Source organism: Pseudokineococcus lusitanus (assembly GCF_003751265.1).
GTDB classification, from domain to species: domain Bacteria; phylum Actinomycetota; class Actinomycetes; order Actinomycetales; family Quadrisphaeraceae; genus Pseudokineococcus; species Pseudokineococcus lusitanus.
The window spans coordinates 1-461,373 of sequence record NZ_RJKN01000003.1; the positions used below are offsets into that span (position 1 = coordinate 1).

General features: G+C 77.5%; 400 protein-coding genes, 2 tRNA genes, 1 other RNA gene, 3 pseudogenes and 2 riboswitches (1 of these 408 only partly in view). Of the genes and pseudogenes, 140 read left to right on the forward strand and 266 right to left on the reverse strand.

What is annotated here, in order from left to right:
- The first annotated feature begins 261 nt into the window (after positions 1-261).
- Positions 262-957, forward strand: a complete 696-nt coding sequence (locus EDC03_RS05960) for a hypothetical protein (protein ID WP_123379334.1) — start codon at positions 262-264, stop codon at positions 955-957.
- A 21-nt stretch (positions 958-978) separates the two neighbouring features.
- Here EDC03_RS05960 and EDC03_RS05965 read toward each other — a convergent pair whose 3' ends face one another.
- Positions 979-2,019 carry a glycosyltransferase family 2 protein gene (locus EDC03_RS05965; RefSeq protein ID WP_123379335.1) on the reverse strand — a complete coding sequence of 347 codons (1,041 nt, stop codon included), beginning with the start codon at positions 2,017-2,019 and terminating at the stop codon, positions 979-981.
- A gap of 28 nt (positions 2,020-2,047) precedes the next feature.
- Here EDC03_RS05965 and rfbA point away from each other — a divergent pair, with 28 nt between their 5' ends.
- Positions 2,048-2,917 carry a glucose-1-phosphate thymidylyltransferase RfbA gene (gene rfbA, locus EDC03_RS05970; protein ID WP_123379663.1) on the forward strand — a complete coding sequence of 290 codons (870 nt, stop codon included), beginning with the start codon at positions 2,048-2,050 and terminating at the stop codon, positions 2,915-2,917.
- Positions 2,918-3,220: 303 nt separating this feature from the next.
- Here rfbA and EDC03_RS05975 read toward each other — a convergent pair whose 3' ends face one another.
- Positions 3,221-3,730, reverse strand: a complete 510-nt coding sequence (locus tag EDC03_RS05975; protein WP_123379336.1) for a hypothetical protein — start codon at positions 3,728-3,730, stop codon at positions 3,221-3,223.
- Positions 3,727-4,854 (reverse strand): glycosyltransferase, encoded by a 1,128-nt coding sequence (locus EDC03_RS05980; protein WP_123379337.1) that lies wholly within the window; start codon positions 4,852-4,854, stop codon positions 3,727-3,729. The genes EDC03_RS05975 and EDC03_RS05980 overlap by 4 nt, the downstream gene beginning before the upstream one ends.
- A gap of 239 nt (positions 4,855-5,093) precedes the next feature.
- Here EDC03_RS05980 and EDC03_RS05985 point away from each other — a divergent pair, with 239 nt between their 5' ends.
- Both EDC03_RS05985 and EDC03_RS05990 read left to right on the forward strand, forming a co-directional pair.
- Positions 5,094-5,789 carry a hypothetical protein gene (locus EDC03_RS05985; protein ID WP_123379338.1) on the forward strand — a complete coding sequence of 232 codons (696 nt, stop codon included), beginning with the start codon at positions 5,094-5,096 and terminating at the stop codon, positions 5,787-5,789.
- A 258-nt stretch (positions 5,790-6,047) separates the two neighbouring features.
- On the forward strand, positions 6,048-6,761 hold the full coding sequence (locus EDC03_RS05990; RefSeq protein WP_123379339.1) for a hypothetical protein: 714 nt from the start codon (positions 6,048-6,050) through the stop codon (positions 6,759-6,761).
- A 136-nt stretch (positions 6,762-6,897) separates the two neighbouring features.
- Here EDC03_RS05990 and EDC03_RS05995 read toward each other — a convergent pair whose 3' ends face one another.
- The 3 genes from EDC03_RS05995 to rfbD all read right to left on the reverse strand — a co-directional run bounded on the left by EDC03_RS05995 (position 6,898) and on the right by rfbD (position 9,764).
- Entirely contained in the window at positions 6,898-7,581 is a 684-nt protein-coding gene (locus tag EDC03_RS05995; RefSeq protein WP_123379340.1) for a hypothetical protein, read from the reverse strand.
- Between the two features lie 137 nt (positions 7,582-7,718).
- Positions 7,719-8,825, reverse strand: coding sequence for a class I SAM-dependent methyltransferase (locus tag EDC03_RS06000; protein WP_123379341.1), 1,107 nt, complete (start codon positions 8,823-8,825; stop codon positions 7,719-7,721).
- 78 nt (positions 8,826-8,903) lie between these two features.
- Positions 8,904-9,764 carry a dTDP-4-dehydrorhamnose reductase gene (gene rfbD, locus EDC03_RS06005; protein WP_199719991.1) on the reverse strand — a complete coding sequence of 287 codons (861 nt, stop codon included), beginning with the start codon at positions 9,762-9,764 and terminating at the stop codon, positions 8,904-8,906.
- 196 nt (positions 9,765-9,960) lie between these two features.
- Between rfbD and EDC03_RS17520 the strand changes: the two genes are divergently transcribed.
- The 4 genes from EDC03_RS17520 (at position 9,961) to EDC03_RS06030 (ending at position 14,264) form a co-directional block, all read left to right on the forward strand.
- Complete coding sequence (locus tag EDC03_RS17520) at positions 9,961-10,731, forward strand: hypothetical protein (RefSeq protein ID WP_158674216.1); 771 nt, start codon at positions 9,961-9,963, stop codon at positions 10,729-10,731.
- Positions 10,732-10,817: 86 nt separating this feature from the next.
- Positions 10,818-11,438, forward strand: a complete 621-nt coding sequence (locus EDC03_RS06020; protein ID WP_123379664.1) for a dTDP-4-dehydrorhamnose 3,5-epimerase family protein — start codon at positions 10,818-10,820, stop codon at positions 11,436-11,438.
- 105 nt (positions 11,439-11,543) lie between these two features.
- Positions 11,544-12,782, forward strand: coding sequence for an LCP family protein (locus EDC03_RS06025; protein ID WP_123379345.1), 1,239 nt, complete (start codon positions 11,544-11,546; stop codon positions 12,780-12,782).
- A 219-nt stretch (positions 12,783-13,001) separates the two neighbouring features.
- Positions 13,002-14,264, forward strand: coding sequence for a cell wall-binding repeat-containing protein (locus EDC03_RS06030; RefSeq protein ID WP_199719992.1), 1,263 nt, complete (start codon positions 13,002-13,004; stop codon positions 14,262-14,264).
- Positions 14,265-14,303: 39 nt separating this feature from the next.
- On the opposite strand, the gene purE is transcribed toward EDC03_RS06030, so the two are convergent.
- On the reverse strand, positions 14,304-14,858 hold the full coding sequence (gene purE / locus EDC03_RS06035) for a 5-(carboxyamino)imidazole ribonucleotide mutase (protein ID WP_123379346.1): 555 nt from the start codon (positions 14,856-14,858) through the stop codon (positions 14,304-14,306).
- An 11-nt stretch (positions 14,859-14,869) separates the two neighbouring features.
- Positions 14,870-15,988 (reverse strand): 5-(carboxyamino)imidazole ribonucleotide synthase, encoded by a 1,119-nt coding sequence (locus tag EDC03_RS06040; RefSeq protein ID WP_123379666.1) that lies wholly within the window; start codon positions 15,986-15,988, stop codon positions 14,870-14,872.
- A gap of 302 nt (positions 15,989-16,290) precedes the next feature.
- Between EDC03_RS06040 and EDC03_RS06045 the strand changes: the two genes are divergently transcribed.
- Both EDC03_RS06045 and EDC03_RS06050 read left to right on the forward strand, forming a co-directional pair.
- Positions 16,291-16,791 (forward strand): GtrA family protein, encoded by a 501-nt coding sequence (locus tag EDC03_RS06045; protein ID WP_123379347.1) that lies wholly within the window; start codon positions 16,291-16,293, stop codon positions 16,789-16,791.
- Positions 16,788-17,546, forward strand: coding sequence for a polyprenol monophosphomannose synthase (locus EDC03_RS06050; protein WP_123379348.1), 759 nt, complete (start codon positions 16,788-16,790; stop codon positions 17,544-17,546). Before EDC03_RS06045 ends, EDC03_RS06050 begins: the two co-directional genes overlap by 4 nt.
- A gap of 104 nt (positions 17,547-17,650) precedes the next feature.
- Here EDC03_RS06050 and EDC03_RS06055 read toward each other — a convergent pair whose 3' ends face one another.
- Together EDC03_RS06055 and EDC03_RS06060 are read right to left on the reverse strand one after the other, a co-directional pair.
- A complete protein-coding gene (locus EDC03_RS06055; protein ID WP_123379349.1) occupies positions 17,651-18,796 on the reverse strand; it encodes an adenylate/guanylate cyclase domain-containing protein in 1,146 nt (381 codons plus the stop codon).
- Positions 18,793-19,839, reverse strand: coding sequence for a biotin--[acetyl-CoA-carboxylase] ligase (locus tag EDC03_RS06060; RefSeq protein WP_123379350.1), 1,047 nt, complete (start codon positions 19,837-19,839; stop codon positions 18,793-18,795). The genes EDC03_RS06055 and EDC03_RS06060 overlap by 4 nt, the downstream gene beginning before the upstream one ends.
- A 152-nt stretch (positions 19,840-19,991) precedes the next feature.
- On the opposite strand from EDC03_RS06060, the gene EDC03_RS06065 reads away from it, so the two are divergent.
- The 4 genes from EDC03_RS06065 to EDC03_RS06080 are packed head-to-tail and all read left to right on the forward strand — an operon-like array spanning position 19,992 to position 24,791.
- Positions 19,992-21,614 (forward strand): acyl-CoA carboxylase subunit beta, encoded by a 1,623-nt coding sequence (locus EDC03_RS06065; protein ID WP_123379351.1) that lies wholly within the window; start codon positions 19,992-19,994, stop codon positions 21,612-21,614.
- A complete protein-coding gene (locus EDC03_RS06070; RefSeq protein WP_123379352.1) occupies positions 21,611-21,868 on the forward strand; it encodes an acyl-CoA carboxylase epsilon subunit in 258 nt (85 codons plus the stop codon). The genes EDC03_RS06065 and EDC03_RS06070 overlap by 4 nt, the downstream gene beginning before the upstream one ends.
- Positions 21,865-23,994 (forward strand): TPM domain-containing protein, encoded by a 2,130-nt coding sequence (locus tag EDC03_RS18395; RefSeq protein ID WP_148058025.1) that lies wholly within the window; start codon positions 21,865-21,867, stop codon positions 23,992-23,994. The genes EDC03_RS06070 and EDC03_RS18395 overlap by 4 nt, the downstream gene beginning before the upstream one ends.
- Positions 23,994-24,791 (forward strand): IclR family transcriptional regulator, encoded by a 798-nt coding sequence (locus EDC03_RS06080; RefSeq protein ID WP_123379354.1) that lies wholly within the window; start codon positions 23,994-23,996, stop codon positions 24,789-24,791. The genes EDC03_RS18395 and EDC03_RS06080 overlap by 1 nt, the downstream gene beginning before the upstream one ends.
- A 5-nt stretch (positions 24,792-24,796) precedes the next feature.
- Here the strand turns inward: EDC03_RS06080 and EDC03_RS06085 are convergent, their stop codons facing one another.
- Genes EDC03_RS06085 through EDC03_RS06095 form a run of 3 tightly spaced genes read right to left on the reverse strand, consistent with a single transcriptional unit; the run spans position 24,797 to position 28,445 of the window.
- Complete coding sequence (locus tag EDC03_RS06085; protein ID WP_199719993.1) at positions 24,797-25,762, reverse strand: beta/alpha barrel domain-containing protein; 966 nt, start codon at positions 25,760-25,762, stop codon at positions 24,797-24,799.
- Entirely contained in the window at positions 25,759-26,988 is a 1,230-nt protein-coding gene (locus EDC03_RS06090) for a CaiB/BaiF CoA transferase family protein (protein ID WP_123379355.1), read from the reverse strand. Before EDC03_RS06090 ends, EDC03_RS06085 begins: the two co-directional genes overlap by 4 nt.
- A 35-nt stretch (positions 26,989-27,023) precedes the next feature.
- Complete coding sequence (locus EDC03_RS06095) at positions 27,024-28,445, reverse strand: GntP family permease (RefSeq protein WP_123379356.1); 1,422 nt, start codon at positions 28,443-28,445, stop codon at positions 27,024-27,026.
- Positions 28,446-28,726: 281 nt separating this feature from the next.
- On the opposite strand from EDC03_RS06095, the gene EDC03_RS06100 reads away from it, so the two are divergent.
- The 6 genes from EDC03_RS06100 (at position 28,727) to EDC03_RS06125 (ending at position 36,653) form a co-directional block, all read left to right on the forward strand.
- Positions 28,727-29,446, forward strand: a complete 720-nt coding sequence (locus EDC03_RS06100; protein ID WP_123379357.1) for a PspA/IM30 family protein — start codon at positions 28,727-28,729, stop codon at positions 29,444-29,446.
- A gap of 92 nt (positions 29,447-29,538) precedes the next feature.
- Positions 29,539-31,263, forward strand: a complete 1,725-nt coding sequence (locus EDC03_RS06105) for a DUF885 domain-containing protein (RefSeq protein ID WP_123379358.1) — start codon at positions 29,539-29,541, stop codon at positions 31,261-31,263.
- 78 nt (positions 31,264-31,341) lie between these two features.
- Complete coding sequence (locus EDC03_RS06110; RefSeq protein ID WP_123379359.1) at positions 31,342-32,769, forward strand: dicarboxylate/amino acid:cation symporter; 1,428 nt, start codon at positions 31,342-31,344, stop codon at positions 32,767-32,769.
- A 63-nt stretch (positions 32,770-32,832) separates the two neighbouring features.
- On the forward strand, positions 32,833-33,474 hold the full coding sequence (locus EDC03_RS06115; protein ID WP_123379360.1) for a Maf family protein: 642 nt from the start codon (positions 32,833-32,835) through the stop codon (positions 33,472-33,474).
- A 173-nt stretch (positions 33,475-33,647) separates the two neighbouring features.
- Positions 33,648-35,459 carry an acetyl/propionyl/methylcrotonyl-CoA carboxylase subunit alpha gene (locus EDC03_RS06120; protein ID WP_123379668.1) on the forward strand — a complete coding sequence of 604 codons (1,812 nt, stop codon included), beginning with the start codon at positions 33,648-33,650 and terminating at the stop codon, positions 35,457-35,459.
- Between the two features lie 327 nt (positions 35,460-35,786).
- Positions 35,787-36,653, forward strand: a complete 867-nt coding sequence (locus EDC03_RS06125) for an endonuclease domain-containing protein (RefSeq protein ID WP_123379361.1) — start codon at positions 35,787-35,789, stop codon at positions 36,651-36,653.
- A 187-nt stretch (positions 36,654-36,840) separates the two neighbouring features.
- Here EDC03_RS06125 and EDC03_RS06130 read toward each other — a convergent pair whose 3' ends face one another.
- Positions 36,841-38,496 (reverse strand): NAD(P)H-quinone dehydrogenase, encoded by a 1,656-nt coding sequence (locus tag EDC03_RS06130; RefSeq protein WP_241967055.1) that lies wholly within the window; start codon positions 38,494-38,496, stop codon positions 36,841-36,843.
- A gap of 96 nt (positions 38,497-38,592) precedes the next feature.
- On the opposite strand from EDC03_RS06130, the gene EDC03_RS06135 reads away from it, so the two are divergent.
- The 5 genes from EDC03_RS06135 to EDC03_RS17525 all read left to right on the forward strand — a co-directional run bounded on the left by EDC03_RS06135 (position 38,593) and on the right by EDC03_RS17525 (position 43,070).
- Positions 38,593-39,066: a gamma-glutamylcyclotransferase family protein gene (locus EDC03_RS06135; protein ID WP_123379362.1), complete on the forward strand. Its 474-nt coding sequence runs from the start codon at positions 38,593-38,595 to the stop codon at positions 39,064-39,066.
- Between the two features lie 62 nt (positions 39,067-39,128).
- Positions 39,129-39,986, forward strand: coding sequence for a purine-nucleoside phosphorylase (locus EDC03_RS06140; protein WP_123379363.1), 858 nt, complete (start codon positions 39,129-39,131; stop codon positions 39,984-39,986).
- Positions 39,983-41,758: a phospho-sugar mutase gene (locus tag EDC03_RS06145; protein WP_241967056.1), complete on the forward strand. Its 1,776-nt coding sequence runs from the start codon at positions 39,983-39,985 to the stop codon at positions 41,756-41,758. Before EDC03_RS06140 ends, EDC03_RS06145 begins: the two co-directional genes overlap by 4 nt.
- Entirely contained in the window at positions 41,755-42,486 is a 732-nt protein-coding gene (locus EDC03_RS06150) for a uridine kinase family protein (protein ID WP_199719994.1), read from the forward strand. The genes EDC03_RS06145 and EDC03_RS06150 overlap by 4 nt, the downstream gene beginning before the upstream one ends.
- Positions 42,483-43,070 (forward strand): GNAT family N-acetyltransferase, encoded by a 588-nt coding sequence (locus EDC03_RS17525; RefSeq protein WP_158674217.1) that lies wholly within the window; start codon positions 42,483-42,485, stop codon positions 43,068-43,070. Before EDC03_RS06150 ends, EDC03_RS17525 begins: the two co-directional genes overlap by 4 nt.
- A gap of 19 nt (positions 43,071-43,089) precedes the next feature.
- Here the strand turns inward: EDC03_RS17525 and EDC03_RS06160 are convergent, their stop codons facing one another.
- Genes EDC03_RS06160 through deoC form a run of 3 tightly spaced genes read right to left on the reverse strand, consistent with a single transcriptional unit; the run spans position 43,090 to position 45,361 of the window.
- A complete protein-coding gene (locus EDC03_RS06160) occupies positions 43,090-43,521 on the reverse strand; it encodes a DUF1772 domain-containing protein (protein ID WP_123379364.1) in 432 nt (143 codons plus the stop codon).
- 14 nt (positions 43,522-43,535) lie between these two features.
- The gene (locus tag EDC03_RS06165) at positions 43,536-44,639 is read right to left on the reverse strand and encodes an adenosine deaminase (RefSeq protein ID WP_123379365.1); all 1,104 of its coding nucleotides are present in this window, start codon (positions 44,637-44,639) and stop codon (positions 43,536-43,538) included.
- Positions 44,636-45,361 (reverse strand): deoxyribose-phosphate aldolase, encoded by a 726-nt coding sequence (gene deoC / locus EDC03_RS06170; RefSeq protein ID WP_123379366.1) that lies wholly within the window; start codon positions 45,359-45,361, stop codon positions 44,636-44,638. The genes EDC03_RS06165 and deoC overlap by 4 nt, the downstream gene beginning before the upstream one ends.
- A 139-nt stretch (positions 45,362-45,500) precedes the next feature.
- Here deoC and EDC03_RS06175 point away from each other — a divergent pair, with 139 nt between their 5' ends.
- From EDC03_RS06175 to EDC03_RS06195, 5 genes are all read left to right on the forward strand, one after another.
- The gene (locus tag EDC03_RS06175; RefSeq protein ID WP_241967057.1) at positions 45,501-45,899 is read left to right on the forward strand and encodes a four-helix bundle copper-binding protein; all 399 of its coding nucleotides are present in this window, start codon (positions 45,501-45,503) and stop codon (positions 45,897-45,899) included.
- Positions 45,900-45,991: 92 nt separating this feature from the next.
- Positions 45,992-46,726, forward strand: a complete 735-nt coding sequence (locus tag EDC03_RS06180) for a monooxygenase (RefSeq protein ID WP_123379368.1) — start codon at positions 45,992-45,994, stop codon at positions 46,724-46,726.
- Between the two features lie 23 nt (positions 46,727-46,749).
- Positions 46,750-47,676, forward strand: coding sequence for a carotenoid biosynthesis protein (locus EDC03_RS06185; protein WP_199719995.1), 927 nt, complete (start codon positions 46,750-46,752; stop codon positions 47,674-47,676).
- Complete coding sequence (locus EDC03_RS06190) at positions 47,625-48,797, forward strand: glycosyltransferase family 2 protein (protein WP_241967058.1); 1,173 nt, start codon at positions 47,625-47,627, stop codon at positions 48,795-48,797. Before EDC03_RS06185 ends, EDC03_RS06190 begins: the two co-directional genes overlap by 52 nt.
- Before the next feature lie 64 nt (positions 48,798-48,861).
- Positions 48,862-50,442 carry a phytoene desaturase family protein gene (locus EDC03_RS06195; RefSeq protein WP_123379369.1) on the forward strand — a complete coding sequence of 527 codons (1,581 nt, stop codon included), beginning with the start codon at positions 48,862-48,864 and terminating at the stop codon, positions 50,440-50,442.
- A 125-nt stretch (positions 50,443-50,567) separates the two neighbouring features.
- Here the strand turns inward: EDC03_RS06195 and EDC03_RS06200 are convergent, their stop codons facing one another.
- From EDC03_RS06200 to EDC03_RS06215, 4 genes are all read right to left on the reverse strand, one after another.
- Positions 50,568-52,298 carry a DEAD/DEAH box helicase gene (locus EDC03_RS06200; protein WP_241967059.1) on the reverse strand — a complete coding sequence of 577 codons (1,731 nt, stop codon included), beginning with the start codon at positions 52,296-52,298 and terminating at the stop codon, positions 50,568-50,570.
- Positions 52,299-52,541: 243 nt separating this feature from the next.
- Positions 52,542-53,648, reverse strand: a complete 1,107-nt coding sequence (locus EDC03_RS06205; RefSeq protein WP_123379371.1) for an acyltransferase — start codon at positions 53,646-53,648, stop codon at positions 52,542-52,544.
- Positions 53,645-54,370 carry a CDP-alcohol phosphatidyltransferase family protein gene (locus EDC03_RS06210; RefSeq protein WP_199719996.1) on the reverse strand — a complete coding sequence of 242 codons (726 nt, stop codon included), beginning with the start codon at positions 54,368-54,370 and terminating at the stop codon, positions 53,645-53,647. Before EDC03_RS06210 ends, EDC03_RS06205 begins: the two co-directional genes overlap by 4 nt.
- Before the next feature lie 4 nt (positions 54,371-54,374).
- A complete protein-coding gene (locus tag EDC03_RS06215) occupies positions 54,375-55,295 on the reverse strand; it encodes a methylenetetrahydrofolate reductase (protein WP_123379372.1) in 921 nt (306 codons plus the stop codon).
- 238 nt (positions 55,296-55,533) lie between these two features.
- On the opposite strand from EDC03_RS06215, the gene EDC03_RS06220 reads away from it, so the two are divergent.
- The 3 genes from EDC03_RS06220 (at position 55,534) to EDC03_RS06230 (ending at position 59,361) form a co-directional block, all read left to right on the forward strand.
- Positions 55,534-56,631, forward strand: a complete 1,098-nt coding sequence (locus EDC03_RS06220; RefSeq protein WP_199719997.1) for a polyprenyl synthetase family protein — start codon at positions 55,534-55,536, stop codon at positions 56,629-56,631.
- 268 nt (positions 56,632-56,899) lie between these two features.
- Entirely contained in the window at positions 56,900-58,375 is a 1,476-nt protein-coding gene (crtI, locus tag EDC03_RS06225) for a phytoene desaturase family protein (RefSeq protein WP_422393795.1), read from the forward strand.
- The gene (locus tag EDC03_RS06230) at positions 58,372-59,361 is read left to right on the forward strand and encodes a phytoene/squalene synthase family protein (protein WP_199719998.1); all 990 of its coding nucleotides are present in this window, start codon (positions 58,372-58,374) and stop codon (positions 59,359-59,361) included. Before crtI ends, EDC03_RS06230 begins: the two co-directional genes overlap by 4 nt.
- Positions 59,362-59,439: 78 nt before the next feature.
- Here EDC03_RS06230 and EDC03_RS06235 read toward each other — a convergent pair whose 3' ends face one another.
- Positions 59,440-59,793: an Rv2175c family DNA-binding protein gene (locus EDC03_RS06235; protein ID WP_123379678.1), complete on the reverse strand. Its 354-nt coding sequence runs from the start codon at positions 59,791-59,793 to the stop codon at positions 59,440-59,442.
- A 312-nt stretch (positions 59,794-60,105) separates the two neighbouring features.
- Here EDC03_RS06235 and EDC03_RS06240 point away from each other — a divergent pair, with 312 nt between their 5' ends.
- The 3 genes from EDC03_RS06240 (at position 60,106) to EDC03_RS06250 (ending at position 63,972) form a co-directional block, all read left to right on the forward strand.
- Positions 60,106-61,398: a lytic transglycosylase gene (locus EDC03_RS06240; RefSeq protein ID WP_123379374.1), complete on the forward strand. Its 1,293-nt coding sequence runs from the start codon at positions 60,106-60,108 to the stop codon at positions 61,396-61,398.
- A 91-nt stretch (positions 61,399-61,489) separates the two neighbouring features.
- The gene (gene pknB / locus EDC03_RS06245; protein ID WP_123379375.1) at positions 61,490-63,511 is read left to right on the forward strand and encodes a Stk1 family PASTA domain-containing Ser/Thr kinase; all 2,022 of its coding nucleotides are present in this window, start codon (positions 61,490-61,492) and stop codon (positions 63,509-63,511) included.
- A 68-nt stretch (positions 63,512-63,579) separates the two neighbouring features.
- Positions 63,580-63,972, forward strand: a complete 393-nt coding sequence (locus tag EDC03_RS06250) for a DUF1304 domain-containing protein (protein ID WP_123379376.1) — start codon at positions 63,580-63,582, stop codon at positions 63,970-63,972.
- Between the two features lie 13 nt (positions 63,973-63,985).
- On the opposite strand, the gene EDC03_RS06255 is transcribed toward EDC03_RS06250, so the two are convergent.
- From EDC03_RS06255 to EDC03_RS06285, 7 genes are all read right to left on the reverse strand, one after another.
- Positions 63,986-64,678, reverse strand: coding sequence for a molybdopterin-dependent oxidoreductase (locus tag EDC03_RS06255; RefSeq protein ID WP_241967062.1), 693 nt, complete (start codon positions 64,676-64,678; stop codon positions 63,986-63,988).
- A complete protein-coding gene (locus EDC03_RS06260; protein WP_123379680.1) occupies positions 64,675-65,691 on the reverse strand; it encodes a threonine aldolase family protein in 1,017 nt (338 codons plus the stop codon). The genes EDC03_RS06255 and EDC03_RS06260 overlap by 4 nt, the downstream gene beginning before the upstream one ends.
- A gap of 121 nt (positions 65,692-65,812) precedes the next feature.
- Positions 65,813-67,219 carry a class II 3-deoxy-7-phosphoheptulonate synthase gene (locus EDC03_RS06265; RefSeq protein ID WP_422393796.1) on the reverse strand — a complete coding sequence of 469 codons (1,407 nt, stop codon included), beginning with the start codon at positions 67,217-67,219 and terminating at the stop codon, positions 65,813-65,815.
- 112 nt (positions 67,220-67,331) lie between these two features.
- Complete coding sequence (locus EDC03_RS06270) at positions 67,332-68,036, reverse strand: ThuA domain-containing protein (RefSeq protein ID WP_123379378.1); 705 nt, start codon at positions 68,034-68,036, stop codon at positions 67,332-67,334.
- Entirely contained in the window at positions 68,029-69,192 is a 1,164-nt protein-coding gene (locus tag EDC03_RS06275; protein ID WP_199720000.1) for a Gfo/Idh/MocA family protein, read from the reverse strand. Before EDC03_RS06275 ends, EDC03_RS06270 begins: the two co-directional genes overlap by 8 nt.
- A complete protein-coding gene (thyX, locus tag EDC03_RS06280) occupies positions 69,189-69,932 on the reverse strand; it encodes an FAD-dependent thymidylate synthase (RefSeq protein ID WP_123379682.1) in 744 nt (247 codons plus the stop codon). Before thyX ends, EDC03_RS06275 begins: the two co-directional genes overlap by 4 nt.
- 98 nt (positions 69,933-70,030) lie before the next feature.
- A complete protein-coding gene (locus EDC03_RS06285) occupies positions 70,031-70,795 on the reverse strand; it encodes an HAD-IA family hydrolase (RefSeq protein ID WP_123379379.1) in 765 nt (254 codons plus the stop codon).
- A 246-nt stretch (positions 70,796-71,041) separates the two neighbouring features.
- Between EDC03_RS06285 and EDC03_RS06290 the strand changes: the two genes are divergently transcribed.
- On the forward strand, positions 71,042-72,280 hold the full coding sequence (locus tag EDC03_RS06290; protein WP_123379380.1) for a heparan-alpha-glucosaminide N-acetyltransferase domain-containing protein: 1,239 nt from the start codon (positions 71,042-71,044) through the stop codon (positions 72,278-72,280).
- Between the two features lie 103 nt (positions 72,281-72,383).
- Complete coding sequence (locus tag EDC03_RS06295) at positions 72,384-73,355, forward strand: hypothetical protein (RefSeq protein ID WP_123379381.1); 972 nt, start codon at positions 72,384-72,386, stop codon at positions 73,353-73,355.
- Positions 73,356-73,357: 2 nt separating this feature from the next.
- On the opposite strand, the gene EDC03_RS06300 is transcribed toward EDC03_RS06295, so the two are convergent.
- From EDC03_RS06300 to rimP, 20 genes and pseudogenes are all read right to left on the reverse strand, one after another.
- Positions 73,358-73,792, reverse strand: coding sequence for a hypothetical protein (locus EDC03_RS06300; protein ID WP_123379382.1), 435 nt, complete (start codon positions 73,790-73,792; stop codon positions 73,358-73,360).
- On the reverse strand, positions 73,792-74,580 hold the full coding sequence (dapB, locus tag EDC03_RS06305) for a 4-hydroxy-tetrahydrodipicolinate reductase (RefSeq protein WP_123379383.1): 789 nt from the start codon (positions 74,578-74,580) through the stop codon (positions 73,792-73,794). The genes EDC03_RS06300 and dapB overlap by 1 nt, the downstream gene beginning before the upstream one ends.
- Positions 74,577-75,080 carry a 6,7-dimethyl-8-ribityllumazine synthase gene (gene ribH / locus EDC03_RS06310; RefSeq protein WP_123379384.1) on the reverse strand — a complete coding sequence of 168 codons (504 nt, stop codon included), beginning with the start codon at positions 75,078-75,080 and terminating at the stop codon, positions 74,577-74,579. The genes dapB and ribH overlap by 4 nt, the downstream gene beginning before the upstream one ends.
- The gene (gene ribA / locus EDC03_RS06315; protein ID WP_123379385.1) at positions 75,077-76,480 is read right to left on the reverse strand and encodes a GTP cyclohydrolase II; all 1,404 of its coding nucleotides are present in this window, start codon (positions 76,478-76,480) and stop codon (positions 75,077-75,079) included. The genes ribH and ribA overlap by 4 nt, the downstream gene beginning before the upstream one ends.
- Positions 76,477-77,133 (reverse strand): riboflavin synthase, encoded by a 657-nt coding sequence (locus tag EDC03_RS06320; protein ID WP_123379386.1) that lies wholly within the window; start codon positions 77,131-77,133, stop codon positions 76,477-76,479. The genes ribA and EDC03_RS06320 overlap by 4 nt, the downstream gene beginning before the upstream one ends.
- A 187-nt stretch (positions 77,134-77,320) precedes the next feature.
- Positions 77,321-77,469: riboswitch (FMN riboswitch) on the reverse strand.
- A 103-nt stretch (positions 77,470-77,572) separates the two neighbouring features.
- Positions 77,573-78,040 carry a hypothetical protein gene (locus EDC03_RS06325; protein ID WP_123379387.1) on the reverse strand — a complete coding sequence of 156 codons (468 nt, stop codon included), beginning with the start codon at positions 78,038-78,040 and terminating at the stop codon, positions 77,573-77,575.
- A gap of 112 nt (positions 78,041-78,152) precedes the next feature.
- A complete protein-coding gene (locus EDC03_RS06330; RefSeq protein WP_123379388.1) occupies positions 78,153-79,514 on the reverse strand; it encodes a M16 family metallopeptidase in 1,362 nt (453 codons plus the stop codon).
- Positions 79,514-81,754, reverse strand: coding sequence for a polyribonucleotide nucleotidyltransferase (locus EDC03_RS06335; protein WP_123379389.1), 2,241 nt, complete (start codon positions 81,752-81,754; stop codon positions 79,514-79,516). Before EDC03_RS06335 ends, EDC03_RS06330 begins: the two co-directional genes overlap by 1 nt.
- A 313-nt stretch (positions 81,755-82,067) precedes the next feature.
- Positions 82,068-82,337 carry a 30S ribosomal protein S15 gene (gene rpsO, locus EDC03_RS06340; RefSeq protein WP_123379390.1) on the reverse strand — a complete coding sequence of 90 codons (270 nt, stop codon included), beginning with the start codon at positions 82,335-82,337 and terminating at the stop codon, positions 82,068-82,070.
- Between the two features lie 191 nt (positions 82,338-82,528).
- Positions 82,529-83,920, reverse strand: a complete 1,392-nt coding sequence (locus EDC03_RS06345) for a M14 family zinc carboxypeptidase (protein ID WP_123379391.1) — start codon at positions 83,918-83,920, stop codon at positions 82,529-82,531.
- Positions 83,921-84,062: 142 nt separating this feature from the next.
- Positions 84,063-85,037: a bifunctional riboflavin kinase/FAD synthetase gene (locus EDC03_RS06350; protein WP_123379392.1), complete on the reverse strand. Its 975-nt coding sequence runs from the start codon at positions 85,035-85,037 to the stop codon at positions 84,063-84,065.
- A 130-nt stretch (positions 85,038-85,167) separates the two neighbouring features.
- Positions 85,168-86,667, reverse strand: coding sequence for a sugar porter family MFS transporter (locus EDC03_RS06355; RefSeq protein WP_123379393.1), 1,500 nt, complete (start codon positions 86,665-86,667; stop codon positions 85,168-85,170).
- Between the two features lie 114 nt (positions 86,668-86,781).
- Positions 86,782-87,750 carry a tRNA pseudouridine(55) synthase TruB gene (truB, locus tag EDC03_RS06360; RefSeq protein WP_123379394.1) on the reverse strand — a complete coding sequence of 323 codons (969 nt, stop codon included), beginning with the start codon at positions 87,748-87,750 and terminating at the stop codon, positions 86,782-86,784.
- Entirely contained in the window at positions 87,747-88,304 is a 558-nt protein-coding gene (rbfA, locus tag EDC03_RS06365) for a 30S ribosome-binding factor RbfA (RefSeq protein ID WP_123379395.1), read from the reverse strand. Before rbfA ends, truB begins: the two co-directional genes overlap by 4 nt.
- A 142-nt stretch (positions 88,305-88,446) precedes the next feature.
- Complete coding sequence (locus tag EDC03_RS06370) at positions 88,447-88,743, reverse strand: DUF503 domain-containing protein (protein ID WP_123379396.1); 297 nt, start codon at positions 88,741-88,743, stop codon at positions 88,447-88,449.
- A gap of 86 nt (positions 88,744-88,829) precedes the next feature.
- The gene (gene infB / locus EDC03_RS06375) at positions 88,830-91,745 is read right to left on the reverse strand and encodes a translation initiation factor IF-2 (RefSeq protein ID WP_422393797.1); all 2,916 of its coding nucleotides are present in this window, start codon (positions 91,743-91,745) and stop codon (positions 88,830-88,832) included.
- Positions 91,743-91,901: pseudogene (locus tag EDC03_RS18555) on the reverse strand (translation initiation factor IF-2 N-terminal domain-containing protein); the annotation flags it as partial. The pseudogene EDC03_RS18555 and the gene infB, both read right to left, overlap by 3 nt.
- Positions 91,902-92,530: 629 nt before the next feature.
- Positions 92,531-92,815, reverse strand: a complete 285-nt coding sequence (locus EDC03_RS06380) for a YlxR family protein (RefSeq protein WP_199720002.1) — start codon at positions 92,813-92,815, stop codon at positions 92,531-92,533.
- 260 nt (positions 92,816-93,075) lie between these two features.
- Positions 93,076-94,149: pseudogene (gene nusA / locus EDC03_RS06385) on the reverse strand (transcription termination factor NusA); the annotation flags it as partial.
- A complete protein-coding gene (gene rimP / locus EDC03_RS06390) occupies positions 94,149-94,745 on the reverse strand; it encodes a ribosome maturation factor RimP (RefSeq protein WP_123379399.1) in 597 nt (198 codons plus the stop codon). The gene rimP and the pseudogene nusA, both read right to left, overlap by 1 nt.
- A gap of 297 nt (positions 94,746-95,042) precedes the next feature.
- On the opposite strand from rimP, the gene EDC03_RS06395 reads away from it, so the two are divergent.
- Complete coding sequence (locus EDC03_RS06395) at positions 95,043-96,323, forward strand: polysaccharide pyruvyl transferase family protein (protein WP_123379400.1); 1,281 nt, start codon at positions 95,043-95,045, stop codon at positions 96,321-96,323.
- 77 nt (positions 96,324-96,400) lie between these two features.
- The gene (locus EDC03_RS06400) at positions 96,401-97,456 is read left to right on the forward strand and encodes a DUF4439 domain-containing protein (protein WP_123379401.1); all 1,056 of its coding nucleotides are present in this window, start codon (positions 96,401-96,403) and stop codon (positions 97,454-97,456) included.
- Positions 97,457-97,623: 167 nt separating this feature from the next.
- Here EDC03_RS06400 and EDC03_RS06405 read toward each other — a convergent pair whose 3' ends face one another.
- The 5 genes from EDC03_RS06405 to EDC03_RS06425 all read right to left on the reverse strand — a co-directional run bounded on the left by EDC03_RS06405 (position 97,624) and on the right by EDC03_RS06425 (position 103,292).
- A complete protein-coding gene (locus EDC03_RS06405; protein WP_241967063.1) occupies positions 97,624-98,472 on the reverse strand; it encodes a TSUP family transporter in 849 nt (282 codons plus the stop codon).
- Positions 98,469-100,262 carry a proline--tRNA ligase gene (locus tag EDC03_RS06410; RefSeq protein WP_123379402.1) on the reverse strand — a complete coding sequence of 598 codons (1,794 nt, stop codon included), beginning with the start codon at positions 100,260-100,262 and terminating at the stop codon, positions 98,469-98,471. The genes EDC03_RS06405 and EDC03_RS06410 overlap by 4 nt, the downstream gene beginning before the upstream one ends.
- 114 nt (positions 100,263-100,376) lie before the next feature.
- Positions 100,377-101,402, reverse strand: coding sequence for an NAD(P)-dependent alcohol dehydrogenase (locus EDC03_RS06415; RefSeq protein ID WP_123379685.1), 1,026 nt, complete (start codon positions 101,400-101,402; stop codon positions 100,377-100,379).
- A 67-nt stretch (positions 101,403-101,469) separates the two neighbouring features.
- The gene (locus EDC03_RS06420) at positions 101,470-102,267 is read right to left on the reverse strand and encodes an iron-sulfur cluster assembly protein (RefSeq protein ID WP_123379403.1); all 798 of its coding nucleotides are present in this window, start codon (positions 102,265-102,267) and stop codon (positions 101,470-101,472) included.
- On the reverse strand, positions 102,267-103,292 hold the full coding sequence (locus EDC03_RS06425; RefSeq protein ID WP_123379404.1) for an amidohydrolase family protein: 1,026 nt from the start codon (positions 103,290-103,292) through the stop codon (positions 102,267-102,269). Before EDC03_RS06425 ends, EDC03_RS06420 begins: the two co-directional genes overlap by 1 nt.
- 117 nt (positions 103,293-103,409) lie before the next feature.
- Between EDC03_RS06425 and EDC03_RS06430 the strand changes: the two genes are divergently transcribed.
- A complete protein-coding gene (locus tag EDC03_RS06430; protein ID WP_199720003.1) occupies positions 103,410-104,894 on the forward strand; it encodes an AAA-type ATPase lid domain-containing protein in 1,485 nt (494 codons plus the stop codon).
- Positions 104,895-104,942: 48 nt separating this feature from the next.
- Positions 104,943-105,908, forward strand: a complete 966-nt coding sequence (locus EDC03_RS06435) for an aldo/keto reductase (RefSeq protein ID WP_123379405.1) — start codon at positions 104,943-104,945, stop codon at positions 105,906-105,908.
- Between the two features lie 13 nt (positions 105,909-105,921).
- On the opposite strand, the gene EDC03_RS06440 is transcribed toward EDC03_RS06435, so the two are convergent.
- Positions 105,922-107,502: a GMC oxidoreductase gene (locus tag EDC03_RS06440; RefSeq protein ID WP_123379406.1), complete on the reverse strand. Its 1,581-nt coding sequence runs from the start codon at positions 107,500-107,502 to the stop codon at positions 105,922-105,924.
- A 282-nt stretch (positions 107,503-107,784) separates the two neighbouring features.
- On the opposite strand from EDC03_RS06440, the gene EDC03_RS06445 reads away from it, so the two are divergent.
- From EDC03_RS06445 to EDC03_RS06475, 6 genes are all read left to right on the forward strand, one after another.
- Positions 107,785-108,894, forward strand: a complete 1,110-nt coding sequence (locus tag EDC03_RS06445) for a glycosyltransferase (protein WP_123379407.1) — start codon at positions 107,785-107,787, stop codon at positions 108,892-108,894.
- A gap of 193 nt (positions 108,895-109,087) precedes the next feature.
- Complete coding sequence (locus EDC03_RS06455; RefSeq protein ID WP_158674218.1) at positions 109,088-110,827, forward strand: glycosyl hydrolase family 28-related protein; 1,740 nt, start codon at positions 109,088-109,090, stop codon at positions 110,825-110,827.
- A gap of 212 nt (positions 110,828-111,039) precedes the next feature.
- Complete coding sequence (locus EDC03_RS06460; protein ID WP_123379409.1) at positions 111,040-112,638, forward strand: MATE family efflux transporter; 1,599 nt, start codon at positions 111,040-111,042, stop codon at positions 112,636-112,638.
- On the forward strand, positions 112,639-113,757 hold the full coding sequence (locus tag EDC03_RS06465) for a glycosyltransferase family protein (RefSeq protein ID WP_123379410.1): 1,119 nt from the start codon (positions 112,639-112,641) through the stop codon (positions 113,755-113,757).
- A complete protein-coding gene (locus EDC03_RS06470) occupies positions 113,754-115,307 on the forward strand; it encodes a lipopolysaccharide biosynthesis protein (RefSeq protein WP_123379411.1) in 1,554 nt (517 codons plus the stop codon). The genes EDC03_RS06465 and EDC03_RS06470 overlap by 4 nt, the downstream gene beginning before the upstream one ends.
- A gap of 10 nt (positions 115,308-115,317) precedes the next feature.
- On the forward strand, positions 115,318-116,541 hold the full coding sequence (locus EDC03_RS06475; protein WP_158674219.1) for a glycosyltransferase: 1,224 nt from the start codon (positions 115,318-115,320) through the stop codon (positions 116,539-116,541).
- A gap of 187 nt (positions 116,542-116,728) precedes the next feature.
- Here EDC03_RS06475 and EDC03_RS06480 read toward each other — a convergent pair whose 3' ends face one another.
- The 13 genes from EDC03_RS06480 to dxr all read right to left on the reverse strand — a co-directional run bounded on the left by EDC03_RS06480 (position 116,729) and on the right by dxr (position 133,212).
- Positions 116,729-117,853: a glycosyltransferase gene (locus EDC03_RS06480; RefSeq protein WP_158674220.1), complete on the reverse strand. Its 1,125-nt coding sequence runs from the start codon at positions 117,851-117,853 to the stop codon at positions 116,729-116,731.
- 34 nt (positions 117,854-117,887) lie between these two features.
- Positions 117,888-119,024, reverse strand: coding sequence for a glycosyltransferase family 4 protein (locus EDC03_RS06485; RefSeq protein WP_199720004.1), 1,137 nt, complete (start codon positions 119,022-119,024; stop codon positions 117,888-117,890).
- Complete coding sequence (locus EDC03_RS06490) at positions 119,021-120,388, reverse strand: oligosaccharide repeat unit polymerase (protein ID WP_148058027.1); 1,368 nt, start codon at positions 120,386-120,388, stop codon at positions 119,021-119,023. The genes EDC03_RS06485 and EDC03_RS06490 overlap by 4 nt, the downstream gene beginning before the upstream one ends.
- A 52-nt stretch (positions 120,389-120,440) precedes the next feature.
- Positions 120,441-121,382 carry a glycosyltransferase family 2 protein gene (locus EDC03_RS06495; RefSeq protein ID WP_123379415.1) on the reverse strand — a complete coding sequence of 314 codons (942 nt, stop codon included), beginning with the start codon at positions 121,380-121,382 and terminating at the stop codon, positions 120,441-120,443.
- Complete coding sequence (locus EDC03_RS17535) at positions 121,379-122,986, reverse strand: P-loop NTPase family protein (protein ID WP_158674221.1); 1,608 nt, start codon at positions 122,984-122,986, stop codon at positions 121,379-121,381. Before EDC03_RS17535 ends, EDC03_RS06495 begins: the two co-directional genes overlap by 4 nt.
- A 217-nt stretch (positions 122,987-123,203) precedes the next feature.
- Positions 123,204-124,427, reverse strand: a complete 1,224-nt coding sequence (locus tag EDC03_RS06505; RefSeq protein ID WP_123379416.1) for a right-handed parallel beta-helix repeat-containing protein — start codon at positions 124,425-124,427, stop codon at positions 123,204-123,206.
- Entirely contained in the window at positions 124,424-125,989 is a 1,566-nt protein-coding gene (locus EDC03_RS06510) for a sugar transferase (RefSeq protein ID WP_123379417.1), read from the reverse strand. Before EDC03_RS06510 ends, EDC03_RS06505 begins: the two co-directional genes overlap by 4 nt.
- A gap of 285 nt (positions 125,990-126,274) precedes the next feature.
- Entirely contained in the window at positions 126,275-127,159 is an 885-nt protein-coding gene (locus EDC03_RS06515; protein ID WP_422393798.1) for a GNAT family N-acetyltransferase, read from the reverse strand.
- A gap of 76 nt (positions 127,160-127,235) precedes the next feature.
- Positions 127,236-128,612, reverse strand: coding sequence for an alpha/beta fold hydrolase (locus tag EDC03_RS06520; RefSeq protein WP_123379688.1), 1,377 nt, complete (start codon positions 128,610-128,612; stop codon positions 127,236-127,238).
- A gap of 17 nt (positions 128,613-128,629) precedes the next feature.
- Positions 128,630-129,808: a flavodoxin-dependent (E)-4-hydroxy-3-methylbut-2-enyl-diphosphate synthase gene (gene ispG / locus EDC03_RS06525; protein ID WP_123379419.1), complete on the reverse strand. Its 1,179-nt coding sequence runs from the start codon at positions 129,806-129,808 to the stop codon at positions 128,630-128,632.
- Between the two features lie 80 nt (positions 129,809-129,888).
- Positions 129,889-130,473: a hypothetical protein gene (locus tag EDC03_RS06530; RefSeq protein ID WP_148058028.1), complete on the reverse strand. Its 585-nt coding sequence runs from the start codon at positions 130,471-130,473 to the stop codon at positions 129,889-129,891.
- 86 nt (positions 130,474-130,559) lie between these two features.
- Positions 130,560-131,921, reverse strand: a complete 1,362-nt coding sequence (locus EDC03_RS06535) for a M50 family metallopeptidase (protein WP_241967064.1) — start codon at positions 131,919-131,921, stop codon at positions 130,560-130,562.
- A 13-nt stretch (positions 131,922-131,934) separates the two neighbouring features.
- Complete coding sequence (gene dxr / locus EDC03_RS06540; RefSeq protein ID WP_123379421.1) at positions 131,935-133,212, reverse strand: 1-deoxy-D-xylulose-5-phosphate reductoisomerase; 1,278 nt, start codon at positions 133,210-133,212, stop codon at positions 131,935-131,937.
- Positions 133,213-133,287: 75 nt separating this feature from the next.
- On the opposite strand from dxr, the gene EDC03_RS06545 reads away from it, so the two are divergent.
- From EDC03_RS06545 to EDC03_RS06565, 6 genes are all read left to right on the forward strand, one after another.
- Positions 133,288-133,860 carry a GNAT family N-acetyltransferase gene (locus tag EDC03_RS06545; protein WP_241967065.1) on the forward strand — a complete coding sequence of 191 codons (573 nt, stop codon included), beginning with the start codon at positions 133,288-133,290 and terminating at the stop codon, positions 133,858-133,860.
- A 104-nt stretch (positions 133,861-133,964) separates the two neighbouring features.
- Positions 133,965-135,071 carry a LacI family DNA-binding transcriptional regulator gene (locus EDC03_RS06550; protein ID WP_241967066.1) on the forward strand — a complete coding sequence of 369 codons (1,107 nt, stop codon included), beginning with the start codon at positions 133,965-133,967 and terminating at the stop codon, positions 135,069-135,071.
- A gap of 217 nt (positions 135,072-135,288) precedes the next feature.
- On the forward strand, positions 135,289-136,764 hold the full coding sequence (locus EDC03_RS06555; RefSeq protein ID WP_123379423.1) for a glycoside hydrolase family 1 protein: 1,476 nt from the start codon (positions 135,289-135,291) through the stop codon (positions 136,762-136,764).
- Positions 136,765-137,072: 308 nt separating this feature from the next.
- Positions 137,073-138,098: a trypsin-like serine peptidase gene (locus EDC03_RS06560; RefSeq protein WP_199720006.1), complete on the forward strand. Its 1,026-nt coding sequence runs from the start codon at positions 137,073-137,075 to the stop codon at positions 138,096-138,098.
- A 29-nt stretch (positions 138,099-138,127) separates the two neighbouring features.
- The gene (locus EDC03_RS17540; protein ID WP_158674222.1) at positions 138,128-138,280 is read left to right on the forward strand and encodes a hypothetical protein; all 153 of its coding nucleotides are present in this window, start codon (positions 138,128-138,130) and stop codon (positions 138,278-138,280) included.
- Between the two features lie 188 nt (positions 138,281-138,468).
- Entirely contained in the window at positions 138,469-138,765 is a 297-nt protein-coding gene (locus EDC03_RS06565) for a DUF4287 domain-containing protein (RefSeq protein ID WP_123379424.1), read from the forward strand.
- Between the two features lie 77 nt (positions 138,766-138,842).
- Here the strand turns inward: EDC03_RS06565 and EDC03_RS06570 are convergent, their stop codons facing one another.
- A complete protein-coding gene (locus EDC03_RS06570) occupies positions 138,843-139,784 on the reverse strand; it encodes an AMP-binding protein (RefSeq protein WP_158674223.1) in 942 nt (313 codons plus the stop codon).
- 80 nt (positions 139,785-139,864) lie between these two features.
- Here EDC03_RS06570 and EDC03_RS06575 point away from each other — a divergent pair, with 80 nt between their 5' ends.
- Both EDC03_RS06575 and EDC03_RS06580 read left to right on the forward strand, forming a co-directional pair.
- Positions 139,865-140,281, forward strand: a complete 417-nt coding sequence (locus EDC03_RS06575) for a PPOX class F420-dependent oxidoreductase (protein ID WP_123379426.1) — start codon at positions 139,865-139,867, stop codon at positions 140,279-140,281.
- Between the two features lie 62 nt (positions 140,282-140,343).
- Positions 140,344-141,273, forward strand: a complete 930-nt coding sequence (locus EDC03_RS06580; RefSeq protein WP_123379427.1) for an alpha/beta hydrolase — start codon at positions 140,344-140,346, stop codon at positions 141,271-141,273.
- Between the two features lie 39 nt (positions 141,274-141,312).
- Here the strand turns inward: EDC03_RS06580 and EDC03_RS06585 are convergent, their stop codons facing one another.
- Positions 141,313-141,966, reverse strand: a complete 654-nt coding sequence (locus EDC03_RS06585) for a DivIVA domain-containing protein (protein ID WP_158674224.1) — start codon at positions 141,964-141,966, stop codon at positions 141,313-141,315.
- Between the two features lie 343 nt (positions 141,967-142,309).
- On the reverse strand, positions 142,310-143,500 hold the full coding sequence (rlmN, locus tag EDC03_RS06590) for a dual-specificity RNA methyltransferase RlmN (protein ID WP_123379429.1): 1,191 nt from the start codon (positions 143,498-143,500) through the stop codon (positions 142,310-142,312).
- Positions 143,501-143,592: 92 nt separating this feature from the next.
- Between rlmN and EDC03_RS06595 the strand changes: the two genes are divergently transcribed.
- The 4 genes from EDC03_RS06595 (at position 143,593) to EDC03_RS06610 (ending at position 146,439) form a co-directional block, all read left to right on the forward strand.
- A complete protein-coding gene (locus tag EDC03_RS06595; protein ID WP_241967067.1) occupies positions 143,593-144,117 on the forward strand; it encodes a winged helix-turn-helix domain-containing protein in 525 nt (174 codons plus the stop codon).
- Between the two features lie 59 nt (positions 144,118-144,176).
- Entirely contained in the window at positions 144,177-145,316 is a 1,140-nt protein-coding gene (locus EDC03_RS06600; protein ID WP_158674225.1) for a serine hydrolase domain-containing protein, read from the forward strand.
- Positions 145,313-145,717, forward strand: a complete 405-nt coding sequence (locus tag EDC03_RS06605; RefSeq protein ID WP_123379432.1) for a hypothetical protein — start codon at positions 145,313-145,315, stop codon at positions 145,715-145,717. The genes EDC03_RS06600 and EDC03_RS06605 overlap by 4 nt, the downstream gene beginning before the upstream one ends.
- A gap of 77 nt (positions 145,718-145,794) precedes the next feature.
- Positions 145,795-146,439 carry a GNAT family N-acetyltransferase gene (locus EDC03_RS06610; RefSeq protein WP_123379433.1) on the forward strand — a complete coding sequence of 215 codons (645 nt, stop codon included), beginning with the start codon at positions 145,795-145,797 and terminating at the stop codon, positions 146,437-146,439.
- Here the strand turns inward: EDC03_RS06610 and EDC03_RS06615 are convergent.
- The 4 genes from EDC03_RS06615 to pyrH all read right to left on the reverse strand — a co-directional run bounded on the left by EDC03_RS06615 (position 146,436) and on the right by pyrH (position 149,557).
- Positions 146,436-147,086: a histidine phosphatase family protein gene (locus EDC03_RS06615; RefSeq protein ID WP_123379434.1), complete on the reverse strand. Its 651-nt coding sequence runs from the start codon at positions 147,084-147,086 to the stop codon at positions 146,436-146,438. The two genes, EDC03_RS06610 and EDC03_RS06615, sit on opposite strands and share 4 nt — an antisense overlap.
- Complete coding sequence (locus EDC03_RS06620; protein ID WP_241967068.1) at positions 147,083-148,054, reverse strand: phosphatidate cytidylyltransferase; 972 nt, start codon at positions 148,052-148,054, stop codon at positions 147,083-147,085. The genes EDC03_RS06615 and EDC03_RS06620 overlap by 4 nt, the downstream gene beginning before the upstream one ends.
- Positions 148,055-148,119: 65 nt before the next feature.
- On the reverse strand, positions 148,120-148,677 hold the full coding sequence (gene frr / locus EDC03_RS06625; protein ID WP_123379436.1) for a ribosome recycling factor: 558 nt from the start codon (positions 148,675-148,677) through the stop codon (positions 148,120-148,122).
- 118 nt (positions 148,678-148,795) lie between these two features.
- Positions 148,796-149,557, reverse strand: coding sequence for a UMP kinase (gene pyrH, locus EDC03_RS06630; protein ID WP_123379437.1), 762 nt, complete (start codon positions 149,555-149,557; stop codon positions 148,796-148,798).
- A 273-nt stretch (positions 149,558-149,830) separates the two neighbouring features.
- Between pyrH and EDC03_RS06635 the strand changes: the two genes are divergently transcribed.
- A complete protein-coding gene (locus tag EDC03_RS06635) occupies positions 149,831-150,700 on the forward strand; it encodes an alpha/beta fold hydrolase (RefSeq protein WP_123379438.1) in 870 nt (289 codons plus the stop codon).
- 209 nt (positions 150,701-150,909) lie between these two features.
- Here the strand turns inward: EDC03_RS06635 and tsf are convergent, their stop codons facing one another.
- Positions 150,910-151,743 carry a translation elongation factor Ts gene (gene tsf / locus EDC03_RS06640; RefSeq protein WP_123379439.1) on the reverse strand — a complete coding sequence of 278 codons (834 nt, stop codon included), beginning with the start codon at positions 151,741-151,743 and terminating at the stop codon, positions 150,910-150,912.
- Between the two features lie 128 nt (positions 151,744-151,871).
- On the reverse strand, positions 151,872-152,846 hold the full coding sequence (gene rpsB, locus EDC03_RS06645; RefSeq protein ID WP_123379440.1) for a 30S ribosomal protein S2: 975 nt from the start codon (positions 152,844-152,846) through the stop codon (positions 151,872-151,874).
- A 626-nt stretch (positions 152,847-153,472) separates the two neighbouring features.
- Between rpsB and EDC03_RS06650 the strand changes: the two genes are divergently transcribed.
- Positions 153,473-153,916 carry a peptidoglycan DD-metalloendopeptidase family protein gene (locus EDC03_RS06650; RefSeq protein ID WP_199720007.1) on the forward strand — a complete coding sequence of 148 codons (444 nt, stop codon included), beginning with the start codon at positions 153,473-153,475 and terminating at the stop codon, positions 153,914-153,916.
- On the opposite strand, the gene whiG is transcribed toward EDC03_RS06650, so the two are convergent.
- From whiG to smc, 25 genes are all read right to left on the reverse strand, one after another.
- Positions 153,909-154,769, reverse strand: a complete 861-nt coding sequence (whiG, locus tag EDC03_RS06655; protein WP_123379441.1) for an RNA polymerase sigma factor WhiG — start codon at positions 154,767-154,769, stop codon at positions 153,909-153,911. The two genes, EDC03_RS06650 and whiG, sit on opposite strands and share 8 nt — an antisense overlap.
- Positions 154,770-154,847: 78 nt before the next feature.
- A complete protein-coding gene (locus EDC03_RS06660; RefSeq protein ID WP_277872064.1) occupies positions 154,848-155,849 on the reverse strand; it encodes a tyrosine recombinase XerC in 1,002 nt (333 codons plus the stop codon).
- A 141-nt stretch (positions 155,850-155,990) separates the two neighbouring features.
- Entirely contained in the window at positions 155,991-157,193 is a 1,203-nt protein-coding gene (gene dprA / locus EDC03_RS06665) for a DNA-processing protein DprA (RefSeq protein ID WP_123379443.1), read from the reverse strand.
- On the reverse strand, positions 157,190-158,740 hold the full coding sequence (locus EDC03_RS06670; RefSeq protein WP_123379444.1) for a YifB family Mg chelatase-like AAA ATPase: 1,551 nt from the start codon (positions 158,738-158,740) through the stop codon (positions 157,190-157,192). The genes dprA and EDC03_RS06670 overlap by 4 nt, the downstream gene beginning before the upstream one ends.
- Positions 158,740-159,129 (reverse strand): YraN family protein, encoded by a 390-nt coding sequence (locus EDC03_RS06675; RefSeq protein WP_123379445.1) that lies wholly within the window; start codon positions 159,127-159,129, stop codon positions 158,740-158,742. The genes EDC03_RS06670 and EDC03_RS06675 overlap by 1 nt, the downstream gene beginning before the upstream one ends.
- A 345-nt stretch (positions 159,130-159,474) precedes the next feature.
- Entirely contained in the window at positions 159,475-159,783 is a 309-nt protein-coding gene (locus tag EDC03_RS06680) for a DUF2469 domain-containing protein (RefSeq protein WP_123379446.1), read from the reverse strand.
- A complete protein-coding gene (locus tag EDC03_RS06685; RefSeq protein ID WP_123379447.1) occupies positions 159,780-160,694 on the reverse strand; it encodes a ribonuclease HII in 915 nt (304 codons plus the stop codon). The genes EDC03_RS06680 and EDC03_RS06685 overlap by 4 nt, the downstream gene beginning before the upstream one ends.
- Positions 160,691-161,509 (reverse strand): signal peptidase I, encoded by an 819-nt coding sequence (lepB, locus tag EDC03_RS06690; RefSeq protein WP_123379448.1) that lies wholly within the window; start codon positions 161,507-161,509, stop codon positions 160,691-160,693. Before lepB ends, EDC03_RS06685 begins: the two co-directional genes overlap by 4 nt.
- Before the next feature lie 171 nt (positions 161,510-161,680).
- Positions 161,681-162,037, reverse strand: a complete 357-nt coding sequence (gene rplS / locus EDC03_RS06695) for a 50S ribosomal protein L19 (RefSeq protein ID WP_123379449.1) — start codon at positions 162,035-162,037, stop codon at positions 161,681-161,683.
- A 343-nt stretch (positions 162,038-162,380) separates the two neighbouring features.
- A complete protein-coding gene (gene trmD / locus EDC03_RS06700; protein WP_123379450.1) occupies positions 162,381-163,208 on the reverse strand; it encodes a tRNA (guanosine(37)-N1)-methyltransferase TrmD in 828 nt (275 codons plus the stop codon).
- Between the two features lies 1 nt (position 163,209).
- Entirely contained in the window at positions 163,210-163,791 is a 582-nt protein-coding gene (gene rimM, locus EDC03_RS06705; protein ID WP_123379451.1) for a ribosome maturation factor RimM, read from the reverse strand.
- 129 nt (positions 163,792-163,920) lie between these two features.
- Positions 163,921-164,166: an RNA-binding protein gene (locus tag EDC03_RS06710; protein WP_123379452.1), complete on the reverse strand. Its 246-nt coding sequence runs from the start codon at positions 164,164-164,166 to the stop codon at positions 163,921-163,923.
- Position 164,167: 1 nt separating this feature from the next.
- Positions 164,168-164,611: a 30S ribosomal protein S16 gene (gene rpsP / locus EDC03_RS06715; RefSeq protein ID WP_123379453.1), complete on the reverse strand. Its 444-nt coding sequence runs from the start codon at positions 164,609-164,611 to the stop codon at positions 164,168-164,170.
- Between the two features lie 130 nt (positions 164,612-164,741).
- Complete coding sequence (locus EDC03_RS06720) at positions 164,742-165,839, reverse strand: amidohydrolase family protein (protein WP_123379693.1); 1,098 nt, start codon at positions 165,837-165,839, stop codon at positions 164,742-164,744.
- Positions 165,840-165,877: 38 nt separating this feature from the next.
- A complete protein-coding gene (gene ffh / locus EDC03_RS06725; RefSeq protein ID WP_123379454.1) occupies positions 165,878-167,485 on the reverse strand; it encodes a signal recognition particle protein in 1,608 nt (535 codons plus the stop codon).
- A 9-nt stretch (positions 167,486-167,494) separates the two neighbouring features.
- On the reverse strand, positions 167,495-169,972 hold the full coding sequence (locus EDC03_RS06730) for a [protein-PII] uridylyltransferase (RefSeq protein WP_241967069.1): 2,478 nt from the start codon (positions 169,970-169,972) through the stop codon (positions 167,495-167,497).
- A gap of 174 nt (positions 169,973-170,146) precedes the next feature.
- Positions 170,147-170,485 carry a P-II family nitrogen regulator gene (locus tag EDC03_RS06735; protein ID WP_123379455.1) on the reverse strand — a complete coding sequence of 113 codons (339 nt, stop codon included), beginning with the start codon at positions 170,483-170,485 and terminating at the stop codon, positions 170,147-170,149.
- Positions 170,482-171,804 (reverse strand): ammonium transporter, encoded by a 1,323-nt coding sequence (locus EDC03_RS06740; protein ID WP_123379456.1) that lies wholly within the window; start codon positions 171,802-171,804, stop codon positions 170,482-170,484. Before EDC03_RS06740 ends, EDC03_RS06735 begins: the two co-directional genes overlap by 4 nt.
- Before the next feature lie 236 nt (positions 171,805-172,040).
- A complete protein-coding gene (locus EDC03_RS06745; protein ID WP_123379457.1) occupies positions 172,041-173,282 on the reverse strand; it encodes an ABC transporter permease in 1,242 nt (413 codons plus the stop codon).
- Positions 173,279-174,190, reverse strand: coding sequence for an ABC transporter ATP-binding protein (locus EDC03_RS06750; RefSeq protein WP_123379458.1), 912 nt, complete (start codon positions 174,188-174,190; stop codon positions 173,279-173,281). The genes EDC03_RS06745 and EDC03_RS06750 overlap by 4 nt, the downstream gene beginning before the upstream one ends.
- A gap of 152 nt (positions 174,191-174,342) precedes the next feature.
- Positions 174,343-175,020, reverse strand: coding sequence for a response regulator (locus tag EDC03_RS06755; protein WP_277872065.1), 678 nt, complete (start codon positions 175,018-175,020; stop codon positions 174,343-174,345).
- Complete coding sequence (locus tag EDC03_RS06760; RefSeq protein WP_123379459.1) at positions 175,017-176,417, reverse strand: sensor histidine kinase; 1,401 nt, start codon at positions 176,415-176,417, stop codon at positions 175,017-175,019. Before EDC03_RS06760 ends, EDC03_RS06755 begins: the two co-directional genes overlap by 4 nt.
- 8 nt (positions 176,418-176,425) lie before the next feature.
- Positions 176,426-177,652 carry a signal recognition particle-docking protein FtsY gene (gene ftsY, locus EDC03_RS06765; RefSeq protein ID WP_123379696.1) on the reverse strand — a complete coding sequence of 409 codons (1,227 nt, stop codon included), beginning with the start codon at positions 177,650-177,652 and terminating at the stop codon, positions 176,426-176,428.
- 48 nt (positions 177,653-177,700) lie between these two features.
- A complete protein-coding gene (locus EDC03_RS06770; protein ID WP_148058030.1) occupies positions 177,701-178,072 on the reverse strand; it encodes a hypothetical protein in 372 nt (123 codons plus the stop codon).
- 126 nt (positions 178,073-178,198) lie between these two features.
- On the reverse strand, positions 178,199-181,930 hold the full coding sequence (gene smc / locus EDC03_RS06775) for a chromosome segregation protein SMC (RefSeq protein ID WP_123379461.1): 3,732 nt from the start codon (positions 181,928-181,930) through the stop codon (positions 178,199-178,201).
- Between the two features lie 174 nt (positions 181,931-182,104).
- Between smc and EDC03_RS06780 the strand changes: the two genes are divergently transcribed.
- Entirely contained in the window at positions 182,105-183,013 is a 909-nt protein-coding gene (locus EDC03_RS06780) for a hypothetical protein (protein WP_148058031.1), read from the forward strand.
- A gap of 58 nt (positions 183,014-183,071) precedes the next feature.
- Here EDC03_RS06780 and EDC03_RS06785 read toward each other — a convergent pair whose 3' ends face one another.
- The 8 genes from EDC03_RS06785 to coaD form a co-directional block, all read right to left on the reverse strand.
- Entirely contained in the window at positions 183,072-183,389 is a 318-nt protein-coding gene (locus EDC03_RS06785; RefSeq protein WP_199720009.1) for an acylphosphatase, read from the reverse strand.
- Positions 183,386-184,288: a bifunctional DNA-formamidopyrimidine glycosylase/DNA-(apurinic or apyrimidinic site) lyase gene (gene mutM / locus EDC03_RS06790; RefSeq protein WP_123379463.1), complete on the reverse strand. Its 903-nt coding sequence runs from the start codon at positions 184,286-184,288 to the stop codon at positions 183,386-183,388. The genes EDC03_RS06785 and mutM overlap by 4 nt, the downstream gene beginning before the upstream one ends.
- Positions 184,289-184,291: 3 nt before the next feature.
- Positions 184,292-185,065: a ribonuclease III gene (gene rnc / locus EDC03_RS06795; protein ID WP_123379464.1), complete on the reverse strand. Its 774-nt coding sequence runs from the start codon at positions 185,063-185,065 to the stop codon at positions 184,292-184,294.
- 14 nt (positions 185,066-185,079) lie between these two features.
- Positions 185,080-185,283 (reverse strand): 50S ribosomal protein L32, encoded by a 204-nt coding sequence (gene rpmF / locus EDC03_RS06800; protein ID WP_123379465.1) that lies wholly within the window; start codon positions 185,281-185,283, stop codon positions 185,080-185,082.
- Positions 185,284-185,285: 2 nt separating this feature from the next.
- The gene (locus EDC03_RS06805; protein ID WP_123379698.1) at positions 185,286-185,792 is read right to left on the reverse strand and encodes a YceD family protein; all 507 of its coding nucleotides are present in this window, start codon (positions 185,790-185,792) and stop codon (positions 185,286-185,288) included.
- Between the two features lie 232 nt (positions 185,793-186,024).
- Positions 186,025-186,603, reverse strand: a complete 579-nt coding sequence (locus EDC03_RS06810; RefSeq protein WP_148058032.1) for a hypothetical protein — start codon at positions 186,601-186,603, stop codon at positions 186,025-186,027.
- Positions 186,596-187,198, reverse strand: coding sequence for a hypothetical protein (locus EDC03_RS06815; protein WP_123379467.1), 603 nt, complete (start codon positions 187,196-187,198; stop codon positions 186,596-186,598). Before EDC03_RS06815 ends, EDC03_RS06810 begins: the two co-directional genes overlap by 8 nt.
- Positions 187,199-187,264: 66 nt before the next feature.
- Positions 187,265-187,762, reverse strand: coding sequence for a pantetheine-phosphate adenylyltransferase (gene coaD, locus EDC03_RS06820; protein ID WP_123379468.1), 498 nt, complete (start codon positions 187,760-187,762; stop codon positions 187,265-187,267).
- A gap of 89 nt (positions 187,763-187,851) precedes the next feature.
- Here coaD and EDC03_RS06825 point away from each other — a divergent pair, with 89 nt between their 5' ends.
- The gene (locus tag EDC03_RS06825) at positions 187,852-189,237 is read left to right on the forward strand and encodes an amidohydrolase (RefSeq protein WP_241967072.1); all 1,386 of its coding nucleotides are present in this window, start codon (positions 187,852-187,854) and stop codon (positions 189,235-189,237) included.
- Entirely contained in the window at positions 189,234-190,856 is a 1,623-nt protein-coding gene (locus EDC03_RS06830; protein WP_123379469.1) for an AbgT family transporter, read from the forward strand. The genes EDC03_RS06825 and EDC03_RS06830 overlap by 4 nt, the downstream gene beginning before the upstream one ends.
- Before the next feature lie 4 nt (positions 190,857-190,860).
- Here the strand turns inward: EDC03_RS06830 and EDC03_RS06835 are convergent, their stop codons facing one another.
- Genes EDC03_RS06835 through EDC03_RS06850 form a run of 4 tightly spaced genes read right to left on the reverse strand, consistent with a single transcriptional unit; the run spans position 190,861 to position 196,335 of the window.
- Positions 190,861-191,490, reverse strand: a complete 630-nt coding sequence (locus EDC03_RS06835) for an RsmD family RNA methyltransferase (protein WP_123379470.1) — start codon at positions 191,488-191,490, stop codon at positions 190,861-190,863.
- Positions 191,487-193,277 carry a DUF6297 family protein gene (locus EDC03_RS06840; protein ID WP_123379471.1) on the reverse strand — a complete coding sequence of 597 codons (1,791 nt, stop codon included), beginning with the start codon at positions 193,275-193,277 and terminating at the stop codon, positions 191,487-191,489. The genes EDC03_RS06835 and EDC03_RS06840 overlap by 4 nt, the downstream gene beginning before the upstream one ends.
- The gene (locus EDC03_RS06845) at positions 193,274-193,966 is read right to left on the reverse strand and encodes an ABC transporter ATP-binding protein (protein ID WP_123379472.1); all 693 of its coding nucleotides are present in this window, start codon (positions 193,964-193,966) and stop codon (positions 193,274-193,276) included. Before EDC03_RS06845 ends, EDC03_RS06840 begins: the two co-directional genes overlap by 4 nt.
- Entirely contained in the window at positions 193,963-196,335 is a 2,373-nt protein-coding gene (locus EDC03_RS06850) for an ATP-dependent DNA helicase RecG (protein WP_241967073.1), read from the reverse strand. Before EDC03_RS06850 ends, EDC03_RS06845 begins: the two co-directional genes overlap by 4 nt.
- 283 nt (positions 196,336-196,618) lie before the next feature.
- Here EDC03_RS06850 and rpmB point away from each other — a divergent pair, with 283 nt between their 5' ends.
- From rpmB to EDC03_RS06870, 3 genes are all read left to right on the forward strand, one after another.
- Complete coding sequence (gene rpmB, locus EDC03_RS06855; RefSeq protein WP_123379473.1) at positions 196,619-196,804, forward strand: 50S ribosomal protein L28; 186 nt, start codon at positions 196,619-196,621, stop codon at positions 196,802-196,804.
- Between the two features lie 289 nt (positions 196,805-197,093).
- Positions 197,094-197,783: a helix-turn-helix domain-containing protein gene (locus EDC03_RS06865; RefSeq protein ID WP_158674226.1), complete on the forward strand. Its 690-nt coding sequence runs from the start codon at positions 197,094-197,096 to the stop codon at positions 197,781-197,783.
- Positions 197,783-199,072 (forward strand): MFS transporter, encoded by a 1,290-nt coding sequence (locus EDC03_RS06870; RefSeq protein WP_123379476.1) that lies wholly within the window; start codon positions 197,783-197,785, stop codon positions 199,070-199,072. Before EDC03_RS06865 ends, EDC03_RS06870 begins: the two co-directional genes overlap by 1 nt.
- A 49-nt stretch (positions 199,073-199,121) precedes the next feature.
- Here EDC03_RS06870 and EDC03_RS06875 read toward each other — a convergent pair whose 3' ends face one another.
- The gene (locus EDC03_RS06875; RefSeq protein WP_123379477.1) at positions 199,122-200,036 is read right to left on the reverse strand and encodes an alpha/beta hydrolase; all 915 of its coding nucleotides are present in this window, start codon (positions 200,034-200,036) and stop codon (positions 199,122-199,124) included.
- 148 nt (positions 200,037-200,184) lie between these two features.
- Positions 200,185-201,252, reverse strand: coding sequence for a thiamine-phosphate kinase (locus tag EDC03_RS06880; protein WP_123379701.1), 1,068 nt, complete (start codon positions 201,250-201,252; stop codon positions 200,185-200,187).
- Between the two features lie 361 nt (positions 201,253-201,613).
- Between EDC03_RS06880 and EDC03_RS06885 the strand changes: the two genes are divergently transcribed.
- Complete coding sequence (locus EDC03_RS06885) at positions 201,614-201,844, forward strand: Lrp/AsnC ligand binding domain-containing protein (protein WP_123379478.1); 231 nt, start codon at positions 201,614-201,616, stop codon at positions 201,842-201,844.
- A complete protein-coding gene (locus EDC03_RS06890; protein ID WP_158674227.1) occupies positions 201,841-202,341 on the forward strand; it encodes a DUF3515 family protein in 501 nt (166 codons plus the stop codon). The genes EDC03_RS06885 and EDC03_RS06890 overlap by 4 nt, the downstream gene beginning before the upstream one ends.
- A 27-nt stretch (positions 202,342-202,368) precedes the next feature.
- On the opposite strand, the gene EDC03_RS06895 is transcribed toward EDC03_RS06890, so the two are convergent.
- Positions 202,369-203,580 carry a D-alanine--D-alanine ligase family protein gene (locus EDC03_RS06895; RefSeq protein WP_241967074.1) on the reverse strand — a complete coding sequence of 404 codons (1,212 nt, stop codon included), beginning with the start codon at positions 203,578-203,580 and terminating at the stop codon, positions 202,369-202,371.
- 149 nt (positions 203,581-203,729) lie between these two features.
- Here EDC03_RS06895 and EDC03_RS06900 point away from each other — a divergent pair, with 149 nt between their 5' ends.
- On the forward strand, positions 203,730-204,971 hold the full coding sequence (locus EDC03_RS06900; RefSeq protein ID WP_123379480.1) for a trans-sulfuration enzyme family protein: 1,242 nt from the start codon (positions 203,730-203,732) through the stop codon (positions 204,969-204,971).
- Here EDC03_RS06900 and EDC03_RS06905 read toward each other — a convergent pair.
- Together EDC03_RS06905 and EDC03_RS06910 are read right to left on the reverse strand one after the other, a co-directional pair.
- The gene (locus EDC03_RS06905; protein ID WP_123379481.1) at positions 204,957-205,655 is read right to left on the reverse strand and encodes a pentapeptide repeat-containing protein; all 699 of its coding nucleotides are present in this window, start codon (positions 205,653-205,655) and stop codon (positions 204,957-204,959) included. The two genes, EDC03_RS06900 and EDC03_RS06905, sit on opposite strands and share 15 nt — an antisense overlap.
- 31 nt (positions 205,656-205,686) lie before the next feature.
- On the reverse strand, positions 205,687-206,691 hold the full coding sequence (locus EDC03_RS06910) for an NAD(P)H-dependent glycerol-3-phosphate dehydrogenase (protein WP_123379482.1): 1,005 nt from the start codon (positions 206,689-206,691) through the stop codon (positions 205,687-205,689).
- 62 nt (positions 206,692-206,753) lie between these two features.
- Between EDC03_RS06910 and cofC the strand changes: the two genes are divergently transcribed.
- Positions 206,754-207,488 carry a 2-phospho-L-lactate guanylyltransferase gene (cofC, locus tag EDC03_RS06915; protein WP_123379483.1) on the forward strand — a complete coding sequence of 245 codons (735 nt, stop codon included), beginning with the start codon at positions 206,754-206,756 and terminating at the stop codon, positions 207,486-207,488.
- A 64-nt stretch (positions 207,489-207,552) separates the two neighbouring features.
- Here cofC and murA (EDC03_RS06920) read toward each other — a convergent pair whose 3' ends face one another.
- From murA (EDC03_RS06920) to leuC, 4 genes are all read right to left on the reverse strand, one after another.
- Positions 207,553-208,905 (reverse strand): UDP-N-acetylglucosamine 1-carboxyvinyltransferase, encoded by a 1,353-nt coding sequence (murA, locus tag EDC03_RS06920; RefSeq protein WP_123379703.1) that lies wholly within the window; start codon positions 208,903-208,905, stop codon positions 207,553-207,555.
- A gap of 153 nt (positions 208,906-209,058) precedes the next feature.
- On the reverse strand, positions 209,059-209,661 hold the full coding sequence (locus EDC03_RS06925; RefSeq protein WP_123379484.1) for an HU family DNA-binding protein: 603 nt from the start codon (positions 209,659-209,661) through the stop codon (positions 209,059-209,061).
- A 232-nt stretch (positions 209,662-209,893) separates the two neighbouring features.
- On the reverse strand, positions 209,894-210,490 hold the full coding sequence (gene leuD / locus EDC03_RS06930; protein WP_123379485.1) for a 3-isopropylmalate dehydratase small subunit: 597 nt from the start codon (positions 210,488-210,490) through the stop codon (positions 209,894-209,896).
- A 47-nt stretch (positions 210,491-210,537) separates the two neighbouring features.
- Positions 210,538-211,974: a 3-isopropylmalate dehydratase large subunit gene (leuC, locus tag EDC03_RS06935; protein WP_123379486.1), complete on the reverse strand. Its 1,437-nt coding sequence runs from the start codon at positions 211,972-211,974 to the stop codon at positions 210,538-210,540.
- A 151-nt stretch (positions 211,975-212,125) separates the two neighbouring features.
- On the opposite strand from leuC, the gene EDC03_RS06940 reads away from it, so the two are divergent.
- On the forward strand, positions 212,126-212,848 hold the full coding sequence (locus EDC03_RS06940) for an IclR family transcriptional regulator (RefSeq protein ID WP_123379487.1): 723 nt from the start codon (positions 212,126-212,128) through the stop codon (positions 212,846-212,848).
- 224 nt (positions 212,849-213,072) lie between these two features.
- On the opposite strand, the gene EDC03_RS06945 is transcribed toward EDC03_RS06940, so the two are convergent.
- From EDC03_RS06945 to EDC03_RS06965, 5 genes are all read right to left on the reverse strand, one after another.
- Positions 213,073-213,145, reverse strand: a tRNA-Glu gene (locus EDC03_RS06945).
- 68 nt (positions 213,146-213,213) lie between these two features.
- Positions 213,214-213,285: transfer RNA gene (locus tag EDC03_RS06950), tRNA-Gln, on the reverse strand.
- Between the two features lie 131 nt (positions 213,286-213,416).
- Positions 213,417-214,313, reverse strand: coding sequence for a VOC family protein (locus tag EDC03_RS06955; RefSeq protein WP_199720010.1), 897 nt, complete (start codon positions 214,311-214,313; stop codon positions 213,417-213,419).
- Positions 214,314-214,416: 103 nt separating this feature from the next.
- On the reverse strand, positions 214,417-215,973 hold the full coding sequence (gene gltX, locus EDC03_RS06960) for a glutamate--tRNA ligase (protein ID WP_123379488.1): 1,557 nt from the start codon (positions 215,971-215,973) through the stop codon (positions 214,417-214,419).
- Complete coding sequence (locus EDC03_RS06965) at positions 215,970-216,746, reverse strand: fumarylacetoacetate hydrolase family protein (RefSeq protein ID WP_123379705.1); 777 nt, start codon at positions 216,744-216,746, stop codon at positions 215,970-215,972. Before EDC03_RS06965 ends, gltX begins: the two co-directional genes overlap by 4 nt.
- Before the next feature lie 240 nt (positions 216,747-216,986).
- Between EDC03_RS06965 and EDC03_RS06970 the strand changes: the two genes are divergently transcribed.
- From EDC03_RS06970 to EDC03_RS06980, 3 genes are all read left to right on the forward strand, one after another.
- The gene (locus EDC03_RS06970) at positions 216,987-219,245 is read left to right on the forward strand and encodes a carbon starvation CstA family protein (RefSeq protein ID WP_199720053.1); all 2,259 of its coding nucleotides are present in this window, start codon (positions 216,987-216,989) and stop codon (positions 219,243-219,245) included.
- A gap of 5 nt (positions 219,246-219,250) precedes the next feature.
- Positions 219,251-219,457 (forward strand): CstA-like transporter-associated (seleno)protein, encoded by a 207-nt coding sequence (locus tag EDC03_RS17545; protein WP_422393799.1) that lies wholly within the window; start codon positions 219,251-219,253, stop codon positions 219,455-219,457.
- A gap of 106 nt (positions 219,458-219,563) precedes the next feature.
- Positions 219,564-220,544, forward strand: coding sequence for a 3-methyladenine DNA glycosylase (locus EDC03_RS06980; protein ID WP_199720011.1), 981 nt, complete (start codon positions 219,564-219,566; stop codon positions 220,542-220,544).
- A 108-nt stretch (positions 220,545-220,652) separates the two neighbouring features.
- Here EDC03_RS06980 and EDC03_RS06985 read toward each other — a convergent pair whose 3' ends face one another.
- Positions 220,653-221,840: a branched-chain amino acid aminotransferase gene (locus EDC03_RS06985; protein WP_123379489.1), complete on the reverse strand. Its 1,188-nt coding sequence runs from the start codon at positions 221,838-221,840 to the stop codon at positions 220,653-220,655.
- Positions 221,841-221,907: 67 nt separating this feature from the next.
- On the reverse strand, positions 221,908-222,951 hold the full coding sequence (locus EDC03_RS06990) for a 3-isopropylmalate dehydrogenase (protein ID WP_123379708.1): 1,044 nt from the start codon (positions 222,949-222,951) through the stop codon (positions 221,908-221,910).
- 106 nt (positions 222,952-223,057) lie between these two features.
- Between EDC03_RS06990 and EDC03_RS06995 the strand changes: the two genes are divergently transcribed.
- Complete coding sequence (locus tag EDC03_RS06995) at positions 223,058-223,387, forward strand: antibiotic biosynthesis monooxygenase family protein (protein WP_123379490.1); 330 nt, start codon at positions 223,058-223,060, stop codon at positions 223,385-223,387.
- 59 nt (positions 223,388-223,446) lie between these two features.
- On the opposite strand, the gene EDC03_RS17550 is transcribed toward EDC03_RS06995, so the two are convergent.
- From EDC03_RS17550 to EDC03_RS07010, 3 genes are all read right to left on the reverse strand, one after another.
- Entirely contained in the window at positions 223,447-223,737 is a 291-nt protein-coding gene (locus tag EDC03_RS17550; protein ID WP_158674229.1) for a hypothetical protein, read from the reverse strand.
- The gene (locus EDC03_RS07005) at positions 223,734-224,273 is read right to left on the reverse strand and encodes an AMIN-like domain-containing (lipo)protein (protein ID WP_123379491.1); all 540 of its coding nucleotides are present in this window, start codon (positions 224,271-224,273) and stop codon (positions 223,734-223,736) included. The genes EDC03_RS17550 and EDC03_RS07005 overlap by 4 nt, the downstream gene beginning before the upstream one ends.
- 181 nt (positions 224,274-224,454) lie before the next feature.
- Positions 224,455-225,342, reverse strand: coding sequence for a LysR family transcriptional regulator (locus tag EDC03_RS07010; protein ID WP_123379492.1), 888 nt, complete (start codon positions 225,340-225,342; stop codon positions 224,455-224,457).
- Positions 225,343-225,545: 203 nt separating this feature from the next.
- Here EDC03_RS07010 and sdhA point away from each other — a divergent pair, with 203 nt between their 5' ends.
- On the forward strand, positions 225,546-227,258 hold the full coding sequence (sdhA, locus tag EDC03_RS07015) for a succinate dehydrogenase flavoprotein subunit (RefSeq protein WP_422393800.1): 1,713 nt from the start codon (positions 225,546-225,548) through the stop codon (positions 227,256-227,258).
- Positions 227,259-227,335: 77 nt separating this feature from the next.
- On the opposite strand, the gene EDC03_RS07020 is transcribed toward sdhA, so the two are convergent.
- From EDC03_RS07020 to ilvD, 11 genes and pseudogenes are all read right to left on the reverse strand, one after another.
- Positions 227,336-227,887, reverse strand: a complete 552-nt coding sequence (locus EDC03_RS07020) for an ASCH domain-containing protein (RefSeq protein WP_123379494.1) — start codon at positions 227,885-227,887, stop codon at positions 227,336-227,338.
- 130 nt (positions 227,888-228,017) lie between these two features.
- Entirely contained in the window at positions 228,018-229,043 is a 1,026-nt protein-coding gene (gene ilvC, locus EDC03_RS07025; RefSeq protein ID WP_123379495.1) for a ketol-acid reductoisomerase, read from the reverse strand.
- 73 nt (positions 229,044-229,116) lie between these two features.
- Positions 229,117-229,689 (reverse strand): acetolactate synthase small subunit, encoded by a 573-nt coding sequence (gene ilvN, locus EDC03_RS07030; protein WP_123379496.1) that lies wholly within the window; start codon positions 229,687-229,689, stop codon positions 229,117-229,119.
- Positions 229,686-231,698: an acetolactate synthase large subunit gene (locus tag EDC03_RS07035; RefSeq protein ID WP_123379497.1), complete on the reverse strand. Its 2,013-nt coding sequence runs from the start codon at positions 231,696-231,698 to the stop codon at positions 229,686-229,688. The genes ilvN and EDC03_RS07035 overlap by 4 nt, the downstream gene beginning before the upstream one ends.
- Positions 231,699-232,051: 353 nt before the next feature.
- Positions 232,052-233,611 (reverse strand): L-piperidine-6-carboxylate dehydrogenase, encoded by a 1,560-nt coding sequence (amaB, locus tag EDC03_RS07040; protein ID WP_123379709.1) that lies wholly within the window; start codon positions 233,609-233,611, stop codon positions 232,052-232,054.
- A 178-nt stretch (positions 233,612-233,789) separates the two neighbouring features.
- Entirely contained in the window at positions 233,790-235,208 is a 1,419-nt protein-coding gene (gene hglS / locus EDC03_RS07045; RefSeq protein ID WP_123379710.1) for a 2-oxoadipate dioxygenase/decarboxylase, read from the reverse strand.
- An 89-nt stretch (positions 235,209-235,297) separates the two neighbouring features.
- A pseudogene (gene lat, locus EDC03_RS07050) lies at positions 235,298-236,653 on the reverse strand (L-lysine 6-transaminase); the annotation flags it as partial.
- 84 nt (positions 236,654-236,737) lie between these two features.
- On the reverse strand, positions 236,738-237,592 hold the full coding sequence (locus EDC03_RS07055; RefSeq protein WP_123379499.1) for a DUF1028 domain-containing protein: 855 nt from the start codon (positions 237,590-237,592) through the stop codon (positions 236,738-236,740).
- Positions 237,593-237,643: 51 nt separating this feature from the next.
- Positions 237,644-238,537, reverse strand: a complete 894-nt coding sequence (locus EDC03_RS07060) for a hypothetical protein (RefSeq protein ID WP_123379500.1) — start codon at positions 238,535-238,537, stop codon at positions 237,644-237,646.
- Between the two features lie 130 nt (positions 238,538-238,667).
- Positions 238,668-239,129, reverse strand: coding sequence for an Lrp/AsnC family transcriptional regulator (locus tag EDC03_RS07065; RefSeq protein ID WP_123379501.1), 462 nt, complete (start codon positions 239,127-239,129; stop codon positions 238,668-238,670).
- A gap of 91 nt (positions 239,130-239,220) precedes the next feature.
- Positions 239,221-240,966 carry a dihydroxy-acid dehydratase gene (ilvD, locus tag EDC03_RS07070; RefSeq protein WP_123379502.1) on the reverse strand — a complete coding sequence of 582 codons (1,746 nt, stop codon included), beginning with the start codon at positions 240,964-240,966 and terminating at the stop codon, positions 239,221-239,223.
- Positions 240,967-241,148: 182 nt separating this feature from the next.
- Between ilvD and EDC03_RS07075 the strand changes: the two genes are divergently transcribed.
- On the forward strand, positions 241,149-241,655 hold the full coding sequence (locus EDC03_RS07075; protein ID WP_148058033.1) for a DUF3806 domain-containing protein: 507 nt from the start codon (positions 241,149-241,151) through the stop codon (positions 241,653-241,655).
- Positions 241,656-241,662: 7 nt separating this feature from the next.
- Here EDC03_RS07075 and EDC03_RS07080 read toward each other — a convergent pair whose 3' ends face one another.
- Positions 241,663-242,700, reverse strand: coding sequence for a 2-hydroxyacid dehydrogenase (locus EDC03_RS07080; RefSeq protein ID WP_123379504.1), 1,038 nt, complete (start codon positions 242,698-242,700; stop codon positions 241,663-241,665).
- 57 nt (positions 242,701-242,757) lie between these two features.
- On the opposite strand from EDC03_RS07080, the gene EDC03_RS07085 reads away from it, so the two are divergent.
- Entirely contained in the window at positions 242,758-244,005 is a 1,248-nt protein-coding gene (locus EDC03_RS07085; protein ID WP_123379505.1) for a PQQ-dependent sugar dehydrogenase, read from the forward strand.
- 3 nt (positions 244,006-244,008) lie between these two features.
- Here EDC03_RS07085 and hrpB read toward each other — a convergent pair whose 3' ends face one another.
- Both hrpB and EDC03_RS07095 read right to left on the reverse strand, forming a co-directional pair.
- Positions 244,009-246,639, reverse strand: coding sequence for an ATP-dependent helicase HrpB (gene hrpB / locus EDC03_RS07090; RefSeq protein WP_422393801.1), 2,631 nt, complete (start codon positions 246,637-246,639; stop codon positions 244,009-244,011).
- Between the two features lie 92 nt (positions 246,640-246,731).
- Positions 246,732-247,997 (reverse strand): GNAT family N-acetyltransferase, encoded by a 1,266-nt coding sequence (locus EDC03_RS07095; protein WP_199720013.1) that lies wholly within the window; start codon positions 247,995-247,997, stop codon positions 246,732-246,734.
- A gap of 94 nt (positions 247,998-248,091) precedes the next feature.
- Between EDC03_RS07095 and EDC03_RS07100 the strand changes: the two genes are divergently transcribed.
- Positions 248,092-249,756: an alkaline phosphatase D family protein gene (locus tag EDC03_RS07100; RefSeq protein WP_123379713.1), complete on the forward strand. Its 1,665-nt coding sequence runs from the start codon at positions 248,092-248,094 to the stop codon at positions 249,754-249,756.
- 75 nt (positions 249,757-249,831) lie between these two features.
- On the opposite strand, the gene gatB is transcribed toward EDC03_RS07100, so the two are convergent.
- The 3 genes from gatB to gatC are packed head-to-tail and all read right to left on the reverse strand — an operon-like array spanning position 249,832 to position 253,237.
- Entirely contained in the window at positions 249,832-251,358 is a 1,527-nt protein-coding gene (gene gatB / locus EDC03_RS07105; protein ID WP_123379506.1) for an Asp-tRNA(Asn)/Glu-tRNA(Gln) amidotransferase subunit GatB, read from the reverse strand.
- Entirely contained in the window at positions 251,355-252,935 is a 1,581-nt protein-coding gene (gene gatA / locus EDC03_RS07110) for an Asp-tRNA(Asn)/Glu-tRNA(Gln) amidotransferase subunit GatA (protein WP_123379507.1), read from the reverse strand. Before gatA ends, gatB begins: the two co-directional genes overlap by 4 nt.
- Positions 252,935-253,237, reverse strand: a complete 303-nt coding sequence (gene gatC / locus EDC03_RS07115; protein ID WP_123379508.1) for an Asp-tRNA(Asn)/Glu-tRNA(Gln) amidotransferase subunit GatC — start codon at positions 253,235-253,237, stop codon at positions 252,935-252,937. Before gatC ends, gatA begins: the two co-directional genes overlap by 1 nt.
- Before the next feature lie 159 nt (positions 253,238-253,396).
- Between gatC and EDC03_RS07120 the strand changes: the two genes are divergently transcribed.
- Together EDC03_RS07120 and EDC03_RS07125 are read left to right on the forward strand one after the other, a co-directional pair.
- Positions 253,397-254,590, forward strand: coding sequence for a glycosyltransferase (locus EDC03_RS07120; protein ID WP_123379509.1), 1,194 nt, complete (start codon positions 253,397-253,399; stop codon positions 254,588-254,590).
- Positions 254,587-255,762 (forward strand): glycosyltransferase, encoded by a 1,176-nt coding sequence (locus EDC03_RS07125; RefSeq protein ID WP_123379510.1) that lies wholly within the window; start codon positions 254,587-254,589, stop codon positions 255,760-255,762. Before EDC03_RS07120 ends, EDC03_RS07125 begins: the two co-directional genes overlap by 4 nt.
- A gap of 22 nt (positions 255,763-255,784) precedes the next feature.
- Here EDC03_RS07125 and ligA read toward each other — a convergent pair whose 3' ends face one another.
- The 6 genes from ligA to EDC03_RS07155 form a co-directional block, all read right to left on the reverse strand.
- On the reverse strand, positions 255,785-258,184 hold the full coding sequence (ligA, locus tag EDC03_RS07130; protein ID WP_123379714.1) for an NAD-dependent DNA ligase LigA: 2,400 nt from the start codon (positions 258,182-258,184) through the stop codon (positions 255,785-255,787).
- A gap of 162 nt (positions 258,185-258,346) precedes the next feature.
- Positions 258,347-259,330: a hypothetical protein gene (locus tag EDC03_RS07135; protein ID WP_123379511.1), complete on the reverse strand. Its 984-nt coding sequence runs from the start codon at positions 259,328-259,330 to the stop codon at positions 258,347-258,349.
- A 329-nt stretch (positions 259,331-259,659) separates the two neighbouring features.
- Positions 259,660-260,769: a uroporphyrinogen decarboxylase/cobalamine-independent methonine synthase family protein gene (locus EDC03_RS07140; protein ID WP_199720014.1), complete on the reverse strand. Its 1,110-nt coding sequence runs from the start codon at positions 260,767-260,769 to the stop codon at positions 259,660-259,662.
- A gap of 40 nt (positions 260,770-260,809) precedes the next feature.
- Positions 260,810-261,892 carry a tRNA 2-thiouridine(34) synthase MnmA gene (gene mnmA, locus EDC03_RS07145; RefSeq protein WP_277872066.1) on the reverse strand — a complete coding sequence of 361 codons (1,083 nt, stop codon included), beginning with the start codon at positions 261,890-261,892 and terminating at the stop codon, positions 260,810-260,812.
- Positions 261,889-263,205, reverse strand: coding sequence for a cysteine desulfurase family protein (locus tag EDC03_RS07150; protein ID WP_123379512.1), 1,317 nt, complete (start codon positions 263,203-263,205; stop codon positions 261,889-261,891). The genes mnmA and EDC03_RS07150 overlap by 4 nt, the downstream gene beginning before the upstream one ends.
- A gap of 70 nt (positions 263,206-263,275) precedes the next feature.
- On the reverse strand, positions 263,276-264,739 hold the full coding sequence (locus tag EDC03_RS07155) for a M28 family peptidase (protein WP_199720015.1): 1,464 nt from the start codon (positions 264,737-264,739) through the stop codon (positions 263,276-263,278).
- Between the two features lie 198 nt (positions 264,740-264,937).
- On the opposite strand from EDC03_RS07155, the gene glgX reads away from it, so the two are divergent.
- From glgX to EDC03_RS07180, 5 genes are all read left to right on the forward strand, one after another.
- The gene (gene glgX, locus EDC03_RS07160) at positions 264,938-267,175 is read left to right on the forward strand and encodes a glycogen debranching protein GlgX (RefSeq protein WP_123379513.1); all 2,238 of its coding nucleotides are present in this window, start codon (positions 264,938-264,940) and stop codon (positions 267,173-267,175) included.
- Between the two features lie 357 nt (positions 267,176-267,532).
- The gene (locus EDC03_RS07165) at positions 267,533-269,539 is read left to right on the forward strand and encodes an HNH endonuclease signature motif containing protein (RefSeq protein ID WP_123379514.1); all 2,007 of its coding nucleotides are present in this window, start codon (positions 267,533-267,535) and stop codon (positions 269,537-269,539) included.
- Between the two features lie 120 nt (positions 269,540-269,659).
- Positions 269,660-269,777: riboswitch (SAM riboswitch) on the forward strand.
- Between the two features lie 68 nt (positions 269,778-269,845).
- Positions 269,846-270,961, forward strand: a complete 1,116-nt coding sequence (locus tag EDC03_RS07170) for a methionine ABC transporter ATP-binding protein (RefSeq protein ID WP_199720016.1) — start codon at positions 269,846-269,848, stop codon at positions 270,959-270,961.
- Positions 270,962-271,017: 56 nt separating this feature from the next.
- Entirely contained in the window at positions 271,018-271,617 is a 600-nt protein-coding gene (locus EDC03_RS07175; RefSeq protein ID WP_199720055.1) for a methionine ABC transporter permease, read from the forward strand.
- 127 nt (positions 271,618-271,744) lie between these two features.
- Entirely contained in the window at positions 271,745-272,578 is an 834-nt protein-coding gene (locus EDC03_RS07180; protein WP_123379516.1) for a MetQ/NlpA family ABC transporter substrate-binding protein, read from the forward strand.
- 87 nt (positions 272,579-272,665) lie between these two features.
- On the opposite strand, the gene glgP is transcribed toward EDC03_RS07180, so the two are convergent.
- On the reverse strand, positions 272,666-275,242 hold the full coding sequence (gene glgP / locus EDC03_RS07185; RefSeq protein ID WP_123379517.1) for an alpha-glucan family phosphorylase: 2,577 nt from the start codon (positions 275,240-275,242) through the stop codon (positions 272,666-272,668).
- A gap of 153 nt (positions 275,243-275,395) precedes the next feature.
- Between glgP and EDC03_RS07190 the strand changes: the two genes are divergently transcribed.
- From EDC03_RS07190 to EDC03_RS07205, 4 genes are read left to right on the forward strand one after another with little or no spacing between them, the layout of a single operon-like run.
- On the forward strand, positions 275,396-277,609 hold the full coding sequence (locus tag EDC03_RS07190) for an alpha-1,4-glucan--maltose-1-phosphate maltosyltransferase (protein ID WP_241967079.1): 2,214 nt from the start codon (positions 275,396-275,398) through the stop codon (positions 277,607-277,609).
- Positions 277,606-279,450, forward strand: a complete 1,845-nt coding sequence (gene treS / locus EDC03_RS07195; protein WP_123379518.1) for a maltose alpha-D-glucosyltransferase — start codon at positions 277,606-277,608, stop codon at positions 279,448-279,450. Before EDC03_RS07190 ends, treS begins: the two co-directional genes overlap by 4 nt.
- Positions 279,447-283,286, forward strand: a complete 3,840-nt coding sequence (glgB, locus tag EDC03_RS07200) for a 1,4-alpha-glucan branching protein GlgB (protein ID WP_199720017.1) — start codon at positions 279,447-279,449, stop codon at positions 283,284-283,286. The genes treS and glgB overlap by 4 nt, the downstream gene beginning before the upstream one ends.
- 14 nt (positions 283,287-283,300) lie before the next feature.
- A complete protein-coding gene (locus EDC03_RS07205; protein WP_158674230.1) occupies positions 283,301-284,068 on the forward strand; it encodes an NUDIX domain-containing protein in 768 nt (255 codons plus the stop codon).
- 60 nt (positions 284,069-284,128) lie between these two features.
- Here EDC03_RS07205 and EDC03_RS07210 read toward each other — a convergent pair whose 3' ends face one another.
- The 3 genes from EDC03_RS07210 to EDC03_RS07220 form a co-directional block, all read right to left on the reverse strand.
- Positions 284,129-284,614: a VOC family protein gene (locus tag EDC03_RS07210; protein ID WP_123379520.1), complete on the reverse strand. Its 486-nt coding sequence runs from the start codon at positions 284,612-284,614 to the stop codon at positions 284,129-284,131.
- Between the two features lie 112 nt (positions 284,615-284,726).
- Positions 284,727-285,257, reverse strand: coding sequence for a CGNR zinc finger domain-containing protein (locus EDC03_RS07215; RefSeq protein WP_123379521.1), 531 nt, complete (start codon positions 285,255-285,257; stop codon positions 284,727-284,729).
- Positions 285,258-285,427: 170 nt separating this feature from the next.
- Positions 285,428-286,378: a sugar-binding transcriptional regulator gene (locus EDC03_RS07220; RefSeq protein ID WP_199720018.1), complete on the reverse strand. Its 951-nt coding sequence runs from the start codon at positions 286,376-286,378 to the stop codon at positions 285,428-285,430.
- Between the two features lie 181 nt (positions 286,379-286,559).
- Between EDC03_RS07220 and EDC03_RS07225 the strand changes: the two genes are divergently transcribed.
- The 4 genes from EDC03_RS07225 (at position 286,560) to glpK (ending at position 292,327) form a co-directional block, all read left to right on the forward strand.
- Positions 286,560-288,416: a glycerol-3-phosphate dehydrogenase/oxidase gene (locus tag EDC03_RS07225; protein WP_123379522.1), complete on the forward strand. Its 1,857-nt coding sequence runs from the start codon at positions 286,560-286,562 to the stop codon at positions 288,414-288,416.
- Between the two features lie 107 nt (positions 288,417-288,523).
- The gene (locus tag EDC03_RS07230; protein ID WP_123379523.1) at positions 288,524-289,918 is read left to right on the forward strand and encodes an MFS transporter; all 1,395 of its coding nucleotides are present in this window, start codon (positions 288,524-288,526) and stop codon (positions 289,916-289,918) included.
- 70 nt (positions 289,919-289,988) lie between these two features.
- Positions 289,989-290,729 (forward strand): MIP/aquaporin family protein, encoded by a 741-nt coding sequence (locus EDC03_RS07235; RefSeq protein WP_123379524.1) that lies wholly within the window; start codon positions 289,989-289,991, stop codon positions 290,727-290,729.
- A 65-nt stretch (positions 290,730-290,794) separates the two neighbouring features.
- Complete coding sequence (gene glpK / locus EDC03_RS07240) at positions 290,795-292,327, forward strand: glycerol kinase GlpK (RefSeq protein ID WP_123379525.1); 1,533 nt, start codon at positions 290,795-290,797, stop codon at positions 292,325-292,327.
- 99 nt (positions 292,328-292,426) lie between these two features.
- Here glpK and EDC03_RS07245 read toward each other — a convergent pair whose 3' ends face one another.
- From EDC03_RS07245 to EDC03_RS07260, 4 genes are all read right to left on the reverse strand, one after another.
- Positions 292,427-293,407 carry a tetratricopeptide repeat protein gene (locus EDC03_RS07245; RefSeq protein ID WP_123379526.1) on the reverse strand — a complete coding sequence of 327 codons (981 nt, stop codon included), beginning with the start codon at positions 293,405-293,407 and terminating at the stop codon, positions 292,427-292,429.
- A 200-nt stretch (positions 293,408-293,607) separates the two neighbouring features.
- Complete coding sequence (locus EDC03_RS07250; RefSeq protein WP_123379527.1) at positions 293,608-294,672, reverse strand: hypothetical protein; 1,065 nt, start codon at positions 294,670-294,672, stop codon at positions 293,608-293,610.
- A complete protein-coding gene (locus tag EDC03_RS07255; RefSeq protein WP_123379528.1) occupies positions 294,669-295,520 on the reverse strand; it encodes a hypothetical protein in 852 nt (283 codons plus the stop codon). The genes EDC03_RS07250 and EDC03_RS07255 overlap by 4 nt, the downstream gene beginning before the upstream one ends.
- 110 nt (positions 295,521-295,630) lie before the next feature.
- Complete coding sequence (locus EDC03_RS07260; RefSeq protein WP_123379529.1) at positions 295,631-295,966, reverse strand: thiamine-binding protein; 336 nt, start codon at positions 295,964-295,966, stop codon at positions 295,631-295,633.
- A 184-nt stretch (positions 295,967-296,150) separates the two neighbouring features.
- Here EDC03_RS07260 and mce point away from each other — a divergent pair, with 184 nt between their 5' ends.
- Entirely contained in the window at positions 296,151-296,696 is a 546-nt protein-coding gene (gene mce, locus EDC03_RS07265) for a methylmalonyl-CoA epimerase (protein WP_123379530.1), read from the forward strand.
- Entirely contained in the window at positions 296,693-298,000 is a 1,308-nt protein-coding gene (locus tag EDC03_RS07270; protein WP_123379531.1) for an AI-2E family transporter, read from the forward strand. The genes mce and EDC03_RS07270 overlap by 4 nt, the downstream gene beginning before the upstream one ends.
- Positions 298,001-298,016: 16 nt before the next feature.
- On the opposite strand, the gene EDC03_RS07275 is transcribed toward EDC03_RS07270, so the two are convergent.
- Complete coding sequence (locus tag EDC03_RS07275) at positions 298,017-298,352, reverse strand: hypothetical protein (RefSeq protein ID WP_241967080.1); 336 nt, start codon at positions 298,350-298,352, stop codon at positions 298,017-298,019.
- A gap of 254 nt (positions 298,353-298,606) precedes the next feature.
- Between EDC03_RS07275 and nucS the strand changes: the two genes are divergently transcribed.
- Together nucS and EDC03_RS07285 are read left to right on the forward strand one after the other, a co-directional pair.
- The gene (nucS, locus tag EDC03_RS07280) at positions 298,607-299,302 is read left to right on the forward strand and encodes an endonuclease NucS (protein WP_123379533.1); all 696 of its coding nucleotides are present in this window, start codon (positions 298,607-298,609) and stop codon (positions 299,300-299,302) included.
- 89 nt (positions 299,303-299,391) lie between these two features.
- Positions 299,392-299,829 (forward strand): organic hydroperoxide resistance protein, encoded by a 438-nt coding sequence (locus EDC03_RS07285; protein ID WP_123379534.1) that lies wholly within the window; start codon positions 299,392-299,394, stop codon positions 299,827-299,829.
- Between the two features lie 53 nt (positions 299,830-299,882).
- Here the strand turns inward: EDC03_RS07285 and EDC03_RS18145 are convergent, their stop codons facing one another.
- Entirely contained in the window at positions 299,883-301,922 is a 2,040-nt protein-coding gene (locus EDC03_RS18145; protein WP_123379535.1) for a Na+/H+ antiporter, read from the reverse strand.
- Positions 301,923-302,041: 119 nt separating this feature from the next.
- On the opposite strand from EDC03_RS18145, the gene EDC03_RS07295 reads away from it, so the two are divergent.
- Positions 302,042-302,365 (forward strand): hypothetical protein, encoded by a 324-nt coding sequence (locus EDC03_RS07295; RefSeq protein WP_241967081.1) that lies wholly within the window; start codon positions 302,042-302,044, stop codon positions 302,363-302,365.
- Positions 302,366-302,393: 28 nt separating this feature from the next.
- On the opposite strand, the gene murA (EDC03_RS07300) is transcribed toward EDC03_RS07295, so the two are convergent.
- From murA (EDC03_RS07300) to EDC03_RS07435, 28 genes are all read right to left on the reverse strand, one after another.
- Complete coding sequence (murA, locus tag EDC03_RS07300; protein WP_123379723.1) at positions 302,394-303,695, reverse strand: UDP-N-acetylglucosamine 1-carboxyvinyltransferase; 1,302 nt, start codon at positions 303,693-303,695, stop codon at positions 302,394-302,396.
- 29 nt (positions 303,696-303,724) lie between these two features.
- Positions 303,725-305,707 carry a M13 family metallopeptidase gene (locus EDC03_RS07305; RefSeq protein WP_123379536.1) on the reverse strand — a complete coding sequence of 661 codons (1,983 nt, stop codon included), beginning with the start codon at positions 305,705-305,707 and terminating at the stop codon, positions 303,725-303,727.
- A gap of 95 nt (positions 305,708-305,802) precedes the next feature.
- Complete coding sequence (locus tag EDC03_RS07310; protein WP_199720019.1) at positions 305,803-306,234, reverse strand: DUF2550 domain-containing protein; 432 nt, start codon at positions 306,232-306,234, stop codon at positions 305,803-305,805.
- Between the two features lie 19 nt (positions 306,235-306,253).
- The gene (locus tag EDC03_RS07315; protein ID WP_123379537.1) at positions 306,254-306,538 is read right to left on the reverse strand and encodes a F0F1 ATP synthase subunit epsilon; all 285 of its coding nucleotides are present in this window, start codon (positions 306,536-306,538) and stop codon (positions 306,254-306,256) included.
- Positions 306,538-308,001 (reverse strand): F0F1 ATP synthase subunit beta, encoded by a 1,464-nt coding sequence (gene atpD, locus EDC03_RS07320; protein WP_123379538.1) that lies wholly within the window; start codon positions 307,999-308,001, stop codon positions 306,538-306,540. The genes EDC03_RS07315 and atpD overlap by 1 nt, the downstream gene beginning before the upstream one ends.
- Before the next feature lie 98 nt (positions 308,002-308,099).
- Positions 308,100-309,020: a F0F1 ATP synthase subunit gamma gene (locus tag EDC03_RS07325; RefSeq protein WP_123379539.1), complete on the reverse strand. Its 921-nt coding sequence runs from the start codon at positions 309,018-309,020 to the stop codon at positions 308,100-308,102.
- A 106-nt stretch (positions 309,021-309,126) separates the two neighbouring features.
- Positions 309,127-310,752: a F0F1 ATP synthase subunit alpha gene (gene atpA / locus EDC03_RS07330; RefSeq protein WP_123379540.1), complete on the reverse strand. Its 1,626-nt coding sequence runs from the start codon at positions 310,750-310,752 to the stop codon at positions 309,127-309,129.
- A 148-nt stretch (positions 310,753-310,900) separates the two neighbouring features.
- Positions 310,901-311,710: a F0F1 ATP synthase subunit delta gene (locus tag EDC03_RS07335; protein ID WP_148058034.1), complete on the reverse strand. Its 810-nt coding sequence runs from the start codon at positions 311,708-311,710 to the stop codon at positions 310,901-310,903.
- A complete protein-coding gene (locus tag EDC03_RS07340) occupies positions 311,710-312,318 on the reverse strand; it encodes a F0F1 ATP synthase subunit B (RefSeq protein ID WP_241967082.1) in 609 nt (202 codons plus the stop codon). Before EDC03_RS07340 ends, EDC03_RS07335 begins: the two co-directional genes overlap by 1 nt.
- Positions 312,319-312,356: 38 nt before the next feature.
- Positions 312,357-312,569, reverse strand: a complete 213-nt coding sequence (gene atpE / locus EDC03_RS07345; protein ID WP_123379542.1) for an ATP synthase F0 subunit C — start codon at positions 312,567-312,569, stop codon at positions 312,357-312,359.
- 91 nt (positions 312,570-312,660) lie between these two features.
- Positions 312,661-313,452 carry a F0F1 ATP synthase subunit A gene (gene atpB, locus EDC03_RS07350; protein WP_123379543.1) on the reverse strand — a complete coding sequence of 264 codons (792 nt, stop codon included), beginning with the start codon at positions 313,450-313,452 and terminating at the stop codon, positions 312,661-312,663.
- On the reverse strand, positions 313,449-313,835 hold the full coding sequence (locus EDC03_RS07355; protein WP_123379544.1) for an AtpZ/AtpI family protein: 387 nt from the start codon (positions 313,833-313,835) through the stop codon (positions 313,449-313,451). The genes atpB and EDC03_RS07355 overlap by 4 nt, the downstream gene beginning before the upstream one ends.
- Positions 313,836-313,867: 32 nt before the next feature.
- Positions 313,868-314,311 (reverse strand): Cg1360 family ATP-synthase-associated protein, encoded by a 444-nt coding sequence (locus EDC03_RS07360; RefSeq protein ID WP_123379545.1) that lies wholly within the window; start codon positions 314,309-314,311, stop codon positions 313,868-313,870.
- Between the two features lie 111 nt (positions 314,312-314,422).
- Entirely contained in the window at positions 314,423-315,547 is a 1,125-nt protein-coding gene (locus EDC03_RS07365) for a glycosyltransferase family 4 protein (protein WP_123379546.1), read from the reverse strand.
- A complete protein-coding gene (locus tag EDC03_RS07370; RefSeq protein WP_123379547.1) occupies positions 315,544-316,440 on the reverse strand; it encodes an L-threonylcarbamoyladenylate synthase in 897 nt (298 codons plus the stop codon). The genes EDC03_RS07365 and EDC03_RS07370 overlap by 4 nt, the downstream gene beginning before the upstream one ends.
- Positions 316,437-317,480, reverse strand: coding sequence for a peptide chain release factor N(5)-glutamine methyltransferase (gene prmC, locus EDC03_RS07375; protein ID WP_422393802.1), 1,044 nt, complete (start codon positions 317,478-317,480; stop codon positions 316,437-316,439). The genes EDC03_RS07370 and prmC overlap by 4 nt, the downstream gene beginning before the upstream one ends.
- Positions 317,429-318,505, reverse strand: coding sequence for a peptide chain release factor 1 (gene prfA, locus EDC03_RS07380; RefSeq protein ID WP_123379548.1), 1,077 nt, complete (start codon positions 318,503-318,505; stop codon positions 317,429-317,431). Before prfA ends, prmC begins: the two co-directional genes overlap by 52 nt.
- Positions 318,506-318,626: 121 nt before the next feature.
- Entirely contained in the window at positions 318,627-318,842 is a 216-nt protein-coding gene (rpmE, locus tag EDC03_RS07385) for a 50S ribosomal protein L31 (protein ID WP_123379549.1), read from the reverse strand.
- A 211-nt stretch (positions 318,843-319,053) separates the two neighbouring features.
- Complete coding sequence (rho, locus tag EDC03_RS07390; RefSeq protein ID WP_123379550.1) at positions 319,054-321,351, reverse strand: transcription termination factor Rho; 2,298 nt, start codon at positions 321,349-321,351, stop codon at positions 319,054-319,056.
- A 647-nt stretch (positions 321,352-321,998) separates the two neighbouring features.
- Positions 321,999-323,012, reverse strand: a complete 1,014-nt coding sequence (locus EDC03_RS07395; RefSeq protein WP_199720020.1) for a homoserine kinase — start codon at positions 323,010-323,012, stop codon at positions 321,999-322,001.
- 4 nt (positions 323,013-323,016) lie between these two features.
- Entirely contained in the window at positions 323,017-324,111 is a 1,095-nt protein-coding gene (thrC, locus tag EDC03_RS07400; RefSeq protein WP_123379551.1) for a threonine synthase, read from the reverse strand.
- Between the two features lie 84 nt (positions 324,112-324,195).
- Positions 324,196-325,527, reverse strand: coding sequence for a homoserine dehydrogenase (locus EDC03_RS07405; protein WP_123379552.1), 1,332 nt, complete (start codon positions 325,525-325,527; stop codon positions 324,196-324,198).
- A 218-nt stretch (positions 325,528-325,745) separates the two neighbouring features.
- A complete protein-coding gene (locus EDC03_RS07410) occupies positions 325,746-327,518 on the reverse strand; it encodes a DEAD/DEAH box helicase (RefSeq protein WP_123379553.1) in 1,773 nt (590 codons plus the stop codon).
- 40 nt (positions 327,519-327,558) lie between these two features.
- Complete coding sequence (locus EDC03_RS07415) at positions 327,559-327,873, reverse strand: DUF3039 domain-containing protein (RefSeq protein WP_123379554.1); 315 nt, start codon at positions 327,871-327,873, stop codon at positions 327,559-327,561.
- Between the two features lie 77 nt (positions 327,874-327,950).
- Entirely contained in the window at positions 327,951-328,529 is a 579-nt protein-coding gene (locus EDC03_RS07420) for a YqgE/AlgH family protein (protein ID WP_123379728.1), read from the reverse strand.
- On the reverse strand, positions 328,526-330,010 hold the full coding sequence (locus tag EDC03_RS07425; RefSeq protein WP_123379555.1) for an NAD-dependent malic enzyme: 1,485 nt from the start codon (positions 330,008-330,010) through the stop codon (positions 328,526-328,528). The genes EDC03_RS07420 and EDC03_RS07425 overlap by 4 nt, the downstream gene beginning before the upstream one ends.
- Before the next feature lie 91 nt (positions 330,011-330,101).
- Positions 330,102-331,751, reverse strand: a complete 1,650-nt coding sequence (locus EDC03_RS07430) for a hypothetical protein (protein ID WP_123379556.1) — start codon at positions 331,749-331,751, stop codon at positions 330,102-330,104.
- The gene (locus EDC03_RS07435) at positions 331,733-332,551 is read right to left on the reverse strand and encodes an ABC transporter ATP-binding protein (protein WP_123379557.1); all 819 of its coding nucleotides are present in this window, start codon (positions 332,549-332,551) and stop codon (positions 331,733-331,735) included. Before EDC03_RS07435 ends, EDC03_RS07430 begins: the two co-directional genes overlap by 19 nt.
- Positions 332,552-332,701: 150 nt before the next feature.
- Between EDC03_RS07435 and EDC03_RS07440 the strand changes: the two genes are divergently transcribed.
- Positions 332,702-333,586, forward strand: a complete 885-nt coding sequence (locus tag EDC03_RS07440; protein WP_123379558.1) for a GTP-binding protein LepA — start codon at positions 332,702-332,704, stop codon at positions 333,584-333,586.
- Between the two features lie 484 nt (positions 333,587-334,070).
- On the opposite strand, the gene EDC03_RS07445 is transcribed toward EDC03_RS07440, so the two are convergent.
- On the reverse strand, positions 334,071-335,147 hold the full coding sequence (locus EDC03_RS07445; RefSeq protein ID WP_123379559.1) for an NADH:flavin oxidoreductase/NADH oxidase: 1,077 nt from the start codon (positions 335,145-335,147) through the stop codon (positions 334,071-334,073).
- 68 nt (positions 335,148-335,215) lie between these two features.
- Positions 335,216-337,717, reverse strand: a complete 2,502-nt coding sequence (locus EDC03_RS07450; RefSeq protein ID WP_123379729.1) for a phosphoketolase family protein — start codon at positions 337,715-337,717, stop codon at positions 335,216-335,218.
- A gap of 134 nt (positions 337,718-337,851) precedes the next feature.
- On the opposite strand from EDC03_RS07450, the gene EDC03_RS07455 reads away from it, so the two are divergent.
- The 3 genes from EDC03_RS07455 to EDC03_RS07465 all read left to right on the forward strand — a co-directional run bounded on the left by EDC03_RS07455 (position 337,852) and on the right by EDC03_RS07465 (position 340,585).
- Positions 337,852-338,982, forward strand: a complete 1,131-nt coding sequence (locus tag EDC03_RS07455) for a glutathione-independent formaldehyde dehydrogenase (protein WP_123379560.1) — start codon at positions 337,852-337,854, stop codon at positions 338,980-338,982.
- Positions 338,979-340,307: an APC family permease gene (locus EDC03_RS07460; protein WP_123379561.1), complete on the forward strand. Its 1,329-nt coding sequence runs from the start codon at positions 338,979-338,981 to the stop codon at positions 340,305-340,307. The genes EDC03_RS07455 and EDC03_RS07460 overlap by 4 nt, the downstream gene beginning before the upstream one ends.
- An 86-nt stretch (positions 340,308-340,393) precedes the next feature.
- On the forward strand, positions 340,394-340,585 hold the full coding sequence (locus EDC03_RS07465) for a hypothetical protein (RefSeq protein WP_123379562.1): 192 nt from the start codon (positions 340,394-340,396) through the stop codon (positions 340,583-340,585).
- A gap of 21 nt (positions 340,586-340,606) precedes the next feature.
- Here EDC03_RS07465 and EDC03_RS07470 read toward each other — a convergent pair whose 3' ends face one another.
- Entirely contained in the window at positions 340,607-341,536 is a 930-nt protein-coding gene (locus tag EDC03_RS07470) for a ribonuclease Z (RefSeq protein WP_123379563.1), read from the reverse strand.
- Between the two features lie 43 nt (positions 341,537-341,579).
- Positions 341,580-342,260 carry a hypothetical protein gene (locus EDC03_RS07475; protein WP_123379564.1) on the reverse strand — a complete coding sequence of 227 codons (681 nt, stop codon included), beginning with the start codon at positions 342,258-342,260 and terminating at the stop codon, positions 341,580-341,582.
- Positions 342,261-342,370: 110 nt separating this feature from the next.
- Between EDC03_RS07475 and EDC03_RS07480 the strand changes: the two genes are divergently transcribed.
- Positions 342,371-343,591, forward strand: coding sequence for an NAD(P)/FAD-dependent oxidoreductase (locus tag EDC03_RS07480; protein ID WP_199720021.1), 1,221 nt, complete (start codon positions 342,371-342,373; stop codon positions 343,589-343,591).
- A 49-nt stretch (positions 343,592-343,640) separates the two neighbouring features.
- Here the strand turns inward: EDC03_RS07480 and ssrA are convergent.
- Positions 343,641-344,011, reverse strand: a transfer-messenger RNA (tmRNA) gene (gene ssrA, locus EDC03_RS07485).
- Between the two features lie 161 nt (positions 344,012-344,172).
- Between ssrA and EDC03_RS07490 the strand changes: the two genes are divergently transcribed.
- Positions 344,173-345,198, forward strand: a complete 1,026-nt coding sequence (locus EDC03_RS07490) for an NADP-dependent oxidoreductase (RefSeq protein ID WP_123379565.1) — start codon at positions 344,173-344,175, stop codon at positions 345,196-345,198.
- 57 nt (positions 345,199-345,255) lie between these two features.
- On the opposite strand, the gene EDC03_RS07495 is transcribed toward EDC03_RS07490, so the two are convergent.
- The 11 genes from EDC03_RS07495 to EDC03_RS07545 form a co-directional block, all read right to left on the reverse strand.
- Positions 345,256-346,329 (reverse strand): LLM class flavin-dependent oxidoreductase, encoded by a 1,074-nt coding sequence (locus EDC03_RS07495; protein ID WP_199720022.1) that lies wholly within the window; start codon positions 346,327-346,329, stop codon positions 345,256-345,258.
- A 2-nt stretch (positions 346,330-346,331) separates the two neighbouring features.
- Positions 346,332-346,847 carry an SsrA-binding protein SmpB gene (gene smpB, locus EDC03_RS07500; RefSeq protein WP_123379566.1) on the reverse strand — a complete coding sequence of 172 codons (516 nt, stop codon included), beginning with the start codon at positions 346,845-346,847 and terminating at the stop codon, positions 346,332-346,334.
- A 113-nt stretch (positions 346,848-346,960) separates the two neighbouring features.
- Positions 346,961-348,382: a M23 family metallopeptidase gene (locus tag EDC03_RS07505; protein ID WP_123379567.1), complete on the reverse strand. Its 1,422-nt coding sequence runs from the start codon at positions 348,380-348,382 to the stop codon at positions 346,961-346,963.
- 4 nt (positions 348,383-348,386) lie between these two features.
- Positions 348,387-349,298, reverse strand: a complete 912-nt coding sequence (ftsX, locus tag EDC03_RS07510) for a permease-like cell division protein FtsX (RefSeq protein ID WP_123379568.1) — start codon at positions 349,296-349,298, stop codon at positions 348,387-348,389.
- Positions 349,295-350,050, reverse strand: coding sequence for a cell division ATP-binding protein FtsE (gene ftsE, locus EDC03_RS07515; protein WP_123379569.1), 756 nt, complete (start codon positions 350,048-350,050; stop codon positions 349,295-349,297). The genes ftsX and ftsE overlap by 4 nt, the downstream gene beginning before the upstream one ends.
- A 369-nt stretch (positions 350,051-350,419) precedes the next feature.
- Positions 350,420-351,544: a peptide chain release factor 2 gene (gene prfB / locus EDC03_RS07520; RefSeq protein WP_123379570.1), complete on the reverse strand. Its 1,125-nt coding sequence runs from the start codon at positions 351,542-351,544 to the stop codon at positions 350,420-350,422.
- 91 nt (positions 351,545-351,635) lie between these two features.
- A complete protein-coding gene (locus EDC03_RS07525) occupies positions 351,636-352,337 on the reverse strand; it encodes an AIM24 family protein (protein WP_123379571.1) in 702 nt (233 codons plus the stop codon).
- 113 nt (positions 352,338-352,450) lie between these two features.
- The gene (locus tag EDC03_RS07530) at positions 352,451-352,702 is read right to left on the reverse strand and encodes a hypothetical protein (protein ID WP_123379572.1); all 252 of its coding nucleotides are present in this window, start codon (positions 352,700-352,702) and stop codon (positions 352,451-352,453) included.
- A gap of 133 nt (positions 352,703-352,835) precedes the next feature.
- Complete coding sequence (locus EDC03_RS07535; protein WP_123379732.1) at positions 352,836-353,123, reverse strand: WhiB family transcriptional regulator; 288 nt, start codon at positions 353,121-353,123, stop codon at positions 352,836-352,838.
- 166 nt (positions 353,124-353,289) lie between these two features.
- Positions 353,290-353,616 carry a hypothetical protein gene (locus EDC03_RS07540; RefSeq protein ID WP_158674231.1) on the reverse strand — a complete coding sequence of 109 codons (327 nt, stop codon included), beginning with the start codon at positions 353,614-353,616 and terminating at the stop codon, positions 353,290-353,292.
- A 145-nt stretch (positions 353,617-353,761) separates the two neighbouring features.
- The gene (locus tag EDC03_RS07545) at positions 353,762-355,921 is read right to left on the reverse strand and encodes an ATP-dependent DNA helicase UvrD2 (RefSeq protein ID WP_123379574.1); all 2,160 of its coding nucleotides are present in this window, start codon (positions 355,919-355,921) and stop codon (positions 353,762-353,764) included.
- Positions 355,922-356,093: 172 nt separating this feature from the next.
- Here EDC03_RS07545 and EDC03_RS07550 point away from each other — a divergent pair, with 172 nt between their 5' ends.
- Complete coding sequence (locus tag EDC03_RS07550; protein ID WP_123379575.1) at positions 356,094-356,363, forward strand: mycoredoxin; 270 nt, start codon at positions 356,094-356,096, stop codon at positions 356,361-356,363.
- 98 nt (positions 356,364-356,461) lie between these two features.
- The gene (locus tag EDC03_RS07555) at positions 356,462-357,115 is read left to right on the forward strand and encodes a nucleoside/nucleotide kinase family protein (RefSeq protein ID WP_123379576.1); all 654 of its coding nucleotides are present in this window, start codon (positions 356,462-356,464) and stop codon (positions 357,113-357,115) included.
- 10 nt (positions 357,116-357,125) lie between these two features.
- Here EDC03_RS07555 and nudC read toward each other — a convergent pair whose 3' ends face one another.
- Positions 357,126-358,133 carry an NAD(+) diphosphatase gene (gene nudC, locus EDC03_RS07560; RefSeq protein WP_199720023.1) on the reverse strand — a complete coding sequence of 336 codons (1,008 nt, stop codon included), beginning with the start codon at positions 358,131-358,133 and terminating at the stop codon, positions 357,126-357,128.
- A 121-nt stretch (positions 358,134-358,254) separates the two neighbouring features.
- Between nudC and EDC03_RS07565 the strand changes: the two genes are divergently transcribed.
- Both EDC03_RS07565 and EDC03_RS07570 read left to right on the forward strand, forming a co-directional pair.
- Positions 358,255-359,190 (forward strand): phosphotransferase, encoded by a 936-nt coding sequence (locus tag EDC03_RS07565; RefSeq protein WP_123379734.1) that lies wholly within the window; start codon positions 358,255-358,257, stop codon positions 359,188-359,190.
- 80 nt (positions 359,191-359,270) lie between these two features.
- Entirely contained in the window at positions 359,271-360,125 is an 855-nt protein-coding gene (locus EDC03_RS07570; RefSeq protein ID WP_123379577.1) for an endonuclease/exonuclease/phosphatase family protein, read from the forward strand.
- A 27-nt stretch (positions 360,126-360,152) separates the two neighbouring features.
- On the opposite strand, the gene EDC03_RS07575 is transcribed toward EDC03_RS07570, so the two are convergent.
- The 5 genes from EDC03_RS07575 to EDC03_RS07595 all read right to left on the reverse strand — a co-directional run bounded on the left by EDC03_RS07575 (position 360,153) and on the right by EDC03_RS07595 (position 369,470).
- Positions 360,153-363,608: an ATP-dependent helicase gene (locus EDC03_RS07575; RefSeq protein ID WP_199720025.1), complete on the reverse strand. Its 3,456-nt coding sequence runs from the start codon at positions 363,606-363,608 to the stop codon at positions 360,153-360,155.
- Complete coding sequence (locus tag EDC03_RS07580) at positions 363,605-366,982, reverse strand: ATP-dependent helicase (RefSeq protein WP_199720026.1); 3,378 nt, start codon at positions 366,980-366,982, stop codon at positions 363,605-363,607. The genes EDC03_RS07575 and EDC03_RS07580 overlap by 4 nt, the downstream gene beginning before the upstream one ends.
- A 129-nt stretch (positions 366,983-367,111) precedes the next feature.
- The gene (locus tag EDC03_RS07585; RefSeq protein WP_158674232.1) at positions 367,112-367,459 is read right to left on the reverse strand and encodes an MGMT family protein; all 348 of its coding nucleotides are present in this window, start codon (positions 367,457-367,459) and stop codon (positions 367,112-367,114) included.
- A complete protein-coding gene (locus tag EDC03_RS07590; RefSeq protein WP_123379578.1) occupies positions 367,456-368,679 on the reverse strand; it encodes a ThiF family adenylyltransferase in 1,224 nt (407 codons plus the stop codon). The genes EDC03_RS07585 and EDC03_RS07590 overlap by 4 nt, the downstream gene beginning before the upstream one ends.
- The gene (locus EDC03_RS07595; protein WP_148058036.1) at positions 368,676-369,470 is read right to left on the reverse strand and encodes a DUF3152 domain-containing protein; all 795 of its coding nucleotides are present in this window, start codon (positions 369,468-369,470) and stop codon (positions 368,676-368,678) included. The genes EDC03_RS07590 and EDC03_RS07595 overlap by 4 nt, the downstream gene beginning before the upstream one ends.
- 253 nt (positions 369,471-369,723) lie before the next feature.
- Between EDC03_RS07595 and EDC03_RS07600 the strand changes: the two genes are divergently transcribed.
- From EDC03_RS07600 to EDC03_RS07625, 6 genes are all read left to right on the forward strand, one after another.
- On the forward strand, positions 369,724-370,395 hold the full coding sequence (locus tag EDC03_RS07600; RefSeq protein WP_422393803.1) for a TetR/AcrR family transcriptional regulator: 672 nt from the start codon (positions 369,724-369,726) through the stop codon (positions 370,393-370,395).
- A 99-nt stretch (positions 370,396-370,494) separates the two neighbouring features.
- Positions 370,495-370,719 carry a DUF3107 domain-containing protein gene (locus EDC03_RS07605; RefSeq protein ID WP_123379581.1) on the forward strand — a complete coding sequence of 75 codons (225 nt, stop codon included), beginning with the start codon at positions 370,495-370,497 and terminating at the stop codon, positions 370,717-370,719.
- Between the two features lie 149 nt (positions 370,720-370,868).
- Positions 370,869-371,138 (forward strand): GlsB/YeaQ/YmgE family stress response membrane protein, encoded by a 270-nt coding sequence (locus EDC03_RS07610; RefSeq protein ID WP_123379582.1) that lies wholly within the window; start codon positions 370,869-370,871, stop codon positions 371,136-371,138.
- A 223-nt stretch (positions 371,139-371,361) separates the two neighbouring features.
- Positions 371,362-373,167, forward strand: a complete 1,806-nt coding sequence (locus EDC03_RS07615) for a DEAD/DEAH box helicase (RefSeq protein WP_123379583.1) — start codon at positions 371,362-371,364, stop codon at positions 373,165-373,167.
- 89 nt (positions 373,168-373,256) lie between these two features.
- A complete protein-coding gene (locus EDC03_RS07620) occupies positions 373,257-373,655 on the forward strand; it encodes an ATP-binding protein (RefSeq protein ID WP_158674233.1) in 399 nt (132 codons plus the stop codon).
- 52 nt (positions 373,656-373,707) lie between these two features.
- The gene (locus tag EDC03_RS07625; protein ID WP_123379585.1) at positions 373,708-374,547 is read left to right on the forward strand and encodes an oxygenase MpaB family protein; all 840 of its coding nucleotides are present in this window, start codon (positions 373,708-373,710) and stop codon (positions 374,545-374,547) included.
- A 37-nt stretch (positions 374,548-374,584) separates the two neighbouring features.
- Here EDC03_RS07625 and EDC03_RS07630 read toward each other — a convergent pair whose 3' ends face one another.
- Both EDC03_RS07630 and EDC03_RS07635 read right to left on the reverse strand, forming a co-directional pair.
- Entirely contained in the window at positions 374,585-375,427 is an 843-nt protein-coding gene (locus EDC03_RS07630) for a PHP domain-containing protein (protein ID WP_123379738.1), read from the reverse strand.
- A 71-nt stretch (positions 375,428-375,498) separates the two neighbouring features.
- On the reverse strand, positions 375,499-376,812 hold the full coding sequence (locus tag EDC03_RS07635) for a DUF2332 family protein (protein WP_158674234.1): 1,314 nt from the start codon (positions 376,810-376,812) through the stop codon (positions 375,499-375,501).
- A 78-nt stretch (positions 376,813-376,890) separates the two neighbouring features.
- On the opposite strand from EDC03_RS07635, the gene EDC03_RS07640 reads away from it, so the two are divergent.
- Positions 376,891-378,531, forward strand: coding sequence for an aminopeptidase P family protein (locus EDC03_RS07640; RefSeq protein ID WP_123379587.1), 1,641 nt, complete (start codon positions 376,891-376,893; stop codon positions 378,529-378,531).
- A gap of 126 nt (positions 378,532-378,657) precedes the next feature.
- On the opposite strand, the gene EDC03_RS07645 is transcribed toward EDC03_RS07640, so the two are convergent.
- From EDC03_RS07645 to EDC03_RS07655, 3 genes are all read right to left on the reverse strand, one after another.
- Entirely contained in the window at positions 378,658-379,380 is a 723-nt protein-coding gene (locus EDC03_RS07645) for a YflT domain-containing protein (RefSeq protein WP_199720027.1), read from the reverse strand.
- Positions 379,381-379,525: 145 nt separating this feature from the next.
- A complete protein-coding gene (locus tag EDC03_RS07650; protein ID WP_123379588.1) occupies positions 379,526-380,566 on the reverse strand; it encodes a lysylphosphatidylglycerol synthase transmembrane domain-containing protein in 1,041 nt (346 codons plus the stop codon).
- 235 nt (positions 380,567-380,801) lie between these two features.
- Positions 380,802-381,329 carry a Dps family protein gene (locus EDC03_RS07655; protein ID WP_422393804.1) on the reverse strand — a complete coding sequence of 176 codons (528 nt, stop codon included), beginning with the start codon at positions 381,327-381,329 and terminating at the stop codon, positions 380,802-380,804.
- A gap of 145 nt (positions 381,330-381,474) precedes the next feature.
- Between EDC03_RS07655 and EDC03_RS07660 the strand changes: the two genes are divergently transcribed.
- The 3 genes from EDC03_RS07660 (at position 381,475) to EDC03_RS07670 (ending at position 384,820) form a co-directional block, all read left to right on the forward strand.
- A complete protein-coding gene (locus tag EDC03_RS07660) occupies positions 381,475-382,809 on the forward strand; it encodes a magnesium transporter MgtE N-terminal domain-containing protein (RefSeq protein WP_123379590.1) in 1,335 nt (444 codons plus the stop codon).
- 95 nt (positions 382,810-382,904) lie between these two features.
- Entirely contained in the window at positions 382,905-383,642 is a 738-nt protein-coding gene (locus EDC03_RS07665) for a DUF1003 domain-containing protein (RefSeq protein WP_123379591.1), read from the forward strand.
- Positions 383,639-384,820 (forward strand): Mrp/NBP35 family ATP-binding protein, encoded by a 1,182-nt coding sequence (locus tag EDC03_RS07670; protein WP_123379592.1) that lies wholly within the window; start codon positions 383,639-383,641, stop codon positions 384,818-384,820. The genes EDC03_RS07665 and EDC03_RS07670 overlap by 4 nt, the downstream gene beginning before the upstream one ends.
- 43 nt (positions 384,821-384,863) lie before the next feature.
- On the opposite strand, the gene EDC03_RS07675 is transcribed toward EDC03_RS07670, so the two are convergent.
- The 3 genes from EDC03_RS07675 to sigE form a co-directional block, all read right to left on the reverse strand.
- Positions 384,864-385,364, reverse strand: a complete 501-nt coding sequence (locus EDC03_RS07675) for a twin-arginine translocase TatA/TatE family subunit (RefSeq protein ID WP_123379593.1) — start codon at positions 385,362-385,364, stop codon at positions 384,864-384,866.
- An 82-nt stretch (positions 385,365-385,446) separates the two neighbouring features.
- Complete coding sequence (locus EDC03_RS07680) at positions 385,447-386,967, reverse strand: trypsin-like peptidase domain-containing protein (protein ID WP_123379594.1); 1,521 nt, start codon at positions 386,965-386,967, stop codon at positions 385,447-385,449.
- A gap of 95 nt (positions 386,968-387,062) precedes the next feature.
- The gene (gene sigE / locus EDC03_RS07685) at positions 387,063-387,704 is read right to left on the reverse strand and encodes an RNA polymerase sigma factor SigE (protein WP_123379595.1); all 642 of its coding nucleotides are present in this window, start codon (positions 387,702-387,704) and stop codon (positions 387,063-387,065) included.
- A 187-nt stretch (positions 387,705-387,891) separates the two neighbouring features.
- On the opposite strand from sigE, the gene EDC03_RS07690 reads away from it, so the two are divergent.
- Positions 387,892-388,527: an O-methyltransferase gene (locus EDC03_RS07690; RefSeq protein WP_422393805.1), complete on the forward strand. Its 636-nt coding sequence runs from the start codon at positions 387,892-387,894 to the stop codon at positions 388,525-388,527.
- A 42-nt stretch (positions 388,528-388,569) separates the two neighbouring features.
- Here the strand turns inward: EDC03_RS07690 and EDC03_RS07695 are convergent, their stop codons facing one another.
- The 6 genes from EDC03_RS07695 to dapE form a co-directional block, all read right to left on the reverse strand.
- On the reverse strand, positions 388,570-390,093 hold the full coding sequence (locus EDC03_RS07695; protein WP_199720029.1) for a leucyl aminopeptidase family protein: 1,524 nt from the start codon (positions 390,091-390,093) through the stop codon (positions 388,570-388,572).
- 202 nt (positions 390,094-390,295) lie between these two features.
- On the reverse strand, positions 390,296-390,463 hold the full coding sequence (locus EDC03_RS07700) for a DUF3117 domain-containing protein (RefSeq protein WP_123379596.1): 168 nt from the start codon (positions 390,461-390,463) through the stop codon (positions 390,296-390,298).
- Positions 390,464-390,500: 37 nt separating this feature from the next.
- A complete protein-coding gene (locus EDC03_RS07705; protein ID WP_123379597.1) occupies positions 390,501-391,166 on the reverse strand; it encodes a DNA-3-methyladenine glycosylase I in 666 nt (221 codons plus the stop codon).
- A 4-nt stretch (positions 391,167-391,170) separates the two neighbouring features.
- Entirely contained in the window at positions 391,171-391,656 is a 486-nt protein-coding gene (locus EDC03_RS07710) for a hypothetical protein (RefSeq protein WP_199720030.1), read from the reverse strand.
- Complete coding sequence (locus tag EDC03_RS17555) at positions 391,656-392,012, reverse strand: DivIVA domain-containing protein (RefSeq protein ID WP_158674235.1); 357 nt, start codon at positions 392,010-392,012, stop codon at positions 391,656-391,658. Before EDC03_RS17555 ends, EDC03_RS07710 begins: the two co-directional genes overlap by 1 nt.
- A gap of 77 nt (positions 392,013-392,089) precedes the next feature.
- A complete protein-coding gene (gene dapE, locus EDC03_RS07720; protein WP_241967085.1) occupies positions 392,090-393,202 on the reverse strand; it encodes a succinyl-diaminopimelate desuccinylase in 1,113 nt (370 codons plus the stop codon).
- A 173-nt stretch (positions 393,203-393,375) separates the two neighbouring features.
- On the opposite strand from dapE, the gene dapD reads away from it, so the two are divergent.
- Both dapD and EDC03_RS07730 read left to right on the forward strand, forming a co-directional pair.
- The gene (dapD, locus tag EDC03_RS07725; protein ID WP_123379598.1) at positions 393,376-394,398 is read left to right on the forward strand and encodes a 2,3,4,5-tetrahydropyridine-2,6-dicarboxylate N-succinyltransferase; all 1,023 of its coding nucleotides are present in this window, start codon (positions 393,376-393,378) and stop codon (positions 394,396-394,398) included.
- A gap of 17 nt (positions 394,399-394,415) precedes the next feature.
- Entirely contained in the window at positions 394,416-395,333 is a 918-nt protein-coding gene (locus EDC03_RS07730) for a hypothetical protein (RefSeq protein WP_123379599.1), read from the forward strand.
- A gap of 7 nt (positions 395,334-395,340) precedes the next feature.
- On the opposite strand, the gene EDC03_RS07735 is transcribed toward EDC03_RS07730, so the two are convergent.
- From EDC03_RS07735 to fdxA, 5 genes are all read right to left on the reverse strand, one after another.
- Positions 395,341-396,219, reverse strand: coding sequence for an NAD(P)H-binding protein (locus EDC03_RS07735; protein ID WP_123379600.1), 879 nt, complete (start codon positions 396,217-396,219; stop codon positions 395,341-395,343).
- Positions 396,216-397,184: an NAD-dependent epimerase/dehydratase family protein gene (locus tag EDC03_RS07740; RefSeq protein WP_123379601.1), complete on the reverse strand. Its 969-nt coding sequence runs from the start codon at positions 397,182-397,184 to the stop codon at positions 396,216-396,218. The genes EDC03_RS07735 and EDC03_RS07740 overlap by 4 nt, the downstream gene beginning before the upstream one ends.
- A 298-nt stretch (positions 397,185-397,482) precedes the next feature.
- A complete protein-coding gene (locus EDC03_RS07750) occupies positions 397,483-398,805 on the reverse strand; it encodes a citrate synthase (RefSeq protein ID WP_123379743.1) in 1,323 nt (440 codons plus the stop codon).
- 470 nt (positions 398,806-399,275) lie between these two features.
- Positions 399,276-400,493, reverse strand: a complete 1,218-nt coding sequence (gene dapC / locus EDC03_RS07755; RefSeq protein ID WP_277872069.1) for a succinyldiaminopimelate transaminase — start codon at positions 400,491-400,493, stop codon at positions 399,276-399,278.
- A 22-nt stretch (positions 400,494-400,515) separates the two neighbouring features.
- On the reverse strand, positions 400,516-400,842 hold the full coding sequence (gene fdxA, locus EDC03_RS07760; protein WP_123379603.1) for a ferredoxin: 327 nt from the start codon (positions 400,840-400,842) through the stop codon (positions 400,516-400,518).
- A gap of 152 nt (positions 400,843-400,994) precedes the next feature.
- Between fdxA and EDC03_RS07765 the strand changes: the two genes are divergently transcribed.
- A complete protein-coding gene (locus EDC03_RS07765) occupies positions 400,995-402,029 on the forward strand; it encodes a GNAT family N-acetyltransferase (RefSeq protein WP_123379604.1) in 1,035 nt (344 codons plus the stop codon).
- 28 nt (positions 402,030-402,057) lie between these two features.
- On the opposite strand, the gene EDC03_RS07770 is transcribed toward EDC03_RS07765, so the two are convergent.
- The 3 genes from EDC03_RS07770 to mshB all read right to left on the reverse strand — a co-directional run bounded on the left by EDC03_RS07770 (position 402,058) and on the right by mshB (position 405,539).
- On the reverse strand, positions 402,058-403,809 hold the full coding sequence (locus EDC03_RS07770) for a VanW family protein (protein WP_123379605.1): 1,752 nt from the start codon (positions 403,807-403,809) through the stop codon (positions 402,058-402,060).
- A 78-nt stretch (positions 403,810-403,887) separates the two neighbouring features.
- On the reverse strand, positions 403,888-404,409 hold the full coding sequence (locus tag EDC03_RS07775; protein ID WP_123379745.1) for a flavin reductase family protein: 522 nt from the start codon (positions 404,407-404,409) through the stop codon (positions 403,888-403,890).
- The gene (gene mshB / locus EDC03_RS07780; RefSeq protein WP_199720033.1) at positions 404,406-405,539 is read right to left on the reverse strand and encodes an N-acetyl-1-D-myo-inositol-2-amino-2-deoxy-alpha-D-glucopyranoside deacetylase; all 1,134 of its coding nucleotides are present in this window, start codon (positions 405,537-405,539) and stop codon (positions 404,406-404,408) included. Before mshB ends, EDC03_RS07775 begins: the two co-directional genes overlap by 4 nt.
- Positions 405,540-405,611: 72 nt before the next feature.
- On the opposite strand from mshB, the gene EDC03_RS07785 reads away from it, so the two are divergent.
- A complete protein-coding gene (locus EDC03_RS07785) occupies positions 405,612-406,622 on the forward strand; it encodes an aldo/keto reductase family protein (protein WP_123379606.1) in 1,011 nt (336 codons plus the stop codon).
- 90 nt (positions 406,623-406,712) lie between these two features.
- On the opposite strand, the gene typA is transcribed toward EDC03_RS07785, so the two are convergent.
- The 4 genes from typA to EDC03_RS07805 form a co-directional block, all read right to left on the reverse strand.
- The gene (gene typA / locus EDC03_RS07790) at positions 406,713-408,638 is read right to left on the reverse strand and encodes a translational GTPase TypA (RefSeq protein ID WP_123379607.1); all 1,926 of its coding nucleotides are present in this window, start codon (positions 408,636-408,638) and stop codon (positions 406,713-406,715) included.
- A gap of 179 nt (positions 408,639-408,817) precedes the next feature.
- Positions 408,818-410,995 carry an OmpL47-type beta-barrel domain-containing protein gene (locus tag EDC03_RS07795; RefSeq protein WP_123379608.1) on the reverse strand — a complete coding sequence of 726 codons (2,178 nt, stop codon included), beginning with the start codon at positions 410,993-410,995 and terminating at the stop codon, positions 408,818-408,820.
- A gap of 113 nt (positions 410,996-411,108) precedes the next feature.
- A complete protein-coding gene (locus EDC03_RS07800; RefSeq protein WP_123379609.1) occupies positions 411,109-415,002 on the reverse strand; it encodes a ThuA domain-containing protein in 3,894 nt (1,297 codons plus the stop codon).
- A gap of 203 nt (positions 415,003-415,205) precedes the next feature.
- Entirely contained in the window at positions 415,206-416,240 is a 1,035-nt protein-coding gene (locus EDC03_RS07805; RefSeq protein ID WP_123379610.1) for a multicopper oxidase domain-containing protein, read from the reverse strand.
- A 536-nt stretch (positions 416,241-416,776) separates the two neighbouring features.
- On the opposite strand from EDC03_RS07805, the gene EDC03_RS07810 reads away from it, so the two are divergent.
- Positions 416,777-418,318, forward strand: a complete 1,542-nt coding sequence (locus EDC03_RS07810; RefSeq protein ID WP_199720035.1) for an alkaline phosphatase D family protein — start codon at positions 416,777-416,779, stop codon at positions 418,316-418,318.
- 18 nt (positions 418,319-418,336) lie between these two features.
- Here EDC03_RS07810 and EDC03_RS07815 read toward each other — a convergent pair whose 3' ends face one another.
- The 10 genes from EDC03_RS07815 to EDC03_RS07860 form a co-directional block, all read right to left on the reverse strand.
- Positions 418,337-418,792, reverse strand: coding sequence for a (deoxy)nucleoside triphosphate pyrophosphohydrolase (locus tag EDC03_RS07815; protein ID WP_123379611.1), 456 nt, complete (start codon positions 418,790-418,792; stop codon positions 418,337-418,339).
- Positions 418,789-420,582, reverse strand: a complete 1,794-nt coding sequence (locus EDC03_RS07820) for a BCCT family transporter (protein WP_123379612.1) — start codon at positions 420,580-420,582, stop codon at positions 418,789-418,791. The genes EDC03_RS07815 and EDC03_RS07820 overlap by 4 nt, the downstream gene beginning before the upstream one ends.
- A 195-nt stretch (positions 420,583-420,777) precedes the next feature.
- Positions 420,778-421,911, reverse strand: coding sequence for an ABC transporter ATP-binding protein (locus EDC03_RS07825; protein ID WP_123379613.1), 1,134 nt, complete (start codon positions 421,909-421,911; stop codon positions 420,778-420,780).
- A complete protein-coding gene (locus tag EDC03_RS07830; RefSeq protein ID WP_123379614.1) occupies positions 421,904-422,962 on the reverse strand; it encodes an ABC transporter ATP-binding protein in 1,059 nt (352 codons plus the stop codon). The genes EDC03_RS07825 and EDC03_RS07830 overlap by 8 nt, the downstream gene beginning before the upstream one ends.
- Positions 422,959-423,915 (reverse strand): ABC transporter permease, encoded by a 957-nt coding sequence (locus tag EDC03_RS07835; protein WP_422393806.1) that lies wholly within the window; start codon positions 423,913-423,915, stop codon positions 422,959-422,961. Before EDC03_RS07835 ends, EDC03_RS07830 begins: the two co-directional genes overlap by 4 nt.
- A 79-nt stretch (positions 423,916-423,994) precedes the next feature.
- Positions 423,995-424,918, reverse strand: coding sequence for an ABC transporter permease (locus EDC03_RS07840; RefSeq protein WP_123379616.1), 924 nt, complete (start codon positions 424,916-424,918; stop codon positions 423,995-423,997).
- Positions 424,919-425,071: 153 nt separating this feature from the next.
- Positions 425,072-426,742, reverse strand: coding sequence for a peptide ABC transporter substrate-binding protein (locus EDC03_RS07845; protein WP_123379617.1), 1,671 nt, complete (start codon positions 426,740-426,742; stop codon positions 425,072-425,074).
- A gap of 262 nt (positions 426,743-427,004) precedes the next feature.
- The gene (locus EDC03_RS07850; RefSeq protein WP_148058038.1) at positions 427,005-428,306 is read right to left on the reverse strand and encodes a hypothetical protein; all 1,302 of its coding nucleotides are present in this window, start codon (positions 428,304-428,306) and stop codon (positions 427,005-427,007) included.
- A gap of 37 nt (positions 428,307-428,343) precedes the next feature.
- Entirely contained in the window at positions 428,344-429,429 is a 1,086-nt protein-coding gene (gene ychF, locus EDC03_RS07855) for a redox-regulated ATPase YchF (RefSeq protein ID WP_123379619.1), read from the reverse strand.
- Between the two features lie 12 nt (positions 429,430-429,441).
- Positions 429,442-430,089: a class I SAM-dependent methyltransferase gene (locus EDC03_RS07860; RefSeq protein WP_123379620.1), complete on the reverse strand. Its 648-nt coding sequence runs from the start codon at positions 430,087-430,089 to the stop codon at positions 429,442-429,444.
- A gap of 132 nt (positions 430,090-430,221) precedes the next feature.
- Between EDC03_RS07860 and EDC03_RS07865 the strand changes: the two genes are divergently transcribed.
- Positions 430,222-431,469 carry a DNA recombination protein RmuC gene (locus EDC03_RS07865; RefSeq protein ID WP_123379621.1) on the forward strand — a complete coding sequence of 416 codons (1,248 nt, stop codon included), beginning with the start codon at positions 430,222-430,224 and terminating at the stop codon, positions 431,467-431,469.
- Between the two features lie 43 nt (positions 431,470-431,512).
- Here EDC03_RS07865 and EDC03_RS07870 read toward each other — a convergent pair whose 3' ends face one another.
- Positions 431,513-432,538 carry a 4-hydroxy-3-methylbut-2-enyl diphosphate reductase gene (locus EDC03_RS07870; protein WP_123379622.1) on the reverse strand — a complete coding sequence of 342 codons (1,026 nt, stop codon included), beginning with the start codon at positions 432,536-432,538 and terminating at the stop codon, positions 431,513-431,515.
- Between the two features lie 111 nt (positions 432,539-432,649).
- Here EDC03_RS07870 and xseA point away from each other — a divergent pair, with 111 nt between their 5' ends.
- The 3 genes from xseA to EDC03_RS07885 are packed head-to-tail and all read left to right on the forward strand — an operon-like array spanning position 432,650 to position 435,039.
- Positions 432,650-434,143 carry an exodeoxyribonuclease VII large subunit gene (gene xseA / locus EDC03_RS07875; RefSeq protein WP_123379623.1) on the forward strand — a complete coding sequence of 498 codons (1,494 nt, stop codon included), beginning with the start codon at positions 432,650-432,652 and terminating at the stop codon, positions 434,141-434,143.
- Positions 434,144-434,189: 46 nt separating this feature from the next.
- Positions 434,190-434,426: an exodeoxyribonuclease VII small subunit gene (locus EDC03_RS07880; RefSeq protein ID WP_123379624.1), complete on the forward strand. Its 237-nt coding sequence runs from the start codon at positions 434,190-434,192 to the stop codon at positions 434,424-434,426.
- 4 nt (positions 434,427-434,430) lie between these two features.
- Positions 434,431-435,039, forward strand: coding sequence for a DUF1802 family protein (locus EDC03_RS07885; RefSeq protein ID WP_241967086.1), 609 nt, complete (start codon positions 434,431-434,433; stop codon positions 435,037-435,039).
- Between the two features lie 19 nt (positions 435,040-435,058).
- On the opposite strand, the gene EDC03_RS07890 is transcribed toward EDC03_RS07885, so the two are convergent.
- Positions 435,059-435,658: a DUF4245 domain-containing protein gene (locus EDC03_RS07890; RefSeq protein ID WP_158674236.1), complete on the reverse strand. Its 600-nt coding sequence runs from the start codon at positions 435,656-435,658 to the stop codon at positions 435,059-435,061.
- A 260-nt stretch (positions 435,659-435,918) separates the two neighbouring features.
- Here EDC03_RS07890 and glpX point away from each other — a divergent pair, with 260 nt between their 5' ends.
- Positions 435,919-436,965, forward strand: a complete 1,047-nt coding sequence (gene glpX / locus EDC03_RS07895; RefSeq protein ID WP_123379626.1) for a class II fructose-bisphosphatase — start codon at positions 435,919-435,921, stop codon at positions 436,963-436,965.
- On the forward strand, positions 436,962-437,936 hold the full coding sequence (locus EDC03_RS07900) for a carbohydrate kinase family protein (protein WP_123379627.1): 975 nt from the start codon (positions 436,962-436,964) through the stop codon (positions 437,934-437,936). Before glpX ends, EDC03_RS07900 begins: the two co-directional genes overlap by 4 nt.
- A 127-nt stretch (positions 437,937-438,063) precedes the next feature.
- Here EDC03_RS07900 and EDC03_RS07905 read toward each other — a convergent pair whose 3' ends face one another.
- Genes EDC03_RS07905 through EDC03_RS07920 form a run of 4 tightly spaced genes read right to left on the reverse strand, consistent with a single transcriptional unit; the run spans position 438,064 to position 442,540 of the window.
- Complete coding sequence (locus tag EDC03_RS07905) at positions 438,064-439,326, reverse strand: ABC transporter ATP-binding protein (protein WP_123379628.1); 1,263 nt, start codon at positions 439,324-439,326, stop codon at positions 438,064-438,066.
- 42 nt (positions 439,327-439,368) lie between these two features.
- The gene (locus EDC03_RS07910; RefSeq protein ID WP_123379749.1) at positions 439,369-440,202 is read right to left on the reverse strand and encodes a carbohydrate ABC transporter permease; all 834 of its coding nucleotides are present in this window, start codon (positions 440,200-440,202) and stop codon (positions 439,369-439,371) included.
- 14 nt (positions 440,203-440,216) lie between these two features.
- A complete protein-coding gene (locus EDC03_RS07915; RefSeq protein WP_241967087.1) occupies positions 440,217-441,242 on the reverse strand; it encodes a carbohydrate ABC transporter permease in 1,026 nt (341 codons plus the stop codon).
- The gene (locus EDC03_RS07920) at positions 441,239-442,540 is read right to left on the reverse strand and encodes an extracellular solute-binding protein (protein ID WP_123379629.1); all 1,302 of its coding nucleotides are present in this window, start codon (positions 442,538-442,540) and stop codon (positions 441,239-441,241) included. The genes EDC03_RS07915 and EDC03_RS07920 overlap by 4 nt, the downstream gene beginning before the upstream one ends.
- Positions 442,541-442,821: 281 nt before the next feature.
- Between EDC03_RS07920 and EDC03_RS07925 the strand changes: the two genes are divergently transcribed.
- On the forward strand, positions 442,822-444,255 hold the full coding sequence (locus tag EDC03_RS07925; protein WP_123379630.1) for a class II fumarate hydratase: 1,434 nt from the start codon (positions 442,822-442,824) through the stop codon (positions 444,253-444,255).
- 91 nt (positions 444,256-444,346) lie between these two features.
- On the opposite strand, the gene EDC03_RS07930 is transcribed toward EDC03_RS07925, so the two are convergent.
- The 3 genes from EDC03_RS07930 to EDC03_RS07940 form a co-directional block, all read right to left on the reverse strand.
- Positions 444,347-445,159: an aggregation-promoting factor C-terminal-like domain-containing protein gene (locus EDC03_RS07930; protein WP_199720037.1), complete on the reverse strand. Its 813-nt coding sequence runs from the start codon at positions 445,157-445,159 to the stop codon at positions 444,347-444,349.
- 202 nt (positions 445,160-445,361) lie between these two features.
- On the reverse strand, positions 445,362-446,597 hold the full coding sequence (locus EDC03_RS07935) for a PhoH family protein (protein ID WP_422393807.1): 1,236 nt from the start codon (positions 446,595-446,597) through the stop codon (positions 445,362-445,364).
- A 460-nt stretch (positions 446,598-447,057) separates the two neighbouring features.
- Positions 447,058-447,858 carry an isoprenyl transferase gene (locus EDC03_RS07940; protein ID WP_123379632.1) on the reverse strand — a complete coding sequence of 267 codons (801 nt, stop codon included), beginning with the start codon at positions 447,856-447,858 and terminating at the stop codon, positions 447,058-447,060.
- A 190-nt stretch (positions 447,859-448,048) separates the two neighbouring features.
- Between EDC03_RS07940 and trhA the strand changes: the two genes are divergently transcribed.
- Both trhA and EDC03_RS07950 read left to right on the forward strand, forming a co-directional pair.
- Complete coding sequence (gene trhA / locus EDC03_RS07945) at positions 448,049-448,816, forward strand: PAQR family membrane homeostasis protein TrhA (protein ID WP_123379633.1); 768 nt, start codon at positions 448,049-448,051, stop codon at positions 448,814-448,816.
- A 553-nt stretch (positions 448,817-449,369) separates the two neighbouring features.
- Positions 449,370-451,361 (forward strand): HNH endonuclease signature motif containing protein, encoded by a 1,992-nt coding sequence (locus EDC03_RS07950; protein ID WP_123379634.1) that lies wholly within the window; start codon positions 449,370-449,372, stop codon positions 451,359-451,361.
- A gap of 105 nt (positions 451,362-451,466) precedes the next feature.
- On the opposite strand, the gene EDC03_RS07955 is transcribed toward EDC03_RS07950, so the two are convergent.
- Positions 451,467-453,545, reverse strand: coding sequence for a thioredoxin domain-containing protein (locus tag EDC03_RS07955; RefSeq protein WP_123379635.1), 2,079 nt, complete (start codon positions 453,543-453,545; stop codon positions 451,467-451,469).
- A 196-nt stretch (positions 453,546-453,741) separates the two neighbouring features.
- On the opposite strand from EDC03_RS07955, the gene EDC03_RS17840 reads away from it, so the two are divergent.
- Together EDC03_RS17840 and EDC03_RS07965 are read left to right on the forward strand one after the other, a co-directional pair.
- Complete coding sequence (locus EDC03_RS17840) at positions 453,742-455,805, forward strand: hypothetical protein (RefSeq protein WP_199720039.1); 2,064 nt, start codon at positions 453,742-453,744, stop codon at positions 455,803-455,805.
- Positions 455,806-456,065: 260 nt separating this feature from the next.
- Positions 456,066-456,554: an ATP-binding protein gene (locus tag EDC03_RS07965; RefSeq protein WP_123379636.1), complete on the forward strand. Its 489-nt coding sequence runs from the start codon at positions 456,066-456,068 to the stop codon at positions 456,552-456,554.
- A gap of 89 nt (positions 456,555-456,643) precedes the next feature.
- Here EDC03_RS07965 and EDC03_RS07970 read toward each other — a convergent pair whose 3' ends face one another.
- The 4 genes from EDC03_RS07970 to mca form a co-directional block, all read right to left on the reverse strand.
- Positions 456,644-457,432 (reverse strand): type 1 glutamine amidotransferase, encoded by a 789-nt coding sequence (locus EDC03_RS07970; RefSeq protein WP_123379637.1) that lies wholly within the window; start codon positions 457,430-457,432, stop codon positions 456,644-456,646.
- Positions 457,429-458,757 carry a DUF1727 domain-containing protein gene (locus EDC03_RS07975; RefSeq protein ID WP_241967088.1) on the reverse strand — a complete coding sequence of 443 codons (1,329 nt, stop codon included), beginning with the start codon at positions 458,755-458,757 and terminating at the stop codon, positions 457,429-457,431. Before EDC03_RS07975 ends, EDC03_RS07970 begins: the two co-directional genes overlap by 4 nt.
- A 170-nt stretch (positions 458,758-458,927) precedes the next feature.
- Positions 458,928-459,260: a hypothetical protein gene (locus EDC03_RS07980; protein ID WP_123379638.1), complete on the reverse strand. Its 333-nt coding sequence runs from the start codon at positions 459,258-459,260 to the stop codon at positions 458,928-458,930.
- Positions 459,257-460,129 carry a mycothiol conjugate amidase Mca gene (mca, locus tag EDC03_RS07985; protein WP_199720071.1) on the reverse strand — a complete coding sequence of 291 codons (873 nt, stop codon included), beginning with the start codon at positions 460,127-460,129 and terminating at the stop codon, positions 459,257-459,259. The genes EDC03_RS07980 and mca overlap by 4 nt, the downstream gene beginning before the upstream one ends.
- Before the next feature lie 304 nt (positions 460,130-460,433).
- Here mca and EDC03_RS17560 point away from each other — a divergent pair, with 304 nt between their 5' ends.
- On the forward strand, positions 460,434-460,874 hold the full coding sequence (locus EDC03_RS17560) for a DUF4307 domain-containing protein (protein WP_158674237.1): 441 nt from the start codon (positions 460,434-460,436) through the stop codon (positions 460,872-460,874).
- A gap of 251 nt (positions 460,875-461,125) precedes the next feature.
- On the forward strand, positions 461,126-461,373 hold the beginning of the coding sequence (gene greA, locus EDC03_RS07995; protein ID WP_123379640.1) for a transcription elongation factor GreA. Its footprint extends 268 nt past the window's final position; 248 of the gene's 516 nt are visible here — the first part of the coding sequence; its start codon is at positions 461,126-461,128; the stop codon falls past the right edge of the window.

The following is a 461,373-nucleotide window of genomic DNA, read 5'->3' on the forward strand; positions in this document are numbered from 1 at the left end:
GCAGTCCCACTCCACACCGGGAGGTCCTCGCTCACGTCACGACGCGCTCACACGCTCACGTCGCACTCACCCGACCAACGTCCCTGGGCAGTACAGCTAGTCGTTCCGCCGCACGCGGTCACGGTTCGGTCACTCGACGGACAGGACGGGCGGCGCGGGGCAGGGTCGAGGGGCGCCGGTGGAGACGACCGCCCGCGCCCGCCGCCGCGACGTCCTCCGGGACCCGGCCGGCACCACCGCTCCTCCCGGAAGGCCACACCCATGCACCGAGCGCTCCGCCGCGCTCTCACCGCCCTGCTCACGACCGTCGTCGTGGGCCTGGGCACCGTCACCGCCGTCGCGCCCGCGACGGCCCAGCCCGTCACCGCCGCCGCGGCGGCCTGCTCCAGCCGCGCGGGCCTCCCGGCTCGGGTCAGCATCGACCGCGCCTACCAGGAGGTACGGGTCCCGCTGCAGGACTCCTGCTACAACGACTTCGTCTGGCTCGACCTCTACGGCCCCCAGGGCTACGAGACGATGCTCGACTGGGACCCCGCGCACAACGGTGCCCTCGCCTACTGGGACGTCTACGGCTGGTACACGCAGCCCGGCACCTACCGCGTGCGTGAGGGCTACGCCTCGCCTCACAACTACACGGCTTCGACCTCGACGCTCGTCAAGTTCGGCTCCAAGGCGGGCCTGACGGCCAAGCGCTCGGGCGGCAGGGTGACGCTGACCGCCTGCGCCAGCTACTACAACGGCTCGCGCGACGCCTTCGTCCCGTGGGCGGGCCACAAGGCGACGATCCAGAAGCTGGGCCGGGACGGCCGGACCTGGTCCTACGTCAAGACGGTGGGGACCAACCGCAGCGGCTGCGCGGCGCACACGGTGTCCGACCGCTACGCGGGCACCTACCGGGTGTCGACGTACGAGACGTACCAGATCTTCGGGCGGACCTCGCCCTCCGTCCGGGCGTGAGCCCGCGGTGCGACCCGGCCCTCAGGGCCGGGTCGCACCGCCCCCGGGCGGCGTCGCCCGGGCCAGCGCGCGCGGGCTCGTGAGGAAGCCCAGGCCCCACGCGCCGTGCATGAGGCCGTAGACACCGGCGAGCGCAAGACGGCCCCGCACGCCGAGGCCGCCGCCGAAGGCCGCCCCGCCCGCGAGGAGCAGCGCCGCGTAGCCACCGGGCAGCAGCAGCGCCGGACGCCAGCGGAGCCCCACGAGTGCGCCCGCGCCGGCCCCGAGGACCGCGGCGGGCGGGGCGAGGTAGCGCGGGGAGACGGTGCTCGAGTCGCGCCGCACGATGGCGCGCCGCCACCGGCCGTAGTGGAAGTACTGCCGCGCCAGCGCCTCCGGCGTCGAGCGGGGGCGGTAGGCCACCTCGAGGCGGGGGTCGAACCAGACGAGGCCGCCCGTGGCGCGCAGCCGGTGGTTGAGCTCCCAGTCCTGCGCGCGCAGGTAGTGCTCGTCGTAGCCACCGACCCGCTCCAGCGCGTCCCGGCGGAAGACGCCGAGGTAGACGGAGTCGGCCGGGCCCGCGGAGCCGCCCGTGTGGAAGGGGGCGCTGCCCACGCCGAGCTTCGTCGTCATGGCCCGGGCGACGACGCGCTCGAACCAGGTGCTGCCCTCCGCGGCCATGAGGCCGCCGACGTTGTCGGCGCCCGTCGCCAGCAGCGCCTCGACGGCGGTGGCGACGTACCGCGGCGGCAGCATCGAGTGGCCGTCCACGCGGACGAGGACGTCGTGGCGGGCTGCCGCCACGGCGGCGTTGAGGCCGGCGGGGGTGGCGCCGCGCGGGTCCGGGTTGTCCACGACGACGACGCGGCCGCCGGACGACGCCGCCAGCCGGTCGGCGACCTCGCGGGTCCCGTCGGCGCTGCGGCCGACCGCCACGACGACCTCGAGCTCGCCGTCGTACACCTGGCCGAGGGAGCAGCGGACGCTCTCCTCGAGGTGCCGCGCCTCGTCGAGGACCGTCATGACGACGGAGACCGGGGGCGCCGGGGTGCCGGGCGCGGCGGCGGTGCTGTCCTGGCTCATGGCGGGCGCCACGGTAGCGTCCGCCACCATGCGAGGGATCATCCTGGCCGGCGGCACCGGCACGCGCCTGTGGCCCATCACCCGCGCCATCAGCAAGCAGCTGATGCCGGTGTTCGACAAGCCGATGATCTACTACCCGCTCTCCACGCTGATGATGGCGGGGATCCGCGAGGTGCTCGTCATCACGACCCCCGAGGACTCCGACTCCTTCCGCCGGCTGCTGGGCGACGGCTCGGACCTCGGCATGGAGATCACCTACGCCGTGCAGCCGAGGCCGGAGGGCCTGGCGCAGGCCTTCCTCATCGGCGCCGACTTCATCGGCGACCAGCCGGTGGCGCTCGTGCTGGGCGACAACATCTTCTACGGCAGCGGCCTCGGCACGGCGCTGCGCCGGCTGTCCGACGTCCGCGGCGGCCACGTCTTCGCGTACCACGTGAGCAACCCGAAGGCCTACGGCGTCGTGGAGTTCGACGACGACGGCACCGTCCTGTCCCTCGAGGAGAAGCCGGCCGAGCCGCGCAGCTCCTTCGCGGTGCCGGGCCTGTACTTCTACGACAGCGACGTCGTCGGCATCGCCGGCAGCATCGAGCCCAGCGCCCGCGGCGAGCTCGAGATCACCGCGGTCAACGACGCCTACCTGCAGCGCGGCGACCTCACCGTCACCGTCCTCGAGCGCGGGACCGCCTGGCTCGACACCGGCACGGTCGACGACATGATGGCCGCCTCCGAGTTCGTCCAGGTCGTCGAGGCCCGCCAGGGCTACAAGATCGGGTGCATCGAGGAGATCGCCTGGCGCGAGGGCTGGATCGACGACGATCAGCTCACGGCGCTGGCGGAGCCTCTGCGCAAGAGCGGCTACGGCGAGTACCTCCTCGAGCTGCTGCGCACCCGCCGCTGACGCGCACCGCCGAGGCCCCTCCTCCGACCTACGGCTCTGCCGACGTCGACACCACAGCCCTCCTGCGGCCGACGTCGGCAGCGACGTCGTCACCAGAGTTCTCCCGCGACCCACTTCGCTGCCGAAGTCGTGACCAGAGCCCTCCCGCGGCCGACTTCGGCAGCGAAGTCGCCACCAGGGCCCTCCCGCGGCCGACTTCGGCAGCGACGTCGCCACCGGAGGCGCCTCGGCCGACCTCGTCAGCGACGTCGCGCTCCGGGACCGGGCCTCGTCGGCAGGTGCGGCGCCGCAGCGCGCCGGCCCTCAGGGCAGGCGCGCCTCCAGCGCCCGCAGGGCCCGGCGCACCGCCGCGAGGGGACCGCGGGCGGGCGGGGGCACCGCGGCGCGCAGCCGTGCCTCCACCGTCCCGGGGTGGTCGAGGTCCGTCGGCTGCACGGCGACGACGGCGACCGCCGCGTACGTGCGCCGCAGCTCCTCGAGCGTCGCGGCGACGCCGCGGGGCGTCACGAGCTCGACGACGTAGCCGCCGCGGCGCAGGGGGGCCAGCGCCGGCCGCTCGACGAGCAGGACCGGGGTGAAGGCCTCCGCCGCCGCGCGGGCGCGGGTGACCACGTCGAGCACGGCGTCCGGCCGCTCCTCCGCACCGGGGCGCAGGTGCACGACGACGACCGGCACGTCGGCGGTCGGGGCCCCGTCGCCGCGGCGCAGGCCGGGAGGCGCGCCGCCGCCCGCGCGGGCGAGCGCGGCGTGCAGCGGGTCGACGAGCCGCCCGAGGGAGGCCCGTGCCGCCGTGCGGGCCGACGCGAGGCTCATGCCCCCTCCCCCGCCCGTACGGCGTCGCGGACCGCCGGCAGCTCGTCGCGGGCGGCCCCGTCGCCGAGGGCCTCGACGACGGCCATGGCCTCCGCCGCCCCGTTGCCGGGCCACAGCCGACGGCAGCGCGCGGCGACGGCGTCCCGGCTCGCGGCGTCGAGGAGCAGCGCCGCGACCCGCTCGCAGGACCTCCGGTCCCGCGGCCGCAGGTCCACCCCGGCGCCCTCGCGCTCGGCCCAGGCGGCACGGCGCGGCTGGTCGTCGAGCTGGGCCGCGACGCCGACGAAGGCTCCGGCCCGCGCCTGGGACACGGTCTCGTGGAACGTGTTGTACCCGGCGGCCGTGACGACGACGTCGAAGGCCCGCAGGTACCGGCTGAGCGGGTAGGCGCTGATCGTGCGGACGCCCGCCCCCGGGTCCGCCGACGAGCGGGCGATGGACGGGCGCACGAGGCAGACCTGCGCGTCGGGGACCGCCGCGCGCAGGGCGCCGACCACGGCGCCGAGGTCGGTGTCGACGTCCTGCCAGCTGCCCGCCCCCAGCGTCACCAGCGCCGTCGGCACGCCCGGCTCGAGGTCGAGCGCCGCCCGGGCCTCCTCGGCCGGGAGCGCGTCGGACGGGTCGAGCAGGGTGATCGGGCGCACCGTCAGCGCCTCCGGACGCCCGACCGTGAGACCACGGTCCAGCCCGCCGGCCAGCTCGCCCGGCTCGAGGACCAGGTCGAAGCGCCGGGAGAGGAGCAGCTGCCGTGCCCCCAGCCCCGGCTTCCACATCGGCCGGCGCGACCAGACGCGGCGGACCGACGGGAAGCGCTCCCCCAGCTCGGCGACGGCGCGGTAGGGGTAGGTGCCGTCGAAGACGAGGACGGTGGGACGCAGCCGCTCCACCGCCTCGCCCAGGCGCCGGTGCAGCACGGGGTTCCACCGCCGCGGCGAGATGCGCAGGTCGTCCGCGCTCGGGACGTACTGGAAGGGCAGGTCGCCCGCCGCCAGCGGCACCGCCGAGGACATCGACAGCACCTGGACGTCGGTGCCCGGCGCGGCCCGCCGGCCCATCGCCACGAGGCGCGTGAGGTGGCCCATGCCCGAGCCGTTGGAGCTGACGAGCAGGACGCGGGGCGGCACGCGGGCAGCGTAGGTGCTGGGTGCGCGCGGACGGGTGACGCCGGCCGCCCGGACGGCGGGGCGGCAGGTCGCGGACCGGTGACGACCGCCCTCCCCGCATCACGATGTCGTGTCGACCCGGACATACCGGCCCGTCGAGCGTCCGCCGTCCCTAGCGTCCGGAGCACCGGCCAGGGAGACCCCCGACCGGACGGCCGCGGGGCCGTCACCCCGCGAACCCCTCCTCGAGAGAAGGTCTCGTGCGCTCTCCGCTCCGGCGCCTCGCCGCCGCCCTGTCCGTCACCACCCTCCTCGCCGCCGGCGCGGTCACCGCCGCCCTCCCGGCCACCGCGAGCAGCACCACGGCGGCCGCCGCCTGCAGGACCAGCCTCGACCTGCCGGGCCGCGTCAGCATCGACCGCCCGCTGCACCAGGCCCGCATCGCCATCAACGACCGCTGCGGCGTGGACCAGGCCTCCTTCCAGGTCGTCGGCCCGAAGGGGTACTCCACGACCTTCGACTTCGACCTCACGCGCACGGACAAGTACGCCCGCTGGGACATCCCCAGCACGCTGGCGCCGGGCACCTACACGGCCCGCAGCGCGACGCCGGGCTACGTCCCCACGACGGCGGTGCTCAAGTACGGGTCGAAGATCAGCTTCGCGGCCTACCGCTTCTACGACGAGCCGGGCATCGACAGCAACGTCGTCTACATGGAGGCCTGCGCCTCCTACTACAACGCGAGCCGCGGGCAGTACCTGCCGTGGCGCGACCACCGTGTCGTCCTCGAGAACACCGACCGGTTCGGCGGCTACCGCTACCTGTCGACGGTCCGCACCGGCGCCGACGGCTGCGCCCTCACCGCCGTGCCCAACAAGTACCTCAGCACCTACCGGGTCACGAGCTACGAGACCGCCAACATCTTCAGCCGCACCAGCGCGGGCATCACCATCTGACCTGCCGGCTGCCCCACCCACGAGCCCCCGTCCACCGCGGACGGGGGCTCGTGGCCGTCCCCGCCTCCGTTGCCGCGCAGCGTTCGTCGCGGCCCGGTCACGATCCGCACGCCACGGTCACGACCTCGCCACGGAGCCGACGAAAGCCCCCACCGCCCCTGCCGCCGCCCTAGCGTCCGGAGCACCGGCCAGGGAGACCCCCGACCGGACGGCCGCGGGGCCGTCACCCCGCGAACCCCCTCAACGGGAGAAGGTCTCGTGCGCTCTCCGCTCCGGCGCCTCGCCGCCGCCCTGTCCGTCACCACCGTCGTCGCCGCCGGCGCGGTCACCGCCGCCCTGCCGGCCACCGCGAGCCCGCAGACCGCCGCCGCGGCGGCCTGCACGACCTCCCTCGACCTGCCGGGCCGCCTCTCGCTCGACCGGCCGCTGCAGCAGGTCCGCATCGCCGCGAACGACCGCTGCGGCGTCGACCGGGTCTCCTTCGAGATCCGGGGCGGGCTGGCCGGGCCGGCGTCCTTCTACTTCGACCTCACCGAGAGCAAGTACGCGCGCTGGGACGTGCCGGGGACGGCGGCGCCGGGCGTCTACACGGCCTACAGCGGGACACCGGGCTACGTCCCGACGAGCTCGGTCGTCAAGTACGGCTCGAAGATCTCCTTCCGCGCCGACCGGATCCTCGACGAGCCGCTGCTGGACCCGGACTACGTCACGGCGGAGGCCTGCGCGGCCTACTACAACGGCAGCCGGGCGACCTACCTCCCCTGGCGCGACCACCGCATCGTCCTGGAGAACACCGACTCCCAGGGCCGGTTCCGCTACCTGACGACCGTCCGGACCGGCGCCGACGGCTGCGCGGTCGTCTACTTCCCGAACAAGTACTCCGGCACCTACCGGGCCACGTCCTACGAGACGAACAAGATCTTCAGCCGGACGTCCCAGCCCGAGTTCGTCGGCGGCCTCTACGGCGCCTGAGCCGGCCCACGACGAGGGCCCCCGACCGCGAGGACGGGGGCCCTTCGTCGTCCACCTGCACGGCCGGCCCGGCCACCACGCGACGAGGCCCCCGTCCACCGGACGGGGGCCTCGTCGTCGTGCGGGTCGGGCGACGTCAGCGGACGGTGACCGCCGCCGAGGTGCGGGAGAAGATGTTGTCCGTCTCCCACGTCACCACGCGGTACGTCGCGGCGTACTTGTTGGTGAAGCGGTAGAACACGCGGCCGTCCTGCGGCAGCGTCACCGAGCGCAGGAACTGCCAGGTCTTGCCGTCCTTGCCGAGGATCTGGATCGTGGCCTTGCGGTCACGCAGCGGCACGTAGCGGTCCGAGACGCCGTTGAAGTACTGGCCGGCGACGAGGAGCTCGACCTGGTTGCCGAAGCGCTCGCCGCGGATGCCGGCCCGGGCGCCGTACTTGACGACCGTCGTGGCCGGCAGCACCTCGACGGACGTGTCGGCCGGGTCACCGATGAAGAAGTAGGTGCCCGGACGGTTGCTGGAGGTCACGGGCCAGTCGTCGACCGGCGTGAGCGCGTCGTACTCGAGAACGTAGTCGACCTGGTCCCGCGGGTCGACGATGCCGACCCGGACGGAGACGTCCACGTCGCAGTCACCGATGACCGGGACGGGCACCTCCTTGTACGGCGTGTCCATCGAGACGCGCGTCGGGGGAAGAGGCTGCACCGAGCACTCAGGCGCCGTCCCCGACGCCGCCGCGGGCGAGACACCCAGGCCGAGCGCGAGCGCCCCCACCGAGAGCGCCACGGCGCCCCGTCGTGCCATGTCCTGCAGTCGCATCGAGCAGTCCTCCCGTCTCGCGACGGCACGGCGCCGACGCCCTCGCATCGAAGCGGACGGGACGGACGTCGCGGGGCGAGACGTCACGGCGTTCCCCCGAACGGGTGACGGCCGTACGTGCCGACGACCGCTGCGGCTCAGCGGGGGACGGCGCGCAGGGCGCCCACCGCCCGGCCGAGCCCTCTCGCCCCGCGGGCCGCGCCCGCGGCGACACGCACCGGCAGCCGGCCGCGCAGCCGCTCGTACGCCCGCCGCCAGCGGGCGGACTCCTTGCGCGCGGCCCGGACCTCGTCCTCGAGGCGCGCCACCCGGGCGCGGGCCGCCGCGAGGTCGCGGCGGACGGCGTCGCCCCGCTCCTCCGCCTCCGCCCGGCGCGCCGTGGCCTCCGCCGTGGCCGCCCGCGATCGCACGAGCGCTCCGGCGAGACCGCCCGGCGACGTGCCGCCCGCGAGGACGCCCCGGTGCCGTCCCACGCCGTCGGCGGAGGTGGTGGGCGTCACCACCCAGCTCGACTCCTCGGGCCACAGGTGCATGAGGGCCGCGCCGTCGTCGCCCAGCCAGTCGACCGGGGTCATGCGCGCGACGTCGAGCCCGGCGGCCCGCAGCCGGTCCTCGACGTCGTGGCCGTACATCCGCACGTGGTCGGCCTGCCCGAAGCGGCGCACCCGCTCGTCGGCGGATGCGTCGGGGTCCTCGTCGGTGGCCCGGCCCGGCGCCCACGGCACCTGGAGGAGCGCCAGCCCCCCGGGCTTGAGGACACGGGCGACCTCCCGCATGGCGGCGGCGTCGTCCGGCACGTGCTCGAGCACGTGGTAGGCCACGAGGAGGTCCACCGAGCCGTCGGCCAGCGGCAGGTCGGTGAGGCTGGCGCGGACGTCCACCGCCCGGCCGTCGGCGCCCGGGTCGAAGTCCACACCGAGGTACCCCTGGGGGCAGAGCCGCCGGAGCTGCTGCGCCACCGGCCTGCTCGGGGCGACGTCGACGACGAGGGAGGCGAGGGCCAGCCGCGGCGCGAGCCCGTCGAGGACGAGCGAGAGGAAGCGGTGCCGCTCCAGCGCCCGGCAGCGCGGGCACGCGGCGTCCGGGCGGCCCCGCGGCCCCGGCCCGTAGGCGGAGGCCTCGTCCCCGCAGGCGGGGCACCACCGGAGCCCCCCGTCGGCGGACCGCCCGGGCCCGGTGCCCGGGCGCCCCGCCGCACCCGCCGCGCCCTGCCGCGCCGTCGTGCCCGTCGTGCTCGTCGTCATGGCCTCCCCCGTCGCCCGTCCCCGTCGACGCCGCGATGCTGCCACGCGGGGAAGGCCCCGCGGGGGCCGCGGGACGGGTCAGCCCGCGGACGTCCCGAGGACGGAGGGGGCGGCCGCCTCCCAGCGGGACCGCCACTCCCCCACCGGCTCCACGCCGGCGGCCCGCAGGCGGTCGTGACCGAGGACGCTCCACGCCGGCCGGGGCGCGGGGCGCGGGTAGGCCTCGGAGGTGGTGGCGTCCACCCGCTCCGGGTCGAGCCCCGAGGAGACGGCCACGGCCTGCGCGAGGTCGCGCCACGTCGCCGTGCCGGAGGCGGTGCCGTGGTACGTCCCGCCGGGGGCGTCGGCGTCGACGAGCCGCAGCAGGAGGTCGGCGAGGTCGCGCGCCCACGTGGGCTGGCCGCGCTGGTCGTCCACGACGGCGATGCGGTCCCGGTCGGCGAGCAGCCGGGCGATGGTGCGCGGGAAGCAGGGTGCGTCGCCGTACAGCCAGGCCGTCCGGACGACGAGGTGGCGGGGACCCACGCCGAGCACGGCCCACTCCCCGGCCAGCTTCGTGCGCCCGTAGGCGGAGCGCGGCGCGGTCGGGGCGTCCTCGGCGTAGGGCTCGGTGGCGGTGCCGTCGAAGACGTAGTCGGTGGACACGTGGACGAGGCGGGCGCCGGCCGCCGACGCGGCGACCGCGAGGTTGCGCGCGCCCGTGGCGTTGACGGCGAAGGCGGAGCCCTCGGCGGCCTCCGCGTCGTCGACGGCGGTCCACGCGGTGGCGTTGACGACGACGTCCACGTCGGCGAGGACCCGCCGGCAGGCCTCGGCGTCGGTGACGTCGAGGTCCGCCCTCCGCAGCGGGGTGACGTCGTCGCCCCGGGCCTGCAGCGCGGCCACCACCTCCCGCCCGAGCATCCCCGTCGCACCCACCACGGCCCACCGCGTCGTCATGCGGCCATCGTCGCAGCGACCGACGCCCCGGCCGTGCAGACCGGGCCGCCCGGCGGACCGGGTGACCCGGCCGGGGCCCGTGCGCCCGGACGGGTGAGCCCCGCCCCGCCGGGCCGCCCGCACCTCACCCTCTCGGCCCCCCGGCCCGATGACCCCACGGACAGCAGGACCCGAGGACACCGAGGAGCCGAGACCCATGGACCGTCGACACCATCGCCGGGGCGCCGTCGCGGCGACCCTCGCCGCCGCCCTGCTCGTCGGGGGCGGGGCCACCGCCGTGGCCACGGCCGCGACCGGCACCGACGCGGCGGCCACGACCGCCGCCACCTCGTCCGTCACCACCACCGCCGCCTCGACGGCGCGGATCGTCCGCACCGACGCGCCGCTCACGCTGCGCGTCGGCGCCCCGCGCCAGACGATCCAGATCGCCGTCCAGACCAACGAGCCCATGGACGCCGCGCGGGTCTCGCTCGTCGGCGGCAGCGGTCGCGTCGGCCCGCAGGGCACGAGCACCAAGGCCCTCCCGGGCAGGCCCACGACGCAGCGGGCCGACGTCGTCCTCGACGTCACCCAGCTCCCCGGCTGGGGCCGTCTGGGCTGGGAGCTGTCCGGCTGGAGGACGTCGGACGGTAGCTGCACGCTCGTCGACCACACGGTGCGCGTCGACGTCCGCGCCCACTCCCAGGCCGCGCTGACGGCGGTCAAGCGCTCGGGCGAGAAGGTGCGCGTCCAGGGCGCGCTGCGCGCCTACCACACGGTGAAGCAGCAGATGGTCCCGTGGGCGGGGCGGCCCGTGGAGATCCAGCGCCACGACGGGAAGAGCTGGCAGCGGGTGGCCACCGCCACCACGACGAAGGCCGGCGCCGTCGACCTCTCCGTCACCGCGCCGCGGGGCAGCTACCTGCGCGTCGTCGCCGCCGACACGGGCCGGATCTGGGGCGTCACGAGCGACGGCATCCGCGTCTGACCGCTCCCGACCCGGCAGCACCCGCCCGCCCCGTCCCCGGCACGTCGTCGGGGGCGGGGCGTCGTCGTGCTCCTAGGGTGACCCGCATGCCTGTCGAGCCCCTGGACATCGAGGGCGCCTTCGTCGTGCGCCCCACGCAGCACCGCGACAGCCGCGGCGTCTTCATGGAGTGGTTCACCGAGAAGGCCTTCGCGGAGCAGACGGGGCACCCGCTGCGGCTCGCCCAGGCGAACTGCAGCGTCTCGGCCGCCGGCGTCGTGCGCGGCATCCACTTCGCCGACGTGCCGCCCGGCCAGGCCAAGTACGTCTTCTGCCCCTCCGGCGCCGTCCTCGACGTCGTCGTGGACATCCGGGTGGGCTCGCCCACGTACGGACGGTGGACGTCGGTCCTGCTCGACGACGTCGACCGCTGCGCGGTCTACCTCGCCGAGGGGCTCGGGCACGCCTTCATGTCGCTCGCCGAGGGCAGCACGGTGGTCTACCTCTGCTCCGAGGGCTACTCGCCCGGCCGCGAGCACGGCATCGACCCCCGCGACGCCGACCTCGCGATCACCTGGCCCGTGCAGGACCGGGACGGCAACCCGCTCGAGCCGCTGCTCAGCGAGAAGGACACCGCGGCACCGACCCTCGCCGAGGCACGGGAGCAGGGCCTGCTGCCGACGTACGAGCAGGTCACCGAGCACCTCGCCGCGCTGCGCCGGGGCTGACCGGCGCCGGGCCCTCCCGGCGCCGCCGCCGGCGCCGGGAGGTGGCGCGACGCGCCGGGTCGCGCGCGCAGGGAGCGTCCAGCCGGGGTGCCTATCCTCCTGCGCATGCCCAGCCAGCCCGAGCCCCGGCGGGTGCCTGCCGCCGAGGAGCCGCGGTGGGGCCCCTCCACGACCTACCGCTCCCGCCCCCGCGTCCTGCGCGGGGGGACGGGCGACGACCGCCGCCAGCTCCCGCCGCCCAGCTCCCCGCGCCCCGCGGGGGCCACGACGGACCGCCGCGAGCCCCCGCTGCCCCGCCCGGGCGAGCGCGACGCCCGCGGCCGAGTGCCGCTGGAGCGGCCGCCCTCGGGCGGGACGACGTACGGGCGGCGCACCTCGGCCCGGGTCCGACGACGGCGGACCGTCGCCGTCGTGGCCCTGCTGCTCGTCGCGGCCCTCGTGGTCTACCCCGTCGTCCTCGGCACGACGGCGCTCGGCGCGCTGCAGCGGGAGGACGCCCTCGGCGCCTCGGCGGTGTCCGGGACGCCGGGGCACACGTACCTGCTCGTGGGCTCCGACAGCCGCGAGGGCACGACCATCGGCGGTGACGCCGAGGGCGAGCGGACCGACTCGATCATCATGCTCCACGTGCCCCGCTGGGGCGGTCCCAGCGTCCTCGTCAGCATCCCGCGCGACTCCTACGTCGCCGTGCCCGGCTACTACGAGACGAAGATCAACGCCGCCTTCTCCCTCGGCGGGGCACCGCTCCTCGTCGACACCGTCGAGCAGGCGACCGGGGTCAAGATCGACGACTACGTCGAGACGGGCTTCACGGGCTTCGCCGACGTCGTGGACGCCGTCGGGGGCGTGGAGATGTGCCCCGAGACGGCGATCGTCGACCCGAAGGCGCGGCTCGACATCGAGGCCGGCTGCCAGCTCATGGACGGCGACACCGCTCTCGGCTACGCCCGGACGCGCTACGAGGACCCGCGGGGCGACATCGGGCGCGGTGACCGCCAGCGCGAGCTGATGTCGGCCATCGCCGCCAAGGGCACGTCACCCTCGTTGTTGCTCAACCCCTTCCGCGCCGTGCCCACGGCCGGGGCCGCCGGCGGGGCACTCACGGTCGACGACTCGACGGGCCTGTGGGACCTCGCCACCTTCGCCCGCGGCATGCGGAGCGCGTCGTCCGCGGACGGCATCTCGATGACCGTCCCCGTCGCCCGCTCCGACCGGATCACCAACTCCGGCCAGGTCGTCGACTGGGACGAGGCCCAGGCCGACGCGCTGTGGACGGCGCTGCGCGAGGACGACACCGACGCGGTGCGGGCCATCGCCGAGGCGCAGGAGGCCCAGGTCTCCTGACACGGCCGCCCCGGCCGGGCACAGCGGGGCGCCCGTGCGCAGCGGGCGCGCCGGGACGTCACCCGGCGGGCCGAGCGCGCCTGGGCCGGATGGGGTCACGGGCAGGGCCGTCCGGGGTGCCGGAGTGCCGGCGAGGCTCAGGTGCCCGACGGGCACGACGACGGAGGGGCGTCATCACCCGTCGGCCCGAGACCACCGGGCCTCCCCGCAGGAGCCTCCATGACCAGCGCCCAGCGCCGTCGCTCTCCCTCCCGTCGCACCACCCGCGCCACCGCCCTCGCGGCCGCGGCGGTCGTCGTCGTCGCCGGCGCGGCCTCGGCGACGGCGGCCCCCGCCGCGACGAAGGCCGTCGACCTCGGTGACCGCCCCGTCGTCATCGCCGCCGTCGGCAGCCCGGGCGACTCCGCGACGGCCGCGAACGCCGCCGCCCGCGTCGACGCCCCGGTCGTCTACACGACGTCCGCCTCCCTCTCCCCCTCCACGCGCAAGTTCCTCAAGGGGTACAAGGCGTCGTCCGTCGTCGTCGTCGGCGGCACCGCGGCCATCAGCCAGGACGTCGCCCGCGAGGTCGACAGCCTCTCCGGCACGCTCCACCGGGTCGCCGGTGCCGACAAGTACGAGACCGCCGCCGCCATCGCCGCCTTCATGGCGCGCGTGCCCGCCGCCGCCCCCGCGAAGGACGGCGCCTCCGCCTACCAGCTCTGGCTCGCCGCGGGCCACAAGGGCACGACGGCCGACTTCCTGGCCTCCCTCAAGGGGAAGCAGGGCATCCAGGGCATCCAGGGCCTCCCCGGCATCCCCGGCGCCGCCGGCGCGCAGGGCCTCATGGGCCTGCAGGGCCCGGCCGGGGCGGACGGCCTCGACGGCGCCACCGGCGTGGACGGCCTCGACGGCGCGAACGGGGCGGACGGCCTCGACGGCCAGGACGGCGCCACCGGCGCCACGGGTGCGGCAGGCGAGGTCGGCCCACGGGGCCTGACCGGTCCCCAGGGCGAGACCGGCCCCCAGGGCGCCCGGGGCGAGACCGGCGCCACGGGTGCGGCCGGCGCGCAGGGCGACCCGGGCGAGGCCGGCCCTCAGGGACCCGCAGGGGCCCGGGGGACCACCGGTGAGACGGGTCCTGCGGGTGCGGCCGGCGCCCAGGGACCGCAGGGCGACACCGGCCCCGCCGGTCCGCAGGGGCCCGCCGGCCCGCAGGGCCCCGCGGGCCCGACCGGCGCCACCGGCCCGACCGGCGCCAGCGGTGTGGCCGGCGTGCGCCTGCACTCCGAGAACTACGTCGTCCCCTCCGACGGCGCGGGGACGATCGACGTGTCCTGCGACCCGGGCGAGCTCGCCATCTCCGGCGGCTGGAAGGCCGACAGGGCCCTCGCACCCTCGGAGGCGTACGTCATGAGCACCACGACCTACCGCTTCCGCACGACGTTCGAGGCGGGTACCACCGTGGACGTCCACGTCGTCTGCCTCACGCAGAGCGCCTGACGGCAGGGGGCGGGTCCCGGGCCGGGACCCGCCCCTTGCTCAGTCCCCGGCGACCCGTTCCCGCAACGCCGCGCCCTTGCCCTCGGCGGCGGCGCGGAGCTCGTCCTGGAAGGTCGCCATCCGCGCCCGCAGGCGGACGCCGCGCTCGTCGTCCGCCGCGGCGAGCACCCGGACGGCCAGCAGCCCCGCGTTGCGGGCGCCGCCGACCGACACCGTCGCCACCGGCACGCCGGCCGGCATCTGGACGATGGAGTACAGCGAGTCGACGCCGTCGAGGTGCGCCAGCGGCACCGGCACCCCGACCACCGGCAGCGGCGTGAGCGCCGCGAGCATGCCGGGCAGGTGCGCCGCTCCCCCGGCCCCGGCGACGACCACCCGCAGGCCGCGGTCCGCCGCGTGCCGGCCGTAGTCGAGCATCCGATCGGGCATGCGGTGGGCGGAGACGACGTCGACGGCGTGCGGCACGTCGAACTCCGCGAGCGCGGTCGAGACCGCCTCCATCACCCGCCAGTCCGAGTCGGAGCCCATGACGACGCCGACCACCGGGTCGCCGTCCCCGACGACCGCACCCAGCCCCTCGACCTGACGACCCATGCCGCTCTCCCTCACTCGTCCAGCAGGCCGGCGAGGTAGTCGGCGGCGTGGCGGGCGCGGGCCCGCACGTCGTCGAGGTCGTCGCCGCTGACGCTGACGTGGCCGAGCTTGCGCCCGGGCCGCACGCCCTTGCCGTACAGGTGCACCTTGGCGCCGGGGTCGCGCGCCATGACGTGGCGGTACGCCCGGTACATCTCCTCGGGCCCCTCGTCGCGGGTGCCGAGGACGTTGACCATGACGGTCCACGGCGCCCGGGGGCGCGGGTCGCCGAGCGGGAGGTCGAGCACGGCCCGCAGGTGCTGCTCGAACTGGCTCGTCGTCGACCCGTCCTGCGTCCAGTGCCCGGAGTTGTGCGGCCGCATCGCCAGCTCGTTGACGAGGACGCGGCCGTCGGCCGTCTCGAAGCACTCGACGGCGAGCACGCCCGTGACGCCGAGCTCGCCGGCCACCCGGAAGGCGGCGGCCACCGCCGCGGAGGCGGCGTCGTCGTCGAGACCGGGTGCGGGGGCGGTGACCTCGCGGCAGACCCCGCCGACCTGGACCGTCTCGACGACGGGCCACGCGGCGGCCTGGCCGCTCGGGCTGCGGGCGACGAGGACGGCCAGCTCGCGGGTGAAGGCCACCCGCTCCTCGGCGAGGAGCGGCCCGTCCGTGGCGGCGAACCAGCCGGCCACGACGTCGTCGGCCCGGGCCGCGGCGGCGTCGTCGAGGACGCGGACGCCCTTGCCGTCGTAGCCGCCGCGGGGCGTCTTGAGGACGAGGGGCCAGCCCAGCCGGTCACCGGCGGCGACGAGCGCGTCGACGTCGTCGACGGCGGCCCAGCCGGGGCAGGGGACGCCGAGCGCCGTGAGGCGCTCCCGCATGACGAGCTTGTCCTGCGCGTGCACGAGGGCCGCCGGGCCCGGGCGCACGGCGACGCCGTCCGCCTCGAGCGCGTGCAGGTGCTCGGTCGGCACGTGCTCGTGGTCGAAGGTCAGCGCGGCCGCGCCCGCCGCGACGCCCCGCAGCGCGGCGAGGTCGGTGTGGGCGCCGAGGTGGAGGTCCGGCACGACGAGCGCCGCGCTCTCCCCCGCGCCGGCGGCCAGCAGCCTCAGGCCGACGCCGAGCTCGACGGCCGCGGGCTGCATCATCCGCGCCAGCTGCCCGCCACCGACGACCGCGACGACGGGGAACCCGGGTCCCGCGCCCGTGCGGTCGGGGGCGACGTCGGCGGTGCGGTCGGTCGGCTCGAGGGGCACGCGGCGAGGGTACTGAGCCGGCGGCGGGCGCCGGCCGGCGTCCGCCCGGCGATCGCCGTGGGGGCGGGACGGGCCGGGGACGTGCCCGGGGCGGGACGGGGCGCCGCCGCGGATAGCCTGCGGCCCAGGCGGAGGCGGCTGCCCGGCGCGACGGACGGTCGTGGTCGGCGCCGCCCGGGCGACGAGGGGGCGGCATGGTGCTCGCCGGGCTGCCCGCTCCGCTGCGGCGGCTCCTCGCCGGACGCCCGACCCCGTCGGCCGAGGTGCTGCGCTTCCTCGTCGTCGGCGGGACCGGCTTCGTCGTCGACGTCGGCCTCTTCACGCTCCTGCGCCTCGGGCCGCTCGACGGCCACCCGCTGACCGCCAAGGTGCTCTCGACGGCGGCCGCGGTCGTCGTCACCTGGCTGGGCAACCGGACGTGGACGTGGGGGCACCGCGCCCGGGCGTCCACCCGCCGCGAGCTCGCCCTCTACGTGGCCGCGAGCGTGGGCGGGATGCTCGTCGCCCTCGCCTGCCTCTACGTCTCCCACTACGTGCTCGGCTTCCGCAGCGTCCTCGCCGACAACGTGGCGGCCAACGGCGTCGGCCTCGTGCTCGGCACCGCCTTCCGCTTCGTCGCCTACCGCACGGTCGTCTTCCGCGACCGGCCCGACGGCGTGGCGCGCGATCCGGCCGGGCGCCGGGGGCCGGCGTGAGCGGCCCCGACGGCGCGGCCCCGCGGACGCTCGTCGTCGTCCCCGTCTACGACGAGGAGCCGACGATCCGGCGCCTGCTCGACGAGGTGCTCGCCGCCGCACCGGAGGTCGACGTGCTCGTCGTCGACGACGCCAGCCCGGACGGCACGGGCGACGTCGTCGCCGCCCGGCCCGAGCCCGCCGTCCACCTCCTGCGGCGCGCGGGCAAGGACGGCCTGGGCGCGGCGTACCGCGCCGGCTTCGCGTGGGCGCTCGCGCACGGGTACGACGTCGTCGTCCAGATGGACGCCGACCTCTCCCACCCGCCCGCCCGGCTGCCCGCCCTCCTCGCTGCCGTCGCCGACGGCGCCGACCTCGCCATCGGCTCCCGCTACGCGCCGGGCGGCGGCACGAGCGGCTGGTCCCGGCGCCGGGAGGTGCTGTCGCGCACCGGTAACGCCTACGTGCGCCGCGTCCTGGGCCTGCGCGTCCACGACGCCACGGCGGGCTACCGCGCCTTCCGGGCCCCGCTGCTCGAGCGCGTCGACGCCCTCGGGACCCGGTCCAACGGGTACTGCCTGCAGGTCGAGACGACCTTGCGCGCCGTCCGGGCGGGCGCCCGGGTCGAGGAGGTGCCGATCGTCTTCGTCGAGCGTGTCGCGGGCCGCTCCAAGATGGACGTCGGCATCGTCGTCGAGACGCTCGCCCGGGTCACCGGCTGGGGCCTGCGCGACCGGCTGGCCCGCCGCCGCGCCGCCCTCCCCCGGTCTTCGTAGCCTTCCACCGCCCTCAGGGCCCCTGGAGGCTACGAAGACCACTGCCGGGGCGCCGGACGTCGGGCGCCGGCGGGTCGGGCGGGCAGGGGTCAGGCGGGCAGGGGTCAGGCGGGGGCGTCCGGGCGCTCGGCGAGGCCCTCGAGGCGCACGAGGTCGCCGTCGTCGTGGTCGGCGGCCGCCCCCTCGACGTCGTCGGGCAACGGGTCGCCCGCGCGGTGCAGCAGCCACGGCCGGACCGGGCCGAGACCGCGCAGCTCGCGCTCGCGCAGCGGGGCGACGGCGAGGTCGCCGGCGGTCCCGCGCAGGAGGCACGCCGTCGTGTCGTCGGCGAGGACGGTGCCGGGCTGGGCGATGGCGGTCAGCCGGGACGCGCGGTTGACGGGCGTGCCGAAGAGGTCGCCGAGGCGTGCGACCACCTGGCCCGTCGCGACGCCGACCCGCACGGGCGGCAGCTCCGGGTCCGCCCGCATCGCCTCGGCGAGGCCCAGGGCGGTGCTCGCGCCGGGCTCGCCGGGGGCGCAGGCGAAGAGGACCTCGTCGCCGATCATCGTGATGACCCGGCCGCCGTGGCGGCCGACGACGTCGGTGGCCGTCAGCTCGAAGCGCTGCACGAGCCGCCCCAGCTCGGCCTCGGAGAGCCGGCTCGTCATCGAGGTGAAGGAGACGATGTCGGCGAAGCCCACGGTGCGCTCGACGGTGGGGACGTCGCTCGCGGCGAGGCCGTCGGCCGCCAGCTGGTCCAGCGCCGAGGCGAGGTGGCGCCGCCACGTGTAGTCGAGGAGCGGCTGCAGGTCCTCGACGAGCTTGACGAGCAGCGGCGGGACGCGGTCGGCCGAGCCGGTCTCCTCGAGCAGCTGCTGGACGTGCCACGACGCGAGCCGGTCCATCGTCCGGCCGATGGCCCGCGCCAGCTCGAGGGCGAGGTCCTCGCCGAGGCGGACCTCGTCGACGAGCCGGGTGACGCGCGTGAGCGCGTCCACGTCGAGCTGGGTGAAGGCCGGCACGGAGGACTCGACGTTCGGCAGGCCGAGCACCCGCCAGAGCCGCCGGGCGTCGCGCAGCCGGACGCCCGCCGCCGTGGCGACGTCGCGCCGGGACAGGACCGGCTCCCCGCCGAGCAACGAGCGCTCGGCCTCCAGCGCTGCGCTGCCGAGCGAGCCCGCGCGGCGGTCCGCCGGACGGCCGCCGTCTCCCCCGTCGGGCCCGTCGGGCCCGTCGTGCGCGTCCTCGTGCTCCGGTCCCGCGCTCACGACGTGGCCCCGGGCCGGACGTGGACGACGTCGCCCGCGGTGACCGTGCGCAGCCCGTCCGCGGTCCGGACGACGAGGGCGCCGTCCGCGTCGAGCTCCTCGGCCACGCCCTCCACGACCTCGTCGCCCGGCAGCGTCACGCGGACGGGCTCCCCGAGCGTCGAGCAGACCTCGCGGACGGGGTCGGTGAGCGCGGCGAGGGCGGCGGGGTCGGGGGCCCCGGGGGACGCGACGGCGTCCCAGCTCCCACGCAGGTCCGCCAGGCGACGCAGCAGCGCGCGCAGGAGGACGTCGCGGTCGGTCGTGGCCGCCCCGGCGAGCCGCAGGGACGTCACGCCCTCGGCCGGGAGCTCGTCCCGGCGCAGGTCGACGTCGAGGCCGACGCCGAGGACGACGACGGGCCCGGCGTCCCCGGGGACGCCCCGGGCCGGCGGGACGACCTCCGCGAGCAGCCCGCAGACCTTGCCCGTGCTGCCCGGCTCGCCGTCGCCGCCGGCCAGCGGGACGAGGACGTCGTTGGGCCACTTGAGGACCGCCTGCAGCCCGGCGTGCCGGCGCAGGACCTGGACGACGGCGAGGCCGCCGAGCAGCGGGAGCCACGTCAGCAGGCCGGCCGCGGCGGGCGGCGTGCGCAGGAGGACCGACAGCGTGAGCGCCCCGCGGGGCGGCGTCGTGAAGGTGCGGCCGCGACGTCCCCGGCCGGCGCTCTGGTGCTCGGCGACGAGCACGGCGAGGTCCGGCGGCCCGGCGGTCCCGGCGGCGTCCGCGGCCCGGACCCGGGCGGCCAGCTCGGTGCTCGTCGAGGGCAGCTCCGCCACGACGTCGAGGGCGCCGAGCGGTCCGGCGGGCGCGACGAGCGCGCCGCGCAGGGCCTCGGCGCGCAGCGGGGGGCGGCCCAGGTCGCCCCAGACGGCCCGGCGGGCGGCGTCCGCGGCGGCCCCGGTGGTCCGGGCGGTCCAGGTGGTCGGCGGAGCACCGCTGCCGCCGCCGGGGAGGTCCGCGGCCGCGGACGGCGGCCGGTCCTCCGGCGGTGCGCTCCCCACGGCGCCAGGGTAGGCGCACTACAGTCGCGCTCCGTCGTGCCCCGCGGGGCGGTCGCCCCCGGCGCCACCGCCGCACGCGCGCCGTCCCACCGGTGGCGGCCGGAGACGCCGGTCCCACCCGCACCGTGCCGCCGTCCCCCGGGAGGACCCCCGTGCCGCCGTCCGTCCCCGCCCCCGAGCCCGTCTCCTCCACGGCTCCCCGCACGACCGCCGAGCGCCTCGCCGAGCTCGGCGAGCGGCTCGCGGCCGCCGAGCAGCCGGGCTCCGCCCGCGCCGTCGAGCGCCAGCACGCCAAGGGCAAGGGCACGGCGCGCGAGCGCCTGCTCGCCCTCGTCGACGAGGGCTCGTTCAGCGAGGTCGACGCCCTGGCGCGGCACCGCTCCACGCAGTTCGGCCAGGACCGCAGCCGCCCGCCGGGCGACGGCGTCGTCGCCGGGCACGCGACCGTCGACGGCCGGCCGGTGGCGATCTTCAGCCAGGACGTCACCGTCTTCGGCGGCTCCCTCGGCGAGGTCTACGGCGAGAAGATCGTCAAGGTCCTCGACCACGCCGCGAAGGTCGGCTGCCCCGTCGTCGGCATCATCGAGGGCGGCGGCGCGCGCATCCAGGAGGGCGTCGTCTCCCTCGGGCTCTACGGCGAGATCTTCCGACGCAACACGCACCTGTCCGGCGTCGTCCCGCAGATCTCCGTCGTCATGGGCGCCGCGGCCGGCGGCCACGTCTACTCCCCCGCCCTCACCGACGTCGTCGTCATGGTCGAGGGCACCTCGCAGATGTTCATCACCGGCCCGGACGTCATCCGCACCGTGACGGGCGAGGACGTGACGATGGAGGAGCTGGGCGGCGCGCGGACGCACAACACCCGCAGCGGCAGCGCGCACCACCTGGCGGCCGACGAGACGTCCGCCCTCGAGTACGTCCGCGACCTGCTCGCGCACCTGCCGAGCAACAACCTCGCCGAGGCGCCCGTCGTCCCGCCGGAGGAGCCGCGCGACCTGGCCACGACCGAGGCCGACCTCGAGCTCGACACCCTCGTGCCCGACGCCGCGTCGGCGCCGTACGACATGCACCACGTCGTGGAGCACCTGCTCGACGACGGCGACTTCCTCGAGCTCGGCGAGCTCTTCGCGCCCAACATCATCTGCGGCTTCGGCCGCGTCGAGGGCCGCTCCGTCGGCGTCGTCGCCAACCAGCCGCTGCAGCTGGCGGGCTGCCTCGACATCGACGCGAGCGAGAAGGCCGCGCGCTTCGTGCGCATGTGCGACGCGTTCAACGTGCCCGTGCTCACGCTCGTCGACGTCCCGGGCTTCCTCCCCGGCACCGACCAGGAGTACGGCGGGATCATCCGGCGCGGCGCCAAGCTCATCTACGCCTACGCCGAGGCCACGGTGCCGCTCGTCACCGTCGTCACGCGCAAGGCCTACGGCGGCGCCTACATCGTCATGGCCTCAAAGCACCTCGGCGCCGACGTCAACCTCGCGTGGCCGACGGCGCAGGTCGCCGTCATGGGCTCGCAGGGGGCGACGAACATCGTCCAGCGCAGCCGCCTCAAGGCCGCGCAGGAGGCCGGCGAGGACGTCGAGGCGCTGCGCGGCGAGCTCGTCGCCGAGTACGAGGACACGCTGCTCAACCCGTGGATCGCCGCCGAGCGCGGCTACGTCGACGCCGTCGTGGCGCCGTCGTCCACGCGGGCCGAGGTCGTCCGGGCGCTGCGGGCGCTGCGGGGCAAGCGGCAGCAGCTGCCGGCCAAGAAGCACGGGAACATCCCGCTGTGAGCCCGGCGGAGGGGACGCCGGACGACGGCCTCGTCACCACGCCCGACGGCGCGCCGCTGCTCCGGGTCGTCAGCGGCGACCCGGACGGCGACGAGCTGGCCGCCGTCGTGGCGGTCGTGGCCGCGGCCCTCACGGTGCCGGCCGCCGAGGGACCGCCGCCGCCCGTCGACCGCTGGGGCGACCCGGCGCACCGCCTCGGGGCACGTGTCCCGGGGCCGGACGCCTGGCGCACGAGCGCGTGGGCCGCGCGGTGAGCGCCGCGCCCCGGGCCGGCCGGCTCGTCGCCGTGCTCGCGCTCGTCCTCGCCCCGCTGCTCGCGCTCGCGCCCGCCGCCGCGGCCGCCGAGCCCTTCGCCCTGCCGAGCCAGGTGACCGACGAGGTGGGCGCCTTCGCCGGCGAGGAGGCCGCCGTCCAGGACTCGCTCGACGAGCTGGCCGACCGCGCCGGGATCGTCCTCTTCGTCGTCGCCGTGGACGACTTCTCGGGCAGCGACGGGCAGTCGTGGGCGCAGGAGACGGGCGAGCTGTCGAACCTCGGCTCCTCCAACGCCGTCTTCGCGGTCGCGACGACCGAGCGCAGCTACGGCACCGCGGCGTCCGTGGACACGGGCGCCGCCGACGCCGCGGCCCTCGACCGCCTCCGCGACGAGGACTGGGCGGGCGCGGTCCAGGCCTTCGCCGACACCCTCGGCGACACGGCGACCGGGAGCGCCGGCGGCGCCGTCGGCCAGGGCGACGGCGCGACGTCGGGCGGCTCGTCCGGCTCCGGCTCCGGCTCCGGCTCCTCGCCGCTCGGCGTCCTCGTCGTCCTCCTCCTCGTGGCCGTGGGTGTCGCCGTCGTCGTGTCCCTCGTGCGGTCGCGCCGGCAGGCAGCCACCGCCGGCGGCTCCGGCCGGCCCGCCGCAGCCGGCCGGGGCGGCCGGGGCGGCCGCGGCGGCCCGCCGCCCGAGCCCCTGCCCGACCTCGAGCGGCGCGCCGGCTCGGCGCTCGTCGCCGTCGACGACGCCGTCATGACCTCCGCGACGGAGGTCGAGTTCGCCCGCGCCGAGTTCGGCGACGAGGCCGTCGTCCCCTTCGAGCAGGCCCTCGCCGGGGCGCGGGAGGACCTCGCCGGGGCCTTCGCCGCGCGCCGCCGGGCCGACGGCGAGGGCGGGACGCCGCCCGACGAGGCGACCCGTCGGGCCGCCCTCGCCGAGGTCCTCGAGCGCTGCGGCCGCGCGGACGCCGCCCTCGACGAGCAGTCCGACGCCTTCGACGCCCTGCGCGACCTCGGCCGCCGGGCCGGCGAGGTGCTCGCGGCGCGCGAGGCCGACCTGCCCGCCCTCCGCGGGCGCCTCGACGAGGAGCGGACCCGGCTGGTCCGCCTCGCCGAGCGGTACGCCGACTCCGCCCGCGAGAACGTCGCGCAGGCGCCGGAGCAGGCCGCCGCGTCGCTGGACCTCCTCGAGGACGAGGTGGAGGCCGGCCGCGCCGCCGTCGCCGCCGGCGACAGCGGGGCCGCCGCCCTGGCGGTGCGCGGCGCCGACCAGGCCGCCGAGCGCGCCCGGGTGCTGCTCGACGGCGTCGCCGCCCGCGAGCGGGACCTCGCCGAGGCCGAGCAGCACCTCGCCGACGCCCGGGCCGAGACCGAGCAGGACCTCGCCGAGGCGCAGGCGCTGCTGGACGGCGGTGACCGCCGCACGGCCGCCGCCCGCGACCTCGGCCCGCTGCTGGCCCGAGCCCGCGCCGCCGTCGGCGAGGCGGAGGCGGCGCTCGGCGAGGGCCGCCGCGACCCGCTGCGCGCGCTGCGGCGCCTCGAGGAGGCCGACCAGGCCCTCGACGCCGCCCTGGCGGAGGTCCGCGAGAGCCGCCACCGGGAGCAGCGGGCCCGCGCGGGGCTCGAGCACGCGCTCGTCGCCGCGCGGTCCGAGGTCGCCTCCGCGCGCGACGTCCTCACGTCGTTGCGCGGCGGGGTGGGCCCCGAGGCGCGCCGGCTCCAGCGGGAGGCCGAGGACGCGCTGCGGCAGGCCGTGGACCTGGCCGACGTCGACCCCGTCGCCGCCCTCGCCCTCGCCCGCCGCGCCGACGAGCGCGCCGAGCAGGCGGTGGCGCTCGTCCGCGAGGACCTCGACCGGCGCGGGCCCTGGGACGGCGGCGGCTACGGCGGCTGGGGCGGCGGGCACCGCGGGCGCGGCAGCTCCGCGGAGGCGGCCGTCATCGGCGGCATCCTCGGCGCCGTGCTGTCCGGCGGCGGCCACCGCGGCGGTGGTGGCTTCGGCGGAGGCGGGTTCGGCGGCGGGGGCTTCGGCGGCGGCGGCGGGGGCTTCGGCGGTTCGGGCGGCGGGGGCGGCTTCGGGGGCGGCGGCGGCTTCGGCGGCTCGGGCGGCGGCGGCCGGTTCTGATGGCGGCCGCGAGCCCCCGCGGCGAGGACGCCGCCGGAGGGCTGCTCGTCCTCGGCAAGATCACGAGCATCCTCGACGCCTTCACCCTCGCCCGGCCCGTCCTCACCCCGGCCGAGCTGCGTGCGGCCACCGGCCTGCCCGCCTCGACGCTGCAGCGCCTCGTCGCCAACCTCGTCCAGCAGGGCTTCCTCGACCGCGCCGAGCACGAGCGCCCGGGCGGCGTCCGCATCGGCGTCCGGATGGCCTACTGGGCGGCGCCGTCGGCCCGGGGCCTCGACCTCATCGACGTGGCGGCGCCCGTCCTGCGCGGGCTGCGCGACGCGACCGGCGAGACGGCGTGCCTGTTCCGCGTCGAGGGCCTGCACCGCGTGTGCGTCGCCCTCGCCGAGACCCGGCACGCGCTGCGCCGCGTGATGCGGGTCGGGATGGTGCTGCCCCTGCACGCGGGCTCGGCCGGCCGGGTGCTCCTCGCGCACGACGACGCGCTGCTGCGGCAGGTCCTCGACGAGGACCTGCCCTCCCTGACGGACGTCACCATCACCGGCCGCGACGAGCTCGTCGCCGCCGTCCGCCGGGCCCGGGAGGACGGCGTCGCGGTGACCACGGGCGAGCGCGACAGCGGGGCGTCCGGCCTGTCCGCCCCGGTCGTCGACGCCGCCGGCGAGGTGGTCGCCGCCCTCACCCTCAGCGGGCCCGCGCTGCGGATGACGCCGGGGTGGTGCGCCGAGCACGTCGACGCCGTCGTGGGGGCGGCCGAGCAGGTCACCCGGATGCTCGGGGGCCGGCCGCCCCGCTGACCGCCTCAGGTGGTGCGGGGCAGCGCCCAGGGGAAGACGTCGGACGGCGACGCGGCCCCGCGGGCCGCCCGGGACCGGCTCGCCTCGCCCAGCTCGCCGAGCAGGTCGCCCGCGAGCCCCACGAGGTCGTGGAAGCCCGCGGGGGTCAGCCAGCCCGGCCGCAGCGCGAAGAGCAGGTCCTCCGAGGCGGTGTTGCCGCTGGCGCCCGGCGCGAAGGGGCAGCCGCCGAGGGCGCCCAGGGCCCCGTCGACCGTCGTGGCGCCCGCCGCGGCGGCCGCCAGCGCGTTCGCGACCCCGAGCCCCCACGTGTCGTGGCCGTGGAAGACGAGGCCCCGGCCGTCGAGGAGCGGGAGCGCCGCCCCGAGGAGGGCGGCGACGTCCGCGGGGACGGCCTGGCCGATCGTGTCGGCGAGCACGACGTCGCACGTCCCCGCCGCCCGGGCGTCGGCGACGAGGGCGAGCACCCGGTCGGGGTCCGTCCGCCCCTCGAAGGGGCACGAGAAGGCCGTGGCGAGGCAGAGCTGCACCCGGCCGCCCACGGCCGCCGCGGCCTCGAGGGCCTCCCCCAGCCCGTCCATGCTCTCGTCGGCGGTGCGGCCGACGTTCGCCCGGTTGTGGCTGTCGGAGACCGACAGGCAGTACTGGAAGCCGGTGGCGCCGACGTCGCCGGCGCGCCGGACGTGCCGCGGCGTCGCCACCCACACCCACGAGCGCGCGTGCTCCTCGGGCGTGAGGGCGGCGAGGACCTCGGTCGAGCCGGCCATCGGCGGCACGAGGTCCGGGCGGGCCATCGAGCCGACCTCGACCTGCGGGACGCCGGCGGCGAGCAGGGCCCGCACGAGGTCGACGCGGCGCGCGACCGGCAGGGTCCGGCCGGTCAGCTGCAGCCCGTCCCGCAGGGTGACGTCCCGCAGCTCGACCGCGGCCAGCCGGTCGGCGGCGAGGCCCTCCGGGGCCGTCCCGGCGCTCACGCCGCGCCCCCGACCAGCGCCGCGACCTGGTCCTCGGTGCGCCCGAGCTCCCGCAGCACCTCGGCGGTGTGCTCGCCGAGGTCGGGGCCGAGGCTGCGCACCGGCAGCGACCGCCCGCCCCCGACGACGGGGACGACGCCCGGGAAGGCGACGTCGTGCAGCACCTCCTCGCCCGTCGAGACGTCCATCCGCTGCACCATCCCCCGCGCGAGGAGCTGCGGGTCGACGACGAGGTCCTCGGCCGTCTGGATGGGGCCCGAGGGGACGCCGGCGGCGTCGAGCGCCGCGAGCGCCTCGGCGGAGGTCCGGCCCGCCGTCCAGGCGCCGATGGCGGCGTCGAGCTGCTCGCGCCGGGCCCAGCGCCCGGCGTTCGTCGCGAGGTCCGGGTCCTCGCCCAGGTCGGGGCGCCCGACGACGTCCATGAGGCGGCGGAAGATCGAGTCGCCGTTGCCGGCGACGACGACGCTCCGCCCGCCGGCGCACAGGTAGGCGTTGGAGGGGGCGATGCCCTCCATCCGCCCTCCCGTCCGGGTCCGGCGGGTCCCGTAGGCGTCGAGGTCGGGCAGGAGCGACTCCATCACCGAGAGCATCGCCTCGTTGAGCGCCACGTCGACGGTGCGCTCGGCGAGGGGCACCGGGTCCAGGCCCGCGGCCCGCCGCACCTCGCGCTGGTGCAGGGCCATGACCGTGCCGAAGGCGGCGTGCATGCCGGCGATCGTGTCGCCGATGGACACGCCCACGCGGACGGGGGGCCGGTCGGGGTCGCCGACGAGCTCCCGGAAGCCGCCCATCGCCTCCGCGACGGCGGCGAAGCCCGGCCGCCCGGCCAGGGGTCCCGTCTGGCCGAAGGCCGAGATCCGCGTGAGCACGAGCCCCGGGCGCACCCGCTCCAGGACGTCGGGGCCCAGGCCCCACCGCTCGAGCGTGCCGGGCCGGAAGTTCTCGAGGACCACGTCGGAGGCGGCCACGAGGTCGAGGACCGCCTCGCGCCCGGCGTCGGACCGCAGGTCCAGGGCCACCGACCGCTTCCCGCGGTTGGTGGTGCGGAAGAGCATCGACGTCGTGCCCCTCCCCAGGCGCCAGCCCCGCAGCTCGTCGCCCGTGCGGGGGCGCTCGACCTTGACGACGTCGGCGCCGAAGTCGGCCAGCATGCGGCCGGCCGTGGGCGCGGCGATGTAGTTGCCGAGCTCGACGACGCGGGTGCCGGCGAGGGGGGCGACGGGCACGGGACCTCCTGGGTCTCGGTAGGGCGGACGGCCGGTCACAGCACGAGGGCGAGGAGCAGGACGAAGCCGAGGGCGACGACGGAGGCGACGGAGACCCCGAGCGAGCAGGTCTTCAGCGTCCCGCGCGTGGTCTGGCCCAGCAGCGACTGCAGGAGCCAGAACGTGTTGCTCGTGACGTGGACGAGGAAGAGCGAGCCCGCCCCCGCCGCGAGCGCGACGAGCACGGGGGCGAGCCCGAGCGTGGGGACGACGGGTGCGAGGACGCCGGCGGCGGTGATGGCGGAGATCGTCACCGAGCCCACGGCCACGTGGAGGACGGCGGCGATGGCCCAGACGAGGACGAGCCCGGCGAGGGCCCCGGAGGTGCCGGCGGAGAAGTACTGCCCGAGGACGTCGCCGAGCCCGGCCGCCTCGACGGTGGCGGCGAGCGAGCCGCCCACCCCGGTGAGCAGGAGGATCTGGCCGCTCTCCGCGAAGCCGCGGCCGACCGCGCACACCACCCGCTCGCGGCCCGCGGTGGCCCGGCCGACGGCGCTCGTGCCCAGGACGCCCAGCAGCAGCGCCACCACGGGGTCGGACAGCAGCAGCACGACGGGGTGCTCGAGCCCCGCCACCTCGGCCAGCGCCCCGGAGGCGATGAGGACGAGGGCGGCCAGGAGCGGCGCGAAGAGCAGGAGCAGCCGCGGCTCGCGGCCGGGGGCGGGGGCGTCCCCCGTCAGGTCGCCGGTCGCGTCCCCGGCGGCCCCGCCGGGCGCCGTCGGGGCGGCGGGCGACCCCGCCGGCGACCCGGCGGCCACGGCGGCGGGGACCTCGACGGGCTGCTCGTCCCTGGCCGGGTCCCAGGTGCGCCGGAGGACGGCGGACATGATCGCGACGGAGACGACGACGGTCGGCACCGTCACCGCGACGCCGAGCAGGAGCATCTGGCCCAGAGGGACGCCCAGGAGACCGGCGAGCGCGAGGGCGCCGATGCCGGGCACGACGAGGACGATCCCGGTCTCGAGGCCGATCGCGATCGCCGTGGCCATCCGCGCCGTCCCGGCCGGGCCGATGTGCGGCGCGACGCGGCGGGCCAGCGGCGCGGAGATGACGAGCATGACGTCGATGAAGATCGACTGGAGCACCGTCGCCAGGGCCAGGCCGAAGGTGTACGGCAGCCGCTGCGGCCCGAAGACGCGCAGCAGCGCGGCGACCAGCCGCCGGATGGCCCCCAGCTCGTCGAGCATCGCGCCCATGAGGACGCCGAAGCCGATGAGCAGGCCCACCTCGGCCATGATCGAGCCGAAGCCGCCGGTGACGGTCCCCAGCGTGCCCTCGACCCCCTGACCCGTGGCGAGCCCGAGCCCGACGGCGCCGACGACGAGCGACACCACGGGGTTCACCTGGAGGCGCACGACGAGCAGCACCACCACGAGGACGGCGGCGGCGGTGGTGAGCAGGACCTGGACGTCCGACACGGGGGCTCCTCGGCGCTCGTCGTCGAGCGCGGTCGGCGGGTGACCGAGTCGGCCACATCGTGGGTTGCGACCCACACTATGGGCGGACGGGCCGGTCCGTGGCAACCACCGACCACCCACGTCGTCCGCGCCCGCCGTCGGGCGCGCCCTCCGGACCGGTCGCCGCGACGTCGTCCGCGCACGGGGACGCCGGAGGTGGGAGGGTCGACGGCGGGGCGCGCCGGCGTCCCGGCCGCGGGCCCGCACGGCCCCGGGAGACCGACCACCCACGGAGGAACCCCATGGCGCAGCAGTCCCTGCTCGGCCGCGTCGGCCAGCTGGTGCGGGCCAACCTCAACGCGATGATCGACGCCGCCGAGGACCCGCAGGTGATGCTCGACCAGATGGTGCGCGACTACACGAGCAGCATCCGCGAGGCGGAGGACGCCGTCGCGCAGACCATCGGCAACCTCCGCCTGCTCGAGGCGGACGCCGCCGAGGCGCGCGAGACCGCGCAGCAGTGGGGCGGCAAGGCGCTCGCCGCCAGCCGCCGGGCCGACGACCTGCGCGCCGCCGGCAGCGCCTCCGAGGCCGACCGCTTCGACAACCTCGCCAAGGTGGCGCTCCAGCGCCAGCTGGCCGCCGAGCAGGAGCTCAAGGGCTTCGAGCCCCAGCTGGCCTCCCAGCGGGAGGTCGTCGAGAAGCTGAAGAAGGGGCTGGAGGGCATGCGCGGCAAGCTCTCCGAGCTCAAGACCAAGCGCGACCAGCTCGCCTCCCGCGCCAAGGTCGCCGAGGCGCAGAACCGCATGCACGACGCCGTCCGGCACGTCGACCTCCTCGACCCCACGAGCGAGGTGTCGCGCTTCGAGGAGAAGGTGCGCCGCGAGGAGGCCAAGGCCGCCGGGCGCGCCGAGCTGGCGGCGTCGTCGCTCGACGCGCAGTTCGAGGAGCTCGACGCGAGCGGCGACGACCTCGAGGTCGAGGCCCGGCTCGCGGCGCTCAAGGCCGGCTCGGCCGGCTGACCGGGACGGCACCGTCCCGCCGGGCACGCCCGGCGGGACGGTGCCGCCGGGCGTCCGCGGCCGGCCCGCACGGCTGACCTAGCCTGGCGGAGATGTCCTCTCCCGCCGTCCCGGCCGCTCCCGCCCCCCGCACCCCCTCCTCCGTCGACGCCGTCGCCGACGCCCACGTCGAGGCCTACGCCGCGCTCGACCCCGTCGCGGCCACGGGCATGGGCGTCGCCGGCCACGAGGACCGCCTCACCGACTACTCGCCCGCGGCGGCCGACGGGCGCACCGACCTGGCCCGGCGGACCCTCGCGGCGCTCGACGGCCTCTCCCCCGCCGACGACGTCGACGTCGTCACCCTCGCGGCGATGCGCGAGCGGCTCGGGCTGGAGGTCGAGCTCGCCGAGGCCCGCGTCGGCCGGGCGGACGTCACCGTCCTCGCGACGCCGCTGCAGGACGTGCGCGAGGTCTTCGACGTCATGGCGCGGGACACCGCGGACGACTGGGCGACCGTCGCCCGGCGCCTTTCCGCCGTCCCCGACGCGCTGGCCGGCTACGGACGCGCCGTCCTCGAGGAGGCCGCGGACGGCCGCGGGCCCGCCGTCCGGCAGGTCCTCGCCGCCGCGGAGCAGGCCGAGGACGCCGGCGACCCGGCCGGGTACTTCGCCGACCTCGCCGCCGGCGCCCGCCCCGGCGGCGCCGCGCCGTCGCCGGCCCTGGCCGCGGACCTCGCCCGCGGGGCTGCGGCCGCCGCCGCCGCCTACGCGGACCTCGCCCGGACGCTGCGCGAGGACGTCCTCCCCCGTGCGCGGGAGGACGACGCCTGCGGCCGCGAGGAGTACGCGCTGCGCAGCCGCCTCTTCCTCGGCGCCACGGTCGACCTCGAGGAGACCTACGCCTGGGGGCTCGCGGAGGTCGCCCGCGTCGAGGCCGAGATGGCGGAGGTGGCCCGGGAGATCACCGGCGGCCCCGACGTCGACGCGGCCGTCGCCGTGCTCGACGCCGACCCCGCCCGCCGGCTCCCCGACGTCGACGCCTACGTCGCGTGGATGCAGGACCTGTCCGACCGCACGGTCGTCGAGCTCGGCCGCGAGCACTTCGACGTCCCCGAGCCGCTGCGGACGCTCGAGTGCCGCATCGCGCCCAGCGCGACGGGCGCCATCTACTACACCGGGCCGAGCGAGGACCTCGTCCGGCCGGGCCGCATGTGGTTCTCCGTGCCGCCCGAGCAGACGACCTTCACGACCTGGCTCGACACGACGACGGTCTTCCACGAGGGCGTGCCCGGCCACCACCTCCAGGTGGGCCAGACGCTCCTGCGCGGCGACGTCCTCAACCGCTGGCGCCGGACGATGGCGTGGTGCAGCGGCTACGGCGAGGGCTGGGCGCTCTACGCCGAGCGGCTCATGGCCGAGCTCGGGTACCTCGACGACCCGGGCGACCGGATGGGCATGCTCGTCGGCCAGGTGCTGCGGGCCTCGCGCGTCGTCGTCGACATCGGCCTGCACTGCCGCCTCGCCGCGCCCGCCGAGGTCGGCGGCGGCACGTGGGACGCGGCGAAGGTCGGCGAGTACCTGCGCGGCCACGCCCGCCAGGACCCCGCCCTGCTGCGCTTCGAGCACCTGCGCTACCTCGGCTGGCCGGGGCAGGCGCCGTCCTACAAGGTCGGCGAGCGGCTCTGGCTCCGCCTGCGCGACGACGTCCGCGCCGCGGAGGGCGACGCGTTCTCCGCGAAGGCCTTCCACCGGCGCGCGCTCGACCTCGGCGCCGTGGGGCTCGACGTCCTGGCGGCGGCGCTGACGCCGGCGGAGGCCGTGACGCCGCGGGCCTGACCGGCGCGCGAGCCGCTTCCCGACCCGACGGGTCGAGAATGTGGGGAATGGGGCCTGGGGCACGGATGTTCCGCCACCGTGAGAGAGCTCCTCCGACGCGCGGCGCGCGTCCCCTTCGGCGTCCAGATCCTCGTCGGCCTCGTGGCCGGCGTCGCCCTCGGTGTGCTCGCCCGCTCGATGGGCGGCACCGCGGACGACCCCAACGCGCTGACGACGGTCCTCGACACCGTCGGCAGCACCTTCGTGCAGCTGCTGCGCGTGGTCGTGCCCCCGCTCGTGCTGACGGCGGTCGTCGTCTCCATCGCGAACCTGCGGCAGGTCACCAACGCGGCCCGCCTCGCCGGCCAGACGCTCCTGTGGTTCGCCATCACGGCGCTCATCTCGGTGGCGATCGGCATCGGCCTCGGCCTGCTGACCAACCCCGGCCGCAGCGCCACCATCGACGTCGGCCAGGCGTCGGCGTCGGGCACCCAGGGCGGCTGGCTCGACTTCCTCGACCAGCTCGTCCCGGCCAACATCCTCGGCCTCCGCGCGAGCACGAGCGTCGAGCAGGGCGCCGACGGCGTCGTCACGGGGTCGTCGACCAACCTGTCCTTCTCCGTGCTCTCCCTCGTCGTCCTCGCCATCGTCATCGGCGCCGCGGCGCTCAAGACCGGCGAGAAGGCGGAGCCCTTCGTCGCCTTCATGCGCTCGGCGCTCGCCGTGACGCAGACGGCCCTCTGGTGGGTCATCCGCCTCACCCCGCTCGGCACCGCCGGCCTGCTCGGCAATGCCGTCGCCAGCTACGGGTGGGACCTCGTCGCCCCGCTCGCCGTCTTCACGGTCGACGTCTACGTCGGCTCGCTCATCGTCATGCTCGTCGTCTACCCGGTCCTCGTGAAGGCGCACGGGCTGTCGGCCCGCAAGTACCTCTCCGGCGCGTGGCCGGCCATCACGCTGGCCTTCGTCTCCCGCAGCTCCGTGGGCACGCTCCCCGTGACGCAGCGCGTCGCGGAGCGCAACCTCGGCGTCCCGCGCGAGTACGCCTCCTTCGCCGTGCCGCTCGGCGCGACGACGAAGATGGACTCCTGCGCCGCCATCTACCCGGCGCTCGCGGCCATCACGGTGGCGCAGCTCTTCGACGTCCAGCTCGGCGTCTGGGACTACCTGCTCATCGCGTTCGTGTCCGTCGTCGGCTCCGCCGCGACGGCCGGCCTCACCGGCGCGGTCGTCATGCTCACGCTGACGCTGTCCACGCTGGGCCTGCCGCTCGAGGGCGTCGGCCTGCTGCTGGCCATCGACCCGATCCTCGACATGATCCGCACGGCCACCAACGTGGCCGGGCAGGCGATCGTCCCGGCGATCGTCGCCAAGCGCGAGGGCATCCTCGACGTCGAGGCGTACCACGCGCCCCGCGGGCGCGACCCCCTCGCGCTCGACGACGTCGACCGCCACGACGTGCGCGCGACCGACGGCACCCGCGAGGAGCAGGGCAGCGACGGGACCCGGGTGGCCACGCCCGCCTGACCCCGCCCCCTACACCACCGCTCCCCCACGAGGCGCACGGCGCGACGGCACTACCGTCGCGCCGTGCGCCTCGTGCTTGCCTCCGCCTCGCCCGCCCGCCTCGCGCTGCTGCGCGCCGCGGGCACCGACCCGCTCGTCCTCGTCAGCGGCGTCGACGAGGACGCCGTCGTGGCCCGGTACGGGGTCACCGACGCGGAGGACGTCTGCCTGGTCCTGGCCCGGGCGAAGGCCGAGGAGGTGGCGGGCCGCCTCGACGACGTCGAGGGCCTCGGCGACGACGACGCCCTCGTCGTCGGCTGCGACTCCGTCCTCGAGCTGGACGGCGAGGTCCACGGCAAGCCCGCCGACGCCGCCGAGGCCGTGGCGCGCTGGCGGCGCATGCGCGGGCGCTCCGGGGTCCTCCACACGGGCCACTGGCTCGTCGACGCGCGCGACGAGGGCTCCGGCGCGACGCTCGGCGCCGTCTCCTCGACGACGGTCCGCTTCGCCGACGTCGACGACGAGGAGGTCGAGGCCTACGTCGCCACCGGCGAGCCGCTGGCGGTCGCCGGCGCCTTCACCCTCGACGGGCTCGGCGGCGCCTACGTCACCGGCGTCGAGGGCGAGCCGTCCGCCGTCGTCGGGCTCGGGCTGTCGACGCTGCGCGGGCTGCTCGCCGACGTCGGCGTGCGCTGGTCGGCGCTGCGACGGACCGGCGACGCCTGAGCACGGGCGGGCGTCACGGCGCGCGGCCGCCGCGCGGGTAGGGTCCCCGACGGCCTGCGTCGACCGGCGCCGGGGGCGGTGGACCGCGCGAGCGGGCCGTACGGGCCGGACGGGCCGCAGGACGGACAGGAGCAGCGCGCATGGCTGAGGCGGGGACCGGCACGACCCGGACCATCACGAAGGTCCTCGTGGCCAACCGCGGCGAGATCGCCGTCCGCGTCGCGCGCGCCTGCGCCGACGCGGGCCTCGCCTCCGTGGCCGTCTACGCCGACCCCGACCGCGACGCCCTCCACGTGCGCACGGCCGACGAGGCCTTCGCCCTGGGCGGCAGCACGCCCGGCGAGTCCTACCTCCGCCAGGACAAGCTCCTCGACGTCGCGCGCCGCAGCGGCGCGGACGCCGTCCACCCCGGCTACGGCTTCCTGTCGGAGAACGCCGAGTTCGCGCAGGCCGTCATCGACGCCGGGCTCGTCTGGGTCGGCCCGCCGCCGTCGGCCATCCGCGCGCTGGGCGACAAGGTCGCCGCCCGCCGGATCGCCGAGGCCGCCGGCGCCCCCCTCGTCGCGGGCACGCCCGACCCCGTGGAGAGCGCGGCCGAGGTGCTCGCCTTCGTCGACGAGCACGGGCTCCCCGTGGCCATCAAGGCCGCCCACGGCGGCGGCGGGCGCGGGCTCAAGGTCGTGCGCGAGCGCGAGGACGTCGAGGCCGCGTACGAGTCGGCCGTCCGCGAGGCCGTGGCCGCCTTCGGGCGCGGCGAGTGCTTCGTCGAGCGCTTCCTCGACCGGCCGCGCCACGTCGAGACGCAGTGCCTGGCGGACGAGCACGGGGCGGTCGTCGTCGTCTCGACGCGCGACTGCTCCCTGCAGCGGCGCAACCAGAAGCTCGTCGAGGAGGCGCCCGCGCCCTTCCTCACCGACGCGCAGGTGGCCGAGCTCTACCGCGCCTCCAAGGAGGTGCTGCGCACGGCCGGCTACGTCGGCGCGGGCACCTGCGAGTTCCTCGTCGCGCCGGACGGCACGACGTCGTTCCTCGAGGTCAACACGCGCTTGCAGGTCGAGCACCCGGTCTCCGAGGAGGTCACCGGCATCGACCTCGTCCGCGAGCAGCTGCGCCTGGCCGTCGGCGAGCCCCTCGGCTACGACGACCCGCCCGTGCGCGGGCACTCCTTCGAGTTCCGCCTCAACGCCGAGGACGCCGGCCGCGGCTTCCTCCCCGCCCCCGGCAAGGTGAGGCGGCTCGAGCTGCCCTCCGGCCCGGGCGTGCGCGTCGACTCGGGCGTCGTCGCGGGCGACGTCGTCTCCGGCCAGTTCGACTCGATGCTCGGCAAGCTCGTCGTCACCGGCGCCGACCGTCGTCAGGCGCTCGAGCGCTCGCGCCGCGCCCTCGCGGAGCTGCGGGTCGACGGGCTCCCGACGGTCGTGCCCTTCCACCGTGCCGTCGTCGTCGACCCGGCCTTCGCGCCGGAGGTCACGGGCGGCGAGGGGCCCTTCCGGGTCCACACGCGCTGGATCGAGACGGAGTACGCCAACCACGTCGAGCCGTACGACGCCGCCGCCGCGGCGCCCGGCGGCCACCACGAGCGCGAGGCCGTCGTCGTCGAGGTCGGCGGCCGCCGCCTCGAGGTCGTGCTCCCGGCCGGGCTGGGCGCCGTCGCGTCCGGCGCGCGCGGGGCCGTCTCGGGCGTCGCCGCGGGCGTCGCGGGCCGCGCCAAGGCCCGCCGCGGCCGCGCGCAGAAGACGACGGCGAGCGGCGCCGCCCTCACCTCGCCCATGCAGGGCACGATCGTCCAGGTCGTGGCCGCGGAGGGCGACACCGTCGCCGCCGGCGACACGGTCGTCGTCCTCGAGGCGATGAAGATGGAGCAGCCCCTCACCGCCCACCGCGCGGGCGTGGTGCGCCACCTCACCGCCGCCGTCGGCGAGACGGTCTCCGCGGGCGCGGCGGTGTGCGAGATCACCGACCCCGCCGCCCCCGACACCCCCTGACCCCGCACTTCGGCGCCCTCTCGCCGCCATAGCCGCTCCCCGGCGGCACTTCGGCGCCCTCTCGCCGCCATAGCCGCTCCCCGGCGGCACTTCGGCGCCCTCTCGCCGCCATAGCCGCTCCCCGGCGGCACTTCGGCGCCCTCTCGCCGCCTTGGCCCCTCCCCGACGGCAGTTCGGCGCCGTCATGCCGTGTCTCGCGCACGGCTGGCGGGTCGCTGCGGCAGGTCGCCCCGCGTCGTCGACGGTCGACCGTCGCCCGGTGGCCGGTGGCCGGCGGCCTGTGGACGGCGTTCCTGCGCCCGGGCGCCGACCGCCAGGCTCGCGCGGGTGGCGCCCACCGACGACGTCGACCTCCCTCTCGTCTTCCGCGGGGCGGACGCCGTCCGCGACGGGGTCCTCACGTCCCGGCAGCTGCGGGACGGGCCGTGGGTGCGGCTGCTGAGAGGGACGTACACGCGTCGGGACGTCGAGGTCACGCACCCTCTGATGTGCAGGGCGGCCGGGCTGCTGCTCCCGCCGTCCGCGATGCTGACCGGCGCCTCGGCGGCGGCCGTCCTCGTCGGGGCCACCTGGCTGCGCGCCCGTGACGACGTCCAGGTGGTCGTCCCGTCCACCGCCGCCCGGCCGACGGTCAAGGGAGTCGTCGCCCGACGGTCCTCCGCCGCGCTGGTCGGGGGACGACGCTGGGAGACGACGACGATCGCGGAGCCAGCACGCGTCGCCTTCGACGCCGCGGCCCGCGTACCGCTGGCGGCCGGCGTCGGCCGCCTCGACGCGCTCGTCAGGTCCGGATTCGTCGACGTCGACCACCTCACCGGCTGGCTCGACGGCCGGCACGACGGCGACGTCGTCGCCGTCCGCGCTGCGCTGGCGCTCGTCGACCCGCGCGCCGAGTCCTTGCCCGAGTCCGCGGTCCGCGTGGAGCTGGTGCTCGCCGGCTTCGACGTCGTCCCCCAGTTCGTGGTCCGCACCAGCCGGGGCACGGCCCGGGTCGACCTCGCCCTCCCCGACCTCCGCATCGCCGTCGAGTACGACGGCGCGTGGCACCAGCTGGCGGAGCAGCGCGCCAAGGACCGGGAGCGGGCCGAGCGACTCCGCGAGGCAGGGTGGATCGTCGTGCACGTCTCGGCCGAGCACCTCCGGACGCCCGGGGTGGTCACGACGATGGTCCGGGCCGCCGTCGCCCGCCGCTGACCCGGCAGAAGGGCGCTGATGTGACGAGATGAGCACCCCCGCTGGGCACGAGAGCGCCGAAATGCCGAGATGAGGGCCCCTGCACGGCACAAGAGCGCCGAAGTGCCGAGGTGAGCGCCCCTGAGCGGCACAAGGGCACCGAAGTGCCCAAGGGGGCGGGGGGAGGGGGCCCCGCGGAGGGGACGGTTCAGTCGACCTCGGGGGCCACGTGGAGGCGGCGGGCCGCCTCGGCGAGGCTGCCGGACAGGGACGGGTAGATGCTGAAGACGTGGGCCACCTGGTCCACCGTCAGGCGGTGCTCGACGGCCAGGGCCAGGGGGAAGACGAGCTCGCTCGCCCGGGGGGCGACGACGACGCCGCCGATGACCGTCCCGGACCCCGTGCGGCAGAACAGCTTCACGAAGCCGTCCTGGATGCCCTGCATCTTGGCGCGCGCGTTGCCGGCGAGCGGGAGCTTGACCACCTGGCCCTGCGCCTCGCCCGACTCGATCTGCGCCTGCGTCCAGCCGACCGTCGCGATCTCCGGGGCGGTGAAGACGTTGGCCGCGACCGTCCGCAGCTTGAGCGGGGAGACGGCGTCGCCCAGCGCGTGCCACATGGCGATCCGGCCCTGCATGGCCGCCACCGAGGCCAGCGGCAGGACGCCCGTGCAGTCGCCGGCCGCGTAGACGCCGCGCACCGACGTCCGCGAGACCCGGTCCACCTGCACGTGCCCCGACGACGACAGGCGCACGCCCGCGTCCTCGCAGCCGAGCCCCGCGGTGTTGGGAATCGAGCCGACCGCCATGAGGCAGTGCGACCCGCGGACCTCGCGCCCGTCGGCGAGGGTGACGAGGACGCCGTCGCCGTCCCGGACCGCCGACACCGCGCGCGAGCGGGCCATGACCGTCATGCCGCGGCGGCGGAAGACGTCGTCGATGACCTGCGCCGCGTCGGCGTCCTCGCCCGGCAGCACGCGGTCGCGGCTGGAGACGAGGACGACGTCGGACCCCAGCGCCTCGTACGCGTTGGCGAACTCGGCGCCCGTGACGCCGGAGCCGACGACGACGAGCCGCTCGGGCAGCTCCTCGAGGTCGTAGAGCTGCTTCCAGTTGAGGATCCGCTCGCCGTCGGGCATCGCGTCGGCCAGCTCGCGCGGGTGCGACCCGGTGGCCAGCAGGACGACGTCGGCCTCGAGCTCGCTGCTGCCGCCGTCGGCGAGGTCCACGTGGACGCGCTGCGGGGCGAGCAGGCGCCCGGTCCCGGCGACGACCTCGACGCCCTCGCGCACGAGCCGCTCGCGGATGTCCGCGGACTGGGCCAGCGCCAGCCCCCGCACGCGGGCGTTGACCCGGCCGAGGTCGACGGTGACGGCGCTCTCGGCGTCGGTGTCGTCGTCGCCCGCGCCGGGGAAGCGCAGCCCGAGGTGGACGGAGTCGGTCACCGTGGCCATGACCTCGGCCGTGGCGATGAGGGTCTTGGAGGGCACGACGTCGGTGAGCACCGTCGACCCGCCGAGCCCGTGCTTCTCGACGACCGTCACCGACGCGCCGAGCTGGGCGGCGACGAGCGCGGCCTCGTACCCGCCCGGCCCGCCGCCGAGGACGACGACGCGGGTGCTGGCGACGTCCGTCACCGACACCGGGCCGTCGTGGCCGTGGGGCTTCTCGGCCGCACGGCGCTCCGCCTCGGCGGACGCGGAGCCGTCCGTCGGCTCGCCCGGGGGCGTCCTCGCGGCGGGCGCGCCCATGCCCTCGGCGCCGCCGGCGGCGCCCTCGGGGTCGGGCGGCAGGACGGCGCCGCCGCCCGAGGAGGCGGGGGCGTCGACGGGCGGGGTCTGCGGGTCGTCCGCGGCAGGAGGCATCGACCCCCATCCTGCCCCTCCGGGCGGCCCGAGGAGGAGCCCGGGACGGCACCCGGCGCGGGCGGGTGGTGCCGGTGCCGTCGATACAGTCGCGCCATGCCCCTGTACGCCGCCTACGGCAGCAACCTGCACCCCGCACGGATGGCGGACCGGGCCCCGCACTCGCCGCTGTCGGAGACCGGGTGGCTGCACGGCTGGCGCCTCACCTTCGGCGGCGAGGACCGCGGCTGGGAGGGCGCGCTCGTCACGGTGGTGCAGGACGACGCCGCCGACGCCGCCGTCTACGTCGGGCTCTACGACCTCACCGAGGCGGACGCCCGGTCGCTCGACGAGGTCGAGGGAGCCGGCCTCGGCCTTTACCGGAAGGTGCGGGTCCGGGTCGACACGCTCTCCGGCCAGGTGGTCGCGTGGCTCTACGTCCTCGACGCCTACGAGGGCGGGCTCCCGGCCGCGCGCTACCTCGGGATGGTCGCCGACGCGGCGGAGGCCGCGGGCGCGCCCGCCGACTACGTCACCGCCCTGCGGGCACGTCCCTGCCGTGCCTCCGAGGGGGCCGCGGGCGGCGCCTGAGCGACGCCGGCCGCCGCCCCGCCGGGCGTCCCCCACGGCCGCCCCCGGGTAGCGTCGGCGCCATGGCCAGCCCCGGCGCCCCCTCCCCCGACCACCGCCCCGACGACGCGGCGGAGGCGCTCGCGGACCCGACGGCCGCGGCCGCCGAGGCCGCCGCGGTCCTCGCGCGCCGCACCGGCGTCGAGCGCCACGACCTCGCGCTCGTCCTCGGCTCCGGCTGGGGGACGGCGGTCGACAGCCTCGGCGAGGTCGTCGCCGAGGTGCCCGCGGACGAGGTGCCCGGCTTCACCGCCCCGGCGGTCGCCGGCCACGTGCCCGTCTTCCGCTCCGTGCGCATCGGCTCGAGCGACCGCGTCGCGCTCGTGCTCGGCAGCCGCACGCATCTCTACGAGGGACGCGGCGTGCGGGCCGTCGCGCACGGGGTCCGGACCGCGGCCGCGGCGGGCTGCCGCGGCGTCGTCCTCACCAACGGCTGCGGCGGGCTCGACAGCGGCTACGCGCCGGGCCAGCCGGTGCTCATCGCCGACCACCTCAACCTCACGGGCCGCTCCCCGCTCGAGGGCGCGATCTTCGTCGACCTCACCGACCTCTACAGCCGCCGCTGGCGCGACGTCGCGCGCGAGGTCGACCCGACGCTCGCCGAGGGCGTCTACGCGCAGTTCCCCGGCCCCCACTACGAGACGCCCGCCGAGGTCCGGATGGCCGGCGTCCTCGGCGCCACCCTCGTCGGGATGTCGACGACGCTCGAGGCCATCGCGGCCCGCGCCGCAGGCCTCGAGGTGCTCGGCATCTCCCTCGTCACCAACCTCGCGGCGGGCATCAGCCCGCACGCGCTCAGCCACGAGGAGGTCGTCCAGGCCGGCAGGGACGCCGGGCCGCGGATCGGCGCCCTCCTCGCCGAGGTGGTGGGGCGGCTGTGAGCGCCCGCGACGACGCCCTCGCCGCCGCCCGCGCGGAGCGGCGCGACGCCGCGCTGGCGTGGGCCGACGCCGACCCCGACGAGGCCACCGCCGCCACGCTGCGGGACCTCGTCGCCCGCGCCGACGGCGACGGCGACCTCCCCGACGTCCTCGAGGCGCGCGCCGAGCTCGACGACGCCTTCGACGGCGGCCTCGCCTTCGGCACCGCCGGCCTGCGCGGCCGCCTGGGCCCCGGCCCCAACCGCATGAACCGCGTCGTCGTGCGCCGGGCGGCGGCCGGGCTCTCGGCGTACCTCCTCGAGCGCGAGGGCGGCCCGGAGTCGCCGCCGCACGTCGTCGTCGGGTACGACGCGCGGCACGGCTCGCACCGCTTCGCCCTCGACACCGTGGCCGTCGTCGTCGGGGCGGGCCTGCGGGCGTCGCTCCTGCCGCGCGCGCTGCCGACCCCCGTGCTCGCCGGGGCCGTCCGCCACCTCGGCGCCGACGCCGGCGTCATGGTCACCGCGAGCCACAACCCCCCGCAGGACAACGGCTACAAGGTCTACCTCGGCGGGCCGGGCGAGGAGGGCGCGCAGATCGTGCCGCCCGCCGACGCCCGGATCGCCGCCCGCATCGACGCCGTCGGCGGCCCCGCGGCGGTGGCCGCGCTGCCGACCGCGGACGCCGGCTGGGACGTCCTCGGCGAGGACGTCGTCGACGCCTACGCCGACGGCGCCGCGGACGTCGCCGGCCGCGCCGGCCCCCGCGACCTGCGCGTCGTCCTCACGCCGCTGCACGGCGTGGGCGGCGAGCTCGTGGAGCGCGTCCTGCGCACGGCCGGCTTCACGGACCTGCGGACGGTCGCCGAGCAGGCCGCCCCGGACCCCGACTTCCCCACCACCGCCTTCCCCAACCCCGAGGAGGAGGGCGCGCTCGACCTGGCGCTGGCTCTCGCCGACGAGGTGGGGGCGGACGTCGTCGTCGCCAACGACCCGGACGCCGACCGCTGCGCCGTGGCCGTGCCGCTGCGCGAGGGCGACGAGCCCCTGCCCGGCGGGCACCCGCGCTGGCGCCAGCTCACCGGCGACGAGGTCGGCGCCCTGCTCGGCCACCACCTCGCCGAGCGGGGCCTGCCGCCCGGCTCCGTCCTCGCCCGCTCGGTCGTCTCCTCCGACCTGCTGGCGAGGGTCGCCGCGGCGCACGGCCTGGAGAGCGCCGTGACGCTCACGGGCTTCAAGTGGATCAGCCGCGTGCCCGGCCTCGCCTTCGGCTACGAGGAGGCGCTCGGGTACTGCGTCGACCCGGCCGCCGTCCGCGACAAGGACGGCATCAGCGCCGCGGTCCTCGTCGCCGAGCTCGCCGCCGCCGAGAAGGCCCGCGGCCGAGGGCTGCTCGACGTCCTCGACGACCTGGCGCTGGCCCACGGCCTGCACGCGACGGCCCCGCTCACCCTCCGGGTGCTCGACCCGTCGCGGATCGCCGACGCCATGGCGCGGCTGCGCGCGGAGCCGCCGACGACGCTCGCGGGCAGCGACGTCGTCGCCGTCCACGACCTGTCCGCGGGCGACGACGAGCTGCCCCCGACCGACGGCCTCGTCCTGCGCACGGCCGACGGCGCCCGCGTCGTCGTCCGCCCGTCCGGCACGGAGCCGAAGCTCAAGAGCTACTGCGAGGTCGTCGTCCCGGTGGACGGCGAGGACGCCGGCGCGGTGCGGGTGGCCCGTCGCGAGGCCGCCCGCCGTCTCGACGCCGTGCGCGCCGACCTGCGGGCGGCGCTGGCGCTCGACGCGTGAGCGGCCCCGCCCCCGCCGGCCGGCACGGCGACGTCGACCGGGAGGTCCCCGGGGGCGCCGGCGACCCCGGCGCCCCGGGCGACGCCGCGGCGGCGGACCCCGGCGCCCAGGGCGAGCTCTTCGCCGAGCCGGCCGGCGCCCGCCGCCCGCCGGCGCGGCGCGTCGTGCTCCTCACCGGACCCAGCGGCTCCGGCAAGTCCTCGATGGTCCGCCGGCTCGGGCTCCCCGTGCTCGCGCTCGACGACTTCTACCGCGACGGCGACGAGCCGGGGCTGCCGCACCGCTTCGGCATCGTCGACTGGGACGACGTCGGCACGTGGGACGCGGGCCGCGCCCTCGCCGCGCTCGAGCGGCTGTGCCGCGAGGGCGAGACGGACGTGCCCGTCTACGACATCCCCACGAGCCGGCGCACCGGCACCGTGCACCTCTCCGTGGGGACGTCGCCGGTCGTCGTCGCCGAGGGGATCTTCGCGGCGCACCTCGTGACGGCGGCGCGCGAGCGGGCCCTGCTCGCCGACGCGATCTGCCTGCGGCGGCCGCCCGGCGTCACCTTCGCCTTCCGCCTGCTGCGCGACCTCGCGGAGGCGCGCAAGCCGCCGCACGTCCTCGTCCGCCGCGGGCTGGCGCTGGCGCGCGCCGAGCCCGCGCTCGTGCGGCGCTGGACCGACCTGGGGTGCCGCCCCCTCGGCGTCGCCGACGCCGAGGCCGCCGTCCGCGCCCTGCTGTGACCGGCCCCCGCGGGGCCGCGGACGGGCGCCCGTCCGCGGCCGTCCTCACGGAGCGGCTCGCGCTGCGCCCGCCGACGGCGGACGACGTCCCGGCGCTCGCCGACGCCGTCTACGGCGACCCGCGCACGTGGGCCCTCGACCCGACGCTGCGGCGCAGCCCGGAGGAGCTGGCGGTCTTCGTCGGACGCCTGCAGGAGCGGTGGGCGCGGGACGGCGTCGGCGCCTGGGTCGCCCGGCTCCGCGACGGCGACGGCACCCCCGTCGGCATCGGCGGGTGCGACCGGCTCGCCGAGGGGCGCTCGTGGAACCTCTTCTTCCGCCTCGCCCCCGCGGCGCAGGGGCGGGGGCTGGCGCAGGAGATCGCCCGGGCGGGGCTGGCCGTGGCCCGCGCCGCGCGGCCGGACCTCCCCGTCACGGCCTTCGCCGCGGCGCAGAACACGCCGTCGCTCCGGACGATCGCCCGGCTCGGGCTCACGGAGGTCTGGCGCGGGCCGGACCGGCGCAGCCCGCTGCCCGACGCCGTCGTCGTGCTGCACGCCGACCGGCCGCTGGCCGCCGACCACCTGGCCGAGCTGACGGCCTGACCCGCTGCGCCGCAGCGGCTCAGAGCAGCAGCACGAGGGCGACGCCCACCTGCAGCACCGCGGCCCCCGCCCGCACCGCGTCCCACCGCAGCAGGCGGCGGTGCGCGGCGCCGTCCCAGCCGCGGCCGAGCCGGCGGTGCTGCGGCACCGCGCCGAGCGCCGTGACGCCGAGCACCACGGCCGTGCACGCCGCGGCGACGAGGGCGAGCGGCCGCTCCCCCGCGGGCGCGGCGACGACGAGCCACGCCGTCGTACCCACGAGGGCGGCGAAGAGCGGGCCGACGAGCCGCGCCACGCGCCGTCCGTGCGCCGCCTCGAGCACCGCGAAGCGCTGCGCCGCACCGGCCTCGGCGGCGGTCGCGAGCTGCGGGTAGACGACGAGGCGCACCGTCACCTGGAAGCCGGCGTAGGCGGCGGCCGCGGCGAGGTGCGCCACGGCCGCCGTCACCACGAGCCCGGCGCCCGTCAGGCGCGGGCGGCGGCGAAGCCGGGCCGGACGACCTCCTCGACGAGCAGCTCGCGCTGCGCGTGCGGGAGGAAGGCCCCGCGGGCGGCGGCGACCGTGGCGGCCTCGAGGTCGTCGAGCGTCCAGCCGGCCTCGCGGACGAGGAGCTCCATCTCGCGGCTCATCGACGTCGCCGACATGAGCCGGTTGTCGGTGTTGACGGTGACGACGACGCCGAGGTCGCGCAGCGCCCCGATGCCGTGCTCGGCCACCGACGTCGCGGCGCCCGTCTGCACGTTGGAGCTGGGGCACAGCTCGAGCGGGATGCGGCGGTCGCGCACCCACGCGGCCAGCCGGCCCGGGACGGCCTCCGGGCCGGTGCCCTCGACGTCCTCGAGCAGGCGGACGCCGTGGCCGACGCGCTGCGCGGAGCACGCGTGGACGGCGCCGTGCACGGAGTCCACGCCCGCGGCCTCGCCGGCGTGGATCGTCACCGGGACGCCGTGCGCGTGGAGGAGGTCGAAGGCCTCCTGCTGGCGGGTGGGCGGGAAGCCGTCCTCGGCCCCGGCGATGTCGAAGCCCACGACCGCTCCGCCGGAGGCGCTCCCGTAGTGGCGCAGCGTGAGCTCGGCGATCTCGACGCCGCGGTCGGCGTGCCGCATCGCGGTGAGCAGGGTGCCGGTGCGGATGGGCGTGCCGCGCTGCGCGGCCTCCCGCTCGCCCTCGGCGAAGCCCTCCTGCACCGCGACGACGACCTCGTCGAGGCTGAGGCCGCCGGCGAGGTGCTGCTCCGGCGCGTAGCGCTGCTCGGCGTAGACGACGCCGTCGGCGGCCAGGTCCAGGGCGGCCTCGCGGGCCACGCGGCGCAGGGCGTCGGCGGTCTGCATGACGGCCGTCGTGTGGTCGAAGGTCTCGAGGTAGCGCACGAGCGTCCCCGAGCTCGCCGCCTGCTCGAACCAGCGGCCGAGCTCGTCGGCCGTCTGCGCGGGGAGCACGTGACCGGCCTCGGCCGCGAGGTCGAGGACGGTCTGGGGCCGCAGCCCGCCGTCGAGGTGGTCGTGGAGGACGACCTTGGGCAGCGTGGGCACGGCGCGCAGGGCGCGCTCGTCGACGGGGCGGCTCATGCCCGCACCCCACCAGACGCGGCGTCGCCCGCGGGGAGGCCGTCGAGGACGGCGCGGCTGCCGGACAGACCCAGGCGCGTGGCGCCCGCGGCGACCATCGCCGTGGCCTGCGCCGCGGTGCGGATTCCGCCGCTGGCCTTGACGCCGAGGCGCCCGCCGACGGTCCGCGCCATGAGGGCGACGGCGTGCTCGGTGGCCCCGCCGGCCGGGTGGAAGCCCGTCGAGGTCTTGACGTAGTCAGCGCCGGCGGCCTCGGCGGCGCGGCAGCCGGCGACGACCTCCTCGTCCGTGAGGGCGGCCGTCTCGAGGATGACCTTGAGGACGAGCGGCGCCGGGACCGCGGCGCGCACGGCGGCGACGTCGGCCCGGACGTCGTCCTCGCGGCCCTCGCGGAGGGCGCCGACGTCGACGACCATGTCGACCTCCTGCGCCCCGTCGGCGACGGCGCGGGCGGCCTCGGCCGCCTTGACCTCGCTCGCGTGCTTGCCGGAGGGGAAGCCGCAGACCGTCGCGACGACGAGGTCGCCCGTGCCCTGCAGCGGCAGGAAGGACGGCGACACGCAGATCGCGAGGACGCCGAGCGAGCGGGCCTCCGCGACGAGCGCCTCGACGTCCGCCGTCGTCGCCTCCGGCTTGAGGAGGGTGTGGTCGACGAGCGCCGCGATCTCCGCGCGGCCCCCCTGCCCCGCCGTCGCGGCGGCGTCCTGCGTCCCTGAGGTCATGCCCCCATCCTCGCAGCCGGCCGTCCCCCGGGCCGCCGGGCGACGGGCGCCCGCGCGGTCGCGGCCGCACCGCCCGCGGCGCAGCATGGCCGTGGACCGGCCGCCCGGTCGGCCGGACCAGCGCCCGCCGGAGGACCCCGTGACCGTCGCCGCCCGCCTCGCCGCCCACCCCGCGCCCGCACCGCACGCCGACCTCCTCGCCGCGGCGGTCGAGACCGCGCTCGACTGCTCCCAGGCCTGCACCGCCTGCGCCGACGCCTGCCTGTCCGAGGCCGACGTCGAGGACATGCGCCGGTGCGTGAGCACCGACCTCACGTGCGCCGACGTGTGCGCCGCCACGGCCCGCGTCCTGTCGCGGCAGAGCACGCCGCTCGAGGACGTCGCCCGCGCCCTCCTCGTGGCGTGCGTCGCCGCCTGCTCCGCCTGCGGCGACGAGTGCGCGCAGCACGCCGGCCACCACGAGCACTGCCGCCTGTGCGCCGAGGCCTGCCGCCGGTGCGCCGACGCGTGCCGGGCGCTGCTCGAGGTGCTCGCCTGAGCCGGGCCGGACGGCCCGGGCCGACGACGTCGGACCCCGCCCGTAGCCTCGGACGACCGCGGCCGGCACCGGGCCGCCGCGCCGGAGGACCCATGGCCGCCCGCAGTGCCGTCGACCCCGCCCCCCAGGACCCGCCCGTCCCCGCCCTCGTGACGGTCGACGTGTGGGGGGTCCCGCCGCGCGCCGTGCCCGCGGCGCTGGGACGGATGGCGGTCGACCGCCGGGGCCTGCGGTCCTGCGGCGCGCGCTTCACGCGGCTGCTCGGCACCGGGTCGGGGCAGACCTTCTCCGCGCGCGACGCCGACCTCGGCCACTGGGCCCTGCTGGCCACGTGGGACTCCCCCGCCGACGCCGCGTACGCCGAGCACCAGGCCACCTGGCGCGGCTGGGGGCGCCTCGCCGACGAGCGGCTCCGCCTCGAGCTGCGCCCCGTCGCCAGCCGTGGGCGGTGGGGCGGCGTCGAGCCCTTCGGCCGGCCCGCACCGCGCCGTCCCCCCGCCGGGACGCCCGTCGTCAGCCTCACGCGCGCCCGCGTCCGCCCGCGCTCCTGGCTCACGTTCGCGCGCGCCGTCCCGCCCGTCAGCCACGACCTCCAGCAGGTCGACGGCCTCCGCGCCGCCCTCGGCATCGGCGAGGCGCCGGTGGGCCACCAGGCCACCCTGTCGGTCTGGCGGGACAGCACCGCGCTCACCGCCTTCGCCCACGGGCGGGCCCCGCACCGCGAGGTCGTCGAGCGCACCCCGCGCGAGGGCTGGTACGCCGAGGAGCTCTTCGCCCGCTTCCTCCTCGAGCGGTCGACGGGCACCCTCCACGGCCGCGAGGTCTGAGCCCGCCGTCTACCCTCGGGCCGGTGGCGACGACGACCTCCGGACAGGCCGGCCCCCGCCCGACGCGCGACGGCGGACGCCGCTCGGTCCTGCGGACGACGGCGGTGGTGCTCGCCGTGGCGGCGGTCCTCGTGCAGGTCGCGCACCCCCTGCTCTCCGGCACGGCGCTGCACCTCGCGACGAGCGCGGCCGTCGTCCTCTTCTGCGCCGCCGTGCTCGCCGACGCGGCCCGCCGCTTCGGGCCGGCGACGGCGGGCCTCGTGCTCCTCGTGGCCGGCGGCCTGGGGCTGCTCGCCGAGGCCGTCGGGACCCGCACCGGGTTCCCCTTCGGCGAGTACGCCTACTCGGGCTCGCTGCAGCCCGAGGTCATCGGCGTGCCGCTCGTGGTGCCCCTCGCCTGGACGATGATGGCGTACCCGATGCTGCTGGCCGGCCGGACGCTGGCGCCCCCCGGCAGCTGGGTCGCCGTGCCCGTCGCCGCCGTCGGGCTGGCCTCGTGGGACCTGTTCCTCGACCCGATGATGGTCGCCGAGGGCCACTGGGTCTGGGGCGACCCGACGCCGGGGCTGCCCGGGATCCCCGGCATCCCGCTGACGAACTACGCCGGCTGGCTGCTCGTCGCCCTCGTCATCAGCGCTGCGCTGCACCGGGTCGTGCCCGACCCGCGGCGGCGGCGGACCCGCCGGGTCACGGGCGGCCAGGACCTCGTGCTGCCCGCCCCCCGCGGCACCGAGCGGGCCCGCGGCTCGGCCGAGCTCTTCGTCCCCGCGCTCCTGCTGGGCTGGACGTGGCTCGGCTCGACGGTCGACGCGCTCGTCTTCTCCGGGCGGCCGTGGGTGGCGCTGTGGGGCGTCGTCGTCATGGGCGCCGTCGTCGGGCCGGTGCTCGCGCACTGGTGGTGGGCGTCGCGCGCGGCGCCGCGGCCGTGGCGCCCCGGCTCCCGCGCCTGACGCCGGCGGGGCTGGGCCGGGCGGCCGCCGCCGCGACCGCCGCCCTGCACGTCGGCACGCTCGTCGGCACCGTGGCCAACGCCGCGCTGCTGCGCCGCCCGCCCGCCGTCCCGCCGCCCGTCCGCGGCCGGCTGAGCGTCCTGCTGCCGGTCCGCGACGAGGCGGCGCACGTGACCGCCTGCCTCGCCGCCGTCCTCGCCAGCACCGACGTCCCGGACCTCGAGGTGCTGGTCCTCGACGACGGGAGCACCGACGGCACGGGCGACCTCGCGCGGGCCGTCGCCGCCGGCGACCCGCGCGTCCAGGTGCTCGACGGCACGCCGCCGCCGCCCGGCTGGCTCGGGAAGCCGTGGGCGTGCGCCCGGCTCGCCGAGGTCGCGGACGGCGAGGTGCTCGCCTTCGTCGACGCCGACGTCCGCCTGGCCCCGCACGCCCTCGCCGCCTCGGCGGCCCTGCTGCGCGACGCCGGGCTCGACCTCGTCTCGCCCTACCCCCGGCAGGAGGCGGTGACGACGGCCGAGCGGCTGGTCCAGCCGCTGCTGCAGTGGTCGTGGCTCGCGACGCTGCCGCTGCGGCTCGCCGAGCGCTCCCCTCGTCCCTCGCTGTCGGCCGCCAACGGGCAGCTGCTCGTCGTCGACGCCGCCCGCTACCGGGCCGTCGGCGGCCACGGCGCCGTCCGGGCGGCCGTCCTCGACGACGTCGCGCTCGTGCGGGCCGTCAAGGCCGCCGGGGGCCGGGGCGGCGTCGCGGACGGGACCGACCTCGCCACCTGCCGGATGTACGACGGCTGGCCCGCCCTGCGGGACGGCTACACGAAGTCGCTGTGGAGCACCGGCGGCTCGACCGCCGGCGCGCTGGCGCTGGCGGCCGGCCTCGCGCTCCTCGGCGTCGGGCCGGTCGTGGCCGCGGCCGCGGGCTCCCGCGCCGGCGTCGTCGGGCTGCTGGCCGGCGTCGCCTCGCGCGTCGTCGCCGGCCGCCGGACGGGCGCGCGGGTGTGGCCGGACGCCGCCGCGCACCCCGTCTCGCTCGTCGTCCTCGCGGGGCTCGTCGTGCGCTCGGTCCGGGGCGCCCGTCGCGGGACGCTGACGTGGAAGGGCCGCTCGGCCGTCGCCCCGCCCTGACGTACCGTCGCCGGGTGCCCGCCGCCGTCGTCCCCGCCGTCCCCTCCCCCGGCCGGGACGCCTGATGGCGCGCGCGGTGGTCGTGGGCGCCGGCCCCGCCGGGCTCGCGGTGGCCATGCGCCTGGCGCGGCAGCGGCACGAGGTGACGGTGCTGGAGGCGGCCGACGAGGTCGGCGGCAAGCTGGGCTGGGTCGAGCACGAGGGCTGGGGCTTCGACACCGGGCCGAGCCTGCTGACGCTCCCCGCCGTGTACCGCGACCTCTTCCTCAAGACGGGGCGCCGGCTCGAGGACTGCGTCGAGCTGCAGGCGCTCGACGTCGCCTGCCGCTACCGCTTCGCCGACGGCACGCGGCTGGACATGCCGACCGCCTCCCGGGGCGCCGTCCGCGAGGCCGTCGACACGGCGCTCGGCGAGGGCACCGGCGCCGCGTGGCTGGCGCTGCTGGAGAGGGGCTCCCGCATCTGGGACCTGTCCCGCGGCCCCTTCCTCACCTCGCCCCTCGACGGCGTCCGCACCCTGCTGCCGCTGGCGCGGCGCCGCGAGGACCTGCGCACCGTCGCCCCGCTGACGTCGCTGCGCCGCCTCGGCGAGCAGCTGCTCCCCCACCCGCACCTGCGGACGCTGCTCGACCGCTACGCCACCTACTCCGGCTCCGACCCCCGCCGCGCCCCGGCGGCGCTGGCCTCCACGGTCTTCGTCGAGCACGCCTTCGGGTCCTGGTACGTCCGGGGCGGCCTGCGGCGGCTGGCGCTGGCGATGGCGCAGCGGGTCGAGGACCTCGGCGGCACCGTGCGGTGCGGCACCCGCGTCGAGGAGGTGCTCGTCGAGGGCGGGCGCACGACGGGCGTGCGCACCGCCGGCGGCGAGCGGCTGGACGCCGAGGTCGTCGTCATGGCCGGCGACGCGGCCGCCCTCTACGGCGCCGGCACCCCCGACGGGGCGGCGCTCCTGCCCGACGGCCCGGTCCGCCGTCGCGGCGCGGCGCGGCTGCGCCGGGCCGAGCCCTCGGCCAGCGGCTTCGTGCTGCTCCTCGCGCTCCGGGGCCGGACCCCGGACCTCCAGCACCACACCGTGCTCTTCCCGGACGACTACGACGCCGAGTTCGACGCCCTGTCGGGCACCGGCCGGCACCGCGGCCGGCCGGTCCCCGTCGGGGACCCGACCGTCTACGTCAGCGCGCCCGACGACCCCGCCACCCGCCCCCACGACGACGCCGAGGCCTGGTTCGTCCTCGTCAACGCCCCGCGGCACCGCCCGGGCGCGCCGTCCGAGGGCGTCGACTGGGACGCCGTCGGGCCGGACGGCGTCCCGCTGGCGACGTCGTACGGCGACCACGTGCTCGACGTCATGGCCCGGCGCGGCCTCGACGTCCGCGACCGCGTCGTCTGGCGCGGCACCCGGACGCCGGCCGACCTCGAGCGCCTCACGGGCAGCGTGGGCGGCTCCATCTACGGCAGCTCGAGCAACGGCGCGCGCGCCGCCTTCCTGCGCCCGCCCAACCGGACCGGCGTCGAGGGCCTCTACTGCGTGGGCGGCTCGTCCCACCCCGGCGGCGGGCTCCCGCTCGTCGGGCTGTCGGCGGAGCTCGTCGCGGGGATGGTCGGCCGGGCCGAGCGCCCCCGCGCCGCCGCCCCCTCCGCCTGACCCGCGACCCCCTCGCCCGCGCCCCAGATCCGCCACGTGGTCTCCCGACCGCGACGGGGGCGGGACGACGGAGGCCCGCCCCGGTGTCCCGGGACGGGCCTCGCGTCGGGCCGAGCGGTGCCGGGTCAGCGGCCGCCGCGGCGGCCGCCACCGCCACCGGCGCGGGAGACGTCGACGACCGAGCGGCGCTGGGCCGGCGGGCGGGCCGCCGAGGAGCCGCCGGAGGAGCCGGAGCCGCCGCCCCAGCCGCTGGAGGAGCTCGTCCACGACGACGGCGCCGCGGCGCCGGAGCGCCCGCCGCCGCCGCCGGAGCCACCGCGACGGGCACCGCCGGAGCGGCCCTGGCCGCCGCCCTGCGGGGCCGCCGCGCCACCACCGCCGCCGGCGCCGCCGCGGCCGCGACGACGGCCGCCGCCGGTGCCGGCGGCGCGCGCCGGGGCCTGCGGCGGGGCGGGCGGGGCCGGCTCGACGTGCGCGGCCTCGGGGCCGCGCAGGTCGGTGACGACGGCGGAGGCCGCGTCGACGTCGTGCTTGGCGGGCGAGATGCCGGCCAGGCGGACGAGGGTGCGGACGTCGCCGTTCTGCTCCGGCAGGACGAGCGTGACGACGTCGCCGCCGGAGCCCGCGCGGGCCGTGCGGCCGGAGCGGTGCAGGTACGCCTTGTGCTCGGTGGGCGGGTCGACGTGGACGACGAGCTCGACGTCGTCGACGTGGATGCCGCGCGCCGCGATGTCCGTGGCCACGAGCACCTTGACCGCGCCGGAGGAGAAGGCCGCGAGGTTCTCCTGGCGCTTGTTCTGCGACAGGTTGCCCTGGAGGTCGACGGCGGGGACGCCCTCGGCCGTGAGCTGCTTGGCGAGCTTCTTGGCCTGGTGCTTGGTGCGCAGGAACATCATCCGGCGCCCCTGCCCGGAGGCGAGGGTGCGGACCACGTCCGCCTTCGTGGCGGCGTCGCGCACGGCGAGCCAGTGGTGGGTCATCTCGACGACGGGCGACGTGGCCGGGTCGATGGCCACGGTCAGCGGGTCGGCGAGGTAGCGGCGCACGAGGACGTCGACGCCGTTGTCCAGCGTCGCCGAGAACAGGAGCCGCTGGCCCCCGGCCGGCGTGCGGTCGAGCAGGCGCTTGACGCCCGGCAGGAAGCCGAGGTCGGCCATGTGGTCGGCCTCGTCGAGGACGGTGACCTGGACGTCGTCGAGGCGCAGGTGGCCCTGGCCGATGAGGTCCTCGAGCCGGCCGGGGCAGGCGACGACGACGTCGACGCCCGCGTCGAGCGCGGTGACCTGACGGCCCTGCGGGACGCCGCCGAAGATCGTCGTGACCTTGAGGCCCACCGCGGTGGCGAGCGGCTCGAGGGTGGCCGTGATCTGCGTGGCCAGCTCGCGGGTCGGCGCGAGGACGAGGCCGCGGGGACGGCCCCGGCCGCGACGGCCGCCCTCGGGCGCCGTGGCCGCGAGGCGCGCGGCCAGCGGCAGCGCGAAGGCGAGGGTCTTGCCGGAGCCCGTGCGGCCGCGGCCGAGGACGTCGCGGCCGGCGAGCGTGTGCGGGAGCGTCGCGGCCTGGATGGGGAACGGCCGGGCGAAGCCCTTCTCGACGAGCGGGGCGGCGAGCGCCTGCGGCACACCGAGGTCGGCGAAGGTCGCGTCGACGACCTCCTCCTCGGAGACGAGGACGACGCCGGCGAGGTCGTCGGCGGGGGCCGCCGGGCGGGGCGACGGGGCGCCGCCGCGGCCGCCCGCGGGGGCGGCGGGACGGCGGGGGCCGCCGCCGCGACGGGCGCCGCCGGGGCGGCCGCCACGGGCGGGGCCGGGACCGGTGCTGGTGGAGGGGGTGCAGGGGGTACGGGGCTCGGGCACGCCGGGGCCTCTCGGGGCGGTGGAGGGCGCCGAGGGCGCTCCTCCCGCGCTGGGGGCCGGCAGCCGGCGCCCGCGGGCCGTCGCGAGGACGGGCGGGGCCGCGACCGGAGCTGCGGGGGCGGCTCGGCGGGGCGCCGGAGGCGCCGCGGTGGGTCCAGTGTGCCCCATCCCGGCGCCGGGACCGACCGCCGACGGCCGGTCGGGGCCCGCCCGGGCCCGCCCGGGCTCCGGCGGCGCCGCCCGTCAGCCCGCGGGCGCCGGCCGCCGCGCCGGCCGGCGGACGGGCTCGCCGAGCACGGCCCGCAGGTAGGGCACCCGGAGCAGCAGCCACGTCACCGCGGTGGCGGCGACGAGGTGCGCCGGCAGCAGGAGCAGCACCGTGCCGACCACCTCGGCCGTCGTCGTCGGCGGGCCGGTGACGTGCCGGAGCCCGTAGACGAGGGCGCCGTGCACGAGGAAGACGCCGAAGGCGTACGGCGCCCAGCGCGCCAGCCCGCGCTCGAGCCGGTCCGGCAGCACGTCGAGGCCGCGGTGCAGGAGCAGGTAGGCGCACGCCGACATGACGACGACCGTGGGCGAGAGGAAGTCGTACGCGTAGCGCCCGAGGCCGCCGAAGCCGTCGAGCGCGGCGGCGGCCCCGGTGACGACGACGGAAGCGACGAAGCCGGTGCGCGCGAGCGCCAGCCACCGGCCGCGGACGACGACGTCGCGCAGGCACCAGCCGAGCACGTAGTAGCCGGCGAAGGGCAGGAAGCGGGTGGCGGCGTTGGGCTCGCCGACCCCGCCGAGGTAGGCGAGCACCTGGTCCAGCGCCCCGAGGGCAAGCAGGACCGCGGCCAGCCCCAGCTGCATGCGCCACGTGGCGTGCCGTGTCACGACCTTGAGGAAGGGCGTGGCCAGCACGAGGCCGGCGAGGACGTAGAGGAAGTAGAGCTGCAGGAAGGGGGCGCCGCTGGCGACGTCGGCGACGGCGTCGGCCGGCCCCAGGTCCGCGCCGAGGACGACCGCGCGGAAGAGGAGGTAGAAGGCCGTCCAGACGACGAGCGGCACGCCGATCCGGGTGAGCCGGCGCCGGAAGTAGTCGCGCGGCCGCGTGGTGCGCGCCGGGTCCAGCGCGAGCGCGCCGGAGATCATGACGAAGACCGGCACGCACCAGCGCGTCAGGGACTCGAGGACGTTGGCGACCCACCAGCCCGGGCTGCCGACGGGGACGCCGCGGCCCTCGACGACCGGCGCCAGCAGGTGGATGAGGACGACGGCCACGATCGCGAGGACGCGGGTCGAGTCCATCCAGCGGGTCCCCGTGCGCTCCGGCGGGCTCTCGGGCACGCGGTCGACGAGGTGGCTCACAGGACCTCCCGGGGACGGTCGGCGTCGAGCGCCCGCAGCAGCCGCGCGAGCACGGGGAGCAGCTGGACGAGGGAGACGGCGGCGAGGGCCAGCAGCGCCCACGCGCCCACGGCGGCCCACAGCAGCGCGTCGTCCGGCCGCAGCCCGGCGACGAGCCCCGCGGCGGCGACGACGAGGACGCGCGAGGGCCGTTCCCCCACCGTGACGACGCCGACGTCCCGGACGCCCGCCGCGGCCGTCCGCGCCCGCGCGTACTCGGCGAGCGCGGCCCCCGCGCCGGCGGCGACGACGACGGGCCCGGGCGCGCCGAGCAGCCACAGGGCCACGAGGGCGAGCGCGTCCGCGACCCGGTCGGCGACCGCGTCCGCCACCGCCCCGCCCGCGGTCGTGCGGCCTCGGAGGACGGCGACGCCGCCGTCGAGGCTGTCGACGACCCCGGACACGACGACGACGAGCGGCACGACGAGGGCCCACCGACCGCCGGCGGCCGCGGCGGGCAGGGCGGCGAGCGGCAGGAGGAGACCGACGGCGGTGAGGGCGCCCGGCGTCACGCCCGCCGCCGCGAGCGGCCGGGCCAGCGCGTGGACCACCCCGAGCCACACCCGCACGACGCCCCGCGGCGGGGGCGCGTCGTGGAGCGCGGCCCACCGGCGCAGGTGCTCGGCCCGGTCGGGCAGCCCCGGACGGGCCGGGCCCGGGGCCCCGGGGACGCGGGACGGCACGGCGTCAGGACGCCGCGGGGACGGCCGCGCCGAGCCCGAGGGCGTCGGCGACCTCGAGCGCCGCCCGCGACCGGTTGAGCGTGTAGAGGTGCAGCCCCGGGGCGCCGGCCGCGAGCAGCTCGCCCCCCAGCCCCACGGTGTGCTCGACGCCGGCGCGCCGCACGGCCTCGTCGCCGCCGGTGCGGTGCGCGTCCTCGAGGCGGGCCACGAGCGCCGCGGGAACGGGGGCGCCGGACAGCCGCTCGAAGCGCTCCACCTGCCGCAGCGAGGTGATGCTCATGAGCCCCGGGAGGACGGGCATGTCGCAGCCGTGGCCGGCGGCCCGGTCCACGAGCTCGGTCCACCGGGCCGCCTCGAAGAAGAGCTGCGTCACGGCGAACGAGGCGCCGGCCCGCGCCTTGAGGGCGAGCACGCGGGCGTCGGCGTCGGCGTCGGCCGACTCGGGGTGGCCGTTCGGGAAGGCGGCGACGCCGACCGTGAGGTCCCCCATCCCCCGGAGCATCTCGACGAGCTCGAGGGCGGTGCCGAGCCCGTCGGGGTGCTGCTGCCACGGCGAGCCCGGTCCGCCGGGCGGGTCGCCGCGCAGGGCCAGCACCGACCGGACACCCGCGTCGACGAGCTCGCCGACGACCTGGCGGACCTCGGCGCGGGAGGCGGACACGCAGGTGAGGTGGGCGACCGGCGGGACCGTCGTCGTGGCGGCCACCTCGCCCGCGACCCGGACGGTGCGGTCGCGGGTGGAGCCGCCGGCCCCGTAGGTCACCGACACGAAGGCGGGCTCGAGCGCCTCCACCCGCCGCAGCGAGTCCCAGAGCAGCCGCGCGGCGTCCTCGTCGCGGGGCGGGGAGATCTCGAAGGACAGCGACGGCCGCCCCGCGGCCCGCAGGTCCGCGAGCACGTCCCGCAGCGCCGGGCCTCCCTCCATGCCCGCAGGCTAGCCACGCCCCGCCCGACCGGCCGGGCGGCGCCGTCCGTCACGCAGAGGGACCGTTCGTCACGGGACGCCACCCCTTCCGTCCGCGCGCCGCCCGAAGGGGTCGACGCGCCGCGCCCCGGCGCCGCGACCGCCCGGGGGCCGCTCTAGGGTGCGGGGCACGGTGGTCGAGACGGCGGCCACCCGCACCGGGCAGGCAGCCGGGGCCCGGGACGGCAGGGGGTGCGGCGTGGACACGCTGGGAGTGAGCACGGACGCCGTCGCGCTGCGCCTGGGCGTCCAGGCCGAGCTCGACGCGGTGCTCGCGCGGCAGCGGGCGCTGCTCGCCGAGGTGGGGCCCCAGACGACCGGGCTCGTCGACGCGGTGGCCGACCTCGTGCGCGGCGGCAAGCGCCTGCGACCGGCCTTCTCCGCGTGGGGCTACCGCTCCGCCGGCGGCGAGGACCGCGCCGTCGAGGCCCGCGTCGGCGCCGCCCTCGAGCTCTTCCAGGCCGCGGCCCTCATCCACGACGACGTCATGGACGGCTCGGACACCCGGCGCGGCATGCCGGCCGTCCACCGCCGCTTCGGCGACCTCCACGCCGGCAGCGGCTGGCGGGGCTCGTGCGAGCGCTTCGGCGAGGCGGCGGCGATCCTCGCCGGCGACCTCTGCCTGGCGTGGAGCGACGAGGCCTTCGCCGGCTGCGGCGCCGACGTCGAGCGCCTCACGGCCGCCCGCGTCGTCTTCGACCGCATGCGCACCCAGCTCATGGCCGGGCAGTACCTCGACGTCCAGGAGCAGGCCTCGGGCGGCACGCCGGGCGCCGAGGAGCACGGCGACGACGTCGAGCGCGCGCTGCGCGTGCTCCGCTGGAAGAGCGCGAAGTACACGGTCGAGCACCCGCTGCTCATCGGTGCCGCCCTCGCCGGCGCGGGGCCCGAGCACCGCGAGGCGCTGTCCGCCTACGGCCTGCCCCTCGGGGAGGCCTTCCAGCTCCGCGACGACGTCCTCGGCGTCTTCGGGGACCCCTCGGTCACGGGCAAGCCCACCGGCGACGACCTCCGCGAGGGCAAGCGCACGATGCTCGTGGCGCTGGCCGTCCGGCACGGCGACGCCGAGGACCTGGCCCTCCTGGAGAGCAGCCTCGGTGCGCCCGACCTCGACGAGGACGGCGTCGCGGCCCTCCAGGACCTCGTGCGTCGCACGGGCGCGCTGGACGCCGTCGAGACGCTCATCGACGACCTCGTCCGCCGCTCCCGCACCGCGCTCGCGCAGGCGCCGGTCACCGCCGCCGCGCGCGAGGCGCTCGGCGAGCTCGTCGGCGTGGCGACCGCCCGGACCTCCTGACGACGACGGCGGCGCCCCCGGCCCGCCCCCTCCTGCCGGCCCCCGTCCCCGTCCGGCGCACCGCCCTCCCCGCGGCCCTCTCCCGGGCCCCGCAGCGCACCACCCGAGGAGCCCCGTGACCACCACCGCCCCCCAGCCCGGCCGCACCCGCGCCGCCGGCGCCGCCGGCTCGGCCCGCACCGCCCGTCGCTGGGCCCGCTGGGCGGCCCAGGCCGCCGTCCCCGGCCGGGTCCGGACGACGTCGGGGCCGAGCGACCACGTCGTCGTCGTGGGCGCCGGGCTCGCCGGCCTGTCCGCGGCGATGCACCTCGCGGGCGCGGGCCGCCGCGTCACCGTGCTCGAGCGCGAGGCGGTCGTCGGCGGGCGCGCCGGCCGGCTCGAGCTGCAGGGGCCCACGGGCACCTACCGCTTCGACCCGGGCCCCACCGTCCTCACGATGCCGGACCTCATCGCCGACTGCTTCGACGCGCTCGGCGAGGAGATGAGCGACCGCATCACGCTCGACCCCGTCTCGCCGCTCTACCGGGCGCAGTACGCGGACGGCACGAGCCTCGACGTCCACGCGGACGCCGGCGAGATGGCGGCGGAGGTCGAGCGCGTGTGCGGCCCCGCCGAGGCCCGCGGCTACCTGCGCTACGTCGACTACGTCTCGAAGCTCTACCGCGCCGAGATGAAGAGCTTCATCGACACGAACATCGACACGCCCCTGGACCTCGTCGGCCCGGACCTCGCCCGCCTGGCCGCCCTCGGCGGCTTCGGCAGAATGGCGCCGCGGGTGGAGCGCTACCTCAAGGACCCGCGCACGCAGCGCGCCTTCTCCTTCCAGGCCCTCTACGCGGGCATGTCGCCCTACGACGCCCTCGCGCTCTACGCCGTCATCGCCTACATGGACTCCGTCGCCGGCGTCTTCTTCCCCCGCGGCGGCGTGGCGGCCGTGCCGGAGGCCATGGCCGCGGCGCTGCGCGACCACGGGGTCGACGTCCGCACCTCCACCGAGGTGACGACGGTCGAGCACTCCGGCGGCCGGGCCTCGGCGGTCGTCACGGCCGACGGCGAGCGGATCGCCTGCGACGCGCTCGTCCTCAACCCGGACCTGCCCGTGGCCTTCCGCGAGCTGCTCGGCACGGAGCGGCGCTCGTCGCGGCGGATGACGTACTCGCCGTCGTGCTACCTGCTGCTGGCCGGCTCGACGAAGGCCTACCCCGGGACCGCGCACCACACGATCTCCTTCGGCCACGCGTGGGAGGAGGTCTTCGCCGAGCTGACGAGCGGTCGGCTCATGAGCGACCCCAGCGTGCTGATCTCCACGCCGTCGGTCTCCGACCCCACGGCCGCGCCCGAGGGACGGCACACGTACTACGTGCTCTTCCCGACGCCCAACCTCCAGAGCGCGCCCGACCTCGACTGGGAGCGCACCGCCCCGCACTACCGCGAGCACGTCATGCGCACGCTCGAGGCTCGCGGCTTCCCCGGCTTCGCGGACGGCATCGAGGTCGAGGACGTGACGACTCCGCTCGACTGGCAGCGCCGCGGGATGGAGGCGGGCGCGCCCTTCGCGGCGTCGCACGCCTTCAGCCAGACCGGGCCGTTCCGGCCGGGCAACATCTGGGGCGAGAACGTCGTGCTCACCGGCTCGGGCACGCAGCCCGGGGTGGGCGTGCCGATGGTGCTCGTGTCCGGCCGCCTGGCCGCCGAGCGCATCACCGGCAAGGTGCCCGGTTACCGCTCGCGGGCCTACCGGTGAGCGGCGCCCTGCCGGACCGGTACCGCGTCGGCGAGCGGTCGCTCGACGCGGCGGGCATCACCGACCCCGCGCTCCGCGCCGACCTGCAGGAGTGCCGCCGGCTGCACGCGCTCCACGGCCGCACGTACTACCTCGCGACGGCGCTGCTGCCCCCGGCCAAGCGGCCGTGGGTGTGGGCGCTGTACGGCTTCGCCCGCTACGCCGACGAGTTCGTCGACAGCCTCACCGCGCCCGACCCGGACGCCCTCGTCCGCTTCGAGGAAGAGTTCTGGCGCGGGCTCGACGGCGCCCGCGCCGGCGGGACGGCCCCGGACGCCGTGAGCCGGGCCATGGCGCTGACGATGGAGCGCTGGGACATCCCCCGCGAGCACGTGCGCGCCTTCCTCGCGTCGATGCGGATGGACATCACCGAGACCGGCTACGCGACGTGGGACGACCTCGTCGGGTACATGCACGGCTCCGCCGCCGTCATCGGCCTGCAGATGCTCCCCGTCCTCGAGCCGCTGCCGGGGCTCGAGGAGGAGGCCGCCGCGTGCGCCCGGACCCTCGGCGAGGCCTTCCAGATGTCCAACTTCATCAGGGACGTCGGCGAGGACCTCGACCGCGGCCGCGTGTACCTCCCCCAGGAGGACCTCGACGCGTGCGGCGTCGACCGCGACGAGCTGCGGCGCTGCCGCCGCACGGGGGCGCTGACCCCCGGGGTCCGGACGCTCCTGGAGCTCGAGGTGGCGCGCACCCGTGAGCTCTACGCCCGCGCCCGGCCGGGCATCGGCATGCTCCACCCGACGAGCCGCGACGCCATCGCCTGCGCCGACCGGCTGTACGGCGGCATCCTCGACGCCGTCGAGGAGGCGGACCTCCACGTCCTGCACCGGCGCGTGTCCGTCCCGCTCCCCCGCCGGCTCGGCGTGGCGCTGCCCGCCCTGGCCCGGGCCCGCGCCGCGCGGGCCGACGAGCGCTCCTGGCGACGGCCCGTCGCCGTCTAGGCCCCGTCCCCGACGACGACGGCCGGTCGCCCCCGCGGGGGCGACCGGCCGTCGTCGTCGGGGACGTGGGTCGGTGGGTCAGAAGGCGAGCGCCTGCGCCCGGCGGCGCACCTCGGTCGTGCGGTGCTCGGCCCGCAGCGCCTCGACCGGCGTGCCCGGCAGCGTGGGGTCCGGCGTGAACAGCCACCGGAGGGCCTCCGCGTCGCTGCAGCCGGCGTCCGCGAGGACGACCGCCGTGCCCCGCAGGCGGCGGAGCGGCTCGGGCAGCACGAGCGCCGTCGGCACGCAGTCGCGGCGGGGCTTGCCCCGGCGGACGGCGACGAGGTCCCGGTCCGCCACGAGACGCCGCACCTGCGACGGCGCGAGGCCGAGGGCCGTGCCGACCTCCTCGAGCGTCATCCACGCGTCGACGAGTTGCTCGAGCTCGGCCATGACCGCGGACGGGTCCAGGGGGTCGGGCAGGGTCGCGGGACGACCGTCGTCGGTGGGCTGGGGGCTGCGTGCGTCGACCACGGCGCCAGCCTGCCACGCACCGGTCGCCGCTTCCCGGCACGCCGGCCCGCCCTCTCCGCACCGACGCCGGGAACCCGTCACCCGGGCGTCCGAATTCCACCGGTGCAACTCGTGGACCTGGACATCTCCTGTTGTACGTTCCGTCACAACAGCATCACGATGCTCTGCGGCACCACCTGTCACAGCCGTCGCAGGCCGCCCGGTGCCCGCCCCCCACCTCCTGAGGACGCCATGACGACGCCCCACGCCCCGGCCCTGCGCGACGACGCGCCCCCCGCCCCGCGTGCCCGCCGGCGCGCGCACCTCTCGCTGGCCCTCGCGGCCGCCCTCGGCGCGACCGGGCTCGTCCCGGCCGCCGCGGCGCCCGCCCCGGAGCGCCCCGCCGAGGACCCGCTGGAGCGCCGGGCCGACGCGACCGCCCCGCGGGCCACGCCGTCCGACGAGGTCCAGCTCGGCGCCCCGCTCGCCGTCGTCGCGGCCGCCACCGGCGGCACGTACACCGTCCGCCGCGGCGACACCGTCTCGGCCATCGCCGCCCGCACCGGCGTCAGCCAGCGCACCATCGCCCGCGCCAACGGCCTCGACGCCGCCGGCTCCATCCGCGAGGGCCAGGTCCTGCGCCTGACCGGCACCACCACCGGCAGCAACACCCCCGCGCCCTCGGGCGGGGGCGGCAGCACCTACACCGTCCGCCGCGGCGACACCGTCTCGGCCATCGCCGCCCGCACCGGCGTCAGCCAGCGCACCATCGCCCGCGCCAACGGCCTCGACGCCGCCGGCTCCATCCGCGAGGGCCAGGTCCTCCGCCTGACCGGCACCACCACCGGCAGCAGCGCCCCCGCGCCCTCCGGCGGGGGCGGCGGCTCCTACACCGTCCGCCCGGGCGACAGCCTCAGCACCGTCGCCGCGCGCGAGGGCACGACGGTCGCGGCGCTGCGCCAGGTCAACCCCGGCGTGGGCGCCGACGGCCTCATCCGGGTCGGCCAGCGTCTCTCGGTGCCGGGCGGCACCGCCGCGCCGGCTCCGGCGTCGTCCGACCCGGTGGCGTCCACCTTCCTGGGCCGCTCGTACCCCGGCGCGACGACGCAGGCGGCGACGGCCAACCGCGACGCCCTGCGCGCCCGCTCCGTCCCGAGCCGCGACGCGATGCGGGCGCTCGTGCGCGACACCGCCTCCCGCTACGGCGTCGACCCGTCGCTGGCCCAGGCGGTGGCCTTCCAGGAGTCCGGCTTCGACATGCGCGCCGTCTCCCCCGCCAACGCGGTCGGCGTCATGCAGGTCATCCCGAGCTCCGGCGCGTGGGCGGCCGACCTCTCCGGGCAGAGCATCGACCTGCTCGACCCGCAGGACAACGTCACCGCGGGCGTCGTCATCCTGCGCCAGCTGCTGCGGAGCGCCCCCGACACGTCGACGGCGATCGCCGGGTACTACCAGGGCCTCGGCTCCGTGCGCAGCCGCGGGATGTTCTCGGACACGCGGCGCTACGTCGCCAACGTCCAGACCCTCCAGGCGCAGTACCGCTGACGCCGCCGACCCCGCTGGTCCCCCCGGTGGCAGCGCGCCCGCCCCGTCGTCGCGGGGCGGGCGCGCGCGCCCGTCTCCCTAGACTCCGCCCATGACCGACGACGCCCAGGGCGGGGCCGACGACCCGCTCGTCGGGGTCGCCGTCGACGGGCGCTACGAGGTGGTGCGCCGGGTCGCGCGCGGCGGGATGGCGACCGTCTACCTCGCCCGGGACGTCCGGCTCGACCGCGAGGTCGCGCTGAAGGTCATGCACCCGCACCTCGCGCACGACCCGCAGTTCGTCGAGCGCTTCCACCGGGAGGCCGTCTCGGCGGCGCGCGTGTCGCACCCCGGCGTCGTCGGCGTCTTCGACCAGGGCCGCGACGACGCCGTGGGCGGCGGCGTCGTCTACCTCGTCATGGAGCACGTGCCCGGCCGCACGCTCCGGGACCTCGTGGCCGCCGGCCCCGTGACGACGGGCACGGCCCTCGCCGTCCTCCAGCCGGTCCTCGAGGCCCTCGAGGCCGCGCACCGCGCCGGCGTCGTCCACCGCGACGTCAAGCCGGAGAACGTCCTGCTCACCGACGACGGCCGCGTCAAGGTCGCCGACTTCGGGCTCGCCCGCGCCGCCAGCGCCCACACGTCGACGAGCGGGATGCTCATGGGCACCGTGGCGTACCTCCCGCCCGAGGTGACGCTCTCCGGCCGGGCCGACGCCCGCAGCGACGTCTACTCCGCGGGCGTCACGCTCTTCGAGCTCCTCACCGGCCGGCAGCCCTTCACCGGCGAGGTCCCCTTCCACGTCGCGCACCAGCACGTCACGCAGGACGTGCCCGTGCCGAGCGACGTCGTCACGACCGTGCCCACCGAGGTCGACGACCTCGTCCTCTGGATGACCGCGCGCGACCCCGAGGACCGCCCGGCCGACGCGGGCGAGCTCGTCGCCGCCGTCCGCGCCCTGCGTCGCGAGCTGCCCCACGAGGTCCTCGACGCCGCCCCCCACGTCGTCGGGCCCGCCGCCGCCCCGCCCACCGGGGTCCGCGCGACGACGGCGCTGCCCGCCCGCCACGAGCACGCGCTGGCCGTGCCGGTCGGCGCCGCCGAGGGCGAGCTGCCCGACGGCGGCGGGGCACCGCCCACGACGCCGACGACGGCCCTGCCCGGCCGCGCACCCCGCCGCGCCGGCACGGGCACGGCGCCCCGGCCCGTGGCCGCGGCCGTCCCCGCCCCGCCGCCGGCGCGCCGGCGCCGCGGCCGCCGCCTCGCGCTGGTGCTCGTGCCGCTGCTCCTGCTCGGCGGGGCGGCGGGCACGGCCGGCTGGTGGTTCCTCGCCGGCCCGGGCGCGCCGGTCCCCGTGCCCGTCGTCGCGGACCTGCCGCGGGCCGAGGCCGAGGCGGCCCTCGCCGACGCCGGGCTCGGCGCCGACGTCTCCGAGCGGTTCGACGACGAGACGCCCGAGGGCGTCGTCGTCGACAGCCTGCCCGTGGCGGGCGACGACGTCCGGCCCGGCGAGGTGGTGCGGCTCTTCGTCTCCCGCGGGTCGGAGACCGCGCTGGTCCCCACGCTCGTCGGCACCCCGCTCGACGACGCCCGCGCCGCGGTCGAGGCGCTCGGGCTCACGCTCGCCGAGGACGGCAGCGAGTACGACGAGGAGGTCCCCGAGGGCGCGGTGCTCGGCCAGCAGCCGGCGGCCGGCGAGGAGCTCCGGCGCGGCGACGAGGTGACCGTGGTCGTGTCCGACGGCCGCGAGCCCGTCGACGTGCCGTTCCTCGTGGGGCGCCCGCGCTCCGACGTCGTCGGCGACCTGCAGCAGCGCGGCCTCGAGGTCGAGGTGACCGAGCGCTTCGACGACGTGGCGCCCGAGGACGTCGTCGTCGAGCAGGACCCGGAGGACGGCACGCTGTTCCGCGGCGACACCGTCCAGCTCGTCGTCTCGCTCGGCCCGGAGACGGCCACCGTCCCCGACGTCGTCGGCCGCCAGGTGGGCGACGCCCGCGCCGCCCTCGAGGACGCGGGCTTCGTGGTCCAGGAGGAGACCGTGCTGGGCGGGTTCTTCGGGACGGTGCGCGACCAGAGCGTCGAGGGCGGCACCGAGGCCGAGGTCGGCTCGACGGTCACCCTCACCGTCGTCTGAGCGCGGGACGGCCGGCGACGACGCCCGGGGCCTTGCGCCGCCGACCGGCGGGCGCGGACGATGCCCGCGTGCTGGCCCTCGGACTCGTGCTCGCCGCCGCCGCGGCCGCGCTCCACGTCGTGATCTTCTACCTCGAGAGCTTCGCCTGGGAGAGCGCGCGGGCGCGGGCGGTCTTCCGCACCGGGAGCGTGGCGGACGCCCGCGCCACGAAGTTCTCCGCCTACAACCAGGGCTTCTACAACCTCTTCCTGGCCGTCCTCGTGATCCTCGGGCTGCTCGTGACGGCGGCCGGCGGGCGCACGGCGGGACTGACGCTCGTCCTCGCCGGGACGGGCTGCATGCTCGCCGCCGCGACCGTCCTCCTGCTGTCCTCGCGCCCGCACCGGGGCGCCGCGCTGCGCCAGGGCACGCTGCCGCTGCTGGCCGTGCTGCTCGTGGCGCTGGGGGCGGCCACCGGGTGACCGGGCGGGTGCCTCAGCCGCGGCCGGGCTCCTCCTCCTCCTGGTAGGAGTAGCGCTCCTGCCGCCAGCAGTCGCCGACGGCGTGGTAGCCCCGCTCCTCCCAGAAGCCGCGCTTGACCTCCGTGACGTACTCCCAGCCCCGGAACCACTTGGGGCCCTTCCAGGAGTAGAGGTGCGGCAGCACGAGCCGCACGGGGTGGCCGTGCTCGGGGGTGAGCGGCTCGCCGCCACGGTGGGTGGCCAGCAGCGTGCGCGGCGACGTGAGGTCCTCGAGGCGCACCGTCGCCGAGTACCCGTACTCGGCGTAGACGAGGGCGCCGACGACGTCGTCGGCCGGCGGGTAGGCCTCCACGAGCGTGCGCGTCGCCACGCCGGACCACTCGTTGTCGAGGACCGACCAGCGGGCGGCGCAGTGGAGGTCGGCGCGCACGCTCGTGCGCGGCAGGGCCTCGAAGGCCGCCATGTCGAGGTCGTGGCGCTCGCCGTCGCGGGTGGCTCCCTCGACGGTGAGGCGCCAGCGCTCGGGGCGGTGCCGGGGCACGCGGCCGTAGTGCATGACGGGCAGGTCGGGCAGGGCCTGCTGGCCCGGCGGCAACGTCCGCGGGCTCCGGTAGGGGGCGAGCGGCCCCGTGAGGTCGTGCGGCGCCCGCTGCCCGCCGTGGCCGTCCCCGTGCGCGGCCGGGGGCCCCCCTCCCCCGTCCGTCACGCCGTCCGCCCCCCGTCGGGGGCGAGGAGGCCCGCGAGGACCTCGGCGGCCCGGCCCACGTCCGCGTCGTCGACGTCGAGGTGGGTGACGAGCCGGAGCACGCGCGGCCCGAGGGCCGACACGCGGACGCCGGCCGCGGCGGCCGCGGCGGCGAGGCCGGGGGCGTCGTCGACGTCGAGGACGACGATGTTCGAGCGCACGACGGCGGGGTCCACGCACCCGGGCCGCGCCTGCGCGCACGCCTCGGCGAGACGCCGCGCGCGGGCGTGGTCCTCGGCGAGCCGGTCGACGTGGTGGTCGAGCGCGTGGAGGCCGGCGGCGGCGAGGACGCCGGTCTGGCGCATGCCGCCGCCCATCCGCTTGCGGAGGGTGCGGGCCCGCGCCATGCGCTCGGCGCTCCCGACGAGGACCGAGCCGACGGGCGCCCCGAGCCCCTTCGACAGGCAGACCGAGACGGTGTCGGCGACGGCGCCGTAACCGGCGAGGCCCGCGAGGCCGAGGCCGTCCGCGACCGCGGCGTTCCACAGCCGCGCGCCGTCGAGGTGGACGGCCACGCCGGCGGCGCGGGTCTGCTCACGCAGCTCCTGCAGCACCGGGAGCGGCGTCACGGTGCCGCCGCCGAAGTTGTGCGTGTTCTCGACCGCCACCGCCGCGGTGGAGACGAGGTAGGGCCCGGCGTCCGGCGTCATCATCGCCGTGACGGCGTCGACGTCGACGAGGCCCACGGGGCCGCCGTCCCGCTGGGACGGCCACGTGCGCGTCGTCACGCCGGCGAGCGCGGCGTGGGCGCCCAGCTCGGCCCGGACGACGTGGGCGAGGCTGTCGCACAGCAGCTCCTGGCCGGGGGCCACGAGCGTCGCGACGCCGAGGACGTTGCCCATCGACCCGGTGGGCACGAACAGGCCCGCCTCGTGGCCGAGCAGGTCCGCGACGCGGCGCTCGAGGGCGGCGGTCGTCGTGTCCTCGCCGTAGACGTCGTCGCCGACGACCGCCTCGGCGATCGCCCGCCGCATGGCGGCGGTGGGCCGGGTGACGGTGTCCGAGCGCAGGTCGACGGGGTCGTCGCCGGCGCGGGGGGCCCGCCCCGACGTCGCGGGGGCGGGCGCCGGGGGCGCGGTGGTGGTGCTCACGCGCTCACCGGCCCCGCAGCATGTCCGCCGCGAGGAAGGCCAGCTCGAGGGACTGCTGGTGGTTGAGGCGCGGGTCGCACAGCGTCTCGTAGCGCGTGGCCAGCGCGGCGTCGTCGATGTCCTCGACGCCGCCGAGGACCTCCGTGACGTCGTCGCCCGTCAGCTCGATGTGGAGGCCGCCCGGCACCGTGCCGAGGCCGCGGTGCACCTCGAAGAAGCCGCGGACCTCGTCGACGACCTCGTCGAAGCGGCGCGTCTTGTAGCCCGACGGCGAGGTGAAGGTGTTGCCGTGCATGGGGTCGCAGATCCACAAGGGAGTCCGGCCAGCTGCCCGCACGGCCTCGACGAGGGGCGGCAGGGCGTCCCGGATCGTCCCGGCGCCCATGCGGGTGACGAACGTCAGGCGCCCCGGCTCGCCCTCGGGGTCGAGCCGGTCGGCGAGGGCGAGCGCCTGCTCGGGCGTCGTCGTCGGGCCGAGCTTGACGCCGATGGGGTTGCGGACCCGCGCGAGGAGGTCGACGTGCGCGCCGTCGAGCTGGCGCGTGCGCTCCCCGATCCACAGGAAGTGCGCCGAGACGTCGTACGGCAGCTGCGTCCGCGAGTCGATCCGGGTGAGCGCCCGCTCGTAGTCGAGCAGCAGCGCCTCGTGGCTCGCGAACATCTCCGTCGCGCGCAGCGCGTCGAAGTCGGCGCCGCACGCGGCCATGAAGGCCATCGCGCGGTCGATCTCGCCGGCGAGCTCGCCGTAGCGCGACGTCGCGGTGCTGCCGACGAAGCCGCGGTTCCACTCGTGCACCTGGCGGAGGTCCGCGAAGCCGCCCGTCGTGAAGGCGCGGATGAGGTTCAGCGTGCTCGCGGCCGTGTGGTACGCCTGCACGAGCCGCTGCGGGTCGGGCGTGCGCGCCTCGGGCGTGAAGGCGAAGCCGTTGACGGCGTCCCCGCGGTAGGCGGGCAGGGTCACGCCCTCGCGGGTCTCGTCGTCGCTGCTGCGCGGCTTGGCGAACTGGCCCGCCATCCGCCCCATCTTCACGACGGGCAGGCTCGCGCCGTAGGTGAGGACGACGGCCATCTGCAGCACCGTCTTGACCCGGCGGCGGATGGCGTCGGCGGTGGCGTCGGCGAAGGTCTCCGCGCAGTCGCCGCCCTGGAGGAGGAAGGCCTTCCCCTGCGCGGCCTCGGCGAGGCGGTCCCGCAGCCGGTCGACCTCGCCGGCGAAGACCAGCGGCGGCAGCGCGGACAGCTGGGCGGTGGCGGCCTCGAGCGCGGCGCCGTCCGGCCACGACGGCTGCTGCACGCGCGGCAGGGAGCGGTACGCGTCGAGACCGGCGTCGGCGGGCGTGGACGCGGTCCCCGGCGGGACGGCTCCGGCGGCAGGGCGGGCGGCGGCGGGCGCGGTGCTCACGGCCGTCAGGGTAGGTGCCACGGCGACCCGTCCAGACCACCGGTCCGTCGGGTGGGACCGGCGCCGCGGAGGCCCCGCCCCGCCCCCGCCGCCGGGCCCCGGGGCGGTCCGGGCCGCTCCGTCAGCCGAGCGCTCCTGCGGCCCACAGCATCCCGCGCTCGACGAGCGTGCGGACGGGCGGCTGCCGCAGGACGTCGGGGTCGTGCCCCGGGGTGGCCACGAACACGCGGCCCGCGCCCCACCGCCGCGTCCACACGGCCGGCGACGTGACCGGCCGGTGCCACGGGTCGCCGGGGCGCACCGCCTGCGTCGTCGTGGCGAGGACGTCGCAGTAGCCGTCCGCCAGGACCCAGTACTGCTCCGTGACGAGGTCGAAGTCGCCCAGGCCCGCGGTGACGGGGTGGTCGGCGGCCGCGGGCGTCATCTCGACCCGGTACGGCACGTAGTTGTCCTCCGGCCCGCCGACGTGCTCCTCCGCCGGGCGACCGGGGTGGCACGCGAACTGCCCGCCGACGAGGTGCAGGTAGTCCGCGGACGCGCGGTAGGAGTCGGCGATGCCGCCGTGCCAGCCCGCGAGGCCCGTGCCGGCCGCGACGGCCGCGCGGAGCCCGGCGACCTCGGCGTCCGTGGCGGTCGACATCGTCACGCACTGGACGACGAGGTCCAGGCCCGCCATGGCGTCCGCGTCGGCGTAGACGGCGGGGCCCTCCTCGACCCGGACGTCGAAGCCGTGCTCCCGCAGGTGCGGGAGGAAGAGCTCGGTCGCGGCGACGGGGTGGTGCCCCTCCCAGCCGCCGCGGACGACGAGGGCGCGCCGCTCAGCCACGGGTCACCGCCCGGCCGACGTGCCCGGGAGCCGGGGCGGCGAGGTCGAGCAGCCCGTCGACGGCGGACGGCGGCGCGCCGGCCGTCCGGGTGGTCACGCCGCCGCCGCCCGCGGCCGCCTCCTCGAGCGACACCGTGACGTCGAGGACGTGCTCGGCCACCTCGCCGGAGGCGCGGTGCGGCGTCCCGGCGGCCGCCGCGAGCGCCATCTCCGCCAGCCCGTACCCGCGGCCCGCGCCGACGAGGCCGGCGAGCGGGCCGACGTCCTCCCAGTGCTGGCCGCGCAGCGGCACCGCGGACGCCGGCGCCAGCTCGACCCGGCCGTCGAAGTGGTTGGGGTCGGGGACCTGGAGCGAGCCCTCCGTGCCGTGCACCTCGACGGGCGGCAGCCGGGACGACCACGTGTCGAAGCTCATGACGAGCGTCGTCAGCGCGCCCGAGACGTGCTCGAGGACGCCGGTGACGTACGTGTCGACCTCGACGGGCAGCGTCGTGCCCGCGCGGGGGCCGTCGGCGATGGTGCGCGTGGCCCGCGGCCGGGCCGAGGCGCCGACGACGCGCGCCACCGGTCCCAGCAGGTGGACGAGGGTGGAGAGGTAGTACGGGCCCATGTCGCGCAGCGGGCCGCCGCCGGCGGCGTAGTGGAAGTCGGGGTCCGGGTGCCAGCGCTCGTGGCCGGGGGTCGTCATGACGACGGTCGCGCTGTGCGGGACGCCGATGCTCCCGGCCCCCACCACCGCGCGCGCGGTCTGCACGCCCGTGCCGAGCACCGTGTCGGGGGCGCAGCCGACCCGCACGCCCGCGGCGCCGGCGGCGCCGAGCACCCGCCGGGCGTCCTCCCGCGTCGTCGCGAGCGGCTTCTCGCCGTAGACGTGCTTGCCGGCGGCGATCGCGCGCAGCGCCACCTCGGCGTGCGCCGCGGGCGGGGTGAGGACGAGCACGACGTCGACGTCGTCCGCCGCGAGCATCTCGTCGAGGCCCACCGCGCGGGCCCCGGGGTGCTCGGCCGCGAGCGCCTCGCCGCGGCCGGGGACGCTGTCGACGACGGCCGCCAGCTCGAGCTGGGGCAGGCGCCGCAGGCACGCGGAGTACTGGCCGCTGATGAAGCCGGCGCCGACGAGGCCGACCCGCCACGGGGCGGCCAGGCCGCCGCTCACGGGGCCACCCGCCCGTTCCGCTCGAAGGCCTCGGCCGTGACGGGCATGAGCCCGCGCCAGACCTCCTCCATCACCTCGGCGCACATCTCGATCTCCCGCTGCGGGAAGGAGGGGAACGTGGAGCCCTCCCGCCGCGTGCGCAGCGAGAGGAAGTTCATGAGGGCCCGCGCGTTCATCGTCACGTACATCGACGAGTACGTCGTCACGGGCAGGACGACGCGCGCGACCTCCCGGGCCACGCCGGCGTCGAGCATGGCGCGGTAGGCCTCGTACGCGCGGGTGCTGGACGCGCGGACCTCCGCGTCCACGAGGGCGTGCTGCTCCGGCGTCCCCGCGGTGAAGCGGTAGGCGCCGGGCTTGCCCTCCTGGACGAGACGGCGCTCGGGGCCGGGCACGTAGAAGACGGGGCGCAGCTCGCGGTAGCGCCCGCTCTCCTCGTTGTAGGAGGCGATGCGGTGCCGCATGAACTCGCGGAACACGAAGATCGGCGCCTGGACGTAGAAGGTCATCGACGTGTGCTCGAACGGGCTGCCGTGGCGGTCCCGCATGAGGTAGTTGACGAGCCCGGCCGCGCGCGCCCGTGCCTTCTCGTCCACCGCCCCCGTCCCGAGGGCCCGCAGGTCGTCGAGGCTCGCCTCGCCGCGGGTGGACACCCGCGCGGCGAAGAGGACGTCGGCGTCGGACGCGCTGGAGCGCACCAGCTCGACGGTGACGTCGCTGCGGAAGACCGGCTCGGGCACGGCGGGGCCGCCGGCGCCGTCCGGCGCGGCCGGAGCCGCCGCGCCCTGGACCTGCTCCTGGCGGGCGACCTCCTGCTCGGGCGTGCCGCCGGCGGCGCTCACGCCGCCACCACCGTGACGCCGTCGTCGTCCACGACGAGCCGGACGGCGGCCAGGTCGCGCACGACGACGTCCGCGTCGAGGCCGTCGGGCGGCGTCGTCGTCGTGACGGCGAGGGTGGCGCAGCCGGCGGCGCGGGCCCCGGCGAGGCCGGCGGGCGCGTCCTCGACGACGAGGCAGCGGGCCGGGTCGACGCCCAGCCGCTCGGCGGCCAGCCGGAAGGGCTCCGGGTCGGGCTTGCCGTGGGTGACGTCGTCGGCCGTGACGAGGACGGACGGCGCCGTGATGCCGGAGGCCGCCACCCGCGCGGCCGCGAGCGGGCGCGTGCACGACGTCGCGATGGCCGACCGCCCGGCCGGCAGGGCGGCGAGGGCCTCGGCGGCGCCGGGCAGCGGCGTGATGCCGTCGGTGTCGGCGACCTCGAGCGCCTCGATGCGGCGCACCGCGTCGGGCACCCGCTCCGCGGGGACGAGCGCCGCGGCGATGGCGCGGGCCGGGACGCCGTGCCACCCGAGGAGCCGCTCGAGCGGAACGCCCTCGGCCTCGGCCCAGCGCGCCCAGCACCGCTCGACGGACGGGGTGGAGTCGATGAGCGTGCCGTCCATGTCGAAGAGGACGGCCGCGAAGGGCCCCCGGCCGGGGTAGAGGTCCGTGCCGGCGGCCGCGGGGGCCGGCGGCGCGGCCGGCTCGTCGACGGGCTCGGGGGCCGTCCCGTCGGGCGGCGGCGGGCCGGCGGTGGTCTCGGGCGCAGCGGTCTCGGCCATGCGCGCGACCCTACGGCGACCGGGGCCCGCGACCGCCGCCCGGCGTGGCCGCGCTCCCGGCCACCTCGGCCCCCTCCCGCCGTCCCCTCGCCGTCCCCTCCGGCACATCGGCGCCCTCCTGCCACGGGACCGGCCTCCTGCCGGCACATCGGCGCCCTCCTGCCGTCGGGGTGGCCCTCTCCCGGCAGATCGGCGCTCTCCCGCCGTCGGGGCCCCCGGCGCCGGACCGCGTGCGAGCATCCCCGGGTGACCGCCCCCGCCGTCCGCTCGTCCCCCGGTGCGCGCCTGCGGGCGCCGTCGCGGCTGGTCGGCGTCGACGCCGCCCGGGGGGTCGCCCTGCTCGGCATGGTCGCGACGCACGTGCTCGCGCTGTCCGTCCTCGACGAGGCCACCTTCCTCGAGGAGCCGACCGCGACGGCGCTCGTGGCCGCGGGGCGCGCCTCGGCCCTCTTCGCCGTCCTCGCGGGCGTCTCGCTGGCCCTCGCGACGGGCGGGACGCGCGCCCCCGCCGGCCGCGGCCTCGTCGCCGCCCGGCTCGGGACGGCGGCGCGCGCGGTCGTCGTCGCGGCGATCGGGCTCGTCGTCGGGTCCTTCGGCGCCCCCGTCGCGGTCATCCTCGTCAACTACGGGCTGCTCTTCCTGCTCGTGCTGCCCGTGCTCGGCTGGGGCCCGCGGCGGCTCCTGCCCCTCGGCGCGGCGTGGCTGCTCGTCGTGCCGGTCCTGCTGCACCCGCTCCGCGACGCCGTGGTCGGGGCCGGGCTCCTGCCGGTCGGCCCGGGCGCCAGCACGTCGCTGGCGTCGCTCGCCGACCCCGGTCTCATGGTCGGCGAGCTCTTCCTCACCGGGTACTACCCCGTCCTGTCCTGGGCGGGCTTCGTCGTCCTCGGCCTCGGCGTCGGCCGCCTGGACCTGCGCCGCGCGTCGACGACCGCCCTCGTCGCCCTCGGCGGGCTCGTGGCGGCCGCAGGGTCGGCCGTCGTCGCCGGCGTGCTGACGCCCGTCGCCCTGCCCTTCCTCTCGTTCCCCGAGGGCTTCTACGGCTCGTCCGGCGACCTCGTCACGTCCCTGCAGACCGGCCTCTACGGCACCACGCCGACGACGACCTGGTGGTGGCTTGTCGTCGACGCCCCCCACAGCGGCACCCCGGTGGACCTGGCCGGGGTCGCCGGCTCGGCGCTCGTCGTCGTGGGCGTCCTCGTCCTCGCCGCGCAGCACCTCCCCCGCGTGGTCCGGTGGCTGCTCTGGCCGCTGGCCGCGGCCGGCTCGATGACGCTGACGCTCTACTCGCTGCACGTGCTCTCGTTGGGCCTCCTCCGGGCGTGGGAGGCCGGCGGCGGCATCCCGCCGTCCGAGGGCACCGTCTACGCGCTGCAGGTCGTCGGGCTGCTGGTCCTCGGCTGCCTCTGGCAGCTCACCGGCCTGCGCGGCCCCCTCGAGGCCCTCGTCGCCTCCGCGAGCCGGGCCGCGAGGAGCGGCCTCCGCTGAGGTGTGCGCGTCGATCTGACGGTCTGCCGTCACATCGACGCGCACCCCTCCGGCGTCCACAGGCGCACCCGCACCGACGGCGCCGCTGCGCCACCCTCCCCCCGTGCAGCGGCACCTCCTGCCCCCGGTCCTCGAGGCCGTCGCCGACGCCCAGGCACGGTGCGTGTCGCGACGGCAGCTGGCCGAGCACGGGGTCGGGCCGGGCGTCGTCGCGCGTCGGGTGCGAGCGGGCCTGTGGCAGACGGCGGGCCCCCGCTGCGTCGTCCTGCACCGCGGCCCCCTGGGGGCGACCGAGCGGCGGTGGGCGGCGGTGCTGACCACCGACGGCGTGCTCGGCGGTCTCACCGCCCTGGCGGTCCACGGGCTCGACGGGTGGCCCCGCGACGCCGTCGAGGTCGTCGTGCCTCGCTCCGCCGGACGCGCCGTCCCGCCGTGGGTGCGACGGCGGACGACGACGGACCCGGACGGTGCGGCGGTCACGCACCGCGGCGGCCTGCCCGTGCACCGGGTCGAACGGGCCGCCCTCGACGCCGCCGCGTGGTCGGCGGCCGCCCGGACGGCCGGCGGCCTCGTCGCCGCGGTGGTGCAGCAGCGGCTGACGACCGCCGAGCGCCTGCTCGCCGAAGCGGACGCCCGGGGCTCGTCGCCCTGGCGGCACCGCGCCGAGGTGCTGAAGGTGCTCGCCGACGTCGCCGGCGGCTCGCAGGCGTTGAGCGAGGTCGACCTCCTCCGCCTCGTGCGCCGTCACCGCCTCCCACCGCCGGAGCAGCAGGTGCGGCGGCACGACGCGGCCGGCCGGGTGCGCTACCTCGACGCCCTGTGGCGCCGCGCCGACGGCACGTGCGTCCTCCTCGAGGTGGACGGGGTCGGCCACCTCGACGAGTCGCGCTGGTACGACGACCTCCTGCGGGCCGCCGAGGTGGCGGCGGCCGGCGACGTCGTCCTCCGCCTGCCCGCCCGCGCCCTCCGGGTCGACGCCGCGCGGGTCGCCGCGCTGCTGCGCCGTCATCTCGGGACGTCTGCGTGTCGATCTGACGGTCTGCCGTCACATCGACGCACACACCTCGCCGGGTGACGTCAGGCGTGGAGGGAGATCGCGTGCCGGGCCGCGGCGCGGGCGCGGCGGCGGTCGCCGGCGGCGTCGTACGCCAGCGAGAGGCGGAACCAGCTCGCCCAGTCGTGGGGGGCGGCGTCGACCTCGGCCCTCGACGCCTCGAAGAGGCGGGCGGCGTCCTCGCGGACGACGCGGCCGGAGGGGCGACGGCGCAGGTCGTCGACGGGGAGGGCGCCGGCGGCGTCGAGCTCGCGGGCCAGCCGCTGCGTCGCCAGGCCGAAACGGAGCTCGCGGAGCACCGCCCACCCGCACAGCAGGGGCACGAGGAGGACGGCGAGGCCCAGCCCGACGCCGACCGGCTCGCCCGTCGACAGCAGGCGCACCCCCTGCTGCACGAGCAGCCCCAGGTAGAGCAGGGACAGCGCGAGCAGGACGCCGACGACGACCTTGGTGCGCACTACGCCCCCGCCCTGCCGGGCCCCGGGCCGGGCCCGTCCAGGTCGAGCAGGTGGTCGAGCCCGACGGCGAGGCCCGGATGGTCCGCGACCGTCCGGACGCCGAGGAGCACGCCCGGCATGAACGACTCCCGGTCGAAGGAGTCGTGACGGATCGTCAGCTGCTCGCCCGGCGCGCCGAGGAGGACCTCCTCGTGCGCGACGAGCCCGCGCAGCCGGACGCTGTGGACCCGGACGCCGTCGACGTCCGCGCCGCGGGCGCCGTCGAGGCCGCTCGTCGTCGCGTCCGGCGAGGGGCCGACGCCGGCGGCGCGGCGGGCCTCGGCGACGAGCCGGGCGGTGCGCACCGCCGTGCCCGAGGGCGCGTCGACCTTGTCGGGGTGGTGGAGCTCGACGACCTCGACGGACTCGTAGAAGCGGGCGGCCTGGGCGGCGAAGCGCATGGCCAGCACCGCGCCGAGGGCGAAGTTGGGCGCCACGAGGACGCCGGTGCGCGGCTCCTCCCCGAGCGCGCCCCGGACGGCGGCGAGCCGGGCCTCGTCCCACCCGGTCGTCCCGACGACGGCGTGCACGCCGTGGCGCACGCACCAGTCGACCTGGGCCGGCGCCGCGTCCGGCACGGTCAGGACGACGGCGACGTCGGGCCGCGCCGCACCGAGCACGTCGTCGAGGTCGTCCCCGCGGTGCACGCGGGCGACGAGCTCGAGGTCCGGGGCGGCGTCGACGGCGCGGCAGGCCGCCGCCCCCATCCGGCCGCCCGCCCCGAGGACGGCGACGCGCAGGGCGCTCACGCCGCGGGCCCGGCCGGACGTGCGGCGCGCGGGGCGACGGCGTCGAGCGCCAGCGCCGTCGCGAGGGCCGCCTCGACGGCCTCCCGCCCCTTGTCCTCGCGGCTGCCGGGCAGGCCCGCCCGGTCGAGGGCCTGCTCGACGGTGTCGACGGTCAGCACGCCGAAGCCGACGGGGACGCCGGTGCGGACGGCGACGTCGGTGAGCGCCTGGGTGGCGGACAGGCAGACGTACTCGAAGTGCGGCGTCCCGCCCCGGACGACGACGCCGAGGGCCACGACCACGTCGACGACGGGCGCGAGCCGGGCCGCGGCGACGCCGAGCTCGACCGTGCCGGGCACGCGGACGTCGAGGACGTCGGTGACGCCGGCGTCGTCCAGCGCGGCGCGGGCGCCGGCCAGGAGCCCGCCCATGACCTCCTCGTGCCAGGACGCCGCGACGACGGCGACCCGCAGGTGCCCGGCCCCGGCGAGCGCGGGACGGGGCGCGCCCTCGCCGCTCATGCGCCCACCAGCCCGTGCAGCGGGAGGACGTGGCCCATGCGGTCGCGCTTGACCTCGAGGTAGCGGGCCGCCTCGGCGCCCGCGGGCACCACGAGCGGCACCCTCCCCCTCACGACGACGCCGTGCTCCGCCACGCCTGCCTCCTTCTCCGGGTTGTTCGTCAGCAGCCGGGCGCTCCGCACGCCCAGCGCGCGCAGCACCGCGGCCGGTGCGCCGTACTCGCGGGCGTCGGCCGGCAGCCCGAGGCGCAGGTTCGCCTCGACCGTGTCCGCGCCCTCGTCCTGCTCGGCGTAGGCGGCCACCTTGGCGGCCAGCCCGATGCCCCGGCCCTCGTGGCCGCGGACGTACACCACCACGCCGTCGCCCTCCGCGGCCACCGCGGCCAGGGCGGCGCGCAGCTGGGGGCCGCAGTCGCAGCGCCGCGAGCCCAGGGCGTCGCCGGTGAGGCACTCCGAGTGCACGCGCACGAGGACGTCGTCCGCGGGGAGCCCGCGGCGCCCGCCGCCCGGCGCCTCGGGGACGAGGGCGACGTGCTCGGTGCCCGTCGCCGGCTCGACGAAGGCGTGGGCGGTGAAGCGGCCGGACGCCGTCGGCAGGCTCGCCACGGCCCCGCGGACGACGCGCCCCTGCTCGGCCGGGGGCTCCTGCGGGGCGTCGACGGCGGCGAGGTGCTCGGCGACCTGCCCGATCGTCACGAGCGGCAGGTCGTGCGCGTCGGCGAAGGCACGGCAGCCCTCGCCGCGGAGCATGCCGCCGCGGGGGTCGGCGTCGTCGACGATCTCGGCGATGAGCCCGACCGGCGGGAGACCGGCGAGGCGGCAGAGGTCGACGGCGGCCTCGGTGTGGCCGGGCCGCTCGCGCACGCCCCCGGCCCGGGCGCGCAGGGGCAGCACGTGGCCGGGACGGCGCAGGTCGGCCGGGCGGCTCGCCGGGTCGGCGAGGACCGCGAGGGTGCGGGCGCGGTCGGTCGCGCTGATGCCCGTCGTCGTGCCCTCGAGCGCGTCGACGGTGAGCGTGTACGCCGTGCCGTGGGCGTCGCCGCCCGCGCCGGCGAAGGGGGCCGCCATGAGCGGCAGCGCCAGGCGGTCGGCGACCTCGGGGGTCATCGGCGCGCAGAGGAGGCCGCTCGTCCAGCGGACGACGAAGGCCACCGTCTCGGGCGTCGCGAGCGACGCCGCGACGACGAGGTCGCCCTCGTCCTCGCGGTCCACCCCGTCGAGCACGACGACGGGCCGCCCGGCGGCCAGCGCCGCGAGGGCGTCGGCGACGTCGTCGACCCGGACGGTGGGCCGCTCGGCGTCGACGGTCACGGCGTCGGGGCCGGTCTCGCCCGCCTCGGCGGCGGGCACCTCGACGGTGCCGGGCAGGTCCTCGGGGCCGACGGGCCGCGGGCCGCTCATCGGGCCACCGCCCCGGGGCCGGTGAGCAGCCGCTCGACGTGCTTGGCGAGGACGTCGACCTCGAGGTTGACGGCGTCCCCGACGGCGCGGGCGCCGAGCGTCGTGGCCGTCAGCGTCGTCGGGATGAGCCCTACCTCGAACCAGGACCGCTCCGCGGCGAGGTCCAGGCCGCCGGGACCCTCGGCCGGGCCGTCGTCGCCGACGCCCGTGACCGTCAGCGAGACGCCGTCGACGGTGATGGAGCCCTTCTCCGCGACGTAGCGCGCGAGCGACGTCGGGACGGAGAAGCGCAGGAGGTCCCAGCGCTCCCCCGGCGTGCGGGCGAGGAGGTGGCCGACGCCGTCGACGTGGCCCTGGACGACGTGGCCGCCGAGCCGCGCGTCGGCGCGCAGCGCCCGCTCGAGGTTGACCGGGTCGCCCGGGCGGCGGGCCCCGAGGGCGGTCCGCCGCAGCGTCTCCCCCATGACGTCGGCGGTGAGGACGCCGTCCGCGGCCTCGCCCACGACGGTGAGGCAGACGCCGTCCACGCTGATCGAGTCGCCCTCGCGGGCGTCCTCCGTCACGCGCGGGCCGCGCACGCGCAGCCGCGCGTCGTCCCCCGCCACCTCGATCGCGACGACCTCGCCGCGCTCCTCCACGATGCCCGTGAACATCCGCTCCTCCTCCTGACGCCGGGCCCACGGGCCGGGACGTCCGGGCCGGCGCGGGCCCCGGAGGGGTCGTGCGGGAGGCAGCTCCGCCGGTCGGGGCGGTCGGTGAGCAGGGGTGCGCGGACGACGTCGTCACGCCGGCGGGGAGCCCGCGGCGGGACGACGGCGCGCTGCGCACCACCGGGCCACCGCGTGCTGCCTCCCCTCCGGACTCTCACCGTCGGTCCCGGAGTTCCACCGGCTCGGCCGTGGCGGCCGTCGCGCCTGGAGGGCGCGGGGTCACCGCGGTTCGCGGACTGTCACCGCCGGTTCGGAATTGCACCGACCCCGGGAGCACGCGCTGGACGGGGCGCTGGCCACGTCGAGCCCTCCTATGGTGCCACCGTCCGCGGCCGGGTGCGTACCGCGCAGGCCCGACCGGGGACGGCGCACGCCGGAGGCGTCAGCGCAGCACGTGGACGGAGCCGACGGAGTCCCGCTCGTCCACCCCCGGGCTCGGGCGGACCAGGACCACCTCGAGCCCGGGCACGTCCCGCAGCTCGACCGGCAGGGTCACCCAGGAGACGGTGGGCCCGAGGTCCGCCGTGCAGGCCCGTGCCGGGGCGACGTCGACGGTGACGACGAGCCGCCGTGGCCCGTCCGGTCGCCACCGGTCCACGAGCGCGGGGCAGCTGCTGCTCCCGTAGGTCGTCACGCGCAGAGAGGTCGGCGTCCGCAGCACCTCGTCCCCGGGGACGTGGGTGACGTCCGCCGCCCGGGGCGTGCCGGCGTCGATCTCCCGTGGCGCGAGCAGCCAGGGCTCGCCGCCCACGGCGGACGGCGGGGGGTCGGGCTCGACCGGCGCCGCCGCGGCGGCGCCCCCCAGGACGGCGAGCAGCACGAGGGGGACGAGGACCCGGCGACGGCGCACGCGCCTCGGACGCCCCCGGCCGCCGGGCGGTTCCGGGCGCGCGCCGCCGGGAGCGACGAACGGCAGGTCCCCGCGGTCGGGTACCTGCCGTCCGTCCGTCCCTGGCGCGCCGTCAGGGGGCGACGGGCACCGGGTCGTCGTCGAAGGGGCCGAGGACGAGCAGGGAGCGCGGGGCGGCGAGCAGCTCGCCGGCGAGCGCCACGACGTCGTCCGCCGTGACGGCCGCGATGCGGGCGAGCGACTCGTCGACACCCGTGAAGCGGCCGTGGACGAGCTCGGCCCGCGCGAGGCGGGTCATGCGCGCGCCGGAGTCCTCCATGCCGAGGACGAGCGAGCCCGAGAGCTGGCCCTTGCCGCGGCGCAGCTCGTCCTCGCCGAGCCCGTCGCGGGCCAGGAGGGCCCACTGCTCGGCGAGCAGCTCGGTCACCTGCGGCACCCGCGACGGCGTGCACCCGGCGTAGAGGCCGAAGAGCCCGTCGTCGCTGTACCCCGCGTCGAAGGCGTACGTCGAGTAGGCCAGGCCCCGGCGCTCGCGGACCTCCTGGAAGAGGCGCGAGCTCATGCCGCCGCCGAGGACGGCCACGAGGACGCCGAGCACCCAGCGGCGCTCGTCGGTCGCCGTGAGGCCCGGCCCGCCGAGGAGGACGTGCGCCTGCTCGGTGTCCCGCTCGAGGGTCAGCACTCCGCCGGGGCGGAGCGTGCTCGGCAGGGGCTCCCCCGCCGGGCCGCCGGTGCGCCGCGGCAGCGGGACGGCGTCCGCCCCCGCCGGCCACCCCGCGCGGGCGAGGGCCTGCTCGACGAGCGCGCAGACGGCGTCGTGCTCGAGGCCGCCCGCCGCCGTGACGACGAGGCCCTCCGGCACGTAGTGGCGCCGGTAGTGCGCCTCGACGGCGTCGCGCGTGGCCGCCTCGATGTCGGCGGGCGTCCCGCCGATCGGGCGGCCGAGCGGTGTGTCGCCGTGCACGAGCAGCGAGAACCGCTCGTGCGCGACGTCGTCGTCGTCGTCCTCGGCGGCCGCGAGCTCCTCGAGGATGACGCCGCGCTCGCCGTCGACGTCCTCGGCGCGCAGCGACGCCGAGGTGACCATGTCGAGCGTGACGTCGACCGCCACGGGCAGGTCGGTGTCGAGCACCCGGGCGTAGTAGGAGGTGTTCTCCTTGCCCGTCGAGGCGTTGGCGTCGCCGCCCACCTCGTCGAACGCCGCGGCGATGTCCATCGCCGACCGGCGCCCGGTGCCCTTGAAGAGCAGGTGCTCGAGGAAGTGCGTCGAGCCCCGCTGGTGGTCGGCCTCGTCGCGGCTGCCGACGCCGACCCACGCGCCGAGGGTCGCCGAGCGGAGCCCGGGGACCGCCTCGGTGAGGACGACGGCGCCGCCGGGCAGGACGGTGCGGCGGACGCGCGCACCCTCCCGCCCGGCGGCGTCGGTCTCGGCGACGCCCGAGGGCGTGCCGAGGGAGGCCAGGGGGACCGGCATCAGATGTTGGCGGCCTCCGCCTGGGCGCCCTGCGCGTCGCCGTCCTCGGCGCCCTCGGCGAGCACCGGCTCGAGCGACAGCTTGCCGCGCGGGTCGATCTCGGCGATCTGCACCTGGACCTTCTGGCCGACCCCGAGGACGTCGTCGACGGAGTCGATGCGCTTGCCGCCCACCATCTTGCGGATCTGCGAGATGTGGAGCAGGCCGTCCTTGCCCGGGGTGAGCGAGACGAAGGCGCCGAACGTCGTCGTCTTCACGACGGTGCCGACGAAGCGCTCGCCGACCTCCGGCATCTGCGGGTTGGCGATGGCGTTGACCATCGACCGCGCCGCCTCGGCGGACGGGCCGTCCGTCGCGCCGATGTAGACCGTGCCGTCGTCCTCGATGGAGATGTCGGCGCCGGTCTCGTCCTGGATCTGGTTGATCATCTTGCCCTTCGGGCCGATGACCTCGCCGATCTTGTCGACGGGGACCTGGACGGAGATGACGCGCGGCGCGTGCGGGCTCATCTCGTCGGGCGCGTCGATGGCCTCGGCCATGACGTCGAGGATGTGCAGGCGGGCGTCGCGGGCCTGCGTGAGGGCACCGGCGAGCACCGAGGCGGGGATGCCGTCGAGCTTGGTGTCCAGCTGGATCGCCGTGACGAACTCCTTGGTGCCGGCGACCTTGAAGTCCATGTCACCGAAGGCGTCCTCGGCCCCGAGGATGTCCGTGAGCGCCGCGTAGCGGGTCTCGCCGTCCACCGTGTCGGTGATGAGGCCCATGGCGATGCCGGCGACCGGGGCGCGCAGCGGCACACCGGCGTTGAGCAGCGACAGGGTCGAGGCGCAGACCGAGCCCATCGAGGTCGAGCCGTTGGAGCCCAGCGCCTCGGAGACCTGGCGGATCGCGTAGGGGAACTCCTCGCGGCTCGGCAGGACCGGCACGAGCGCCCGCTCGGCGAGCGCGCCGTGGCCGATCTCGCGGCGCTTGGGCGAGCCCACGCGCCCCGTCTCGCCGGTGGAGAACGGCGGGAAGTTGTAGTTGTGCATGTACCGCTTGCGCGTCACCGGGCCGAGCTGGTCGATCTGCTGCTCCATGCGGAGCATGTTGAGCGTCGTGACGCCGAGGATCTGCGTCTCGCCGCGCTCGAAGAGCGCGGAGCCGTGGACGCGCGGGATGACCTCGACCTCGGCACCGAGGGTGCGGATGTCGGCGAGGCCGCGGCCGTCGATGCGGACGCCGTCGCGCAGGACGCGCTGGCGGACCAGCTTCTTCGTCAGCGAGCGGAAGGCGGCGGAGACCTGCTTCTCGCGGCCCTCGAAGGCGTCGGCGAGCTCGCCGCGCACCGAGTCCTTGACGGCGTCAATCTCCGCCTCGCGCTCCTGCTTGCCGGCGATGGTGAGGGCCTGCGCGAGGCGCTCGGTGCCCGCCTGCTCGACGGCGGCGAAGACGTCGTCGTCGTAGTCGAGGAAGCGGGGGAACTCGACGGTCTCCTTGGCGGCGCCGTCGGCGAGCTGCTGCTGCGCCGCGCAGAGCTGCGCGATGAAGGGCTTGGCGGCCTCGAGGCCGGCCGCGACGACCTCCTCGGTCGGCTTGGTGGCGCCCTCGGAGACGAGGTGCCACGAGCCCTCGGTGGCCTCGGCCTCGACCATCATGATCGCGACGTCGGCGGAGTCGCCGGAACCGACGACGCGGCCGGCGACGACCATGTCGAAGACGGCGCGCTCCATCTGGCTGTGCTTGGGGAAGGCGACCCACTGCCCGTCGACGAGCGCCACGCGGACGCCGCCGATGGGGCCGGAGAAGGGCAGGCCCGAGAGCTGCGTCGAGAGCGACGCCGCGTTGATCGCGAGGACGTCGTAGGCGTCGTCGGGGTCGAGCGCGAGGACCGTGATGACGACCTGGACCTCGTTGCGCAGCCCCGAGACGAAGGACGGGCGCAGCGGCCGGTCGATGAGGCGGCAGGTGAGGATCGCGTCGGTGCCGGGGCGGCCCTCGCGGCGGAAGAACGAGCCGGGGATGCGCCCGGCGGCGTACATGCGCTCCTCGACGTCCACCGTGAGGGGGAAGAAGTCGAAGTGGTCCTTGGGGTGCTTGCCGGCCGTGGTGGCCGACAGGAGCATCGACTCGCCGTCGAGGTAGGCCGCGACGGAGCCGGCGGCCTGGCGGGCGAGGCGCCCGGTCTCGAAGCGGATGGTGCGGGTGCCGAAGGAGCCGTTGTCGATGACGGTCTCGACGGCGCTGGGGGTGGTCTCCACGAAGGAGGCTCCTGTTCGTCGCTGGTGGGGTGCCGGGGCGACGACGGCCGGAGGCCAGTACCCGATCGAGGCCCACGGGCCCGGCGCTCTCGCGCCCTCCCGGGGGCCACCACCGAGGACCGGCGGGCCGGCGCGTCGACGCGCGGGGCTCGCGGTGCCCGGCGTCCGGCCGGGTCGCGGCGGGGCCTGGGCCCCTGCTGGTGGTGCTGGTGGTGCTCCTGCTCAGGTGCAGGTCGTGCCGGTGGTGCGGCCGCGCCGGGTCAGCCCCGGACGCGGCGACGCCGCCCCTCGCAGGAGGGGCGGCGTCGGGGCGTCAGCGGCGGAGGCCGAGACGCGCGATGAGGTCGCGGTAGCGGTTGACGTCCTGCTTCGCGACGTAGCCGAGGAGGCGGCGGCGCTGGCCGACCAGCAGCAGCAGCCCGCGGCGGCTGTGGTGGTCGTGCTTGTGCTCCTTGAGGTGCTCGGTCAGGTCGGTGATGCGCTGGGTCAGCATCGCGACCTGCACCTCCGGCGAGCCGGTGTCGCCCTCGTGCGTGGCGTACTCGGTCATGATGCGCTGCTTGGTGGCGCTGTCGAGGGGCACTGCTCTCCCTGGGGTTCGTTGCGCGGTGCGCCGGGGCGGGTCCACCCGGGCTCTCTGGGTCCGCGGCCGATCGGACGGCTCTCCCAGGGTAGCAGCGCGGCGTCCGCGGACCTCCGCGCGCGGCCGTCGGCGCCCGCGGTGGTGCCCGGCCGTCCTCACGGGACGGCCGGGCACCGGCCGGGGCCGGGAGGTCAGGCGCAGTCGACCGGCGTCGCCTGGACGAGGTCGTAGGCGGCCCGCTCGTCCATCAGCAGCGGGATGACGCCCCGCGCCGGCTGGCCCATGGGCACCCGCGCGGTCCCGTCGGCCCGCTCCACCACGCGGATGTCGTGGAGCGACAGCGTGCTGCTCACGGCGTCGAGCTGCTCGCCGGTGAGGTCGTAGGCGCACGGCGGGTCGAGCAGGAGCTCGGACGACGTCGGCAGCACGTTGTCCGCACCCCCGAAGCGGATGTAGCCCTCCCCCGCCGCGCCGAGCCGCGCGGCCTCCCGCTCGGCGGCCGCGGTCTCGCGGCGCAGCTCCGCGCCCTGGGTGCGGAGCATGTCGAGCGAGCCGCGGAGCGCGAGGACGTTCGTGTCGACGCGGCGGTTGGTGTTGACGGTCGGGTCCGCCTGCTCCTCGGCCGTCAGCGCCCGGGTCTGGGACTCGGTGAGCTGGCCCACCGTGTGCTTGAGGCCGACGGCGTTGCGCATGATCCGCTCGTCGCCGTCGCCCGCCACCTGCGCGATCGGCTCGCCGCCCGGCCCGTTCCAGATGCCGTAGACGCCGGTGCTCCAGCCCTCGGCCTCGACCGCCGGGTCGATGAAGTCGTCGGCCAGCTCGACGGCGCGCGCCCGCAGGCCCTCGTCGACGTTGAGGTTGCGAGGCCACAGGCGGATGAGGTCGCGGTCGTAGACGTCGGCCCGGCCGCCGTACTCGTGGACGTCGACGACCATCTCCGGGTCGTAGTCGCGCACGAGCGCGGCGATCGTCTGCGCCTCCAGCGTCTCGAGCGCGAGGTGGTCGCGGTTGACGTCGACGCCGTCGGCGTTGGCGCGCGTGTTGGCCGCGCGGCCGTCGGGGTTGACGGTGGGGACGACGAGGACGGTCGACCGGCGCAGGAGCTGCTGCGTGGCGGGGCTCGTGTCGAGGGCGACGTCGCGGACGACCTCGAGGCACCCCTCGCGGGCGGCCGGCTCGTTGCCGTGCTGGAGGCAGGTGACGAGGATGCTCGGGCGCTGGGCCACCTCGCGCGCCGAGAGCTGGCGGGTGCCGATCTGCACGAGCTGGATCGGACGGCCGGCGGCCGTCGTGGCCAGCGTGCTGATGCCGACGCGGTCGCTCGCCGCGTCGACCGCCGCGAGGAAGCTCTGCTCCTCCTCGAGGGTCGTCCACGCCGCACCGCCGGACGTCTCGAAGCCCGTGCGGGGGGCGTCCGCGGGCAGCACGGGCTCGGCGGCGGCCAGGGCCGTGACGGGGGCCTCGGGCGCGTCCGCCGCCCCCGCGGCGACGGGGGCGCCGGTGAGGGCGAGGACCGCGCCGAGGCCGACGGCGACGAGGCTGCGGCGGCGGGCGGACGAGGGAGCGGAGGGGCGACGCTGCACGGACGGCTCCTGGCGTGGGGGGAGCCCGGCGTCTCGTGGACGTACCGGGCCGAGGTGGGCGAAGCGGACATGCTCACCCGACCACCCGGTGCACCCCCGGTCAAGGGGGTCGGCGCGTGGTGCCCACCACGGGCCGTCGCGCTCAGCCGGCGGCGAGGACCTCACGGGCCGTCGCGACGTCGAGCGCCATCTGGTCGCAGAGCGCCTCCACGCCGTCGAAGCGCAACGTGTCCCGCAGCCGCTCGACGAGCTCGACCCGCACCCGGACGCCGTAGAGGTCGAGGGGCGCGCCCGCCGGGACGTCGAGCACGAAGGCCTCGACCCGTCGCTCGAGCCCGTCGAAGGTCGGGTTGGTCCCCACCGACACCGCGGCCGGCCGGCGCTCGCCGGCGCGCACGCCGCCGCCGGGACGGCCGTCCCCCAGCGCGGTCAGCCACCCGGCGTAGACGCCGTCGGCGGGCACGAGCCCCTCGGCGTCCGCCGAGAGGTTGGCCGTGGGGTAGCCCAGCTCGCGGCCGCGGTGGTCGCCGTGGACGACCTCCCCGACGACGCGGTGCGGGCGGCCGAGGACCGCGGCGGCCCCGCGGACGTCGCCGGCGGCCAGCAGCTCGCGCACCCAGGAGGAGGACCAGCGCCGCCCGTCGGACACGGCGTCGTCGAGGACGACGACCTCGAGGTCCACCTCGGCCGCGAGCGCGTGCATGACCGCGAGGTCGCCGGAGTTCCCGACGCCGAAGCGGACGTCGTGGCCGACGACGGCGACGCGCATGCCGAGGGCCCCGACGAGGTCCTCGTGCACCCACTGGCGCGGCGTCCGTGCGGCCAGCGCGTGGTCGAAGGGCAGCACGACGACGCCGTCGAGACCGGTGCCCTCGAGCAGGTCCAGCCGCTCCGCCATCCCTGTCAGCAGCGCGGGCGCGCGGTCGGGGTGCAGGACCTGGAGCGGGTGGGGGTCGAAGGTCACCGCGAGCGCGCGGCGCCCCGCCGCCCGGGCGCGGGCGACGACCTCGTCGACGAGGACGCGGTGGCCGCGGTGGACGCCGTCGAAGTTGCCGACGGCGACGACGGAGCCCTGCGGGGCCAGGGGCACGTCCCCCAGCCGGGTCCAGCGCTCCACGCGGGGCGCCCTCCTCCTGCTGCTGCCGCCGGCGGTGGCCGGCGGGGCGGGCACCGCCCGCACCGCCCACTGTGCCAGCCCGCGGCGGCACGCCACGGCCCGCCCCCGCCGTCGGGGGCGGGCCCGGGTGTCAGCGGCGCGGCTCGCCCGCCGTCGCCGCGGCGGGCGCGTCCTGGCCCATCTCCTCCAGCGACTTGCCCTTCGTCTCGGTGATCTTGATCTTGACGAAGAAGAACGAGATGACGGCGAAGACCGTGTACATGAGGTACGTCGCCCACAGGGACACGTCCTGCGACATGACGGGGAAGCTGACGGTGACGGCGAAGTTGGCCACCCACTGCATGGCCGCGGCCACGGCCAGGCCGGCGGCGCGGATGCGGTTGGGGAACATCTCGCCCAGGAGGACCCAGACGACCGGTCCCCACGAGGCGCCGAAGGCGACGACGAAGAGGTTGGCCCCGACGAGGGCGATGACGCCCCACGGGGAGCCGAGCGTGGCCGTCGTCGTGCCGTCCCCGGCGTCGACGAGCTGCGCCTGCGTGAAGGCCACCGTCACGGCGCCGAGCCCGAGGGCCATGCCCGCCGAGCCGGCGAGGAGCAGGGGCTTGCGGCCGACCTTGTCGACGAAGGCGACGGCCACGAGGGTGACGAGGACGTTGAGCACCGCGGTGCCGACGGAGATCGAGAAGGAGTCCGACTCGGCGAAGCCGACCGACTGCCACAGCGTCGTCGAGTAGTAGAAGATCACGTTGATCCCGACGAGCTGCTGCAGCGCCGACAGGATGATGCCCACCCAGACGACGGGCTGGAGCCCGAACCGCGGGCCGCGGAGGTCCCGCATGGACGGGCGGTCGTCCCGCTGGAGGCTCTTGCGGATCTCCGCGACCATCGCGTCCGGGCGGCGCAGGTCGAGCTTGTCGCGGAAGACGCGCAGCGCCTCCTGCGTGCGGCCGCGGGAGACGAGGTAGCGCGGCGACTCGGGGATGAGCAGCGCGAGCACGCCGTAGACGACGGACGGCACGACGCCCGCGAGGAGCATCCAGCGCCAGGCCTCGAGCCCCCACAGGTCGGCGCCGGCCCCGCCCGCCTGGCCGGCGAGGAAGGCGTTGGACAGCAGCGCCGTGAAGATGCCGAGCGTGATGGCGAGCTGCTGGAACGAGGCGAGGCGCCCGCGGATCGCGCTGGGCGAGATCTCCGCGATGTAGGCGGGGGCGAGGACGGACGCCATGCCGATGCCGGCGCCGCCGATCACCCGCCACAGCGCGAGGTCCCACGCGGCGAAGGCGAAGCCCGACCCGATCGACGAGATGGTGAAGAGGAAGGCCGCGACCACCATCGCGCGGGTGCGCCCGATGCGGTCGGCCAGCGTGCCCGCGAACCAGGCGCCGGCCGCGGCGCCCACGAGGGCGACGGCCACGACGACGCCGACGACGATGGCGTCGAGGCCGAACTGCTCGCCGACGGCGTCGACGGCGCCGTTGATGACCGAGGAGTCGAAGCCGAAGAGGAACCCGCCGACGGCCGCGGCCACCGCGAGCGCGATGACCTTGCCGTGGTGCTCCTCGAGGGGCGCCTCTCCCCCGCGGGCGGCGTCCCCGCCCCTGCCCTGCCGTGCGTCCTGGCTGCTCACCGGTGCTCCCACCCGCTCGACGTGCGTCGCCGGGGTGCCGGTGCGCTCGTCCGTCCTACTCCCCGTGCGCCGCTCGCGCAGCCCGGGGCACGGGGCGGAAGCGGGCCCGCGCGGTCAGGCGGGGGCGAGGACGAGGACGGGGCGGGTCACGCCCCGCTCGTCGCGCACGAGCGCCACGAGGGTGCCGTCCGGGGCGACGGCGGCGACGGGGGCGGCCTCGGTGCCCGCGGGGCCGTCGGGGTCGGGCGCCAGGCGGCGGCCGTGCGCGAGGTCGGCCGCCTCGTCGGCGGTCAGCCGGCGGACGCCGAAGGCCGCCGCCGCCGCGTCGGCGACGGGCAGCAGGCTCGTCAGCGGCCCGGCGTCGGCCTCGGCGGCGAGCTCGTCGGGGGTGCGGGCGCCGTCGAGCCCGTAGGGCCCCACACGGGTGCGCCGCAGGGCGGTGAGGTGCCCGCCCGTGCCGAGCGCGGCGCCGAGGTCGCGGGCCAGCGCCCGCACGTAGGTGCCGGAGCTGACGACGACCGTGACGTCGAGGTCGAGGACGGGACGGCCGGTGACGCCGGTCGCCCGGGCGGCCCCGTGGACGTCGAAGGCGGAGACGGTGACGGGGCGTGCGGCCAGGACGACCTCCTCGCCGCCGCGCACCCGCGCGTAGGCGCGCTGCCCGTCGACCTTGATGGCCGACACCGAGCTCGGGACCTGCTGCAGCGCACCGGTGAGCGCCGCGACGCCGGCCCGGAGCGGCTCCCCGTCCGGGTCGACGTCGCGCGCGCCGGCCGGCGTGCCGACGTCGGGGAGCGGCTCGCCCTCGGCGTCGTCGGTGGTGGTCGACTCCCCCAGCCGGACGACGGCGTCGTACGCCTTGTCCGCGCCGACGAGGTAGGTGAGCAGCCGCGTGGCCCGCCCGACCCCGACGACGAGCACGCCCGTCGCCAGGGGGTCGAGCGTGCCCGCGTGGCCGACCCGCCGGGTGCCCGCGACCCGGCGGAGCCGCGCGACGACGTCGTGGCTCGTCCAGCCCTGCGGCTTGTCGACGACGAGGAGTCCGCCCGGGCCCTCCGTCGACAGGTCGCCGCGGCGGCTCACCGGCGGCGGGCCCGCACGTCGGGGTCGAGGACGTCGTCGCCGAGGCGCTCCGGCCCGGGGCGGGCGTCGGGGTCGTGCGCGACGTCCTCGACCTCGTCGTCCTCGAGGTCGTCGTCGTCCTCGTCGTCCTCGAGGTCGGCCTCGGGGCGGTACGGGTCCGCCTCGCCGGCGTACTCGGCGGACGCGGCGAGGCCCGCGACGGCGGCGTCCTGCTCGCGGGCGGCGCGTAGGAGGTCCTCGATCGCCTGGGCGTTCTCGGGGACGGCGTCCTCGACGAACTCCAGGGTCGGCGTGAGCCGGACGCCGGTGCGGCGGCCGACCTCCGCGCGCAGCACGCCCCGGGCGCTGGCGAGCGCCTGCGCCGTGTCCTGCTTCTCCGACTGGTCGCCGAAGACCGTGTAGAAGACCGTCGCGTGCTGGAGGTCGCCCGTCACCCGGGCGGCCGTGATGGTGACGAAGCCCAGCCGCGGGTCCTTGATGCGGCGCTCGAGCGTCTCGGCGACCACCACCTTGATGCGGTCGGCGAGCTTGCGGGCCCTCGCGGGGTCGGCCATCGGTCCTCCTCGGCGGTGGCGGGGCCTGGGCCCCGCCGGTGGTCGCCCGCGGCAGCCCGCGGGCAGGTCGGTCGGGTGGTGCGGGCGGCCGGGCCTGCCCGGTCGCCCCGGTCGTGGCCGTCGGCTCGACGGCCTCGCCCGCTCAGTCGTCGGTGTCGGACCGCACGAGGCGGCGCGCCTGCAGCAGCTGCAGCTCGGGGCGGTCCGCGGCCACGCGCTCGGCGCGGTCGAGGACCTCCCCGACCCGGGCGGCGTCGGCCGCGACGACGCCGACCGACACCTCCGCGCGGCGGTGGAGGTCGAGGGCCCCCGTCTCGGCGACGGAGACCTCGAGCCGCCGCAGCGCGGCGACGAGCGGCCGGACGACGGCGCGCTTGGCCTTGAGGGAGCCCACGTCGGCGGGCAGGAGCAGGTCGAGCACGAGCGCGCCGACGAACACGGGTCCCCTCCTCGGTGGCCGGTGGCCCGGGACGAGCCCGGCGGGCGCCCCCAGGGGGACGCCCGCCGGCGAGGTGCGGTCCGCGCTCAGGCGCGCGGCTTCTCCCGCATCTCGTACGTCTCGATGACGTCGTCCGCCTTGACGTCGTTGAACGAGCCGAGGCCGATACCGCACTCGAAGCCCTCGCGGACCTCCGTGGCGTCGTCCTTGAACCGTCGCAGCGACTGGATGGACAGGTCGTTCGAGACCACGACGCCGTCGCGCAGGAGCCGCGCCCTGGCGTTGCGGCGGACCACGCCGGACCGCACGAGGCAGCCGGCGATGTTGCCGAACTTCGAGGAGCGGAACACCTCGCGGATCTCGGCGGTGCCCAGCTGCACCTCCTCGTACTCCGGCTTGAGCATGCCCTTGAGCGACTGCTCGACCTCGTCGATCACCGCGTAGATGACCGAGTAGAACCGCAGGTCGACGCCCTCGCGCTCGGCCAGGTCGGCGACGCGCTCGGCGGGCCGCACGTTGAAGCCGATGATGATGGCGTTGTCGACCGTGGCGAGGTTGACGTCGTTCTGGGTGATGGCGCCCACGCCGCGGTGGATGATCCGCAGCGCGACCTCGTCGCCGACGTCGATCTTGAGCAGCGCCTCCTCCAGCGCCTCGACCGAGCCGGAGCCGTCGCCCTTGAGGATGAGGTTGAGGTTGTCGACCTTCCCCTCGGCCAGGGCGGCGGTGAGGTCCTCGAGGCTGATGCGCTTGCGGCGCTTGGCCAGGAGGGCGGCCCGCTCGCTCGCCTCGCGCCGCTCGGCGATCTGCCGGGCGGTGCGGTCGTCGGTCGCCACGAGGAACGTGTCGCCGGCGCCCGGGACCTGCGTGAGGCCCAGCACCTGCACGGGGCGGGACGGGCCCGCCTCGACGACGTTCTCGCCGCGCTCGTCGAGCATGGCGCGCACGCGGCCGTGCGCCCCGCCGGCGACGATCGCGTCGCCGACGCGCAGGGTGCCCGACTGCACGAGCACCGTGGCGACGGAGCCGCGGCCCTTGTCGAGGTGGCCCTCGATGGCGACGCCGCGCGCGTCCTTGTCGGGGTTGGCGCGCAGGTCGAGCGCCGCGTCCGCGGTGAGCAGGACGGCGTCGAGCAGCCCGTCGATGTTGATGCCCTCGCGGGCGGAGACCTCGACGAACATCGTGTCGCCGCCGTACTCCTCGGCCACGAGGTTGTACTCGGTGAGCTGCTGCTTGACCTTGTCCGGGTTGGCGCCGGCCTTGTCGATCTTGTTGACCGCCACGACGATCGGGACGCCGGCCGCCTGGGCGTGGTTGAGCGCCTCGATGGTCTGCGGCATCACGCCGTCGTCCGCCGCCACGACGAGCACGACGATGTCGGTGACGTCGGCACCACGGGCACGCATGGCCGTGAAGGCCTCGTGGCCCGGGGTGTCGATGAAGGTGATGGCCCGGTCGACGTCCTCGTGCTCGGTGACGACCTGGTAGGCGCCGATGGCCTGCGTGATGCCGCCGGCCTCGCCCGCCATGACGTCCGCGGAGCGGATGGCGTCGAGCAGGCGCGTCTTGCCGTGGTCGACGTGACCCATGACGGTCACGACCGGCGGGCGCGCCTCCAGGACGTCGTCGCCCTCGCCCTCGAGCTCGCCGGCCAGGTCGATGTCGAAGGACGCGAAGAGCTCGCGCTCCTCCTCCTCCGGCGAGACCAGCGAGATGTCGTAGCCGAGCTCGGAGCCGAGGAGCTTGAAGGTGTCCTCGTCGAGCGACTGCGTCGCCGTCGCCATCTCGCCCAGGTGGAACAGGACGGTGACGAGCGACGCCGGGTTGGCGTCGATGCGCTCCGCGAAGTCCGTCAGGGACGCGCCCTGGCGGATGCGGATGACGGTCGAGCCGTCGCCGCGGGGGACGCTGACGCCGCCGACCGACGGCGCCTGCATCGCCTCGTACTCCTGGCGCTTCGCGCGCTTGCTCTTGCGCCCGCGGACCGGACGGCCGCCGCTGCGGCCGAACGCGCCGGCGGTCGCACCGCGACCGCCGCCACCGCGGCCGCGGAAGCCGCCGCCGCCCGCACCGGGGGGACCCCCGGGGCCGCCGCCGCCGGGACGGCCGCCCGCACCGGGACGACCGCCCGCACCGGGACGACCGCCGCGCGCGGGGGCGCCGGGACGGCCGACCGTGGAGCGGCCCGGCATCATGCCGGGGTTCGGGCGGGGGCCGCCCGGGCCCGCCGCGCCACCGGGGCGCGGGGCCGGACGCGGGCCGCCGGGACGGTCGCCCGCCGCCGCGCCGGCGCCGGGGGCACCGCCGCCGGGACGGGGGCCGCCGCCGCGCGGCATCCCCTGGCTCGTCGCGAAGGGGTTGTTGCCCGGGCGGGGACCACCCGGACGCGGGGCACCACCGGGCGCGCCGGCGCCGGGGGCGCCGCCGGGACGGGGGGCACCGCTGCGGGCGGCGGGCTCGGCGCGCTCGGCGCCGCGCTCGGGAGCGCCCGCACCGGGACGCGCGCCGGGACGGGGCATGCCCTGGCTCGTCGCGAAGGGGTTGTTGCCCGGACGGGCGGGGCCGCCCGGACGGGCGCCGCGGTCACCGCGGTCACCGCGGTCGCCGCCCGGCGCGGGGCGGGTGCCCGGACGCTCGGGACGGTCGCCGCCGCGGGCCGCGGGGGCCTGCGGGGCGGGCGACGGGGCGGCCGGGGCGGGACGGGCCGGGCCCGGACGGGCGCCGGGCGTCGGCGCCGTGCGGGCGGCCGGGGCCGCGGGGACCTCGGCGGGCGCCGGGCGCGACGGCGCGGCGGGGGCGGCGGGGGCCGGTCGGGCGGGGCCCGGGGTCGGCGCGCCGCCGGCGGCGGGGGCCTGCGGCGCGGGGGCCGCGGGTGCCGCAGGGGTCGCCTGCGGGGCCGGCGCCGGGCGGGCCGGGCCGGGACGGGCTCCGGTACCGCGCGGGGCGGCCGGGGCGGGGCTGGGGGCGCTCGCGCCGCCGGCGGCGGGGAACGCGTCCTTCAGGCGTCGGACGACGGGAGCCTCGACGGTCGACGACGCCGACCGGACGAACTCGCCCATCTCCTGGAGCTTGGCCAGCACGACCTTGCTCTCGACGCCGAGGTCCTTGGCGATCTCGTGGACCCGGGGCTTTGCCACATCTCTCCTGTCCTGGCCCACGCCGGGACAGGCGGGGCCTAGTGCTGCTGGGGGGTGCTCATCGCTGGGAGCTCATCGGGTGCCCATGAGATGCAGACCCGCTCTCGCTGTCGACGGTCGTCCCGGACCCGAGGCGCGGTGCGCCGCGGGCGTGCCGACCCGCGCGCGACCGTTACCGGTGCGACGTGCGGGAGGGTGCGGGCCGACCGGGGGTCCGGCGCGCACCGCCCCATGGTGCCACCTCGACGGGGGTGCGCGCGTCACCGCGGGTGCCGGCCCGCCGGTCGGGCGACGTCGTCGATCGCCCTGCGTCGTCGTCGGGTGCGCTGCGTGACGGAGGTGCGGCGCGCCCGGCGTCGACCCGCAGGCCCGCTCCGGGCCCGGCTCCCCCACCCACTTCGCTGCCGAAGTCGATCCCAGGAGCCGCTCCCCAGTCACTTCGCTGCCGAAGTCGACCCCCGGGGCCCGCCCCCACCCACTTCGCTGCCGAAGTCGGCGCTGGGATGCTTTCCCGCTCCACTTCGCTGCCGAAGTCGTGGTCCGGAGCCGTCCGCCACCCACGTCGCTGCCGACGTCGCCCCCCATGACCGCTCCCCACCCGCGTCGCTGCCGACGTCGGTCCCCGGACCGGGCGCCGGGGCGCGGCAGGGCTACGGCGCGTCGCGCCCGTCGGCGGCGGCGAGGTGCTCGGCGACGGCGTCGGTCGCCAGCGGGCCCGGCACCCGGAGGGCGCGGGGCAGCGCCCGGCGGCGCACCGCCAGGGCCAGGCAGGCGGGGTCGGCGTGGAGCCAGGCGCCGCGGCCCCCGAGGCGGCGGCGGACGTCGGGGACGACGGCGTCCGTCCCCGCGAGGGCGAGGCGGAGCAGGCCGTCGGCCTCCGTCGTCGTCCGGCACCCGACGCACGTGCGCCGGGGCCGGTGCGCCGTGCCGGCCACGTCCGTCAGCCGCGGGGGTCGCGGCGCGGGCGCTCGTCGCGGGGGCCGCCCGTGCGGGGCGCCCCCGTCCGGGGCCCGCCGGGGGCGCCGTACCCGCCGGTGCGCGGCGCGCCCGTCCGCGACCCGCCGGGGCCGCCCGTGCCGGTCCGCGGACCGCCCGCACGGCCCGGCGCCGGGCCGCGGCCCTCGCCGCCGCGCGGCGCGTCGGAGCGCGGCCCGCGCAGGGGCTCCCGGCGCGGCGCCGAGGGGTCGAGCGGCGGCGGCTCGGGGGCCGTGTCGCTGCGGATGTCGATGCGCCAGCCGGTGAGCCGGGCGGCGAGGCGGGCGTTCTGCCCCTCCTTGCCGATGGCGAGCGAGAGCTGGTAGTCGGGGACGACGACGCGGCAGGAGCGCGAGGCGGCGTCGACGACCTCGACCGAGCTCACGCGGGCCGGGGACAGCGCCGCGGCGACGAAGGCCGCCGGGTCGTCCTCCCAGTCGACGATGTCGATCTTCTCGTCGCGCAGCTCGGTCATGACGGCGCGCACGCGCTGCCCCATCGGCCCGATGCACGCGCCCTTGGGGTTGAGCCCCGGGACGGTCGAGCGGACGGCGACCTTGCTGCGGTGCCCGGCCTCGCGCGCCAGCGCCATGATCTCGACCGAGCCGTCGGCGATCTCGGGCACCTCGAGGGCGAAGAGCCGGCGGACGAGGTCGGGGTGCGTGCGCGACAGCGTGATCGACGGGCCGCGGAAGCCTCGCTTGACCTGCACGACGAGCGCGCGCACGCGCGAGCCGTGCGGGTAGCTCTCCCCCGGCACCTGCTCGGCCGGCGGCATGACGGCCTCGACGGGCCCGAGGTCCACGTGCACCATCGAGCGGTCCCGGCCCTGCTGGACGACGCCGGAGATGACGTCGCCCTCGCGGCCCTGGAACTCGCCGAGCACGGCCGCGTCCTCGGCGTCGCGCAGCTTCTGGAAGATCACCTGGCGCGCCGTCGTCGCGGCGACGCGGCCGAAGCCCGTCGGGGTGTCGTCGTACTCGCGGACCGGCGCGGGCGGCGCCGGCGGCGCGGCGGGCGCGGCGTCGTCCTCCGACGTCGTCGCGTCGGCGGGCCCCTCCTCGGCGCCGTCGGCCGGCGCGGGCCGTCCCTCGGACGCCTGCTCCGGCGTCTCCTGCGCCCAGACGGTGACCCGCCCGGACACGCGGTCGAGCTCCACGCGGGCGCGGCGGGCCGAGCCCTCCTCGCGCTGGTAGGCGAGGAGCATCGCCGTCTCCAGCGCCTCCACCAGCGTCTCCAGCGGCATCTCCCGCTCGCGCGCCAGCATCCGCAGCGCGGCCATGTCGACGTCCATCAGCCCTCGTCCTCGTCCTCGTCGTGCGCGTCGTCGTGCTCGTCGTCGTCCGGCTCGTCGTCGAGGTCCTCGTCGTCCTCGTCGGCCGGGGCGTCCTTGCGGTCGAACTCCACCTGAACCGCGCCGGTCCCGAGGCGGTCCCACGGGACTTCGAGCCGCTCGGCGGCGCCCTTCTCGTCGACGACGAGGACGACGCCGGCGGCCCCGGCCTCGACGACGCGGCCGGTGACCCGGCGGGCCGTGCCGTCCTCGCCCGTGACGTCCACCTGGACGAGCCGCGTGCGGGAGCGGCGCCAGTGGCGCGGCTCGGTGAGCGGGCGGTCGACGCCGGGGCTGCCGACCTCGAGGAGGTACGGCTGCTCGCCGAAGGCACCGGCGTCGTCGAGCGCCGTGGAGACGGCCCGCGTGACGTCGGCCGCCTGGTCCAGCGACATGGCGCCGACGGCGTCCTCGGGGAGGTCCACGACGACGCGGACGACACGGCGTCGGCCGGCCGGCGTCACGGTGACCTTCTCGAGGACGAACCCGGCCCCGCCGACGACGGGGTCCAGGAGCTCCGTGAGCTCCGCCGGCCTGCTCGGGGCGCTGCTCGCCACGACGTCCTCCCGTGTCCAGTTGTGGTGCGCCGCGCCGGGGTGGGCCCCGGGGCGCTGGTCGGTCCGCGCCCGGTCGCCGGGCGCCCCCCGATGCTAGCCGCGGGCGCGGGGCCCGCCGGACGCCGCGGTGCCGCCCCCGGCGGGACGGCGCGGCCCCCGGGCTCGCCACGACGGGACGGCGCCGTCACCCATCCGGAGCAGCGCGGGCGCCGAAGCGGCCGGACGTCCACGTCGGACGGAGGGCCCGGGGGGGGCGCTCGACGACCCGGCACCCCCAGCCCCGGAGGACCCGCCACCGTGCCCCTGCACCCCGCCGCCCTGCTGCGCGCCGCCCGCGAGCGGGCCTACGCCGTGTGGGCGAGCCCGCGCCTGCTGCACCCGGCCGACCACCTCGTGGCCGCGGCCGTGCGCCGCCGCGCCCGTCGCCCGGGCCGGCCGACGGGCGCCGTGACCCGCGCGCACGTCCTCGTCTGCCCGCCCGGCGACGGCAACATCGGCGACCAGGCCATGGTCGAGGCCTTCCTCGGCGCGACCGACGGCCCGGTCGTCCTCCTCGTGCGCGAGCACGGCGACGTCGCCGTCCCGGCGGCCGACCGGTCGCGCGCCGAGGTCGTGGCGCTCCCCCGCCTCGTCTACGGCGGCGGCGTCGGGCACGTGCGCGACGCCGCCCGGCTCGCCCGGCTCCTGGGGCGCGCCCGGTCGGTGTCCGTCGTGGGCGCCGACCTCATGGACGGGGGGTACGGGCACCGGGCCGCCGCCAACCTCTCGCTCGTCGCGGCGCTCGCGCGGCGGGCGGGCCTGCCGAGCCGCGTCCTCGGCTTCAGCTGGAACGGCCGCGCCCACCCGGGCGCCCGGGCCGCGCTCGGCCGCGCCGCCGCCCGGGGCACGCGCCTCATGCTGCGCGACCCGCTGTCGGCCGACCGGGCCCGCCGCGACGGCCTCGCCGGGGTGGAGGAGGTCCTCGACACCGTCTTCATGGCCGCCGACGACCTCGACCCGACGGCGGCCGACGCCCTCCTCGGCGCCCCGCGCCCGGACGACCCGCCGCTCGTCGTCGTCAACGTCAGCGGGCTCGTCGGCGCCCGTGTGGACCAGCACGCCGACCACGTCGCCGTCGTCGACCACCTCCGCGCCCGCGGGGCCCGCGTCGTCCTCCTGCCGCACGTCCGGCGCCCCGGCGGCGACGACGTCGCGGAGGTGCGGCGCCTGGCCGCGGCCTTCGCGGCCGACGCGCAGGTGCTGGCCGTCGACGAGCTGCTCCGCCCCGCGCAGGTGCGGGCGCTCGCGGACCGGTCCGACGCCGTCCTCACCGGCCGCATGCACCTCGCCGTCATGGCGCTCTCGCGCGGCGTGCCCGCGGTCTGCCTCTCGACCCAGGGCAAGGTCGACGGCCTCATGGCCGCCTTCCGGTCGCCCGGCGCGAGCGTGGAGCCCCGCCCCGGGATGGCGGCCGAGCTGACGCGGCGGCTCGACGACGCCCTCGCGGCCGACGGCGCCCGGCGGGCCGAGCTCTCCGGCCTCGCGGCCGACGCCGCCCGGATGGCGCGCCGCAACGTGGCGGGCCTCGACGCCGCCTGAGCGCTGCGGCCGGTCCGAGGGGGCGGCGTCGACGCGGCGGGGGACGGCCCGGCCCGGCGCCGTGGCAGCATCGCGGCGTGCCCGACCGACCCGCGCCGCGGCCCTCCCGCCGCCGGGTGCTCGGGCTCCTCGCCGCCGTGCCGCTCGCCGGGCTCGCCGGCTGCTCCTCGCTGCCGGACCTCTCCGCCGTGCGCGTCGACCCCGACTGGCCCGGCACCGCCGCCCCGCCCGTCCCCGACGCCGACGAGCGGGCCCGCGCGCGGGCGGCCGACGACGCCCGGGCCCTCCGGCGGGCGGTGGAGGCCTTCCTCGCCGCGGGCGCGGAGGGCGCCCCGGCGGTGGCGGCCGCCCTCGTCGTCGCCGCCGGGACCGAGCACCTCGCGGCGCTCGGGGAGCCCGACGACGGCCCGGACGGCGCCCCGGGCACCGGTGCCCCGACGACCGCGCCGACCGACGCGCCGGCCCCCTCGGCCGCGGCCCTGGCGGAGCAGGTGGCCGGGGCGGCCGAGGCCGCCCGCGCCGACGTGCCGGGGACGTCGTCGGGGCTCGCCCGGCTGCTCGCCGCCGTCGCCGCGTCCCGCTCCTTGCTGGCGCAGCGGGTGCAGGGCGCGCCCGAGGTGCCCGACCCCTCCGCCGTCACGGGCGCCGGCCCGGCCGGCTCGGTGACCGGGACGGTCCTCACGCCGCCGCAGGCGGTGCCGGGCGAGGCGGCGGCGCTCGAGGGGCTCGCCGCGGGGGCGCTGGCCGCGGCGCGCGGGGTCGAGGTCGCCGCGGCGTCGCTGGCCGACGACGCCCGCGCCCGGGCTCTCGACCTCCGCGGGGCGCTCGAGGACGAGGCGGACGTCGTCGCCGCGGCGCTCGTCGCGGTCGGCGGACGGGCCCCCGTCGCGGCGCCGGACTACGTGCTGCCCGCGCCGCTCGGGGGCGCCGACGACGCCGTCGCGCTCGTGACGCTCGTGCTCGACCGCCTCGCGGCGACGGCGCTCGACGCCGTCCCCGCGCTCGTCGGCGAGCGACGGCTCATGGCGGCGGACACGACGGTCCGCGCCGCGGCGTGGGCGGACGCCTGGCGCCCGGGCGGCCCGGCGGACGACGTCCGCCTCGCCCTCCCCGGCACCACCGCCCCCGCCTGACCCTGGGGGGTGACGTCCCGGCGCGCCTGCACGGTGAAGTCGACGTCGACTTCACCTCCCGGCACCCCTCCGGGGTGAAGTAGACGTCGACTTCACCTCCCGGCACCCCTTGGGGGTGAAGTAGACGTCCACTTCACGACCAGGCACCGCTGAGGGCCAGGGGGGCGTCAGGCCAGCAGGTCCCCGACCACCTCGGAGCCCAGCCGGAGCACGAGGGCGCCGACGACGACGAGGAAGACGACGCGGACGAAGCGGCTCCCCTTCGCCACCGCCGTCCGCGCGCCGAGGTAGCCGCCCGCGACGTTGGCGACGGCCATGAGGAGGCCGAGGCCCCAGACGACGTGGCCCTGCGGCACGAAGACGAGCAGCGCGCCGAGGTTGGTCGCGACGTTGACGAGCTTCGCCGTCGCCGTCGCCCGGAGGAAGGCGAGGCCCACGACGCCGACGAGCGCGAAGACGAGGAAGGTCCCCGTCCCGGGGCCGAGGAGTCCGTCGTAGCCGCCGATGGCGAGGCCCAGGGCCGCCGCGACGGCGACCTGCCGGCCGCCGTGGAGGCGCTGGTGCGACGTCTCCCCCAGGCGCGGCCGGGCCACGACGACGACGAGGACGACCAGCAGCGCCACGAGGACGAGCGGCGTCAGCGCCTCGCCGGGCAGCGAGGAGGCCAGGAGCGCGCCGACGGCGGCACCGCCGAGCGCGCCGACGACCATCGGCACCGCCACGGGCACGGGCGGCCGCTGCCCCGGCGGGGCGTGCCGGAGGAACGTGACGGCGCTCGTCGTCGTCCCCGCGATGCCGGCGAGCTTGTTGGTCGCGAGCGCCTGGACGGGCGAGAGGCCCGGCACGAGCAGCAGCGCGGGCAGCTGGACGAGCCCTCCCCCGCCGACGACGGCGTCCACCCACCCCGCCGCCAGGGCGGCGAGGAGGAGGAGCAGGACGGTGCCGACGGTGAGGTCCGCCGGCAGCACGCCGCCGAGCGGGCCGCCGACGGCGAGGACCGCGGCGGGCGCGCTCACCCGCCGCGGACGGCGGAGAGCACCGCGCCGGTCGTCGCCCCGCCCACCGGGAGGTCGGTGACCTCGCCCGTGCGGCGGTCGACGAGCTCGACGACGCCCTCGGCGAGCCGGCGGCCCACGCGCACGACGTACGGCATGCCGAGCAGCTCGCTGTCCTTGAACTTCACGCCCGGGGAGACCTTGGGCCGGTCGTCGAGGAGCACGTCGAGCCCCGACGCGACGAGGTCGGACGACAGCTGCTCGGCGTAGGCGAAGACGTCGTCGCCCTTGCCGGCGGCGACGACGTGCACCTGGGCGGGCGCGACGGCGACGGGCCACACGAGGCCCTGCTCGTCCGCCCCGGCCTCGGCGACGGCGGCGAGCGCGCGGCTCACGCCGATGCCGTACGAGCCCATCGTCACGGTGACCTGCTTGCCGTTCTCGTCGAGCACGGTGAGCCCGAGCGCCTCGGCGTAGCGGCGCCCCAGGGCGAAGATGTGCCCCATCTCCATGCCGCGCGCGGCCTCGAGCGGCCCGGACCCGTCGGGGGCGGGGTCGCCCTCGCGCACCTCGGCGGCCTCGACGGTGCCGTCGGCGGCGAAGTCGCGGCCGGCGACGAGGTCGAGCACGTGGCGGCCCAGCGCGTCCGCGCCGGTGACCCAGCGGGTCCCGGTGACGACGCGCGGGTCGAGCAGGTAGCGGATGGTCCCCGCCGCGCGCTCGCCGTCCTCCCCGAGGGGCGCGTTCGGGCCGAGCACGCCCGGCCCGATGTAGCCCTTGGCCAGCTCCGGGTGCGCCGCGAAGTCCTCGGCGCCGAAGGGCTCGACGACGGCGGGCGCCAGCGAGGCCTCCAGCCGGGCCGTGTCGACGTCGCGGTCGCCGGGCACGCCGACGGCCAGCGGCTCGCGCCGGCCGTCCGGGTGGCGCAGGACGACGAGGACGTTCTTCAGCGTGTCGCCGGCCTCCCACGCGCGGTCGTCGCGCGGGAACGCCTCCTGCAGGTGGGCGACGAGCGACTCGATGGTCGGCGTCCCCGGCGTGTCCTCGACGTGCGCGGCCGGGAGGCCCTCGAGCGGCTGCTCCGGGGGGACGACCGTCGTCACGGCCTCGACGTTGGCCGCGTACCCGCCGGGCGAGCGGACGTAGGTGTCCTCGCCGACGGGCGTGGGGTGGAGGAACTCCTCCGACCGCGAGCCGCCCATGGCGCCGGAGGTGGCGGACACGACGACGACCTCGAGGCCCAGGCGCGCGAAGACGCGGAGGTACGCCTCGCGCTGGCGGGCGTAGCTGCGCTCGAGCCCGGCGTCGTCGACGTCGAAGGAGTACGCGTCCTTCATGACGAACTCGCGGCCGCGCAGGAGGCCCGCGCGGGGCCGCGCCTCGTCGCGGTACTTCGTCTGCACCTGGTACGCGAGCAGGGGCAGGTCCTTGTACGAGGAGTACAGGTCCTTGACGAGGAGCGTGAACATCTCCTCGTGGGTGGGCGCGAGCAGGTAGTCGGCCTGCTTGCGGTCCTTGAGCCGGAAGATCCCGTCGCCGTACTCGGTCCAGCGGCCGGTGGCCTCGTAGGGCTCGCGCGGCAGCAGCGCCGGGAAGAGGACCTCCTGGCCGCCGACGGCGTCCATCTCCTCGCGGACGACCCGCTCGACGTTGCGCAGCACCCGCAGGCCGAGCGGCAGCCACGTGTAGATGCCCGGCGCGGCCCGACGGATGTACCCCGCCCGCACGAGGAGCCGGTGGCTGACCACCTCGGCCTCGGCGGGGTCGTCCCGCAGGGTCCGCAGGAACAGGGACGTCATCCGCAGCAGCACGCCGCGAGGCTACTGGCCCCGTGCGACGGCCCGGGCGGCACCGACGCGCCGCGGGCGCCGTCCCTGCGGGAGGGACGACGCCCGCGGGCCGGCCCGGCGGCCGACCGCCGTCGGTCAGGGCACGAGGATCGCGCGCCCGCGCACCCTCCCGGCGTCGAGGTCGGCGACCGCGGTGGCGAAGTCGTCGAGCGCGTACCGCGTCGTGTGCAGGGTCACCGCGCCCCGGGCCGCGAGGACCATGAGCTCGGTGAGGTCGGTGTAGGAGCCCACGAGGTTGCCGACGAAGCTGATCTCCGTCGAGATGATGTCGATCGTCGGGACGTCGATGTTCTCCCCGTAGCCGACGACGAGGTAGTCGCCGGCGCGGCGCAGCATCCGCACCCCCTCGGCCGTGGCGCCGCCCTCGCCGACGAAGTCCACGACCACCTCGGCGCCGTGGCCGCCCGTGAGCTCGAGGACCTGCTCGACCTGCGTGCCGTCGGCGACGACGCCGTGGTGCGCGCCCATCTGCACGGCCAGCTCGACGGCGGCCGGGTTGCGGTCGACGACCACGACCTCCGCCGCCGTCATGGCCGCCAGCACCTGGACGCCGATGTGCCCGAGGCCGCCGGCCCCGATGACGACGCACCGGTCCCCCGGGCGGAGCCGCCGGGCCGCCTTGGCGCACGCGTGGTACGCCGTCAGACCGGCGTCGGCCAGCGCCGCGACGCCCGCCGGCTCGAGGCTGTCGGCGATCTTCACGACGCTCCGCGCCGTCGTCAGCAGCTTCTCCGCGTAGCCGCCGTTCGTGTCGATGCCGGGGAAATGGCTGCTCTCGCAGTGCACGTCGTCGCCGGACCGGCACGCCCGGCAGAGCCCGCACGTCATGAGCGGGTGGAGGATGACCTTGTCGCCCTCCTGGACGTTCGTCACGGCGGAGCCGACGGCCTCGACCCAGCCCGCGTTCTCGTGGCCGATCGTGTACGGCAGCGAGACACCGGACTTCGCCTCCCACTGCCCCTCGAGGATGTGGAGGTCGGTCCGGCACACCCCCGCCCCGCCGACCCGGACGACGACGTCGAGCGGGCCCGTCGGCTCGGGCGCCGGGACCTCCGTCATCTCGAGCGGCCGGTGGTAGCCGACGACCTGGACTGCGCGCATGGTGCTCACCGCGGGGGCCTCCTGGGGCGGGGTGCTGGTGCTGGGGTGGTGGGGCGGGCGAGGGGGCTCAGCCGCCCACGGGCGTGATCATGAGGAGCCGGGCGCCGGCCGGCACGTCGGCGGCCTCGGCGCCCTCCGGCCGGTCCACCTGGTCCTCGCCCGACCCGGGGTAGCGGGTGCGGAGCAGGCCCCGGCAGAAGTGGGCGTTGCCGTCGACGGAGATCCGCGTGGAGCGGGCCCGCCGGAGCCGCAGCGGCACCTCGTCGGCGGGGAAGCCCCGCCCGGTGTGGTCGACGAGGACGAGCGCGCCGTCGTCGGCCGGCAGCCCGAGGGCGGCCCGCCGGCGCAGGAGGGCGTCGCGCTCGCGCCCGGGGGCGAGGTCGCCGAGCACGACGCCGCCGGCGGCCCCCTCGGGCTCGTCGGGGTGCGCACGGAGCCACCCGGTGAGGCACCGCTCGGCCGCGGCCGTGTGCGCCTTGCGCCGGAAGGTCTCCCGCAGCTCCTCGAGGTCGGTCTCCGCCTCGTGCCCGAAGGTGCCGCGGTACCCCGCGTCCGCGGCGAGGCCACGGTTGACGAGGTCGGAGTCGTGGTGGTCGTCCAGCTCGACGACCACCCGGCCCGTCCAGGGGAGCGCCGTCAGCGCGTCCTTGGCGTCCGAGGCCATGAGGTAGGCGAAGTTCGGCGAGCAGAAGGACGTCGGCAGGCGCAGGTGCACCCGCAGCTCCTCGTCGTCGAGCGCCACCGACCGGACGAAGCCCAGGTCGGTGATGGGCTCGTCGAGCTCGGGGTCGAGGACCGTGCCGAGCGCCGCCCGGACCTGCTCGGCGCGCCCGTGCGCCGTCGGGCGCTCCAGCGTGGCCGTCATCACGCCACCGCCACGGCCTGGGGCTCCGCCGCGGCCGGCGGGTGCGCCACCTGGAGGTGCTCGGGCACGGGGATGTCGTAGAGGGCGGCGGCGTTGAGGCCGAGCACCTTCTTCTTCTGGTCCGTCGTCAGCGGCGCGTACTCGGTCATGTCCTCGGGGATCTGGAAGTCCACGAAGCGCTCGACCAGCCAGCGCGGCGTCCACAGCGCGTAGTCGCTGGAGAAGAAGACGCGGTTCTCGTCGAGCCAGTAGAAGAGCTCGCCGATGATCTGCGCGAAGTAGCGCGGGCGGGTGTGGATGAACGGCAGCGCGACGGCGAGGCCGGCGTAGACGTTGGGCTCCTGCGTGGCGATCCAGCAGAAGTCCTCGAGCCGCGGCAGCCCGCAGTGCTCGACGACGAAGTTGAGGTCGGTGAAGTCGGTCGCCGCGTGGTCGACGTCGGCGACGTCGAAGGCGTCGCGGTCCAGCGGCCGGATCGTGGGGCCCTTGTGGACGTGGATGTTCTTGATGCCGAGCTCGCGGCACAGCTCGAGGTACCGGTAGGACCACGGGTCGTCGAGCCGCCAGCCGCGCGAGTCCCCGTGCCAGTCGGCGGTGTAGAGCTTGACGCCCTTGAGGCCGAAGCGCTCGGACGCCTCGCGCAGGCCGTCGAGGCCCCGCTCGCCGTCGCGCGGGTCGAAGTAGTGGTTGTAGGTCAGCTTGTCGGGGTGCGCCGCGGCGAGCGCCGACGCCTCCTCCGTCTGCCCGAAGCCCGTGCGGTAGAACTCCGCGAGCCGGGCGGGCTGGAAGATCGCGTGGTCGACGTACCCGTCCTCGAAGAGGTCCTTCATGAGGCGGTCGCCGCCCTGGTACAGGTACTCCTCGTACGACCAGTGCTCGGACTCCGGGCTGAGGTTGCGGTGGTAGTCGAAGAAGCAGTCGATGAACTGCTTGCCGTGGACGTTCCGCCGGTTCTCGACCCGGGCGTCCCACAGGGCCACGTGCGCGTCGAGCACGAAGTAGTCGACGCCGTCCTTGCTGTACATGGTTCAGCCTTCCCATCGCCGGTGACGGTGCTGTGCGAGGAGGGTCCGCCCGCGCCGCGGGACCGGGCAAGGGGGTCGGTGTCTCACTTCGAGACACCTCCCCCGGAGGGCCCTACCGTGGGGGCCGCGGAGGTGGTGCCCGTGGGCGAGGAGGCCCGACGTGGCGGTGAGCAGGCCCCGGGCGGCTCGCCCGCGGTGCCCGACCGGGTGGCGGCGTCCTGGCGGCGCAGCGCCGACTACGGCGTCGCGGCGCGCGACGCCACCCCCGTCTTCGCGGGCACCGCGCGCGAGGGCTCGCTGTTCTCCACGTGCGGGCGCGAGGTGCTGGCGGACCTGCACCGCACCCTCGTCGACGAGCCGCTGGGGCTCGTGCTGACCGACGCGGACGGCCTCGTCCTCGACCGGCTCAGCGGGGACACCTCGCTGCTGCGCTCTCTGGACGCCGTCCACCTGGCGCCGGGCTTCGCGTTCTCCGAGCGCGAGGCCGGCACGAGCGGCCTCGGGCTCGCGCTGGCGGACCGGCTGCCCGCCCTCGTCCGCGCGTCGCAGCACTACAGCGCCGACCTCACGGCCTACACGTGCGCGGCCGTGCCCGTGCTCGACCCCCTGACGGGCCGGCTCGAGGGCAGCGTCAACATCACGACGTGGTCGGCGTCGTCCGGCCAGCTCCTGCTGGCGCTGGCCCAGTCGGCCGCGAGCGCCACGGGCGCGCTCATGCTGGCCCGCTCCCGGGGCCGCTCGGCGCGCCCCGCGCCCCGCGGGGAGGTCTTCCGGGTCCTCGCCCCGCGACCCGAGCCCGGGGCGGGCACGGTGACGGCGCTGTCGGCCGCGTGGACGGACGCCGTGGCGGCGGCCGAGGCCGCGGTCCGCGCCGGCCGGCTCACGGCCGCCGTCGGCGAGCCGGGCTCGGGCCGCGCGACGCTGCTCGCGCAGGCGCTGCGCCGCGCCCACCCGCGCGACCGCGTCCTCGACGTCCGGCCGCCCGCCCCCGAGGACGTCGACGCCTGGCTCGGGCTGTGGGCGCCCGAGGCGGCCAAGCCGGCGACGACGGTGGTGCTGCGCGACGTCGACGCCCTCTCCGTCGCCACGGCCGACCGGGTGCGCGACGTGCTCGCGGGCGGGGGCGGCCCGGCGCCCCGCGTCGTCGTCACCGCCGAGGACCTCGGGGACGTGGCGCCCCCGCTGGCCCGGCTCGTCGCCTCGGTCGTGCGCGTCGCACCGCTGCGGGAGCGACCGGACGACGTCCTGCCGCTGGCCGCCCACGCCGCCCGCCGCGCCCGCGGCCGCGAGGTCGACCTCACCCCCGCCGCCGCCCGCGCCCTCGCCGGGCACGCCTGGCCGGGCGGCGTCGAGCAGCTGCAGCGCGTCGTGCGCCGGGCGGCCTCCCTGGCCGACCGGGTGGACGTCGGCCAGCTCCCGCCCGAGGTGCTCACGGGCGCGGGCCGCTCCCTCACCCGGCTCGAGCGCGTCGAGCGGGACGAGATCGTCCGCGTGCTGACCCGACCCGGCACGACCGTGGTCGGGGCGGCCCGGGAGCTCGGCCTCTCGCGGGCGACGCTCTACCGCCGGATCGCCCACCTGGGCCTCGAGGTGCCCCGGTGACGGGCGCGGGCACGGGGCGACGACGGCCGGGCGCCTAGGCTCCGCCGGATGACCGACGTCGTCCTCGGCACCGCCCACCTCTTCGGCCTGGCGGACGCGCCGACCTCCGAGCGCCTGCTCCACGACGCGTGGGACCTCGGGGTGCGCCGCTACGACACCGCGCCGCTCTACGGCGGCGGCCGGTCCGAGCCCGCCGTCGGGGCCCTGCTCGCCGACCGCCGCGCGGCGGTGCGCTCCCTGACGACCAAGGTGGGCCTGCTCCCCCGCACGGGCCCGCGCTCGCCCGCGCACCTCGCCGGCGGCGTCGCCCGGCGCGTGCTCCCGGCGCCCGTGCTGGGCCGGGCCCGCGACGTCGTCGGGCGGGCGCTCGGCCGGGGCACGGGAGCGGCCGACGGCACCGGCCCGACCGGGCGCTTCGCCCCCGACGCGGTGCGGGCCTCGGTCGAGGAGTCGCTGCGCCGGCTCGGCGGCCGCGTGGACCGCCTGCTGCTGCACGAGGTCTCGCCCGGCGACGTCGACGACGAGCTGCTGGGCGCGCTGCGGCGCCTCGTCGACGCGGGCGACGTCGGCGCGGTCGGCGTCGCGACGCAGAACCACCTGACCCGGCCGGCGCTGGACCGCGGCGCGGGCCTGCTCACGGTCGCCCACGTCGCCGTCGGGCCGCTCTCGCCGCCCGTCGACGTCCCCCCGGGCGTCCTCGTCGTCGGGCACGGCCTCCTCGGCGGGGGCGGCTCGCACCTCGCCGCGCTGCGGGAGGCCCTCGCCGGGCCGGGCGCCGGCACGGCGTGGGACACCGCCGTCGCCGGCACCCCCTTCGCCGGGCCCGACGGGCTCCCCGCGGCGCTGCTGGCCCGCGGCGCCGCGCTCGGCCTCGCCGAGGTGCTCGTGGCGACGACGCGCCCGGCCCGGCTGGCTCGCACCGTGGCCCTCGCGCGCGGCGAGGAGCCGCTGCCGCCGGCCGCCCTGGCCGTGCTCGAGCACGTGGCCCGGGGGCTGCCCGCCCCCCGCGGCTGACCCGCGGCGGGGCTCAGGCCCCCGGCAGCAGCCGGGCGGCCAGGCGCAGCGCGAGCGCGACGACGGTGAGGGTCGGGTTGGCGTAGCCGGAGGTCGGGAAGACGCTGCCGCCGACCACCGAGAGCCCCGGCACGCCGTGCACCTGCAGGTCCGTGCCGACGACGCCGTCCCGCGCCGTCGTCGCCATCCGGGTCGTGCCGGCGGGGTGGGCGGCGTCGGTGACGGTACGGCGCCACGCGTCGTCGTCGGTCTGCGCCGGCAGGGGCCGCACGCGGCCGACGCCGAGGCGCTCGAGGTCCTCGGCGACCCAGCGGGACATCGTCCGCGTCGTCCGCAGCTCCTCGTCGTCGCACGTCCACGTGACGCGCGCCCGCGGCTGCCCGTGCGGGTCGAGCCGGTCACGGTCGAGCACGACGCGGCGGGCCGGGTCCGGCGCCTGCTCGACCCAGAGCTGCAGCCACACGTGCGAGGGCCGCGCGCCCAGCGGGAGCCCGTGCGCCGCACGGCGGTACGCCGCGTGGGCGACCGGCCCCAGGGCGGTCGCCGCCGTCGCCGCGGTGCGCAGCGCCCCCGCCGGCAGCCGCCGGGCGCGGACGGCGCGCCCCAGCTCGTGCGCGGCGCGCAGCCCCGGGTGGTCGTGCTCGTGGACGAAGACGGCCGTCGCGTCGAGCAGCTGCTCGCGCTCCTGCGCCTCCGGCGCGAGGCGGACCTTGGGGAACAGCCGCCGGCCGTCCTTGCGCAGGACGACGTAGCGGTCCTGCAGCACCCGGAAGTCCGGGGCCAGCACCTCGCCGGTGCGGATGATCGGGTGGTCCTGCAGGTACCGGCCCGTGTGCTCGCGGCCGTCGCCCAGCCCGACGCCCGCCGGGTCGCTCAGCTGCAGCAGCCGGGCGTTCTCCAGGGTGCCCGCCGCGAGGACGACCTCGGCGGCGCGGAGCTCGGCCCGGCCGCCGCCGGGCAGGGCGACCTCGACCCCGGCGGCGCGGCCGGCGTCGTCGAGGAGGACCCGCGTGGCGGTCGCCTCGACGACGACGCGGACGTGCGGCGACGCCGCGAGCGCGTCCCGGTGCTCGGTGCCGAGGTACGGGCGGCGCATGTACTCGGTGAAGTCGTGCCGCAGCCGGCTGCCGTCCCACGGCACGGGCGCCAGGCGCGGGAAGTCCGCCCACCGGTCCTCGCCGTAGCCGCGGCCGGAGACGTCGAGGAAGCGCTCCGCCGCCGCGTACCAGGGGTCGAGGTCCTGCGGGGTGAGCGGCCAGCCGCTGCGCGGGACCCACGACCGCTCGGCGAGGTCGACGGGGTGCAGCCGCATGCACTGGCCGTGCCAGAGCTGCGTGGTGCCGCCGAGGACCCGCGCGCGCCCGACGTCGAGCCCCTCGTACGGCAGAGCGTCCGCCGTGCCGCCGTTGAGCGCCGCCCCGCGGTCGACGGCCGTCGGGTCGGCCACGTCGCCGCCGGACTCCAGGAGGACGACGTCCCGCCCCGCGCCGGCCAGCGCCGTCGCCAGGGCGATGCCCGCGGCGCCGGAGCCGACGACGACCACCGCCCCGGCGGGGACGGCGGGCAGGTGGTCGGTGCGCAGGTCGGTCAGCACGGGCGTCCTCGAGAGGCTCGGGGCCGTCCGGCGGGTCGGGCGGCGGGTCGGTCGGGGCGGGCGGCGGCCGGTCGGGCGGGCCCGGGGCGGCGCCCGGCGGGGGCGGCGCGCGGCCGGGGGCGGGGGGCGCCGCCCGGCGCGGTGATGGTAGTCCGCGCGCGGGACGGGGGCGTCCCACCGAGGGGGGCGGGTGGTCCGGCCGGGTGGCCGGGTGCCCCGGCCGGGTGGGGGGACGGCGGACGGGCGACGTCCGCACCGGCCCGGCGCGGCACACTGCTGCCCATGCCGTCTGCCGCGTCCCCCTCCGTCGCCCTCGTCCACGAGCGCTTCACCGAGTGGGCCGGCTCGGAGATGGTCGTCGAGCAGCTCGCGCACGAGTTCCCCGAGGCGCTCGTGCACGCCCCCGTCGCCGACCCGGCGAACGTCCCCGCGGAGCTGCGGCCGCGGCTGCGCCCCGGCCGCCTGTCCCGGCTGCTGCGCCCGGGCGGCGGCTACGCGCACCTCCTGCCCGCGCTGCCCGTGGCCATGGCGCGCACGCGCCTGCCCGACGTCGACGTCGTCGTCGCGAGCCACCACGCCTTCGCCTCGCAGGTGGTCCACGCCACCGACGCCCCCGTCGTCGCCTACGTCCACAGCCCGGCCCGCTGGGTCTGGGACCGCGAGATGCGGCGCGGCGAGGTGGGCGGCGCCGCCGGCGAGGCGCTGCTCGGCGCCTTCTCCGCGGCCTTCCGGCCCGCCGACCACCGGGCGGCGCAGCGGCTGCGGACCGTGGTCGCCAACTCGACGGCGGTGGCCGACCGCGTGCGGCGCTGGTGGGACCGGGACGCCGTCGTCGTCCACCCGCCCGTCGACGTCGACAGCTACACCCCCGACGCGTCCGTCGGGCGCGAGGACTTCTACCTCCTCGCCGGCCGGCTCGTGCCCTACAAGCGCCCCGAGCTGGCCGTGCGGGCGGCCACCGCCGCCGGCGTCCCCCTCGTCGTGGCGGGCGACGGGCGCGCCCGCGCCGACTGCGAGCGGGTCGCGGGGCCGAACGTCCGCTTCCTCGGCCGGACCACCGACGCCGAGCAGCTCGACCTCTACCGCCGCTGCAAGGCGCTGCTCATGCCGGGCGTCGAGGACTTCGGCATCGTCCCCGTCGAGGCGCAGGCCTGCGGCGCGCCCGTCGTCGCCGCGGCCGAGGGCGGCGCCCTCGACACGGTCCTGCCCGGCCGCACCGGGGTGCTCGTGCCCGAGGACGGCGACGGCGAGCACGCCGTCGCCCGCTGGGCCGAGGCGCTGGCGTCCACGACCGGGGACTTCGACCCGGGGGCGATCCGCACGCACGCCGAGGGCTTCTCGCGGGCGCACTTCCGCGAGCGCATGCGCGAGGTCGTGCTCGCCGCGCTCTGAGGTCCGGCGCGGCCACCGGGCGCCCCGACGCCGCACCGGGAGGACGTCCGTCGGCACGCGGGACGGCGGGGTTGAGCCCCGTGTCACGGGCGGCGCAGCGGCGGGGTCCGCCCGGGTGACCGCGGTGGGTGCGCCCGGGTGACGGCACCGAGCCCCGGCTCCAGCGGCTCCGGGGGCGCCCCGAAACGGCGGCATGACCTCCTCCCCCGCCCCGTCGGCCCGCCGGGCCGCGACGACGCGCGGCGGCCGCCATGCCGCCCGCCGCGCCCTCGTCGTCGCCGCGCTCGGCCTCGCCGTCTCCGCCGGCACCCTGCCCGCGACCGCCGCCCCCTCGTCCGCCACCACCGCCGCCGCCTCGACCACGGCCACGGTGCCCACCGCCGTCGGCAAGGGCTACCAGCTGACCGTCGACGGCACGCGCCTCTTCGGCTCCACGCAGCCCGCCGGCGTCGTGCAGCTGCGGGTCACCTCCCCGCCGCGGACGACCGCCGTCCGCCTCACCGACACCTCCGGCCGCGTCCTGGCCGAGACGACGGACGTCGTCCGCGACAGCCTCGGCCAGCACACCGCCGTCCTGCCGCTGGACCTCACCGCCCTCGCCGGCCGCTCCACGGGCGTCCTCGCCCGCGTGACCTTCCCCGGCGGCGTCACCCACCGCCTCGAGGCGACCTTCAAGGTCGGCGCCGCGGCGGCCGCCCCCGCGCCGACGCCGACCCCGACGCCCACGGCGACCCCGACCCCGACGCCGACCCCCACGGCCACGCCCACGCCCACCCCCACGGCGACCCCGACGCCCACGGCCACGCCGACCCCGAAGCCGACGACGCCCGTCGTCGTCACCCCCGCCTCGACGTCCACGGGCGCCGTCGTCGGCACCTCGCTGCTCGCGCTCGGCGCGGTCGGCGACGGCCGCACCGACGACACGGCGGCCATCCAGCGCGCGCTCGACAACGCCAAGCCGGGCGACACCCTCGTCGTCCCCGCCGGCAAGGTCCTGCGCCACTCGGACGTCCTGCGCGTGCGCACCCCCGGCATCACCATCACGGGCGGTGGCACGCTCCTCGCGACGCAGGAGCGCCGCTCCTCGGTCATGGTCCTCGCCGACCGGGTGACGCTGCGCGACCTGACGCTGCGGCTCGAGACGTCGACGGCCCGCTTCGGCACCTTCGAGGACATGAAGCTCACCGTCATCCGCACGACGGGCGTCGTCGTCGACCGCGTGCGCGTCGAGGGCTCGGCCGCCGCCGGCATGTACATCTGGGGCGCGCAGAAGTTCACGCTCTCCGACGTCTCGGTCCGCGACTCCCGCGCCGACGGCGTGCACATCACCGGCCCCGCGGCCGACGGCACCGTCGTCCGCCCGACCGTCCGCGACAGCGGCGACGACGGCGTGGCCGTCGTCTCCTACGAGCAGGACGGCCAGCCCGTCCGCCGGGTCACCGTCACCTCCCCGACCGTCCTCGGGACCCACTGGGGCCGCGGCGTGACGGTCGTCGGCGGCGAGGACATCACCTACACCGACATCCGGGTCGAGCGCTCGAACGCGGCGGCGGTCTACATCGCCAAGGAGCCGACCCCCTGGTACACCTTCGCGCCCGTCCGGGTGAAGGTCTCCGGCGGCACGGTCGTCGGGGCCAACCAGTCCCGCACCGTCGACCACGGCGCCGTCCTCGTGTGGGACGGCCGCAGCAACGGCGGCGGCCAGCTCCGCGACGTCGTCGTCGAGGGCCTGTCCATCACGGGCACCCGCTCCTCGGCGAGCCGGCAGGTCGGCTTCCTCCGCACCCCCGGCGCGACCGGCCGCGGCGTCCACCTCAACGACCTCCGGATCGACGGCGGCCCCTCCAACCTCCTCGTCGCCCAGGCCGGCCTCGCCGACTACGAGGCGAAGAACTGGGTGCGCGACGGCCAGGCGGTCTGCGTCGAGAAGTGACCCGGGCCCGCGGCGCGGGCCCCCCGCCCGCCGCTCACCCGATCGGGCACGACCACCGGGCTCCTGCCGCAGCAGGGGCCCGGTGGTCGTCCGGGGCCCTGCGGCGCCCGTACCCTGGCGGTCCCCGGTGCGCCGGGGGGCCGTCCCGTCCGGGGGGTCACGGACGCAGCGCACCGGCCCCCGCCGGCGCGGCACGAGCACAGGGGGTCGGCGTGGCGGCGAGCGACGACGCGCCCGCAGGTCCCCCCGCCGGCCCGCCCTCCCCGGACGACGAGCCCGCGGCGCCCGCCCCGGCGCGCTTCGGCGGCCACAGCCGCAGCAGCGTCCTGCGCGGCGGCGTCTGGTCGGCCGCCGCCAACATCCTCCCGATGGGCTCGACGCTGGCCCTGTCGGTCGTCATCAGCCGGGTCCTCGGCGCCGAGGTCCTCGGCGAGCAGAGCCTCGTGGCCTACGTGGCCTCGCTCATGGTCTCGGTGCTCATCTACAGCTTCACCATGGCGAGCGTGCAGCTCGTCGCCGCCGCAGGCGGTGCGGGCGACCGGGCCCGCCTCGCCCACCTCGGCCGCTGGTCGATGGGCGCCCACCTCCTCGGCGGGCTCGTCGCCGTCGTCGTCCTCGTGGGCACCGGTCTCGGCCGCGACTCGTACAACCTCATCTGGTACCTCGCCGCCGCGACCGCCTTCGTCGACGCCGTCGGCTGGGGCCTGGCCAGCCGGCACATCGCCCAGCACGGCTGGAGCGCCACCTCGGCGAGACGCCTCGTCTCCCAGGCGCTGACGCCGCTCCTGGGCATCGCGGCCGTCCTGCTCGGCGCCGGCGTGGCGGGGGTCTTCGCCACGCAGCTGCTCGTCTCGCTGGGGCTCCTCGTGGCCCTGCGCCGCCTCGAGCGGCGCGACCCGCTGCCCTCCCCCGCCGGGCTCCCCGCGCCCGCGGCCCTGCCCGTCGTGCGGCTGTGGTCGCTCTTCGCCCTCGCGGCCCTCGTCACCCAGGTCGTCGACCGCCGGCTCGAGCTCGTCTTCCTCGACCTGTACCGCACCTCCGTCGAGGTGGCGCAGTACTCGGTGGCCTTCAACGTCGTCGGCATCGCCCTCGTCGTCTGCTCCTCGCTCGTGGCGGCGTCCGTGCCGGCCGTGGCCGCGGCCCACGGCGCGGGCGAGCACGACCGCGTCGTCAGCGGCATGAGCCGGGCGGCGCGGGTCCTGGCCGCCGTCAGCGTCCTGCTCGCCGCCGGCGTCGCCGCGGTCGGCCCGGCCGTCGTCCTCGCCTTCTGGGGCGCCGAGGAGTACACCGAGGCGGCCGGCGTCGTCCGGCTACTGGCGATCGGCCTGGTCGTCACCCCGCTCGGCGCCCTCTGCACCGCCTACTGGACCGGGACGGGCCGGCTGCGCCCGGTGCTCGTCTGCGGCGGCACCGGCGCGGTCGTCGACATCGCGCTGGCCTTCCTGCTCATCCCCGACCACGGCACCTCGGGCGCCGTCGTCGCCACGCTCAGCGGCCAGGGCTCGGCGGCGCTGCTCATCATCGGCCACACCCTCCGCACGGGCCTGCCCCTGCGGATCCGCCCGACCGCCCTGCTCCGCGTGGCGCTCGTCGCCGTCGTGGCGGGGGTCGGGGCCTCGGCCGTCACCGCCGTCCTCGCCTCCGCCTGGCTCGGCCTCGTGCTGGGCGGCGGCACCTTCGTCGTCCTCGCGGCCGTCGGGCTCCGGCTCGTCGGCCTCCTCGACCCCGAGGACGGGCGCTGGCTGGCCGAGACCCTGCCCGGGCCCGCCGCGCGCGGCCTCCGCCTGCTCACCCCCGCCCGGAGCCGCTGAGTGCGCATCCTCCTCGCCGGCCACACCGCCCCCGGCGGCGTCTTCACCGTGGGCAGCCACCACCTCGCCCGGGCCCTCGCCGCCCAGGGCCACGACGTCGCGCACCTCTCGTCGCCCGTCTCGGCCCTGCACCTCGCCCGCGTCCGCGACGCCGAGGTCCGGCGCCGGCTCCGGCTGTCGCTGCGCACCCACGAGGCGGCGCCGGGCGTGCCCGGCGTCCTGCCGTTCACCCTCCTCCCGCTGTCGCTCGGCCCGGCCCACACCGGTCCGCTCGCGCTGCGGACGAGCGTGCCGTCGGTCCGGCGACGCCTGCGGCCGCTGGGCATGGACGCCGTCGACGTCCTCCTCGTCGACCAGCCGCTCGTCGGCGGCCTCGAGGAGCTCGTCCGGGCCCGGGCGGTCGTCTACCGCTCCACGGACGTCTACGAGGAGCCCGCGCGGCGGGCCGGCGAGGCACGGGTGCTGCGCGCGGCCGACGGGCTCGTCGCCACCTCGGCCTTCGTGCTCGAGCGCCTCCGGCAGGTGCGGCCCGACCTGCCCTCCCTCGTCCTCGACAACGGGGTCGACTTCGCCCGTTTCGCCGGCGCCCCGGCCCCCGCCGAGCGGCGGGGCCTCGTCTACGTCGGCGCCGTCGACGACCGCTTCTGCTGGGACGCGCTGCGGTCGGTCGCCGCTGCCGCCGGGGACGAGCCGGTCGACGTCTACGGCCCCGTGCAGGTCGCGGTCCCGGACGGCCTGCCCCCGAACGTCCGGCTGCACGGTCAGGTCTCCTACGGGTGCACCCCCGCCCTGCTGCGCGGCGCGCGCGTCGGCCTCCTGCCGTTCCGGACGACGGCCGTCAACCGCGGCCGCAGCCCGATGAAGCTCTTCGAGTACCTGGCCGCGGGCCTGCCCGTCCTGTCGACGCTGCCGCCGTCGGTGAGCCCCTGGCCGCCGGGCGTCCACGTGCTGCCCGAGGACGGCGGCGACGTCACCGACCTGGTCCGCGACGTCCTGGCCGCCGGGGTCAACGAGGCCGGCGTCGAGGCGGCCCGCTCCATGGACTGGGCCGACCGCGCCCGGACCCTCGTGGAGCACCTCGGGCGCGTCCTCGCCACGCGCCCCGCCGTGCCGCGGTGACGGGCCCCGCCCCGGCCCCGGACCCGTCGTCGGGGGACCGCGGCGTCGTCGTCGGCGGCCTGTGGCGCGTGGCGGCGACGCTGCTGCCGATGGTCTCGGCGCTCGGCCTGTCCGTCACGGTCAGCCGCGTGCTGGGGCCCGAGGCGCTCGGCCTGCAGAGCCTCCTGTCGTACCTGCAGGGCTTCGTCCTCAACGTCTTCGTCCTGTCCCTCACGCAGGCCGGCATCCAGCTGCTGAGCAGCGCCCGCGGCCGGGGGGACGAGGACGCGCTGCACTGGCTGCGGCGCTGGTCGCTCCAGGTGCACGCCGTCGTCGGCCTCGTCCTGGCCGCGCTGCTGCTGGGCGTCGGCGGCCTGCGCGAGGAGTCGATGCTGCTGTGGGCGGTCATCGCCGCGACGGCGCTCGTCGACGCGCTCTCCTACGCCCTCACGGTCCGGGTCGTCACCTACGACGGCTGGGGGCGGGTGAGCCGCCGCCGGCTCGTGAGCCAGGGCGTCGGCCCCCTCCTCGGCATCGCGGCCGTCCTCGGCGGCCTCGGCGTCACGGGCGTCTTCGTCGGCCAGGCGGTCGGCTCCGCCTACCTCCTCGTGGCGCTCCTCGTGCTCCAGCGGCGGGTGCCGCGCACCCGCGGCGGCGGCCCCCGCCCCGCCGTCGGCCCGGTGGCCCGGCTGTGGCTGGGCTTCGTCGTGACGCTCGTCCTCACGCAGGTCGTCGAGCGCCGCGTGGAGCTCGTCTTCCTCGACTGGCTGTCGACCCAGCGGGAGGTCGGCCTCTTCTCGGCCGCCTTCACGCTCGTGTCGGTGGCCGTCGCCGCCACGGCCGCCGTCACCGGCGCCGCGCTGCCCGCGGTCGCCCGCAGCAGCGCCGCCGGCCGCGACGAGCGGCTGCAGGGCGTCCTCGGCCACGCGCTGCGCGTGCTCGCCGTCGGCACGCCCGTCCTCGTCGCCGGTCTCCTCGCGCTCGGGCCCGTGGCGCTGCTGGCGCTGTACGGCGGCGACTTCGGGCCCTCCGGGCCGCTGCTCCAGGGGCTGTCGCTCGTGCTCGTCGGGGCCCCCGTGGCCGGCGCCATGGCCGCCCTGCACCTCGGCACGGGACGGGTGGGCGTCGTCGTCCGCGGCGGGCTCGCCGCCGCCGCCGTCGACGTCGGCCTGTGCCTGGCGCTCGTCCCCGGCCTCGACGCCGCCGGGGCCGTCGTCGCGGCCGTCGCGGCGCAGCTGACCTACGCCGTCGCGCTGCTGCTGCCGGCCCGCCGCCAGGCCGCCGTGGCCTCGCTGCGCCCCGGGCTGCTGGGCCGGCCGCTGCTCGTCGCCGTGCTGGCGGGGGCGGCCGCCGCGGTCCCGGCGCTGCTGCTGGCGCCGTGGCCGGGCCTCGTCGGGGGCGCGCTGGTCTTCGCCGTCGTCGCCGCGGTCGCCGCGGTGCTCGTCCGGCCGCTGCGCGCCGACGACGCCCGCTGGCTGTCCGGCGTCCTGCCGGGCCCCGCCGGCCGCGCGGTCGTCCGCCTCGGCGCCCGACCGGGTGGGACGGACGGCCCGGACGGCGGACGGCGGTAGCGTCCCGGCCGTGCCCGCCGACGCCCCTGCCCCCGCCGGAGGCCGCGCGCGACCGCGCGCCCTCGTGACGCTGCCCGACGTCGCCTGGCCCCTCGACGGCGGCAAGCGCCTGCGCTGCGCCGGCGTCCTGCGGGGGCTGGCCGAGGTCGCCGACGTCGACCTCGCCGTCCTGCACTCGCGGGCGCCCGAGGACGTCGCGCCGGTGCCCCCCGACGTCGCCGTGCGGCGGTGGACCCGCACCGCGCCCGACCCGCTCCCCCGCTCCCGCGCCGCGCTGCAGGCCGCCCGGCACGCCCTCCCCGTGCACGTGGCCGCGCAGCGGTGGGACGAGGTCCGCGAGCACCTGGCGGCGTGGACCGCGGGGCAGCAGTACGACCTCGTGTGGTTCGGCGGGCTCGACCACGCCGTCGCCCTCGAGGGCGACCTCGCCGCCCCGGTCCGGGTCGTCGACTGCGACGACGTCGAGACGGAGAAGTGGCGCGCCTACCTGCGCGGGCCCGCCACCGGCGTCGACCGCACGGAGCGGCTGCAGCGCCGGGTCGAGCTGCCGCTGTGGGGCCGCGTGCAGCGGCAGGTGCTGGGGTGGGCCGACGCGGTCGTCGTCTGCAGCGACGTCGACGCCGCGCGGCTCGGCGGTCCCTCGACCGTCGTGGTGCCCAACACCTACCCCGACCCGGGGCCGCCCGCGCCGCGCACCCCGCCCGCCGAGCCCGTCGTCGTCGTCGTGGCCAACTACGCCACGCCGCAGAACGTCGACGCCGCCCGCGCCGCCGCCCTCGGCGTGCTGCCCGCCCTGCGGGCCCTCGCGCCCACGGCGCGCCTGCGGCTCGTCGGCCGCGACGCCGACCGCCTCGAGGACCTGCGGGGTCTGCCCGGCCTCGACCTCGTCGGCCCGGTGCCGTCCGTGGACGCCGAGCTCGCCGGCGCGACCGCCGTCGTCGTCCCCATGCGCTTCGGCGGCGGCACCCGGCTCAAGGTCCTCGAGGCCTTCGCCCGCGGCGTCCCCGTCGTCTCGACCGCCCTCGGCTGCGAGGGCGTGGGCGCCCGGGACGGCGAGCACCTCCTCGTCCGCGAGGACGCCGCCTCCACGGCGGCCGCAGTCCTCGACCTGCACCGCGACCCGGCCCGGGCCGACGCCCTCGCCCGCGCCGCCCGCGCCCTCTACGAGCGCTCCTTCACCCCCGCCGCCTCGACGGGCGCCGTGACGCGGCTCGTGCGGGACGTCCTGGCCTGACCGACGCCGGGGCCCGGCCCCGACGGACCTGCACAAGGGCCCGGTCCCGGACGGCGTCGCAGGTCAGCGGCGCGGAGGGCGGCGGGACCCGGACTTGTGCAGGTGGGCCGGGGCGCACGACACCGACGGCTCACGGCGTCGAGCGGCGGGTCGTCGGCTGATGCGGTCGCCGGGTGCCGGCCGCGCCTCAGGCCGGGGCGCCCACGAGCTCGGCGAGCACCCGGCGGTGGCTCTCGGCGGAGGCCTCCGCCGACAGCCGGCGCGGCACCGTGGTCCCCGCGACGTCGGCCGCCGCCCGGCCGCGCGTCCCGTCCTCCAGGGCCGCCGCGAGGGCGCGGGCCAGGGCGGGCACGTCGTCGACCGGCACGACGGCACCGACCTCGTCCGGGCGCAGCACGTCGCCGGGCCCGCCGACGCAGTCCGCGGCGAGGACGGGCACGCCGAGCACCGCCGCCTCCGCGAGGACGAGGACGAAGCCCTCCCAGCGGCTGGGGAGGACGAAGAGGTCGGCCGCCGCGAGGACGGCCGGCACGTCGCGGCGGAACCCGCCGAGGGTCACCGAGGCCTCGACGCCGAGCTCGCGGACGAGGTCCTCGAGCGCGGCGCGGTCCGGCCCCTCCCCGACGACGAGGACGTGGTGCGGCGGCGCGCCGTCCGCCAGCGCGCGGGCGTGCGCGCGCACGAGGAGGTCGAAGCCTTTCTGCCGGGTGAGCCGCCCGACGGCGACGACGAGGGGCCCGGGCGGCAGCGGTGCGTCGGGGCCCAGGTCGGCCGCCGCCCGCAGCGCCGCGACGTCGACGCCGTTGGGCACGGTCCGCAGCCGCCCCGCGGGCACGCCCTCGGCCTCCAGCTCGCGCTCGAGCCCCGGGGAGACCGCCACGAGCCGGTGCGCCCGCCGCAGGACGCGCCAGGTGAGCGCCCGCAGGCGCGGCGGGACGTACTGCTCGACGGCGGCGGACGGCGACGACTGCACCGTCACCGCCAGCGGCGTGCGGGTGGCCCGCGCGGCGAGGGCCGCCCCGAGCAGCCCGTCGCCGATCTCGCGGCCGGACACGACGACGTCGGCCCGCCGGGCCTCCCGGACGAGGGCGCGCAGGGCCGCGGGCAGCCGCCGGCGGAAGCGGGCGGGGCCCGGCGTCACGTGCCGGAGGTCGAGCCCCGCGGGCACCTCGACGGGCCGGCCGTCGTCGTCGTGGGACAGGACGAGCACCCGCACGTCGGCCCCGGCGCCGGCCCAGCGGGCCGCGCGGTCCAGCGAGACGCGCAGCGCCCCGTCGTCGGCCAGGCCGGGCTCCACCACGAGGACGCGCACGCGCCCCACCCTGCCAGCCGGGACCGGCTGCGCCTCAACGCCCCCCGCGCGCCGAGCGGTGCGCCCGCACGGCGTCGACCGTGCCGGCGGCCACGTCGTCCCACGAGCGCGGGGCGGGGACGGGGCCGCGCGCCGCGTCGGAGGCGGCCCGACCACGGCGCAGGGCGGCCACCGCCGCGTCCACCCAGGGCGCGGGGTCGTCCGGCGGGAGGTGCGGCGCGGCGTCGCCCGTGACCTCGACGAGCGCCGGGTCGGTCGACGTGACGACGGGCGCCCCGAGGTCGAGCCCCTCCAGCGCCGGGAGGCCGAAACCTTCGGCGAGGCTCGGGCAGAGCACGACCGCGGCCTGCTCGTAGCACCACCGCAGCGGCGCGTCCGGCAGCCCCGTGAGGCGGACGACGGACCCCGCCCGCACGAGCTCGTCGAACCGGGCGCCGTGCACCGTGGCGCCCCAGCTGTCCGGGCCCACGACGACGAGGACGGCGTCCGGGACCTGCTCGACGACGCGCGGCCAGGCGTCGACGAGCAGCGGCAGGTTCTTGCGGGGGCTGGGGTCGCCGACGACGAGCGCGAACGGACGCCCGCGCAGGGCCTCGACCGGCTCGGGGACGGCGTCGAGCAGCGTCGGCGAGGTCGCCAGCGGGACGACGTGCGTGCGCGGCCGCGCCGAGGGCACCCACGCGGCCACCCGGTCGGCCGTGGCCGCGCTGACGGACGCGAGGACGTCCGCCTCGCGGAGGCTGGCGAGGTAGGGCCGGCGCAGCAGCACCCGCTTGGCGAGGTCGAAGTCGCCGGCGCGGTCGAGCAGGATCATGTCGTGGACGGTGAGCACCGTCGTGGCGCCGCCGGTGCGCCGCCGCAGCGGCAGCAGGTGCTTCGTGCCCTGGACGACGTCCATGCCGCGGCCGAGGGCGCCGGCGCCCAGCCGCTCGACGAGCGCCGTCGCCACGCGCGGCAGCCGCGGCGCCTCGTGGACGCGACCCTCCGGCAGCCGGTCGCGGAACCACCCGGCGGCCTCGGTCGCGAGGACGTGCAGCTCGACGTCGTCGCGGCGCTCGAGGGCGGCGGCCAGCTGCGTGGTCACGCGGACGATGCCGCCGCCCTGCCCGTCGGGGCCGACGTGGGTGGCCATGAGCAGCCAGCGCAGGGGACGCTCCCCCACCGCGCTCACGCGCGGCCCCGCTCGGCGGCCCGGGCCTGCGCGAGCGCCAGCGGCGCCCGGTGGACCGGGACGGCGCGGCGCCGTGCGCGGGACCGCGGCGGCGGCACCGTGCGCGACAGGGTGACGTAGGCGGTGACGGCGACGACGCACAGCACGGCGGGCAGGACCCTCCCCTGGCTCCAGTAGACGTAGCGCGGGATCTCGAAGACGCCCGTCGCGGCGATCGGGTACAGCAGCAGGCCGACGAGCCGGCCCTCGACGAAGGCCTGGTACGCCAGGCCGAGGAGGACGCCGGCGACGGCGAGGTAGACGAGCCCGCCGACGACGCCGAGGTCGAGCAGCGGCACGGTGAGCCCGCCGGGGTTGTTGAACTCCGGGTTGCCGAAGCGCTCGAGCAGGTCCTGGGCCGACGGGGGCACCGGGGCGGACCACTGCTCGTACAGGCCGAGCGAGGAGACCCCGGGGGCGTCCCACGCCCCCTGGAAGCTCTCGTACGGCAGACGGCCCGGGTAGCCGCCCTCGTCGAGGCGGATGGCGCCGTTGTTGTACGCCGTGGCGTAGTAGCCGGCGATCCGCGCGACGACGAAGCCCCAGAACCCCTGGCTGGTGCGCTCGGAGAAGAACTGCCAGCTGCGCGAGTACTCGAAGGCGCCGAAGACGGCCACGACGAGCGGGACGAGCAGCACGGGCGCGAGCACGACCGCCCGGCGCACCGCCGGCGGGCCGCTGCGGCGGACCGCCACGGCGAGGACGACGACGAGCGGGACGGCCAGCTCGAGCAGGGCGAGGCGCTCGGTGTTGACGAAGGAGCGCACGAGGGCGAGCAGGACGACGACGCCGAGCCGGCGGGCGGTCCGCGCGTCCCAGCGGTGCACGAGCAGCACGCCCGCCATGACGGCGTAGGCGAGCCCGCACTGGGTGAGCGTCGTCACGCCGGGCACCGGCGCGAGCTGCTCGCGGAACTGCGACGAGTAGTTGTCCTGCGCGACGAAGGCCTGCACGAGGGCCTGCAGCGACAGGCCGCGCGCCGCGGCGGCGACGGCGAAGGCCGCGTAGCCGATCGCGGTGAGCCAGAAGACCACGCCGGCGCCGCGCTCGAGGCGGGCCAGCTGGTCGGGCGCCAGGCCGGGCCACGGCCGGACGGGGCGCCGGCGGGCGGCCACGCGCACGACGACCGCGCCGACGGCCAGGGCCAGCGCGGCCGCCGCGGTGAGGAGCGCGGTCTGGTCGGTGAGGACCTTCGGGGTCCGCCACAGGAGCCGGTACGTGTCGTCGTCGAGCGAGGCGGCGTACCAGAGGGTCGTCGGCACGACGAGCGCCAGGGCGCCCACCGGCGACACCCACCACAGCCCCCCGGGCAGGGTGGTGCTCACCGACCGGCCACGCGGCGCCGCCGGGGCCGGCCGGTGCGGCGCGCGGGTGCGCTCAGGCACGCGGCGCCCTCGGGCGCGGCCGGGCCGAGCCCGCGGCCGCCGCCCGCTCCCGCAGGCTGCGCGGCGGGCGGTCGACGAGGCCCGCGACGAGGCCGCGCAGGTAGGCGGCGTCGGCGCGGGCGACGACGCGCTCGCCGCGCGCGGTCCGCACGCCCACGCCCGCCACCTTGCGCGCGGCGTAGTACGCGAGCTGGGCCCGCGAGAGCCCGTGCAGCCGCCACAGGTTCCCCATGCCGCAGCCGTAGAGGAGCATCTTGGCGACGAAGCGCTCGTCCGGGGCCTCGCGCGGCTCCTCCTGGAGCACGACGAGCTCGGGGTCGTAGCGGACGGCCCCGCCGGCGGCGAGGACGCGCAGGACGAGGTCGGACTCCTCGCCGGCGCCGTACCAGCCGAAGGACCCGACCCCCATCGTCTCGTCGAAGTGCCCGGTGGCGTCGATGTGCTCCCGGGAGAAGAACATCGTCGACATGATCGAGGTGTGGAGGAAGTTGGTCCGCGTCACGGGGCCGGCGGTCGCCTTCCACCGCAGCATCGACGGGCGCCCCTCCTCCGTCAGCTGACGGCCGGACAGGCCGGCGAGGGACGGGTCCGCCGCGAAGGTCTCGACGACGCGCCGCAGCGCCCCGCCGGGGTACCAGCAGTTGTCGTCGGGGAAGCCGACGACGGGCGCCGTCGCCAGCCCCAGGCCCACGTTGCGGCCGTGGGAGGCGCCCCGTCCGGAGGTGGTGCGGGCCGTGCGGGCGAGGGTGCCGGGGGCGGCCGGCGGCGCCAGGGCGTCGAGGACCGCGGCGCAGGACTGCTCCTGGCTCTGGTCGACGAGGACGAGCTCGACCCGGTCCGCGACGTCGGAGGCCATGACCGAGCGCAGGAGCCGCTCGAACTCCTCCGGGCGCCCCACCGTCGTGACGACGAGCGAGAGCGCGGGCGTGCTCACCGCGCGCCGCCGGTGGACGACGGCCGGCCCTCGAGGAGCTCGGCGCCGAGGCCGGCGTCGCCCGCGGGACGGGCGCCGGCGGCGGGCCGTCCGGCGGGCCGGGCCGGGGCCGCCGCGCGGCGGCCGGTGCGCGGCTCGGTGACGAGGACGGCCGGCTGCGCGCCGTCCGCCCGCGCCAGCGCCCGCAGGCCCACCTCGACGTCGGCGCGGGAGGTGGTGCCCACGCCGGCGACGAGGGCCACGGCGTCGGCCTGCGCCGCGAGGCGCGGCGCCGCGCCGGAGCGCTCCAGCGAGGGGGCGTCGACGACGACGTCCGCGCCGGTGGCGCGCAGCGCCGCGACGAGGCCGCGGTTGACGAGGTGCTCGAGGTCGGCGGGCGAGCCGGTCCCCGTCCCGGCCGTGAGGACGGACAGGTCGCCGACGGCCGTGGCCTGGCGGAGGCGGGCGACGTCGTCGGCGGTCACGACGCTGCCCGAGCGGGCGAGGTCGAGCAGGCCCGGCGCGCCGGCGTCGACGCCGGCGAGGGTCGAGGCGGGCGAGGCGCCCGTACCCGGCACGACGTCCCCGGCGCAGACGAGGACGACGGGGCCGCGGCCGGCCATCGCCGCCGCGTGCTGCAGGGCCGCGGTGCTCGTCCCGGCGCCGGGACCGGCGCCCACGAGGGCGACGACCGCGGTGAGGGTCTCGTCGCGGCCGGCGAGCAGCTGCACCGACTGGCGCTGCGCCGCCCGGGCCAGCGGGGTGGTCGCCGCCGTGGCCGTGGGGACGAGGTCCCCGGGCGCGGAGTGCGGCAGCCGCGGCGGCAGGACGGCCTCGGCGCCGGCGAGGTCGGACTCCCCGCGCACGGTCGAGCTGCTCTGCCGCCACAGCGCCGCGGCGCCGGCGCCGAGCAGCGCGCCGAGGAGCGCGCCGAGGACGACGCCGACGACCGTCGGCGAGAGGCCGTCGGCCTCGTCGAGGACCGCGGTCTGCACGACCTGGACGCCCTGCCCGGCGCTCTCGCGGGCGACGGCGAGGTTCGTCGAGAGGGTCAGCAGGCTCTCGTAGCGGCCCTGCAGCGCCTGGGTCGTCCCGGCGTCCGACGGCAGCACGGTCGAGGCCTGCGCCGCGTCCAGCTGCTCCAGCACGCCGTCGAGCTGCTCCTGCACCGTGCTCGCCTGCGCGTCGAGGCGCTCCGTCGCCTGCGTCGTGCGGCGGTCGACGTAGAGGGCGGCGGCGGCGTCCGCGCCGGCCGTGGCCGCCGCGGCGCTGTCGGCCGTGACGCTGACCTGGGCGACGTTCGACTGGGTGACGCGGCTGGCCTCGAGCTCGAGCTCGGAGCCGACCTCCTCCTCCACCTGCGCGAGGAACTGGTCGCTGCCGAGGTAGACGAGCTCGGTCTGGAGGAAGCCCTCGGAGACGTCGCTCGCGCCCTGGAGGCTCGCGTCGGCGTTGCCGCTGACGGTGGGGTCCTGCTGGAGCGCCAGCAGGGTGGTGGCCGTCGCGGTCGTGGGCCGCGAGGACCCCACGAGACCGCCGACGACGCCGCCGACGACGGCCGCCAGGACGACGGCCGCCAGGGCGACCTGGGCGGCCCCGAGCCGGGTGAGCTTTCCTCCGCGCACGGGTGGGTGTCCTCTCGACGTTCTGGCGACGTTCTGGCGGTGGGGTGCGGGTCCGGCCGGGGGGGGCCGGGGTGGTGCGGACGAGCGGGCCGAGGGTAGCCCTCCGTGACGGACGGACCCCGGGGATCGGGCCCTCGGCGCGAGGGACCGCCCGGTCGGGCGACCGTGCGTCACCGCCCCGGCGGGGGCGGCTGGGCCGGACGGGTGAGGGGGGCGGTCAGCCCCCGGCGAGCGGGTCGACGTCCTCGCCGTCGCGGGTCCAGCCGCTGACGTCGACGTCGGTCGCCGCCGGCGCGGAGAGGAGCCCGTCCGGGCCCCCCTCGACGGCGAGCCCGGTGAGGGTGACGCCGGTGATCGTCTCGCCCTCGCCGTCGGCGATGACGCCGACCTGGCGGCTGGCGGACGCCCGCGTGCCGACGACCTCGAGGTCCTCGACCGTGACGTCGGAGACGGAGGACTCGCTGCTGCCGTCGTAGACGAGGACGGCACCGTGGTCGATGCCCTCGTCGGTGTTGGCGTCGGCGACCCGGCCGCCGTCGAGGACGACGCGCGCCACCGACGTCGTGAAGTAGGGCTCGCCCTCGGCCGCCACGTAGACGCCGGCCGCGCCGGTGCCCTCCACGTCGACGTCGGTCCACGTGACGTCCTCGCCGCCGACGACCGACAGGCCGCGCGCCGCGGAGCCGCGGACGACCGGGCTCTCCACCTCGACGCGCGCGGAGGGCGCGCCGTCCTGGGCGTAGGAGACGACGGCGATGCCGTCGTCCCCGGTGTCCCGCGTCGTCGCGTCGACGACCCGGCCGTCGTGGGACCCGCCGCTGACGTGGATCCCGTCGGCGCGCGTCCCCTCGACGACGACGTCCTCGAGGAGGAAGTCCGAGGAGGCGCCGTCGAGGAAGATGCCGGCCGCCGCGGAGCCGCGGACGGTGACGTCGCGGACCTCCACGCCGGTCGTCCCCCGCAGGAGCAGCCGCTGCTGCTCGGTGGCGTCCCAGCGGCGCGTCGTCTCCGGCACGGTGAGCAGGAGGTCGGAGATCTCGACGTCGTCGGCCTCGACCCGGAAGGAGGACCGCTCCTCGTCGGTCGCGCGCAGCTCGCCCCCGCCGGTGACGTGCACGTCCGGCACGGTGAGGACGAGGACGTCGGCGTGGGTGTACGTCGAGCCCTCGGCCAGCTCGAGGCGCTGGCCCGGCTCGAGGGCGTCGAGCGTCGTCTGCAGCGCCGCGGTGTCGTCGGCCACGCCGTCGCCGACGGCGCCGAAGTCCTCGGGACGGACGGTCTCGGGCCGCGTGAGCAGCCAGACGACGAGCCCTACGACGAGCGCGAGCAGCACGACGCCGGCCACGACGACCGGCGCACGACGACGGGCGGGCCGCCGGGGCCCCTGCGTCCCCGCGGTCGCCGCCGCCCCGTCCGTCGTCGTCGGCCCGGGGGCCGTCACGCCCCACCGCCGCGCAGGACCTCGCGCAGGGTGAGGAGGACGATCTTGATGTCGAGCCAGAGCGACCAGTTGGCGATGTAGTAGTTGTCGTACCGGGCGCGGTCCTGGATGGACGTGTCGCCGCGGAGGCCGTTCACCTGCGACCAGCCGGTGAGGCCGACGGGCACGCGGTGCCGGGCCCAGTAGCGCTCGTGGTCGCGCGAGAACTGCTCGACGAAGGTGGGCCGCTCCGGGCGGGGGCCGACGACCGACATGTCGCCGCGGAGGATGTTGAAGAGCTGCGGCAGCTCGTCGAGCGAGGTCTTGCGCAGGAACTTGCCGATGGGGCTGACCCTCGAGTCGTTGGCGATGTTCCAGTTGGTGCGGCTCTCCTCCTCGTTGGCGGGCCGCATCGAGCGGAACTTCAGCACCGTGATGGGCCGCGACCAGACGCCGACCCGCTCCTGGCGGAAGAGGACCGGGAAGCCCGAGTCGATGACGACGGCGGCGGCCACCGCGAGCATGACCGGGGCCAGCAGCAGGAGGGCGACGGCGGCGACGGCGCGGTCGACGACCGTCTTGACGAGCCACGTCGGCGAGGAGCGGACGTCGGTGCGCAGGCGCACCAGCGGGAGGCCGCGGAGGCTCTCCACGTCGGGGCCGTCGTGCTGCAGCTCGAACAGGCGCGGCACGACGAGCACCTCGCAGCCGTGCGAGGCGGCGACGATGACGCTGTCGACGACCTCCGCCTCCGGGGAGGAGCTGTAGGCCACGACGACGACCTCGACGTCGTGCTCGACGATCGCCTCGTGGAGGCGGGACTCGTCCTCGAGGAGGACGGGGACGTCGGCGACGGCCGAGGCCCGGTTGCCGCTGTGGCCGTCGATGAAGCCGACCGGCAGCAGCCCCCGCTCGGGGTGGCGCAGCATCGCCGCGACGAGCTCGGTGCCGACGGAGCCGGCGCCGAGGACGAGCGTGCGGCGGCGCGTCCGCGGGTCACGGCGGAGCCGGCGGCGCAGCGCGCCGTAGAGGACGACGCGCAGCAGGGTCGAGGCGACGACGAAGAGCGTGAGGAAGACGACCGTCGGCTCGAGCAGCTGGGCGCTGCCCCACAGCACGACGGAGATGCTCGCGACGCCGAGCGTCGCGACGGCGCTCTGCGCGACCTGCGGCAGCTCGTCGAGGACGCTGAGGCCGAGGCGGCGGCGGTAGAGCCCGAGGGTCGTCCGCGCGAAGACGAGCAGCAGCGCGGTGAGGACCGTCATGAGGCTGTGGAGCTCGACGGCGAGGGCCGCGGCGACGACGACGACGACGTCGACCGCGACGACGAGCGCCGTCGTCCGGCTGATGCGCCGGCGGCGGCGGGTGCCCGTGGCGGCCGCCGCGGCGAGGATGTTCCCGACGTCGGTGGCCGGGCGGCCGTCCCCGCCACGCTCGGTGACGAGCGCGAGGCGGGTGGCGGCGCGGGTGCGCGGGCCGGGGATGTCCGTGGCACGCGGGGCGACGACACGGTCGACGCCCCCGGCGGCGACGGGGCCGCCGTCGCGGTGGTGACCGGGCGTAGGGCTCGCGGGCTCAGCCATGCGTCTCGGGGCCTCCGTGGTGACGGTTCGTGCGGGGCAGCGGCTCCCTCGACGCCACGGACAGCACCATGGAAGCACGTCGGGCCCTCCGGCGTCATGCTCCTCGCCGGGTGCGGGCCCTCGCTCCGCCCGTTCGGGCGAAGCGGGCCGATCACTGTCCGTGAGCGCCGAGCAGGGTCACTGTTCGGTCACATCATCACGTTCGGCACCCTGCCCGCAGCGGTTTGGCGCGACCTGCCACCCGAAGGGGTGAGTGCCCGGGGCACCGGGCGGGGGGCGGCCGCGTCAGAAGAGGACGGTGGCCAGGACGCCGGCCTGGCGGAAGCCGGCACGGCGGTACGCGGCGAGGGCCGCGGTGTTGAAGTCGTTGACGTAGAGGCTGACGACGACGTCGTCGTGCTCGCGCGCCAGGGCCGCCACCGCCGCCGTGCCGGGGGCGGCGAGCCCCCGGCCGCGCAGCGCGGGGTCGACGAACACGCCCTGCACCTGGACCGCGCGCCGCGAGACCGCCCCGAGCTCGGCCTTGAAGGCCGTCCGGCGGGCGGCGCGCGGGTCGGAGGTCGGCTCGGGCGTGCCGCCGTCGCCGGCGTCGAGGCGGACGAAGGACCGTCCCGCCGCCACGAGCTCGGCCACGCGCGCGCGGTACGCGCGGCCGCCGTCCCAGGCCGTCGGCGAGTAGCCGACCTCCTCGGTGAACATGGCCACGCAGGCGGGGACGAGGAGGTCGAGGTCCGCGGCCGTGGATCGCCGCACCCAGGGGTCGGGCTCCACCGCGGGCGGGCCGTCGAGCACGAGCAGCGGCTGGCGGGGCCGGACCTCGCGCGCCGCGCCCCACGCCGGGGCCAGCCGCTCCCAGAGGCCGAGGGCGGCGTCGGCCGGGCCCACGACCGACGAGCAGCGCCGGCCCTGGGTGCGGGCCCGGGCGGCGAAGGCGTCGAGGGCGGCGGGACCGGCCTCGACGGGGACGAGGTTGGCGCCGCTCCAGCACACGGCCTCCAGGGAGCCGCGGGAGCCGTACCCCCACAGCTCGCCGCCGAGGCGGCGCGGGTCGGCGCCCACGGCCTCGACCCGGCCGGCGACGAAGACGTTGGCGACGGGGTCGCGGTCGCACAGCGCCAGGACCTCCGCCCGGTCGCCGTCGTCGAGCACCCTCGCCCCGGTCCGCAGCACGTCCGTCATCCCACCACCTCGCGGCGCCGCCCGCCGCGCACGACGCCCGGGCGGCCCCGTGCCGCCGCGCGGGGGCTCAGCGGAGCGGCCCGCCGCGGTCGGCCACGGAGGCGAGGAGCCGGTCGAGCACCGCTCCCCCGCTCGTCCGCAGGCCGTCGTGCTGCATCTCGTTCGTCACCCACACGTCCGTCGACCCGACGGCGCGCGCGGTGGCCAGCGAGAGGTCGACGTCGACGTAGAGGTCGTCGTGGTACGCCAGCGCCGCCACGGGCACCTCGTTCGCCGCGAGCACCTCGGGGTCGTAGAGGGGCGTCCAGTCCTCGACCGCGTGCAGCCGCTCGGTCGCCCCGCGCAGCGGCCGCAGCGCCGCGACCTCCTCGACCATCCACGGGTAGGTGGCCTCGCCGAGGAGCCCCAGGGGCCGCACCTGCGGGCGCAGGGCGTCCGGCAGCTGCCGCTCGGCCGCCCAGGCCGTCGGCCCCTGCCCGCGGTCGGGGCCCTGCGCGTAGATCGACTCGTGCAGCACGCCGTAGAGCGGCTCGCCGGCGAAGCCGGTGCGCTGGTCGACCTCGGCGAGGAAGGACGGCGCGAGCGGGCCGTCGGGCGCCGCGCCCGGGCCGTCGCGGAAGGCCTCGTCGAGCAGCCAGTGGAGGTCGTCGGAGCCGTCGAGGCGCCCCAGGGCGATGCCGAGGGACTGCAGCCGGCGGGTCGTCAGCCGGTCCCCCGACGGCAGCCGGACGTCCTCGGCGCCCGTCCGGTCGGCGAGCGCGTCGAGGAGCACCTGGTCGCCGGGGAAGCGGGCCCGGTGGCGCTCCGAGCGCTCGAGCACGCGGGGGGCGAGCCGCGCGTAGACCTCGTCGGCGTCCGCCGCGAGGCCCGCGAGCCCCCCGGTGACGTAGCAGGCGGCCAGGCCGCGCGCGGCGCGCGAGAGGTAGGTGAGCGTGACGAAGCCGCCGTAGCTCTGCCCCAGCGTCTCCCACCGCCGGCCGCCGTAGACGACGTGCCGGACGTGCTCGGCGTCGGCGACGACGGCGTCCGCCCGGTGGTGGCGCAGCCGCTCGGCGAGGACGTCGTCGTCGCCGACCTCCGCCGCGAGCGACGCGTCGACGCGCGTGCTGCGACCGGTGCCGCGCTGGTCGAGGAGGACGACCCGGTGCGTCCGCGTGGCCTTCGCGAGCCAGCCGCCGCCCGGCACGGGCCGCGGGCTCTTGCCGCCCGGCCCGCCCTGGAGGAAGAGCAGCAGCGGGAGGTCCTCCCCCTCGCGGCGGACGTCGACGACCTCCCGCGCGAGCACCTGCAGCGTCGGGCCCGGGTCGTCGGCCGCCCGGGGGCCGTCCGCGGGCAGCTGCCCGAGGCGGCCGCCGACGACGGGCAGGTCCCAGCGGAGCGGGACGTCGACGACGTGGTCGGTGACCGCGAGCCCGCGCAGCAGGACGCGGGTCGAGGAGCGCAGCGGCACGGCGGGCCGGCTCAGCGGACGCTGACGGTGGGCCCGCCCGCGGCGGCCCCGGCGGCGTCGGCCTCGAGCCCCATCTGCTCGGCGAGGCGCTCGGCCTCCTCGATGAGCGTCGCGACGATCTGGTCCTCGGGGACGGTCTTGATGACCTCGCCCTTGACGAAGATCTGGCCCTTGCCGTTGCCGGAGGCGACGCCGAGGTCGGCCTCGCGGGCCTCGCCCGGGCCGTTGACGACGCAGCCCATGACGGCGACGCGCAGCGGGACGGTCATGCCCTCGAGGCCCGCGGTGACCTGGTCGGCGAGCGTGTAGACGTCCACCTGGGCCCGCCCGCACGAGGGGCAGGACACGATCTCGAGCTTGCGGGGGCGCAGGTTGAGCGACTCGAGGATCTGGGCGCCCACCTTGACCTCCTCGACGGGAGGGGCGGAGAGGGAGACGCGGATCGTGTCGCCGATGCCCTTGGACAGCAGCGCGCCGAAGGCCGTGGCCGACTTGATGGTGCCCTGGAAGGCCGGGCCCGCCTCGGTGACGCCGAGGTGCAGGGGCCAGTCGCCCCGCTCCGCGAGCAGCTCGTAGGCCCGCACCATGACGACGGGGTCGTTGTGCTTGACGGAGATCTTGAAGTCGTGGAAGTCGTGCTCCTCGAAGAGCGAGGCCTCCCAGACCGCCGACTCGACGAGCGCCTCGGGCGTCGCCTTGCCGTACTTCTCCATGACCCGGCGGTCGAGCGAGCCGGCGTTGACGCCGATCCGGATGCTCACGCCCGCGTCCTTCGCGGCCTTGGCGATCGACGCCACCTGGTCGTCGAACTTGCGGATGTTGCCCGGGTTGACGCGGACGGCGGCACAGCCGGCGTCGATGGCGGCGAAGACGTACTTCGGCTGGAAGTGGATGTCGGCGATCACCGGGATCTGCGACTTCTGCGCGATGGCCGGGAGCGCGTCGGCGTCGTCCTGGCTCGGGCAGGCGACGCGGACGATGTCGCAGCCGGTGGCCGTCAGCTCGGCGATCTGCTGCAGCGTCGCGTTGATGTCGGTGGTCGGCGTCGTCGTCATCGACTGGACGCTGACGGGGGCGTCGCCCCCGACGTCGACCGTCCCGACCTTGATCTTGCGGCTCTTGCGCCGCGGCGCCAGCACGGGCGGCGGGGCGGCCGGCATGCCGAGGGAGATCGGGACCGAGGGGCTCATGGGCGCAGTATCCCCCTGCCCGCCCCGGCGGCCGGGCAGGTGGTCCCGCCCGGCCGCCGGGGCGGCCGGCCCCCCCCCCGTCAGGGGCAGTCGCCCCAGTCGAGGCCCAGCGCCCGCAGCTGGCGGTGCCGCTCCTCTGGGGTGGCGCCCGGCACGACGCCGCGCACGCGGAGGCACTCCTGCTCCCACTCCGGCTGGCCGGAGAGGGCGTACACCTCCTCGCGGGTCTGCCACAGCCCGTCGACGTGGTGGAACTCGGTCTCGTAGCAGGCGTCGTCGGTGCCGTCCTGCACCGCGGCGTCGGAGACGACGAAGCGGTACACGAGGTCGTGGTGCAGCACGCTGCCGAGCTCGTGCCCGGCGTCCGCCATGCAGCCGCGGTAGCGCTCGAAGGCGGCGGCGTACTCCTCCGCCGTGACCACGCGGTCCTCGATCTCGGCGGCCTGCTCCGGGCCGACCCGGGACAGGTCGGAGCCGGCCAGCGGGTCCTCCTCCTCCGCGGCGGTCACGGGCGCGGGCGCGGGCCCGCCCGTCGGTGCGCCCGCCGCGAGCGGCTCGACGTCCGTCGTCGTGGCGCAGGCGCCCAGGAGGAGGCCCAGCGCCACCGCGCCCACCACCGCCCCCGTGACCCTGCGCGTCCCTGCTCGTGCTCTCGTCGTCGTCATGGCCGGACCCCCCGTGGACCGTCGTCGTCGTCGGTCGGCCCGACGCTACCGGCGCAGGTCCGGTTCGGGGGCGCGGTGGGCGGCGCTCACCCGAGCAGCGTCACGGGCCGGACGATGTCCGCGTAGACGAGCAGCACCGACATCGCCACGAGGAGGCCGCCGACGACGTAGGCCACGGGCATGAGCCGGGCGACGTCGAAGGGCCCCGGGTCGGGGCGGCGGCGGAGCGCGGCGACGCGCCGCCGCGCCCCCTCGTAGAGCGCACCGGCCACGTGGCCGCCGTCGAGCGGCAGCAGCGGCAGGAGGTTGAAGACGAAGAGCGCCATGTTGAGCCCGCCCATCGTGCCGAGCAGGAGCGAGACCTTGTCGCCGGCGGAGAACTGGTCGATCGCCGCGATCTCCCCCGACAGCCGGCCCACGCCGACGATGCCCACGGGTCCCTCCGGGTCGCGCGGCTCGGAGCCGAAGGCGGCCTGGGCGACGTCGACCATCCGCACCGGCAGGCTGACGACGACGGTGACGGTCCGCACAAAGGCGTCGGCGACGAGGCCCGGGACGTCGGACACGGGCTGCGCGCGGCGCTCCTGCGTGGGCGAGAAGCCGACGAAGCCGGCCTCCTCGGTGAGCGGGACGCCGGCGTCGTCGAGGACGGGGTCGCCGTCGTCGTCGAGGCGCACGACCTCGTTCGGGATCGGCGCGATGGTGAGGTCCACCCGCTCGCCGGCCCGCTCGACGACGAGCGGCACCCGGCGGCCCGCGGCGTCGCGGATGTCGGCGCGCAGCTGCTGCCAGTCCTCGACCGGCCGGCCGTCGAAGGAGACGACGACGTCGCCCGCCTCGAGGCCCGCGGCGGCGGCCGGCGTGGGCGGCGCGTCGGCGGGGCACTCCGTCGCCGTCGAGCCCGCGGGCAGCACGCACTCCTGCACCAGGCCGACCGTCGTCGTCGTCTGCGGCGCGACGCCGAGCGTCACGGCCGTGCCGCCGAGCAGCAGGACAGCGAGCAGCGCGTTCATCGCCGGGCCGCCGAGCATGACGACGACCCGGCGCGGGACGGACAGCTGCCAGAACTGCCGGTGGGCGTCGTCGGGGCCGACCTCCTCGGCGGACAGCCGCCGGGCGTCGTCGGCCATCGTCTGGAAGATGCCCGTCGAGGACTCCCGGACGACGGACGGGTCCTGCCCCGGCCGCGGCGGGAACATGCCGATCATCCGGATGTAGCCGCCGAGCGGGACCGCCTTGACGCCGTACTCGGTCTCGCCCCGCTGCCGGGACCAGACGGTCGACCCGAAGCCGACCATGTACTGCGTCACCTTGACGCCGAAGCGCTTGGCGGGCAGCAGGTGCCCGACCTCGTGCAGCGCGATGGACGCGGCCAGGCCCACGACGAAGAAGAGCACCGCCCCGACGACCCACAGGACGGTCGCGAGCGACCACGTGACGGTCAGCACCTCGGCACCCGCCTCACGCCCGGCCTGCGGCGGGCACTCCGAGGACCTCGCGGGCGCGCGCCCGGGCCCACCGCTCGGCGCCGAGGACGTCGTCGAGGGAGAGGTCGTCGGCCGTGCGGCCCGCCGCGACGTCGGGGGCCGAGGCGGCCTCCTCGACGACCCGGGCCACGGTGTCGACGATGCTGACGAAGGACGTGAGGCCGGCGAGGAACGCGTCGACGCACTCCTCGTTGGCGGCGTTGAGGACGGCCGGGGAGGTGCCGCCCGCCGTCCCCACCTGACGGGCGAGGCGGACGGCCGGGAAGGCGTCGTCGTCGAGCGGGAGGAACTCCCACGTCTGCGCCGTCGTCCAGTCGCAGGCGGGGCCGGCGTCGGGGACGCGGTCCGGCCAGCCGAGGCCGAGCGCGATGGGGATGCGCATGCTCGGCGGCGAGGCCTGCGCGAGCGTGGCGCCGTCGACGAACTCGACCATCGAGTGGACGACGGACTGCGGGTGGACGACGACGTCGACGCGGTCCATCGGCAGGTCGAAGAGCAGGTGGGCCTCGATCACCTCGAGGCCCTTGTTGACGAGGGTCGCCGAGTTGGTCGTGATGACCGGCCCCATCGCCCACGTCGGGTGGGCGAGCGCCTGCTCGGGGGTCACGTCCGCGAGCCGCTCGCGCGACCAGCCGCGGAAGGGGCCGCCGCTGGCGGTCAGCACGAGCCGGCGGACCTCGTCGGCGCGCCCGCCCCGCAGGCACTGGGCGAGCGCGGAGTGCTCGCTGTCGACGGGCGCCACGGCGCGCGCCATGCCCCCGGCGCGCCCGGCCGCGGCGAGGACCAGCGGCCCGCCGACGACGAGCGACTCCTTGTTGGCGAGGGCCAGCACCGCGCCCTCGGCGGCCCCGCCGGGCGCGGCCGCGGCGAGGGCGGCGAGGGTCGGAGCCAGGCCGACCGAGCCGGTGATGCCGTTGAGGACCACGTCGGCGGGCAGGCCGGCCAGCGTCGTCGCGGCGTCGGGCCCGGCGTGCAGCTCCGGGAGGGGGCGGCCGGCCAGGGCGGCCGCCAGGTGCTCGCGGAGGGCCGGCAGGGCCCGCTCGTCGGCGACGGCGACGTGCTCGGCCCCCGTGGCGACGGCCTGGCGCGCGAGCAGGGCGGGGTCCGAGCCGCCGGCCGCGAGGGCCGTGACGCGGAAGCGGTCGGGCGCCGCGGCGACGACCTCGAGGGCCTGGACGCCGATCGAGCCGGTCGAGCCGAGGACGACGACGCGGCGGGGTCCGTCGCGCCGGGGCGACGTCGCAGGGGTCACGTCGCGATGGTGCCACCGCTGCCTGCGCGGCTCCTGCGTGGCGCCGCCACGGCCGCCGGGCGGCAGGCTCGGGGCGTGACGACGCCCCCGCGCCCGCTCCCCCCGACGGACCTGCGCGTCCGCGACGCCACGGCGGCCGACGCCGTCGCCTGCGCCGCGGTCTACGCGCCGTACGTGACCGGCTCCGTGGCGACCTTCGAGACCGAGCCGCCCGACGCCGCCACGACGGCCCGGCGGATCGCCGCCGCGCAGGAGCACCACGCCTGGCTCGTGCTCGAGGACGCCTCGGGCGTCGTCGGTCTCGCGCACGGCGGCCCCTTCCGCCCGCGTCCGGCGTACCGCTGGACGTGCGAGACGACGGTCTACCTCGCCCCGGCTGCCACGGGGCGCGGTGCCGGTCGCCTGCTCTACGGCGCCCTGCTGCAGCGGCTCGCGGAGCGGGGGCTCCGGACGGCCACCGCGGTGGTGGCGCTGCCGAACGCCGCGAGCGAGGGGCTGCACGCCGCGCTGGGCTTCGAGCCCGTGGGCACCTTCCCGCGGGTGGGGTGGAAGCTCGGCGCCTGGCGCGACGTCGCCTGGTACCGGCGCGACCTCGGCGACGGCCCCGTCGACGAGGCGGCCGGGGCCGCGCCGCCCGAGCCGCGCTGACCGCGTCGCCGCGCGGCGCCCGCGGACGTCGCCGGGACCGCCCGCCCCGACGCGGCATACTGCGCGCCGCCCGGCACCGCGCCGCGGCACCGGGAGGGGGACGCGTGGTCGACCGCCTCGACCCCCACCCCGACGCCGAGGGAGGCGTCGCCCCCGTGCGCGGGGCGGCCGGCGTGCCGACGCTCGAGTCCGTGGCGGCCGCGGCCGGCGTGTCGCGGGCCACCGCGAGCCGCGTGCTCAACGGCTCCCCGCGCGTGAGCGAGGCGGCGCGCGCCGGCGTCCTCGCCGCCGCGGAGCAGCTGTCCTACGTGCCCAACGGCGCCGCCCGCATGCTCGTCACCCGGCGCAGCGACGCCGTGGCCTTCGTCGTCTGCGAGCAGGAGGAGGTCTTCTTCTCCGACCCCTTCTTCGCGACCGTCCTCAAGGGCGCGCACCGCGTCGTGGTCCGCAGCGGGCGGCAGGTCCTCTTCGTCGTCGTCGCGGACGAGGGCGACCGGCGCCGCCTCGAGCGCTTCGCCGCCGGGGGCCACCTCGACGCCGCGATGTTCCTGTCCGTGCACCGCGGCGAGCACTCCCCCGCCCGGCTCGCGGAGCTCGGGATGCCGGTCGTCGTCGCCGGCCGACCGCCCGCGGGCGTCGGGGCCCAGCCGCACGTCGACACCGACAACGTCGGCGGCGGCCGCCTCGCCGCCGGGCACCTCCTGGCGGTGGGGCGGCGGCGCCCCGTCGTCCTCACCGGTCCCCCGGACATGCCGAGCAGCGCCGACCGCGTGCGCGGCCTCCGCGAGGTGCTCGCCGCGGGCGGTGTCCACCTCCCCGACGCCGCCGCCGAGCCCGGGCACTACTCGGTGGAGGGCGGCCGGACGGCGATGGCCCTGCTGCTGGACCGCTTCCCGGACCTCGACGGCGTCTTCGCCGCCAACGACCTCATGGCCGTCGGCGCCCTTGGCGTCCTGCGCGAGCGGGGCCGGCGGGTGCCCGAGGACGTCGCCGTCGTCGGCTACGACGACATCCCGCTGGCCTCGGCCACCTCTCCGCCGCTGACGACGGTGCACCAGCCGCTCGAGGAGCTGGGCCGGCGGATGGCGACGGCGCTCGTCCGCGCGCTCGACGGACCGCCCGGCGGCGACCCCGCCGGGACGGCCGAGGTGGTCCAGGCGGCGCTCGGCGAGCCGCTCCAGACCCGGCTCGTGGTGCGCGGCAGCGCCTGACGCGCCCTGCCGCCGGCCCGGGGCGGCGTCGTCGCCCGCGGGGCGGCCGGCACCGCGCCGCCCCGTCCCCGGTGGTGCTTGACACGTCCCCGTGCCGGGCAGCACCCTCCGCGCAGACGCTGTGAGAGCGCTTCCACGTGCGACGTCGACCTCGACGACGAGGGCGGCGCCCCGCCGCGTCCGCCCGCCCCGAGCCGCACCGCCCCGAGGAGCCCCCGTGCCCGACGCGACGACGACCGCCCCCGACACCGCCGAGACCCCGGGAGCGCCTGCCGGGCGGGCCTTCCCGGACGGGTTCCTGTGGGGGTCGGCGACGGCGAGCTACCAGATCGAGGGGGCGGTGGACGAGGGCGGCCGGACGCCGTCGATCTGGGACACGTTCTCCCGCACGCCGGGCAAGGTGCAGGACGGCGACACCGGCGACGTGGCGTGCGACCACTTCCACCGCTTCCGCGAGGACGTCGCGCTGATGAAGGAGCTGGGGCTGCAGTCGTACCGGTTCTCGGTGGCGTGGCCGCGGATCACCCCGGGCGTGACGGCCGACGCGCTCGGGCCGGTGGAGCAGCGGGGGCTGGACTTCTACTCCGCGCTGGTCGACGAGCTGCTGGCGGCGGGGATCGCGCCGGCGGTGACGCTCTACCACTGGGACCTGCCGCAGGCGCTGGAGGACACCGGGGGCTGGGCCGACCGTCGGACCGCGGAGCGCTTCGGGGAGTACGCCGCGGTGGTGGCGGGGGCGCTGGGCGACCGGGTGCGGACCTTCATCACCCTCAACGAGCCGTGGTGCGCGGCGTACCTGGGCTACGCCTCGGGGGTGCACGCGCCCGGCCGCACCGAGCCGGCGGCCGCGCTGGCGGCGGTCCACCACCTCAACCTCGCGCACGGGCTCGCGGCGCGGGCCGTCCGCGAGCACGCGCCGTCGGCGGAGGTCGCCGTGACGCTCAACCTCGGCTGGTTCCGCCCCGAGGACCCCGCCTCCGCGGGCGACGTCGACGCGGCCCGCCGGGTCGACGGCCTGCAGAACCGGGTCTTCCTCGGCCCGATGCTGCGCGGGGAGTACCCGGCCGACGTCCTCGAGGACACCGCCGGGGTCACCGACTGGTCCTTCGTCCACGACGGGGACCTCGCGGTCGTCCGGCAGCCGCTCGACGCCGTCGGGCTGAACTACTACTCCCCCAGCGTCGTCCGGCACTGGGACGGCTCCGGCGACCCGGCCGAGAAGGACGGCGCCGACGGCCACGGCGCCGCGGCGGGCACCCCCTGGATCGCCTGCGACGACGTCCAGTTCGTCAGCCTCCCGGGCCCGCGCACGGAGATGGGCTGGAGCATCGACCCCCGCGGCATGACCGCCCTGCTGACCCGCCTGGCCGAGGAGGCCCCGGGCGTCGACCTCTACGTCACCGAGAACGGCATGGCCGCCCCCGACGTCGTCGGCGACGACGGCGTCGTCCACGACGACGACCGCATCGCCTACCTCCGCGACCACCTCGCCGCCGTCCTCGACGCCGTCGACGCCGGCGCGCCCGTGCGCGGCTACTTCGTGTGGTCGCTGCTCGACAACTTCGAGTGGGGCTACGGCTACTCCAAGCGCTTCGGCGTCGTCCACGTGGACTACGGCACCCAGGTCCGCACGCCCAAGGACTCCGCCCGCTGGTACGCCCGGGCGGCGGGGGCGGGCGCGCTCCCGGCCTGACCCGACGCCCTTCCCCGCCCCTCGCCGTCAGATCCCCCCACCTCGTCCTTCCCGACGCGTGACCTCGTCGGGCTCCGTGAGCGCTCACGAGGGCCCACGAGGTCACACGTCGGGGGACGGGGGGCGGGAGCAGGACGGGCGAGGGCCTCTCGGCGTCGCCTCCTCCGGACGGGCGACGCGCGTGACCCTTCCGAGACCGCGCCGTGACCGCATCGTGATGAAGGTCTACCCAGATCGGGCAGATCGACCTACGGTCGCCGCCTCGCGGGCGTCAGCTGACGCCCGCGTCCCTCGGGAAGGACCCCACCATGACGCGACGCCTCGCCGCCCTCGTCCTCGGGCCGGGCATCGTCCTCGGGGCCGCGCTCGCCGCGGCCCCCGCGCAGGCCGCCCCGGCGCCCGCGGCCGCCGCGACCGCCACCGGCGCCGACACCGCCGACGAGCGCTCCGCCGTCGCCGGCTCCTGGACCGCCGAGCGCATGCGGGCGGCCACCCCGGGCTCCGTGCTCGTCGAGGACGCCGCCGCGGAGGCCGAGCGCGCCCTCGCCGCCGGCACGCCCTCCTCTGCCGTCGCCGGCGGCACCGCGGAGGTCGTCGACGGCGTCCTCGGCGCCGCCGCGGTCCCCGGTGGCCTCCTGTCCGCCCTGGCCCCCACCGCCGCCGGGGTGCCGTGGGCGGGCGGCGGCCAGGTCGTCGCCACGACCGGCAAGGTCTTCTTCACCCTCGGCGGCGAGGACTACGTGTGCTCGGCGTCGTCCGTGGCGTCCGACAACCTCTCGACCGTGCTGACCGCCGGCCACTGCCTCTACGGCGAGGGCGCGTTCGCCTCCGACTTCGTCTTCGTGCCCGGCTACGACGAGGGGGCCGCCCCCTACGGCCGCTGGACGGCCACCGACCTCGTGACGACGCCGCAGTGGGAGGCGTCGGAGGACCTCAACTTCGACGTCGGGTTCGCCGTCGTGGGCCGCAACGGCTCCGGGCAGGCGCTGGCCGACGTCGTGGGCGCCCAGGGCATCGGCTTCAACCAGGCGCGCGGGCAGCAGACGTCGTCCTTCGGCTACCCCGCCGCCGCGCCGTACGACGGCGAGAGCCTCCAGTACTGCGCCGGCGTCGTCCGCGACGACCTGCTCGGCAGCACCGACCAGGGCCTCACCTGCGGCATGACCGGCGGCTCCAGCGGCGGCCCCTGGTACTCGGGCTTCGACGAGGCGACGGGCAGCGGCGTCGCCACCTCGGTCAACAGCTTCAAGTACACCGCCGACCCGACGACGATGTACGGCCCCTACCTCGGCGACCAGGCGTCGGCGACGTACGCCACGGCGGCGGCGTCCTGACCCGCGCCGCCGAGCCCGGGCCGCCGGAGGTGGTGCGCCCCTCCCGGGTGCACCACCTCCCGCCGGGCGCCCCGTGGACGGCGGAGCGCGAGGCGGCCGCCCGCCCGCGCGAGCTCGTCGTCGACCCGACCGACGGCGACGGCGCCGACGAGGACGACCAGGCGCCGTCCCCGCCCGCCTGACCCCTCCCTCGCGACGTGTGGCCATGACGCCCCTCCCGACGCTCGCGGGGGCGCGTCGTGGTCACACGTCGCGAGGGGGGGGCGGGTCGTCGGGGCCCCCCTCGCGACGACGAGGCGGTCGTGACCGATGAGGCCGGGTGCTTCTGTCGGTCTGCCCCTGCGACGAGACCCCACCCGACGGAGGACCCATGTCGTACCAGGCGTACCTCGACGCGCTCGAGGCGCGGACCGGCAGGACCCCGCAGCAGCTCCTCGACCTCGCGGCCGGGCGGGGCTACGGCCCCACGACGAAGGCCGGCGAGGTCGTCGCCTGGTTGAAGGACGACTTCGGCGTCGGCCGCGGCCACGCCATGGCCTTCTACGGCGTGCTGAAGAACGGCTCGACGATCAGCGAGAAGCACGTCGGCTCGACGGGGAGCCACCGGGACACCTCGACCGAGCTGCGGCTCGACGGGGTGGCGGCCCGCGGCGGGCCGGCCGGCTGACTCCCGCAGGGCGAGGTGGCTGCACGAGGACGCGGTCAGACCGCGTCCTCGTGCAGCCACCTCCGGCCCGCGGCGTGTCAGGCCGGCAGCGCGTCGCCCGCCCGCCACGGCAGCGTCGTTGCGGCGTCCCCGGCGACGACCTCGACGGCGTCCCCCGCCGCGCCGCGCACGACGACGTCCGCGCCCGTCGGGGTTTCGTCCCCGGCGAGCACCACGGTCGCGCCCGCGAGCAGCAGCGCCGGGACGAGCGTCGCCCGCGCGACCGCCCAGCCCGTCGCGGGGGTGACGGCGACGACGTCACCCGCCTCGACACCCAGGCGCCGCGCGAGGAGCACGAGGTCCACGAGGTCGCCCGCCACGACGTCGCCGCCCGCCAGCCGCACGAGGGGCGCGTCCTCGTCGACGACGACGCTCTCGGCCGGCGGCGCCGCGCCCGGCGTGAGCGCGAGCTCCCACGCGACGTCGCGGTCGGCCGCGGGCGCGCCCTCCACCGCGTCGACGACGACGTGCTGCGCCGGCGCGTGCCCGGCGCGAGCCAGGGCCGCGGCGAGCACCTCTGCCGCCCCGGACCCCGTGACGACGACGGCCGGGCGCGCCCCGTCCAGCAGCGCGGCGAGCTCCTCGGCGGACGCGTCGACCGCCACCGGGACGGCGACGGCGCCGGTCCGCGCGCAGGCCAGCAGCGTCAGCGCGGCCTCCGGCCGGGCCGAGAGGCGCACGAGCACCCGCTCCCCCGTCCCCGCCCCGAGCGCGCGCAGCGCCCCGCCGAGCCGGGCCGCGACGTCGAGCAGCTCTGCGCAGGACCACGAGCCCTCCGGCAGCCCGGGCGCGACGAGCGCGGGGCGGTCGGCCTCCCCCGCGACGACGACGCGGTCGAGCAGCAGGTAGCCCGGCGAGAGGCTGCCCGTCACCCCGGGCCGGGGGCGGCGCACCCACGTCAGCGAGCGGGCGGCGGCCTCGCGGTCGGCGTCGCCGGGGGTCTCGGTCGCGGGGCGGGGGACGTCGTCGGGAGCGGGCACGACCCCATCCTGCCGACCGGCCGCACGGCTCCCCGAGGCCGCCCGTCGCGCGCCCTCCGCCCGCACGGCAGGCTGCGCCCGTGGCTGCCTCTCCCTCCGGGCTCGACCCGGCCGCGCTCCCCCCGCACGTCCTCGCCTTCCTCGCCGAGCGGCACCTCGCGACGCTGACGACGCTGCGCGCCGACGGGAGCCCCCACGTCGTGCCCGTCGGCTTCACGTGGGACGACGGGGCCGGCCTCGTCCGCGTCATCACGTCCGGCGCGTCGGTGAAGGCGCGCAACGCCCGCCGCGGGCCGCGCGCGGCGGTGAGCCAGGTCGAGGGCGGCCGCTGGCTGACGCTCGAGGGACCCGTCACCGTGCTCGACGCGCCGGACGAGGTCCGCGAGGGCGAGACCCGCTACGCCGCCCGCTACCGGGTGCCGCGCGAGAACCCCGAGCGCGTCGTCGTCGCCATCGCCGTCGACCGGGTCATGGGGCGCGTGCCCCCGCCGGCATGAGCACACGCACCTCCGTCGAGGCCGGAGGACGGGGCGGTGCGCGTCCTCCTCGGCCCCGCGCGGTGACCGCCGCGGTCGCGGTGCTCGCCGTCCTCGTCGTCGTCGCGGTCCTCGTGACGGCGGGCGGCCCCGTCCTCGCCGGGCACCCGGTCTACCCGGCGCTCCTCGCGGTGACCCTGCTCGTCGCCGTCGTGGCCCTCGTCCGCGCGGTCCGGCGTCGTCGCCCTCCCCCGCGCCGGTCGGCGTGGCGCCGGGCCGCCGGGCTCCTGGTGGTCGTCCTCGCCGTGGCCTGGGTCGCGGCGCTGTGGTGGCTGCGCCCCTTCGGCGCGCAGGAGCCCGCGCTCGCGGCGCTGGCGTCGGACGACGCCGTCACCGTCACGCAGACGCCGACGACGCTCGTGCTGGCCCCGACCGGGGCGCCGGAGGGCACGACGGGCACCGCCCTGCTCCTGCAGCCCGGCGCCCGCGTCGACGCCCGGGCCTACGCGGCCGTCGTGCGGCCGCTCGCGGCGGCGGGGCACCTCGTCGTCGTCCCGAAGCAGCCGCTGGGCATCGGCTTCCTCTCCCTCGGCGCGCTCGACGCCGCCCGCGACGCCCACCCGGACGTCGAGCGCTGGGTCGTCGGCGGTCACTCGCTCGGCGGGACGGCCGCGGCGGTGGAGGCCGTGGACGCCGGCGCCGGGGGCACGCCCGTGGCCGGCCTGCTGCTGTGGGCGTCGTACCCCGCCGACGACGTCAGCTCGACCCTCGACGCACAGGTGCTCTCGGTGTCGGCGTCCGAGGACGGCCTCGCGACGCCGGCGGACATCACCGCCTCCGTGGCCGACCTGCCACCGGGCGCGGAGCTCGTCGTCGTCGAGGGGGCCGTGCACGCCTTCTTCGGCGACTACGGGCCGCAGCCCGGTGACGGGACGCCGACCGTGGACCGGGCGACGGCGCGGGCCGAGATCACCGCGGCGAGCCTCGGTCTCCTCGACGAGGTCTCGGGCTGACCACGGACTGAGCGGGGGACGGGCGGGGACGGGCGGCCGTCAGTCCGGCGCCGTCACCATGACCTCGACGGCCCGGGCGAGCAGGACGTCGACGGACGCCTCGCGGTAGCCGCGACGGCCGCGCCGCGACCGGAAGAGCGCCCCGCGCACGTCGTCGACCGCCAGCGCCTCGCCCTCCTCGAGGTAGCCCCGCAGCCGCGCGCAGAGCGCGTCGACCTCGGCGGCGTCGTACCCGCGGTGCAGGCGCGACGCCGACGGGAAGCGCTCGCCGTCGGGGCGCCGCAGCCGCTGCAGCACCTCGGCGGCCCGGGCCGCGACGTCCTCGTGGTGGGACGTGAGCCCGCGCCGCTGCACCGCGACCTCGCGCTCGTGCCGGGCGACGGCGTCGTGCAGCCGGTCGAGGGCCGCGTCGACCGCCTCGACGTCGTAGCCGTGGAGGCGCCGCGTGAAGACGACGGTCCGCACGGTGTCGGCGGTCAGGGCGAGCGGCGTGCCCGCGCTGACAGCGGGCAGCTCCCCGGTCGCGGGCGCGGCGGGCGCCTCGGCGCCGTCCTCCGCCTCGTCGGCCGCCGGGGCCGCGGGCGGCGTCCCGCCGAGCGCCTCGTAGGCGCGCCGTGCCTCGGCGAAGAAGTCGTCGACCTCGCCGGTGCTGTAGCCGTGTCGGAGCCGGCCGGCCCGGCGGAAGGTGCCCACGGGCGCGGACTCTGCCAGAGGCGGGGCCCCGCCCCGGGCAGGCACGACCCGGACGGGCCCCGCCGGGAGGACCGCCGCCGGCCGCACCCTGTCGGCACATCGGCGCCGAAGAGCGCCCCCGGCCGCACCCTGACGGCACATCGGCGCCGAAGAGCGACCCCGGCCGCACCTCGATGACATCTCGGCGCCGAAGAGCGACCCCGGCCGCACCTCGATGTCATCTCGGCGCCGAAAAGCGCCCCCGGCCGCACCCTGACGGCACATCGGCGCCGAAGAGCGACCCCGGCCGCACCTCGATGACATCTCGGCGCCGAAGAACGACGCGGGCGGCGGGACGACCAGGTCAGGCGCGGTCGCGCGTCCCGAGCGTCACCGGGGTCGGACCGCCCGCGGGCGCGGCGGCCGCCGGCTGCGCGAGGTCCGCCGCCGCGAGCTGGCCGCAGGCGCCGTCGATGTCGCGGCCGCGGGTGTCGCGCACGGTCGTGGGGATGCCGTGGGCGCGGAGGCGCTCGACGAAGGTCCGCTCGACCCTCGGGTCCGAGGCCGTCCAGCGGGAGCCCGGCGTCGGGTTGAGCGGGATGGGGTTGACGTGCACCCAGCCGCGGCCGCGCCGGTTGAGCTCGGTCCCGAGCTTGTCGGCCCGCCAGGCGTGGTCGTTGACGTCGCGGATGAGGGCGTACTCGATGCTCACCCGGCGCCCCGTGGCGTCGAAGTAGGCGCGGGCGGCGTCGAGGGCCTGCCCGACCTTCCACCGCGTGTTGATGGGGACGAGCTCGTCGCGCAGCTCGTCGTCCGGCGCGTGGAGGCTCAGGGCGAGGGTCATGGGGATGCCCTCGGCGGCGAGCTTCTCGACGGCGGGCACGAGCCCGACGGTCGACATCGTGATGCCGCGCGCCGACAGCCCGAGGCCCTCGGGGGCCGGGTCGACCATCCGACGCACGGCGGCCAGCGCCGCCTTGTAGTTGGCGAGCGCCTCCCCCATGCCCATGAAGACGACGTTGCTGACGCGCGGGGCGTCCGGGCCGGTGCCGTGGCGCTCGGCGAGGGAGCGCTGCGCGGCGACGACCTGCTCGACGACCTCGGCCGTCGAGAGGTTGCGGGTCAGGCCCGCCTGGCCCGTCGCGCAGAAGGGGCAGTTCATGCCGCAGCCCGCCTGGCTCGACAGGCACAGCGTCGTGCGGCCCGAGTACTCCATGAGGACGCTCTCGACGAGGGCGCCGTCGTGCAGGCGCCACAGCGTCTTCCGCGTGGCGCCGCCGTCGGCGACCATCTCGCGCACGGGCGTGAGCAGCGTGGGCATCAGCGCCGCGACGAGCTCGTCGCGGCCCTTGGCCGGCAGGTCCGTCATGAGCGCGGGGTCGCTCGTGTGCCGCTCGAAGTAGTGGCGCGAGAGCTGCTTGGCGCGGAAGGCCGGCAGCCCGAGCTCCGCGACGACGGCGGCGCGCTCGTCGGCGGTGAGGTCGGCGAGGTGGCGCGGCGGCTTGCCGCGGCGGGGGGCGGAGAAGGTCAGCTGACCGGGGGCGGGCGCAGTCATGGCCCCTCCAGGGTCGCACGGCACCGACCCCCGACGTGATGCCGTCGACTCGACGGTTTGACGTCGGAGCGTCGGGACGCCACGGTGGTCCCGTGACCGACCGTCTCGACGACCTCGAGCGACGGCTCGCCGCCCTCGAGGCGCGGGCCGCCGCGCCGACCGCCCCCGGGACGTCGCCCGACGACGCCGGCGGACCCGGCGGCGGCGCGTTCTGGGCGCTCGACCGGCTCCGCGACCTCGCCGGCGGGGACGGCGGCGTCCTCGTCACCGGCACGGTGCCCCTGCCCACGGGCGGGCGCGCCGAGTGGCAGGAGGGCGTCCCCGCGGCGGGGCTGCTCGACGACGACTGGGAGCCCACCGCGGACGTGCTCGCGGCGCTGGGGTCCCCGGTGCGCCTGCGGCTGCTGCAGGCGGTCCTCGCGGGCACCGCCACCACCGCCGGCGCCCTCACCGACCTGCCCGGCGTCGGCACGACGGGCCAGACCAACCACCACCTGCGGCGGCTCGTCGCCGCCGGCTGGCTGCGCCCGGCCGGGGGCGCGGCGCGCGGCGCCTACGAGGTGCCGCTCCCCCGCGTCGTCCCGCTCCTCGCCGTCCTCGCGATGTGCCGCCGCTGACCCGGCGACGACCGACCGGCCCCACCCGCCCCCACCGCCCCCACCGCCCGGGAGACGCCGTGCCCCGCACCCGCCGGACCACCACCGCGATCGCCGCGCTCGCCGTCGCCGCCGTCCTCGGCGGGGCCGCGACGCTGCTCGTGGGCCCCCGCCCCCCGTCGCTCGACGGCGCGTCCGTCACCGGGGACGCGGCCCTCGCGGAGGACCTCCTCGCGGCGCTCGGGCCGGACGGCGTCCGCGCGGCGTCGGTCGCCGTCGTGGACCTCGCCGCCCCGGCCGACGAGCGGGTGCGCACGGCCGCCGTCGGCGTGCTCGACGACGACGGCGCCCCGGTGCGGCCCGGCACGCCCTTCGAGACCGGCTCGGTGGCCAAGGCCCTCGACGGCCTGCTGCTCGCCGAGATGCTCGCGGCCGGCGAGGTGCGGCTCGACGAGCCCGTCGCCGACCTCGTCCCCGGGACGGCCCTGGCCGAGGACGGCGGCGCGACGCTCGGCGAGCTGGCCACCCACCGGTCGGGCCTGCCGCGGCTGCCGGCGTCGATGCTGCTGACGAGCCCGGTGCTGCGCGTGACGGGCGGCGACCCCTACACCGGCGGCCCCGCCGACGTCCTCGACGCCGCCGGGCGCGCCGGCGCCCCGGGCGGGGCCGGGCCCCGCTACTCCAACCTCGGGGCGGCCGCGCTGGGCCAAGCCCTCGCCGCCCGCGCCGGCGTCCCGTGGGACGAGCTCCTCGCGGCGCGCGTGCTGGGCCCGGCGGGGCTGACGGCGACGACCGTGGCCACCGCGCCCGACGAGGTGCCGGCCGACGGCGCCCGCCCCGTCACCGCCGCGGGGCGCGACGTCGCCCCGTGGGTCGCCGAGGGCTGGGCGCCCGCGGGCGTCGGCACGTGGTCGACGGCCGAGGACCTCGGCCGGCTCGCGCTCGGCCTGCTCGAGGGCACCGCGCCCGGCGCCGCGGCGCTCGACCCCGTGGACGACGACCCCGCCCGGGCGGACGAGGGCCTCCTCTGGGTCGTCGGCGCGGGCGCGGACCACCCGGAGGTGGTGTGGCACAACGGCGGCACCGGCGGGACCTCGACGTTCGTGGGCCTCGACCGCGGGGCGGGCCGAGCCGTCGTCGTCCTCGCGACGACCGACCGCACCGTCGACGACGCCGCCCTCGCGGTGCTCGCCGGCACCGGCGACGAGGTCACCCGGTGAGCGCGGTCCTGGCGGCCCTGCCCGTCCTCGTCATGCTCGGCCTCACCGTCCCGTCCGGCGTCGCGGCCTGGCGGCTGGTGCAGGGCGCCGACCCCGCGAGCCGTCCCGCACCGCTCGCCGACCGCGCCGACGCCGTGGAGCGGACCGGCCTCGGCGTCGTCGGCCTGGCCCTCGGCGCCGTCGGCGCGTGGCAGCAGCTGCCCGTGCCGCTGTGGGGGCTCGCCGCCACGGCGGTCGCCCTCGTCCCCGTGGCCGCCGTCCTGCGGTGGCGTGACCTGCCCGGCGTCGCGGCGGACGCCCGCGGACGCCGCCGCCCCCGTGCGCGGCTGGCCTCCACCGCCGTCTCCGGGGCGCTCGGCCTCGCCGCGGCGGCGGCCCTCACCGGCGCGCTCGCGGGCTGACGGCACGCCGCGCCCGTCGACGACCGGTGCACCACGATGGCGGCGCCCCGTCGCCCGACCCCCGAGGAGCCCCCGCCGTGACCGACCTCGTCGTCGTCCCCGCCACCGCCACGGACGTCCCCGAGCTGGCCGGCGTGCTGGCGCAGGCCTTCACGGGCGACCCCATGTCCGCGGCGCTCCTCGGGCGGCCCGCGACCGGGCCCGACGCCGCGGCGCGGCTCCGCCACCTGCACGCCGCCCTCCTGCGCTCGGGGCCGCTGCGGCACGGGGCCGTCGACGTCGTCCGGCGGGCCGGCGGGGGTCCCGCGCTCGGCGTCGCCGCCTGGCAGGCCCCCGGCGGCGGCGGCTCGCTGCGCGACGAGGTGCGGGAGGCCCGCGCCTTCGTGCGGGCGCTCGGCGCGCGCCGCCTCCCGGAGGCGCTGCGCCAGCAGGCCGTGCTCGCACGGCACCGCCCCCGCCACCCGCACTGGTACCTGCTCGAGGTCGGCGTCGCGGACGGCGCCCGCGGGCTCGGCGTCGGCTCGCTCCTGCTCGGCCACCGGCTCGCCGCGCTCGACGCGGAGGGGCAGGCCGCCTACCTCGAGGCGTCGACGCCGCGCAGCGCCGCGCTCTACGCCCGGCTGGGCTTCGTGCGGCTCGGCCCGGTCCGGGGCCTGCCGACGCCCACGCCGCCGACGTCGATGTGGCGCCCCGCGGGCGTGCCGCCCCGGAACAGGTCCTAGACGTCCCGGGGCTGGGCCCGCCAGGCCCCCCAGCGCCGCACGAGCTCGCCGCCGGCGACGACGCACACGTCCGGCAGCGTGAGCCGCTCCCAGGCGTAGAGGTCGACCGGCCGGCCCGTGAGCGCGGCGACGAGCAGGGTCCAGGCCGTGCCGTGCCCGACGAGGACGAGGTCGCGGTGGCCGTCGGCCCCCGCCGCGTCGAGGTGCGTCAGGGCGGCGGTGACGACGCGCTCCCGCGTCGACTCCCCCGTCTCCCAGCCGGGCGCCGAGGGGTGCTCCAGCGCCACGAGGGAGCGGTGGATGCGCACGGCGTAGTCGTCGAGCCACCCCGCGGGACGGGCCTGCTCGCGCAGGTCGGCGTCGGTGCCGACGGGCTCGTCGGTCAGCAGCGCCGCGGTCTCGCGGGCCTTCGGCTCGGCCGAGCTGACCCAGCGGGCGCCGGGCGGCAGCACGCCGGCGTCGCGCAGCGCGTGGACCGCGTCGACCTTCGACGGGTCGAGGGACCACGACGACGGCGCCTGCGCCGGGTCGACGAGGGGTGCGCCGTGGCGCACGAGGTGGAGGGTGACGTGGCGCCCCTCGTCGGCCCGCCGCGGCTCGGTCGTCGGCCCCGGCAGGTCGGCGACCGGGCCCGTGCCGGCGCTCACGCCGGCACCAGGAGCTGGAGCACGAGCCAGGCGGCCGGCGCGGTGACGAGGAGCGAGTCGAGACGGTCCATCACGCCGCCGTGGCCCGGCAGCGTCGTCCCCATGTCCTTGATGCCGAGGTCCCGCTTGAGCATCGACTCGGCGAGGTCGCCGAAGGTGGCGGTGAGGCCGACGAGGGCCCCGAGGACCGCACCGGCCCACCACGGCCCGTCGAGGAGGACGGCGACGAGCGCGGCGCCGACGACGATCGACAGCCCGACCGAGCCCGCCAGCCCCTCCCACGACTTCTTGGGGCTCACCGACGGCGCCAGCGGGTGCCGTCCCCAGACGACGCCCGCGGCGTACCCGCCGACGTCGCTCGCGACGACCGCCGCGAGGAAGACGAGGACCCGCATCTCGCCGTCCGGCTCGGCGAGCATGAGTGCCGCGAAGGCCGCGAGGAGCGGGAGCCACGACAGGACGAGGACGCCGGCGGCGACGTCGCGCACCGCGCCGTCGCGGCCCTCGGCGACCCGCCAGCCGACGACGACGAGCACCGTCAGCCCGTGGACGACGACGGCCGCCTCCGGCCCCACGACGTAGGCGCCGACGACGAGGAGGGACCCGCCGACGACGACGGGCACGCGCGGCGCCCGCAGCCCGCGGCCGGCGAGGGCGGCGGACACCTCGAGGCACCCGACGGCGACGGCCACGACGACGAGGGCGAGGAAGACGTCCTTGACGACGAGCAGCGACCCCAGGGCGAGCACGCCCAGCCCGACGCCGACGCCGATGGCCGCCGGCAGGTCCCGACCGGCGCTGCGCCGGCGGGGTGCGGCGGGCGGCGTCGGGCCCGGCACGACGTGCGGGACCGGCGTCACGCCGGGCGACGGGTGGACGGCGGTCGTCGGCGCGGCGTGGCGGCCGGGGACGGCGGAGGGCGCCCCGCCGGTCGGCGGTGCGTCGGGGGCGGGCTCGTCGGGGGCCACGGGTTCTCCTGGGTCGTCAGCCCCGGCCGGCGTCGTCGGCGGCGGGGACGGGCGGCGGTCGCGGCTCACACGTCGAGGAGGTCGGTCTCCTTGCGCTTGAGCAGCTCGTCGATGGCGTCGACGTGGCTCTTCGTGAGGCGCTCGAGCTCCTTCTCCGCGCGGGCCACCTCGTCCTCGCCCGCCTCGCCGTCCTTGACGATGCGGTCGAGCTCCTCCTTGGCCTTGCGGCGCACGCTCCGGACGGTGACCTTGCCGTCCTCGCCCTTCGTGCGGGCGAGCTTGACGTAGTCCCGGCGGCGCTCGGCGGTCAGCTCCGGCATCTGCAGGCGGATGACGTTGCCGTCGTTGCTCGGGTTGACGCCGAGGTCGGAGTCGCGCAGGGCCCGCTCGACGGCGCCGAGGATGCTGCGGTCGAAGGGGCTGACGAGGACCGTCCGCGCCTCGGGGGCCTGGACGGAGGCGAGCTGCTGGAGCGGCGTCGCCGCGCCGTAGTACTCGACCATGACCTTGGAGAACATCGCCGGGTTGGCCCGGCCGGTGCGGATGGCCGCCAGGTCCTCCTTGGCGACGTCCACGGCGCGGTCCATCTTGTCCTCGGCCTCGAGGAGGGTGTCGTCGATCACTGGTGCTCCTTCGTCCCCGGGCCTTCCGGTGGTCCGGGCGCCCTCGTCGTCGCTTCGCTGCTCGTGCGGCCGTGCGGCGCCGCACGTCCCGTCGGCGTCCGACGGGGCGGGCGGGCCGTCAGCCGGCCTCGACGAGCGTGCCGATCCTCTCACCCCGCAGCGCCGCCGCCACGTCACCGTCCTCCATGCCGAAGACGACCATCGGCAGGCGGTTGTCCATGCAGAGGCTGAAGGCCGTGGCGTCGAGGACCTTGAGGCCGCGCGCGAGGGCGTCCGCGTAGGTGAGGTGCTCGATGCGGGTGGCCGTCGGGTCCAGGCGCGGGTCGGCCGTGTAGACGCCGTCGACGCCGTTCTTCGCCATGAGGACGACGTCGGAGCGCGTCTCGAGCGCCCGCTGCGCGGCCACGGTGTCGGTCGAGAAGAAGGGCAGGCCGGCGCCGGCGCCGAAGATGACGACGCGCCCCTTCTCGAGGTGGCGGATGGCGCGGCGCGGCACGTAGGGCTCGGCCACCTGCCCCATCGTGATCGCGCTCTGGACGCGGGTCTCGACGCCGTGCTGCTCGAGGAAGTCCTGGAGCGCCAGGCTGTTCATCACCGTGCCGAGCATGCCCATGTAGTCCGCCCGCGAGCGGTCCATGCCCCGCTGCGACAGCTCGGCGCCGCGGAAGAAGTTGCCGCCGCCGACGACGACGGACACCTGCACGCCCTCGGCGACGGGCCCGGCGATCTCCGAGGCCACGCGGTTGACGACGTCGGGGTCGACCCCGGTCGCGCCGCCGCCGAAGGTCTCGCCCGAGAGCTTGAGGAGCACGCGGCGCGGGCGTGCCTGCGGGGCGCCGTCGGCGGCGGGGGCGAGCGGGGCGGGGGGCTGCTGCGGCACGGGTTCTCCTCGCCGGGCGCGCGCGGCGCACGGGGTGCAGGGACGACGGTCGGACGGCCCGCGCGGGCGCCGCGGTGGCGGCACGGCAGGGACGGTGCTGGGGTGGCGCGACGGCACCGGGGTGCCTGCGGAGCGGCGGCCCGCCGGGCCCGACGAGGTCGGTCGGGGCCGCGGGAGCGGGCCCAGTGTGCCCGATCGGCACCACCCCCGGGCACCGCCCGGGCGACCGGGTGGCGCACGGCCGCCCGGCGACGGCGACGACGGAGGAACGGCATGGCGGACGACGCGCACGGCTCGGGCGACGGTGCGGGGCCCGGCCCCGGGGACGGCGGGGCCGGGCGCCTGGCGCGGACCACGACGCCCGGACCGGGGCCCGGCGTCCCCGTCGTCGTGCTGCTGCACGCCTTCCCCCTCGACCGGTCGGTGTGGGACGACGTCGTGCCGCTGCTGGCGGCGCGCTGCCGCGTCGTCGCGCTGGACCTCCCCGGCCTCGGCGCCTCCCCCGTGCCGGCCGACGAGCCGGACCTCGACGTCGCGGTGCAGGGCGTCGTCGCAGCGCTCGACGAGGAGGACGCGGCGTCGTCCGCCGTCGTCGTCGGCCTCTCGACGGGCGGCTACGTCGCCGCCCGGATGGTCGGCCTCGCGCCGGAGCGCGTGGCGGGCCTCGGCCTCCTGGGGACGACGACGCGCGTGGGCCCGCCCGACGATCCGGACGAGCGGCGCGCCACGGCCTCGCAGGTCCTCGGCGCCGAGGGCCTCGACGCCGTCATGGGCTCGGTCGACGAGGGGCTGTCCGAGGCGGCCCGCCGCGAGCGGCCGGACCTCGTGGAGCGGGTGCGCTCGTCGATCGCCGCGCAGCGCCCCGAGGGCGTCGCGTGGGTGGCCCGCGCGCTGGCCGCCCGGCACGACACGACCGACGCCCTCGTCGGCTTCCCCGGACCGGTGCTCCTGCTCTTCGGCGAGCACGACGCCGCGACGCCGCCGGAGGTCCGCGGCCGTGAGCTGCACGGGGCCCGCCCCGACGCCCGCGTCGTCGTCGTCCCCGGCTCGGGGCACCTGACGGCGCTCGAGGCGCCGGAGGCGGTCGCCGCGGCGGTGCTGGAGCTCGTCGACGCCGCCGGCCTGGGCGGCGCGGGCGCCTGACCTCCCCCGACGTGTGACCTCGAAGGGCCTCACCACGCCCGCAGCCCCCGACGGGTGACCTCGTCGGGCGGTCGCCGCGGCCGTGGCGCCGCCGTCGCGCGCGCCGCGCCGGCGTCGTCGGCCCAGCGGGCCAGGACGCGACGAGGCCCGCCGTCCCCGGGGGACGACGGGCCTCGTCGGTGGTGCGTGCCGGCGGACCGGCGGACGTGTCAGGCGCCGGCGCCGACGCGGAAGCGCGCGAAGCCGGTGATCTCCACGCCGGCCTCCTTGGCGTAGCCGCCGACGGTCTTCTTGCTCTCCTTGGCGAACGCCTGCTCGAGCAGGACGTTCTCCTTGAAGTAGCCGTTGACCCGGCCCTCGATGATCTTGGGCATGGCCTGCTCCGGGCGGCCCTCCTCGCGGGCGGTCTCCTCGGCGAGGCGACGCTCGTTGGCGACGACCTCCTCGGAGACCTCGTCGCGGCTGAGGACCGTGGGGCTCATGGCCGCCGCGTGCATGGCGACGTCGCGGCCGACCTCGGACGCGCGCTCGCCGCTGGCGGCGACGACGGCGCCGATCTGCGGGGGCAGGTCGGGGCTCGTGCGGTGGAGGTAGGAGACGACCGTCTCGCCCTCGACCCGGGCCACGCGACGGACCTCGATCTTCTCGCCGAGGTTGGCGTTGGCCTCGTCGAGGACCTGCTGGACGGTCTGGCCGTCGAGGTCCGAGGCGAGCAGCGACGCGGCGTCGGTCGCGCCGACGGCCACGGCCTGGTCGAGGACCTTCTGGGCCAGCTCGACGAAGCGGTCGCTCTTGGCGACGAAGTCCGTCTCGCAGTTGACCTCGACGAGCGTGCCGACGCCGCCGTCGACGTGCGCGACGACGAGGCCGTTGGAGGCCGTGCGGCCCTCGCGCTTGGTGACGCCCTTGAGGCCCTTGACGCGGAGGAACTCCTGCGCCGCGGCGAGGTCGCCGTCGGACTCCTCGAGCGCCTTCTTGCAGTCGAGCATGCCCGCGCCGGTGGACTCGCGGAGCGCCTTGATGTCAGCGGCGGTGTACGCCATGAGCTCTCTCTCCTGAGGGGTGGGAGGCGGGTGGAGCGGTGACGGCCCGCACGCCGCGGCCCCCGGGGTCACCGGGGGCCGCGGCGTCGGGCGGGCCGGCCGCGCAGGTGCGCGGACGGCCGGGGGGATCAGGCCTGCGCGGGCTTCTCGTCCGCGCCGTCGGGCGTGACGGCGGGCTCGGCCGCCGGCTGCTCGGCGTCGGGCGCGTCGGTACCCTCGCCGGCCGCCTCGGCCACGGACTGCGCGTCCGCGTCCTGGACGCCCTCGACGGAGGACGCCTCGGTGTCGGTGCCGCGGGCCGCGTGGCCCTCGGAGGCGCCGGACTGGTCGGGGCCGCCCTGGAGGAGCTCGCGCTCCCACTCGGCGAGGGGCTCGGAGGCCGAGCCCTCGCCCTGGCCGGCGCCGCCGCCGGCGCGCTCCACGAGGCCGGCCGCCACGGCGTCGGCGACGACGCGGGTCAGCAGCGTCACGGAGCGGATGGCGTCGTCGTTGCCCGGGATGCGGAAGTCGACGACGTCGGGGTCGCAGTTGGTGTCGACGACGGCGACGATCGGGATGCGCAGCTTGCGCGCCTCGTCGACGGCGAGGTGCTCCTTGTTCGTGTCGACGATCCAGACGGCGCTGGGCGTGCGCGCCATGTCCCGGATGCCGCCGAGCGTGCGGTCGAGCTTCTCCTTCTCGCGCCGCATCATGAGGAGCTCCTTCTTCGTGCGGCCGCTGGCGGCCACGTCGTCGAAGTCGACGAGGTCGAGCTCCTTCATGCGCTGCAGGCGCTTGCTCACCGTCTGGAAGTTGGTGAGCATGCCGCCGAGCCAGCGCTGGTTGACGTAGGGCATGCCCACGCGACCGGCCTGCTCGGCGAGGGGCTCCTGCGCCTGCTTCTTCGTGCCGACGAAGAGGACCGTGCCGCCGTGCGCGACCGTCTCGCGGACGAACTCGTACGCCCGGTCGATGTAGGTCAGCGACTGCTGCAGGTCGATGATGTAGATGCCGTTGCGCTCCGTGAAGATGAAGCGCTTCATCTTCGGGTTCCAGCGGCGGGTCTGGTGCCCGAAGTGGACACCGCTCTCCAGCAGCTGGCGCATCGTGACGACTGCGGCCATGGGTGTTGCTCCCTCTGCGCCCGCGGCCGCGCTCGCGCGCGGGTGCCCACGGGGCGCCTGTCCGGTTCCTCGCGACGACCGGTCGGCCGTCGCGCCTGGCGCCACGGGCAGCCGCACCGGGACCCGCGAGGGGGTGTGCCCGGACCGAGCGGCGGCCCGCACCGACGAGGTCGGTGCTGCGGTGGCGCGCGAAGTCGACCGCCGAGGGCGGTCGCCGAGGTCAGCGTACGCCGTCACGAGGACGACGGCGGCCACGCGCCGCGGGGCCCCCGCCGCGACCGGCCGCCGGCGCGCACAGGCACGGCGTCCCGGGCGCCGTCCACCGACCTCCGCTCCCCCGCCGGCCGTGGTGCGGCGGCCCGGAGCATCGAGCCGTGACGTCACGACGCCCCCGCGCCGCCCACCGCCCCGCACCGTCGCGTGCCGCCGGGAGGTGGGGCGTCGGTGCGGCCGTGGTGGTGGCGCTGCTGCTCCCGGCGCCTCCCGCCGCGGCGACCCCGCTCGGTCCGCCGGTGCCGTCGTCGGTGGTCGGCGCCTCCGCCGGCCCGCTCCCCGGGCCACCCCCCGGTGCCGCGGGCGCCGCGCCGTCCCGCGCCGCGCCGTCCCGCGCCGCGGGGGCGCGGGCCGTGCCGACCGGTCGATGGTCGTGGCCCCTCGCGCCGGAGCCCCGCGTCGTCCGCGGCTTCGACCCGCCGGCGCGACGGTGGCTCGCGGGGCACCGCGGCGTCGACCTCGCGGCCACGCCCGGGAGCGCCGTCGTGTCGCCCGTCGACGGCGAGGTGGTGTGGGCCCGCCGGGTCGTCGACCGCGGGGTCGTCGTCGTCCTCGGGCCGGGGGGACGGCGCGCGACCCTCGAGCCGGTGGACGCGTCCGTGGCCGTCGGCGACCGGGTCGCCCGCGGTCAGCGCCTCGGCACGCTCGCGGCCGGCCACTGCCCCGGCGGCTGCCTCCACTGGGGCGTGCGCGAGGGCACCGGCCCACGGGCGGCCTACCTCGACCCGTTGGCGCTGCTGGGCCCGGCGGCCCCGCCGGTGCTCCTGCCGCTGCCGCGCGGGCCGCGCCTCAGCTGACGTCGGCCAGCTTGGTGCGCAGCTGCAGCACGGCCTTGGAGTGCATCTGGCAGATGCGGGACTCGGTGACGCCGAGGACGCGGCCGATCTCGGCCAGCGTCATCCCCTCGTAGTAGTAGAGCGTGACGACGATCTTCTCCCGCTCGGACAGCTGGTCGATGGCGCGGGCGAGGAGGAACTTCGTCTCCTCGCCCTCGAACGCCATGACGGGGTCCTCGGCCGAGGTGTCCTCGAGCGTGTCGCCGAGGGAGAGGCCGCCGCCGCCGTCGCCGCCCTTGTCGCCGCCGGACATCAGCTCGTCCAGCGCGACGAGGTTGACGTAGGAGACCTGGCTGAAGATGTGGTGGAGGTCCTTGAGCGGGATGCCCATCTTCGCCGCGACCTCGGGCTCGGTGGGCGTGCGGTGCAGCGTCGCCTCGAGCTCGGCGTAGGTCTTCTCCACCTCGCGGGCCTTGCTCCGCACCGAGCGGGGGATCCAGTCGAGGGCGCGCAGCTCGTCGATGATGGCGCCGCGGATGCGCTGGATCGCGTAGGTCTCGAACTTGATGGCCCGTTCGAGGTCGTACTTCTCGATGGCGTCGATGAGGCCGAAGACGCCGTAGCTGACGAGGTCCGCCTGCTCGACGTTGGACGGCAGGCCCACGCCGACGCGGCCGGCGACGAACTTGACGAGCGGCGAGTAGTGGAGGATCAGCCGCTCGCGGACGCCGGCGTCACCGGTCTCCTTGAAGGTCACCCAGAGCCGGCGGACGGCCTCCTCGGCCTCGGGCGAGGGCGGGGGTCGCCGGCCGGCGCGGGGCGCGGGCGCGGTGCCCCCGGCACCGTCCGCCGCGGGCGTCGTCCGCTCGGTCACGAGACCTCCTCGGGTCCGCCGTCGGGTCCCCCCGACGGACGGGTCGCTCCTGCACCGCCCGGGCGGCGGCCGTCGCCGCTACGCACGGGGGTGCGCCTGGTGGTAGCCGGAGCGGAGCCGCTCGACCGACACGTGGGTGTACAGCTGGGTGGTGGACAGGCTGGCGTGGCCCAGCAGCTCTTGGACGGTCCTGAGGTCGGCCCCTCCGTCGAGCAGGTGCGTGGCCGTGCTGTGACGCAGCGTATGGGGAGTGACCTCTCGTGACACGTTGTTCCCGGAGGTCGCGGCCGTCCGCCCCACGACCCGCCGCGCCGAGCGCTGGTCCCACCGGCCGCCGCGGGCCCCCAGGAGGAGCGCGGGACCGCTGCCGTCGACGGCGAGCGCCGGGCGCCCGCGGGCCAGCCACGCGTCGAGGGCGTCCTGCGCCGGGCGGCCGTACGGGACCACGCGCTCCTTCGCGCCCTTGCCGAGCACCCGCACGGTGAGGCGGTGCCGGTCGACGTCGTCGACGTCGAGCCCCACGAGCTCCCCGACCCGGATCCCCGTGGCGTAGAGCAGCTCCAGCGCGGCGACGTCGCGCAGGGCGGCCGGGTCGCCGCCCTCGGCGGCACGTGCCGCCGTCGTGAGGACGTCGGCCGCGCCGGCGGCGCTGAGCACGGCGGGCAGCGAGGCCGGGCGCCGCGGCGAGCGCAGGCGCAGCGCGGGGTCGACGGCGACCTCACCCGTCCGGAGCAGCCACGCGGTGAAGGTGCGGGCCGACGCGGCCCGCCGCGCCGTCGTCGACCGCGCGGGGACCCGGGCGGCCCGCCCGCCGGTCGTCACGTCCGAGGCCAGCCACGCGCGCAGCCCCGCGAGGTCGAGGCCCCGGGCCAGGCTCCCCCGCTCCTCGCCGCCCCCCGCCGCGGCGACCGCGCCGAGCAGGGACCGCACGTCGCCGAGGTACGCGCGGACGGTGTGGGCCGAGCGGCCGCGCTCGTGCGTGAGGTGCTCCGCGAAGCGCTCGAGGAGGCGCTCGTCCTCGACCGGGAGCACCGAGGAGGACGGGTCCGCGCGCACGGCGGTCTGCGTCGGCTCCCCCACCGCCCCACCGTCGCCCATCGCGACGGTCCGCGGCAACGCGTGACGATCACGGGACGGTCACGACTCGTGCCCGGGGTCACGACCGGCCGTCCCGCGGGCGGTGGGCGGGTCGTCGGCGCCGGGCGACGGCGGCCCCGCCGCTCACGTCCGCCGCCACAGCGACCCCCGCTCGTCGGCCCCCACCTCCTCGGCGTGCCCGCCCAGGACCAGCCGGCCGAGGGCCGCCGCGGCCGTGCGCTCGTCCACGCCGGCGGCCCGCGCCACCGCGGCGACCGGCGCGCCCCGCCGCACCGGCAGCGCGTCCGCGACGCGGAGGTCGTCGCCCTCCAGGCCGTCGAGCGGCCGGCGGCGCCCGGACAGGCGGCGCCGCTCGGGCACGTCGACCGCGGCGCCCGACGGGGCCTCGAGCAGCTCGAGCACCTCCGACGCCTCCGTGACGCACGTGGCCTGCAGCTCGCGCATGACCCGGTGGCAGCCCGCCGAGGTCGCGGACGTGACGGGGCCGGGCACCGCGCCCAGCGGGCGCAGGAGGCCGGCGGCGCGCGTGGCGGTGCTCAGCGCGCCGGAGCGCCACGCCGCCTCGACGAGGACGACGGCGCCGGAGGCCGCCGCGATGAGCCGGTTGCGCTCGAGGAAGCGCCACCGCGTCGGGGCCGCGCCCGGCGCCTGCTCGGTGAGGACGACCCCGTCCTCGGCCACGCGGCCGAGCAGCGCCTCGTGCGCCACCGGGTACGCCCGGTCGACGCCGCAGGCGAGCACCGCGGCCGTCCGCCCCCCGACCGCGAGGGCGGCCCGGTGGGCGGCGGCGTCGATGCCGAAGGCCCCGCCGGAGAGGACGGCCACGCCCCGCTCCACGAGGCCGGCGGCCAGCTCGGCCGTGACGTGCTCGCCGTAGGGCGTGGACGCCCGCGCCCCGACGAGCGCGACGGACCGCCGGGCGAGCGCCGCCGCCGAGCCACCACCGCGGACCCACAGGCACGGCGGGCAGGCCTCGCCGAGGTCCGCGAGCCGCTCCGGCCACTCCTCGTCCCCCGGCACGAGGACGCGGCCGCCCAGCCGGGCGACGACCTCGGCGTCCCGCCGCGGGTCGAGGCCGTCGAGCCGCGGCCGCCACCGCTGCAGCCCCGTCCGGAGCGCCGCCCGGGCCCGCGGGGTGCCCAGCCGCTCGGTCTCCGGCCCGTCGGCGTTGCCGCCGAGGACGACGTCGAGCGCCGCGACCGGCCCGAGCGCGGACCGGAGGGCGTCGGCGACGGCGTCGCCCGGCTCCGCGAGACGGCTCCACGCCGCCCTGGCCCACCGGTCCTCCCCCGCCCACGCCGCCGCCGGCCGCCCGTCGCCGCTCACGCCGCCACCGCCCGTCCGCGCAGCCGCAGCAGGAGCGCGGCGCCCACGTGGTCGCGGTCCGGCGCGGCGGCGCCCTCGAGGTCCGCCAGCGTCCACGCCGTCCGCAGCACGCGGTCGTAGCCGCGGACCGTCAGGCGCCCGCCGTCGAGCGCGACGTCGAGGTCGTGGACGACGTCCGGCGGACGGCGCAGCGCCCCGCGCAGGAGCGGCCCGGGCGCCTCGCCGTTGCACCGGGCGCCGGTCCCCCGCAGCCGCTCCGCCTGCGCGGCACGGGCGGTGGCGACCCGGGCCGCGACGACGGCGGTCGTCTCCTCCCCTCCGGCCGTGGCGAGGGCGACGCGGGTGGGCGCCGCCACCTCGACCTGGAGGTCCACCCGGTCGAGCAGCGGGCCGGAGAGCCGGGCGAGGTACCGGCGGCGCGCCACGGGGGCGCAGCTGCACGCGTCCCCCTTGCCCGACGCCTGCCCGCACGGGCAGGGGTTGGCCGCCATGACGAGCTGGAAGCGCGCCGGGTACCGCGCCGAGCCGCCGGCACGGGCCACGACGAGGGAGCCCTGCTCCAGCGGCTGGCGCAGGGCCTCGAGGACGTCGGCGCGGAACTCGGGCGCCTCGTCGAGGAAGAGCACGCCCCGGTGGGCGCGCGAGGCGGCCCCGGGCCGGACGACGCCGCTGCCGCCCCCGATGACGGCCGGGGCCGTGGCCGTGTGGTGCGGGTCCTCGAAGGGCGGGCGCCGCAGCAGCCCCCCGGTCGCGTCGAAGGTGCCGGCGACGGAGTGGACGGCCGTGACCTCGACGGCCTCGGTGTCGTCGAGGTCGGGCAGCAGGCCCGGCAGCCGCGCCGCCAGCATCGTCTTGCCGGCGCCCGGGGGTCCGAGCAGGAGCAGGTGGTGCCCGCCGGCGGCCGCCACCTCGACGGCCCGCCGGGCCTCCGCCTGGCCGACGACGTCGGCCAGGTCCGGGGCCGGCCGGCCCGCCGCGGGAGCGGCGGCGGCGGACGGCTCGTCGACGTCCGGCGGGTCCGCGCCGTCGTCCACCTCGCCGCCGTGGCCGCGGACGACGTCCGCGAGGGAGCGCGCCCCGCGCACGCGCGCCCCCGGCACGAGCTCGGCCTCGGCCGCGTTCTCGGCCGGGACGACGACGCGCGGCAGCCCGGCGGCGACGGCCGCCACCACGGCGGGCAGGACGCCGCGAACGGGACGCAGCCGTCCGTCGAGGCCCAGCTCGCCGAGGTGCACCCAGCCGCGCACGACGTCGCGGTCGAGGACGCCCTCCGCGGCGAGGACCGCGACGGCGACGGCCAGGTCGAAGCCGGAGCCCTGCTTCGGCAGGGACGCGGGCGACAGGCCCACGACGACCCGCCGCGACGGCAGGCCGCAGCCGATGCCGGCCAGGGCGGCCCGCACCCGGTCGCGCGCCTGGCCGAGCGAGGTGTCCGGCAGCCCCGTGACGACGAAGGCCGGGAGGCCGGGCGTGACGAAGGCCTCGACGTCGACGACCGCACCGGACAGCCCCACGAGCGAGATGCCGCGCGTCGCCCCGAGCCCCATCACGCCACCCCGCGGAGGTGCTCGACGCGGGCGGCGCCGCGCGCGGGGCGCAGCACCGCCACGGCGTCGACCCGCAGGGCCGCCGCCCGCTCGCCCGTGGCGTCCGCGAAGGCGACGAGCAGCCGTCGCACCCGGGCCGCCTTGGCCGGCGTCACCGCCTCGAAGGGGTGCCCCGCCCCGGGCAGCCCGTCGGCGCCGCACCGCCGCGTCTTCACCTCGACGGCGACGAGCGTCCCGCCCTCCCGGGCGACGACGTCGAGCTCGCCGCGCACCCCGCCGGGCGACGACGGCGCCCGCCAGTTCCGGGCGACCACCTCCATCCCGGCCCGCTCCAGGTGCGCCACGGCCACCTGCTCGCCGTAGCGCCCCACCGCGTCCTTCGCGCGCACCCCGACCACCTCCGCGGCGGACGCTGCCGCGGGACGGCCGGCGCCGGGGCGCTCCCGGGGGCGGCGGTGGAGGGTCGGCGCGCGTCACGGCCCTGTGGACGGCGCAGGGACGCCCGCCGGCGTCGGGCCGCGCGGCGCCACGGTGCTACGGCCCCCGGGCCCCGCCGCCGGCGCGTCCGGGTCGTGGCACGCGAGCGTGTCGTGGCCACACATCGCGGTGCAGAGGCGACGCACGAGCGCGTCATGGCCACACGTCGCGGTCAGGAGGCGACGCGGGCACGCGTCATGGCCGCACGTCGCGGTGGGGAGCCACGGACGGAGGGGGCGGACGCGCGCCCCGGCGGATCAGGTCTCGGGGACCTCGAGGTCGGCCTTGGCCAGCTCCTCGACGTTGACGTCCTTGAAGGTCACCACGCGGACCTGCTTCACGAAGCGGGCGGAGCGGTAGACGTCCCACACCCAGGCGTCGGTGAGCGTGAGCTCGAACCAGACCTCGCCGTCGGTGCTGCGCGGCACGAGGTCGACGGAGTTCGCGAGGTAGAAGCGGCGCTCCGTCTCGACGACGTAGGCGAAGAGGCCGACGACGTCGCGGTACTCGCGGTAGAGCGCGAGCTCCATCTCGGTCTCGTAGTCCTCGAGGTCCTCGGCGCTCACTCGGCCCTCTCCCACGCGCTCGGCGCCGGCCGGCCGGCCGGCGTGACGGCGCCCATCCTGCCCGACGCCGCGGGGTCGTCCGCGCCGCGCCTGGCGTCCGCGCGGTCGGCGTCCCCCCGGCCCTGGGCGGGCACCGCCGGGGCCGCGTCGCCGTGGTCCCCGGCCGCCACGTCGACCTCCGCCGAGCCGTCCACGCCGGGCAGCCGCCAGGAGCGGCGGTGGTGGACGCACGGGCCGTGGCGGCGCAGGGCGGCGGCGTGCTCGGGCGCCGAGTAGCCCTTGTTGACGGCCCACCCGTAGCGGTCCTCGCGGACGGCGAGGTCGGTCATGAGCCCGTCGCGCTCGACCTTGGCGAGCACGCTCGCGGCGGCGACGGCGGCGCACGACAGGTCGGCCTTGATGCGGGTCCGCACCTGCCACGGGTCGACGCGCGGCGCCCCGCGCGGCACGGGCGTGGAGAGCCAGTCGTGGTTGCCGTCGAGCAGCAGGAGGGCGGGGCCGTCCCCGCCGGTGACGGCCGTGACGGCCGGCGCGGCGAGGGCCCGGCGGCCGGCGAGCCGCAGCGCCCGCACGATGCCGAGCGCGTCGACCTCGCCCGCGCTGGCGTGCCCCACGGCGCCCGCGACGGCCCACCGCCGCAGCCGCGGCACGAGCGCCCGCCGCGCCTCGGGCAGGAGGAGCTTGGAGTCGCGCAGGCCGGTCGGCGCGGTCCGGGTGGTGGCGTCGACGACGACGACCCCGACCGTCACGGGGCCGGCGAGGGCCCCGCGGCCCACCTCGTCGACGCCCGCGACGAGCAGGTGCCCCTCGCGGAGCAGGGCGCGCTCCACCCGCAGCGACGGCGCCCGGCCCCGCGCCGCCGCGGCGTCCCCGCGCGGGCGGGCCGGGCGGCCGCCGTCGGTCGGGCTCACGGGCCGCCGGTGGCGGAGGGCGCGGCCGTCGCCGGCGGCGGGGTGAGCGGCGCGTCGGTGGCCGTGGGCGCCGGGACCCGGCGGAAGGCGTCCTCGCCCTCGCTCAGCCAGTTCCACCGGTCCAGCGGCCAGACGAGCAGGACGGCCCGGCCGACGACCTCGTCGACGCTCACGGTCCCCTGCCCCTCCAGCTGCTGGTGCGCGCGGCTGTCGAGGGAGTCCGAGCGGTGGTCGCCCATGACCCACAGGCGCCCCTCGGGCACGACGACGCTGAACTGCTCCGCGCTCGGCAGGTCCCCCGGGTAGACGTAGTCCTCGTCGACCGGCTCCCCGTTGACGAGCAGGGGACCGACGCCGTCCGAGGACACCGTGTCCCCGGGCAGACCGACCACGCGCTTGATGAGGTGGTCGCCGGAGTCCTCCGGGAGGACCCCCACGAAGGACAGGACGTCCGCGACCGCCGCGCCCACGGCCGTCCGCTCCGGCTCCGGCGCGGTGTCGAGCCAGCCGCCCGGGTCGGTGAAGACGACGACGTCGCCGCGCTCCAGGTCGAACGGGCCGGGCGTCAGCCGGCTGACGAGCACCCGGTCGCCCACCTCGAGCGTCGGCTGCATCGACTCGGAGGGGATGAAGAACGCCTGCACGAGGAAGGTCTTGATGAGGAGCGACAGCACGAGCGCGGTCGCCACGACGACGACCACCTCGCGCAGGAACGCGCCGGGACCGCCGCGCCGGGGCTCGTCGTCGAGCTCGTCCTCCGGGTCGACGTCGTCCCGGTCGTCGTGCTCGTCGGGGTAGCGCTCAGCGCTCGTCACCCGTCACTCCCCTCCCGGCCCTCGGCCGGACACGTCGCCCCCCGCGCTCCGCGGTCGGGTCCACCTTCGCACCCCGCCCCGCCCGACGGGCGCGGCGGCACGACGACGCCCCCGGCACCGGCGTCCACGGCAGGGCCGTGGACGTGCGGCGACGGGGGCGTCGGGAGGGGCTCAGCGCGAGACGGGCTCGCGGCGCTCCTTGATCTTGGCCGCCTTCCCGCGCAGCTCGCGCAGGTAGTACAGCTTGGCGCGGCGGACGTCGCCGCGGCTGACGACCTCGACGTGGTCGATGGCCGGGGTGTGGAGGGGGAAGGTGCGCTCGACGCCGACGCCGAAGCTGACCTTGCGCACGGTGAAGGTCTCGCGGACGCCGCCGCCCTGACGTCGGAGCACGACGCCCTGGAAGACCTGCACGCGCGAGCGCGAGCCCTCGACGACCTTGACGTGCACCTTGACGGAGTCGCCGGGCCGGAAGTCGGGGATGTCGTCGCGCATCGAGGCGGCGTCGAGACCGTCCAGTGTCTGCATCGTCTGCTGCTCTCCCGCGGGCCGCCGCAGGCCGGCCGCGCACTCGCGGGCGGCCGGGCCGCCCGTGCTGCTGCTGTGGTCACGGGCACCCGGTCGGGGCCCGTCCGCCGGAGGCTGCCCGGGTGCCGCTCGCCCCCTGCGGCAGGGGCGGGACCCGGTGTCCGGCTCAGCGGGGAAGTCTGCCACAGCGCGGGCGCACCGCCGAACCAGCGAGGTCGGCGGCCCCAGCCCGACGTCGCTGCCGAGGTCGGGGTCAGGCACCTCTTCCTGCCGACCTCGGCAGCGACGTCGAGGAACGGGCGTCCCGGGCCGCGGTCGACAGCGATGTCGGCGGCCGACGGCCTCACCGCCCGGGCGGCGTCCAGCCCTCGGCGGCGAGGAGGTCGAGCTCGGCGGCGTCCAGGGCCGACGGATCGGCGGCCACGAGCGCGTTGAGGAGGTCCGGCCGACGACGAGCCGTGCGGCGCAGGCCCTCCTGGCGGCGCCAGCGCGCGACCTCGCCGTGGTGGCCCGACAGGAGCACGTCCGGCACCGCCTGCCCGCGCCACACGGGCGGGCGGGTGTAGGCGGGGTTCTCGAGGAGCCCGTCCTCGTGCGACTCCTCGACGAGCGAGGTCGGGTTGCCGACGACGCCGGGCAGCAGCCTCCCGACGGCCTCGACGACGGCCAGCGCGGCCACCTCCCCGCCGTTGAGCACGTAGTCGCCGAGGCTCAGCGGCAGCACGCGGTAGCGCGCGGCGGCGTCGACGAGGACGCGCTCGTCCACGCCCTCGTAGCGCCCGCAGGCGACGACGAGCCGCGGCTCCCCGGCGAGCTCCCGCACGAGCCGCTGGTCCAGGCGCCGCCCCGACGGGCTGGGGACGACGAGGACGGGGTCGTCGTCGGCCGCGCCGTCCTCGGCACGGGCCGGCACCGCGGAGCCGACGGGCCCCTCGGGCCCCTCCCCCCGCCGGACGGCGTCCAGCGCGCGCCCCCAGGGCTCGGGGAGCATGACCATGCCCGCGCCGCCGCCGGCCGGGGTGTCGTCCACCGTGCGGTGCCGGTCCTCGGTCCAGCCGCGCAGGTCGTGCACGTGGACCTCGAGCAGCCCGAGCCGCTGCGCGCGGCCCAGCAGCGACAGGCCCAGCGGCTCGAGGTACGCCGGGAAGATCGAGACGACGTCGACGCGCACCTCAGCCGCGCCCCGCCCCGTCGTCGGGACCCGCCGAGGGACCCTCCGGCGTCTCGGCGTCGGCGTCGCCGGGCCGTGCCTCGAGCAGCCCGCCGGGCGGGTCGAGCACGACGCGGCCGCGCGCGACGTCGACCTCGGGGACGATCGCGCGGACGAAGGGCACGAGGGCCCGTGCGCCCGACGGCTGGCGCACGACGAGCGCGTCCTGGGCCGGCAGGTGCTCGAGCCCGACGACCTCGCCGACGTCCGTGCCGTCGGCGAGGACGGCCCGCAGGCCCACGAGCTGGTCGCGGTGCCAGGCGTCGTCCTCGCGCTCCTCGGCGGCGTCCGGGTCGACGTCGACGAGCAGGAGCACGCCGCGCAGCCCCTCGGCGGCGGTCCGGTTGGGCACCTCGGCGAAGGTCACGAGGAGACGGTCCTGGTGCGACCGCGACGTCTCGACCGTCAGCTCGCCGACGTCGGGGTCGGTGCGCAGGCGGGCGCCGGGGGCCAGGCGACGGCCGGGGCTGTCGGTGCGCAGCTCCAGCGACACCTCCCCCCGCAGTCCGTGCGCGCGACCGGCACGGGCGACGACGAGCTCCACGGTGACCTCCAGGGACGGGGGGACGGGCTGGGGACGGGCTGGGTACGGGCCGGGACGGGCGAGGCGCCCGGACGCACCGCAGCCCCGCCCGCACGAGGCGGGCGGGGCTGCGGCGACGGTGCCGGGCGGTCAGCGGGCGCGGTCGACGTCCACGACGTCGACGCGCACGGGGCCGTCCTCGCGGGACAGGGCCGACAGCACGGTCCGCAGGGACTTCGCCGTGCGGCCCTGGCGGCCGATGACGCGCCCGAGGTCGTCGGGGTTCACCCGGACCTCGAGCACCGCGCCCCGGCGCTGCGTGCGGCTGGTGACCCGCACGTCGTCGGGGTTGTCGACGATGCCGCGGACCAGGTGCTCGAGCGCGTCGGCCAGCACGTCAGGCCTTCGCGGCCGGGGCGTCCTCGGACGGCGCCGCGTCCGCGGCGGACGGCGCGGACGCCTTCGCCGTGGCGTCGGTCTTGGGGGCGAGCTCGGCGGGGCCGGTCTCGCGGGCGGCGGCCTCGAAGGCCGCGCGGCGGTCGGCCTTGGGGGCCGCGACGCGCAGGGTGCCCTCGGCGCCCGGGAGGCCCTTGAACTTCTGCCAGTCGCCGGTGACCTTGAGCAGCGCGGCGACCTGCTCGGTCGGCTGCGCGCCGACGCCGAGCCAGTACTGCGCGCGCTCGGAGTCGATCTCGATGAGCGAGGGCTCCTCGGTCGGGTGGTACTTCCCGATCTCCTCGATCGCCCGGCCGTCGCGCTTGGTGCGCGAGTCGGCCACGACGACGCGGTAGTACGGGGCCCGGATCTTGCCCAGACGCTTGAGACGGATCTTGACAGCCACGGTGGAGTGGTTCTCCTGAGTCGAGAGGGGTGAGCGCGCCCGCCCGGGCGGTGGGGACTGCGCCGGGCGTCGGTGCTGCTGGACACGGTCGCGGCGGGTGAGAGGGTCCCTCCGCGTCCGGTACAGCGGGTCAGTCTGCCAGACGCCGTCCGTCCCGGACGACCACGCGTCCGCGGAGGACGACGGCCGACGGCGCGGCGAGGACGGCGACGTCCTCGCGGGGGTCCGCCGGCAGGACGACGAGGTCGGCGCTCGCGCCGTCCTCGAGGCACGCGGCGCCGAGCCACCGGCGCGCGGACCAGCAGGCGGCGTCGAGCGCGGCGGGGTGCCCGACCGCGACGGCCATCTCCGCCACCTCGGGCGCGACGATGCCGTGCGGCTGGACGCCGCCGGCGTCCGTGCCGACGAAGAGCGGCACGCCCGCGTCGTGCAGCGCCGCGACGTTGTCGTACCGCCGGGCGTGCAGGGCGCGCATGTGCGAGGCGTACCGCGGGAACTTCGGCTCCCCCTGCGCCGCGATGGCGGGGAAGGTGCCGATGTTGACGAGCGTCGGCACGACGGCGACCCCGCGCTCCGCCATGAGCGCGGCGTCCTCCGGGCCGGCGCCCGTGGCGTGCTCGACGCCGTCGAAGCCCGCGGCGAGGACGTCCGCGAGGGCCTCCTCGCCGAAGACGTGCGCGGTGATGCGGGCGCCCTCGGCGTGGGCGGACGCGGCGGCGGCCACGAGCGTCTCCCGCGGGAAGGCGGGGGCGAGGTCCGCGGCCGCGCCGGCGGACCGGTCGATCCAGTCCCCCACGACCTTGACCCAGCCGTCGCCCGCCCGGGCCTGCCGGGCGACCTCGGCGGCGAGGTCCTCCGGCTCGACCTCGACGGCGAAGCCCCGCAGGTAGCGGCGCGTGCGGGCCACGTGGCGCCCGGCGCGGACGAGCCGCGGCAGGTCGTCCCGGCCCTGCACCCACCGCGTGTCGGCGGGCGAGCCGGCGTCGCGGACGAGCAGGACGCCGGAGTCCCGGTCGGTGCGCGCCTGCTCGAGCGCCGTCGCGGCGTCGACGAGGCCGTCGGCGCCGAGGCCGATGTGGCAGTGGGCGTCGACGAGCCCCGGGACGACCCAGCCCTCGAGCGTCGTGACGTCGTGGTCCCCCGCGGGGCGACGGTGGTGCACCACCCCGTCCAGCACCCACGCCTCCCCCGCGGCGTCCTCGGCCGCGCCGGTGCCGGGGCCGTGCATCACCCGGCCCCGCAGGTGCAGGAGGTCGCCCACGCGGGTCAGCGCCCGAGGAACTTCTCGAAGCCGGGGGGGAGCTCGAGGTCCTGGCCGGGGGCCTGGCCGCCGTCGCCCTGCTGCCCCAGCCCGAAGGCCGAGCCGGGGGCGGGCGCGGTGCGGGCGGGCAGCGCGGCCTGCTCCTGCGCGCGCTTCGCCGGGTTGCCGGACTTCCCCTTGCCCTTCTTGGCCGGGGCGGTGCGCCCGCGCGACTTCTTGCCGCCGGGCATGCCCGGCATCCCCGCGCCGGGGCCGCGGCCGGGACCCATGCCCGCCATGCCGCCCATGCCCGGCATCCCCGGCATGCCGCCGCCCTTGCGCATCGAGCGCATCATCTTCTGCGCGTCGGCGAAGCGGTCGAGGAGCTGGTTGACGTCGGTGACGGTGCGGCCGGAGCCGCGCGCGATCCGCGCCCGGCGGGAGCCGTTGATGATCTTGGGCTGGCGGCGCTCGGCCGGCGTCATCGAGCGGACGATCGCCTCGACGCGGTCGACCTCCCGCTCGTCGAAGCTCTCCAGCTGCTCGCGCAGCTCGCCCATGCCGGGGAGCATCCCGAGCATCTTCTTGATCGAGCCCATGTTGCGCAGGCCCTGCATCTGGACGAGGAAGTCGTCGAGCGTGAAGTCCTCGCCGCTGGAGAACCGCTCGGCGAGACCGGCGGCCTGCTCGGCGTCGAAGGCCTTCTCGGCCTGCTCGATGAGGGTGAGGACGTCACCCATGTCGAGGATGCGCGAGGCCATCCGGTCGGGGTGGAAGACCTCGAAGTCGGCGAGGCCCTCGCCGGTCGAGGCGAACATCACCGGGCGTCCCGTGACGGAGGCGACCGACAGGGCGGCACCGCCGCGCGCGTCGCCGTCGAGCTTGGACAGGACGACGCCCGTCAGCTCGACGCCGTCGAGGAAGGACTGCGCCGTCGCGACGGCGTCCTGGCCGATCATCGCGTCGACGACGAAGAGCACCTCGTCGGGCTGGGTGGCCGTCCGGATGTCGGCGGCCTGCTGCATCATCTCGGCGTCGACGCCGAGGCGGCCCGCCGTGTCGACGACGACGACGTCGTGCTGGCGCTCGCGCGCGGCCTCGACGCCGCGGCGGGCCACGTCCACCGGGTCGCCGACGCCGTTGCCGGGCTCGGGCGCGAACACCGTGACGCCGGCCCGCTCGCCGACGACCTGCAGCTGCGTGACGGCGTTGGGGCGCTGGAGGTCCGCGGCCACGAGGAGCGGCGTGTGCCCCTGCTCGCGCAGCCAGCGGCCGAGCTTGCCGGCGAGCGTCGTCTTCCCGGCGCCCTGGAGGCCCGCGAGCATGATGACCGTCGGGCCCGTCTTGGCGAACCGCAGGCGGCGGGTCTGCCCGCCGAGCACCTCGACGAGCTCGGAGTGGACGATCTTGACGACCTGCTGCGCCGGGTTGAGCGCCGCCGACACCTCGTCCGACAGCGCCCGCTCGCGCACGGCGGCGGTGAACTGCCGGACGACGGGCAGCGCCACGTCGGCGTCGAGCAGCGCGCGACGGATCTCGCGCACCGTCGCGTCGACGTCCGCCTCGGACAGACGGCCCTTGCCGCGCAGGCCCTTGAAGGTCGCCGCGAGGCGGTCGGAGAGGTTGGAGAACACGTCGCGAGGCTACCCGCCGGGACGCCGCCGACCGGCGCCCCCCGCGCCCGCCGGCGACGGGGCGCCCGGGGCGTCGTCCGGCGCGTCGGCGGAGCCCGACGCCGCGTCGGTGAGGACGCCGACCACCCGGGCCGTGCGCGCGGGGCTCAGCGGCCCGCCGCCCGGCTCGCAGAGGTAGAGGACGTCGACGGCCCGCGCCGAGTGCGTCGCCACGTGGGCGCTGCGGACGTCGACCCCCTCGTCGCGCAGCGCGCTGCCGAGACGGTGCAGCAGCCGGGGCCGGTCCGGCGCCCTCACCTCGACGACCGTGGCCTCCCCCGAGGCGCCCGGGACGAGGAGGACACGCGGCGCCGCGTCCGCGGCGAGCCGGGGCGGGCGCCACCCCGCGTCCCGGCGCCGCAGCCGGTCGAGCACGCCCGCGTCGCCCGCCTGGAGGCGCAGCAGGTCGGTGCGCAGCACCGCCGGGTCCGGCACGCCGCGGCTGCCGTGCACCCACCACGTGTCGACGGCGACGCCGTCGACGGTGCGCACGAGCGCCGAGCGGACGGCGAGGCCGTGCGCGGCCAGCAGGCCCGCCACGTCGCCGAAGAGGCCCGGGCGGTCGGGCGCCACGACGGTGACGCCGTGCAGCCCGAGCAGCGGGCTGGTCTCGACGCGGGGGCTGCCGTCGGCGAGGACGGCGGCGACGAGGCCGCGCTCCGCCGGGGTGAGCGGCGCGGGCCCGGGCGCCTCGCGGCCCTGCAGCGCCGAGCGGGCCCGGGCCACGAGGTCGTCGACGAGCCGCCGCCGCCACGCCGTCCACGCCGCCGGCCCCGCCGCACGCGCGTCCGCCTCGGTGAGCGCGCGCAGGAGGTCGAGCACCTCCTCGCGGCCGTCGACGACCTCGACGAGCTCGGCCACCGTGCGCGGGTCGTCCGGGTCGCGCCGGGTGGCGAGGTCGACGAGGGCGAGGTGGTGGCGCACGAGGCGCCGGACGACGGCGACGTCCTCCTCCGGCAGCCCGGTCCGGCGCGCGACCGCCTCGGCGAGCGGGGCGCCGACCTCGCTGTGGTCGCGCGCGCCCGCCACCTTGCCGAGGTCGTGCACGAGGCAGGTGAGCAGCAGGAGGTCCGGGCGGGCGACGTCGCCGAGCAGCGGCCCGGCCTGGACGCACGTCTCGACGAGGTGCCGGTCGACGGTGTGCCGGTGGACGACCGTGCGCTGCGGGCGGTTGCGGACGGCCTGCCACTCCGGCAGCCAGGCCGTCACGAGGCCGACCTGGTCGAGCGTCTCCCAGACGGCCACCTGCCGCTCCCCCGTCCCGAGCAGCTCGAGCAGCGCGGCCCGCGCCGTCGCCGGCCACGGGTCGGGCAGCGGCGCGCAGCCCGTGGCGAGGTGCCCCGCGGTGACGGGCGACAGCGGCAGCCCCTCGCGCGCCGCGGCCGCGGCGGCGCGCAGGGCCAGCGCCGGGTCCGCCGACGGGCGCGCCTGCGCCCCCAGGCACAGCTCGCCCTCGTGCTCGACGAGGTCGGCCTCGACGGCGCGCAGCACCGGGGGGCGTCGTCGCCAGCCGCGCCGGGTCGTCGCCGCGCCGGTGGCCCGGCGGGCGGTGAGGTCGAGCGCCCACGCGACGGCGCGGGCGGCGAGCGCGACGTCGGCGAGGAGGGCGTCGGCGTCGTCCAGCCCCATGGCCACGGCGACGGCGTCCTGCTCGTGGAGGAGCAGCCGCTCCCCCGGGCGGCCCGTGACGGCGTGCAGCGCGTCGCGGACGTCGAGCAGCCGCAGGGTGGCCTCGCCGGCCAGGCCGTGCGGGGCGTCGGCGAGCCAGCTCGCGACGAGCGAGCGCAGGACGACGGCGTCGCGCAGGCCGCCGCGCGCCTCCTTGAGGTCGCCCTCGAGGAGGTAGGCCAGCTCGCCGGCGCCCGCGGCCCGCTCGGCCGTCGCGGCCAGCAGCTGCGGCAGGCGCTTGCGCGCGCCGCGGCGCCAGTCCTCGCGCAGGACCTCGCGGGCGTGCAGCGCCATGGCGGCGTCCCCGGCGACGGGCCGCAGGTCGAGCAGTCCCACCGCGGCGGCGACGTCGTCCGCGGCGACCTGGCGGCACTCGGCGACCGAGCGCACGGAGTGGTCCAGCCGGAGGCCCGCGTCCCAGACGGGGTACCAGACCCGGTCGGCGAGCTGCGGGACGACGTCGGCCCCGGCCGCGCGGCCGTCGTGGAGCAGGACGAGGTCGAGGTCGCTGGCCGGGCCCGCCTCCCGGCGGGCGTGGCTGCCCACGGCGACGAGCGCGACGCCGGCGTGCTCGCCCGCCTCCCCCGCGGCCGCGCCGTCGACGGCGTCGGTCGCGTCGGCCCACACGTCGCCGAGCCAGTCGTCGACGAGCCCCGCCAGGCGCTCTCGGCGGGCCGGGCCCGCCGCCCTGTCGTCGAGCCCCGAGCGCACCGCCAGGGTCAGCCGCTCGCTGCGCAGGTCCCGCCGGCGCACCGGCGACCCGTCGACCACGTCTCCCACGGCTCCTCCTCCCGGCCGGGCGCCTCGGCCCGGCCCTGCTCGTCGTCCGTCCTGCCGCCACGGACGGTGACCTGCGCTCGCCGTCCGTGCCCGACCCTCGACGTGCCGACGGCGCGGCACCCTCCTCCCCCGCCGTGCCGGGGAGGTGGCGCCGCGCCGCCGTCGTGCTGACCGCTACAGCGCGTCGAGCCCGCGCTCGCCCGTGCGGACCCGGACGACGTCCTCGACGGGGACGACCCAGACCTTGCCGTCGCCGATCCGGCCGGTGGAGGCGGCGCTGACGACCGCCGCCACGACGTCCTGCCCGTCGACGTCGTCGACGACGACCTCGACCCGGACCTTCGGCACGAGGTCGACGGTGTACTCCGCGCCCCGGTAGACCTCGGTGTGGCCGCGCTGCCGGCCGTAGCCGCTGGCCTCGCTGACGGTCATGCCCTGGACGCCGAAGGCCTCGAGGGCCTGCTTCACGTCGTCGAGCTTGTGGGGCTTGATGACCGCGGTGACGAGCTTCACGCGGAGACCTCCTGGTCGGTCGTGGTGCGGTGGGCCAGCGGCGAGCGGGAGCCGCCGCCGGAGCCGAAGGTGCCGAAGTCGTAGCCGGCCTCGGCGTGCTCGGCCTGGTCGATGCCGGCCGCCTCGGCGGCGTCGTCGACGCGCCACCCCATCGTGGCCTTGAGGGCGAACCCGATGACGAGGGTCACGACGAAGCTGTAGGCGAGGGTGGAGAGCGCCCCGACGGTCTGGATGCCCAGGAGGCCGGCGCCGCCGCCGAAGAAGAGGCCGGACGCCTCGGCCGGGGCGGCCGGGTCCGCGAAGAGGCCGATGAGGATGGTGCCGGCGAGGCCGCCGACGAGGTGGACGCCGACGACGTCGAGCGAGTCGTCGTAGCCCAGCTTGTACTTGAGGCCGACGGCCAGGGCGCAGAGGACACCGGCGATGGCGCCGATGAGCAGTGCGCCGACGGGCGAGACCGCCGAGCAGGCCGGGGTGATGGCCACGAGGCCCGCGACGACGCCGGAGGCCGCGCCGAGGGACGTCGGGTGGCCGTCGCGCAGCCGCTCGGTGACGAGCCAGCCGAGGACCGCGGCGCCGGTGGCGGCGAGGGTGTTGACGAAGACGACGGCGGCGGTGTGGTTGGCGGCGAGCGCCGAGCCGGCGTTGAAGCCGAACCAGCCGAACCACAGCAGCCCGGCACCGAGCATGACGAGCGGCAGGTTGTGCGGCCGCATCGGCTCGCGGCCGAAGCCCTTGCGCTTGCCGATGACGAGCACGAGGGCGAGGGCCGCCGCGCCGGCGTTGATGTGGACGGCCGTGCCGCCCGCGAAGTCGATGGCGCCGAGGCGGTTGGCGATCCAGCCGCCGACGACGCCCGCGTCCTCGTTGTCGAAGGCGAAGACCCAGTGGGCGACCGGGAAGTAGACGAGCGTCGCCCAGATGCCGGCGAAGACCATCCACGTGGAGAACTTCACGCGGTCGGCGATGGCGCCGGAGATGAGCGCGACGGTGAGGATCGCGAAGACCATCTGGAAGGCGACGAAGGCCATCGTCGGGAAGGGGACGCCGGACTCCTCGGCCAGGAGGCCGGAGAGGGCGAAGAACTCGGTCGGGTCGCCGATCAGGCCCCCGCCGACGTCGTTGCCGAAGGCCACGCTGTAGCCGTACAGCACCCACAGGACGCTGATGAGCCCCAGCGCGCCGAAGCTCATCATCATCATGTTGAGGACGCTCTTCATGCGGACCATGCCGCCGTAGAAGAGCGCGAGCCCCGGGGTCATGAGCATCACCAGCGCGGCGCTGGTGAGGATCCAGGCGGTGTCGCCGGTGTTCTCCACTCGTCCTCCTCGGAAGGGGTGCCGGCCCCGCGGGACCGGTGCGCCGTGCGGCGCGACGAGGAGGACCGTCCCGGCGCGGCGTTACGCCGCGCCACGGGGCGTGTTACGGGCAGGTGTCGTGGTGGGCCCGCACGTAAGACCTGCGTGAACGCCGCGACGCCCCCGGGTCGCCGCGGGGCGGTCCGGGGGCGTCGCAAGGGCGTCGCAGGGGCGGCCGTGCGGCGGCCGGGGGGCCGTCAGCCCTGCTCGCGCAGCAGCTCCCGCACCGACGAGCGGCGGTCCGTGCGCAGCAGCGAGCGCTCGTAGAGGCGCGCGCCCACCCGCACGAGGACGACGGCGGCCAGCAGCACGAGCCCCGCGGACAGCAGGGGCTCCCACCACGCCGCCTCGCCGGCGACGAGGCGCGTCGGCATCGCCACGGTCGAGGCGATCGGCACGTAGGACGCCACGACGAGGACCCACCCGCTGCCGAAGATCCCGGCGTAGAAGGCGGCGAGCAGCGCGACGAGCAGCGGCGTCGTCGTGGCCTGGAGGTCCTCCGTGCGGGTGGCGACCGAGCCGGCGACGGCCCAGACGCAGGCGAGCGCCACGAACCCGAGGACGAAGAAGAGGACGAACCACAGCACCGGGGCCCCCACCGCGGCGAGCAGCGCGCCGTTGCCCGTGACGGCGAGGCCCACCAGCACGACGCCGGCGAGCACGGCCACCTGCGCCAGCGCCAGCGCCCCGTTGGCGACGACCTTCCCGAGCAGGAGCGCCCGCAGCGGCACGACCGCCGCGAGGATCTCGACGACCCGGCTCTGCTTCTCCTCGACGACGCTCTGGGCGATGGCCATGCCGAACTGGATGGCCACGAGGTAGAAGAGGAAGCCGAAGACGAGCGGGGCCAGCGTCGTCGCGACGGGGTCGGCCTCGGACGGGTCGAGCAGCCGCTCGGTGACGTCGGCCCCCGCGAGGAGGGCCTCGGGCGTCGTCCCGGCCGCGGCCGCGCCGCGCTCGAGGGCGTCGCGCTCGGCGGCGACGGGCACGAGCGAGGAGAGCGCCCCGCCCACCTCCTCGTCGCCGACGAGCTCCAGCCCCTCGCCCGTGGCCGCCGGCAGCAGCGCGGCGTCGACGTCGCCCGCCGCGACGGCGGCCTCGGCGGCCGCCTCGTCCGGCACCTCGACGACCCGGAGCTCCTCGTCGGGGCCGAGGAGCGCCCCGGTCGTCGTCGCCACGGCCGCGGCGCGGTCGTCGCCCGCGACGACGGCCAGCTCGGTGGTGGACGTCCGCCCGCCGAGCACGGCGCCGGCCACGACGCCCGCGACCGAGAGCACGAGGAGGACGACGAAGGAGCCGACGAAGACCTTGTCGCGCAGCTTGACGAGCAGCTCGCGCTGCGCGACGACGCGCCAGGCGCCCCTCGCGGACGTGCCCTGCGCCGACGGGCGCCCGGCGGGCGGGCGGGCCCCGGTGGCGGTGGTGGTGGGCGTGCTCATCGGACGACCTCCCGGAAGACCTCGGACAGGGGCGGCACGTCGGGCGCGAAGGCCCGGACGGGGCCGCGGCGCAGCGCCTCGGCGAGGACGTGCTGCTCGGCGCCCGGCTCGTCGACGCCGAAGAGCGCCCGGGGGCCGTCGACGTCGAGGACGCGGACGCCCGGGACGGCGCGGAGCCAGCCCAGGTCGCCGCCGTCGGCGGACGAGCCGGGGTCCACCTCGAGGCGGACGCGCTCGCCGCCGCGGGCGCGGAGCTCCGCGACCGTCCCGGCGGCGACGCGACGGCCCTGCGCGAGGACGACGACGTCGTCGCACAACCGCTCGACGAGGTCGAGCTGGTGGGAGGAGAAGAGGACGGGCACCCCGCGGGCGACCTCCTCGCGCAGGAGCCCGGCCATGGCGTCGACCGCGAGCGGGTCGAGGCCGCTGAAGGGCTCGTCGAGCACGAGCGCCGTCGGGCCGTGGACGAGCGCGGCCGCGACCTGCACCCGCTGCTGGTTGCCGAGCGAGAGGCTCTCGAGCTTGTCGTCGGCCCGCCCGGCCAGGTCGAGCCGCCCCAGCAGCTGCTCCACGGACGTCCGGGCGGCCGCGGCCGCCATGCCGTGCAGCCGCCCGAGGTGGACGAGCTGCTCGGCCACCCGCTGCTTCGGGTAGAGCCCTCGCTCCTCCGGCATGTAGCCGACGTCGCGCCGGTCGGCCGCCGTCATGGGACGCCCGTCCCACAGCACCTCGCCGGCGCTCGGCGCCAGCACGCCGAGGAGGATCCGCATCGTCGTCGTCTTGCCCGCGCCGTTCGCGCCGACGAAACCGGTCATGCGCCCGGCGCGTACGTCGAGGTCCACCCCGTCGAGCACGGTCGCGTCGCCGAACCGCCGGGTCAGGCCCCTGGCCTGGAGCACCGCCTGCACGCGTGCCTCCTCCTCGTCGCCCTCCGCGGGGCCCGGACCGGCCCGCTCCCCGGGACGCTAGGAGCAGCAGCGCCCCCCGCGCGTCCGCCACGACGCCGACAGGCTTCTCCGCCGTGCGGCGGACGGGGCCGCCCCGGGGGTCGGACGGGGGGTCAGCCGCCGTCGTCGCCGGGGCGGACGAGGCCGCTCTCGTAGGCGAGGACGACGGCCTGCACCCGGTCCCGGACGCCGAGCTTGAGCAGCACCCGCGAGACGTGCGTCTTGACGGTCGCCTCGCCGAGGAAGAGCTCCGCGGCGATCTCGGCGTTCGACAGGCCCCGCGCCAGGAGGACGAGGACGCCCCGCTCGCGCTCGGTGAGGTCGGCCAGCAGCTCGGGCCGGAAGGCCGCGCCGGACGGCGCCGCGAAGCGCTCCACGACCCGGCGCGTCACCTCCGGCGCGAGGAGCGCGTGCCCGCGGGCCACCGCCCGGACGGCGGCCACGAGGTCGTCGGGGTCGGCGTTCTTGAGGAGGAAGCCGGAGGCGCCGGCGCGCAGGGCGGCGAACAGGTGCTCGTCGCTGTCGAAGGTCGTGAGGACGACGACCCGGCCGGTGCCCGCGGCGACGACCCGGGCCGTCGCGGCGATGCCGTCGAGGCCGGGCATCTGGACGTCCATGAGGACGACATCGGGCCGCAGCCGCGCCGCCTCGGCGACGCCGTGGGCCCCGTCGGCGGCCTCGCCGACGACCTCGAGGTCGGGCTCCACCTCGAGGATCATCCGGAAGCCGCCGCGCACGAGCGCCTGGTCGTCGACGAGCAGGACGCGGGTGGTCCCGGCGTCGGCGCTCACGCGGGCACCCCGGGACGGGCGGCGGCGTCGCCGACGGCCCGGTCGACCGGACCGGCGGCGCGGACGAGCGGGTAGCGCGCGAGCACCCGGTAGCCGCCGCCGGGCCGTCGCCCGGTCTCCACGGCGCCGCCGACGAGCGCCGCCCGCTCGGCCATGCCGCGGTGCCCGAGCCCCGAGCCGGAGGTGCCGGTGCGGGCGGGGCCGTCGTCGACGACCTCCACCTCCACGTGCCCGGGCGTGGCGCCGTCGGCGGCCACCCACCGCACGACCACGCGGGCGCCGGCCGCGGCGGAGTGCCGGACGACGTTGGCGAGCGCCTCCTGGACGAGCCGGTGCACGGTCGTCCCGGTCGTCGCCGGCAGCGTCGCCGGCGTCCCGACCACCGCGAGCCGGACGTCGAGGCCGCGGGCGCGCACCTCCTCGACGAGGGCCGGGAGGTCCTGCGCCGACGGCTGCGGCCGCTCCGGGGCCGGGGCCGGCCCGTCGCCCGCCCGGGCGCCCTCGCCGGGGTCGCGCAGGACCCCCAGCAGGTCGCGCATCTCGGCGACGGCGTCCCGGCTGGACCCCTCGACCTGCCGCAGGGCGCCCGTCGCCCGGGCCAGCGCCGCCTCGTCGGCCGGCCCGCGCTCGAGGACACGTCGGGCCGCGGCGGCCTGCACGCCCGTCGTGCTGACGTGGTGGGCGACGACGTCGTGCAGCTCGCGGGCGATGCGCAGGCGCTCGGCCACGACGGCGGCCCGGGCGGTGCGCCCCTGCTCCCGGCGCAGCTCCGCGGCGGTGCGGGCGAGAGCGTCGCGGTCCCGCGCCGCGCGCCACAGCGCCCGCCCGCCGAGGAGCGCCCCGGCGAAGTAGAGGACGTTGATGAGCGCGGTGAGCCCGACGAGCGCGGACGACGTCGCGGGCACGTCGGCGGGCAGGAGCACCACGCGCAGGAGGTACCAGCCCGCCATCGCGACGAGCACGACGACCCACACGCCCGCGAGCCGCCGCCGGTCGCGGGCCCACGCCGTCCCCGAGAGGAGGACGAGGAAGAGCGTGAGGTTGAGGGTGAAGGTCGAGGCCGAGGCGGGGTACCGCTCCCCCAGGCCGATGAAGGCGCCGGCCGAGACGACCATCGCCGTGAGGGGCAGGCGTCGCCGCACGGCCAGCGGCAGCGCGACGAGGACGGTCCACGCGACGTCCTCGACGCGGCCGGGCACCTCCTGGGGCAGCTGCGCCGCCATCCCCGCCACGGCCCGGGTCAGCTCGAGGCCGAGGACGCAGGCGAGGACGGCGACGGCCGCGTACCCGGCGTCGACGAGGAGCCCGCGGCGGCCGGGGGCGGGGCGCACCCATGCGGCGGCCGCGGGCGCCCCCGGGGGGACGTCCGCGGCCGGTGCCGCCGCGGGCCGCGCCACGCCGGGCCTCAGGCGAGCAGCGCGTCGACGAAGGCGCGGGGCTCGAAGGGCGCCAGGTCGTCGGCGCCCTCCCCGAGCCCGACGAGCTTGACCGGCACGCCGAGCTGGCGCTGCACGGCGACGACGATCCCGCCCTTGGCGGTGCCGTCGAGCTTGGTGAGGACGATGCCCGTCACCTGCACGACCTCGGAGAAGACCTTGGCCTGCTGCAGGCCGTTCTGGCCGGTCGTCGCGTCGAGGACGAGGAGGACCTCGTCGACGCCCCCGGCGCCGTCGAGCGCCTTCTCCGCGACGCGCTTGACCTTGCCGAGCTCGTCCATGAGCCCGGCCTTGTTCTGCAGCCGGCCCGCCGTGTCGAGGAGGACGACGTCGACCTCGCCCTCGCGGCCCGCGCGGACGGCGTCGAAGGCCACCGAGGCCGGGTCGGCGGAGTCCCCGGGGGCGCGGACGGTCGGGACGCCGACGCGCTCGCCCCACGTCTGCAGCTGGTCGGCCGCGGCGGCGCGGAAGGTGTCGGCCGCGCCGAGCAGCACGTCCTTGTCCTCGGCGACCAGCACGCGGGCGAGCTTGCCGACGGTCGTCGTCTTGCCCGTCCCGTTGACGCCGACGACGAGGACGACCGCGGGACGGCCGTCGTGCGGGGTCACCGCGAGGGAGCGGTCGACGTCCTCGCCGACGACGGCGAGCAGCTCCTCGGCGAGGAGCTCGCGGACGGCGTCGGCGTCGCGGGTGCCGAGGACGCGGACGCGCTCCCGGAGGCGCTCGACGAGCTCCTCGGTGGGGCCGGCGCCGAGGTCGGCGAGCAGGAGGGTGTCCTCGACCTCCTCCCACGTCGCCTCGTCGACGCGCTCGCGCGAGAGCAGGGCGAGCAGGCCCTGGCCGAGGGCGGTGTTGGAGCGGGAGAGCCGCTCGCGGAGGCGGACGAGGCGGCCGGCCGCGGGGGCCGGGCGGTCGAGGTCGGGGCCCGAGGCCTCCGCCACGACGTCGGCCGGCGGCAGCGGCGTCTCGGAGGCGTCGACGGCGTCGAGCGGGGGGAGCTGCTCGACGGTGCGGGTGGCGCTGTCGCGCGGGTCCTGGGCGTCGTCGCCGACGCCGGGCGCGTAGTCCAGGCCCGGCCGCGGCCGCGGGGGCGGCAGCTCCTCGACGTCCTTGCCGCGCGCCCGGCGCACGAGGGCGAGGGCGCCGCCGCCGATGACGACCAGCGCGGCGACCGCGATCCCGATGATCAGCTCGATGGCTTCCACGGGCCGATCCTCCCAGACGGGCGCCGCCCGTCCCGCGCCTCAGCCGGCGAGGCGGTCGCCCTCCCCGGCGGCGTCCCCGCCGCCCGCCGGCGGACGTCCCGACGCCGCCCGGCGGGCCGCCGCCCGCCGACGCGCCTCGGCCGCCAGCCGGCCCGAGCGCTCGGCGGCGCGGTCGAGGACGGGCGCCGCGACGTCGAGCGCCCGGTCGGCGGCGGAGGTCGCCGAGCGCCGGGCCCGCTCCCCCGCGGCCTCGACCCGGGTCATGCCGGCGTCGACCGCCCGGCCCGTCCGGTCGTCGTCCCGGCGCCGCTGCGACATCGGCCCCCACGCCGCCACGGCGACGACGACGAGCCCCACGACGACGGCGAAGAGCATGTACGCGAGCACCACGGCCAACCCACCCCACGTCATGCACGAAGCGTCACCCATGGACGACGTTCCGTCATGGCGGCGGGGCCCGTCCCGGCGTGTCGTCATCGAGTCGAGACGTCCCCGACACCTCGCGGCCACGTGCCCGCCGGGGCGGGGGCGCCGGGGTCAGGCGGGCGCGACCTCGCGGAGGCGCTGGCTGACGACGGTCGTCACGCCGTCGCCGCGCATCGTCACGCCGTAGAGGGCGTCCGCGACCTCCATCGTCCGCTTCTGGTGGGTGATGACGAGGAGCTGGCTCGAGGCCCGCAGCTCCTCCAGCACGCCGAGGAGGCGGCCGAGGTTCGTGTCGTCGAGCGCGGCCTCGACCTCGTCGAGGACGTAGAAGGGGCTCGGGCGCGCGGTGAAGATGGCCACGAGGAAGGCGACGGCGGCCAACGAGCGCTCGCCGCCCGACAGCAGCTGCAGGCGCTTGACGCGCTTCCCGGCGGGACGGGCCTCGACGTCGATGCCCGTCGTCAGCATGTCGTCCGGGTCGGTGAGCACGAGCCGCCCCTCGCCGCCGGGGAAGAGCCGGGAGAAGACGTGCTCGAACGCGGCCGCCACGTCGGCGTAGGCCTCGGCGAAGACCCGCTGCACGCGGGCGTCCACCTCGGCGACGATCGCGAGGAGGTCCTGCCGCGAGCGCGTGAGGTCGTCGAGCTGCTCGACGAGGAAGGCGTGACGCTCCTCGAGCGCCGCGAACTCCTCCAGGGCCAGCGGGTTGACCCGTCCGAGCCGGGCGAGCGCCCGCTCGGCCTTGCGGAGGCGGTCCTCCTGCTCGGCGCGGACGTACGGACGCGTCTCGACCGGGGGCTCGTCGGCCTCGTCGGTCCCGTCCGTCGTGGCGGGGGGCTCCCCGTCCGCGGCCTCCCCGCCGTCCGTCACGGCACGGGCGGGCGGCGCGGTGTCGGGCACGACGACGGGCACGGGCACGTGGGGGCCCATCTCGTCGACGAGCGTCGTCGCGTCGGTGCCGAGCTCGGCGAGCGAGCGCTCCTCGAGCTGCTCCAGGCGCAGCCGCTGCTGGGCCCGGGCCACCTCGTCGCGGTGCACCTCGTCGGTGAGCTGCGCCAGCTCGGCGGCCAGCTCCTCCCGGCGGCGGCGGGCGTCCGCGGAGGTGGCCGCCCGCTCCTCGCGGGCCGCACGGGCCGCGGCGCGCGCGTCCGTGGCGACGGCGAGCGCCGTCGCGCAGCGCTCGAGGGCCGCGCGGGCGACCTCCTCGACGGCCGCGGCCACGGCGGCGTCACGGCGCCGCACCTGCTCGCGCTCGGCCGTGCGGCGGCGGGCCTCCTCCTCGCGACGCCGGGTGCGCTCGGCGGCCTCGACGCGGCCGGCGACGCCCCGCGCGCGCTCCTCGCCCGTGCGCAGGGCGAGCCGCGCCTCGGTCTCGGCGGCCCGGGCGGCGCGCGCGGCGGCGGCCAGCTCCTCGCGGCGCGCCTGGGCGGCCTCGGCGGTGGCCCCCTCGTCCCCGTCGTCCTCGCCCCCGGCGCCGGACGCGACGGCCGCCTCGGCCTCCGCGTGGCGGGCGGTCAGCTCGGCGAGCTGGGTCTCGTCGCGGTCGACGCCCTCGCGGGCCGCGGCCAGCGAGCGCTCGAGCCGCTCGGCCTCGGCCGTCGCGGAGCGCGCGGCGGCGCCGAGGGCGCCCAGCCGCTCGGCCACGGCCGCGAGGCGGGCGTCGGACTCGTGGAGGCGCTCGAGCGTCGCGGCGACGGCGTCGGCCGCCTCCTCGCGCCGTCCCGCCGCGGCCTGCCGGGCGAAGCGCGCCCGCTCGCCGCGGGCCACGGCGTCCTCGAGCGCCGCCCGGGCCTCGTCCGCCGCGGCCTGCACCTGGAGCAGCCCCGCGCCGTCGGACGACCCGCCGCGGGCGCCGGTGCGCGAGAGCCGGTCCCCGTCGGCGGTGACGACGACGAGGTCGCGGGCGGCCGGGTCGTCCGCGGTGCGCGCGAGCACCGCCCGCGCGGCGCCGAGGCCGTCGACGACGACGACGTCCGCCAGCAGCACGGCCACGGCCGCCCGGACCGACGGCTGCGCGGTGACGACGTCGAGCGCGGCGACCGGGGCGGTCCCCTCGGTGCCGGCCGCGAGGGCCGCGGCGACGGCGGGCGAGCGCGCGCCGTCGACCTCCTCCCCGGCGACGAGCAGGGACGCCGTGCCGGCGTCGTCCTCGCGCAGCAGCCGCAGCGCGTCGACGGCGACGCCGAGGCTCTCGACGGCCACGCCCTCGGCGGCCCCGCGCAGGGCCGCGGCGACGGCGGCCTCGTGCCCGGGCCGGACGGCGAGCAGCTCGGTCACCGGGCCGAGGACGCCCGGCAGCCGCCCCCCCGCCTCGAGGAGCGCGCCGGAGCCGTCCTTGCGGGCGAGGCCCAGCTCCAGCGCCTCGACGCGGGCGGCGGCGCTGCTGCGGTCGCGCTCGGCGGAGCGCTCGTCCTCGCGGGCCTCCTCGAGGGCGGCGTCGACGGCGGCCAGCGCCTCGGCGGCCTGCTCGTGGGCGTCGTCGAGGCCCTCCTCGCCCTCCTCGACGTCGGCGACCTGCGTCTCGAGGTGCGCGTGCTCGCGCTCGGCGTCCCGGCCACGGGCGCGGGCCCCGTCGAGGGAGTGCTGCAGGCGACCCACCTCGGCGAGCCCGGCGTCGCGGCGGCTGCGGCGTGCGGCGACGGAGCCGGCGAGGCGGGCCAGCTCCTCGCGGCGGTCCGCGGCGGCCCGGGCGAGGTCGGCGACGCGGCGCTCGGCCGCGAGCAGCGCCTCCTCGGCACCCGCCCGCTCGGCCTCCGCGGCGCGCAGGGCGGCGCGCGCGTCGGCCACCTCGGCGTCGAGGCCCGCGGCCTGCGCCCGCAGGCGCTCGACCTGGGCGCCGAGCTCGGCCGGGTCGGGCCCGGACGGCGCCTCCGCGGGCGCGCCGAGCAGGCGGCGTCGCTCGGCGGCGAGGTCGGCCGTGCCGCGCAGCTGCTCGCGCACCGACTGGAGCCGGGGCAGCACCTCCTCGGCGGCGGCGAGCGCCGGGGCGGCCGCGGCGTCGGCGGCCTCGACCTCGGCCAGCTCCTGCCGGGCCGCGGCGAGCGCGGCCTCGACCTGGGCGCGCCGCTCCCGCAGGGCGGTGTCGTCGACGGCGCCCGAGTCGAGGACCGCCCGGACCTGCGCGAGGTCGTCGGCGAGCAGTCGCGCCCGCGCGTCCCGCGCCTCGAGCTGGACGGTGCGCGCGGTCCGCGCGGCCTGGGCCTGCCGGCCGAGGGGTCCGAGCTGGCGGCGCACCTCGGCGGTGAGGTCCTGCAGCCGCGCGAGGTTGGCCTGCATCGCGTCGATCTTGCGGAGGGCCTTCTCCTTGCGGCGCCGGTGCTTGAGGACGCCGGCCGCCTCCTCGACGAAGCCGCGCCGGTCCTCCGGCGTGGCCTGCAGGACGGCGTCGAGCTGCCCCTGCCCGACGATGACGTGCATCTCCCGGCCGATCCCGCTGTCGGACAGCAGCTCCTGGACGTCGAGCAGCCGGGCAGGAGTCCCGTTGACGGCGTACTCGCTGCCGCCGCTGCGGAACATCGTCCGCGAGATGGTGACCTCGGTGTAGTCCAGCGGCAGCGCGCCGTCGGTGTTGTCGATGGTGAGCTGGACCTCGGCCCGCCCCAGCGGCGGCCGCCCGGGGGCGCCGTCCTTGCCGGCCGTGCCCGCGAAGATGACGTCCTGCATCGAGCCGCCGCGCAGCGTCTTCGCGCCCTGCTCGCCCATGACCCAGGCGAGGGCGTCGACGACGTTGCTCTTGCCGGACCCGTTGGGCCCGACGACGCACGTGATGCCCGGCTCCAGGCGCAGCGTCGTCGTCGACGCGAAGGACTTGAAGCCCTTCATGACGAGCGTCTTGAGGTGCACCGCCGTCCTCCCTCTCGCCGCCCGTGCGCCGCGGACCCTACCCGCCGCCCCCTGCCCGGCCGTGGCACCGAGCCTCTGCACGGGCGGCGGGATGCATCCCGCCGCCCGTGCAGAGCCTTCCGTCGTCCACAGGGGCACCGGCACGGGCTGCCGCGGCCGGGCACGCTCGGCGCCGTGCGACGGCGTCCTCTCCCCGCGACGCTCGTGCGGCGTGCGCGGGACCAGGCGGGGTGCCTCTCGAGGCCGCAGCTGCGGGCCCACGGCGTCGACGCGGACGCCGAGCGCCTGCGCGTGGAGAGCGGCAGGTGGCAGCGCGTCGGCCCGTGCGTGGTCGTCCTGCACGGGGGGCCGCTCGGACGCGAGGCACGGCTGTGGGCGGCCGTGCTGACGACGCCGGCGGCGGCCCTCGGCGCGTGGACGGCCCTGGAGGTCCACGGCCTCCGGGGGTGGGAGCGGGACCTCGTCCACCTCGTCGCCGACGCGGGACGGGGACGACGCCGGGCGCCCGGCACCCGCCTGTCCACGACCACCCGCCCCGCGGTCGTCCGGCTCCGCCGGGGGCTGCCCGTCCACGACGTCCCCCGGGCCGCCGTCGACGCCGCCGGCTCCTGCTCCACGGTGCGGGCCGCCGGAGGGCTCGTCGCCGCCGTCGTGCAGCAGCGGCTCACGACGACGGACCGGCTGCGGGCCGAGCTCTCCGCCGCGGGGCCGGTCCGGCACCGCGCCGCGCTCCGCTCGGTCCTCGAGGACGTCGCCGGCGGGGCGGGGTCGCTCGCCGAGGTCGACCTGGCCGTGCTCTGCCGTCGGGCGGGCCTGCCCGTGCCCCTGCGGCAGGCGGTGCGGGAGGACGCCACCGGCCGCCGTCGCTACCTCGACGCGGAGTGGCGGCGACCGGACGGCCGGCGTGTGCTGCTCGAGGTCGACGGCGTCGGTCACCTCGAGCAGTCGCAGTGGTACGACGACCTCCTCCGCGCCGCCGAGGTGTCGGTGCCCGGCGAGGTGGTGCTGCGGCTCCCCGCCCGCGCCCTCCGCGCCGAGCCGGCGCGGGTCGTCGCGCTGCTCCGTCGCCACCTCGTGCCGTGAGTCGAGGCTCTGCACGGACGGCGGGATGTATCCCGCCGTCCGTGCAGAGCCTCGGGCCTCAGGCCTCGCGGAACCCCGTGGTGCCCGGGCGGGCGGGCAGCTCCTGCACCGCGACGCCGGTGACGGAGCCGGGGCGGCGGCCGGCGGCGTCGACGCCGTCGGGCGCGCGGAGCAGGGCGACGAGGGCGTCGCAGGCGGCGCGGGGGCCCTGGGCGTCGACCTCGACGCGGCCGTCGGGGAGGTTGCGCGCCGTGCCGACGAGGCCGAGCTCGAGGGAGCGGGCGCGCGTCCACCAGCGGAAGCCGACGCCCTGCACGGTGCCGCGCACGTGGGCCAGCACCCGCACGACGGCCGCGTCACCGGCGTCGGCGCTCACCAGCGCGCCTTCCGCGGGACGGGCTGGCACCGGGGGCACCGGTGGGACGAGCGGTTCATGAAGGCCTCCCGGACGACGGCGGTGCCGCACCGCGGGCACGGCCGGCCGGCCTGCCCGTAGACGGCGAGAGAACGGTCGAAGTAGCCGCTGGCCCCGTTGACGTTGACGTACAGCGCGTCGAAGGACGTGCCGCCCTGCGCGAGGGCGTCGCGCATGACGTCGGCGACGTCGGCGACGAGACGGCGCACCGCCGGACGCGTGAGCGCGTCGGTCGGCCGGGCCCCGTGCAGCCGCGACCGCCACAGCGCCTCGTCGGCGTAGATGTTGCCGACGCCGGACAGGAGCGTCTGGTCCAGCAGCGCCCGCTTGACCCCGGTGCGGCGTGCGCGGACGCGCTCGACGAGCCGCTCGAGGTCGAGGTACGGGTCCAGCGGGTCGCGGGCCACGTGCGCCACCTCCGGCGGCAGCAGCGGCGCCGACGGCCCGTCGGCGGACGTCCCCGCGGGGAGGCCGTCCGGCGTGGGCACGAGCGGGACGACGAGGAGCCCGCCGAACATGCGCTGGTCGACGAAGCGGAGCTGGGTGCCGTCGTCGAGGTCGAGGCGCACCCGCAGGTGGCGCTCGGCCTCGGCGGCCGGGTCCTGGACGAGCATCTGCCCGCTCATGCCGAGGTGCGCCGAGAGGGCGTCGCCCGTGTCGAGCTGGAGCCACAGGTACTTGCCGCGGCGGACGGCGGCGTCCACGCGGGCGCCGGCGAGGCGCCCGGCGAAGTCGAGCGGGCCGGCGAGGTGACGGCGCACCGGCCGCGGGTGGAGGACGGCGACGTCCGTCACGGTGCGCCCGACGACGTGGGCGTCGAGGCCGCGGCGGACGACCTCGACCTCGGGGAGCTCGGGCACGGCTCAGGCCCGGGGGGCCGTCACGCCGGCCGCCTCCGCGAGGGCGTCCTCGCCGGTGCCGCCGAGCGCCCGCCACGCCGCCTCGGCGGCGTGCTGCTCGGCCTCCTTCTTGCTGCGCCCGGTGCCCGCGCCGCGGGGCTCGTCGGCGAGCACCACCTCGGCGGTGAAGGTGCGGGCGTGGTCGGGGCCCTCGCCGGTCACCCGGTACACGGGCGCGCCGAGGCCGAGGGTGGCGCCGAGCTCCTGCAGGCTCGTCTTCCAGTCCAGCCCGGCGCCGAGCGTCGCGGACGACGCGAGCAGCGGGTCGACGAGCCGGTGGACGAGCGCCCGCGCCTCGTCGAGGCCGGCCGACAGGTAGGCCGCGCCGATGACGGCCTCGACGGTGTCGGCGAGGATCGACGTCTTGTCGCGGCCCCCGGTGGCGGTCTCCCCGCGGCCCAGCAGCACGTGCTCGCCGAGGCCGAGGCCGCGGCCGACGCCGGCGAGGGCGCGGGAGCTGACGACGGACGCCCGCAGCTTGGCCAGCTGCCCCTCGGGCAGGTCGGGGTGGCGGCGGTAGAGCGCATCGGTGACGACGAGCCCCAGCACCGCGTCGCCGAGGAACTCCAGTCGCTCGTTGGTGGGCTCCTCGTCGTGCTCGTAGGACCACGAGCGGTGCACGAGGGCACGCAGCAGCAGGCCCGGCTCGACGGAGAGGCCGAGCCGGGCCTGCAGGCCGGGCGCACCGGGGACGAGGTCCGCGAGCCTCTCGGCCCCGCTGCCCCGCCCCGCGGGCACGCCCGCGGTGGTGCTCAGAGGTCCTTGACCTTGCGGCCCTTGTACTCGAGGTACAGCGGGGTGCCCGCGGAGTCGGTGACCACGTGCGCGTGGTGGCTGCGCGTGTAGGTGGTGCGGCCGCCGGCGACGGTGGCGACCAGCGGCGTCGCCTCGGCCTTCCACTGCGAACGGCGGTGGCGCGTGTTACTGCGGGACATCTTCCGCTTCGGGACTGCCACGTCTAGCCCTCCTGGTTCTCGGTACGACCCCGGTCGGAGGCCATGCCCTGGAGCGCCGCCCACCGCGGGTCGACGCTGTCGTGATGGTGCCCTGGCTCCGCGTCGGCGAGGCGGGCCCCGCAGTCGGCGCACAGGCCCGGGCAGTCCGGCGAGCACACCGGCTGGAACGGCAGCGCGAGCACCACCGCGTCCCGGAGCACGGGCTCGACGTCGACGAGGTCGTCGTCCAGCTCGCGCAGGTCGTCCTGGGTGCCGTCGGGGTCGTCCTCCGGCGCCCGGCCCGGGTAGGTGTACAGCTCCTGGAGGTCCACGACGAGCTCGCGCTCGATCGGGTCCAGGCACCGCACGCACTCCCCGGTGGAGGTCGCCCGCGCCGTCCCCGACACGAGCACGCCCTCCATCACCGCCTCGAGCCGGAGGTCCAGCTCGACGGGACTGCCCTCGGCCACGCCGATCACCACCGTGCCGAGGTCGGCCGGCGCCTCCACGGTCCGCCGTACGGTCCGCATGGTCCCGGGACGACGACCGAGCTCGCGCGTGTCGAGCACGAGCGGCGAGCGGTGGTCCAGCGTCGTCACGGTTCTCCTCCTCCCCCGGGCGGTGCTCGGTGGTGCCGGGCGGTGCCGGGGTGGTGGTGCGGGACCCTCGCCCCGGCGGTGCCGGGTCGGGGGCGGTACGGGCGGGCGCAGGAGCCCTGGTCGTCCTCGGCCCGCGCGGTGCACGGCGGACCGACCGGCAAGGCTACCGCAGGCCCCGCGGTGCGCCGTCCGCGCGAGGACGCCGCCGGACGGCGAGCACGAGCACCCCCGCGAGGACGGCGGCGAGCGCCCCGCCGGCGCCGGCCGCCGCGAGGGGGACGACGGGCCCGTGGCCGCCCTCGTCGGCCCCCTCGACGGGCGCCCGGACGTCGGCGGGGCGGGCGGCGTCGAGCTCCGCCGTCGTCACGTCCCCGCCGTCACCCACGACGAGGACGGAGCACGCGTCGGTCCGCGACCCCCGCAGCGCGACGAGGTACCGCTCGCCCTCGACCAGCTCGACGTCCCCCGACGACGAGACGTCCGGCGACGTCTCCCCCGTCACGACGCGGGACCTCGGTGCTCGGTCCGGCCCGGACCACACCTCCTCGACGTCGAGGACGGCGCGGTGCCCGTCGACCTCGACCGCGGTGCCGAGCACGACCTCGCCGCCGTCGAGCAGGGACGCGGGCGTCACCTCGGCGCACGACGCCGCGGCGGGCGCGGCGCCCAGCAGCGCGCCGCCGACGACGACCGGGGCCACGAGGAGCGCCCGTCGACGGCGGGCGGCGCGGCGGTCAACCACGGCGGGGCCCGCGCCGACGCCGGAGGACGACGACGCCCGCGCCGACGACGGCCAGCGCGAGCGCCCCGGTCCCCAGCGCCGCGGCGACGGGCGGCCCGGCGTCGTCGGCGTCGTCGGCGCCGTCGGCGCCGGAGCCGGCGTCCGGGTCGCCCGCGGCGACGACCGCCGCCTCCTCGACCACGGGGTCCCGGGCGTCGGCGGGACGGACGGCGGCGACGGCCGCCTCGTCGTCCACCGTCATCACGGCGCACGCGTCCGTGCTCGGGGGGTCCCCCGCGAGGTCGACGAGGTAGTGCCACCCCTCCCGGAGCCGGATGTCGGCGGACGACGACACCCCGGGCCGCAGCTGGCCGGTGACGACCGTGAGGCGCTCGGGGCGGTCGGGCCCCGACCACACCTCCTCGACGAGGAGGTCGGCCCGGTCCTCGTCCGACCGCTCGACCTCCGCGACGACGAGGGAGTCGGCGTCGGCGACGAACTCCTCGAGCGTGACGGCCGCGCAGAGCGCCGCGGCCGGTGGCGCCACGGCCACCGCCCCGGCACCGAGCACGAGCGTGACCAGCGAGAGCGGCAGGGGCGCGACCGGCGGCGGCATGGCGCTCGGACGCCGCCGCGCGCCGCGCGGTTCCCGCCCCGCCCGGCCCCGCCCTGGGGGCCCGCGTCAGCCCTCGGCGAGCGCCGCGCGCACGGCGCGCCCGACGGCGGGCGGGACCATGTCGTCGACGTCGCCGCCGAGCCGGGCGATCTCCCGCACGAGCGACGAGGCCACGTGCTGCCAGCGCGGGTCGGCGGGCAGGAGCAGCGTCTCGAGGCCGGACAGGTGCCGGTTCATGAGCGCCATGGGCGTCTCGGCGTCGACGTCGGACCCTCCCCGCACGCCCTTGACCACGCACGCCGCCCCGACGCGGCGGCAGGCGTCGACGAGGAGCCCGCCGTCGACGAGCTCGACGCGGACCCGGCCCGGCGCGTCGCCGACGGCGTCGGGCAGCACCTCCTCGAGGAGGGCGGCCCGGCGCGCGGGCGCCAGCAGCCCGCGCTTGGACGGGTTGGGCACGACGAGGACGACGACCTCGTCGAAGAGGCGCGCCGCGCGGGCCACCACGTCGAGGTGGCCGTGCGTCACGGGGTCGAAGGAGCCGGGGACGGCCGCGGTGCTCACCGCCCCAGGATGCCCGTCCCCCGTTGCCACCCGCCCCGCCGCGGACCACGGTGGGCGCGGTCCCACCCCCTGCACCGAGGAGCTCCGCCGTGCCGAGCACCACGCCTCCCCCGTCCGCCGTGGGCGACGGCGGCCCCCTGCCGCCCGACCCCACCTACCTGCGCTCGGTGCAGGCGCAGGTCGACGCCGCCGCCCGGGTCGCGCCGCCGCTGGCCTCGGACGCGGCCGGGGCGCCGGAGGACCTCGTGCGGGACGTCGTCGCGGCGGTGGAGCGGCTCGGCCCCGAGCTGGTCGCGCTCTCGCAGGACCTCGCCGCCCACCCGGAGACGGCCTTCGAGGAGCACCGGAGCGCCGGTGCCGTCGCCGACCTCGCGGGGCGCCACGGCCTGGCGGTGCAGCGCGGCGCCCACGGGCTGGGGACGGCGCTGCGGGCCGACGTGGCCGGCGGCGGCGGCCCGGACGCCCCCGTCGTCGCCCTCATGAGCGAGTACGACGCGCTGCCCGGCATCGGGCACGCGTGCGGCCACAACGTCATCGCGGCCGCCGGGCTCGGTGCGGCGCTGGGCCTCGCGGCCCTCGGCGACCGGCTGCCCGGCGGCGTCCGCTGGCTCGGCACGCCGGCCGAGGAGGGCGGTGCCGGCAAGGAGACGATGGCCCGGCACGGCGCGCTCGACGGCGTCGACGCGGCGCTCATGGTCCACCCCTTCGGCTACGACGTCGCCGACCACCTGTTCCTCGGCCGCCGCCAGCTCCGCGCCACCTTCACGGGGGTCACGGCGCACGCGTCGGCGCAGCCGTTCATGGGCCGCAACGCGCTCGACGCCGTCGCGCTCACCTACCAGGCCGTCGGGCTGCACCGGCAGCAGATGCCGCCGTCGGACCGGCTGCACTGCGTCGTCACCGAGGGCGGCGACCGGCCCAACGTCATCCCTGGGCGCGCGCAGGTGCTCTTCTACCTGCGCTCCGCCCAGCCGGGGACGCTGCGGGTGCTGTCCGACCGGCTCGAGGCCATGTGCCGCGGCGCCGCGCTCATGACCGGGTGCGGCGTGGAGCTGGGCTGGGACGAGAGCCCGGCCACGCTGCCGGTACGGGCCAACGGCCCGCTCGCCGGCCGGTGGGGCGCCCGCCTCGCCGACCGCGGGCGGCGGGTCCTCCCGCCCGGGGTCGTGCCCTCGCTGCTGGCGGCGTCCACCGACTTCGGCAACGTCAGCTACCGGGTGCCGTCGCTGCACCCGATGATCGCCGTCAGCGACCCGGGGACGTCCCTCCACACCCGGGAGTTCGCGACGGCGGCGGCGGGCCCCGACGGCGACCGCGCGGTCGTCGACGGCGCCGTCGGGCTCGCGCTCGTCGCGCTCGACCACCTCGCCGACGCGGACCTGCGGGCCGCCGTCCACGCCGACTTCGCCGCCGACGGCGGGGCGGTCGACGTCCCGGCCTACTTCGACGCCCCGGCCGAGGGGGCGGGCGCGTGAGCGCGGCGTCCCCGGCGACGGCGGGCCCGGGGGGCCCCGCCGGCAGGAGCGACCGGTTCCTCGGCTGGGTCGAGCGGACGGGCAACCGGCTGCCCGACCCCTTCGTCCTGTTCCTCGGCCTCTTCGTGCTCGTCGCGCTGGTGTCGACGGCGGCGGCGCTGGCCGACGTGCAGGTCACGGTGCCCGGCGCCGACGAGCCCGTCGTCGTCCGCGGCCTCTTCACCGGGGAGGGCCTCACCTGGCTGACGACGAACCTCGGCGCCAACTTCATCGGCTTCCCGCCGCTGCTGACCGTGCTGACGATCCTCCTGGCCGTCGGGGTCGCCGAGCGGTCGGGCCTGCTCGGCGCCGTCGTCCGGCTCGCCTTCCACTCCGCGCCGCCGTGGGCGCTGCCCTACGTCGTCGGCGTCGTCGGCGTCACCGCGTCGGTCATGAGCGACACGGCCTTCGTCGTCGTCCCGCCGCTGGCCGCGATGGTGTTCCGCGCCGCCGGCCGCCACCCCGTCGCGGGCCTGCTCGGCGGCTTCGCCGCGGCGGGCGCCGGGTACTCGACCAACTTCCTCGTCACGAGCCTCGACGCGCTCTTCGCGGGCATCACCAACGCGACGGCCGCGGTGCTGCCGGACCCGGGCACGACCGTCACGCCCGTCTCGAACCTCTTCTTCAACGTCGTGTCCGCGGCGGTGCTGTCGGTCATCACCGGCCTCGTCATCACGCGGGTGCTCGAGCCGCGGCTCGAGCGGATCGGCGTCCCCCGCGAGCGGCAGGCCGAGGAGGCCGACGAGGGGGTCGTCGGCGGGGCGGGCGGGGCCGAGGACGCCCCGGTCGACGTCGAGGAGGGCCAGGACCTCACGCCCGAGGAGCGGCGGTCCGTGCGGCGCGCCGGCGTCGCCGCCCTCGTCACGGCGGTCGTCATGCTCGTCGCGGTGCTGCTGCCGGGCTCGCCCTGGCGCGGCGAGGGCGGCGGCTACCTCCCGGAGTCGCCGCTGCTCGACTCGGTCGTCTTCATCGTCTTCACGATGTTCCTCGTGCCGGGCCTCGTCTACGGCCGCTCCGTCGGGACCCTGCGCACGGGGGCCGACGTCCCGCGCTTCATGGTCGGCGCCGTGCGCGACCTCGCGCCCTTCGTCGCCCTGGCCTTCGTGCTGGGCAACTTCATCGCCCTCTTCACGTGGTCGGGCGTCGGCACGTGGCTGGCCGTCTCGGGGGCCGGGGCCCTGGAGGACCTCGGGCTCACCGGCTACCCGGTGGTGCTGCTCTTCGTCCTGCTGGCCTCGCTGCTCAACCTGGTCATCATCTCGGGCTCGTCGCTGTGGGCCCTCATGGCCGCGGTGTTCGTGCCGCTGTTCGCGCTGCTCGGCTTCGAGCCGGCCTTCACCCAGGCGGCCTTCCGCGTGGGCGACTCGGCGACGCAGGTCCTGACGCCGCTCAACCCCTACATGATCGTCCTGCTGACGATGCTCCGGCGGTACGAGCCGCAGGCGGGGCTCGGCAGCATCATCAGCCGGATGCTGCCGTTCTCGGTGACCTTCTGGCTGGCCTGGGTCGCCGTCCTCACGCTCTTCTACGTGACGGGCACGCCGCTCGGGCCGGGCGCCGGGATCCGGCTCGACGGCTGAGCCGTCAGCCGGCGTCCGCCGGGCCGTCGCCGGCGGGGTCGTCGACCAGCTCCGCGGACCACAGCACGGTGTCCCCGTACCGCTTCTCGGCGTAGCGCTCGAGGCGTGCGGGCCACGTCGGCTCCGGCGTGCGCCGCGCCCGCTCGACGACGACCACCGCGGCGGGCGCGAGCCAGCCGTGCGCCACGAGGTCGCCGAGGACGCGGGCGAGCGCGTCCTCGGCGAGGTCGTACGGCGGGTCGACGAGGACGAGGTCGGCCCCGGGCGCGAGCGCCGCGGTGGCCCCGCCGGGCGTCGCGGCGACGACGCGCTCGACGGGCTGCTCGACGACGACGAGGCCGTCACCGCCCAGGGCGGCGGCCAGGCCGGTGCCCTCGGCGTTGCGCCGGCAGGCCCCGGCGGCCTCGCGCCCGGCGTCCACGAGGACGACGGCGGCGGCGCCCCGGCTGGCCGCCTCGAGGCCGAGCGCCCCCGAGCCGGCGTAGAGGTCGAGCACCCGGGTGCCGTCGCACAGGCCCTCGTGCTCCAGCCGGCTGAAGAGCGCCTCGCGGACCCGCTCCGACGTCGGGCGGGTGGCCCCCCGGGGGACGACGAGCGTGCGCCCACCGGCGCGGCCCGCCACGAGCCGGGTCACCGGGCACCGCCCGGCGCGGGCACGCGGGCGTCGCGCTCCACCGGCCGCGGCCGGGCGCCCGCCGCGGCCGCCGCCCCGAGGGCGAGCCCGAGCAGCAGCGCCACGAGCACGAGCGCGGCCGTCGTGGCGGGCGCGAGCCCGCCCGCGACGTCGGCGGCGAGGGCGCCGAGGGCGAGGGGCAGCAGCGCGACGAGGACGAGGTCCGGGCCGCGCAGGAGGTGCGTGACCACGCCGAGCGGCACCGGCCCGGCGGCCGTCGCGACGACGGCCGTCGACGGGTCGAGCTCGGCCCGCGCCGCCCCGCGCAGCGCCGCGGCCGCGACCCCGGGCGCCGAGGCGACGACGAGCCACGCGGGCAGCGCCCCGGGGGCCAGCAGCTCGAGGACGAGCGCGGCCGCCGTCGTGGGGACCGCGGTGAGCAGGACGAGCGCCAGCAGGTGCGCCCAGGCCGCGGCCCCCGCGGAGATCGGCAGGACGGCGTCGAGGGCGGGGACGACGACGCGGTGGCGGACGGGCTCGGCCAGCGTCGTCGCGGCCGCGTAGGAGCACGCCGCGACGGCGAGCAGCGCCGGCCAGGTGCCCCCGCCGGCGGCGACCGCGACGGCGCCGGGCAGCAGCGCGAGCACCGCGGCGGTGACGACGCGGCGCGGCTCGCGGACCACCGCGAGGACGTCCGCGACGACGAGGACGCCGACCGGGCCGCGCGCCACCGCCCGGGCCGCGCGCGAGCGGGTGGCGGCCGCCGCGGCGGGCACCGCCCCCCGGCGCCCCGCGCGCCGGGCCCGGCCGCCGGGGACGGGGCGCCCCGGCCCGGCGAGCGCCCGGCCGAGCGCCCGGGTGTCGAGCAGGAGCCCCGAGCCGGTGACCTGCGCCGTCAGCGCGCCGGAGGCGGTGAGGGCCGCGGCGGGCACGCGGCCGGCGCGCCGCCGGGCGACGAGGGCGACGACGACGCCCGCGACGAGGGACGCCACGGCGGCCGCCGCCGCGACCGCCGCCGCCGCGACCGCCGCCGCCACGTCCCCGCTCGCCGCGCCGGCGGGGACCGGGGCGGCGCCGGCCACCGCCGGCCGCCCGAGCAGCACGTCGTCGGCCGCGGCGACGACGACGAGCAGCGGGGCGGCGAGGACGGCCGCGTCGGCGAGCCGCCGCACGGCGGTCGGGGGCCGGGCCCCCGCCTGCTCGACGACCGCGGCGGCCACGAGGAGCGCGACGACGGCCCCGGCGGCGAGCGCGAGCGGGGCGACCGCCCCCGTCCCGGCGGGCAGCACGAGGACGCCCAGCGCCGCCACGAGCGCTCCGGCGACGACCGCCGCGGGCACGACCCGCCACGGCAGCACCGGGCGCAGGAGCGCGCCGCGGTCCACCGGCAGCGGCAGCCACCACGCGGCGCGGGCCGGCGGGAGCGACAACGGGCCCAGCCGGGCCAGCAGCCCGACGACGCCGCCGACGAGCAGGAGGACGCCCGCGGCCGCCAGCAGCGGCGCCGGCACCCCGGCGACGCCGAGCCCGGTGCCGCCCGCGGCGTCGGACGGGACCCCGCCGAGCGCCCCCAGCCGGCCCGGCGAGCCGGACAGCACGAGGGCCGTGAGGGCCACCGCGAGGACGCCCGTGTAGACGTCGCCGAGGACGTCGCCGAGGCCCGCCCCCGGCAGCCGGCGGGCGGCCCGGCGCGCGTCCGCCCGCAGGGCGGCCGCCGACGTCCCGGGCCCGTCGGCCTCGGGGTGCAGGACGTGCGCCGGCACCGCGCGGAGGTCGTCGTCCGGCGGGCCGCCGGTCGCGCCCGTCACCGGCCCAGCTCCCGGACGGCCTCGGCGGCGCTGACCCGGCGGGAGCCGTCCTCGGCGAGGAGCACCACCTCGTCGGCGACCTCCTCGAGCAGGAGCGGGTCGTGGGTGGCGAGGAGCAGGCCCGTGCCCGCCTCCTTGTCCTCGACGAGCCGGTCCACGAGGTCCTCGCGCCCGACGAGGTCCAGCCGCTGCTCCGGCTCGTCGAGGACGAGGAGCCGCCGCGGCCGCACGAGGGCGGCGGCGAGGAGCAGCCGCCGGCGCTGGCCCGACGAGAGGGACGACGGCGCCCGCTCGGCCACCGGCTCGAGGCCGAGGTCGGCGACCGCCTGGTCGACGACGTCCTCGGCGTCGCGCACCCCGTGGCCGCGCGCCACGAGGTCGAGGTGCTCGCGCACCGAGAGGCCCGGCAGGGCCGCGTCGACGTCGAGGACGGCCGCGACGTCGCGCCGGAAGGCGGCGGACCGCTCGTCCACCGGCCCGCCGAGGACCTCGAGCCGGCCGCCGACGGGGACGAGGTGGCCGAGGACCGCCCGCAGCACCGTCGTCTTGCCCGCCCCGTTGAGGCCGACGAGCGCGACCGCCCGGCCCGGGTGGACGCGGAACGACGTGGGCGCCGTCACGGGCTCGCCGGTCCAGCCGACGAGGAGCCGCTCGGCGACGACGACGGGAGCGGGTCGGGGGCCGCTCACGCACGCTCCAGGAAGTCCTCGTGCTGCGGGCGCAGCAGCTCGCCGATGGCCCCCGCCAGCGCGGGGTGGTGCCGCAGGTCCGGGTCCGCGGCGACGACCCGCGACGCGTCGGCCCGGGCGGCCTCGATGACCTCGACGTCGCGGACCACGCGCAGCAGCCGCAGCGACGAGCGGACGCCGGACTGGCGCGCGCCGAGGACGTCGCCCTCGCCGCGGGTCTCGACGTCGAGCTGCGCGAGGGCGAAGCCGTCCGTCGTCGCCGCCACCTCCTGCAGGCGGGCGACGCCCGGGTGGCCCGCGGGCAGCTGGGTGACGAGGAAGCACGTGCCCGGGTGGCCGCCGCGCCCCACCCGGCCCCGGAGCTGGTGCAGCTGGGAGATGCCGAAGCGGTCGGCGTCCAGGACGACCATCGCCGTGGCCTCCGGCACGTCCACCCCGACCTCGACCACCGTGGTCGAGACGAGGACGTCCACCTCGCCGCGGGAGAAGGCCTGCATGACGGCGTCCTTGTCGTCCGGCGCCAGGCGCCCGTGGAGGAGGGCGCGGCGCACGTCGGCGAGCGCGGGGACCTGCCGCAGCAGCAGCTCGGCGCGGACGGCGGAGGTGAGGACCCGGCCGTCCGCCGTCGTGTCGGTCCGCCGTGCCTCCGGGGTGTCGACGCCCGAGGCCAGCGCGTCCTCGTCCCCGATGCTCGGGCAGACGACGTACACCTGGTGGCCGGCGTCGACCTCCTCGCGCAGCCGGGCGAACATCCGCTCCACCCACGTCTCCTTGCCGGTGGGCACGACGTGCGTGGCGATGGGCGAGCGCCCCGCGGGGAGCTCGCGCAGCACCGACGTCTCGAGGTCCCCGAAGGACGTCATGGCGACGGTCCGCGGGATCGGCGTGGCGGTCATGACGAGCAGGTGCGGCACGGCCGACGCCTTGGCGCGCAGCCGGTCCCGCTGCTCGACGCCGAAGCGGTGCTGCTCGTCGACGACGACGAGGCCGAGCTCGGCCAGCTGCACCTTCTCCTCCAGCAGGGCGTGCGTCCCGACGACGATGCCCGCCTCGCCGCTCGCCGCCGCCAGCATCGCCTCGCGCCGTGCCCGCGCGCCGAGGCTGCCGGTGAGGAGGACGACGCGCGTGGCGCCCTCCGCCGCGCCGAGGGTGCCGCCGCCCGCCAGGTCGCCGAGCATCCGCTCGAGGGTGCGGTGGTGCTGCGCCGCGAGGACCTCGGTGGGCGCGAGGAGGGCGGCCTGGCCGCCCGCGTCGACGACGGCGAGCATCGCCCGCAGCGCGACGACGGTCTTGCCCGACCCGACCTCCCCCTGCAGCAGCCGGTTCATGGGGTGCGGCCGGGCGAGGTCCGCGGCCAGCTGCTCGCCGACCCGCTGCTGCCCCTCGGTGAGCGTGAAGGGCAGCCGCGCGTCGAAGGCGGCCCGCAGGCCGTCCTCGCGGGGCGGCCGCGGGACGGCGGTCTCGGCGTCCGTCCGGAGCCGGCGGCGGGCGAGCTCGGCCTGGAGGACGAACGCCTCCTCGTAGCGGAGGCGCTCGAGCGCCGCCTCCTCCCCGGCGCCGACCTCGGTCGAGTGCACGCGCCGCAGGGCCTCGTGCAGGCTCGGGAAGACGTGCTGCTCGACCACCTCGGCGGGCAGGGGGTCGGGCACGTCCTCGGGCGCGAGCCCGTCGAGGACGAGGCGGACGGCGCGGGCCACCGTCCAGCTCTGGACGCCGGCGGCGGCCGCGTAGATGGGGACGACCCCGTTGACGTAGGCGTCGACGGCCGCCAGGGCCTCACCGGGGTCGGGCTCGACGGGCGCCGGGGCCGGGCCCGTGCCGGGCAGCGCGTCGGTGGGGCCGACGTCCCGGGCGGCGCGGCCGCCCGCGCCGAGCAGCTCGTACTGCGGGTGCACGAGCTGCGTGACGCCGCGGTACTGGCTGACCTTCCCGGAGAACAGGGCGGTGGCGCCGACGGCGAGCTGGCGGTGCAGCAGCGCCAGCGGGCCGCGGCCGCGGGGGAAGAAGGCCAGGCGCAGCTCGGCGGCGCCGTCCGTGACGGTGACGTCGGCGATGAACCCGCTCTTCTGCTTCATCGGCCGGCTCTTGAGGGAGGCGACCCGGGCCAGGACGGTGACGTGCTCGTCCGTCTCGAGCGAGCGCAGGTCGGTGAGCTGGCCCCGGCGGCGGCGGTCGCGCGGGTAGTGCCGCAGGAGGTCGCCGACCGTCCGCAGGCCCAGCTTCTCCTCGAGCAGCGCGGCCGTCCTCCCGCCGACGACCTTGACGAGGGGCTCGCCCATGCGCCCGACGAGCGGCGGGTCCTCGGGCGCCCGCGCGGCGGGCACCCTGTCCCACGACGGCGCGGCCCCGGCGCCCGGCTCCCCCGGCATGTCCCGCACAGTAGGGGCGGCCCCCGACGGCCCGGTGGCGGCGTCCCCGGGTCGGTCCGGGCCGGGGCGGTGGACGACGTCGTCGGGCCGGTTGGGAGCACCCCGCCGCCTCGGCTACCCTGGCTCCCGATCGCGCCACCGGTGCGCCCAGCGGGCCGCACGACCACGCCCCCGGGCACCGACGAGCGCCGACGCACCAGCACGACCGACAGACGCCACCCGCACGGGGTGCGCCCGCACCGGGCCGCTCCCCCGCACGACGAGACCGCACAGGAGACTGACCGTGGCTGCCACCTGCGAGATCTGCGCCAAGGGCCCGAGCTTCGGCCACTCGATCTCCCACTCCCACCGCCGCACCAAGCGCCGCTGGGTCCCGAACATCCAGCGCGTCCGCGTGGTCGAGGGCGGCACGCCCAGGCGTCGCAACGTCTGCACCTCCTGCCTCAAGGCCGGGAAGGTCACGCGCTGACCTGACCGACGAGCACGGCCGACGGCCCGGCACCCCCTCGGGGTGCCGGGCCGTCGTCGTCCCACCCCCTCGACCTCTCCCCGAGGCCCGCCCCGGACTCCCCCCGCCCCGACCCACCCCTCACCTCCGCCCTCTCCCCACGTGTGAGCTCGTGGGGCCCGGAGCACTCCCGCGCCCCGACGAGGTCGCACGTCGGGGCGGACGTGCCCGTGGAAGGGCCGACCCGCGCGGCGAGGACACCATGCAAAGAGATCTTTGCAAAGTCCTCTTTGCGTGCCACGCTGGCGGCATGCCCACCCCCCGCGACCCGGCCGCCCCGCCGGACGACGCCGTCGTCGTCACCGAGGCGGCGCAGCTGCGGGCCCTGGCCCACCCGCTGCGCCTGCGGCTGCTGGGGCTCCTCCGCCTCGAGGGGCCGTCGACCGCCTCGCGGCTCGCCGGCCGCACCGGGGAGTCCTCCGGGCTGACGAGCTACCACCTGCGGCAGCTAGCGGCGTCGGGCTTCGTGGCCGACGCCCCCGCGCCCGGCGACGGCGCGGGCGGGCGGGAGCGCTGGTGGCGGGCCGCCCACCGCTACACCTGGACGTCCTCCCCGCCCCCGCAGGACCTCGAGGCCGTCGCCGCGGCCGAGGACTTCGAGCGCGTCGTCGTCGGCGTCTACGCGGAGAGCACCCTCGCCTGGCTGCAGGCACGGCCGTCGTGGCCGCAGCCGTACGTCGAGGCGGCGAGCTCGAGCGACGTCTCGCTCCGGCTGACGGCGGCCGAGATGACGTCCCTCCGGGACGAGCTCTTCGAGGTCGTGGAGCGGTACCGCCGGCACGACCCCGACGACCGGGCGCCGGCCGCCGACGGGGGCCCGCCCGACGACGCCGTCGTCGTCACCGCCCGCCTGCAGGTCCACCCCGAGCCGGGCCAGACGCCCCCGCCGGGCGCCCACGACGGCACGGACGACGACGGCACGAAGGGCGGGGACCGCTGATGGTCCGGCCCCGCGGCGCGCTCGCCGGCGTCGTCGGCGCGACGTTCGTCTCCTCGGCCGGCAACACGGCCACCGTGGTCGCAGCACCCTTCTTCGTGCTCTCCCTCGGCGGCGGCCCGGCCCAGGTGGGCCTCGCGGCCGCGGCCGCCAGCGCGCCCGTCGTCGTGGGGAGCGTCCTCGGCGGCGTCCTCGTGGACCGCCTGGGGCACCGCCGCACGAGCGTCGCCTCCGACGTCGCCAGCGGGACGACGTCGCTCGCGGTCGCCGTCCTCGCCCTCACCACGGGCCTGCCGTTCGCCGCCTTCTGCGCCCTCCTCGTGCTCGGGGCCCTCGTCGACGCGCCGGGGCAGAGCGCCCGCCTCGTCATGCTGCCGCGGCTCGCGACCCGGGCGGACGTCCCGCTGCAGCGGGCGGTGGGCCTGGGCAGCGGCGCCGAGCGCCTCGGCCAGATGCTGGGCGCCCCGCTCGGCGGGCTGCTCGTCGTCGGCGTCGGCCCCGAGGGCGCCTTCGCGACGACGGCCGCCGGCTTCGCCGTGTCGGCCGTCCTCGTCCTCGCGTGCGCCCCGGCCGGCCGCGTGCTCGCGCCCACCGACGTCCCCGGCGCGCCGGACCGCCCCGACGATGCTCCGGCGCAGGGCTTCTGGCGCGACCTCCTCGAGGGCGCGCAGGCGCTGCGCCGGATCCCGGTCCTCGCATTCGTGGCGGTCGTGTGCCTCGTGCTCAACCTCCTCGACGCCGCCCGCTGGTCGGTGCTCCTGCCCCTCCACGCCGACGCGGTGCTCGGCGGCGCGGCGGCCGTCGGCCTCGTGCTCGGCGCCCTCTCCGCCGGGTCGGTCGGGGGCGCGGTGCTCTACGGCACCGTCGGGCACCGGCTCCCGCACCGCGGGACCTTCGTCCTCGCCTTCGTCCTGACCGGCGGCCCGACGTCGGTCGCGCTCGCCACCGGGGCCTCGCTGCCCGTCCTCGTCGTCGTCGCCGCGGCCGCGGGGCTGTCGGGCGGCGTCCTCAACCCGCTCATCGGGGTCCTGCGCCTCCAGCTCTGCCCGCCGCACCTCCTCGCGCGGGTCGACGGCCTCGTCCGCGCCGCGGCCTGGTCCGGCATCCCCGTCGGCACGCTCCTGGCGGGGGCGCTGGCGGGCCCGCTGGGGCTCGCCACCTGCTTCGCGGCGATCGGCGTCGTCTACGTCGCCGTCGCGCTCGTGCCGCTCGTCGGCCGCCCGTGGCCGACGGCCCCGCCGGACGGCGTCGGCACACGGGCGGCGGGCGCCGCGGCGGCCGCCCGCACCTGAGCCTCGTCCCGGCGGCGACCGGACGGGAGGACCGGCGCCGCAGTGCCTCTCACCCGACGAGCGCCGCCCGCAGGGCGCGGGTCTGCGCGGCGAGGAAGTCCCGGGACACCCCGGCGCGGCGCTGGACGATGTCGAAGCCGTGGTAGGCGCCGTCGACCACCACCACCTCGCAGGGCACGTCGGCCTCGCGGAGCCGGCGGGCGTAGGCCAGGTCCTCGTCGTGGAAGAGGTCGAGGGAGCCCACGCCCACCCACGCCGGCGCCAGGCCGCGCAGGTCCTCCGCCCGGGCGGGCGCGGCCGGGGCGGGCACCCGCTCCCCCACGCCCGCGAGGTAGGAGCGCCAGCCGAAGTCGTTGCTCGCGGGGTCCCACAGCCGCATCGGCCCGGCGTCGACGTCGGTGCGCCGCGTCGTCCGGTCGTCGAGCATCGGGTAGACGAGCAGCTGGAGGGCCAGCGGGACACCGCGCTCGCGGGCCAGCAGGGCCAGGCCCGCGGCCAGCCCGCCGCCCGCGCTCGCGCCGCCGACGGCCATGCGCCCGGCGTCGACGTCCGGCATGGCCCGCAGGTGCTCCAGCGCCCGCCAGCAGTCCTCCAGCGGCGCCGGGTAGGGGTGCTCGGGCGCCAGGCGGTAGTCGGGCGCCGCCACGACGACACCGAGCTCGTCGGCCCAGCGCCGGCACAGCCGGTCCTCCGCGGAGGCGCTGCCCATGACCATCCCCCCGCCGTGGACCCACAGCAGGGCCGGCACCGGGCCGCTCGCGTGCGCCGGCCGGTGCACGCGCACCGCGGCCGTCCCGGTGCCGAGCGGCACGACCTCGGTGCGGGGCCGTTCCCGCGGCGCGGGGAGGACGCGGAAGACCGCGCGCTGCACCCGCAGGCGCCGGGGCCCGGCGACGCCGCGGGGCAGGAGGCGCGCGGCGCGCAGGTCGGGGTGCAGGGCCGGGCGGGAGGGCCGGGTCGTCATCGGTCGCCGTCCTCGGGGAGGTGGGGTGGTCCGTCGCCCACGGATCCTCCCCGCTCGGCGGGCGCGGAGCCACGGACCGTCGGTCCCCCCTTCCCCCTTCCCGGCGGCCGGCCCGCGCCGTCCCGGACGCGGCCGCCACGGGGGGGGGTCAGGCGCCGAAGTGGTCCCAGCCGCCGCCGCCCGCGCGGGGCCGCCCGTCGAGCAGCGCCCCCGGCACGGTCGTCGCGGTCACGACGCCGACGAGCGAGAAGCCCTCGGGCAGCACGGCGCCCGGCGGGAAGGTGGCGAGGAGACCGTGGTCCTCCCCGCCCGTGAGCACGAGCTCCCACGGGTCGAGCCCGAGGAGGTCGGCGGCCGGGGCGACCGCGTCGACGTGCGGCAGGAGCAGCTCCGACGACAGGTCGACGGCGACGACCGAGGCGCGCCCCACCCGGCCCGCGTCGCGCAGCAGGCCGTCGGAGACGTCGAGCATGGCGGTCGCGCCCGCCTCCGCCGCCGCGGGCCCGGCGGCCACGGGCGGCCGCGGGCGCCGGTGGGCCCGCACGAGGTCCGCCACGCCCTCGTCGGCGGCGGACTCGACGCCGCCCGACCCGCCCGCCCACGCCGCGGCGCCGCGCTGCAGGCGCCGCTCGAGGACGGCGAGCCCGGCGGCCGAGCGTCCCAGCGTGCCGGCGAGGGCCACGAGGTCGCCGGGCCGCGCGCCGTCGCGCCGCACCGGCGGCACGCCGCCGAGGTCGCCGAGCGCGGTGACGGCCACGACCACCTGGTCGCCGCCGGTGAGGTCGCCGCCCACGACGCCGCAGCCCTCGGCGCCGGGCAGGCGGGCGCAGGCCGCCGCGAGGCCACGCGCCAGCGACGTCGTCCAGCCGTCCGCCCAGGGCCGGGGCGGACGGGCGGGCACGACGAGCGAGACGACGAGCGCGGTCGGGACGGCTCCCATGGCGGCGACGTCGGCGAGGTTCTGCGCGGCGGCCCGCCAGCCCACGTCCTCCGGCGACGCGGTGCGGGGCCGGAAGTGCCGCTCGGCCACGAGGGCGTCGGTGGTCACGACGACGCGCCCGTCGGGCGTGCCGACGACGGCGGCGTCGTCGCCCGGGCCGAGCTCGGTGAGGTCGCCCGCCGGCAGCTCGGGCAGCAGGCCGGCCAGCAGCTGGTCCTCGCCGGCCGGGGCGGCGTCGCCCGGCTCGGGGTTCTCGGGGGAGGTCTCGTCGGGCACGTCGCTCCGGTCTGCGAAGGGGGCCCGGGGCGCGGGGCCGGCGGGACGGTGCCCGCGCGGGGGTCGCGGCACCCCGGCCGGGTGGTCGTCCGGCCGCGGTGCGGAGCACGGGCGCCGCCACGGTAGCGTCGCCCCCGCCCGCCCCGGCGGTCGCCGTCGCGGCGTCCGAGGCCGCAGCCGCACCAGGCCGCACCCGAGGGCGACGGCGGACCTCCCCACCCGGGCCCGGACCGCCGCGCCCGCCCGCGACGCCGACGACCGCCGACGGCGGGCCCCGACCGTCACGAGCAGACATCCGTCCCGCCGCGCGCGGGACGGTGCGAGGACGGCGCCGCGGCGCGGCGCCGCGAGGAGGTGCCCCGTGGAGCAGGCCTACGTGCTGGTCCAGACCCAGGTCGGCCGGTCGGCGGAGGTGTCCGCCGCCCTCGCCGCCATCAGCGGGGTCGTCCTCGCCGAGGACGTCACGGGCCCCTACGACGTCATCGCGCGCGTCGAGGCCGCCACCTCCGGCGAGCTCGGCCGGCTCGTCCAGCAGAAGGTGCAGCAGGTCGACGGCATCACCCGCACGGTGACGTGCGCCGTCGTGGCGTGACCTCTCTCCCCCGGCCGTCCGCCCGTCGGCGCCGTCCCTGCCGACCGGGCGCCGTCGTCGCCGCCCCCGTGGCGGCGCTGGCGGTCCTCGCGGTGGCGGGCTGCGGCTCCGCCGTCGACGTGCCGGCGGCCGAGGGAGCCGCCGACCCCGGCTGCGCGGAGGTCCTCGTGCTCCTGCGCGACGTCGACGAGCTCGCGGGCCTCCCCCGCGTGCCGACCACGGGGCAGTCGACCGCCGCGTGGGCGTCCGACGACCGCTCCACGCGCGTCGAGCTGCGGTGCGGCGTCGAGCTGCCCGCCCCGACGACGGACGCCTGCGTCACGGTCGACGGCGTCGACTGGGTGACGGCCGACGAGCAGGGCAGCCCGCCCTTCACGACCTACGGCCGGGCGCCCGCCACCCGGGTCGACGTCACGGGCGACGTGACGGCCGGCGACGTGCTGCCAGGCCTGGCCGGCGCCGTCGGGGCGCTCGAGGCGCAGCGCGCCTGCGTCTGACCCCGGACCGCCGGCACGGCGCGGGCGTCAGCGCAGCCCGGTCCGCCGCTCCAGCGCCAGCTCGAGCAGCCGGTCGACGAGCTGCGGGTAGCCCACGCCCGACGCCTCCCACAGCCGGGGGAACATCGACGACGGCGTGAAGCCGGGCATCGTGTTCACCTCGTTGACGAGGACCCGGCCGTCCGGCTCGACGAAGACGTCGACGCGCGCCAGCCCCTCGCACCCGAGGGCCTCGAAGGACCGCAGCGCCGTGGCGCGGACGGCCTCGGCCGTGGCGTCGTCGACGTCGGCGGGGCAGGTGAGCGCCACCGCGTGGGGGTCGAGGTACTTGGCCTCGAAGTCGTAGAAGGCGCGGCCGTCCGTGACGGCGACCTCCCCGACGACCGAGGCCTCGGGCGCCCCGCCGCCGGGCACCTCGAGGACGCCGCACTCGAGCTCGCGGCCCGGCGTCGCCACCTCGACGAGGACCTTCGGGTCGTGCTCGCGGGCGGCCTCGACGGCCGCCGCGAGCGCGGACCGCGCCGACGCCGCGTCGTCGGGCAGGACGACCCGGGAGACGCCCATGGACGACCCGGCGCGGCAGGGCTTGACGAAGACGACGGACGCGCCGGCGTCCGCGGCGGTCGCCAGGACGGCGTCGAGGCGCCCCGCCGGGTCCTCCCGCCAGGCGCGGTCGGTGAGGACCACCCACGGGCCCACCTCGACGCCCGCGGCCGCGAGGACGACCTTGGCGTAGTGCTTGTCCATGGCCAGCGCCGACGCCAGCACCCCCGAGCCGACGTAGCGGGTGTCGGAGAGCTCGAGCATCCCCTGCAGCGTGCCGTCCTCGCCGAAGGGGCCGTGGAGCAGCGGGAGGACGACGTCGACGGCGCCCAGCGCGCGCGGGACCTCGCCGTCGGCGAGCACCGTCAGCGACGGCTCGACGGGCGAGCGGGGCGCGAGGACGCCGGGGCCGTCGGCGGCGTCGACGGACGGCAGCGTCCCGTCGACGAGCGCGAGGCGCCCGGGGTCGTCGTCGACGAGGACCCAGCGCCCCTCGGGGGTGATGCCGACGGGGACGACGTCCCAGCGGTCGCGGTCGAGGGCGGTCAGCACGCCGGCCGCCGTCACGCAGCTGATGCCGTGCTCGCTGGAGCGGCCGCCGAAGACGACGGCCACGCGGCGGCGCGGGGGCCGCCCCCCCGACGTCGCGCCGTCCCCCACCCGCTCGACCCCGTCCGCCGTCGTCCCGCTCGTCACGGCGGGGACGCTACCGGCGCGGTCGGGGCCCTCCCGGGAGGCGCCCGCAGGCGCGGGGGCCCGGCGACGGGCAGGAGCTCGGCCGTCCGCCCCGGCGCGGGCGTGGACGCGCCGCCGGGCGGGTGCCCCGGCGACCTACGCTCGCCGCCATGGCCGACGCCCCGCTCCCGCCCGACACCTCGCCCGCGCAGGTCGCCCCGCACGGCCCGGCCGCCGGCCGCTCCTGGGCCCCGGCGACGGTCGTCGTCGCGGCGGGACGCCCTCCGCGGGAGCCGGACGCGCCGGTCAACCACCCCGTGCACCTGTCGTCGACCTTCGTCGGCCAGGGCCCGCCCCCGGCGGGCGCGCGGGGCTACGCCCGCTCGGGCAACGCGACGTGGGAGCCGCTCGAGGAGGTGCTCGCCGCCCTCGAGGGCGCGGGCGAGGACGGCGGCTGCCGCACCTTCGCCTCGGGGATGGCGGCGGTGTCCGCCGTCCTCGCGCTCGTCCCCCACGGGGGCCGCGTCGTGGCGCCGCGCTCGTCCTACAACACGACCGTCGAGGTGCTGGAGGCCTGGCACGCGGAGGGCCGTGCCGAGGTCACGTTCGTCGACGTGGCGGACACCGGTGCCGTCCGCGCCGCCCTGGGCGGGAGCGCCGCGCTGCTGTGGCTCGAGTCCCCCACGAACCCCCTCCTCGAGGTCGCCGACCTCGCCGCGTGCGCGGAGGCCGGCCGCGCCGCGGGCGCCCTCGTCGCCGTCGACGGCACCTTCGCGACGCCGCTCGTCCAGCAGCCCCTCGCGCTCGGTGCCGACCTCGTCGTCCACTCGGTGACGAAGCTGCTGGCGGGGCACTCCGACGTCCTGCTGGGCGCCGTCGTCACCCGGGACGCCGCGCTGCTGCAGCGCCTCTCGACGTACCGCCGGGTGCACGGGGCCATCCCCGGCCCCATGGAGGCCTGGCTGGCGCTGCGCGGCGTCCGCACGCTCGCCCTGCGCGTCGAGCGCGCGCAGGCGACGGCGGCCGCCCTCGCCGCCCGGCTCGACGCCTCGCCGGCGACCGGCCGGGTGCGGCACCCCTCGCTGCCCTCCGACCCCGGGCACGACCGCGCGCGGGCGCAGATGCGCGGCTTCGGCAGCGTGCTGTCGGTCGAGCCGCCCGCCGACGTGGCCGCCGACGACGCCGCGGCGACCGCCTGGGGCGACGCGGTCGTCGCCGCGGTCCGCCTGTGGACGCCGGCGACGAGCCTCGGGGGCGTCGAGTCCCTCGTCGAGCGTCGGCGCCGCCACGCCAACGAGCCCGCGACGACGCCGCCGGGCCTGCTGCGCCTGTCGGTGGGGCTCGAGGACGCGGACGACCTCCTCGAGGACCTCGAGCAGGCCCTGGCCGCGGCCGGCTCAGCCGGCGCCTGAGCCCTCCCGGGGCGCCGGGTCGACGACGCGCGCCCCGAGGTGCCGGGCCAGGACCTCGGCGAGGTCGGTCGCCTGCGCGGCGGAGAGCACGAGGCCCCGCAGCGGCGCGCGACGGTCGTCGAGGGCGTCGAGGACGGCGACGTCGGCCCCCGTGACGTCGAGCCCGTCCGGCGGGGCGAGGTCCGTCCCGCGCAGGACCAGCCGCTCCACGCGGCACCGGCGCAGCACGACGTGCGCGCCCTCGGCGTCCGTCAGGTCGAGCTCGCCGACGGTGCAGTCCTCGAGGAGCACGTCGTGCAGCCGGGCGCCGCGGGCGTCGACGTGGTGCAGGCGCGCCCCGCTCGCCCGGACCCGCTGCAGCGTCGCCCCGGCCAGGCCGAGGACGCCGAGGCGGCCTCCCTCGACGACGACCTCGCGCCACGAGGACCCGCCGGCGTCCAGGGCCCGCGCCGCGAGGTCGACGAGCCGCACCGACGACAGCCGGGCGCCGGGCAGGCGGGCGCCGTCGAGGCGGCACCCGGAGAGCTCGACCTCGAGCAGCCGCAGGTCGGGCAGGTCGGCCCCGGCGAGGTCGAGGCCCGTCAGGCGGACGGCGTCGAGGACCTCGCCCGCCCGCGGCGCCCGCGCCAGCTCCTCGAGCGCGGGCAGCACGACCTCGAGCCGCTCCTCGGCACGTCGTCGCACGGCTCCCCGCCCCTCGTCGGTCCCGGAGGGCTCAGCCTGCCTCGTGCTTGCGGTCGCGGGCCAGCAGCGCGCGCCCCGCCTCGCGGGCCGAGACCTCGCCGCGGACGACGGCGACGACCTGCTCGACGATGGGCATCTCGACGCCGACGCCGTGGGCGAGCGCGAGCACCTCCGGCGCGGAGCGGACCCCCTCGGCGGTCTGGCGGACGACGGCGGCCGCCGCCTCGACGTCCAGGCCGCGGCCGAGCTGGACGCCGGTCTGGTGGTTGCGCGACAGCGGCGAGGCGCACGTGGCGACGAGGTCGCCCATCCCCGCCAGCCCGGCGAGGGTCGCCGGCTCGGCGCCGAGCGCCACGGCCAGCCGTGACGTCTGCGCCAGGCCGCGCGTGATGATCGAGGCCTTGGCGTTGTCCCCGTAGCCGAGGCCCTCCGCCATGCCGACGGCGAGGCCGACGACGTTCTTGACGACCCCGCCCAGCTCGACGCCCAGCACGTCGTGGTGGGTGTAGGGCCGGAAGGCCGCGGTGGCGCACGCGTGGGCGACCTCCTCGGCGACCGCGTCGTCGGGGGCGGCCACGACGCTGGCGGTGGGCTGCCGCTCGGCGACCTCCCGCGCGAGGTTGGGTCCCGACAGCACGGCGACGCGCCCGGGCGCCGCTCGCGTCGCCGCGACGACGACCTGGGACATCCGCAGCCGTGTCCCCCGCTCGAGCCCCTTCGCGAGGCTGACGAGCGGGGCGCCGGCGGGCAGGTCGCCCGCGAGGTCGCCGAGCACCGAGCGCATCGACGACGACGGCAGCCCCAGGACGACGAGGTCGGCACCGGCCAGCGCCTCGCGGGGGTCGGTCGTCGCCGTGACGGCGGGCGGGAGCGGCAGGCCCGGCAGGTACACGGGGTTGCCCTGCCCGGCCGAGATGGCCGCGCAGAGCTCCGGCCGGCGCCCCCACATGACGACGTCGGCACCCGCGTCGGCGAGGACGAGCGCGAAGGCGGTGCCCCAGCTGCCCGTGCCCAGCACGGCGACGCGGCGGCTCACCGCCGCACCCCCCGGTCGTCCGCGCGGGGCGTCCGGCGCCCCGCGGCTGGCAGCATCGGCACGTGCCCCCGCACCGCACCCCCGGCCGGCCCGGCGACGACGCGCCCCGCCGCTGGCACGTCGTCCTGCCCGTCAAGGGCGGGGCGGACGCCAAGAGCCGCCTGGGCGGGGAGCCCGTCGCCCGCCGGGCGCTCGCGCTGGCGATGGCCGTCGACTGCCTCGAGGCCGTGACGCGCACGCCCGGCGTCGCCGGGACGCTCGTCGTCACCGACGACGACGCCGCGGCCCGTGCCGCCCGCGACCTCGGCGCACGGGTCGTCCGCCCGGGCCCCGTGCCACCGGGCCGTCGGGCCCTCGACGCCGCCGTCGCCGACGGCCTCTGCGCGGCAGCCGCTCTGGCCGCGGACGGGGAGGACGCCACCACGGGCGTCGCCGTGCTGCTCGCGGACCTGCCGGCCCTGCGGCCGGAGGACCTCGCCGTCGCGCTGCGTGCCGCCGCGGACGCCCTCGACGACGGCGCCGCGGCCGTGCTCGTGCCGGACGCCGCCGGGACGGGCACCTGCCTGCAGGCCGCCCGCCGGGCCGCCGACGTGCCGGTGGCCTACGGCACCGGGTCCGCGGCGCGCCACGAGCGCGCGGGCGCCCGCCGTCTCGCGCTCGACGTCCCCCGGCTGCGCCGCGACGTCGACGTCGCCGACGACCTCCGCGCGGCCCGGGTGCTCGGCGTGGGCCGCCGCACGGCGGCCGCGCTGGACGGCGCCGCGCACGACGTCGGCCTGCGCGGCCGGGCGTCCTGAGGGCCGCCCGGCGACGGCCGGGCGGCGACGGACGGGCAGGAGGGCGGCGGAGGGGGCCGCCACCTCAGGCGGGGACCGGCTGGGACCGGTCGGCGCGCGCGCCGGTGGACCAGTCGGCGTCGGCCCCGAGCGCCTCGAGCTTCTCGGCGAAGCGCTCGTAGCCGCGGTCGATGAGCTCGATGCCCCTCACCCGGGAGACCCCCGTGGCCGCCAGGGCCGCGACGAGGTAGCTGAAGCCGCCCCGCAGGTCGGGGACGACGATGTCGGCGCCGTGCAGCGGCGTCGGGCCCGAGATGGCCGCGGAGTGGCGGAAGTGCGCGCCGCCGAAGCGGCACGGCGTCGACCCGAGGCACTCGCGGTACACCTGGATGCGCGCGCCCATGCCGCCGAGGGCCTCGGTGAAGCCGAAGCGGTTCTCGTACACCGTCTCGTGGACGATCGACAGACCGTCGGCCTGCGTCAGCGCCACGACGAGGGGCTGCTGCCAGTCGGTCATGAAGCCGGGGTGGACGTCCGTCTCGAGCGCGATGGCGCGCAGCGGGCCGCCCGGGCTCCAGAAGCGGATGCCCTCGTCGGTGACCTCGAACTCGCCGCCGACCTTCCGGAAGACGTTGAGGAAGGTCATCATCTCGGGCTGCGTGGCGCCCTCGACGAAGACCTGGCCCCGGGTCGCGAGGGCGGCGCAGGCCCACGAGGCCGTCTCGATGCGGTCGGTCAGCGCGCGGTGGTCGTACCCGCGGAGACGCTCGACGCCCTCGACGCGGATGGTCCGGTCGGTGTCGACGCCGATGATGGCGCCCATCTTCTGCAGGACGGCGACGAGGTCGAGGATCTCCGGCTCGGTGGCCGCGCCGTGCAGCTCGGTGAAGCCCTCGGCGCGGACGGCGGTGAGCAGGACCTGCTCCGTCGCGCCGACGCTCGGGTAGGGCAGCTCGATCCGCGTGCCGCGCAGGCCGTCGGGCGCGCTGATGCGGATGCCGCCCTCGCGCTTGTCGACGACGGCGCCGAACTGCCGCAGGACGTCGAGGTGGTAGTTGATGGGCCGGTCGCCGATCCGGCAGCCGCCGAGGTCGGGGATGAAGGCCTCGCCGAGGCGGTGCACGAGCGGCCCGCAGAAGAGGATCGGGATGCGGCTGGCGCCGGCGTGCGCGTCGATGTCGGCCACGTGCGCCGACTCGACGTCGGTCGGGTCCATGACGACCACGCCGTCCGCGGGCCGCGAGACGTCGACCCCGTGCAGGCCCAGCAGGCCGGTCACGACCGAGACGTCGCGGATCTCCGGGACGTTGCGCAGCACGCTCGGGGTCTCCCCCAGCAGCGCCGCCACCATCGCCTTGGAGACGAAGTTCTTCGCCCCCCGGACGGCCACACGGCCGTCCACCGGTCGTCCGCCCTGCACGGTGAGCACGTCGCCCATGGGCACCGGGACCTCCTCGCCGCGGCGCCGGTCGGCACCGCTCCGGCGGACCATGATGCCCCCGCCGGGGCCGTGCCCCGGACCGCCGCGCGGGGCGCCGCCCGGGGCGCGGCCGACGGGACGGGCCCGCGGCCCGCCCCGTCGACGGCGCTGCTACTTCTTCTTGCCCTTGGCCTTCTTGCCGTCCTTGGCGTCCTTCGTCTCCTTGGCGGCCTTGGGCTTCTTGGCCGGCTCGGCGTCCTTCTTCTTGGCCTTCGACCCCTTCGCGGGCTTCTCGTCCTCCGCGGGCGGCGGGGCGTCCCCCACGGCCCCGACGGCCGCCGGCGCCGAGCCGGCCTCCTCCGTCCCGTCGGCCACGGCCGCGGTCGTCCGCGACGGGGCCGCCGGGCGGTCGGACAGCTCGACGCCGCCGCGCCGGGTCGTCGCCGCCCGGAGCGCGCCGCCGGCGGAGGGGTCCTGCTGCCCGGGCTCGGGCAGGGAGCCGGGCTCGGCCACGAAGGCGCGGAAGGCGGTGCCCGGCTTGAAGCGCGGGACGGAGGTGCCGGCGATCGGCACCGTCTCGCCGGTGCGGGGGTTGCGGCCGGTCCGCGGGGCGCGGTCCGCCCGCTCGAAGGTGCCGAAGCCGCTGATGGCGACCCGCTCGCCGCGCGCGACGGCGCGGACGACGGCGTCGAGCACCGACTCCATCGCGTCGCTCGCCGCGCGGCGGCTCCCCAGCCGCTGCTCGAGCAGGTCCACGAGCTCGCCCTTGTTCATCCTGGCCTCCGGTGGGCGCCGGGCGGGCCCGACCGTCGGGCTCGGGGCGTCTGCCGCGTGACCGTAGGGCCCAGCGCGCCTGCGCGCCAGACCTTCCCGGCGCGAGCACCCGGCCGCCGCCGTGAGAGCGGTGCCACGCGGTCACACGTCGTGCGCGCGCTCGCCCTGCGTGAGCGCGAGGACGCCGTCCGGCGGCACGTCGTGCGCCGGACGGCGTCCCGGGGCGGGCCGGTCAGCGCTCGGCGAGCGTCCGCGGCAGCCAGGGGTGCCGCTGCTCCTCGAAGGCGGAGACGGCGTCGACGTCGCGCAGCGTGAGGCCGACGTCGTCGAGCCCCTCGAGCAGGCGCCAGCGGGTGTAGTCGTCGATCTGCAGGGGCGCCACGAGGTCGTCGCAGAGGACGACGCGCTCCTCGAGGTCCACGGTCACCTCGGTGCCGGGGCGCGCCTCCAGCGCCTTCCACAGCAGCTCCACGTCCTCCTGGGCGAGCTGCCCGGCGACGAGGCCCTGCTTGCCGGCGTTCCCGCGGAAGATGTCGGCGAAGCGGGAGGACAGGACGGCGCGGAAGCCGTAGTCCTTGAGCGCCCAGACGGCGTGCTCGCGCGACGAGCCGGTCCCGAAGTCGGGGCCCGCCACGAGGACGCTGCCGCCGCCGTACGCCGGCTGGTTGAGGACGAAGGACGGGTCCTGCCGCCAGGCGGAGAACAGGCCGTCCTCGAAGCCCGTGCGGGTCACGCGCTTGAGGTAGACGGCGGGGATGATCTGGTCGGTGTCGACGTCGCTGCGGCGCAGCGGCACGCCCACGCCGGTGTGACGGGTGACGGGGTCCACGGTGGCCTCCTGGCCGGTGCTCTCGGGTCGGTGCGGGCGGGCGGCCGTCAGGCCGGCACGAGGGGCTGCGGGGCGTCCGCGCCGACGAGGTCGGCGGGCGAGGAGAGCGTCCCCCGCACGGCCGTCGCGGCGGCCACGACGGGCGAGACGAGGTGCGTGCGCGCCCCCTTGCCCTGCCGGCCCTCGAAGTTGCGGTTCGACGTCGACGCCGCCCGCTCCCCCGGCGCCAGCTGGTCGGGGTTCATGCCCAGGCACATCGAGCACCCCGCGAAGCGCCACTCGGCACCGAAGTCGGTGAAGACCTGCCCGAGCCCCTCGGCCTCGGCCTGCAGCCGCACCCGGGCCGAGCCCGGCACGACGAGGACGCGCACGCCCTCGGCCTTGCGGCGTCCGCGCAGCACCTCGGCCGCGGCACGCAGGTCCTCGATCCGGCCGTTGGTGCAGGAGCCGATGAAGACGGCGTCGACGGCGACGTCGCGCAGCGGCGTCCCCGGCTCGAGGTCCATGTACGCGAGAGCGCGCCGGGCGGCGGCCGCGGCGTCCGCGTCGGCCATGGCCTCGGGGTCGGGCACGGAGCCGGACAGCGGCAGGCCCTGACCGGGGTTGGTGCCCCACGTGACGAAGGGCTCGACGTCGGCCGCGTCGAGGACGACCTCGGCGTCGAACTCGGCGTCGTCGTCGGTGCGCAGCGTCCGCCAGTGGGCGACGGCGGCGTCCCAGTCCGCGCCCGTCGGAGCGTGGTCGCGGCCCTGCACGTAGGCGAAGGTCGTCTCGTCGGGCGCGATCATCCCGGCGCGGGCACCGGCCTCGATCGACATGTTGCAGATGGTCATCCGCGCCTCCATGGACAGCGCGCGGATGGCCTCGCCGCGGTACTCCAGGACGTGGCCCTGGCCGCCGCCCGTCCCGATCTTCGCGATGACCGCGAGGATGACGTCCTTGGCGGTGGAGCCCTCCGGCAGGACGCCGTCGACGGTGATGGCCATGGTGCGCGGCCGCTGCAGCGGCAGGGTCTGCGTGGCGAGGACGTGCTCGACCTCGCTCGTGCCGATGCCCATCGCCAGCGCCCCGAACGCGCCGTGCGTCGAGGTGTGGGAGTCGCCGCAGACGACCGTCATGCCCGGCTGGGTGAGCCCCAGCTGCGGGCCGACGACGTGGACGATGCCCTGCTCGGCGTCGCCCAGCGGGTGCAGCCGGACGCCGAACTCGGCGCAGTTGCGGCGCAGCGTCTCGATCTGCGTACGGCTCGTGAGGTCCGCGATGGGCCGGTCGATGGCCAGCGTCGGCGTGTTGTGGTCCTCGGTGGCGATGGTGAGGTCGCGCCGGCGCACGGTGCGGCCCTCGAGCCGGAGGCCCTCGAAGGCCTGCGGCGAGGTCACCTCGTGGAGGAGGTGGAGGTCGATGTAGAGGAGGTCCGGCTCGCCCTCGCCGCCGCGGCGCACCACGTGCTCGTCCCAGACCTTCTCGGCCAGCGTCCGGCCCATCTCGTCCTCCCGGTCTCCGCACCGCGTGGGTGCTCGCGTCACCGGGCCCGTGCGGGCCCGGCACCAGCGTCGAGCGGCGTCGCCGCGGGCTCGCCCCCGGGTCGGGGGCGGGCACTTGCCGTCTCACAGTGAGAGATGGCAATATCGACCTATGGACAAGTCTAGCGGAGTCGGCGTGCTCGACAAGGCCGCCGCCGTGCTCGCCGCGCTCGAGGCGGGCCCCGCCAGCCTCGCCCAGCTCGTGGCCGCCACGGGACTGGCACGACCCACGGCCCACCGCCTCGCGGTGGCGCTCGAGCACCACCGCCTCGTCGGCCGCGACATGCAGGGCCGCTTCGTCCTGGGCCCGCGCCTCCCGGAGCTCGCGACGGCGGCCGGCGAGGACCGCCTGCTGGCCGCCGCCGGGCCCGCGCTCCTGGCCCTGCGCGACCACACGGGCGAGAGCGCCTCCCTCTTCCGCCGCCAGGGCGACGCCCGCGTGTGCGTGGCCGCCGCCGAGCTCCCCATGGGCCTGCGCGACTCCGTGCCGGTCGGCGCGTCCCTGTCGATGCTCGCCGGCTCGGCCGCCCAGGTCCTCCTCGCCTGGGAGGAGCCCGACCGCCTGCACCGCGGCCTCCAGGGCGCCCGCTTCACGGCGACGGTGCTGTCCGGCGTCCGCCGCCGCGGGTGGGCCCAGAGCGTCGGCGAGCGCGAGCAGGGCGTCGCCTCGGTCTCGGCGCCCGTCCGCGGGCCGGCGGGGCGCGTCGTCGCCGCCGTGTCGATCTCCGGCCCCCTGCAGCGCCTGTCCCGCCAGCCCGGCCGTCTGCACGCGGCCGCGGTGGTCTCGACCGCCAACCGGCTCTCCGAGGCCCTCAAGCGCACCGACGCGTCCTGACGCCCCCCGCCGACGCCGCCCCGCCCCGCCGGCGGGGCGGCGTCGACACGTCGGGGCCGCACGTCGCGACCTGCGAGGGCACCCGTGGGACGACACGGCCGCACGTCGCGGTCCACGAGGGCTCGGCCGACGCGGCACGGCCACCCATCGCGGAGCAGAGGGGGGCGAGCGCCCCCGGACGCGAAGAAGGCCCGGTCCTCCGAGGAGGACCGGGCCTTCTGCTGTAGCCCCGACCGGATTCGAACCGGCGCTACCGCCTTGAGAGGGCGGCGTGCTAGGCCGCTACACAACGGGGCCGTGACACTGCGGTGGTGCTCGTGGTGCTGGTGGTGCGTGGCCCGCACGGGTGCGGACCGGGTCTAGCGCTGGGGTACCAGGACTCGAACCTAGACTAACTGGACCAGAACCAGTCGTGCTGCCAATTACACCATACCCCACCGGGGTACTTCGCCGGCCGCTGGCCTGCGCTGTTCCCGAGGAGGGACAGTACCCGCTGGCCGGGGCGGACCTCAAATCCCCGGGCGCCGGCCCGGTCGGAGGAACGGCACGGGCCCGACCCCGCGGCCGGTCAGGCGCCGTCCGGGGGCGTGAACTGGGTGAGCGTGACGTCGGCGCCCACCGGGTCGCGGACCTCCACGCTGCGGGTCCACCCGTCGTCGGCCGCCCGCAGCACCTCCCCGCCCAGCTCCTCCACCCGGGCCGCGGCGGCGTCCCGGTCCGCGACGCCGAAGGAGACCTCCCAGCGCGGCCGGTCCCCCGGCGGCACCGGCTGGACCGCGGCGACGACGTCGGCGAAGCCCTCCGGGGCGAAGGACTGCTCCTCGTGGATCCGGGGCTCGCTCGTGGCGGCGAGGTGGTCGCCGTAGCCGGGCAGCGTGATCCACGGCGGGCTGCCCGGCCACAGCTCCCGGACGCGCCACCCGAGCAGCGGCACGTAGAAGGCGAGCGCCGCCGCGACCGCGTCGTCGTCGCCGGCGCGCAGGTGGCTGAACCCCCACCCGCCGGGCACGTTGACGTGCTGGGCGCCGAGCCGCCGCCCGGCCTGCCAGAGGCGGAGGTCGAGGCCCTGCGGGTCCCGGCACAGGACGGCACGGCCGGCGGCGCCGCCGGGGCCCACGTCGGTCGGCCCGTGCAGGACCCGGCCGCCCGCGGCACGGACGGCGTCGGCCGCCGCGTCGGCGTCGTCGACGGCGACGTAGGTCGACCACGCGGGCGGCAGCGGCGGGGCGTCCGGGTCGGGCGTGCCGATCGCGGCGACGTCCAGGCCGCCGACGGTGGCGACGAGGTAGCTCCCGGGCACCCCGGGCGGGACGGCGTCGGCCAGCTCCCACCCGAGGAGACCGGCGTAGAAGTCGGCGGCGGCGCCGACGTCGTCGACCTCGAGGTCGACCCAGCAGGGCACGCCCTGCGGGTAGGTCCTCGGCACCGGCGTGCCCGGTCCGTCCGTCGTCCCCTGCGTGCTCAACGCGGCCCCCTGTCGTCGTCGACGTGGCGGCAGCAGTGGAGCACCGTCGGGCGCCCGCGGTCCAGACCCCCGGGGCACCCGCACGGGTGCCCCGGGGACGGCGTCAGGACAGGCGCTGCCGCAGCGCGGCGAGGCGGTGCAGCGTGCTCGCCCGGCCCAGCAGCTCCATCGACTCGAAGAGCGGCGGCGAGACCCGCCGCCCCGTCACCGCGACCCGCAGCGGGCCGAAGGCGAACTTGGGCTTCACGCCGAGGCCGTCGACGACGGCGGCGCGCAGCGTGGCCTCGAGGGCCGCGGCGTCCCACGTGCCGAGGTCGACGAGGGCCGCCGCCGAGACGTCGAGCACCTCGGCCGCCTCGGGCCGCAGGGAGGCGACGGCGTCGTCCTCGACGACGAGGGCGTCGTCGCCGACGAGGAGGAAGCCGAGCATGCCCGGCCCCTCGGAGAGCACGGCCATCCGCGTCTGGACGAGCGGCACGGCCGCCGCGAGCACCCGGCGCTGATCCCCGGTCGGCTCGCCCTCGAGGACGCCGCCGGCGCGCAGGTAGGGCAGCAGCCGCTCGAGGAGCACCTCGGGCGGCAGCATCCGCACGTGGTCGCCGTTGATGGCCTCGGCCTTCTTCTGGTCCCACCGGGCCGGGTTGGCGCCGATGTCCCGGACGTCGAAGGCCGCCACCATCTCCTCGCGCGTGAAGACGTCGCGGTCGGCCGCGATCGACCAGCCGAGGAGGGCCAGGTAGTTGACCATCCCCTCCGGCAGGAGCCCGCGCTCGCGGTGGAGGAAGAGGTCGGACTCGGGGTCGCGCTTGGAGAGCTTGCGGTTGCCCTCCCCCAGCACGAGCGGGAGGTGGCCGAACTGCGGGACCCGCTGCGAGTAGCCCATCTCCACGAGCGCGCGGTGCAGGACGACCTGCCGCGGGGTCGAGGACAGGAGGTCCTCGCCGCGCAGCACGTGCGTGATGCCCATGACGGCGTCGTCGAAGGGGTTGACCAGCGTGTACAGGGGCTGGCCGTTCGCGCGGACGACGACGAAGTCGGGCACCGAGCCGGCCGGGAAGACGACCTGGCCGCGCACGAGGTCGTCGACGACGACGTCCTCGTCGGGCATCCGCACCCGCAGCACGGGCTCGCGGCCCTGGTCGCGGAAGGCCTGGACCTGCGCGGGCGTGAGGTCGCGGTCGAAGCCGTCGTAGCCGAGCTGGGGGTCGCGCCCGGCGGCGCGGTGCCGCTCGGTGACCTCCTCCGGCGTGGACCACGACTCGTAGGCGTAGCCCTCCGCGAGGAGGCGGCGCGCGACCTCGTCGTAGAGCGGGCGCCGCTCGCTCTGGCGGTACGGCGCGTGGGGGCCCCCGACGCCCGGGCCCTCGTCGTGGTCGAGGCCCAGCCAGGACAGGGCGTCGACGAGCGCGTCCATCGACTCCTGGCTGTCGCGGGCGGCGTCGGTGTCCTCCACGCGGAAGACGAAGGTGCCGCCCGTGTGACGGGCGTACGCCCAGTTGAAGAGGGCCGCGCGCATGACGCCGACGTGCGGCGTCCCCGTGGGCGAGGGGCAGAAGCGGACGCGGACGTCCGCCCCGGTCGCCTCGGCCAGGCCGGTGGCCGTGGCCGTGCGGGTCGTGCCCGCCGGCGTCGTCGCGGTCGGACCGGTCACGTCGCTCATCGCTGCACCACCGGGTTGGAGAGGACGCCGATGCCCTCGATGTCGACCTCGACGCGCTGGCCCGCGGTGACGGGACCGACGCCGGCGGGCGTGCCGGTGAGGATGACGTCCCCCGGCAGCAGCGTGAAGGCGGCCGAGACGGCGGCCACGAGGTCGGGGACGTCGAAGACCATGTCGGAGGTCCGGCCGTCCTGGACGGTCCGCCCGTCGAGGCGCGTCCGCAGGGCGAGGTCGTCGACGTCGAGCTCGGTGGTGATCCACGGCCCGAGCGGGCAGGAGGAGTCGAAGCCCTTGGCGCGGGCCCACTGGCCGTCGCCCTTCTGCGCGTCCCGGGCGGTGACGTCGTTGGCGCACGTGTAGCCGTAGACGACCTCGGCGGCGCGCTCGCGCGGCACGTCCTTGCAGATCCGGCCGATGACGACGGCGAGCTCGCCCTCGTAGTGGACGTCCTCGGAGAAGTCCGGCAGCACCACCGGGTCGTCGGGGCCGACGACGGCGGTGTTCGGCACGAGGAACATGAGCGGCTTCGTCGGGACGTCGTTGCCCATCTCCGCCGCGTGGTCGCGGTAGTTGCGGCCGATGCCGACGACCTTGCTGCGGGGGATGACGGGTGCGAGCAGGCGGACCTCGTCGAGGCCGACGACGGCGCCGGTCGGGCGCAGCGGCGCGTAGAGGGGGTCGCCCGCGACCACGTGCAGGCGCTCCTCCCCCGGCCCGCCCTCCACGAGGCCGTAGCTGATGTCGTCGTCCCTCGTGAATCTCGCGATACGCACGTCCGCGAGGGTAGCCACGGGCGCCGCTACGGTCGCCGGACCCGGGGCGACGGCGCCCCGGCCACCCCGCTGGTGCACCGAGCAGCGCGTGCACCGCCGCACGCCCGAGACGTCCTCGAGAAGCCCTCGAGAAGCCCCCGAGAAGCCCTGAGCCACCTGGAGCCCCGTGTGAGCGCACCCGTCCGCGACGCCGCCCGCCCGCCCGACCCCGACGCGGCGCTCGACGTCGTCGTCGAGCCGCTGGAGCTCGACGACGGCACCCGCGCCGAGGTGGTCCGCCCCGCCGGCGGCGGACCGCCCGTCGCCGTCCGCGAGCACCCGCGGCCCACGCCGGCGAAGCGCGCCTTCTGGCTCGTCGTCGCGCTCCTCGGCGCGGTCGGGTGGGCGATGGTCGCCGTCGTCCGCGGCGAGAGCGTCAACGCCGTGTGGTTCGTCGTCGCGGCGGTCTGCACGTACGTCATCGCCTACCGCTTCTACGCCCGCCTCATCGAGTACAAGGTCGTGCGGCCGCGGGACGAGCGGGCCACCCCGGCGGAGGTGAAGGAGAACGGGTCGGACTTCCTGCCGACCGACCGGCGGGTGCTCTTCGGCCACCACTTCGCCGCCATCGCCGGCGCCGGCCCGCTCGTCGGGCCGGTGCTCGCGGCGCAGATGGGCTACCTGCCCGGGACGATGTGGATCATCATCGGCGTCGTCCTCGCGGGCGCCGTGCAGGACTACCTCGTGCTCGTCATCTCCCTGCGCCGCGGCGGGCGCAGCCTCGGGCAGATGGCCCGCGACGAGCTGGGGCGCGTCGGCGGGATCGCCGCCCTCGTCGGCGTCATGGCCATCATGATCATCATCGTGGCCGTCCTCGGCCTCGTCGTCGTCAACGCCCTCGCCGAGAGCCCGTGGGGCGTCTTCTCCATCGCGATGACCATCCCCATCGCCCTGCTCATGGGCGTCTACCTGCGCTACCTGCGACCGGGACGGGTGACCGAGGTCTCCGTCATCGGCTTCGTGCTCCTGCTGCTGGCGATCATCAGCGGCGGCTGGGTCGCCGAGACGGCGTGGGGCGCCGAGACCTTCACGCTCGAGCCGGTGACGCTCGCCCTCCTGCTCGTCGCCTACGGCTTCGCCGCGTCGGTGCTGCCGGTGTGGCTGCTGCTCGCGCCGCGCGACTACCTCTCGACGTTCATGAAGGTCGGCACGATCCTGCTGCTGGCGATCGGCGTCCTCGTCGTGCGGCCGGAGGTCCAGGCGCCCGCGGTGTCGTCCTTCGCGGTCGAGGGGAACGGCCCGGCCTTCGCGGGCTCGCTGTTCCCCTTCCTCTTCGTCACCATCGCCTGCGGCGCGCTCTCGGGCTTCCACGCGCTCATCTCCAGCGGGACGACGCCGAAGCTCGTGGAGAAGGAGAAGCAGACCAAGCTCATCGGCTACGGCGGCATGCTCACGGAATCCTTCGTCGCGATCATGGCGCTCGTCACCGCGGTCGTCATCGACCAGCACCTCTACTTCGTCCTCAACGCCCCGACGGCGCTGACGGGCGGCGAGCCGGAGACCGCCGCGGCCTACGTCAACGGGCTGGGCCTCGGGGGGACGGACATCACGCCCGAGGAGATCAGCGCTGCGGCCGCCGGCATCGGCGAGGAGTCGATCATCAGCCGCACGGGCGGCGCCCCCACGCTCGCCTTCGGCATGGCCGAGGTCCTCTCCACGGTCTTCGGCGGGGCCGCGCTCAAGGCGTTCTGGTACCACTTCGCGATCATGTTCGAGGCGCTCTTCATCCTCACGACGGTCGACGCCGGCACCCGCGTCGCCCGGTTCATGCTCTCGGACACCCTCGGCAACATCCCCGGGCCGGCCCGCCGGCTCAAGGACCCGTCGTGGCGCCCCGGCGCCTGGCTGTGCTCGGCGCTCGTCTGCCTCGGCTGGGGCTCGATCCTCACGATGGGCGTCACCGACCCCCTCGGCGGCATCAACACCCTCTTCCCGCTCTTCGGCATCGCCAACCAGCTCCTGGCGGCCATCGCGCTGTCGGTGGTGCTCGTCGTCGTCGTCGGCAAGGGCTTGTACCGGTGGGCGTGGATCCCCGGCCTGCCGCTGGCGTGGGACCTCGCGGTGACCCTGACGGCGTCGTGGCAGAAGATCTTCAGCGACGTGCCGGCGCTGGGCTACTGGGCCAACAACCGGGCGTTCCGCGAGGCCCGCGACGCCGGCGAGACGAGCTTCGGCACGGCGGCCACCCCGGAGGCGATGGACGCGGTCATCCGCAACACGGCGATCCAGGGGACGCTGTCGATCTTCTTCGCGCTCGTCGTCGTCGTGGTGGTCGTCACCGCGGTGCTCGCGTGCGTCCGGTCCGTGCGGGCGGGCGGGGCGCCCTCGACCGAGGAGCCCGCGGTGCTGTCGCGGACCTTCGCGCCGGCGTCCTTCGTCCCGACCGCGGCGGAGAAGAAGGTCCTCGCCGACCACCCCGAGCTGGTCGAGGCGCTGACCCACCGCGGCGGCCACGGGTGACCGCCCTGGCCCTGCGCGGCGCCGACGCCGTGCGCCGCGGTGCCGCGGGCGTCCGGTGGTACGTGACCTCGCTCATGGGCGACACCGCGTACGCCCGCTACTGCGCGCACCTGCGGCGCGACCACGCCGACGCCCCCGTGCCGACCGAGCGGGAGTACTGGCGCGCCCGGCACGCCGCGGCCGACGCGCGGCCGGGGGCGCGCTGCTGCTGACGCCCTCCTGCTGACGCGCCGAGACCGACGGACGGCTGGTCCCCGAGCACGGGAACCGGCCGTCCGTCGGTCTCGGCGTGCGTCGGCCGGTCCGTACCCTCGGGACGTGACCTCCGCCCCCGCCGCCACGGCCGACGTCGTGGACGTGCTGGCCGAGGACGTGTGGGTGGCCCGCGCGGAGGCCCACCGCGAGGCCGTCGAGATGCTGACCGCCGGTCACCGCGAGCGCGCCACGGCGGGCCGGCCCCACCCCGTCGAGGACTTCCTCTTCACCTACTACCGCTTCCGCCCGGGGCAGCTGGCGCGCTGGCACCCGGGCGCCGGCGTCGTCCTCACCGGACCCGCGGCGCGGGAGCGGCGCTCGTGGCGCGGCTACGTGCCGTGGGCCGGCGACGGCGCCGACGGCGTCGTCGTCGACCCGGTCGCCGCGGTCCCCCGCCCGGACCGGCTGCGGCACGTGCGCGACGTCGTCGCCGCGACCCGGGAGCGCCCGGCCGAGCTGGGCTGCTTCGGGCTGCACGAGTGGGCGATGGTGCACGGCTCGGGCGCGGACCCGTCGGTCCTGCGCCACGAGGGGCAGCCGCTCCGGCTCGGAGCGGCGGCCACGGACGCCGTCGTCGAGGAGGGCGCCCGACGGGGGTGGCTGCGCTGCACCCACGTCGACGCGTTCCGCTTCTACCCGGGCAGCGCCGTCGCCCTCAGCCCGCTGCGCCCGACCCGGGACACGCAGCCACTGCTCGAGCAGCCCGGCTGCCTCCACGCGGGGATGGACCTCTATCGGGCGGCCTTCCTCCTCGTGCCGCTGGCGCCGTCCTCGCTCGTGCTCGACGCCTTCCGCCACGCCCGCGACATCCGCGAACTCGACATGCGCGCCTCGCCGTACGACCTCTCGGCGTACGACCGCACTCCGGTCCGGGTCGAGACGCCGGAGGGACGGGCGGAGTACGCGGCGACGCAGCGCGCCCTGGCCGTCCGGGGCCAGGCGCTGCGCGACCGGCTGCTCCCCCTGCTCGACCGCGCCGTCGCCGGCACCACCCAGGGCGTGGGCGAGACGACTACTGCACCCCTGCAGCGCTCCCAGGAGTGAAGCAGGCGTCGACGTCACGTCCGAGGGACCTCCGAAGGTGACGTAGGCGTCGACGTCACCGTCGCGCGCAGCGCACGGTGGGCGAGACGTCCGGGTCAGAGGCAGCCGTCAGACGAGGCGGTGGAGCCAGCCGTGGGTGTCCTCGGCGCGGCCGGTCTGGACGTCGGTGAGGCGCTGCCGGACGGCGGCCGTGACCTCGCCCGTGCCGCCGTCGCCGGCGACCGAGCGGCGGCCCGGCTCGACGAGGGCGCCGACGGGGGTGACGACGGCGGCGGTCCCGCAGGCGAACACCTCGCGGACGCGGCCGCTCTCGCAGCCCTCGCGCCACTCCGCGACGTCGACGCGGCGCTCCTCGACCCGGTGGCCGAGGTCGGCGGCGATCTGGAGGACCGACGAGCGGGTGACCCCCTCGAGGATCGTGCCGCTGAGCTCGGGGGTGACGAGCGTGCCGTCGTCCATGACGAAGAAGAGGTTCATGCCGCCGAGCTCCTCGACCCAGCGGTGCTCGACCGCGTCGAGGAAGGCGACCTGGTCGCAGCCGTTCTCCGACGCCTCGGCCTGGGCGCGCAGGCTCGCGGCGTAGTTGCCGCCGCACTTCGCGGCGCCCGTGCCGCCCGGGGCCGCGCGGGAGTACTCCTGCGACAGCCAGATCGACACGGGCGTGATCTCGCCGCCGCCGAAGTAGGACCCGGCGGGCGAGGCGATGACGAGGTAGGTGACCTCGGCCGCCGGCCGGACGCCGAGGAAGGACTCCGAGGCGAACATGAAGGGGCGCAGGTAGAGGCTGTTCTCGCCGCCGGTCGGCACCCAGTCGACGTCGGCGCGGACGAGCTGCTCGACGGAGCGGACGAAGGCGTCCTCGGGGAGGACGGGCAGGGCGAGCCGGCGGGCCGACGCCGCGAAGCGCGCGGCGTTGGCCTCGGGGCGGAAGGCCCAGACGGACCCGTCGTCGTGCCGGTAGGCCTTGAGCCCCTCGAAGACCTCCTGCGCGTAGTGCAGGACAGCGGCGGCCGGGCTCAGCGTGATGGGCGCGTGGGCGACGACGCCGTCCTGGCCCCACCCGGCGGGCGTCCAGACGGCGCGGGCCATGTGGTCGGTGAAGTGACGCCCGAAGCCCGGGGCGGCGAGGACCTCCGCGCGGTCGGCCTCGGGCAGCCGCGGCACGCCCGCGCCGATCTCGAAGGCGAGCTCCACCGGCTGGTGCCCGGCGGTGGGCACGCCCGCCGCCGAGGTCGCGGGGGCGTCGGGGGCCGCGGTGGGCGCCGGCGCGCCCGGGGTCTCGGTGCTGCTCGCCATGGCGGCACCGTAGTCGTGCCCGCCCCGCCGCCGCGGTCCCCCGCCGCGGGCGGCGGCGGGCGCCGGGTCAGGCCAGCGACGTCGCGATCGCGTCGCCGACCTGCGACGTCGTCCGCGGCCCGAGGTCGCCCCGGCGCAGGAGGTCGTCGCCCACGGCGCGGACGACGCGCTCGGCGGCGTCGGCCTGCCCGAGGTGCTCGAGCAGGAGCGCGACCGACAGCACCGTGGCCGTCGGGTCGGCACGCCCGGTGCCGGCGATGTCGGGCGCCGAGCCGTGCACGGGCTCGAACATGCTCGGCGAGCGCCGCGTCGGGTCGACGTTGCCGGACGCCGCCAGCCCGATGCCGCCCGTGATCGCGGCGGCGAGGTCGGTGACGATGTCGCCGAAGAGGTTGTCGGTGACGACGACGTCGAAGCGGGACGGCTCGGTGACGAGGTAGATCATCGCGGCGTCGACGTGGCAGTAGTCGACGGCGACGTCCGGGTGCTCGGCGCCGACGGCGTCGACCGTGCGGCGCCACAGGTCGCCCGCGTACGTCAGCACGTTGTGCTTGTGGACGAGCGTCAGCTTCCTCCGGGGCCGCGCCTGCGCCCGGGCGAAGGCGTCCCGCACGAGCCGCTCGACGCCGAAGGCGGTGTTGACGCTGACCTCGGTGGCGACCTCGTGCGGCGTCCCGACGCGGAGCGCGCCGCCGTTGCCCGTGTACGGCCCCTCGGTGCCCTCGCGGACGACGACGAGGTCGACGTCGCCGGGCGCCGCCAGCGGGGAGGCGACCCCGGGCAGGAGCCGGCTGGGCCGGAGGTTGACGAACTGGTCGAGCGCGAAACGCAGCCGCAGCAGCAGGCCGCGCTCGAGCACGCCGCTCGGGACGCCGGGGTCGCCGACGGCGCCGAGGAGGATCGCGTCGTGCCCGCGGACCTCCTCGAGCACGCTGTCCGGCAGCGTCTCCCCCGTGGCGTGCCAGCGGCGGGCGCCGAGGTCGTAGTGCGTGGGCGCGACGTCGAGACCCACGCTCGGGGCGACGACGTCGAGCACCTTGAGGCCCTCGGCCACCACCTCGGGACCGATGCCGTCGCCCGCCACCACTGCCAGCCTGACCGTCTGCGCCATGCCGCCGACGGTACCGACGCGTCCGCGGGCTGGGACGGCCGTCCCGCGGAGCAGGACGCTCCCGGGCGGCCGCGCCGGGGCCGTCGGCGCCCGGCAGGCTGGCGGCATGGCTGACACCCCTGTCGTGAAGATCAACGCCATCTCCGTGCCGGAGGGGGCGGGCCCGGAGCTCGAGCGCCGCTTCGCCGCCCGTCTCGGCGCCGTCGACGGCACGCCCGGCTTCCTCGGCTTCGAGCTGCTGCGCCCGACCGCCGGCGAGGAGCGCTACTTCGTCGTCACGCGCTGGGCCGACGACGCCTCCTTCCGCGCGTGGAGCGAGAGCGGGGACGCGAGGAAGGCCCACTCCGGTGAGCGCGCCCGGCCGGTCGCCTCGGGCGCCGACCTGCTCGAGTTCGAGGTCGTCGACCTCGTCGGCCTCCAGGCCCCGCCCGCCTGACGCGACGACGCGCGCGGCCCCGAGGGGTCGCGCGCGTGGTCGGCGGTGCTCGGCGGACGTCAGCGGCCGTCGTCCTCGCCGTCGTCGCCCTGGTCGTCGTCACCGTCGCCGTCGGACCGGTCGCCGTCGCCGTCCTGGTCGCCCTGGTCGCCCTGGTCGCCGTCGTCGCCCCGGTCGTCACCGCCGAAGCCCTGGCCGCCCTCGTCGTCGCGGTCGTCGTCGCCCTCCCCGTCCGCGGGGGCCGGGCAGCCGGCGAGCAGCAGCGCCCCGACGAGCGCGACGGCGCCCGCCCCGCCCGCGCGCAGGACGCCCCGCCGCGGCAGGAGGGCGCCGTCGCGCTCGTCGCTCACCAGGAGTGGGCGACGTCGACGACGAGGCGCGACCCGGTGCCCGGGCCGTCGAGGACGTAGGCGCGGAACGGCAGCTTCGCGCGGACCCCGAGCCCGAGGTCGGTCGTGCCCTCCCAGCTCTCCACGAAGGCGACTTGGCGGAACGTCCGGTAGCCGCTCGTGCTGACGAGCTCGCGCCCGTTGGCCGGGCTGTACGTCTCCCGTCCGGTCGCGGCGTCGTACGAGGGGGCGAAGGCGGTGACCTGCAGCTTGGCCCCACCGCGCAGGGGGACGACGTCGTACGAGGTCTTCCGCACCTGGTCGACGTACTGCACGGAGTAGCTGTCGAGCTTGCCGTCGATGTCCACGACCAGCCGGTCGAAGCAGGCCTGCCGGCCGGCGCGGACGTCCGTGACCCTGCCGCCCAGGTCGGTGACCGACGACTTGGCTCCGGACCCCCACGGCGTCGAGCACGTGGCGGCGGACGCCGGGAGGGCGGCCGGGGCGAGGAGCACGGCCCCCAGCACGGCGGCGAGGGCGGCGCGGACGATCTTCATGGACGTTCCCCTGTCGTCGGCCGCCTCGTGGGCGGCGCGGGCACCCCCCGTCGGGTCCCGGTGCTCGGACGCTAGGGGCGCCCCTCGCCCGGCGCGCGGCGAGTACCGACCCGTGACCGAGGTGCAACGGTGACGTGATCGGACGCTCCCGTGGCACTGCCGCCGGGGCGTCTCAGGCCGATCACGCGGTCTGCTCGACGAGCAGCCGCCGCACCTCCGCCGCGGCCCGGCCGAGCGGGACGTCCTTGCGGTGCGCGACCCCGACGGTCCGCGACCACCCCGGCCCCCGCAGCGGGGTCGACCGCAGCGCCCCGCCGGCCGCCTCGACGACGGTGCGCGGCAGCACCGCGGCCCCCACCCCGGCGCGCACGAGGGCGACGACGACGTCGAGCTCCCCGCCGTCGGCGACGACCCGCGGCGACACCCCTGCCCCGGCGCAGGCGTCGAGGACGCTGGCCCGCAGGTCGTACCCCTCCCCCGGCAGGACGAGGTCGACGTCGCCGAGGTCGGCCGCCGCGGCGCTCGGCCCGGCGACGGGCGCGGGCCCGTCGGCCGCCGCCGCGAGGAGCAGCGCGTCCCGCAGCAGCGGCGTCGTCGCCAGGGCCCCGCCGTGGGCGGCGACGGGCAGGACGACGACGGCCAGGTCCAGCGCGCCGACGGCGAGCCGCTCGACGAGGTCGCGCGAGCCCGCCTCCGCCAGCTCGAGCCGGACGCCCGGGTGCGCGTCGTGGAAGCGCCGCAGGACGGGCGGCAGGAGCGCGGTGCCGGCGCTCGGCGTCGCCCCCACCCGCAGGACGCCCGTCTCGAGGCCGCGCACCCGTTGCATCTCCGCCGTCGCGGCCGCGGCGTCGGCGAGGATCCGCCGCGCGTAGGGCAGCAGCCGCTCGCCCGCCTCGGTGGGCCGGACGTCGCCGCGCCGCCGGTGCAGCAGCGGGCCGCCCACCTCTCGCTCGAGCGACCGCACCTGCGCGGACAGCGAGGGCTGCGCCACGTGGAGCCGGGCGGCCGCCCGCGTGAAGTGGCCCTCGTCGACGACGGCGACGAAGCACGCCAGCTGCTGCAGCTGCACGGGCCGACCGTAGACGCCCGCCCGACCGACCGATAGGCGATTCCTCTCGTCACCGGTCCGACGATCGTCGACCGCGACGGCGAGGCGCCCTACCCTGGCCGCAGGAGCGGCCGTCCCCGGTCGCCGACCGTCGACCAGGAGGTCCCCCCGTGGTCCAGACCCACATCTTCGACGTCGTCATCGTCGGCGCCGGCGGCGCGGGCATGCGCGCGGCCATCGAGTCCGGCCAGCGCTCGCGCACCGCCGTCCTCACCAAGCTCTACCCCACGCGCTCCCACACCGGCGCGGCGCAGGGCGGCATGTGCGCCGCCCTCGCCAACGTCGAGGAGGACAACTGGGAGTGGCACACCTTCGACACCGTCAAGGGCGGCGACTACCTCGTCGACCAGGACGCCGCCGAGGTCATGTGCCGCGAGGCCATCGACGCGGTCCTCGACCTCGAGAAGATGGGCCTGCCGTTCAACCGCACGCCCGAGGGCAAGATCGACCAGCGGCGCTTCGGCGGCCACACCCGCAACCACGGCGAGTCCGCGGTCCGCCGCTCGTGCTTCGCGGCCGACCGCACCGGCCACATGATCCTGCAGACGCTCTACCAGCAGTGCGTCAAGCACGAGGTGGAGTTCTACAACGAGTTCTACGTCCTCGACCTGCTCATGGGCACGAACGAGCAGGGCGAGCAGGCCGCCGCCGGCGTCGTCGCCTACGAGCTGGCCACGGGCGAGATCCACGTCTTCCGCGGCAAGGCCGTCGTCCTCGCCACCGGCGGCGTCGGCAAGGTCTACAAGACGACGTCGAACGCCCACACGCTCACGGGCGACGGCATGGGCATCGCCTACCGCCGCGGCATCCCCCTGGAGGACATGGAGTTCTTCCAGTTCCACCCGACGGGCCTCGCCGGCCTGGGCATCCTCCTGTCGGAGGCCGCCCGCGGCGAGGGCGGCATCCTCCGCAACGCCGAGGGCGAGCGCTTCATGGAGCGCTACGCCCCGACGATCAAGGACCTCGCGCCGCGCGACATCGTCGCGCGGTCGATGGCCAACGAGGTCCGCGAGGGCCGCGGCGCCGGGCCGGACAAGGACTACGTCCTCCTCGACCTCACCCACCTCGAGCCGGCGCACATCGACGCGAAGCTGCCGGACATCACGGAGTTCGCGCGCACCTACCTCGGCGTCGAGCCGTACACCGAGCCGGTGCCCGTCTACCCGACGGCGCACTACGCCATGGGCGGCGTGCCGACCAACGTCGAGGCCGAGGTCCTCGCCGACAACGACACCGTCATCCACGGCCTCTACGCCGCGGGCGAGGTCGCCTGCGTGTCCGTGCACGGCTCCAACCGCCTCGGCACCAACTCGCTCCTCGACATCAACGTCTTCGGCAAGCGCGCCGGCCTCGCGGCGGCGGAGTACGCGGCGCGGCCGACGTCGAAGCTGCTCGAGGTGGAGGACGACCCCGAGCGCGGCGTCGTCGCGATGATCGAGGACATCCGTGGCCGCGAGGCGGGCGAGCGGGTCTCGACCCTGCGCCAGGCCATGCAGGAGACGATGGACGCCAACGCCCAGGTCTTCCGCACCGAGGCGAGCCTCAAGCAGTGCCTCACCGACCTCGCCGGCCTGCGCGAGCGCTACCAGCGGGTCGTCGTGCAGGACAAGGGGAAGCGCTTCAACACGGACCTCCTCGAGGCCGTCGAGCTCGGCTTCCTCCTCGAGCTGTCCGAGGTCATCGTCGTCGGCGCCCTGGCCCGCCAGGAGTCGCGCGGCGGTCACTTCCGCGAGGACTACACGGCGCGCGACGACGTCAACTTCATGCGCCACACGATGGCCTACCGGGCCGTGGACGAGGACGGCAGCGACGCGGTCCGCCTCGACTACAAGCCGGTCGTCCAGACCCGCTACCAGCCGATGGAGCGCAAGTACTGACACCGCTCCCCCCGCTGACGACGACGCCCGCCCCGGCTGCTGCCGGGGCGGGCGTCGTCGTCCGGGAGCGTGGCCGGTCAGGCGTCGACGGGCACGGGCTGCCGTTCGCGCACCTCGCGCGGCCGCGGGTGCACGAGCTGCAGCCCCTCGCAGACGACGGGCATGTCGGCGCGGAACTGCTCCCCGACGAGCGCGAGCCCGGCGCCGAAGAAGCCCTCGTGGACGGCGCGCCAGTGCTCGAGCGAGCGGTCGCCCTCGCCCTCGGCGTACGCGTGCTCCGCGGTGACCTCGCGGAAGGGCACGACCTCGACGGACGTCGTCCGGACGAGCGCCCGGGGGTGCCCGGCGCCGTCGAGGACGATCGACAGGTCGCCGGGGCGGGGCAGCTCCTCGCCCTCGGCCTCGTACTCCCAGTGCGCGCTGGCCGTCGCCGTCTTCACCCCGGTCAGCACGAGCTCGAGCAGCTCGTCGGCCTGCTCGGGCTTGTCCCCGAAGGACCAGGCGGGCGGCGGGACGACCGTCGCGGCGCCCGCGCCCGTCACCACGGACAGGCGGCCGAGGCCGGCGCGGCCCCGGGCCAGCTCCCAGAAGCGGACGATCTCGCTGTCACGGCTGCCGTCGGTCTGCATGGCGCCAGTCTCCCCCGCCGCCGGCACCGCCCGGGACGGCGCCCGACGGCCGGGGTCGCACGCCTTCCCGGACGGACGACGGCGCCCGCCCTGCCGGAGCAGGACGGGCGCCGTCGTCGAGGGGAGAGAGTCAGCGCCCCGCGGAGCCCTCGGTGTAGTCGTCGTCGCTCGTGACCCAGCTCATGAGGCCGCGCAGCTTGCGCCCGGTCTCCTCGATGGGGTGCTGCTCGCCCTGCTCGCGCAGGCGCGTGAACTCCGGCTTGCCGGCGTCCTGGTCGGCGATGAAGCGCTTGGCGAAGGTGCCGTCCTGGATGTCCGTGAGGACGGCCTTCATGTTCTCCTTCACGCGCGCGTCGACGACGCGGGGCCCGGAGACGTAGTCGCCGTACTCGGCGGTGTCGGAGACGCTCCAGCGCTGCTTCGCGATCCCGCCCTCGTACATGAGGTCGACGATGAGCTTGAGCTCGTGGAGGCACTCGAAGTACGCGACCTCGGGCTGGTAGCCCGCCTCGACGAGGGTCTCGAAGCCGGCCTGGACGAGCGCCGACGCGCCGCCGCAGAGGACGGCCTGCTCGCCGAAGAGGTCGGTCTCCGTCTCCTCGGTGAACGTCGTCCTGATCCCGCCCGCCCGGAGGCCGCCGATGGCCTTCGCGTAGGAGAGCGCGAGCTGCCAGGCGTCGCCGCTGGCGTCCTGCTCGACGGCGACGATGACGGGCACGCCGCGCCCGTCGACGTACTCGCGGCGGACGAGGTGGCCCGGGCCCTTGGGGGCGACCATGACGACGTCGACCGTCTCCGGCGGCGTGATGTAGCCGAAGCGGATGTTGAAGCCGTGCGCGAAGAGCAGGACGTCGCCCTCGGCCAGGTTCGGCGCGATGGCGTCGGCGTAGAGGCCGCGCTGGGTCTGGTCCGGCGTGAGGACGACGACGAAGTCGGCCTCGGCGGCGGCCTCGGCGGGCGTGACGACCCGCAGGCCCTCCGCCTCGGCCTTGGCACGGCTCTTGCTGCCCTCGGCGAGGCCGACGCGGACGTCGACGCCGGAGTCGCGCAGGCTCAGCGCGTGGGCGTGGCCCTGGCTGCCGTAGCCGATGACGGCCACGGTGCGGCCCTGGATCAGGGACAGGTCGGCGTCGGCGTCGTAGAACATCTCGGCCACGGGGCAGGGCTCCTCGAGTCGGGGGTGGGTCGGGCGGTGGTGCTGGTCGGTCGGGCGGAGATGCCGCCGCGGGTCAGGCGGAGCGCAGGGGCCGGTCGGCGGCGCGGTCGCTCATCGACCGGGAGCCGCGGGCCAGGGCCACCTGGCCGGACTGCACGAGCTCGCGGACCCCGTAGGGCTCGAGCACGCGCAGCAGGGCCGCGATCTTGTCAGGCTCGCCCGTCGTCTCGATCGTCAGGGCGTCCGGCGCCACGTCGATGACGTGCGCGCGGAAGAGCTGGACGACGTCGAGCACCTGGGAGCGCGTCGTCGCGTCGGCGCGGACCTTGACGAGCAGGAGCTCGCGCTGGACGGCGGCGTGCGGGTCGAGCTCGACGATCTTGAGGACGTTGACGAGCTTGTTGAGCTGCTTGACGACCTGCTCGAGCGGGAGGCTCTCGACGTCGACGACGACCGTCATCCGCGAGACGCCGACCTGCTCGGTCGGCCCGACCGCGAGGCTGACGATGTTGAAGCCGCGGCGGGCGAAGAGCCCCGCCACCCGCGTGAGGACACCGGGCACGTCCTGGACGAGGACGGACAGGGTGTGGCGCGTGGCGGCGCCGCGGGCGGCCTGGGCGGCCTCCGCCGGCTGGAGCAGGCTCATCGGTCGTCGTCCTCGGTCGCGGGGCTCGTGCCCCCGGGCGTACGGGGGTCGGTGCCGGCGACGACGCCCGGGCCCGTGGGCGTCGGGGCGGCGTCGTCCTCGGTGCTGGTCTCCTCGTCCCGGTCCCACTGCGGCGAGATGCCGCGGGCGTACTGGATCTCGTCGTTGCTGACGCCGGCGGCGACCATCGGCCACACCATCGCGTCGCGGTGGACGACGAAGTCGACGACGACGGGCCGGTCGGTGACGGCCATCGCCGCCTCGATCGTCGCGTCGAGGTCCTCGGGACGCTCGCAGCGCAGCCCGACGCAGCCGTAGGCGTCGGCGAGCTTGACGAAGTCGGGGATCCGCTGGCCCATGGCCACCGCCGAGCCGGTGTGCAGGTCGGTGTTGGAGTAGCGGCCCTCGTAGAAGAGGGTCTGCCACTGCCGGACCATGCCGAGGCTGGAGTTGTTGATGACGGCGACCTTGATCGGGATGCCGTTGAGCGCGCAGGTGGCGAGCTCCTGGTTGGTCATCTGGAAGCAGCCGTCGCCGTCGACCGCCCAGACGACGCGGTCCGGGTCGCCGACCTTGGCGCCCATGGCCGCCGGCACGGCGAAGCCCATGGTCCCGAGGCCGCCGGAGTTGATCCAGCTGCCGGGGCGCTCGTAGCGGATGAACTGGGCGGCCCACATCTGGTGCTGCCCGACGCCGGAGACGTAGACGGCCTCGGGGCCCGCCACCTCGCCGAGGCGCTGGATGACGTGCTGCGGGGACAGCGCGCCGTCCTCGGCCGCGGCGTAGCCGAGCGGGTAGGTCTCGCGCAGCTGGTCGAGCTGGCGCCACCAGGCGGCCAGGTCGGCGCGGTGCCCCTCGGCGTGCTCGGCCCGGAGAGCGGGCACGAGCTCGGTGAGGACCTCGCGGGCGTCACCGACGATCGGCACGTCCACCACCCGGTTCTTGCCGATCTCCGCCGGGTCGACGTCGGCGTGCACGACGGCGGCGTCGGGGGCGAAGGACGAGAGCTTGCCGGTGACGCGGTCGTCGAAGCGGGCCCCGAGCGTGACGAGCAGGTCGGCCTTCTGCAGCGCGGTGACCGCGGCGACGGTGCCGTGCATGCCGGGCATGCCGAGGTGGTGCGGGTGGCTGTCCGGCAGGGCGCCGCGGGCCATGAGGGTCGTGACGACCGGCGCGCCCGAGAGCTCGACGAGCTCGGCCAGCTCGGCCGAGGCGCCCGCCTTGATGACGCCGCCGCCGACGTACAGCACGGGGCGCTCGGCCGCCGCGATGAGGCGCGCGGCCTCGCGCACCTGGCGGCGGTGCGGCGTCGTCGTCGGCCGGTAGCCCGGCAGGTCGAGGCGCGTCGGCCAGCGGAACGTCGTCGTCGCCTGGAGCGCGTCCTTCGCGATGTCCACGAGCACGGGGCCCGGGCGGCCCGTCGCGGCGATGTGGAAGGCCTCGGCGATGGTCCGCGGGATGTCGTCCGGGTCGGTGACGAGGAAGTTGTGCTTCGTCACGGGCATCGTCATCCCGACGATGTCCGCCTCCTGGAAGGCGTCGGTGCCGATGGCGGCCGAGGAGACCTGGCCGGTGATGGCGACCATGGGCACGGAGTCCATGTGCGCGTCGGCGATGGCCGTGACGAGGTTCGTGGCCCCCGGGCCGGACGTCGCCATGCAGACGCCGACCTTGCCGCTCGTCTGCGCGTAGCCCTGGGCGGCGTGGCCGGCGCCCTGCTCGTGGCGGACGAGGATGTGCCGGACGCTCGCGCTGTCGAGCAGCGGGTCGTAGGCCGGGAGGATCGCGCCGCCCGGGATGCCGAAGACGACCTCGACCTCGGCGGCCTCGAGCGCACGGACGAGGCTCTGCGCCCCGGTGATGCGCTCCTCGGCGACGGGCGCGGGCGCCCCGCCGGTCGGGCTCGTGGAGCCGGTGGCGCCCTGGGCCGGCGAGGGCACGGCCGGGGCACCGGGGGCGGGCGGGCGCGGCCCCGGGCGGGGCGTGGTCCGCTGGTCGACGCTGGACATGAGGTCCTCCGGGCGGTGCTCGTGGCGCGGGCCCCGGGACGGGGCCTGCTCGGTGGTGCCGGTGGTGCGGGTCGTGCCTACGTGCGGGTCCTGCTCGTGCTGCCGTCCGTCATGCTCCCGGTCCCGCGAGGAGGCCCGGACATGACGAGACCCCTCGGCCGGCGCGGTGGCCGGCGGTCCGAGGGGTCGCGTGCGGAGCCGTGGGTGACGTCGAGGGCGTCGGGCTCACGCACGCCCGGGAACTACGAGGAGGCTCTGCACGGGGACAGCCTGCTCCGCGGCCCGGGACGTCGTCAACCGACGGGACGCCCGTCCCAGCATGCGGGACGGGCGTCTCAGCGGGCGGAGGGCGCTCAGCCGAAGTCGACGCCCTGCGCCAGGGGCAGCTCGTGCGAGGCGTTGACCGTGTTGGTCGCGCGGCGCATGTAGGCGCGCCAGGAGTCCGAGCCGGACTCGCGGCCTCCCCCGGTCTCCTTCTCGCCGCCGAACGCACCGCCGATCTCCGCGCCCGACGTGCCGATGTTGACGTTGACGATGCCGCAGTCGGAGCCGTCGGCGGCCATGAAGAACTCCGCCTCCCGGACGTCGCCCGTGAAGATGGCGCTCGAGAGCCCCTGCGGGACGTCGTTGTGGACGGCCACGGCGTCGGCCAGGTCGTCGTAGGTCATGACGTAGAGGACGGGCGCGAAGGTCTCGGTGCGCACGACGTCGGTCTGCGCCGGCATCCGCACGATCGCCGGCCGCACGTAGCGGGCGGCGGGCGCGTCGTCGGCGAGGACCCGCTCGCCGCCGACGAGGACCTCGCCGCCGTCGGCCACCGCCTGCGCGAGCGCCGCCTCCATGGCCTCGGCCGCGCGCGGGGCGACGAGGGGGCCGACGAGGGCCCCGGGCGCCGTCGGGTCCCCGACGGGCAGCCGGCGGTAGACCTCGACGAGGCGCCGGGTGAGCTCGTCGGCCACGGAGGTGTGGACGAGGAGGCGGCGGAGCGTCGTGCAGCGCTGGCCGGCCGTGCCCGCGGCGGCGAAGACGATGCCGCGGACGGCGAGGTCGAGGTCGGCCGTCGGGGCGACGACGGCGGCGTTGTTGCCGCCCAGCTCGAGCAGCGTGCGGCCGAAGCGGCCGGCCACGCGGGCGGCGACGTCGCGGCCCATGGGCACCGAGCCCGTGGCGGAGACCAGCGGCACGCGCGGGTCGTCGACGAGGCGGCGACCGACCTCGGCGTCGCCGAGCACGAGCGGGAAGAGGCCCTCGGGCGCCCCGCTCTCGCGGGCCGCCCGCTCGGCCAGCGCCGTGCAGGCCAGCGCCGTGAGCGGCGTCAGCTCGGACGGCTTCCACACGACCGGGTCGCCGCAGACGACGGCGAGCGCGCTGTTCCACGACCACACGGCGACGGGGAAGTTGAAGGCGCTGACGACGGCGACCGGGCCGAGGGGGTGCCACGTCTCCTGCAGGCGGTGCCCCGGGCGCTCCGACGGCATCGTGCGGCCGGTCAGCTGGCGCGAGAGGCCGACGGCGAGGTCGCAGACGTCGACCATCTCCTGCACCTCGCCGCGCGCCTCGGACGGCGTCTTGCCGACCTCGACGGTGACGAGGGCCGCGAGGTGCTCGAGGTGCTCGACGAGGAGGGCGCCGAGGCGCTTGACGAGGAAGCCGCGCACGGGGGCCGGCGTCGTCCGCCAGGTGGTGAAGGCGGAGACGGCCTGCGCGACCGCCTCGTCGACGTGGTCGGGCGTGGAGGCGACGAGCGGGAAGAGGTCCTCCCCCGTCAGCGGGGTGCGCGCGGTGACGACGCGCTCGCCGCCCGCCGCGGCGCGCTCGCCCTCGGCGGTCAGCGCGGCGGTGTCGACGCCGCACGCGGCGAGGGCCGCGAGCGCCCGCTCGCGCAGCTCCGCGGTCGTCGTCGTCAGCCGCAGGACGGCCGGCGCGGGCGCCCCGCCCTCGAGCGGCTCCCCCTCGGGGACGTGGGGGGCGGCGGTGGCGGAAGTCACGGGGTTCTCCTCGGGCAGGTGGGTCGGTGGGGCGGGAGCACTGCAGCACGGGCGCGGGACCCGCCGGCGGAGGTCCGTCCGCCGGCGGGCCCCGGGCCGCGGGTCAGGCGGGGACCGGGACGGGCGCGGCCTCGGGCTGCCGCAGGGGCGGCAGGCCGAGCGCGTCGGCCACCTCGGCGGCGCTGCGGGCGCTCACCGCACCGTAGAGGTCGGCGGGCTCCACGACGTCGCGCCCGAGGGCGCCGGCGAGCCAGGCGGCGTCGCGGGTGGCGGCGGGCGCGTCGTCGGCCCCCGCCCGGCCCTCCTCACAGGCCGCGTCGAGGTTCGACGCGAAGATCCCGGCGGCGGAGGCCGGCAGGAAGTCCTCGTAGACGACGGGCTCGGCCCGCACCCAGCCGTCGGCCAGGAGCCGGCCGAGGTCGGCCTCCGGTGCGCGGCCGTCGCGGGCCCGGTCGGTGACGGGCACCCACCGCACGCTCGTGAGGCCGGCGGCGGCCTGCGCCGCGGCGTCGTCGGGGAAGAGCTCGCGCCAGCGGGCACCCGAGGCGGCGGGGCTGCCCCCCGCGGCGAGCCAGGCGTCGTAGCGCGCGCGGCCCGCCGGGGTGAGGGCGCAGCCGCGCGCCTCCACCTCGCCGAAGCGCACCCGCAGGGCGCCCTCGGAGACGGCGCCGTCGGTCCCGCGCATCCGCCGGGGCTCGGCGAGCGCACGGAAGCTCGTCTGCCGCAGCAGGACCGGGGCGCCGCCCCCGGGCGGGCCCTGGATGGCGTCGATCATCGTGATGCCGCGCGCCGTCATCCGGGCGTAGAGCGCGTCGATGTCGAGCACCCGCGGCGTGAGGTGGTTGACGTGCGTCGAGCCCACGCCGCCGATGTCGGCGGCGACGCCGGAGACGCGCTCCAGCTCGGCGTACCAGGCGGCGTCGACCGGCTCGGGCGACAGCGCGAAGGCCGCCACGGCGAGCCGGACGAAGGCGTCGGCGTCCTCGGCGTCCAGCCCCCCGGCCTCCTCGGCGCGGGCCGCGAGCCGCAGCAGGAGCGGGCCGAAGAGCTCTCGCCGTGCGAGCCGCTCCTCGAGCCGGCGCTGCAGGTCGGCGTCGAAGAACCGCCGGTCGTCGGTGGCCAGGACCGACGTGAAGACGCGGAAGGGGTTGGCGGCCAGCTCGTCCGCGTCGACGGGACGGAACGCCGTCGAGACGACGGGGACGGGCTGGGCCGCCTCGCGCAGGTCGTAGAAGCCGACCGGGTGCATGCCGAGCGCGGCGAAGACCTGCCCGACCTGGCGCAGCTCCTCGGCCGTGCCGACACGGATGGCGCCGTGCCGCTCGGCCGTGACCCGCTCGATGCTGCCGAGCTCCTGCGCCGCGGCCGGGTCCGCGGCCATGACCTCGGCGTTGACCTCGGCCGCGACCTCGACGAGCGTCCCGTAGGCCGGCACCTCGGTCGCGTAGAGGGCCGACAGCGCTGCTGCGAAGCGGGCCCGCAGCTGCGTCGTGCCGACGGTGCCGCGGGGGCCGCCGCTCAGGACGCCTCCCCCGCCGTCGTCCCGACGGCCGCGCCCGCACCGGCGCCGGCCATGTGCGGGTCGCCCGAGGCCGCGCCGGACAGCGCGCCGAGGACGCGGTCGACGGCGGCCAGCGCCTCGTCGATCTCGGCCGCGGTCACGGTGAGCGCGGGGCGGAAGCGGACGCTCCGCGAGCCGCACCCGAGGGCGAGGACGTGCTCGTCGGTCTCCAGGCGGGCCAGGAGGGCCGCCCGGTGCTCCCCGTCGGGCAGGTCGAAGGCGCACATGAGGCCCCGGCCGCGGACGTCGGTGACCTCGGGGCGGCGGGCGGCGAGGTCCCGCAGGCCGGCCAGCAGGTGCTCGCCGAGGCGGGCGGCGCCGGCGAAGAGGTCGTCGCGCTCGCAGACCTCGAGGATGCGCCGGGCGCGGACCATGTCGACCAGGCCGCCGCCCCACGTGGAGTTGATGCGGCTGGAGACGCGGAAGACGTTGTCCGGCACGTCGTCGACGCGGCGGCCGGCCATGACGCCGCACACCTGCGTCTTCTTGCCGAAGGCGACGACGTCGGGCTCGAGGCCGAGCTGCTGGTGCGCCCACGCGGTGCCGGTCATGCCGCAGCCCGTCTGCACCTCGTCGCAGACGAAGAGGGCGTCGAACTCGTGGCACAGCGCCTGCAGCCCCTGGAGGAAGCGCGGCGTGAGGTGGTTGTCGCCGCCCTCGCCCTGGATGGGCTCGACGATCGCGCAGGCGATGTCGTGGGCGTGCTCCTCGAAGGCGGCCCGCGCCTGCGCCAGCGCGACGTCCTCGCGGGCGCGCAGGACGGCGTCGTCCTCGCCCTCGACGGGGTGCGGGTTGTCGATGCGGGGCCAGTCGAACTGCGGGAAGCGGGCGACCTTGTTGGGGTCGGTGTTGGTCAGCGACATCGTGTAGCCGGTGCGGCCGTGGAAGGCCTGCCGCAGGTGCAGGACCTTCGTGCCGAGCGCCGGGTCGATCCCGTGGGCCTCGTTCCAGCGGCTCTTCCAGTCGAAGGCCGTCTTGAGGGCGTTCTCGACGGCAAGGCCGCCGCCCTCGACGAGGAAGAGGTGCGGCAGCTCGGGGACGCCGAGGACGCGGGCGAAGACGTCCACGAAGCGCGCGCGCTCGACCGTGACGATGTCGGAGTTGCTGGGCTTGGACAGCGCGGAGCGCAGCAGCTCGGCGCGGAAGTCCTCGTCCTCGGCGACGTCCGGGTGGTTCATCCCGAGGGCGTTGGACGCGAAGAACGTGAACATGTCGAGGTAGGTCGTGCCGTCGCGGGCGTCGACGAGGCGCGAGCCACGGCTGGCCGCGAGGTCGAGGACCATCGCGAGGCCGTCGTCGAGCATGTGCGCGGCGACGCGCTCGTGGGCGGTGGCGGCCGTCGCGAGCTCCTGCGCGGAGGAGCCGGGCGTCGTGGCCGCGGGGCGGTCGACCGTGGGTGCGCTCATGCGACGGAGGGTAGACGGGAGATCCTCCGGTCGACAAGCGCCTCGGCGGCACTTCATCCCGCCCTGAGCCGCCCAGGTGGACGATCACCCGTCGGAGACGGTCCGCAGCTGCGCGAGGAGGACCGGGTCGAGGCGGTCGTGGCCGCCGGGGCGCACGCGCTCCTCGAGGTTGTGCGCGCCCGCCCAGCGCTCCAGGTCGACCTGCAGGTCGCCCCCGCCGGCACCGGCCGCGTCGAGCAGGCGGCGCACCTCGGCCCGCAGCCGGTCGTCCCAGGCGAGGAGGTCCTCCGGGGGCGTCCGGCCGAAGAGCAGCTCGTGCTCGGCGAGCATCCGCGCCAGGTGCGCCACCGGGTCGGGGTCGTCGTCGCTGCGCAGGTCGACGACGACGTCCGAGCCGCCGTACCCGCCCCCGGGGGCGACGACGACGAGCGCCGCCGACTGCCGGCCCCGCCGGTCCCCGCCCGCCGCGTCGCCGGCCTCGAGGGCCGCGAGCAGCCGCCGCGGCAGCGACCGCCCGGCCGTCGAGCCCCGCCACGAGGCCACCATCGCGTCGACGACCTGGGGCCCGGCGAGGATGTTGCCCTGCACGGCGAAGGACCCCTCGGGCCCCTCCCCCGCCTCGCCGCCGGCCCACGGGTGGCAGTCCGCGCCCGTCCGGGTCGCCGCCCGGCCGCCCGCGTCGACGGCGCCGGCCTGGCGCTCCGCCCGCCCCTCGTCGGCGGCGAGGAAGCGGTCGAGCGCCTCGTCGGCCGAGGCACCGCCGCGCAGGAGGGCCAGCCCCTCGGCCTTGAGGGCGAGGTTGACGGCCGCCTGCGTCGCGAGGGCGCCGACCCCCACCTCGAGGGCGGGCACGAAGCCGCCCACGGCGAGGAACTTCGAGGCCACGGCGACGCCGAGCGCGGAGCCGTCGGGGCTGCGCCCCACGATGGAGAAGGTCACGCCCGCGACGGTAGCCGCGAGCCCTCGCCGAGGGACGGTGCTCCGCGGGGGTCAGCCGGCGGCGCCACCGGGGTCGGCGGCCTGCAGACCACGCACGGCCTCCTCCATCACGCGCACGGCCAGGTCGGCGCCGTCCTGGCCGGGGCGGCCCCACACCTGGACGCCGACGAGCAGGTCGCCGGTCCGGGCGGCGCCGTGGAGGACGTCCTCGTCGGCGGTCCGACGCACCCCGAGCCACGACCCGTCGGCTCCGTCGACGGGGATGTCGATCTGGTCCGGCACGGCGCCCAGCCAGGAGCAGTCGGCGCGGTCGAGCCGGACGTCGTCGAGCGCGTCGTCGCCGGTGCCCTCGGCCCAGCCGGTGACGGCGACGTCGACGACGAGCTGGTCCAGCCGGTTCGACGCCTCCTCGGCCCACATCCACTGCCGGCCGGCCACGGGGTCGACGCCGTCGTCGCCGTTGCAGCTCTGCCCCGGCACCGTCGGCGAGAAGCGGTACTGCTCGCCGACGCTCATGGTCACGAGCCCGGCCGGCAGGGCGGCGTCCCAGGCGTCGTCGAGGTCCGGGACGTCGTAGGCGACGACGCGGGGGTCGTCCTGCGGAGCGGGGCTCGGTCGCTCGTCCGCCACCGGCGGCGGCCGGTCGTCCGGTCCCTCCGGCGGCGGCGTCTCCTCCGCGGTCAGCCCCGCCAGGTACGGGTCCTCGGTCGGCGTCGCGGGGCGCGGGCGGTCGTCCCCGACGGCGGACGCCGGCACGGTGCCCGTCACGACGTCGAGGCCGCCGAGCCCGGCGACCCCGAGAGCCCCCGCGCCCGCCAGCCCGGCGACCGCCACGGTCGTCCCGAGCGCCCCGACGAGCAGCCGACGCCCGAGCGGGCGCCGTGGCCGCCCGTCCTCGTGGGTGCCGTCGACCTCGTCGTGGTCCGCCCCGTCGTCGTGCAGCACGTCGCCCCCCGGCGCTCGGACGCCCCCCGGCGCCGTCGTCGGCCGGGCGTCCGCGCCGCGACCGCGCCCATCGTGCCCCGGCGGGCCCGCCCCCGGGCCGGAACGGCGGCGGGCGCGCCGTCGGCGCGCCTCAGGGCGTGCGGCGCCGTCCCTCGAAGGGCGTCGAGAGGATGACGGTCGTGCGCGTGGCCACCTGGCCGGCGTGCCGGATGGCGGCGAGGACGTCCTCGAGCCGGCCCGGCGTCTCGGTGCGGACGAGGAGCACGTAGCTCTCCTCCCCCGCGACGCTCCAGCACGACTCGACCTCGGCGACGGTGCCGAGGCGCTCGGGGACGTCGTCCGGCGCGGAGGGGTCGAAGGGCGTCACCGAGACGATGGCCGACAGCGGAAGGCCGAGCGCCTCGTGGTCGACGACGGCCGTGTACCCCTTGAGCACCCCGCGCTGCTCGAGGCGGCGCACCCGCTGGTGGACGGTCGAGGTGGGCAGCCCCACCTGCTTGCCGAGGTCGGTGTAGCTGGTCCGGCCGTCCGCCACGAGGGCGGCGACGATGGCGCGGTCGACGTCGTCGACGTCCGCGGGCGGGGCAGGCATGGCGGGGACGCTACCCACGAGGGCGTCGAGACCGACGAACGGCTGCTCACCAGGCCCGGGAACCTGCCGTCCGTCGGTCTCGAGGGTGCGGTCAGGCGAGCACGGCCCCCTGCGACGCCGAGCCGACGAGCTTGGCGTACTTGGCGAGGACGCCGCGGGTGTACCGCTGCGGCAGCGGCTGCCAGTCCGGCGTGCGGCGGGCGGCCAGCTCCTCGGGGTCGACGAGCAGGTCGAGCGTCTTCTCCGTGACGTCGAGGCGGATGCGGTCGCCGTCCTGCACGAAGGCGACAGGGCCGCCGTCGACGGCCTCGGGGGCCACGTGGCCGACGCAGAGGCCGGTGGTCCCGCCGGAGAAGCGGCCGTCGGTGAGGAGGAGGACGTCCTTGCCGAGGCCGGCGCCCTTGATGGCGCCGGTGATGGCGAGCATCTCGCGCATGCCCGGGCCGCCCTTGGGGCCCTCGTAGCGGATGACGACGACGTCGCCGGCGGTGATGGTGCCGTCCTCGAGGGCGTCCATGGCGGCGCGCTCGCGGTCGAAGACGCGGGCGGTCCCCTCGAAGACGTCGGACTCGAAGCCCGCGGACTTCACGACGGCGCCGCCCGGCGCCAGCGAGCCGGAGAGGATCGTCAGGCCGCCGGTCCGGTGGATGGGGGCGTCCATCGCCCGCAGCACGGCGCCGTCGAGGTCCGGCGGCGCGATGTCGGCGAGGTTCTCCGCCATCGTCTTCCCCGTCACCGTGAGCGCGTCGCCGTGGAGCAGCCCGGCGTCGAGCAGCGCGCGCATGACGACGGGGACGCCGCCGACGCGGTCGACGTCGGTCATGACGTGGCGGCCGAACGGCTTGACGTCGGCCAGGTGCGGGACCTTGCTCCCGATGCGGTCGAAGTCCGCGAGCGTCAGCTCGACCTCCGCCTCGTGGGCGATGGCGAGGAGGTGGAGGACGGCGTTGGTCGAGCCGCCGAAGGCCATGACGACGGCGATGGCGTTCTCGAACGCCTCCTTGGTGAGGATGTCCCGCGCCGTGATGCCCTGCTCGAGGAGGTTGACGACCGCGGCGCCGGAACGGCGGGCGTAGCCGTCGCGGCGGCGGTCCGTCGCGGGCGGGGCGGCCGAGCCGGGCAGCGACATGCCGAGCGCCTCGGCGGCGCTCGCCATCGTGTTGGCGGTGTACATGCCGCCGCAGGCGCCCTCGCCCGGGCAGATGGCGCGCTCGATGGCGTCGACGTCCTCGCGGCTCATGAGGCCGCGGGAGCAGGCACCGACCGCCTCGAAGGCGTCGATGATCGTCACCTGCTTCTCGCTGCCGTCGGAGAGCTTGGCGATGCCGGGGAGGATCGACCCGGCGTAGAGGAAGACGCTGGCGAGGTCGAGCCGCGCCGCGGCCATGAGCATCCCCGGCAGCGACTTGTCGCAGCCGGCGAGGAGCACCGAGCCGTCGAGGCGCTCGGCCTGCATGACGGTCTCGACGCTGTCGGCGATGACCTCGCGGCTCACGAGGGAGAAGTGCATGCCCTCGTGGCCCATGGAGATGCCGTCGGACACGGAGATCGTGCCGAACTCCAGCGGGTAGCCCTGGGCGGCGTGGACGCCGTCCTTGACCGACTTGGCGAGCCGGTCGAGGGAGAGGTTGCACGGCGTGATCTCGTTCCACGAGCTCGCGACGCCGATCTGGGGCTTGGCGAAGTCGTCGTCGCCGAGGCCGACGGCCCGCAGCATCCCGCGGGACGCCGTGGCCTCGAGACCGTCGGTGACCTGGCGGCTGCGCGGCTTGATGTCCGCCCCGGACCGCCCGCTGCGGGGGCCGGTGGGACGGGGGCGCTCCGGTGCCTGGGTCATGCGCGCGAGTGTAAGGACGCCGTCGGCGGGCCCGGTCGGGCGTCCGGGCGGTGGTCACGGCCGGACCCGGCCGGCCGACGACGACCCGTCCGGAGCTCCGGGCGCCCTCCGGCGGTGGACCGTCCGGGTGGGGCGGACGGCGTCCCGCGGACACCGCGCGGGTGCGCCGTCACGCTCCCGCCATGGGCCTCTTCCGCCGCACCCCGCGTCCCGCCGCTCCCCCGGCCGCCCCGCGGACGCCCCCGCCGCCGGTCGGCGGCGTCGCCCCGCTCACCGACGACGAGGTGCGGTGGTGCGAGCTGCAGATGGAGACCGCCCGCGTGCTCGCCCAACACCTCGCGGGCGACGACGGCGACCTCCCGTCCCTCGAGGCCCTCGACACGGTGCTGTTCTCCGGCCTCGACGCCGACGGCCGGATCGCGACGGGGCAGCTCGTCACGGCCGTGGGCACCGCCTTCGGCGAGCACGTGCGGCGGTCGACCGGGCTGGCCTGGGTGGTCGCCACGGACGAGCACGGCACCGAGCTCGCGCTGCACGCCGACCCCGGCCACGTCCTCGTCCACCCGAGCGACGCCGTCGGGAAGCGCCTGCGCGCCGGCGAGCCGGGCGTCCTGCCGGACCTCCACGCGCAGCTCACGGCCGGGGTGCTGGACGCCCGGGCCCGGGCGGGCAGGGCCCCCGTCTCCTGAGGCCCGCTCAGCCCACCTCGTTCTCGAGGTCGTCCCCCGCCACGAGCGCGCGCAGCTGCCGGCGCAGGAGGGCGACGACGCGCGGGCGCATCGCGTCGGTCGCCCCGCCCACGTGCGGCGTGACGAGGGCGCCGTCGAGAGACCACAGCGGGTGGTCGGCCGGCAGCGGCTCGGGGTCGGTGACGTCGAGGCCCGCCCGCAGCCGGCCCGCGCGCAGCTCGGCGACGAGCGCGTCGGTGTCCACCACCGGGCCCCGGGCGACGTTGACGACGACCGCGCCGTCGGGCAGCGCGGCGAGCACCTCGGCGTCGACCATCCCGCGGGTCGCGTCCGTCAGCGGCACGGCGAGCACGAGGGCGTCTGCGCCCGGGAGGAGGTCCGGCAGCTCGTCGAAGGCGTGCACGGGCCCGAGGTCGTCGGTGCGGGCCCTCGTCGCGACCCGGACGACGTCGACCTCGAAGGGCACGAGCCGCCGGACCACGGCGTCGCCGATGCCGCCCGCGCCGAGCACGAGCACCCGGCGGCCGGCCAGCCCCTGGCGCAGCCCGTCCGGCGCGCGCCAGCGCCCCTCGGCGGCGTCGCGGACGGCCTCGTCGAGGCGTCGCACCACCCCGAGCAGGAGGGCCACGGCGATCTCGGCCGTCCCGGCGTCGTGGGCGCCCGCCGCGGTGAGCAGGCGGACCCCGTCGGGGACGTGGGGCGCCACGGCGTCGTAGCCCGTCGTCTGGGTCTGGACGACGCGCAGCGACGGCAGGTCGCCGAGCGAGCCGATCGCCGCGGGCTGCCCGTGGTACGGCAGCACGACCGTCGAGAGGCGTTCGCGCGCAGCCGGGTTGATCGTGGACGGCGGCTCCTCGAGGTCCCACAGCACCGCCTCGACGCCGGGCAGGGCGTCGTCCCCGCCCGACGCGTCCGCCCCGACGAGCCGGACCCCGACCTCGGCGGCCAGCGCCCCGTCGGGGAAGGACACCAGGAGCGGCCGCCCGTCACCGCCCCCGGAGGTGCCGGCGCTGCCGTCGTCGCTGCCCTGCGCGGGGGTGCCCATGCCGCCATCCTCGGGGCGCGCCGGGATCGGCGCAGGGCGCCGGCGCGTTGGGCGGGCATGAGCCGCCGCCCCAGGACCCGGCCCGTCCCCGCCGCCCTCGCCGCGGCGGGCCTCGCCGTCGCCCTCGCGGCCTGCGCCGAGGAGGCCCCGGCGCCCGCGCCGACGGCGTCCGTGCCGCCCGCCACGACGGGCGCCGCGCCCGCAGCGACCGGCGCCCCGCCGACCACGGCGTCGCCCGAGGAGCCCGAGGCGTCCGCGGCGTCCGCGGCGTCCGCGGCGTCCCCGGCGTCCCCGACCCCCACCGCCGCCGGCGTCCCCACCGGCGAGGTCGAGGTCGTCGCCGACGGCCTCCCCCTGCCGTGGTCGGCCGTCGCGCTGCCCGACGGGTCGGCCCTCGTGAGCCTCCGCGACGAGGCGCGGCTCGTCCGCGTGACGCCGGACGGCGACGTCGTCGACGTCACCACGACGGCCGAGGACGGGACCGTCGGCGGCGCCGCCCCCGCGGGCGAGGGCGGCCTCCTGGGGCTGGCCCTCTCCCCCGCCTTCGCCGAGGACCGGCTGCTCTACGCCTACGTCACCCGCGCCGACGACAACGCCGTCGTCCGCGCCGTGCTCGACGGCGACGCCCTCGGCGAGCCGGAGGTGGTCCTCGACGGGATCCCCCGGGCGCAGGTGCACAACGGCGGCCGGATCGCCTTCGGGCCCGACGGCACGCTCCACGTCGCCACCGGCGACGCCCGCGAGCCCGGGCTGTCCCGCGACCCCTCCTCGCCCGCCGGCAAGGTGCTGCGGCTGACGCCCGACGGCGACCCCGCGCCCGGCAACCCGACGCCGGGCTCCCCCGTGTGGAGCCAGGGCCACCGCAACGTGCAGGGCCTCGGCTGGGACGCGCAGGGCCGCCTGTGGGCCAGCGAGCTCGGCCAGGACACCTGGGACGAGCTCAACCTCGTCGAGGGCGGCGCCGACCACGGCTGGCCCGACGTCGAGGGCCCCGGCGACGACGGGGACCGCGCCGACGGGCTCGTCGACCCCGTCGCCTGGTGGCCGCCGTCCGAGGCCTCGCCGAGCGGCCTGGCCGTCACCGACGACGCGGTGTGGGTGAGCGCCCTGCGCGGCGAGCGCCTGTGGCGGGTCCCGGTGCCCACGGGGGCCGACGGCGGTGCGGTGGGGCAGCCCGAGCCCTACCTCGTCGGCGAGCACGGCCGCCTCCGCGACGTCGCCGTGGCCCCCGGCGGCGGCGCGCTGTGGGTCCTCACCGACGAGGGCGACGGCGACGACGCCCTCCTGCGGGTGCCGCTCGGCTGACCGTCAGGAGCCGGGGGCCCGGCCGCCCGTCGGCGCCAGCGGGTCGGCCGGCCAGGCGTGCTTCGGGTAGCGCCCGCGCATCTCGGCGCGGACGCCGGCGTACGGGCCGCGCCAGAACGAGGCGAGGTCCGCCGTGACGGCGAGCGGCCGCCCGGCGGGCGAGAGCAGGTGGACGACGACGGGGACGCGGCCGTCGACGAGGCGCGGGGCGTCCTCCCACCCGAGGACGTCCTGCAGCCGGACGGCGAGGACGGGCGCGGCCGGGTCCGCGAGGTCCAGCCGGACGGACCGCCCGGAGGGCACGACGACGTGCTCCGGCACGAGCACGTCGAGCCGGCCGGCCTCCGGCCAGGGCAGGAGCCGGCGGAGCGCACCGGCGACGTCGGTGCCGGCGAGCTGCCGCCGCGTGCGCGCCCGCTGCAGCTCCGGGCCCAGCCACTCCGGCGCGCGGGCCACGAGGGCCGCCTCCCCGACGTCCGGCCACGGCGCGCCGAGCGCCCGGTGGACGACGGCCAGCCGCTGCCGCAGCCGCTCGGCGCCGGCCGACGGCGCGAGCAGCGCGAGACCGGCGCGCCGCAGCCCGTCGAGCAGCGCCGCCGCCAGGGCGTCCCGGGGCGGGTCGGCCAGGGGGCGGTCGGCGAGCACGAGGGCGCCGAGCCGGGTCACCCGCCGGGCCACGACGTCGCCGTCGGCCCCGCCCGCCCAGCGCACCTCGTCCTCCGAGGTGCGCAGGTGCTCGGCGGCGCGGAGCGCGAGGTCCTCGTCGAGCGGTGCGGCCGCGCGCACGACGGCGTCGGCCGACCCCAGCGGCCGGTCGACGACGGCGACCGCCAGCCACGCCGGGCCCTCCCCCGGCGCGGGCGGCGTCGTCAGGGCCGTCGTCCACGCCGAGCCGGGCACGAGCCGGGCGCCCGTCCCGCCCGCCATGAGGAGCTCCGGCGCGGCCGTGCCCGCCCCGCCTCCCCCGCGCCGGGCCCGCGCCACCCGCTCGGGGTGCGCCAGCGCGACGACGAGGCCGGCGGCCCGGTCGTCGTCGAGGGCCCCGCCCGGGGCGTCGTCGAGCGCACCCGCGCGCGCCGCGGCGGTCCCCGCGACATCGCCCGCCTCCGCGAGCGCGGCCCGCAGCCGCCCGACCTCCTGGCGCCAGCGGCCGGACCGGGCCGGGTCGTCCCCGCGGCGCAGCGCGCGCCAGGCGGCCACGAGGTCGTCGGCGCCGCGGCCGCCGACGAGGCCGTCCTCGGACAGCAGGGCGACGACCTCGGCGCAGCGCCGCTCCCCCACCGCGGGGGCGCCGACGAGCAGCGCCCGGCCGAGCCGCGGGTCGAGCCCGACGCCCGCGACGGCCCGGCCCAGCGGGGTCGGGGTGCCGTCCTCGGCGACGAGCCCGCGGTCGCGCAGGACCCGCTCCGCCGCGGCGAGCGCCCCGGCGGGCAGCGGGTCCGGCAGCGCGGCGCCCCGGCCGCCGGGCGTCCCCCACGCCGCGAGCAGGAGGGCGGCCGACGCCAGGTCCGCCGTCGCGACCTCGGGCTCCGCGCGCGGGGGCAGGCGGGCGTCGTCGGCGGCGGACCAGCACCGCAGCGCGACGCCGGACCCCTCGCGGGCCGCGCGGCCCGCCCGCTGGTCGGCCGACGCCCGCGAGACCCGGACGGTGTCGAGGCCGCCGAGCCCGCGGGCGTGGTCGGTGCGGGGGACGCGGGCGAGTCCGGCGTCGACGACGACCCGGACTCCCGGCACCGTGAGGCTGGACTCCGCGACCGCGCTGGCGACGACGACCCGGCGCCGCGGCCCCGGCCTCAGGGCGGCGTCCTGCTCGGCCGCCGGCGTCCGGCCGTGGAGCGCCACGACGTCGACGTCCGGGTGCGCGTCCCGCACGAGCCCGGCCACCCGGGCGATCTCGCGCGCGCCGGGCAGGACGACGAGGACGTCGCCGGGCTCGTCCGCCGGGCGCTCGGCGAGCGCCTGGCCGACGACGCCGGCGACGTGCGCGAGCAGCCGCGGGTCGACGCGGAGCCCGCGCGGCGGCTCGAGGCCGGCGGGCGGGGGCACGAGCCGCACGTCGAGGGGGTACGTCGGCGCCGTCGCGACGACGACGGGCACCTCGGTGCCGTCCCCGCCGCCGTCCGCGCCGGCGGCGGCCATCGCCCGCCGCCACGCGCCGACGTCCGGGGTCGCGGAGGCGGCGACGAGCCGCAGCGACGGGCGCAGCGCCGCCCGCACGTCGAGCAGCAGCGCCAGCGCGAGGTCGGCGTCGAGCGAGCGCTCGTGCACCTCGTCGAGCAGGACGGCGCCCACGCCCGCGAGCTCGGGGTCGGCCTGCAGCCGCCGCACGAGGAGGCCGGTCGTCACGACCTCGACCCGTGTCCGCGGCCCGCCGCGCCGCTCCCCGCGGACCGCGTAGCCCACCGTCCGCCCCACGGGCTCGTCGAGCAGCGCGGCCGCGCGGCGGGCGGCCGCGCGCACGGCGACCCGCCGCGGCTCGGTGACGAGGACCCGCGTCGCGCCGTCGGCCGCCCCGGCGAGGGCGTCCGCGAGGGCCAGCGGGGCGAGCGTCGTCTTGCCCGTGCCGGGCGGGGCGACGAGCAGCGCCGCCCCGGCCGCGTCGAGCGCGGCGACGAGCGGGCCGAGCGCCGGCACGACGGGCAGGTCGCCGCCCCGGCGGCGCGCGCGGTCCAGGAGCGGCTCCGCCGCAGCGTCTCCCGCCCCGGGTCCCGGTCCCACGGCGTCGCTCAGAAGTAGTCGAGGACCTCGACGAGGTCCCCGCACGCGAGGACGTCGAGGGCGGCGAGGGCGGCGTCCTGCGCGGCCGGGTCGTCGCCCAGCACCTGCACGCCCGAGGTGCGGACGGCGCCGAGCGGCGTCACCGCCCCCGCGTAGAGGGCCGCCAGCCCGCCCGGGGTCAGCCGGGCGACCGCGGGGGCGCCGGTCCGGGTCGCCCGGCCGGTGCCGCCCTCGACCGCCAGCTCCCACGTGCCGGAGTTCCACGGCGCCAGCGCGTCCTCGATCTCGACGACGACCGCGCCGTGGACCGCGGCGGGCCAGCCGCGCTCGGCCATCGCCCGCTCGAGGTCGACGACCCGGTGCATGACGACCTTGCGGTCGCAGACCCGCGCGAGCTCGACGGGCAGCGCCGCGGCGACGGCGTCCGCCCGCAGGAGGCGCAGGTGGAGGTTGCGGGCCACGGGCGCCCAGCCGGCGAGGACGCCGAGGAGCGTCCGGGCGGCGGCCGGGGTGTCGGCGACGACGTCGCGGACCGTGAAGACCGCCTCGCGGCCGTAGCCGCGGCCGCGGGCCCAGCTGGCGGCGGCGACGAGGCGCCCGGCGTCCTCCACGAGCGTGAGCCCGTCGACCCCCTCGGGCAGCCTCCCCTCGGGCGGCGCGGGGCGGACGAGCATCCCGCTGCGGGCACGGGCCTCCCGCTCGTAGAGCGCCGCGACCGCCGGGAGGTCCTCGGGGCCGCCCGCGCGGACGAGGAGGCCGGGCGCGGGACCGCCGCGCTCGAGGGCGTGGGTGGGCACCTCGACGGTGGTGAGGGTGCCGGTGACCTCCCAGCCGGCGCGGCGGTAGAGCCCCGAGACGGTCGGGTAGAGCGCGGAGACGGCCGCGCCGCGCTCCCGGCCGCCCTCGAGCAGCGCCCGGAGGAGGCGGGTGGCGACCCCGGCGCCGCGCGCCTCGGGCTGCACGGCCACGTCGGTGACGTCGGCCGCGACGAGGCGGCGCCCGCCCCACCACTGCTCCTGCGGCAGGAGGGTCACCGCGCCAAGCAGCTCCCCGCCCCGGCCGTCGGCGTCCGCGCCGCGCAGCGCGCCGTAGCGGACGGCGCCGGGCGGCTCCGACCCCGCCGCCGGCGGCGACGACAGGTCCTCGCCGAAGGACAGCGCGTGCAGGCGCCACTGCCGCTCGTGATCCTCCGGCCCGAGCGGCCGCACCACCACGTCGTCGCCGCGGCGGGGCGAGAAGGCGGTGGCGGGGCCGGGCGGGGAGGAGGGAGGCACGCGTCGACGGTACCGGCGCCCCGCCACGACCCCGCCGCCCCGCGTTCACGACGACGACGCCCCCGCGCCACCGGCCCCGGCGCAGCCTGGCCGCATGACCGCCCCCCGCCCCGCCGCGCCCGGCGCCCTGCCCGCCGCCCTCGCCGGCCTGCACGCCCCGTCCGCCCCGCCGTCGCGGCGCGGCCTGCTGCTCGGGGCGGGCGCCGCCGCCCTGGCCGCGGGCTCGCTCGCCGCCGCCGCGCCCCCGCGCGCGCTGGCCGCCGCCGGCCCCGTGCGCGGCTACCCCTTCACCCTGGGCGTCGCCTCGGGCGACCCGCTGCCCGACGGCGTGGTGCTGTGGACGCGCCTCGCGGTCGACCCGCTCGCCGAGGACGGGCGCGGCGGCATGCCGGACCGCGGGGTCAACGTCCGCTGGGTCGTGGCCGCCGACGAGCGCTTCCGCCGGCCCGTGCGGATCGGCAGCACCGTGGCCCGCCCGGAGCGGGGCCACTCCGTCCACGTCGAGGTGTCCGGCCTGGAGCCGGGCCGCGAGTACTTCTACCGCTTCCAGGCCCTCGGGCAGGTCTCCCCGACCGCCCGCACCCGGACGGCGCCCGCCGCGGACGCGGCCACCGCCTCGCTGACCTTCGCCATGGCCTCCTGCGCCCAGTACGAGCACGGCTTTTTCACCGCCTACCGACGGCTGGCCGAGGACGAGCCGGAGGTCGTCCTCCACCTCGGCGACTACGTCTACGAGTACCGCGCCGACGACTACGTCGCCCCCGGCGGCAACGTCCGCGACCACGCCGGCCCGGAGACGACGACGCTGGCGGGCTACCGGCAGCGGCACGCGCAGTACAAGACCGACCCCGACCTCCAGGCCGCGCACGCCGTCGCGCCGTGGGTCGTCGTCTGGGACGACCACGAGGTCGACAACAACTGGGCCGACGAGGTGCCCGAGAGCCTCGAGCGGGACCCGCTGCCAGGCTTCCTCGACCGCCGGGCCGCCGCCTTCCAGGCCTACTACGAGAACATGCCGCTGCGCCGCTCGTCGGTGCCCCGCGGCCTCGACCTCCAGCTCTACCGGCGCCTCGGCTGGGGCCGCCTCGCGCAGCTCCACATGCTCGACACGCGGCAGTACCGCGACGACCAGGCGTGCGGCGACGGCACGGCCACGGGGTGCGCCGAGCGCCTCGACCCGGCGCGCTCCCTGCCCGGCGAGGAGCAGGAGCGCTGGCTGCTGGACGGGCTCTCCGCGTCCACGGCCACGTGGGACGTCCTCGGCCAGCAGGTCTTCTTCGCCCAGCGCGACTTCGCCGCCGGTCCGGAGCGGCGGTACTCCATGGACGGCTGGGACGGGTACAGCGCGTCCCGGTCCCGCCTGCTGGCCGGGCTCGAGGAGCGGCAGGTGGCGAACCCCGTCGTCCTCACCGGCGACGTGCACCGGCACTACGCGTGCGACGTCCACCCCGACGCCCCGGGGGGCGAGGGCGAGCCCGACCTCGGGCGCGCGCCCGTCGCCACGGAGCTCGTGTGCTCGTCGATCACCTCCGGCGGCGACGGCAGCGACACGGCGGCGGCGACCGACCTGCAGCTCGCCGAGAACCCGCACATCCGCTACGCGAGCAGCCTGCGCGGGTACGTGCTCGTCGACCTCACGCCCGAGCGGATGACGGCCCGGTACCGCGTCCTCGACCGGGTGCAGGAGGCCGGCGCCCCGGCGCGGACGGGCGCGACCTTCGCCGTCGAGGCGGGACGCCCGGGGCTGCAGCCGGTCTGACGCAGCCGGCCCGCCCCCGGGACGACGACGCCGGCCGGTCCCCGCGGGGGCCGGCCGGCGTCGTCGGTCGGGGCGTCAGCCCTGGGCGCCGACCCGCTCGAGGACGAGCTCGCGGACGCGCTTGGCGTCCGCCGCGCCCCGCGTGGCCTTCATGACGGCGCCGACGACGGCGCCCGCCGCCGCGACCTTGCCACCGCGAATCTTCTCCGCGACGTCGGGCTGGGCCGCGAGCGCCTCGTCGACGGCCGCGACGAGCGCGGACTCGTCGGAGACGACCTCGAGCCCGCGGGCCGTGACGACCTCCGTGGGCGTGCCCTCGCCGGCGAGGACGCCCTCGAGGACCTCGCGCGCCATCCGGTCGGTGACGCGGCCGCTCTCCACGAGCCCGGCCAGCTCGGCCACCTCGGCCGGGCCGACGCCGAGCGCGGTGACCTCGACCTCCCGGGCGTTGGCGGTGCGGGCCAGCTCGCCGCCCCACCACTTGCGCGCGGCGGCGGGCGAGGCGCCCGCGGCGACGGTCTCGACGAGGACGTCGAGGAGGCCGGCGTTGACGACGTCGCGCATCTCGAGGTCGCTGTAGCCCCACTCGCCCTGCAGCCGCGCCCGCCGGGCGACGGGCATCTCGGGCAGCGTCGCGCGGACCTCCTCGACCCACGCGCGGGACGGCGTGAGCGGCACGAGGTCCGGCTCGGGGAAGTAGCGGTAGTCGTCGGCGTCGGACTTGGGCCGCCCGGACGTCGTCACGCCGGTGTCCTCGTGCCAGTGCCGCGTCTCCTGGACGACGGCGCCGCCGGCGTCGAGCACGGCGGCCTGGCGGGAGACCTCGTAGCGCACGGCCCGCTCGACGGACCGGAAGCTGTTGACGTTCTTCGTCTCGGTGCGCGTGCCGAGCGGCGCGTCGGGCGAGGGGCGCAGCGACACGTTGACGTCTGCGCGCATCTGGCCCTGCTCCATCCGGGCCTCGGAGACGCCGAGCGCCCGCAGCAGGTCCCGCAGCGCCGCGACGTACGCCCTGGCCACCTCCGGCGCCCGGGCGCCCGCGCCGAGCACGGGCCGCGTGACGATCTCCACGAGCGGGATGCCCGCGCGGTTGTAGTCGACGAGCGAGTGCTCGGCGCCGTGGATGCGGCCCGTGGCCCCGCCGACGTGCGTCGACTTGCCCGTGTCCTCCTCGAGGTGGGCGCGCTCGACCTCCACGCGCCACGGCGTGCCGTCCTCGAGGAGGACGTCGAGGTGGCCGTCCGCCGCGAGCGGCTCGTCGTACTGCGACGTCTGGAAGTTCTTCGGCATGTCCGGGTAGAAGTAGTTCTTCCGCGCGAAGCGGCACATCTCCGCGATGCCGCAGGACAGCGCGAGGCCGATGCGGATGCCGTGCTCGACGGCGAGGCGGTTGACGACCGGCAGCGCGCCGGGCAGCCCCAGCGAGACGGGCGTCACCTGGGTGTTCGGCTCGGCGCCGAAGACCGTCGGCGCGCCGTCGAACATCTTCGTCGCGGTGCCGAGCTCGACGTGGACCTCGAGCCCGATGACGACGTCGTAGCGGGCCGCGGCGTCGTCGTAGGGGACGACGGCGTCGCCGGTCCTGCTGGTGGCGGTGCTCATGCGGGGGCGACCTCCGGTCGGCCGGCGGTGACGGTGGGCACGGGGGGCAGCGACGCGAGCAGCGGCCCGCCCCGGCGGTCCTCGAGCAGCGCCTCGAGGGCGCCGCCCGCGCGGTAGAGGCGCTCGTCGGCCCGGGCGGGTGCGAGGAGCTGGAAGCCGACCGGCAGGCCGTCGTCGGACAGGCCGCTCGGCAGCGACATGCCCGGGACGCCGGCGAGGTTGGCCGGGATGGTCGCCACGTCCGCCGCGTACATCGCCAGCGGGTCGTCGAGCCGGCTGCCGAGGGGGAACGCCGTCGTCGGCGCCGTCGGCGAGACGAGGACGTCCGCCTGCGCGAAGGCCGCGTCGAAGTCGCGCTGGACGAGCGTGCGGACCTTCTGCGCCGAGCCGTAGTAGGCGTCGTAGTAGCCGGCCGACAAGGCGTACGTGCCGAGGACGACGCGCCGCTTGACCTCGGGGCCGAAGCCGGCGCCTCGGGTCGCCGCCATGACGCGCTCGGCGGTGACCGGGCCCTCGGCGGGCTCGACCCGCAGGCCGAAGCGCATGCCGTCGAAGCGGGCGAGGTTGCTCGACGCCTCGCTCGGCATGATCAGGTAGTAGGCGTCGAGCGCGTGCGCGAAGGTCGGGCACGAGACCTCGACGACCTCGGCGCCCGCGTCGGACAGCAGGTCGAGGGCGGCGCGGAAGCTCGCGAGCACGCCGGCCGAGAAGCCCTCCCCCACGAGCTCGCGGACGACGCCGACCCGCAGGCCGTGGACGTCGCGGGAGCGGGCCGCGTCGGCGAGCGCGCCCACCGGGTCCGTGAGCGACGTCGCGTCGCGCGGGTCGTGCCCGCCCATGACCTCGTGGAGCAGCGCGGCGTCGAGGACGCTGCGCGCGCACGGGCCGGCCTGGTCCAGGCTCGAGGCCATGGCGACGAGGCCGTAGCGGGAGATGCCGCCGTAGGTCGGCTTGACGCCGACGGTGCCGGTGACGGCGGCGGGCTGGCGGATCGAGCCGCCGGTGTCCGTGCCGACGGCGAGCGGGGCCTCGAAGGCCGCCACGGCCGCGGCGCTGCCGCCCCCGGAGCCGCCCGGCGTCCGGGTGAGGTCCCAGGGGTTGCGGGTGGGGCCGTAGGCGGAGTGCTCGGTCGAGCTGCCCATGGCGAACTCGTCCATGTTCGTCTTGCCGAGGACCGGCATCCCGGCGGCCCGCAGCCGCTCGACGAGCGTGGCGTCGTACGGCGGCACCCAGCCCTCGAGGATGCGCGAGCCCGCCGTCGTCGGCGTGCCCCGGGTGACGACGACGTCCTTGACGGCCACCGGCACGCCCGCGAGCGCGTGGAGGGGCTCGCCGGCGGCGCGGCGGGCGTCGACGTCGCGGGCGGTGGCCAGCGCGGCCTCGCCGGAGACGTGGAGGAAGGCGGCGACCCCCTCCTCGCCGCCGACCGTCCCGTCGACGGCGGCGATGCGGTCGAGGTGGGCGCGGACGACGTCCTCGCTGGTCACCTCGCCGGCGGCGAGGCGGGCCGCCGTCTCGGCCGCGCCGGCGAGGACGAGCGGGTCCGGCGTCGTGGGCGTCGGGCTCTGCGGGGCCATCAGTCCTCCTCGAGGATCTGGGGGACGAGGAAGCGGCCGTCGGCCGCGGCGGGCGCGCCCGCGAGGACCTCGTCGACGTCGAGAGCGGGCTGGACGACGTCCTCGCGGTAGACGTCGGCGAGCGGCATCGGGTGGCTCGTGGCCGGCAGGTCGTCGCGGCCGGCGACGACCGACGACACCGAGGCGACGGCGGCCACCACCGCGTCCAGCTCGCCCGCGAGCCGCTGGAGCTCCTCGGGGGTCAGGTCGATGCGGGCGAGCCCGGCGAGGCGTGCCACGTCGTCAGGTGTCAGGGCGGGCATGCCGCGAGTCTAGGGACCCGGCGGCGCCCGTCCGGCGGCCCGCGGACCGGGGCGGGCGCGGCCCGTCCGGCGGCGTGCGGGGCGAACGTTCACCGCCCCGCAGGCCGCCGGTCGCGGCGCGGCCACCCCCGGCGGGGCGGGCGCCCGTAGGCAGTCCCCGTGCGCGTGGTCGTCGTCGCCGAGTCCTGGACCCCGGACGTCAACGGGGTCACCCGCTCCGTCGCGCAGGTGCGCGACCACCTCGTCCGCCGGGGGCACGAGTGCCTCGTCGTGGCGCCCGAGGCCCGGCACCGGCCGGTGGTGGACCACGTCCCCACCGTCCGGGTGCCCGCCGTCCGGTGGCCCGGCGCGGGCGTCTCCGTGGGGCTGCCCGGCCCCCGCGTCGCGGAGGTCCTCCGCGCCGAGGCGCCCGACGTCGTCCACCTCGCCGCGCCGTTCTGCCTCGGCGCCCAGGCGGCGCGGGCGGCCGACCGGCTCGGCGTGCCGTCCGTCGCGGTCTACCAGACCGACGTCGCCGCCTTCGCCGCCGGCTACGGGCTGGGCGCGGGGCGGTCCGCCGCCTGGCGGTGGACCGCCGCCGTCCACGCCCTCGCGGGGCGCACCCTCGCCCCCTCCCGCGCGGCGGTGGCCGACCTGCACCGCCACCGCGTGCCCCGCGTGCACCTCTGGCCGCGCGGGGTCGACGCCGTCGCCTTCGCCCCGGCGCACCGCAGCGCGCGGCTGCGCGAGCGCTGGGCCCCGGGCGGGGAGGTGGTCGTCGGGTACGTCGGCCGCCTGGCCCCGGAGAAGCAGCTCCACCTCCTGGAGCCGCTGTCGCGCACGCCCGGCGTCCGCCTCGTCCTCGTCGGCGACGGCCCCGCCCGCGCGGAGCTGCGGGAACGGCTGCCCGGCGCCGTGCTCACCGGGCACCTGTCGGGCGCCGCCCTGTCCACGGCGACGGCGAGCCTCGACGTCTTCGTCCACCCCGGGCGGCACGAGACCTTCTGCCAGTCGCTGCAGGAGGCGCTCGCCGCGGGGGTGCCCGCCGTCGCCCCGGCCGCGGGCGGCCCGCTCGACCTCGTGCGGCCGGGCACCGGGCTCCTCTTCGCGCCCGACGACGCCGAGGACCTGCGCCGCTGCGTGCTCGAGCTCGTCGGCGACGGCGACCGTCGACGCGCCGCGGGCGCCGCCGCCCGCGCCTCGGTGCGCGACCGCACGTGGGAGAGCGTCGGGGACCGGCTGCTCGGCCACTACGCGGCCGTCCTCGCGGGCGACGACGTCGCCGGGCTCCCCGCGCCGCGGGCGGGCGGCCTCGGGACCCGCCGGCCGGGCGGCCGTCGCCGTCCCCTCGCCGCCCCGCGGGGCGCCGCGTGAGGGTCGTCCAGCTCGCGACCTTCGTCGCGCCGACGTCGGGCGGGCTGCGGACGGCCCTGGAGCAGTGGCGCCGCGGGTACGCCGCCGCGGGCCACGAGGCCGTCCTCGTCGCCCCCGGCCCCGGGCCGCGCTCGTCCGTCGAGGGCTGGACGGGCCCGGCCGCGGGCGCCGGCGAGGACGTCGGCACGGTCGTCCTCGTCCCGGCGCCCCGGGTGCCGGGCCGCAGCGGCTACCGCCTCCTGTGGCGCCGGGCCCCCGTGCGCCGCGTCCTCGAGGAGCTGGCGCCGGACCGGCTCGAGGTCTCCGACCGCTCGGTGCTCCGGTGGGCCGGGGCGTGGGCGGCGGCCGCGGGCGTGCCGTCGGTCGTCGTCTCGCACGAGAGCCTCGACGGGCTCGCCGGCCGGCGCTGGCCCGGCGGCGAGGACGGGCCCGCGGCGCGGTGGCGCCGCGCCGCCGTGGACCGCGCGAACGCCGCCACGGCGGCGGCCCACGACCGCGTCGTCGCGACGACTGCCTTCGCCGCCGCCGAGATGGAGCGCGTCGGCGCCCGGGTCGACCGGGTGCCGCTCGGCGTCGACCTCGTCACCTTCGCCGCGCCGTGCGCCGAGGACCGCGCCGCCGCCCGGGGCAGGGAGGGCGCGGAGGGCGCCGTGCGGCTCGTGCACTGCGGTCGCCTGTCGCCGGAGAAGGAGCCGCGCCGCAGCGTCGAGGCCCTGCGCGTGCTCCGCTCGCGGGGCGTCGACGCGACGCTCGACGTCCTCGGCGACGGGCCCTGCCGCCCGGCGCTCGAGCGGGCCGCCCGCGACCTGCCGGTGCGCTTCCACGGCTTCGTCGCCGACCGGGGCGCGCTGGCCCGCCGCCTCGGCGCGGCCGACGTCGCCCTCGCGACCGGACCGCTCGAGACCTTCGGGCTCGCAGCGCTCGAGGCGCTGGCCTGCGGCACGCCCGTGGTGGCCGCCGGCGCCGGCGCGCTGCCCGAGGTGGTCGGCGACGCCGGCGTGGCGGTCGACCAGGACGGCGCCGCCTTCGCCGACGGCGTGCTCGAGCTGCTCGCCCGTCCCCCACGGGCCCGCCGCGCGGCGGCCCGCCGCCGGGCCGAGACCTTCGGGTGGGCGGCGTCGTCCGCCGGGATGCTCGCCGTCCACGAGGCCGCCCGGAGCCGGGCCGGCTGAGGCCGGTCGCCCCGGACCCTCGTCAGCCGCGCGGGAGGTCGGCCCCGTCGTCGTCCGCGGCCTCGTCCGCCGCGGCGTCGGCGGGCCCGTCATCAGCGGCCCCGCCGTCGGCGGGCCCGTCCGTGCCGTCCTCCGCCCCCGCGGTCCCGTCGCCGTCCCCGTCGGGCGCCACCGCGTCGGCGTCCGCGAACGCCGACGGCCCCTGCTCGAGCAGCAGGACGAAGCCGGCCTCGTCGAGGACGCGCAGGCCCAGCTCGCGGGCCCGTGCCTCCTTCTGCCCGGCGTTCTCGCCGACGACGACGAAGTCGGTCTTCTTCGACACCGACGAGGACGCCTTGCCGCCGCGCGCGAGGATCGCCTCCTTGGCGCCGTCGCGGCTGAAGCCCTCGAGCCCGCCGGTCACGACGACGGAGACCCCCTCGAGGTGGCGCGGGGCGCTCTCGTCGCGCTCGTCCTCGAGCCGCACGCCGGCGGCGCGCCAGGCCTCGACGATCTCGCGGTGCCAGTCGACGGCCCACCAGGCGCGCACGGCCTCGGCGATGACGGGCCCGACGCCGTCGGCCGCGGCCAGCTCCTCGGTGGTCGCGCCCATGACGGCGTCGAGGGAGCCGAAGCGCGTGGCCAGCGAGCGGGCCGCGGTGGGCCCGACGTGGCGGACCGACAGCGCCACGAGCACCCGCCACAGCGGCCGGTCCCGGGCGGCGGCGAGGTTGTCGAGCAGGCGGCGCCCGTTGGCCGACAGGTCGCCGTTCGCGTTGCGGAACAACGGCACCCGCAGCACGTCGTCCTCGGTGAGCGCGAAGAGGCCGCCCTCGTCGGTGAGCACCCGGTCCGACGAGCCGACCGGGGCGCCGTCCTCCCCCGGGTCGCCCGCGGGCACGGCGCCCGAGCCGCCGTCGCGGCTGCCGCCGGCGTCGGGGACCCCGCCGAGGAGGGCGCCCGCCGCCTCCCAGCCGAGCGCCTCGACGTCGAAGGCGCTGCGGGAGGCGATGTGGAAGAGGCGCTCCCGCAGCTGGGAGGGGCAGGTGCGCGCGTTGGGGCAGCGGATGTCCTTGTCGCCCTCGCGCTCGTGCGCCAGGGCGGTGCCGCAGGAGGGGCAGTGCGTCGGCATGACCCACTCGGGGCCGCGCTCGGCGGGGTCGGCGTCAGCCGCGAGCACCGGCCCGAGCACCTCGGGGATGACGTCGCCCGCCTTGCGCACGACGACGACGTCGCCCGGGCGGACGCCCTTGCGGCGCACCTCGTCGCCGTTGTGGAGGGTGGCCAGCTCGACCGTCGACCCGGAGACCAGCACGGGCTCCATCCGCGCGTACGGGGTGACCCGCCCGGTGCGCCCGACGTTGACGGCGATCTCCAGCAGCCGGGTGGTGACCTCCTCCGGCGGGTACTTGTAGGCGATGGCCCAGCGCGGCGCCCGGCTCGTGGCGCCGAGGCGGCGCTGCAGCGCCAGGTCGTCGACCTTGACCACCGCGCCGTCGATCTCGTGCTCGACGTCGTGCCGGTGCTCCCCGGTGCGGCGGACGAAGGCGCGGACCGCCTCGACGTCGTCGAGCACCTGCACGTGCCGGCTCACCGGCAGGCCCAGGGCCGCGAGGCGCTCGTAGGCCGCCGACTGGGTCGGGACGTCGAGCCCCTGCCGCGCGCCGAGCCCGTGGACGACGACGCGCAGCGGGCGACGGGCGGTGACGCGGGGGTCCTTCTGCCGCAACGACCCCGCGGCGGCGTTGCGCGGGTTGGCGAAGGGCGGGCGGCCCGCCTCCACGAGCCCCGCGTTGAGGACGGCGAAGTCCTCCACCGGGATGAAGACCTCGCCGCGCACCTCGAGCAGGGGCGGCACGGCTCCACCGGCCGGGTCCAGCCGGTGCGGGACCCCCTGCAGCGTGCGGACGTTGAGGGTGACGTCCTCCCCCGTGCGCCCGTCGCCGCGGGTGGCCGCGCGCACGAGCGCCCCGTCCTCGTAGACGAGGTCCACGGCGAGCCCGTCGACCTTCGGCTCGCAGAGCCACCGGAGCACCGCGCCCTCGCCGGCGTCGCGCACGACGCGGCCCACCCACTCGTCGAGCTCCTCGGCGGTGAAGACGTTGTCGAGGCTGAGCATCCGCTCGAGGTGGTCGACGGCGGTGAACTCGGTGGAGAAGGTCCCGCCGACCCGCTGCGTCGGCGAGTCCGGGGCGGCGAGGTCGGGGTGCGCCTCCTCCATGGCCTGCAGCCGGCGGAGCAGCTCGTCGAAGGCGGCGTCGGGCAGGCTCGGCGCGTCGCGCACGTAGTAGGCGAACTGGTGGCCGCGCACCTCCTCGGCCAGCGCCGTCCACGCCCGCCGCTCGTCCTCGGTGGCGGGCGGGGGGACGGCGGCGGCCGGCGCCCCCTCCGGCGAGGTGGGCTCCGCGGGGTCCGGCGTGGCAGCGCTCGTCACGTCTCGCATCCTGCCGGAGCCCCCCGACAGCGGCGCCCCGACGGCGCGGGCGTCCCGGGCCCGGGACGCCCGGGACGCGGCGAGGGCCGCCCCGGGCCGCACGCTCTCGCGCGCGGCCGGGACGGCCCCCGGGTGGTGCGGTGGTGCAGCGGCGCGGACGCCGCGCCCGGCTCAGAGCTGGGCGGCGCCGGCCTTCAGCGCGTCCGCCTCGGCGGCGGCGAAGCGCGCGTCGAGGGCGGCCTCGGACTCGGCCTGGCGGTCCTCGGCGACGGCGAAGGCGCGCATGGCGGCCGCCGCGTCCTCGGCCGGGGCCGCGAACTGGCCGCCGAGCTCGCCGCGGATGCGGTTGCCCTCGCCGAGGGTCACCTCGCCCGTGTTGCCCTCGCCGGTGAAGTCGCCCGCGACGATGTTCTGGTCGACGAAGACGTCGGCCGAGTTCTCGTCGAGGGTCACGTCGCCGCCCCAGAAGCTGGCGGTCTCGCAGACCTCGACGGGGCCGTCGGCGCCGAGCTGCAGCGTGCCGCCGTTGCCCGTGTAGGTGGCGTCGCCGTAGACCTCGGACTCGCAGAAGACGGAGCCGTCCTCGTTGTCCGTGACGGTGAAGGTGCCGCCGATGGTCGAGTCGACGACGTCCGCGTAGAGGGTGCCGTTGCCGACGACGTTGCCGCCGACGGAGGACGACGAGATGAGCAGCTCGCCCGTGGCCACGTCGACGAGGCCGGAGACGGTGCTGTCGGACTCGAGCCAGGTGGTGCCGACGACCTCGGAGCCCTCGACCGCGCGGGCCACGACGGAGCCGGCGGACGACGCCTCGAGCGAGACGCCGAAGCCCTGGCGGGAGGTGATGCGGCCGGCGACCTCGGAGTCGATGAGGCCCACGAAGCCGTCCTCGGCGGCGGTGACGGCACCGGTGACGGTCACGCCGTCGCCGATGAGGTCGGCGCCGGCCGCGACGCGGACCGAGCCGTTGACCGTGACGCCGGTCAGGTCGCAGGACTGGCCGGCGGGGACGACGAGGTTGCCGGGGACCGTGACGTCGGCGGCGGTGCCGATGCAGCGGGTCGTCAGCGGCGCGCTGCTCGCGGGGACGGCGACGGCGACGACGGCACCGGCGGCCAGCAGGCTCCCGGCGGTGAGGGCGCTGATGAGCTTCATGAGCGGGTGGCTCCTTCGTGTGGCGAGCGGGTTGTCCGAGCGCCCGGTCCAGGGCGCACGGCATCGGTCGACCCGTCGGGCCGCGACTCGGGACGACGTCGACCTTCCGGACGTCGCGAACACTTCCACGCCGACTTCGTCCAGGCAATGAGTTCGGCGCGAACGAGGGCAGAACGTGAGGTGGACGACCACCCACGGCGACCCCCGGAGGGGTCGCCGACGTCGCCGGTCCCCCGCCCGGACCTGCGGAGGTGGCGCAGCGTGCCCGACGGCGCCGGAGCGCGACGGGACCGGTCCCGCTGCGCGACGAGGGGTCCCGCGGGACGGGGTCAGGCGGCGGCGACCTCGCCCAGGGCCTCGGCGGCGCCGCGCAGGCGCCGCAGGGCGGCCCGGGCCGCGGCCGGGGAGCGGTCCTCGAGGCCGCCGGCCGGGGTGAGGACGACGTCGGCGAGCCCCGCGGCGGGCAGGCCGACGCGCCGCCACGGCACGGCGACGGCGTCGCGCGCCGCCTCCACGTCCGGCGTCGTCCCCGCCGCGGCGGCCGAGGACGACGGCACGCCCGCCCACAGCCGCACCCCCGCCTCGACGGCGGCGGCGACGGCGTCCCAGCCCGGGGTGCCGAGGCGGTCCACGTCGACCCCGACGCCGTCCGCGCCCGCGGCGACGAGCACGCCGACGGGGGCCCCGGCGCCCCCGCAGCGGACGACGACGTCGGTGGCGCCGGCCCGGCGGGCGCCCGCGACGACCGTGCGGAGGGCCACCTCGACCTCCTCGGGCCGCACCGGCTCGAGGTGCCCGAAGCCGCTGCTGCGCCGCAGGCGGCCGTCGAGGACGGAGGGCAGCGACGGCTCGTCGAGCTGGACGACCCAGCGCGCGCCCGGCACGGCCCGGCGGAGGGCGGCGAGGTGGTCGACGAGGCCCTCGGCGAGGGACTCCGCGAGGTCGCGGCGGGCGCCGGCGTCGGAGACCGCCCGCTCGCCGCGGTGCAGGCGCAGGGAGGCGGCGAGGGTCCACGGGCCGGCGACCTGCGCCTTGAGCGGGCCGTCCCAGCCGTCGGCCGCCTCCGCGAGGGCGTCGAGGTCGGCCCGCCGCCACGCGTCGGCGCGGGCGGCGTCGCGCCCCGGACGGTCGACGAGGCGCCAGCCGGAGGGCTGGAGGTCGACCGCGAGCCCCGCGAGCAGGGCGGCCGTGCGCCCGACGGGCTCGGACCCCGGGCCGCGGGCGGGCATCTCGACGACGTGGGGCAGGCCCGGCGGCGTCGTCGGCTCGCCCAGCTCCCCCAGCACGGTGCGGGCGGCCTCGAGGGGGTCGCCCGCGGGCCAGCCACCGGTGCCCGTGACGCGGGCGAGCAGCGGCTCGCGGGACGCGGGCTCCGCACCGTCGGCGGCCCCGGCGGTACCGAGGGGGTCGTGCGGGGCGCCGTGCGGGGGCTGCGTCACGCACCGACGGTAGTCGGCGGCGGGCCGACGCCCCGCCGCCTCAGCGGGCGGCGGCCACGGTCGTCGAGCCGACGACCCGCGTGCCGTCGTAGAGCGCCAGCGTCTGGCCCGGCGCGACGCCGCGCACCGGCTCGGCGAGCTCGACCTCCACGGGGTCCGTGCCGGTGAGCACCGCGGGCACCTCCGCGCCGTGGGCGCGCAGCTGGGCGCCGAGGCGGGCGCCCGCCGCCGGGGCCGGGCCGCACCACACGGGCGCCCCGCCCGTGACCGACCGGCGCTCGAGCCGCTCGGCCGGGCCGACGACGACGTCGCCCGTCACGACGGACAGGGACAGGACGTAGCGCGGCCGCCCGTCCGCCGCCGGGGTGCCGAGGCGCAGGCCGCGGCGCTGGCCGACCGTCAGGCCGACGACGCCGTCGTGCTCGCCGACGACGGCGCCGCTCTCGTCCCGGACGACGCCGGGCGCCGACGGCACGCGGGCCCGGACGAAGCCGCGGGCGTCGCCGTCGGGCACGAAGCAGATGTCGTGGCTGTCGGGCTTGTCGGCCACGGCGAGACCGCGGTCGGCCGCCTCGGCGCGCACGTCGTCCTTCGTCGCGACGTCGCCGAGCGGCAGCAGCGCGCGCGCCAGCCGGTGCGGCGGCACGACGGCGAGGACGTACGACTGGTCCTTCGCGGCGTCGCGGGCGCGGTGGAGCGTCGGCGGCCCCTCCCCCGACGCGGGCGGCTCGAGGCGTGCGTAGTGGCCGGTGGCGAGGGCGTCGAAGCCGAGCGCCAGGGCCCGGTCGAGGAGGGCCGCGAACTTGACCCGCTCGTTGCACCGCACGCAGGGGTTGGGGGTGCGGCCCGCGGCGTACTCGGCCGTGAAGTCGTCGACGACGTCGGCCGTGAAGCGCTCGGAGAGGTCCCACACGTAGAAGGGGATGCCGAGGCCGTCCGCGGCCCGCCGGGCGTCGCCGGCGTCCTCGACGGTGCAGCAGCCGCGGGCCCGGGCGGGGCCCCCGCCCTGCGCGCCGCGGGACAGCGCGAGGTGGACGCCGACGACGTCGTGCCCGGCGTCGACGGCGCGGGCCGCGGCCACGGCGGAGTCGACGCCGCCGCTCATGGCGGCGAGGACCCTCACCGGGGCGCCCCGGCGACGAGCGGCCGCGACGGGGCCGCGGGGCGCGGGGGCGTCGCCGTGGCCGCCCGGGCGCGACGCGCGGCGGCGACGACGTCGGGCAGCGCGGCGAGCAGGGCGTCGACGTCCTCGGCGGTGCTCGTGCGGCCGAGGCTCACGCGGAGCGCCCCGAGCGCGTCCTCGCCCGTGGCACCGAGCGCGGTCAGCACGTGGCTGGCCTCGAGCGCCCCTGCGGCGCAGGCGCTCCCGGTCGAGACGGCGATGCCGCGGGCGTCGAGGAGGTAGAGGAGGGCGTCGGCGTCGCAGCCGGGCAGGGTCAGCAGCGTCGTCCCCGGCAGGGAGCGCGCCGGGTCACGCGTGCCGCGCAGGACCGCCTCGGGCGCAGCCCCTCCCGGGGCGGGCGACGCCGAGGGACTGCCGAGGACGCCGTCGAGCAGCCGCTCCCTGAGCCCGCGGAGGCGGGCGGCGACGGCGGGCCGCTCGGCCGCCGCGGCGGTGAGCGCGACGGCGAGGCCGCGGGCCTGCGCCGCCGCCGGCGTGCCCGCGCGCAGGCCCCGCTCGTGGCCGCCGCCGTGCTGGACGGCCGCGAGGGCGGTGCCGCGCCGGACGAGGAGCGCGCCCGTGCCGACCGGCGCCCCGACCTTGTGGCCGGAGACCGACAGCGCGGCGAGCCCGCTCGCGGCGAGGTCGACGTCCTGCGTGGCGGGGGCCTGGACGGCGTCGCTGTGCACGGGGACGCCGTGGGCCGCGGCGAGCGCGACGACCTCGTCGAGGGGCTGCAGCGTGCCGGTCTCGTTGTTGGCCCACATGACGCTGACGAGCGCCGTCGCCCCGGGCGCGGCGGCGAGCGCGGCGGCGAGGGCGTCGGTCCGGAGCCGGCCGACGTCGTCGACGGGCACGACGACGAGCTCGACCACCCCGGCGGCGGCGAGCCGTCGGGCGGGCTCGAGGACGGCCGGGTGCTCGACGGCGCCGACGAGCAGCCGGCGGCGCGCGGGGTCCGCGGCCTGCCGGGCGCGGACCAGTCCGGCGAGGGCGAGGTTGTCGGCCTCCGTGCCCCCGGAGACGAGGACGACCTCGTCGCCGCGGGCGCCGAGGGAGGCGGCGACCTCCTCGCGGGCGTCCTCGAGGACCTTGCGGGCCCGCCGCCCCTCGGCGTGGGCGGACGAGGGGTTGCCGACGTGCGCGGCCTCGGCCAGCAGGGCCTCGAGGGCCTCGGGACGCACGGGCGTCGTCGCGGCGTGGTCGAGGTAGACCCGCCGCGGCGCAGCGGCCGGCGTCCCGCGCTGCGTCCCGGGGAGGGGGTCCGTGGTCACCGCACGAGGGTAGGCACCCGCGCCGACCGTCGTCCCCGCCCGGGCCCCGTGGCCCGGGCGGGGAGGGGCGTCAGCGCGAGGGGCCGGCCAGGCGGTGCGCGGCGCTGCCGACGAGCTCGAGCGAGACCTGCAGGCGCTCGAGGCTGATGTTGCGGGCCACCGTGTCCTCCGGGGAGTGGTACGGCGGCTCGAGGACCGGCTGGCCGGCCGCCTCGCCGCGCCAGGAGAAGTTGCCGGCGGCGATGCCGACCTCCTGGAAGGACTGGTGGTCGCTCGCGCCGCGGGTGAAGACGGGCGTGAGCCGCGGGCCGTAGCCGAGCCGCTCTGCGGCGCCGACCACGGCGTCGGTGGCCGCGTTGGCCTGCCCGTCCCACGAGAGGACCCAGTACCGGTCGGCGGGGTCCCAGCTCGTCGCGACCATGTCGTTGTTGAGCACGGCGACGAGGCGGGCGCGCTCCTCCGGCGGCAGCTGCGCCACGTGGTACCGGCTGCCGACGAGGCCGAGCTCCTCGGCGCCCCAGAGGGCGACCTTGACGGCGCGCTGCGTCGCCATCGGCCGCAGCACCCGCGCCAGCTCGAGGCAGAGGCCGGTGCCGGAGCCGTCGTCGTTGGCGCCGGGCGCGCCGATGACGGTGTCGTAGTGGGCGCAGACCATGACGGCCTCGCCGCCCGGCGCCGGCGCCAGCCGCCCGCGCCGCTCGGCGAGCACGTTGGACGACGTGAGGCCCGTGTACGCGGTCGTCGAGACCTGCAGCGAGAGCGGGCCCGTCGCGAGAGCGGCACGCAGCCGGGCCTTCTGCGCCTGCGCGACGCCGACCACCGGCAGCGGCGTCGGCTCGACGAGCGTCGGCGACGAGGCCGAGGTGCGCCGCACGGGGTCGGCGGCGTCGGCGGGCAGCCGGACGACGGCGACGGCGCCGCGGGCGGCGGCCACGGGCACGGCGGCGCGCAGCACGTCGAGCGTGGCGGCGTCGACGAGCACGACGGCGCCCGCGAGGTCGGCCGGCCACTCGCCCGTCGGCAGGGTCCCGAGGTCGACGACCGTGCCCGTCACGGTCGTGCCCAGCCCGCCCTGCGCCGAGGCGCCCACCTGCCAGCAGAGGTCGTCCGGGAGCGGGGCGGCGCCAGGGGCGGCCGCGAGCTCGCCGAGGAAGCGGTCGGCGGTCGGGAAGGACTCGAGCTCGACGGTGTAGCCCAGGCCGTCGAGGACGCCCGCGAGGTAGTCGCGGGCGGCGTGCTCGGACGGGGTCCCGCCGATGCGGGGGCCGATGCCGTCGGCGAGGGCCGAGATGTGCTCGAGGGCGCGCTCGGCCGACGCCCGCGTGACGACGGCGCGGTCGGACGGGAGCAGCGCCGGGGGGCGGACGGCGCCCGGCCGGCGGTCGTCGGCGCCCCAGGCGGGCAGCGGCAGCAGCGCGCCACCGCCCAACGCCCCGGCGAGGCCGGCGAGCGCCGTCCGCCGGCGCGGGCCCGGGCGCGGCGGCGTGGTGGGCGTCGTCAGGGGCACGGACGTGGGCGGCGTGGGCTCGGGCACGGAGGACCTTCCGACGGGGCGATCCCGACCATCCGGACGGAAGGGACGGGACTCGCGACCGTAGGGCGGTACCGGGTGCGGGACAAGGGCCCTGCCGGTGACCCGCAGCACCTCGGCGGACGGGTGGTGGGCGCCGCCGCACCTCGCCGGGTCGCCCGGCTGGCACAGTGGGCGCCCGTGCCGACCGATGGGAGCAGCGTGAGCAGCGACGCCCCCGCCCCCGGCGCGCCCGGCGACGGCGGCACCGTCCGACCGGGCCGTCCGCACCCCCTCGGCGTCCATCTCGTCCCCGGAGGCGCGGGCGCGGCGGTGTACGCGCCGCACGCCGAGGCGGTCGACGTCGTCCTGCTCGACGGGCCCGCGGACGGCCCCCTCGAGGAGCGCCGCGTCCGGCTCCCCCACCGCACCCACGGCGTCCACCACGGGCACCTGCCCGGCGTCACGGCCGGGCAGCGGTACGGCCTCCGCGTCGACGGGCCGTGGGACCCGGCCCGCGGCCACCGGCACAATCCCGCCAAGCTCCTGCTCGACCCCTACGCCCGGGGCCTGGCACGGGAGGTGCGGCCCGACGCGACGCTCTTCGCGCACGAGGTGGACGACCGCTGGGCGCCCGTCGACGGCCCCGCGTCCGAGGGCGGGGCCCGTCGGCGCAGCGACCTCGACTCGGCCGCCGCGGCCGCGGTCGGCGTGGTCCTCCCCGGGCGCACGGCGGACCAGGACGCCCGGCCGCGGACGCCGTGGGACCGCACGGTCGTCTACGAGGCGCACGTGCGCGGGCTCACCGCCGCCCACCCCGACGTGCCGCCGGAGCTGCGCGGCACCTACGCGGCGCTGGGGCACCCCGCCGTCGTCGGGCACCTCGTCGACCTCGGCGTGACGGCGCTCGAGCTGCTGCCCGTCCACGCCGTCGCCGACGAGATGTCGCTCGTGCGCCGGGGGCGCCGCAACGCCTGGGGCTACAGCACGCTCGGCTACCTCGCGCCCGCGCCGCGCTACGCGAGCGCCGCGGCCCGCGCGGGCGGGGCGGCGGCCGTCGAGGCCGAGCTGGCGGGCGCCGTCGACGCGCTGCACGCCGCGGGCCTCGAGGTGCTGCTCGACGTCGTCTACAACCACACGGCCGAGGGCGGGGTCGAGGGCCCCAGCCTGTCCTTCCGCGGGCTCGGGGCCGCCGCGTACTACCGCCTCGACGCCGCCGGCCTCGACGTCGACGTCTCGGGCTGCGGCGGCACCCTCGACGCCTCGTCGGCGCGCGTGGTGGCCCTCGCCCTCGACTCGATGCGGCACTGGGCGACGACGTACGGCGTCGACGGATTCCGCCTCGACCTCGCGCCCGCCCTCGCCCGCGGGCGCGACCTCGGCTTCGACGCCGAGCACCCCTTCCTCGTCGCGGCCCGCGCGGACCCGGTGCTGGCCGACCTCAAGCTCGTCGCCGAGCCCTGGGACGTCGGGCCCTTCGGGTGGCGCACGGGGCAGTTCCCGCCGCCCTTCGCCGAGTGGAACGACCGCTTCCGCGACGACGTCCGCACCTTCTGGCTGGCCGACGCCGCGCGCGGCCGCCGCGGCGAGCCCGGTGGCGGCGTGCGCCACCTGGCCACCCGGCTCGCGGGGTCCGCGGACCTCTTCGCCCACGGCGCCGCGACCGACTCCTCGCGGCGCGGGCCGCTGGCGTCGGTCAACTTCCTCGCCGCGCACGACGGCTTCACGCTCGCCGACGCCACCGCCTACGAGCACAAGCACAACGAGGCCAACGGCGAGGACAACCGGGACGGCCACGGCGACAACCGGTCCGACGCGCACGGCGTCGAGGGGCCGACCGACGACGAAGCCGTGCTCGCGGCCCGACGGCGCTCGGTGCGCAACCTCCTCGGCACCCTGCTGCTGTCGGCCGGCGTCCCGATGCTGCTCGCCGGCGACGAGATGCTGCGCACCCAGGGGGGCAACAACAACGCCTACTCCCTCGACGACGCCTCGGTGTGGGTCGACTGGGAGGCCCTGCGCGCCGGCGGCCCCCGCGCCGACCTCGTGGCGACGACGCGCCACCTCCTCGCGCTCCGGCGCGAGCACCCCGCCCTGCGCCGCAGCACCTTCGCCGCGGGCGCCCCCGTCCACGACGACGGCACCACCGACCTCGCCTGGTTCGCGCCCGACGGCCGCCGCATGACGGAGGACGACTGGCACGACGGGCACCGCCGCACCCTGCAGATGCTCCTCCACGGCGCCCCGACGGGCGGGTCCTCGCTGCTGCTCGTGCTGCACGCCGGGTCGGTCGAGCAGGCGGTCGCCCTCCCCGGGCGCCCCTGGGCCGCCACGTGGGACCTGCTGTGGGACAGCGAGGCCGAGCGCCCCGAGCACGTGGCGCCCACCACGGTCCACGACGGCGGCGGTCTCGTCGTCGGGCCGACGTCGCTGCTGCTGCTGGCGGCGCGGCCGGCCTGAGCCGGGCCCCTGCGCCGACCGACCGGCCGGGCGGACGGGCGGGCTGCCCGGCCGGCTTCGGCGGCCCGGCCGCGTCGCTCCGCCCCCGGGTCCGGCGGCAGGCCCACCGCGCCGCGGTGAGGAGCTCGCGTCCGGCCCGGCGAGGACCTGCTCGGCCGGCGCGCCCCCGCCGCCGGCGCGCGCCCCGGGGACCACCAGCCCTCACCCGCGCGGAGGACAGCCGTCGGCGCGACGACCGGTCCGTGGTGACTCGACGGGGTCCCGGCAGCGACCCGCGGAGGTGTGGACAGCGGGAGCGGATGTCGGGCCCCTCCACTAGACTTCGAACACACGTTCGACGGTGAGGGAGGGGTGGCGATGGCGCGGCAGCAGCCCGACGACGAGGCGCGCGACGACGCCGTCGTCCCCGCACCCGCCGGCCCCGTCGGTCCGCTCGACGTCCCGGTCGGCGACCTGCCGGTCTCCCGCCGCGCGGGTCGGGAGGTCCTGGACCGGCTCCGCGACGCCCACGCGGCCGCGTCGGCCCAGCACGCCGCGCTTCTGGGGCTGGTGGCCGACCTCGTCGACGAGGTCGCCGCCGCCCTGGGCGTCCCGGTCGACGGGGACCCGGTCGAGACCGCCCGTTTCGGCCGGCTCGGCGGGGACCCGGCCGAGGCCGTGGTCACCGAGATCGCCCTCGCCCTGCGGGTCGGGGTCGCGGGGGCGCGGCGACTGGTGCAGGACGCGCTCGCGCTGACGACCGTGCTGCCGCAGACCCGGGCCGCGCTGCGCAGCGGAGGCATCTGCCCCGCCCGGGCGCACGCGGTCGTCACCGGCACTGCCGGTCTGACGCCGGAGCAGGCCCGCTGGGTCGACGCCGAGGTCGCCGAGGACCTGCCCCGCCTGGACCCGCCCGGCGTGAAGCGGAAGGTCCGGGCGTTGGTCGCCCGGCTCGAGGTCGACGCGACCAACCGCCGGGCCCGGTACGAGACCTGCCGCCGCCGGGTCCTGGTCCAGCCGCTGGGTGACGGGGCGGCCGAGCTCGTCGCCACCGGACCCGTCGCCGACATCACCGCCCTGTTCCACCGCCTCGACACGTGGGCGCGCACCCGCACCGGCCCCAACGCGAGCGCGGACCCGCACGCCGCGGTCGCCGCCGGACTGGACCCCGTCACCACCGACACCACCGGGCTGCCCGACCGCCGCGGCGTCGACGCCCGCCGCTTCGACGCCCTCGTCGGCCTGGTCACCGACACCGGTGCCGGCCCACGGAAGGACGGCCGTGCCCACACCGGGCAGTGCCACGGCCCGTCCCTCAACGTCTCGCTCCCGACGCTGCTCGGCCTCGACGACGAGACCGCGTGGCTCGCCGGCCACGGCGCGGTCCCGGCCGACATCGCCCGCGAGCTCCTCGCCGCCGGCCACCCCTTCCGCCGGGTCCTCACCGACTTCTTCACCGGGAAAGTGCTTGGCGTCGACGGACACCTCCACCACCTCCCAGCCGCCGGGACCCGCACGACGACGCCTGGGCTCACCACCGGCGCGACGACCGTCCCGGCGGTGGTGACGCCCACCACGGCTCCTCCGCCCTCCCCTGCACCGGACGCCGGCCTCGACGCGGTGCCCGACCCACCGGGCGACCAGCGGACCACAGCGACAGCCGTGCCCCCGCCGACGACGACCACGGAGCCGGCACCCCCCGGCCTTACCGACAAGGTCACGCCCGGCACCACCACGCCCGGCACCACCACGCCCGGCACCACCACGCCCGGCACCACCACGCCTCCCTGGGCCCGGACAGGAGCTGATGCGTCCGACGCAGCGACGCCGTCCTCGTCGACCTGCCCTCTCGCTGGCCTGCCCACCGACTACGTCCCCACCGCCGAGCAGTCCCGCTACGTCCGGACCGCGCTGCCCGAGTGCACCCACCCCGGCTGCACCCAGCCCTCGGTCCGCTGCGACCTCGACCACCAGGTACCCCACGGCGCCGGTGGCCCGACCTGCGAGTGCAACCTCCGCCCCCGCTGCCGCAAGCACCACCAGTGCCGCACCCACTACGGCTGGCAGGTCGAGGCCATCACCGACGACCCCGACGACCCGCACGGCCTCGGCACCCGCTGGACCTCACCCCTCGGCCTCGTCCACGACGACCCCGCACCACCCTTCCTCCCCCGACCCATCACCAGCCGCGACGACGACGGCACGCCCCTGCCCACCGGCTGGGGCGACCTCGGCGATCCCCTCGACTGCTCGTACCCGACCGTCGACATGGCCTGGCCCGGCGCCGCCCTGCTCATCAGCGCTGCCGTCACCGCGACCGCCCACCACCGCGAACCGCCCGCGTCGCCGGCCCCGCCGACCGACGACGACCCGCCGCCCTTCTGACGCCGGCACCACCGCGTCGGCCTCGTCGTGACCCGTCGCCACGGTGGCCCCGGGCTCCCAATACCCACCGTCCCGAGCGGTTTTGACAGCGACGCCGGACGCTGCCTACCGTCCCGTCCAGGTCACGAGAACCAGCGCGAAGCCCCGGCTCGCTGGTCAGCAACCCTCCGCCACGGCGGGGTGCTCCGGGTGAGGACCAGGTGGACGCCCCACGACGGCGCGTCCGCAAGCGTGGCCCGACCGGGCCTCGTCTCCGCGTGCGCGGCGGCCGGTGCCGTCGCGCCTGCTGCCAGGAGCGCACCGCCCGTGATCGAGCTGTCCGGCCTCGTCAAGACCTACGCGGCGCCCCGGCGCCGGGGCGGCCTGCGGCAGCTCGTCGCGCGGCGGACCTCGGACGTGGACGTCGTCGTCGAGGACGACGCGCCGGTCCGCACGGGCGAGGTCCGCGCGCTCGACGGCGTGAGCATCTCCGTCCCGGCGGGCGACGTCGTCGGCGTCGTCGGCCCCAGCGGCTCCGGCAAGAGCACCCTCGCCCGCTGCGTCAACCTCCTCGAGCGCCCGGACGCCGGCCGCGTCGTCGTCGACGGGCAGGACCTCACCGCGCTCGACGCCGGCCGGCTGCGCACGGCCCGCCGCAGCATCGGCATGGTCTTCCAGCACTTCGACCTCCTCGGCTCGCGGACCGCGCTCGGCAACGTCGCGCTGCCGCTGGAGCTCGCGGGCGTCGGCCGGCGCGAGCGCGAGACCCGCGCCGCGGAGCTGCTCGAGCGCGTCGGCCTCGCCGACAAGAAGGCCTCCCGGCCGTCCCAGCTGAGCGGCGGCCAGCAGCAGCGCGTCGCCATCGCCCGCGCCCTCGCCGCCCGCCCGTCGGTCCTGCTGTGCGACGAGGCCACCTCCGCCCTCGACCCCGGCTCCACGGCCGGCGTCCTCGCGCTCGTCCGGGAGCTCCGCGACGAGCTGGGCCTCACGGTCGTCGTCGTCACGCACGAGATGGACGTCGTCCGGGCCGCCTGCGACAGCGCGGTCCTGCTCGAGCACGGCCGGGTCGTCGACGAGGGCCGGCTGGCCGACGTCGCCGCCCGCCCCGGCTCGCCCCTGGCCACCCGCCTGCTGCCGGCGCCCGCCCGGCCCCCGGTGCGGCCCGGCAGCGCGCTGCTCCAGCTCGTCGTCACCGACGGCTGGGACGGGCAGGCCGGGCCCGACGGCGGCGGCGGACCCGGCGAGGCGGTGATGACGTCGCTCGTGCGCGAGCACGGGCTCGACGTCTCGGTCGTCGGCGGCCGGGTCGAGACCCTCGGCGGTCGCCGGGCCGGGCACCTCCTCCTCGAGGTCGCCGGCGGGGCCGCCGAGCACGCCGCCCGGCTGGGCGGCGCCACGGACGCCTTGCGCGCCCGCGGCGTCCTCCTGGAGGTGGCGGCGTGAGCGAGCTGCTCTCCCTCGCCCCGCAGCTGGCCGAGGCCACCCGCGAGACGCTGACGATGGTCGCCACGGCGACCGTCCTCGCCGTCCTCGGCGGGATCCCCCTCGGCGTCCTGCTGCTCGTCGTCTCGCCGGGCGGTCTCGCGCCGCACCCGCTCGCGCACCGGCTGCTCGGCCTGCTCGTCGACCTCGGCCGCTCGCTGCCCTTCATCATCCTGCTCGTCGCCGTGGCCCCGGTGACCCGGCTCCTCGTCGGGACGACGATCGGCTCCTGGGCCGCCGTCGTGCCGCTGACCATCGGCGCCGTGCCCTTCCTCGCGCGGCTCGTCGAGACGTCGTTGCGCGAGGTGGCCCCCGGCAAGGTGGCCGCCGCCCTCTCCATGGGCGCGCGGCGGCGGGACGTCGTCCGCACCGTCCTCCTGCCGGAGGCGCTGCCGTCGGTCGTGGCCAGCTGCACCGTCACCGTCGTGGCGCTCGTCAGCTACTCGGCGATGGCCGGCGCGGTGGGCGGCGGCGGGCTCGGCGACTTCGCCATCCGCTACGGCTACCAGCAGTTCCGGACGGACATCACGCTCGTGACCGTCGCCCTCCTGCTCGTCGTCGTCCAGGTGCTCCAGCAGGGCGGCGAGGCCCTCGCCCGCCGCCTCGCGCACCGCTGACGACGCCCCCCGGGCGCCCGGCGCCCACCCGCACCACCGACCCGCCCGCCGCGGGCCGTCCCGTCGTCCCCCGTCCCGCCCGACCAGGGCTCCCGCACGCCCTCGCCCACCGACCCGGAGGTCCCCCGTGCCCACCACCCGCCGCCCCCGCACCGCCGTCGCCCTCGGCGCGGCCGCCGCGCTCGCCCTCTCGCTGTCCGCCTGCGGCGGCGGGGAGGCCGAGCTGAGCGCGGCCGACGAGCCGCTGCGCGTGGGCGCCTCGCCGGTGCCCCACGCGGAGATCCTCCGCTTCGTGCAGGACGAGCTGGCCGAGGACGCCGGGCTCGACCTCGAGGTCGTCGAGTTCACCGACTACGTGCAGCCCAACGTGGCCCTCGAGGACGGCTCGCTGGACGCCAACTACTTCCAGACCATCCCGTACCTCGAGGAGCAGGAGCGCACGGCCGGCTACGACTTCGCCGCGCTCGAGCCCGTCCACGTCGAGCCCCTCGGCATCTACTCGCAGAGCCTCGGGAGCATCGACGACGTCCCGTCGGGCGCGACCGTCGCCATCCCCAACGACCCGACGAACGCCGCCCGCGCGCTGCGGCTGCTCGAGGCCGAGGGCCTCGTCGTCCTCGCCGACACGGGCGAGGACGCGCCGACCGCCCTCGACGTGCAGGAGGGGGGCCGCGACCTCGACATCACCGAGGTCGAGGCCGCGCAGGTCCCGCGCTCGCTCCAGGACGTCGACATCGCCGTCGTCAACGGCAACTACGCCATCGACGCCGACCTCTCCCCCGCCGACGACGCCCTGGCCCTCGAGGCCGCCGAGGGCAACCCCAACGCGAACCTCGTCGTCGTCCGGACGGGCGACGAGGACGACGAGCGCATCCAGCTGCTCGAGCAGCTCCTGCACTCCGACGAGACGCGCACCTTCATCGAGGAGCAGTACGAGGGCGCGGTCATCCCGGCCTTCTGAGCCACGCCGCGGCGGCGCCACGGCGCGCGGCCCCGGACGCACGAGCGCCCCCGCCCGGTCCGGGCGGGGGCGCTCGTGCGTCGGCGGTCAGGCGTTGGCGACGAGCCCCAGCTCGGTCGGCGCCGCGAGCAGCTCGTGGTGCGGCAGGACGCGCACCGTGTAGCCGACGGCGCCCGTGCGCCGCAGCGGCACCTCGCCGGCGTAGCGGTGCCGCCCGTCCTCGAGCGCCTCGACGTGCGAGAGGCGGACGGTGCCCGTGGCGACGAGCTCGTCCGTCGCCGTGACGCGGCCGTGGACCACCTGCACCTCGACGTCCTCGGGCGCGAGCTGCCCGAGCGAGACGTAGGCGTGGACGCCGAGGACGTCGCCGAGCAGCGGCGTGTCCGGCAGCCCGACCGACTCGGCGTGGTCGACGCGCACCGACGACCAGCCGCCCCGGACGTGCTCGACCCACGTGGCGAGTCGCCGCGCGCCGGCGTGGCCCTCCGCGGCGACGGCCCGGCCGCTCGCGGCGGCGGGCACGTACAGCCGCTCGACGTACTCCGCCACCATCCGCGACGCGAGCACCTTCGGCCCGAGCACCGACAGCGTGTGGCGCACCATCTCGAGCCAGCGCGCCGGCGGCTCGTCGCCCCCGGCGCCGGTGTCGTAGAACCGGGGCGCGACCTGCTGCTCCACGAGGTCGTACAGCGCCGCCGCCTCGAGGTCGTCGCGGCGGCCTTCGTCCTCGACGCCGTCGGCCGTGGGGATGGCCCAGCCGTTCTCGCCGTCGAACCACTCGTCCCACCACCCGTCGAGGATGGAGAGGTTGAGGCCGCCGTTGAGGGCGGCCTTCATGCCCGAGGTGCCGCAGGCCTCGAGGGGGCGCAGCGGGTTGTTGAGCCAGATGTCGCAGCCCGGGTAGAGCGTCTGCGCCATGCCGATGTCGTAGTCCGGCAGGAAGACGATGCGGTGGCGCACGGCCGGGTCGTCGGCGAAGCGCACGAGCTGCTGGATGAGCGCCTTGCCGGAGTCGTCGGCCGGGTGCGACTTGCCGGCGATGACGAGCTGCACGGGCCGGGTCGGGTGCAGCAGCAGCGCCTTGAGGCGCTCGGGGTCGCGCAGCATGAGCGTGAGCCGCTTGTACGTCGGCACCCGCCGGGCGAAGCCCATGGTGAGCACGCCGTCGTCCATCACCTCGTCCACCCAGCCGAGCTCGGCGGCCGAGGCGCCCCGCTCGAGCCAGGAGGCGCGCAGCCGCCGCCGCACCTCGGCGACGAGCGTCGCGCGCATCTCGCGGCGCACCGCCCACAGCCGGTCGGCGGGCAGGTCCGCCGCGGCGGCCCACGCCTCGACGTGCCGGGTCGGGTACTGGCCGGCGGCCTCGTGGACGAGGTCGTCGAGGCGGCGGTCGACCCACGTCGGCGCGTGGACGCCGTTGGTCACCGAGGTGATGGGCACCTCGTCGACGTCGAGCCCCGGCCAGAGGCCGTCGAACATGCCGCGGCTCACGTCGCCGTGGAGCTGCGAGACGCCGTTGGCGCGCTGCGCGAGCCGCAGGCCCATGACGGCCATGTTGAAGATGCCGGGCTGGCCGCCCGGGTAGCTCTCCGCGCCGAGGGCCAGGAGGCGGTCGCCGTCGACGGCGGGCACGGCCGCCGTGACGAGGGCCCGGACCTGCTCGGCGTCGAAGCGGTCGATCCCGGCGGGCACCGGCGTGTGCGTCGTGAAGACGGTCGCCGCGCGGCCCGCCTGCAGCGCCGCCTCGAGGCCGAGGCCCGCGCCGAGCGCCTCGCCGATGCGCTCGACGCCGAGGAAGCCGGCGTGGCCCTCGTTGGTGTGGAAGACCTCCGGCGCGGGGGCGCCGGTGAGGCGCGACCAGAGCCGCAGCGCCCGGACGCCGCCGATGCCGAGCAGCATCTCCTGCAGGAGCCGCTTCTCCCCGCCGCCGCCGTACAGCCGGTCGGTGGTCGCGCGCAGGTCGGGGTCGTTCTCCTCGACGTCGGAGTCGAGCAGCAGCAGCGGCACGCGGCCGACGTCGGCCCGCCACACGTGCGCGTGGAGCGTGCGGTCGCCCGGCAGGGCGAGGGAGACCCGGCACGGCGTGCCGTCCGCCTCGCGGAGCTGGGTGAGCGGCAGGCCCGCGGGGTCGAGGACGGGGTAGGTCTCCGTCTGCCACCCGTCCCGGGACAGGGACTGCCGGAAGTAGCCCTGCTGGTAGAGCAGGCCGACGCCGACGACGGGCACGCCGAGGTCCGAGGCCGCCTTGAGGTGGTCGCCGGCGAGGATGCCGAGGCCGCCGGAGTACTGCGGCAGGACGGACGTGACGCCGAACTCCGGGGAGAAGTAGGCGACGGCGGCGGGCCCGCCGCCCTCCCACCCGGCGGTGGCGCCCTGGTACCAGCGCGGCTCGGAGAGGTAGGTGTCGAGGTCGGTCTCGGCGGCGCGGACGCGGGCGACGAGCGCCTCGTCCTGCGCGAGCTCCGCGAGGCGGTCCGGCCCGATCTCGGCGAGAAGGGCCACGGGGTCGTGGCCCACCTCGTCCCAGACCGCGGCGTCGACGTCGCGGAACAGGTCCTGCGTCGGCGGGTGCCAGGACCACCGCAGGTTGTGCGCCAGGCGGCCGAGGGCGGCCAGCGGCGTGGGCAGAGCGGTGCGGACGGTGAACCGTCGGATGGCTCTCACGGGCGCGGAGCGTAGCCACGCGGGGCCCCCGCGTCCCCCCTCGTCGCCAGGGCGAGACGCCCGGGCCCCGCCCGTGCCCCTCCTCCCGGACGGCCCCGCCCCGGTCCCCCGCGTCACCGGGTGAGGTCTGCCCGACCTCGGTACGTTCGCCCGGTGCCGACCTCGCGCCGACCCGCCCCGTCCCCCCGCGACCGCCCCGCCGCCGCGGGCCCCGCCGGCGACGCGCCCGCGTCCGTGCCCGGCGCCGCCGCGTCCGACCCCACGGCCGCGGGCCCCGCCGCCGACGGCGCCGCGGCCACCTCGGCCGTCGCCCCGCCGCCGGAGGGCGTCTCCCCCGCCACCGCGTCCCCGCACTCCCGGATCGGGCGCATCCCCGTCGTCGACCTCGCGCCGGTCGTCGACGGCGGCCGCTTCCCCGCCCGCGCCGTCGTCGGCGAGGCCGTGCCCGTCACCGCCACCGTCTTCCGCGAGGGCCACGACGCCGTCGCCGCCGAGGCAGTGCTCCTGCGCCCGGACGGCAGCGAGGCGGCCCGCACGAGGATGGTCTGCACCAACCCCGGTCTCGACACCTGGCGCACCGACCTCGTCCCGGACGCCGTGGGCGAGTGGGCCTTCCGCGTCGAGGCGTGGTCGGACCCGTACGGGACGTGGGAGCACGCCGCCTCCGTCAAGGTGGGCACCCCCGGCCTGCCGGAGGCCGACGTCGACCTGGCCCTCGCCGACGGCGCCGTCGTCCTCGACCGCGCCGCCGAGGTCCCCGGCCGCGACCCGGCCGACGCCGAGCACCTGCGGGCCGGCGCCCGCGGGCTGCGTGACACCGGCCGCCCGGCGCCCGCGCGGCTCGCCGCGGGCACGAGCACCGGGGTGCAGGAGGCGCTGCGGCGCCTGCCCCTCCGCGAGCTCGTGACGCCGAGCGAGGACGCCCGCCTCGTCGTCCAGCGCCCGCTGGCGCTCTTCGGCTCCTGGTACGAGCTCTTCCCCCGCTCCGAGGGCGCCTACTTCGACCAGGCCACGGGCCGCTGGGTCTCCGGCACCCTGACGACCGCCGCGGAGCGGCTGCCCGCGCTGGCCGCGCAGGGGTACGACGTCGTCTACCTCACGCCCGTCCACCCCATCGGCCGGACGTTCCGCAAGGGCCGCAACAACACCCTGGACGCGACCGACGAGGACCCGGGCTCGCCGTACGCCATCGGCTCGGCCGACGGCGGCCACGACGCCGTCCACCCCGACCTCGGCACGGTCGCCGACTTCGAGGCCTTCGTCGCCCGCGCCCGGGAGCTGGACCTCGAGGTCGCGCTCGACCTCGCGCTGCAGTGCTCGCCCGACCACCCGTGGGTCACCGAGCACCCCGAGTGGTTCGTCCAGCGCTCCGACGGCTCGATCGCCTACGCCGAGAACCCGCCGAAGAAGTACCAGGACATCTACCCGGTCCACTTCGACACCGACCCGGACGGCGTCTACGCCGAGGTGCTGCGCGTCGTCCTCGCCTGGGTGGACCGCGGCGTGACGCTCTTCCGCGTCGACAACCCGCACACCAAGCCCGTCGAGTTCTGGGAGTGGCTCATCGCGGAGGTCAACCGCGACCACCCCGACGTCATCTTCCTCGCCGAGGCCTTCACGCGGCCCGCGATGATGCACGGGCTGGCCAAGGTCGGCTTCCAGCAGAGCTACACCTACTTCACGTGGCGCAACACCAAGGCCGAGCTCGAGGAGTACGTCACCGAGCTCACCGGCCCCTCGGCCGCGTACATGCGGCCGAGCTTCTGGCCGACGACGCACGACATCCTCACGCCCTTCATGAGCCAGAACGGGCGGCCGGCCTTCGAGCTGCGCGCGGTGCTCGCGGCGACGCTCGCGCCGACGTGGGGCATCTACGCCGGGTACGAGCTCGTCGAGGACGTCCCCCGGCCGGGCGCCCAGGAGCAGATCGACAACGAGAAGTACCAGTACAAGCCGCGCGACTTCGACCGCGCGCTCGTCGAGGGCCGCAGCATCGCCCCGCTGCTCCAGCGGCTCAACGAGCTCCGCCGCGAGCACCCCGCGCTGCAGCGCCTGCGCGGCACGACGTTCCACCGCACGGACTCCGAGCAGGTCATCGCCTACACGCGGCACCTCCCGGCCCACCTGTCGCCCACCGGCGAGGAGGACCTCGTCCTCGTCGTCGTGTGCCTCGACCCGCAGCAGTGGCACCGCACGCACGTCCACCTCGACATGGCCGCCCTCGGCCTCGGGTGGGACGAGCAGGTGCTCGCCGCCGACGGCCTCACCGACGGCCGCTGGACCTGGGGCGAGGAGGTCTACGTCGAGCTGGGCCCGGGACGCCCCGCCCACGTCGTCTCCCTCACCCGCGGCGGCGGCGCCGCATGAGCCTGACGGACCACGCGACCACCACCACGTCGGGCCCCACCACGGGCACGACGCCCGTCGTCGGCCCCGTGCCCGGCGACCCGACCGCGGCGCCGTCCACGGGGCAGGTCCCCGTCGTGGCGCCCCCCGCGGCGGACGAGCCCGTCGTCGGCACGCTGCCGAACGGGCTGTCCGACGACCCCGACTGGTACCGCACGGCCGTCTTCTACGAGGTGCTCGTCCGCGCCTTCGCGGACTCCAACGGCTCCGGCTCCGGCGACTTCACGGGCCTCGTCGGCCGGCTCGACTACCTGCAGTGGCTCGGCGTGGACTGCCTGTGGCTGCCGCCGTTCTACGCCTCGCCGCTGCGCGACGGCGGCTACGACATCGCCGACTACTACGCCGTCCTGCCGGAGTTCGGGACCGTCGCGGACTTCACCGAGCTCGTCCAGCAGGCGCACGCCCGCGGCATCCGGGTCGTCACCGACCTCGTGATGAACCACACGAGCGACGCGCACCCGTGGTTCCAGGCCAGCCGCAGCGACCCCGACGGCCCCTACGGCGACTTCTACGTGTGGAGCGGCACGACCGAGCGCTACACCGACGCGCGGATCATCTTCGTCGACACCGAGACGTCGAACTGGACCTTCGACCCGGTCCGCCGCCAGTACTTCTGGCACCGCTTCTTCTCCCACCAGCCGGACCTCAACTTCGAGAACCCGGCCGTCGGCGAGGCGATGTTCGACGTCGTCCGCCACTGGCTCGACCTCGGGATCGACGGCTTCCGGCTCGACGCCGTGCCCTACCTCTTCGAGGAGGAGGGGACGAATTGCGAGAACCTGCCCCGCACGCACGAGTTCCTCCGCGAGCTGCGGCGCATGGTGGACCGGGAGTACCCGGGGCGCATCCTCCTCGCCGAGGCCAACCAGCCGCCGGCGGACGTCGTCGCCTACTACGGCGAGGCCGACGACCCCGAGTGCCACATGTGCTTCCACTTCCCCGTCATGCCGCGCCTGTACTCCGCGGTCCGGGAGGGGCGCGCCGCGCCGGTCCTCGACACCCTCGCCGAGACGCCGGGCATCCCGGCGGGCGCGCAGTGGGGCACCTTCCTGCGCAACCACGACGAGCTGACGCTCGAGATGGTGTCCACCGAGGAGCGCGCGGCGATGTACGGCTGGTACGCGCCGGACCCGCGCATGCGCGCCAACGTCGGCATCCGCCGGCGCCTCGCGCCGCTCGTGGACGGCTCGCGGGCCGAGGTCGAGCTGCTGCACGCCCTCCTGCTGTCCCTGCCCGGCTCGCCGTGCCTCTACTACGGCGACGAGATCGGCATGGGCGACAACATCTGGCTCGAGGACCGCGACGCGGTCCGGACCCCCATGCAGTGGACGCCCGACCGCAACGCCGGCTTCAGCACCGCCGACCCCGGCAAGCTGTACCTGCCGACGGTCCAGTCGCTCGTCTACAGCTACCAGGCGGTCAACGTCGAGGCGTCGCTCGCGTCGTCGTCGTCGCTGCTGCACTGGGTGCGGCGGCTGCTGCACCTGCGCCGCGAGCACCCCGTGTTCGGGGCGGGCACGTACGCACCGCTGCACGCGGACAACCCGGCGGTCCTCGCCTTCCTGCGGGAGCTGGACCCCGAGGGCGCCCGCCGGGCGCGCACCACGCCGGAGACCGTGCTCTGCGTGGCCAACATGTCGACGACACCGCAGGCGACCCGGCTGAGGCTGCCGGGACGGGAAGGGCAGGACCTCGTGGACCTCTTCGGCGGGAGCGGCTTCCCCCGCGTGGGCGACGACGGGTGCGTGCCCGTGACGCTCGGCGCCCGTGACTTCCTCTGGCTCGCGGTGGTGGACCGGTGAGCGCGCACCCCGCCCGGGACGCGGCCGGCCGCACCGCGCCGTCGCTGCCCGAGGGCCTCCTCGCGCTCCTCGACGGGTGGATGCCGCGGCAGCGCTGGTACCCCGCCAAGGGCGCCGGCGCCGCGGCCCTCGACGTCCTCGCCGTCGTCCCGGTGCCCGCGGCCGTCCCCGGCCGCACCGCCGCCCGGCCCGGGGCCGGGGTCGAGGTGCTCGTCGTCGTGCTCGCCGTCCGGACCGAGGACGACGTCGCCGTCGTGCAGGTGCCGCTGGCCCTGCGGCCGGCCGACGCGCCCGGCGACGACGCCTCCCGCGTGGGCGTGCTGCCGGACGGCCGTGCCGTCCACGACGGCCCCGGCGACGCCGACGCGGTCGCGGCCCTGCTCGCGCTCGTCGCGGGCGGCGGCACGGCGGCCGGCGAGGGCGGGCGGGCCGACGGCCGCCTGGCGCCCGGCGCGGCCGTCGACGCGGCGGCGACCTCGCGGGTGCTCGGCGGCGAGCAGTCCAACACGAGCGTCGTCGTCGGCCTCGGCACGGACGCCCCCTCCATCCTCAAGGTCTTCCGCGTCCTGTCCCCCGGCGAGAACCCCGACGTCGTCGTGGCGACGGCGCTGTGGGTCGCCGGCTGCGAGCAGGTCGCCCGCCCCCTCGGGTGGGTGAGCGGCTCGTGGGCCGACGCCGACGGCACCCCGGCCACCGGCCACCTCGCCGTCCTGTCCGAGTTCCTCACGGGTGCGCAGGACGCGTGGCGCGAGGCGGGCCGGGCGGTCGAGGAGGGCGAGTCCTTCGCCGACGGCGCCCGGTCCCTCGGCCGCGCCACCGCCGAGGTCCACCGCGCCCTGGCGGGCTCCTTCGGCCGCACCCCCGTCACCGCCGAGGGCCGTACCGCTCTCGTCGACGGCCTGGCCGAGCGCGTCCGCTGGGCCCTACGCTCCGCCCCCGCGCTGGCGCCGCACCGCGCGGCGCTCGAGGAGCACGTGGCCTCGCTCTCCGACCTGCCGGCGCCCGACCGGCTGCCGCCGCTGCAGCGCGTGCACGGCGACTACCACCTCGGGCAGGTCCTCTCCGTGCCGGGGCGCGGGTGGGTCGTCCTCGACTTCGAGGGCGAGCCGCTGCGCCCGCTGGCCGAGCGCGTGCGCCCCGACGTCGCCGTGCGCGACGTCGTCGGCATGGTCCGCTCGCTGGACTACGCGGGCGCCCACGTCGTCGCCGAGCGCGCGGGGGCCGACGGCACGACGTCCCCCGGGGACGAGGCGCTGGCCCGCCGCGCCGCGGCGTGGACTGCCGAGGCCACCGAGGCCTTCCTCGCCGGCTACGCCGAGGTGGACGACGACCCGCGCACCGCGCCCGGCACCGCGCTGCACCGCGCGCTGCTGCTCGACAAGGCGCTGTACGAGGTGGTCTACGAGACGCGGTCCCGCCCGCACTGGCTGCCCGTCCCGCTCGGCGCCGTCGAGCGCCTGCTCGGCACGACCCCGCAGGCCGAGGGGGCCCGCGGCGGCGCGGCCGCCGCCGACGCCGCGGGCACCACGGCCCCCCCGGCCACCACCACCCCCGCCCAGGAGATCCCCGTGGACGCCAGCACCACCCCCGCCTCCCCCGGCCCCGCCGCCGGCCACGAGCCGGCGCGCGCGCCCGTCGACGGCGGTGCGCTCGACGCCGCCGCCCACGGCGCGTACCCGTTCCCCCACGACGTCCTCGGGCCGCACCCGCACGACGGCGGCGTGACCGTGCGCGTGCGCCGGCCCCTCGCCGAGCGCGTCGAGCTGGTGCTCGAGGGCGACCGCCGTGTCCCGCTCGAGCATGAGCACGACGGCGTGTGGGTCGGCGTCGTCCCCGGCGCGGACGTGCCCGACTACCGCGTCGAGACGACGTGGTCCGGCGGCGTCGTCGACCGGGCCGACGACCCGTACCGCTTCTGGCCGACGCTCGGCGAGGTGGACCTCCACCTCGTCGCCGAGGGCCGCCACGAGCAGCTGTGGACCGCCCTCGGCGCGCGCGTCCTGCGCTTCCCCAGCGCGCTCGGCGACGTCACGGGCACGTCGTTCTCGGTGTGGGCGCCCCACGCCCGCGGCGTCCGCGTCGTCGGCGGCTTCAACCACTGGGACGGCCGCTCGCACGCCCTGCGCTCGCTCGGCTCGAGCGGCGTCTGGGAGCTCTTCGTCCCGGGCGTCGGCGACGGCGAGGTCTACAAGCTCGAGATCCAGGGCCAGGACGGCACGTGGCGGCAGAAGGCCGACCCCATGGCGCGCCTCGCCGAGGTGCCGCCGGCCACCGGCTCCGTCGTCACCGAGTCGACCTACACCTGGGGAGACGACGCGTGGCTGGAGCGCCGCGCGGCGACCGACCCGCACTCCGGCCCCATGAGCGTCTACGAGGTGCACCTCGGCTCGTGGCGCCAGGGCCTGTCGTACACCGAGCTGGCCGAGCAGCTCGTCGGCCACGTCACCGCCCTCGGCTTCACCCACGTCGAGCTGCTGCCCGTCGCCGAGCACCCCTTCGGCGGCTCGTGGGGCTACCAGGTCACCTCGTACTACGCGCCGACGTCCCGCTTCGGCAGCCCGGACGAGTTCCGCCACCTCGTCGACGCGCTCCACGCGGCGGGCATCGGGGTCATCCTCGACTGGGTCCCCGGGCACTTCCCCAAGGACGAGTTCGCCCTCGCCCGCTTCGACGGCGAGCCGCTCTACGAGTACCCGGACCCGCGCAAGGGCGAGCACCCCGAGTGGGGCACCCTCGTCCCCGACTACGGGCGCCCGCAGGTGCGCAACTTCCTCGTGGCCAACGCCGTGTACTGGCTGGAGGAGTTCCACCTCGACGGCATCCGCGTCGACGCCGTCGCCTCGATGCTGTACCTCGACTACTCGCGGGCCGAGGGCCAGTGGGTGCCCAACCGCTACGGCGGCCGCGAGCACCTCGAGGCCATCGAGCTCCTGCAGGAGTTCAACGCGGTCGTCTACCGGCGCGTCCCGGGCATCGTCACCATCGCCGAGGAGTCGACGGCGTGGCCCGGCGTCACGCGCCCCACGGACGGCGGCGGCCTCGGCTTCGGCCTGAAGTGGAACATGGGCTGGATGCACGACACGCTCGACTACGTCGGCGAGGACCCGATGCACCGGGTCCACCACCACCACAAGCTGACCTTCTCGCTCGTGTACGCCTTCTCGGAGCAGTACGTGCTCCCCATCAGCCACGACGAGGTCGTCCACGGCAAGGGCTCGCTGCTCGGCAAGATGCCGGGCGACCGCTGGCAGCAGCTCGCCGGGGTCCGCGCGTACCTCGCGTACATGTGGTCCCACCCCGGCAAGCAGCTGCTCTTCATGGGCCAGGAGTTCGCCCAGGAGCGCGAGTGGGCCGAGGCGCGCAGCCTCGACTGGTGGCTGCAGGACGACCCGGGCCACCTGGGCGTCCAGCGGCTCGTCAGCGACCTCAACGCCCTCTACCGCGAGCATCCGCAGCTGTGGGAGCGCGACTTCGACGGCGCGGGCTTCGAGTGGCTGGACGCCGACGACGGCGCGGGCAACACCGTGTCCTTCGTCCGGCGCGACGCCGCCGGGCGCCCGCTCGTGGCCGTCGTCAACTTCGCCGGCCTGCCCCACGAGGACTACCGCGTCGCCCTGCCCCAGGGCGGCACCTGGCGCCAGCTCGTCAGCACCGACGACGTGGCGTACGGCGGCTCGGGCGTGACGAACACCGGGCCCGTCGTCGCCGAGGACGTGCCGTGGCACGGCCGCCCGGCGTCCGTCGCGCTGAGGGTCCCGCCGCTGGGCGCACTCTGGCTCGTGCCCGAGGGGCTCGACGACGCCGCGGCCGCCGCCGGCGTCGAGGTCGACGGCTGACGCCCCACCCGCCGGTGACCTCGCCCGGGTCGACGCCCCCGCCGGGCGGCGACCCGGGCGAGGTCGCGCTCGGGCACCTCACGGGGCCCGACGGCCTGGGCGACCGGGTCGACGCCGCCCTCGCCGGCGGGGCGGCGCGGGTCGTCGCCACCCACGACGCCGACGACGACGCCCTGGCGTGGGCCGCGGCGCGGGCGGGCCTGCGCCGCGAGGGGGTCCTGCGGGGCGTCCTCGTGGGCGGCCGGCGCCGCGACGTCGCCCTCGTCGCGCGGCTGGCGGGCGACCCGGACCCGGCGTCGGACGCCCTCCCCGCGCTGACGCCCCTCTTCCCCGCCTCGGTGCTGGCGGCGGGGCTCGTGCTGCGCGACCACCGCGGCCGGGTCCTGCTCCTGCGGACGTCGTACAAGGTGCCGTGGGAGGTGCCGGGCGGGTTCGTCGAGGCGGCCGAGTCGCTCGGCGGGGCCGCCGCGCGCGAGGGCCGCGAGGAGCTGGGCCTCGACCTGACGGTGGGGCGCCTGCTCGTCCTCGACCGCTGCCCCGGCGACGCCTCCCGGCCCGGGCGGCTGCTCGCGCTGCTCGACGGCGGCGTCCACGACGACGACCTGCCCGGCCGGTGCACCTTCGTCGACGGCGAGGTGCTCGAGGCCGCCTGGTGCACGCCCACGGAGGTCCGCGCCCGGACGGGCCCCGGCCTCGCCGCCCGCGTCGCCGCCGCGGTGGCCGTCCTCGACGCCGACGACCCGGCGCCGGCCCTCCTCGTCGAGGGCCGGCCCGGGCGCTGACGCACCACCCGCGCGGCGGTCGGCCCGGCCCTCGGCCCGGCCCTCGGCCCGGCCCTCGGCTCAGCCCTCGGCGGGCCCGCCGTCCGCGGCGCGGCGCATCGCCGCGAGGTCGAGCTTGCCCATCTGCAGCATCGCCGCCATGGCGCGCTGCGCCCGGCCCGGGTCCGGGTCGCCGAGCACGTCGCCGAGGCCCTCGGGCACGACCTGCCACGAGACGCCGAAGCGGTCCTTGAGCCAGCCGCACCGCGACTCCGTCCCCCCGCCGGCGAGCAGCGCGTCCCACACGCGGTCGACCTCGGCGGCGTCGGCGCAGGAGACGGACAGGGAGAACGCCTCGGTCGGCGGGAAGTGCGGGCCCCCGTCCAGCAGGACGAGCGGCTGGCCGGCCACCTCGAGCTCGACGGTCAGCACGCCCCCGCCCGGGCCGAGCGTCGTGCCGACGACCCGCGAGCCGGGGAGGACGGAGGTGTAGAGCTCCGCCGCCTCCTCGACGCGGCCGTCGAACCAGAGCGTGGGGGTGACCCTGCGGGGCGTCGGGGTGGTCATCGGTCCTCCCGGTGGTGGCTGTCGTGCCGGTCACGGTGCTCGTGCCGACGGGGGCGCCGCGTACCCGTCCGGTGCGGCGGCCCGGACGGCTGACCGCCGCCGCGCCCGCGGCTCATCGGCCCGCCCGGGCGCGGGCGCGGTCACGGGAGCGGGCCACGGCGGCGCGGTTGCCGCACCGGGCCGAGCAGTACTCCTGCCGGCCCGCCCGCGACAGGTCCGCCCACACCCTCTCGCAGCCCGCGGCGGCGCAGCGTCCCAGCCGGTCGGGGCCCCGGGCGACGAGGTGCAGCGCCGTCCCCACCGCCACGAGGGCCGCCACCTGGCCGACGACGTCGACGGCCCCGTGGTGGTGCAGGTGCCACCCGCTGCCGTCGTGGTCGGTCATCCGCGGCGCGGCCGTCCAGCGGCGGAGCAGCGCGTTGACCGCGGCCGCCCGCCCCTCCCCCGCCGCGTCGACGACGGCGAGCCAGCCGCCCTCCAGCACGTCCCGGACGCCGGCGACCGCGGCGTCGTCGACGGCCGCCGGGAGCACGAGACCCGCGGCGGCGCAGCGGCGTGCCAGGTCGGCCGGACCGCCGGGCGGCGCGTTGACGAGGTCGACCGCCAGCCGGACCGACGCCCGGCCGTCATGGTTGAAGTGCACGGACCCATGACACCACGGTGGCGGCGTGGAACCTCTGGAGCACTCCTGGCAGGTCCGGTCCCGGCACGCGACGGCCGACGGTGTCGTCGCCTACGAGGCGTGCCGCTGCGGCACCTGGCGGGTCGTCACCGCCGGCGCCGTCGTCGCCGTCGCGGCGCCGCCCGTCGACCTCAGCGGTGGGACAGGAGGCGACGGGCGGTCGAGCCGTCGACGACGAGGTCGGTGACGAGCCCGGCCGCGAGCGCGGCGGCCAGCGCGGGCACCTTGCCCGTGCCCGCCACGGCGCAGACGCGGCGGGGGATGCGGCGCAGCACCGGCGGCGGCGGGCCGCTCGAGCGCGCGTTGAGCGGCACGCCCTGCCAGCTGCCGTCCGCGCGCAGGAAGACGGTGCAGACGTCGCCGACGACGTGCTCCTCCGCGAGGGACAGCCGGTCGGCGTCGGTGAGGTAGCCCGCGGTGTACACGCGGCTCGGGACGCCGCCGGCGACGGCGCCGACGCCGAACAGCGCGACGTCGCAGCGCTGCTGCAGCGCGAGGACGCCCTGGACGCTCCGCTCGCGCCACATCGCCCGCCGGGTGGCGGCGGCGTCGAAGAAGGCCGGCACCGGGAACTGGTGCACCTCGGCGCCCCACGCGGCGCCGAAGCGGTCGATGACCTCCCCCGCGTAGCCGAGCCCGGTGCTGCGCGAGTTGGCCGCGCCGTTGAGCTGGACGACGTGGGCGTCGACCGTCGAGCGGGCCACGAGGTGGCGGGCGACGGCGCTCGTCGTCGTCCCCCAGGCGACGCCGAGCACGAGCCCGCTGCCCATGAGGTCGCCGAGCAGCCCCGCCGTCGCGTCGGCCACCGCCTCGAGCCGGGCGAGCTCGGTCGCGCCCTCCGGGACGGGGGCCACGACGGCCTCGACCCCGAAGCGGTCGCCGAGCGCGGCGGCCAGCGCCGGCGCACGTCCGTGCACGGGGGCGACCGTCACCGTGACGATGCCCCGGGCACGCGCCGCGTCGAGCATCCGGGAGACGGTGCTGCGCGAGACGCCCTCCTCCCGCGCGACGACGTCCATGGTGACGCGGTCGATCCAGTAGCGGCGGGCCACCCGCTCGAGGTCGTCGTCGTCGACCGGCACCGCTCCCCCTCGTCCCGCACACCCGGTGCGACGCCGGGCATCTCGGACGCCAGTGTGCACGTCCGTGCAGGCGGTGGCGCCGTCGGCCGTCGAGGAGCAGAGTCGCGATCACGGACGAGGGCGCCGACGGGGCGCCCTCCCCGACGACGAGCGGGCGAGGTCGCCCGCACGGAGGGCACCCATGAGCACGAGCACCACCACGGCCACCAGCCGGCAGGTCGGCCCGAGCACCGCCCTGTCCCCCGCCTCCCGCACCGAGGCGCTGCGGCGCATGCGCTCGGAGACCCTCGACGTCCTCGTCGTCGGCGGCGGCGTCACGGGCGCCGGCGCGGCGCTGGACGCGGCGAGCCGCGGCCTCACGGTCGGCGTCCTCGAGCGGCGCGACTGGGCGGCCGGCACCTCGAGCCGCGCCAGCAAGCTCATCCACGGCGGCCTGCGGTACCTCGAGATGCTCGACTTCCACCTCGTCCACGAGGCGCTCCGCGAGCGCGGGCTCCTCGTCGACCGGCTGGCCCCGCACCTCGTGCACCCCGTGCCCTTCCTCTTCCCGCTCGAGAAGCAGTGGCAGCGCTTCTACATCGGCGCCGGCATCGCGCTCTACGACGGCATGGCCGGCGTGCTCGGCCGCACCGGCGGCGAGGGCCGCCGCACCGTCCCGCTGCACCGGCACATGACCCGCAAGGGCCTGCACCGCCGCTTCCGCGACTTCCGCCGCGACGCCGCCGTCGGCGCCATCCAGTACTGGGACGCCAAGGTCGACGACGCCCGCCTCGTGCACGTGCTCGTCCGCACGGCCGTCGGCCACGGCGCCCTCGCGGCCGCCCGCACGCAGGTCGTCGGCTACCTCGAGGAGGGCGGGCGCGTCGTCGGCGTGCGCGCCGTCGACCTGGAGTCCGGCGAGGAGATCGCCGTGCGCGCCCGACACGTCGTCGGCGCCACGGGCGTCTGGACGGACGAGATCCAGGAGCTCTTCCGCACCCGCGGCCTCGAGGTCCGCGCCTCCAAGGGCGTGCACATCATCGTGCCGAAGGAGGCCGTCGACGGGGAGTCCGGCCTCATCCTCCGCACGGAGAAGAGCGTCCTATTCGTCATCCCGTGGGAGACGCACTGGGTCATCGGCACGACCGACACCCCGTGGGACCTCGAGAAGGACCACCCCGTGGCCACGAGCGAGGACATCGAGTACCTCCTCGACCACGCGAACGCCGTGCTCTCCCGGCCGCTCTCGCGCGACGACGTCATCGGCGTCTACACGGGCCTGCGCCCGCTGCTCCAGCCGACCGCGAAGGGCGACCTGCCCGGCGAGGGCGGGGAGAAGGGCGGCAAGGGCGGCGGCGACCCGACGACGACCACGAAGGTGTCGCGCGAGCACACCGTGGCCACCCTGCGCCCCGGCCTCACGGTCGTGGCGGGCGGCAAGTACACGACGTACCGGGTCATGGCCCGCGACGTCGTCGACGCCGCCCTGGCCGACGCGGCCCCCGGCGACCGCCCGGCCGGCCCGTCGCTGACGGCGGACCTCCCGCTCGCGGGCGCCGACGGCTACGGCGTCCGCTGGGCGCAGCGCAGCCGGATCGCGGCCGAGCGCGGCTGGTCGGTCGAGCGGGTCGAGCACCTGCTCCACCGCTACGGCTCGCTCCTCGACGAGGTGCTCGCGCTCGTCGACGCCGACCCCTCCCTCGGCGAGCCCCTCGAGGGCGCGGAGCACTACCTCCGCGTCGAGGCGCTCTACGCCGCGACGCACGAGGGGGCCCTCCACGTCGAGGACGTCCTCACCCGCCGCACCCGGCTCTCCTACGAGCAGGCCGACCGGGGGACGGCGAGCGCCCGCGCCGTCGCCGACCTCCTCGCCGGCCCGCTCGGCTGGGACGCCGCGCAGGTCGCGGAGGAGGTCGCCAGCTACCTCGCCCGCGTCGAGGCCGAGCGCGCCGCCGAGGTGGAGGACGACGACGCCGCCGCCGAGCGCCGCCGCCTCGAGGCGCCGGACATCCGCCCGGACGTGCCCGTCACGTCCGCCGGGGGCCCCGCCGCGGCCTGACCCGCGGACCGCCGTGGCGTGCCCGTCCAGAGGCGGCGGGCACGCCACGGGGCCGCGCCCCGGCCCGGCGGCGACCCGCCGGGCTGCACCACCCAGAGAGGTCGACGATGACCGCAGCAGGACCCACGGCCGCCACCCGCCGCCGCAACCCCCTCGCCGCGCCGCACCCGGCGCCGCGCCTGCCCGACGACGAGGTCGCCCGCCGCTACCCGCGGCTGCGCGTCCAGGTCTTCGCGGGCATCTTCATCGGCTACGCCGCGTACTACCTCATCCGCAACAACGTCCCGCTCGTCGCGACCCTGCTGCGCGACGAGCAGGGCTTCTCCGCCGTCGGGCTCGGCATCATCACCAACGCCGTCCTCGTCGCCTACGGGCTGTCGAAGTTCCTCTCCGCCATGGTGTCCGACCGCAGCGACGCCCGGTTGTTCCTGCCGGTCGGGCTGGCGCTGTCCGCCGTCGCCAACCTCGTCGTGGGCCTCGTCCCGGCCGTCTCGGCGAGCGTGGCGCTGCTCGCGGTCGTCATGGTCGTCAACGGCTGGTTCCAGGGCATGGGGTGGCCGCCCAGCGGCCGCGTCCTCGTCCACTGGTTCTCGACCGGCGAGCGCGGGCGCCGCACGGCGCTGTGGAACGTCGCGCACAACGTCGGCGGCGCCGGCTCGGGCGCGCTGGCCGGCCTGGCCGTCGCCTGGTTCGGCGGCTACCGCGCCGCCTTCTGGTTCCCCGCGCTCGTCTGCCTCGTCCTCGCCGTCGTCGCCTACGTGCTGCTGCGCGACCGCCCCGAGGCCGTCGGCCTCCCGCGGATCGAGGAGCACCGCTCCGACCCCGCCCCCGTCGACACCGAGGCTGAGGACGCCGGGCTCAGCAGCTGGCAGGTCGTCCGCCGGCACGTGCTCCGCAACCGGACGATGGTCAACCTCGCGCTCGCCAACGTCTTCGTCTACATGCTCCGCTACGGCGTCCTCGTGTGGGCCCCCGTCTACCTCGCGGACGTGCGCGGCGCGAGCCTGGGCGAGGGCATCGCGGGGTTCTCGCTCTTCGAGCTCGCGGGCATCCCGGGCACGCTGCTCTGCGGGTGGGTGAGCGACCGCGTGTTCCGTGGTCGTCGGACCCCCGCCGGCGTCCTCTTCCTCGGCGGCGTCGCCGCGGCCGTCGCCGTCTACTGGCTGTCCCCCGTCGACGGGCCGCTGTGGGTCTCCTACGCGGCGCTCGTCGTCATCGGCGGCCTCATCTACGGGCCCGTCATGCTCATCGGCCTGCAGGCCCTCGACCTCAGCCCGCGGCACGTCGCGGGCACCGCCGCCGGCTTCACCGGGCTCTTCGGCTACGTGCTCGGCGCCACCCTCGCCAGCACCGGCATCGGCCTGTCGGTCACCGCCTTCGGGTGGGACACGACCTTCGTGCTGATCCTCGTCGGCGTCGCCGTGGCCGTCGGCTTCCTGCTCCTCGTGGGCCGCGACGAGACGGCGCTCCGCGCCCGTCGGGCCGCGACGCCCACGACCTGACCCCGGCCGGTCCGCCCGCACCCACCGACCCCGACCCCGACCCTGACACCGTCGTCACGAGAGGAACCCCATGGCACCGTCCCTGGCCGACGTCTTCCTGTCCGAGGTGCTGGGCACCGCGACGCTCACGCTGCTCGGCTGCGGCGTGGTCGCGAACGCCCTGCTCGCCCGGACCAAGGGCTTCGCCGGCGGCCCCCTGTTCATCAACTTCGGCTGGGGCCTCGCGGTCTTCGCCGGCGTCTACGTGGCGTACGCCTCGGGCGCGCACCTCAACCCGGCCGTCACCATCGGCCTCCTCGTGTCCGGCAGCGACTACGCCCCCGGCGTCGAGGCCACGCTGGGCAGCACCCTCGTGTACTTCTCCGCGGAGATGATCGGCGGCTTCCTCGGCGCCGTCGTCTGCTGGCTGGCGTACAAGAAGCACTTCGACGCGACCGAGGACGGCTCGCTCAAGCTGGCGGTCTTCTCCACCGGTCCCGAGATCCGCAGCTACCCGTGGAACGTCCTCACCGAGGTGATCGCGACGTTCGTGCTCGTCCTCGTCATCCTCCTCTTCGGCCGCACCCCCGCCGCGCTCGGCGCGATCCCCGTCGCCCTGCTCGTCGTCGGCATCGGCGCCTCCCTCGGCGGGCCCACGGGCTACGCCATCAACCCGGCCCGCGACCTCGGCCCGCGCATCGCGCACGCGCTGCTCCCCATCCCGGGCAAGGGCGGGTCGGACTGGGCGTACGCCTGGGTGCCCGTCGTCGGCCCGGTCATCGGCGGCGCCCTCGCCGGCGTCGTCTTCTACGCCTTCCCCGTCCTCTCCTGAGCCACCGCCCGCCCGCAGTCCCCGCCCCGACCGAGAACCCCGTCCCGGAAGGACACCGACGTCCCATGACCGAGAGCACCAGCAGCGCCCGCTACGTCGTCGCCATCGACCAGGGCACGACGAGCACCCGCGCCATCGTCTTCGACCACGCGGGCACCATCGTCTCCACCGGCCAGCTGGAGCACGAGCAGATCTTCCCCCGCGCCGGCTGGGTCGAGCACGACCCCGCCGAGATCTGGCGCAACACCCGGGAGGTCATCGGCCAGGCCCTGTCCCGCGCCGACATCACCCGGCACGACGTGGCCGCGGTCGGCATCACCAACCAGCGCGAGACGACCGTCGTCTGGGACAAGAACACCGGCGAGCCGGTCTACAACGCCATCGTCTGGCAGGACGTGCGCACCCAGCCGATCGTCGACCGGCTCGCGGCCGACGGCGGCGTCGACCGCTTCCGCCAGGTCTGCGGGCTCCCGCTCAACCCGTACTTCGCCGGCACGAAGATCATGTGGGTCCTCGAGAACGTCGAGGGCGCCCGCGAGCGGGCCGAGGCGGGCGACCTCCTCTTCGGCACCACCGACTCGTGGGTGCTGTGGAACCTCACCGGCGGCACCGACGGCGGCGTCCACCTCACCGACGTCACCAACGCCTCGCGCACCCTCTTCATGGACCTGCGCACGCTGCAGTGGGACGACGACGTCCTCGCCGCCATGGACATCCCCCGGGCGATGCTCCCGGAGATCCGCTCGTCGTCCGAGGTCTACGGCACCGTCCGGGCGTCGAGCCTGCTCCGCGAGACGCCGATCGCCGGCATCCTCGGCGACCAGCAGGCGGCCACCTTCGGCCAGGCGGCCTTCTCGCCCGGCGAGGCCAAGAACACCTACGGCACCGGCAACTTCCTCATCGTCAACACCGGCGAGGACCTCGTCTTCAGCGACAACGGGCTCCTCACGACGATGGCGTACCGCCTCGGCGACGCGAAGCCCGTGTACGCCCTCGAGGGGGCCATCGCCGTCACCGGCTCCCTCGTGCAGTGGCTGCGCGACAACCTCGGGCTCGTCTCCTCCGCCTCGGAGATCGAGGCCCTCGCGGGCTCGGTCGAGGACAACGGCGGCGTGTACGTCGTCCCGGCGTTCTCCGGCCTCTTCGCCCCGTACTGGCGCGGCGACGCGCGCGGCGCCGTGGTCGGCCTCACGCGCTACGTCACGAAGGCGCACATCGCGCGGGCCGCGCTGGAGGCCACCGCCTTCCAGACCCGCGAGGTCCTGGACGCCGCGGACGCCGACTCCGGCGTGCCCCTGACGGAGCTGCGCGTCGACGGCGGCATGGTCGTCAACGACCTGCTCATGCAGTTCCAGGCGGACGTCCTCGGCGTGCCCGTGGTGCGCCCCGTCGTCGCCGAGACGACGGCGCTCGGCGCGGCCTACGCGGCCGGCCTGGCCGTCGGCTTCTGGTCCGACCTCGACGAGGTGCGCGCCAACTGGGCCGAGGACAAGCGGTGGGAGCCCCAGATGGAGGAGGCCGAGCGCGAGCGCGTGCTGCGCCTGTGGAAGAAGGCCGTCACCCGCACGTTCGACTGGGTCGACGACGACGTGCGCTGACGCGGGCCGACGTCCCTGACGTCGGCCCCGACGCCGCAGGGCCCCGCACCTCCCGAGGTGCGGGGCCCTGCGGCGTCCCCGGGGCCCCGGGGAGGGCGGTCAGAAGAGCGCGGACGCGAGGGCGCGGCGGGCGGCGACGACACGCGGGTCGGCCGCGCCGACGACCTCGAAGAGCTCGACGAGGCGGACGCGGACGCGGTCGCGCTCGTCGCCGGACGTGGCGCGCACCGTCGCGACGAGCCGGCGGAAGGCGTCCTCGACGTGGCCGCCGAGGACGTCGAGGTCCGCGACGAGCAGGGCCGCGTCGACGTCGGCGGCGTCCGCGGCGGCCGCGGCCCGCGCCTGCTGCAGGTCGACGCCGCTCGTGCGGCGCAGCAGCTCGACCTGCGCCAGGCCGAGGCGGGCGTCCTCGTCGGCCGGGGCCTCCGCGAGCGCCCGCCGGTAGGCGTCCGCGGCCGCGTCGAGGTCGTCGCGCTCGATGGCGTCGTACGCCTCCTGGTGCAGCGGCGGCAGCGGCGGCTCGATGGGGCCCTCGTCCTCCGCGCCGTCGCCGGCCCCGCCGTCGAGGCGGCCCGTGACGCCCTGGCGCTGGGCCAGGTCGAGCAGCGCGTCGAGGTACTGGCGCACCTGCTCGGCCGGCAGCACCCCCTGGAAGAGGGGCACGGGCTGGCCGGCCACGAGGGCGAGGACGGCCGGCACCGTCTGCACCTGGAAGGCCGCGGCGATCTGCGGGCTCGCGTCGGCGTCCACCTCGGCGAGCAGCCAGCGGCCGGCGTCGGCGGCCACCGCCGCCCGCAGGTCGGCGGCGAGGTCGGCGGCGCCCTGCGCGCGGGGCGAGGACAGGACGACGACGACGGGCACCGACGTCGAGCCCTCGACGACCTCGCGGAAGTTCGCCTCCGTCACCGCGACGACGAGGCCGGACGCCCCGCCCTCGGCGCCGCCGCCGCCCGCCGGGCCCGCCGCGGCGGGCGCGGGCGCCGGGCGGCCGAGGCCGGAGAGGTCCACGGCCCCCCGCACGTCGAAGCCCGGCCCGGCGGGGGCGCCGCCCGGGCGGGGTCGGCCGCTGCGCTGGCTCATGGGTGTCGCCTTCCGTCGGTGGTGCGGCACGCGGTGCGTGCCGGTGCGGGCGGGCCGTCGCGGCCCCGCGGCCCGGCCCGGGGACGGGCGGGCGGACGCGGTCGGCGGCGGCGGACCGGCGCCGATGCTGCCACGACCGGCCTCCGCCCACGGCCCGGGGCGGGCGGGGCGCGGACCGGCCGGGCGGCCCGGCGGTCGGGTCAGGAGGCCTCGGCGGCCACCAGCACGCGGTCGGCCGCGACGGCACGCACCTGCGTGTCCTCGGCGTCGGCGGGCGGGACGACGAGGGCGACGGCCTCGACCCACGTCGTCGACGTGCGCTCCCCGGCCTCCCCCGCCCCCGCGAGCGCGGCCTCGTCGGCCGGCAGGCGCAGGAGGGCGCCCTCCGAGCCGGGCTCGAGCTGCTGGACCCGCTCGGTGTCGAGCAGCCCGAGGACGAGGGCGCCGCCGTCGCCGGTGGCGACGGACACGACCGAGCCCTCCCGCACGGCGCGGGTCACGGACCAGTCGAAGAAGTCGAGGGCGTCGGCCTCCGTCTCCTCGGCCGAGACGACCTGGCGGAAGGCGTCGTCGGCCACGGCCGCGGCAGCGTCCCCGGCGTCCGCGGCCGGGGTCCCGAGGGCGGCCGCGTAGGCGGCGACGGCGTCGGCGGGCGGGAGCACGAGCGCGGCGGGGTCGACGGCCGGCGTGCCCGCGTCGCCCGTGGCGGTGCCGGGCACGACGGCGCCCGGCAGGAGCCCCGCCGTCGCGACGAGCCGGTAGGGGCTGCGCGCGTCGTCCTGGACGAGCACGGACAGCTGCGGCTGCTGCTGGCCCTCGGCCTGGGTCACCGTCGCCCAGGTGCGGGGGAAGGTGCCGGCGGCGGCCGACGGGTCGACGGCGTCGGCGGGCACGGCGCCCTCCTCCGCGCCCGGCGTGGCCACGGCGGGGACGACGTCGCGCAGCACCTCGCCGCCGACCGGGGCGGGGGCGGGCGAGCCGCCCACGACACCCTGCAGCCGGTAGCGCGCGAGACGCAGCTCGGCGGCGGCGCCCGTCACGCGCGGCTCGAGGAGGGCGGCGTCGCGGGCGGCGTCGGCGGCGGCGAGCGCCTCGGACACCTCGGCGCGCACGACGTCGGCGCGGTCGGCCGTGAGCGCCGCCACGGGACCCTCGACGGCCTGCGGCCGCGGCTGCGGCACGGGCTCGGCGGCGCAGGAGGCCAGCCCGAGGGCGAGGACCCCGGCGACGCCGAGGGCGGCGGGACGACGGACGGCGCGGCTCATCGGGTCTCCTCGGGGGCGGCCGCGGCCAGGGCGCGGCGGCGGCGGCGGGACGCCAGGGCGGTGACGACGGCGAGGACCAGCGCGAGCACGAGGGCGGCGACGCCCCCGGCCACGAGCGGGGCGGCCTCCGGGCCGGCGACCTGCTCCTGCGGCCAGGTGAGCGTCAGCTCGTCCGGGGCGGGCGCCGTCCCGTCGGTCGCCGCGAGGACGACCCAGCGGCCCTCCGGCGGGGCGAGCTCGAAGGACGCCGAGCCCTCCCCCGTGGCGACCTGGGTCCACAGGTCCGAGGTCGCGGGCTCGGGCAGCGCGGGCTCCCCGGCGTCGGGCGTGGCCGGCGGGGTGACGGCGAGGGACGTCGCGGCCTCGCCCTCGGCGGGCTGCTCGAGGCCCCCGACGACGGTCGTCGGCACGCCGTCCAGCCACGCCATGGCGTCGACCTCGCGGGCGAGGACGAGGGTGACGGGGCGGTCGGCGGCGGTCGCGGTCACCGTGACGGGGCCGGGGCGCGTCTCGAGGACGCCCGGGGCGGTGACGAGGACGCGGGTGCCGTCGTCGGCGGCGCCGGTGACGGCGGTGGCCGAGACCGTGGCCGACGGCAGCCACACCGTGCGGGCGGCGACGCCGAGACCGAGGGCGGTGAGGCCGAGGACGGCCAGCAGGGCCGTCGCGACGACCCCGGCGACGACGGCGCCGCGCCGCGGGCGGACGGGGCCGGCGGCCCGGGGGGCCTCGGGGGCGGCAGCGGCCGGCGCGGGCCAGGGGGCGGCCGGCCGGCCGGGGGTCCCGTCGGGGTTCTCCTCGGGGGCCCGGTCGGCGGTGCCGTCGGCGGGCGGGGTGGGGTGGGGCACGGGGGTCCTGTCGGTCGGGGACGGTGGCCGGCCGTGCGCGGGCGCACGACGGGGCCCCGGCCGCTCGGCCGGGGCCCGTGCCCCCAGCGAGCCGTGGGGCGGGAGGGGCGCTACGGGGCGCCGGGGGCGGAGGTCGGCCCGGGGGCCGCCTCGACGACGGCCGCCTCGAGGCGGTCGACCTTGCCCTGGAGCTCGCCCGAGCGGCCGGGGCGGATGTCCGCCTTCAGCACGAGGGAGAGGCGGGCGTCGGGGCCGGCGTGCTGCCCGACCGCCTCGGTGGCGCGGCGGACGACGTCCATGACCTCGTCCCAGCTGCCCTCGACCGTCGTGAACATCGCGTCGGTCCGGTTCGGCAGCCCGCTCTCCCGCACGACCCGCACGGCCGCGGCGACGGCTCCCGCGAGGGAGTCACCGGCCTGCGGGGCGACGGAGAAGGCGACGAGCACCCGTCCACGGTACCCGCGCGACGGGGGTGCTCGTGACCGTCCCGTGACCAGGGCCCGTCGTCCGGGACGGCGCGGGGGCGGTCGCCGGGACGTCCCCGGGCCGTCGCAGGGCCCTCACGGGGCCGCACCTGCCCGGCGGCCGGGCGCCTGCGCACCCCCCTCGCCGTGGCCCTAGGTTCCCCGCATGAGCACCGAGGACGGGGCGGCACGCCCTGCCGTGGCGGACGTCCTGGGCGGCGGGCCCGCGCCGCAGCTGCTCGGCCTCGACCACGTCGGCGTGGCCACGGCCGACCTCGCCGCGGCCCTCGACCTCCACGTCCGGGTGCTGGGGATGCGGGTCGTCCACGAGGAGACCAACGAGGAGCAGGGCGTCCACGAGGTGATGCTCGTCGTCGGGCCGCTCGACGACGGCCCCCGCGTCCAGCTGCTCGCCCCGACCGGTGCCGGCTCGCCCGTCGCCCGCTTCCTCGACCGCCGCGGGCCCGGGCTCCAGCAGGTCGCCTACCGCGTGCGCGACGTCGCCGCCGCCACCGCCGCCCTCACGGCCGCGGGGCTGCGGGTCCTCCCCCCGGCCGTGCGCACGGGGACGGCCGGCAGCCGCGTCGCCTTCGTCCACCCGGCCGACGCGGGCGGGGTGCTCGTCGAGCTCGTCGAGCACGTCCCCGACGCCCCGGACGCCTCGGACGCCGGGGACGCCCGGGACGGCCGCGACGCCGGGGCGCCGGCGTGAGCCCCTCCCCCGACGGCGTCCCCGACGTCCCCGACGACGGCACGCCTCCCCCGCCGCCCGCCGGCCGCCGGCCGCGTCGGGTCCCCCGGTGGCGGCGGGCGCTGCGGGCGGCGCGGGAGGCCCGCACGGTCGCGCCGCCCCCGCACGACGAGACCCTCGACGACGTCCTGGCGCACGCCCCGCCGCCGCCCCCGCCGCCCGCGCCCGGCCTGGCGGCCCCGCGCCCCGACGAGGCGGAGGGGCCCTTCGGGCCGCTGGGGACCGCCTTCAACCGGTCCCACCCCTTCTACCTCGGCTTCGTCGGGGCCGTCGGCGTCCTCGTCGCGCTCCTGCTCGCGCGCGCGGTCACCGAGCTCGCGCAGGTCATCACGTTCGTCCTCATCGCCTTCTTCCTCGCCCTGGCGCTCGAGCCCGTCGTCGACGCCCTGGAACGGCGGGGGCTGCCGCGACCGGCGGGCATCGTCGCCGTCTTCGGCGGGCTCCTCGTGCTCGTCGGGTCCTTCGTCGCCGCCGTCATCCCGGTGCTCGTGGAGCAGGCCGCCGAGCTCGTCCAGGCGGTCCCGGACACGGTCGCCGACATCCAGGGCCAGCAGTGGTTCCTCGACCTCGACGAGCGCTACGACGTCGTCGGCCGGGTGAGCGCCGAGGTGACGGAGGCGCTGACGACGGGCGACGGCCTGCAGGTCCTCGCGGGCGGGCTGCTCGGCGCGGGCCAGGCCGTCGTCTCCGGCGTCGTGTCGACCCTCACCGTGCTCGTGCTGACGCTCTACCTGCTGGCCTCGCTGCGGGCCGCCCGCGCCGCCGGGTACCGGCTGGTGCCCGCCTCGCGCCGGCGCCGGGTGCAGCTGCTCGGCGACGAGATCAGCCGCCGGATCGGCGGGTACGTCATCGGGCAGCTCTCGCTGGCGACCCTCAACGGCGTCCTCACCTACGTGCTGGTCCTCGTCCTCGACCTGCCCTACGCCATCGTCCTCGCGGTGACGGTCGGCCTGCTCGGCGTCATCCCGCTCATCGGGGCGACGCTCGGCGCCGTCGTCGTCGCGGTCGTCGCCCTGGCCACCTCGCCGTGGCTCGCGCTCGTCGTGGCCGTCTACTACCTCGTCTACCAGCAGCTGGAGAACTACGTCCTCGCGCCGCGGATCATGCAGCGCACCGTCTCGGTGCCGGGCGCCGTGGCCCTCGTCGCCGCCCTCGCGGGCGGCTCGCTGCTGGGCCTGCTGGGGGCCCTCGTCGCCATCCCCCTGGCCGCCGGCGTCCTGCTCGTCGTCCAGGAGGTCGTCGTGCCGCGGCAGGACCGCAGCTGACCGCGGCCCCGGCGCCTCAGCGGCGCGGACCGCGGGTCGCGCGGCGGTCCCAGCAGGCGCCGTGCCAGTGGCGCCGGTCGGCGAGCGCGGCCTCCGCGCCGAGCAGGCCGTCCGCCGGCCACGCGACGACGTGCGGCACGCCGCCCGGGACGAGCTGGTCGCAGCCGGGGCAGCGGTAGGAGCGGCCCTCGAGGGCCGCCGGGCCGCCGCCGGTGACGCGCTGGACGACCCACTCCCCGTCCGGGTGCTCCTCGACCCGTCGCAGCCCCCCGCCCAGCGGGCGGGCGGGTCCCGCGGGGGCGTCGCGGCCGAGGGGGCGGCCGCCGCGGCGGGGACGGTTGCTGCGGGGCACGGCCCCATCGTGGCCCACCGCGCCGGGGACCGCCGCCGGCGGAGGGCCGGACGGCCGGGACGGGCGGCGGCGGGCGGGACGACGGGGACGGCGTCACGGGGACGGCGTCACGGGGACGGCGTCACGGGGACGGCGTCACGGGGACGGCGTCACGGGGACGGCGTCACGGGGACGGCGTCACGGGGTCGGCGTCACGGGGTCGGCGTCACGGGGCCGGCGGGGACGCCCGGCCCGGGCGGCTAGGGTCGCCGCCCGTGAGGCTCGTCGTCGCCCGGTGCTCCGTGGACTACGTGGGACGGCTGACCGCCCACCTGCCGCTGGCCACGCGCCTGCTCATGGTCAAGGCGGACGGCAGCGTCCTCGTGCACTCCGACGGCGGCTCGTACAAGCCGCTCAACTGGATGAGCCCGCCCTGCACGCTCACGACGGCGCCCGCCGAGGGTCCCCACGCCGACGCCGGCGCGGTCGAGACGTGGCGGGTGGCGAGCACGAAGACCGACGACCAGCTCCTCGTCGCCGTCCACGAGGTCCTCTCGGACACGAGCGTCGACCTCGGCGTCGACCCGGGCCTCGTCAAGGACGGCGTGGAGGCGCACCTGCAGCGGCTGCTGGCCGAGCAGATCGAGGAGCTCGGCGCGGGCCACACCCTCGTGCGCCGCGAGTACCCGACGGCCATCGGGCCCGTCGACATCCTCTGCAAGGACGCGGCCGGGCTCGTCGTCGCCGTGGAGATCAAGCGGCGCGGCGACATCGACGGCGTCGAGCAGCTGACCCGCTACCTCGAGCTGCTCAACCGCGACCCCCTGCTCGCGCCCGTCGCCGGCGTCTTCGCGGCGCAGGAGATCCGGCCGCAGGCCCGGGTGCTGGCCGAGGACCGGGGCATCCGCTGCGTCGTCCTCGACTACGACGCGATGCGCGGGGTCGACGACCCGACGACACGGCTCTTCTGACCGCGGCCCGGCCCGGGCCCGCGGCCGGCGCCACGCCCGGGGCCGGGGACCACGGGAATGCCGCGGGCGGGGGCCTCGCTGGCCCGGGCATGAGCGAGAAGACGCCCTCGAAGATCGTGTACACCGCCGCCGTCACGTCCAGCGGCGGCCGCAAGGACGGCCGGGCCGTCTCAGAGGACGGCGTCCTCGACGTCCGGCTCAACGCCCCCAAGGAGACCGGCGGGCCGGGGACCGGCACCAACCCCGAGCAGCTCTTCGCCGCCGGCTACGCCGCGTGCTTCACCGGCGCCCTGGGCCTGGCCGGCAAGGAGCAGGGCGTCGACGCGAGCGCCGCCGAGGTGCGCGCCGAGGTCGGTCTCGGCCCGGAGGGCGAGAGCTACGCCATCACCGCGGCGCTCACGGTCCGCGTGCCGGGGCTCGACGTCGAGGCCGCCCAGCGCCTGGCCGACCGCACCCACCAGCTCTGCCCGTACTCCAAGGCGATCGCGGGCAACGTCCCGGTGACGATCACCGCCCTCGCGGGCTGACCTCCCCGCCCGCCCGACGCCCCGTCCCCACCGGGGGGCGGGGCGTCGGCGTGTCAGCCGAGCAGCTCGTCGGGGTAGCACCAGCGCCAGGCCTCGCCCGGCTCGGCGCTGCGGGCGACGGGGTGCCGCTCCTGCCCGGCGTGCGCCCGGGCGTGGCGGTGCGGCGAGGAGTCGCAGCAGCCCGTGAAGCCGCACGTAAGGCAGCGGCGGAGCGCCACCCAGCCGTGCTCGCCGAGCGGGAGGCACCCGTCGCAGCCGTCCGCGAGCACCTCGCCGCGGGCCGCGGGCGCGGCCCGCAGGTGGTCGCAGGGGGCGCCGTCGTCGCCCGCCGGCCCGGCACGGAGCAGGTCCGCCCGCCCCGTGGCGGCGACGGCGGTCGGCGGCGGCTCGCCACCGGGCGGCCGCGGCGCCCCGGCGAGACCGCGCTCGACGTCGTCCGCCGCGTCCTCGTCCGGCGGGTCGGCCTCCTCGTCCCCGGCGACGAGCAGCGACTCCTCGACGTCCAGCTGGCCGAGCACCCGGCGCAGCACCTCGTCGGGCGCGAGGCCCTCGTCCCGGACCCGGAGCAGCTCCTCGCGCTCGGCCTGCAGCATCTGCCGCCGCAGCCGCACCCACGTGCGCTCGCGCTCGCCGGGACCCACCGAGCCGCCCGCGCCGTCCGGCCCGCGTCCCAGCCGCTCCCAGGCCCGCTCGCTGCGGCCGACGACGCGCCGCCGCAGCTCCTCGACGACGTCGTCCCCGTCCCCGGCCCGGCGCGCGCCGTCGAGCCGTTCCTCCGCGGCGTACCGCAGCCGCTCGAGCACCGTGGCCGTCAGGAGCGCGTCGTGGGCGGGGTCCGGCGCCCCGAGCCCGAGGCGCCGCACGAGCGGCGGCAGCGTGAGGCCCTGGAGCACGAGGGTCCCCGCGACGACGACGAGGGCGGTCAGCACGAGCACCTCCCGCTCGGGCGTCCCCTCCGGCAGCGAGGCGGCCGCGGCCAGCGTGACGACGCCGCGCATGCCCGCCCAGCCGACGACGACGAGGCCCCGGCGCGAGACGCGGTCACCGCTCCCGCGTGTGCTCCGGCCGGCGTGCAGCCCCGCGAGCGGCAGCACCACCGCGACGTAGACGAGCCGCACGACGACGACCACGCCGAGCACCGCCCCGGCCACGCCGAGCGCCCGTGCGGGCCCCACGCCGCCCGCCGTGCCGAAGGCCCCGCCCACGACGTCGGACGCCTGCAGCCCGATGAGGACGAAGACGCCGCCCTCGAGGAGGAAGCGGACGGTCCGCCACGTCAGCCGCTCGGCGATGCGGGCGCGCGCCCCCTGCTGCCGCGGCGCGCGGTGGGCGAGCAGCAGGCCGGTGACGACGACGGCGAGGACGCCCGAGGCACCCAGCTCCTCCGCCGGCAGGTACGCGACGAAGGGCGCCGTGAAGGACAGCGTGGTGTCGAGCACCGCGTCGTCGAGCCGACGGCGGACCCGCCCCGCGACCGAGGCGACGACGACGCCGACCGCGACGCCCCCGCCGGCGGCCAGGAGCAGGTCCGCGCCGATGCCCACCGCGTCGAGCCCCTCGGCGGCGGCCGTCCCGCCCGCCGTCGCGAGCGCGGCCGCCGCGAGCGCCGTGCGCAGCAGCACGAGCGCCGTCGCGTCGTTGACGAGGCTCTCCCCCTCGAGGACGGTGACGACCGCCCGCGGCAGCCCGACGCGCCGGGCCACGGCGGTCGCGGCCACCGCGTCCGGCGGCGCGACGACGGCGCCGAGCGCCAGGCCCACCGCCAGCGGCACGGGCAGGAGCAGGTGGACGACGACGCCGACGACGACGGCGGTGACGAGCACGAGCCCCACCGACAGCAGGGAGATCGCCTTGAGGTGGTGGCGGACGTCGAGGAGCGACGTGCCCTGCGCGGCGGCGTAGAGCAGCGGCGGCAGCAGGCCGACGAGGACGAGCTCGGGGTCGAGCACGACGGTCGGCACGAAGGGCAGGTAGGAGCCGACGACGCCGACGACGACGAGCACGAGCGGCGTCGACCCGCCCGTGCGCCGGACGAGGAGCTCCACGCCCACGACGACGGCGGCGAGGACGACGAGCTCGAGGGCGGTCTCCACGCCGCCATCCTGCGCCCGGCCGGGCCCCAGCCGTGACCGGCGCCACCTCCGCGGCCCCGGCGGCGCCGTCGGGCGGGCCCCGCGCCGCCGCCCGGCCCTCGGGGGCGCACACTGCGCGGGTGGACGTGTGGGCCGCCTACCAGGTGCTCTTCGGGCCGCTGATGGCCTTCGTCGCCGTCGGCGTCCTCGCGCTGCTGCTGCGCTGGACCTGGGCCCGCGGCCGCTCCCTCGTGCCCGGCCGGGCCCGGCAGGGCGCACCGGAGGACTACGGCCTCCTCGTCGCCGTCGCCGAGCCGGCCACCTTCGTCGAGGCGGAGGTGCTGCGCCGTCGCCTCGAGGACGAGGGCCTGCGCGCCACGCTGGCGCCCACGACGGAGGGCCCGCGCGTCCTCGTGTTCCCCCGCGACGCCGAGGTGGCCCGGGCGGTGCTGCGCCGCCCCTGAGGCCCGCGCCCGGGGGCCGCGGCCCGGCTCAGCCCAGGACGCCGCCGAGGCGCTCGTCGGGGACGGCGGCCACGTCCCGGCGGACGTCGGCGCCGAGGCCGCGCAGCGACGCGACGACGTCCTCGTAGCCGCGGTCGACGTGCGCGACGCCGTGCACCTCCGTCGTGCCCTCGGCGCGCAGCCCGGCGACGACGAGCGCCGCGCCGGCGCGGATGTCGCTGGCCTCCACCGGGGCTCCCGACAGCGAGGGCCGGCCGCGGACGAGGACGTGGCTGCCGTCGACGACGAGGTCCGCGCCGAGCCGCTCGAGCTCGTGGGCGAAGCGGAAGCGCGCCTCGAAGAGGTTCTCGGTGAGGACACCGCTGCCGTCCGCCAGCGCGGCGAGCGCGAGGGCGAAGGGCTGCAGGTCCGTGGGGAAGCCCGGGTAGGGCAGCGTGGCGACGTCGACCGCCCGCGGCCGCCGCGGCCCGCGGACGACGAAGCCGTCGGCCACGGCGTCCACCTCCGCGCCCGCGGCGCGCAGCTTGTCGGCGACCATCCCGAGATGCTCCAGGCGGCCGCCCCGCACGTGGACGCGCCCGCCCGTGACGGCCGCGGCGTAGGCCCACGTGCCGGCCACGACGCGGTCCGGCACGACGGTGTGGCGCACCGCGCCGAGCCGGCGGACGCCGTCGACGACGAGGCGGGACGTGCCCCGCCCCCCGACCTGGGCGCCCATGGCGACGAGGAGGTCGACGAGGTCGTCGATCTCGGGCTCGCGGGCGACGCCCTGCAGCGTCGTCCGGCCGTCGGCGAGCGTCGCGGCCATGAGGAGGTTCTCCGTGGCCCCCACGCTGGGGAAGGCGAGGTGCACGTCCGCGCCGTGCAGGCCCCCGGGCGGCGCCTGCGTGACGAGGTAGCCGTGGTCGACGTGGACCTCGGCGCCCATGGCCCGCAGCCCCTCGACGTGCAGGTCGAGGCCGCGGGAGCCGATGGCGTCGCCGCCGGGCACCGCGACGTCGGCCCGCCCCAGCCGCGCCGTCAGCGGGCCGAGGACGCTGATGGAGGCGCGCATGGCGCGGACGAGCTCGTAGTCGGCGCGGTGCCCGACCTCGGCCGGGACGTCCACGACGCAGGTGCGGCTCGCGGCGTCGTGCTCGACCTCGGCCCCCAGCCGCCGCAGCAGCTCGGCCATGATCCGGACGTCGACGATGGTCGGCACGCCCTCGAGGACGGTGCGCCCCTCCGCGAGCAGCGAGGCCGCCATGAGCTTGAGGACGCTGTTCTTCGCCCCCGGGACATCGGCCGTCCCGTCGAGGACGGTGCCGCCGGTGACGATGATCCGCTCCACGCCGGGCAGCGTAGGTGCGGCCGCCGGCGTCACCAGATCCGCACGCGCTCCGCGGGCTCCATCCACATGCCGTCGCCGGGCCGGGTGCCGAAGGCGGTGTGGAACTCGTCGAGGTTGCGCACCACCTGGTTGCAGCGGAACTCCTCCGGCGAGTGCGGGTCCGTCGCGAGACGGCGCAGCCGCTCCTCCGGCCGCGCGACGGCCCGCCACGCCGTGGCCCAGGCCGTCAGCGCCTCCCGCACCCCGGCGCCGTCCACCTCGCGGCCCTCGGCGCCCGCCGCCAGCCGCAGCGCGACGAGCGCGATGCCCAGGCCGCCGAGGTCGCCGATGTTCTCGCCGACCGTCAGCGCGCCGTTGACGGTGCGCCCGGGCGTCTGCGCCGGCTCGAGGACGTCGTACTGGGCGACGAGGCGCTGCGTCAGCGCGTCGAAGGCCTCGCGGTCCTCGGCCGTCCACCAGTCGGTGAGCCGGCCGCGCCCGTCGAAGCGGGAGCCCTGGTCGTCGAACCCGTGGCCGATCTCGTGGCCGATGACCGCGCCGATGGCGCCGTAGTTGACGGCGTCGGGCGCCGCCGGGTCGAAGAACGGCGGCTGCAGGATGGCGGCCGGGAAGACGATCTCGTTGAGCCCCGGGTTGAAGTACGCGTTGACCGTCTGCGGCGTCATGAACCACTCCGACCGGTCCACGGGCGCACCGACCTTGGCGAGCTCGCGGTCGGTCTCGTGGGCCGTGACGCGGCGGACGTTCCCGACGAGGTCGGTGCGGTCGACGACGAGGCCGTCGTAGCTCTTCCAGCGGTCCGGGTAGCCGACCTTCGGCGTGAAGAGGTGCAGCTTCTCCAGGGCCCGCTCGCGGGTGCCGGCGCTCATCCACGCCAGCCCCGCGATCTCCTGCGCGTACGCCTCGACGAGCCGGTCCACGAGGGCCTGCACCTGCGCCTTGGCCTCCGGCGGGAAGTGCCGCTCCACGTAGATGCGGCCGACGGCCTCCCCCACCCCGCCCTCGACGAGGGCGACGCCGCGCTTCCACCGCTCGCGCATCTGCTCGGCGCCGGAGAGCCGGCGGCCGTAGAAGGCGAAGCCCTCCTCGACGAGGTCGGGCGTCAGGTAGGGCCCGGTGGCGTGGACGACGCGCCACGTGAGCCAGGCCCGCCACGCCGGGAGGCGGTCGACCACGAGCAGGTCGCCCAGGGCGGTGACGAAGGACGGCTGCGCGACGACGACCTCGTCGAGCAGCGTGGCCGGGGCGCCCAGCCCCTCCAGCCACGCCGACCAGGGCAGGTCCGGCGCGAGCGCCCGCAGGCCCTCGGCGTCGAGGAGGTTGTACATCTGCTGCACGTCGCGGCGGCGGACGCGGTCCCAGTGGGCCGCGGCGAGCTCCCGCTCCAGGTCGACGACGGCGGACGCCGTCACCGCGGCGTCCGGCACCCCGGCCAGGCGCAGCATCGCCTCGACGTGCGCCGGGTAGGCCGCGAGGACCTCCGCGTGCTGCTCCTCGCGGTAGTACGCCTCGTCCGGCAGGCCGAGCCCGCCCTGGCCGAGGTAGGGCAGGTAGCGGTCGGGGTCGCCGAGGTCGGTGTCGACGGACAGCCCCAGGAGGCCGCCGGCTCCCGCGCGGTCGAGCTCGCCGAGCAGGTGGAGGAGCCCCTCGACGTCCTCGACGGCCGCGACCCGGGCGAGCGGGCCCTCGAGCGGCGACGTGCCCGCGGCCTCGACGGCGTCCTCGTCGAGGAAGCTGGCGTAGAGGTCGCCCACGAGGCGCTCCACGGGGCCGCCCTGGTCACCGGCGGCGCGCGCGTCCTCGCAGATGCGCCGGACGGCCTCCTCGGCCTCGTCGCGCAGGTCGACGAAGACCCCGGCGACCGACCGGTCGGGGGCGATCCGCGCGGAGCCGAGCCAGTCGCCGTTGACGGCGCGGAAGAGGTCGTCCTGCGGACGCACCGCGTCCGGCACGGCCGGGCGCCCCGGCGTCTCGTCCGAGCTCTCGACCAGGGTCCGGTCCGACGTCGTCATGGCTCGCGACCCTACGCGGGACGGCCGACGACGGCCCGGGCGCCGCCGGGCCCGCCGGACGAGGGGACGGGCGGGGGCCCGTGCGGCGCAGCGGGTCAGGCGACGTCGCTGCGGTACCCCGGCGGGGAGCTCTCGAGCCAGGACGCGAAGGCGGTGTAGGCCTCCCCGTCCATGGCGAGCTCGAGGTGCTCGCCGCGGTGCCGGCACTCCACGACGACGGCGTCGGGGAGGACGGCGAAGGCCTCGGCGCCCGAGGGGGGACGCCGCGCGACGACCTCGACCTCGCGCCGGTCCCACGTGCGGCCGGCGCGCACGTCGGGGCGGAAGACCCGGTACCAGGCCATGCAGTCGCCGCGGAACCCGGCGACGCCCAGCACCCACCGGCCGTCGTCCCGGCGCGCGGAGCAGTCGAAGCCGCCGAGGCGCCGGGTGAGCACCCGGCGCCTCAGCGAGACGGACAGCACGCCGGCCACGAGGACGACGAGCACGAGCAGGGCGACGGCGAGGGGACCCAGGAGCTCGTCCACGCCCGCCGCCCCGGCTGCCTCAGCGCGAGGCGGAGCCGGCGGCTCCCTGCACGTCGACGTCCTCGGCCACGACGACGGCCCGGTCGTGGTCGACGGAGACGAAGCCGCCGCTGACCACGGCGGTCAGCGACTCGCCCTCCGTGGCCGTGATGCGCACCTCGCCGTCCGCGAGGACGGCGAGCAGCGGCTCGTGGCCCGGCATGACGCCGAGCTCCCCCTCGACGGTGCGCACCGACAGGCGCGACGCGCCGCCGGCCCACACCTGCCGCTCGGCGGAGACGAGCTCCACGTGGAGGGCGGCCATCAGGCGCCGGTCTCCTTCTGGATGCGGGCCCAGTTGCGCTCGACGTCCTCGATGCCACCGACGTTGAAGAACGCCTGCTCGGCCACCTGGTCGTACTTGCCCTCGGTGATCCGCTTGAAGGACTCGACGGTCTCGTCGAGCGGCACGGTCGAGCCGACGACGCCCGTGAACTTCTCCGCCATGTACGTGTTCTGGGAGAGGAACTGCTGGATGCGCCGGGCGCGGCTCACGATGACCTTGTCGTCCTCGGAGAGCTCGTCGACGCCGAGGATGGCGATGATGTCCTGCAGCTCCTTGTTGCGCTGGAGGATCTGCTTGACCGCGGTCGCCGTCTCGTAGTGCTCCCGCGAGATGTACTGCGGGTCGAGGATGCGGGAGGTCGACGTCAGCGGGTCGATCGCCGGGTAGAGGCCGCGCGAGGCGATCTCGCGGGACAGCTCCGTCGTGGCGTCGAGGTGGGCGAACGTCGTCGCCGGCGCGGGGTCGGTGTAGTCGTCCGCCGGCACGTAGATCGCCTGCAGCGAGGTGATCGAGTGGCCGCGCGTCGAGGTGATGCGCTCCTGGAGCACGCCCATCTCGTCGGCCAGGTTCGGCTGGTAGCCGACGGCCGAGGGCATGCGGCCCAGCAGCGTCGAGACCTCGGAGCCGGCCTGCGTGAAGCGGAAGATGTTGTCGATGAAGAGGAGGACGTCCTGCTTCTGCACGTCGCGGAAGTACTCCGCCATCGTCAGCGCCGAGAGCGCCACGCGGAGGCGGGTGCCCGGCGGCTCGTCCATCTGGCCGAAGACGAGGGCCGTCTTGTCGAAGACGCCGGCCTCGGCCATCTCGCCGATGAGGTCGTTGCCCTCGCGGGTCCGCTCCCCCACGCCGGCGAAGACCGACACCCCGCCGTGGTTCTGGGCGACGCGCTGGATCATCTCCTGGATGAGGACGGTCTTGCCGACGCCCGCACCGCCGAAGAGGCCGATCTTCCCGCCCTGGACGTAGGGGGTGAGGAGGTCGATCGACTTGATGCCGGTCTCGAACATCTGGGTCTTCGACTCGAGCTGGTCGAAGGCCGGCGCCTGGCGGTGGATGGGCCAGCGCTCGGTGATCTCGAGCCGCTCGCCCTCCTCGAGGTTGAGGACGTTGCCGGTGACGTCGAAGACGTGGCCGAGGGTCACGTCGCCGACCGGGACGCTGATCGGCGCGCCGGTGTCCTGCACCTCGGTGCCGCGGACGAGGCCGTCGGACGGCTTGAGGGCGATGGCGCGGACGAGGCCGTCGCCGAGGTGCTGGGCGACCTCGAGCGTCATCGACGTGCGCTCGCCCGAGAGGTCGTAGCTGATCGACAGCGCGTTGTTGATCTCCGGGATCGCGTCCGGCGGGAACTCGACGTCGACGACGGGCCCGATGACGCGGCTGACCCGACCGGTGCCGCCGGTCGGTGCGGTGCCCTGGGTCTCGGTGGCGGTGGCGGTCATGTGCGGTGCTCTCCTTCGGCCGGGCCGGTGGCGCTGGGGCTGGGTGCCCGGCAGGCCGGGCGCGTCGGGGGCCGGCGGCGGGTGCCGCCGGCGGTGGGTCAGGAGGGGGAGGCCCCGGCGAGGGCGTCGGCGCCGCCGACGATCTCGGTGATCTCCTGGGTGATGGCCGCCTGGCGGGCCTGGTTGGCCAGCCGCGTGTACATCTTCACGAGGTCCTCGGCGTTGTCACCGGCCGTCTTCATCGCGCGCTGGCGGGCGGCGTGCTCGCTGGCGGCCGCCTGCAGCAGCGCGTTGTGGATGCGGCTGGCGATGTAGCGGGGCAGCAGCGCGTCGAGCACGCGGTCGGGCGAGGGCTCGAACTCGTACAGCGGGAGCAGCTCGTCGCCGCTCGGGGGCTCGACGCCCTCGACGACCTCGAGCGGCAGCAGGCGGTTCACCTGCGGCACCTGCGTCACCATGCTGACGAACTGCGTCGACACGACGTGGATCTCGTCGACGCCGGGCGCGCCGCCGTCCTCCGGGGAGGAGCTGCGGACGAACTGCTCGACGAGCGTCTCGCCGATCTCGCGGGCGTCGTCGAAGCGCGGCGACTCGGAGAAGCCCGCCCACTCCTGGGCCACGTCCCGCCGGCGGAAGCGGTAGTAGGCGCTGCCCTTGCGCCCGACGACGTAGAGGACGGGCTCGACGCCCTCCTCGCGCAGCCGCACGACGAGCCGTTCGGCCTCGCGCAGCACGCTGGCCGAGTAGGCGCCGGCCATGCCGCGGTCGCTCGTGACGACGAGCACCGCCGAGCGGCGGACCTCGGCGCGCTCCGTCGTCAGCGGGTGGTCCGCGTCGGAGTACGTGGCCACCGCCGACACGGCCCGCGTGATGGCGCGCGAGTACGGCGTCGACGCCGCCACCGCCTGCCGCGCCTTCGTGATGCGGGACGTCGCGATGAGCTCCATGGCGCGGAAGATCTGCTGCATCGACTTCGTCGACCCGATCCGCTGCTTGTAGACCCTCTGCTGGCCTGCCACGGTCCTGCTCCTCCTGCGTGGTGGGTGGTGCCCCGCGCCCGCCGTCACCCGGGGGCGACGGCCGGCGCGGGGTTGGGCCCCGGCACCGCGGTGCCGGGACGGCGCGTCAGCGCTTCTGGCGGACGATCTGCTCCTGCTGCTCGTCCTCGGCGTCGCTCGCGTCGACGTCGGCGGTCGAGCCGCCGCCGTCGCCCGTCGTGCGGAAGCCGTCACGGACGCCCTGGACGAGGCGCGTGAGCTCGGCGGTCGTGTCGTCCTCGAGCTTCCCGGTCTCCCGGATCGTCCGGAGGACGTCGCCGCCGCGCAGCGACTCGAGCACCTCGGCCTCGAAGCGGCGGACGTCCTCGACGGGGACGTCGTCGAGCTTGCCGGTGGTGCCCATCCAGATGGACACCGCCTCCTCCTCGAAGGGGTACGGGGAGAACTGGGGCTGCTTGAGCAGCTCCATGAGGCGCTGGCCGCGGCCCAGCTGCTGGCGCGACGCCGCGTCGAGGTCGGACGCGAACATCGCGAACGCCTCGAGCGAGCGGAACTGCGCCAGGTCGATCTTCAGCGTGCCGGAGACCTTCTTGACCGCCTTGGTCTGGGCGTCGCCGCCGACCCGGCTCACCGAGACGCCGACGTTGACCGCCGGGCGCTGGTTGGCGTTGAAGAGGTCCGACTCGAGGAAGATCTGCCCGTCGGTGATCGAGATGACGTTGGTGGGGATGAACGCCGAGACGTCGTTGCCCTTCGTCTCGATGATCGGCAGGCCGGTCATCGAGCCGCCGCCCATCTCGTCGCTGAGCTTGGCGCAGCGCTCGAGCAGCCGGGAGTGCAGGTAGAAGACGTCGCCGGGGTAGGCCTCGCGGCCCGGCGGGCGCCGGAGCAGCAGCGAGACGGCGCGGTAGGCGTCGGCCTGCTTGGACAGGTCGTCGAAGACGATGAGGACGTGCTTGCCGCCGTACATCCAGTGCTGGCCGATGGCCGAGCCGGTGTAGGGGGCGAGGTACTTGAAGCCCGCGGGGTCGGACGCCGGGGCCGCGACGATCGTCGTGTACTCGAGCGCGCCGGCGGCCTCGAGCGCGCCGCGCACGCCCTGGATCGTCGAGCCCTTCTGGCCGATGGCCACGTACACGCAGCGGACCTGCTTGGTCGGGTCGCCCGACTCCCAGTTGGCCCGCTGGTTGATGATCGTGTCGAGCGCGACGGCGGACTTGCCCGTCTGGCGGTCGCCGATGATGAGCTGGCGCTGGCCGCGGCCGATCGGCGTCATGGCGTCGATGGCCTTGATGCCGGTCTGCATCGGCTCGTGCACCGACTTGCGCTGCACGACCGTGGGCGCCTGGAGCTCGAGGGCGCGACGGGTCTCCGCCTCGATGCTGCCGAGGCCGTCGATCGGGTTGCCCAGCGGGTCCACGACGCGGCCGAGGTAGGCGTCGCCGACCGGCACGGAGAGGACCTCGCCCGTGCCGTGCACGGCCTGGCCCTCCTCGATGCCGCTGTAGTCGCCGAGGACGACGACGCCGATCTCGCGGACGTCGAGGTTGAGCGCGAGGCCCAGCGTCCCGTCCTCGAAGCGCAGCAGCTCGTTGGCCATCACGCTGGGCAGGCCCTCGACGCGGGCGATGCCGTCCGCGGTCTCGGTGACCCGCCCGACCTCCTCGCGCCCGACCCCCGAGGGGTCGAAGGACTGCACGAAGGAGTCCAGCGCGTCGCGGATCTCCTCGGGCCGGATGGTCAGCTCCGCCATGTGGGTGCTCCTTCTCGTCCTGTCCTGCTCGACTCGCGGGCCACCGGGTGGCCGGCGGGCCCTCGCCGCGGCGCCCGTCCGGGCCCCGCGGGTGGTGCTGGCGCCGGCGTCGTGCCCGGCGCGTGTGGATGATCGATGGTGCCTCTCGTCAGCCGACGAGACGCCGCCGGGTGTCCTCGAGGCGGGTCGAGACCGACCCGTCGACGAGCGTGCCGTCGACCTCGACGCGCACGCCCCCGACGACCGTGGGGTCCACGGCGCTGTCGACGTGCACGGGGCGGCCGTACTGCCGGCTCAGGGCGGTGGCCAGCCGGTCGCGCTGGTCGGCGCGCAGCGGCGTGGCCGTCGTGACGAGCGCCACGACCCGCCGGCGCCACGTGGCCGCCAGCTCGCCGTAGGTCGCCAGCGCCCGCTCCGGGGTGAGCCCGCGCGAGCGGGTGGTCGCCCGGCGGACCAGCAGCAGCGTGCCCGGGGCGACCCGGTCGGCCAGCAGCCGGTCGACGAGCGCCGTCCGCGAGGCGTCCGGCGCGTGCTTGTCGGCCACCGCGGACCGCAGGGCGCGGTCCGAGGCGAGGAGCCGCTCCACGCGGAAGAGGTCCTCCTCGAGCCGGCCCTCGCCGCCGTCCTCGGACGAGCCGGAGACCGCGGCCACGACGGCCAGCTGCTCCGCCGCGTCCGCGAGGTCGCGGGTGGCCGACCAGCGGGCGCCCACGAGGCGACGGACGACGTCGAGGACGTCGCCGTCGACGCGGCCGGCGAGCAGGCGCTCGGCGAGGCCGACCCGCTCGTCGGCCGTGCGGGCCGGGTCCGTGAGGGCGCGGCGCAGGGGGCCGGAGCCGTCGAGCAGGTCGACGACGCCGAAGAGCCCCTCGGCGAGGCCCGTCCCGCGGGCCCCCTCGAGCACCGGCCGGGCGTCCTCGGTGACGACGCCCAGCGAGGTGCGGCTGGCCCCCCGCATCACAGGCCCCGGCTCGTCGGGGCCTCGGCGCGGTGGGCGCCGCCGCGGGCGGCGTCGCCCCGCTCGAGGTCCTCGAGGAAGCGGTCGACGACGCGGCTCTGGCGGGCCTCGTCGGCGAGGGACTCCCCGACGATGCGCGACGCGAGCTCGGTGGCCAGGCCGCCGACCTCGGTGCGCAGGCTCAGCAGGGCCTGCTGGCGCTCCGAGGCGATCTGCCGCTGCGCCGACTCCGTGACGCGCTGCGCCTCGGACTCCGCACGCTGACGCATCTCCTCGAGGATCTGCGCGCCCTGGGCGCGCGCCTCCTCGCGGATGCGGCCGGCCTCCTCACGGGCCTCGGACAGCTGCGCCTTGTACTCGGCGAGCGTCCGCTCCGCCTCGGCCTGGGCGCGCTCCGCCTTCTCCACGCCGCCCTCGATGGCCTGGCGGCGCTCCTCGTAGATCGCCTCGAGGCGCGGGACGACCTTCTTCGCGACGACGAAGTACACGATCGCGATGGCGATGACGCCGAAGATCAGCTCCCCGAGGTGCGGGAGGATCGGGTAGAGCGGGTCACCAGGCGGGTCGGACTCCGCCGAGGCGAGCACCGCGGTGGCGGCGAGTGTCACTGCTCCTCCTACGGGCGCGGTGCTGGGGGTTTCGGTGCCTAGTTGCCGGCGAAGACGAACGCGAGGGCGATGCCGAAGATGGCGAGCGCCTCGCAGAGCGCGAAGCCGAGGATGGCGATGCTCTGGAGCATGCCGCGGGCCTCGGGCTGACGCGCCACACCGTTGATGTAGGCAGCGAAGATCAGGCCGATCCCGACGCCGGGGCCGATGGCCGACAGGCCGTAGCCGACGATCGCGAGACTTCCGGTCATGGTCTTCTCCAACTTCTGTCCGTGGAACCGGACGCGGACGCGTCCGGGGCGTGCGGTGGTGCCGTCTGGGGTGAGCCCTGCGAGCAGGGGCTCAGTGCTCGTCCGCGTAGCTGTCGGCGATGTACGTCGCCGCGAGCAGGACGAACACGTACGCCTGCAGGAACTGCACGAGCAGCTCGAACAGCGTCATGAGGAACGCCATGAGGAAGGTCGGGACCGACACGAGCTTCAGCAGGACGCCGCCGTCGAAGAGCATGTACTCCGCCCCCGTGATGAAGAGCACGAGGATGAGGTGGCCGGCGAACATGTTGCCGAAGAGCCGCAGCGCCAGCGTCACGGGGCGGGTGACGAAGTACGTCACGAGCTCGAGCACGAAGACGAGCGGGACGATCCACGACGGCAGGCCGCCGGGCACGAAGCCCTTGAGGTAGCCGCCGAGGCCCTTCCGCCGGATGCCCACGGCGTTGTAGACCACGTACACGATGAGCGCCAGCACCAGAGGGAACGCGAAGCGCGACATCGTCGGGTACTGGAACGGCGGCAGGACGCCGAAGAGGTTGTTCACGTAGATGAACGCGAACAGCGCGAACAGCAGCGGCACGTAGCGGCGGAAGTGCTGCTCGCCGATGACGTCGCGGCCCACCGTGTTGCGCACGAGGTTGTAGACCGTCTCGACGGCCATCTGCCCCTTGCTCGGGACCAGCGACAGCCGCTTGGTCCCCGCGAGGAGGAGGCCGGCGACGATCACGACCGAGATGAGGGCGAGGATCGAGGGCCGCGTGATCGCGAGCGCACCCTCGGTGCCGAAGAGGGGCTGCCAGAAGATGCTCTGGTCGGGCGTCTCGAAGCCGTGGCCTCCGGAGGCCAGCAGGGCGGCGCTCACGTCGTCTCCTCCGCGCGGACGTCGTCATGGGAACGGGGGTGCGGGTGGCCCGTCGCGGAGGAAGGGCCGGCCGTCGTGCGTGCCGCGGGGGCGCCGTCGTCGTGGACGGTGCCGGGCCGGGCGTCGGTCGGCTCGCGGTCCACACCGTAGCGGAACCACACGTACCAGGCGCCGAGGGCCACCCCCGCCACGATCCCCAGGGGACCGAGGAAGGCGGTGCCGAGCAGGTGGTCGAGGCCGAAGCCGGGCAGGCCCAGCGTCAGCGGTCCGGCCACGAGGTAGGAGGGGGCGCCCCAGGCGCCGTCACGGCCGCCGGGGCGCGAGGGCGTCGCGGAGCCGTCGGTACGCCGTGCGGCGTCGCCGGTGCGGTCGTCGTCGGCCATGGTGCGGGTGACGCTAGCAGCGGTCCGCGCGGTCACCGGCCACCGCCCGGACGCTCGTCCGACGCGGCCGCGTCGTCGGTCGGCTCGTCGTCGGCGTCGGCCGCGGGGGCGGCGTAGAGGGGCTGGCGGGTGCGCACGAAGGCGCGCAGCTCCGCCGCGAGCCAGACCGTCGTGACCACGATGGTCGTGAGCCCCAGGGCCGGCCCCGGCAGGTCCGTCGTCCGCGAGAGGACGAGGAAGGCGAGGGCCAGCAGCAGCACCTTGAGCGTGTAGGTGCCGAGCGCCACGAGCATGACGAGCGGCGGCGAGACGCGCGCCGTCCGCTCGAGGACGAGGAGGCTGCTGCCGAAGAAGAGGACCACGAGCAGGACGCCGACGAGGGCGGCCAGCAGGCCGGCCGCTCCCCCGGTGACGGTGGCGACGACGGCGCAGACGACGCCGGCGACCCCGGCGGGGAGGAGGGCGGCGCGCAGCATCCCCGAGAAGACCTCGGGGGGCGGCGCGATGCCGGTGGTGGCCTCAGGCGTGCTCAGGGCGGGCTCCGTCGCTCGTCGCAGGACGTCGTGTGGTCTGGCTTGTGAAAGGTATCACAAGCGGGGCGGGCTCCCGGCCGGCGTCCGCGCCGCACGGGGCTCCCCGGCCTTGCGGATCCGCAGCGTGACGAGCGTGACGACGAGCACCGCCACGGCGCAGCCGGCCAGCGCGACCGGGAGCGGCAGGAAGGCGGTCGAGACGGCCCCGTAGGAGACGACGCCCGCCCACGCGGCCATGATCCCGACGGCGCGGCCGTGGCTGTGGCCGAGGTCGAGGAGCCGGTGGTGCAGGTGCAGGCGGTCGGGCGTGAAGGGCGACTGCCCCTTCGCCAGGCGCCGCACGACCGCCCACACGAGGTCGAGGAGCGGCAGGAGCAGGACCGCCAGCGGCAGGAGCAGGGGCAGGTACACCGGGACGACCTGGACCTGCGAGACGACGGCCGGGTCCACCCCCGTGGCGGCCACGCCGCCGGCGGCGAGCAGGAGGCCGAGGAGCATCGACCCGGAGTCCCCCATGAAGATCCGCGCGGGGTGGGCGTTGTGCGGCAGGAAGCCGAGGCAGCAGCCGACGAGCGCGGCGGCCACGAGCGTCGCGAGGTTCGAGTAGTCCCCCGGGCTCGTGTCCTGGCTCAGCAGGTAGGTGTAGACGAAGAAGGCCGACCCGGAGACGAGCATGACCCCGGCGGCCAGGCCGTCGAGCCCGTCGATGAAGTTGACGGCGTTGACCGCCACGACGACGGCCAGCACCGTGAGCGCGAAGAAGACGGGTCCCGAGCCGACCGTCACCCCGAAGACCGGCAGCGACAGCAGCTGCACGCCCTGCCACGCCAGCAGCGACGCGGCCAGGACCTGCCCGCCGAGCTTGGCGAGGGCGTCGAGCCCCCAGATGTCGTCGGCGACGCCGAGCAGGCAGACGATCGCCGCGGCCCCGAGGACGGCCCACGCCCCCGAGGACGCGAAGACGCCCTCGAGGAACGGCAGCCGGCTCGCGACGACGAAGGACGCGGCCAGGCCGACGAGCATCGCCGTCCCGCCGAGCCGCGGGGTGGGGACGGAGTGGACGTCCCGCTCGCGCAGGGGGGTGACGGCGCCGACCCGCGCGGCGAGGCGGCGGGCGAGCGGCGTGACGAGGTACGTCACCGCCGCGGCGGTGACGAGGACGAGGAGGTAGGCCCTCACCGGCCGGTGTCGTCGGCGGCGGTGCCCGGCTCCTCCGACCCGGCGCCGGGCTCGCCGGCGGGGCGCGGTCCGTCCGTGGCCGGCGCGTCCGTGGCCGGCGCGTCCGTGGCCGGCGCGTCCGTGGCCGGCGCGTCCGTGGCCGGCGCGTCCGTGGCCGGCGCGTCCGTGGCCGGCGCGTCGGTGGTCGCGTCCGCCGTCGCGCCGTCGTCGGCGGGTCCGGCCGGCGGCGGGGGCGGGGCGACCGCGCGGACGTCGGGCACGACGCGGCGCAGCTCCTCGAGGGAGACGGCGCCCTCGCGCAGCACCTCGGGGCGCGCGCCGGTGAGGTCGAGCACGGTCGAGGGGGCGCCGCCGTCGCGGGGGCCGTCCTCGAGGTAGACCTCGACGGCCTCGCCGAGCTGGGTCCGGGCCTCCTCGGCGGTGGCGCCGGGCGCCTCCCCGGTGAGGTTGGCGCTGCTGACCGCGAGCGGGCCGGTGCGGGCGAGGAGGGCGCGGGCCACGTCGTCGTCGGGCACGCGGACCGCGACGGTGCCGCCGGTGTCGCCGAGGTCCCAGCGCAACGAGGGCTGCGCCCAGCAGACGAGGGTGAGGCCGCCGGGCCAGAAGGCCTCGGCGAGGGCGTCGACGGACGACGACGCCCCGCTGGCCGAGCGCTCGACGAGCGCGTCGACCGAGCGGACGTCGTGGACGAGGACGGGCGGCGGCATCGAGCGGTCGCGGCCCTTGGCGGCCAGCAGCGCGGCGACGGCGGCCGGGTCGAAGGCGTCGGCCCCCACGCCGTAGACGGTGTCGGTCGGCAGCACCACGAGGGCGCCGCGACGCAGGGCGTCCTCGGCGGCCGCGAGGCCCGCGTCGCGGCCGTCGGGGTCACGGCAGTCGGAGAGCGTGCTCACGACGGCGCATCGTGGCACGCCGCGGCCGTGCGGACGGCCTGGACCCACCGCGGGCGTCCCGTGAGGTCGGCGGCGCCCGTCGCGCCGCGCCAGCTCCCGGCGTCCGGGGCGCCGGGGCCGGCGGCGAGGAGCGCCAGCAGGGCCTCCTGCTGGACCTCGGCGTGCTCGACGAGGACGACGCCGCCCGGGGCGAGCAGGCGCGCCGCCACGGCCAGCACGGCCCGCGGCACGAGCAGGCCGTCGTCCCCGCCCCCGTAGAGGGCGAGCGCCGGGTCGTGGTCGCGGACCTCGGGGTCCACCGGCACCGCGCCGGGCGGGATGTACGGGGGGTTGCTGACGACGACGTCGACGTCGCCGACGAGGGCCGCCAGGTCGGGCACGGCCGCGAGCGGGGCCGTGACGTCCCCGGCGAGCAGCCGGACGGGCCCGCCGGGCCGGTCGGCGGGGACGGCGCCGCCCTCGGCGCCCAGCGCCCGCACGTTCCGGCGCGCCCACGCGAGCGCGTCCGGCGACAGCTCGACCGCGGTGACGCGGGCGTCGGGCACCCGCGCGGCGACGGCGAGCGCGAGCGCCCCGGACCCCGCGCAGAGGTCGACGACGACGGGGGGCCTCCCCCGCCGGCGGCCGACCGCGGCCGCCGCGGCGGCCGCCGCCCGCGCGAGCCCCTCGGTCTCGGGCCGCGGCACGAAGACGCCGGGGCCGACGGCGAGGTCGAGCCCGTCGAAGGGCGCGCGGCCGGTGAGGTGCTGGAGGGGCTCGCGCGCGGCCCGGCGGTCGACGAGCACCTCCAGGGCGGCCGCGGTCCCCGGCGGGAGGGCGTCGCCGCGCAGGGCGGCGAGGCGGGCGGCGGCCCGGTCGACGCCGAGCACGGAGGCGAGCAGCGCCTCGGCGTCGGGGCGGGGGCTCGGGATGCCCGCCGCGGCGAGCCGCGCGGCGGCCCGGCGGACGAGGACGCCGGGGTCGACGGCCCCGCCGTCGGCCGGGGCGCTCAGGGGGTCCCCGCCGCCGCCAGCCGCGCGTCCTCGTCGGCGCGCGCGCAGGACTCCAGGACGGCGTCGAGGTCGCCGTCGAGCACCGTGTCGAGGTTGTACGCCTTGTAGCCGGTGCGGTGGTCGCTGATGCGGTTCTCGGGGAAGTTGTAGGTGCGGATCCGCTCGGAGCGGTCGACGGTGCGCACCTGGGCCCGCCGCAGCCCGGCGGCCGTCTCGGCGGCCTCCTCGGCGGCCAGCGCCCTCAGCCGCGCCCGGAGGATGCGCAGCGCCTGCTCGCGGTTCTGCAGCTGGCTCTTCTCGTTCTGGCACGAGACGACGAGGCCCGTCGGCAGGTGCGTGATCCGCACGGCCGAGTCCGTCGTGTTGACGCTCTGCCCGCCGGGCCCGGAGGAGCGGAAGACGTCGACGCGCAGGTCGGCCGGGTCCACGTCGACCTCGTCGACCTCGTCGGCCTCCGGCAGGACGAGGACGCCCGCGGCGGAGGTGTGGATGCGGCCGGCCGACTCGGTGACGGGCACCCGCTGGACGCGGTGCACGCCGCCCTCGAACTTCAGCGCGGCGTAGACGCCGTCCGCGGGGTCGCCGCCGCGGCCGCGCACGGCGAGGGAGATCTCCTTGTAGCCACCGAGGTCGGACGGCGCGGCGTCGAGCACCTCGGTCCTCCACCCGCGCCGCTCGGCCAGGCGCAGGTACATGCGGACGAGGTCGCCGGCGAAGAGCGCGGACTCCTCGCCGCCCTCCCCCGCCCGCACCTCGAGGATGACGTCGCGGCCGTCGTCGGGGTCGCGCGGCACGAGCAGGCGGCGGACGCGCTCGGCGGTGGCCGCGGCGCGCTCCCGCAGGGCCGGCAGCTCCTCGGCGAAGGACGGGTCCTCCGCGGCGAGGGCCTCCGCCGCCCCGACGTCCTCGGCGGCGGCCACGCGCTCGGCCTCGGCGCGGACGAGCCCGCCGAGCTCGGCGTACCGGCGCCCGACCCGGCGGGCCAGGGCGGGGTCGGCGTGCAGCGCCGGGTCGGCCAGCTGCTGCTCGAGGGCGGCGTGCTCCTCCAGCAGCGGTACGACGGCGTCGCGCACGGCGTCCTCCTCGCGGGGTGCCCCCGGTGGGGGGCCGGGCTGGTCGCCGGGGGTGCCCGGGACGTCGGAGCACGACGACGGCGCCGCCCCCCGGGTGGGGGACGGCGCCGTCGGCGGGGGACTACTTCGCGGCGGTCTTGCCGTAGCGCGCCTGGAAGCGGGCCACGCGGCCGCCGGTGTCGAGGATCTTCTGCTTGCCCGTGTAGAACGGGTGGCAGGCGGAGCAGACGTCGGCCTTGATCTCGCCGGCCTTCGACGTGCTGCGGGTGGTGAAGCTGGCGCCGCACGTGCACTGCACGACGGTCGTCACGTACTCGGGGTGCTGCCCGGCCTTCATCTGGTGCTCCTTGTCGTCGCCGGTCCCGGGTCGTGCCGCGCGGGTGCGCGCACGTGAACCGGGACCCTCGTGCCCATCCTGCCAGAGCGGTGGGCGCCCTCTCCCCAACCACGGGAGGGGCCCCCGGCTTCCCGGTCCCCGCGGACGGCGGGTCCGGGACGCGTCCCCGCCCGGCCGACGGCGTCCGTCGGCCGGGCGGGGCGGTCGCCGGTCAGTCCCGGCTGAGCTCGCTGCGCCCCTCGGTGGGGCCGGCCGGGGCCGTCCGCTGCACCTGCATGAGGAACTCCGCGTTGCTGCCCGTCTCGCGCAGCTTGCCGAGGACGAGCTCGATGGCCTGCGTGGCGTCGAGCGCCCCCAGCACGCGGCGGAGCTTGTAGACGACCTTCATCTCCTCGGGGGACATGAGGATCTCCTCGCGGCGGGTGCCCGACGCGTTGACGTCGACCGCCGGGAAGATCCGCTTGTCGGCCAGGTGCCGCGCGAGGCGCAGCTCCATGTTCCCCGTGCCCTTGAACTCCTCGAAGATGACCTCGTCGGCCTTGGAGCCGGTCTCGACGAGCGCCGAGGCGAGGATCGTCAGCGAGCCGCCGTTCTCGATGTTGCGGGCGGCGCCGAAGAAGCGCTTCGGCGGGTACAGCGCCGAGGCGTCGATGCCGCCGGACAGGATGCGGCCGGACGCCGGGGCCGAGGTGTTGTAGGCCCGCGACAGGCGCGTGAGGGAGTCCAGGAGCACGACGACGTCGTGCCCCAGCTCCACGAGGCGCTTGGCCCGCTCGATGGCGAGCTCGGCGACCGTCGTGTGGTCCTCGGCCGGCCGGTCGAAGGTCGAGGCGATGACCTCGCCCTTCACCGTCCGCTGCATGTCGGTGACCTCCTCGGGGCGCTCGTCGACGAGCACGACCATGAGGTGGACGTCCGGGTTGTTGCGCGTGATCGCGTTGGCGATCTGCTGCATGACGATCGTCTTGCCGGCCTTGGGCGGCGCGACGATGAGGCCGCGCTGGCCCTTGCCGATGGGGGCGACGAGGTCGATGACGCGCTGCGTGTACTGGCCGCGCTCGGTCTCCAGGCGCAGGCGCTCCTGGGGGTAGAGCGGCGTCAGCTTGGAGAAGTCCGGGCGGCGGCGGGCCTCGTCCGGCGCCAGGCCGTTGACGGTGTCGACGCGCACGAGCGGGTTGAACTTCTGCGCGCGCTGCTGCCGCTGCTGGCGCCCGCCGCGGCCGCTGCCGCCGGGGGCGTCCTCGCCGCTGCCGTCGCCCTCGCCGCGGGCGCGGACGGCGCCCGTGACGACGTCGCCCTTGCGCATCCCGTGCTTCTTCAGCTGGGCGAGCGTGACGTAGACGTCGTTCGGGCCCGGCAGGTAGCCGGACGTGCGGACGAAGGCGTAGCTGTCGAGGACGTCGAGGACGCCCGCGACGGTGACGAGCGCCTCGTCGTCCCCGACCTCCGGCTCGGCGTCCTGCGCGACGCCGCCCTGGGGCGCGCCGCCGTCGCGGCCGCGACGCTTGCGGTCGCGGTAGCGGCCGCGACGGCCGCGGCGGCCGCCGAGCTCGTCGTCGTCGTCTCCGTCCTGCGCGCCGCCCCGGTCGGCCCGGTCGGTGCGCTCGAAGCGGTCGGCCCGGTCGGCGCGGTCCCCGCGCTCGGGGCGGTCGCCGCGGCGGCCGCCCTGCTCGGTGCGGTCGCCGTCGCCGTCGCCGTGGCGGGCGCGCTCGCGGAGGTCGAGCTGCTGCTCCAGCTGCGCCCGCGCGTCGAGGCGCTGGTCGCCCTGGGCGCCCTGGGCCCGGTCCTGGCGGTCGCCCCGGTCCTGCCGGTCCTGCCGGTCCTGCTGGCCCTGCTGGCCCTGGCGTTCCTGCTGGCCCTGGCGGTCCTGGCGCGGGCCGCGCTCCTGGCGCGGCGCCCGGTCCTGACGCTCCGTGCGGTCCCCGCGGTCGGTGCGCTCACCGCGGTCCTGGCGCTGCTCCGGCTCGGGGCGGTCGGCCCGCCGCGGGAGCTCGATGCCCTCGGCGCGCGGGGCGTCGTCGCCGCGCGCGGCCGCCCGCTCGACGACCGGCTCCGGGGCCGTGTCCGCCGGCGGCGCGGCGGTGTCGTCGCGGGTCACGGCGGGGGCGCCGGCGGAGCGCTCCGCGCGGCGGGGGCGACGGCCCTGGCGGGCCTCGGCCGCGGGGGCGGCCTCCGCGACGGCGGCCGACGACGGGGCGTCGTCGCCGCGGCGCGGCTGGGGCGGGGCCGCGGGGGCCTCGGCGGGCGCGGCGGCCCGGGGGGCGGTGGTGCTGGTGGCGGCGGTGCGCTCGCCGGCGTCCGCGGCGGGGGCCTCGGCCCGGGCGCCGCGGGCGGAGCCGCCCTGCTCGGCGCGGATGGCCGCGAGCAGGTCGCTCTTGCGCATCGTCGCGGTGCCCTGCACGCCGAGGGAGGTCGCCAGCTCCTGCAGCTGGCCGAGGCGCAGCTGCGAGAGGGGCGCCCGGCGGGCGGCGGCAGCGGCGGGCTGCGCGATGTCGGTGGTGTCGGTCACAGAGGTCCTTCCCCTGGTCGGCGGCTCGGGGGTGGAGCCACGCGGTGCGCCGGCCCGGCGCTGGGCGGGACCGGCAGGGCACACCCCGTCGGTGCTCGACCCGGGCGGGGCCCGGGTGGGCGAGGGGTGGGTGCGTGCTCGGACGACGCGAGCGACGGCGACGTGGCCGGCGGCTCGGCGGCGACCCGCTCCGGGCGTCCGTCCGGTCACCACGACCCGCGGGCGGAGGCCCGGGGACTGCGGGGGGACGGGAGCGCTCGGACGTGCACGGGTGCGTCCGGCTCTCCGACTGTAGCACCGGGACGGCCGCGTCCCCGGAGCACGCGGCACGTCGCCCGTCCGCAGCAGCGCCGGCGCGGCCGGGGCGCGACGACGACCCCGTCACGACACGGGCCGCTGCGAGGGCGACGCCGGCGCCGCCCTCACGCCACGGGCCCCCCGACGCGCGCGAAGTCGGCGCCCACTTCACGCCCAGGGCCCGTCCCCACGCGAAGTCGACGCCCACTTCACGCCCAGGGCCCCTCCCCACGCGAAGTCGGCGTCGACTTAACGCCCACGACGCCTCCCACCGCGAAGTCGGCGTCGACTTCGCACCTGCGACGCGTCTCCGACGTCACGCCGGGGACCACGTCGTGCGGGGCGGGAGGTCAGCCGGCGGACCAGCGCGCGCCCTCGTGGGCGACGTCCGGCGCGAGGACGTCCCAGCCCGGGGCGTGGGCGGCGACCTCGTCGCGCAGCGCCGCGGACGTCCCCAGCACGACGACGCTCGGCCCGGCGCCGGAGACGGCGGCGGCGAGGCCCCGGCCGCGCAGGTCCGCGACGAGGGCGGCCGTCGCCGGGGCCGCCGGCGCGCGGTAGCGCTGGTGCAGGCGGTCGGCCGTCGCGGGCAGGAGCAGCTCCGGCACGCGCGAGAGCGCCTGCGGCAGCAGCGCGCTGCGACCGGCGACGAACGCCGCGTCCGCGTGCGGGACGACGGCGGGCAGCATCGCGCGGGCCGTCGCGGTGAGGAGCTCGACGCCGGGCACGGCGAGGACGACGCGGAGGTCCGGGTGCGGGTCCACCCGCACGGCCCGGAAGCGCAGGCCCGCGCGGCGACCGGGCAGGGGCATGCCCGCGCCGTCGTCGCCGTCGTCCGCGGCACCCTCGACCCAGCCGAGCGTGACCCCGCCGAGCAGGCTCGCCGCGGCGTTGTCGGCGTGGCCCTCCATCGTCGCGGCGACGTCGAGCGCCACCTCGTCGTCGAGCGCCGACGGGTCCTCGAGCAGCCCGCGCGCGAGGACGACCCCGCCGACGACGGCGGCGGCGGACGACCCGGCCCCGCGCCCGAAGGGCACGCCGTTGCGGCACCGGAGGCCGAGCACCGGCTGCGGCGCGCCGGCACGGGCGAGCGCGGCGCGCAGCGCCCGGACGACGAGGTGCCCCTCGCCCTCCCCCACGCGGCCGGCGCCCTGCCCCTCGACGGCGACGACGGCGCCGGGCGCGCCCGTCGGCGCGGCGGCCGCGGCGGGGTGGTCGGCCGGCAGCACCTCGACCTCGAGCTCGTCGCGGAGCTCGAGGGCCAGGCCGACGGCGTCGTACCCGGGCCCGAGGTTGGCGCTCGAGGCCGGCACGTCGGCGCGGGCCGACGTCCCGGGGGCCCCGCCGCGGCGCAGCGCGCTCACGCCGTCAGCCCTCGAGGCCGAGGGCGCCCGCCGCCGTCATGGCGTCGACGGGCACGCGCACCGGCTGGACGTCGCCGCCGTCGGCCGCGCGCAGGGCCCACTGGGGGTCCTTGAGCCCGTGGCCCGTGACGGTGATGACCACACGCTGGCCCGGGTCGAGCTCGCCGGCGGCGTGCCGCTGGAGCAGGCCCGCGACGCCCGCGGCCGAGGCGGGCTCGACGAAGACGCCGTCCTCGCTCGACAGGAGACGGTGCGCGGCGAGGATCTCCTCGTCCGTGACGCTGCCGACGAGGCCGCCCGACTCGTCGCGCGCCGCGACGGCCTGCTGCCAGGACGCGGGGTTGCCGATGCGGATCGCCGTCGCCAGCGTCTCGGGCTGGTCCACGGGGTGCCCCAGCACGATGGGCGCGGCGCCCGCCGCCTGGAAGCCCCACATCCGCGGCGTGCGCGTGGCCGGGCCGGGAGAGCCCGACGTGCCCCCGTCGCGCGCGTACTCGGTGTAGCCCTTCCAGTACGCCGTGATGTTGCCGGCGTTCCCGACGGGCAGGCAGTGGATGTCCGGGGCGTCGCCGAGGACGTCGACGACCTCGAAGGCGCCCGTCTTCTGGCCCTCGATGCGGTACGGGTTGACGCTGTTGACGAGCTCGACGGGGTAGGACTCCGCGAGCTTGCGGGCCAGGTCGAGGCAGTCGTCGAAGTTGCCCTCGACCTGCAGGAGCGTGGCGCCGTGGGCGATGGCCTGGCTCAGCTTGCCGAGCGCGATCTTGCCCTCGGGCACGAGCACGCCGCAGGCCATCCCGGCCGCCGTCGCGTAGGCCGCGGCCGACGCCGAGGTGTTGCCGGTGGACGCGCAGATGACGGCGCGGGCCCCGAGCGCCCTCGCGCGGGAGATGGCCGTCGTCATGCCGCGGTCCTTGAAGGAGCCGGTGGGGTTGCAGCCCTCGACCTTGACCCACACCTCGCAGGAGGTGCGCTCGGACAGCGCGTGCGCGCGCACGAGCGGGGTGCCGCCCTCCCCGAGGGTGACCACGGGGTCGTCCGGGCCGAAGGGCAGCCGGTCGCGGTACTCCTCGATCACGCCGCGCCACACGTGGGCCACCGGGGTCCTCCTCCTGCTGGGTGCTGCGGGTCTGCTGGTCGCCGTGCCCCCCGGCTCGCCGGGCGACGTGGGTCGGGCGTCGGGTCAGGTGCCCTCGACACGGAGCACCGAGGTGACGCCGAGGACCGCGGGCGAGGCGGCGAGCGCCTCGACGGTGGCCGCCAGCGCCGCGTCGGGCGCCTCGTGCGTGGCGACGACGAGGGCGGCGCTGCCGCCCGGCTCGCCGCCGAGGGGGGTCTGGCGGACGGTCTCGACGCTGGCGCCGTGGTCGGCGAAGACCTGCGCCACCTGCGCGAGGACACCGGGACGGTCGTGGACCTCGAGGCGCACGTGGTACCGGGTGACGGCCTCGCCCATCGGCCGCACCGGCAGGTCGGCGTAGGCCGACTCCGACGAGCCCCGCCCGCCGACGACCCGGTGGCGCGCGACGGCGACGAGGTCGCCGAGCACCGCGCTGGCGGTGGGCTCCCCGCCCGCGCCCTGGCCGTAGAACATCAGCGACCCGGCGGAGCGCGCCTCGACGAAGACGGCGTTGAAGGCGCCGCGGACCCCGGCCAGCGGGTGCTCGCGCGGGACCATCGCGGGGTGCACGCGGACGGAGACGCCGCCCTCGGCGTCGCCGTCACCGGTCGGCGCGGTGCGCTCGCAGATGGCGAGGAGCTTGACGACGGCGCCGGCGTCCCGGGCGGCGGCGACGTCGCCCGCCGTGACGCCGGTGATGCCCTCGCGGTGCACGTCGGCCGCCCGGACCCGGGTGTGGAAGGCCAGCGACGCGATGATCGCCGCCTTGGCCGCGGCGTCGAAGCCCTCGACGTCGGCCGTCGGGTCGGCCTCCGCGTAGCCGAGCGACTGCGCCTCCTGCACGGCCTCCTCGAAGCCGGCGCCGGTCGAGTCCATGCGGTCGAGGACGAAGTTCGTCGTCCCGTTGACGACGCCGAGGACCCGCTCGACCCGGTCGCCGACGAGCGAGTCGCGCAGCGGCCGGACGATGGGGATGGCCCCGGCCACGGCGGCCTCGAAGTAGAGGTCGACCCCCGCCGCGTCGGCCGCGGCGTAGAGCCGGGGGCCGTCCTCGGCGAGCAGGGCCTTGTTGGCCGTGACGACCGACGCGCCCGCGGCCATGGCGCGCAGCAGCAGCCCGCGCGCGGGCTCGATGCCGCCGATGACCTCGACGACGACGTCGGCCCGCTCGACGAGGCCCTCGGCGTCGGTCGTGAGGAGCGCGGGGTCGATGCCCGGCTCGCGGCGCCGGCCGGCGCGACGGACGGCGATGCCGACGAGCTCGAGGCGCGCCCCGGCGCGGGCGGCGAGCTCGTCGGCCTGCTCCACCAGCTGGCGCGCCACCGCCGAGCCGACGACGCCGCAGCCGAGCAGGGCGACGCGCAGCACGGGCGGCGAGGGGCGGACCTCGGCCATGGGACCTCCCGGGCGCGGGTGGGACGGCGGGGCGACGGGCGCCCGCGGGACCGGTGGATCCTCTCGCGGTCCACCTGTCGGCCGCACCCCGTCCCGCGGAGTGGGACATCGGACGCCGTCCCGCGGAGTGGGACATCGGACGCCGTCCCGCGGAGTGGGACATCGGACGCCGTCCCGCGGAGTGGGACATCGGGCGCCGTCCCGGGCGGCGCCCCCGGCTACAGCGACGCCAGCAGGTGGTCGCGCCGCTTCTCGAGGACCTGCGGCGGCGCGGTGGCCGACGCCGGGCCGGGCACCGCGGTCCGCAGGCGGCGGTGGACGACGGCGTGCGGCACGCCGGTGCGTGCGGCCACCTGGCCGACGAGGCGGTTGACCTCGCGCCGCAGCCCCGCGGTGGCGCGCCAGGAGGCGAGCTCCTCCTCGGGCTCGGCCGGCAGGTCCGCGGGCTCGTCGGGCTCGTCACGGCGGGCGCCCGCGCGGCGGCGGGTCTCCTCGTCGCGGCTGGCGAGGAGGGACGCCGTCTGCTCGGGCGTGAGCAGGCCCGGGATGCCGAGGAAGTCCTCGGCCTCCTCCCCCAGCGGCTCGCCGTCGCCCTCCCCGAGGACGGCCCGGCCGCCGTGGAGGACGTGCGCGAACTGCGCGTCGGCCTCCAGCGACTCGTGCTCGCCGAGGCCGTCGGACGCCTCGCGCTCGGGGCGCGGCAGCAGGTCGAGCTCGTCGTCGGCGGCCTGCGCCGGCGCGGGGATGACGTGCTCGCGCTCGCTCTCGAGCTCGGCCGCCAGCGCGAGCAGCGGGCGCACGGCCGGGAGGAACACCGTGGCCTGCTCGCGGCGGCTGCGGGCGCGCACGACGCGGCCCACGGCCTGGGCGAAGAAGAGCGGCGTCCGGTAGCTCGTCATCCAGGCCAGGCACGCGGCGCGGGGGACGTCGACGCCCTCGGACACCATCCGGACGCAGACGGCGAAGCGCTGCGTGCCCGCGGCGAACTCCTCGATCTTCGAGGAGGCGCGCGGGTCGTCGGAGAGGATGAGGACAGGCTCGTGGCCCGTCACCCGCCGCACGACCTTGGCGTAGGCGCGGGCGTCGTCCTGGTCGCTCGCGAGGACGAGGGCGCCCGCGTCGGGCATGGCGTGCTCGCGCAGGTGCGTGAGCCGGTCGTCCATGGCGGCGACGACGTGGGGCACCCAGCCGCCGCGCGGGTCGAGCGCCGTCTTCCACGCCGCGGCCTCGACGGAACGCGTGCCCGGCTCGGACAGCGACGCGGCGACCACCTCGCCCGCGCTGTTCCGCCAGCGCGAGGTGCCCGTGTACGCGGCGAAGACGACGGGGCGCACGACGCCGTCGGCGAGGGCGTCGCGGTAGCCGTAGGTGTAGTCGGCGCGGCTCCGGAGCTCGCCGCCGCCGACGTCCTCGTAGTGGACGAAGGGGATGCGCTCCCCCGGCTTCGTGCGGAAGGGCGTGCCCGTGAGCGACAGCCGTCGGCGGGCGCCGCCGAAGGCCTCGGCGCACGCCTCGCCCCAGGAGAGGCCGTCGCCGGCGTGGTGCACCTCGTCGAGGACGACGAGCGTCCGCCGCGCCGTGGACCGCGCGGCGTGCAGCGCCGGCTTGCCGGCGACCTGCGCGTACGTCGTCACGTACCCCTGCGCCCCGGCCGGCACGGGGCCGACGGAGTTGGGCAGCGAGGGGTCGAGGACGAGGCCGGCGCGGTCGGCCGCGTCGGCCCACTGGGTGCGCAGGTGGTCGGTGGGGCAGACGACGACGACGCGGTCGACGACGCGGCGCTGGAGCAGCCGCGAGGCGAGCGACAGCGCGAACGTCGTCTTGCCGGCGCCGGGCGTGGCCGTGACGAGGAAGTCCTCGCGGCCGGGCTCGGCGTCGTAGAGGTCCAGGGCGGCGCGCTGCCAGGCGCGCAGCGGCCGACGGCCGTCCGGCGAGGCGCCGGCGGCGACGGAGGCGGGGACGGTGGTGGCGCGGGCGGTGCTGCTGCTCACGCGGCGGGCGTCCCCCGACGACCGCCGGTGGTCCGGGGGCTCACTTCCCGTCGCCCGGGCCGCCGTCGGCGGGCTCGCGCAGGCCCTCGTAGATCTCCCTGCACGCCGGGCAGACGGGGAACTTCTGCGGGTCGCGGCCCGGCACCCAGACCTTGCCGCAGAGCGCCGTCACGGGCTCGCCCGAGAGGGCCGAGCTCATGATCTTCTCCTTGCGCACGTAGTGCGCGAAGCGCTCGTGGTCGCCCGGCTCGGAGAGCTGCGGCTGCTCGACGAGCTCGCGCTCGAGCACGGACGTGGTGGAGCGGGACGGCTCCGCCGACGGGCTGCGAGGGGGCTCGGGCGGCGAGGAGGTCATGCCCCGGATCGTACGTCGGCCGCCCGACGGCGGGCGCCCGCCGAGGCCCCGCGTCGCCGCCCGCGGGGCCGGCCCGGTCAGTTGTGCGAGGGGTCGGCGGGGAAGCTCGCGAGCAGACGCAGGCGGCCGGGCTGGCGGCCGAGCACGGCCCGCCACAGCCCGCCGGGGTCGGGGGTGACGGCGTCCCCCGCCTCGGCGTCGAGCACGAGCCAGGCGCCGTCCACCAGCTCGCCCTCCAGCTGGCCCGGCCCCCACCCGGCCGAGCCCGCGAAGACCCGGACGCCGCTGCCGGCCCGGGAGACCGTCCCCGGGTCGGCGTCGAGGTCGACGAGGCCGAGCGCGCCGTGGAGGCGCCGGACCCCCGGCGGCTCGGGCCCGTCGCCGGGCACGACGACGAGCCCGAGGGCCGAGTCGAGGCCGACGGGCCCGCCGCGGAAGAGCCGGGCGGGCGCGCTCACGTGCTCCTGCCACGGCGGCAGGACGGCGTCCACCCGCACGGGCATCGGCCGGTTGAGCACGACTCCCGTGGCGCCCTCGTCGTCGTGGTGGAGGAGCAGCACGACGGTCCGCCGGAACTCGTCCTGCTCGAGCGCCGGCAGCGCCACGAGCAGGCGGCCGGCGAGGCCGTGGGCCCCGCCGCCGCCCGAGGGGCTCAGAGCACCCCGGCGACGGCGCCGGCCGACGAGCCGGCGTCCGTGCCCGCGGCCGCCTCGGTGGCCGCGACGACGGGGGACGGCGTCTCGCCGGCGCCGGCGGCGCGCGCCGCCTTCTCGACGGCCTCGGCGACGACCGTCGCGACGTCGGGGTGGAAGACGCTCGGGACGATGTAGGCGGCGTTGAGCTCGTCGTCGGCGACGACGGCGGCCAGCGCCCGCGCGGCGGCGAGGAGCATGGCCTCGTCGATCGAGTGGGACTGCGCGTCGAGCAGCCCGCGGAAGACGCCGGGGAACGCGAGCACGTTGTTGATCTGGTTGGCGAAGTCGCTGCGGCCGGTGGCCACGACGGCCGCGTGCTCGGCGGCCGCCGTCGGGTCGACCTCGGGCGTGGGGTTGGCGAGCGCGAAGACGACGGCGTCCGACGCCATCGTCGCGATGTCGTCGCCGGTGAGGATGTTCGGCGCGCTGACGCCGATGAAGACGTCCGCGTCGGCGAGCGCCTCCACGAGCGTCCCCGTGAGGCCGCGCGGGTTGGTGTTCTCCGCGGTCCAGCGCGAGGACGGGTGGAGGTCGGGGCGCCCGGTGTGGACGACGCCGTCGATGTCGGCGACGACGACGTCGCGCGCGCCCGCGGCGAGGAGCAGCTTGAGGACGGCGGTGCCGGCGGCGCCCGCGCCCGACATGACGACGCGGACGTCGGGCAGCTGCTTGCCGACGACCTTGAGGGCGTTGAGCAGCGCGGCGGTGCAGACGATGGCGGTGCCGTGCTGGTCGTCGTGGAAGACGGGGATGTCGAGCTCGTCGCGCAGGCGGTCCTCGATCTCGAAGCAGCGCGGCGCCGCGATGTCCTCGAGGTTGATGCCCGCGAAGACGGGGGCGATGGCCTTGACCGCCGCGATGATCTCCTCGGTGTCGGTCGTGTCGAGGCAGATCGGGAAGGCGTCGATGCCGCCGAAGCGCTTGAAGAGCGCCGCCTTGCCCTCCATGACGGGCAGCGCCGCGAGCGGGCCGATGTCGCCGAGGCCCAGCACCGCGGTGCCGTCCGTGACGACCGCGACGGTGTTGCGCTTGATGGTGAGGCGGCGCGCGTCGGCCGGCTCCTTGGCGATGGCCTCGCAGACCCGGGCGACGCCCGGCGTGTAGATGAGCGAGAGGTCGTCGCGCGTGCGGATCGGCATCTTGGGCTCGACCGAGATCTTGCCGCCGAGGTGCGCGAGGAAGGTCCGGTCCGACACCCGCCCCATCGCCACGCCCTCGAGGCCGCGCAGGGCCTCGACGATCTCCTCCGCGTGGTCGGTCCCCCGCGTGGCGCAGGTGAGGTCGACCCGCACCCGGCCGGCGCCGGAGGCCGTGACGTCGAGCGCGGTGACGATCCCGTGGCTGCTCTCGATGACGGAGGTCAGCTCGCTGACGGCCGTGGGCCGGGCCGGGAGCTCGAGGCGGATGGTGATCGAGTAGGACACGCTCGGTGCGGCAGGCATGCGCCGCATCCTGCCGCACCCGCCGGGGCGCCCCCGGCGACGAGCGAGGCCCGCCGCACGGGTGTGGCCCACGTCACCCCGGGCGCCGGCGTCAGCGGTCCCGGCGCACCGCGGCGAGCAGCTCGGGCCCCCGCCGGTCGACGAGCGCACCGCCGGCCCGGACGCCGGCGACCACCTGCACGGCCCCGCCGCCGAGGGCCAGGGCGAGCGCCACGACGGCCGCCGCCGGCTGCCACACGACGCCGAGCAGGGCCGCGACCAGCGCGGGGAGGGCCAGCACGCCGGTGCCGAGCAGGACGAGGGACTGGGCCAGCGCCCCCGGCAGCGCGGCGCCGCTCGGCGACCCGAAGGGGCTCTCGTCGGCGGCCTGCGCCGGGTAGGGCCGGACGGCGGACAGCACCGACGACACGGCCGTGCCGGCGAGCAGGAGGGCCACGGCGGAGGCGAGGGAGCCCGCCGCCCAGGCGGCCTCGGCGACGGGGCCGTCCGGGCCGGGGCCGCCCGCCCCCGCGGCGCGCCCGGCGGCGACGGCGGCCGCGGCCCCGCCCAGGGCGACGGCGGCCGTCGTCGGCAGCGCCCACAGCAGCTGGGCCAGCACCCGCCCGGCGCGGTCGTCGACGCCGCGGACGCCGACGGCGAGGTGGGACCAGAAGGCCGGCCCGTCGAGGGCGACGTCGTTGTGGAGGGCCGTGCCGAGGACGAGACCGGCGAGGGCGCCGGCCGTCCACAGCAGCGGCACCGGCAGGGCGCCGGCCACCGCGAGGGCGCCGAGGCCGAGCGGCAGGAGCAGCCCCCCGGCCGCGGCGACGAGGTACCGCGGGTCCCGCCGCCAGTACCGCAGGCACCGCGCCGCGACGGCCCAGCGGGCGCCGTCGGGCAGGTGCGGGCCCCGCCCGTGCCGCCCGGGGGCGCGCCCGGAGGGAGCCTCCGCGCCGCCCGCCCCGGCGCGCCCGGCGAGCCGCCGCCCGAGGACGGCGGTCCACCCGACGAGCAGCAGCGCGAGGACGGCGGCCGCGAGCCCCAGCCGGAGCGCCGCCGTCCCGGCCGCGCCGGCGGCCACGTCGGCGCCGACGGCCCAGGCGAGGCCGGGCGGCGTCCACGCGAGGACGTCCACGAGGGCGCCCGGCCGCGGCACCGTGACGCCGCGGGCCGTCACGGCCGCGAGGGCGGGGCCCGCCGCGACGAGCGACAGGACGACGAGGACCGCGACGGCCTCCTGCGCCCGGCGGCGCGCGAGGACGACGGCGGCGGCCGCGGTGAGCAGGCGCCCGGCGGCCACCGCGGTGAGCACGCCCAGCACGCCGCCGAGCAGCCCGGCCGCGACGGCGGGCAGGCCCGCGGCCGCCCCGCGCCCGGCCCACGGCAGGGCCGACCCGAGGCCCACGACGAGCGTGAGGACCCCGGGCACCCCCACGAGCGCCGCGAGGAGGAGGCCCACGACGAGCCGGCGCGGCTCGACCGGCAGGGTCGCGAACCGGGCCGGGTCGAGGGAGGGGTCGACGCCGAAGGCGACGACCGGCACGACCGTCCACGCGAGCACGAGCACGGCGCCGCCGACGACGACGACGCCCCGCGCGACGTCGGCCGGCGCGGCCGCGAGCGCGGCCAGCCCGACGACGACGCCCGCCGTGACGCCGAGCCCGTAGAGGCCGCCGAGGACGAGGACGACGACGCGCCAGCGGTCGCGGCGCAACGACGCCGCCCACAGCGCCAGGCGCAGCCTCAGGACGACCGCAACCACGGCAGCCCTCCCCCGGGCGCCGCGCCGCCCGGTGCTCCCCCGGCGCCGGCGAGCTCGACGAACCGCTCCTCGAGCGTCCGGCCGCGCCGGACGTCGTCGAGCGCCCCGGCGGCGAGCACGCGCCCGTCGGCGACGACGGCGACGCGGTCGCACAGCCGCTCGACGAGCTCCATGACGTGGCTGGACAGGACGACGGTGCCGCCCCCGGCGACGAAGCCGTCGAGCAGCTCGCGGATGGCGCGGGCCGACAGCGGGTCCACCGCCTCGAAGGGCTCGTCGAGGACGAGCAGCCGTGGGGCGTGGACGAGCGCGCAGGCGAGCGCCACCTTCTTCGTCATGCCCGCCGAGTAGTCGACGACGACGCCCTCCGCGGCGTCGGCGAGGCCGAGGGCGTCGAGCAGCTGCTGCGTGCGCTCCTCCGCCGTCGCCCGCGGCAGGCCGTGCAGGAGCGCCGTCGTCCGGACGAGCTCGCGCCCCGAGAGCCGGTCGAACAGGCGCAGCCCGTCGGGCAGCACGCCGAGCAGCCGCTTGGCCGCCACCGGCCCGCGGCGCGGGTCCGCCCAGACGTCGTGGCCGAGGACCCGGACCGTGCCCCCGTCCGGGCGGAGCAGGCCCGTGGCCATGGACAGGGTCGTCGTCTTGCCCGCACCGTTGGGGCCCACGAGCCCGAGCACGGCGCCGGCGGGGACGACGAGGTCGACGCCGTCGACGACCGGCCGGCCGTCCGGGCGGCCGCCGAACCGCTTGACGAGCCCCACGAGCTCGAGGGCGGGGACACGGTCCTGCTCCTCGCCCGGCACCCGGCGACGCTAGCGCCGAAGCCCTTCTCTTCGGCACCGCGGGGCCCGAGGTTCGGTGTCCGGGAGGGTTTCCACCCGCCCGAGCGACGCCGTCGACCGGGTGGCCCCTCCCGGCGTGACGGGGACGAAGGCCCGCCTTACATTTCCGCCGTGGCGCGCGCGACGATCACCCCCCAGCAGCTGAGGGACCACGTCCTCACCCTGGGCGAGAAGCACCCCCCGATCTCCCTCGACAGCGTGGACCGGACGGTCCACGACGCCGTCGGCGTGCGGGAGACCTTCGGGCCGGTCATCGGCTACCTCTCCCGCGTGGAGCTCGAGGTGGACCGCAACGTCCTCGAGCTGCTCACGCTGCTCCCGGAGGTCGACGAGACGGACCGGCTCTTCTTCGCCGACGTCTGGCAGCCCCAGGAGATCCAGCACGGCCTCATCCTCGACCGGCTGCAGCAGGACCTCGGGATGGACCCCGCGGAGCCGAACACCACCGTCATCAGCCCCAAGGTCCGTGTGCTGGGCGCGCTCTCGCACCTGCGCCCGGTCCAGGAGGTGGCGCGGCTCCTCTACTACCTCACGGGCGCCGCGACCGAGCGATCCGCCGTCCTCGCCTACAACAAGCTCTCCGCCGGCCTCGAGGACATGGGCGAGCACGCCATCGCGCGCACCGTCGTCGCCCCCATCAAGCAGCAGGAGCCCGGCCACTTCGCCTACTACCGGCTCGCCGCGACCCAGATGGTGCAGGCCGGCGTCCTCAAGCCGTGGCAGGTCCGCCTCACCCAGGTCCTGCGCCGGCGCTCCTTCGCCCTCGTCGGCGTCAACAAGCCCGGCCAGGACGCCGACTACGGCCAGGTCGTCTCGACCCTCGGCCTCGAGGAGGACCTCGCCGGCTTCGCCCGCGACATCTCCCGCGTCGAGCGCGAGCTGCTGTGGGCGGGGCAGCGGGGCATGGAGGTGCCGGGGTACGTCCTCGCCGCCCTCAAGGACGCCGTGGGCGCCTACCGCGACCGCGTCGCGACGGGCGGGGCGGCGACCGCCTGACGGCCCCGCCCCACGGTGACGACGGAGGCTCTGCACGAGCGGCGGGATGGATCCCGTCCCCCGTGCAGAGCCTCTCGTCGTCCGGGCCTGCGCGCCGGGCGACTGACCGTGGCACCCGATCGGGGGTCGCCGCGTCCGGTCGGGTCCACGGTCGGCGTCGGGTGCGCTCTGGCACTGCCTCGGCGCCGTACGGCTGGGTCGCGCCGGGGTCGGAGCGCCGGCCTGACGTGCCGGCCGCGCACCCGGCGCCGTCCGCTCGTGCCCGCCCCGCCCCGCGCGCGGGGTGCCGCGTCGTGGTGGCCCCAAGGGCTCGGTGACCACCGCTCCGCGGCACTCGCCGGCCCCGCACGACTTTGCTGCCGACGTCGCACCGAGGGCCCCCTCATCGACGACTTCGCCGCCGACGTCGTCACCCGCGCCCGTTTCCCTCGACGTCGGCAGCGAAGTCGTCAGGAGCGGACCCTGGCGACGTCCCCGGGGGGCGTCAGGCGCGGTCGTACTGCGGGGGGCGGGTCACGGGGTGGCCCAGCTCGCGGGCGGCGCGCTCGGGCCAGCGGGGGTCGCGCAGGAGGGCCCGGGCGAGGAGGACGACGTCCGCCTGGCCCTGGGCGACGACCTGGGCCGCCTGGGCCGGGTCGCTGATCATGCCGACGGCGCCCGTGGGGACGTCCGCGCCGCGGCGGACCGCCTCGGCCAGGGGCACCTGGTAGCCGGGGGCGACGGGGATGTCCGCGCCCGGGACGGCGCCGCCGCTGGAGACGTCGACGAGGTCGACGCCGTGCTCGCGCAGCCACACCGACACCTGCACGACCTCGTCGAGGGTGAGACCGCCGTCGGCCCAGTCGGTCCCGGAGACGCGGACGACGACGGGGCGGCCCTCGGGCCAGGCGGCGCGGACGGCGTCGACGACCTCGAGGAGGAGGCGCGCACGCCCCGCGAGGTCGCCGCCGTAGCCGTCGGTGCGGGTGTTGGCCAGCGGCGAGAGGAACTGGTGCAGCAGGTAGCCGTGCGCCGCGTGGACCTCGACGACGTCGAAGCCGGCGGCCTCGGCGCGGCGGGTCGCGGCGGCGAAGTCGGCGACCACGCGGGCGAGGCCCTCGTCGTCGAGGGCGGTCGGCGTCGCGTAGCGGCCGAAGGCCACCGCGCTGGGGGCGACCGTCGTCCAGCCGCCCTCCTCGGCCGGCACCGAGCCCGTGCCGGGGGCGTCGAAGGGGCGGTACGTCGACGCCTTGCGGCCCGCGTGCGCGAGCTGGACGCCGACCCGGGAGCCCCGGGCGTGGACGAAGTCGACGACGCGGCGCCACGCGTCCGCCTGCTCGTCGGTCCAGATCCCCGCGTCCTGCGGGCTGATGCGGCCCTCGGGGCTGACGGCCGCGGCCTCGGTGAGGACGAGGCCCGCGCCGCCGACGGCGAAGGAGCCGAGGTGCACGAGGTGCCAGTCGTGGACGACGCCGGGGGCGCCGACCGGGTCGCACGAGTACTGGCACATCGGCGAGACCCAGATGCGGTTGGGCACCTCGAGGTCGCGCAGGCGGATCGGGTCGAAAAGCGTCGTCGTCACCTCGGCGCCAACCGCCGTCCCCGCCCGCGGCTTCCCCCGTCGTCCCGCCCGCCCGCGCGGACGACGGGTCAGGGCGTCGGCCGGTCTCCCGCGTCGTCGACCGCCGGCCGCCCGCCGCCGCGGCCCGCGGGGGTGCCGGCCGGCATCGCGTGGTGGACGCCGCCGTGGGGCCAGCGCCAGCCGCTGATCTCCTCCGGGTCCTCGCCGTGCTCGTAGGCGTGCTCGCGGGCACGGCGCCGGGCGTCCATGAGCCGCTGCCGGAGGGCGGCGTGCCGGGGCAGGAGGCCGGGCACGCGCTCGAGGACGTCCGCGGCCAGGCGGAAGCGGTCCATGTCGTTGGCGGACACCATGTCGAAGGGCGTCGTCGTCGTCCCCTCCTCGACGAAGCCGCGGACGTGGAAGCCGCCGTTGTTGGCCCGCCGGTAGGTGAGCCGGTGCACCAGCGCCGGGTAGCCGTGGAAGGCCATGACGACCGGCCGATCGCGGGTGAAGACGGCGTCGAACTCGGCGTCCGGCATGCCGTGCGGGTGCTCGCTGGCGCTCTGCAGCCGCATGAGGTCGACGACGTTGACGAAGCGGACGCGCAGCCGGGGCAGGTGCGTCCGCAGGAGGTCGACCGCGGCGAGCGCCTCGAGCGTCGGCACGTCGCCCGCCGCCGCGACCACGACGTCGGGCTCCTCGCCCTCGTCCGAGCTCGCCCAGTCCCAGATGCCGAGGCCCCGGGCGCAGTGCTCGACGGCCTCCTGGACGGGCAGGTAGTCGTGGACCATCTGCTTGCCAGCGACGACGACGTTGACGTAGTGCTCGCTGCGCAGGACGTGGTCCATCGTCGACAGGAGCGTGTTGGCGTCCGGCGGCAGGTAGATCCGCGAGATCTCGGCCTTCTTGGTGGCCACGTGGTCGAGGAAGCCCGGGTCCTGGTGCGAGAAGCCGTTGTGGTCCTGGCGCCACACGTGGCTCGACAGGAGGTAGTTGAGCGAGGGCAGCGGGTCCCGCCAGGGCAGCTGCCGGGTCACCTTCAACCACTTCGCGTGCTGGTTGAGCATGGAGTCGACGATGTGGACGAAGGCCTCGTAGCTCGTGAGCACGCCGTGCCGCCCGGTCAGCAGGTAGCCCTCGAGCCAGCCCTGGACGAGGTGCTCGCTGAGGACCTCCATGACGCGGCCGGACGGGCGCATCCGGTCGTCGTCCGGGTCGCCCTTGCCGGCCCACGCCCGCCCGACCGCCTCGACGACGGCCTGCAGCCGGTTGCTGGCCACCTCGTCGGGGCCGAAGAGCCGGAAGGTCGTCGGGTTGTCGACGGCGACGCGGGCCAGCCAGTCGCCGAGCACCGTGGTCGGCGAGTGCATCGTCTCGCCCGGGCCGCGGACCTCCACGGCGTGGTCGCGGAAGTCCGCCAGGCGCAGCGGCCGCGACACGGACCCGCCGTTCGTCCGCGGGTTGGCGCTCATGGGCCGCCGGGGCACGAGGTCCAGGAGGTCCTGCTGCGGCCGGCCGTCGGCGTCGAAGAGCTCCTCGGGCCGGTAGGAGCGCATCCACTCCTCGAGACGTCGGCGGTTCTCGTCGTCGCCGCGCACCTCGCTGATCGGCACCTGGTGGGCGCGCCAGGTGCCCTCGACCCGCTCGCCGTCGACCTCCGCCGGCCCGGTCCAGCCCTTCGGCGTCCGCAGGACGAGCAGCGGCCACCGGGGGACGTCGTCCGTGCCGACGACCTCGTGGTCGTCGTCCCCCGCCCGCCCGCGGGCCCGCGCCTGGATGGCCGCGATGCCGTCGAGGCAGCCGTCGAGCGCCGCGGCCAGCCGGCGGTGGACGTCGGCGGACGTCTCGCCCTCGTGCGGCCCCTCGACGACGACGGGCGCGTAGCCGCGCCCGCCGAGGTGGGCCACGAGGTCGTCGTCGGAGAGCCGGGCCACCGTCGTCGGGTTGGCGATCTTCCAGCCGTTGAGGTGCAGCACCGGCAGGACCGCGCCGTCGCGGGCGGCGTCGACGAAGGCCACCGACTGCCACGAGCCCGCGAGCGGCCCCGTCTCCGCCTCCCCGTCCCCGACGACGCAGAAGACGACGAGCCCCGGGTCGTCGAAGGCGGCCCCGTGCGCGTGGGCGAGGGAGTAGCCCAGCTCGCCGCCCTCGTGGATCGACCCGGGCACGTCCGCGGCGACGTGGCTGGGGATGCCGCCGGGGAAGCTGAACTGCCGGAACAGCTTCCCCATGCCGGCCGCGTCGCGGGAGACGTCGGGGTAGACGTCGGTCCACGTGCCCTCGAGCCAGGTGCTCGCCACCACCGCCGGTCCGCCGTGCCCGGGGCCGGTGACGAAGATCGCCTCGAGGTCCCGCTCCCGCACGCAGCGGCTCGCGTGGGCCCACAGGAGGTTGAGGCCCGGCGTCGTGCCCCAGTGGCCGAGCAGGCGGGGCTTCGTGCTCGCCGCGGCCAGCGGCCGGGTCAGGAGCGGGTCGTCGCCCATGAGGTAGATCTGCCCGACCGCGAGGTAGTTGGCGGCCCGCCACCAGCGGTCCAGCCCCTCCACCTCGGCGTCGTCCAGCTGCCGCGTGCTCGCCTGCGTCGTCACCACCACGGGCCCAGCGTGGGGGCGCGGGCAGCGCAGCACCCGTCGAGGTGCGCCCCGCGCCCGCGCCCCGCACGGTGGGAGAGCAGGTCGGACCTCGAGCCAGCAGGGGCCGACGGCACCAGTCAACGGAGGACCACGTGCGAGCACTTGTCTACAACGGGCCGAAGGACGTCGCGGTCGTCGACGTCCCCGACGCGAGGGTCGAGGCGCCGACGGACGCCGTCGTCCGCATCACGACGACCAACATCTGCGGCTCCGACCTCCACATGTACGAGGGTCGGACCGACATCGAGACCGGCCGGATCTTCGGGCACGAGAACATGGGCGTGGTGGAGGAGGTCGGCTCCGGCGTCACGCGCCTGAAGAAGGGCGACCGCGTCTCGCTCCCCTTCAACATCGCCTGCGGCCACTGCCGCAACTGCATGCGCGGGCGCACCGCCTTCTGCCTCGAGACCAACCCCGGGACGGCCGGCGCGGCGTACGGCTTCGCCGACATGGGGCCCTACCAGGGCGGCCAGGCGGAGTACCTCCGGGTGCCCTTCGCCGACTTCAACGCGCTGCACCTGCCCCAGGGCACGGAGCACGAGAACGACTTCACGATGCTGTCGGACATCTTCCCGACCGGCTGGCACGGCGTGGAGCTGTCGGGCATGGAGCCCGGCGACTCCGTCGTCGTCATGGGCGCCGGTCCCGTCGGCCTCATGGCCGCGCTGTCGGCGCAGGTGCGCGGCGCGAGCGTCGTCTACGTGGTCGACCGGGCGCCGGACCGCCTGGCCCTGGCGGAGAAGATGGGCGCCGTCGCGGTCGACGACAGCAAGGGCGACCCGGTCGAGCAGATCATGGAGCTCACCGACGGCGTCGGCACCGACCGCGGCGTCGAGGCCGTGGGCTGGCAGGCCCACGACCACACGGGGGTCGAGAAGCCGGGCACGACGATCGAGACGCTCGTCCAGTCGGTCCGGGCCACCGGCGGCATCGGCGTCGTGGGCGTCTTCGTGCCGGAGGACCCGGGCGCGGCCACCGAGGAGGCCAAGGAGGGGCGCTTCGCGTTCCCCTACGGCGACTTCTGGTTCAAGGGGCTGTCCATGGCCACGGGCCAGGCGAACGTCAAGGCCTACAACCGGCAGCTGCGCGACCTCATCATCACCGGCAAGGCCTCCCCCGGCAGCATCGTCAGCCACGAGCTCGGCCTCGCCGACGCCGTGGACGCCTACAAGAACTTCGACGAGCGCGTCGACGGCTGGACCAAGGTCCTGCTCCACCCGTGACCACGACGACGCCCGACGAGCCCACGCGGCTCCGGCGCGGCGTCACCGGGCCCCTGCTCCTGGTCTTCGTCCTCGGGGACGTGCTGGGGGCAGGGGTCTACGCGCTCGTCGGGGTCATCGGCGCGCAGGTCGGCGGGGCCGTCTGGCTCCCGCTGCTCCTCGCGCTCGGGATGGCCCTGCTGACGGCCGCCTCCTACGCGGAGCTCGTGACGAAGTACCCGCGGGCCGGGGGCGCGGCCGTCTTCGCCCAGCGCGCCTTCGGCCGGCCCGCCGTCTCCTTCGTCGTCGGGTGGTCGATGCTCGCGGCCGGCGTGACGAGCGCCGCCGGGCTGGCCGTGGCCTTCGGCGGCGACTACCTCGCACCCTTCCTCGACGCCCCGCCCGTGCTCGTCGCCGTCCTCTTCCTCCTCGTCGTGGCGCTCGTCAACGCCCGCGGCATCAAGGAGTCCCTGGGTGCGAACGTCGCCATGACGGTCGTCGAGGTGGGCGGCCTCGTCCTCGTCGTCGTGCTCGGCGCCGTCGTGCTCGGCCGGGGCGACGGCGACCCCGGCCGCGCGCTCGAGCTGCGGCCGGACGTCTCGCCGTGGGCCGCGGTCCTCGGGGCGGCGCTCGTCGCCTTCTACTCCTTCGTCGGCTTCGAGACCTCGGCCAACCTCGCCGAGGAGGTCAAGGACGTCCGGCGGGTCTACCCGCGGGCGCTCTTCGGCTCCCTCCTCGTCGCCGGCGTCGTCTACCTGCTGGTGGCCGTGTCGGCCGTGGCCGTCCTGCCGCCCGACGAGCTCGGCGAGACGACGGGGCCGCTGCTCGCCGTCGTCGAGCGGGCCGACGCCGGGGTGCCCTCGTGGCTCTTCGCCGCCGTCGCCCTCGTGGCGGTCGCCAACGGCGCGCTGCTCACCATGATCATGGCGAGCCGGCTGACGTACGGCATGGCGCAGGAAGGGCTGCTGCCCGCGGTGCTGGGGCGCACGCTGCCCGGGCGCCGCACGCCGTGGGTGGCCATCGTGGTGACCACCGCGGCGGCCGTGGTCCTCACCCTCGTCGGCAGCCTCGAGACGCTGGCGAGCACCGTGGTGCTCCTGCTGCTCGTGGTGTTCGTCAGCACCAACCTGGCGGTGCTCGTCCTGCGACGGGACGCCGTGCCGCACGAGCACTTCCGGGCGCCGACCGCCCTGCCGGTCCTCGCGCTCGTCTCCTGCGCCGTGCTCCTCACGCAGCAGCCGGCGCAGAACTGGCTCATCGGCGGCGCGCTCGTCGCCCTCGGCGTCGTCGTCCACCTGCTGACGCGCTCGCGGAGCGGGCGGAGCGCCCCTTCCCGCGCGTCCTGAGCGCCCACCCGGCGGGCGCGTCGGACGGCGCGCCCGCAGGGTGGCCGCATGGCACCCGCCCCGTCCCCCGCCGTCCGGACCGCCCCGTGAGCCGCGACCTGGTGCTGACCGTCGTCGGCGCCGTCCTCGTGGCCCTCGGCGTCCTCTTCACGCTGCAGGGCGTCGGCCTCGTGGGGGGCAGCCCCATGACCGGCGACCCCTTCTGGGCGGCGGCCGGCCCGGTCATCGCCCTCGTCGGGCTGTACCTCGCCGTCGTCCGGCGGGTGGGGCGCCGCTGAACGACGCCGCCGGCGCCAGGGTCAGCGGCGCGGCGGCACCGCGTGGCGCTCGAGGTCGGCGGCGGCCACGACGTCGTCGTGCTCCTCGCGCGCCTGCGCCAGCAGCCCGTCGGTCGACGGGTAGCGCGAGGAGTAGTGCGTGAGGACGAGCCGCCGGGCCCCCGCCTCCCGGGCGAGGCGGCCGGCCTGCCGCGCCGTGAGGTGGCCGTAGGTGCCCGCCAGCGCCTCCTCGGCGTCGGCGAAGGTGGCCTCGCAGAGCAGCAGGTCGGCGCCCTCGGCCGCCCGCAGCGCGCCGTCGCACCAGCGGGTGTCCTCGACGACGGCGGCGACCTGCCCCGGTCGGGGGGCGCTGACGTCCTCGAGCCGCACCTCGCCGTCCACGGTCCGCAGCGTGCCCTCGGCGAGGAGGCGGCCGACGTCGGGACCGGCGACGCCCCGGGCCGCCAGCCGCTCCGGGAGCATGCGGCGCCCGTCGGGCTCGACGAGGCGGTAGGCGCACGCGGGGACGCGGTGGTCGAGCGCCACGGCGTGCAGGACGGCACCGCCCACGCGCAGCGGGGCGCCGTCGGGACCGGTCACCGGGCCGTCGGCCGCCACGGAGCACGGCACCGCGAGCGCCCCGGCGTGGGCGGACGCCCCCACCAGGTGCTCGACGAGCGGGGCGGCCGGGGCCGGGAAGACGAGCGGCACCGGGGTCGTCAGGCCGTCGACGGCCCGGCGCTGCAGGACGCCGGGCAGGCCGAGGACGTGGTCGCCGTGCTCGTGCGTGAGGGCGATCACGTCCACCGCGGACCCGGGGACGCCGGCGAGCAGCATCTGGCGCTGCGTCCCCTCCCCCGGGTCGACAAGCAGGCCCTCGCCGTCCCAGCGCAGGACGTGGCCCGAGTGGTTGCGGGTCCGCGTCGGGACGGCGGAGGAGGTCCCCAGGACGACGAGCTCGCGGGCCGGCACCCCGCGACGCTAGGCCAGGACGTCGGGGCGGGCGCCGGCGGCGTCAGCCCACGAGGAACTCCCCCGTGAGCAGGTAGGCACCGGCGTCGGCGAGCAGGAGCACGGCCACGAGCAGCAGCGCCGCCGTGACGAGGTGCCGCACGGCGGGCCGGGCCCGCGCCCAGGCGCGCTCGAGCCACCGGACGACGGGCTCGTGGGCGCCGCGGAGCACCGCGACGAGGAGGACGACGAGCGGCAGCTGGGCGACGACCGACCACAGCAGGTGCGCCGCGACCACGCCCGGCCAGGCGTCGGCCCGCGCGGCGAGCACGACGACGGCGAGGAAGGTCGGGTCGAGGACGGCGGCGAGGGCCCACGCCGTGCTCGCGCCGAGGAGCGCCGCCGTCCCCGGGCGGGTGCGGCGCGGCTTGCCGGGCCGCGGGCGGCGGTCACGCAGCCGCAGGACGGCCCAGACCGCGAGGACGACCGCGAGGACGACCTCCACCGCCGCCGCGAGCGGGCCGTCGGGCAGCAGCGAGAGGACGTCGAGCTCGTCCGCCCGGACGCCGAGCACCAGGGGCAGGACGGTGCCGAGGACGACGCAGCCCAGCACCGACACCCCCGCGAAGAGGACGGCGCCGCCCCGCGACGCCCCCGCCGCGAGCGCCGCGCCGAGCAGGAGGGCGCCCGCGGGGTCGAGCCCGGCCAGGCCGAGGCCCGCCGCGGCGAGGAGGAGGCCGGCCACGCGCGGAGGCTAGGGCGTCCACGCCCTCGCGGCCGCCGGGCGGGGCCGCGGGCGCCGACCTAGCGTGACGGGGCCGCCGCAGGAGCGGCGTGCGAGCGCGAGGAGGACCCGTGGCAGCGGTGGAGCAGACGGACCGGGCGGAGTACGTCGTCGTCGGCGGCGGGATGGTGGCCGACGCGGCCGCCCGCGGCATCAGGGACCGTGACCCGGACGGGCGGGTGCTCGTCCTCGGCGACGACGTCGACCCGCCGTACACGCGGCCGGCGCTGTCGAAGAAGCTCTGGATCGACCCGGACTTCACCGAGGCCGACAACGACTGCGGCACGGCCGCGGACACCGGCGCCGAGGTCCGCACGGGTGTCCGCGTCACGGCCGTCGACACCGCCGCGCGGACGGTGACGACCGACGCGGGCGACGTCGTCGGCTACGGCTCCCTGCTCCTGGCCACGGGCGGGCGGCCCTCGAGCGGACCCCTCGAGCCCGGCCCGCGCGTCATCGCCTTCCGGACGGCGCAGGACTACCGGGACCTGCGGCAGCTGGCCGGCGACGGGCGGCACGTCGTCGTCGTGGGCGGCAGCTACATCGGCACGGAGATCGCCGCGGCGCTCGCGCAGAACGACACGCGGGTGACCCTCGTCATGCCGGACGAGGTCCTGGGCGCGTCGATGTTCCCGCCGCGCCTCGCCGAGCACTTCCAGCGCATGTTCGCGGGCGCCGGCGTCACCCTGCGGCCGGGCACGCGGGTGACCGGCGGCACCGCGGGCGACGACGGGGTCGAGGTCACGCTCGACGACGGCAGCACCCTCGCCGCCGACGCGGTCGTGCTCGGCCTCGGCATCACGCCGTCGACGGAGCTGGCCGAGGCCGCGGGGCTCGCGGTGGACGACGGCGTCGTCGTCGACGGGACGCTGCGCACCTCGGACCCGCACGTGTTCGCCGCGGGCGACGTCGCGCAGTACCGCGACCCGCTGCTGGGCGTCACGCGGGTCGAGCACGTCGACAACGCGAAGACCATGGGGCAGGCCGTCGGCGAGCTCATGGCCGGCCGGACCGAGCCCTACGACCACACGCCGTTCTTCTACTCGCAGGTGCTCGGCACGCGGTACGAGGCCGTCGGCACCCTCGACGGCTCGGCGCGGACGGTCGAGGACTGGGCCACCGACGCCGGCCCGGAGGGCGAGGGGGTCGTCTACTACCTCGACGAGGACGGCCGCGTCACCGGCGTGCTGCTGTGGGACGTCGCCGAGCGGGTCGAGCAGGCGAAGGAGGTCCTCGCGGACCGGGCGCCGCAGACCGAGGAGCAGCTGCGCGGGCGGATCACGGCCGGCTGACCCTGCCGACGACGAAGGGCCCCGACCGTCCGGTCGGGGCCCTTCGTCGCTGTGGAGGTGCCGGGAATCGAACCCGGGTCCGTCGTCTTGTTGCCAGGGCTTCTCCGGGTGCAGCCTGCTCGGGAGTTTCTCGGCCCCGGCGGTCGCGCAGGCGCGCCGCCGACCCGGGCCCAGCCGTCTTGGTGTCGGTGCGGCCCCGACGGCGAGGACCGCACCCAGTGGCTCTCTAGCTGATGCCGGTTACTGAGTCGAGAGCACGCTCAGACCGACAGACCTCGGATCCTCGCTCAGGCGGCGAGGGCGAAGTCGGTGCGCTTGGAATCGGCACCTATAGGTTTGCAAGGAGCGTTCACGAGTTGACCTTGCATCCTCGACCCGCTTCCCCTGGCGCGGAGAACGACGTCGAAACCTGTCACCCCCTGTGGAGTTGTCGCCCGCCACCGAGGTGGCCGGCCCCGCCGCCGACCACGAGGGCCTGCTGCGGGACGCCGAGCGTACCCCTGACAACCACGGCGGGGCACCCCCTCTTCCCGCCGCCGCCCGACGGGCGGATCGTCACGGGCCTGCCTACGGTCCCCCGCGTGAGCGCAGCCGGCAGCCGTCAGTGGACCCTCCTCGCCCGCCCGCAGGGCCACCTCCGTGACGGGGACGTCCGTCTCGACGAGGTGCAGGTGCCCGACCCGGGCCCGGGCGAGGTGCGGGTGCGCAACACCTGGCTGTCGGTCGACCCGTGGACCCGCAGCCAGATGGACGAGGCGCCCACGTACGTGCCGTCCTTCCCGCTCGGCTCGCCGGTCGAGGCGGAGGCCGTCGGCGTCGTCGAGGCGGTGGGCGTCGGCGTCGAGGGCGTCCACGAGGGCGACGAGGTGCTGCACGGGAAGGGCTGGCGCGAGGTGTCGCTCGTCGACGCCGCCGACGCGCGCGTGCTGGACACCTCCGTCGTGCCGGCCCAGACGTGGCTGGGCGTCCTCGGGACGACCGGGCTCACGGCGTACGTGGGCCTCCTCGACGTGGCCGGCTTCCGCGAGGGCGACGTCGTCCTCGTCTCCGGGGCCGCCGGCGCCGTCGGGTCGGTGGCCGGGCAGGTCGCGCGGCTCCGGGGGGCCTCGGCCGTCGTCGGCCTGGCCGGGACGCCGGAGAAGGTGCGCTGGCTGCTCGACGACGCCGGCTTCACCGCCGCGGCCGACTACCACGACGCCCCGCCGGAGCAGCTGCTCACCGACCTGCTGCCGGGCGGTGCGGACGTCTACTTCGACAACGTGGCCGGGCCGACGCTCGAGGCGGCCATCCCCCGGATGCGCACCCACGGCCGGATCGCCCTGTGCGGAGCCATCTCCGGGTACGGCTCGACGGACGAGCCGGCGGGGCCCAGCACCTTCCACCTGGCCCGCGGCAAGCGGCTCACGATGCGCGGCTTCCTCGTGGGCGACCACCTCGACCGCACGGACGCCTTCGTCGCCGACATGACGCGGTGGATCGCGGCCGGTGAGCTCGCCCACCGCGAGACCGTCGTCGACGGCGTCGAGGCCACCTACGAGGCGCTGCGCGGGCTCCTCGCCGGCGCCAACACCGGGAAGATGCTCGTCCGGCTCCCCTCCGGGGCCTGACGCGGCGGTGCCCGGTCGCCCGCAGGACGACCGGGCACCACCCGTGGGGAGAGGGCGTCAGCGCGCGGCGGCGAGCCCCGCCTCGACGAGCGGGCGCACCTGCGTGCCCAGGAGCTCGATGCTCCGGAGCACCTCGTCGTGCGGCAGCGTCCCGACGCTGACGTGGAGGAGGAAGCGGTCGATGCCGAGCGACGCCCGCATGGCGAGCACCTTGTCGGCGACGGCCTGCGGGTCGCCCAGCACGAGCGAGCCCGACGGCCCGCGCATCTGGTCGAAGGCGCCGCGCGTCATGTCGCCCCACCCGCGCTCGGCGCCGAGCTTCGACATCGCGACGGCGTAGGACGGGTAGTACGCGTCCGCCGCCGCGTCCGTCCGGTCACCGACGAAGCCGTGCGCGTGCACGGCCAGGGGCTGCGGGTCGTGCCCGGCCTCCGAGAGCGCCCGGCGGTGGAGGTCGGCCAGCGGGGCGAAGCGTGCGGGCTGGCCCCCGATGATGGCGAGCGCCATCGGCAGGCCGAGCAGGCCGGTCCGGACGGCGGACTCGGGGTTGCCGCCGACACCCACCCACACGGGCAGCGGGCGCCCCTCGGTGCGCGGGTGCACCTCGGCGCCGCGGAGGGCGGGACGGTGGCGACCGCGCCACGTGACGGGGCCGGTCGAGTGCCCCGACTCCCGGATCGCGAGCAGCAGCTCGAGCTTCTCGGCGAAGAGCTCGTCGTAGTCGCGCAGGTCGTACCCGAAGAGCGGGAAGGACTCGGTGAACGAGCCGCGGCCGGCGATGACCTCGGCCCGCCCCTGCGACAGCAGGTCGAGCGTGGCGAAGTCCTGGTGCACGCGGACGGGGTCGTCCGACGACAGCACGGTGACGGCGCTCGTGAGCCGGATGCGTGACGTCCGCGCCGCGGCCGCCGCGAGGACGACGGCGGGCGACGACGCCGCGAAGTCGGCCCGGTGGTGCTCCCCCACGCCGTAGACGTCGAGCCCGACCTGCTCGGCGAGCTCGACCTCCGCGACGACCTGCCGGAGCCGCTCGCCGTGGCCGACGAGCGTGCCCGTCGACGGGTCCGGGTAGGTCTCGGCAAAGGTGGTGATGCCCAGCTCGACGCCGCCCCGCTGCGTCCCGTCCGCCACGGTCACTCCCCCCGCCGGACGCGCAGCGAGATGGCGCGCTGCGCCTCCCGGGTGTCCTGGCGCTCGCGCAGCGTCTGCCGCTTGTCCCAGTGCTTCTTGCCCTCGGCGAGGGCGATCTCGACCTTCGCGCGCCCGCCGAGGAAGTACAGCTGCAGCGGGATGCACGTCATGCCGCCCTCGCGCACCTTCGCGTCGAGCTTCTGGATCTCCAGCTTGTGCAGGAGGAGCTTGCGACGCCGGCGCACCGGGTGGTTGGTCCAGGTGCCCTCGGTGTACTCGGGGATGTGGACGTGCTCGAGCCACGCCTCCCCCCGCTCGACCGAGACGAAGCCGTCGACGAGCGAGGCGCGCCCGGCGCGCAACGACTTCACCTCGGTGCCCGAGAGGACGAGGCCGGCCTCCCACGTGTCGGTCAGCGTGTAGTCGTGGCGGGCGCGGCGGTTGGTGGCGACGACGGACCGGCCGTCGTCACCGCGCCGGGCCTTGGCCGTCGACGTCTTGTGCCCTGCCCTCGCCACGTCTCCTCCTCCTGCGGTACGGGTCCCGCCCGCACCGGGGCGGGGACGACGCGACCGCCGGCGGCCTCTCGGCCACCGGCGGTCGCGGTCTGGTGCTCAGCCTAGGCGGGCGCTCAGACCCAGTTCATCGGGTTCACGGGCGACCCGCTGACGCGGACCTCGAAGTGCACGTGGCAGCCGGTGGAGCCGCCGGTCGTGCCCTCGTAGCCGATGACCTCGCCGCGCTGCACCGAGCCGGACCGCTTGGTGAAGGACTGCATGTGGGCGTAGGCCGTGGCGACCTGCTGGCCGCGGAGCGTCCCGTGGTTGATGACGGTGATGTTGCCGTAGCTGCCGTTGTAGCCGGCCGACACGATCTCGCCGTCCTCGGCCGCGAGGACCGGGGTGCCGCAGCCGGCCGCGAAGTCCTGGCCGTTGTGCATGCGCATGTAGCCCTTGATCGGGTGCATGCGCATGCCGAACGGCGAGGAGATGCGGCCGGCCGGCCGCAGCAGCGTCCCGCCGGTGTCGGCCCGCGTGCTGCGGCTGACGGCCGGCGGCGACGAGAGGCGGTCGGCGGACGAGGACGACGACCCGGCGCCGGAGGACGCGGCGCGGGCGGCCTCCTCGGCGGCACGGCGCTCGGCGTCGCGGCGGGCCTCGACCTCGGCGATCTCGCGGAGCTGGTCGCCCAGCTCGTCCGACTCGCGCTGGAGCTCGGCGAGACGCGCCTCCTCCTCGGCCTGCCGCGACTCGATGGTCGAGACGGCGGCCTGCTGGCGGGCGGCGAGCGCCTCGACCTCGGCCTTGCGGGCGGCCGCGTCCTCCGCGGCCTGCGTGGCGACGTCGAGCTGCTGCTCGGCCTCGGCGCGCAGCGCCTCGACCTGCTCGGCGACGGCGGTGAGGCGGGTCGTGGCGCTGCGGCGCACGGCCTCGTCGGTGCTCAGCTCGGCGAGCGCGTCGGCCTCGGCCTCGGACAGGCCGGAGACGGCCGCCGAGCGGGAGGCGAACTCGTCGGGGCTGGTCGAGCCCATGGCGATGGCGAGCCCCTGCGGGGTCCGGCTGCTGCGGTACGCCGACGCCGCGATCCGGCCGAGCGACGTGTGCGAGTCCGCCATGGCCTGCTCGGTCTCCGCGACCGACTCCCGGGCCGCCGTCATCGCCGTCTGCGACGCGGTGAGCCGCTGGGCGAGGTCGTCGGCCGCGGCCTGCGCCTCGGCCTGCACGCGGGCCGCGAGGTCCGCGGCGCGCTGGGCGCCGGGCAGCTGCTCCTGGACGGCCGCGTACTCGGCGTAGGCGGACGTGAGCTCGTCCGACGTGCCGACGAGGTCCTCCTGCAGCGCGTGGAGGGCCGAGTCGACGGCCTTCTTGTCCGCCGTGGCCGACTCGCTCGTCGTGCCCGGCGTCGGAGCCGCCCAGACGGGCGCCGACGGGGCGAGGGAGACGGCCAGGGCCAGGCCGAGGGCGGTCGCGGTCGGCCGCAGGCAGCGGCGGCGCCCGGTGGCCCCGGCGGCGGGGGCCGCGGACGGGGTCGACGTGGGGGCAGGGGTGCGCATGCGGTCAGACCTTCAGGTAGCGGGACAGGGACACGAGCGACGCGACGCTCGCCATGACGACGCCGCCGAGGAGCAACCAGGGAGCGGTCGCCCACACGTCGGCGGTGGTGATGTAGTCGAACGCCGGGACCTGCTGGGCGGCCCAGCCGGTCACGCCGTAGTGCACCCCGAGCAGGAGCGCGCCCGTGGCCAGCACCGCCCCGAGGGCGACGGCGATGACGCCCTCCAGCAGGAACGGCAGCTGGAGGACGGCGCTGGAGGCACCCACCAGGCGCATGATGCCCGTCTCGCGGCGCCGGTTGAAGGCGGCGAGCCGGATCGTGGTCCCGATGAGCAGCACCGCGGCGACCAGCATGATTCCCGCGAGGGCCAGGGAGGCGGCGGTCAGGCCGTTGAGGACGTCGAAGAAGGGCTCCAGCACCTCGCGCTGGTCGACCACCTGCTCGACGCCCGTCTGGCCCGTGAAGCTGTCGCTGATGACCGCGAACTCCTCCGGGTCCTGCAGCCCCACCCGGAAGGACTCGGGCAGCTGCTCGGGCGTCACCGACGCGCTCAGCTGCTCGCCGGCGAACTGCTCCTGGAACTGCGCGAAGGCCTCCTCGCGCGTCTCGAACTCGACCTCGGAGACGTACTCCGACAGCGGCGGCGAGGTGAGCGCGCCCTCGATGGCCGCCTTGTCCTCGTCCGTGGCGGCGCCGGCGCAGCTCGCGGAGGAGCTGTCCTGCGTGCAGAGGAAGATCGACACCTGGACGCGGTCGTACCAGTCGCCCTGCATGGTGCGGACCTGCTGCTGCATGAGCGCCCCGGCGCCGACGAAGGTCAGCGACACGAAGGTCACGAGGACGACGGAGATCGTCATCGCGAGGTTGCGGCGCAGGCCGATGCCGATCTCCGAGAGGATGAACGCGAGCCTCATGCCGTCGCGCCCCGTCCCTCGTCGTCGTCCTCGTCGGCCTCGACCGGCGGCGGCACCACCGGCATCGTCCCGGTGACGTAGCCGCCCTGGCGCTCGTCGCGCACCACGCGGCCGTCCACGAGCTCGACGACGCGCTTGCGCATGCTGTCGACGATGTCGTCGTCGTGCGTGGCCATGACGACCGTCGTGCCGCGGCCGTTGATGGTCTCGAGCAGGCGCGTGATGCCGAGGCTCGTCGTCGGGTCCAGGTTCCCGGTGGGCTCGTCGGCCAGGAGGATCGCGGGACCGCCGGCGACGGCGCGGGCGATGGCCACGCGCTGCTGCTCGCCGCCGGACAGCTCGTGCGGGAGCCGCCCGCCCTTGCCGTCGAGGCCGACGAGCTCCAGCACCTCCGGCACCGTGGCGTTGATGGCGGCGCGCGAGCGGCCGACGACCTGGAGGGCGAAGGCGACGTTCTGGTGGACCGTCTTGCCCGGCAGGAGGCGGAAGTCCTGGAAGACGACGCCGATCTGGCGGCGCAGGTGCGGCACCTTCCAGCTCGAGAGACGGCCCAGCTCCTTGCCGGCCACGTGGACGACGCCGGACGTGGCCGCCTCCTCCTTCAGCACGAGCCGGAGGAAGGTCGACTTCCCCGAGCCGGAGGCGCCCACGAGGAACACGAACTCACCGCGCGCCACCTCGAGGTCGACGGCGTCGAGGGCGGGGCGCGCGGTGGGGTCGTAGGTCTTCGTGACGTGGTCGAAACGGATCACTCGTCGTCCAGCGGGGCCGGGTCTCGGGGGCGGTGTCGTGTGCTGCGGGCGGTCGCCCGCAGGTCCTCGTGCGTCGCGTCGGGTCCTGCGTGGGGTCCGCGCGCACGGCGCACGGCATCCCGGCCGCGAGCACCATACGTCGTGAGGTCCCGCATCCCGAACTTCTCCTCCCGGCGAGTCACCGTCCGTACAGGCATCGGCACGCTCCGCGATCGACCTGAGACCGAGGTCCACCCGTCCGGAGCAGCGCCGGACGGCCCTGCGGGGCCGGACGGGTGGCAGCCCACCACCCGTCCGGGCCTGCGGGCGACCACGGCGGGACGCCGGTGGACGATGTCCTGCGCCGTCCCGCCGGTGGACGGCGTGCGGTCAGGCGTCCTGCTTCTCCTCCTGGCGGCGCCACCGGATCCCCGACTCGAGGAAGCCGTCGATGTCGCCGTCGAAGACCGCCGTCGTGTTGCCGACCTCGTGCTCGGTCCGCAGGTCCTTGACCATCTGGTACGGGTGCAGCACGTAGGAGCGCATCTGGTTGCCCCAGCTGCCGGCGTCGGCGCCCTTGAGGGCGTCGAGCTCGGCCTGGCGCTCGGCGCGGGCGCGCTCGAGCAGCCGGGCCTGGAGCACGCGCATGGCCGCCGCCTTGTTCTGCAGCTGGCTCTTCTCGTTCTGGCAGGACACGACGATGCCGGTCGGCAGGTGCGTGAGGCGCACGGCCGAGTCCGTCGTGTTGACGCTCTGGCCGCCGGGGCCCGACGAGCGGAAGACGTCGACGCGCAGCTCGTTCTCCGGGACCTCGACGTTGTCGGTCTCGGCGACGAACGGCAGGACCTCGACGCCCGCGAAGGACGTCTGGCGGCGGCCCTGGTTGTCGAAGGGCGAGATCCGCACGAGCCGGTGCGTGCCCTGCTCGACGGACAGCGTCCCGTAGGCGTAGGGGGCCGCGACCCGGAAGGTGGCCGACTTGATGCCGGCCTCCTCCGCGTAGGAGGTGTCGTAGACGTCGGTGCCGTAGCCGTGGCGCTCGCTCCAGCGCAGGTACATGCGCAGCAGCATCTCGGCGAAGTCGGCGGCGTCGACGCCCCCGGCCTCGGCGCGGATCGTGACGATGGCCTCGCGCTCGTCGTACTCCCCCGACAGCAGCGTGCGGACCTCGAGCTGGGCCAGCGCCGTGCGCAGGGTCTCGAGCTCGCGGCCCGCCTCGGCCATCGTCTCGTCGCGCTCGGCGCCCTCGGCGTCCTCGGCCATCTCGACGAGGACCTCGAGGTCGTCGAGGCGGTCGCCGAGCTTCTCGAGCCGCTCGACCTCGGACTGGGCGTGCGACAGGCGGCTCGTCACGCCCTGCGCGCGGGCGACGTCGTCCCACAGGTCGGGGGCGACGGCCTCCTCGGACAGCTCGCGGATCGTCTGGCGGAGCCGGTCGAGGTCGCTGACCTCGACGATCGAGGCGTAGGTCGACCTCAGGTCGCGGATCTCGGCGGGGAAGTCGACGGCAGCCACGGCAGCCGACCCTACGCCGCCCCTGCGCCGCCCGAGGCCGGCCCGCCGTGCCGCCCGCGCGGGACGGCCGTGCCGCCCGCGCGGGACGACCTCAGGTGAAGAGGCCGCCGCCCCCGCCGCCGGTGCCGCCGGACGGCACCTCGGGGCGCCCCTCGCTGGGCTGGACGACGACGAAGCCCGGCCCCGAGAAGACGTACTGGAAGGCCTCGCCCGTGCCGCCCCGCAGGACCGACCGCGCGTTGAGGCTGCTGCGCACGGTCGGCACGAGGCCGGCCGACCACGCGACCGCCGACTGCAGGTCCACCGACGTGGGCTGCTCGGCGCAGTCGAGGAGGACGGGAGGGCCGTCGCTCGTGAGCGCCACGGTGCCGTGGCCGCCGATCTGGAGGGTGAAGAGGCCGCCGGTGAGGGTGCCGGCGCCCTGGACGCGGGTGACGTCCCAGTCGAGGTCCGCGTCGAAGGCCAGGACGTTGCTGCCGTCGACGCAGATGGCGTCGCCCTCGAGCTCGACGGTGAAGACGTCCTCGGCACGGCGGGCGAGGAAGACCTCGCCCCGGCCGGAGCACCGCATGAGCGGCGTGTCGGCCGACGAGACGAGGCGGCGCACGAGGCGTCCGACGCTCCCGGAGCCCTCGTGGTCGAAGCGGACGTCGCCCTGGAAGGCGACCATCGACCCCTTCGCCGCGAGGACGTCGGGGCCCAGGACGACCCGGGCCATCTTGTCGTTCTGACGGGTCCAGCGGGCCGCCGTCTGCTGCTCGGCGTGCCGGGGGTCGAAGAGGTGGCTGCGCACGGCCGGACGCTAGCGCCGGACGGGCGCGCGAGGGGGGCGGACGACGACGGGCCCTCCCCCGGGTGGGGAGGGCCCGTCGGTCGTGCTGGGGGCGGTCGGGGACGGCCGGGCGGTCAGGCGCGGGCGAGGACGGCGACGCCCTCGGCCCGGCGCCGGGCGGCGACGGCCCGGTCGGCGGCCCGCTCGGCCCGGCGCTCGGCTCGGTCGGCGGCGCGACGGGCGAGGGCGTCGGCGAGCCGGCGCTCGTCCCGGGCACCGCGCAGCGCGCGCGCCGCGACGGCGGACCCGCGGTCGGCGGGCCCGACGAGGCGGAGCAGGACGCCGGCGGTGTCGGGCAGGGGTGGGGCGGTGGTGCGTGCGGTCATGGCGAGGTCTCCGGGGGTGCGGGTGCGACGGCGCGGGTGGGCCGCGGGCACGTCGGGACGGTGGCGGTGCTGCCGGACGCCGGTGGCGTCCGGGCGGGCGACGGCCCGGCGGGCGTGCCGCCGGGCCGTCGCGTCAGGCGACGACGGGGTGCTTGCGGGGACGGCCGCGGGGCCGCTTGCGGGCGACGACGGCGCCGCCGTCGAAGATCTCCCCGCCCCAGACGCCCCACGGCTCGCGCCGGACCAGGGCGCCGGCGAGGCAGGCCTCGCGCAGCGGGCACGGGGCGCAGGCGGCCTTGGCCGCCTCGAGGGCGGCGGGGGCCTCGGCGAACCAGAGGTCGCCGTCGCCGTCCCGGCAGGGCACGGCGGCGAGCTCGTCCGTCGCGCCCGCGTCGAGGTCGGCGACGGGGCGCTCGAGCATGGTCGTGAGGTGCACGGCTTCTCCAGGTGGTGCGTCCCGCGGCCCGGGGTGACCAGGCGCAGCGGGGGCGGGGCGAGGGGCTGGAGGAGCCGTGGCACGGACGAGGCCGCGGCTCCCGGGATCGGGAGCCGCGGCCTCGGCAGGGGCCTCGCGCCTGGCCGGGGGCCTAGGCGGTGGGGGTCCTGCCGGGGTCGGGGCCCCCGGTGGGGGTCCGGTCGAGCACGTTCTGGACGGGGAAGGGGCGCTGGTGGTCGCCGCGCTCGCGGTGACCGCCGGCGAAGGGGACGCCGCCGGGCGCCGCGAAGCCCTCGAGGGGCGTGCGACGGCCGACCTGCGGACGGAGCTCTCCCCCGGTCACCGGACCCGTGGACCCGAGGAACGGGCCCTCCACGAGGGCGGGGGCCGGCGCCGCGGACGGCACGGGGAGGCGGTAGGCGCAGGGGGCCACGACGGGGGCGGTGCCGGGCGTCGTCACGGTCGTCGTGCTCACCACGGGGACCACCTCCTCACCTCTCGCGCGCCCGGGGTGCGTCCCGGGGGCGTCGCTCTCGCTGCCGACGCAGACGCTAGGGGCACCCGTCGACGGCGCACAACGTCTTTTTCCGCGGCGACCCGCGCAGGGCCCCGCGCGCCCCCTCCTAGGGGTGCTCGGCCGGCCCGTCGGGGGGGGCGGGGGCATCCCCCGCGAGGACGGCGAGGACGGCCTCGCCGTAGCGCTCGAGCTTGGCCGGGCCGATCCCGGCGATGCCGGCGAGGTCGGCCGTGGCCGCGGGCCGCGCCTCGGCGACCGCGACGAGCGTGGCGTCCGTGAAGACGACGTACGCGGGCACCTTGGCCTCGGCGGCCGTCCGGGAGCGCCACTCGCGCAGCGCCTCGAAGGTGGCCTCGTCGTAGGTGGCCGGGCAGCTCTCGCACCGCCCGGTCTTGCGGGCGGCCGCCGTCGTCAACGGCTCCCCGCACGTGCGGCACCGGCTCAGCTGCGCGCCGCGCCGCTTCCGCTCCGCCCTCGTCCCGCCGCGGGCCCCCGCGCCGCGGGCGGCGTCGGCGGCCGAGGCGGGCCGGAGCCCGTCGAGGAAGCGGGACGGCTTGCGCGACGCCCGCCCGCCCGGCGTGCGCGACAGCGTCCACGAGCAGACGAGGCGCTCGCGGGCCCGCGTCACGCCGACGTAGAGCAGGCGGCGCTCCTCCTCGACGGCGTCGGCGTCGTCCGCGGCGAAGCTGATGGGCATCAGCCCCTCCGACAGGCCGACGAGGACGACCGTGTCCCACTCCAGGCCCTTGGCGGCGTGGAGCGAGGCGAGGGTGACGCCCTCGACGGTGGGAGCGTGCTGCGCGGCGGCCCGCTCGTCGAGCTCGGCGACGAGCTGCGGCAGCCGGTCGTCCGGACGGGCGGCGGCGACGTCGTCCGCCAGCGCGACGAGCGCCTGCAGCGACTCCCAGCGCTCGCGGACGGCGCCCGAGCCCTCGGGGGCGCGCTCGGCCCACCCGGCCCCGGACAGCACGTCGCGGACCACGGCGCCCAGCGGCTGCGCCCCGTCGTCCGAGCGCGCCGCCCCGCGCAGGAGGAGGACGGCGTCGCGCACCTCCTTGCGGGCGAAGAAGCGCTCGCCGCCGCGCAGGAGGTAGCCGATGCCGCGGGCGGCGAGCGCCTGCTCCAGCGGCTCGGACTGGCTGTTGGTGCGGAAGAGCACCGCGACCTCGCTGGCCGCGTGGCCCTGCGCGAGGAGGTCGGCGACCCACGCGGCCACGCGGGCGGCCTCGGCGTCGTCGTCGGCGTTCTCCCAGAACTCCGGCGCGGGGCCGGCGGGCCGCTGGGCGACGAGCTCGACCCGCGCGCGCGTGGCGGCGCGGGGGGCGCGGTCGAGGAGCCCGTTGGCGAGGGCGACGACCTGCGGCGTGGACCGGTAGTCGCGCACGAGGCGGACCGTCCGCGTGCCGGGGTGACGGCGGTCGAAGTCGAGCAGGTGGCGGGGGTCGGCCCCGGCGAAGGAGTAGATGGTCTGGCTGGCGTCGCCGACGACGCAGAGGTCGTCCCGCTCCCCGAGCCACAGCTCGAGGAGGCGCTGCTGCAGGCCGCTGACGTCCTGGTACTCGTCGACGACGAGGTGGCGGTACTGCTGGCGGACGGCGCGCGCGACGTCCGCCCGCTCCTCGAGCACCCCGACGGTGAGCAGGAGGACGTCCTCGAAGTCGATGACCCCGCGGTCGGTCTTGACCTCCTCGTACCCGCGCATGACCCGTGCGGCGGCGAGGTGGTCCAGCCCCGCGGGGGCCGGGCGGCCGCGGCGGCGCGCCTCCTCCGGGTAGGCGTCCGGCGTGAGCATGCCGACCTTGGCCCACTCGACCTCGGCGGACAGGTCGCGGACGGCGGCCCGGTCCACCCGCAGCCGCAGGCGCGACGCGGCCTGGGCGACGAGCCCGGCCTTGTGCTCGACGAGCGGCGGCAGCGCCCCGCCGACGGCCTGCGGCCAGAAGTACTGCAGCTGGCGCAGCGCGGCGGCGTGGAAGGTGCGCGCCTGCACGCCGGGGACGCCGAGGTCGCGCAGCCGGGTGCGCATCTCGGCCGCCGCGCGGGCGGTGAAGGTGACGGCGAGGACCTGCGTGGGCTGCCAGGCCCCGGCGAGCGCGCCGTGGGCGATGCGGTGCGTGAGCGCCCGGGTCTTGCCGGTGCCCGCGCCGGCGAGGACGCGGACCGGCCCCGAGAGCGCCCGGGCGACCTCCCGCTGCTCGGGGTCGAGCGCCTCGAGGACGGCGTCGGCGTCGAGCGGGGCGTCGCTGGTGGTCCGGGCGCTGTTCATGGCGCGCCCATGCTCGCACCGCCCGCCGACGCCCCGCGCCGACGCCCGCGCCGCGGTGGATGACGCGCGCGCCGTCGCGCGTTGTGCGCGTCGACGACGCACGGCGGGCCCCGCCCGCGTGCACCCGACGACGAGGCGCCCGCCCGCGGGCCGGCGCCGAGGAGGCACCACGATGACCGCCACGGCACCCGCCGACCACGTCCCCGCCCCCGGCACCGTGACGATGTTCACGACGACCTGGTGCGGCTACTGCCGCAACCTCAAGCGGCAGATGGACCGCGACGGCGTCACCTACGCCGAGGTCGACATCGAGCAGACGCCGGGCACGGCGGACTTCGTCGCCGCGGTCAACGGCGGCAACCAGACCGTGCCGACGCTGCTCTTCGCCGACGGGACCACGGCGACGAACCCGTCGCTGGCCGAGGTCAAGAGCCGGCTCTGAGCCGTCCGGCGGGCCGGCGCCCGGGACGTCCCGGTGACCGGGGCGGCCCGGGCGCCGGGCGCCCCGGGACGGCGACCGCCGAGCCCGTCGCCGTCGACGTGCTCGCCGGGCGCCTCGCGGACCGCGCCCTCGGGGCCGCGGCCGCCCTCCGCGAGGGCACGGGCGGGGGCACCGCCGTCCGCCTCGGCGTCGACGCGGCCGTGCCCGCGGACGGCGAGCACGTCGCCGACGCCGTCGCCGCGGCCCTCGACGCCCGCGGCGCCGCCGTCCTCCGGGTCCGCGCCCGGGACTGGCTCCGGCCGCGCTCGGTCCGGCTGGCGGCGGGGCCGCGCGACGCCGCGACGGCCTGGACCTCCGAGGTCGACCACCTCGGCCTGCTCCGCGAGGTGCTCGACCCCCTCGGGCCGGGAGGGGCGGGGACCTGGCTGCCGGCCCTGTGGGACGAGGCCGCCGACCGCGCCGTCCGGGCCCCGCGCCGCACCGCCCCGGTCGGCTCGGTGCTCGTCCTCGACGGGCCCTACCTCCTGCGCTGGGAGACGGCCGACGCGCTGGACCTCGTCGTCCACCTGCTCGTGTCCGACGCCGCCGTCCACCGCCGGCTGGGCGGGGACGCCGCCGTGCGCCGGACCGGGGCGTGGGCGATCTACCGCGAGGAGACCGACCCCGCGCCGCGCGCCGACGTCGTCCTGCGCGCCGAGGACCTCCGCCGCCCCGCGCTCGTCCTCGGCGACGCCCCGTCGGCCTGGGCCTGAGGGCCCGCGGTCACCAGCCCTCGGCGGCCGGCATCGGGTCCCCGCCCTCGGTGAACCAGGCCTCGACGAGACGGAGCGCGATCGAGGTCGGCGGCGGCAGCCGCACCTCGCCCGCGGTGACGGCGGCGGCGAGCTCGGCGCGGGTGAACCAGCGCGCCGCCGCGATCTCCACCTCGTCGACGCGGACGTCCGTCGACGACGCGCGGGCGGTGAAGCCGAGCATGAGCGAGGCCGGGAACGGCCACGGCTGGCTGCCCCGGTAGGTGACCTCGCCGACGACGACGCCGACCTCCTCGAGCACCTCGCGCCGCACCGCGGCCTCCAGCGGCTCGCCCGGCTCGACGAAGCCCGCGAGCGCGGAGTAGCGGCCCTCGGGCCAGAGGGCGTTGTGCGCCAGCAGGACCCGGTCGCGGTCGTCGACGACGGCCATGATCACGGCCGGGTCGGTGCGCGGGTAGTGCTCGCTGCCGTCGACGGGGCACGAGCGCGTCCACCCGGCCGAGGTGACCGCCGTCCGGGCCCCGCACCGCGGGCAGTGCGTCGTCACCCGGTGCCAGTTGAGGACGCCGACGGCCTCGACGAGGAGGCCGCTGCCCCGGTCGTCGAGGAGGGCCCCGACCTCGCGCAGCCCGGCCCACCGCTCGTCGCCGGCCGCGACGGGCCAGCCGGCGCCGTCGGCGACCGGCTGCTCGGCGGCGACCTCGACGGCCACGAACGCCTCCCCCTCGTCGGAGCGCCCGAGGTAGACGACGACCTGGTCCTCGGGCAGCACGGGCGCCACGTCGCGCGGGGCGACGAGCTCGAGGGCGAGCGCGCCGGCGTCGGGCGTGCCCGCGGTCGGCGCCCCGGTCGCCCCGCGCACCGGCGCCGAGCCGTCGGGCCGCACGCGCAGGACGCGGGTGGACGGGTCGGCCCAGAGGTCGCGCAGCAGGTCGGGGCGGGTGCGGGACACGCCGTCCCGGTCGAGGTCCGCCCGGGACAGCAGCAGCGGGCCCAGCCCGCTCTCGCCGACGCTCACGCCGCCACCGTAGGCAGCCCCCGGCCCCGACCGCCCGACGGCACCCCCGCCGCCCGGCACGGCCGGCCCGGCGGCCCGCGTCGGCGGGGCCGGCGGGGGCCGCGTCCCCTACCGTGTGCCGGTGCCAGCGCCCCGCTCCCCCCTCGTGCTCGCGGCCCTCGCCAGCGCCGCCGTCCCCGGGCTGCAGCCGACGCAGGTTCGCCGCGCGGACGCCGCCGACGGCGTGGGCGAGGACGTCGACGCCGCGGTGGTCACGGACGCCGCCGGCCGCTCGTGGGTCGTCCGCGTCCCGGCCGACCCGGCCGCGGGCACGCACCTCGAGCGCGAGGCCGTGCTGCTGCGCCGTCTCGTCGCCCTCGACGCCGGCACGCTGCCCTTCGTCGTGCCCGAGCCCGCCGGCTCCGCGGCGGTGCGCGGCGGCGGGCGCGCCCTCGTCCACCGATCGCTGCCCGGCCACCCGCTCGACGTCGGCGACCTGCGGCCCGGGCCGGGGCTCTCCCGCTCCCTCGGCACCGCCCTCGGCCGGCTCCACGAGCTGCCGCCGACCATCGCCGACGAGGCGGGGCTGCCCTCCTACACCGCCGACGAGCACCGCGAGCGCCGGCTGGTCGAGCTGGACCGCGCGGCGAGCACCGGCCAGGTGCCGCCCGGTCTGCTGTCCCGCTGGGAGAAGGCCACCGAGGACGTCGGGCGCTGGCGCTTCAGCCCGTGCCTCGTCCACGGCGACCTCGCCCCCGAGCGGGTCCTCGCCGAGGGCGGCGCCGTCACGGCCGTCGTGGAGTGGGGCGAGGCGCGGGTCGGCGACCCGGCCGACGACCTCGCCTGGCTCGCCGTCGGCGCCGACGCCGACGCCCTCGACACCGTGCTCGAGGCCTACGCCGTCTCGCGCGACGAGCAGCCCGACCGGCACCTGCCGGTGCGGGCCCAGCTGGCCGGCGAGGTCGCCCTCGCCCGCTGGCTCCTCCACGGCGTCCGGACCGACGACGCGGACGTCGTCGACGACGCCGTCCAGATGCTGCGCGACCTCGACGCCGACGTGGGGGGCGAGGCGCTCTGAGGACCCGGGTCGCCACGGCCAACATCGCCTCCGGCCGCGGCGCGGGCGAGCGGGGCCGCCTCGTCGCGGCCGACGGGGGCGTGCCCATTCGGCGCGACCGCTCGGCCGGCGTCCCCCGCCTCGCGGACGCGGCCGCGCTCGCCGCCGCGCTGGCGCCGCTGGCCGACGTGGCGCCCGACGTCCTCGCCGTCCAGGAGCTCGACGTGCTCGGCGAGCGCTCCGGCCAGGTGCACCAGCCGCGCGTGGTCGCCGAGGCGCTCGCCGCGGCCGGCGGCCCCGTCGACTGGCGCTTCGCACCGACCGTCCTCGGCATCCCCGGCGAGGCCGACCCCTGGCAGCCCGTCGCCGGCCGGCTCGAGGACGAGCGGTGGCCGGAGGACGGCCGGCCCCGCTACGGCACGGCCCTCTACGTGCGGCGACCCGTCCGGCGCTGGAGCGCCCTGGCCCTGCGCGCGGGGCCCGCCTCCGTCCCGCTGCCCGTCCCCGGCCCCGACGGGGGCACGAAGCTGCTCGTCGTGCGCGACGAGCCCCGCGTGGCCGTCGCCGCGGAGACCGAGGGGCTCACCGTCGTCGCCGCCCACCTGTCCTTCGTGCCGCCCGTCGCCGTGCGGCAGCTCCGGCAGGTGCGCGCCTGGGCCGCCGGCCTGCCCGGGCCCGTGCTCCTCGTCGGCGACCTCAACCTCCCCGGGGCGCTGCCCGCGAAGGTGCTGGGGGCGCGCCGGCTCGTCGAGGGGCCGACCTACCCGCTGCCCGTCCCCACCCGGCAGCTGGACCACGTGCTGGCGCTGCGGCCGCTCGGCGACCTGCGGCAGGAGCTCCTCCTGCCGTGGCGCCTCGGCCGGGTGGACCTCGACATCGCCGTCGGCGACCACCGCGCGCTGTGCGTCGACGTCGAGGTGCCCGCGGCGGCCGTGCCCGGCGGCGCCCCGGCCTGAGGCCCGGGCCGCCGCGGGGACCGGCCGTCAGCCGTCGACGACCGGTGCGGCCCGCAGGACCGCGAGCAGCGCCGTCTCGTCGAGGCCGGCGAGGGGGCGCACCGTCCGCCCCGACGCCGCGTAGAAGAAGGCCGCCGAGACCCGCTCGAGCGGGACGTCCTGCAGGCGGGCCCACGCGAGCCGGTAGACGGCGAGCTGCGCCGCCGCGGCCGCCGCGTCGTCCGCCGTCGGCACGCGGCCGGTCTTCCAGTCGACGACCTCCCACCCGCCGTCGGGCGTGCGGAAGACGGCGTCCACGCGGCCCCGCAGCACGGTGCCGTCGACGGGCGTCTCGACGGGGACCTCGACCCGCTCGGGCACCCGCGAGGCCCACTCCGAGGCCTCGAAGGCGGCCTGCAGCCGCGGCAGCTCCTCGTCCGGGGCCGCGCCGGCGTCCTGCGCGCCGGGAAGGTCCTCGAGCTCGACGAGCGCGGCGGCGCCCCACCGCCGCTCGAGCCACGCGTGGAAGGCCGTGCCCCGCCGCGCCGCCCGGGCGGGCGGCTGCGGCACGGGACGCCGGACCGCCAGCGCGAGCGACGCCGGGTCGCGGGCCAGCTGGACCACACGGGACGCCGACAGGTGCGGCGGCAGCTCGACCTCGGCGGTCGTGCGCCGCGCCGCGGCCCGCTCGGCGAGCAGCAGCTCGACGTCCTCGGCCCACTCCCCGCCCGCCGCGGCGTCGGCCGGCCCCGCGGCCGCGAGGGCCGCACGGGCCTCGCGGACGGCGGCGGCGGCCTCCCGCAGCGGTGCCGGCGGGCCCGACGGGTCGGGCCACGGGGCGGTGGCGGGCTCCGGCGGCTCCGCCGCCTCCCCCGCCGCGGCGACCGCGACCTCGACGGCCTCGCGCTCCCCCGCGGCGTCGGCCACCTCGAGGAGGAAGCGGGACGGCCGCACCGGCGTGCTGCGCCCGGGCGTCCACGTGGCCCCGGACAGCAGCAGCAGGTGCCGGGCCCGGGTGACGGCGACGTAGCCGAGCCGCCGCTCCTCGCCCACGACGGAGGCCCCGCACTCCTCCTTGAACCGGGCCGTGGCCGCGGTCAGCCCCGCGAGGCTCCCGGCCGACGGCTCGTGCCAGACCGGCAGGGACGCCGCGTCGCCGCGCAGCGGGTACGGCAGGGCGTCGAGGCCGGTGAGCCAGCCGCTCGCGGTGTCCGTGGCCGAGCGGCCCGCCCCGCCCGGGAAGGCGCCCTCCCCCATCCCCGGCACGGCGACGACGTCCCACTCGAGGCCCTTGGCCGCGTGGACGGTGAGCACCTGGACGGCGGTGCGGCTGGCCTCCACCTCCTCCGGCTCGCCGCGCGGCTCCTCCTCGTCGGCCTGGTCGAGCCCCCGCTCGCGCACCGCGGCCGCCTCGACCCAGGCGAGGAAGCCCCCGAGCGGCGTCCGGCCGTCCGGCGCCCCGGCCGCGCCCGCGAAGCCCGCGGCCACCTCGACGAGGGCGTCGAGCTGGGCGGCCGCCCCGGACGGCGACGCCCCGGGCGCCGCGGCCAGCTCCACCTCGAGGTGGGTGGTGCGGACGACGTCGGCCACGAGGTCGGGCAGCGGCTGGCTGCTGCGGGCCCGCAGCGCGGCGAGCTCGCGCCCCAGCCGGACGAGCCGCGCGTGGGCGGCGGCCGACAGCCCCCGGTGCGGCCGTCCGTCCGGCCGGTCCCCCGCGAGGGCCTCGAGCACCTCGACGAGGCCGGCGGACTCGGCGGGCTCCGGCCGCTCCGCCGCGGCCACGTCGCCGGCCGCGACGGCCTCCGCGACGACGTCGTCCGCCTCGGGCGCCGCGCCGTCGCCGGTGGCGCCGGCGGCGCCGGCGGCGGGCCCGCCGACCGCCTCGCGGCCCAGGCGGCGCGCCTCCCGCCCGAGGGCGCGCAGGTCGCGCGGGCCGAGGTGCCAGCGCGGCCCCGTCAGCAGGCGCGCGAGGACGTCGCCGCGCCCGGGGTCGTGGACGGCGTGGAGGACGGCGAGGACGTCGAGCACCTCGGGCCGCTCGAGCAGGCCGCCCATGCCGACGACCTCGACGGGCAGCCCGGCGGCGCGCAGGGCCTCCTCGACGAGCGGCACCTGCGCGCGGCGGCGGCACAGCACGGCCGCGGTGGGGCGCTCGCCGGGCGCCGTCCACGCGGCGGCGACGGCGCCCGCGAGGGCCGCCGCCTCCTCCGCCGACGTCCCGTACCAGGACACGCGCAGCTCTCCCCGCCCGGCGCGCGGGCTCGGGCCCAGGGGCGGCACGAGGTCCCCGCCGCCGGCCGGGCCCTCGCGCAGCGGCGCGGAGACGGCGTTGGCCGCGACGAGGACCTGCTCGTCGTTGCGCCAGCTCGTCGACAGGTGCAGGACCCGGGCGGGCGTCCCGTCGGCGCGCGGGAACTGGCCGGGGAAGCGCGCCAGCGTGCCGGCGCTCGCGCCGCGGAAGCCGTAGATCGACTGGTGCGGGTCCCCCACGGCCGTCACGGGGTGCCCGCCGCCGAAGAGCGCCCGGAGCAGCTCGAGCTGGGCGTGGCTCGTGTCCTGGTACTCGTCGAGGAGGACGACGTCGTACCGGTCGCGCTCCGTGGCGCCGACCGCGGGCGCCCGCGTCGCGGCGAGCGCGGCGAGGCGGACCTGGTCGCCGAAGTCGAGCACCTCGGCGGCGGCCTTGCGCGCCGCGTACGCCCGCAGGAGCGGGACGAGCGCACGCCGCGACCGCAGCGGGGCCAGCAGCTTGGCCGTGGACGCCGGCAGCGGCCGAGGCGGCTCGCCCCCGGCGTCGTCCTTCGGCAGCCGTCCGACGCGGTCGAGGACCGCGCCGAGGGAGGCCTCGAGCTCGTCGGGCCCGACGAGGTGCTCGGCGCACTCGCCGCCGAGCGCGACGACGGCGGCGACCACCGTCGACACGGCGCTGTCGACGCCGGGCAGCCCCTCGGTCCAGCCCTCGACGACCTCGGCGGCCAGCTGCCACGCCGCGGCCTCGCCGAGCACCCGGGCGCCCGGCTCGACGCCGACCCGCAGCCCGTGCTCGGCCAGCACCCCGGCGGCGTAGGAGTGGTAGGTGGCGACGACGGGCTCGCCCTCCGGGACGACGAGCCCGGCCGGCCCCCGGCCCTCGTCGAGGGCGGCGCGCAGCGCGCGCAGCCGCACGCGGACCCGCTCTGCGAGCTCGCCCGCGGCCTTGCGCGTGAAGGTCAGGCCGAGCACCCGGTCGGGGGCCACCTGCCCGGTGACGACGAGCTGGACGACCCGCGCGGCCATCGTCTCGGTCTTGCCCGAGCCCGCGCCCGCGACGACGAGGAGCGGCTCGAGGCCCGCCTCGACGACGCCCCGCTGCTCGGCCGTGGGCCGGTGCCGGCGCAGCAGGTCCGCGACGGCGTCGGCGTCCACCGCCGGCCGCCCCTCGTCGCCGGCCGGCGTCCCGCCCGGCAGCTCGAAGGCCAGCTGCTCCTCGCCGCCACCGCCCGCGGGCGGCCGCCGCGGGCTCACGCGCCCACCTGCCGGCCCTCGACCCGCACCGGGCACGACGTCCGCACGGGGCACGTGCGGCACTGGTCGTGGTCACGGGCGGGGAAGGCGGCGCCCGCCATGCCCTCGGCCGTGGCCGAGAGGAGGTCGGCCGCCCACGTGGGCTCCGGGTCGGCCTCGAGCGGCGCCTGCGGCTGCAGGGACGCCGCGGCCCGCGGCGGCTTGACGTTGACGAGCAGCGCCCCACCGCTGCGCGCGCCGCCGCCGGCCGACGCCGCGAAGGCACCGGCCTCGACGGCGGCCTGGTAGGCGCCGAGCTGCGGGTGCCGCGGGAGCTCGTCCTTCCTCGCGGACGAGCCCGTCTTGAGGTCGACGACGACGAGGCGCCCCTCCCCGTCGCGCTCGAGCCGGTCCACGCGCCCCGTGAGCAGCGCACGCCCCACCTCGACGCGCACGTCGACCTCGGTGCCGACGAGCGTGCGCCCGCCGGAGCCGGCGAGGTAGGGGGCGAGCAGGTCGAGCATCGCCTCGGCCCGGCGCCGCTCCCGCTGCGCCGGCCACGCGTCGGGCAGCCCGAGCTCGTGCCAGCGACGGTCGAGCTCGGCCCGGAGCGTCGCGCGGTCCGCCGTGGGGTGCTGGGCGGCGATGTCGTGGACGAGCGTGCCCACCGACGCCCCGGACGCCTCGTGCGCCACCGCGCCGGAGGCCTCGAGGAGCCAGCGCAGCCGGCAGCGGCCGAACTGCTCCACCTTCGACGGCGAGACGGGCACCGGCTCGTCGCCGGGGTGCAGCGGGCCGTCGTCGCTGAGCGGCGCGAGGCCGTACCAGTCGTCGGGGTCGGCCCCGGGCACGCCTGCCGCGGCCAGCCGAGCGAGGCCCGCGGCCGCCGCGGCCCGGCGGTCGGCGTCGACCGGGCGGCCGCTGCCGTCCCGGCCGCCGTCCGGCGTCACGAGCACCTGGCGCATCTCCGCGACGAGGGCCGGCAGCGCGAGGCGGCGCGGGACGGGCGTGAGCACCTCCTCGTCGGGGTCCGCCCCCTCGGCCGGCGGGGGCGGCGGCGCGACGAGGTCGAGGAAGGGCGACGGCCGCTGCTCGCCGTCGGCGACGGCGGTGGCGACGAGGCGCTCGCGGGCCCGGGAGACGGCGACGTGCAGCAGCCGGCGCTCGTCGGCGACGACCTCGGCGCGGGCCCCCGGCCCCCGCCCCGTCCCGTCGCCCCGCCCGGCGAGGAGGTCGACGAGCGCGGACGTCCCCAGCAGCCCGTCGCGGACGCGGGTGTCGGGCCAGACGCCGTCCTGCAGGCCGGCGACGACGACGGTGCGCCACTCCCGGCCGGCCGCGGCCTGCGGGGTGAGGAGCTCGACCCGCCCGCCGGGGGCGGCCCGCTCGGCGAGGCTGTCGGCGCGCAGCTCCTGGCCGGCCAGCTGCTCGAGCAGCGCCCGGGGGCCGCGGCGGACGGCCGCGTCGGCGAAGCGGGCGACCGCCTCGAAGAGGGCGACGACGGCGTCGAGGTCGGAGTCCGCGCGGCGCCCCGCCGGCCCCCCGGCGAGCGCCTGCTCCTGCCAGCGCGCCGCGAGGCCGGTGGCGCGCCACAGCGCCCAGAGCACCTCCTCGGCGTCGCCCGGGTCGCCGGCGGCGGACCCGACGACGGGCGCGCCGGGCCCGTCCGGCGCGGGGGTCGCGGCCCCGAGGGCCGCCCGCAGCACCCGGCGGACGCGGCGGCCGGGCGCGACGTCCGCCGAGCCCTCGGCGAGGACGGCGGCGACGACCGGGTCGCCGGCACCGTCGGCCGGGTCCTCGGCCGACGCCGGCGTCCCGTCCCGGCCCGCTGCGCCCCCGCCGGCGAGCCCGTCGGCCACGAGCGCGACGAGCAGCTCGTCGCTGCCCCGGGCGCCGCCCGCCGCGCGCTCGGCGGCCCGCAGGCGCCGGCGCAGCCGCCGCAGGTGCACGGCGTCGGCACCGCCGACGCCGGAGGTGAGCAGCGCCACGGCCGCCTCGCCGTCCGGGCTGCCGGCGACGCCGTCGCGCAGGTCGAGCGCCACCGCGAGCGCCAGCAGCAGCGGGCGCACGGCCGGCTCGTCGCGCACCGGCAGGTCCCCGCCGACGTCCGCGGTGGGCACGCCGGCGGCCTGCAGCGCCCGCCGCAGCGGCGCCGTGCGGCCCGCGCTGCGGACGACGACGGCCATCTCCTCCCACGGCACGCCGCGCCGCAGGTGCGCCTCCCGGAGGAGACCGGCGACGTAGGCGCCCTCCGCGGCGGCCGAGCGCAGGACGGCCCGCTCGACGCAGGTCCCGCCCGCGCCCGCGTCGTCCTCCGGCTCGCCGTCCTCCGGCTCGCCCTCCACGGGCTCGTCGACCGCGCGCGCCGGCGGGTCCGCCGCCCGGCGCTGCTCGACGAGCCCGGCGCTGGGGACGCCCTCGGCGACCCGGCGCACGGCGTCCGCGACGGCGCCGCCCGCGCGGTGCCGGACGCCGAGGACGAGGACGCGCGAGCGGCGGGCCAGCCCCGCCAGCACGAGCGGGTCGGCGCCGCGGAAGGACTGCGTCGTCGCGTCGGGGTCGCCGGTGACGACGAGGTCCGGCCCGCCGTCCCCGGGCGCGAGGGCGTCGAGCAGCCGCCCGACGGCGGCCCCCGCCTCGTGGGCGTCGTCCACCCCGACCAGCGCCCAGCGCGAGCGCTCGCGGGCGGCCAGCTCCTCGTCGTCCTCGAGGAGCCGGGCCGCCGCGTCGACGAGCGCCGACGGGTCGTGCGCCGCGCCGTCGCGCAGCGCGGCGACCTCCTCGTACTCCGAGAGCACGGACGCGGCGGCGACCCACTCCGGCCGCCCCACCTCGTGCCCGCGGTCCGCCAGCTCCTCGGCCGTCACGCCGCGCTCGAGGCAGCGCATGACGAGGTCGCGCAGCTCGTCCCGCAGGCCGCGCAGGCCCGTGCCGCGCGGCCCCAGGGCCGGGCGCACCGACGCCGGCCAGGCCGGCCGGCGGCCCTCGCCGCGCGCGTGCCCGGCGAGCAGCTCGGCGATGGCCCGGTCCTGCTCGGGGCCGGACACCAGCCGGGGCGCCGGCTCGTCGTGCTCGAGCGCCGTCCGGCGCAGCAGCGAGAAGGCGTAGGCGTGCCAGCTGCGGGCCGCCGGCTCCACCGACGTGCGGGCGAGCCGGTCCCCCACCCGGTCGCGGAGGGCGGCCGCGGCCACGCGTCCCGGCGCGAGGAGCAGGAGCCGGCCCGGGTCCTCCCCGGCCGCGGCGCGCCGGGCCACGGTCTCGACGAGCGTCGTCGTCCGGCCCGTGCCGGGCGCCCCGAGGAGGACGAGGGACCCGGACCCGGGCGGGGCGCCGGCGACCTCCGCCTGCACCGGGTCGAGCAGGGGCGGCCGCACCACCCGGCGGGGGCGGCGCACGAGGCGCAGCGACGGCCCGGGCCGCGCCGCCCCCGGTGCGTCCCCCGACGTGCCCGTCCTCGCCCGCGACGTCCCCCCGACCACCACGCGATCACCCAAGCACGGGCCCCCGACAGCGGGGCCTCGGCCTCACCCGGGCGGCGCGGACGGCAGGTCGAGCCCCGCGGCGTCCCACCGGGCGCGGCCGAGGTCCACCCGGCCGTCGGGGCGACGGGGCGTCCCCTCCCGGCCGTGCTCGACGGCCGCACGGGCGCGCAGCGGCTCGTGGAGGCCGCCGTCGGCCCGCACGACCCGCCACCAGCAGACCTCGTCGCCGGCGTGGGCCATCGACTGCCCGACGCCGCGCGCCGAGCCGTGGCCGAGCAGCTCGGCCACGTCGCCGTACGTGAGGACCCGCCCGGGCGGCACCTGCGCCACCACGGCGAGGACGGCGTCCTCCCACGCGGAGGCGCGGCGCCCGCCGGGCCGGGGGCTCACCCCTGCTCCAGCCAGGCGACGACGCCGCCCCGCAGGTGGCGGACGTGACGGAAACCGCTGTCCTGCAGCTGCTCCGCGACGAGCAGCGAGCGCACGCCGGTGGCGCAGCAGACGACGACGGGGGCGTCGCGGTCCAGCCCGGCGAGGGTGCCGCCCGGCGCGAGCGCGCCCGGCTGCCGCCCCGGGGCCGCGAGCATCTCGTGGAGGTCGACGCCCAGCCCGCCCGGCACGGGCGCCGCCGCGCGCTCGGCGCGGCCGCGCACGTCGACGACGGCGGTCCCGGCGGCCACGAGGTCGTCCAGCTCCTCGGGCCCGACCTCCTCGACGGGGGGCCGCGCGGCCGGCACGACCTGGCCGTGGTCGCCGCGGGGGGCCCCCGGCGACGCGGACGACGGCGACGCCTCCTCCCCGCCCCCGGCGGGGCGCGCGGCGGCCCGTCCTCCCGCGCGGACGGGCACCTCGCGCCAGGTCATGGCGAGGCCGTCGAGGACGGCGACGCGCCCGACGAGGGGGCGCCCGGCCCCGGTGAGGACCTTGACGACCTCGGTGGCCATGACCGACCCGACGAGCCCGCACACCGCCCCGAGGACGCCGGCCTCCGCGCAGGACGCGACCGACCCCTCGGGGGGCGGCGCGGGGAAGAGGTCGCGGTAGCCCGGGCCCCGCCCCGGCCAGAAGACGCTCACCTGGCCGTCCCAGCGCAGGACCGACCCCCACACCTCCGGGACGCCGGCGGCCTCGCAGGCGTCGGCGACGAGGTAGCGGGTGGGGAAGTTGTCGGCGCCGTCGACGACGAGGTCGTAGCCGCGCACGAGCTCGAGCACCCGGTCGGGGTCCGCCAGGCGCTCGGCGTGCGCCACGACCTCCACGCCCGGGTCGAGGGCCGCGAGCGCCCGGGCGGCGCTGGCGGTCTTGGGCTCCCCGACGTCGGCCGTGCCGTGCAGGAGCTGGCGCTGCAGGTTGGAGACGGCGACGACGTCGTCGTCGACGACGCCGAGGCGGCCGACGCCCGCCGCCGCGAGGTAGCCGAGCACCGGGGAGCCGAGCCCGCCCGCGCCGACGACGAGCACGCGGGCCCCCGCGAGGCGCCGCTGCCCCTCCTCGCCGAGGCCGGGCAGGACGAGGTGGCGCACGGCGCGCCGCCGCTGGGCGGGCGTCAGCGCGGCGACGGGCGCGACGAGCGGCGGCAGGCCCCCGGCGCCCGGGGCGGGCGCGCTCACGGGTGCGGCCAGGGGTTGGCGGCGCAGCCCTGCAGGCCCTTGGTCTGCTGGAGCATGACCGGCGCGGGCTCGCCCTCGCCCGGGCAGCCGACGTGGCCGTGCCCGAGCGTGTGGCCGACCTCGTGCGAGACGAGGTACTGCCGGTAGCCGGCGCGGTCCTCGCCGTAGGCCTCGGCGCCCTCGACCCACCGGTACCAGGTGAGGACGGCGACGTCCCCGACGGCGCACGACAGCCGTCCGCGGGTGCGCAGCGGGGCGCACAGGTCGTCGGTGAGGTCGGGGCCGGCGACGACGACGGTGAGGTCCGGCGCGGGCGACCCCTCGGCGTCGTCGGTCCGGGCGAAGGCCCAGCCGTCGGGCGCCCACCCCCGCTCGTCCTGCAGCGCGGCCATGACGGTCCCGGCGACGGCCTCGTGGTCGGCGGGCAGCCCCTCCTCCACCTGGACGCGGGTCTGCACGACCCGCGCCCCCTCGGCCGCGGGGGCCGCGGCCGACGTCCCGGGGACGGTGACGCGGCGCCCCGTGCCCGCGTCCGGCACCCGCCGCTCGAGCACCCCGGCGGCCCGGTCCGGGTCGGCGTCCACCGGGTCCGGCGCCGAGGCCGCCGTGGTCGCGGGCGAGCGGGCGGCCGTGGCCGACGGCGACGGCGGGACGGGGGCGGCCGCCGGGGCCTGCGGGGCGGGCGCCGCGTCCTCGCGGGAGACCGCGGCGGCGGTGCTGACGGCGGCCACGAGCAGCAGGCCGCCGGCCAGGACCTGGCGGCGGCGACGGACGACCCGACGGCTCACCACGGTCCCGAGCCTACGATCGACGCCGCCGCCCGCCGGGGCCGCGCCCGTCCACGGCGCGCCGCCGGCGGCCCGGCGGCCCGGCGGCGCACCGCGGGGCCCACGACGGCCCGGGACGGCGAGCGGCGGAGGTGCGCGGGTGAGCGGCAGGCGGCGCCCCGCGCCCGAGGACGTCCCCGACGTCACGCCCCCCGCGCCCGCGGGGCCCGAGGTCCCCGCCGACGGCGACGACGCGCGCCCGGCGGCGCCCGCGCGGCTGGGGCGGGCCGACCGGCGCGCCCAGCTCCTCGCGGCCGCGCAGCGGCTCTTCGCGCGGGCCGGCTACCACGGCACCGGCATGGACGCGATCGCCCAGCGGGCCGGCATCACGAAGCCGGTGCTCTACCGCCACTTCCCCGGCAAGCGGGACCTCTACCTCGCCGTCGTGGAGCGCTCGTGCGCCGACCTCGAGGCCGCCGTCCGCGCCGCGCTCGCGCCGCCGCCCGACGGCGTCGCCGACAACCGCCTCCGCGTGGCGCAGACGGTCGACGCGTACTTCGCCTTCGTCGACGAGGACCTCGGCGCCCGGCTCGTCTTCGAGTCCGACCTCACGAGCGACGCCGCGGTCCGCGCGCGGCTCGCCGCCCTCGAGGCGGCCTGCGCGGCCGCCGTCACCGACGCCGTCGTCGCCGACACCGCCCTGCCGGTGGCGGGCGCCCGCGTCCTCGCGGTGGCGCTGGCGGGCAGCGCCCAGGTCGCCGCCCGCTCGTGGGTGGCGGGGGGCCGCGAGGTCCCGCGCGAGGAGGCCGCGGCCCTCATCACCTCGCTGGTGTGGCGGGGCCTGCGGGGCCTGCCCCGCGTGGACCGGCCCGCGGACCGCCCCGCCGGGCGGGCGGACGGGCACGGCACCGACGGGCCGGGCGGGCCGACGTCGGGGACGCCGGACTAGGTTCGGGCGCGTCGGCGTTCCCCGCCACGGGCCCTGCCCGTCCCGGCGACCGGCGCCCCGCCGGCCCCGAGCACCGCGAGACACCAGAGGAGAGCAGCCGTGGAGATCCGCATCGGCGTCCAGAACGTCGCCCGAGAGATCGTCCTGGAGTCCGACCAGGAGCCGGACGAGGTCGCCCGCCTCGTCGAGGCCGCCGTCAACGACGGCGCCGCCCTCCAGCTCGTCGACGAGAAGGGCCGCCGCGTCCTCGTCCCCGCGGGCGTCCTCGGCTACGTCGAGGTCGCCGGCGAGACGGCGCGACGGGTGGGCTTCGGCTCCGCCTGACCGTCCGTCCGGAGCAGCCGTCGGTCGTGCCCTCCGTCCCGAGATGCGGGAGGTGCGCGGGTCTGCCACCGTCTCCGCGTCACCGGGCGTGACCGACGACCCGCAGGGTCGGGCATCGGTCGTCGCCCCACCTACAGAGAGGCACTGTCATGACTGTCGGCGGAATCATCAGCGCGATCGTGGTCGGCCTCGTCATCGGGGCCCTGGCGCGCCTCGTGCTGCCGGGCAAGCAGAACATCAGCATCGTGCTCACGATCCTCATCGGGATCGTGGCGGCCTTCATCGGCACGGCCATCGCGGGCGCGATCGTCGACACGAACGGCTTCTCGTTCGTGCAGCTCATCATCCAGGTCGTGCTCGCCGTCATCGGCGTCGCGATCGTCGGTGGCGTCAGCGGCCGGAAGGCCGTCGGCCGCTGACCACCCGCACCACCGCCGAGGCCGTCGCCCCCACGGGGGCGGCGGCCTCGTCGCGTCCCGGGCCGGGCCGGGCCGCTACCCTGTGGCGGACCACGCCTACGCCCGGTCGTCGAGAGCGATCGGCCGCCACCCCCGGCGCGTGAGGCCCGTGTGGTGCGGAGCGCCCTGGCAGCGCCCGGCCCGCGTGCGGCCCCGCCCGACGACCCGAAGGCCCTCGACCCCCATGACGACCGACACCACCGCCTCCGCCGAGCCCTCCGACGGCGCCGGCACCGCCGACCTCGCCGACGTCGCCGTCGAGACGCTCGACGCCCCCGCTCCCGACGAGGTCCCCGCCCTCGTGCCGACCTTCGTCGAGCACGGCGTGCAGCAGGCCATCGCCGACGCGCTGCTCGCCAAGGGCATCGAGCGCCCCTTCCCCATCCAGGCGATGACGCTGCCCGTGGCCCTGTCCGGCCACGACATCATCGGCCAGGCCAAGACCGGCACCGGCAAGACGCTGGGATTCGGCATCCCCGCCGTCCAGCGCGCCGTCGGACCGGGCGAGGAGGGCTTCGACGACCTCCTCGAGCCGGGCGCCCCGCAGGCCCTCGTCGTCGTCCCGACGCGCGAGCTCGCCGTCCAGGTCTCCGGGGACCTCACGGCCGCCGCCGCGCTCCGCTCGGTCCGCGTGCTCACCATCTACGGCGGCCGCGCCTACGAGCCGCAGGTCGAGGCGCTGGAGAAGGGCGTCGAGGTCGTCGTCGGCACCCCGGGCCGCCTGCTCGACCTGGCGTCCCAGGGCAAGCTCCGCCTGGGCCACGCCCGCACGGTCGTCCTCGACGAGGCGGACGAGATGCTCGACCTGGGCTTCCTGCCCGACGTCGAGAAGCTCCTCGCCATGACGCCGGCCGGCCGCCAGACCATGCTCTTCTCCGCGACCATGCCCGGCCCGGTCGTGGCGCTCGCGCGGCGCTACATGACGCAGCCGACGCACATCCGGGCCAGCGAGCCCGACGACGCCGGCGCCGTCGTCAAGGCCATCCGACAGGTCGTCTACCGCGCCCACGCGATGGACAAGGTGGAGGTCCTCGCGCGCCTCCTCCAGGCCGAGGGCCGCGGGCTGACGATCGTCTTCACCCGGACCAAGCGCACCGCCGCCAAGGTGGCCGACGACCTCGTCGAGCGCGGCTTCGCCGCCGGCGCGCTGCACGGCGATCTCGGCCAGGGCGCGCGCGAGCAGGCGCTGCGCGCCTTCCGCAGCGGCAAGGTCGACATCCTCGTGGCCACGGACGTCGCGGCCCGCGGCATCGACGTCACGGACGTCACCCACGTCGTCAACTACCAGTGCCCCGAGGACGACAAGACGTACGTCCACCGCATCGGCCGCACGGGCCGCGCGGGCCAGAAGGGCACCGCCGTCACCTTCGTCGACTGGGACGACGTCCCCCGCTGGGGCCTCATCGACAAGACCCTGGGCCTCGGCCACCCCGAGGCCGTCGAGACGTACTCCACGTCGCCGCACCTCTACTCCGACCTCGGCATCCCCGAGGGGACGACCGGCCGGCTCCCCCGCAGCCGGCGCACCCGCGCCGGCCTCGACGCCGAGGTGCTCGAGGACCTCGGCGAGACCGGGCGCGGCCCGCGGGGGCGCGACGGCGACCGGGGCGACCGGCAGGGCGGCGGGCGCTCCGGCGGCCGCGGCCGTGACGGCGGGCGCGGCGAGGGCGGCCGCGACGGCGGGCGTCCGGCGGGCGCACCCGCCGAGCAGGGCGAGGGCGACGGCGCGCGACGCCGTCCCCGCCGCCGCACCCGCGGCGGCGCGGCCACCGGCGAGGACGGCGCCGCGGCGCGGGCCACCGCGTCCGGCGACCCCGCCGGCACCGCCGACGCGGCGGACGCCGGTGCCACGGGCGAGGCGGGCGACGCCGCCCGCCGGCCCCGTCGCCGCCGGGGCGGCCGGGGCGGTCGGGGCCGCTCGGGCGACGCCGCGGGCGCCGCGCAGGGCACCACCCAGGCCCCCGGCCAGGCCGCGGGCGCCGAGGGCTGACGGGTGCGCCCGGCGGCCCTCCCCGGCCGCCGGGCGTCCCCCGCCGTCCCGTCGCCCGGCACGCGGGCGACGTGGTGCACAATCGCGACGTGCACCTGATCGCCGAGCTCGAGGCCGACCCGGCCGAGGTGCCGCGGGCCCGCCGCCTGCTCGGTGAGCGGCTCGTGGCCTGGCGGGTCGACGAGGACAGCGCCGACACCGTCCTGCTCCTCTTCTCCGAGCTCGTCACCAACGCCGTCCGCCACGGCGAGCCGCCCGTGCAGGTCCACGCCGGCGTCGACGACGGCGTCTTCCGCGTCGAGGTGGACGACGGCAGCGACGTCCCCGTCGCCCCGCAGGAGCCCGACGTCGACGACGTCGGCGGTCGCGGGCTCCAGCTCGTCGAGATGCTCTCCACCGCCTGGGGCTCCCGCCGCTCCACCACCCGCCCCGCGGGCCGCCGGCCCGGCAAGTGCGTGTGGTTCGAGCTCGCGCTGGCCGCCTCGTGAGCCGTCCGGCCAGCGGCCGGACCCCCCGCACCCCCCGTACCGCGGCGCAGCCGTGAGCGCCCCCTCCGGCGGCGCCGGCGACCCCGGTCTCTACGGGCCCTCGTCGGTCACCTGGCGCCTGCACGCCGACCCGCTGCTCGCCGTCGCCGGGCTCCGCGCCCTCGTGCTGCAGGCCCTGCACCCCCTGGCCATGGCCGGCGTCGACCAGCACTCCCGCTTCCGCGCCGACCCGTGGGGCCGTCTCACGACCACGGCGGCCTTCGTCACCGCGACGACCTACGGCACGACCGCCGAGGCCCGTGCCCTCGGCGACCGGGTCCGGCGCGTCCACCGCACCGTGCGGGGCAGCGACCCCGAGACGGGCGAGCCGTACGCGGCGGGCGACGACGCGCTGCTGCTGTGGGTGCACTGCTGCCTCGTCGACAGCGTCGTCGCGCTGGGCCGCCGCGCCGGCGTGCTCGACGCCGCGGACGCCGACCGCTACGTCGCGGAGCAGGTCGCCGCCGCCCGCCTCGTCGGCGTCTCCCGCGGCCTCGCCCCGACGTCGACGGCCGACCTGGCCGACGTCCTGGCGGGCTACCGGCCCTCGCTGCGGGTCACGCCCGCCGCCCGGGACGCCGTGGCCCGCGTCGTCGTGCCGCCGCTGCCCCCGGTGGTGGCGCTGGCGACGCCGGCGCGCCCCCTGTGGGCGACGCTCGGGGCCACGGCCGTGGCGACGCTGCCCCGCTGGGCCCTGCGGATGTACGGCCTCCGGCGCCCCCCGCTGGCGTCTCCCGCCGCGACGACGGCGCTCCAGGTGCTCCGGGGCGGCGTGGCGGGCGTCGCGCTGCTCGTGCCGGCGCTGCGCGAGCCGCCCGAGCTGCGCGCGGCCCGCGAGCGCCTGGCCGGCTGACCCCGCCCCTCCCCCGGGACGGGCGCGGCCGGTCCCGTCAGGGCCGGACGACGTCGAGCAGGCCCTGCGCCTCGACGGCCTCGAGCACGCCGGGGTCGGTGGTGTGCTCGCCGAGCCGGTTGACCTTGCCGGTCCCGTGGTAGTCGCTGGAGCCCGTGACGAGGAGGCCCAGGGCACCGGCGAGGTCGACGAGCGCCGCCGTCGCCTCCGGCGTGTGGTCGCGGTGGTGGGCCTCGAGGCCCGCGAGGCCCGCGGCCGCGAGCTCCTCGACGACGTCGTCGCCGACGACCCGCCCGCGCAGGACCGCGCGGGGGTGCGCGAAGACGGGCACCCCGCCGGCGGCCCGCACGAGGCGCACGGCCTCGACGGCGTCCGGCGCGTGGTGGCCGACGAAGTACGGCGAGCGCGTCGACAGCACGGTCGCGAAGGCGTGGCCACGGTCGCGCACGAGGCCCTTGGCCACGAGCGCGTCGGCGAGGTGGGGGCGCCCGACGGTGGCGTCGCCGTCCACCTGCGCGAGGACGTCGTCCCACGTGAGCGGCAGGTCGGCGCCGATGCGCTCGACCATGAGCTCCGCCCGGGCGAGCCGGCTGGCGCGCGAGCGCTCCGTCTCGGCGAGGAGCCCGGGCGCCGCGGGGTCGTGGAGGTAGGACAGGAGGTGGACGCTCGTCCCGCGGTGGTGGCAGGAGATCTCGACGCCGCGGACGAGGGCCACGCCCGTGGCGGCCGAGGCGGCGACGGCCTCGTCCCACCCGCTCGTCGTGTCGTGGTCGGTGAGGGCGACGACGTCGAGCCCCGCCCGGGCCGCGGACGCGACGAGGCGCCCCGGCGTCTCGGTGCCGTCCGACGCGCTGGAGTGCGCGTGCAGGTCCGCCACCACCACGGGGCCAGGGTAGGCCCGCGGCGACGCCCTCCCCGACCGCGCCGGCCGCGCCCCCGGCCGCCGCGCCGTCAGGGGTCGGCGGCCACCCACCCGGGCGGCGTGCGGGCCCACCACCGGACGGGCACGCCGTGCGGGGCCGCCTCGCCGAGCAGCCGCAGCCGTGCTCCCGGGGACCCGGCGAACCCGGCGGACCCGGCGGCCCCCGCCGCCCCCGGGCGTGGCGCGCCGTGCGCCCGCGCCTCGACGAGGTAGCGCACCGTCCCGCCGGCCCGGCGCCGGTGCGGCTCCAGCGCGAGGCGCCACAGCGGGGCCGACGGCGTCGCGGTCGCCCCCAGCGCGTCGAGCGCCGCCTCCGCCGCGGCCCGCTCGGCCGCGGGCACGTACTGGCGGACGACCGACTGCTGCACGACGACGACCTCCCCCGGCACGAGCCGCAGCCCGCGGGCCACCTCCGCGGCCCCTGCGCGCCGCACCTCGACGGGCTGCGCCCGCGCCGCCGCGAGCGCGCCCTCCAGGCGCGCCGCCCGGTCCCGCTGCTCGGGCCACACGAAGGACAGCAGCCGGCGCGCGTGCTCCGGGTCGGTGGGGTCGAGCGGGGCGACGTCCGCGCCCTCGCGGGACACGACCCGCACGTCCGGCGCGGGCCCCGGAGCGGCCGTCGCGGCGGCGGGCACCCGGGCAGCGGGCCCGCCGCGGCCCGCGGGGGCGACGAGCGCCGGGGACCACGGGGAGACGTCCCAGGCGCCCTCGAGCCGCACCGGCGCGTCGGCCGGGCCCGTGGCGCCGCCGTCGTCGGCCGTCATGCGCACGCCGTCGGGCCGCAGGAGCAGGCCGGCGGACGACCCGACGTCCACGAGCCGTACCCGCACCGGCCCGCCCGCGCCGTCCGTCGTCCCCGCGGCGGCGCCCTCGGCGACGAGCCGCAGGACGGCGCCCCACAGCGCCGCCCCGCGGGCGACCTCGTTGGTCTGCGGGGCGGGACCGAGGTCGGCCCGCAGCCGGGCGGCCGACGCCGCCACGACGGCGGGCAGCAGCGCGGCGGCCGCGGCCGGGTCGCCGTCGGGCCCGGCCCGCGAGGGGTCGCCGCGGTCGCCCGGGTAGCACGCCGCCAGCCGCGGCGCCGCGCCCACGAGGACGAGGCGGTGCAGCGCCCCCACGAGCCGCAGCCCGAGGGCGGAGGGCCCGGGGTCCCGCAGGTCCTCCCCGGGCGCCGTGCGCAGGACGTCGGCGACCGGGCCGCCGCGCGCCACGTCGTCGGCCGCGGCGTCGCAGAGGGCGGCCGTGAAGCCCGCGCCGAGGGACCGGCACGTGGCCGCCTGGCGGCGCAGGTGCTCGACCACCGCGGCGGGGGGCGCGGCGCCCACGGGCCGGCTGGGGCTCATCGGGCCACCGTGCCGTCCCCCGGGCCGGCCCGCTCCCCGGACGTCCGCGGCCGCCGCCGCCGGTGGCATCCTGGCGGCATGACGCCTCCCGCCGGCCCGAGCACCACCGACGCGACCGTGGCGGAGGTCGCGGACCGCCCCGCGGCGGGGACGGACGTCGTGCCCGGCGACGCGACGACGCCCGCCGAGCCCGGCGACGCCCTCGCGCCCGCCGCCACCACGGCCGCCGAGGCGCAGGCGTCCCGCAGCCACCGCCAGCGGCCCACCAGCGCGGCCTTCCGCGAGCTCATGGCGTCCGGCTGGGCGCCCGCGGACGAGGCCCCGCCCGCCCGCGCCGAGGTGGCCCCCTACGCGGCGGCCCGCCGCGCGGCCGTGTCCCGCCTCTTCCCGGGCGAGCGTCTCGTCCTGCCCGCGGGGCCCCTCAAGACCCGCTCCAACGACAGCGACTACCGCTTCCGCGCCCACAGCGCCTTCGCCCACCTCACCGGCCTCGGCGGCGAGCGCGAGCCGGACGCCGTCCTCGTGCTCGACCCGCGCGACGGCGGGGCGGGCGCCGACGCCGAGGACGCCGGCCACGAGGCCGTCCTCCTCTTCCGCCCGCGCACCCCCCGCACGAGCGAGGAGTTCTTCGCCGACTCCCGCTACGGCGAGTTCTGGGTCGGCGCCCGGCCGTCGCTCGCGGACGCCGAGGCCGAGACGGGGCTCGTCTGCCGCGACGTCGCGGAGCTCGACGACCTCCTCGCCGCGGGCGGGGCGCCGCTGCGCGTCGTGCCCGACGCCGACCCGGCCCTGGCCGCCCGCGTGGCCGCGCTGCGCGGCGGGGCCGGGGTCACGGAGGAGGCCGGGGCGCTCGCCGACGACGAGCTCGTCGTCGCGCTCTCCGAGCTGCGCCTCGTCAAGGACGAGCACGAGGTCGCCCAGATGCGCCTCGCCGTGGCGGCCAGCGTCCACGGCTTCGAGGACGTCGTCCGGAGCCTGCCGCGCGCCGTCGGGCACGTCCGCGGCGAGCGGGTCGTCGAGGGCGCCTTCGGCGCCCGCGCCCGCGAGGAGGGCGGCGGCACCGGCTACGAGACCATCGCGGCCGCCGGCGAGCACGCCTGCACGCTGCACTGGACCCGCAACGACGGCGTCGTGCGGTCCGGCGACCTCCTGCTCCTCGACGCGGGCGTCGAGGCGGAGAGCCTCTACACCGCCGACATCACGCGGACCCTTCCGGTCGACGGGCGCTTCACCCCGGCGCAGCGCCGGGTCTACGAGGCGGTCCTCGACGCGGCCGACGCGTCCTTCGCCGTGGCCCGGCCCGGCTCCCGCTTCCGCGACCTCCACGAGGCGGCCATGCAGGTCGTGGCCGCGCGGCTGCACGACTGGGGCCTCATCCCCGTCCCCCTCGAGGAGGCCCTGTCGGAGCGGGGCGGCCAGCACCGCCGCTGGATGGTGCACGGCACCTCGCACCACCTCGGCATCGACGTCCACGACTGCGCCCAGGCGCGGCGGGAGATGTACCTCGACGCCGTCCTCGAGCCGGGCATGGTCTTCACCATCGAGCCGGGGCTGTACTTCAAGGGCGACGACGAGCTCGTCCCCGCCGAGCTGCGGGGCATCGGGGTGCGCATCGAGGACGACGTCCTCGTCACCGAGGACGGCTGCGAGAACCTCAGCGCGGCCCTCCCCCGCCGCGCCGACGACGTCGAGGCGTGGATGGCCTCGCTGCGGGCCTGACGCCCGCGGCCGGGCGACGGCCGCCCGCCGTCGCCCGCACGCACGCCCGCACGGCAGCGCCCCCGGTCCGGTGGACCGGGGGCGCTGCCGTGCGGGACGACGGGACGGGACGCGGGGGCCGGCTGCTCAGGCGGGGCGGTCGGTGCCCGGGGCGTCCGCGGGCGGGGCGTCGTCGTCGCGGCGGGCGGCGTCCTCGCGGCGCGCCTCCTCCTCGCGGCGGCGGGCCAGCATCTCGCTGTACGTGGGGCCCGTGGGCGGGCCCGCGGGCGGGGCGGCCGGGGCCCCGGGCGCCGGCGGCGTCGCCGTGGGCGCCGCGTCGGTGGCGGCGAGACGCCGGTCGAGCCCGCGCGAGGCCTCGGGCGAACGTCCGAGCACCTCCCGCGCCTGCCCGGCGTGCTCGACCGCGCAGTAGACGGCGTAGCGCGAGGCGACGATCTGGCTGACGGACGTGAAGTCCCGCCGCCCGCGGGTGGCGGCGTAGCCGGCGATGCTGAAGATGACGCCGAACGCCGCACCGATGAGGACCGCGGGGAGGATGCTCACCACCCCGGCATCCGGCGGCGACAGGAGCAGCAGCACGAGACCGATGAGAAGGCCCACCCAGGCGCCGGAGAAGAAGCCCGCGAGCGCCGTCCGCGCGTACGTGAGGCGGCCGAGCACCCGCTCGACCATCTGCAGGTCGGTGCCGACGATCGTCACGTGCTGGACGGGGAAGTGCTCGTCCGACAGGTGGTCGACGGCGGCCTGCGCCGCGGCGTAGGTGTCGTACGAGGCGACCTCCCGGCCCGTCGGCAGCGTGGGCCCGCCGGCGGCGGCACGGGCGCGGGCGGAGGTCATCGGGCTGGCCATGCAGTGATCGTGGGGCCCACCGCCCCCCTCGGCCACCCGGTGCCCCCGCCCCGGCCGGACCGGGGGCGGACTCGCGGCCCGCTCACGGCGGACGTCCAGGGTCGGGGCGGCGGCGGACGGCGGGGCGGGCCGCAGGCGCCCGACGTCAGAGCTGGCCGGCGCGGCGCAGCAGCAGGGTGAGCACCCAGCCCGGCAGCACCCACACCCAGAGGGTGACGAGCCGGTAGGTCACGGCCGTGAGCAGCGCGGCCGACGGCGCCACCCCCACCGCGACGAGGCCGCCGGCGATGGCCACCTCCACGGCGCCCACGCCACCGGGCGTGGGGAAGACGCTCCCGACGGCCGTGCCGGCGAAGAGGACGACGGCCAGGCTGATGAGCGGGAGCGAGGCGCCGTAGGCCTGGAGGCTGGCGCCGAGCGCCAGGAGGAAGCCGCCGGTGACGAGCGACGCCCCGAGGAGGGCGCGCACGAGCCGGTCCGGCCGCCGGCCGAGGTCCCGCAGCACGCCGGCCGACGCGGCGAGCGGCGCCCGCAGCCGCGGCACGACCGCCCGGCGCAGGCGGGGCACGCCGAGCACGACGCCGACGGCGGCCGCGAGGGCGGCCAGCGTCACGACGGTGACGGTGCCGGGCAGCAGCGCCACGCCGCCGGGCAGCTCGTCGGAGGCGACCGCGGCGCCGACGAGGACGAGCACCGTGACGAGGACCGACGTGGCCTGGACGGCGACGACCGCGGCCACCGCCGCCGGGACGGGCGCCCCGCGGCGGTAGAGGTGACGGACGTTGAGCGCCATGCCGCCCACGCCGGCGGGGCCGAGGAGGTTGACGAAGGTGCCCGCCACCTGGACGCCGGCCGTGGCGGCCGGGCGCAGGCGCACCGGGGAGACGGCGACGAGCGCCGTCGTCGCCCCGACGAAGGTCAGCACCGCCCCGAGGAGGACGACGACGAACCAGCCGGCGTCGGCCTGGCGGAGCGCGGCGACCGGGTCGGTGACGGCCACCTGCGCGACGACGACGCCCGCGACGACGAGCCCCGCGACGACGACGACGACGGTGCGGACGAGCCGCCAGCGCACGCGCCGCCACCACGGGGCCGCGGTGACGTCGGCGGGGGCGGCCGGGCCGATGGCGGCGGCCGGGCGGGGGGTCGGCGGGAGGCCCGACGACGGGTCGTCACGCACCGTCATGCCCACCTCCCCGGCCCTGGCGCCGCGGCGCCCGTCGGGCGCGGGCCGTGACCGGCGGCGCCCGGACCCGAGGCTACGGCGCCCCGGCCCCGTCCGTCGTCCGCGACGCGGCGGGCCACCCGGGCGGGTCGTCGGCGCCCCCCGGCCGGCCCCGTCGCGCGGGACGGGCGACGCCCCGGGGACGACGCAGGGCCCGGGACGACGTCCCGGGCCCTGCGTCGCGTCGTGCGGTGCGTCAGATCGAGCCCTGGCGCGCGCGGCGCGCGGCGTCGGTCTCGCTCGAGGCCCCGCTGCTGGCGACCTCGCCGCCCGCGTTCTCGAGGTGGGCGCGCACGAACCAGTGGAACTGCTCGAGGTCGCCGCTGTGGTCGATGAGCATGTCCTCGGTCACCGGGTCGACCTCGCCGGCCTGCTCGATGCCCTCGCGGTAGTCGCTGATGACGCCCTGGTAGACGAGGTCGAGGGCGCCCAGGTGCTCGATCGTGCCGGCGCGGCCGAGGGAGTAGTCGTCCCACTTGCGGGCCGCGACGACCGCGCCCGGCGTGCCGACGGGGCTGCCCCCCAGCGCCGCGATGCGCTCCGCGCAGGCGTCGGCCATCTCGCGGACGGCGTCGACCTGCGGGTCGATCATCTCGTGGACACCGATGAAGTTCGGGCCCACGACGTTCCAGTGCACGTGCTTGAGGGTGAGGTGCAGGTCGGTCAGCGCCGTGAGCCGGTCCTGCAGGTTCTTCACGACGGCCGCGCCGTCGTCGGTGCTCATGCCGGGCACCGTGTACTTGATCTGCGGCTCGCCGCGGAGGGCGGTCGAGGGGTCCTTCGTCGTCTCGCTGGTCTCGCTGGAGGTCATGGCTCCGACGCTACGGCGGGGACGGGGGGCCCGCACCCGCGCGGCTACGCTGCCCGGCGTGAGCAGCCCGTCCCGTGTCTTCGCCGCGAGGCTGGCCGGGCTCCCCGTCTTCGACCCGATCGGGGACCCGGTGGGCCGGGTCCGCGACGTCGTCAGCGTCCTGCGCGGCGACGGGCGCCGCCTGCGCGTCGTCGGCCTCGTCGTCGAGGTGCCCGGGCGCCGGCGGGTCTTCGTGCCGCTGACCCGCGTCACCGCCATGGACGCCGGGCAGGTCATCACGACGGGCCTCGTCAACCTCCGCCGGTTCGAGCAGCGCAGCACCGAGGTGCTCCTGCTCGCCGAGGTGCTCGAACGCCGCGTCGAGCTCCTCGACGGCTCCGGCACGGCGACCGTCGAGGACCTCGCCCTCGAGCGCCCCGGCCCCCGCGACATGGAGGTCGTCCGCGTCTTCGTGCGGCGCGACGCCCCCGGCGGCCTCGGCTCCCGCCTGCGCGGCCGCCGCGGCGAGACGCTGCTCGTCCGCGCCGACGACGTCCGCGGCCTCCTCGGGCCCTCCGCCGGGGCCCAGGGCGCCAGCCTGCTCGTCGCCACCTTCGAGGACATGAAGCCGGCGGACATCGCCGACGCCCTCCACGACCTGTCGGGCCGCCGGCGGCTGGAGCTGGCGGCCGAGCTCGACGACGACCGGCTGGCCGACGTCCTCGCCGAGCTCGGCGAGGAGGACCGCGTCGGCGTCGTCACGGGCCTCACCCGCGAGCGCGCGGCCGACGTCCTCGAGGCCATGGACGCCGACGACGCCGCCGACGTCCTCGGCGAGCTGCCGGAGGAGGCCAAGGAGACGCTCCTGCAGCTCATGGAGCCCGACGAGGCCGCCGACGTCCGCCGCCTGCTCGCCTACGACGAGGAGACCGCGGGCGGGCTCATGACGCCCGAGCCGGTGCTGCTCGGGCCCGAGGCCACCGTCGCCGAGGCGCTGGCGCTCGTCCGCCGCAGCGACCTCTCCCCCGCCCTCGCCTCCTCGGTGTACGTCTGCCGCGCCCCGCTGGAGACCCCCACGGGGCGGCTGCTCGGCGTCGTCCACGTGCAGGCGATGCTCCGGGCCGCGCCGCACGAGCAGCTCGGCAGCATCGTCGACGCCGACGTCGACGGGATGCCGCCCGACGCCCCGCTCCAGGCGGTGGCCCGGCGGCTGGCGACGTACAACCTCGTCTCGGTGCCGGTCACCGACCAGGCGGGCCGGCTCCTGGGCGCCGTGACGGTCGACGACGTCCTCGACCACATCCTCCCGGAGGACTGGCGCGAGCAGGACGACCCCGAGACGGCCACCACCGGGACCATCCCGGCGCTCGTCCCGTCGCGGCGCTCGGGCCGGGGCTCGTCGCCCGTCCCCTGACGGCGCGGGCCGCCCGGCGCACCACCCCCACCCGTCCGCCCGCGCGGCGCCCGCCGCGCCCCCACGACGGCGCCCCCGCGCCCCGAGGAGGTCCCATGGCCCCGCAGACCCAGCGCGAGAGCCGCGACCCCGGGCGCGACGCCGGCCGGGGGCGCCCCTCCGGCGCGCGACGACGTCCCGGCCGCACGGGCCGGCAGGCGACGGTCGCCCGGGTGCCGGGGCTCGACAGCCCGCAGGAGAAGCGACGGCGGGTGGTCCCCCGGCCGGGCATCGACCAGGAGGCCTTCGGCCGGCTCTCCGAGGGCTTCGCCCGCTTCATGGGCACGCCGACCTTCCTGCTCTACATGTCCGGGTTCATCGTCGCCTGGGTCCTGTGGAACACCCTCGCGCCGGCGTCGCTCCGCTTCGACCCCTACGCCTTCCTCTTCCTCACGCTCATGCTGTCGCTGCAGGCCTCCTACGCCGCGCCGCTGATCCTCCTGGCGCAGAACCGCCAGGACGACCGCGACCGCGTGAGCATCGAGCAGGACCGGCAGCGCGCCGAGCGCAACCTCGCCGACACCGAGTACCTCGCCCGCGAGGTCGCGGCGCTGCGCATCGCCATGCGCGACGTCGCCACCCGCGACTTCCTCCGGGGCGAGCTGCGCTCCCTCGTCGAGGAGCTGGACGGCCGCGACGAGGGCGACCGCGGCCGCTCCCGCTCACGGCGGTCGGCCGAGGCGCGCGAGGCGGAGGCGAGGGAGGCCCGCGAGGCCGACCCGCGCGAGGCGCGCGAGGAGCGCCCCCGGCGCCGTCACGAGGGGCCCGGCGGGCGACCTACCCTGGAGGGATGAGCGGCACCGCACGCGTCGGCCCCCCGCCCGCCCCGCCGTCGGTCGACGAGGTCCGCGAGGCCCTCGGCCGCGTGCAGGACCCGGAGATCCGTCGTCCCGTCACCGAGCTCGGCATGGTGCGGGACGTCGAGGTCGTGCCCGGCGCGCCCGGCGGCGGCGCGACCGTCCGCGTCGGGCTCCTGCTGACGACGTCCGGCTGCCCCCTCAAGGACCGGCTCACCGAGGACACGACCCGCGAGGTGGGGGCGCTGGCCGGCGTCGACCGCGTCGAGGTCGACCTCGGGGTCATGGACGACGCCGGCCGCGCCGCCCTCAAGGACGTGCTCCGCGGCGGCCGCCCGGCCCGCGAGGTGCCGTTCTCGCGGCCCGGCTCGCTGACGCGCGTCGTCGCCGTCGCCTCCGGCAAGGGCGGGGTCGGCAAGTCCAGCGTCACCGTCAACCTCGCCGCGGCCATGGCCGCCGACGGGCTGCGCGTCGGCGTCCTCGACGCCGACGTCCACGGCTTCTCCGTGCCCCGGATGCTCGGCGTGCAGCACGCGCCCACGCAGATCGACGACATGATCGTGCCGCCCGTCGCGCACGGGGTGAAGGTCGTGTCGATCGGGATGTTCACGCCCGGCAACACCCCCGTGGTGTGGCGCGGGCCGATGCTCCACCGCACCCTCGAGCAGTTCCTCACCGACGTGCACTGGGGCGACCTGGACGTCCTCCTGCTCGACCTGCCGCCGGGCACGGGCGACATCGCCATCAGCGTCGCCCAGCTCCTGCCCGGCGCCGAGCTCCTCGTCGTCACGACGCCGCAGGCCGCCGCCGCCGAGGTCGCGGAGCGGGCCGGCACCCTCGCCCGGCAGACGAAGCAGGCCGTCGCGGGCGTCGTCGAGAACATGAGCTGGCTGGAGACGCCCGACGGCGGCCGCCTGGAGGTCTTCGGCCGCGGCGGCGGGCAGGCGGTCGTGGACCGCCTCGGCGAGGTCCTCCGGGCCCGCGTCACCCTCCTCGCGCAGGTGCCGCTCGACGTCCGTGTCCGCGAGGGCGGCGACGAGGGCGTGCCGCTGGTGCTGTCCGCCCCGGACGCGCCCGCGGCGCGGGCCCTGCGGGAGGTCGCCCGGGCGCTGTCGGGTCCGCGCGGGCTGGCCGGCCGGCCGCTCGGCCTGACGCCGGTGCGGCGCGCGGGCTGAGCCGCCCGGCCCGCGGTCGGGGGCCGGTCAGCGCGTCAGCGCGTCAGGTGGCCTCGGGGTCGAACGGCGTGCGGGCGGGGCGCTGCGCGCCGGCACCGGGCTGGTCGAGCGGCTTGCCCGGGCCCCGGCCGGCGGCCGACCGCACCGTCGTCGTCGCGGCGGCGCCGGCCGCCGCCGCCGCTCCGCCGGCCGTGGCCGCGGTCGCGGCGCCCCCGGCGGCCGCTCCCGCGGCGGGCGACGCGAGGGCGGTCGGGCCGCCCGGCGTCGTCGGCTTGGCGGGCCCGTCGTCCCACACGTCGGTGAGGGCCTCGCGGACGATGCGGCGGGGGTCGTACTGGCGCGGGTCGAGCTTCTGCCAGTCGATGTCGTCGAACTCGGGGCCCATCTCCTGCTTGAGGGAGTCACGCGCGCCCTTGGCGTAGCCCACGACCCCGCGCACGGCCTCGGCGAGCTGCTGCGCGTACTTAGGCAGCCGCTCGGGGCCGACGACGACGAGCACGAGGACGAGGAGCACGAGGAGCTCGCCGCCGTTGATGCCCGCCACGCGAGCACTGTAACCACGGCCGGGCCGCCCGCAGGCGCCCGCCCGCCGCCCCGGGACGGCCGCTCCCGGGCGGCCGGGCCGGTCAGCTGCTGGGCTCGCTCCCGAGCGTCACCTCGACGGTCTCCTCCGAGCGGCCGCGCAGCACCGTGAGCGCGACGGGCTGGCCCGGCTCCCGGGCGCGGATGGCGACGATGAGCTCGTCCGGGGCCGTGACGAGCTGGTCGTCGATGGCGGTGATGACGTCGCCGGGCTGCAGGCCCGCCGCCGCCGCGGGGCCGTCCGCGGTCACCGGCTGCTGACCGTTCGCGCCCTGCTGGGCGATGCGCACGCCCCGGCCCTCGTACGTCGGGTCGAGCGAGACGCCGATGACCGGGTAGGTGGCGACGCCGTCCTCGACGAGCTCCGTCGTCGTCCGCACCACCTGGTTCGCGGGGATGGCGAAGCCGAGGCCGATGCTCCCGCCGGCCCCGCCGGTGCCGCCGGCCTGGGCGATCGCCGAGTTCACGCCGACGACGGCGCCCTCCATGTCGACGAGCGGCCCGCCGGAGTTGCCGGGGTTGATGGCCGCGTCCGTCTGGACGGCGTTGATGAAGCCCTGCTCGTCGAGGCTCTCGCCGGCGACGACGGGACGGTTGAGGGCGCTGACGATGCCCGTCGTCACCGTGCTCGTGAGCCCGAGCGGCGCGCCGACGGCGACGACCGGGTCGCCCACCCGCACGGCGTCGGTGTCGGCGAAGGCCAGCGGCACCAGGCCGGTGCGCTGGATGCGCAGCACCGCGAGGTCGTAGTCGGAGGTCCGCCCGACGACGGTGGCGGGCTCGACGCTGCCGTCGGCGAGGAGCACCCGGATCCGCCCCCCGCCGTCGGCGGCGGACGCGATGACGTGGTTGTTCGTCACGACGAGGCCGTCGGGCGACAGGACGAAGCCCGAGCCGCCGCCCGACCCGGCCGCGGACGTGACCTCGATGGACACGGTGCTGGGCAGGACGGCCTCGGCGACCTCGGCCACCGAGGTGCCGCCCGTGCCCTCGCCGGCGCCGTCGGAGGCGCTGCCCGAGCGCTCGACGACGCTGACGGTGGCCGCGGGGCGGCCGGCGAGGCGGTCCCCCGCGACGCCGCCGACGAGGCCCGCGACGAGGCAGGCGGCGACGAGCAGGAGCCCCCGGGCGCCGCGGCGGCGGCGCGGGGCGCGCGGCTCGCCGCCGGGGACGGGCGGGACGACGTCGGGGAAGCCCCCGCCGCCGTGGCCCAGCAGGGGCCCCGGCACGGGCCGGTCGTCGGTGCCCGCGGACGGGTCCGCCCCGGGGCCGGCGGCGGGGCGGCCGCCCGGGACGGCGGCGCCGTCGCCCGGCACCCACCAGGCGGGGGGCGCGGAGCCGCCGGCCGCCGGGTCGGACGAGGGGCGGGGCCCGGCGCCGTGCGGGCCGTCGTCGTCCCGGCCGGGCCACGAGCCGCCCGCCCCGGCGGGGTCCCCGTCGGGCCGGCCGCCGGGCCCGCCGTCCGGCTCGCGCGGCGGGGACGCCTGCTGGGGGCCCCAGGGGGACGGCCACGGGGACGGTCGCGCGCCGTCGTCGTCGCGCGGCTGGTCGCCCGGTGCGCTCATGGGTGGGTCCTCCTCGGGCGGGCCTCGGCCGGCACCGCTGCCGAGCATCCTCGCCGGTCGGGGCCCCGCGCGCGCCCCCGGGGCGCGCAGGAGGGTCAGCCCGGCGGCAGGACCGCGGGCGCGCGGTGGGCGAGCGCCGTCCGGAGCTGGGCGCGCGCCCGGTGGATGCGCGAGCGCACCGTGCCGATCTTCACGCCGAGCGTCCGGGAGATCTCCTCGTAGCTGAGCCCCTCGATGTCGCAGAGGACGACGGCGGCGCGGAACTCGGGCGACAGGTCGAGCAGGGCGGCCTGGACGTCGCGGTCGAGGTTGCCGTGCTCGTAGGCCCGCTCGGGGCCGGGGTCGCGGCCCGGCAGGCGGTCCGAGGCGTCGTCGCCGAGGGCGTCGAAGCGGATGCGCTGCTTGCGACGCACCTGGTCGAGGAAGAGGTTGGTCGTGATCCGGTGCAGCCAGCCCTCGAAGGTGCCGGGGGTGTAGCTCGACAGCGAGCGGAACACCCGCACGAAGACCTCCTGCGTGAGGTCCTCGGCGTCGTGGCGGTTGCCCGTGAGGCGGTAGGAGAGACGGAAGACGCGGGCGGAGTGGTCGCGCACGACCTCCTCCCACGTCGGCGGGGCCCAGGGGGCGCGCTCGTCGGCGACCGCCCCGGCGAGGGGGCCGGCGTCCGCCCGGGACCCGTCGGCCGGCACCGGGGTGCCGGCGTCGGCGCCCGGGCCGTCGGCGGCTCGCGTCGTCATGGCCCGATGGTGCCACCGCAGCCTGGACGGCACCTGGCAGGCCGCCCGCGCGGCCCGGCGCGGGGCGCCGCGCCACCCGCCCGGCGGACCGCCCGCGCCCCGGCGCCCGTCGGCCGGGGCGGCCCGCGCACCGGTAGGTTCGCGGTCGCCCCGCACCCCGCGGTGCCCGCCTCGCGAGGAGCCCGTCATCGCCGCCACGTCCGCCGCCAGCCGCAGCTACGCCGAGGACTTCGTCGTCGAGGACGAGGTGCTCGAGCGGGCGCGCGGCCGCGGCGTCGAGCTGGGCTGCTCCCCCGTCGACCCCGGCACCGGCGCCGCCCTGCGCCTGCTCGCGGCGGCGGCGGGCGCCCGCGCCGTCGTCGAGGTGGGCACCGGCACGGGCGTCTCGACGCTGTGGCTGCTCGCCGGGATGCCCGCCGACGGCGTCCTCACGACGATCGACAGCGAGCCGGAGCACCAGCGCGCGGCGCGCACGGCCGTCGCCGAGGCGGGCGTCCGCAGCGGCCGGGTGCGCGTCATCGGCGGGCGGGCGCTCGAGGTGCTCCCCCGCCTCACGGACGGCGCCTACGACCTCGTCCTCCTCGACGGCGACCGCCTCGAGCTCGACGCCCAGCTGGACCAGGCCCTGCGCCTGCTGCGCCCCGGCGGCCTCCTCGTCGTCGCGGGCGCGCTGTGGCGCGACCGCGTCGCCGACCCGGCCCAGCGCGACGCGGTGACGACGGCCGTCCGCGAGGCGGTGCGGCGCGTGCGCGACGACGAGCGGCTGCTGCCGGCGCTCCTGCCCGTCGGCGACGGGCTGCTCGCCGGCGTCGTCCGCGGCTGAGGCCCGGCCGGCCGCGGGCCCGGCCCGCGGCGGCCGGCGCCGTCAGACGGCGCCCTCCTCCAGCCAGCGCAGGAGCAGCCGGGTCCCGAAGCCCGTGGCGCCCTTGGTGACCTCGTGCTCGTCCTTGTCGGCCCGGCCGGGGCCCGCGATGTCGAGGTGCGCCCAGCGGCGCCGCCCGACGAACTCGCGGAGGAAGAGCGCGGCGGTGATGGACCCGCCGGAGGGGCCGCCGGCCGCCGCGACGTGGCGCAGGTCGGCCACCTCGGACTCCAGGGCGTCGGTGTAGTCCTCGACGAGCGGCATCCGCCAGACCCGCTCGCCGGTGGCCGCCGACGCGCTGCGCAGCTGCTCGAGCAGCGGGGCGTCGTCGGTGTAGAGCGCGGCGTGCCGGCGCCCGAGCCCCAGCGAGGCGGCCCCCGTGAGGGTGGCGACGTCGACGAGCAGGTCGGGCCGCAGCTGCTCGTCGGCGTAGGACAGGGCGTCGGCGAGGACCATGCGGCCCTCGGCGTCGGTGTTGGCGATCTCCACGGTGGTCCCGCCGTGGACGCGGACGACGTCGCCGGGGCGGTACGACCCGCCGCCGAGCGCGTTCTCCGCGAGCGGCAGGAGCGCCGTGACCGGCTGCGGCAGACGCATCTCCGCCGCCGCGAGGACGGTGGCGAGGACGACGGCCGCGCCCGCCATGTCCGTCTTCATCGGCACCATCGCCTCGCGCGGCTTGAGCGAGAGCCCGCCGGTGTCGAAGGTGATGCCCTTGCCGACGAGGACGACGTGGCGCCGCTGCGGCGTCCCGGCCGGCGGGCGGTAGCGCACCGTGACGAGGCAGGGCGGCGAGGCCGAGCCGCCGCCGACGGCCAGGAGGCCGCCGAAGCCCTCGCGGGCCAGGCCGTCGGCGTCCAGCACCTCCACCTCGACGCCGGGCAGGTCGGCGGCGAGCGCCCGGGCCTGCTCGGCCACCCACGCCGGGTCCTTCGTCGAGCTGGGCGTGCTCGCGAGGTCGCGCGTGCGCCACGTGGCGCGGGCCGCGGCGACGGCGCGGGGCAGGGCGGGGCCGTCGTCCACGCCGAGCAGCTCGACGACCTCGGCGGCCGGGCGGGGGCCGTCCTCGAGGCCCGTGCGCGGCGGGGTGTAGGCGGCGAGCAGCAGGCCCTCGGCGAAGGCGCGGAGGGCGGCGGGCGGCAGGCCCGTGCCCGCGGTCGTCACGACGCGGTCGGCGCCCCGGGTGGCGCGGGCCAGGGCGGCACCGGCCCGGCGCAGCGCCGTCTCGCCGCCGTCGCCGACGCCGAGCAGGAGGAGCCGGCGGGGCCCGACGCCGTCGTCGCGGGCCGACGGGAGCGGGACGCCGAGCGTCTCGCCGGCGCGCCCCGTGAAGCGCTGCTGCTCGGCGAGGACGGCCGTGTTGAGGCCGAGCCACACGGCGGCGTCGGCGGTGCCGGGGCGGGGCTGGGGCTCGGCCTCGCCCGGCGGGGCCGAGGCCACGGGGACGGCGAGGACGTCGGCCCCGGCGGCCGAGCGGACGTCGCCGCCGGCGACGGGGACCAGGCGGGGCATGCGGGCGTCGACCACCGCTCGACCCTACTGGCGGTCGCCGCGGCGGCCCGTCGGGGCGGGCCCGCCCGTGCCGCGGGTGCCGGGGGTCGGTCCGGGGCGGCCCCGGACGCACGGACGCCCCTCCCCGTGCGGGGAGGGGCGTCCGTGGGGGCGCCGGGCGGCGGGTGCGCCGGGTCCGCGAGGAGCCGGGGCGGGCCGCCCGGGGGCGGCGGGGTCGTCAGGCGACGACGCCGCCGATGGCCTCGCCCAGGCCCTTGGCCTCGTCGGGGGTCATCTCGACGACGAGCCGTCCGCCGCCCTCGAGGGGCATGCGCATGACGATGCCGCGGCCCTCCTTCGTGACCTCGAGCGGGCCGTCACCTGTCCTCGGCTTCATGGCCGCCATTGCGGGTCCCCTTCCTGGGTGGGCGTGATCGCGACCATCATCCCCCGGAACTGCGTGAAACCGAAACCCGTGCCCCGATCCGGGCGTCCGCCCTCACCTCCGCGCGCACCGGGTCCCCGCGGCACCAGCACCCGTCCAGGTGGTCGTCCACGAGGCCCGTGGCCTGGAGCGTCGAGTACGCCGTCGTCGGGCCGACGAAGACGAGCCCGTGCCGCTTCAGCTCGCGCGCGAGGGCCCGGGACGCGTCGGTGGAGGCCGGCACGTCCGCCGTCGTCCGCGGCGCCGGCCGGCCCGGCTCCTCGGCGTACCGGCGCAGCAGCGCCTCGAGCCCGCCGCGGTCCCGCAGGGCCAGCACCGCCCGCGCGTTGGCCACCGCCGCGTCGACCTTGGCGCGGTTGCGGACGATGCCCGCGTCGGCGAGCAGCCGGGCGCGGTCGTCGTCGCCGAAGCCCGCGACGACCTCGGGGTCGAAGCCCGCGAAGGCGGCCCGGAAGGCGGGCCGCTTGCGCAGGACCGTCAGCCAGGACAGGCCCGACTGGAAGGCCTCGAGCGTGAGGCGCTCGAAGAACGCCGCCTCCCCGGTGACGGGCCGGCCCCACTCGTCGTCGTGGTACGCCCGGTAGTCGGCGGGCGCGTCCCCCCAGGGGCAGCGCGCGAGCCCGTCGGCGCCGAGCACGGGGCCCGCCGCGGGCGCCGGGGCCACCGGCTCAGGCCTCGAGCGGCTCGGGCCGCTCGGCCTCGACGCGACGGACCATGTCGACGACGACCCCGCGCAGCCCCCACCAGGCCGGCACGGCGAGCAGGCGGTCGAGGGGGCGGGCGAGCGCGCGCGGCAGCCGGCGCGGGAGGACGTCGACGTCCTCGCCCCAGACGACGAGGCACGAGCCCGGCGTGAGGGGCACGACGCGCACGGCGGCGCTGCCGCGGACGACGGACCCGCGCTTGGCGAGCACCGCGACGCCCTCGCGGGCGCCGTCGGCGGGCGCGCCCGCCGTGGGGTCCTGCCGGCGGACGACGTCCATCGGGTCGTCGAAGCCGACGCCGAGGACGGCGGTGCGCCCGACGAAGGAGGCCGGGCCGGTCGAGAGGACCCGGGTGAGCGGGATCGACGCGCTCTGCCACGGCCAGTCGGTGAGGTGACGCCAGACCACGGGGGCGGGGCGGCGGGCGACGACCTCGACGACGACGCGCATCAGGCCCTCCCGCCGTCCGGGCCGGCGTCGACCGCGGCCGGGCCGGCCGGCACGGCGTCGCCCGGCGACGTCGCCGCCCCGAGGCGGGCCGTGAGCTCCGCGACGCGCGCGTCCCGGGCGGCGACCTCGTCGCGCACCCGGTCGAGCAGCGCGTCGACCTCGTCCATCCGGTAGCCGCGCAGCCCGAGGGAGAAGCGCACGCGGTCGAGGTCGTCCGCCGCCAGCGGGCCGTCCGGGAGCGCCCTCGACGGGCGGCTCGTCGTCGGCTCCTCGAGGCCGCCGGGGACTCGCCCGACGGCCACGGCGGCGACGACGCCGGCCACGACGAGGGCCACGAGCAGGAGGACGAGGGTCACGGGGCCGATCGTGGCACGGGGCGCCGCCCGCGCGCCGGACGGCCACGGACCCGCACCCGGGCGGCGGCGCGGCGGGCTCAGGCGTCGACGGGCGCGGTGAGCCAGCGGCGCAGGACGTCCGCGCAGCGGTGGAGGTCCCGCACGGGGCAGTGCTCGTCGTCGGCGTGGGCGAGCAGGGGGTCGCCGGGGCCGAGGTTGACGGCCGGGACGCCGAGGGCGGTGAAGCGGGCGACGTCCGTCCAGCCGAGCTTGGCCCGCGGCTCCTCCCCCGTGGCGGCGACGACGGCCGCGGCGGCCGGCCGGTCGAGCCCCGGCCGGGCGCCCTCGGCGCCGTCGGTGAGCACGACCTCGTACCCGGCGAGCAGCTCCCGCAGGTCCGCCTCGGCCTCCGCCAGCGTGCGGTCCGGCGCGAAGCGGTGGTTGACCGTCACGACGCACCGGTCCGGCACGACGTTGCCGGCCGTGCCGCCGCGGATGCCGACCGCCTGGAGGCTCTGCCGGAAGACGAGGCCGTCGACCTCCCGCTCGCCCGGGTCGTGCCCGGCGAGCAGCGCGAGGAGCGGCGCGGCCGCGTGGACGGCGTTCACCCCGCGCCAGGGGCGGGCGCTGTGCGCGGGGACGCCGTCGAGGACGACGTCGACCCGCAGGGTCCCGTTGCAGCCGCCCTCGACGGCGGCCGACGTCGGCTCGCCGAGGACGGCGACGTCGCCCGCGAGCCAGTCCGGGTGCTCCCGCGCGAGCCGGCCGAGCCCGTTGCATGACGCCTCGACCTCCTCGTGGTCGTAGAAGACCCAGGTGACGTCGCGGGTCGGCTCGGTCAGCGCTGCGGCCAGCGAGAGGGCAACCGCCACACCGCCCTTCATGTCGGCGGTGCCCCGCCCGTGGACGAGCTCGTCGTCGCCGGACCCGGTCCGCCACGTCGGGAGGTTGGGCGAGCCGTCGGGCCGCCGGCCCAGCGGCACCGTGTCGAGGTGCCCGGCGACGACGACGCGCTCGGCCCGCCCGAGCGACGTGCGGGCGACGACGGCGTCCCCGTCGCGCAGCACCTCGAGGTGCGGGCACGCCGCGAGCGCGACCTCGACGGCGTCCGCGAGGCGGGCCTCGTCCCCGCTGACCGACTCGACGTCGCACACCGCCTGGAGCAGGTCGGCGAGGTCGGCGGACAGGTCCAGCACGGCGGGGTCGCTCACCCGCGCGAGCGTAGGACGCCCGCCGCGCGCCCCGGCACGCTGCGCTCCCCGCGCCCGCCCTCCTCCCCGCGGGCGAGGCCGCAGGGAGGACGGACCGACGGCCGGGCGGTCCGGGGCCCGGGAGGGCGGGGCTGCGGCGGGGGCCCGTGGGCGGGCGCCGGTAGCCTCGGGGCATGACCGGCGCACCCCCCGAGACCCCCGTCCCCGAGGCCGCCGAGGCCCCCGCCGACGGCGCCGCGCCGGGCCGCTGGGCCTGGGGCTACGGCCTCGCGACCGTGACCGGGGGCGGCGACGTCCTCGACACCTGGTACCCGGCACCGGCCCTCGGCCACCCGGGGGACGACCCGGGGCCCTTCGGCGTCCCGGCCTCCCTCGCGGCGCTCGAGGCCACCGACCCCCGCCGCGCCGTCCGCACCGAGGTGGTCCGCACCGTCGTCGACCTCGACGCCGGCCCGGTCGACGTCCCCGACGCCTACCTGCGCCTGCACCTGCTCTCCCACCGCCTCGTGCGGCCCCACGGCGTGGACCTCACGGGCCTGTTCGGCGTCCTGCCGACGGTCGTGTGGACGTCGGCCGGCCCGTGCGCCGTCGAGGGCTTCGAGGAGACGCGCACCCGCCTGCTGGCCGACCGCTCCACGCGCCTCGTCGTCGACGGCGTCGACAAGTTCCCGCGGATGACGGACTACGTGCTCCCGGCGGGCGTCCGGGTCGCCGACGCCTCCCGCGTGCGCCTCGGCGCCCACCTGGCCCCGGGCACGACGGTCATGCACGAGGGCTTCGTCAACTTCAACGCCGGCACGCTCGGCGCCTCCATGGTCGAGGGCCGCATCAGCGCGGGCGTCGTCGTCGGCGACGGGAGCGACGTCGGGGGCGGCTCGTCGATCATGGGCACGCTCTCCGGAGGCGGGACCGAGGTCGTCTCGATCGGCGAGCGGTGCCTGCTCGGCGCCAACGCCGGCGTCGGCATCTCCCTCGGGGACGACTGCGTCGTCGAGGCCGGCCTCTACGTCACCGCGGGCACCAAGGTCGCCGTCGTCGACCCGACCACCCGCGAGGTCCTGCGCACCGTCAAGGCGCGGGAGCTGTCCGGCAGCGACGGCCTGCAGCTGTGGCGCAACTCCGCCACGGGCGCCGTCGAGGCCCGCACCCGCACCGGCTCGTGGGGGGCGCTCAACGCGGCCCTCCACGCCGGCTGACCGCCCCGCGGCCCCGGGTGACCTCGGCCCCCGTCCGGCGGCGCCGGGCGCTCGTCGCCGTCGTGGGCGTCGTCGCGGTCGCGGCGGCCGGGGCCCTCGCCGTCGACGCGCTGCGCGACGGCCGGGGCCTGCCCGGGTCCGACTCGCGGTGCACCGCCACGGCGGGCGGTGAGTCCCACGGGTTCACGGCCGACCGCACCGCGGTCGCGGCCCTCGTGGCCGCCCGGGCCCAGGCGCGCGGCCTGCCGCCGCGCGCCGCGACCATCGGCATCGCCACGGCCATCCAGGAGTCGGGGCTGCGCAACCTCGACCACGGCGACCGCGACTCGCTCGGCATCTTCCAGCAGCGGCCCTCGCAGGGGTGGGGCACCCCGGCCCAGGTCACCGACCCGGTCTACGCGACGGACGCCTTCTACGACGGCCTCGTGGAGGTCGAGGGGTACACCGAGATCGAGGTCAACGACGCCGCGCAGGAGGTCCAGCGCTCCGGCTTCCCCACCGCCTACGCCGACCACGAGGGCGAGGCCCGCGTCTTCGCCTCCGCGCTGACGGGCCACTCCCCCGCCGCGCTCGTCTGCCGCCTGCCCGCCGTCGAGGAGACGGGCGACGGGCTCCTGCCCGTCGTCGGGGACGACGGCCTGACGCCGCGCGCGCGGGAGGTCGTCGAGCGGGCGGCCGCCGAGCTCGGCGAGGAGGGGCTCGCCGCGCGGCCGGACGCCGGCGGCGTGGTCGTCGTGCGCGACCACGGCGCCGACGAGGAGGGCGTGCGCGCCGGGTGGGCGCTCGCGCAGTGGGCCGTCGCGACGGCGGTGGGGACGGACGTCGTCGAGGTGGCGACCGACGGGCGCCGCTGGTCCCGTGACGGGGACGCCGCGTGGGTCGCCGACGCCGACGCGCCCGGCCCCGGGGCCGTCGAGGTCGTCGTCGCGGGCTGACGGCCCGTCAGCGGTCGACGAGGCCCGCGACGACGTCGGCGAAGGGCGTGGCCGGGCGCCCCGTCAGCGCGGCGACGTCGCCCGTCACGCGCGCCATCTCCCCCGCGGCGACGGCCGTGTACGTCGAGACCCACGCCCGCAGCTGCCAGTCCGGCGCTCCCGTGCCCGCCCTGGACGCGTACGCCTCGTCCACGGTCTCGGCCACGTAGCGGGCGGGGCGCCCCGCGGCGGTGAGGGCCTGCGCCACCTCGGCCAGCGTCAGCGCGGCCGGGCCCGTGAGGTCGTAGGTGCGCCCGGCGTGCGCCGTCGGGTCGCGCAGGACCGCGACGGCCGCGTCCGCGACGTCGTCACGGGCCACGGCCGCCACCCGCCCGTCGCCGGCGGGGCCGCGCAGGACGCCGTCGTCGCCGACGAAGTCGGGCAGGACGTCGGCGTAGAGGCCGTCGCGCAGCACCGTCCACGTCGCGCCCGCCGCCGCCGCGGCCGCGGCGAGGTGCTCCTCCGTGGCGGCGTGGTCGCGGGCCAGCGTGAAGGTCGCGTCCGGGGCCGCGCCGACGAAGGACGTGTAGACGACGTGCCGCACCCCCGCGGCGAGGGCCGCGTCGACGGCGCTGCGGTGCTCGGCGACCCGGTCGGCGCTCTCGGACGCCGAGACGAGCAGCAGCGTCCCGACGCCCTCGAGGGCCCGCCGGAGGCCGTCGCCGTCGGCATAGGTCGCCACGGCCGTCGTCGCCCCCGGCAGCACCGGCGCGCGGGCGGCGTCGCGGACGACGAGCCGCTGGGCGACACCGGCGGCCGCCAGCCGCCGGGCGGCACGGCCGCCGAGCTGCCCCGTCGCCCCGGTGACGCCCACGACCCCGTGGGCGCCCGCCGCCGTGCGGGTCACGGGCGGGCGCCGCCCAGGTCGAGCTCGCCCGCGTCCACGAGGGCGCGGACGGCTTCGCGGCACGTGTCGGCCGAGGAGTGCTGCGGCACGAAGCCGAGCGCCTCGCGGGCCCGGCGCGTGCTCGCGCTGTGGCTGCGCAGGAGGTGGTCCTCGCTCTCCGCCAGGTGCTCCGGCGAGACGGTCGCGCCGAACTGCTCCCACGGGACGACCTCGACGTCGGCCTCCCGGCCGAACCAGCCCGCCGCCGCGCGCGCGAGCCCGCGCGACGTCATGGCCTGGGGGGAGACCGCGTGAAAGGCCTGCCCCGCCGCGGCCGCCGGCTGCTCGAGCGCCAGCTGCACGAGCAGGGCGACGTCGTCGGCGTGCACGTGGTGCATCAGCTCCGCGCCCGAGCCGGGCAGCAGGAGCGTCTCCCCCGCGGCCAGCGCCTGCCACACCCGGGCGTCGCGGTTGCCGGCCGGCGTGACGCACTCCCAGCCCGGGCCGCTGATGTGGCCGGGGTGGACGACGGTGCAGGGCAGCCCGCCGCCGCGGGACTCGGCGAGGAGCATCCGCTCGAGGGCGTCCTTGGCGACGCCGTACTCGCCGTAGGGCTCCCGGTCGTCCTCCTCGTCCATCGGCGCCACGCTCGACAGGCCGTGGACCCACACCGTGCCGATGTGGACGAGGTGGGAGACCTCGCCCCGCAGCCCCTCGACGAGCGCGCGGCCGGACTCCTCGGTGAAGCACACGAGGTCGACGACCGCGTCCGGCCGCGTCGCGAGGAGCGTCGCGGCGAAGGTGCCCGCCGCGTCCTCGGCGTCGCGGTCGACGACCACCCGCTCGACCTGCTGCCAGGCGTCGTCGGGCGTGTACGGCTCCCGCGTGCCGCGGCTCAGCGCGACGACCTCGTGCCCGGCCCGGACGAGACGGGGCACGAGGTAGGTGCCCACGTGCCCGGTGGCCCCGACGACGGCGATCCTCACGGCTGCTCCTTCCGGCCGCCGGGCCGCTCGGCGCCGGCGTGCTCGCTGCGGACGTCGTGCAGCGCACGACGTTTGACGGACTCCCCGAAGACCGACAGGCCCGCGCCCTGGAGCAGCAGCCCCAGCGTGCCCGCGGCGACCCACCGGCCGGTCGCGTCACCGGCGGCGCGGCGCGTGGCCGCATCGCCCGTGACGCAGGCCCCGGCGCCGACGAGCAGGAGGCCCAGCGGCGCGAGGCGCGCCCAGGCCCTCAGGTCGCCGTCGGCGGAGCGGAGCGCGGCGAGCGCCCCGGTCCCGCTCAGCGGTCGCCCATCGCGACGTACGGGCGCTCGGGCTCCCCGACGTAGACCTGGCGCGGGCGGCCGATCTTCGTCTGCGGGTCCTCCATCATCTCGCGCCACTGCGCGATCCAGCCGGGCAGCCGGCCGATGGCGAAGAGCACGGTGAACATCCGCGTGGGGAAGCCCATCGCCTTGTAGATGAGGCCCGTGTAGAAGTCGACGTTCGGGTAGAGCTTGCGCTCGACGAAGTAGTCGTCCGCCAGGGCGATCTCCTCGAGCCGCAGGGCCACGTCGAGCCGCGGGTCGTTGACGCCGAGCTGGGCGAGCACCTGGTCCGCCGTCTTCTTGACGATGGCCGCGCGCGGGTCGTAGTTCTTGTAGACCCGGTGGCCGAAGCCCATGAGGCGGACGCCCTTCTCCTTGCGCTTCACCCGCTCCATGAAGGTGTCGACGTCGTCGCCGCTGGCGAGGATGTCGTCGAGCATGGTGAGCACCGCGGAGTTCGCGCCGCCGTGCAGCGGCCCCGACAGGGCGTGGATGCCGGCCGACACCGACGCGTAGAGGTTGGCCTGGCCCGAGCCGACCATCCGCACCGTCGACGTCGAGCAGTTCTGCTCGTGGTCCGCGTGGAGGATGAAGAGCTGGTCCAGCGCCTTCGCGAGCGCCGGGTCCACCTCGTAGGGCTCGGCCGGGAAGCCGAACGTCATCCGGAGGAAGTTCTCGACGAGGCCGAGGCTGTTGTCCGGGTACAGGAACGGCTGGCCGAGCGTCTTCTTGTGCGCGTACGCCGCGATCGTCGGCAGCTTCGCCATGAGCCGGACCGTCGACTGGTCCACCGCGCGGCGGTCGAAGGGGTCGAGGCTCTCCTCGTAGAAGGTCGACAGCGCCGACACGGCCGACGACAGCACCGGCATCGGGTGCGCGTTGCTCGGGAAGCCGTCGAAGAAGTTCTTGAGGTCCTCGTGCAGCAGCGTGTGCCGCGACAGGTCCGTCGAGAACCCGTCGAGCTCCGCCTGCGACGGCAGGTGCCCGTGGATGAGCAGGTAGCTCGTCTCGAGGAACGTCGAGTGCTCGGCGAGCTGCTCGATGGGGTACCCGCGGTAGCGGAGGATCCCCGCGTCGCCGTCGATGTAGGTGATCTCCGAGCGGCACGACGCCGTGTTGACGAAGCCGGGGTCCAGCGTGACGAGCCCGGTCTCCTTGAGCAGCCCCGAGACGTCGACGCCCGCGCTCCCCTCGGTGGCGGGCACGGTGGCCAGGGGGAGCTCCCCACCCGGGTGGCGCAGCACGGAGCCCTCCGGCGGGGCGGCCTCGGTGGGGGCGGCCTGGGTGTCGGTCACGGGCGTCTCCTCGCGGCGGTGCGGCTCAGCAGGACGGTCGGTCGGGGTGGTCACGCGCCCGCTGCCCGCGCGTCCGGCGGTGCCGGGACGCACGCGGGCGGACCTCCCGCTCTCTCGCACGCTACCGGTCGGTACGGACGGCGGGCGAGCGGCGACGGCCCGCGCGGACCGCCGCCCGCGTCGCTCTCCCGTCGCGCCCGGGGTGCACGCCCGGCGCAGCGTCCGCCGCGGTCACCGCGTCCGGTCACCACGGCGGCCGCGCCGGACCCGCGCAGGGCACTGCCTCGGCGCGCCGTGGCCGGGTCGCGCACGGGTCGGGGCGCCGGCCTGACGTGCCCGCCGCGGGTCCGGCCCGACCGCCGACCTCGTCGGTGCACGAGGGTCGGTGGGGCACGAACCGCGCAGCTCTCCCGGCGCGAGCGTCTGCACGAGATCCGCCGTGGACGGCGGTTCTCGTGCAGGGGCTCCCGTCAGGCGAGGGCGCGGAGGCGGTCGGCGGCCGTCGCGACGCGCTCGTCGGTGGCCGTGAGTGCCACGCGGACGTGGCGGGCGCCCGCGGCGCCGTAGAAGCCGCCCGGCGCCACGAGGACACCCGCGTCGGCGAGGCGGGCGACCGTCGTCAGGGCGTCCTCGTCGAAGGTCGTCCAGAGGTAGAGGCCCGCCCCCGAGTGGTCGACCCGGCCGCCCGCGGCCTCGAGGGCACCGCGGAGGAGGTCGCGGCGGGCGCGGTAGCGCTCCTTCTGCTCCGCGACGTGGGCGTCGTCGCCGAGGGCGACCCGCAGGGCCTCCTGGACGGGGCGGGGGACGATCGCGCCGGTGTGGCGGCGGACCGCCACGAGCTCGCGGACGAGCGCCGGGTCCCCCGCCACGAGGGCGGCCCGGTAGCCGGCGAGGTTGGACTGCTTGGACAGCGAGTAGACCGACAGGACGCCCGCGGGGTCGTCGCCGACGACGCGCGGGTCGAGCGCGGAGGGGACGACGACGTCGCCGCGCGCGTCGGTCGTCGTGCCCGCCGCGGCGTCGGGCGCGGCGGCCCAGCCGAGCTCGGCGTAGCACTCGTCGGAGGCGACGACGACGTCGTGCGCACGGGCCCAGGCCACGACGCCGGCGAGGCGCTCCACGCCGTCGACGGCGCCCGTGGGGTTGGACGGGGTGTTGAGCCACACGAGGCGCACGCGCCCGCGAGCCCCGCCGGGGAGGTCGACGTCCGGCGACGGCAGGGACGCCACGTCGTCGAGGGGCAGCGGGGCCGCCCCGGCGAGCCGGGCGCCGACGTCGTAGGTCGGGTAGGCCACCTCGGGGTGGACGACGACGTCGCCCGGGCCGAGGCCGAGCAGCGTGGGCAGCCACGCGACGAGCTCCTTGGAGCCCGGCACCGGCATGACGCCGTCGGGGTCGAGGTCCGGGACGCCGCGGCGGCGGGCGTACCAGCCGGCCACGGCCTCGCGGACCGCGGGCGTGCCCCACACCTGGGGGTAGCCCGGGGCGTCGGCCGCGGCCCGCAGGGCGTCCTGGAGCAGCGCCGGCGTGGGGTCGACCGGCGTCCCCACCGAGAGGTCGCAGACGCCGCCGGGGACGGCGCGCGCCCGGGCGGCGTGCGGCGCCAGCGTGTCCCAGGGGAAGTCGGGCAGCGCCAGCCGGGCCGCCCCTCCGCCGCGGGGGCGTCCGGCGGCGGGGGGCGACGTCACGGGCGGCTCCTGCCGTCCGCCGTCAGTCCTCGTGCTCCTGCGGGGGCAGCGCGGTGACGACGGCGTGGTCCTTGGCGATCATGCCCATCTTCGCGGCGCCGCCCGGGGAGCCCAGGTCGTCGAAGAACTCGACGTTGGCGGCCGTGAAGGCGCTCCACTGCTCGGGGACGTCGTCCTCGTAGTAGATGGCCTCGACGGGGCAGACCGGCTCGCACGCACCGCAGTCGACGCACTCGTCGGGGTGGATGTAGAGCGCCCGCTCCCCCTCGTAGATGCAGTCGACCGGGCACTCCTCGATGCAGGCCTTGTCCTTGAGGTCGACGCAGGGCTGGGCGATGACGTACGTCACGGACGTGCCTCCGGGCGGGTCGGGCCCCCGGCGCGGGCCGGGGCTGAGGGTCTGGGGCCACGCTACCCGCCGCCCCGCCCCGGGCGCCGACCGGCGGGCCCGGCACGCCCGGCCGGCCGCCCCCCGCCTCCCCCGTGTGGCACGGTCGGGCGGTGACCGGCCCGCCCCCGCCGCTGCCCGACCTCCCGCCCGGCGGGCGCGTGGTGCTCCGGCACCGGACGCCCGACGGCGGGGCCACGGACGTGCTCGGCGAGCTCGTCGAGGACGCCCCCGGGCACCTCGCCGTCCGCGACCGGGCCGGCGGGCTGCACCGGGTGGCGCGCGAGGACGTCGTGGCCGCCCGGCCCGTGCCGCCGCGCGTGCGCCGCCGCGGCGCCGACGACGGCCCGGTGGTCGGCGTCTGCGACCTCGAGGCCGCCCTCGCCCTCGCCTGGCAGGCCCCCTCCGTCGCCCGCGACGGCCGGTGGCTCCTGCGCTCCGCGGGCGACCGGACGCGGCGGGCCAGCTCCGTGCTCGCGCTCGGGGGCCCCGGCACCGACGACCTCGACGCGGCCGTCCACGCCGCCGGCGCCTGGCAGCGGGCCCGCGGGAGCACGCCGCGCTTCCAGCTGCCCCGGGCGACGGGCGCCCCCGCCGGCCGGGCCGCCCGCGCGGACGCCGCGGCGCTGCTCGAGGTCTCGCGCCTCGACGCCGTGCTCGCCGCCCGCGGGTGGCCGCTCGTCAGCCCGACGACGGTCCTCACCGGCCGCACCGGGCGCGTGCTCGACGCCGTCGCGGGACGTGGCGACGCCGGCGTGCGGCTCACGCCCGTCCCCGACGCCGCGTGGACGGCGCTCGTGCGGCCCGGGGCGCCGGACGACCCGGTGACGGCCGGGCTGCTCGTCTCGGCGCCGGAGCAGGTCTTCGCCGCCGTCGACGGCCCCGGCGGGGCGGCCGCCGTGGGGCGCCTGGCCCTCGCCGACGGGTGGGCCGTCCTCACCGACCTCGTCGTCGCGCCCGCCGCCCGCCGGCGGGGGCTGGCCCGCGCCGTCGTCGGCGCCCTGCTCGGCGCGGCCGGGGACCTCCCCGGGGTGGCGCTCCAGGTCGCCGACGGCAACGCCCCCGCGCGGGCCCTCTACGCGGGGCTCGGCCTCGCCGAGCACCACCGCTACGCCTACCGGGAGGAGCCGGCCGCCCCGTCCGCCTGACCGGCCGGGGCGGCCGGGGCGGGCCGTGTCAGACGCAGGTGATGCCGGGGACCGGGGTGTAGGTGACGGTGTCGCTGTCGTCGTGCACCGTGCGACCGCCCTCGGTCACCTGCCGGGTGACCGTGACCTGGAACCCGCTGCTCGGCGACGAGGGGATGCAGTCGTCGCTGTCGAGCTCGCTGCTCTCCGGCTGGGTGATGTTGCGCCGCGGGCTCGTCGACGTGCTGACCTCGCGGGAGTCGGTGCCCCAGAAGCGCACCGTCAGCTCGCCGCCCCCCGTGAAGGCCTGCACGAGCACGCCCGTCGAGGTGTCGTTCCGCCAGATCATGTCGATGGTGTCGAAGTCGAGCGTCGCCTCGCGCCCCTCGGGGTAGCGGGAGATGTAGAACGAGTGGGGCTTGTGGGTGACGAGCTCCATCCCGGCGAAGAAGGCGGCGTTGTAGACCGTCGTGGAGATCTGCGAGACCCCGCCGCCGTAGGACTCCACGTAGCGCCCGTCGGCGATGATCGAGGCCCGCGCGTACCCGGCGGCCGCGGTCCGCCGGCCGAGCACCTCGTTGAGGTCGAAGGTCTCCCCCGGGCGGACGAGGGTGCCGTCGACCTTGCCCGTCCCGACGCGGATGTTCTGCAGGCGGCCGGGGTTGCTGCCCGACAGCGGCGTGGAGAACTCGGAGATCTCCTCGACGACGCCCAGCGCCTCGACGTCGGCCGTCGACACCTCCGGCGCCACCTCCGCGGACGGCACGCGCGCCACCCGCTCCGCGGCGCCGGCCGGGGCCGCGAGCGCCGTGAGCGCCGCCGTGCCGAGGGCCTCGGCGTCGACGCTGCGCCCGGTGGACGACGGGACGACGACGGGCTCGCCGCCCTCGATCTCCAGGCGCGCGTCGGTCGGGTCGCCGTCGACGTCGGGCTCCACCTCGAGCAGCGCCTCCCGGAGCGCGACGTCGTCGACGTCGGGCTCGAGGGTGCCCCGGGCGTCGCCGGAGCCCACCCGGGCGAGGAGCGTCGGCGCGAGGGCCTCGACCGGCACCTCGGTCTCGAGAGTGCCGACGACGACGGGCAGCGGGGCCGAGGTCGCCGGGTCCGCGAAGGACGTGACGAAGTCGGCGACGGCCTCGGCGTCGACGACGGGCGGCACCTCCTCCGACGGCAGTTCCACGGGCGCGTCCCCCTCGAGGGCCGCCGGCCAGGCGGAGGCCAGCGCGTCGGCGGCGCCCCCGGTGTCGACGCTCGTGCCCGGGGTGGCCTCGACCACCTCGTACCCGGCGGGCACGAAGGTCACCGCGCCCTCGACGGGCTCGGTGTCGACGGCGCCGGCGACCCCGGCGACGGCGTCGGCGAGCGCGTCCTCGTCCACGTCGGCCACCGGCTCCACCGCGACGCCGCGGTCGGCCACGTGCCGCCACAGGTCGCGGGGGTCGAGGCTGAAGCCCACCAGCCGGTCGGCGGTGGCCGCGGCGTCGAGCCGCAGCCCTGCCTCGTCGGGCACGACCTCCTGCGTCCCGCCGGCCACCTCGACCGGGAGCGGGGCGGCGGTCGCGGCGGCGAAGGCCTCGCCGAGCCGCTGCTCGGCGCCCTCGCGGTCGAGGCCGCCGAGGTCCTGGCCGAGGACGGTCGTGCCGCTCGGCACGCGGTCCGCCGCGACCGCGGCCGCGGCCCCGTAGCCGCCCACGAGGACGACGACGCCGCCCGCCACGAGCCAGGCCCGGCGCCCCGGACGACGGCGGCGCCCGCCCTCGCCGGTGCCGTCAGCGGTGCGGGAGGCGGTGCGCGAGGCCATGGTCGGATGCTAGGCGAGGTGTCCCGGGGCACCGGGCGGATCGGCGGCCCTCCGAGGTCACGACTCGGCGCCGTCCGGTCACAGCTCGGAGAAGGCGCCCCGGTGGTGCAGGAGCGGCCGCTCGTCCTCGGGCCCCAGGCTCACGTCGAGCACCCGCCCGACGAGGAGCACGTGGGTGCCCGCCGCGTGCTCGGCCTCGGTGGCGCACTCCATCGTCGCCACGCTGCCGTCGAGCAGCGCCGCCCCCGTGAGCGGTCCACGGCGGTGGGGCACCTGCGCCAGCTGGTCGACGACGGGCCGGCCCGGCGTCGCGAGCCAGGCGGCCGCCGGCCGCGCCCGCGCCGCCAGCACCGACAGGCCCCACGTCCGCGTCTCCGTCACGGCGTCGAGGAAGCGCGAGTCCTGGTGGACGCAGACGAGCACGAGCACCGGGTCCAGCGACACCGAGGCGAAGCTGCTCACGGTGATCGCGTGGTCCAGGCGCCCGTCGCGGGTCGTCACGACGCACACGCCGGTGGCGAAGCGGCCCGCCGCCCGCCGGTACGTCTCGACGTCCGGCGACGGCCACGGCGCGCCCGGCGGGACGGCCGCGGCGCTCAGACCAGCCCCGCGAACAGGTCGGTCAGCGGCTCCCCGCCCTCGGGCCGCACGGGCTCCCCGCGCAGCAACCGGTACTGCTCGACGCCCGAGAGCGGCTGGTGGAGACCGTTCGTCAGCGCGAAGGAGGACGCCCCGAGCTCCACCTGGCTCGCGTGCGCCCGCAGCGCCGCCACCTTGGCGGGCAGCTCGGCGGAGGCGTCGACGACGACGTCCACCTCCTCCCCCGGCACCGCCAGGCTGGGCAGGTCGCCGTCGGGGTCGGAGGTCGCCAGCCCCTGCGCCCGCAGCGCCCGGAGCCCGTCGCGGAGCACGGCCTCGTCGGCCACGTGCCCGAGGACCCGCGCGACGGTCCACGGCGCGGCGCCGTCGGGGTCGGCCGCGAGCTCGACGGCCCGCAGCACGAGGTCGTGCACGCGCACGTGGTCGGGGTGGCCGTAGCCCCCGCCCGGCTCGTAGGTGACGACGACCTGGGGCCGCACCTCGTGCAGCACCCGCACGAGGTGGCCGGCCACCTCGTCGAGGGGCGCGAGCGACAGGGCGTCGGCGGGCGCGTCCGGCGCCGGGACCGCGCGCGTCCCCGTCGCCGCGGCGCCGCCCTCCCCGTCCGCCCACGCCATGCCCGAGTCGCGGTAGCGGACGGGTGCGCCGTCCGGCCCGACGGCGTCGGCGCCGAGGAAGCGGCGGTCCTCCAGCCCCAGGGCCTCCGCGGCCGCGGCCAGCTCGCCCGTCCGCAGCTCGGCCAGGGCGTCCTCGTCGGCGTCGACGCCGGGGTGCTCGGCGAGGACCGCGGGCAGCACCTCCCCGCGCTCGCCGCGCGTGCACGTCACGAGCGTCACCGCCGTCCCGGCCGCGGCGGCGGCCGCCGCGGCCGTGGCCCCCGTGGCGAGGCTCTCGTCGTCGGGGTGGGCGTGGACGAGGAGCAGCCGGCGGGGGCTGTCGAGGGCGTCCATGGCCGCGGCCTCCGCCGGGTCGAGCTCGCGCTCGACGGCGTCGTCGAGCGCGTCGGCGGCCTGCTGCAGCACGTCCTGCGCGACGTCGGAGGCGACGGCCTGCTCGGCGCCGTCCGCCGTCGGCGTCGTGCCGGGCGCGACGGGGTCGGGCTCGGCCGGGTGCTCGGGCGTCGTCGTCATCGCGCCATCCTGCCCCGGGGCCCGTCCGCACGCCGCCGCGCGACCCCCGCCGGGGCGGGGCAGGGTGGTGGCATGGACTACCGCCACCTCGGACGCTCGGGCCTCAAGGTCTCCGAGATCACCTACGGCAACTGGCTGACGCACGGCTCGCAGGTCGAGGACGAGGCGGCCACCGCCTGCGTCCGCGCGGCCCTCGACGCCGGCATCACCACCTTCGACACCGCCGACACCTACGCCAACACGCGCGCCGAGACCGTCCTCGGCGAGGCGCTGAAGGGCGAGCGCCGCGAGTCGCTCGAGATCTTCACGAAGGTCTACTTCCCCACCGGCCCGAAGGGGGCCAACGACACCGGCCTCTCCCGCAAGCACGTCCTCGAGTCCGCCGAGGGCTCGCTGCGGCGGCTGGGGACCGACCACATCGACCTCTACCAGGCGCACCGGTACGACCACGCGACGCCGCTCGAGGAGACGATGCAGGCCTTCGCCGACCTCGTGCGGCAGGGCAAGGTCCTCTACGTCGGCGTCAGCGAGTGGACGGCCGACCAGCTGCGCGCCGGCGTGGAGCTGGCCCGGCAGATGGGCTTCCAGCTCGTCTCCAACCAGCCGCAGTACTCCGCGCTCTGGCGGGTCATCGAGGGCGAGGTCGTCCCGGCCTCGCGCGAGCTCGGTGTCTCGCAGGTCGTCTGGTCGCCGATCGCCCAGGGCGTGCTCACGGGCAAGTACCTGCCCGGGCAGCAGCCGCCGGAGGGCTCGCGCGCCACGGACGCCAAGGGCGGCAAGGACATGATCAGCCGCTGGATGTCCGACGACGTCCTCGCCCGGGTGCAGGAGCTGAAGCCGGTCGCCTCCGACCTCGGCCTGTCGATGGCGCAGCTGGCCGTCGCGTGGGTGCTGCAGAACGACAACGTGGCGGCCGCCATCATCGGCGCCTCGCGCCCGGAGCAGGTGCACGACAACGCCGCCGCCGCCGGCGTCACCATCCCCGCCGACGCCATGGCGCGCATCGACGAGGCGCTCGGGGACGCCGTCGTCACCGACCCGGCGCGCACCGCCGACAGCTCCCCGAAGGAGCGGCTCACCTGAGCCGCCTCCCGGCGCACCCGGGACGCCGAGAGGCCCTGCCCCCGACCGCGGTCGGGGGCAGGGCCTCTCGGCGTCCGGGGCGGGCCGGCGTCAGCGCTTGGCGGCGCGGGCCGTCCGGCTGCGGGCGTTCGCGTCGAGGACGACCTTGCGGATGCGGACGGCGTCGGGGGTGATCTCGACGCACTCGTCCTCGCGGCAGAACTCGAGGCTCTGCTCGAGGGACAGGCGCCGCGCGGGCACCAGCCGCTCCAGCTCGTCCGCGTTGGAGCGGACGTTGGTCATCTTCTTCTCCTTGGTGATGTTCACGTCCATGTCGTCGGCACGGCTGTTCTCGCCGACGACCATGCCCTCGTAGACCTCCGTCGTCGGGTCGACGAAGAGCGTCCCGCGCTCCTGGAGGCTCGTCATGGCGTAGGACGTCGCCACCCCGGTGCGGTCGGCGACCATCGAGCCGGACGGGCGCGTGCGCAGCTCGCCGACCCACGGCTCGTAGCCGTCGAAGACCTGGTGGGCGATGCCCGTGCCGCGCGTCTCCGTGAGGAAGTCGGTGCGGAAGCCGATGAGGCCGCGGCTCGGCACGCGGAACTCCATCCGGACCCAGCCGGTGCCGTGGTTGCTCATCTGCTCCATGCGGCCCTTGCGGACGGCGAGCAGCTGGGTGATGGCGCCGAGGTACTCCTCCGGCGCGTCGACGGTGAGGTGCTCGACCGGCTCGTGGAGCTTGCCGTCGATCTCCCGGGTGACGACCTGCGGCTTGCCGACGGTCAGCTCGAAGCCCTCGCGGCGCATCTGCTCGACCAGGATGGCCAGCGCCAGCTCGCCACGGCCCTGGACCTCCCACGCGTCGGGGCGCTCGGTGGGCAGCACGCGCATCGACACGTTGCCGATGAGCTCGCGGTCGAGGCGGTCCTTGACGAGGCGGGCGGTGACCTTCGTGCCCTTGGCCCGGCCGGCGAGCGGCGACGTGTTCGTGCCGATCGTCATGGAGATGGCGGGCTCGTCGACCGTGATGAGCGGCAGCGGGCGCGGGTCCTCGGGGTCGGCGAGGGTCTCGCCGATGGTGATGTCGGGGATGCCGGCGACGGCGATGATGTCGCCCGGGCCGGCCTGCTCGGCCGGGACGCGCGTCAGCGCCTCGGTCATGAGGAGCTCGGTGATCTTCACGCGCTGCTGCGTGCCGTCGGCGCGGCACCAGACGACCTGCTGGTTCTTGCGGACGACGCCCTCGTGCACGCGGCACAGGGCGATGCGGCCGAGGAACGGCGAGGCGTCGAGGTTGGTGACGTGCGCCTGGAGCGGGGCGCCGGGCGTGTACGACGGCGCCGGGACGTGCTCCATGATCGTGCGGAAGAGCGGCTCGAGGTTCTCCGAGTCGGGCAGCGAGCCGTCGGCCGGAGCCGTCAGCGACGCACGCCCCGCGCGGGCCGACGCGTAGACGACGGGGAACTCCAGCAGGTCCTCGGCACCCGGGATGTCGGTCGCGAGGTCGAGGAAGAGGTCGTAGGTCTCGCTGACGACCTCCTCGATGCGGGCGTCCGGCCGGTCGACCTTGTTGACGACGAGGATGACCGGCAGCCGGGCGGCGAGCGCCTTGCGGAGGACGAAGCGCGTCTGCGGCAGCGGGCCCTCGGAGGCGTCGACGAGCAGCGCGATGGCGTCGACCATCGACAGGCCGCGCTCCACCTCGCCGCCGAAGTCGGCGTGGCCCGGGGTGTCGATGATGTTGATCGTCACGCCGTCCTCGGGGCTGACGCCCTCCGGCACGGACGGGCCCCGGTAGTGGACCCCCGTGTTCTTGGCGAGGATCGTGATGCCCTTCTCCCGCTCGAGGTCGCCCGAGTCCATGACGCGCTCGGTGAGGCCCTCGGCGGTCTGGTGCGCCGAGAAGGCGCCCGCCTGCTGGAGCATCGCGTCGACCAGCGTCGTCTTGCCGTGGTCGACGTGCGCGACGATCGCGAGGTTGCGGATGTCGGCGCGCGTCGCGGTCGCGACGGCGTCCTGGGCAGGTGCGGGCATGGCTGTGCGCTCGTCTCAGCAGAGGTCGGGGTCGCCCGAGTCTAGGCGCCGCGCGGCTCTCCCCCTCCCGCGCGCGCGTCCGGGCCCGCCGGACGCGCCGGCCGGCCCGGACGCACCGCGGGCCCGTGCCGCCGTGGGGCGGCACGGGCCCGCGGGCCGTGCGGTGGTGCGGGAGGGCGTCAGCTGCGGCCGACGTCCGACATCTGCGCCGCGGCGACGATCCGCTGCTTCTCGGCGCGCGTGATGGTGCGCGAGGCGACGAGGTCGGTCGTCACCGTCCGGACGTGGCGCTGGAAGGCCTGGTAGCTGGCGTACCGGGCGCCCTCGGCGACGAGGTCGTTGACCGTGCAGCCGTCGCCCCGGTCGACGTTGACGACCGTGCTGTCGTGACCACCGATGACCACCGTCGGGCGGGTGTCGGAGGACGGGCACATGTCGCGCCGCAGCTCCATGACCGCGAAGGTCACCGAGCCGGCGGCGGAGACGTTGCCCTTCCGGTCCGTCGCCCGGTGGGCGAACGTGTGGTTGCCCGGCGCCACGACGACGACGGGGGCCACGTACGGCTGCCACGCGCCGCCGTCGACGCTGTACTCGACGGACAGGACGCCGGAGCCGGTGTCGGTCGCCTGGAGCGACACCGTGGCGCGGCCCATGTGGCGGCCGGCCCGGTCCTTGGAGCCGACGACCGTGGCGGTCACCGTGGGCGCCACCGTGTCCTCGGGGCCGTCGGCGACGACGGAGAACGTCACCGAGCCCTCCTCGGAGACGTTGCCGGCGGCGTCCGTGCCGCGGTAGCGCAGCGTCGTGGCGCCGAGCTCGGTGACGACGACCGGGCCGTCGTAGACCATCCAGTGGCCGGCGTGCAGCGAGTACTCGACGGTGACCTCGCCCGGGCCCTCGTCGACGCCCGTGAGCGTGACGGAGGCGGCGCCGACGTAGGCGCCGCGCGCGTCGCGGTCGCCCAGCACCTCGGCGAGGACGACGGGCGCGGTGGTGTCCTGCTCGCCGCCGGCGACGACGGTGAACGTGACCGAGCCCTCCTCCGAGACGTTGCCCGCCTCGTCCGTGGCGCGGAAGACCATCGTGTGCTGGCCGACCTCGTCGACGACGACGGCCTCGGTGTAGGCCTGGTACTCGCCGCCGTCGAGGGCGTACTCGACGGACGCGACGCCGGAGCCGGCGTCCTCGGCCGTGAGGCTCACCGTGGCGGCGCCGACGTAGGAGCCCTCGGCGTCCTGCTCGCCCGCGACCTCGGCGGAGACCGTCGGGGCGACGGTGTCCTCGCCCGTGGGCTCGGCGACGACGACGGTGACCTCGCCGGCGGCGGAGGTGTTCCCGGCTCCGTCGGTGGCGCGGTAGGCGACGGTGTGGGACCCGGGCGAGGAGACGACGAGGGCCTCCTCGTACGGGGTGAAGGGTCCGCCGTCGAGGGAGTACTCGATGACGGCGACGCCCGACCCCTCGTCGGTCGCGGTGAGGGTGACGGTGGCGGAGCCGACGTAGGCGCCGGCGCCGTCCTGCTGGCCGGTGACCTCGGCGGTCACGGTCGGCGGGGTGGTGTCCTCGCCGACGGGGGCCTCGACCACGGTGAAGGTGGTCGTGCCGACCTCGGAGACGTTCCCGGCGACGTCCGTCGCGCGGTACGTCATCGTGTGCTCGCCGACCTCGTCGACGACGACCGGGCCGGAGTAGGCCTGGTACTCGCCGCCGTCGAGCGCGTACTCGACGGACGCGACGCCGGAGCCGGTGTCCTCGGCGGTGAGCGCGACCGACGCGGAGCCCAGGTAGGCGCCGTCGGCGTCCGTCTCGCCGGTGACCTCCGCGGTCACGGTCGGGGCGGTGGTGTCCTCCTCGCCGCCGCCGCCGCCGGTGACGACGAGCTCGCCGACCATGGAGCCGTGGCCCGGGATGGCGCAGAAGTAGCGGTAGGTGCCCGGCGTGAGGGTGACCTCGACCTCGTGGCGGCCGCCCTGGGCGTCCAGGGGGTTGGCGAGGATGTCGACGGTGACGTCGTGGTTGTAGCCCGGCGTGCTCGTGTCGAAGGTCAGCGTGTGGCTCATGGCGATGGTGTTGCCCGTCGCCCGGCTGTTCTCGAACACGATGGTCGCCGCGCCGGCCGTGGCCGTGGCCGGCGCCGTCTTGTACTTGGTGACGCTGTTGTCGCCGGTCCACGTGAGGACCTGGTCGGCCGCCGCGGCGACGTCGGCCGCGCGCGCGGGGGCGCCCACGGCGGGCCCGGGCACGAGCCACAGGGCCAGCAGCGCGGCGAGCGCGACGGCCAGGTAGCGGCCGGGGCCAGGGCGGGAGGGGGCGGGGGACGGTGTCCGGCGCAGGGCCGGTGGGACGGGGGCTCGCATGGCTCAGCACTCCTGGCGCGTCGTCGCGGTCGGGCGGAGGGGCGGTCGGGCAGGGCGGGGGCCGGGGCCCCGGGCGACGCGCGGTGGCGTCGCCCGGGGCCCCGGCGGGGGCGTCAGAGGTCGCGCACCCGGACCTCGCGGAACTCCACGAGGTCACCCGTCCCGTGGTTCTGCAGGCCGACGAAGCCCTCGGCGAACTGCCGCAGGTCCGTGGGCGGGTCGCCGGCGCGGGAGGACTGCTTGCCCGGCGACGCGTCGAACTCGTTGATCACCACGCCGTTGCGGACGATCGTGTACTGCTGCCCGACGACGCGGATCTCGTAGGTGTTCCACTCGCCCTTGGGCGTCGGACGGGCCGCGGCCAGGCCGACGGGGTCGAAGTTGTAGACCGACCCCGTCTTCTGCGGCTCGCCCGTGGGGCCGTCGTAGATCTGGATCTCGTGGCCGCAGTAGATGGCCACCCACGCCGGGGAGTCGACGGCCGCGCCCTGGCGGCCGCACTCCTCCCGCTCCTCGAGCGGCTGCTCGGGGTCCGGGAAGCGGGTGAAGACGCCGGTGTTGGCGTACGCCCCGGGCGCCGAGACGTCCCGGAACTTCAGCGTCATCGAGAAGTCGCCCAGCTGCTCGGCGTGGTACCAGAGCATGCCCAGGCCGCCCTGCGAGCGCAGGGAGCCGTCGGGCTGGAGGACGAAGCGTCCGCCCGGCGCCTGGGTCCACCCGCGGAGGGACTCGGCGGTCCCGTCGAAGATGGTCCGGTAGCCGCCGGCCCGCACGCCGATCTGGGAGCGGGCCGCCGCGTTGACGACCGCGGTGACCTCCTTGCCGGTGAGGACGCCGTCCTCGCGGAGCTGACGCGTCACGGCCCGGACGTGGCGCAGGTACTCCTGGTGGGAGCCCCACTCGCTGTCGTCGAGGATGAGGTCGTTCACCGTGCAGCCGCCGAGGTCGTCGTTGGCCACGCCGGAGTCGACGTCGCCGGAGAAGACCGTCTCGCGGTCGTCCGGCACCGTGCAGGAGATGCTGACCGGCACGGTCGTCGTGGCCTTCTCGCCGTCGGCGTAGGTGACCGTCAGCGTCGCCGTGTGGTCGGCGACCCGGGCGTAGGTGTGACGGGGGTTCGCCTCGGTCGACGAGGTGCCGTCGCCGAAGTCCCAGCGGTAGGAGACGCCGCCGGAGCGGGCGCCGGTGAAGGCGACCTCGAGCGGGGTGCCCTGGACGTTGGCCGCCGTCGCCGCCGGCGCCGGGGTGGCCGGGCCGCCGTCGTAGGTGACCCGCAGGAGCTTCTGGTTCGGGTCGAGGCTGAAGAAGCCGCCGGCGTAGTCGAGCAGGTACAGCGCGCCGTCGGGGCCGAACTTGGCGTCCATCCAGCTCTGGAGGCCGGTGTCGCCACCGCCGCCGCGGACGATCTGGCGCAGGTCCTCGGCGAAGGCCGGGGCGCCCTGGGTCGGCACCTTGCGCGGGTCGACGGTCACGGCCACGCGGTTGTTCGCGTTGGACTGGTCACCGATGAACCACTTGCCCTCCCAGTACGAGGGCCACGCCACGTCGCTGTCGGGGTCCACCTGGGACTGGCGGAAGGTGGGGCCGGACATGACGGCCTGGCCGCCGCCGCGCAGCCACGGCAGCGTGTAGGTGGCGTCCTCGTCCTCGTAGGTCGGGATGCCGCTGCCGTCCTCGCGCTCGGGGAAGACGGGCCCGCCACCGCTGGGCGAGTACCAGATCATGTTGTCCCGGGCGTCCGGGATGTCCACGAGGCCGGTGTTGCGCGGCGAGGTGTTCTGCAGGTCGTCGCAGTCGTACCAGCCGGTGAGGACGTCCGCGTCGGTGTTGCTGCGGTCGCGGTACGGCTGGCGGTTGCCCATGCAGAAGGGCCACCCCTGGTTGCCGGCGCTCGTGAGGATCGTGGCCGTCTCGTACTTGGCCGGGCCGAGCTCCGGGTCCGGCAGGCCGGCGTCGGGGCCGACCCACGCGGCGGTCAGCCAGTCGGTGTCCGCGTCGATCTGCAGGCGCGAGATGTTGCGCACGCCCATGACGTAGATCTCGGGGCGGGTCTTGTCGTCCGCGTCGCGGGCCTCGCTGAAGAGGTTGCCGTCGGGGATCGTGTAGGAGCCGTCGTCCTCGGGGTGGATCCGCAGGATCTTGCCGTTGAGGTCGTTGGTGTTGCCGGAGGTGCGACGGGCGTCCTGGAAGCTGATGCCCGCGAACTCCTGCTCCCAGTTGTTGCCCGAGTAGCCCTGCGAGCCGCCGGAGGAGTTGCTGTCGCCGGAGCCGACGTAGAGGTTGCCGTCGTCGTCGAAGGCCATGCCGCCGCCGGCGTGGCAGCAGCTGTGGACCTGGGTCTCCCACTCCAGCAGGTCGACCCGCGAGGACTGGTCGATGCTCGGGCCCGACGGGTCGTAGGTGAAGCGCGAGACGGTGCGCATGCCGACGCGCCGCTCGGTGTCCACCGACTCGTGCGGCATCCAGTAGACGTAGAGGAAGTTGTTCTCGGCGAAGTCGGGGTCCGGCACGATGCCGAGGAGCCCCTCCTCGTTCTTCACGAGCTCGCTGCCGCTGCCGCGGTTGCCCATGACCTCGAGGGTCGTCAGCAGCGTGACGTCACCCGTCTCCGGGTCCCACTCGTGGATGGTGCCGCAGCCGAGGCCGACGTCCGGGTCGTCCCAGGAGACGACGGGGCCGCTCGGGCAGGCGGCCTTGCCGACGTAGAACGCGGTGCCGTCGGGGGCCATGGTGAGGCCGTGCGGCTCGCCGATCTGGTCGAGCTGCCCGGGGGCGTTCTGCGCCGTCAGCCGCTCGGTCGTGTAGTTGGCGGCGATGGTCGCCTGGCAGTCGCCCCGGACCATGCCGGTCGTCCACTGCAGGGCGCCCAGCAGGTGCTCGCGGAAGCCCGCCTCGGACCAGCTCGCGGGCGTGCCGCCCATGCCGGTGAAGAAGGAGCGGCCGCCGTCGTAGTCGCGGCACCACGACACGGGCTGGAAGGGGCTCTCCGTCGCCGGCGCGTCCGCCGTCGGGCGCAGCTGCGCGACCGTGTGGACCTCGCCGGTCGGGTTGGTCGACCAGTCGAGCCAGCGGTCCTCGCGGGTGATCGACAGGGGCAGGTCCTCGGTGGACGGGTGCTGGCGGTCGACGACGTCGACCGTGCCGCGCGTCAGCGGGACCTCGTCCTCGACGGGCGTCACGGACTCGCCGTCGAAGAGCTCGATCTCGGCGAGCTGGGTGAGGCCGCCGCTGCCGTTGGCCGAGACGACGAGCCGGTAGGACGTGTACGCCTCGCCCGGCTCGGCGATCTCGAAGTCCCTGACCTGGAAGCGCTCCGGGAAGGTCTGGTCCGTGCGGCTGTCGACGTCGACCCACGTCTGGCCGTCGTTGCTGCCCTGCAGGGTCCAGTTCCGCGGGTCGCGCTCGGCCGAGTCGTTGGCGGAGGTGAGCGAGTACTGCGCGAGCACGAGCGGCTCGGCGAGCTGCATCGTCAGCGTCGCCGTCGGCTCGAAGGCGAGCCACTTGGTGCCCGGGTCGCCGTCGGCCAGGTTGGCCGCGACCTCGTTGGGCGCGTTCTCCGCCGTCGCGGTGACGGAGGTGATCTCCGCGGGGACGGGGCGGGCGCCGGCGATGCGCGTGCCGACGAGGCCCGTGAACCACTGCGACGTCTCCTGGGCGCGCGCGGCGTCGCGGACGCCGAGGAAGCCGCCGCCGTCCTGGACGTAGGCCTGCAGCGCGGCCTCCTGGGCGCCGGAGAGGTCGGCCCCCTCGGCGGACAGGAAGACGACGCCCCGGTACTCGTCGAGGACGTCGTCCGTGAAGACGGCCGGGTCCGAGGACGTCTCGACCGTGAAGCCGTTCTGGGCACCGAGCTCGGCGACGGCGCGCGTGGCCGCGAGGACGGGGTCGTCCTGAGCGTCGGGGGCGCCGTGGAAGGCGAGGACGCGGACGTCGTCCGCCGCGGCGGCCGCCGCCGTCGCCTGCAGGGGCGCCACGAGCGGCCGGGCCATGGTCGGCACGGCGGACATGCCGACGACGAGCGAGGCGCCCGCGACGGTCAGCGCCAGGGGGCGCAGCCGGTCGCGTCGCCTCCGTCCCGCGGCGGTGGTGGGCGATGGGTGTGGTCGCACGTGTCGGCTCCTTCGTCGGGCGTGCAGGGCTGGTCGGGCGGGGAGGCCCGCGCCCGCCCGGGCTGGTGGCCCGGGCGGGCGGGGCGGGGTGCGGGGGCCGGTCAGCCGGCGGCGTGCGCGGCGTGCCCGGCGTGGCCGCCGGCGTGGTGCTCGGCGAACCGGTCGAGGGACGCCTGCGCGCCGGGGGGCATCGACCCGTCGGCGTTGCGGACGAGGAAGACGCCGGACATCCCGCCGTCCGAGTGGAACTGGACGTGGCAGTGGTACATCCACGCGCCCGGGCCGACGCCGGCGCCGGCGACGACCTGGAAGCCGAAGCTGTCGCCCGGGTTGAGGTCGCGGTTGTCGACCACCTGCGTGGCGTCGTCCCGGCCGGTGATGAGACCGGTCCGGTTGAGGGCCCACCGGTGCGCGTGGAGGTGGAAGGTGTGGAAGGAGTCGCCGTGGCCGACGCAGACGAACTCGACGCGCTCGCCGAGGCGGGCCTCGAACATCGGGGTGTCCGGCGCGAACTTGTTGTTGATGGACACGTCGGTGAAGAAGACGGTGAAGGTCTTGTCCGGGACGACGTCGCCGACCCGGCGCACGACGAGCGCGCCGTAGAGGCCGGCGCGCACGCCGGCCGTCCCGTGGTCTCCCTGGTAGGCGTGGTCGTGGTAGTGCCAGTAGCCCGCGCTGCCCGGCATCCAGATGCCGCGGTCGCGGTACGGCGCCTGCGTCTTCCACACGTACGTGCGGGTCTCGCCCGGCTCGTTGAAGGAGTCGTTGAAGGGGCTGCCGTCGGAGTCGACGTCGTAGTTGACGCCGTGCGGGTGGATGGACAGCCGCTCGTCGGTGGTGTTGACGAGCTCGATCTCGAGGGTGTCGCCCTCCCACATCTCCAGGAGCGGCCCGGGGATGGTCGGCTGCCCCTGGACGAGGCCGTAGCCCACCTGGCCGTCGGCCATGCGCTCGGCGAACATCCGGATGCGCCGGGTGGAGCCGGCGGCGGCGCGCGCGCTCGTGGCGGTCCCCCGGCCCAGGACGGCCGCGGTCACCGGCGAGGCGACGGCGACGGCGCCCCCGGCGACGCCGGCGACGACCGCGCGGCGGGACAGCGCCGGGCGCGTCCCTCGGGGGGTGGTCGAGTCGTTCATGTCTACCTGGGTCTCCCTGCTCGGTCGGCCACCGCCGAGGGTCCGGGGCAGCGCGAGGTCACCGGACCGCGCTGCGGCCTCGGTGCGGTGGTGGTGCGCGGGTCGGCCGCGGGGGCGGCCGGTCGGGTGCCTGTCTCGGGGGGTCGCGCTCCGTCGCACGGCTCCGGTCGTCCCGTCCGCACCCGGCCGGCGGTGGCTCCGTCGGCGAGGTGTGTCGGCTGGTCTGGTCCGGTGGTCTGGTCGGACCCCGAGGACCCGTCGGTGCGCACGGCGCCGTGCGCTCACCGACCGTCCCCGACGGTCACCCACCCGCAGGTCATCCCGGGGTGATGCGGACATCTCATCCGGCTGGGGAACTTCTGTCAACAGTGTGTGAAAAGTCACCGAGTCGACCGGGTGGACCAGGGGTCCACCCGGTCGACGATCCACGCCGGGCCCTCCCGGACCGACGCCGACCGACCCTCGCCAGGGGCGACGTCGTCGCGCACGATGGGCTCGGCCGGTCGGCCGTGGGGCCGCCGGCGGAGGAGGTCGTCGTGCCGGACGGACGCGGGCTGGACCGTCGGACCCTGCTGCAGCTCGCCGGGGTGTCCGCCGGGGCGCTCGCCCTCGGCATCGCGGCGCCGGAGCGTGCGCTCGGGGCGACGCGGGCGCCCGACGGCGCCTTCGCCCTCGGCGTCGCCTCCGGCGCCCCCACGCCGGAGGGCGTCGTGCTGTGGACGCGGCTGGCGCCCGAGCCGCTCGCGGCCGACGGGCTCGGCGGCATGCCGCAGCAGCCCACCGCCGTGCAGTGGGAGGTGGCCGACGACGAGCTCTTCCGCCGGGTCGTGCTCCGCGGGACCGTCGTCGCGCTGCCCGAGCTGGCCCACGCGGTCCACCCGCAGGTCCGCGGGCTGCAGCCGGGGCGGCGGTACTTCTACCGCTTCCGGGTCGGCACGCAGACGAGCCCGGTGGGGCGCACCCGCACGGCCCCGGCGCCGGGCACCACGCCCGCGCGGCTGGTGCTGGCGACGGCCTCCTGCCAGTCCTGGGCGGCGGGGCACTACAGCGCCCACCGGCACCTCGCCGCCGCCGACGTCGACCTCGTCGTCTTCCTCGGCGACTACGTCTACGAGCGCGGGCTGCGCGACGCCGACGTCGCCCGCCGGGGGGCCGCGCCGCTGGGGCCCGAGCACGCGGCCGAGGCGGCGACGCTGGCGCAGTACCGGCTGCGGTACGGGCTGTACAAGAGCGACCCCCACCTGCGGGCGGCCCACGCCTCGGCCCCCTGGCTCGTCACCTGGGACGACCACGAGGTGCAGGACGACTACGCCGGCGACCGCTCGGCCGCGGGCGTCCCCGCGGACGCCTTCCTCCTGCGGCGCGCGGCGGCCTACCGGGCCCACTACGAGCACCTGCCCCTGCCGCCGTCCGCCCTCCCCGTGGGTCCGCGCGGGACGGTGCAGGGACGCACCGACTGGGGCCGGCTGGCCCGCCTCGTCGTGCTCGACACGCGGCAGCACCGCGCCCCTGCCGCCACGACGCCCGCCGAGCTGGCCGACCCGTCGCGGTCGGTGCTGGGACGGCGGCAGGAGGCGTGGTTCCACCAGTCGCTGCGGTCGTCGTCGGCGGCGTGGGACGTCGTCGCCAGCAGCGTCGTGGTCCGCCCCGTCTCGCCCCGGGAGACCGACCAGTGGGACGGCTACCCCGTCGCGCGGCGTCGGCTGCTGCGCCACCTCGCCCGGTCCGCCGACCCCGTCCTCGTGTCCGGCGACATCCACCGCCACCACGCGGCGGAGGTGCCCTCCGACCCGGACGACCCCACGTCGCCGCCCGCCGCCGTGGAGCTCGTGACCTCGTCGATCGCCTCGGGACGCGACGGGGGCGTCGACGACGGCCCCCGGGTGCCGTGGATGGCCGCCCCCTACGCCCGGTTCTGGGACGGCCGGCGCGGCTACGTGCGGCTGGACGTCACGCCGCGGGAGACGACGTCGTCCTTCGTCGTCGTCCCGTACGTCGAGGCGGACGACCGCGCGGAGGGCCGGGTCGTCGCCCGCTTCGTCACCGAGCGGGGGCGCCACCGGCTGGAGCGGGCCTGAGCGACGGCCCCGGCCCGCTCACCAGCCCGCGGCGCGCGCCAGGGCCTCGACCGGGGCGACGTCGCCCGGCAGCCACGCGACGTCGTGCCGCCCGGCGGCGGCGAGCACGCGCAGCGCGTCGTGGTCCGCGAGCGCCGTCGGCGTCCCGTCCACGACCTGCGCCACCCACACGCGCATCCGCAGCGCGGGCGTCAGCGGCCAGTCCCCGTCGGGCTCGGCGGAGCGCAACCGCTCCCCCACCCGAACGCGGACGCCGAGCTCCTCGGCCAGCTCGCGGTGCAGGGCGGCGAGCGGCTCCTCCCCCGGCTCGACCTTCCCGCCGGGCAGCTCCCAGCCGCCCGCGAGGGCGGACGGTGCGCTGCGGCGGGCGGCGAGCAGCGTCGTCGGCGCGGCGAGGTCGTCGACGAGGGCAGCCGCGACGACGAGACGGGCCGGCGCGGCCCCGCCGGCACGGCCGGCGGGGCCGCCGCTCATCGCAGGTGCCGCCCGGTCGTGGCGCTCTCGGCGGGGGCGCCCGAGGTCCCGGCGGCGCGGTCAGCGGCCCGCGCGGCGTCGCCGTCGTCCCGGCCCACCGGGGTCGCGCCGCCGAGCTCGTCGATGACGGCCTCGGTGACGCTGCCCGTGAGGCTCTCGTGCAGCTCCTCGGCCGTCTCTCGCCGCTCGACCCGACGCAGGATGCGCTGGCGCTTCTGGTGCTCCCACCGGAAGGCGCGGACGAGCGCCACGAGGATGCCGATCATCACGAGGCTGAAGGGCAGGGCCGTGAGGATGGCCCCGGTCTGCAGCGCCTCGAGCCCGCCGGTGAGGAGCAGGCCGATCGCCACGAGGCCGGACGTGGACGCCCACAGCGCGCGGTGCCAGCGAGGCGGCTCGGGGTCGCCGCCGGTCGCGAGCATCGTCATGACGAGCGAGCCCGAGTCGGACGACGTCACGAAGAAGACGGCGATGAGCAGGAGGCCGACGACGGCCCACAGGGCGCCGCCGGGGATGCTCTCGAGGAGCGTGAAGAGGGTGCTCTCGGTGTCGACCGAGCCGTCGGCGCCCACGTACCCGCCGTCGCCGAAGATCTCCGCGTAGAGGGCCGACCCGCCGAGGACGGAGAACCAGAGGAAGGTCACCGTGGTCGGCACGAGCAGCACGCCCGCGACGAACTCGCGGACGGTGCGGCCCTTGGAGATGCGGGCGATGAAGACGCCGACGAAGGGCGCCCAGGACATCCACCAGCCCCAGTAGTACGTGGTCCAGGAGGCCTGCCACTCCTCGCCCGCGGCGCCCTGGAAGGCGGACACGTTGAAGGTGAGCCGGACGACGTCCTGGAGGTAGGCGCCGATGGACTGCACGAAGTCGCGCAGGAGGAAGAGGGTGGGGCCGGCCACGAGGACGGCCACGAGGACGACGGCGGCGAGCACCATGTTGCCGCTCGACAGCCACTTGATGCCCTTCTCCAGCCCGGAGAGGACGGAGCCCATGGCGATCGCCGAGATGACGACGATGAGCGGGACGAGCAGCCACGGGCTGGCGCCGTCGTCGGACCAGCCGAGGAACTCGAAGCCGGCGCCGATCTGGAGGACGCCGAGGCCGAGGGACGTGGCGACGCCGAAGACCGTGCCGACGATGGCGACGACGTCGATGACGTCGCCGAGCCGGCCGCGGACGCGGCTGCCGAGCAGGGGCTCGAGCGCCCAGCGGATCGAGACGGGCCGCCCGCGGCGGTGGACGGCGTACGCGATGCCGAGGCCCGCGACGACGTAGATCGCCCAGGCGTGGATGCCCCAGTGGAGGTAGGTCTGCGTGAGGGCCTGCTGCGCGAGCTGCTCGGTGGTGCCCGAGGTCCCCGGCGGCGGCGACGCGAAGTGGTTGAGCGGCTCGGCGACGCCCCAGAAGACGAGGCCGATGCCCATGCCCGTCGCGAAGAGCATCGCGAACCAGGACAGCAGGCCGAACTCCGGCTCGTCGTCGTCGCGCCCCAGCTTGATCGAGCCGAAGCGCCCGGCGCCGACCCAGATGGAGAAGCCCACGAACACGGCGACGAGGAGCACGTAGTACCAGCCGAGGCCGCCGACGACGCCGGACTGCAGTCGCGCGAAGAGGCTGCCGGCCGTCTCCGGGGCGGCGAGCGTGAAGACGGAGAAGGCGAGGACCAGCGCGAGGGCGGGCCAGAAGACGCGACGCGCGACGCCCTTGCCGGCCGCCTGCCGCTCGGTCGTGGGCGTGCCGTCGGCGGGTGCTCCGCCGACGTCCGGCCGGGGCGTCGTGCTCGTCATCGGTGCTCCTCCTCGTGCGCCGCCCCGGACGGGGCGGCGTCGGTGTCGTGAGCGCCGGCGACGGTGCGCGACGCGGTCCAGCGGACCTGGGTAGCACCGCGGGGGGCGCCCTGGCCAATCAGGACGCCCCCCGCGCGAGGACCGTGGCTCGACCGTGACCGGACGTCACCTCGCGGCGACGGCGGTCACGCGCCGTCACCCGAGGTCGACGGGCACCACCTGGTGGTCCTCGGCGAAGTGGCAGGCCGAGGGGTGGCCCTGCCCGCGGTCGCGCAGCTCGGGGTCCTGCTCGGCGCAGATGTCCTGCGCCTTCCAGCAGCGGGTCCGGAAGCGGCAGCCCGACGGCGGGTTGGCGGGGCTGGGCACGTCGCCCGTGAGGAGGATGCGCTCCTTCTGGCCGCGCAGCGCCGGCTCGTGCACCGGCACGGACGAGAGCAGCGCCTGCGTGTACGGGTGCGACGGGTGGCCGTACACCTCGGCGTCCGTGCCCGTCTCGACGATCCGCCCGAGGTACATGACGTTGACCCGGTGCGAGATGTGCCGCACGACCGACAGGTCGTGGGCGATGAAGAGGTAGGACAGGCCGAGCTCGTCCTGCAGGTCCTCGAGGAGGTTCATGACCTGCGCCTGCACCGAGACGTCCAGCGCCGAGACCGGCTCGTCGCAGACGATGAGCTCGGGGCGCATCGCCAGGGCCCGCGCGATGCCGATGCGCTGTCGCTGCCCGCCGGAGAACTGGTGCGGGTAGCGGTTGGCGAAGTCGGCGTTGAGCCCGACCCGGTCGAGCAGCTCGCGGATGCGCCGGTCGCGTCCCTGCCGGGGCGCGACGTCGGGGTGCACCGCCCACCCCTCGGACACGATGTCGCCCGCCGTCATGCGCGGGTTCAGCGACGAGTACGGGTCCTGGAAGATCATCTGGACCTCGCGGCGGTAGGCCTTGAGGGCCGCCCCCCGCATCCGCCCGACGTCCTCGCCCTTGTAGAGGATCTCGCCGCCCGTGGGGCGCTCGAGCGCCACGAGGAGCTTCGAGACGGTGCTCTTGCCGCAGCCGGACTCGCCGACGAGGCCGACCGTCTCCCCCCGCCCGACCGTGAGGTCGACGCCGTCGACGGCGCGGACGTGGCCGATCGTCTTCTTGAAGACGATGCCCTGCTGGAGCGGGAAGTACTTCTGCAGGCCCTTGATCTCCAGGACGGGGGCGCCGCTGGCGTCCCACCGCCGCCGGGCCTCCCCGGCGGCGCCGCGGCGTCCCGAGCCGTCGCGACGGCCCGCGTCGGCGGCCGCGCGGGCGCCGTCGTCGGCGCGGTGCGCCCCTGCTGCGTCAGCCATGGAGGAGCTCCTCGCTGTAGTGGCACGCGGCCCGCCGGCCGGCCGCGACCTCGCGCAGCGCCGGGTCGTCCGCGGTGCAGTCCCGGCCCGCGCTGCCGCGCGCGTCGTCCGCCCGCCGCGCCATGGGGCAGCGCGGGTGGAAGGAGCAGCCGGAGGGGATGGCCGACAGGCTCGGCGGTGCCCCGACGATGGGGTTCAGCCGCTTGCCCTTGTCCTCGAGCATGGGGATCGAGGACATGAGGCCCCGGGTGTAGGGGTGCGCCGGGCGCGAGAAGACCTCGTCCGTCGTGCCCGTCTCGACGACGCGGCCGGCGTACATGACGGCCACGCGGTCGGCGACCTCGTTGACGACGCCGAGGTCGTGCGTGATGAGGACGAGGCCCATGCCGGTGTCGCGCTGCAGGTCCTTGAGCAGGTCCATGACCTGCGCCTGCACCGTGACGTCGAGCGCCGTCGTCGGCTCGTCGGCGATGAGGACCTTCGGGTCGAGCGCCAGCGCCATGGCGATCATGACGCGCTGCCGCATGCCCCCGGAGAACTGGTGCGGGTAGTCGTCGACGCGCTGGCGGGCGGCGGGGATCCGCACCCGGTCCATGAGCTCGACGGCCTTCTCCCGCGCCTCCTTCTTCGAGGTGCCGCGGTGGGCCCGGAACATCTCGCCGATCTGGAAGCCCACGGAGTACACGGGGTTCAGCGCGGAGAGGGCGTCCTGGAAGATCATCGAGATGCCGGGCCCGCGGACCTGCCGCTGCTCCTCGGCGCTCATGCCGAGGAGGTCGCGCCCCTCGAAGCGGATGCTCCCGGAGATGACGGCCGGCGGGGTGTCGAGGATCCCCATGACCGCCTGCGAGGACACGGACTTGCCGCAGCCGGACTCGCCGAGGATGGCCATGGTCTCCCCCGCCGCGAGGGAGTAGCTGACCCCGCGGACGGCCCGCACGACCGGCCCGCGGGAGCGGAACTCGACGTGCAGGTCCTCCACCTCGAGGACCGGGGTGCCGGCGGTCGCGCCGCCGCGGGCGGCGGACGTCGTGGACGCGGGGGTGCTCATGAGCGCTGCCTCGGGTCGAGCGCGTCGCGCAGGGCGTCGCCCATCATGACGAAGGCCATGACGGTGAGCGACAGCACGATGCTGGGGATGAGGACGAGGTGGGGCGCCGTCCGCAGGAGGTTCTGACCCTCGCTGATCTGGAGGCCCCACGAGTAGTTGGGCCGCTGCAGGCCGACGCCGAGGAACGTCAGCGCGGCCTCGGCGGCGATGAGGGCGCCGACCGAGATGGTCGCGTAGACGATGACCGGCGCCACGGCGTTCGGGAGGATGTGCCGCACGAGGATGCGCAGCGGCCCGGCACCGAGCGCCCGCGCCGCGGCGACGTAGTCCGAGCTCTTGATGGCGATGACCTGCGAGCGGACGAGCCGCATGGCCGTCATCCACCCGAAGATGACCAGCGCGACGGAGATGGCTCCCGGGCCGCGCTCCGAGATGATCGGCACCGGCCCCCCGGCGATCTCGATCGTCGGGCCCACGCGCAGGAGGATCAGCGCGCCGAGGATGAGCGGCAGCGCGTAGAAGACGTCGGTGATGCGGGCGAGCAGCGAGTCGATCCAGCCGCCGAAGTAGCCCGCGACGGCCCCGACGACGACGCCGACGACGAGCAGGCCGATGACGGCGGTGAAGCCGATCTGGAGGCTGTTGCGCGCGCCGTAGACGACCTGCGCCAGGTAGTCGCAGCCCTGCTGGTCGTAGCCGAACCAGTGCGCCGCCGACGGGGTGTCGACGGAGAAGCTGAGGTTGCACTCGCGCGGGTCGGCGCCCCGGGCGAACAGCGCGGGGAACAGCGCCATCAGGAGGAAGAAGACGGCGAGGGCGCCGCCGATCCAGAAGAACGGCTTGCGCCGCAGCTCGCCCCAGGCGTCGCCCCACAGGGAGGTCTGCTTCTCGTCGCGGCCGGCCGAGGCGGTGTCGACGAGCAGCTGGCCGTCGGCCGCGGCGCCGGACGTCACCGCGTCGTGACGCAGGTCCGCCTGCTGCTGGTCGGCGGCGTCGCCGCCGACGGGTGCGGGACCACCGGGACGCTGGGTGTCACTCATAGCGGATCCTCGGGTCGAGGACGGCGTAGAGGACGTCCACGACCAGGTTGAAGAAGATGAAGAAGAAGACGAGCAGCGTGACGATGCCGACGACGACGGCGCCCTCCTGGCGCGAGATCGCGTCGAAGACGGCGCGTCCGAGGCCCGGGATGTTGAAGACGGACTCCGTGATGATGGCACCGCCGAGAAGGCCGCCGATGTCGGCCCCGATGAAGGTGACGACGGGGATGAGGCTGTTGCGCAGCGTGTGGCGCACGACGACCGTCCGGCGGTCGAGCCCCTTGGCCCGCGCCGTCCGGACGTAGTCGGCCCGCAGGCTGTCGGCCAGGCTCGTGCGCGTCAGCCGCGCCACGTAGGCCAGCGACGTCGCCGCGAGGATGAAGCCCGGCAGCAGGTAGCTGTAGAGGCCCTGCGTGATGCCCGCCACGGGGAAGAGCCCGAGCCGGACCGCGAGGGCGTACTGGCTGACGAAGCCGAGGACCAGGACCGGGATCGAGACGACGAGCGTCGTCGTCACCAGGACGAGGTTGTCGAAGAACGAGCCGCGGCGGAGGCCGGCGAGCACGCCGGCCGCGATGCCGATGATGATCTCGAAGACGATGGCCACCGCGGTGAGGGTTGCCGTCACCGGCAGGCGAGAGCTGATGGTGTCGAGCACCGGACGACCGGCGAAGTCGGTGCCGAAGTCGCCCTGCACGAGGCCGAGGACGTACTTGCCGTACTGGATGAGCAGGGGGTCGTCGAGGTTGAACTCGGCGCGGATCTGGGCCTGCACCGCCTCGGGCAGCGGGCGGTCGCCGCCCAGCGCCCGGACGGGGTCGCCGGGGAGCGCGTAGACCATGGCGAAGATGAGCAGCGATGCCCCGATGAGCACCGGGATGGTCAGGAGAAGTCGGCGCGCGACGTAGCGGCCCACGGTCCCTCCTCAGGTCGGGCGACGGCGCGGGCGCCGTCGCGCAGGGACGTACCGCCACCGTCCGGGGACGTCGTCGTCCCCAGCACGAGGGGTGCGGACCTCCCCGGCAGGGAGGTCCGCACCCCTCGTGGCGGAGCGGTAGGACAGTACCCGTCAGCCGTTGACCGTCACGTCGGCGGCGTTGACCCGGGTGAAGACGCTCACCGAGACGTCGCCCACGTTCTCCGACCAGACGAACTGCTCCAGGCCGAAAAACATCGGGATGATCGGCATGTCCTCGAGGAGGATGTCCTCGGCCGCGTTGTACGAGGCCACGGCCTCCTCCGGGCTCGCCGCCTGGTTGCCCTCGGCGATCGCCGCGTCGAAGTCCGGGTTCACGTAGAAGGCCGTGTTCGAGCCGTTCGGGGGCAGGGCCGCCTCCGAGTACAGCGGCTCGAGGTAGTTCTGCGCGCTCGGGTAGTCCATGACCCAGCCGAGGCGGAACGGGCCGGTGAAGCCCTTCTCGTCGGCGAGGGGCAGGTACTGCGAGAAGTCGAACTCACCGCGGAGGGTGTAGTCGACGCCGAGGTTCTCGCGGAGCTGGTTGCCGACGGCCTGGACCCAGGCGTCGTGGCCGGCGCCGGAGTTGAACCACAGCTCGACGGGCTGGCTGCGGTCGAAGCCCGCCTCGTCCAGCTTGGCGTTGGCCGCCTCGACGTCCAGCTCGCAGTAGGTGCAGGCGCCCTCGCGGTACCCGTCGACGACGGGGGCGACGGCGGCGTCCGCCGCCGTGCGCGTGCCCTGGAAGATCGCGTCGACGATGGCGTCGCGGTCGATCGCCTGCGAGAAGGCCTGGCGGACCAGGGGGTCGGAGTAGCGCTCGTCGTACGTGGGGAAGCCCATGTACGTGAAGGAGCTGGACTCGGCCTCGTCGAAGCGGTCGCCGAACTCGTCCTGCGCCGTGGCGATGGCGTCGGGCGGGATGGGCGCGACGACGTCGAGGTTACCGGCCTGCACGTCCGAGTAGGCCGTGTTGATGTCCGTGTACACCCGGAACTCGACGCCGCCGGACTTGGCCGGCTCGCCGGCGTAGTCGTCGTAGCGGGTCGTCGTGATGCCGACGCCCTGCTGGAACGGGTCGGAGGCCTGGAACGGGCCGTTGCCGATGGGGGCGGCGGACGCGCCCGCCTCGGGGTCGGCGAGGAAGGTCTCGGACAGCGGGTAGAAGGCCGTGTAGCCCACCGTCGTCGGGAAGATGGAGAAGGGCTCGGTGAGCTTCACCGTGAAGGTCGTGTCGTCGACGACCGTGAGGCCGGACATCTCCGTGGCCGTGGGCTCGGCGACGACGTTGCCGTCGGCGTCCGTCTCGGCCTGGAGGGCGTCGTAGCCCTCGATGTTGGCGAAGAAGTAGGAGCCGCCCTGCGCGTTGGTCGACAGCGCCGTGTAGTTCCACGCGTCGACGAAGCTGCTGGCCGTCACGGCCGAGCCGTCGTGGAAGGTCCACCCGTCGTTGAGCGTGACCGTCCAGGTGATGTTGTCGTCGGACTCGATCGACTCCGCGACGCCGGTGTACTCGACCTCACCGGTGTCCGAGTACTCGACGAGACCCGTCCAGAGCGAGTCGACGACCTGGCCGCCCTCGGTCTCCGACGTGTTGCCGGGGACGAGCGGGTTCTCGGGCTCGCCGATGTACATGCTCCACGTGCCGTCCGGGTTGCCGGCGGCGCCGTCGCCACCGCCCCCGCCGGAGCCCTCGTCGCTGCTGCCGCCGCCGCAGGCGCTGAGGGCGAAGATGCCGGCCGTGGCGACCGCCAGCGCTCGCGTGGTCCGTGTGGGGACACGCATGGGAGTTCCTCCTCGTGGGTGGGTAGACGCCGCGGGCGCGCTCGGCGTCCTTGGCTGGGGAGGACGATAAGCACCCTGGGGGCACGAGCAGAACACCGCACCCCGTACCCGCACGGATGAGACCAGACCGCAACATGGCCGTGACACGTCACCGGGAGGTCGCCGGGGAGCCACCCGGACGGCGTCGGGGAGCTGCCTGGGCGCCGTCTGTGACGGTGCAGGAGACCCGTCCGGGACGGTCGACGCCCGGTGCGTGAGCTGCTCAGGAGACGGGAGGCCGGTGCTCCTCGACGGAGTTCGCGGGCTCGTCGCCGCCCCGGCCGAGGCGGCGTGCCCTGACCTTGTCGGCACGGGCGAGGAGCCCCTCCTCCCGACGCTCCCTCAGCTGCTCCCGTAGGGACCGGGCGTGACCCGCCACGGCGTCGCGGGCGCCCCCGGCCAGCTCGCCCGCGTCGTCGACGAGGGCGCGAGCGGCGGAGCCCCACGAGACCGCCTCCAGCAGCGACCCTCCGAGCAGCTCCAGGTCGGCGTGGGTGGCGAAGTCGGCGACGCTGCGGTTGACGTCGTTGGCCCCCCGCGTCACCTGCTGGGCGCTGAAGGGGTTGGCGACCCGGTCGACGTTGCGCAGCACCGCGCTGTCGCGGACCGACGTGAGGACGGCCTCGAGCCCACGGCCGACCCGACGGGCGCGCTCTGCCCTGGCCGCCCTGATCCCCTGGTGGTGGGCGTCGAGCTGCGCGGGCTCCGCGTCGGCGACCCTGGCCAGCTCGAGCACGTACTGCCGGTCCTGCAACGCCATGGCCCGTGCCAGGACGCCGAGCCAGAAGACGACCTCGGTCTGCGCGTCCTTGAGGGCCCGCGCGGCCGCGTCGGTGTCCCCGACGTGGCGGCGCACCCGGTCCGCCAGGTCGTCGAGCTGTGCGACGGCCTCTGCCTGCATCGTCTGGAGGGCGAGGGTGTTGGCCTGCACCTTGGACCAGGTCACCGACGAGACGGTGCCGGTCTCCGTGTAGATGGCGTGGGCCTCCTCGAGGGCGAGCGTCACGCCGCCGAGCTGCCCCGTCACCTTGAGCTTGCGCTGCTGGAGGAGGCGGTCGAGCTTGGCGTCGATGACCTCGAGGTACTCGGTGATGTCGTCGAGCGCGGCCTCGAGGGCGGCCTGCGTCGCGAGGGCGGCGAGGGCGGCCGGCGCGGCGGGGGTGAGGAGTGCGGCCTTGTCGAACGTCAGGTGCTTGAGGATGCGGCCCCGGTCATCCCGGACGACGCCCGCCGCCACCTGGCGGATCCCCGCCTTGTCGAGGTAGTCGACCGACTCCTTCGTCAGCTTCACCCATCGGCCGCTCGCCGCCCCCACCTGGGAGGCGACGCCCAGCGCCTGCCCGGCGAGCACGAGCGTGCGGCTCGCGACCTTGCGCGGCCGCACCCCCTCGTGACGGTCGAGGGCGGCGAGCGCCCTCTCCGGGCCGAGGAGGAGCAGCCCCCCGTCGGCCTCGATCACCGTGATGCCCCCGCCGGCGTCCGTCGCGCTCGTGGAGCGACTCTGCCAGTGCGCTTCCCGTCGCACGGCCGAACGGCACGGTCGAGCGGCGGGAGGCGCTGCATCAGACGTTGAAGCGGAACTCCACGACGTCGCCGTCCGCCATGACGTAGTCCTTGCCCTCGATGCGGACCTTGCCGCGGGACTTCGCCTCCGCGTGCGAGCCGGCGTCGACGAGGTCGTCGAAGGACACGACCTCGGCCTTGATGAAGCCGCGCTGGAAGTCGGTGTGGATGACGCCCGCCGCCTGCGGGGCGGTCCAGCCCCGGCGGATGGTCCAGGCGCGCGACTCCTTGGGGCCGGTCGTGAGGTAGGTCTGCAGGCCGAGGGTCGAGAAGCCGACGCGGGCGAGCTGGTCGAGGCCCGACTCGGTCTGGCCGGTCGAGGCGAGCATCTCGGCGGCGTCCTCGGGCTCGAGCTCGACGAGCTCGGACTCGACCGCGGCGTCGAGGAAGACGCAGCCGGCGGGGGCGACGAGCGCCTCGAGCTCGGCGCGGCGGGCCGTGTCGCCCAGCCCGGCCTCGTCGGTGTTGAAGACGTAGACGAAGGGCTTGGACGTCAGCAGCGTCAGCTCGGAGAGCAGCGCCAGGTCGACGCCGGCGGCGGTGGCGCCCTGGAAGAGCGTCGTCCCGCGCTCGAGCACCGCGATCGCGCCCTGGACGGCGGCGAGGACGGCCGGGTCGGCGCGCTTGCCCTTGACGTCCTTCTCCAGCCGCGGCACCGCCTTCTCCAGCGTCTGGAGGTCGGCGAGGACGAGCTCGGTGGCCACGGTGTCGATGTCCGCGGCCGGGTCGACGCGCCCGTCGACGTGGACCACGTCGGGGTCGGAGAAGACCCGGACGACCTGGCAGATGGCGTCCGCCTCGCGGATCGTCGCGAGGAACTGGTTGCCCAGGCCCTCGCCCTCGCTGGCGCCCTTGACGATCCCGGCGATGTCGACGAAGGAGACCGTGGCCGGCACGACCTTCTCGCTGCCGGAGATGCCCGCGAGCACGTCGAGGCGCCGGTCCGGCAGCGGCACGACGCCGACGTTGGGCTCGATCGTCGCGAACGGGTAGTTCGCCGCGAGCACGTCGTTGCGGGTGAGGGCGTTGAAGAGGGTGGACTTGCCGACGTTGGGCAGTCCGACGATGCCGAGGGTGAGCGCCACGGGAACGAGACCCTACGCGGGGCGGGAGGGTGGCACCGGCCCCGCGCCCGCCGAGCCCGGTCCCGCGGGGCGCCGGTGCACCTGGACGCTGTACGCGTCGCCCGGCGCGGCGGGCGCCCCGTCCCAGCCCGCCCACGCCTGCACGGGCTCGAGGCCCGCGGCGGCGCACCACCGCGCCAGGTCGCCGGGCGCCACGTGCCGGTCCGCCGCGAAGCCGGCGACGAGGATCCCGCCGGGCACGAGCCGGCCGGCCAGCCGGGCCACGACGTCGGCCTCCGTCCCGGGCGTGAGGTAGACGACGACGTTGCCGGCGAGCACGACGGCGTCGAACGGCGCGCCGAGCTCCTCCGCCGTGAGGGCGAGTAGGTCGCCGTCCACCCACCGCAGGTGCGGGGCGGCGCGGCGGGCCTCCGCGAGCATCGAGGCGTCGAGGTCCGCGCCCGTGGTCCGGTGCCCGCGCCGCGCCAGCTCGACGGCGACCCGCCCCGTCCCGCAGCCGGCGTCGAGCACGCGGGCGCCCGGCGGCAGGAGCCTGTCGACGAGGGTGGCTTCGCCGTGGACGTCTTCCCCCGCCGACGCGAGGTCCGCGAAGCGCTGCGCGTACTGCGCGCCGGTCGTCCCGCCCGTCTCGGCGAGCCAGCGGTTCTCGGGCGTGCTCATCCCGCGATGCTCCCAGGCCGCGGGGATGCTCCCGCCCGCCGCCGCCCGGGCGCCCCGGGCCCGCTGCCGGGGGTGGCTGTCGGGCGTGGTTGTCGGGCGTAGTTGTCGGGGGTGCCTGCCAGGCTCCGCGGCATGGAGACCGCGGGCCTGCTCGTCGTCGTGCTCGTGCCGCTCGTCGTGGTCCTCGCCGTCGGCGCGGCCGCGGCGGTGCTGGGGCACCGGGCGGGCGTCCGCCGGGGCGCCGCGGACGCGGCGGCGGCACGACGGGACGACGAGCTGGCGCTCGTGCGCGTCACGGCGGAGCGGGACGCGGCCCTCGCCCGCACCCGCACGCTGGAGGAGTCACGGGCCGACGACCACGACCTCGCGCTCGGGCTCGCCCCGCTGACGAGCGGGCTGGCCCGCGTCGAGCGCACCGTCGGCGTCCTCGAGACCGAGCGCGCCGCGCAGGTCGGGCGCCTCGAGGCGCAGCTCGAGGAGGTGCGGCGCGCGGGCGAGGCGCTGCGCGTCGAGACGGGGGCGCTGGCCGGCGCGCTGCGCAGCCCCACCGCCCGCGGCGCCTGGGGCGAGGTGCAGCTGAGGCGCGTCGTCGAGCACGCGGGCATGCTCGACCGCGTCGACGTCGAGCGGCAGGTGACGGCGCCGGGCCCGGAGGGCAGGCCCGTGCGGCCCGACGCCGTCGTCCGGCTGCCGGGCGGGAAGAGCGTCGTCGTGGACGCCAAGGCCCCGCTGGCGTCGTTCCTCGAGTCCGCGGCCGCCACCCGCGAGGGGGAGGACCCGGCCGCGGCGGCCCGGCGCCGGCAGGCCGCGGCGACGGCGCACGCCCGGGCGCTGCGCGGGCACGTCGACGCGCTGGCCGCCAAGCGGTACTGGGAGGCCTTCGAGCCGTCCCCCGAGATGGTCGTCTGCTTCGTGCCCGGCGAGTCCTTCCTCGCCGCCGCCTGCGAGGCCGACCCGGCGCTGCTCGAGCACGCCATGGGCCGCGGCGTCGTGCTGGCGACGCCGACGACGCTGCTCGCGCTCCTGCGCACGGTGGCCGCCACCTGGCAGCAGGACGCGCTCGCCGGCAGCGCCCGGGCGCTCCTGGAGACGGGCCGCGAGCTGCACCGCCGGCTCGGCGGCCTCGGCCGGGGCGCCGGCGCGCTCGGCCGGTCGCTCCACCGCGCGGTCGAGGACTACAACGGCCTCGTCGGCACCCTGGAGCGGCGCGTGCTCGTCTCGGCCCGGCGGCTCGCCGAGCTCGGCGTCGTCGACGACGACCTGCCGCCCGTCGAGCCGCTCGTCGACAGCCCCCGGCCGCTGACGGCGCCCGAGCTGGTGGCGGACCTGCCGCAGGAGCGACGGCCGGACGACGGCGGGCCCGTGGACCGCACCGCCTGACCCGCGGCCCCGGCCCCGGGGGACGGCGCCGCGGGCGGGCGGGTCAGTGCTGGGCGGCCTTCGCCGCCGCGGCGGCCGAGGCGGCCTTGAGGTCCGCCCGCAGCTCGCGCGGGAGCGAGAAGAGCAGGTCCTCGCTCGCGGTGCGGACCTCCTCGACGTCGCCGAAGCCGCGCTCGGCGAGCCAGGCGAGGACGTCGGTGACGAGGATCTCCGGCACCGAGGCGCCCGAGGTCACGCCGACGGTGCGCACGCCCTCGAGCCAGGCCTCGTCGAGCTCGTCCTTGTGGTCGACCCGGTAGGAGGCCTTCGCGCCGTGCTGCAGCGCGACCTCGACGAGCCGGACGGAGTTGGAGGAGTTGGCCGAGCCCACGACGACGACGAGGTCCGACTGGGGCGCGATCTTCTTCACCGCCACCTGGCGGTTCTGCGTGGCGTAGCAGATGTCGTCGCTGGGCGGGTCCTGCAGCGTGGGGAAGCGCTCCTTGAGGCGCTCGACCGTCTGCATCGTCTCGTCGACCGACAGCGTCGTCTGGCTGAGCCAGACGACCTTCTCCGGGTCGCGCACCGTCACGGCGTCGACGGACTCGGGGCCGTCGACGAGCTGGACGTGCTCCGGCGCCTCGCCGGCCGTCCCCTCGACCTCCTCGTGGCCCTCGTGGCCGACGAGGAGGATGTCGTAGTCGTCCTTGGCGAAGCGGACGGCCTCGCGGTGCACCTTGGTGACGAGGGGGCACGTCGCGTCGATCGTCTTGAGGCTGCGCTCGGCCGCCGCGGCGTGGACCGCCGGCGAGACGCCGTGCGCGGAGAAGACGACGGTGGCGCCCTCGGGCACCTCGTCCGTCTCGTCGACGAAGACGGCGCCGCGCGCGGCCAGGGTCCGCACGACGTGCTTGTTGTGGACGATCTCCTTGCGCACGTACACGGGCGAGCCGTGCAGCTCGAGCGCCTTCTCCACCGCGACCACCGCGCGGTCCACCCCGGCGCAGTAGCCCCGGGGGGCCGCGAGGAGCACGCGGCGGCCCTCGCTGGTCGTCGGGCCGTCGGCGGGGGTCTCGGCGGGGTGGCTCACCCCCCGATGGTACGGCGGCGCTCCCGCCGTGGTCCCGGCCGGAGGCGCAGCCGTCGGGCCGGCCGGCCGGCTCGCCTAGGGTCGACGGGTGCTGACGGCGGGGGGACGACGATGACGCCGCCGCCGGGCCCGACCGACGCCCCGGAGGCCGCGCCCGGCGGGCGGCGCCCGCTCCCGGCCACCGCCGCGGCGACGTCGGCCGAGCAGCCGTGGCCCGTCCGCCTGCTCTCCACGAAGATCGGCGACTACGTCGCGCGCATGTCCCCCGTCTGGGTGGAGGGGCAGCTCGTCCAGGTCACCCGCCGCCCCGGGCAGGCCACCGCCTTCTGCGTGCTGCGCGACGCCGACGTCGACATGTCCCTGTCCGTCACGACGCACGTGCGGGTCCTCGACGCCCTCGGGCCCGCGCTCGTCGAGGGGGCCCGCGTCGTCGTCCGCGGCACCCCGGAGTTCTGGGCGCGGCGCGGCTCGCTGCAGCTGCGCGCCGACGCCATCCGACCGGTCGGCGCGGGTGAGCTGCTCGCCCGGGTCGAGGCGCTGCGCCGGGTCCTCGCCGCCGAGGGGCTCTTCGACGCGAGCCGCAAGAAGGCGCTGCCCTTCCTCCCCCGCGTCGTCGGCCTCGTCTGCGGGCGGGCCAGCGCGGCCGAGCGCGACGTCCTCGTCACCGCCCGCGGCCGCTGGCCGGGCGTGCGCTTCGAGGTGCGTCCCGTCGTCGTCCAGGGCGTCGACGCCGTGGCCCAGGTGAGCCGCGCCGTCGCCGAGCTCGACGCCCTGGACGAGGTCGACGTCGTCGTCGTCGCCCGCGGCGGCGGCTCCCTCGAGGACCTGCTCCCCTTCAGCAACGAGGCGCTGCTGCGCGCGGTGGCCGCCTGCCGGACCCCGGTCGTCAGCGCCATCGGCCACGAGGTCGACTCGCCGCTGCTCGACCTCGTCGCCGACGTGCGCGCCTCGACGCCGACGGACGCCGGGCGCCGCGTCGTCCCGGCCGTCGACGAGGAGCTCGCCGCCCTCGCCGGGGCTCGGCGCCGGCTCCGCCAGGGCGTCCGCACCTGGCTGGACGGCGAGCGCGCCCGCCTCGCCGCCCTGCGGGCCCGGCCGGTGCTGGCCGAGCCGGCGCGCGGGCTGGCCGACCAGCGGGCCGCCGTCGGTGCCGCCCGCGACCGGGGACGGCGGGCCCTGTCCGCCCGCCTGCGCCACGAGGACGCCGAGGTGGCGGGGCTGCGCCGGGCCGTCCGGACCCTCTCGCCCGCGTCGACGCTCGAGCGCGGGTACGCCGTGCTCACCGACGCGGCGGGCCACGTGGTGCGCGACCCGGCGGAGGTCGCGCCGGGCACGCGGCTGCTCGCCCGCGTCGCGGGGGGCGGCCTCGAGGTCGACGCCGTGGGGCCGGCGGGCCCCGGCGCGGACCGCGCGGCCGCCGGGGCGTCGGCCGACGGCCCGCCCGCCGTCGCCCCGCGGGCCCGGTCACGCCGCGCGCCGGCTCCCCCGGCCGCCCGGGAGGCGCCGGGCACGACCGCGGCGCCGGCCCCGGCGCCCGCCCCGCCCACGCCCCCGGCGCCGTCCCCGAGCGCGCCCGACGACGACCCGGGCGCCCCGCCCTATTGACGGGCGGCCGACCGGTGGCGTCCGTGCCCCCGCCTACCCTGGCGGCATGGCCGAGCCCTCCGCCCCCGCCCCCTCCCCCGCCGCGCTGGGCTACGAGGAGGCCCGCGACGAGCTCGTCCGTGTCGTCACCGCGCTCGAGGCCGGCGGGGCGCCGCTCGAGCGCTCGCTCGAGCTGTGGGAGCGCGGCGAGGCCCTGGCCACCCGGTGCGAGGAGCTGCTCGACGGCGCCCGCGAGCGGCTCGACGCGGCCGTCGAGGCCCGCGGCGGCGACCGGGACGCCTGAGGTCGTGGCCGTCGCGACGGGAGGCACGGCCGTCGGCGAGGTGCCCGCCCTCAAGGAGTGGGGCGCCGTCGCCCACGCGCTGCTGGCGGGCCGGCAGTGCCTCCTGCTCCGCAAGGGCGGCATCCACGAACGCCGTTTCGTCGTCGGCGCCCCGCGTCCCGTGCTCTTCCCCACCGTGGCGCACAGCCACGCCGAGGACGTGCGGCCCGAGCACCACGACCTCCTGGCGCCCGGCGCGGCCGACTCGACCGACGAGCGCGTCGTCGTCCGCTGCGCGCTGGCGGTCCGCGCCGTCGTGCCCGTGGAGCGCCCCGAGCACCTCGACGAGCTGGCGCCGCTCCACGTGTGGACCACGGCGTCCGCCGCGCGACGCCTCGACTTCCGCCCCCGCCACCTGCTCACCGCCCTCGTCGTCGAGGCGCGGCCGCTGCTCGTCCCCGTCGAGGTGGCCCGGCGCCCCGAGCACCGTGGCTGCTCGAGCTGGCTCGACCTCGCGGCCGACCTCCCGGGGCGGCCGGCGCTGGGCCCGCCCGCGCTCGACGACGCCGCCCTCGCCGAGGCCGGGCGACGGGTGCGCTCCGCCGTCGGGGGGCCGGGCGACGCCGACCGCTAGGTGTACTGCCCAGGGACAGCTAGGCGGGCGGCTCGGCGGTCGGCGCCACCTGCACGGCGGCCGCGAGCTCGGACAGCTCGGGGACGCCGGCCGTCCCGATCACCGCGTACGTGAGGTCGCCGTCGGTGCGCACCAGCGCCTGGAAGGGGGCGTCGGAACGGCGCTCCGGCGCGCGCGACCACAGCTCCCACGCCTCGCCGTCGACGTCCTGCTCGCCGGCCAGGTCGCCCTCGCGGACGACGTCGCGCACCCACCGCTCCGTCGCGCCCGCGGTGACGCGGATGCCCGCGTAGTCGTCCGACGGCGTGACCCAGCCGACGACCCACGTCGGCAGCCCGTCCGGGCCGGACGGCTCGAGCCGCGCGGCGTTGGGGGTCCACCCCGCCGGCGCGTCCGGGACCGGCACCGCGAAGTCCACCTGCGCCGCAGCGCCCCGGGCGGTGCCGTCGACGTCGACCGGCGGCTGCTCGAGGCGGCCCGGCTGGGGCAGCAGGAGCAGCAGCGGCACGATGAAGGCGCCGAGCGCGAGGAGCGACAGGACGACGTCGCGGGCCGCCTGCCGGGGCCGCGGGCGCTTCGGCGGCGGCACGGGCCGGCCGACGGGGGCTCGGGTGCTCACGCCCCCATCCTCCCCCGGACGCCGCGGCGGCCCGCCGCCGCCCGTCCCGGCCCGCGACCGGGCCGGCGTCGTCGGCCCGGGGACGTGCCGCACCTCACGTCCCCGGACCGCCCGGCGGCCTCGTCGGCCCCCGGTCGGCGGGACCCGCGCCGCTACGCTCCCCGTGCCCCGTCGACGGCCGGGGGCGCCCCGGGCCGACGCCCGGCAGGGCCCCCGACGGACCGTCGACGAGCGCGCCCCGACGACGACGGAGGACCCCCATGACGCACGCCACCTCGCTGCCGCCCTCGCTGGCCGTGGGCCAGCAGGCCCCCGACCGCAACCTCGGGCTGGAGCTCGTCCGCGTCACCGAGGCCGCCGCGATGGCGGCGGGGCGCTGGGTGGGCCGCGGCGACAAGGACGGCGCGGACGGCGCGGCGGTCAACGCCATGCGGCGCCTCATCAGCACGGTTGAAATGGACGGCACGGTCGTCATCGGCGAGGGCGAGAAGGACGAGGCGCCCATGCTCTTCAACGGCGAGCAGGTCGGCGACGGCTCCGGGGCCGCGTGCGACGTCGCCGTCGACCCCATCGACGGCACGCGGCTCTGCGCCCTCGGCATGCCGAACGCCGTGGCGGTCATCGCCGTCGCCGAGCGCGGGGCCATGTACGACCCCAGCGCCGTCTTCTACATGGACAAGCTGGCCACCGGGCCGGAGGCGGCCGACGTCGTCGACATCCGTCTGCCGGTGAAGGAGAACGTCCGCCGTCTCGCGCGCGCCAAGGGCTGCGCCGTCGGCGACGTCACCGTCGTCGTCCTCGACCGCCCCCGCCACGAGGGCCTCGTCACCGAGATCCGCGAGGCCGGCGCGCGCATCCACTTCATCCCCGACGGCGACGTCGCCGGCGCGATCATGGCCGCGCGCCCGGGCACCGGCATCGACCTCATGCTCGGCATCGGCGGGACGCCGGAGGGCATCATCGCCGCCTGCGCGCTCAAGGCCCTCGGCGGCGTCCTCCAGGGACGGCTGTGGCCCAAGGACGACGAGGAGCGGCAGCGCGCGCTCGACGCCGGCCACGACCTCGACCGGGTGCTCACGACCGACGACCTCGTCCGCGGCGACAACTGCTACTTCGTCGCCACCGGCATCACCGACGGCGAGCTCGTCCGCGGCGTGCGCTACGGCGGCGGGACCGTGCGGACGCAGAGCCTCGTCATGCGCTCGAAGTCCGGCACCATCCGGACCGTGGAGAGCGAGCACCGGCTGACCAAGCTGCAGGCCTACGCGGCGGTGGACTTCTCCGGCACGGGCGGGCGGACCGCGTGAGGGCCGACGCCGCGGGCGGCGGCCCGCGCGCGCTCGTCGTCGGCGACACGCTCGTCGACGTCGTCCACCCCGCCGGCGGCGACGCCGGGCCGGTCGAGCACCCGGGCGGCAGCGCCGCCAACGTCGCCCTCGGCCTGGCGCGTCTGGGCCGTCCCGTGGACCTGCTCGGCCGCCTGGCGGACGACGCACGGGGCCGACGGGTCGCCGACCACCTCACCGGGGACGGCGTCCACCTCGCCGCGGGGCTGCTGCCCGCGTCCGACGACGTCCGCACCCCGACGGCGCAGGCGCACCTCGGGGCGGACGGCGGCGCACGCTACGAGTTCGACCTGGCGTGGGAGCTCGAGGCCGACGACCTCGCGTGCATCACGGCGGGCGAGCCGCCGCTGGTCGTCTGCACGGGCTCCCTCGCGACCGCCCTCGAGCCGGGCGCGACCCAGGTGGAGGGCCTCCTCGACGCCCTGCGCCCGACGACGACCGTGGTCCTCGACCCCAACCTGCGCCCGTCGCTCATGGGCACGCCCGAGGAGGTCCGCCCGCGCGTCGAGGCCCTCGTGACGACCTCGGACGTCGTCAAGCTCAGCGACGAGGACGCCGGGTGGCTGTTCCCGGACCGCGACCCGGCCGACGTCGTCCGCTCCTGGCTGGGCCTCGGCCCGGCCCTCGTCGTGCTCACCCGCGGCGGGGAGGGTGCGCTGGCCGTCTGCGCCGCGGGCGAGGTGGACGAGCCCGGCCGGACGGTGGACGTCGCGGACACCGTCGGCGCCGGCGACTCCTTCACCGGCGGCCTCGTCGACGCGCTGTGGTCGGAGGGCCTGCTCGGCGCGGACCGGCGGACGGCGCTGGCGGCCGTCGACCTCGAGGTGCTCGGGCGGTGCGTGGCCGCGGCCACCGACGTCGCCGCCGTCACCGTGTCGCGGCCCGGGGCCGACCCGCCCCGTCGCGACGAGCTGCCCCGCAGCGGCTCCTGACCCCGGCGGGGTCACCGGCGGGGGCGCACCGGCGCGCCCCCCGCGGCCGGGCCGCCCCCTGCCCGGCCCGGCCGCCCGCTGGGGTCCCCCGCGGGGCCCGGCGGCCGGGCCCTGCGGGGGCGTCGTCCTAGACCGCGGCCCCCTCGGCGGCGCGGGCCCGCGAGCGCTCGAGGGCCTCGCGCCGGGCCTCCTCGCTCTCGCGGGCGATCTGCTCGGCCCGGCCCTCGTCCCGCGTGAGGCTCCGGCCCGACGCCGGGTCGAAGAGGTGCAGGCTCGCCGGGTCGAACCACAGGCGCGCGCGGTCGCCGTCGCGCACCCGGCTGCGGGCGTCGAGCGTGACGACCATCTGGTGGCGCATGCTCTCGCCGTCGAGCTCCTTGTCCAGCTCGGCGAGCTTGGCCGCCACCCGCTCGTCCGGCGTGAACGGCACGTAGGCGTAGAGCTCGTTGCCGAGCCACTCCGTCACGTCGACGTCCACCTCGAACGTCGTGCCGCGCTCGGCCCGCGAGCCCTCGAGCACCGAGGCGTCCTCGACGTGCTCGGGCCGCAGGCCCGCGATGAGGAACTCCGCCCCGCGCGCCCGCTCCGCCACCTCCGGCGTGATCTCGACGGAGCCGAAGGGCAGCGTGAGGGTGGTGCCCTCCAGCTGCGCGGGCAGGAAGTTCATCGGCGGGGAGCCGATGAAGCCGGCGACGAAGAGGTTGACGGGCTCCTCGTAGAGCTCGCGCGGGCTGGCGACCTGCTGCAGCTCGCCCTTGCGCAGGACGGCCACCCGGTCGCCCAGCGTCATCGCCTCGGTCTGGTCGTGGGTGACGTAGATGGTCGTCGTGCCGAGCCGCCGCTGCATGCGCGCGATCTCCGTGCGCATCTGGCCGCGCAGCTTGGCGTCGAGGTTGGACAGCGGCTCGTCGAAGAGGAAGGCGTCCGCCTGGCGCACGATGGCCCGCCCCATGGCCACGCGCTGGCGCTGGCCGCCGGAGAGGTTGGCCGGCTTGCGCTCGAGGTGCTCGCGCAGCTCGAGGAGGTCGGCCGCCTCGTTGACCCGCTTGGTCACCTCCGCGTCGGAGTGCTTGCCCTTGGCCAGCCGCAGCGGGAAGGCGATGTTCTCGAACACCGACAGGTGCGGGTAGAGGGCGTAGTTCTGGAACACCATCGCGAGGTTGCGGTCGCGGGGCGCCTTGTCGTTGACGCGCTTCCCGCCGATGGTGAGGTCGCCGTCGGTGATGTCCTCGAGGCCGACGACCATCCGCAGGAGCGTGGACTTCCCGCAGCCGGAGGGCCCGACGAGGATGACGAACTCGCCGTCGGCGATGTCGAGGCTGACGTCGTTGACGGCCGGGAAGCCGTCCCCGTACTTCTTGACGATGTTCTGCAGGGTGATGCCGGCCATGTCGGCTCTCCTTCTCCGCGGTGACTGGGGTGGGCCCGGGCGTCAGCCCTTGACGGCGCCGTTCGTGAGGCCGGCGACGATCCGCCGCTGGAAGACGAGCACGATGATGACGACGGGGATGGTGACGATGACGGCGGCGGCCGACGTCGCCCCCGTCGGCTCCTCGAACTGCGAGGCGCCGGTGAAGAAGGCGAGCGCCGCCGGCACGGGCCGGGACGCGTCGGTCGACGTCAGCGAGATGCCGAAGACGAAGTCGTTCCAGGCGAGGAAGAACGCGATGATGGCCGTGGTGAAGACGCCGGGCACGGCCAGCGGGACGATCACCTTGATGAAGGCCTGCCACGTCGTGGCGCCGTCCACCTGGGCCGCCTGCTCCATGTCCCAGGGGATCTCGCGGAAGAAGGCCGACAGCGTCCAGATGGCCAGCGGCAGGGTCACCGCCAGGTACGGGATGATGAGGCCCGGCCAGGTGTCGTAGAGGCCGATGGTCCGCCAGATGTTGAACAGCGGCGTGACGATGGAGATGACGGGGAAGATCGCCACGGCGAGGGCCGTCGTCAGCAGCAGCTTCTTGCCGGGGAACTGCAGGCGGGAGACCGCGTAGGCGGTGAGCGTCGCCAGCACGACGGCGATGAGCGTCGCGATGAGGGCGATGCCGATCGAGTTCCGCAGGGCCGGCAGGAAGAGCTCGGACGCGTCACCGGTGATGATGAGCCGGTAGTTGTCCCACGTCACCTCGCTCGGCAGGAACTGGTTCTCCGTGAGGCCCGCGTTCGTCTTGAGGCTCAGCGAGAGGATCCACGCCACGGGGAAGAGCGCGTAGACGACGATCGCCGCCCCCGCCACGTACCAGAGCACCTTCTCGCGGGTCGACATGCGCACGCCCATGCTCACTCACCCCTCTGCCGGGACAGGTCGACCTTGAAGACCTTGACGAAGAGCACGGCGATGAGGACCACCAGGAGGAACAGCAGGACGGAGATGGCCGAGCCGAGGCCGACCTCCTGCCGCTGGATGGTCTGCCGGTAGGCCAGGAAGGCCAGCGTCTCGGTGCCGTTGGTGCCGGCCGTCATGATGAAGACGTTGTCGAAGATGCGGACCGCGTCGAGCGTGCGGAACAGCAGGGCCACCATGATGGCGGCCTTCATGTTGGGCAGCGTGACCTTCCGCAGCCGCTCCCAGAAGGTCGCGCCATCGACCCGCGCCGCCTCCTGGAGGTCCTCCGGCACCTGCGCCAGACCGGCCAGCAGGAGCAGCGAGATGAACGGCGTCGTCTTCCAGATCTCCGAGAGCATGATGACGACGAGCGAGCTGCTGCGCTCCGCGAACCAGTTGAAGTCGTCGCCCACGAAGGGCAGCCACTGGTTGACGAAGCCGGAGTTCAGGTCGAAGGCGTAGAACCAGGCGAAGGCCGAGACGACCGTGATGATCGCGTACGGGATGAGGATCGCCGTCCGCAGCACGGGCCGCAGGGTCGTGATCGCCTTGTGCATGACCATCGCCAGCGCGAAGCCGAGGACCAGCTCGACGGCCACCGTGATGACGGTGATGTAGCCCGTCGTCGCGAAGGCCCGCCACCACAGGGGGTCGGACAGGATGGTGATGTAGTTCTGCAGCCCGACGAAGGACCGCTGGTCCGGCGCCGTGAGGCGGTAGCTGAAGAGCGAGTCGTACGCCGCCAGGAGCATCGGGTAGGCGACGACGCCGATCATCACGAGGAACGCCGGCGCCACGAGCAGCAGCCCGAGGTTGCGCTCGCCCCTGGCCCGGTCGGTCAGCGGCGGCTTGCCGCCCGCGCGCCGAGCCCGGCGCTCCTGCTCGCCGGACGGCCGGGGGTCGACCGCGTCGCGGCCGTCCCCGGTCGCGTCCGCGCCGGCCCGCGAGGAGCCGCTCGTCGTGGGTCTCGTCGCGCTCACAGCAGGGCCTCCCCGCGCAGCACCTCGGTGATGAGCTCGGTCGAGACCGCCGGGGTGCTCCCCGGGTCCGCCGTCTCGGGCCGCCAGGTGCGCTGGATGCCCGTCGAGACGACGTCGTAGAAGGGCGTCTGCGGCCGGGGCGCGGCGAGCTGCGTCGACTCCTGGATGGTCGGGGCCATCGGGTAGTCCTCCAGCAGGCTCTCGTCGTCGAAGGCCGCGGCGTTGGACGGCGGGTTGCCGTTCGAGGCGAAGTAGTACGTCTGGTTCTCCACCGACGCGATGCACTGCGCGGCCTCGTAGGCGAGGTCGGGGTCGTCGGTGAAGGCGCCGATGCCGAGGTTGATGCCGCCGTACGGCGTCGCCGGCTCGGTCTCCGCGTCGACGCGCGGGTAGAGGGTCCAGCCGTAGTCGTCGAGGACGGACTGGTCGAGGCTGCCCTGCTCGACGAGCGTCTGGCCGCGGGCCCAGACGTACGGCCAGTTGACCATGAAGCCGCCGCTGTCCGACTCGAAGAGCGCGGCGCTGGCGTCCTCGTCCGCCGTCGACAGCTGCGGGCCGCCGACCCCGGCGTCCGCGATGCGCTGCATGATCGCGGCGGCCTGCTGGCCCTCGGGGCTGTCGAGGTCGACCTGGATCTCGTCGGCCGGTGCCTCGGGGTTGGCGAGGACGTCGCCGCCCTGGGAGACGACGAGGGCGTTGACCCACACCGTCATCGACTCGGCGGCACGGCCCTGGACGCCGACCGTCGTCCCCGTCGCCTCGGCGGCGTCGATGACCTGGTCCCACGTGACCGGCTCGCTCATGTCGAGGCCCGCCTCCTCGGCCACCGACTGGCGGTACCAGAGCAGCTGGGTGTTGGCCCAGAACGGCACCGTGACGAGCTCGTCGGCGTAGGTGGCACCCGCGAGCGCGCCGTCCAGGACCCCCTCGCTGACGGCCTCCTGCACCTCCGGCGGCATGGGGGCGAAGAAGCCCGCCTCGCTGAACTCGGGGATGAAGGGCGGGTCGAGGCTCATGATGTCGACGGAGGAGTCCCCCGCCACGAGCCGTCGGACGAGCTGCTCGCGCTGGCCCTGCGGGTTGTTCGGCAGGATCTGCACGTTGAGCGCGAAGCGCCCCTGGTTGGCCTCGGTGCAGCGCCGCGCGATCTCCTGCTGGCCGCCCGAGTCCGGGTTGATGTACCAGTTGAGGACGGGCGTGCCGTCGGCGGTGACCTCCTGGCTCTCCCCGCTGCCGCACGAGACGAGCAGCGCGCCGGCGACGACGACGGCCGCGGGCACCGCGGCGGTGCGACGCACAGGCCCCGCCCGCCGTCGTTCCCGCCGTCGCGCCGTGCCTGCTCGGCCGGACTGCTGCCCCGGGCGTCCTGTCACGGCGGGCTCCTTCGACGTCGAAGAGATGCGTGCCGCACACCCTGCCCCCACGTCCGGTGTGCGGCAACCGTCCGTGACCGTCCCGTCACCTCGGCGCCCGGGCGTCGCCGGGGCCGGTGCGGGGCGTGACGCACGTCGCGCCGCCGGCGCCGGACGCGGGGCGCGCCCCCGCCCGGCGACCCCCGCCGGCACGGCACGATGGCGCCATGACCGCGAACTCCCCCGACAGCAGCGCCGGCGCTCCCCCCGAGGGCTTCCGCGTCGAGCACGACACGATGGGCGAGGTCCTCGTGCCGGCCGACGCCCTCTACCGCGCGCAGACGCAGCGCGCCGTCGAGAACTTCCCGCTCAGCGGCACGACCCTCTCCCGCACCCACGTCGAGGCGCTCGCGCGCATCAAGAAGGCTGCCGCGCAGGCCAACGCCGAGCTGGGCGTCCTGCCGCAGGACGTCGCCGACGCGATCGTCGCGGCGGCCGACGAGGTGGCGGCCGGTGCCCACGACGACCAGTTCCCCGTGGACGTGTTCCAGACCGGCTCGGGCACGTCGTCCAACATGAACACCAACGAGGTGCTGGCGACCCTGGCCTCGCGCCGCCTCGGCCGCGACGTCCACCCCAACGACCACGTCAACGCCTCGCAGTCGTCCAACGACGTCTTCCCCACCTCGGTGCACGTCGCCGCGACCGCCGGTGTCGTGCAGGACCTCCTGCCGGCGCTCGAGCACCTGGAGGCGTCGCTGCGCCGCAAGGCGGAGGAGTGGGCGGAGGTCGTCAAGGCGGGCCGCACGCACCTCATGGACGCGACGCCCGTGACGCTGGGGCAGGAGTTCGGCGGCTACGCCCAGCAGGTGCGCTACGGCGCCGCGCGGGTGCGCGCCGCGCTCCCCCGCACCGCGGAGGTGCCGCTCGGCGGGACGGCCACCGGCACGGGCATCAACACGCCGGCCGGCTTCCCCCAGCGCGTCATCGAGCTGCTCGCCGCCGACACGGGGCTGCCGATCACCGAGGCGCCGGACCACTTCGAGGCGCAGGGCGCGCGGGACGGGCTCGTCGAGCTCTCCGGCGCGCTGCGCACGGTGGCCGTCAGCCTCACCAAGGTCTGCAACGACCTGCGCTGGATGGGGTCCGGCCCCAACACGGGCCTCGGCGAGCTGCGGATCCCCGACCTCCAGCCGGGCAGCTCGATCATGCCCGGCAAGGTCAACCCGGTCGTCCCCGAGGCCGTCCTCATGGTGTGCGCGCAGGTCGTCGGCAACGACGCGGCGACGGCGTGGGCCGGCGCCAGCGGCTCCTTCGAGCTCAACGTCGCTATCCCGGTCATGGCGCGCAACGTGCTCGAGTCGGTGCGCCTGCTCGCCGGGGCGGGCCGGCTGCTCGCCGACCGCACCGTCGACGGGCTCGAGGCCGACGTCGAGCGGGCGCGCGCCCTCGCGGAGTCCTCGCCGTCGATCGTCACGCCGCTCAACCGCACCATCGGCTACGAGGCCGCGGCGAAGGTGGCCAAGCACGCCGTCGCGCACGGCGTCACGGTGCGCCAGGCCGTCGTCGACCTCGGCTTCGTCGAGCGCGGCGAGGTCACCGAGGCCCAGCTCGACAGCGCCCTCGACGTCCTGTCGATGACGCGGCCTCCGCAGCGCTGACGTCCCGTCCCGGCACGACGACGCCCCGGTCCCCCGCGAGGGGGGCCGGGGCGTCGTCGTGCGGCGCGGCCGGGCGGGGCCGGCGGACGGCTCAGTACCAGTTGACCGCCTGGCTGTGCGACCAGGCGCTGCACGGGGTGCCGTAGACGTCGTCGATGTACTCCAGGCCCCACGAGATCTGCGTGACGGGGTTGGTCTCCCAGTCGGCACCGGCGCTCGCCATCTTCGACCCGGGCAGTGCCTGGGGGATGCCGTAGGCGCTGGACGTGGGGTTGTCGGCGTCGTACTGCCAGCCGCTCTCCTTGGTCCAGAGCTGCTCGAGGCAGGAGAACTGCTCGGAGGACCAGCCGCGCTCGGCCACCATGTCCGCCGCGATCGGCTTGGGGTCGCGCTGGGCGCTGCGGCTGGCCGCCTCCTCCGCCTCGGCGAGCGCGGCCTCGCGGGCGGCGAGCTCCTCGGCGGCGACGCGCTCGGCCTCGACGCGGGCCGCCTCGGCGGCGGCCTCCGCGGCGAGGCGGTCGCGGACGGCCGCGCGGTGCTCGGAGGCGACGGCCTCCTCGGCGCGCAGGTCGGCCCGGGAGTCGTCGGGGACGGCGGGGGGCGGCGTCGTGGGCGCGGCGGGGGTCGCCGCGACGGGCGCGAGGGCGGCCGGGGCCCCGCCGGTCGTCGCCGACGGGGCGCTCGCCGTCACGGCGCCGGTGCCGGCGGCCACGACGGCCGCGCCGACGCCGACGGCGAGGACGACCCGGCCGGCGCGCGAGCGGAGGCCCGCGGCGCGGGGGGCCCGGGCGTCGACGGGGGCCGCGTGCCGGGCGGCGCCACCGGCGCCGTCACCCGGGGTGGTCGTGCGGGAGCTGCTGGAGAGGTGCCTGCCGTGGCGGTCCTCGGTGCGATGACGGCCCACGGCCTGCCTTCCCTCGGGCACGCCCTGGTCGGCGCGCGGAGGCGCCAGGTTGCATCACGAACAGGTCACGGTCCAAATCCGTCACCTCCGACGTCACCCGGGGTGACCACACCGCCGGGTCGTGAGCGCTGCGTCACCGACCCGGCGGAGGGGCCCGCGCCGGGACGGACGGGGCGCCGGCGCCGTCGGGCGCCGGTCGCGGTCAGGGCTCGAGGCCCTCCAGCAGCTCGGTGACGAGGGCGGCCACGGGCGAGCGCTCCGAGCGGGTGAGGGTCACGTGCGCGAAGAGCGGGTGCCCCTTGAGCGCCTCGATGACGGCCGCGACGCCGTCGTGCCGCCCCACGTGGAGGTTGTCGCGCTGGGCGACGTCGTGGGTGAGGACGACGCGGCTCCCCTGCCCGATGCGCGAGAGCACGGTGAGCAGGACGCCCCGCTCGAGCGACTGCGCCTCGTCGACGACCACGAAGGCGTCGTGGAGGCTGCGGCCGCGGATGTGGGTGAGCGGGAGCACCTCGAGCAGCTCGCGGGCCATGACCTCCTCGACCACCTCGGAGCTGACGAGCGCGCCGAGCGTGTCGAAGACCGCCTGGGCCCAGGGCCCCATCTTCTCGGCCTCGCTGCCGGGGAGGTAGCCGAGGTCCTGCCCGCCGACGGCGTAGAGCGGGCGGAAGACGACGACCTTCTTCTGCGTGCGGCGCTCGAGCACCGCCTCGAGGCCCGCGCACAGCGCGAGCGCCGACTTCCCGGTGCCGGCGCGGCCGCCGAGGCTGACGATCCCCACCTCCGGGTCCAAGAGCAGCTCGAGGGCCACCCGCTGCTCGGCGCTGCGGCCACGGACGCCGAAGGCCTCCCGGTCGCCGCGGACGAGCCGGACCGACTTGTCGGGCGCCACCCGGCCGAGCGCGGACCCGCGGGCGGAGAGGAGGACGAGCCCGGTGTGCACGGGCAGCTCGGCCGCGCGCGGGTCCTCGAGGCGCTCCTCGCCGTAGAGGGCGGCCATGTCGTCCTCGGCGAGCTCGAGCTCCGCGAGCCCCGTCCAGCCCGAGTCCACGGCGGCGTCGGCCCGGTACTCCTCCACCGCCAGGCCGAGCGCGGACGCCTTGACCCGCATCGGGGTGTCCTTGCTGACGACGACGACGTCGCCGCCCTCCGCGGACAGGTTGCGCGCGACCGCGAGGACGCGGGAGTCGTTGTCCCCGAGCCGGAGCCCGGCGGGCAGCGACGTCGGGTCGACGTGGTTGAGCTCGACCCGCAGGGTCCCCCCGTGCTCGCCCACCGGGACCGGCCCGTCGAGCCGTCCGTGGCGGGCACGCAGGTCGTCGAGCAGGCGCAGGGCCGTGCGCGCGAAGTAGCCGACCTCCGGGTGGTGGCGCTTGGCCTCCAGCTCGACGACGACGACGAGCGGCAGCACGACCTCGTGCTCGGCGAAGCGCTGCATCGCGTGCGGGTCGGAGAGCAGGACCGAGGTGTCGAGGACGTACGTGCGCGCGGGGGTGGTGGCCACGAGGTGCTCCTCACCCGCCCGCGCAGCCGCGCGGGCGGCTACTCGACGGGCTGGGCCGGCAGGGCGGGCCGTGCGGCGCGCGGGTCGGCGGCGCCGCGGCGACGCGGCCCGGCGTGGGCCGGCCACCTCCCCGCGGGGGCACCTCGACCGTGCGTCACCCCGACCTCCCGGGGCGACGGGGTCGGCCCGCCGCCGCTCCCGACGCTAGCCGCGGCGACGGGGCGTGCCGGGGAGCGACCGGGCGCGTCGCACGGACGGGTGAGCCGCCGGCCGGGACCCGCGTGACGGACGGTGCGAATGAGGGCGACGGGGCGGACGGGGACAAAGCCCGGTGCCGCGGGACGGCGCGGCCGGGCCGCGACGGAGCTCTGGCGTCGGCGTCGGGAGAGTGGCGTCAGGAGCCGTAGCGCCGCTCGCGCGCCGCGTAGGCGCGCAGCGCGCGGAGGAGGTCGACGCGGCGGAACGCCGGCCACAGGGCCTCGCAGAAGTAGAACTCGCTGTGCGCGCTCTGCCAGAGCAGGAAGCCGGACAGCCGCTGCTCCCCCGACGTGCGGATGACGAGGTCGGGGTCCGGCTGACCCTTCGTGTAGAGGTGCTCGGCGATGTGGTCGACCGTGACGACGTCGGCCAGCTCCTCGAGGGTGCGGCCGTCGCGGGCGGCGTCGCGCAGGAGCGAGCGGACGGCGTCGGCGATCTCCTGGCGGCCGCCGTAGCCGACGGCCACGTTCACGTGAAGCCCGCCGCCGTCGCGGGTGCTGGCCGCCGCCTCGGCGAGCCGGGCCGCCGTCGCGGGGGGCAGCAGGTGCAGGGCGCCGATGGGGTGGACCCGCCACCGCCCCGTCGCCACGAGGTCGTCGACGGCCTGCTCGATGATGCCGAGGAGCTCGGCGACCTCGTCCGGGTCGCGCCGCAGGTTGTCGGTGGAGAGCAGGTAGAGCGTGACGACGCCGACGCCCGCGTCCTCGCACCAGCCGAGGAAGTCGACGATCTTCCCGGCGCCCTGCCGGTGGCCGTCCTGGGCCGCGAGGCCGGACTGGCGGGCCCAGCGGCGGTTGCCGTCGAGGATGACGCCGACGTGGTGGGGGCCGGCGGGGTGGGGACCGCGGCCCAGCAGCCGGTCGCCCCGGTGCCGCCCGGCGACGGACCGCTCGAGCCGGCGCTCGTAGAGCCGGTACACGAGGTCTCGCAGGGGCACGCCGTCACGCTACTCGTCCGGCCCCGGACGGCCACCGGCCGTCAGCCGCCGGTCGTCGTCCGCCGGTCGCCGATCGCCGGTCGTCAACCGCCGGTCGTGGACGGCGACGGGGGGCCACGTCGTCGCGACTACCCTCGGGGTGCCGCCGACCCGTCGGCGGCAGGGCTCGGACCGACGTCAGGAGGCGGCCGTGGGCAGCGCGAGGAGCACCGGCGAGGGCGGCAGCAGCGCCCTCGACCCGACCACCCGCCCGTCGGCGGCCCCGACCCGCGGGGCGCCCGGGAGGCCCGGCGCCCCCGACGTGGTGCGGGCCGTCAAGCCCCTGCTGCGCGGCTGGCTGCACCTCGGCATGTTCCCGCTCGTCGTGGCGGCCGGGATCGTCGCCGTCGCCCTGGCGCCAGACGCCCGCAGCCGCTGGGCGATGGCGATCTTCGGGCTGACGGCGGCCCTGCTCTTCGGCATCAGCGCGCTGTACCACCGGGGTACGTGGTCACCGCGGACGACGATGGTCCTCAAGCGGTTCGACCACTCGAACATCTTCCTCATCATCGCGGGCACCTACACGCCCTTCGCCGTCCTCCTCCTCGAGGACGGCCCCCGGCGGGTGCTCCTGCTCGTCGCCTGGCTGGCCGCGCTCGCGGGCATCGCCTTCCGCATCTTCTGGGTCGGCGCCCCGCGGTGGCTGTACGTCCCCGCCTACGTCGCGATGGGCTGGGTGGCGGTCGCCTTCCTCCCCCAGTTCCTCCGCGGCGGGGGGACGGCCGTGACGGTGCTCGTCGTCGTCGGCGGCCTCGCCTACACCGCCGGCGCGCTCGTCTACGGGCTCAAGAGGCCCGACCCGAGCCCGCGCTACTTCGGCTTCCACGAGATCTTCCACGCGCTGACGGTCGTCGGCTTCGTGTGCCACTACGTGGCTGCCTCCCTGGCCCTGTACCGCGGGGACGTCCCCGGCGCCTGAGCCGCGGCCCCGGCCCGGTCCTGCCGGCCACCGTCGTCGTCGCCGTCCTCCGCGACCCGATGCCCGGCGGACCCGAGCCCGAGCCCCCAAGGATCCCGGCTCATCGAGAGCCCGCCGGAAGCTCCCCGGGGGCTCACCGGGCGGCCCCCGAAAGCTCCCCGGGGCCTGCCGGGCGATCGAGTGGCGGCAGCTCCGGCGCGTGTCCCATGCCCGGCGACCGGCGCCGGGAGCCGTCGCCCTGACGCCTCCGGACGGAAGCCGGACCGACGCTGCCCCTTCGCGGCAGGCTCCTCCCGTCGCCTCTCGCCGTCGGTGGACGACCGTGGCGGCTGTCGGCCCCCTCGACTATCATTCGAACACGCGTTCGGACGGTGGTCACGAGGGGGTGGTCGAGGTGGGACTGCAAGAGCCCGAGGAGGGTCGCCCGCGCGACCACGCCCCATGGGCGGCCGACGGGCTCGACGCGTCGGGTGCTCCGGCCGGTGCTCAGTCCGGTGCACCGTCTGGTGCCGCCCCCGATGCCTCGGCGTCAGCCGGCCCGGCCGATGTCCCGGTGGGCGACCTCCCGGTCTCCCGACGCGCGGGCCGGGCCGTCCTGGACCAGCTCCGCGACGCCCACGCCGCCGCGTCGATCCAGCACGCCGCGATGCTTGGGCTGGTGGCCGACCTCGTCGACGAGGTCGCCGCCTCCCTGGGCGTCCCGGTCGACGGCGACCCGGTCGAGACCGCCCGCTTCGGCCGCCTCGGCGGGGACCCCGCCGAGGCCGTCATCACCGAGATCGCCCTCGCCCTGCACGTCGGGGTCGCCGGAGCACGCCGCCTCGTCCAGGACGCACTCGCGCTGACGACCGTGCTGCCGCAGACCCGGGCCGCGCTGCGCGTCGGGGCCATCTGCTCCGCACAGGCGCACGCCGTCGTCACCGAGACGGCGGGCCTGACGCCTGAGCAGGCCCGGTGGATCGACGCCGAGGTCGCCGACGACCTGCCCCGCCTAGACCCACGCGGGGTCACGCGCAAGGTGCGGGCCCTCGTGGCCCGGCTCGAGGTGGACGCGACCAACCGCCGCGTCCGGTACGAGACCTGCCGCCGGCAGGTCCTCGTCCAGCCCCTCGGCGACGGGGCGGCCGAGCTCGTCGCCACCGGCCCCGTCGCCGACATCACCGCCCTGTTCCAAAGGATCACCACCTGGGTCACCACCCGCACCGGCCCCCACGCCGCCGCGGACCCGCACGCCGCCGTCGCCGCAGGCCTCGACCCCATCGCGGCGGCCGCCGACGGCACCGCCACCGACCTGCCCGACCAGCGCGGCGTCGACGCCCGCCGCTTCGACGCGTTGGTCGGCCTGGCCACCGACACCGGCACCGGTACCGGCGCACGTGAGGACGGCCGGGCGCACGCCGGGCAGTGCCACGGCCCCCAGCTCAACGTCTCGCTCCCCACGCTGCTCGGCCTCGACGACGAGCAGGCGTGGCTCGCCGGCCACGGCGCCGTCCCCGCCGACGTCGCCCGTGAGCTCCTCGCCGCCGGCCACCCCTTCCGCCGGATCCTCACCGACCCCTTCACCGGGAAGGTCCTCGGCGTCGACGGACACCTCCACCACCTCGACACCCGCACGACGACGACGACGCCGGCCGGCACCGACGCGACCACCCAGATCACCGGCTTGCCTATCCCCGGCGTCACCGACGACGGTCCGCCGGCAGCACCGCCCACCACGACTCCACCGACCATCCCGCCCGCTCCGACGCCTGACGCAGACGCGGTCCCCTACCCGCCTGGTGACAGCGGGACCGGCATGCCACCAGCGCCCCCACCGACGCCTACCACGCGACAGGTGCCAGCCGGCCTCGCCGACAAGCTCACCCGCATCTCCGACGCCGTCACGCCCGGCCCCAGCACGCCCGGCCCCAGCACGCCCGGCCCCAGCACGCCCGGCCCCAGCACGCCCGGCGTCGCCACACCCCCGTGGGCCTCCGCCTCCGGGACGCCGCCCGCGTCGACCTGCCCTCTCGCCGGCCTACCCACCGACTACGTCCCGACCGCCGAGCAGTCCCGCTACATCCGCACCGCCCTGCCCGAGTGCACCCACCCCGGCTGCACCCAGCCGTCGGTCCGCTGCGACCTCGACCACCAGGTCCCCCACGGCAGTGGCGGGCCGACCTGCGAGTGCAACCTCCGCCCCCGCTGCCGCAAGCACCACCAGTGCCGCACCCACTACGGCTGGCTCGTCCAGCCGATCACCGACGACCCGACCGACCTGCACGGCCTCGGCACCCGGTGGACCTCACCCCTCGGCCTCGTCCACGACGACCCCGCACCACCCTTCCTCCCCCGACCCACCACCAGCCGCGACGGCGACGGCACGCCCCTGCCCGCCGGCTGGGACGACCTCGGAGATCCCCTCGACTGCTCGTACCCGACCGTCGACATGGCCTGGCCCGGCGCGCTCCTGCTCATCAGCGCCGCTACCACCGCGACCACCCACCACCGCGAACCGCCCGCGCCACCGGCCCTGCCGAACGAAGACGAACCGCCGCCCTTCTGAGTCGGCCGCCCCGGCGCCTCGCGCCCCCCAGGGCCACCGTGGGCACGTCGCGCCGCCGGCGTCCTCGCCGTCCCGCCATCTGCCCCACGGCACCCGGCGCGGACGTCAGTGCGCCGGAGGGCGGCTCCCCAGGGCGACGGCGAGGGCGGCCGGGTCCGTCGTCGGGACGTCGCAGACGTGGCCGCGGCAGACGTAGGCCGCGGGTCGGCCGCCGACGAGGCCACGGTCGGCGAGGACCGCCGGCACGGTGGCGCCGGGCTCGCCGCGGCTGACGACCAGCCCGGGCGCGGTGCCCGCGAGCGCGGCGCGGTGCAGGGCGTCCGTCGCGGCGTCGCCGTCCGGACCGAGGACGGCCACCTCCCGGGGGCCGTCGAGGGCGGCCTCGGCCACCGCCATGGCCCACCCGGCGAAGCGGGGCGCCGCCCGGACGAGCTCCGCGGCCGGCGCGAGCGCCCGATCGGCCGCGGCGCGCAGCCGGTCCGAGCCCGTCAGCGCCGCGACGCCGAGCAGGGCGCCCGCGGCCGCGCTCGTGCCCGACGGGGCCGCGCCGTCCGTCGGGTCGGTGTGACGACCGAGCCGGTCGAGCACGGCGTCGTCGGCCGAGGCCGCGACGTCCGCGAGGTCCCCCCGCTCGTCGACGTGCTCGGCGAGCACGACCTCGCACAGCTCCTCGGCCAGGCGGGCCCGGTCGGGGTCGCCCGTCACCGCGTGGAGAGCGAGGAGCCCCTCCGCGAGGCCGCCGAGGTCCTCGAGCACCGCCCGGGAGGCCCCGGCGCGCCCGTCGCGGGACGTCCGCACCCACCGCCCGTCGCCGCCGCGGTGCACCGCGACGAGCAGGTCGGCGACGCGCCCGGCGGCCGCCACGAGGTCGGGCCGTCCGAGCAGCGCACCCGTCTCGGCGAGCGCCGCGACGGCCAGCCCGTCCCAGGCCATGACCACCTTGTCGTCACGCGCGGGCTGCGGCCGCTGCGCCCGGGCCGCGCGGAGGCGGTCCCGCACCGACGTCCAGCGCGCGGCGTCGTCGGGGTCGGCCCACGGGTCGCGCGTCAGCCGCAGCGTCGAGGAGCCGTGCTCGAACGTGCCCTCCGCGGTGACGCCGAGGAGGTCTGCCGCCCCGCGGCCGTCGTCGGGCCCGAGGACCTCGGCCAGCTGCAGGGGCGTCCAGACGTAGGTGGCGCCCTCGACGCCGTGCGTCCCGGTGGGGCCCTCGACCGGGGTGTCGGCGTCGAGCGACGAGGCCAGACCGCCCTCCGCGGTGCCGAGCGTGGAGACCATCCAGTCGCAGGTCTCCTCGGCGACCCGGGCCCCGGTGGGCTCGCCCGTCAGCCGCCACCAGTGCAGGTAGGCGCGCGCCAGCTGCGCGTTGTCGTAGAGCATCTTCTCGAAGTGGGGCACGACCCAGGCGGCGTCGACGGCGTAGCGGGCGAAGCCGCCGCCGACCTGGTCGTAGGTGCCGGAGCGGGCCATCGCCGTGAGCGTGCGGCCGGCGAGCCCGAGGGCGTCGGCGGCGGTCGGGGCGTCGGTCGCCGCGTGCCGGAGCAGCCACAGGCAGACGGCGGACGGCGGGAACTTCGGTGCGCCGCCGAGGCCGCCGTGGACGGTGTCCTCCTCGGCGAGCAGGGCGGTGACCGCGGCGCCGAGGGCTTCCGCGTCCGGGGGCGGTGCCGCACCGTCGCCGACCGCGGGGCGCCGCGCGAGCGCCTCCGCCACCCGTGCCCCCTGGTCGACGACCTCCTCGCGCCGGTCGCGCCAGGCCTCGCCGACGGCGTCGAGCAGCTGCCGGAAGCTCGGCATCCGCGGGTGCGGCGTCGGCGGGTAGTAGGTGCCCGCGTGGAAGGGCTCGCCGTCGGGCGTGCAGAAGACCGTCATCGGCCAGCCGCCCTGCCCGGTCATCGCCGTGACCGCGCGCATGAGGGAGGCGTCGACGTCGGGCCGCTCCTCCCGGTCGACCTTGACGGCGACGAAGCCCGCGTCGAGCACCCGCCCGACCTCCGGGTCCTCGAAGGACTCGTGCGCCATGACGTGGCACCAGTGGCAGGCGGCGTAGCCCACCGAGACGAGGACGGGCACGTCCCGCTCCCGCGCCTCGGCGAAGGCCTCGGGGCCCCACTCGCGCCAGTCGACGGGGTTGTCGGCGTGCTGGAGCAGGTACGGGCTCGTGGCGGTCGCCAGGCGGTTCGGCATGCACCCCATCGTGCGGGGCGGCTCCCGGGACCGCCCGGCGCCCCGGCGCGCGCCCCCATGACGCACCGCCACGACGCCTCGCCGTGACGCCTCGCCCGATCGGGCGAGACCCCCACCACCGACGCCGGGTGAGTCGCCGCCCGCCGATGCTGGACCGGGGCCGTGAGCCCCTCGCCGCCGACCTCCCGGAGCCACCGTGACCAGCACCGACGCGCCCGACCCCGGGCGCGCCGCCGAGCACGCCCGCCTGCTCGCCGACCTGCCGTCGGCGACGCCCGGCCCGCTCGCCACGCGTCCCTGGTGGGTGCTGCGCGTCGTCGTGCCGGCCCTGCTGACCGCCCTCGTCGTGGCCGACGTCGCGGTCAGCGAGGTGGTGGGCACGCCGTGCACGCCGGCGAGCCCCTGCGTGTGGGCGGCGAGCACGGACGTCGTCGACGGCGTCCACCTGGCGGGGCTGCTGCTGACGTGGCTGCAGCCGCTGGTCGGCCTGCCGGTGCTGGCCGTCGGCGCGGTCGGCAGCCTCCTGGCCTACCGGGAGGCCGGGGACCCGCTCGTGTGGTCCGCCCCCGTCGCGGCGCAGGCGCTCGGCGCCGCGCTGGTCTGGGCCGCGCTCGTCCTGCGCCCGACGGGCCGTCCCGACGGGCCGGCACGGCGGCTGCCCGTCCACGGCCGGGAGGTGCTCGTCACGCGCGGGCTCGGCCCGCGGGGTGCGCTCGTCGTCGTCGCCCTCGTCGTCGCCGCGGCGGCCGGCGGGTGGTGGTGGCACAGCCGGGGCGGGCTGGCCGAGCACCTGGCCCGCGCCGAGCCGGTCGTGGTCGAGGTCGTCGCCGTGGACGACGAGGACCTGACCGTCGACGTCGAGGTGCCCGGCGTCACCGGCGTCGTCGTCCTCGAGCCGCTGGAGGACCACGCCGTCGGCGACCGGCTGCCGGCGCTCGTCGACCGCGGCGGCGAGGAGACCTGGGTGAGCCTCGACGAGGAGCCCGTCCGGGCCGACGACGCCCTCGTGCTCGCCGCCGGGGCGGCGGCGGCCGGCCTCGTCGCCGGTCTCGTCCCGGCGCTGCGCACCCGGCGGCGCCGACGGCAGCTGCTGCTCGACGGCGGCCCGGCGTGGCGGACGAGCTCTGTCCCCTCGGAGGACGGCGACGCCGTGCTGCTCCCCGCGCTCGGGCTGCGGCTCCCGCTCGCCGAGCCCTCCGGGCCCGACGGGACGCTCGAGGAGGTGCTCGAGGCCGTCGGCCTCCTCCACCACGAGGTCTACCGCGACACGACGATGCGCGAGCCGGTGCCGGACGACGACGGCCCGCACCGCGACGCCGACGGCGGGGAGGACGGCCGGCAGCCCCACGACGAGGGGGACGACGGGGACCGGGACGACGGGGACGGGGACGACGGGGACGGGGACGACGGGGACGAGGACGAGGACGAGGACGACCCGGCCTGGACCGCGCTGCAGCAGGACTTCGCCGCCGCGTGGCGCGGCGAGGTCGGGAGCACCGCGCCCGACGACCTCGCGCAGCCGACCGTCCTCCTCGGCGGCGACCGCCCCGGCGGCCTCGCCGTCGCGGTCACCGAGGACCACGTGCTCGTGCCGTCGGGACCGCTCGCCCCCCTCACCCTGGGCGACCACCGCTGGCTGCGGCTGCTCGCGGACGCGCCGCGGCACCTCGACGGCCACGGCCTGCCCGGCCGGCCCGGCGGGCCACTGCCGCACCCCGTCCGCGGGGTGGACGAGGACGAGGAGCCCCTCGTCGTCGACCTGGGGACGTCCGCGGCGCGGCGCCTCCTGGCGGTCTCGGTGGTCCTCGTCCCCCTCGGGCTCTGGCTCGCGGTCGTCGTCCAGCCGTGGCAGGGCTGGCAGGACGCGGTCTGGCCGATCACCCTCGGGGTGCCCGGTGTCGGTGGGCTGGCGGCCTCGCGCCGGCGGGTGCGGTGCGACCGGGACGGCGTCGTCGCCCGGGACGGCGGGCTGGAGCGACGGCTCGGCTGGGACGACGTCGTCGGCACCCGGGTCGTCGAGGACGACGTGCTGCTCGGGGTGGGTGTCGACCTCGACGAGGACGTCGACGCGGTGGGGGGCCGCGCGCCGACCGGCCTCGGCGCCGAGCGGGCCGCCCGCCTGGTCGAGCGCTGGCGCCGGGACGCCGGGGCGTCGTCGCGCCCCGACGCCGGGGTGCACCTCGACCGGCCGGTCGCCGCCGCGGCCGCGCTCGCCGCCGTCGTCGCCCTCGCCGTGCCCGTCGTGCACCTGCTCGGCTGACGCTGCCCCGGCTCGGCCCCCCGCCGCACGCCCCGCGCCGCGCGGCCCCTCACGGGTCGCGCCACCGGACCGCTCCGGTGGCGGCCCCGGCTCCGGCCCCGGGCCGGTCGTGGGTGGCGTCCCGGCGCGTCGGCATCCCCGGCCGGGCGTGAGGAGCCTGCGGGCCGTACCGTTCCCCCGTCCGGCCGGCGACGTGCTCCCGCGGGACGCCGGGGCCGACGGCCCGCGGCGTGCGCCGCGGTCTTCGAGGAGGTGCCCGCGTGCCCGACGCGCTGATGGCCGACGCGCGGCCGCCGGACGGGTTCGCCGAGGTCACCGCCTGGGACCTCTCCACCTCCGACGACCTCGCCCGCATCCGCCGCGAGCTCCACACGGAGCTGCTGGCCCGCGGCCAGGTCGAGTCGGCGCTGCTGCAGGACCTCCAGGACCGCGTGGTCCTCGTCGTCAGCGAGCTGGCCACCAACGCGCTGCGCCACGGGGCGCCGCCCAGCACCGTCCGGCTGCTCTGCGACGCCGTCGCCTGCCTCGTCGACGTCACGGACACCGCCGACAGGGCGCCCGAGATGTCCGGTGGACGGCCGCTGGGCGAGGGCGGCTACGGCATGTACCTCACGGCGCGTCTCGCCGACGGCGTCGGCTGGTACCTCGACACCGACGCCAAGCACGTGTGGGCGCGCTTCGCCTTCGACGGCCCCGACACCGACCACCGCGCCGCCCAGGGCGCCGTCCCGGGCCCGCCCGGGCTCTGACCCCCGACGGTCCCCCGGTCCTCTTCTCCCGGCCCCCTTCTCCCGGTCGGGGCTCGGGAGCCCCGCCCGGGAGACCGGATCCACCGGCGTCAGCCGGTGGGCAGCCCCGCCATCCGCAGCCGTACCGCGCGCGCCGCCGCGGCGGCCTCGTCGAGCCGCACGAGCCGCTCGTCGCCCGGCGGCAGCGCGGACGGGTCGCCGCCCGTGGCCCAGCCGAGGAGCCGGTCGGCCAGCGCGGGGTTGAGCGCCAGCACCGGGCCGTGGAGGTAGGTGCCGACGACCCGGCCGGCGACGACGCCGTCGACCGGCGCCGCGCCGTCGACCTCCACGCCGTTGCCGACGCCGCGGACGACCCGGCCGAGGGCGGTCGCCCCCGGCTCGAGCGCCGTCCGGCCGCCGTGGTTCTCGAAGCCCACGAGCGTGGGCAGGGGCGGCAGCCCCGGGACGTCGGAGAGCCCGGCCTCGGGCTCCACGACGACCTCGCCGACGGCGCGGCGCTGCGTGGGCAGCGGCTCGACCGTCCGGCACGGGAGCAGCGAGAGCCCGGGGACGGGTCCGTCGACGTCGCGGAAGGCCGAGCCGAGGATCTGCATCCCCGCGCACACCGCGAGGACCGCCCCGCCCGCCTCGACGGCACGGGCCATGCGGTCGCCCTCGGCGAGGAGCCGCGCGACGTGGCGCTGCGGCCCGTCCTCGCCGCCGCCGAGCAGGTAGACGTCGCACGAGGGCAGCGGCTCGCTGCCCACCACCTCGACGACCTCGACCTCGAGGCCGCGGGCCCGGCCGCGCGCCGCGAGGACGGCGGCGTTGCCGCCGTCGCCGTAGGTGCCGAGCAGCTCGGGGTACAGGACGGCGACGCTCACCGCGGACGCGCTCACCGGTCGCCCCCCGCCACGAGGCCTCGAAGCTGCTGGAACGCCGTGTAGTTGCCGACCACGTCGACCCCCTCCTCCTCGCCCGGCGCGGCCGACGGCCCGGGACCGAGCGCCTGCGCCGCCCGCAGCGCACCGCCGAGGTCGCCGACCGTGCGGTGGTCGACGCCCGCGACGGCGAGCCGCAGCGACAGGTCGGCCGACCGCTCGCCGGCCACGACGACGCGACGGCCGCGCAGCCGCTCGAACGGCACGTCGTAGATCCACGAGGTGTCCCGGCCGTCCGCGCCCTGCGCGTTGACGGCGAGGACGAGCGGCCGGTCGCTCGTGCCCATGACGTCGAAGTTCTCGACCCACCCGGCCGGGTTCTTGGCCAGGAGGAGCCAGAAGCGGACCCCGCCGGCCCGCAGCCAGGCGTAGCGCCCCGCGACGTCCCCGACGTCGGTCATGGCCGCGAGCGCGTCGCCGACGGGCACGCCGAGCTCGGCGGCGGCCGCCGCCGCCATCGCCGCGTTCCGGCGGTTGGCCTGGCCCGGCAGCGCGAGGCGGACCGGGTGGCGGCGCGGGCCGCCCGCGGAGGGCTCGTGGACGTCGCCGCCCTCGAGGACGAGGCCGGGCGCCGGGCGCTCGAGCCCGCAGGACAGGCACCGCCAGCCACCGGCCTGCTCCGCGCCGTCGGCCGCCGCGCGGCCGTCCCCCGGGTCGCCGGGGAGCGTCAGCAGCTGCTCGCACCGCGGGCAGCTGCGGGCGTCGGCCGTCCACGACGAGCCGACCGACACCCAGACGACGCGCGGCGCCGTGCCGGCGGCCCAGACGACGAGCGGGTCGTCGGCGTTGGCGACGACGACGCCACGGCCGCCGTCCGTCCCGAGGCCCGCGAGCGCGCGGCGCCAGCCGGCCGCCAGCTGACGGGTCTCGGCGGTCCGGTCCAGCTGGTCGCGGGAGAGGTTCATGAGGAGGACGACGCGCGGCGCGAGCTCCGGGAGCAGACCGGCGAGGTGCATCTCGTCGACCTCGAGCACGGCCTCGCCCGGCCCCGCGAGGAGGGCGCTGACGACGCCGGCGCGCATGTTCGCGCCCCCGCCGTTGCTGACGACCCCGCCGTGGGCGGCGTCGAGGGCCGCGGTGAGCAGGCGGGTCGTCGTCGTCTTGCCGTTGGTCGCCGAGACGACCGCCGCCACGCGCTCCCCCGCGAGCTCGTGGACGGCCCGGGGCGCGAGCCGGAGGACGACGCGGCCGGTGACGACCTCGCCCGCCCCGCGGCCGGACAGCCGCGACGCCGCCCCCGCGGCGGAGCCCGCCGCCCGGGCGAGCCGGGTGCGCAGGCCCACCCGCCGCGCCGGCCGCACGGGCGCCGGGCCCGCGCCGGGCCGCGGCGGGGGCGCACCGGGCGAGTCGGCGGTGGCAGGGGTGGCGGGCCCGCCGGGCAGGGCCTCACGGTCGGCCGGGCCTCCCCCGGCGTCCCCGGACCGCCCGGCGTCCCCGGTGCCGGGGGCCGACGTCACGGCGTCCGCCCGTCCCCCGGGAGCCCGGTGCCGGTCTCGCGGCGGCGCTCCTCCTCCACGGCCTCGTCGGCCCGGCGGCGCGCCTCCATGCGCCGCAGCCGCCGGACCATGCTGAGGATGACGAGGACCGACACGAGGACGATGGCGAAGGTCGCGAGGAAGCCGACGATGCCGGGCCCGATGGACGACGCCTCGACCGTGCCCCCGCCGACGACGCCCCCGCTGCCGGCGCCGCCCGTGGGGGCCGGCGTCGGCGCGGCGAGCAGGGCCGGCGCCGCGAGCACCGGGCCGGCCAGGGCCAGCAGCGCCCCGCCCAGCGGGCCGGTCACGCGGTCTCCCGCTCGGCGCCGCCCTCGACGAGGTGGCGGACGCCGGCGAAGAGGTCGTCCTCCGGGACGCTCGTGGGCACGAGCGAGCGCGCCAGCTCGAACTCCTCGGTGGGCCACAGCTCGACCTGCTGCTCCCGCGGGACGCGGAAGAAGAAGCCGTCGGGGTCGATCTGGGTGGCGTGCGCCAGGAGGGCGGCGTCCCGAGCCTCGAAGAAGTCCGCGCACGGCACCTTGGTGTCGACCCGCCGCTCGGGCCGCTCGGAGCGCCGCTCCAGCCACTCGGCGAAGGGCGACTCCTGCCCCGCCGCCAGCAGGGCGTCGTGGAAGACCTGCAGCCGCTCCCGGCTGAAGCCGCCGTTGTAGTAGAGCTTGAGGGGCTGCCACGGCTCGCCGCCCGGGAAGCGCCCGAGGTCGGCCGCGCCCTCGAAGGCCGCCACGGACACCTTGTGGCACATGATGTGGTCGGGGTGGGGGTAGCCCCCCTCCTCGTCGTACGTCGTCATGACGTGCGGCCGGAACTCGCGGACGAGGCGCACGAGCGCCGCGGCGGCCGTCTCGACCTCCTCGAGCGCGAAGCAGCCGTCCGGCAGCGGCGGCAGCGGGTCGCCCTCCGGCAGGCCGGAGTCGACGAAGCCCAGCCAGCGGTGCTGCACGCCCAGCGCGGCCGCCGCGGCCGCCATCTCGCCGCGGCGCACCTCGGCCATGTCGCGCAGCACGTGCGGGTCGTCCGCCAGGCGCGGGTTGAGGATGTCGCCGCGCTCGCCGCCGGTGCAGCTGACGACGAGGACCTCGGCGCCCTCCGCGACGTACTTGGCGGCCGTGGCCGCCCCCTTGCTCGACTCGTCGTCGGGGTGGGCGTGCACGGCCATGAGGCGCAGCGGGCCGTCGCCGGCCAGCGCCGCCGTCGTCGCGGCGTCGGCGTGCGGCTCGTCGTGGCGTGCGGTGGCGCCGTTCGTGGGCACGGTGCTGCTCCGTCTCTCGGGTCCGCCGGGCCGCCTGCTGGGCCCGGGGTTGCTCGGGGTCGTGCTGGTGTCACTGGTGGTCCACGGCGAGCGGGGGCGCGCCGGGGCGGCTCCGCGGCGCGGACGCCCGGGGGCCATGATGGACGACGGCACCGACCGCGCGGCGCAGCCCCCACGAGGTGGCGCCGGCACCGGCACGGAGGAGGTCACGGTGGGCACGACGACGGACCGCGCGACCCGCGCCCGCCTCGACGAGCGCTACGGCCGCACGCGCCCGTCCGGCGCCCGCTCCCCGCTGGCCCGGCGGCGGCTCCTCGTGGCCCTCGGCGTCCTCGCCCTCCTCGCCGCCCTCGGGTGGGCGGCGTGGGCCGGCTCCGGCCTCGCGGCGCAGCAGCGCGTGTCCTCGCAGGTCATCGGCTTCACCGAGCCGACGGACTCCTCGGTCACGCTGACCTTCCAGGTGACGAAGGACCCGGAGGGCACGGTTCGGTGCGACGTCCGCGCCATGGCGGAGGACTTCACCACCGTCGGCTGGCGGACGGTCGAGCTCGGGCCCGCCGACGACGACGTCGTCGCGCGGCAGGTCGAGATCCGCACCCAGCAGCGCGCCGTCAGCGCCGAGGTCATGGGCTGCGAGGCCGTCGAGGGCTGAGCGCCCCGCCCCCGACCTGAGCGGTCCGGTCGGGCCGGTCGGCTAAGGTGGCCCGTTCGCGGTGCTGCGGAGGCGGTCGCCGGTGTCCGCCGGAGCGGCCCGTGGCCCTCCGTGCCGCACCCGCGCCGGGCGCCGCCCCTCCCCGGGGCGCGCACCGACGAGCACCGAGCCCTCCGTCCCGCGGGACGGCAGCACCGCACCGCAGACCACCACGGTCCTCGCCGAGGACCGCACGACCCGAGGAGGTCCCCGTGACCGACACCACGCAGAGCCCCGCCGCGCCCTCCGGGGGCCAGCAGGCCTGGCTCACCCAGGAGGCCTACGACCGGCTGAAGGCCGAGCTCGACCACCTCTCGGGGCCCGCGCGCCAGGAGATCGTCCAGCGCATCGAGGCCGCCCGCGAGGAGGGCGACCTCAAGGAGAACGGCGGCTACCACGCCGCCAAGGAGGAGCAGGGCAAGCAGGAGGGGCGCATCCGCCAGCTCACGCAGCTGCTGCG

What these genes read in the sequence shown, in the direction of transcription:
- EDC03_RS05960 (WP_123379334.1), top strand. Translation starts at nt 262, where the DNA reads ATGCACCGAGCGCTCCGCCGCGCTCTCACCGCCCTGCTCACGACCGTC.
- EDC03_RS05965 (WP_123379335.1), bottom strand. Translation starts at nt 2,019, where the DNA reads ATGAGCCAGGACAGCACCGCCGCCGCGCCCGGCACCCCGGCGCCCCCG.
- rfbA (WP_123379663.1), top strand. Translation starts at nt 2,048, where the DNA reads ATGCGAGGGATCATCCTGGCCGGCGGCACCGGCACGCGCCTGTGGCCC.
- EDC03_RS05975 (WP_123379336.1), bottom strand. Translation starts at nt 3,730, where the DNA reads ATGAGCCTCGCGTCGGCCCGCACGGCGGCACGGGCCTCCCTCGGGCGG.
- EDC03_RS05995 (WP_123379340.1), bottom strand. Translation starts at nt 7,581, where the DNA reads ATGCGACTGCAGGACATGGCACGACGGGGCGCCGTGGCGCTCTCGGTG.
- EDC03_RS06000 (WP_123379341.1), bottom strand. Translation starts at nt 8,825, where the DNA reads ATGACGACGAGCACGACGGGCACGACGGCGCGGCAGGGCGCGGCGGGT.
- rfbD (WP_199719991.1), bottom strand. Translation starts at nt 9,764, where the DNA reads ATGACGACGCGGTGGGCCGTGGTGGGTGCGACGGGGATGCTCGGGCGG.
- EDC03_RS17520 (WP_158674216.1), top strand. Translation starts at nt 9,961, where the DNA reads ATGGACCGTCGACACCATCGCCGGGGCGCCGTCGCGGCGACCCTCGCC.
- EDC03_RS06020 (WP_123379664.1), top strand. Translation starts at nt 10,818, where the DNA reads ATGCCTGTCGAGCCCCTGGACATCGAGGGCGCCTTCGTCGTGCGCCCC.
- EDC03_RS06025 (WP_123379345.1), top strand. Translation starts at nt 11,544, where the DNA reads ATGCCCAGCCAGCCCGAGCCCCGGCGGGTGCCTGCCGCCGAGGAGCCG.
- EDC03_RS06030 (WP_199719992.1), top strand. Translation starts at nt 13,002, where the DNA reads ATGACCAGCGCCCAGCGCCGTCGCTCTCCCTCCCGTCGCACCACCCGC.
- purE (WP_123379346.1), bottom strand. Translation starts at nt 14,858, where the DNA reads ATGGGTCGTCAGGTCGAGGGGCTGGGTGCGGTCGTCGGGGACGGCGAC.
- EDC03_RS06040 (WP_123379666.1), bottom strand. Translation starts at nt 15,988, where the DNA reads ATGATGCAGCCCGCGGCCGTCGAGCTCGGCGTCGGCCTGAGGCTGCTG.
- EDC03_RS06045 (WP_123379347.1), top strand. Translation starts at nt 16,291, where the DNA reads ATGGTGCTCGCCGGGCTGCCCGCTCCGCTGCGGCGGCTCCTCGCCGGA.
- EDC03_RS06080 (WP_123379354.1), top strand. Translation starts at nt 23,994, where the DNA reads ATGGCGGCCGCGAGCCCCCGCGGCGAGGACGCCGCCGGAGGGCTGCTC.
- EDC03_RS06100 (WP_123379357.1), top strand. Translation starts at nt 28,727, where the DNA reads ATGGCGCAGCAGTCCCTGCTCGGCCGCGTCGGCCAGCTGGTGCGGGCC.
- EDC03_RS06105 (WP_123379358.1), top strand. Translation starts at nt 29,539, where the DNA reads ATGTCCTCTCCCGCCGTCCCGGCCGCTCCCGCCCCCCGCACCCCCTCC.
- EDC03_RS06130 (WP_241967055.1), bottom strand. Translation starts at nt 38,496, where the DNA reads ATGCCTCCTGCCGCGGACGACCCGCAGACCCCGCCCGTCGACGCCCCC.
- EDC03_RS06135 (WP_123379362.1), top strand. Translation starts at nt 38,593, where the DNA reads ATGCCCCTGTACGCCGCCTACGGCAGCAACCTGCACCCCGCACGGATG.
- EDC03_RS06140 (WP_123379363.1), top strand. Translation starts at nt 39,129, where the DNA reads ATGGCCAGCCCCGGCGCCCCCTCCCCCGACCACCGCCCCGACGACGCG.
- EDC03_RS06165 (WP_123379365.1), bottom strand. Translation starts at nt 44,639, where the DNA reads ATGAGCCGCCCCGTCGACGAGCGCGCCCTGCGCGCCGTGCCCACGCTG.
- deoC (WP_123379366.1), bottom strand. Translation starts at nt 45,361, where the DNA reads ATGACCTCAGGGACGCAGGACGCCGCCGCGACGGCGGGGCAGGGGGGC.
- EDC03_RS06180 (WP_123379368.1), top strand. Translation starts at nt 45,992, where the DNA reads ATGGCCGCCCGCAGTGCCGTCGACCCCGCCCCCCAGGACCCGCCCGTC.
- EDC03_RS06195 (WP_123379369.1), top strand. Translation starts at nt 48,862, where the DNA reads ATGGCGCGCGCGGTGGTCGTGGGCGCCGGCCCCGCCGGGCTCGCGGTG.
- EDC03_RS06215 (WP_123379372.1), bottom strand. Translation starts at nt 55,295, where the DNA reads ATGGAGGGAGGCCCGGCGCTGCGGGACGTGCTCGCGGACCTGCGGGCC.
- EDC03_RS06235 (WP_123379678.1), bottom strand. Translation starts at nt 59,793, where the DNA reads ATGGCCGAGCTCGAGCAACTCGTCGACGCGTGGATGACGCTCGAGGAG.
- EDC03_RS06240 (WP_123379374.1), top strand. Translation starts at nt 60,106, where the DNA reads ATGACGACGCCCCACGCCCCGGCCCTGCGCGACGACGCGCCCCCCGCC.
- pknB (WP_123379375.1), top strand. Translation starts at nt 61,490, where the DNA reads ATGACCGACGACGCCCAGGGCGGGGCCGACGACCCGCTCGTCGGGGTC.
- EDC03_RS06260 (WP_123379680.1), bottom strand. Translation starts at nt 65,691, where the DNA reads ATGCGGCGGGCGATCGCCGAGGCGGTCGTCGGCGACGACGTCTACGGC.
- EDC03_RS06285 (WP_123379379.1), bottom strand. Translation starts at nt 70,795, where the DNA reads ATGGCCGAGACCGCTGCGCCCGAGACCACCGCCGGCCCGCCGCCGCCC.
- ribH (WP_123379384.1), bottom strand. Translation starts at nt 75,080, where the DNA reads ATGAGCGGCGAGGGCGCGCCCCGTCCCGCGCTCGCCGGGGCCGGGCAC.
- ribA (WP_123379385.1), bottom strand. Translation starts at nt 76,480, where the DNA reads ATGAGCGGCCCGCGGCCCGTCGGCCCCGAGGACCTGCCCGGCACCGTC.
- EDC03_RS06320 (WP_123379386.1), bottom strand. Translation starts at nt 77,133, where the DNA reads ATGTTCACGGGCATCGTGGAGGAGCGCGGCGAGGTCGTCGCGATCGAG.
- EDC03_RS06330 (WP_123379388.1), bottom strand. Translation starts at nt 79,514, where the DNA reads ATGCCGGTCCCCCTGGCCTCCCTCGGCACGCCCTCGGGCGTCGCCGAG.
- rbfA (WP_123379395.1), bottom strand. Translation starts at nt 88,304, where the DNA reads ATGGCCGACCCCGCGAGGGCCCGCAAGCTCGCCGACCGCATCAAGGTG.
- EDC03_RS06415 (WP_123379685.1), bottom strand. Translation starts at nt 101,402, where the DNA reads ATGCGCGCAGTCCAGGTCGTCGGCTACCACCGGCCGCTCGAGATGACG.
- EDC03_RS06420 (WP_123379403.1), bottom strand. Translation starts at nt 102,267, where the DNA reads ATGACGGCCACGCTGGAGCGCCCGACGGCGCACGGGCGCGCCGAGCAG.
- EDC03_RS06425 (WP_123379404.1), bottom strand. Translation starts at nt 103,292, where the DNA reads ATGTACAGCAAGGACGGCGTCGACTACTTCGTGCTCGACGCGCACGTG.
- EDC03_RS06435 (WP_123379405.1), top strand. Translation starts at nt 104,943, where the DNA reads ATGACCGACGTCGTCCTCGGCACCGCCCACCTCTTCGGCCTGGCGGAC.
- EDC03_RS06445 (WP_123379407.1), top strand. Translation starts at nt 107,785, where the DNA reads ATGCCGTCTGCCGCGTCCCCCTCCGTCGCCCTCGTCCACGAGCGCTTC.
- EDC03_RS06455 (WP_158674218.1), top strand. Translation starts at nt 109,088, where the DNA reads ATGACCTCCTCCCCCGCCCCGTCGGCCCGCCGGGCCGCGACGACGCGC.
- EDC03_RS06510 (WP_123379417.1), bottom strand. Translation starts at nt 125,989, where the DNA reads ATGGCTGAGCCCGCGAGCCCTACGCCCGGTCACCACCGCGACGGCGGC.
- ispG (WP_123379419.1), bottom strand. Translation starts at nt 129,808, where the DNA reads ATGAGCCCCTCGGTCCCGATCTCCCTCGGCATGCCGGCCGCCCCGCCG.
- EDC03_RS06530 (WP_148058028.1), bottom strand. Translation starts at nt 130,473, where the DNA reads ATGACGACGACGAGAGCACGAGCAGGGACGCGCAGGGTCACGGGGGCG.
- EDC03_RS06560 (WP_199720006.1), top strand. Translation starts at nt 137,073, where the DNA reads ATGACGCGACGCCTCGCCGCCCTCGTCCTCGGGCCGGGCATCGTCCTC.
- EDC03_RS06565 (WP_123379424.1), top strand. Translation starts at nt 138,469, where the DNA reads ATGTCGTACCAGGCGTACCTCGACGCGCTCGAGGCGCGGACCGGCAGG.
- rlmN (WP_123379429.1), bottom strand. Translation starts at nt 143,500, where the DNA reads ATGACTGCGCCCGCCCCCGGTCAGCTGACCTTCTCCGCCCCCCGCCGC.
- EDC03_RS06635 (WP_123379438.1), top strand. Translation starts at nt 149,831, where the DNA reads ATGGCGGACGACGCGCACGGCTCGGGCGACGGTGCGGGGCCCGGCCCC.
- tsf (WP_123379439.1), bottom strand. Translation starts at nt 151,743, where the DNA reads ATGGCGTACACCGCCGCTGACATCAAGGCGCTCCGCGAGTCCACCGGC.
- rpsB (WP_123379440.1), bottom strand. Translation starts at nt 152,846, where the DNA reads ATGGCCGCAGTCGTCACGATGCGCCAGCTGCTGGAGAGCGGTGTCCAC.
- EDC03_RS06670 (WP_123379444.1), bottom strand. Translation starts at nt 158,740, where the DNA reads ATGGGGCTCGGGGCGACGCGCGGCATCTCGCTCGTGGGGCTGTCCGGT.
- rplS (WP_123379449.1), bottom strand. Translation starts at nt 162,037, where the DNA reads ATGCAGACACTGGACGGTCTCGACGCCGCCTCGATGCGCGACGACATC.
- EDC03_RS06720 (WP_123379693.1), bottom strand. Translation starts at nt 165,839, where the DNA reads ATGCACGGCCCCGGCACCGGCGCGGCCGAGGACGCCGCGGGGGAGGCG.
- EDC03_RS06745 (WP_123379457.1), bottom strand. Translation starts at nt 173,282, where the DNA reads ATGAGCACGCCCACCACCACCGCCACCGGGGCCCGCCCGCCCGCCGGG.
- EDC03_RS06770 (WP_148058030.1), bottom strand. Translation starts at nt 178,072, where the DNA reads ATGACGTGGGGTGGGTTGGCCGTGGTGCTCGCGTACATGCTCTTCGCC.
- EDC03_RS06805 (WP_123379698.1), bottom strand. Translation starts at nt 185,792, where the DNA reads ATGCGGACCGTACGGCGGACCGTGGAGGCGCCGGCCGACCTCGGCACG.
- EDC03_RS06815 (WP_123379467.1), bottom strand. Translation starts at nt 187,198, where the DNA reads ATGCCGCCGCCGGTCGCGCCCCTGCCGCTCTCGCTGGTCACGCTCGTG.
- EDC03_RS06850 (WP_241967073.1), bottom strand. Translation starts at nt 196,335, where the DNA reads ATGCCGGGGGAGCCGGGCGCCGGGGCCGCGCCGTCGTGGGACAGGGTG.
- EDC03_RS06865 (WP_158674226.1), top strand. Translation starts at nt 197,094, where the DNA reads ATGCCCACCCCCCGCGACCCGGCCGCCCCGCCGGACGACGCCGTCGTC.
- EDC03_RS06870 (WP_123379476.1), top strand. Translation starts at nt 197,783, where the DNA reads ATGGTCCGGCCCCGCGGCGCGCTCGCCGGCGTCGTCGGCGCGACGTTC.
- EDC03_RS06875 (WP_123379477.1), bottom strand. Translation starts at nt 200,036, where the DNA reads ATGACGACCCGGCCCTCCCGCCCGGCCCTGCACCCCGACCTGCGCGCC.
- EDC03_RS06900 (WP_123379480.1), top strand. Translation starts at nt 203,730, where the DNA reads ATGGCCGACGCCCCGCTCCCGCCCGACACCTCGCCCGCGCAGGTCGCC.
- murA (WP_123379703.1), bottom strand. Translation starts at nt 208,905, where the DNA reads ATGGGCGACGTGCTCACCGTGCAGGGCGGACGACCGGTGGACGGCCGT.
- EDC03_RS06925 (WP_123379484.1), bottom strand. Translation starts at nt 209,661, where the DNA reads ATGAACAAGGGCGAGCTCGTGGACCTGCTCGAGCAGCGGCTGGGGAGC.
- leuC (WP_123379486.1), bottom strand. Translation starts at nt 211,974, where the DNA reads ATGGGCCGGACGCTGGCCGAGAAGGTCTGGGACGAGCACGTGGTGCGC.
- EDC03_RS06940 (WP_123379487.1), top strand. Translation starts at nt 212,126, where the DNA reads ATGGACAAGTCTAGCGGAGTCGGCGTGCTCGACAAGGCCGCCGCCGTG.
- gltX (WP_123379488.1), bottom strand. Translation starts at nt 215,973, where the DNA reads ATGAGCGACGTGACCGGTCCGACCGCGACGACGCCGGCGGGCACGACC.
- EDC03_RS06985 (WP_123379489.1), bottom strand. Translation starts at nt 221,840, where the DNA reads ATGGCGAGCAGCACCGAGACCCCGGGCGCGCCGGCGCCCACCGCGGCC.
- EDC03_RS06990 (WP_123379708.1), bottom strand. Translation starts at nt 222,951, where the DNA reads ATGGCGCAGACGGTCAGGCTGGCAGTGGTGGCGGGCGACGGCATCGGT.
- EDC03_RS06995 (WP_123379490.1), top strand. Translation starts at nt 223,058, where the DNA reads ATGGCTGACACCCCTGTCGTGAAGATCAACGCCATCTCCGTGCCGGAG.
- EDC03_RS07005 (WP_123379491.1), bottom strand. Translation starts at nt 224,273, where the DNA reads ATGAAGATCGTCCGCGCCGCCCTCGCCGCCGTGCTGGGGGCCGTGCTC.
- sdhA (WP_422393800.1), top strand. Translation starts at nt 225,546, where the DNA reads ATGCGCGCGGCCATCGAGTCCGGCCAGCGCTCGCGCACCGCCGTCCTC.
- EDC03_RS07020 (WP_123379494.1), bottom strand. Translation starts at nt 227,887, where the DNA reads ATGCAGACCGACGGCAGCCGTGACAGCGAGATCGTCCGCTTCTGGGAG.
- ilvN (WP_123379496.1), bottom strand. Translation starts at nt 229,689, where the DNA reads ATGAGCCTGCTCCAGCCGGCGGAGGCCGCCCAGGCCGCCCGCGGCGCC.
- EDC03_RS07035 (WP_123379497.1), bottom strand. Translation starts at nt 231,698, where the DNA reads ATGTCCAGCGTCGACCAGCGGACCACGCCCCGCCCGGGGCCGCGCCCG.
- EDC03_RS07065 (WP_123379501.1), bottom strand. Translation starts at nt 239,129, where the DNA reads ATGCCTGCCCCGCCCGCGGACGTCGACGACGTCGACCGCGCCATCGTC.
- ilvD (WP_123379502.1), bottom strand. Translation starts at nt 240,966, where the DNA reads ATGACCCAGGCACCGGAGCGCCCCCGTCCCACCGGCCCCCGCAGCGGG.
- EDC03_RS07075 (WP_148058033.1), top strand. Translation starts at nt 241,149, where the DNA reads ATGGGCCTCTTCCGCCGCACCCCGCGTCCCGCCGCTCCCCCGGCCGCC.
- EDC03_RS07080 (WP_123379504.1), bottom strand. Translation starts at nt 242,700, where the DNA reads ATGGGCACCCCCGCGCAGGGCAGCGACGACGGCAGCGCCGGCACCTCC.
- EDC03_RS07085 (WP_123379505.1), top strand. Translation starts at nt 242,758, where the DNA reads ATGAGCCGCCGCCCCAGGACCCGGCCCGTCCCCGCCGCCCTCGCCGCG.
- EDC03_RS07100 (WP_123379713.1), top strand. Translation starts at nt 248,092, where the DNA reads ATGACCGCCCCCCGCCCCGCCGCGCCCGGCGCCCTGCCCGCCGCCCTC.
- gatB (WP_123379506.1), bottom strand. Translation starts at nt 251,358, where the DNA reads ATGAGCACCGCCACCAGCAGGACCGGCGACGCCGTCGTCCCCTACGAC.
- gatA (WP_123379507.1), bottom strand. Translation starts at nt 252,935, where the DNA reads ATGGCCCCGCAGAGCCCGACGCCCACGACGCCGGACCCGCTCGTCCTC.
- gatC (WP_123379508.1), bottom strand. Translation starts at nt 253,237, where the DNA reads ATGCCCGCCCTGACACCTGACGACGTGGCACGCCTCGCCGGGCTCGCC.
- ligA (WP_123379714.1), bottom strand. Translation starts at nt 258,184, where the DNA reads ATGCGAGACGTGACGAGCGCTGCCACGCCGGACCCCGCGGAGCCCACC.
- EDC03_RS07135 (WP_123379511.1), bottom strand. Translation starts at nt 259,330, where the DNA reads ATGAAGCTCATCAGCGCCCTCACCGCCGGGAGCCTGCTGGCCGCCGGT.
- EDC03_RS07165 (WP_123379514.1), top strand. Translation starts at nt 267,533, where the DNA reads ATGGCGCGGCAGCAGCCCGACGACGAGGCGCGCGACGACGCCGTCGTC.
- EDC03_RS07175 (WP_199720055.1), top strand. Translation starts at nt 271,018, where the DNA reads ATGGTCGCCACGGCGACCGTCCTCGCCGTCCTCGGCGGGATCCCCCTC.
- treS (WP_123379518.1), top strand. Translation starts at nt 277,606, where the DNA reads ATGAGCCTGACGGACCACGCGACCACCACCACGTCGGGCCCCACCACG.
- EDC03_RS07210 (WP_123379520.1), bottom strand. Translation starts at nt 284,614, where the DNA reads ATGACCACCCCGACGCCCCGCAGGGTCACCCCCACGCTCTGGTTCGAC.
- EDC03_RS07225 (WP_123379522.1), top strand. Translation starts at nt 286,560, where the DNA reads ATGAGCACGAGCACCACCACGGCCACCAGCCGGCAGGTCGGCCCGAGC.
- EDC03_RS07230 (WP_123379523.1), top strand. Translation starts at nt 288,524, where the DNA reads ATGACCGCAGCAGGACCCACGGCCGCCACCCGCCGCCGCAACCCCCTC.
- EDC03_RS07235 (WP_123379524.1), top strand. Translation starts at nt 289,989, where the DNA reads ATGGCACCGTCCCTGGCCGACGTCTTCCTGTCCGAGGTGCTGGGCACC.
- glpK (WP_123379525.1), top strand. Translation starts at nt 290,795, where the DNA reads ATGACCGAGAGCACCAGCAGCGCCCGCTACGTCGTCGCCATCGACCAG.
- EDC03_RS07245 (WP_123379526.1), bottom strand. Translation starts at nt 293,407, where the DNA reads ATGAGCCAGCGCAGCGGCCGACCCCGCCCGGGCGGCGCCCCCGCCGGG.
- EDC03_RS07250 (WP_123379527.1), bottom strand. Translation starts at nt 294,672, where the DNA reads ATGAGCCGCGCCGTCCGTCGTCCCGCCGCCCTCGGCGTCGCCGGGGTC.
- mce (WP_123379530.1), top strand. Translation starts at nt 296,151, where the DNA reads ATGAGCACCGAGGACGGGGCGGCACGCCCTGCCGTGGCGGACGTCCTG.
- EDC03_RS07285 (WP_123379534.1), top strand. Translation starts at nt 299,392, where the DNA reads ATGAGCGAGAAGACGCCCTCGAAGATCGTGTACACCGCCGCCGTCACG.
- EDC03_RS07305 (WP_123379536.1), bottom strand. Translation starts at nt 305,707, where the DNA reads ATGACGACGTCGGACCGGACCCTGGTCGAGAGCTCGGACGAGACGCCG.
- EDC03_RS07315 (WP_123379537.1), bottom strand. Translation starts at nt 306,538, where the DNA reads ATGGCCGCCCTCCACGTGGAGCTCGTCTCCGCCGAGCGGCAGGTGTGG.
- atpD (WP_123379538.1), bottom strand. Translation starts at nt 308,001, where the DNA reads ATGACCGCCACCGCCACCGAGACCCAGGGCACCGCACCGACCGGCGGC.
- atpA (WP_123379540.1), bottom strand. Translation starts at nt 310,752, where the DNA reads ATGGCGGAGCTGACCATCCGGCCCGAGGAGATCCGCGACGCGCTGGAC.
- EDC03_RS07335 (WP_148058034.1), bottom strand. Translation starts at nt 311,710, where the DNA reads ATGCGGGGGGCCAGCCGCACCTCGCTGGGCGTCGTCACCGAGGACGCC.
- atpE (WP_123379542.1), bottom strand. Translation starts at nt 312,569, where the DNA reads ATGACCGGAAGTCTCGCGATCGTCGGCTACGGCCTGTCGGCCATCGGC.
- EDC03_RS07355 (WP_123379544.1), bottom strand. Translation starts at nt 313,835, where the DNA reads ATGGCCGACGACGACCGCACCGGCGACGCCGCACGGCGTACCGACGGC.
- EDC03_RS07360 (WP_123379545.1), bottom strand. Translation starts at nt 314,311, where the DNA reads ATGCTGCGCGCCGCCCTCCTCCCCGCCGGGGTCGCCGGCGTCGTCTGC.
- rpmE (WP_123379549.1), bottom strand. Translation starts at nt 318,842, where the DNA reads ATGAAGGCCGGGCAGCACCCCGAGTACGTGACGACCGTCGTGCAGTGC.
- EDC03_RS07405 (WP_123379552.1), bottom strand. Translation starts at nt 325,527, where the DNA reads ATGGCCGAGGTCCGCCCCTCGCCGCCCGTGCTGCGCGTCGCCCTGCTC.
- EDC03_RS07415 (WP_123379554.1), bottom strand. Translation starts at nt 327,873, where the DNA reads ATGACCTCCTCGCCGCCCGAGCCCCCTCGCAGCCCGTCGGCGGAGCCG.
- EDC03_RS07425 (WP_123379555.1), bottom strand. Translation starts at nt 330,010, where the DNA reads ATGCCTGCCGCACCGAGCGTGTCCTACTCGATCACCATCCGCCTCGAG.
- EDC03_RS07505 (WP_123379567.1), bottom strand. Translation starts at nt 348,382, where the DNA reads ATGCGCACCCCTGCCCCCACGTCGACCCCGTCCGCGGCCCCCGCCGCC.
- ftsX (WP_123379568.1), bottom strand. Translation starts at nt 349,298, where the DNA reads ATGAGGCTCGCGTTCATCCTCTCGGAGATCGGCATCGGCCTGCGCCGC.
- EDC03_RS07530 (WP_123379572.1), bottom strand. Translation starts at nt 352,702, where the DNA reads ATGACCGCACGCACCACCGCCCCACCCCTGCCCGACACCGCCGGCGTC.
- EDC03_RS07535 (WP_123379732.1), bottom strand. Translation starts at nt 353,123, where the DNA reads ATGCTCGAGCGCCCCGTCGCCGACCTCGACGCGGGCGCGACGGACGAG.
- EDC03_RS07545 (WP_123379574.1), bottom strand. Translation starts at nt 355,921, where the DNA reads ATGAACAGCGCCCGGACCACCAGCGACGCCCCGCTCGACGCCGACGCC.
- EDC03_RS07550 (WP_123379575.1), top strand. Translation starts at nt 356,094, where the DNA reads ATGACCGCCACGGCACCCGCCGACCACGTCCCCGCCCCCGGCACCGTG.
- EDC03_RS07610 (WP_123379582.1), top strand. Translation starts at nt 370,869, where the DNA reads ATGACTGTCGGCGGAATCATCAGCGCGATCGTGGTCGGCCTCGTCATC.
- EDC03_RS07615 (WP_123379583.1), top strand. Translation starts at nt 371,362, where the DNA reads ATGACGACCGACACCACCGCCTCCGCCGAGCCCTCCGACGGCGCCGGC.
- EDC03_RS07635 (WP_158674234.1), bottom strand. Translation starts at nt 376,812, where the DNA reads ATGAGCCCCAGCCGGCCCGTGGGCGCCGCGCCCCCCGCCGCGGTGGTC.
- EDC03_RS07640 (WP_123379587.1), top strand. Translation starts at nt 376,891, where the DNA reads ATGACGCCTCCCGCCGGCCCGAGCACCACCGACGCGACCGTGGCGGAG.
- EDC03_RS07645 (WP_199720027.1), bottom strand. Translation starts at nt 379,380, where the DNA reads ATGGCCAGCCCGATGACCTCCGCCCGCGCCCGTGCCGCCGCCGGCGGG.
- EDC03_RS07650 (WP_123379588.1), bottom strand. Translation starts at nt 380,566, where the DNA reads ATGACGGTGCGTGACGACCCGTCGTCGGGCCTCCCGCCGACCCCCCGC.
- EDC03_RS07655 (WP_422393804.1), bottom strand. Translation starts at nt 381,329, where the DNA reads ATGAGCACCGACGACGGCGCGGCCGTCGTGAAGAACCTGCAGGACCGG.
- EDC03_RS07665 (WP_123379591.1), top strand. Translation starts at nt 382,905, where the DNA reads ATGGCCCCGCAGACCCAGCGCGAGAGCCGCGACCCCGGGCGCGACGCC.
- EDC03_RS07670 (WP_123379592.1), top strand. Translation starts at nt 383,639, where the DNA reads ATGAGCGGCACCGCACGCGTCGGCCCCCCGCCCGCCCCGCCGTCGGTC.
- EDC03_RS07680 (WP_123379594.1), bottom strand. Translation starts at nt 386,967, where the DNA reads ATGAGCGCACCGGGCGACCAGCCGCGCGACGACGACGGCGCGCGACCG.
- sigE (WP_123379595.1), bottom strand. Translation starts at nt 387,704, where the DNA reads ATGACGACGCGAGCCGCCGACGGCCCGGGCGCCGACGCCGGCACCCCG.
- EDC03_RS07700 (WP_123379596.1), bottom strand. Translation starts at nt 390,463, where the DNA reads ATGGCGGCCATGAAGCCGAGGACAGGTGACGGCCCGCTCGAGGTCACG.
- EDC03_RS07710 (WP_199720030.1), bottom strand. Translation starts at nt 391,656, where the DNA reads ATGCGCGTCGTCGTCGAGGTCGTCGCCCGCCGCCCCGCCCCCGTGGTC.
- dapD (WP_123379598.1), top strand. Translation starts at nt 393,376, where the DNA reads ATGACCGGCGCACCCCCCGAGACCCCCGTCCCCGAGGCCGCCGAGGCC.
- EDC03_RS07770 (WP_123379605.1), bottom strand. Translation starts at nt 403,809, where the DNA reads ATGGCCTCGCGCACCGCCTCCCGCACCGCTGACGGCACCGGCGAGGGC.
- mshB (WP_199720033.1), bottom strand. Translation starts at nt 405,539, where the DNA reads ATGACGACGACGCCCGAGCACCCGGCCGAGCCCGACCCCGTCGCGCCC.
- EDC03_RS07785 (WP_123379606.1), top strand. Translation starts at nt 405,612, where the DNA reads ATGGACTACCGCCACCTCGGACGCTCGGGCCTCAAGGTCTCCGAGATC.
- typA (WP_123379607.1), bottom strand. Translation starts at nt 408,638, where the DNA reads ATGCCCGCACCTGCCCAGGACGCCGTCGCGACCGCGACGCGCGCCGAC.
- EDC03_RS07795 (WP_123379608.1), bottom strand. Translation starts at nt 410,995, where the DNA reads ATGCGAGCCCCCGTCCCACCGGCCCTGCGCCGGACACCGTCCCCCGCC.
- EDC03_RS07800 (WP_123379609.1), bottom strand. Translation starts at nt 415,002, where the DNA reads ATGTCCGCCGTGCCGACCATGGCCCGGCCGCTCGTGGCGCCCCTGCAG.
- EDC03_RS07805 (WP_123379610.1), bottom strand. Translation starts at nt 416,240, where the DNA reads ATGAACGACTCGACCACCCCCCGAGGGACGCGCCCGGCGCTGTCCCGC.
- EDC03_RS07815 (WP_123379611.1), bottom strand. Translation starts at nt 418,792, where the DNA reads ATGAGCGGCGGCCCCGCCGGCCGTGCCGGCGGGGCCGCGCCGGCCCGT.
- EDC03_RS07820 (WP_123379612.1), bottom strand. Translation starts at nt 420,582, where the DNA reads ATGACGAGCACGACGCCCCGGCCGGACGTCGGCGGAGCACCCGCCGAC.
- EDC03_RS07825 (WP_123379613.1), bottom strand. Translation starts at nt 421,911, where the DNA reads ATGGCTGACGCAGCAGGGGCGCACCGCGCCGACGACGGCGCCCGCGCG.
- EDC03_RS07830 (WP_123379614.1), bottom strand. Translation starts at nt 422,962, where the DNA reads ATGAGCACCCCCGCGTCCACGACGTCCGCCGCCCGCGGCGGCGCGACC.
- EDC03_RS07845 (WP_123379617.1), bottom strand. Translation starts at nt 426,742, where the DNA reads ATGCGTGTCCCCACACGGACCACGCGAGCGCTGGCGGTCGCCACGGCC.
- EDC03_RS07860 (WP_123379620.1), bottom strand. Translation starts at nt 430,089, where the DNA reads ATGAGCACGCCCGAGAACCGCTGGCTCGCCGAGACGGGCGGGACGACC.
- EDC03_RS07865 (WP_123379621.1), top strand. Translation starts at nt 430,222, where the DNA reads ATGGAGACCGCGGGCCTGCTCGTCGTCGTGCTCGTGCCGCTCGTCGTG.
- xseA (WP_123379623.1), top strand. Translation starts at nt 432,650, where the DNA reads ATGACGCCGCCGCCGGGCCCGACCGACGCCCCGGAGGCCGCGCCCGGC.
- EDC03_RS07880 (WP_123379624.1), top strand. Translation starts at nt 434,190, where the DNA reads ATGGCCGAGCCCTCCGCCCCCGCCCCCTCCCCCGCCGCGCTGGGCTAC.
- glpX (WP_123379626.1), top strand. Translation starts at nt 435,919, where the DNA reads ATGACGCACGCCACCTCGCTGCCGCCCTCGCTGGCCGTGGGCCAGCAG.
- EDC03_RS07905 (WP_123379628.1), bottom strand. Translation starts at nt 439,326, where the DNA reads ATGGCCGGCATCACCCTGCAGAACATCGTCAAGAAGTACGGGGACGGC.
- EDC03_RS07910 (WP_123379749.1), bottom strand. Translation starts at nt 440,202, where the DNA reads ATGTCGACCCGCGAGAAGGTGCTCTGGTACGTGGCGGGGGCGGCGATC.
- EDC03_RS07925 (WP_123379630.1), top strand. Translation starts at nt 442,822, where the DNA reads ATGACCGCGAACTCCCCCGACAGCAGCGCCGGCGCTCCCCCCGAGGGC.
- EDC03_RS07935 (WP_422393807.1), bottom strand. Translation starts at nt 446,597, where the DNA reads ATGCAGCGCTTCGCCGAGCACGAGGTCGTGCTGCCGCTCGTCGTCGTC.
- EDC03_RS07955 (WP_123379635.1), bottom strand. Translation starts at nt 453,545, where the DNA reads ATGCCGAACCGCCTGGCGACCGCCACGAGCCCGTACCTGCTCCAGCAC.
- mca (WP_199720071.1), bottom strand. Translation starts at nt 460,129, where the DNA reads ATGGCCGTGCACGCCCACCCCGACGACGAGTCGAGCAAGGGGGCGGCC.